The organism is Streptomyces sp. NBC_01268, from assembly GCF_036240795.1.
GTDB lineage: Bacteria > Actinomycetota > Actinomycetes > Streptomycetales > Streptomycetaceae > Streptomyces.
In genome coordinates, this window is sequence record NZ_CP108454.1 from 1,035,509 (window position 1) to 1,494,171 (window position 458,663).

The following is a 458,663-nucleotide window of genomic DNA, read 5'->3' on the forward strand; positions in this document are numbered from 1 at the left end:
GGACGAGGACGCGGACGCCGGTGGCGCGCAGCAGGAGGGCGCGCGGGCCGAGCACGTCGGTCAGGGCGCCGCCGAAGAGGAGCAGCAGGGCGCGGGGCAGGGTGGCTGCGAGGGTCACCGCGGTGACCGCGCCTCGGCCGCCGAGCTGGACGGCGGTCCAGCTCATGGCGATGAGGAGGGCGAAACTGCCCGCTTGGACGGCGGCCTGGCCGACGACGAGGCTGCTGATGCGGCGCCAGTCGACGGTGGGGGCGGGTGGATCGGCGAGGGGCGTGGCCATCGGGTCGGCTTTCTGTGGGCGGGGAGGCTGCCGGCTGGTGCGGGGCGGGGCGGGTGGCGGGGCCACGGGGTCGGGTGGGAGCCCTCAGGTGCGGGGGCGGAGTCGTATGCGAGTGGTCGGGGGTGCGCCATGGAGGGTGGCGGCCACCGCGAGCGCCACGGCTCGGTCGGTGGCCCTGCGCAGGACGCGCGGGGCGAGGCCCCGGGGGGTGCGCAGTTCGACGTGGCCGCCGAGGTAGCCGCGGCCGGCCTCGCTGAGGGCGCGCTGCGCCGTGCGGCGGGCGGTGCCGTCGACGCCGTACGGCAGCGGGGCGGGGGCGCCGACGGTGACGCCGGGGATCTCCCGCACCGAGAAGCGGGCGTGCACGGTGCGGGAGGCTCCCCGCCGGGGCGGCCTCAACACGGGACCGCTCCCTGGGCCGGGTCCCAGAGGTCGTCCGGGGCCAGGGCCGCGGGCGCGTACTTGCCGAGGGCGCTGATGAGCAGCCGCAGTTCGAGGGCGAGGGCCTCGACGAGGCGCTCCAGGCCGTGCTCGGGGTCCTCGTCGACGGCGACGAGCGCGGCGCGGCCGAGGCCGACGGCCGTCGCCCCCAGGGCGAGGGCGCGGACGGCCCGGCCGCCCTCCCAGACTCCGCCGGTGGCGAGGAGGCAGCCCTCGGGGCGGCCGATCCGGCGCAGGCACTCGGCGAGGGGCAGTCCGACCTGGTCCAGGAAGACTCCGGGTGCCCAGCCGGTGCCGCCCTCGGCGCCGTCGACGGTGACGGCGTCCGCTCCGGCGGCCCAGGCGGTGCGGGCGGCCCGCTCGATGTCGCGGCCGGGGTGGAACTTCACCCAGGTACGGGCCTTGGGGAAGTTGTTGCGCATGAAGCGGAGCTGCTGGCGGAGGATCTCCTCGGTGAACGTGCCGGGGGTCGCGCAACGGAGCCGCTGCGGCGCGTCCTCGCCGAAGACCTCGCGGACCGTGAAGCGGCGGGCGAGCTGCTCGGCCTCGGCGCGGCCGACGACGGTCATGCCGCCGAGGCCGGGCTTGGCGCCCTGACCGGTCTTCAGCTCGAAGGCCAGTCGGCCGGTCTCCAGGAGCGGGCGGAAGGCGGGGTCGCTGTAGAGGAGGTTCCACACCTCGGAGTCGGCGTCCTCCGTGGACTGCTGGACGACGATGCCGCCGGCCCCGTCGGGCGCGGCTTCCAGGTAGGCCTCGACCCGGGCGCGCAGGGCGGAGCGGGTCGCGTCGCCGGCCTTGCGGTAGCCGTGGACGGGGACCATGTTCTCGCCGATGACCATGGGGATGCCGAGGCGGGCGGCCTGGCGGCTCGCGTGGACGGCGAGGTCCCCGCTGCCGGCCCGGGTGGAACCGAACGCGGAGAGGTAGAGCGGCAGTCGGGCGGTGAAGCCGCCGACGCGGGCGGTGAGGTCGACGTCGCCGAACTCGGGCTCGCGGGCGAGGTCGATGAGCTTCTCCAGGCGCTCCGGCATGAAGACGGGCGGGACGATCCGCGTACGGTCCAGGGCGTCCCCGCCGTGGGCGGTGGCGGACGGGCCGAAGAGGTGGGCGCCGTAGCCGGCGGGGTCCGGGAAGACGGCGGCGGATCCGGTCCTGGCCCGCGCCCGCACCTGCTCCTCGGGAAAGCCGGGGGCGGAGAGCCCGGACGGGACGGAGGAGTCGGAGGGGGCGGTCGGGGCGGAAGCAGCGGACACGCTGGACGGGACCGGGGTCGGGGTCGGGACCCGGGTCGGGGCCGTGACCGGGGTCGGGGCCGTGACCGGAACGGACGCCGTGCGCGGTACGTACGAAGTGAGCGGGACGGACGACGTCGGGTCGTCGGTCTTCGGCTCCACGACGGGAGCGGCGGGGATCATGATGGTCACGGGGTCACCACCCCGGGCAGCTTCGGGTAGGCGCTGACCTGCCAGAGGGCGTCGAAGCCGGTGAGGAAGCGGACGAGGCGCTGGAGGCCCATGCCGAAGCCGGCGCTGGACGGGATGCCCTCGCGGGCCTCCTTCAGGTACCAGGCGTACTTGGCGGGGTTCTCGCCGCTCTCCCGCATCCGGGTGACGAGGGTGGCGTAGTCGGCCTCGCGCTCGCTGCCGGAGACCAGCTCGCCGTAGCCGTGCGGGGCGATCAGGTCGAAGTTGCGGAGCACGCCGGGGCGTTCGGGGTCCTCGCGGTCGTAGAAGCCGCGCGAGCCCTTGGGGTAGTCGTCGACGAAGAAGGGCCGGTCGCTCTCCAGGGACAGGATGCGCTCGCCGGCCCAGTCGATCTCGCCGTCGGGGTTCTGCGGGTGGCCGAGGGACAGCAGCCGGTTCACGGCCTCCTCGTGGGTGCGCACGTCGTACTTCCCGGCGCGGATGTCCCCGAAGTCGGCCTCCATGCGGCCGAGTCCGGTGAGGACCTCGGGGATGGTCGTCCAGACGTGCTCGGTGACGTGGGTGAGGAGCCCGGCGGCGATCTCCTGGGCCTCCTCGCGGCCCGCGTCGGCGATCTCGACGTCGATCTGGTGGAACTCGACCAGGTGCCGGCCGGTGGTGGCGGTCTCCTCCGGCTCCACGCGCACGTTGGGGGCGATGTAGAAGAGCCGGGGGAAGCCGCGCAGGGACGCCTGCTTATAGAGGATGGCGCTGGTCATCAGCTTGTACGGGTGCCCGTAGTAGTCGACGTCCAGGGCCTTGGCGCCACGGCCGCCCGGGTCGGTGACGGGCCCGACGAGCGGCGGGAGCAACTCGGTGAAGCCCTGGCCGCGCAGGTAGTCGCGGGCGCCCTGAAGGGCCTCCTGCTGGACGGTCATCGCGGCCCGCAGCTCGGGCGAGCGCAGGTGCTCGCCGAGCGGGGGCGGGCCGGCCGGGGCGGCGGAGAAGGGTGCGGACTGGTCCATGGCGGGGCTCCTGATCTCGTACGGGAGGGCGGGCGGGTCGGACGGAGAGGGGGCGGTCGGACGACCGGGGCGGTTCGGGCAGGTCGAGCGGGTCGGGCGAGTCGAGCGGGTCGGGCAGGTCGAGCGGGTCGAGCGGCCAGGCAGGTCGGGCAGGTTCGGCGGTCGGGCCGGGTCAGACGGTCAGCGGTGTCGCTGCCGCCCGGCCGTCGCGGCCGTCGCGGCCGTCCCCGCGCCCGGCGGGGTCGTCCCGCCGGTCGCCGGGGTCCCGGTCGTACCGGTCCGCCACGTACCGCAAGGCGCCGAGCAGTCCCGCCGAGGTGAACGGGCTCGTGTCCGCGCCGCTGTCGGGTCGTAGGGGCATGGCCCCGGTGCGGGCCCAGCGGAGGCGGCCCGCGGGGTCGATGAAGCCGAGGGTGCGGCCGGCGTTGTCGGGGTGGAGGCAGAAGGGCACGTCCAGCAGGCCTCGGGCGAAGGCGGCGGGGAGGGCGCGGGCGAGGTCGGGGTGGAGGCCGAGGACGGTCTCCACGAGGGTCCGGGCCTCCTGGTAGACCTCGCTGTCCTCGGGGGCCGTGTCCGGGGCGGGGGCGCCCGCGAGCGCGGCCGCGGCGGCCGCGGTCTCCAGGGCGCGGACGTTCTCGTCGACGGTGGGGATGCGGTGCGCCTCGGCGGCGGTCTTGACGATGAGGCGTCCGGCTCCGGCGCGGACGGCGAGGCGCGCGGAGGCTTCCAGGAGCCGGAGGGCTCCGCTCTCGGTGCGGGGGTAGACGCCCATGTACGTGTAGAGGACGACGTGGTGCTCGACGCCGGCGGGGAGGAACTCGGCGGCGAGCCGGTGCAGGGCCCGCAGCGCCTCCTCGTCCTGGGTGGCGTCGGTCTGCTGGGCGTAGCTGAGGGAGACGCTGCGCAGCCCGTGCTGGGCGAAGAAGAGGCACTCCAGGACGCTCATGGCGACGAGCAGGCCGGGCGGGCAGAGCTGGCCGAGGAGGCAGCCGCCGAAGCTCTCCAGGTGCGGGGTGACCGTACTGCGTTCGGCGAGGAGTTCGCAGCCGCGGACCCAGGCGTCGACGGACTCCCGCAGCGGGGTGCGGCCGTAGGGCAGGCAGTACGAGACGGGGCCGCCTTCGGTGGCGTCCAGGCCCGCGTCGGTGAGGGCGCGGATGATGGCCTCGGGGCGGGCGGATCCGTGCCGGACCTGGACGGGGAAGTCGGGTCCGCGGAGTCCGGCGAGGACGGCGCGGGTGGTGTCCGGGGAGTGGGCGGCGATGGGGTAGCCGTTGAGGCGGGCTCCGTCGGCGACGGCGGCTCGGGCGGCGGCGAGGGCGCCGACGCGGGTGTAGCTGTCGACGGTGAGGGTGCCGGCGGTGTGGGCGGTGGCCGCGCGGGTGCGGGCGAGGCCGGTCCGCATGAGGTCCGGATCGCCGACTCCCATGCGGGGCTGGACGACGAGCCGGCCGGCCGCGGAGGCGGCGGCGACGAAGGCCCCGAAACCGGCCCCGGACGCGGTGGTGGTGGCGGGGGCGGTCACGCCAGGACCTCCGTGCGGGCGCGGGCGGCGAGGAAGGCGCGCAGGGCGTCGACGTCGTCGCCGAGGACGGCGTCGCAGCCGGCGTCCAGGAGGCGCTGGAGCTCTTCGTCCTGGCGGCGTCCGACGACGCCCAGCTTGCCGCCGAGCACCACGGGCAGTGCGGCGAGGGCGGGTTCGGCGCGGAGCGCGCGGACGGCGTCCAGGCCGTCGCGGTAGCCGTGCCCGTTGACGCTGCTGAGCACGACCGCGTCGGGGGTGTGGCGCAGGCAGGCTTCGGCGAGCAGTCCGGCGTCGACGCAGGGGCCGAGGCCGACGACCTCGTGGCCGTGTTCCTCCAGGAAGAGCCGGAGGTACACGAGATTCCATGTATGGGAATCCGATGCGGTTCCGCTCAGGAGAATCTTCATGTCTGAAGAGTAATTTCCCGAAGGGACCGGAAGGGGAAGTCCGAGCGGCAGCAACGACCGGCACTTTCGATTCCCATAACGACCACGGAAACCGCGCGGAAAGGACATGGAAAAGGCGCCGCGCCCTGCTGTGGATGCAGGGCGCGGCGCCTTCGGGGCGTGCTCGCGAGGACAGGGTCCCGCAGGGAGGGTCAGGCGTACTGCGCGACGAGGCTGCGCGGACGGATGTCGGCCCAGTTCACGGTGATGAACTCCAGGGCCTCGCCCCGCGCTCCGGGGCCCCAGACGCCGGTCCAGCCGGCCGGGACCGCGGCGAAGGTCGGCCACAGGGAGTGCTGGCCCTCGTCGTTGACGACGACGTGGAAGGTGCCCTCGGCGTTGTCGAACGGGTTGATGGAATCGCTCATGACTGGGTCCTCATTTCCTTCTTCTGGAGAGCGGAGAGCTTCTCCGCGAGAATGTTTCCGATGTGTGCGAGTGGTTCCGGTTCGGCCATCTGGAGATGCCCGTATTCGATGGTGTGGTTCTCGATGATTCCTTCGGTGAAGGGAATCCAGGTGGCGGCCAGCGCGCCTTCCGGTTCGGCCGGCCTGCGGGCCGTGAAGAACAGGAGGTCGGTGTCGGCGACGCCGGGGACGTGCCGCGCCATGAGGCCGGCGTGGGTCTCGGAGGCGCGCAGCACGGCACGGAGTTCGGAGGCGGTGAAGCCGGCGAGGACGGGGTCCTCGCGGCGGATCCGTTCCATCGCCTCGGCGAGGTCCGCGGGCGGCTCGGCGGCGGCGCGCTCCTCGGGCGCCAGTACGGAGACGCTGCCGGGTCCGGTCTGGTGGACGTCCATGAGGGCGAGGAGTTCGACCCGCTCCCCCGCCTCCCGGAGCCGTACGGCGACGGCGTGGGCGACGAGGCCGCCGAAGGACCAGCCGAGCAGCCGGTAGGGGCCCCAGGGCTGGATGCCGCGGATCCGCTCCAGGTAGGCGTCGGCCATCTCCTCGACGCTGCCGGGCCGGTGGCCGGGGTCGCTGAGGGAGCGGGCCTGGAGGGCGTAGAGCGGCTGGTCGTCGCCGAGGTGCCGGGCGAGGCCGGCGTAGGCCCAGCCGACGCCGGTGCCGGGGTGGACGCAGAAGAGCGGCCGGCGGGTGCCCCGGGTGCTGAGCGGGAGCAGCACCCCGAGGGCGGAGGCGTCGCCGCCCTCCGTGCCGGAGTCCTCGTGCGAGCCGAGGAGCCCGGCCGGGGTGGGCGAGCGGAACAGGTCGCGGACGGTGCGCTCGACGCCGAGGACGCCGCGCATCCGGTTGACGAGGCGGACGCCGAGCAGGGAGTGCCCGCCGAGGGTGAAGAAGTTGTCGTCGATGCCGACTTCGGGGACGTCGAGGATCTCGGCGAACAGCGCGCAGAGGACTTCCTCGCGGGCGTTGCGCGGGGCGCGGCCGCCGGGGTCGGCGGCGGGCCGGTGCGGGGCGGGCAGGGCGGCCCGGTCGGGCTTGCCGTTGACCGTGAGCGGCAGGGCGTCGAGGACGACGACCGCCGACGGCACCAGGTGCTCGGGGAGCTGGGCGCGGGCCTCGGCGAGGAGTTCGGCCTCGGTGACGGCGTCGCCCGCGCGGGGGACGGCGTATCCGACGAGGCTCTTGTCGCCGGGCCGGTCCTCGCGGACGACGGCGAGGGCCTGGCCGACCGCCGGGTGGGCGGCGAGCACCCGCTCGACCTCGCCGGGTTCGATGCGCACGCCCCGGAGCTTGATCTGCCCGTCGGCCCGTCCGAGGAAGCGGAGTTCGCCGTCCGGGGTCCACAGCACGCGGTCGCCGGTGCGGTACATGCGGCTGCCGTCGCCCTCGAAGGGGTCGGGGACGAACCGTTCCGCGGTCAGGCCGGCGCGTCCGACGTAGCCTCGCGCCACGTGTCCGCCCGCGACGTACAGCTCGCCGGGGACGCCGGGCGGCACGGGGCGGAGGTGCTCGTCGAGCACGTGGCTGCGGGTGTTGTCCATGGGCCGTCCGAGGTGGAGTCCGGCGCCGGACAGGGCGCGCCCTTCGCCGGGCTTCGTGGTGAACCACTGGTTGTGGGAGGCGAAGGTGGTCTCGGTGGGGCCGTAGGAGTGCACGAGGACGGTGTCCGGGCAGTGCGTGAGGACCCGCTGGACGGCGGCCGGGGAGGCCACGTCGCCGCCGGTCCACACCTCGCGCAGGAGGCGGAGGGTGTCGAGTCCCTCGTCGGCCATGACGTGGAAGAGGCCGACGGTGAAGTAGGCGGTGGTGACGCCGTGTCGGCGGACGGCGCGGGCGGTCTCGTCGAGGTCGGTGCCGTCGCCGGTCAGCAGGACGAGGCTGCCGCCGCCGAGGAGCGGTGCCCAGATCTCGAACACAGAGGCGTCGAAACCGGTCGCGGAGTGGACGAGCATGCGCCGGTCCGGGCCGAGGGAGAGGTCCCGGTCGGCGGCGAGTTCGACGACGTTGCGGTGGGTGACGCCGACGCCCTTGGGGCGGCCGGTGGAGCCGGAGGTGAACATCACGTACATGAGGTCGTCCTCGGAGGCCACGGCCTCCGCGGGGTCCGCGGTCTCCGCCGTTCCTGCCCCGCCCGCCGCGTCGACGCGCAGCACGGGCGTGCCCTCCGGCGGGGTGTGGGCGCCGTCGGTGGCGACGAGGCGCGCCCCGGCGTCCTCCAGCATCAGCCGGATCCGGGCCTCGGGGAGCCGGGGGTCGAGCGGCAGGTAGGCGGCGCCGGTCTTGAGGGCGGCGAGGGCGGTCACGATCAGCGGGACGCCCCGGCCGAGCAGGACGCCGACGGTGTCGCCGCGCCGGACTCCGGCGGCCCGCAGCCGGGCGGCGAGCGCGTCGGCGCGGGCGTCGAGACCGGCGTACGTGAGGGTCTCGTCGTCGGTGAGGAGGGCGGGCGCGTCGGGGGTGCGGGCGGCGCGGCGGGCGATCAGGCCGTGGACGGTGCCGCGTTCGGGCAGCACGGCGGCGGTGTCGTTGTAGTCGGCGACGAGCCGGAAGCGGTCGGCGTCGGTGAGCAGGGGCAGTTCCCCGATCCGTACGCCGGGGTCGGCGGCGGCGGCGCGCAGGGTCCGCTCCAGGTGGGCGGCGAGGAGGGCGGCGGTGGAGGCGTCGAACAGGTCGGTGGCGTACTCCAGTCCGCCGGCGAGACCGGCGGGCCGACCGTCCGCGTCGCGCCGCTCGTCGAGGGCGAAGGTGAGGTCGAACTTGGTGGTGACGGTGGTGAGGAGACCGGGCCCGCCCTCGCGGAACAGGCGCGCGGCGGTGTCCGCGCCGGGGACGCCCCGCGTGTAGTCGTGGTGGAGCTGGACGACGATCTGCGCGAGCGGGTGGTGGGCGGTGGTGCGGACCGGGTTGAGCTCCTCGACGACCCGGTCGAAGGGGAGTTCCTGGTGGGCGTAGGCGGCGAGGTCGGTGCGCCGGACGCGGTCGAGCAGTTCGGTGAAGGCGGGGTCGCCGGAGGTGTCGGTGCGCAGCACGAGGGTGTTGACGAAGAAGCCGACGAGTCCGCCGAGGATTTCGTCGTCGCGGCCGGCGGTCATGGTGGCGAGCGGCAGGTCGGTGCCCGCGCCGTGCCGGGTGAGGACGGCGGCGAGGGCGGCCTGGAGGACCATGAAGAGGGTGGCGCCGCTGTCGCGGGCGAGCTTCTCCAGGGCCTCGTGGGTGGCGGCGTCGACGGTGACGGGGGCGCGGTCGCCCCGGTGGCTCGCCTCGGCGGGCCGGGGGCGGGCGGCGGGCAGTTCGAGCGAGGCGGGGGCGCCGGCGAGGGCGGTGCGCCAGTGGTCGCGGTGGGCGTCGGCCCCGGGGCCTTCGAGGAGGTCGTGCTGCCAGAGGGTGTAGTCGGCGTACTGGACGGGCAGCGGCTCCCAGCCGGGGGCGCGGCCCTCGGCGCGGGACCGGTAGGCGCGGGCGAGGTCGGCGAGGAGCGGTCCGGTGGACCAGCCGTCGGCGGCGATGTGGTGGACGAGCAGGACGAGGACCTGCCCGGGCCCGTCGGCGCCGTCGTTCTCGGGGTCGAGGAGGGCGGCCCGCAGCGGGATCTCCTCGGCGAGGTCGAAGACGTGTCCGGCGGCCTCGGCGACGGCGTCGGCGAGGCGGTCGGCGGGAACGGTGCGCCGGTCGAGGTCGGGCCGGACGCCGGTCAGGATCTCCTGGTGGGGCTCGCCGTCGACGGCGCGGTAGCGGGTGCGGAGCACCTCGTGCCGGTCGGCCACGTCGGCGAGGGCGTCGGCGAGCACGGCGGGGTCGAGGGGCTCGGTCGGGTGCAGGACGAGCGGGATGTTGTAGGACGCGCTGGGGCCTTCGAGGGTGTCGATGAACCAGAGCCTGCGCTGGGCGTACGAGAGGGGGACGCGGTCCGGCCGGTCGGCGCGCGGGGTGGGCCGGGGCCGGGCGGCGGCGGCCGGGGCACCGTCGGTCGCGCCGGTCCCGTCGGTGGCCGTGGCGGCGGTCGCGGCGGTGATGCGGCGGGCGAGGGCTTCAGGGGTGGGGGCGAGGAGCAGGTCGCGGACCTGGATGTCGGCGCCGAGGCGGGCGCGGATGCGGTTGGCGAGGCGGACGCCGCTCATGGAGTGCCCGCCGATGGTGAAGAAGCCTTCGTGCGGGCCGACCTGGTCGAGCCCGAGGACCTCGGCGAACATCGCGCACAGGGTGTCGACGAGCTCGGCGTCGGCGCCCTCGCCGGTCCCGGTGGTACCGGTGGCGTCGGCGGGTGTCTCGGTGTCGCCCGCGCGGGCGCGGCGCTCGTCGAGGGCGCGGCGGTCGGCGGCGGGGACGAGGGCCTCGTCCGGTACCGCGCTGCCGGGGTCGGCGGCGGCGGTGCGCAGGGCGCGTTCGAGGGCGGTGAGGAGGAGCCGCGGCACCTGCTCGTCGGCGAAGACGTCCCGGGCGTACTCCAGGCCGAGGCGGAGTCCGGCGGGTGCCCCGTCGGCGTCGCGGGTGTCGACGCAGGCGGCGGTGAGGTCGAACTTGGTGGTGGCGGGGCCGTCCTCCTCGGCGAACCGGCCGGTGACCGGGCCGAACGGGAAGGTGCCCTGGTCGGGTCCGGTGGCGCGCAGGGTGAGCATCACCTGGAAGAGCGGGTGGACGCCGGGGTGCCGGGGCGGGTTGAGGTGTTCGACGAGCAGGTCGAAGGGGATCCGCTGGTGGGCGAAGGCGCCGAGGTCGGTGTCGCGGACGCGGTCGAGGAGCGCGGTGAAGGCGGGGTCGCCGGAGGTGTCGGTGGGCAGCACGAGGGTGTTGACGAAGAAGCCGACGAGCTCGTCGAGCGCTTCGTCGTCGCGGCCGGCGACGGGGGTGCCGAGGGCGACGGAGTCGCCCGCGCCGGTGGCGCGCAGGGCCAGTCCGAGGGCGGCCTGGAGGACCATGAGGAGGCTGGCGTCGTGCTGCTCGGCGAGGTGCACGAGGCGGGCGTGGACGTCGGCGTCGAGGGCGGTCTCCAGCATGGCGCCCGCGTGGTCGCGGACGGCGGGCCGGGGCCGGTCGAGCGGCAGCGGGGTGACGGCGGGCTGTCCGGCGAGGGCGGCGCGCCAGTGGGCGAGGCCCTGGGCGAGGACGGAGTCCGGGTCGTCGGCGTCGCCGAGGACGTCGTGCTGCCACAGGGTGTAGTCGGCGTACTGGACGGGCAGCGGCTCCCACGCGGGAGCCCGGCCCTCGGTGCGGGCCGTGTAGGCGTGGGCGAGGTCGGTCATCAGCGGGGTGAGGGACCAGCCGTCCCCCGCCACGTGGTGGAGCAGCACGGCGAGGGTGGCGCCGGCAGCGCCGTCCTCGGGGAGGAACAGGGCCACGCGCAGCGGCAGTTCGCGGGAGAGGTCGAAGGTCTCCGCGGTGAACCGGGCGATCAGCCCCGGGAGTTCGGCCGCGGGGGCGTCGACCGTGCGGAGCCGGACGGCAGCGGGGGCCAGGATGTGCTGGTAGGGCTCGTCCTCGGGCGCGAGGAAGACGGTGCGGAGCACCTCGTGCCGTTCGGCGAGGTCCGCGACGGCGGCGGCGAGCGCGGCCCGGTCGGGGGCCGTGTCCAGGTGCAGGACGATCGGCATGTTGTAGGCGCCGGACGGCCCGTCGAGCTGGTCGAGCAGCCACAGGCGCCGCTGGGCGTGCGAGAGCGGCACCCGGTCCTCGGCGGGCAGCGGCTCCTCGTGGACGACCGGCAGCCGGGGGTCGGTGGTCCGCAGCACCTTGCGGTTGATCTTGCCGGAGCTGGTGCGCGGCAGGGCGACGACGACGGAGACGGTGGGGACGGCCGCGGCGGGCATCCGGTCCCGTACGTGGCCGCGCAGTTCCTCGGCGCCGGTGCCGCCGTCGGTGACGACGAAGGCGACGAGCCGCTTGACGCCGTCGGCGTCCTGCTGGGCGACGACGGCGGCCTCGCGGACGGCGGGGTGTCCGGCGAGGACGGAGTCGACGGCGGCGGGGTCGATGCGCTGGCCGCCGATCTTCACCTCGTCGTCGAGGCGTCCGTGGTAGAGGATCTGCCGGTCCTCGCCGAGGGTGACGAGGTCGCCGGTGCGGTAGGCGCGTTCGCCGTCGAGTTCGGTGAAGCGGCGGGCGTTCAGCTCGGGCCGGTGCAGGTAGCCCCGGGTGAGGCCGCCGCCGAACAGCCACAGCTCGCCGCCGACGATCGCGGCCCGCACGCCGGGCAGCGGGCGCCCGATCGGCACCGGCCCGGCCTCGTGCCGGGTGAGGTCGGCGACGGTGGCGACGACGGTCGTCTCGGTCGGCCCGTACGCGTTGAGCAGCCGTACCGAGTCGCCGACGAGGCCGCGCCATTGGGCGATCCGCTCGGGCAGGGCCGCCTCGCCGTAGATGATGACGGTCCGCAGGCAGTCCGGGAGGCGGACCGAACCGGTGGTGAGGACGTAGACCAGCTCGTGCCAGTACGCGGCGGGCAGGTCCAGCAGGGTGACGCCGTGCCGGGCGCAGCCGGCGAGGAGCTCGGCGACGTCGAGCATGTCGTCGGTGCGCAGGACGAGGGTGCCGCCCGCGCCGAGGGTCGCGAAGACCTCCTGGACGCTGGCGTCGAAGTGCAGCGGGCTGAACTGGAGGACGACGGAGTCGGCGTCGATGCCGTACGCGGGGGTGGCGCCGGCGATGAAGTGGGCGAGGGAGTCGTGGGCGACGACGACGCCGTTGGGGACGCCCGTGGAGCCCGACGTGTAGATGACGTAGGCGGCGCCCGCGTCGGTGCCGGGTCCGCCGAGGACCAGTTCGCCGTGGCGGGCCACCTCGGACGGGGCGGGCGCGGAGGCGCCGCAGGCGTCGTTGAGGATGGCCTCGTTGCGGGCGTCGGGCGCCTGGACGTCGAGCGGCAGGTAGGCGGCGCCGGTCGCCAGGACGGCGAGCAGGCCGACGAGGGCGTCGATGCCGCGCGGCCGGTGCAGGGCGACGAGCCGGCCGGGACCGGCCCCGTCGGCGGCGAGCAGGGCGGCCCGCGCGCGGACGGCGGCGCCGAGCTCCGCGTACGTCAGGCGTGCGTCGGCGTGGACCAGGGCGACCGCGTCGGGGCGGGTGCGCTCCTGCCGGGCGATCAGGTCGAGCACGGGCGGTGCGGGGGCGGGAGAGGCTCCGCCGTCGAGCAGGTCTTCCGTTCTGCTGGGGGCCATGCTGGCTTCCTCCGGTGACTGGGGCCGAGAGACCGGGGCGAACGGTTCCTCTCGCCTCCGTGCCGTCCACGCTAGGTGCGCGCCCGGCGCTCCCGGGGCAGTAGACGCGGCAGCTCCGGGCGGCAGAAGTGCCGCCCGGAGCTGCCGGTGCGCGGGGATGCCACGGGGTGGTGGACCCCGGTGTCGCCGGACCTCGTGGGGCCGGGACGGGTGGGTGGCCTGGTGGGGCCGGGGAGGTGGGACGACGGGCGGCCTCGTGGGCCGGGGGCGGGTGGGTGGGCCCGGTGCGGCCCGGGAAGTGGAACGACGGGCGGCCTCGTGGGCCGGGGACGGGTGGGTGGCCTCGTGCGGCCGGGGTGGGCTGCGGGCCTCGTGGGCCCTGGGCGTGCGGCGGCGGTGGCGGTGGCGGTGGGGTGATCTGCCTGAGGGTCGGCGGCCCCACGGTGAGGGGCCTGTCGCCGGCGGCCCCGCAGTGAAGGGCCTGTCGCCGGCGGCCCCGTGGGGTCTGCCCGGGGCCGGCGGCTCTGTGGTGATCGGTCTGCGCGGGATCAGCGCCCCTGGCGGCTGCCCGCTCGGGTGCGGCGCTTGAGGGCCGGGGCGGGCGGGGCGGGGCGGGACGGGGTCGGCACGGGGGACTTCGGGGACGTGGGGTTCTTCGGGTCCGGGCGGGACGGGGCCTGGTCGGTCGCGGCGGTGGCGAGGCGGCGGGCGAGGGAGGCGGCCGTGGGGTTGCGGAAGACGTCCCTGAGGGTGAGGTCCTGGCCGAACTCGCCGCGGATGCGGTTGAGGAGCCGGACCGCGAGCAGCGAGTGCCCGCCGTTCTTGAAGAAGTTGTCGTGGCTGCCGAGGGGCCGTCCGCCGAGCACGTCCCGGAAGAGCCCGAGCAGCCGCTCCTCCCGCTCCTCGGCGAAGGCGTCCGCGCCGGGGGCCGCGGTCTGGTGCTCGGAGAGCGGGTCGCCGGTGAACTCGATCCGGGCCGGTGCGAGGTACTCGGGCAGCCGCTCCGCGGCCCAGTCGAGCAGCTCCTCCGTGGTGGCGTGCGCACCGGAGGCCCGGGTGACGGCGGCGTGCAGGCGGGCGTCGCGGACCTCCACGACGGCGCCGGTCACGGCCGGGTGGCCGAGGAGGACCTCCTCCACGCGGCCGGGCTCGACCGGGTATCCGGCGACGGTGAGGGTGGCGACCGCACGCAGGGAGCCGTCGGCGGTGGCGTACGCCCGGCGGCCGGTGGCGCGCAGGCCCCCGCCGGGGTTCGGCTCGTACACCTCGCCCGGCACCCGTACCGGCGCGCGGCGGCCGTGCTCGTCGAGGACCGTCCCGGCACCGAGCGGCGTGGGCGTGGCGGTCTCCGGCGTGGCGTACTCCGGCGCGGAGAGGGCGAGTCCGGGGTCGGCGGCGAAGGCGTCGAGCGTCTCGACGAGGCGCCGGGCGAGGAGCCGGGCGGTCTCCCCGTCGTACAGGGCGGTGGCGTACTCCAGGGCGCCGGCGAGTCCGGCGGGCGTGCCGTCGGCGTCGGCGCGCTCGGTCAGCGCGAAGGTGAGGTCGCTCTTGGCGCCGGTGCTCCGGAAGCCGACCGCTTCGCCGTCCAGCGCGGACGGGCGGGACGCGCCCGGGCCGGCCGGGGTGGCGGCGGCGTGGACCTGGAGCATGACCTGCACCAGCGGGGCGTGCGCGGCGGAGCGCTGCGGGCTCAGGTCCTCGACGAGCCGGTCGAAGGGCAGGTCCTGGTTGCCGTAGGCGGCGAGCCCGGCTTCGCGGACCCGTCGGACCAGGTCGACGAAGGCGGGGTCGCCGGAGGTGTCGGTGCGCAGGACCAGCGTGTTGACGAAGAAGCCGACGAGCGGGTGGAGGGCGTCGTCGGCGCGGCCGGCGACGGTGGTGCCGAGGGCGACGTCGGTCCCGGCGCCGTGGCGGGCGAGGAGCGCGGCGAGGGCGGCCTGCACGACCATGAAGAGGGTGGCGCCCTGGGCGCGGGCGCAGCGGAGCAGGGCCCGGTGGGTGGCGGCGGAGACCTCGAAGCCGGTGAGGGCGCCGGAGCCGTCGCTCTCCAGGGGGCGGGGCCGGTCGGTGGGGAGGGCGATGAGCGGGGGCATCCCGGCGAGGGCGGTGCGCCAGTGGGCGAGCTGGGCCTCGGCGAGGCCGTTCTCGCCGTCGAGGAGGTCGTGCTGCCACAGGGTGTAGTCGGTGTACTGGACGGGCAGCGGCTCCCACGTGGGGGCCCGGCCCTCGGCGCGGGCGGTGTACGCGGTGTCGAGGTCGGCGAGCAGGCAGGGCGTGGACCAGCCGTCCCCGGCGATGTGGTGGGTCAGCAGCACCAGGGTCTGCCGCCCGTCGTCACCGGTGACGAGCGTGGCGCGGAAGGGGAGTTCGGCGGCGAGGTCGAAGACGTACCCGACGGCGCTGTCGACGGCCGACCGCACCTCGGCGTCCCCGGTGGCCAGGATCCGGTCGAGTACGGGCCGGGCGTCGTCGAGGACGAGCTGGTACGGCTCGCCGTCCGCCGCCCGGTAGACGGTGCGGAGCACCTCGTGGCGCCCGGCGACGTCGGCGAGGGCGGCGGCGAACCGGGCGGGTTCGACGGGGCGCCGCAGCCGGGTGACGACGGAGATGTTGTAGGTGGCGGAGGGCCCTTCGAGCCGGTTGACGAACCACAGGCGGCGCTGGGCGTAGGAGAGCGGGATCCGGGCGGGCCGCAGGGCGGCCGGTACGGGACGCAGTGCGGGCCGGGCCGGGCCGCCGCCCTGCTCGTCGAGCCGGCGCAGCAACTGCCCCGGCGTCGGCGCGAGGAACACGTCCTTGATGGCCGCCTGGAGCCCGAGGGCACCGCGGATCCGGTTCGTCAGCTTCCCCGCCAGCAGCGAATGCCCGCCCAACTTGAAGAAGTTGTCCCCCTCCAGTACCTCGTCGCGTCCCAGCACCTCGGCGAACAGACCGCGCAGGATCTCCACCCGCGGGTCGACGGTCGCCGTACCGGGACCGCTCCCCCGCTGCCGGTCGCCCCCCGGGGCGGCGGCGGCCGTCCGGGCGAGGGACTCGTGGCGGGCGTCGAGGGCCTTGCGTTCCTCGTCGGTCGTCCACGGCACCGCGCTCAGCGGCGTGTCGCCGTCCTCCCCGGCGAGGGCGGCGAGAGCGCGGCGGAAGAGCCCGAGCAGGAGCCGCGCGGTGGTCTCGTCGTACAGGTCGGTGGCGTACTGGAGCACGAGGAGCAGCGGTCCGGCCTCGCCTTCGGCGCCCTGGGTGCCGGCGCAGTGGAAGGCGAGGTCGAACTTGGCGCTGCCGAGGTCGGTGGCGTCGAGCGTGCCGGGGATCCCGCCGAGGGCGACCGTGCTGTCGCCGTCGGCGTCCTGGGCGCTGACCATGACCTGGAAGAAGGGGTGGCGGGCCAGGGAGCGCTCGGGGTTGAGGTCCTCGACGAGGAGGTCGAAGGGCAGGTCGTCGTGGGCGAACGCGGCGAGGTCGGCGTCCCGGACCCGACGGACCACCTCGGCGAGGGTGGGGTCGCCGGACAGGTCGGTGCGCAGGGCGAGGGTGTTGACGAAGAAGCCGACGAGGTCGTGGAGCGCCTCCTCCGACCGTCCGGCGACGGGCGTGCCGACGACGAGGTCGGATCCGGCTCCGGCGGCCCGCAGCGCGAGGGCCAGGGCGGCCCGGACGACCATGAAGAACGTGGCCCGCTGCTCCTTGGCGACCCCGGCCAGCGCCCGGTGGGCCGCCGCGTCGAGCTCGCCCGTGACGACGGCGCCGCGGTTGCTCGGCTCGGTGGGCCTCGCCCGGTCGGCGGGGAGCCGCGTCTCGCCGGGGATGCCGTCCAGCGCCTGCCGCCAGTGAGCCAACTGCGGCTCCTTGAGGCCGTCTTCGCCGTCGAGCAGCTCGCGCTGCCAGAGGGTGTAGTCGGTGTACTGGACCGGCAGCGGCTCCCACGCGGGGGCCCGGCCCTCGGCGCGGGCCGTGTACGCGGTGTCGAGGTCGCCGAGCAGGCCGGCGAGGGACCAGCCGTCGGTGGCGATGTGGTGCACGGACAGCACCAGCACGACGCCTCCGGACCCCGCCTCGTCCGCCGTGTCGCCTTCCACCTCGAAGAGGCGCACGCGCAGCGGCAGTTCACGGGTGACGTCGATCGGCATCCGAGCGAACTCGGTCACCAGGGCGTCGACTTCACCCGCCGTCACGCCGACGACCTCCACCGGCACCACCGGACCCGCCACGATCTCCTGATACGGCTCCCCGTCCACCGCCGGATACACCGTCCGCAACACCTCGTGCCGCTCCACCACGTCCCGCAACGCCGCCTCCACCACCGAGACCACCGGCCGCCCGGCCAGCCGCAGCACCACAGGCGCGTTGTACGCCGCCGAAGAACCCTCCAGGCGGTTCAGGAACCACAGCCGACGCTGGGCATAGGACAGGGGGATCCGGGCGGGCCGCAGGGCGGCCGGTACGGGACGCAGTGCGGGCCGGGCCGGGCCGCCGCCCTGCTCGTCGAGCCGGCGCAGCAACTGCCCCGGCGTCGGCGCGAGGAACACGTCCTTGATGGCCGCCTGGAGCCCGAGGGCACCGCGGATCCGGTTCGTCAGCTTCCCCGCCAGCAGCGAATGCCCGCCCAACTTGAAGAAGTTGTCCCCCTCCAGTACCTCGTCGCGTCCCAGCACCTCGGCGAACAGACCGCGCAGGATCTCCACCCGCGGGTCGACGGTCCGGGGGCCGGAGCCCTTCGCCCGGGCGCCCTCGCCGCGCAGGCGACGGGCCTCCGCCTCCGCTTCGGCCTCCTCCCTGGCCTTCGCCGCGGTGGCGGCGTCGGCCAGGGCCTGGTGGCGGCGGTCGAGACCCGTGCGCTCGTCCTCCGTCGGCAGGATGACGGCGCTCAGCCGGGTGTGCTGCGGCCGCTCGGCGAGCGTGGTGAGCGCGCGCTCGAAGAGGCCGAGGAGGAGGAGGGCGGTGGTCTCGTCGTACCGCTCGGTGGCGTACTGGAGCACGAGCGTGAGCCCGCCGGGTTCACCGGTGGCGTCGCTCCGCTCCAGGCAGTGGAAGCTGAGGTCGAACTTGGCGGTGGCCAGGTCGGCTTCCACGAGGGTGGCGGGGATGCCGCCGAGCCCCAGGTCCGTCTCCTGCCGGGTCTGGGCGCTGACCATGACCTGGAAGAAGGGGTGACGGCCGAGGGAGCGCTCGGGGTTGAGGTCCTCGACGAGGAGGTCGAAGGGCAGGTCCTCGTGGGCGAACGCGGCGAGGTCGGCGTCCCGGACCCGGCCGAGCAGTTCGGCGAGGGTGGGGTCGCCGGACAGGTCGGTGCGCAGGGCGAGCGTGTTGACGAAGAAGCCGACCAGCTCGTGCAGGTCCTCCTCGGGGCGGCCCGCGACGGCCGTACCGACGACGAGGTCGGTGCCGGCTCCGGCGGCCCGGAGCGCGAGCGCGAGGGCGGCCCGGGCGACCATGAAGAAGGAGGCCCGCTGCTCCTTCGCGACCCCGGCCAGCGCCCGGTGGGCCGCCGCGCCGAGCTCCGCCGTCACCGCGGCGCCCTCGTGGGCCGGTTCGGCGGTGCGGGGGCGGTCGGCGGGCAGCCGGGTCTCGTCGGGGATGCCGGCCAGGGCGCCGCGCCAGTGGGCGAGCTGTTCGTGCGCGGTGCTGTCGGGGTCGGCGGGGTCCCCGAGCATGTCCTGCTGCCAGAGGGCGTAGTCGGCGTACTGGACGGGCAGCGGCTCCCACGCGGGGGCCCGGCCCTCGGCGCGGGCCGTGTACGCGGTGTCGAGGTCGCCGAGCAGGCCGGCGAGGGACCAGCCGTCGGTGGCGATGTGGTGCACGGACAGCACCAGCACGACGCCTCCGGACCCCGCCTCGTCCGCCGTGTCGCCTTCCACCTCGAAGAGGCGCACGCGCAGCGGCAGTTCACGGGTGACGTCGATCGGCATCCGAGCGAACTCGGTCACCAGGGCGTCGACTTCACCCGCCGTCACGCCGACGACCTCCACCGGCACCACCGGACCCGCCACGATCTCCTGATACGGCTCCCCGTCCACCGCCGGATACACCGTCCGCAACACCTCGTGCCGCTCCACCACGTCCCGCAACGCCGCCTCCACCACCGAGACCACCGGCCGCCCGGCCAGCCGCAGCACCACAGGCGCGTTGTACGCCGCCGAAGAACCCTCCAGGCGGTTCAGGAACCACAGCCGACGCTGGGCATAGGACAGGGGGATCACGGTTGCTGCTCCTCGTGGATGGCGGAACGGGTGGGGGTGGGCCGAGTGACGGAGGGCGGGGGCGCCGGTCGGGCCGGCGGTCAGGCGTCCCGCGCGGCCGTCAGTTCCTCGATGTGGGCGGCGAGGTCCCGCAGCCGGGGGTTGGCGTAGACGGCCTTGACCGGCAGGGCGACGGAGAGTTCGGCGCGGACCCGGGAGACCAGCTTGATGGCGAGCAGGGAGTGGCCGCCGAGCTTGAAGAAGTTGTCGTCGGGGCCGATGGAGGCGGCGCCGAGGACCTCCTTCCACACCCGGCCGATGAGCTCCTCGGCGCGGCCTTCCAGGCCCGTGCCGGGGGCGGTGTCCTGCGGGGCGGCGGCGGGGGCCTCGACGCGGGTCGGCAGGACGGAGCGGTCCAGCTTGCCGCTGGGGGTGGTGGTGAAGCGCTCCACCGGCACGAAGGCCGCGGGCAGCATGTACGCGGGGAGGGTGGCGGCGAGGCCGGTGCGGAGGGCCTCGGGGTCGCCGCCCCGGTGGTAGGCGATCAGGGCCGGGGTGCCGGAGGCGTCCTCGCCGAGGACGACGGCGGCTTCGGCGACGCCGTCCTGGCGGGTGAGGGCCGCCTCGATCTCCGGGAGCTCGATGCGGTGGCCGCGCAGCTTGACCTGGCCGTCGGCGCGGCCGAGGTAGACGAGCCGGCCGTCCGGGAGGAGGCGGCAGCGGTCGCCGGTGCGGTACATGCGGCCGCCGTCGGCGGCGGGGTCGGGGTCGGCGAGGAAGCGCTCGGCGGTGAGGACGGGCCGGTTGCGGTAGCCGCGGGCCACGCGCGGTCCGGCGAGGTACAGCTCGCCCGCCTCGCCGGCGGCGACCGGGGTCAGCTCCTCGTCGAGGAGGCGCATCCGCAGGCCGGGCAGGACGGTGCCGATGTGCGCCTGGCCGGGCCGGTCGATCCAGCCGGCGGTGGCGTCGACGGTGGTCTCGGTCGGGCCGTACACGTTGAGGGCGCGCAGCAGGCCCGAGGTGTGGGCGGCGGCCAGCCGGTCCCACAGGGCGGGGCTGATGGCCTCGCCGCCGACGAGGAGGGTGAGCGGGCGGGGCCCGCCGTCGGGGGTGAGCAGGTCGAGCAGCGGGTCGGCGTGCGAGGGCGTGATGTCGAGGTCGGTGAGGCCCTGCGCGTCGATGAACGCGGCGAGGAGGGACGGGTCGCGGCGGGTCTCCTCGTCGATCATGACGAGGGTGTCGCCGCGGCAGAGCCGTACCCACTGCTGCACGGAGGCGTCGAAGGACGGCGAGGCGTTCCAGCCGACGCGGCAGGCGTCGCCGGTGGCGGCGCCGACGCCCTCCAGCTCGGCGAGGAGCAGCGAGGCGGCGCCGCGGCCGATCTCGACGCCCTTGGGGCGGCCGGTGGAGCCGGAGGTGTAGATGACGTAGGCGAGGGTGCCGGCGGTCACGGGCGCCGGGCGGTAGGCGGCGTCGGCGTCGGGGGCGGCCGTCAGCTCGGCGAGGGTGACGGTGCGGGCGCCGGGCGCCGGGGACTCGCCCGGGGCGTCGAGGACGACGAGGTCGGCGCCGGAGTCCTCCAGGAGGTAGCGGCGGCGGTCGGCGGGGAGCGCCGGGTCGACCGGCAGGTAGGCGGCGCCCGCGGTGAGCGTGCCGATGAGGGCGGTGACGAGCCCGGCGCCGCGCGGCAGGCAGAGCGCGACGACGCTCTCGGGTCCGGCGCCGAGGGCGGTGAGGCGGGCGGCGACGGCGGTGGCCTCGGCGCGCAGTTCGTCGAAGGTGAGGCTGCGGTCGGCGGCGACCACCGCGGTACGGCCGCCGGGGGCGGTGGCGAGCCGGGCGAGGAGGTCGGCGTGGCCGGTGCCCGCGGCGCAGGCGGCGCAGGCGCAGTCGGCGGGTCCGACGAGCGGGGCGGGGGCCGCGACGGCGGAGGGCGCGGCGAGGGTGGCGGGCTCGGGGAGGACGGCGGTCATGGCGGGTCTCACATTCCGAACGGGGTGGCGGAGGGGGCGACGGTCGGGGCGCAGTCGGCGAGCGGCACGGGCTCGCCCATGGCGACGAGGATCTTGCGGGCGCCGGTGTACGCCTCGCGGCCGTGGGCGCAGAGGATGTTGTCGACGAGCATCAGGTCGCCGTCCTGCCAGGTCTCGCGGACGGTGACGGCCTGGTAGGCGTCGATGATGGCGTCGACCTCGGCGTCGGTGAGGGCGGTGCCGTCGCCGAGGCGGGTGTCGAAGGGGAGGCCGTCGGCGCCGAAGGTCTCGGTGAGGACCTCGCGGACGTCCTCGTCGAGGCCGCGGGCGTTCCAGAAGGCGAAGTGGTTGAACCAGACGCGCTCGCCGGTGACCGGGTGGGTGATGACGGCGGAGCGGAGCTGGCGGGTGCGGAGGGTGTCCTCGTCGAGCCATTCGTAGCCGATGGCGTGCTCGTCGCAGTACTCCTCGGCGCCGGCCGGCTCCTCCGAGGAGAAGGCCTTGCGCCAGGGCATGCCCGCGAGGTCGGAGTAGTTGCGGACGAGGAGCCAGCCGGCCTCGGTGAAGCGGGCGACGAGCTCGTCGGGGAGGAGCGCGAGGGCGCGCCGCATGTCGCCGACGGTGGTGGCGCCGCCGGTCTCGGGGGCGGTGACGCAGCCGAAGAGGAGGACGCCCGGGAAGTCGAGGGTGTAGCTGTTCTCGTTGTGGAGGCGGATCGGCTGGATGGCCGGCAGGTCGGTGGAGGAGAAGACGCCCTCGCCGAAGTCGGTGCGCGGGGTGGCCTTCTCCTTGTATCCGGCGCGGGTGGCGATCAGCGCGTCGCGGGCCTCGGCGAAGGTCGCCGCGTCCGTCATGGGGAGGCCGCGGAGCAGGACGGCGCCGGAGCGGTGCAGCTCGGCCTGGATGTCGGCGCGCCGGGCGTCGAGCCACACGGTGGCCTCGGCCATCGTCGCGTGGCGGGGGACCTGGACGACGGCGGGCTTGCCGGGCTCACGGACGACGCTGATGCCGTCCTCGGTGACGGCCGGGTTCGGGGCGAAGGTGGTCATGGCGGGGTTCCTCTGCTTCACGGAGTACGGGCGGGGGGCGCGCGTTTCGGGCCGCGCGGGGCCCGGTGGGTTGCCGGAGGGGTCAGGCGGCGGTGGCCGGCGCGCCCTGGAGGGAGGTCAGGACCGGGTTGAGGCGGGCGAAGAAGCCGGCCAGGTCCTGCTGGAAGTAGAAGTGGTCGCCCGGCAGCACCACGGGGTCGACGTCGTTCCCGGCGACGAGCGCCCAGCCGTCGAGGAGGCCGACCGGCACGATCGGGTCGACGTCGCCGCCGAAGACGGCCACCGGGCAGTCGAGCCGTACGTCGGGGGCGGTGCACTGGTAGGCGTCGTCGATGGCGAAGTCGGCGCGGATGGACGGCAGGACGATCTCGCGGAGCTCCGGGTCGTCGAGGATGCCGTCGTCGGTGCCGCCGCGCTCCTTGATGGAGGCGACCAGCTCGTCGTCGTCGAGCCGCTCGGGGTGGACGGGCGCCTGGTTGGGCAGGACGGGCGCCCGGCAGGCGGAGGCGACGAGGCCGAGCGGGGTGCGGCCGGCGGCCTGGAGCGTCCGGACGACCTCGAAGGCGACGAGGGAGCCCATGCTGTGCCCGAGGACGACCAGCGGGCCGGTGTCGCCGGGGAGGGCGTCCACGACGGGGAGGGCGAGGTCGTCGACGGAACCGGGCAGGTCCTCGCAGTAGCGGGCGCCGCGGCCCGGGTACTGGCCGATGAGCAGCCGGACGTCGGCCGGGAGGTGCTCGCGCCAGACGCTGTAGGCGTGGGCGTTGCCGCCGGCGTGCGGCAGGACCAGCAGGGACAGGCGGTGCGGGGTGTCGCCGGGCAGGTCCCAGACGACGTCCTCGGGCGCGGGGGTGAAGGCGGGGGTGGAGTGGGTGGTCATGAGCTGATCCGATCCGTGTCGTTGCGGCGGCGGAGGGCGGGGCGCGCCTTCCTGGCCGGAGCGGTCCTGAGGGAGTCGATGTGCGCGGCGAGCCGGGCCGGGGTGGGGTGCTGGAAGACGTCGCGGACGGTGAGCCGCACGTCGAGGGCTCCGGCGATGTGGTTGGTGAGGCGGGCTCCGAGGAGGGAGTGGCCGCCGTGGTGGAAGAAGTCGTCGTCGACGGTGAGGGCGGTGGAGGTGTCGAGGGTGCGGGCGAACAGGCCGAGGAGGGTCTCTTCGAGCGGGGTGCGCGGGGCGCGTCCGCCGCTGGAGAGGGCGGCCGGGGCGGGCAGGGCCCGCTTGTCGATCTTGCCGTTGGGGGTGAGCGGCAGCCGGTCGAGCACGGTCACGTGGCTGGGGACCAGGTGCTCGGGCAGCCGGTCGGCGACGTGCCGTCGGATGTCCTCCGGCGCGACCGCCTCTCCCTCGATCACCAGGTAGGCGGCGAGCCGTTCGGCGTGCACGGTCACCACGGCCTGGGTGACCTGCGGGTGGGTCAGGAGCGCGGCCTCGGTTTCGCCCGGCTCGACCCGGAAGCCCCGGATCTTGATCTGGTCGTCGGCCCGGCCCTCGTACACCAGCCGCCCGTCCCGGTCGAAGCGGACGAGGTCACCGGTGCGGTAGAGGCGGGTGCCGGGCGGACCGTAGGGGTCGGGGACGAAGCGGGTGGCGGTGAGATCGGGCCGGCCGAGGTAGCCGTGGGCGAGGCCGTCACCGGTGAGGTACAGCTCGCCGGTCACGCCGGGCGGGCAGAGGTCGAGGAAGGAGTCCAGGACGTAGGCGCCCTTGTTGAGGAGCGGGACGCCGATGGGGACGTGGGTGGGGGCCAGGTCGGCGGGCGGGATGGGGTGGGTGGTGGTGAAACCCATGGACTCCGCGGGGCCGTAGCCGTTGACGACCTCGATCCCGGGGCGGAGCAGGTGCAGCTTGTGGACGTGGGCCGGGGAGGCGGCCTCGCCGCCGGTGTAGGCGACGGTGACGGTCCCGAAGGCTCCGGGGTGCTCGTCGACCAGGAAGTTGAAGAGGCTCGCCGACAGTTGGAGCATGGTCACCCCGTGGCGGCGCGACAGCTCCTCGATCAGCACCGGCTCCGGCCGCTGCCCCGGCTGCAGGACCGTCGTCCCGCCGTGCAACAGCGCACCCCAGAACTCCAGGCTGAACGCGTCCCACGACACCGGCGAACACTGGAGGAACACCTCCTCCTCGCCGAACCGGCCGTACGACTGGCCGCTCACCGTCGACACCAGGTTCCGGTGCGACGACAGGATCCCCTTCGGCCGGCCCGTCGAGCCCGACGTGAACATCACGCAAGCGGGGTCGTCGGGCCCGAGCGGGACGCCCAGGTTGCCGTCGGCGGTGCCGGCCGGCCGGTCGGCGGCGTGGGTGACGGCCCAGGGGCCGCAGACCCGCCCGGCCAGGGCCGGGGAGGTGACGAGGTGGCCGATGCCGGCGTCGGTGGCGGCCGAGCGGAGCCGCTCCTCGGGGAAGTCGGGGTCGAGGAGGGTGTAGGCCGCGCCGGTCTTCAGGACGGCGAGCACCGCGACCGCGAAGTCGCCACCCCGTTCGAGCAGCACGCCCGCCATGTCGCCGCGTCCCAGGCCCTGTTCGGCCAGGTGGCGGGCCAGGCGGTTGGCGGAGGCGTTGAGTTCGGCGTACGAGATGCGCCGCTCTCCGTCCACCAGCGCCGTCCTCCGCGGAACCCGCGCGGCCTGCTCCTCGAAGCGCCCGACCAGCGAACCTTCCCCCGCGCCCGGGGCCTTGGACCCGGCCCAGGAGCCGGTCAGCAGGTCCCTCTCCGCTTCGGTCAGGACGTCCAGGGCGGAGAGGGCGACGTCGGGCTCGGCGAGGGCGTGGTGGAGTACCCGGCCGAGGACCGACGTCGTGCGCCGGACCGACTCCTCGTCGAAGAGGTCGGCGGCGAACAGGACGGTGGCGCGCAGGCCGCGCTCGTCGTCGGAGCGGAGGAAGAACTCCAGGTCGAACTTGGCGGAGCCGCTGGTGACCTTCTCCATGGGGGCCGGCGCGACTCCGGGGAGCGTGAGGGGCTTGGCGGTGCCGGTGCCGCTCTCCACGGTCAGGCAGATCTGGAAGAGGGGGTGCCGGGACAGGGTCCGGGTCGGGTTCAGCGCTTCCAGGACCAGGTCGAAGGGGGCTTCCTGGTGGGCGAACGCGTCCAGGTCCGCCGTACGGACACGGCCCAGGAGCTCACGGAACGTCGGGTCGCCCGAGCTGTCCGTACGCAGCACCAGCGTGTTCACGAAGAACCCGACGAGTGCGTTGAGCGCCTCGTCGCCCCGGCCCGCCACCGGCGAGCCGATCGCCAGATCCGCCCCCGCACCGAGCCGCGACAGGGCCGCCACCAGAGCCGCGTGCACCACCATGAACGGCGTGCACCCCTCGGCCCGGGCGAGCAGCGTCGCCCGCTGGAAGAGGTCGGCGCCGAGGTCGAGTTCGACCTGGCCGCCGCGGTGCGAGGCGTGCACCGGCCGGGGGCGGTCGAGGGTGAGCCCGTGCGCCTCGGGCAGGCCCGCCAGGTTCTCGCGCCAGAAGCCGAGTTCGCGGCCGAGTAGGCTCTGCGGTTCGTCGGCCGGGCCCAGGACGCGGCGCTGCCAGGCCGCGTAGTCGGCGTACCGCACCGGGAGGGGCTCCAGCACCGCTCCCCCGCCTGCCGCACGGGCCGCGTAGGCCCGCTCCAGGTCGGCGAAGAAGACGCCGTCCGACAGGCCGTCCGTCGCGATGTGGTGGAGGACCAGGACCAGCACCACGGAACCGTCGGGGAGTTCGAAGGAGGTGGCGCGGACGGGGAGGTCCGACGCCAGGTCGAAGACCTGTCCGGCGGCCTCGGCGAGGCCGGCGTCGAGCGCGTCGGCGTCGGTCCGGCGGCGCTCGACGGTCAGCCGTGCCCGCTCCGGGGCGAGGACCCGCTGGAAGGGTTCGCCGTCCACGGCCTCGAACACCGTCCGCAGCGGGGCGTGACGCTCCATCACGTCGTTCAGCGCGGACTCCAGCGCGGCGGGATCCGGCCCGGCGCCGTCGAACCGTACGACCGTGGGCACGTTGTAGGCCGCGCTCCCGCCGTCCAACTGGGCGAGCAGCCACAGCCGCCGCTGCGCGTACGAGGCGGGGACCAGCTCGCCGTCGCCCTCCCCCGGCACCAGCGCGGGGAGGACGGCGGTTTCCGTGGCCTCGCCTCCGCGCTCGGCGACGAGCTCCGCGAGTCCGGCCACGGTCGGGTGTCCGAAGACGTCCCGGATGGTCAGCCGCACGCCCAGTGCCTCGGCGACGCGGTTCGTGAGACGGGCGGCGAGGAGGGAGTGGCCGCCGAGGGCGAAGAAGCTGTCGTCGATGCCGATCCCGTCCGGGTCGACGTCGAGGGTCAGCCCGTACAGGTCCGCGAGGACCTCCTCGGTGCGGTCGCGCGGGGCGCGGCGGACGGTGACGAGCGCGGCGGGGGCGGGCAGGGCCCGCTTGTCGATCTTGCCGTTGGGGGTGAGCGGCAGCCGGTCCAGGACGGTGACGTGGCTGGGCACGAGGTGTTCGGGCAGTCGGGCGGCCACATGCCGCCGGATGTCCTCCGGCGCGACCGCCTCTCCCTCGATCACCAGGTAGGCGGCGAGCCGTTCGGCGTGCACGGTCACCACGGCCTGGGTGACCTGCGGGTGGGTCAGGAGCGCGGCCTCGGTCTCGCCCGGCTCGACCCGGAAGCCCCGGATCTTGATCTGGTCGTCGACGCGGCCCTCGTACACCAGCCGCCCGTCCCGGTCGAAGCGGACGAGGTCACCGGTGCGGTAGAGACGGCCGCCGAGGGCGGCGCCGAACGGGTCCGGGACGAAGCGGGTGGCGGTCAGGTCGGGCCGGCCCAGGTAGCCGTGGGCCAGTCCGTCACCGCTCAGGTACAGCTCGCCGGTCACCCCCGGCGGGCAGAGGTCCAGGTACGGGTCCAGGACATAGGCGCCCTTGTTGACCAGGGGCGTTCCGATCGGGACGACCGTCTCCTCCGTGTCCCCGGCATCCAGCGCGTGCGTGGTGGTGAAGCCCATCGACTCGGCCGGGCCGTAGCCGTTGACCACCTCGATGCCGGGCTTCAGCCGCTGCAGCTTGCGTACGTGGGCCGGCGAGGCGGCCTCGCCGCCGGTGTAGGCGACGGTGACGGTCCCGAAGGCTCCGGGGTGCTCGTCGACCAGGAAGTTGAAGAGGCTCGCCGACAGTTGGAGCATGGTCACCCCGTGGCGGCGCGACAGCTCCTCGATCAGCACCGGCTCCGGCCGCTGCCCCGGCTGCAGGACCGATGTCCCGCCGTGCAGCAGCGCCCCCCAGAACTCCAGGCTGAACGCGTCCCACGACACCGGCGAGCACTGGAGGAACACCTCCCCTTCGCCGAACCGGCCGTACGACTGGCCGCTCACCGTCGACACCAGGTTCCGGTGCGACGACAGGATCCCCTTCGGCCGGCCCGTCGAGCCCGACGTGAACATCACGCAGGCGGGGTCGTCGGGGCTGATCGGCACGCCGAGGTCGTCGGCGACGGCGTCCGGGCCGGGGCGCCGTCCGGCGTGGGTGACCGTCCAGGGGCCGTCGGCGCGGGCGGCGAGGGCGGAGGTGGTGACGAGGTGGGTGATGCCGGCGTCGGCGGCGGCCGAGCGGAGCCGCTCCTCGGGGAAGTCGGGGTCGAGGAGGACGTGGCCCGCGCCGGTCTTCAGGACGGCGAGGAGGGCGGTGGCGAAGGGGATGCCGCGTTCCAGCAGGACACCGGCCATGGCGCCGCGCCCGAGGCCGCCGTCGCGCAGTTCGCGGGCGAGGTGGTTGGCGGAGGCGTTGAGTTCGGCGTACGTGACGGCGCCGGCGGTGTCGATCAGGGCGGGGCGGTCGGCGTGGAGCCGGACCTGCTCCTCGAAGCGGGCGACGAGGGTGGTCTCCACCGGTTGCCCGACGGGCCCCGCCCAGGCGCCGGTGAGGAGCGCGCGCTCGTCGTCTCCGAGGAGCGCGAGACCGGCCACGGTGGCGTCCGGGGCCTCGTCGTCCGCGAGGAACCGGGTGACGAAGGCGGTGAAGCGGTCCTGATGGGCGGCGACCAGGACCGGGTCGACGTCGTGGACCGGGGTGTCGAAGTCGATGCGCAGGCCGTGGGCGGGGCCCAGGTCGAAGACGGCGACGCTGAGGTCGTCGACGGGGCCGTTGCTCACGTTGTGGTTGACGGTCGGATGGCCGCCGACCGTCAGTTCGGTCTGGAAGCCCATGATGTTGAGGACCGGCGTGGCGAGACGGCGGGTGCCGTCGATGACGCCGGCGTCGCGGCCGAGGTCCTCGTACCGGGTCCGCTGGTGGCGCAGGCCGTGCTTCACCTCGGCGGAGACCGCGCGCACCAGGTCGGCGAGGCGGTCCTCTGGGCGGACCCGGAGGCGCAGCGGCACGATGTTCGACATCATGCCGGGGGTGCTGCGGGCGGCGCGGGTGGTGCGGCCGGTGACGGGCAGGGCGATCATCAGCTCCTGGCGGCCGGTGACGCGCTGGAGGTAGGCGGCGAAGAGCGCCACGAGCAGCACGGACCAGGACACGCGGGAAGCGCGGGCGACCGTGCGCAGACGTTCGGCGTCGGCCGGGGAGACGGGGACGCTGCGGCGTGCGAAGGGCAGTCCGCCGTGTGCGGACGGCACCCGGTCCCGGCCCCGGACGAGACCGGCGGGCGCGTCGGGGGCGTCGGCCAGGTGGGTGCGCCAGGCGGCCCGGTCGGCGACGGCCTCCTCGGAGGCGCGGTAGGCGGCGTCCTCGGCGAGCAGCTCGGTCAGGGTGCCGAACGGGGTGTCGCCCCACGGCTCGCCCGCCGCCGCCCGCTCGTACAGCTCGACCAGGCGGGCCAGGGCCATGGAGGCGCCGACGCCGTCGACGACCAGGTGGTGGAAGCCGTAGAAGTAGAAGAAGCGGTCCTCCCCCAGCTTGATCAGGGCGCACCGGACGGGGGCTTCGCCGGTGAGGTCGAAGGGGGTGCCGATCAGCGCGTCGACCAGGTCCCAGGCGGCGGCCTCGGGATCCGCGGCCCCGCTGAAGTCGGTGAAGGCCAGCGTGCGCTCCCCGGCGTCGGCGTCGAGGAGCTGCCAGACCTGCTCGCCGTCGTCCTCGAAGCCCCGCACCCGCAGGAAGTCGGCCTCCTCGACCAGCCGCCGCCAGGCGGCCGCCATCAGCTCCGGGGCGACCGGGCCCTGGATCTCCCGGCATTCGCCGACGTTGTACGTGACGCCGGTCGGGTCGAGGAGATGGGCCGTCCAGATGTCCCGCTGGGCTACCGAGAGCGGCAACCGGACGGCGGCCGGTGCGGAGGCGACGGGCTGGTCGAACGGCATGGGGGCTCCTGGTGGGTGACCGGGGTCGGTGGCCGGTTCGACGGCCGGGAACGTGGGCAACGGCGGGAACGCACGGAAACGGTGGTGACGGCGGTGACGCGGTGCCGTCGGCCGCCGCGTTCGGCGGCCGGGCAGTGGCCATACAACCCGTGCGGGGGCCCCGTGAGCGGCAGTTGATCCGGCGGTACGGCAGCGGATCGGCGGCGCTGCGGCAGTCAGGCGGCAGGGGCGGGGGCAGCGGCGGCCGATGCCTCCGCCGCCGTGGCGCCGGTGCCGTCGGCCGGGTTCAGGGCGGCGCGGACGACGCACAACACCCGGAAGCCGGAACGGCCGTGATCGGTGCTGGGGCGGATGACACCGCCGATGAGCAGGGCGCGGATCATGCGGCCGGCGTCCGGGAGGGTCCTGCCGGTGAGCCGGACGACGTCGGTGAGCCCGAAGTCCCGCGCGGCGGCGGCGTCCTGGGCGGCGCAGAGCGTGGTGAGCAGGTTCCGCTGCTCCGGCGGGAGGGCGGCGAGGGTGCGGGCGACGCGGTCGCGCAGGCGGGAGCCGCTGTGTCCGTCGGCGAGGTGGTCGAGGACGGCGGCGGGGTCGGTCTCGACGATGCCGCGCAGGGTGGGCAGGTCGCAGACCCCGAGCCAGGAGGCCGCGGCGGCGAGCGCGAGGGGGTGCCCGTCGAGGCGGTGGGCGATCCAGGCGGTGTGGGCCAGGGTCTGCTCGTCGGGGAGGAGTTCGGGCCGCATCCGGCGGAGCCGGGCGAGGAGGAACCGTACGGCGGGCGCGTCCACCCCGGTGCCGGGGGCCTCGGGGCCCGCCGGGAGGGGGGCGTCCAGCGGGGAGAGGAGGAAGAGGCGCTCGCCGGGCACGTCCCAGGGGGTGTCGGCGGTGAGCAGGAAGCGCAGGCCGGGGAGTTCGCGGCGGAGCCGCGTCAGGCGGGAGAAGTCGAGCCGGGCGGTGTCGACACCGTCCAGGACCAGCAGCGCCTCACGGTCGCCGAGCGCGGCGGCGAGGGCGAGGGGCGGCAGTTCGCCGGAGGAGGGGGAGGAAGCGGCGGAGGCGGTGGGCGCGGCGGCCCCGGGTCTGTGCCCGTCCGCGGAGCCGTACGGGTCGGCGACGGGCCACGTCGCGGACGCTCCGCCCCCGTGCGGACGGCCCGCGTCCGCGGACGTTCCGGCGCCCTGGAGATAGGCGGCGCAGTCGGCGACGAGGGCGGCGAGGGGAGCCTCGTCGGCCGGCGGCAGGCAGTCGGTGACGGCGCCGGGGGCGGTGTGCCAGAGGACGGGGAAGCCGCTCGTGTGCAGGCGGGCGGCGGTCTCCAGGGCGAGGCGGGTCTTGCCGACGCCGCTCAGGCCCACGACGGTGACGAGTCGTTCGGCGCCGGAGCGCAGTTCCTCGGCGAGGATCGCGGCCTCGGCGTCCCGGCCGATCAGCGGGTGCAGCGGGACGGGCGGGGCGCAGCGTTCCGGGAGGAGGTACCGGCCGGCGCCGCCCTGGTGGCCGCGGGAGACGGACTCCTCCAGGGCGGTGCGGGCCCGGGGGCCGAGGCGGAGCGCGTCGGCTATCAGCCGGATCGTGTCCGCGCGGGGCCGCAGGGCCTTCCCCTTCTCCAGGTCGCGGATGGCGCGGACGCTGATGGTGGAGAGGTCGGCCAGTTCGCGCTGGGTGAGGCCGATACGGCGGCGGTGTCCGCGGATGAGGGTGCCCAGTGCGGCGGTGGCCGTCGGCGCGTCCTCAGGAGAGAGACTGGTCGTCATGGAGAGCTCCCGCTGGTCAGGTGGGGGCGAGGGCCGGAAAGCGGCCAGGTCAGGCCTGCTTTCGGCGGTGTCTCGCCGAGTGCTGGGAACCATCCTCCGAATCCCCCTATCCGGGGGGCATCCCGCCGCTAACCGGCATCGGGGGCGGGTCGGGCGTCCGGGACGCCTCCCGTGATAGCGCGGCGGCGCCGGGGATAGCGATGCCGGGGCCGTGATAGGGGGAGCGGTCCGGTGATAGCGGGGTGATAAGGCTGCGGCCGGTGCGGTGAATCCGCTCGTTCCTAAGTTGGTGGTCAGAAGGAAACGCCAGCCCCGAACGAGACGGAGAATCCGATGTCGAAGACCGCCGCCACCACCCGTACCGCCCTCCGCGCCGCCGTCACTTCCGCGCTGATCGTCCTGGTGACGGGCGCCGGCCTGCAGACCAGCTGGGCCGACGAGCCGGTCCCGGCGACGGGCACCCCGGGGACCGCCGCCACCGCCACCTCCACCACCCCCGAGGGCTGCGTCCCGGCCGGCACGGGCACCGGGACCACGGGCACGGGCACCACCGGCACCGGCACCCCCACCTGCACCGACAACAACCCCTGGGACTGACCTGCCCCGTCCCTCCCCGTACGACGAGGGGGCGTCCGCGCCTCAGCAGGCGCCGAGCAGTCGCTCCGCCTCCGTGAGTTCCCGGGCCATGCGCCGGTCCCGGAAGACCTCGACCGCCGGGGTGAGCAGTTCCCGTGAGCGTCCCGGCTCCGTCGTCAGGAGCCGTGCGAGGTCCAGGCGCGCGAGTGCGCCGCCGCCGAAATCCATGATCTGTTCCCGCGCCGACACGGCGCGGTCGAAGAAGTCCCGGGCCCGGTCCGGACGTCCCATCACGGTGAAGGCGTGGCCGAGGTCCCGCAGCAGGTGTCCTTCGCCGATGGCGTCGCCGGAGTCCCGGCAGAGTTCCAGCACTTCGGTGAAGGTGAGGACCGCCAGGTCGCTCCGGCCCTGTTCGAGGAGGAGCTGACCGACCCGGCGCAGGGTGCGTGCCCGGCCGCCGGTGTAGCCGATGCCCTCGTAGATGTCGAGCGCCTCGTCGAGCTGGCGCTGCGCGGTGTCGGTCTCGCCCTGGCGCATGCGGATGTGGGCGCTCTGGGTGAGGACGATCGCCCGCCCGACGACGTCCCCGGCGCGGTCGAAGTCGGCGAGGGAGCGCCCGTAGAGCTCCAGTGCGGCGGCGTCGTCGCCGCCGGTGCGCGCGATGAGCGCCATGTCGCGGCGGCAGAGGGCCTCGCCCATGGGTTCGTCGAGGGCCTGGAAGACGTCGAGCGCCGAGTTCAGGGCCTGGCGCGCGGTGTCGTACTGGTTGCGGCTCATGTAGAGCGAGCCGAGCGAGGCGCGGACCGCGGCGGTGCCGCGCAGGTTTCCGGCCTTGCGGACGGCGGCGAGGGCGATGTGGTGGGTCCGCTCCCACAGGTCGTAGTGACCCCGCACCTCGAACAGGGTGACGAGCGAGGTCGCGAGGTCCCAGCTGAGGTCGTGGAGACCCTCCTCCGCTGCGTGCTCGACCATGCCGCAGAGGGCGCCCTGTTCGGCGTCGAGCCAGGCGAGCGGGTCGGCGAGCGCCTCGTCGGTGTAGGCGGCCGGGGGTTCCCAGCGGGGCGCGTCGCCGTGCAGGACGGTGAAGTCGCCCCCGTACACCTTGCGGTGGGCCTGCTGGGCGAGGTGCATCCAGCCGCCGGCCATGCGGGCGAAGGCGGCCTTCCGCTCCTCGGGCGGGTGCTGGACGGCGAGCTGCTCGCGGGCGTAGACCCGGATGATCTCGTGGAAGCGGTAGCGGAAGCCGCCGGTCTCCATGCCGGCGACGTCGAGCATCTGCACGTCGACGAGGGGTTCGAGGAGGTCCGAGGGGAAGGGCCTGCGGTCGTCGAGGAGGGCTCCGGCGAGCCAGCTCGGCAGGGTCGGCGCCTGGGCCATGCTGAGGAGCCGCAGCAGTCCCCGGTCGCCGGGCGCGAGTCCCTCGTAGGTGAGGGAGAGGCTGGCGCGCATCGTCATTTCACCGTGTGCGAGTTCGTCAAGTCGGTGCCGTTCGTTGGCGAGCCGGTGGACCATGGACGCCAAAGTCCAGTGGGGCCGGGCGGCGAGCCGGGCGGCGACGATGCGCAGGGCGAGCGGGAGCCGCCCGACGGTGCGGACGAGGGCTTCGGCGGCGGCGGCCTCGCCGGTGACGCGGTCCTCGCCGATGATGCGGGAGAGCAGTTCCAGCGCGCGGTCCTCGTCGAGCACGTCGAGTTCGACGCGGTGGGCGCCGGGCAGCGCGGTGAGCCGGGCGCGGCTGGTGACCAGGACGGCGCAGCCCCGGCTGCCGGGGAGCAGCGGGAGGACCTGGCCTTCGCCGGCGGCGTCGTCGAGGACGACGAGGACGCGGCGGGAGGCGAGCCGGGTGCGGTACATCTCGGCGCGCTCGTCGAGGGATTCGGGGATGAGCTGGCCGGGGATGCCGAGGGCGCGCAGGAAGCGTCCGAGGACCTCGACGGGGGTGGCGGGGGCGCTGGTGGTGCCGCGCAGGTCGCAGTAGAGCTGTCCGTCGGGGAAGCCGGTCTCGGCGAGGGCGTGGGCGACGTGTACGGCCAGGGTGGACTTGCCGGTGCCGGGCTTGCCGGTGATGGCGGCGAGCGGGACGGTGCCGCGTCCGTCGCTGCCGGCGAGGGCCCTGCCCAGGGCGGCGAGGCGCTGTCCGTCGGCGACGAAGTCGGCGATGTCGGCGGGCAGCTGGTGCGGGACGGTGTCCTGACGAATCGTTTCGGCAGCGGGCGTCGCAGGGGTCTCGGCGGACGTCGGGGGCTGCTCAGGGCGCGCTTCGGGTGCCGCGTCGACGGGTCTCGCGGCGGGTCTCGCGGTGGGTCTCGCGCCGGGTACGGCGGGAGACCCGGCGGCGTCCGGCGGCGGCAGCTCGCCCGCGAGGATGGCGGCTTCGAGGTCGCGGAGTTCGCGGCTGGGTTCGAGGCCGAGTTCCTCGGCGAGGTAGCGGCGGGCGGTGCGGAAGGCCTCGAGGGCCTCGGCCTGGCGTCCGGACCAGTAGAGGGCCTGGATGAGCTGCCCGTGCAGCTTCTCGCGGAGGGGGTGTTCATGGGTGAGCCGCTGGAGTTCGCCCACGAGCCGGTCATGGCGGCCGAGTTCGAGCTCGATGCGGATGCGGAGCTCGACGGCGGCGAGGCGCTCCTCGTTGAGCTGCCGGGCCTTGTTGGCGAGCGGGCCGCTGTCGAGTCCGGTGAGGCATTCGCCCTGCCAGAGGGTGACGGCCGATCTCAGCAGGCCGACGGCCTCTTCGGCGTCTCCGCTCTCGCGCAGTGCGCGGGCGCGCTGGACGAGGCTGGTGAAGAGGGCGGCGTCGACGTTCCCGGCACCGGTGTGCAGCACGTAGCCGGGGGGCCGGGTCACCAGGGTGACCTCGCCCTCGGCGCCGGCGAGCAGCTTGCGCAGCCGGGACACGCAGATCTGCACCTGGGTGCGGGCGGTCTCCGGGGGGTTGTCCTCCCAGATGAGGTCCACGAGCTGGCTGGTGCTCACCACCCGGTTGCTCTCCAGGAGCAGCGCGGCGAGGATCACCTCCTGCCGGCCCGGCGGGACGCGCAGCGGCCCGCCGGCTCCCTGGACCTGGAGGGGCCCCAGCACCCGGAAGGTCAGGCGCGGCCCGCCCTGGACGTCCTCGTCCGCTAACCCACCGGCGGCAGCAGCCACTGATCCCCCACCCAAACAAGAAGAGTCGACTCGCCAGGACCAATCCCGGCCACGCCGGGATGTCAGGCTCAAGTGAGGACAGTCTCCACATCTCTTCCCGCCCTGTCCATGCCGTGAAGATCCCGGCCGGGGATAGGGAGGCGATAACGCGAAGTTGGGAAGGCGCCGCAGAATCCTGGAGCGAGAGTGAAGGGGGTTGGCACCGTTGAACAGCCATGACGACACGAGCACCGTGTGGGCCGACGGAACGGGGGCGGTGGATCTGGTGACCGCCGCGGGGATCGACCACGTGCGGCTGGTCTACGACTACCTCGACGCGGGTGATCTGGACGGCTGCGCGTCCTTGTTGCACGACGCCGTGGTCTTCGAGCTGCCGGGTCTGCCGCCGGCCCGGGGCCGCAGCGAGGCGGTGCGGGCGCACGTGGGGCACGTGCTGCCGACGGCCCGCCACGAGGTGGAGCAGCTGGTGGCGCGGGACCGCACGGTGATCGCCACGGGCCGCCGGGTCCCGGCGCCGACGGCCGCCGCGCCGGGACCGGTGGACCACCGCTTCGTCGACGTGTTCACCATCGCCCCGGACGGGATGGTCCGCACCTGCGTGCGCTACTACCACGCGACCCCCTGACCGGAGCATCGGGCTCCGCTTCCGGTTGGCCTCCACTTGGACCCTACAGGGGGTCAGGACGACAGGAATCATCGGGCAATTGGAAACTTTCCTGTCGCTCCGGATGCCAATCCGGTCACACAAGTTCCGAAATGATCAAAGACGCCTCTATAGTGCGGTCGTCCCCGCACCTCCCCCGCCTGCTCTTGAGAGTCCGGTTGATGTCGGCGTCACCCAGCCCGTTCCGTCCCGCCCTGACCGCCTCGCTGCTGACCGCCGCCGCGGGCGGCGCGCTCACCGTCGCCGCGGTCACCGCGGCGCCGGCCGACGTGCGCTCCCCGATCGCCTGGTTCGCGGCGTGCGGCGTCCTCCTCCTGTCCGCGGCCTCGTTCGCGGTCACCTGGTACGCGCGCGCCCTGCGGGCCCTGACCAAGCGGGCCGACCGGCTCGCCGCGCAGGTCTCCTCCCAGGACGCCTACGCCGCCCACCGCCAGGCCGCCGCCGACAGCGAGGCCGCGGCCCTGAGGGAACGTCACGAGGCCACCGCGGCCGCCGAGGCCGCCGCACACGCGGCCCGTGCCGAGGTCCTCGCCGAGCAGCACCGCACCGAGGCCGAGGAGCTCGCCCGCCGCCACCGCGCCGAGGCCGAGCGGCTCGCCACCGAGCACGCCGCCGGTGTCGCGCGCATGGAGGAGCGGGTCCGGCGCGCCGAATCGGCCCGCTCCGCCGCCCTGGCCGCCGCGGCCAACGCGGCCGGCCGGATGCAGGCCCTGGCCACGAGCATGATGGCCGACCTGCGGGAGATGGAGCACCGGCACGCCGACGAGGACGTGCTCGCCGACCTCCTCCACCTCGACCACCGCACCGCCCAGGCCGGCCGGCTCGCCGACTCCGTCGCCGTCCTCACCGGCGCCCGCTCCGGCCGCCGCTGGGCCCGGCCCATCGTCATGGAGTCGATCCTGCGCGGCGCCATGGGCCGCATCGCGGGCTACCAGCGGGTCCGGCTGCACTCCAGGAGCGAGGCCGCCGTCGCCGGCCACGCCGCCGAGGGCGTCATGCACGCGCTCGCCGAGATCCTCGACAACGCCGCCAACTTCTCCCCGCCCAGCGCCGAGGTCCACGTGTACGTGGAAGAGGTCCCCGCCGGTGTCGTCATCACCGTCGAGGACAGCGGTCTGACCATGAGCGACGTGCAGCTGCGGCGCGCCGAGTCCGCCGTCGACGCCACCACCCAGGACCTCGGCCGGCTCTCCGGCACCCGCCTCGGCCTGCACGTCGTCGGCCGCCTGGCCCGCAAGCACAACCTGTCCGTGTCCTTCCGGCCCTCCGCCCGCGGCGGCACCGGCGTCGTCCTGATGCTCCCCCAGGAGATCATCAGCCAGGGCGCCGAGGCGCCCGCCGCCGCGCCCCTGCCCATACCGGCGCAGCGGGCCACGCCCCCGGCCGCCCCCGCGGCCGCGGTCACTCCGGCCGCCGGGCCCGAGGCCGCTCCCGCGTCGCCCGACGAGACCGACGCGAACCCCGAGGCCGCCCCGGAGGACATCGTCCTGCCCCGCCGCAAGCGCGGGAAGACGCTCGCCGCGCACCAGGAGGCCACCCGCCCGGCCGCCGAGCGTCCGGCGCCCCGCACCGCCGACTCCCCCACCGTCTCGATCCGCTTCGGCGGCTTCCACAAGGCCGTGCGCGGCGCGGAGTCCGCCCCGTGCGAGGCCGCCCGCGAGGGCTCCGCACCCGACGACTCCGTACCCGACGGCTCGGCGCCCGACCAGGCGGCCGCCCCCGCCACGCCGCCGTCCTCGAACCACCCCCATTCGGAAGGCGATCCCCGATGACCGGCACCACCACCGACGAGAAGCTGAGCTGGCTCCTGGAGGGGCTCCTCGAACGGACCCCCGGCACCCGGCACGCCCTCGTGCTCTCCCGCGACGGCCTGAAGCTCTGCCGCACCACCGGGCTCTCCGTCGACCAGGCCGACCAGCTCGCCGCGATCGCCGCGGGCATCCAGAGCCTGTCGCACGGCGCCTCCGTCGAGTTCGGCGACGGCACGGGCGGAGTGCGCTCCGCGATGGCCGAGTTCTACGGCGGCATCCTCTTCATCGTCGAGGCCGGGGAGGGCGCCCACCTCGCGCTCGTCGCCGACGAGGAGGCCGACGCCGGTCTCGTCGGCCACAACATGACCGAGCTCGTCGAGCAGCTCGGCGAGCACCTCGTCGCGAGGCCGCGGGGATGAGCCGCGTCAGGCCGGGTCGGGACGACTCCCCCGACCGGCTCTACACCCTGACGGGCGGGCGCAGCCGCTCCGGGTCCACCGCCTTCGACGTCGTCACGCTCGTCGTCGCCGAGAGCGACCCGGTGCCCGGCATGCAGTCGGAGCATGCGGCGATCCTGCGCATGTGCCGCTTCCCCACCGCCGTCGTGGAGGTCGCGGCGGGGCTCGGGCTGCCCGTGTCGATCACCCGGATCCTGCTGGCCGACCTGCACGACACGGGCCGGATCAGCGCGCGGCACCCCCGCCCCTCCTCGTACCGCCTTCCCGATCACGACATCCTGGAGCAGGTGCTCGTTGGACTCCGTAACCTCTGAACCGCATCCGACCGCACCCCAGCACCAGACCCTGAGCAGCACCGCCGACAACGGACTGAAGATCGTCGTCGTCGGCGGCTTCGGGGTCGGCAAGACCACCCTGGTCCGCTCGGTCAGCGAGATCCGCCCGCTGAACACCGAGGAGACGATGTCGCAGGCCGGCGAGGACATCGACGACACCGACGGGGTCGCGGCGAAGACCGCCACCACGGTGGCCTTCGACTTCGGCCGGATCTCGCTCGACTCCCGCAACGTGCTGTACCTGTTCGGGGCGCCCGGCCAGGAGCGGTTCTGGTTCCTGTGGGACCGGCTGTTCTCCGGCACGCTCGGCGCGGTCGTGCTCGTCGACACCCGGCGGATCGCCGACTCCTGGTACGCCGTGGACCGGCTGGAGCACCACGGGACGCCGTTCGTCGTGGCCTGCAACGACTTCGGCGGCCCCGCGCACTCGCCGGCCGACGTCCGGGAGGCGCTGGACCTCGGCGAGGAGGTGCCGCTGGTCTTCTGCGACGCCCGGTCGCGCGAGTCGAGCAAGCAGGTCCTGATCGCCCTCGTCGAGCACCTGAAGGCGATCACCGAGCCCAGCGGCCGCCCCCACGCGTCGCACCCGCGGATCCACCCCGAGCCGATACCGGAGCACGCCCCGTGACCACCACCGAACCCGCGCCCGTCCCGCTGAGCGGACCGAGGTTCCACACCGACCCCACCGAGCTGTACCGGCGGATCCGGCGCGAGCACGGCGCCGTCGCCCCGGTCGTGCTCGACGGCGACGTGCCCGCCTGGCTGGTGCTCGGCTACCGCGAACTGCACCAGGTCACCAGCGACCCGGTGCTCTTCTCGCGCGACTCCGAGCTGTGGAACCAGTGGGACGCGATCCCCGCCGACTGGCCCCTGCTGCCCATGATCGGGCGCCGGCAGCCGTCCATCCTCTACACCGTCGGCGAGCGGCACCGCGAGCGTGCCGGGGTCATCTCGGCGGCGCTGGAGGGCGTCGACCCCTTCGAACTGCGGCGTCGGGCCGAGCACTTCGCCGACGAGCTCATCGACGGGCTCTGCGCGAAGGGCGCCTGCGACATCATCGCCGAGTACGCGACGCTGCTGCCCGTACGCGTCCTGGCCAGCATCTACGGCTTCGCCGACGAGCAGGGCCCGGCGCTGGTCACCGCCCTGAACGACATGATCAACGGCCGGGAGAACGCGCTGGAGGGCCAGCGGTACCTGGCCGAGTCGATGGGCGCGCTGCTGGCGGCCAAGCTGGCCGAGCCCGGCGACGACGTGGCCTCCCGGATGCTCGGCAACACCCTGGGCTTCACCGTCGAGGAGGTCGCCCAGGACCTGATGGTGATGCTCGCCGCCGGGCACCAGCCGACCGCCGACTGGATCGGGAACTCGCTGCGCCTGATGCTGACCGACGACCGCTTCGCGGCATCGCTGTCGGGCGGCCGGCACAGCGTCGGCGAGGCCATGAACGAGGTCCTGTGGGAGGACACCCCGACCCAGAACGTGGCCGGCCGGTGGGCGTCCCGCGACACCCACCTCGGCGGGCGGATGATCGGCCGGGGCGACCTCGTGCTGCTCGGCCTCGCCGCCGCCAACGCCGATCCGCACGTACGGGCCGACGCCGGGTCCGCCCTCACCGGCGGCAACAACGCCCATCTGTCCTTCGGACACGGCGAGCACCGCTGCCCCTTCCCCGCGCAGGAGGTCGCCGAGACCATCGCGCGGACCGGGATCGAGGTGCTCCTCGACCGGCTGCCGGACGTGGACCTGGCGACGGCCGAGGACAGCCTCACCCGCCGCCCCTCGCCGTGGCTGCGGGGGCTGACCGCGCTCCCCGTCTCGTACACCCCGACCCCCGCCCTTGGAGCCCACGCATGACCTGCCCGATGGACCACACCGCCGGTTCCGGCACCGAGGCGATCGTCCTCGACCCGTTCGTCTCCGACCTCGACGGCGAGAGCGCCCGGCTGCGCGCGGCCGGCCCGCTGGCCCGGGTCGTGCTGCCCGGCGGCGTCCCCGTCTGGGCGGTGACTCGGCACGCCGAGGCGCGGGCCCTGCTCACGGACTCCCGGCTGGTGAAGGACATCGGCGTGTGGGGGGCCTGGCAGCGGGGCGAGATCCCGCTGGACTGGCCGCTGATCGGACTGGCCAACCCCGGCAAGTCGATGCTGACGGTGGACGGCGAGGAGCACCGGCGGCTGCGGACCCTGGTCGCGCAGGCGCTCACGGCCCGCCGGGTGGAGCGGCTGCGGGCCGGGATCGAGACCCTCACGACGGGGCTGCTGGACCGGCTCGCGGAGCGTCCGGCCGGTGCGCCCGTCGACCTGAAGGCCGAGTTCGCCTACCCGCTGCCGATGAACGTCATCAGCGAGCTGATGGGCGTGGACCCGGCGGACCACCCGCGGATGAAGGCGCTGTTCGACAAGTTCTTCTCGACGCAGACGCCTCCGGAGGAGGTGCCGCAGATGATGGCGGACCTCGGCGCGCTGTTCGCCGGGATCGTGGCGGCGAAGAAGGAGACGCCGGGCGACGACCTGACGAGCGCGCTGATCGAGGCCTCCGAGGACGGCGACCGGCTGACCACCGAGGAGATCACCAACACGCTCCAGCTCATGGTGGCGGCCGGTCACGAGACCACGATCAGCCTGATCGTGAACGCCGTGGTGGCCCTGGAGACCCATCCCGAGCAGCGGGAGCTCGTCCTCAAGGGCGAGGTGCCGTGGGAGAACGTGATCGAGGAGACGCTGCGCTGGTCGACGCCGACCTCGCACGTCCTGATCCGCTTCGCCGCCGAGGACATCGAGGTCGGCGACCAGGTCCTGCCGCAGGGCGAGGGGCTCGTGGTGTCCTTCGGCGCCATCGGCCGCGACGAGGCCCAGCACGGCGAGACCGCCGGCGGCTTCGACGTCACCCGCACCCCGAACCGGCACATCTCCTTCGGGCACGGCCCGCACGTCTGCCCGGGTGCGGCCCTGTCCCGCCTGGAGGCCGCGGTGGCGCTCCCCGCGCTCTACGCGCGCTTCCCGGGGCTGCGCCTCGCGGTGCCGCGCGAGGAGCTGCGCAACAAGCCGGTCGTCACCCAGAACGACCTCTACGACCTCCCGGTCCACCTGGCCTGACGGGGCGCCGCACGGCCCGGTCAGCCGGCGGGGCGGGCCCCCGCCGGCGTAGCCGGGCCGGGCCCGAGGTCGACGCGGGCCGCGACGGGGAGGTGGTCGCTCGCCGTCGCGGGCAGGGTCCACGACCCGGTGGCCCGCGCTCCCTTGAGGAGGATCTGGTCGATCCGCACGAGCGGGAGGCTCGCCGGCCAGGTGAGGCCGAAACCCTCGCCGGACGTCGACTGGGCCGACGCCATACCGGCGGTGAGCGGGCGCAGCCCCCGGTCGTCGGTGGAACCGTTGAAGTCGCCCATGACGAGGACGCGCGGCACACGCTCGGCCCGCAGGTATCCCGCCAGGACGCCGGCGACGTCGTCGCGCGAGCCCGAGGTGAAGCCCGCCGGTCCGACGCGGACGGACGGCAGGTGGGCCACGTACACCGCCAGCGGGCCCTCGGGGGTGTCCGCCGTGGCGCGCAGGGCCCGGGTCCACGGCATGATCGGCACGGCCCGCGCGTCCCGCAGCGGGCGGGTGCTCCACAGACCGACCGTGCCCTCCTGGAAGTGATGCGGGTACGCGGCGGCCAGAGCCCGCTCGTAGGCGGGCGCGGTGTCGGGCGAGAGTTCCTGGAGCGCGACGATGTCCGCCCCGCTCGCGATCAGGCTCCGCGCGGTGCCCGACGGATCGGGGTTGTCCTGGTTGACGTTGTGGCTGACGACCGTGAGGTCCCCGCCGGGCGCCGACTTGTCGGCGAGGGTGCCCGCGAAGACCGTCAGCCAGGCGGCCACCGGCAGGATCAGGGCCGCCGTCGCCGTCCGTGACCGGCGCAGCAGCGCCGGGGCCGCGAGCGCGGGGATCGCGAGGGCCGTCCACGGCAGCAGGGTCTCGGCCAGGCTGCTGAGGTGGCCGGGGAGGTCGGGCAGGCCTCCGTGGCCGACGAGGACGATGACGAGAGCCAGCAGGGCGGCGCCGAGCGCGAGGCCCCTGCCCCGGCGTCCCCTGCCTCCCGTGCGTCCCTCGCGTGCCGTACTCGGAGGGGGAGTCTCCGCGTCCCGCTCCGCCTCCGGGGCGTCCACCGGACGGATCGTGGCCGTCATGGTTCAGCCCTCCCGGGTCAGGCTGTCGCGGAGCCCGGTGATCAGGCGGCGGCTGCTGTCGACGGCCTCCCGGAGGCCCTCGGCGGGCGTGGTGTCCGCCCGCTGGTGGAGCACCGCTCCGACGAGCAGTCGGGTCGCGCCGCCGACGCGCACCTCGCAGGCCCACAGCAGGTTGCCGCCCGCCGGGGTGCTGGATCCGGTCTTGATGCCGACGACGCCCGGCGTGTCCAGAAGGGGATTGGTGTTGGTGATCGTGCCGACGCCGGGCACGGTCACCGACCGGGTGCCCACGATCTCCCGGAAGACGGCGTTGCGCATCGCCTTCCGGGCCAGGGCGAGCTGGTCCTCCGCGGTGCTCGTGGTGGTGGCCTCGATGCCGCTCGCCCCGGTGTACGTCGAGTCCTTCATGCCCAGCCCGACGGCGGCACGCTGCATCTTCTCCGCGAAGGCCTCCTGGGTCCCGGCGTCCCAGCGGGCCAGCAGCCGCGCCACGTTGTTCCCGGAGGGGATCAACAGCATCTCCAGCAGCTGCCGTTGGGAGTACCGCCGGCCCGCCTGGAGCGGCACCGTGGACTCACCGCCGACGCCCGCCTCGTAGGAGGCCTGGCGGTCCACCTCGATCATCGGACCCGACTCGCCCGGCTTCAGCGGGTGCCCCTCCAGGATGACGTGCGCGGTCATCACCTTCGTCAGGCTCGCGATGGGCACGGGCCGCCCGTCGCCCCGTGTGCCGACCGGGCCGGCCCCTTCGAGGGCGACCGCGGTCTGCCCGCCCTCCGGCCACGGGAGCGCCCCGCCGTCGACGACGACCCGGGCCAGCTCGCCGTCCCGGTACGGCACGGAGGCAGAGCCGTCCCCCGTCCCGGCCACGGCGACGCCCAGCCCCGTCACGAGGAGCAGGGCCAGCGCGCCGCCCGCGACGCGTTTGCGGTGCGAGGGGGAAAGGGACATCGGACTACCTCCGGGGCTGGCGTACGAGATCGGTACGGCAGCCAGGCTGCGGGCACGGTGTGTCCGGACGCCGGAGGCGAGGGCTTCACGGGAGCTCGGGAAGCCGTCGGTTGTGTATCGGGGGTGTATCGGGGGGGGCGGGCCGGCCCGTCCCCCGGCGGCGCCTACGTGCCGGCCGCGCCGGTGTCGACCTCCGGCAGCCGCAGCGTCGCCACCGCTCCCCCGTCCTCGGGATGGTTCGCGAAGGACAGCACCGCGCCGATCACGGCCGCCTGACCGCACGCGATCGTCAGGCCCAGGCCGTGTCCGCGGCCCCGCTCGGCGCTGCCCGTCCGGAACCGCTGGGGACCGTCGGCCAGGAGGTCCGCCGGGAAGCCGGGGCCGTGGTCCCGGACCGTGATCGTCCGGCCGGAGACGGTGATCTCCACGGGGCCCGCGCCGTGGCGGTGGGCGTTGACGGCGAGGTTGGCGACGATCCGGTCCAGCCGCCGCGGATCCGTGTCGGCCACCGCCGACGCGTCGGCGGTCACCCGGGCCGTCGTCCCGGTCCGCGCCACCGACTCCCGGACGAGCTCGGCGAGGACCACCGGCCGGAACCGGGGCTCCTCGGCCCCGGCGTCGAGCCGGGAGATCTCCAGCAGGTCCTCGATCAGGTCCCGCAGCACCCCGATCCGGCCCCGGACCATGTCGGTGACCTCGCCCTCGGGCAGCAGTCCCGCCGAGGTGACCAGGCCCATCAGCGGGGTGCGCAGTTCGTGGGCGACGTCGGCCGTGAAGCGCTGCTCGGCCGCGATGCGCTGCTGCAGGCTGTCGGCCATGGAATCGACGACGGCCCCGATCTCGCCGATCTCGTCGATGCCGCCGCGGCTCGTCTCCGTACGGGCGTCCAGGTCGCCCGCGGTGATGCGGCGTGCCGTGCGGGCCACCCGGCGCAGCCGCCGCGCCGGCAGTTCGGTCGCGAGGACCGTGACGGGGACGACGATGCCGAGGGTGAGCAGCGAGTACTTCCACATGTGCCGGTCCAGGGCCTGCCGGGTGAGCAGGTCGGCGGTCATGTCGACCCTGGTCGCGTAGAGCTGCCCGTCCTGCGTCAGCGCGGCCCAGAAGACGGGGGCCGGGGGCCGGTCCTCGTACAGGGTGCCGGCGCCGTCGCGTTCGACCTGCCGCAGCAGGGCGTCGGGGAGTGCGCCGGGCTGGGTCGTCGCGCCCTCCCGTACGACGGGGTCGAGGGCGGCCAGCGCCTTGCCCGCGCCCTCGTGCATCGACCGCCGCAGGGTCGACTCGTGGACGAGCACGCCGACCGTGAGGGCCATGGCGGTGCAGGCGAGGCCGACGAGGAGAACGATCTTCCAGCGCAGCGACCGGAGGTTGAGCAGGGCGCGTACGGGGGCCATCCGGAGCTCCTCCCTCAGCGCCGCAGCTTGTAGCCGAAGCCGCGGACCGTCTCGATGCGGTCGGCTCCGATCTTCTTGCGCAGCCGCTGGACGCAGAGGTCGACGACCCGGGTGTCGCCGTCCCAGCCGTAGTCCCAGACGTTGCGCAGCAGGCTCTGGCGGTCGAGCACGATCCCGGGGTGGGCGGAGAACTCCAGGAGCAGCCGCAGTTCGGACGGGGCCAGGGCGATCTGCCGCCCGTCCCGGCGTACTTCGAGGGCCGCGGGGTCGATGGTCAGGTCGCCGAACGCGAGCAGTCCGGCCGTCTCCGGAGCATCGGGGCCGGCGGGCGGTGGGGCGGCGGCGGAGGCCCGGCGGAGCAGGGAGCGGATGCGGGCGACCAGGACGGCGGTGTCGACGGGCTTGACCACGTAGTCGTCGGCCCCCGCCTCCAGCCCGGAGACCACGTCGAGGGCGTCACCGCGCGCGGACATCATGAGGATCGGGGCGGTGCTGGTCTCCCTGATCCGGCGGCAGAGCCCGATGCCGTCCAGGGCCGGCAGCATGACGTCGAGCAGCAGCAGGTCGTGGTGCCTCGCGCGGAAGAGCTCCAGCCCGGTCAGCCCGTCGCCCGCGACGTCCACGCGGTAGCCGTAGCGTTCCAGCGCCATCGCGACGGACTTGCGGATCACCTCGTCGTCCTCGACGAGCAGGATCGTCACGGGGGTGGGCTCGGACTCAGGCAGGGGCATGCGTCGCATCCATCGGGGGTGATCGGCGGGCCTCCCATCATGCCTCACCTCCGGCAGCCGGCAGGGCCTCCCCCACCTGGGGTGGGAGAGGCCCTGTCCTTCGACGTGCCGGGTCGATCTGCCCTCGGGTCTGATCCGGGCGAACTTCTCCGCCAGGACGGGACCCAGGTGGTCGACGTCGTCGTCCGTTCGTCTTTCCCCCTGGGATCAGCGTGACCCGTCCCGCCCGGTCCGGCCGCGCAGCGACGGCAGACCGATGGTGCGGCAGCATTCGGCCATGACTCGCCGTCCCTGGAGTCGTGGTGACGCTGGGAGACAGGGGCCCCTCGCGAGGCCCGTCCCGCTACTTGTTCACGACGACGACGGCGTTGCCGACCTTGCGTTCCGTGGGGCCGCTCGCGGTCCAGCTGTCCATGGGGCGGTTGGAGAGGGCGCCCTTGGTGACGAGGGTGGTGTCGCCGCCGATGCCCAGGCTGAGCGCGTCCTTGGCCCCGAGCCACTTCATGACCTCGGCGGCCTCCTGGGCCGTGACGCCCACGCTGTTCTGGGGGTCGCGCCCGTCGATGGTGACCAGGAGGAGCTCGCCGGCGGCGGTGACGCCCGCGAGGGTGCGGGGGTGGCGCTCGACGACGGCGCTGCCCGGGGTGCCCCACACGGGGTCGTACATGCCGTTGGCCACGGTGTTGACCAGGACCTCGCCGTTGCGGACCAGGGCGGGACCGCCGCCCGCGACCGCCGAGAAGGTCGGGCCGGTCACCGACTTGCCCTGGGAGTCGGTGATGGAGGTGCCGGGCTTGAAGGTCTCACCGACGGCCGCGTGGGCGCGCAGCCAGTCCGCCCCGGTGCCGATGCCCTGCAGGATCCTGCTGCCCGCGGGGATGGGACCGCCGGTCGCCCGGATCTCCGTGACCTTCCAGGTGCCGTCCATGACGACGTCGACGCTCTTGGCGGCGTCCGGTCGCGGCGTCTGCGTCCCCCACTCGGGCCGGAAGATCACCACTTCGTCGTCGTCGACGCAGAGGGCCCCCCGCCACGGCCTGGTCTCGGGGTCGGCGCCCTTCCCGTCGAGGCGGTGGTCCGCGCCGATGCCGCCGCAGCCGCGGATCCGGCCGGGCATCCGGTTGATGCCGTCGATCTGGCGCACCTGGCCGTCGGCGGCGGTCACCTGCGTCCTGGAGGTGACCTCGTCGACCCGGACCCGGGCGCCCGCGCCCTCCAGGAGCAGGGCGGTGCGGCCGTTGTTGGCCTCGCTGAGGAGGTTGTTGCCCGTGACGTAGAGCCCCTCGGGGTCTCCGCCGAAGCCGGAGTGGTTCGCGTTGGTCGGCGAGTCGATGTCGAACTCGGATCCGTTGACGGCGACGAGGGCGCCGGCGGCCGTGGCCATGTCGCGGACCGTCTGCGCCGTGCTGACGTCCTGTCCGTGCACGGCCTTGAAGGCGACGTTCGCGGTGGGGTCGACCTTGACGACCTGCACCTGCCAGGGCCCGGTGCCGGGCGAGCCGTCCTGGGCCGTGTAGACGGTACGGGCGGCGTACCCGGAGGTCTCCAGCCAGCCCTTCAGCCGGTTCGCCGCGGCCTGGTCTCCGGCGTCGAACCGCCCGACCCGCACCATGTTCTCCGGCAGGGAGCCGCCGCTTCCGGTCAGTACGGGCACCTGCCGGGTATCGACGCGGCCGGCGAACCCCTTGTCGGCCAGGTCGGCGACCATGGCGTCGGCGTACGTCCTGTTGCCGACCCGCCAGCTCTTGCCGCCCGGCCAACCGATCTCCAGCTCGACCGACCACAGGTCGGTGGCCCGGCCCTGGCTGAACTTCTGGTACGTCACCCCGGGCGCTATGTCCTGGGCGGGCTCCACGACCGTTTCGAGGTCGGCGGGGCCCAACGGCATGTGCTCCGCCGTGACGTCCGATTCCTCTGCCACGGCCGACGCACCGGGCGGCAGCATGATCATCGACGTCAGTGCGACGGCGGCCGCGAGGCCGCGACGAAGTCTGGGCAAGACTCTCCTCAGATAGGCGAAACGATTCAGCAGACGGCACGGCAGCCTGGCCGGGGCGGTCGCACCGGCCACGCCCTCTCGTGACGGGCCGGGTCAGCGTACGAGGCCGGACCGGGCGCACACGCCTCGGGGCGACGCGTCCGGCCTGCCCCTGTGACAAGCAACCGCCGCCTTGAGACCCTTGCCCCATGGGGGACTTGAGGGATCTTGAGGTGAATCGTCGGGTAGATGTCGGGCCCGGCCCCGCGGCCCGCTCCGAGGCCGGCCCCGCGGTCGACTCCTTGGCCGAGCCCGAGACCGGCCCCGGGGTCGACTCCCGGACAGGTGTCGACGCCCGCCCCGGGACAGCGGGGAGCAGCCTTCCGCGCCGCGGCGGGCATCTCGGCGTGGCCGTCCCCGTGCTCCTGGCGGCCTGGGGGCTCGCGGGGGCGGGGATCGTGCTCGCCGTCCTGGCGGGCGGGCCCTGGAGCAGCGATCAGGGGTTCTTCCTCGTCGACACCGCCGACGCGCTCGTCTACGGGCTCGTCGCGGCCGTCGTGCTCGGCCGACGCCTGCATCCGGTGGGCTGGCTGGTCGCCCTGACGGCGCTGGGCACCGGGATCTCCGCCGTCGTCGCGCAGCTGGGGATCATGGCGACGGCCTCGGGGGACGGCCCGCCGCCGGGGTGGGTGGTCCTGCAGAGCACGGCCTGGGTGCCGGGCACCCTGGCGCTGATGCTCGTCGTGCCGTACCTACTGACCGAGGAACGGCCGACGCGCGCCGCTCGCGCCGCGATCGGCGTCGGCGCGGGCACCATCGGCGCCACCCTCCTCGTCCGGCTCACCGACCCCTGGCCGTGGCCCGCGCCGGGCGGGTCCTTCTCGCCGTTCGCGGTCCGCAGCGAGGTGTGGGCGCGGCTCGCGGAGCCCGCCGACCGGTGGATCCAGCTGGCCGTCGTCGTGCTCGGCCTCACCGCCGCGGGGCACGCGGCCCGGCACCGGTACCGGGATCCGGCCGCCCGGGGTCTCGGCTGGCTCGCCGTCGGCGTCGCGCTGATCTCCTCGACGTTCGTCCCGCTGCTCTTCTGGGCGGAGGGCGAACCCGGCCCGGCCGTCGGCCTCTTCACCACGCTCGCCCACCTGGCCTCGCAGGCGTTCTTCCCGGCCGCCATCCTGGTCACGGTCCTGCGCCGGCGGATGTTCGGCATCGACCTGGCGGTCAGCCGGACCCTGCCGTGGGCGCTCCTCACCGGCGTGCTGGTGGCGGGCTACCTCGGCACGGTCGCGGTCCTCGGGCTGCTGCTGCCGGGCGACGACGGCATGGTCCGGGTACTGGCCGCCGCCGTGACCGGGGCCGGGGTCCAGCCCGTGCGCGCCCGGCTGCAACGGCGCGTGGACCGGCTCGTGTACGGGGAGGCGGCCGCGCCGGCGCTCAGCCGGGTCGGGCGGCACCTGGGAAGCGCGGGGAGCCCGGCGGAGTCGCTCGCGGGGATGGCGGAGTCGATCGCGGCCTCCTTCCATCTGGGTGACGTGCGGATCGTCGACGCCGCCGAGGGCGGGGCCACGGATCGGGACGGGCACGCGGACGTGCCGGACGCCGTCGCGGTGCCGCTGGTCGTCCGAGGGGAACGGGTCGGCCTGCTGCTCGTGACGCCGCGCCCCGGTGAGCGTCTCGACCGGCGGGCCCGCGCGGGCCTCGACGAGGTGGCGCCGCTGGTCGCCACCGCCGTGCGGCTGGCCGCCGTCACGCGGGCGCTGCGGGAGTCGCGCGGGCGGCTCGCCGCGGCGCGCGACGAGGAACGGCGGGTGCTGCGCCGCGAGTTGCACGACGAGATCGGGCCCGCCCTGGCCGGCATCGGGCTCGCGCTCTCCGCCGCCCGCAACCTGCTGCCGGACGGCGCGGACCGGGCCGACGAGCTGCTGGCCCGCCTACGGGGCGAGGTCGACGCGCGAGGGGAGGAGGTGCGGGTGCTCGCGCGCGGCCTCGTGCCACCGGTCCTGGCCGAGCTGGGCCTGGTCGCGGCGCTCCGGGAACTGGTCATGCGCTACGAGGCGGACGGGCTGACCGTGCTCGTACGGGAAGAGGGCGACGGGCTCGACGGCACGCCTCAGGAGGTCGCGGGCGCGGTGTACGCGATCGTCGCGGAGGCCATGCGCAATGTGGCGCGGCACGCGCACGCCCGGCTGTGCACGGTCGAACTCCGCTTGGTCGAGGGGCTGTTGAACGTGTCGGTGCAGGACGACGGCAGGGGCATGCCGCAGGATGTGCGGCACGGGGTCGGCACGGTCTCGATCCGTGAACGGGCCGAGGCCGTCGGCGGGACCGCCTCCTGGCACCCGGGCGGGGCCGGCCGGGGCACCCGGCTGGAACTGAGGCTCCCGTGCTGAGGGTCATGGTCGTGGACGACCATCCGGTCTTCCGGCTGGGGATGTCGGCGCTGCTCGGTTCGCTGGCGGGTCTCGAGGTCGTGGGTGAGGAGGCCTCGACGGAGGCGGCGGTGGCGACGGCGGCAGCCCGCGCGCCGGACGTCGTGGTGATGGACCTGCACCTGGGTGAGGCGGCCTCGTCGGGGGTGGAGGCGACGCGCGAGATCCTGCGGATCCTGCCGCGGGCGGGGGTGCTCGTGGTGACGATGCTGGACGACGACGACTCGGTCTTCGCGGCGATGCGGGCGGGCGCCCGGGGATACCTCCTGAAGGGGGCGGGCGCGGCGGAGATCGAGCGGGCGGTCCGGGCCGTCGCCAACGGTGAGGTCATCCTGGGCCCCGCCGTGGCCGGCCGGGCGATGGCGTACCTGCTGGGTCACGCGGGGTGGGGCGGGCCGGTGCCGCTGCCCGAACTGACCTCGCGGGAGCGGGAGGTGCTGGACCTGGTGGCCCGCGGTCTGGACAACCTCGCGATCTCGCGGCGGCTGACCCTCAGCCCGAAGACGGTGCGCAACCATCTGTCCAGCATCCTCGCGAAGCTGCAGGCGGCGACGCGGGCGGAGGCCATCGTGCGCGCCCGGCAGTCGGGCCTGGGCGGCGGACCGTGACGGGGTGGGGCGGCGGAGCCGGACCGTGAGCGGGTGGGGCGGCGGGCCGGGGGCCCGGCCCGCCGCCCGGCGGTCACACCCAGCGGATGGAGGACGCCTCGTCGTCCATCCATCCCCCGCTCCACGGCCCTTCCACGGTGCGGCCGGACGTGCGGGTGTTGAACCAGCTGTTCTCGTAGTAGATGCCGTGGCAGCCGGAGTACTCCTGGGCCGAGCCGATCTCGTCGCCCCAGTTGAAGTTGGTGTTGTCGTTGAAGTAGCGGAGGTTGCCCTCCTCGAACTCGACGGTGCCCCAGTCGCCGTCGCATCCGTGGTCCTTGACGAAGGTGAACGAGTGCCCGGCGAAGTTCGCGTCGTTGTAGACCACGGCGATGACCGTCGCCCCGGTCGCCCCGAGGCCCTTGGCGCCGGCCGCCGCGTCGAGCTGTCGCTGCGTCACCGTCCGCGCCCCGGCCGGGAGGCGCACGGCGCCGTTCGTCGCGTGGGCGATGGCCTCCGCGAAGGTGTCGAAACAGGTCGCGGCCCGTTGGCCCGGGCGCACCGTGCAGTGCTGCTTGCCGCCGTCGGCGCCGGTCGTGGCCGCGGCGGCGCCCGAGGGGGCCGCCAGGGTCATGAGGGCCGCCACGGCGACCGCGCCGGCCAGGGCCGAGTTGCGTGATACGGACATCGTCGATGCCTCACCGTCTACGGAGCGCGGCGAATCCGCGCCGTCGTCCTCCACCCTCGCCCGACGCGTGTCCCCCGCACATGGGGCAGGTGTCCCGACCCCGCGGGACGTGCCGAGGGGGACCCGCCGTCAGCTCGTCGCCCGGATCGCGGTCCTGATCAGATCGGCGACCCGGGTGGGCTCGGAGAGGTGGACGGCATGGGAGGCGTCGGGGAGCTCGACGGCCGCGGCGCCGGCGCGTCGGGCGCCGAAGCGCTGGACCTGGGGGCCGATCGTGCGGTCGGCCCCGGCCACCAGGGCCCAGCACGGCTTCGTGCGCCAGGCCGCCGTCGGCACCGTCTCGGTGAAGGCGGCCGTGGCGAGCGGGCGTTGGGCCGCCGCCAGGACCCCGGCGACGTCCTCGGGCAGGTCCGCCGCGAAGACCAGGGGAAAGGCCGTCTCGTCGATGGTGAGCTCGACCGAGGAGTCGCCGTCGAGGAGCGGGTACGTCCATTCCTTCAGGTCGGTCTTCGGCGGGGCGCCGGGGAAGCGCCCCTGGAGTGCGGCGAGGCTCTCGCCCTCGCGGGGGACGTACGCGGCCACGTAGACGAGCCCGACCACGTTCTCGGCGGCGCCCGCCACGGTGATCAGCGCACCGCCGTAGGCGTGGCCGACGAGGACGGCCGGCCCTTCGACCTGCGCGAGGACGGAGGCGAGGTAGGCGGCGTCGGACGTGAGGCCCCGCAGCGGGTTCGGCGGGGCGAGCACCGGCACCCCGCTGCTCCGCAGTTCCGCGATGACGCCTATCCAGCCTGTCGCGTCGGCGAAGGCGCCGTGCACGAGGACGACGGTGGGCAGGGGCATGCGGGTTCTCTTCTCGGTGTCGGGCGCGGTCCGGGCGGGGCGGCGAGAGGCGCGTGCGGTGGTTACTCACGGTAGGTTCGAGGCGTGCCGGGTCTTGTCCGTACGCGCATCCGCACCGGCACGGCGGCGCAGACCCGGGCATGCGGGAACGTGCGCACGGACGGCTCCGGCCGTCCCCGGCTCCGGCCGTCCCCGACTCAGGACGGCACCGGCTCAGGACGGCACCGGCCCGAAGGCCGAGGTCGCCAGGGCCTGCCATTCGCTGGGGCTCATGCCGTAGGCGCCCCGGAACGTGCGACTGAAGTGCGAGGGGCTGTTGAAGCCCCAGCGGTGCGCCATCGCGGCCATGGTGATCCTGCGGTGGGACCTGCCGAGCTCGAGCCGGCAGAACTCGAGCCTGCGGTGCCGCACCCACTGGCTCACCGTGCTGCCGTCGTTCTGGAACAGCTTCTGCAGGTAGCGGACGGAGATGTGGTGGGCGCGCGCGATCGACTCCGGCGAGAGGTCCGGGTCCATCAGGTGTTCCTCGATGTGGGCGTGGATGCGGTTCAGCATCGCGCCGCCCGTCCCGGACGCGTCGGCGTCCCGGTCCGTCGTGTCCGCCGCGAGGAGCTCCATGACCAGGACGGAGAGGAGGTGCACGGCTGTCCGGGCGCGCCGGTCGCCGATCGAGGACCTGCGGAACTCCGCTTCGGCGGCGAGCGCGGTGAGGAAGTCGGACACGAGCGCCCCGAGCCCTGCCCCGCCGCGGACCGGCACGCCGAGCACCTGGTCCAACTCCGGTTCCGAGACGCCCAGATAGCAGCGGGGAACCCGGAAGAAGATCATCTGGCAGTCGTCGCCGAAGCGCAGCGGGCGCTGTCGGGACGGGTCGCAGAAGACGAGGTCGTCGGGCTCCAGCCGGGTCCGGGTGGGGCCGTGGACGACGGTGACGGGGCCGCGGACGTGGACGGCCAGGTAGACGTGGTTCCGGTCGTCCGCCTCCGGCATCTCGGACCGCACCTGGACCAGCCACCCCCCGTCGACGCCGGGCGAGGCGGGTTCGGGCGCCTGCCGGGACGCCTGTTCGGGCACGGGTGACATCAGGGTGAGGGGCATGGGGACTCCTGGCCGTACGGTGCGTGCGGGCCGGCGTGCGCAGCGGGCCGGACCCGGCGGGAAGGGTCGGACACGGTCTCGGGCGTGTCCGGAAGGCAGTGCCGCGAGCCCTGCGGGACTCTCCGGACACGACCTAGGTCCGGCTCTCCGGCTCCTCGGCCAGGAACTTCTCCACGACGGCGTTGAAGGCCGGCGGGTTCTCCAGGAAGGGGAAGTGCGAGCTCGCCACGTCGGCGGTGAAGACGTGCAGGCGGGCCCCGGGGATCCGTTCGGCGACGAAGCGCTGTGAGTCGGGGTGCACATGGCTTCCCTCGCAGCCGATGACGAGGGTGGGCACGTCGATCCGGGGCAGTACGTCGCGCCAGTCCTGCGCGCAGTGGTCGAAGAGCAGCGGGACGCCCGCGTAGGCGGGGGTCGACCGGATCTCCTCGGCGACGAAGGCCGCCACCTCCGGGTCGGGCGTGCCGGAGAACATGCCGCGCACGAAGTCGGCGCGGACCGTGTCGCCCTGCGGCCCGGCGAGCGCCGCGCACAGGGTCAGCAGCCCCGGCACGTCGAAGACGGCACCGGAGTCCCGCTGTTCGCGCGCGGTCGTCCAGGGCACGGCGGCGACCGCTGCGGGCTGGTCGACGGCGATGAGGCGCCGGATGCGTCCGGTCCCGTACTGGTCGACGAAGCTCCACCACACCGAGGCGCCCATGGACCAGCCGAGCGCGTCGAAGCGGTCCAGCCCGAGGTGGTCGACGAGTTCGAGGACGTCCCGGGAGAACCGGGCGACGCGGTAGCCGTGCCGCGGCTTGGCGGACACCCCGTGGCCGCGGAAGTCGACGGTGACGACGCGCCGTCCGGGCGCCAGGCCCTCGACCTGGTGGCGGAACATCGCCTGGGTCTGCCCCCAGCCGTGCAGCATCAGCAGCGGGACGCCCTCGCCTCCGGTGTCCCGGTACGCGAGCCGCACGCCGTCCGTCGTGATCAGTTCCCTCATGGCCTCTTCCCTGGTCAGAGGCGGTTTTTCAGGTCCGCCCGGCACGAACATCATCGAATGGGGCCCGCCGCCCGCACCACCGCGAGCTGTAGGAATCGGGCCGCCGGTCCTCCTCGCTTTGTCGAACCGGCCCCGCCGGGCGCACCGGGTCCGCCGTCAGCGCGCCCCGGCGCCCTCCGGGGCGAGGAGCTCCTCGATCCTGAGGCCGAGGTGCAGGGTGAGCCGGTGGGCACCGTCGTCGAGGTCGAGGCCGGTGATCTCCCCGATCCGGCGCAGCCGGTAGTAGAGCGAGGTGCGGTGGATGCCCAGCGCGTCGGCGGTTCGGGGAATCGATCCCGCGTGTTCGAGGAAGCAGCGCAGGGTGTCCCGCAGGCGGTCGCCGCCGTGGGCCGCGGTGAGGGTGCGGAGGGGTTCCGGCACCAGGGAGGCGTTCAGGGCGTGCTCGGGGAGCTGGAGGAGTACGGCGAGCTCCCCGAGCCGTTCCCAGTCGCCGGTGCTCCGCAGGGCGGGCAGCCGGCGGGCGGCGCGGGCCGCCACGAGGGCCTGTTCGTACGAGGTGCGGGCGTCGGCCGGGCGGGGGTGCCGCCCGCCGACACCGATCACGGGGTCGGCCGACGGGCCGAGGAAGGTGCGGAGTTCGCCGAGGATGCGGGCGGACTGCGCGGTGACCTCGTCCGGGAGGGGCGGGCGGTCGCGGAGCTGGAGCAGGGTGGCCCGCTCCTGGCCGATGGCGATGAGGCCCTGGGCGGAGCGGGTCTGCCGGAACCCCTCCAGCGCCCCCCACAGGGCGGCCTCCGACTGACGGACGAGCTCGGTCCCGCAGCTCAGCTGGACGACGGTGACGAGGACGTGCTCGGCCGCTCCGAGGAGTCCGAGTTCCCTGCCCCGCCGGTGTGCGGCGGTGCGCTCGGCGACGTCCGGGCCGACGAGTTCGAGGGCCAGGTCGCGTTCGGCGGCCTTCCTGGTGTCGGCGGCGATCTGCTCGCCGTACATCCGGGCCGCCATGGCGTCCGAGGCGCGGGCGATGAGGGCCGTGTCCTGTTCGCCCAGCGCCTTCTCGGGCACGACCACCACGAGCAGCCCGAGCAGGTGGCCGCGCTCGCGCAGCGGCACGACGTAGCGGGGCAGCAGTCCGAGGTCGTCGCGGCCGTCGATGAACCCGGGCCTGGACCACTGGGTGACGCCCTGGGCGAGGACGTACCGGATGGTCGCGTTGTCGGCGCGGCCCTGGAGGAGGGTGCCGATGCGCACCGGGTCCTCGTCGCCGAAGTGACGGCTTGTGCAGACCATGCGGACCAGCGGGTCGTCGACGGCGACGGACCGGCCGAGCCGCTCCGCGAGTTCGTCGACGAGCGCCTGCAGCTCGGGGCTGCCGGGGCGGGCTCGCTGGAGCCTTACGGTCATGCGCTGTTCCTCTCTCGACCCACAGCTGCCCGCGGAGTCCCTCGTTCCACGGTTCTTGATCATTCTGAGGAGGGGACGGCGCCGGCACATCGCACGAACCGTGCATTGTCGTGACGCGCACGGGGGATGCGAAGCGACTACTCTCCGCTGTCGCGGTGCCGGACGAGCCGGGTCAGCTCGGCGCGCGAGGTGATGTCCAGCTTGGTGAAGGCGCGGCGCAGGTGGGAACCGACCGTGTGCGGCGACAGGGAGAGGTGCTCGGCCACCTGGAGGTTGGTCAGCCCCTGGGCCACGCGCCGGACCACGCGCAGTTCCGCGGCGGTCAGTTCGGGCCACGCGTCACAGACCCCGGCCGGCGCGGGGCGGCGGCGGACGCCGACGGCCCGCAGGCGTCGCCGGACGCGTGCGGCGTCCCGCTCGGCGCCCGCTCGCGCGTAGAGCGCGAGGGCGGTGTCGAGGTACGGCACCGCTTCGGCCCTGCGGGTGGTCGCCAGTCTGCGGCCGGCGTCCTCCAGCGCCGATGCCCGGGCCAGCACCCTGGGGCAGTCCTCGTACAGGCGGACGGCGCGCAGGAGCGGGGCGAGGTCGTTGTCGAGGAGTCCCCGGGCGTGGGCGGCACCGGCGGCGAGGAGGGTGAGTTCGGGGTTGAGCACGGCGCGCCGCTCGGCCACGGCGACCGCCCGCTCGGCCCGCTCGTGCGCGCCGGCGCGCAGGGCCAGCCGGACGAGCACCGGGGCGTCGGCCGGGTCGAGCGAGCCGGCGAAGTCGCGCCGGTCCGTCGCGGGCGCCGCCATCGCCTCGTCGAGTTCGGCCATGGCGCGGTCGGGCCGGCCTTCCGCGTCGGCCAGAAGGGCCAGCAGCCAGGCGCCGACGTAGCGGACGGCGGGTGCGGCGTCGCTCCGCATGCGCCGCGCCTCCACCGCGTACGCGCGTGCGGTCCGCCGGTCGTCGGTGTGCAGGGCGACGCGCATCATCGCGTACCGCAGGGTGACGTCGGCGAGGTTGCCCGGGCCGGGGTCGTCGGTGAGCGCGGACGCGGCCTCGGCGTCGGCGCGGGCCTCCGCCAGCCGTCCGGCGTCCAGGAGGACGCGGGTGCGGAGCATGAGCCACATGCGGGTGGCGGCCGTCCGGCCCTGCTCACCCGTGGCTCGGATGCCGTCCTCGGTGGCGGCGAGCGCCTCGGCGGAGCGCCCGGCGGCGTTCGACAGGAAGGCGTGCCAGAGGGCTTCCGGCACCCACAGCGAGGTGCCGATGCCGAGGGCGTCGGCGAGCGCGGCGGACCGCCGGGCCTGCCGGAACGCCTCGGTCCAGTCCATCCGGTGGTAGGGCACCACCGAGCGGACCGTGGTCAGCGTGGCCTCGGCGTCGCGGTCCCCCGCCGCGGCGGCGATCTCCCGCGCCTCCGTGGCGACCCGGTCGGCGGCCTGCCGCTCGCCGGCCATCGCCAGGCCGAGGGCGAGCAGGGCGAGGAGCCGGCCCCGCAGGGCCACGGGGACCCCGGGTCTGGCCGCTCCGGCGCGGGCCTGCCGGACCGCCTCGGAGAAGTCGGAGGGGAGGACGAGGCGGGCCAGGGCGAGGCGTATCCGTGCCTCGTCCTCGGGGCCGAGCCCGCCGGGCGCGAGGGCGGCGAGGCCCAGCTCGCGCGCCTGGGCGGCCCGGCCCGTCTGCCAGAGCAGCGGGATGGTCTCCGCGACGACCCGGGGGCGCTCCGGGGCGTCGGCGGGGGTGAGTTCCAGCGCCTTGAGGCTGTGGTCGGCGGCGGCTCCGGGAGCGGCGGCCGCCTGCTCCGCCGCGGCGGTGCGCAGCCGGTCGGCCTCGGCCGCGTCGGAGCGCCGTCGGCGGGCCTCGTCCGCAGCGGAACGGAGTCGGCCGACCTCCGCCCGGTCGGACCTCGGCCGGTCGGTCCCGGGCGCATCGGAGCCCGGTCGACCCCTCTCCACCCCCGCCACACCGGAGTCCGGTCGGCCGAACCCCGCCCCGTCGGACCCCAGCCGGTCCGACCCCGCCGCATCGGAGTCCGGTCGACCCACCCCGGCCTCGTGGGCGGACGGCCGGCCGGCGTCGGCCGCCGCGGAGCCCAGCCGGTCGGCCTCGGCCGCCGCGGACGGTCGCGCGCCCGCGGCCGGTGGCGCCGGGGGCTCGACAGGGGCTGCCGGGCGGGCTGTCGGCACGTGGGCGGCCTGCCGGTGCAGGGCCTGCCGCAGGGGCAGGGGGAGGCCGGCTTCCACCGACTCGCGGATCAGGTCGTGGCGGAAGGCCAGATGGTCGCCCCGCTCGGCGAGCAGGTCGGCGTCGAGGGACTCCCGCACCGCCGTGATGAGCGCCGCCGAGGACCTGCCGAGCAGTTCGGCGAGGAGGGCGACGGTGACGGGACGGCCCACGGACGCCGCCGTCTGCACCAACTCGCGCGCTTCGTCGGAGAGTTGGGCGAGGCGACGCTCGACGGACGGGAGCGATCGGGGGGCCGGTGGCCCGGCCGGCAGCCGGGCCGTGCCGTTCTCGATGGTCACGGCCTCCTCCTCCCGCAGCGAGCCGAGCAGTTCGACCAGCAGTCGAGGCACGCCCTCGGCGCGGTGGGCGGCGCGGAGGACGTCCGGGCCGGGCACGGCGCCCAGGACGTCCTCGGCGATCCGTGCGCTCGCCTCGTCCCCGAGCGGGCCCAGGACCAGTTCGTGCGCGCCCGCCTGCCGGATCCGGTCCAGGGTGGTGCGCACGCCCGGCGGAACGCTCCCGCCGCGCACGGCGACCAGCCACAGGACGGCGTGCGGGGCGAGTCCGGCCGCGAGGGTGTGCAAGGCGAGCAGGGTCAGGTCGTCGCACCACTGGAGGTCGTCGAGGACGACCAGCAGGGGGGCGTCGGCCGCCGCTTCCCGCAGGAGGTCGCCCAGTTCCTGGAGCAGCCAGAACCGCTGGCCGGGCGCCATGGCGAGGTCCCGCAGGCGGGCGGCGCCCGGCAGCGGTTCCGTTCCGGAGAGCAGGCCTTCGAGGAGCGGGCCGAGCGGCACGGACGGCGCGTCGGGGTCGGCCACCCCTTCGAAGACCTTCGCCCCGCGCCGTCGCGCGGAGGCCACGGCCTCCGCGAGGATCCTGGACCGGCCGATGCCCGCCGGGCCCTCGACGCGGACGATGCCGCCCTCGCCCCGGTCGAGCGCGTCGAGCCTCGCCTCGACGAAGGCCAGCTCGGCCTCCCGGCCGCGGACGGGCGTCCGTACACCGCCGGGTTGCTCGGGTACGGTCCGTGTCGTCACTCGGTTCACGCTCATTCCGCCGGCCTGGCCGCACGGGACGGTTCGGGGGTTCGCGTGCGGTACGGCGGATCAGTATGAACGGTTCCCGCGGACGGGGAGCGACGGGGGCCGGGTGGCGCCGGGGGCGCCGACGTCACCCGGCGGGGCGTGGCGGGTGCGTCACTTCGCCAGGAAGGCGAGGAGGGCGGTGTTGACCTCCTCGGCATGGGTCCACAGCAGACCGTGCGGGGCGCCCTCGATCTCGACGTAGTCGGCCGACGGCAGCGCCTTGTGGAAGGGGCGCGCGGTGCCCTCGGCGGGCAGGATGCGGTCGGCCGTGCCGTGCAGGATCAGGGCGGGCACGTCGACGGCGGGGATGTCGGCGCGGAAGTCGGTGTACCAGGTGGCGGGTGCGGCGGACGCGGCGAAGGAGCCGCCCCGGGCGGCGGTGTCCCAGCTGTTGCGGACGGCCTCCTCGCTGATGCGGGTGCCCAGGTTCTCGTCGAGGTTGTAGAAGTCGTCGAAGAAGGCCGTGTAGTAGGCGTAGCGGTCGGCCTTGACGGCGGCGACGACGCCGTCGAAGAACTCCTTCGGGGCCACGCCGTCCGGGTTGTCGTCGCTCTTGAGCAGGCAGGGCTCCAGCGAGGCCAGGAAGGCGACCTTGGCGACCCGGCCGGAACCGTACGTCGACACGTAGCGGGCGACCTCGCCGGTGCCCATCGAGAAGCCGACCAGGACGGCGTCGTTCAGGTCGAGGGTCTCCATCACGGTGTTCAGGTCGGCCGCGAAGGTGTCGTAGTCGTAGCCGGTCGTCGGCTGGGAGGACTGCCCGAAGCCGCGCCGGTCGTAGGTGATCACGCGGTGGCCGGCGTCGAGCAGCGCGGCGCTCTGGCGCTCCCAGGAGTGGCCGTCGAGCGGGAAGCCGTGGATGAGGACGACGGGCTGCCCGGTGCCGTGGTCCTCGTAGTAGAGCTCGACGGGGGTGGTGTTCTCCTGGCCCACGGTGATGTACGGCATGGAGGGCGTCCTCGTTTCGGGTCGGCTGGTCCGCGCGTCGGAGCGGCGCGGTACGCCCGTCACGCTAGGACCGGTCCGGCGCCCTCCCTTGCCGTACGGCGCACCGCGCCTTGCACGGGGGCGCAGAGCCCGCTCAGCCGTCGGCGGGCGTGCCGGCGTCACCCTCCGCGAGCACGATCCGGGCCAGGTGGACCCTCGAATGGACCGCCAGCTTGCGGAAGATCGACGCCAGGTGCGTGTTGACGGTGTGCGGGGAGACGAGGAGGGCGGCGGCGGCCGACCGGTTGGTGTGACCCGCGGCGATCAGCCGGGCCACCTTGCGCTCCGAGGCCGTCAGCGTGTCCCAGCCCCGACCGTGGCGCGGCCGGTGGCTCGCGGCGCGCGGGCCGGAGCGGGCCGTGGCCTGTTCCAGGTCGGCCCGGACCAGGGCGACCTCGGCGTCGGCCCCCGCCGCCGCGTAGGTGTCGTACGCGCTGGTGAGGGCGGGCACCGCGGCGGCACGGGCGGTGCCGAGCAGGGCGCGTCCGAGGTCGGCGGAGGCCGCGGCGTGGTGCAGCGGCCGGGGGCCGGCGCCGAGGACGCGGACCGCGTGTTCCAGGAGCCCGTGGTCGGCGTGCAGGAGGCCGGCGGCGTGGGCGGCCGATCCTGTCGCGGTCGGCACGGCGGGGTTGCGGTCGGCGTGCGCGGCGGCCTGGGCGGCGAGGTCCTCGGCCAGCGGCCGGTCCCCGGCGCGCAGGGCGATCCGCACGGCCTGGACGACATGGGGGCGCAGCAGTCGCCAGCGCAGGAACGGGTGGTCCCGCTGGGCGGACCGGAGCCGTTCGGCCGCCGCCCCGTGCCGGCCGTCGGCGTCGGCGACGACCGCCTCGAGGTACTGGTGGGTGGCGTGGTTGCCGGTGTTGGGGCGCTCGGCCACGGCCGCCCGGACGACGTCGAGGTGGTCCCGCGCGGCGTCGCGGTCGCCGCGCAGCAGTGCCAGCAGACCGCGGTTGACCCGGATGTTGACCAGGTTGCCCGGCACGTGGCCGTCCGCTTCGAGGCGGGCGGCGGTGACGAGGTCGGCCTCCGCGTCGTCGAGCCGCCCGAGGCCGAGGTGCAGGGTCGCCTGGGCCCAGATCAGCATGGCGGGGCGCAGCGGATCGTCGCCCGCCGTCCGGAGCAGCTGCCGCACGGTGTCGAAGTCGTCGGCGTGGATCCGCGCGACGACCTCCTCCGGCAGGAAGGCCGTGTCGAACACGCTGAGCGCCGTGTGGTGTTCGACGGCGGCGGCGCAGTCGCCCGCGTTGAGGGCGATCTCGCCGAGCCCCCACAGCGCGAGGACGCGGGCCTCCCGGTCGCCGGCCCGCTCCGCCTCGGCGAGCGCCCGCTCGCCCGTCGCGCGGGCGGCCGCGAGGTCCCGTCCGCGGGACCGGGCCAGGGCCTGCCGCGCGGTCAGCCGGGCGCGGATCGCCGGGTCGGCGACGGCCGCCAGGGCCGCCGTCGAGCGGCGGGCCAGCTCCTGGACGTCGTCGAGGTGCCACAGGGTGTCGCCGAGTACGGACTGCAGCCGGGCGAAGACGTCCAGCGGCGGCCGACGGGCGAGCAGCCCGTCACCGGTCTCCCGCGCCTGCGCGTACCGGCCGGCGCGGGTGAGCGCGACGACGGCCCGCTCGCCCACGTCGAACAGGTCGGGCGCGTGCGACGGTACGAGTTCCAGGGCGCGCACGGCCAGGTCGGCGGCGAGGCCGGGCAGCACGGCGCCGACGTCCGCGGCGGCCGTGCCGAGCAGTTCGATCGCCTCCTGGTCGCCGGGGCTGGCGCTCTTCAGGAGGTGCGGGACCGCGTCGACGGAGCTCCGGCCGGCCGCGACGAGCCGGCTCGCGGCCTCCCGGTGCAGTGCGCGGCGTACGGAGGGGGCGAGGTCGGCGTACACCGCCTGGCGGACCAGGTCATGGCGGAACACCAGGCGTTCGCCGTCGTCGTGGAGGAGCCCGGCGGCGATCGCCTCGTCGAGCTCGGCGCTCAGTGCGGAGGCGGGCCGGCCGCACAGGGCGGCGGCGTCGGCGAGCGCGAAGGCGCGGCCGAGGACCGAGCCGATCCGCAGGAAGTGGAGGGTGTCCGGCCGGAGTGCGGCCAGCCGGCCGCGTACGCCGAGGACGAGGCGCCGCGGCGGTTCCGTCCCGTCCGTTCCCGAGGCCGCGAGACCGGTGAGCATCTCGGACGCCAGGAACGGGTTGCCTCCCGCCCCGTCGAGGAGCTCCGTGACGCGCTGCGGCGGATCCCCGCCGAGGACGTCGTGGGCCAGCTCGGCCAGGGCGGGGCCGGACAGCGGTCCCAGGGGGAGGGTCGTCGTGCGCGGCCCCCGCCCGTACAGCTGCGGGTCGTCGCGGCCCGCGAGCAGCCACAGGACCGGGGAGCCGAGCAACCGGGCCGGCATGACGTGCAGGGCGAACCGGCTCAGCGGGTCGGCCCACTGGACGTCGTCGACGGCGATGAGGACGGGCGTGCTCGCCGCGCGTTCCTCGATGAGCTGGGCCAGCCGTTCGACGAGCCAGATGCGCTGGTCGTGGTGGCCGGCGAGGTGGGCGAAGTCCGGCGCGGACAGCAGCGGCGGGTCGCCGCGCAGGAGGCCCGAGGCCAGCGAGGCGAGCGGTGCCAGCTCGTGCAGTGCCTCGGCGCGGCCGTGGCTGACGAGGAAACCGTGGGCCCGGGCGAGCGCGAGGGTCTCGCGCAGCAGGGCGGTCTTCCCGATGCCGGCCTCGCCCAGGAGCAGCGCGATCGCCCCTCCCTCGCCGTCGCGCACCGCCCCGACGAGGGCGCGCAGGCGCTCCAGTTCGGCTTCCCGGCCCCGCAGCCCGGGCCGGCTCAGGCCCGGGCTCCCGGAGCCGTCGCGCCCGACCGGTCCGCCGGGGCTCATCCCTTGACCGATCCGGCGAGCAGCCCCCGGGCGAAGTGCCGCCGGAGGGAGAGGAAGACGAGCAGCGGGACGGCCGCGGCGACGAAGGCGCCCGCGGTCAGCCGCTGCCACTCGTTGCCGTGGCTTCCGGCGAGGCTCGCCAGCCGGACCGTCATCGGCGCGGTCTCGGCCGTGCCACCGGACAGCGTCAGGGCCACGAGCAGGTCGTTCCACACCCAGACGAACTGGATGATCGCGAAGGAGACCAGGGCCGGGCGGGCCAGCGGCAGCACGATCCGCAGCAGCAGCGTCCCGTGCGACGCCCCGTCGACGCGGGCGGCCTCGATCAGGTCCCGGGGCAGTCCGGCCAGGAAGTTGTGCAGGAGGAACACCGCGAACGGCAGCGCGAAGACCGTGTGGGCGAACCAGACGTGCCCGAACCGCGCCGCACCGGTGACGTGCCACGCGGGCAGGAACAGCCAGCCCTGGGAGAACAGCTTCAGGAGGGGCACCAGCGCCATCTGCAACGGGACGACCTGGAGCGCGAACACGCCGACGAGGAGCGCGTCGCGCCCCCTGAAGTCGATCCACGCCAGGGCGTACGCCGCGAAGAAGGCGAGGACGAGCGGGAACAGCACCGACGGCAGGGTGATGACGACGGAGTTCACGAAGTGCTCCGCGAGCCGTCCCGACCCGTTCCCGCCGTCCGACAGCACCTCGCCGTAGTTGTCGAGCGTGAGGCGCGGGGAGCCGAACACGGTCCACCAGCCGGTCGTCTTGACGTCCTCCTCGGGGCGGAACGAGGAGAGCAGCAGACCGAGGGTGGGGGTCGTCCAGAGGACGCCGATCACCACGGCGACCACCGAGGAGGTGCGGGAGGCCAGCCGCTCCCGGACACCGTTCACCCCGCCCTCCGTCGCGCCCGCACCTGGAGGGCGACGAAGGGGGTGACGAGGACGAAGAGGAGCACGGCGAGAGCCGCGCCGCGGCCCGTCTCGCCGTAGCGGAAGGCCTGGTCGTACATCTCGTGGGCGAGGACGGCCGTGTCGAACTGTCCGCCGGTCATGGTCCTGACGATGTCGAAGGCCTTGAAGGTGCCGACCGCCTGGGCGAGGAGCACGACGAGCAGCGTGGGTCTGATCGCCGGGAGGGTGATCCGCAGGAAGACCTGCCGGGGGGACGCGCCGTCCAGCCGGGCCGCCTCGGTCGTCTCGACGGGCACGGCCCTGATGGCCCCGGCCAGCAGGACGGCCGCGAAGCCGGCCTGGGTCCACACCATCGCCACGATGAGGAGCAGGACGTTCCAGGGGGACTCCACGAGCCACTGCTCCGGTTCGCCGCCGAACGCGACGACGAGCCGGTTCAGCAGCCCGGTCTGGGCGGCCTCCGCGGGGCGGTAGGCGTAGACGAACTTCCAGACGACACCGGCGCCGACGGAGGAGACCGCCATCGGGAGCAGGAGGAGGGAGAGCGCGAACGTCCTGCACCGCGCCCGTACGACGGCGGCCGCGTAGTGGAGACCGACGGCGGTGGCCAGTGCCGGCACGAGCACCACCCAGACCAGGGTGTTGCCCAGGGCGACCAGCGCCCGGGGGTCGGTGAACATCCACACGTAGTTGTCGAGTCCGGCCCACGCCTCTCCCCCGCTGTCGGTGAACGACAGCACCAGGGTGCGGAGCGCGGGCAGGAGCAGCCCGACCGTGAGGAGCAGCAGTGCGGGGGCGAGCAGGAGCAGGGCCGCGGCCCGTCTCCGGGCCGGCCCCCGGTGCAGCGCGAGCAGGATCAGGGCGACCACCGCCCCGAAGGCGACGACGCCCTGCACCAGGTACTGCAGTTTGGGCTGTTGGGCGACGAGATCGAACGACATCAGCGGCTCGGCCAGGACCGTTCGACGGAGGCGGCGACCTGCCGGGTGCTCGCGCCGCCGATCCAGTCGACGGCACCCTTCCAGAAGGTCCCCGCGCCGACCGACGCGGGCATCAGGTCGGAGCCGTCGAACCTGAACCGCGTCCTCGGGTCCTGGAGGAGCCGGATCGCGAGCCGGTCGACCGGTGTGGCGGCGCGGGCCGGGTCCACGCGCTTGTTCGCCGAGACGAACGGGCCCTTCCGCATCCGGGTGTCGGCGAAGTCCGCGGAGGCCAGGTACTCCTGGAAGGCGCGGACCTCGGGCCGGTCGGAGAAGGCCGCGGTGAACACCCCGCCGCCCAGTACGGGACGGCTCGTCGGGTCCGTCCCGGGCAGGAGGAAGGCGTCGACGTCGCCGTCCGGCCCGATCGTCGTGCCGTCCGGCCACTGCTCGGCGTAGAACGAGGCCTGCCGGTGCAGGGCGCAGTCGCCGGAGAGGACCGGCAGGCCGGCCTCCTGGTAGCTGATCGAGGCGATCGACCGGGCCGGGCCGAAGCCGCCGTTGGCGTACCGGTCGTTCTTGAGGACGGAGCCGACGGTGTCCATGGCCTTGATCACCCGCGGATCGTCGAACGGGATCTCGTGGGCGACCCACTGGTCGTAGACCCGCGTCCCCTGCTGGCGCAGCAGGACGTCCTCGATCCAGTCCGTCACGGGCCAGCCGGTCGCCTCGGCGGACTCCAGGCCGGCGCACCAGGGCGTGACGCCGGACGCGGCGATCTGCTCGGTCACGCGCATCAGCTCGGACCAGGTGCGGGGGACGGTCAGCCCCCGGTCGCGGAAGAAGCCGGGCGAGTACCAGACGAGCGACTTCACGTTCGCGACGAGCGGGGTGCCGTAGAGGGTGCCGTCCACGGTCGCGTAGCTGTTCCAGTCCGCCGACCAGCCCTGCTCGGCCAGGGCGGCGACCGCGGGGCTGAGGGGCTTGAGCCGTCCGGCGCGCGCGAAGCGTTCCAGGAGGCTCGGCTGGGGGAAGAACGCCACGTCGGGCGCGCTCCCGCCGTCGACCCGGAGCTGGATCTGGGCCTCGAACTCGCCGTCCCCCTCGTACTGGACGTCGATTCCGGTGCAGGCCGCGAACTCCTCCCAGGACGCTTCGAACAGGTCGGCTTCCCGGTCCCGGTTCGACGCGTAGACGGTGACGCGGGTGCCGGGGTGCTCGCCGTAGCGGGCGTACGGTCCGCAGTCCACGGTGGTGTGCGACCGCGAACCGCCCTGCTGCGGGGTGCCGCAGGCGGTGACCGTGACGACGAGGATGATGACGGCGAGAGCGAGCCTCGCGCCGAACCTCATGGGTGTGCTTCCTCCGATCGCCCGCCGCAGGATCTCGGGGGGCGCTGAGAAGCTATCAGCGCTCGAACAACATCGACTAATCGTTCGATCTCGAACGATCGGGTCAGTGGGCGGTGGCCCTGACCGCCTCCTTGATCAGCTCCGTCACGGCCTCCGGCCGGGCGAGCATGACCAGGTGGGAGGAGTCGACCTCGACGGTGGTCATGCCGGCGCGCCGGTAGCCGAAGCGCTCCACGTCGGGGTTGATCGTGCGGTCGGAGGAGGCCACCAGCCCCCATGAGGGCCTGGTCCGCCACGCCGCGACCGGTGCCGGCTCCGTGAAGGCACGGGCGGCCAGGGGACGCTGGGAGACGGCGAGCACCGCGGCGAGACCGGGGTCGACGTCCGCCGCGAACAGCTCGGGGAACCGGTCGACCGCCACCGACACGTCGGTGCCGGTCTCGTTCCCGGTCCCGGTCCCGGTCCCGGCCACCGGGAAGGGGGTGTACACGAGCGCGTCGGCGAGGCCGGAGTCGGGGAAGCGGCCCTGCAGCTCGCCCAGGCTCTCGCCCTCCTCCAGCGCGTATCCCGCGAGGTAGACGAGGGCCCGGACGTTGTCCTCGGCGCCGGCGAGGGTGATGACGGCGCCGCCGTAGGAGTGCCCGACCAGGATCACGGGACCTTCGACGGCGCGGACCACGGAGGCGATGTAGGCGGCGTCGTCGACGAGACCGCGGTTGGGCACCGCCGGGGCCAGCACCTCCATTCCGGCGGCGGTCAGTTCGGGTATGACGCGGGCGAAGCCGGACGCGTCGGCGAAGGCGCCGTGGACCAGGACGACGGTGGGGCGGGCGTGTCGGGGCATGGAGGAACTCCTCTGGGGACGGGGCGGGACGGGTCGGAGAAGGACAGGGATAGGGCTCGGGACAGGGCTCGGGACAGGGGCAGGGGAGATCAGAGCGTGCGGCGCACGCCCGCCTGGCGTTCCAGGTTGCGGAGTTGGACGCCGAGGTCGCCCTCGACGGCGAGGTGCGCCGGGCCGCTGCGGCCGATGGGCAGGACCTGCTCGCTGCGCATGTCCTCCAGCATCAGGGCGAAGGCCGTGTACATCGCGACGAGCGCCACGACGAGCCCGAGCGCGCCGGACGTGCGCGTCAGCCACTCGGCTCCGGTGATGCCGCCGAGGCCCGTGGCGGCCCAGCGGGGCAGGGAGACCGCCAGCACGCACCACAGCGCGCGCTTGGGCCGGGTCACCGCGGTCATCAGCGCCCCGAAGCACAGGAGCGCCAGGTTGAGGACGCCGAGGACCCGAAGCCCGTCGGCCGCGCCGGTGAGCATGATGAGCGCGTACGGCAGCCAGCTGCCGGCGAACACCGCCATGAGCGTCGCCGCGATCACGTCACGGGCTCCGAAGGCCAGGACGCTCACCAGGAGTTGCAGGACGAAGGCCGGCAGCACGGTGAGGGCCACGGCGCCGCGGGCCGCCTCGTCGAAGAGGCCGAGCTGGAGGCAGCCCGTCATCACGGAGGCGATGGCGATGGTGAAGAAGCCGAGCGGCATGGGTGAGGCGATGGGACGCAGGTTGATCCGGGTCATCGACCGGAGGTCCGGTTCGAAGCGGCGTCCCTGGGGAGCGTCGGGCGGGGTGGCCTGGGCGTCGTCGTCGCCGGCCGAAGAAGCCGCGGTCATCGGAGGGTTCTCTCTTTCCATGCTCGGACGGACTCAGTGCTCGAAGCAGGGGTCGACGAAGGACGGTGCCGTCTCGGGTACGGCACCGCGCGCCACGCGCCACCGGCGGTGCTGCTCGGACTCGGCGGCGGCCTCGGCGACGAGCGACGCCTGGCGGGCGCCCGCCCCTGCCGTCTGGTAGCCGCCGAAGTGGGCCACGGGGCTCCACTCGGGGCTCACCGGCGGGACGGCCTCGTCGAGGCCCTCGTACTCCGCGGTCGCGTAGACGATGCGGCCGCCGACGACGGTGAACACGGACTCGATGTCGGGGATGGCCTCCTCGGGCACGGTGAGGTAGTCGTCGGAGAGGATCGCCAGGTCGCCGTAGCAGCCCTCGCGCAGCGTTCCCTTGACGTCCTGCTCGCCGGTGAGTCGCGCTCCGCCCCGGGTGTAGAGGCCGAGGGCGGTCTCCCGGTCGACCGGGTTCCCGGCCGGGTGGAGGGCGGTGCCGCCGACGGTGCGTCCGGTCACCAGCCAGTGGAGCGCGACCCACGGGTTGTACGAGGAGACGCGCGTCGCGTCCGTGCCGGCGGCGACGGTGAGGCCCCGGTCGAGCATGGCGCGGACCGGCGGGGTGTGGGCGGCGGCCCCGGCGCCGTACCGGTCGAGGAAGACGGTGCCCTGGAAGGACATGCGGTTCTGGACCGACAGGGCGCCGCCGAGGGCCGCGATCCGGTCGAGGCTGGCGGCGGAGACGGTCTCCGCGTGGTCGAAGAGCCAGCGGTTGCCGCCGGGGAACAGGCCCTCCGCCGCCAGCTTCTCGAAGACCGCCAGGTCGCGGCGGATCGTCTCGTCGTACGTCGCGTGGAGCCTAAAGCCCCAGCCGTTCTCCAGCAGGAGCCGGACGGCGCTCTCGAACTCGGTCTCGTACCCCGCGGCGAGCCCGGGCCGGGGCTCGGAGAAGTTCTCGAAGTCGGCGGCGGCCCACGTCAGGTTCTCGCCCGCGCCGTTCAGCCGGAGCCACTCGTCACCGTCGCCGGGCCTGACCGTCTCGGTCCAGCGCCTGAGGTCGGCGAGCTCCTGCCCGGCCGTCTGCGGGAAGAGGTGGTAGGCGATCCGCAGGGTCAGCTCCCCCGCGCGGGCGAGGTCCGCGACGGTCGCGTAGTCGTCGGGGAAGTTCTGGAAGCCGCCGGCGGCGTCGACCGCGGACGTCAGTCCGAAGCGGTTCAGCTCCCGCAGGAAGTGGCGCGTCGACGTCCGCTTGTCGGCGTCGTCGAGGGCGGGCGCCTTGGCCAGGGTCGAGTACAGGACGAGCGCGCCGGGCGCCGCCAGGAGCACGCCGTTGGGTTCGCCGTCCCGGCCACGGACGATCTGCCCGCCACGCGGATCGGGGGTGTCGCGGGTGAAGCCGGCCGCCCGGACCGCGGCCCGGTTCATCAGCGCCGACTGGTACAGGTGCAGGACGAAGACCGGGGTGTCGGGGGCGGCGGCGTTCAGCTCGGCGACGGTGGGCATCCGGCGCTCGGCGAACTGTTCGGCGGTCCAGCCGCCGACGACCCGGATCCACTGCCCCTTGGGGGTGCGGCCGGCCTGCTCGCGGAGCATGGCCAGTGCCTGGCGCAGGCTGCGCACCCCGTCCCAGCGCAGCTCCAGGACGTAGTTCAGGCCGCCGCGGATGACGTGCAGGTGCGAGTCGTTGAGTCCGGGGATCACCCGGCGGCCGAGGGCGTCGACGACCTTCGTGCCCGGGCCCACCAGGTGGGCGAGGTCGTGGTCGTCGCCGAGGGCCGCGACCCGGCCGTCGCGGATCGCGACGGCCCGGGCAGCCGGGCGGGCGGGGTCGCCGGTGAACACCTTGGCGTTGCGGACGAGGAGGTCGGCGTGCCCGTGCTCCCGACGCGGGGCGGGGACGAGGCCCGCCACCGGCATGCCGGTCGACGGCCCGGTCATGCGAGGGCCTTGCGCAGGACGTCGGTGGCGACACCGATGGCGAGCTCCGCGCCGCGCGTCTCCCGCAGCGCGTTCAGCATGACGAAGTCGTGGATGACGCCCTGCACGCGCAGCGCGGTGACCGGGACGCCGGCGGCGCGGAGCCGGTCCGCGTAGGCCTCGCCCTCGTCGCGCAGGACGTCGGCCTCGGCGGTGACGACCAGGGCGGGCGGCAGGCCGGTGAGCTGTTCGAGCGAGGCGCGCAGCGGAGAGGCGGTGATCTGGGCGCGCTCGGCCTCCTCGGTCGTGTACTGGTCCCAGAACCACTTCATGGCGTCGCGGCGCAGGAAGTAGCCCTCGGCGAACCGGTGGTAGGAGTCGGTGTCGAAGGCGGCGTCGGTGACCGGGTAGAACAGCACCTGCTGGACGAGGGCGACGTCGCCGCGCTGCTTGGCCATGAGGGTGAGGGCGGCGGTCATGTTGCCGCCGACGGAGTCGCCCGCGACGGCGATCCGGCTGCCGTCGAGGTCCTTGTGGTGCCCCTCGCGGGCGATCCACTGGGCGACGCCGTAGTTCTGCTCGACGGCGACGGGGTAGCGCGCCTCGGGCGACAGGTCGTACTCGGGGAACACCACGGCGGCCCGGGCGCCGACGGCGAGTTCGCGGACGAGCCGGTCGTGGGTGTGGGCGTTGCCGAAGACCCAGCCGGCGCCGTGGATGTAGAGGATGACGGGGAGGGCGCCGGTGGCGCCGCGGGGGCGGACGATCCGGGTGCGGACGTCGCCGGTCGGGCCGCCGTGGACGGTGATCCACTCCTCGTCGACCTCGGGCAGCGGGACGCCGTCGCCGGACTGCACGTCGTCCACGGCCTTGCGGCCGTCGGCGACGGGGATCTGGTAGAGGTACGGCGGCCGGGCGGTGGCGTCGGCGAACGCCTGGGCGGCGGGTTCGAGGACGGGCCGGTGGTTCATGAGGGGTTCTCCTTGGGGATGGTCGGGCTGTACGCGGCGGGACGGAGGGAGCGGATCGGGCCGGCAGGCGGGCGGGGCATCGGGCTCAGAGGCCGTACGCCTCCAGCAGCCGGAGCCAGACCTCGCTCACGGTCGGGAAGGCGGGCACGGCGTGCCGCAGGCGTTCCAGCGGGACCTCGCCGACGATGACGACGGTGGCCGTGTGGATGAGTTCGGTCGCCAGGGGGCCGGTGAGCGTGCAGCCGACGACGAGGCCCCGGGACTCGTCGACGACCAGCTTGGCGAGGCCCCGGAAGTCGTCGGCGTGGAGCGCGGCCCCGGCGACGTCGTCGACGCGGTACTCCACCACGCGTACGGCGAGCCCCGCCGCGCGCGCCGCGCGTTCGGTGAGACCGACGGACGCGACCTCGGGGTGGGTGAAGACGGCCTGCGGGACGGCGACCCGGTCGGCTTCCGCGCTCCACGCCTGCCGGCCGCCGGTGGTGGCCGGGCGGCCCGCGGCGCGCTCGGCGATCGCCGCCGCACAGGCGCGGGCCTGGTACTTGGCCATGTGGGTCAGCGGAGCGCGCTGGTTCACGTCGCCGACGGCGTAGAGCCAGTCGCCCTCGACGGTGGTGACCCGGCAGGTGTCGTCGACCGGCAGCCGGCCGCCCGCCGGCAGCCCGACGGAGTCCAGGCCGAGGTCCGCGGTGCGCGGCCGCCGGCCGACGGCGGCGAGGAGCTCGTCGCAGTGGAGGACGGCGCCGTCGTCGGTGTCGACGGTCACGGTGCGGGTGGCCGCGTCGCGGGCGACGCGCAGGGCCGAGACCCCGAAGCGGATCGTGACCCCCAGGGCGCCGAGCCCCCGGGCGACCTCTTCTCCGGCGCACGGCTCCCAGCCGGTCAGCAGGGCCCGGTCGCGGACGAGCATCGTGACGGAGGAGCCGAGCGAGCGCCATGCCGTGGCCATCTCGCAGGCCACCGCTCCCCCTCCGATGACGACGAGCCGGTCGGGCACCGCGTCGGCGGTGGTGGCCTGGCGGCTGGTCCACACGCCGATGCCGTCGATGCCCTCGACCGGCGGCAGGGCGGCTTGCGTGCCGGTGCACACCACGACCGCGTACCGGGCGAGGAGGGTACGCAGGGTGCCATCGGCCCCGGTCACCTCCACCCGGCGCTCACCGGCGAGCCGTCCGTGGCCCCGGACGAGCGCGATGCCCGCGCCGTCGAGCCAGTCGGCCTGGCCGGTGTCGTCGCCGCGCCCGGTGAAGCGGTCACGGCGGGCCAGGGCGTGCGCCGGGTCGACGGGTGCGGTGACCGCCTGCCGGGCCCCGTCGACGGCGCGGGCCGCGGCCAGGGCGGCCCCGGGCCGCAGCAGGGCCTTGCTCGGGACGCACGCGCGGTAGGAGCACTCGCCGCCGACGGCCTCGGCCTCGACGACGACGGCGGTCAGCCCCGACCGGACGGCGCGGTCGGCGACGACCTCGCCACCCGGCCCGCCGCCGACCACGACGACGTCGTACGTGTCCATCAGCCGTGCACCAGCGGGGTGTCGACGAGGTGCTCGGCGAGGAACCACACCTGCGCCTCGCCGGTGCGGATCACCTCGGAGACGAGCAGGTCGGCGCTGCCCTCGTCGCCCTCGTGGGAGAGCCGGGCGGCGGCGTCGCGGGCGTCGATCAGGATCCGCTCGTGCGCGTCGAGGAGCCGCGACAGCATGACGGGGACCGGCTCGACGCCGTCGGGCGGGCGGGGGACCGAGGTCAGCTCGGCGACGTGGCGCGGGTCCCCGACGGCGACGCCGCCGAGACTCTGGACCCGCTCCGCGAGCGCGTCCACGATGCCGAGTTGGGCTTCGGCGTGCTTGTCGAGCATCAGGTGGAGCGAGTAGAAGGTCGCCCCGCGCATGAGCCAGTGGTGCTTCTTGTAGAGCGAGTAGAGGATCTGCGTGTCGGCGAGGACGCGGTTCAGGCGCTGACAGCCGTACATGCGGGTGTCGTGGCCGAGGCCGATCGGCAGCTGCTTGAGCGTGCCGAACGCCTGGGTCTCGGCGCCCTTCTGGTGCAGCAGCGGCTGGCCGCCGCCGTGCGTGGCGGCCGTGACGGTGGTGTCCATCGATGACTTCCTGTCGGAGGGGGAAGGAGGGAGGGCCCGGCCGCCCGGTCGGGGGTACGCGGGCGGCCGGACCCGGTCGGTGCGGCTCGTGCTCAGCGCCCCGGTGCGGCGGGGCGGTGCAGGACGAGCCGGGTGAGGAGTCCGCTGCCGAGCCCGGCCGCGAGCGCGAGGGGCGCCCACCCGAGCGGGTACGGCGTGAGGCCGAGGGCCGCGTCGAGGGACCAGGCGCCGGGGCCGGTGGCGGCCAGGGCGGCGGCGGTGCCGATGAGGACGAGCGGGTACTCGTACCCGTCGTTCTGCACCCAGAGCCCGTGGGGCCGTTTCACGGTGAGGGCCACCGTCATGACGCCGATGACGCCGGTCGCGGCGAGCGGGGTCAGGAGGCCCGCGGCGAGCAGCAGGCCGGAGCCGATCTGGCCGCCGCCCGCCGCCAGGGCGGTGAGGGCACCGCCGCGGAAGCCGTCGGCGCGGAACTCCTCGGTGCCGCCTTCGAGTCCCCTGCCGCCCAGGTGCGAGCTGATCTTCTGCACACCGTGGCCGGCGACGAGCAGTCCCACCAGCAGACGCAGGATCAGAATGCCGGTGTCCACCGGGGTCAGCCGGCCGCGTGCGCGCCGATGACGCTCTGCGCGTAGACGACGCCCAGGCCGTACGCGCCGGCGTGGGCCTTGACGATCTCCATGACGGCGCCGTACGTCTCCTGGCGGGCCCAGTCGCGCTGCAGCTCCAGGAGGACCTGGACCCAGGTGACGGGGACCGCGCCGGCGGCGAGCATGCGCTGCAGCGCGTGCTCGTGTGCGGCCGGGGTGACGCCGCCGGAGGCGTCGGTCACGACGTACACCTCGTACCCCTGCTCCAGAGCGGAGAGGGCGGGCAGCACGAGGCAGACCTCGGTCCACAGGCCCGCGAGGACGATCTTCTTGCGGCCGGTCGCCTTGACCGCCGCGACGAGCGCCTCGTCCTCCCAGGCGTTCATGCTGGTGCGGTCGATGATCTCGTTCTTCGGGAACACCTCGGCGAGCTGCGGCAGCAGGGGGCCGGAGAACGACTCGGCGGCGACCGTGGTCAGGACGGCCGGCACGTCGAAGGCGCGGGCCGCCTTGGCGAGGCCCACGGTGCTGTTGATGATCGCCGTACGGTCGCCGCTGCCGGTACCGAAGAACATCTGCGGCTGGTGGTCGACGAAGAGCATGACGGCGTTGTCGGGGGTGAGCAGGTCCGCGCTGGGGGCGGCCTGCACCGTGTCGAGGTCGAGCATGAGGGGTCCTTTGTCGAGGCGATCACTGTCGTGCCCGCCGCCTCGGCGGCCCGGCACCCCTCGAAGCTACGAGCGGCCGGGCCGGGCGGTTTGACCTCCCGCGCCCAGCAGTTGGCACGACAGCGCACAGCCGCCCCGGGCCGTCATCCGGTCAGCCCGCCGACGCCGCGTCCGCGCGGTGGAGCGGGCGTCGGGCGTAGGTGAAGAGGTGTTCCTCGGGGGCCGCGCGGTCGTCGTCCGGGGCGAAGACCGTCACCTCGTCGTGGAGCACGTCGAGGCCGCAGTCCTCCCGCTGGAGGCGCAGGTACTCCTCGGGCGCGAAGCTGGAGACCCGGACGGTCCGCTCCATCCAGACGATCTCGACGTCCTCCACGTCCGCGGGAACGGTCGCCGTCACCAGGAAGCCGCCCGGGGCCAGCCAGCCGGCCATGCGCTTCAGGGCGGCGGCCGCCTCGGCCCGGCTCATCATCAGCAGCGGGAAGAACGCGCACACGGCGTCGAAGCCGCCCTCCGGTGCCTCGAAGGCACGCACGTCGCACTGCTCGAACCGGGCCCCCGGCACCTGGGAGCGCGCGAGCCCGACCATCTCGCCGGACACGTCGATGCCGGTCACCTCACAGCCGGCCCGCACCAGGAGGTCCGCCACCGGGCGTCCGGTGCCGCTGCCGACGTCGAGGACCCTGGCCCCCGTGCCCAGCCGTGCGGTGAGCCACTCGACCGCCCGCAGCTGGGCCGGCAGCCGGACGAAGGCCCGCTCGTAGGCGATCCCCAGCCCGTCGAACAGCTCCGCCGCCGACACCGGCCGCCCCCGCCGCGTACCGTCGTGGTCCATTCCGTGCCCCTTCCGTCGTGGGGTGCGTCCATGGGGTGCGCACCACGAGCGGGCCTACCCGCCACGAGCCCCACCTCAACGCGGGCGGCGTGCGGGCGCCGGGGCACGGGCTCCCGTCCGGATGGGATGATCCTGGTCCCGCCCGACGAGGAAGACGAAGGTGCGATGAAGCTGAACGTGGGCCAGCGGGTCCGGCTGGCGACGGAGCTGGTGCTGAACGGGTCGGTGGCCCCGGCGGACCGGGAGACCCCCGAGGAGCCCGGCCTCGGCGGCGCCTCGCTGGCCCTGGCGGCGGGCACCGAGGGCACCGTCGAACGCGTCGACGCGCACGACAAGGAGCAGAGCCACGAGGTCGCCGAGTACCTGCGCCTGAAGTCGCTGCTGGACTCCTTCGGGCACCAGATGCCACCGGCCAGCAGGTCCCAGCTCGACGACCAGGTCGCCGCCCTGGAACCCGCGTGGACCGCCTACCGACGGCAGCGCCTGCGCGTCACGGTCCGCGTCCGCCTCGACAACGGGTTCGTCCTGGACGACGCGCCCGAGGAGTTCTTCGCTTCCTAAGGCGTGGGGCGGGGCGGACCCGCGGGCCGCCCCGTCACGAGCGGTCGTGCCGGAAGGAGTCCATGACGCCCTCGGCGCGGCGTCGGACGCTCTGCGCCTTCTCGCGGATCTTGGCTCTCGCCTGGTCCGTCCTGCCTTCGGCCTCCAGGCGCTCATGACCGGTGATCTTCCCGGTGAGCTCCTTGAGCCTGCCCTTGGCCTTGTCCACGGCGCCACTCATGACAGCGGTCCCTCCGGTGGGTCGACTCCCACCCTCCACGGTAGGCGGGGGCGCCCCCGGGTGCTCGTCGGCGGCCGTCGGGGCCTGGAGGGTGTTCCGCCGGGCCCCGCCGCGCCGTGTCAGGCCCTGCGGGCGTGGAGGGTGTGGGCGCCCAGGGCGAGCGGGGTGTGCCCGACGAGGGCGAGTCCGCAGTCCTCGAACAGGCGGGCGTAGTGGTCGGCGGTGCGCTCGCGGCCGCCGGTGTTGCACATCATGTGGAGGTCCCACGCCGTGGCGAGCGAGGAGCCGCCGTCGGCCGGCAGGAGGCGTTCGATCACGAGGAGGTCCGCGTCCCGCGGCATGGCCTCGGCGCAGGCGCGCAGGATGTCGCGGCAGCGGGCGTCGTCCCAGTCGTGCAGGACGCGGGAGAGGACGTACACGTCGCCCTCCGGGGGCACGTCCGCGAAGTCGCCCGCGCGATAGGCGCACCGCTCCCCCGCCTCGGTGGCGCCGAGCTGGGTGCGGGCCGCCGCGAGGACCTGGGGGCGCTCCAGGAGGACGCCGCGCAGGGTGGGGTGCGCGGTGAGGATGCGGCCGAGGAGCTCCCCGGTGCCGCCCGCGATGTCGACGACGGTGCGGGGACGGCCGGGGGCGGCCGCCGCGGTGGCGAGGACGGGGTGGGCGGGCAGCGGATCGAAGAGGGGGGCGCTCGACACCATGGACCGGTCGAAGAGGGCGGCGAGTTCGGGGTCGGCCGCGAAGTGGTCGAAGTGGTTCTCGCCGTAGAAGTGGTCGAAGGCGGGTTCGCCGCTGCGCACCGTGTGGGTCAGGTGGGCGAAGGACTGGTAGAAGGGCCCGCCGTACATCAGCGCCAGGGGCCGCATCGATCCCGGGGCCTCGGCCGCCAGCAGGGCGCCGACGCCGGTGAGGCGGAATCCGTCCGGGCCCTCGGCGACCACGCCCAGCATGGCGAGGTACCGCAGCAGCGTCGCCAGGCTCTCCGGGTGGGCGTCGACGGCGCGGGCCAGCTCCGGGACACCGGCCCCGGTGCGGCGGTGCATGGCCTCCGGCAGCCGCAGCCGCGCGCACGCCGCGAGGGCCTGGGTGGTCCAGGCGCCCGTCAGCATCCGCAGGAGCGCCTCCGCCGCCTCCGGATCACCGGACGGCCGCGCGGACCCCTCGGTGAGGGGGCGGCCGAGGTGCTCGGCCAGTACGTCACGGTGGTCGCCCCGCGCGTACAGCTCCACGCGGCGGTACTCCGTCCTCGTGTCGGCGGGGGCCGTGAAGTAGAACACGGTGCCGTCCTCGTGCGGGTTGTAGCCGCCGCCGTCGGCGACCGCGCCATGCCGTGCGAAGCCGGCGAGCAGCCCGCGCAGCACCAGCGGGTCGGGCCGTTCGACGTCGAAGGCGAGGTGCGCCTCGCGGTCCGGACGGCGCTCGTCGGCGGCGATCCCGTGCAGCCCGGAGCCCGGTGCCACGGTCAGCGCGAACACCTCGACCGCGCGGCGCTCGCCCGCCGGGCCGTGGACCGTCGGCCGGAGAATCCTTACGTCGAGATCCGCGGCGTTGCGGTGGTGGCGCGCGGCGAGGCGGTCCCGGACGACGACGCTGGGCTGCGCCGACACGTCCGCGGCCAGCCCGCACGCGCTCAACTGCGCCCGCAGGGTGCCCTCGTCGGGCGGGAAGACGAGCACGGCGGCGTGCGCGAAGGCGCACCGCTCCGTCAACGCCCGCAGTTCGGGACCGTGGAGGCCGGGGAGCACGCGGGAGAGGAGGACGCCGGTGTCCTGTTCCCGCACGAACGCGGCCGTGGCGCCGAGCCTGTCGGCGTCGTCGACGGTGTTCGTCGCGTTCGCGGCGTTCACTGCGTTCACTGCGTTCGCAGTCATCGTGGGTGGGTGCGTGGCGGCGGTCATGGGCGGGTGCGCGGGCATGGTGAGGGGAAGCCTGGAGTGCATTGCCTGTCCGTGTCTGGAAACCCGGGCTGGCCCCGGGGAGGGAGGAAAGGGCGGACCGATAAAGGGAGGTGAGGGTCTGTCAGATCCCCACGTAGTTCTCGGCGAACCAGTCCTGCTGGGTCGGCGAGTCGCGCAGCGCCCTGATCCGGGACCGGCGCAGACGCGCCTCGAAGGGCGAGGCGCCCTCGGGGCCCGGGGGCTCGTGCAGGAGGCCGATCATCCAGTGCGAGAACTCCTGCGCACGCCAGATGTGCGCCAGACACCGGTCCGAGTAGCCGTCGAGCGCCGCCCGGTCGCCCCGGCGCAGGGCGGCGGCCAGGGCCTGGCCCAGGATCTCGGCCTCCAGCACCGCGAGGTTGGCGCCCTTGGCGGCCGACGGGCTGATCAGCGCGGCCGCGTCGCCCACCAGGAACAGCGCACCGTGGCGCAGGGGTTCGAGGACGTCGGAGGCGAGGTCGACGACGGAGCGTCGGACGAGGCGGCCGCGCACCAGGGGGCCGTACTCGGGCGCGCGCATGCGCACGTCGAGTTCGTCCCAGACGCGTTCGTCGCTCCAGGCGTCGGCCCGGGCGTCCCGCGGGCACTGCAGGTAGTAACGGGTGATCTCGGCCGATCGGGCCATGTGTCCGGCATAGCCGCGCGGGTGGAGGGCGTAGCCCACGGCGTCCAGGCTCGGGGGCGCCTCGGCGAGCAGGCCCAGCCAGGACACTCCGTGGTCGCGGTGGTAGCGGCGGACCGCGCCGGTCGGGACCGATCGCCGCCCGGCGCCGTGCCGCCCGTCGCAGGCGGCGACGTACCGGGCCCGCCAGCGTCCGGTGCGCCCGTCGGCCTCCCGTACGGTCACCGAGGGCGTCGGACCGTCGGCACCGGACACGGCGACCGCCTCGGTGTCGAAGCGGATCCGCCCTCCGGCGTCGAGGAACCGCGCCAACAGGTCGGCGACCAGCTCGTGTTGGGGGTAGACGGTGTGCGGATCGCCGCTGCCGAGCCGTCCGTAGTCGAGGCGGAAGCGGCCGTCGTCGGTGCGGAACTCGCAGACGCCGTGCTCCTGTCCGTTCCGGCGCAGCCCTTCGTCCAGGCCGTTGCGGGCGAGGATCCGCACGGTGTTCGCGGCGAGGAAGCCCGCCCGCGCCCGGTTCTGCACGTCGTCGCGGCCGGACCGTTCCAGGACGGCGCAGTCGATGCCGGCGCGGAGGAGGAGGTTTCCCAGGACGAGCCCGGCGGGGCCGGCTCCGAGGATCACCACGTCGGCCGAGTCGTGGGCGGACCGGGCGTACGGACTGTCTGTCACAACGAGGGATCTTAGGCACCCGGAAGTACCAAGATCGTCAGGATTCACCTGAATGCCCCACAGCATGATAAAAGGATTCTTCCGGACCGGCGAGGACGCCGGGGGCTGGGGGGTGATTCCGGGACCGGTGCGGTGACCGCCGGCGTCGCCGTCACCGCCAACTCCGCGCCGCGGCACGAGGAGCGGCGCCAGGAGATACGCAAGGTCGTCTACCTGCTCGGCGACAGCATGGGCCGTACCCATGTCACCGCCGCCCGCGAGCGCTGCTACGGCGCGACGGGCAAGCTGAACAAGGAGCGGCTGCCGAACTACGGCGCCGTCGCCACGTACGCCGTGGAGAAGGACAGCGACCGGCCGGCGCTGGTGACCGAGGGCGAGAAGGGCGGCCGGCACGAACGGCGGGCGGCGGGCGCGGGCATCGACTTCTCGGTCTGCGCGAGGGACCTGGGCGGGACGCCCGCGGCCGCGGTGCTCTCCGTGCCGGTCCTCGTCAACGAATGGCCTCAGGGACTCCTCGACCTGCCGGTTCGCACAGCCGTGCAACCGTCGGACGACGTGCGTCGTCCTTTCGTTCGGGCTCGGACGAATGAGGCACGCACATGGCGCGGAGCGGACGACTTCCGAAGACGGCACTGGCGCTGCTGGTCCTCGTGACCGCGGGGCTGGGCTGGGGCTACCTCAAGGTGAGCGGCGACATCGTCACCTTCGGCGCGGACGGGCTCTCCGACAACCGGCCCCCCGCGTCCCCCTGGGGACAGAACGTGCTGGTCATCGGTTCGGACGCGCGCACCGGCGGCAACGACGAGCTGGGCGGCGGGGACGAGCACGACATCGGCCGCTCCGACACGGCCTTCCTCCTCCACGTGTACGCGGACCACCAGCACGCCGTCGTCGTGTCCTTCCCCCGCGACACCCTCGTGGACATCCCGCCCTGCCGGCTCCCCGACGGCACCTGGACCCGGCCGCGCGGGGGCGGGATGTTCAACTCCGCGTTCGCCGTGGGCCAGACCGCCGAGGGAAACCCGGCCTGCACGCAGAACACCGTCGAGCGGCTGACCGGGCTGCGCGTCGACCACACCGTCGTCGTCGACTTCAAGGGCTTCGCCGCGCTGACCGAGGCCGTCGACGGGGTACGGGTGTGCCTGCCCGCCGACGTGTACCAGCGGGACCTCGACCCGCACCGCACGACGCGGGGCGAGCGGATCTTCGCCAAGGGCGAGCAGACCGTCTCCGGACAGAAGGCGCTGGACTACGTGCGGCTGCGCCACGGGATCGGCGACGGCTCCGACATAGGCCGCATCAAGCGTCAGCAGGCCTTCCTGGCCGCCCTGCTCAAGAAGGTCAGGAGCGACGGGCTCACCCCGACCAGGCTGCTGCCGCTCGCGAACGCGGCGACCCGTTCCCTGACCGTGGACCCGGGCCTCGGCTCCGCCGACAAGCTGGTCTCGTTCGCGATGTCGTTGAAGGACATCGACCTCCACGACACGAAGTTCGTCACGCTCCCCTGGCGCTACCAGGGGGAACGGGTCGCGATCGTCCACCCCGACGCGGACGCCCTCTGGGCTGCCCTGCGGGCCGACCGCCCCCTCGACGGCCCCCACACCGGCCCCACGCCCACGGGCGGAGGGTCCCGCACCCCCGCCACACCCGGCGCCGGATCCGACGAGCACACCCGGTCCGCCGACGACGCCCCCTGCTCCGACCTCTCGTACGGATGAGCCCGCCGACCGTCACGCCGCCCCGGTCACCGCTTCGGGGTCGTCGACGAAGGAGACCCAGGCACTCCGCCCCGGACCGGGGGCTGTCCCCACCCCGCTCCGGCCTGCTGCCCGGATGGGACGGGCGATCACGTGCGGGCAGGCTGAAGGCGTCGGACACGACCGGGGCCTCCCCGGCGCGTCGGACACGTCGGACCCAGTCGGACCCAGTCGGACCCAGTCGGACCCAGTCGGACCCACCGGACGCATCCGCGAGCAGAAGGACCCTCCTTGTTCAGCCTGAAGCCCCCGCACCGCCGTACCACCCGCATCGCCGTCGCCGGTGCCCTCGCCGTCGCGACCTGCGCCACCCTCATGGCCGGGAACGCCGCTGCGATCGTCAACGGCAAGGACTCCAGCCAGAGTTACCCGTTCATGGCCAGCATTCCCGAGTCCGCCCCGAAGCACGGGCTCCACGAGGGCAACTGCGGGGCCACGCTCATCGACCCCCAGTGGGTGCTGACGGCCGCCCACTGTCTGCGGGGGGACGGGCTGGAGCTGGAGGGCATCGTCAGGATCGGCAGCGACCACCGGAAGTCCGGCGGCACCGTCCGGAAGATCGACCGCACGGTCATCCACCCCGGCTACGTCCCCGGCGAAGGCACCACCTTCAACCGCGACGACATCGCGCTGGTCCGGCTCGACCGCCCGGTCACCGAGCGGCCCGTACGGATCGCACGGCAGGCGGGGAAGCCCGGGACCCCGACGCGGATCATGGGCTTCGGCACCACCGTCGACACCGAATTCGCCTTCCCGGACCGGCTCCAGGAGCTGGACACCCGCCGGGGCGCCCTGTCCGAGTGCGCCCCGGGCTACGCGGACCGCACCCGGCTGTGCACGATCAGCCGCGTGCCGGAGGCCATGGCGTGCTTCGGGGACTCCGGCGGGCCGCAGGTGCAGAAGGGCCGGGACGGGCGCTGGGAACTCATCGGCGTCACCTCCGGACCCGGGGCTCCCGGGGTGCCGTGCTCGGCAGGGCCGGGCCTGTACACCAGCGCGCCCGCCTACGCGCCGTGGATCCGGCGGACCCTCATGAGCGACCGTGCTCCTCACGCTGCCCCCACGGAGTCCCGTACGCGTTGAGCAGGTCGAGGAAGGGCCGCGGCGGCAGGGCCTCGGGCCCGAGGACGCCGCTGCCCTTCCAGGCGCCGGTCGCGAGGAGTTCCAGGGCGATGACGGGGTTGACGGCCGTCTGCCAGACCACGGCCTGCGAGCCGTACTCGCGCATCGACCACTCGTTGTCGACGACGTGGTACAGGTACACCTCGCGGGCGGCACCGTCCTTCGTGCCCTTGACCCAGGTGCCGGCGCAGGTCTTGCCCTTCATGCGGTCGCCCAGCGTGGCGGGGTCGGGCAGGCAGGCCGCGACGACGTCGCGCGGCGAGACCCGGACCGGTCCGTCGGGGCCGGGCACGGTGACCCCGGCCGTGGCGTCGAGACCCAGCTCGTGCAGGGTCTTCAGCTTGGCGATGAAGTCGTCGCCGAGCCCGTACTTGAAGGTGACGCGCCGCGCGTCCACCCAGCGCGGGATCAGGAGCACCTCCTCGTGCTCGACGTTCACGCACTCGACCGGGCCGATGCCCTCGGGGAAGTCGAAGACCTCGGGCTCGCTGAACGGCGCCGTGGTGAACCAGCCGCGGTCCTTCTCGTACACGACGGGCGGGTTGAGGCACTCCTCGATGGTGGTCCAGATGCTGAACGAGGGCGCGAAGTCGTACCCCTCGACGGTGAGGTTCGCGCCGTCGCGGACGCCGATCTCCTCGATCTCGTCGAAGAGCTCGTCGGCGGCGTACCGGGCGAAGACGTCCGAGAGCCCCGGCTCGACCCCCATGCCGACGAGCGCGAGACGGCCCGCCCGCTCCCACTCCCCGGCCCGGGCGAACTGCTCGTCGCCCAGCTTCACCCCGCACTCCTCGTGCGGGGCGGTCGCGTGCGGCACGGACAGCGACATGGCCATGTCCAGGTAGTGGGCGCCCGCGGCGAGGGCCGCGCGGAAGAGCGGCATCACGAACCGCGGGTCCGTCGCGTTGAGCAGCACGTCACAGCGCTCCTCGACGAGGAGGCGCCGCACCGCGGCCTCGTCGGAGGCGTCCAGGCGGCGGGCGCTGAAACGGTCCGCCCGGTCCGTCTGCGCGGCGACGGCCGCCTCGGCTCGGGCCAGGTCGTAGTCGGCGACCACCATGTGGGCCAGGAAGTCCCGGCGGGCCGCGATCCGGGTGACGGCGGTTCCGACGCCGCCCGCACCCACGAGAAGTACGCGCATGTCACACACCTGTTCCTTCAACGCCCCCGGCGGGTGTCGCCGGGGAACGCCCCGATGGAACACGAGGCCCACTGTTAAAGTCTACGGCGTTGGCATAAGGGACTCCGGGGAGAGGCAGGGGGTGGCGCGGTGCCCAAGAAGGTGGTCCCCGAGGCGGAACGCCGCCGCCGGCGCCCGACGCGACAGGGCACGGTCCTGTCGGAGGAGCTGATCGTCGCGACCGCGCTGCGGATGCTCCGCGAGCACGGCGCCGCCGGGCTGACCGCGCGCCGTCTGGGCAGCGCCCTCGGCGCGGACCCGAGCACGCTCTACCGCTACTTCTCCGGCCTGGACGACCTGACCCGGGCCATCGGCGAGGCCCTCATGGGGCACGCCCTGGACAGCTGGACACCCACCGGTGCGTGGCGTCCCGACCTGCGCGCCCTGGGCCTGGCCATCCACGCCTCCTACCTGGCCCACCCGCAGGCCGCCCTGCTCACGGCCAGCCGTGTCACCGGCCGCCCGCGCGAGATCGCGTTGGACGAGACGGTCCTCGGCATCCTGCGCGAGGCGGGCTTCGGCGACGCGGACGCGGTCGGCCTCTACCACGCCTTCATCGACCTGGCCCTGGCGTTCGCCGCCCTGGACGCGGGCGCGCTGACCATCAAGGACGAGGCCAGAGCGGCGGACGAGGACATGTGGTCCTCCACGTACGCCCGCCTCCCCGCCGCCACCCACCCCCACATCGCCGCCACGGCCCACCTCCTGGCGGACCGGATGAACGACAGCGCCTACCCGGTCCTCCTGGACACCCTCCTGGAGCGCGCGGAGGCGCGATGGGACGGGGTGCGAGGGGTGGGGGCAGGCGGAGGGTGACGGTCCGGGAGGCAGACGGTCCGGCTCCCTACGGAGCGGGATGCCGGAGCCGTTGGGACATGACGAGCCTGACGTTCCCCAGACGTGACTCGACGTTCCGGTGCGCGGCCTTGGGCGCGAGGCGCCCGCCGCGCTCCGGGCGCCCGGGCCGCGCGTTCGGTGTCTTCCGTGTCCCACCGCACCACGAAGGGGACTTGATCTTCGAGCTGCGTCAACTGCGCCTCCTCGCAGCCCCTTTCGGGATCCCCGGTCACGCGATCAGCGCCGAGGTTGGCGCATCCGGGCTGCCACACCCCCGGCGGCGCCCGGCCTTCGGGTCAGTCGGGCATGTTGGTGCCGGTCGCCCAGACCGACACCCACTGGCTCGCGTCCTCGCCGGGGGCGTGGCCCTTGTAGAGGACCACGTTGCCGTCGCGCTGGACGCGGAGCCAGACGTACTCGCCGGCGTGCTCCGGGCCGGTGCCGGTGGACCATACGGCCTGGTCGGCGGCGTCGTACACGACGAAGTTGCCGTCGGGCTGCATGACGGCGGCGCCGGCGCTGCGTCCGTTGGTGCCGGTGGACCAGACCGCCTCGACGATGTCGTCGCCGACGGATCCGTCGGAGAGCCTGCCCTCCTGGAGGTCGCCGCTCATGGTGCCCTCGATCAGCTCGTCGAGGATGATGCCGAAGTCGGGCGCCCCTCCGCCCACATCGGGGGCGCCGTACGAGGTGATGCGGTACAGCACCAGGTTGCCGTCGTTCTGGTAGGCCAGGGTGTGCGTGACGTGCTTGTACGCCAGTCCCGCGCTGAGGGTCATCAGCTCGGACGAGATGCGCCGGCCGGGGGCCAGCCCCATCCCGGAGTTCATGTGGTCCCACGTGCTGGGCACGGGCTCGTAGTCGGCCATGTGTCCTTCTCCGTCCTGGCGGGCCCGGTCCGTCCGGCCGCCGTCGACGGGGATGCTGCCGCGCCCCGGTAGACAAGCGGTCAACGCGGGGGCGCCGCCCGGTCGGACGCGCTGCGCAGGACGCAGAACTCGTTGCCCTCGGGGTCGGCGAGGACCGCCCAGCCGGTGCCGTCGGGCTTGCGGTGGTCGCCGACGAAGGTGGCGCCGAGGCCCAGCAGCCACTCCACCTCGTGGTCGCGCGTGGTCTCCGGGCGCAGGCAGAGGTGGATCCGGTTCTTCGTCGTCTTGGGCTCGGGCACCTGGTTGAAGTAGAGGACCGGCCCGTCCCCCAGCGTCACCTGCGTCTCCCGGTCGCCGGGGCGGGCGTCCGGATCCAGCGGGCAGCCGGTCACCGTGCTCCAGAAGCGGGCCAGCCCATAGGCGTCCGCGCAGTCGATCGCCACGTTCTGCACTATCGAAACCATGCGGGCCAGCCTCCCCGACAGCGCCGCCGGACGCCACCTGGGGGTACGGGCAAGGGTCCCTCCCCCGGCTCGGGGAGGGGCTCTTCGGCCCGTGGTGCTTCGCCATGGCCCTGGCCGCCCTCGGCGCGGAGGTCGGCGGGCCACCGGGCGGGGCTTCAGAGCGCGAGCTCTCCCGCGGAGTCCAGCAGCCGTTCCGCCCGGTACGGCGAGGTGTCCAGTTTGGCGAGGACGCCGATGCTGGCGATGTTGGGGAGGATCAGCTGGTAGAGGCGGGCGATCTCCTCGGAGAGCTCGCGGTCCTCCGGGAGTGCCTCGGTGACCAGTTGGACGCCCGTCCAGGCGCCGACGGCAAGGCGGGCGATCTCGGCGGGGACGGCGTGCGGGAGGAGTTCGCCGCGTGCCTTGGCCTCGACGAGGAGGTCCTGGCCCAGGTCGATCCAGTCCGGCCAGCGGGTGCCGAAGAGGGTGCGGGCCTTGGGGTCGACGGAGAGCTGGACGGCGGCGCGGAGCATCGGCTCGCGGGGCAGCCGGTGGGCGAGGAGGAGGCCCAGGTCGACCCATTCCTGGAGCTTGTACGTCTGCGGAAGGATTCCCTCCCGGGTGACGGCGCGCGCGAGCACGCCGTGGGCCATCGATTCCTTGGTGGGGAAGTGGAAGTACAGGGCGCCCCTGGTGAGGCCGGTGCGCTCGACGAGAGCGGCGATGGTGGCGGCCTCGTAGCCGACTTCGATGAAGAGGCTCGCCATGGATTCGAGGATGGACTCACGCGTGCGGATCGCCCGCTCCTGCCGCGCCACTCGGCCGCCCCCCTCGGAGTCTCCGCTGACAAAGGCTCGGTATGTTATCAAGCGTTCGCACAGTATTCGTACGTGCCCGTGGAGGGACGCGGAGCCGGCGGCGGGGGTTCCTCCGGTTCCGCGTCCCGGCGGCGGTTCGTCTCACTGGTTGACGAAGCCGCCGTCCACCGGCAGCACCGTGCCGGTGAGGAACGGGCAGCGGTCGCTGAGGAGCCAGGCCGCCGCCGCGGCGATCTCCTCGGGTGCGGCCGTACGGCCCTGCGGGGTCATGGAGTTGACGGTCCGTTCGAGCCCGGGGTTGCGCCGGAACCAGTCCTCGGTGATCTCGCTGCGGGTGGTGCCCGGCGCGACGGCGTTGACCCGGACGCCCTGCTGCGCGTACTCGTCCGCCGCCGCCCTGGTGAGGCCGACGACGGCGTGCTTGGCCGCGATGTAGGGCGCGGCGGCCGGGATGGCCACCAGGCCGGCCACGCTGCTGTTGTTGACGATCGCGCCGCCGCCGTGCCGGAGCATGGCGCCGATCTCGGGGCGCAGGCAGTTCCAGATGCCGCGCACGTTGACGTCCATGACCGTGTCGTAGACGTCGTCGGGCATCAGGTGGAGCGGGGTGCGGTCGCCGCCGACGCCCGCGTTGTTGAAGGCCCCGTCGAGGCGCCCGTACCGGGTCTCGGCGTACTCCACGGCCCGCGCGGCGTCCTCGGCCCGGGTGACGTCGCAGACGACGTACGCGGCCTCGGCGCCCTTGGCCCGTATCTCCTCGACGAGTTCCGCCAGGCGTTCCTCCCGGCGCGCGGCGAGGACCACCGTCGCGCCCTCCTGGGTGAAGACGCGGGCGGCGGCGGCACCGATGCCGCTGCTCGCGCCGGTGACGAGGACGACCTTCCCGGCGAGGAGGTCGCTGTGCGTGTGGTTCGGAGGTGTCATGCCCGTGTGCCTACCCCGGCCGGGGTGCCCGTCAGTCCCTTCTGTCCCATGAGGTCCTTCAGGTCCCTCGCGTACTTCGCGACGAGGGCCCGGCCGAGGCTCGGTATGTCCTCGTGGCCGTCGACGCGGCCGGCGCGGACGACGGCGCGGAACCGGTCGGAGGGGATGACCGAGCCGGGCACCGACTCCTCGGGCTCCCGGAAGCCGTGCAGGATCTGCAGCGCCGTGTACTGCCGCTGCGCTTCGGGGAGGGCGCGGATCGCCGCCTCGAAGCGCACGTACCAGTCCGCGTGGTCGTCGACCCGCTCGATGCGGTGTCCGTCCTCCGCCAGCCAGTCGACGATCCGGTCGAGGGAGACGCCGTCGTCGTTGGGGTTCACCAGGCTGAAGGTGCGGTACTGCGGTGCGGTCGGCCGGCCCGTGCGCCCGCCCAGGGCGACGACGGCCGCGGCGGTGAAGTCGACGGGCAGGCCGTCGTAGTGGGCCCGCTCGCCGTCCGCGCGGTAGAAGCTGCGCGGGGCGATCCCGGTGGCGAGCACGCTGAACAGCAGGCGGCTGAACATGTCGGGGACGTTGAGCTGTCCGCCGTACCGGCTGTGGGCGAGGATCATGTTGGAGCGGAAGGTGGTGACGGGCAGCCCGCACAGGTCGTGGGCCTCGCGCAGCAGGACCTCGCCGGCCCACTTGCTGGTCGCGTAGCCGCCCGCGTAGCCGCCGTCGACCTCCATCACCGGCAGGGCGGCGCGGACGTCGGTGTACTCGTCGAGGGCGGGCTCGCCGGGGCGCGCGGTGGCGACGGCGACGCTGGAGATGTAGGTGAACGGCTTCATCCGGCGGGTGAGGGCCAGCTGGACCAGTTCGGCGGTGCCGACGACGTTCGCCTCGAACAGGTGCGGGTAGGGCAGGACGTGGTTGACGAGGGCGCCGGCGTGCACGATGACGTCGACCTCGTCGGCGAGCCGGTCCCAGGTCTCCTCGTCCAGGCCGAGGCGCGGGTCGGCCATGTCGCCGGCCACCACCTCCAGGTGCCCCTCGGCGAGTTCGGCGTACGTGCGCAGGAGCGCCGGATCGCCGCTGTCGAAGGCCGCGTCGAGGCGGGCCCGGGCCGCGGCGGCGTCCTTGCCGCGGACCAGGGCGATGAGGCGCCCGCCGACGGGGGCCAGCTTCTCCAGCCATGCGAGGGCGAGGAAGCGCCCGAGATAGCCGCTCGCCCCGGTCAGGAGCACGGTGCGCGGCTCCCCCTCGAAGCGGGGCAGGGCGCGGGCGTCGCCGAGGGTCCGCGCGTCGAGGAACGCGTCCAGGGTGAGGTCCTTGGCGAAGACCTCGGTGCTGCCCTCGCCGTGCACGGAGGCGAACGTGGGGCGCTCGGTGGTGGCTCCGCGGCGGGCCTCGATGTGCTCGGCCAGGTGCCGCAGGTCGTACGCGGGGCTGATGAGCAGGTCCACCGGCACCCGGACGCCGAACGTGTCCTGGAGCAGGTTGGAGAACTGCACGGCGGTCAGCGAGTCGCCGCCCAGGTCTCGGAAGTGCGCGCTCGGGTCGACCTCGGCCAGTGAGCCGGCGATCAGGGCCCGGACGGCGCGCTGCACGGTTTCGAGGACCGGCCGGTCGGCGCCGGCGGCGCGGATGTCGGCGAGTTCGGCGTCCTCGCGGGCGGCGGTGTCGGCGTAGAGCTCTTCGAGGCGTGCGCCGTACCGCTCGACCAGGCGGGGCCAGAGCAGCTTGCGGTGGTCCGAGAGCAGGCCGTTGGCCTGGCTGAAGGGTTCGGTCTCGACGAGGACGTCGCGGGGGATCTCGTACGAGTTGAGCCCGGCCTCCTTGGCGAGCTCCTGGAACGCCTCGGCGATGCGCTGTTTCAACGCCCGCTCGTCGGAGCCGTGTTCGGTCAGCGCCTCGGGGGTGGGGACGACCACGGCGAGGAGGTAGGAGCGCTCGCTGTTGCCGTAGACGAAGATCTGGCGCACGAGCGGACTGGCCGCGAAGACGGCCTCCAGCCGGGCCGTGGCGACGAACTCGCCCTGGGACAGCTTCAGGACGCTCTTGCGGCGGTCCACGATGGCGATCCGGTCCGGGCCGAGTTCGGCGGCGATGTCGCCGGTCCGGTAGTAGCCGTCCTCGTCGAGGAGTTCGGCGGTGAGCTCGGGCTGCTTGTAGTAGCCGGGGATGATGACGTCGGTCTTCAGCAGGAGTTCGCCGCGCGGGTGGGGCGAGTCGGTGCGGAAGTAGCCCAGTTCGGGCACGTCGGCCAGCTTGTAGTCGCGGACCGGCGGGCGCAGCAGCACGCCGTCGACGGAGACGCCGGCGGCCTCGGTGGAACCGTAGACGTTGTGCAGTTCGAGGCCCAGCAGGGACTCGGTGAACGCGGTCAGTTCGGCGGAGAGCGGGGCGGAGCTGCTGCTCGCCCAGGTGACCCGGCCGCCCAGGACGTTCTCCCTGAGGTGGGCCCGCACCTCGGCCTCGGCCGTCTCGCGGTCGACGCCGGCGGCCGTGCGCCGGTCGACGTCGCCGCGGAAGCGCTGGTGGAGCATCTCGCAGACGCGGGGCACCAGGGAGAGTTCGGTGGGCCGGGCCAGGGCGACGTCCTCGAAGAAGGTCGACAGGTCGCTGCTGGCCGTGAAGTAGCTGGTGCCGCCGCGCGCCATGGTGGCCTTCAGCGAGGAGTGCCCGGCCACGTGGCTCATCGGCGCGTAGTGGAAGGTGACCGCGTACGTCTCGTCGAACAGCTTCGACCAGGCGCCGCCCCACATGGCGCCGGCCAGGCGCTCGGTGTACATGGCGCCCTTCGGCGTGCCGGTGCTCCCGGAGGTGTAGATGAGCATGGCGAGCGGGTCCTCGCCGTCGGCCGCGGTGAACAGCGGGGCCTCGGGCAGGGCGGTGCCGCGCTCGACGAGCTCGGACAGGACGTCCACGGTCACGTCGGGCCGGGTCTCGGCCAGCTGCTCGCGGGCCGCGGCGAGCGCCTCGCGGTGGGCGTCGACCTCGGGGTGGAAGTCGAAGACGACGAGGCGCCGCACGGACGTGCTCGCGCTCACCAGGCCCACCGCGACGGAGAGCCGCTCCAGGCTGGCGGCGATCGTGAACGGCTCCGTCTCCGCCACGATCGCGCCCAGCTGCGCGGGGGCGGAGCTGGTCTGCAGCGGGACCGAGACGGCACCGAGATGGATGCAGGCGAGGTCGATGGTCGTGTAGTCGCGGCTGGTGAAGCCGAGCAGGGCGACCCGCTCGCCGGGGGCCAGCGGGCGGTCCCGGTCGTGGTGCCACGCGCTCGCCACGGCGCGGACCCGCGCCCACAGCTCGCTGTAGGTGGTGGTCTCGTAGCGGGGCAGCAGCCGGACCGAGACCCGTCCCGTCTCGGCGTCCTTCGCGAATTCCTTGACGCGCTCGCCGATGGCGGGCCGGTCCGCGTGGCTCTGCATGACAGATGCCACCACTTGCGCAAGTCGCATTCTGGTTCTCCGCGTCACGTGATTGGGCCGACTTCAGGGAAGGGGGAATCGGACGGGCGGCGGGCACGCGTCGGTATTCCGCCGGGAATACCCGCGGTCTCGGGGACGTCTCGTCGGGTGGTGTCCGACAAAGCGCCCCGGCCTGATCCGGCGCGAATTGTCAGGCACGCCCCAAGGGCGCCGCGCCGTCCAGTCCGTCACTCGATGCTATGCACACCCGAACGGGCTTCCGGAGAATCGGCCGACTATCTGTCAGGTCCCGGGCCGGTGTGGCCGACCGTCGGTACCTCTCCTTTGTCGGCGTGGTAAGAGTGGAGCGGCGCACGGGAAGTGCGCCTCTGAATCCGGCGCGACCGGGTGCCCCCTCGGGGTGCCCGGCACAGCGCGCGCGGATCCCTTTTCGCTCACCGCTCCCCTTCTTCTCCCGGAGTGCGCATCGTCATGCAGGATCGTGCCGCAAAAACCCGCCGCCAATTGATCCGCTCCGCCGCCGAGGTCTTCGACCGGGGCGGATTCGCGGGGTCCTCCGTCGGACAGATCTGTTCCCGGGCCCAAGTCAGCCAGGGCGCGCTGCACTTCCATTTCCGGAACAAGCAGGCGCTCGGCGAGGCGGTCCAGTCGGCCGCGGCCGAGATCCTGCTGTGCGTCACCGGGCAGGTCCCGGCGTGGCATCCGGCTCCGCTCCAGCTGCTCGTGGACACCTCGCACGCGCTCGCGCAGCGGGTCGCCGGCGACCTGGTGCTCCGGGCGGGTTTCGGCCTGGCGCACGATCCGGGCTGGCAGGGCGGGGCCAGCCCCTGGCAGCACTGGCGGGAGTGGGTCCGGGGCGTGCTCCGTCTCGCCCGGCGGCAGGGCAGTCTGGCGCCGGGGGTGGACCTCGACGACGCCGTTTCGGCCATCACGGCGGTGATGGCGGGGGTGGAGGGGCTGGAGCGCGACCCGGCCCGCGCCCGGCCCGCGCAGTCGGTGACCCCGTTCTGGCGGCTGGTGCTGCCGCAGCTGGCCTCCGATGCCGTGCGCGGGCGGATCGAGGCGGCGGGCGGACGGCCGGACGGGCCGGGCGCGCCGGGCGGCGGAACCCGCCCGGGCGGCGAGTCACCGGCGGCGCACCGGCGGCCCGACGGGCGGCCGCTGCCGCACTCCTGCGGCCCGATGACCGACGCGGAGCTGTGTGGTGTCCCCTACAGGGAGATGAGCGGCTCGGCCTGGTAGGCCCGGTGCAGCAGCTCCATGAAGGCCGGGGCCTCGGGCAGCGGCACGGCGCCGACGCGGTGGACGGCGACGCCCGGCGTCCACGAGTTCATGACGGCCGCGCCCGCGAGTTCCGGCAGGTCGGCGGGGGTGATCTCCTCGGTCCGCTGGGCGATGTCGAGCCGGTCCAGCTGCCGGCGGACGATGCCCATGGTGACGCCGTCCAGCATCGCGGCCTTCGGCCACACCACGGCGGCGCCGTCCCAGAAGGCCAGGTTCCAGATGGACGCCTCGCTCAGCCGGCCCCGGCGGTCGACGAAGGCGACGTCGTCGTGGCCCTGGTCGGTGGCCTGCCGCAGGAAGAAGGTCTTGGCCGGTTCGCCGACGTGCTTCACGGACGGCAGGAACCGCTCGTGCTCCACCACCGCGAGCGACAGCGGGCCCTCGGGGCCGGTGGCGGCGGGTGCGGTACGGATCAGGAGCTCGGGTTCCTCGTCGGGCGCGGCCACGGTGAACTCGCCGGACGGCAGGTAGACCGTGGCGGTCAGCGAGAGATCGGCGGGTGCGTCCGCCAGGGCGGCGCGCAGCAGGCCCCCTACCCGGTCGTCGGTCAGGGCCCGTCCGAAGAGTTCGAGCGAGCCGTGCCGCAGGCGCGCGAGATGCAGGTCGAGGCCGCGGATCCGGCCGTCGCGCACCTGTGCCGCGGTGAAGTGGGCGTATCCGGCGAAGGCGAGCGGCGCGAGATCCGGAGCCTCTGCTTCCTGGTCGTTGCGCCTGGTCATCGTGGAGTTCGACTGAGTGGTCGTCATGTCGTGCCCAACGACGCGACGCCCGGGCGGACACCGGCTTTCACGCTCGCCGGGAGCCGTCGCCCGGCCGGTGCGCGGGCCGGATCCGGCCGGGGCGGTGGCGCGCCGTCAGGACGGGGCGGTGGCGTGCCGTCAGGACGGGGTGGCGGCCGAGAAGGTCCGCGCGAGAGCGGGCTCCTCGCGGCCGGCCCCGGCGCGGGCGGCCCGCAGCTCCATCCCGTCGAGGAAGATCTCCAGCCCCGTCTCGAAGTCCTCCTCGGTCGCCCTCAGCGGGGACTGCTCGGGCTTGTCGCCGCCGGGGAGCAGCTGCTGGGCCACGTGCTGGATGCACACCCCCTGCACGTACGACCACAGGGCGATGGAGCAGGTCCGCGCCAGGTCGGGGTCGTCGGTGAGGTCCGTGAGGGCGTCCACCATCCAGTCGAGGCAGGAGGTGTCCGAGAAGTGCCGGGCGGAGCTGGAGGTCACCAGCGCCCAGGGGTGCCTGCAGTACACCTCCCAGTCGAGCCGGGCGGCGAGCCGCATCGCCTCGCGCCAGTCCGGCGGCGCGGGCTCGGGGTAGGGGTGCTCGTCGCACGCCGCCTGGGTGATCAGGGTGAGCAGCGCGTCCTTGTTCGCCACGTGCCGGTAGAGCGACATGACGCCCGAGTCGAGCTCGGTCGCCAGGCGTCGCATCGAGATCGCGGCGATGCCCTCGGCGTCGGCGATGCGGACCGCGGCCGCCACGATCGCACCCCGCGACAGGCTCGGTGAACTCACTTGCCTGCCTTGTGTCTTGATGGCCATGCGTTATTATACCCAGCAGCTTGCGTACGACGTACGCACGAAATTCGCGTACGATGTACGCACACCGCTCGCCCACGACGCGCGCCGGCCTATCGCGTACGCCGTATGCAGCGGTTCGGAACTTCTCGCACCTTCTCCTGAAAGGTTGCCCCCGTGACTTCCCCTGAATTAGTCGCGGAGCGTGCCGACCGACGGGCCTGGCTGGGCCTCGTCATCGTGCTCGGCCCGGTCGCACTCGTCGCGATGGACGGCTCCGTCCTCTACCTCGCGATGCCGAGCATCACGTCCGCGATCACACCCAGTACCGACCAGGCACTGTGGATCCTGGACATCTACGGCTTCGTGGTCTCGTCCCTGCTCATCGCCTTCGGCAACCTCGGCGACCGCTACGGCCGGCTCAAGTTCCTGCTGACCGGCGCCGTCGTCTTCGGCCTCGGCTCCGCGGGCGCCGCGTTCGCGCCGAACCCGGAGATGCTCATCGCCTGCCGCGCGCTGATGGGCCTCGGCGGCGCCACCCTGCTCCCCGCCGGCCTCGCCATCATCAGCAACCTGTTCCACGACCCCAAGCAGCGCTCCCAGGCCATCGGCATCTTCGCCGCGACCTTCGCCGCCGGATTCGCCGCCGGCCCGGTCATCGGCGGACTGCTCCTCAGCCGCTTCGAGTGGGGTTCGGTCTTCCTGATCAACCTCCCGGTCGTCGTGCTCTTCCTCGCCTTCGCGCCCGTGCTGCTGCGCGAGGTCCGCACCTCCAACCCGGGCCGGGTCGACGCGCTCAGCGTCGTCCTGTCCGCCCTCGGCATCCTGCTGACCGTCTACTCGGTCAAGAGCGCCGCCGCGGAGGGCTTCTCCTCCGTGCAGGCCGTCGTCGGCGTCGTCGGCGTCGCCCTCCTGGTGTGGTTCGTGCGCCGCCAGTTCGGCCTGGAGCACCCGCTGCTCGACCTGCGGCTCTTCAAGGACCGCGTGTTCACCGTGGCGATCCTCACCGGTCTGATGACGCTGGTCGCCTGGGCCGCCGCCGGCTACCTCAGCGGCGTCTACCTGCAGTCGGTCCTCGGCTACAGCGTCCTCTCGGCGGCCCTGCTGGCCCTGCCGGGCGCCGCGGTCCTGACCGTCGTGTGCATCAAGACGAGCAGCATCGCCGACCGCATCGGCACCCGGTCGGCGCTCATCGCCTCCCACTTCTTCATGGGTGTGGGCCTGCTGCTTCTCCTGGCGACGACCACCGAGCACGGCGTGGCGGCGTTCATCGCCTCCACGATCATCGCCGGCGTCGGCTACGGCCTCTCCTTCAGCCTGGTCGCCGACTACGCCGTCGCGGCGGTGCCGCCCGAGCGTGCGGGATCGGCCGCGTCGCTCGCCGAGACCAGCAACGAGCTGGGCAACGCGCTGGGAATCTCCCTGCTCGGCTCCCTGGCGGCGGTCTGCTTCCGGCTGTTCGGCCCGGACGTCGCGGGCACCCTCGACGAGACCCTGGACACCCCGGGCCTGTCCCCCGCCGTCATCGCGAAGGCGGAGGACGCCTTCCTCAGCGGTCTGCACGTGGCGGTCGGCGTGGCGAGCCTGCTCTGCCTCGCGCTCGGCGTCCTCGCCCTGCGGTGGATCCCGAAGGAGGGCAAGGGCGACCACGACGGGGCCGAGACCGAGACCGGCTCGCTGGCGGCCACCCCGTAACCCGACGTACGGACACTCCCGGCCCTGCGGACCGGCCCCTCCCGAGGGGGGCGGAACGCAGGGCCGTGTCGTGCGTGCCGGGCGCCCCGCGGATCTCGGTCCGCCCGTACGGGATCAGCCCCCCGAACGGAAGTCGACGCGGAACGCGGTCTCCCCCTCCTGCGTCCCGACGACCCGCACCGCCCCGGGCTCCGGCAGCGGATCGGCCGTGATCCAGCAGGGCCGGTCGAACTCGACGTACCGCCGGTAGGAGGCTTCGATCGCGGTGGGCTCGAAGGGGGCGGGCGCCCGCAGGGCTCGTGCCGCCTGGTCGGCGGCCTCCAGCAGGGCGAGGCCGGGCACGTGATCGACGGGGTGGTCGAAGAGCAGCCGGTCCCCCGGGTCGTTGCGCAGCAGCCAGCGGTGGGGACGGTCCCCGGCGGCCAGCACCACCTCCCCCGGCGCGGCCCGGCCGACGAGCCCGGCGTCCACGGGCGGCGGGACCTCCCAGGCTCCCCACGGCAGGTCCCGCCGGGCGCCGCGGACCCGCGCGTACACCCGCTCCGAGATCCAGGTGAACTGGCTCTCGGCGCCCGCCACCTGGTCGCCGCCGCACAGGACGCGGAAGGTCATGTGGAGGGCGCTCGTGCCGCGCCGTCCGGCACCGGCACCGGCACCGGCACCGGCACCGCGCACGGTGACGTGGACGGCCAGGGACGAGGTCTGACCGCGGGGCACGCGCAGGCCGGGGGCTATCGCGAGGTCGAGGGTGCTGAGCATGGTCTGGTGCGTCAGCGGGACGTCGTGCACGGCGTGGGCGACGACCAGCCCCGCCTGTCTGACGGTCTGGGCGAGGACGCGTGGGTCGTACGCTAACTCCCCTTGCACGGCAGGCCATCTGACGCCCAGTACGACCTCCCGGTCGGACCGGCGTTCCCAGCCGGTCACGAGCAGGTGTTCCTCCCGCCGCAGATGCGCGTAGGCGGTGAGCGGAGCCGACGAAGGCGACGCGGGTGGGAGCGGGGCGAGGGTGACGTCGTTCAAGGTTCCCCCTGGGTCGGTGCACTCCAGGCATACCCGGTGCGCCGTTGAAGTACGGGATGTACGTTCGATTTTGGTCATAGGTAAATGTAAGCCCAAGCAACAGTAAAGCGGGGCCTGTTGTCGCCCCTCGCCCACCAGGACCGACCTCGGGCGGGCCCCGCCGATCACGGACCCCATGTCACGTTTGGCGCAAATGTGCGGTCGTCTCGCACGCGCGTCGTATAAAGAAACCGGACGGAAGTCCTCTTTCTCTGGGCAGGGGGTCACGACGCGCGATGGGGAACCTGCGGGAAGACGGGAGCTGGGCGGCCCGACGGCCGGCGGCAGGACTCGATCCGGAGTCCTTCCGCCGCCTGTTCGGGTCGCTGCACCGCAACGGGCAGCGGGTGAAGGCCGAACAGTACGTCCGCGGACTGCTGTCGGTGGCGGGGCGCAAGACCCTGCGGAGCCTGGCGGCGCAGTTCGACGGCGCCTCGGCGCAGCAGAGCGTGCACCACTTCATCACCGCCTCCCCCTGGGAGTGGATGCCGATCCGGCACGCCCTGGCCCGACAGGCGCAGCGGACCCTGGCCCCCGAGGCCTGGGTGATCCGCTCCCTCCTGATCCCCAAGGCCGGGCCGCACTCCGTCGGCGCCGACCCCCAGCGCACCGCGCTGGGGACGGTCAACGGGCAGCGGGCGGTGGGGACCTGGCTGGCCTCCGAGCGGTCGGCGGTGCCGGTGGACTGGCAGCTCTGCCTGTCCTCCCGCTGGACGGCCGACCCGCTGCGCGAGCGGGCGAGCGTCCCGGAGGGCGCCGTCGCCCGCACGGTCGAGGAGTGCGTGTGCCAGGCCGTGGCCGCCCTGGCGGGTATCAGATGCACGGTGCGGCTGCCCGTGGTCGTGGACGTGCCGGAAGCGGACGGCACCGCGGTCGCGCGGTCCCTGGGGGCCATGGGGCTGCCGTTCCTGGTGCGGGTCGATCCGGGGGCACCGATGCGGCTCGACCGCTCGTCGCTGCCCCGGTACGGCGACCTGCAGCGCACGGCGGGCGAGTTGGCCGAGTCGCTGCCCCATCTGCGGCAGCAGGTGAACCCCGGGGACGGACGGACCACCGCCGCGGCGGTCCCGGTGGTGGTGGCACCGTCGGGCCGGGACGCGATGACGCTCATGGGCGAGTGGCACCCGGACGAGCGCGCCGGGCACCGGCTGTGGCTCACCAACCTCTCGCCGTCGCTGCTCGCCCCCGCCCTGCGGCTCACCCGGATGCCCGGCGTCGTGGAGCGGGATTTCGCCGAGATAGCGGACGAGGTCGGCTTACGGGACTTCGCCGGGCGCTCGTTCCCGGGCTGGCACCGGCACATCACGCTGGCGTCGGTGGCCCATCTGGCCGTCGCGACCGCCCGCGACCGGGCGCGGCGCGGGACGGCGGCGGTGATGTCACCCACATCAACGGGACTACCGTTCGGTAACTTGACACTCTCCTCCTGCTCGTGATGGATCACCCGCCGGGTCGCCCCTTACTGTCAGGCCGGGCTCACCCCGTACCCCCGCGCGATCAGAGTGGACGCGCGAGGACACGGGCTGGATCAGTAGTGAGGAGATTCATGCTCAGCCTCGACCCGCGTCCCATCGCCCCGGTGCGAGGGACCCACGCCATCCCCGCCCCCACCGCCAGCCCCTTCCAGACCGGCACCCACGACGCCGTCCTCTCCGAGTTCTCCTCGACGCTCTTCACCTCGCTGTCCCGGAACGACCAGTGCCGGAAGGCCGTTCAGTACCTGCGGGGCCTGCTGGAGACCCCGGGCCGCAAGTCCGTGCGCAACATCGCCGCGCTCCTCGGCGAGCAGGCCTCCGAGCAGAACCTCCACCACTTCATCTCGGCGTCCACCTGGGACTGGATCCCCATCCGCCGGGCACTCGCCGACCACTGGGTCGACGCCCGTCCGCCGCAGGCGTGGGTGGTGCAGCCGGTCATCATCCCCAAGACCGGACGCCACTCGGTCGGCGTGGACAGGCACTTCTTCCCGACCCTGGGCCAGATGCTCAACGCCCAGCGCGCGGTCGGCGTTTGGGCCGCCTCGGACACCACCAGCACCCCGGTGAACTGGCGCCTGCACCTCCCCCAGGCCTGGCTCAAGGACGACCGGCGCCGCAGCCAGGTGGCGATCCCCGACGACGTGCCGGTGGAGACCCTCAGCGAGTCGGTGGTCGAGGCCTGCCTGGAGGCCGTGACCCGCTGGCAGTTACCCGTGCGCCCGTTCGTGCTCGACTCCTGCGAGGTGCACGCCGTCCCCATCTTCGAGAAGCTGCACGCCACCGGCATGCCGCTGCTGGTCAGCGTCTGCGAGGACCAGCCGCTGACCGTCGCGGACCCCGCCCTGCCCGCCGCCGGACGGACGCCGCTGACAGCCGAACAGATCATGATCATGGCCAAGGACCTGCGGCGCCCGGTCACGACCCCCCACCACGAACCGGGCGGCCCGCCGCGCACGCACTGGGCCGCGACCGTACGGGTCACCGGACCGGCCCTGCCCGGATCCCCCGCCGGTCAGGGCGAGGTGCTCCTCCTCGGCGTGGGCCAGGAGGGCGGCCGCTGGCCGGCCAAGCTGTGGCTGACCAACCTCACCACCTCACCACCGGCCTCCCTCGTACGGCTCACCCGACTCGCCGACCGCGTCGACCGGGACTTCAGGGAGATCGCCGACCGGGTGGGCATCCGGGACTTCTCGGGGCGCTCCTTCGGCGGCTGGCACCGCCACATCACCCTCGCCTCGGCCGCGCACGCGGTCGTGGCCCTGGCCAGGAGCGACGCACACGCGCGCAGCGCCTGATCCGCATCCGCCCCCGGTATTCCGCCGCCGCCGCATCGCCGCCCCCGAAGCCCTCTTCCCTCTCCCCATATCCGCTATCCCCCATCCCCCATCCCCCCACCCCCTATCCCTTATCCCCCGTCCGCTGTCTCCCCTATCCCTCCCCGCGACCGGCGGGCCGACGGTTTCCCCACCGTCGGCCCGCCGGTCTCTTCGTATGCGTGCCCCATTCAACCGGTGCGCGGGCACACGCACTTGACATATCCACGGCCACTTGACGGATCGCGCGTCACCTGACGGATACCGACCCCGTTTCCCCCGAAGGTCCGGAATCCATCGGACGATCTACTGCGAGCAGGAATTCCCGCCCTGCCCTTTTCCCCTCCTCTTCTCTTTCCCTTCCTCGCGTCCCGCATCGCCGTATGCCGCCGCGCGATTGGAGAATCCGATGGACGACGCCCTGCTCGACATTCGATATGAGAACGCCTTACAGCAGCCTCCCTGGGAGGACGAGTCGCACGTCCTGCGGGTGCGCAAGGAACTCGCCGCCCTGCCCGCCCTCGTCGACGCCGAGGACGTACGCACCCTGAGGTCCATGCTGGCGCGGGTCGCGGCGGGTGAGGCCCATGTGGTCCAGGCGGGCGACTGCGCCGAGGACACGGCCGAGTCCACCCCGGGTCACGTCGCCCGCAAGGCCGGCCTGCTGAACGTCCTCGCCGGGCAACTGCAGATGGCCACGGCCAGACCCGTCGTCCGGATCGGCCGCATGGCCGGCCAGTACGGCAAGCCGCGCTCCCGGCCCACCGAACGGGTCGGCGACCTCGAACTCCCGGTCTTCCGCGGGCACATGGTCAACAGCCCCGAACCCGACCCCGAGTCGCGGCGCCCCGACCCGGAGCGACTGCTCTCCGGCTACCAGGCGGCCCGCGCCGTCATGGCCGGCCTCGGCTGGCTCGACGCCCCCGGCCGCCCGCGCATCGGCGCCCCGGTGTGGACCAGCCACGAGGCGCTGCTGCTCGACTACGAAGTCCCGATGCTTCGGCGGCAGCCCGACGGGCGCCTGCTGCTCACCTCCACGCACTTCCCGTGGATCGGCGACCGCACCCGGCAGCTCGACGGCGCCCACGTCGCCCTGCTCGCGGAGGTCGTCAACCCGGTGGCCTGCAAGGTGGGCCCCGACATGACGGCCGAGGAGCTGCTGGCCCTGTGCGAGCGGCTCGACCCCGAGCGGGAGGCCGGCCGGCTCACCCTCATCGCCCGCATGGGCGCCGGGACCGTCGCCGGGAAGCTGCCCCCGCTGGTGGCGGCCGTACGCGCCGCCGGACACCCGGTGATCTGGCTGAGCGACCCCATGCACGGCAACACGGTCAACACCCCCGTGGGCCTCAAGTCCCGCTACCTGGAGACGATCGCGCGCGAGGCCGACGAGTTCCGCGACGCGGTCGCCGCCGGCGGCGGAGTCGCGGGCGGACTCCACCTGGAGACGACCCCCGACGACGTCACCGAGTGCGTCCTGAACCCCTCCGAGGTCGACCTCGTCGGCACCCGCTACACGAGCTGCTGCGACCCCCGGCTCAACCCCGGACAGGCCCTGTCCGTGGTCTCGTCCTGGTGGAAGGCCGCCCACGCGGCCCGGCCGGCGGCCGCGTAGCCGCGACGGCCCCACCACCCCCGGCCGGCGCCGACCACGCCGTGCCGGGGCCCACGGGAGGGGCGCGGCCGGGCCGGGGAGCCCCGCGGGCTCCCGCGCCCCTCCGTGCCTCGCCGCGCCCCTCCGCCGCCTTCCGGCACACGGCCGTCCCCGGCCCCCATGCCATCCACACCACACCACTCCCTTCAAGGAGAGATCAGCCATGGCGGGCATACCCCCCATCGAGCCGTACGCGCTGCCGTCCGCGGACGAACTGCCCGGCAACACCGCCCGGTGGTCCGCCGACCCGGACCGCGCGGTGCTGCTCGTGCACGACATGCAGCGCTACTTCCTGCGCCCGTTCCCCGCACCCCTGCGCGAGCCGCTGGTGCGCAACGCCACCCTGCTGCGCGAGCGTGCCGTCGCGACCGGGATGCCGGTGGCGTACACGGCGCAGCCCGGCGGGATGAACGCCGAGGAACGCGGGCTGCTGAAGGACTTCTGGGGGCCCGGCATGCGGGTCGACCCCGCGGACCGCGAGGTCGTGGAGCCGCTGGCGCCGGGGCCGGACGACCAGGTGTTCACCAAGTGGCGCTACAGCGCGTTCTTCCGCTCCGGTCTGCTGGAGTGGATGCGCGAGCGCGGCCGCGACCAGCTGGTGGTGTGCGGTGTGTACGCGCACGTCGGCGTGCTGATGACCGCCGTCGAGGCGTTCACCAATGACATCCAGCCGTTCTTCGTCGCCGACGCCGTCGCCGACTTCTCGGCCGCGTATCACCGGCAGGCACTCGAGTACGCGGCCGAGCGCTGCGCCGTCGTCACGACCACCGGCACCGTCCTCGCCCAGCTGGCGACGGCCGGGGCCCGCACCGCCGGAGCGACCGCATGACCGGGACGCCCGTCGACCTCCTCGCCTCGGTGCTGGCCGCCGACCCGCCCGCCTACGCCCTGCTGCACCGCCCGGAGAGCGCCGGTCCCCAGACCGTGGACGTCCTGCTCGGCCGGATCTCCACCCCGGCGACGCTGGCGGACCTGCCCCTCCCGGACCGGGCCCCGGCGCCCGGCGACGGCCCCCGGCACGACCTGCTGGCCCTCGTCCCGTACCGGCAGATCGCCGAACGCGGCTTCGCGGCGCCGGACGACGGCGAGCCGCTGATCGCGATGAGCGTGACCGACCAGGCCGCCGTCCCCCTCGACGAGGTGCTGCGCAGGCTCCCCGACCTGCCCCTCGGTCTCGCCGGAGGCGACTTCGACATCGAGGACGAGACCTACGCGGAGACGGTCCGGCGGGTCATCGCGGACGAGATCGGCACCGGCGAGGGCGCCAACTTCGTCATCAAGCGCTCCTTCGTCACCGACATCACCGGCTACACCCCGCACCGCGCGCTGTCGTTCTTCCGGCGGCTGCTGCGCGGCGAATCGGGCGCCTACTGGACGTTCGTCGTGCACACCGGCGAGCGGACCTTCGTCGGCGCGACGCCCGAGCGGCACCTCAGCGTCCGGGGCGGCAACGCCGTGATGAACCCGATCAGCGGGACGTACCGCTATCCGCCCGCCGGCCCGAACCTGCCCGGGGTGATGGAGTTCCTCTCCGACCGGAAGGAAGCCGACGAGCTGTTCATGGTCGTCGACGAAGAGCTGAAGATGATGGCCCGGATCTGCGAGGGCGGCGGGCGGGTCGTGGGCCCGTACCTCAAGGAGATGGCCCGGCTCGCACACACCGAGTACTTCATCGAGGGGCACACCGCCCTGGACCCGCGCGAGATCCTGCGGGAGTCGATGTTCGCGCCGACGGTCACCGGCAGCCCGCTGGAGAGCGCCTGCCGGGTCATCGACCGGTACGAGCCGGAGGGCCGCGGCTACTACAGCGGCGTGGTCGCCCTCATCGGCCGCGACGCCCGGGGCGAGCACGCCCTGGACTCGTCCATCCTCATCCGCACCGCCGACATCGACCGCGGCGGCCGGGTGCGGATCGGCGTGGGCGCCACGCTCGTGCGCCACTCCGACCCGGTGTCGGAGGTCGCCGAGACCCGGGCCAAGGCGGCCGGGCTGCTCGCGGCGCTCCGGGAACCCGGCCCGGCCGCCGGCCGCCGGCCCGCGGCGGGCGCAGCCGGTTTCGACCACCACCCCGAGGTCCGGGCCTCGCTGGAAGGCCGCAACACCGCCCTCGCCGGCTTCTGGTTCACCGGACACGCGGAACGGGTCCGGCCGGTGCCCGAACTCGCGGGCCGACGGGTGCTGGTGGTGGACGCCGAGGACACCTTCACCTCGATGATCGACCACCAACTCCGGTCCCTGGGACTTGAGGTGACGGTCCGCCGCTTCGACGAACCGTACGCGTTCGACGGGCACGACCTGGTCGTGATGGGGCCGGGTCCCGGCGATCCGCGGGAGATCTCCCACCCCAAGATCGCCCACCTGCGCACCGCGGTCGACACCCTGCTCGCCGAGCGCCGCCCGTTCCTCGCGGTCTGCCTCAGCCACCAGGTCCTCAGCCTGCGCCTCGGCCTCCCCCTGGTCCGCAGGGACACGCCCAACCAGGGCGTCCAGCAGGAGATCGACTTCTTCGGCGCCCGCGAACGCGTCGGCTTCTACAACACGTTCGCCGCCCGCAGCCCCGAGGACAAGGTCGACTGCGAGGGCGTGGGCCCGGTGGAGGTGAGCCGCGATCCGCTCACCTCCGAGGTGCACGCCCTGCGCGGCCCGCACTTCGCCTCGATGCAGTTCCACGCCGAGTCCCTCCTGACCGAGGACGGCGTGCGTCTCTCCGGTGGCCTGCTGCGGGAGGTCCTGGGCGCCCGCCGGTGACGGAGGCGGACGCGGACACGGGCACGGCGGGGCGGACGCACCCGGCCACGGCCGCCGCGTAGGCCGGCAGCGCCGTCCGGCCCGGTCGGCGGGACGCCCGGGCCCCGGCGTCCGTGCGGACGCCGGGGCCCGGGCGTGCGGCCCGCGGAGGGTCAGCCCGCCGTGCGGGACATCCAGGCCTCGACCTCGTCGGCGGTGCGCGGGAGGCCGGCGGAGAGGTTCTCGTACCCGTCGGCGGTCACGACCAGGTCGTCCTCGATGCGGACGCCGATGCCGCGCCACTCCTCCGGCACGGTGAGGTCGTCCGGCTGGAAGTACAGGCCGGGCTCGACGGTGAGGACCATGCCGGGCTCCAGGACGCCGTCGACGTACTCCTCGTTGCGGGCGTGGGCGCAGTCGTGGACGTCCAGGCCGAGCATGTGGCCGGTGCCGGCCATGGTGAAGCGGCGCTGCAGACCGAGCTCGTACGCGCGCTCGGCGGGGCCCTCGATGAAGCCCCACTCGACCAGCTTCTCCGCGAGGTACCGCTGCGAGGCGACGTGGAAGTCGCGGTACGCGGCACCCGGCTTGACCGCGTCGAAGCCGGCCTGCTGGGCCTCGTACACCGCGTCGTACGCCTTGCGCTGCACGTCCGTGAAGGTGCCGCTGATGGGGAGGGTGCGGGTCACGTCGGCGGTGTAGAGGCTGTGCGTCTCGACGCCGGCGTCGAGCAGGAGCAGTTCGCCGGGGCGCACGGGGCCGTCGTTGGACGTCCAGTGCATGATCGTGGCGTGGTCGCCGGCGGCCGCGATCGTGCCGTAGCCGACGTGGTTGCCCTCCAGGCGGGCGCGGCGGTAGAAGGTGCCCTCGATCCAGCGCTCGGAGGTGGCGATCGCCTTGGAGAGCTCGCGGATGGCGTCGTCGAAGCCGCGCACCGTGGAGTCCACGGCCTTGCGCATCTCGCCGAGCTCCCACTCGTCCTTGACGAGCCGCAGGTCGCTGAGCGCCTCTTCGAGCTCGTCGTCTCGGTCCTCGTCGGTGGTGACGGCGGCCTCCAGGGCCGGGTCGATGCCGCGGACGATACGGGTGGGGACCTCGGCGTCGGCGGCCAGGTCGGCGGTGGCGGTGCGGACGTCGCGGCAGGGCAGGCCGAGGACCCGCTCGGACTCGGCGAGGGAACGGCGGCGGCCCATCCACAGCTCGGCGGTGTAGCCGATCCAGAACTCGTCGGTGTCCCGGCTGTCGCGCGGCAGCAGGTAGAGGGCGGCGTCGTGGCCGCCGTCCGCGCGCGGTTCGAGGACGAGGGCGCAGTCGCGGGCCTGGTCGCCGGTCATGTGGACGTAGCCGGTGTACGGCCGGAAGGGGAAGGTGTCGTCGTTCGAGCGCACCTTGAGGTTGCCCGACGGGATCACCAGGCGCTCGCCGGGGAAGCGCGCGGAGAGCGCTTCGCGGCGGCGGGCCGCGTAGGGGGACTGCTCGGCGAGTTCGAGGTCGTGCCGCTCGGTGTCGGCCCAGCCCGTGCGCATCAGCGCGGACAGTTCCTCGGAGATCCCGTCGTACAGACCGTTCTTCCGCCCCTTGGCCACGATGTGTCCCTTCTTCGCTGTGGATGCTGCGTCTTCGCTGTGGGTGTCGCGCGGTGCGCCGGCCGGCGCGGGGCAGGGTGGCGCGTCCCGCCCCCGTTCCTCGGGACGCGCCCACTGCCGCCGTGGCTCGACGTCGTCCTGGACGGTAGCGCCCGGCGGCACCCGTGGGGGCCGTGGAGTGCCAGTGGCACCGATCGGCCATCCGAGGGGCCGGAGGGTCGATAATGCGGGGTATGACGAACGCGAGACTCGGCGAGGCGCTCCGGCTGCTCGGCATCGACGAGACGGCGGTCCGGGTCTACCTGACCCTCCTGGAGCGGGCGCCCGCCCCGCTGGGCGAGATCGGGAGCGCGGCCGGCCTGGGCGGCGAGGCGCTGGCCGCCGCCTACGACGCGCTGGTGGAGGCGGGTCTGGCGAGTGCCGCCGAGGAGGCGGGGGACGTCGTGGCCCCGGTGCCGCCGGCCGCGGGCCTGGAGATCCTGGCCCGGCACCGGGCTGCGGAGCTGGAGGAGTCGCGGATCGCCGTGGGCGGCGCGTTCGACTCGTTCCGGCGGCACCGGCTGGCCGCGTACAACGACGATCTCGTCGAGGTCGTCACCGGCGAGGCGATCGGGCGGCGGATGCGGCACGCCTGGGCCAGCGCCCGGGAGCAGATCCGGCAGTTCGAGTCGCCGCCGTACGTCCCGCTGACGGGCGCCACCGAGGACTCGCTGGCCACGCTGGCGCGGGGGGTGCGGCAGCGGGTCGTGTACGCCCGGGAGTCGCTGGAGCATCCGGGGCACCTGAAGGACGTCATCGAGCCGTGCGTCGAGGCCGGGGAGCAGGCCCGGGTGCTGCCGTCGGTGCCGGTGAAGCTGCTCATCATCGACGAGGCGTACGCGCTGGTGTCGCTGTCCATCAAGGAGGCGGACGTCGTCAACACGATGCTGGTCGTGCAGCCGTGCGGGCTGCTGTCCGCGCTGGTGGCGCTGTTCGAGCAGTCGTGGCAGAACGCGCTGCCACTGCACGGCGGCACGGCCCGCCCGGGGGGCCTCGCGCCGGGCGACCGGCGGCTGCTGCGGCTCCTCGCGGGCGGCGCGAGCGACGAGGTGATCGCCCGCGAGCTGGGGATCAGCCGCCGCACCTTCTTCCGGCGGCTGCAGATCCTGATGGCCCGGCTGGGTGCGGCGAACCGCTTCCAGATGGCGCTGCAGGCGCAGCGCGCCGGCTGGCTGTGACGCGGGGCCGCCCGGCCCGAGGCTCCGGCCGGGCGGGCGTCCCGGTCAGCCCTCCGCCTCCGCGGCGGCGTCCTGCTTGAGGACCCAGCGGGTCAGCGCCACGCGGCTGGACAGGCCCAGCTTGGAGAAGATGTGGCGCAGGTGGCTGTCCACGGTGTGCGGCGAGAGGAAGAGGCGGGCCGCCACCTCCCGGTTGGTGAGGCCCTCCGCGACCAGCCGGGCGACCTTGATCTCGGACCGGGTCAGCTGGCTCCAGGCGAGCGAGGCCAGCTGCGGCGGGCCCGCCGCCGTCCGGGCCACCAGGGGCCGGCCGAGCCGTTCGGAGACCCGGTCGGCGTCCATCCGCAGACCCGCCGTCGTGAACAGGTCGTACGCCTCGCGGATCAGGTCCGTCGCCTCGTGCCGGTGCCCGGTGTGCTGCATCGCCGCGCCCAGGTCCTCCAGGGCCTCGGCGCGCAGCGGGGTGCGCGGGCTGTCCTGGTACGCCTCGACGGCGGCCCGCAGCATCGCCGGGTCCCCTTCGAGCAGGCCGCGGGTGTGGGTGTCGGCGGCGGCCAGCGACACGAAGCCCGGGTTGCGCCGGGACAGTCCGCTGATGGCGTCGGCGACGACGCTGGCGATGTCCCGGGCGCCGGTGCGCAGGGCCAGCCGGACCACGCGCGGGGCGGCGCCCGGCTCCTGGGTGAAGAGGAGCACCCGGCCGGGGAGGCCGTCCAGCAGCGGCTTCAACGCCTCCAGCGCCTGCTCGGGGCGGCCCTCGGCCTCCAGGAGCAGGGCCGTGCACCAGGCGAGGTCCTCGACGCGGGAGCCGATGCCGTCCGCGTCGAGCCGGCGGGCGCACTCCAGGCGGGCGCGGGCCGTCTCCAGGTCGCCGGAGCAGAGCGCGAGCCGGGAGAGGGTGGCGAGCAGGGGCACGCCCATGGCCATGGTGGTGAGCTGTTCGGCCATGCGCAGACCGGCCTCGGCCTCGGCGACGGCGTCGTCGACCAGGCCGCGGGCCAGCCAGAGTTCGGCCCGGTGGTAGTGCCACAGCGGCTGCGACCAGGCGGTGCCGAAGCGGTGCGCCTCGCGCTGGCCGTACTCGTAGACCGCGGCGGCCTCCGTGAAGCGGTCGGCCGCCGCCATCGCGGAGCCCAGCCAGAGGCGCGGGTGGAGCTGCGCCGCCTCGCCGCCGTACTCGTCGGCGATCTGCACCGCCTCGCCGGCCAGGGTGATGGCGCCGGAGATGTCGCCGGAGGACTGTGCGGCGATGCTCTGGGCGGCGATGCCGAGGGCCATCGACGGGTACTCCGCCGCGCTGCGGGCGAGCAGGACCGCCTGGTCCGCCGAGACGGCGGCGTCGCGCAGTCCACCCGCGTTGAGCAGGGCGTGGGCCTGGATGGCGAGCACCCGGGCGCGGACCGGGTCGGCGACGCTCGGCAGCGCCAGCGCCCGCTCGGTGTAGCGGACGGCCGCCACGTCCTGCCCGCCGTGCTTGAGCGCCGAGGCCAGGCCGTACAGGAGCATGGCCTCGGTCTCGGGGTGCATGCCGGTCTTGAGCGCGGCCTCGCCGAGCTCCTGCGCCTCGGAGAGCCGGCCGACGGTGGAGAGCAGGCCGACCGCCTCCGCGGCGAGCCGCGGCCGGACCGGGTGGTCGTCGCCGATCGCCTTCAGGGTGCGCAGGGCCAGGTCGGCGGCGGTGCTGGGAGAGGTCCGGGCGAGCTGGGTGATGGTGGTGCGCAGGGCGTCCACGGTCTGGCTGTTCCAGTGCGAGCTGCCGCGGATGAGGTGCTCGGCGATCTCGCTGGCCGGGCGGTTCTCCGCGCGCAGCACGGTGACCGCCTCGCGGTGCAGCACCTTGCGTACGGGTCCGGGGATGGCGCTCAGCACGGACTCGCGGATGAGGTCGTGGCGGAAGGCCAGCTCGGTGCCGGTCTCCATGAGGGCGTCCTGCTGCATCGCCTCCTCGGCGGCGGCCACCAGTTCGACGGCCCTGCGGCCCCACAGGCCCGCGGCCTCGTGCACGGTGAAGGGGCGTCCGAGGACCGCGCCCGCTTCCAGTAATCGGTGGGCGTCCTGCGAGAGGCTCTGCAAGTGGCGCTGGACCGCGTCGACGAAGCCGGCCGAGAGGTCGGCGCCGATGGGCCGGTCGCCGAAGCCGGGCAGGCCGTCGACGGCCGGCAGCGGTCCGCCGCCGGCGCGCTGCCCGCTCAGCAGCTCCTCCAGGAGGAAGGGGTTCCCGCCGCTGCGGCGGGCGAGGGCGAGGAGGTCCCGGTCGGGCTCCGTGCCGAGGATCTCCCGGCACAGGGCGTTCACGGCGGCGTCGTCGAGGGGGCGCAGGTCGATGCGTTCGACGCCCTCCTGGAGCAGCAGCTCCACGGCGCTGCGGCCGGGCGAACGGGACGGCGCGGTGCGGCAGGCGAGCAGCCACAGGACGGGCGAGGAGGTGAGCGAGGGGACGAGGAGGCGCAGCGCGAGCGCGGTGAGCTCGTCGGCCCACTGGACGTTGTCGAGGGTGATGAGCAGCGGCCGCTCGGTCACGTAGCGCTCCAGCCGGTCACCCAGCTGGTCGATGAGCCAGAAGCGGTTGGAGGACGGGTCGCCCAGTTGGTCGAAGTTGTCGACGACGAGGGGGCAGCTGTTCCTCAGGGCGCCGAGCAGGGTGCTCAGCGGGGCGACGTGGTCGAGTTTGGTGGCGCGTCCGGGGGCTGTCGCCATGCCCAGTTCTGTGGCGTACTCGGCGGCGGCGGCCAGGAGTCGACTCTTGCCGATTCCGGGTGAACCTTCAATAATCAGACACTCGCCGACGCCGGCCATGGTGTTGTCGAGCGCTGTGCGGATGCGGACCAGTTCGGCGTCTCTGCCGACCATGCGTCCCACGGGCATATGCGTGTCCTCCCCCAACTCACGCACCACTTCTCATGGATGCACCCAGCACGCTTCGTGAGCTGCGTCACTCACTCCGCGCCGCCATCGTCGCACACGGCGTCAGGCTACTGTTCGAACCTCTGCGCGGCGACCGGGCAGATCACCCCTTGATCGACTCGATACCACGGGATGACTTGGGCATGACCGATCCTCGCACCTGTGGCGCGATCGGATCGCGGTGATTTCACGCCGATCCGGCGAAGTCGCCGCGCACCGGATCGACGCCACTTCGCCCCCGGAGAACTCACCTCGCACGCCAGAGGCCTGACGGACCGGCGATCCGGGCCCGGAGGGCATGGATCCGGTAGGAAAGAATCGCGCCGCCGGGGACCGGAATCCATCAGGTCCCCGACGGACGAAAGCGGCCAGTGGAGCGATTCGGACGCTCTACTAAGTTGATTCGTACACATGTCGAACGCACTACGAATCAACTTAGGACATTCTCCGTGCCGTTGCGGCGCCGCGTCAGATCCGTATCAGAAGCAGCTGTCGATCAGCCTCAGCCCCTGCTCCGGACTGAGCCGGGGATCGCACAGCGTGGTGTAGCGCCGTGTCAACTCCCTCTCGCTCGTGACGGCGCCGCCGACGCACTCGGTGACCTGCTCCCCCGCGGCCTCCAGATGGACACCTCCCGCGGGCACGCCCTGCTCCTCCAGCGTCCGCAGGAAGATCCGCACCTCCTCGACGAGCGTGTCGAGATGACGCGTCTTCAGGCCATTCGCAGCGGTGACCGTGTTGCCGTGCATCGGGTCGCAGAGCCAGACCGCCGGGTGCCCGGCCTCCCGTACCGCCGCGACCAGCCCCGGCAGCGCCTCCGCCGCCCGGTCCCGGCCCATGCGCGCGATCAGGACGAGCCGGCCCGGCGTGCGCTCCGGGTCCAGGAGCCCGCACAGGCGCCGCAGCGCGGCGGGGTCCGCCGTCGGGCCGACCTTGCAGCCGACCGGGTTGGCGAGGGTCGCGAGCATCCGCACGTGGACGGAGTCGGGATCGCGGGTGCGCTCCCCGATCCACGGCAGATGGGTGGAGGCCAGGTACGTCCCGAGGCGCGGGTCCTCGCGCAGCAGGCCCGCCTCGTAGTCGACGACCAGCGCCTCGTGGCTGGACCACGGCCCGAGGGAGGGGCCCTGGTGACCCGCCGCCTCCTCGGCCTCCGCCCGCGCGGACCGGTGCTCGTCCACCTGGCCCAGGACCCGGGACGCCGCCTGGTAGGCCCAGAGCATGCGGCGCGGATCGGCCTGCCGGGCGGCCCGGCTGGGCACCTCGGAGTTGACCAGGTGCCCGCGGAACGAGGGCAGCGTCCGGTCCTCGTACCGCTCCACCGGCTTCGACCGGGGCTTGGCGTACTGGCCGCCGATCCGGCCTACGCGCAGCACCGGGCGGCCGGTACGGGCCCCGATCGCCTCGGCGAACCGGTCCAGCATGTCGAGCCGGGCGCCGATCGCCTCGGGGTTGCACTCGTAGAAGCTCTCGGCGCAGTCGCCCGCCTGCACGACCAGCCATTCGCCGAGCGCGACCTTCGCGAGGCCGGCCCGCAGCCGCACCAGGTCGTCGGGGCGGACCAGGGCGGGCGCCGCGGTCAGCGCCTCCATGGCGGCCGGGTACGCCGGGTGGTCGCGCCACTGCGGGTTCTGGGCCGCGGGCTGCGCGGTCCAGCGGTGCAGGTCGGCATGGGGTGCGGTGGACGGGGCGGTGACCATGACTGACTCATTCATCGGCGTCACGGGCGCCCTCGGCGGGCCAGCCCTGGTGGGAGGTCGGAAGGGCGGACGCGGCGCACAGGGCCCCGGCCAGCACGGACTGCACCTGCGCGTACTTGACGGCCGACGCGTCGCCGGCCTGCCCCGGTACGGTGTGGAATCCGCCGTGCCGACGGTCGGCCAGCCGGTCGATCGCCGCCCGGGAGACGGCCGTGGCCCCGCAGTCGTCGTGACCGCGGGAGCGGAGCACCGCCCCGGCGAGCAGGAGGTGTGCGGCGTCGCCGCCGCTGATCCCCACCGCGTCCCCCCGGGAGGTGAAGTGACGGACCGTCACGGCCATGGTCCGGTGCGCGGCGTCGGCGTGCTCCGCCGAGTCGAGCAGCCGCGCGGCGTGCGCCAGCGCGAGCGCGATCCTCGGTTCACCACCGGGCGTGTGCAGCTCACGCGCCGCCCGGCCCAACGTCGTCGCCATGCGCGGGAGTTGTTCGGTGTCCACGTCGGGCTCGCCGAGCGCGTCGGCGATGGCCAGCGCGCGCAGCGCGGCGGCCGCGGTGAGCGGCGAGGGCGTGTCGTCGTCGGTCCGCTTCCAGTCCTCGCTGAGCGTGCCGGGGAACGCGCCGTCCCGGCAGGTGCTCAGGCAGCGGTTCAGCAGGTCGACGGCCCGGACCCGGGCGACCGGGTCGGAGGTGAACCGGCTGCCGACGAGCAGCGCCGTGGCCGCGTGGAACTGGTGGCGCAGGGTGCGGGCACGGCCCTCGGGCCGGACCCGCCAGGACCGGTCGGCCACCTCGGAGAAACCGGGCCGGCCGTCCCGGTCGAGCAGGGCCTCGAGCCCCTGGAGTGCGATCGGCAGCTCCTCCGGCGCGTTGTCGGCCAGCGCGAGCACCGCCGCGGACTGGTCGGTCAGGTGCTTGTGGCCGGTGATCGGGCTGCCGCCGGCCGCGGGGGCGGCCCGGTGCACGCCGCCTTCCCGTCGGTCCAGGAGGTGGCGGGCCAGCCAGCGCATGGCGGAGTGGCGGAGGAGTTCCGGCTGGGAGGTCCGACGGCCGGGCGGCCGTTCGGTACGGTCGGATGGTGTCTGGGGCATGGGGGTTCCTCGTCGTCCTCGTCCGTGGGCAAGGGGTTCCGGGGGTGTTCCAGGGTCTGGAGGTCGTCCAGGTTCTGGAGGTCTTCCAGGGTTCGGTCGGTCTTCCGGGGTCGGAGGGATTTCCGTGCTTCGGCGGGCTTCCGGGGCGGAGGGTGTTCCGGTCGGAGGGATTTCCGGGGTTCCGGGCATGTTCCGGGGTTCCGGGCATGTTCCGGGGTTCCGGGCGTGTTCCGGGGTTCCGGGGGTTCCGGGGATGATCCGCGGGCGTCGGCTCAGACGGCCACGGGGGCCACAGGGGCCAGAACTCCGCACAGCAACTCGCTGAGGATCCCCGGCCCGTGCTGGGTGAGCACGGACTCGGGATGGAACTGCACCGTCGCGAATCCGGGACCGCGCATCGCGTGGACCTGGCCGGAGACGGGGTCGCGGCTCACCTCGACCGGCCGGGACAGGCCCGGGAGTGCGAAGGCGTCCGCCGCGCAGACCGCGGCGAAGGTGTTGTAGAAGCCGACCAGCTCCTCCCCCCACGGCAGCCGCACCGGCAGCTGCACGCCCTGGTTGGGCCGGTCCCGGCGCACCAGGTCGAGGCCGAGGACCCCCGACACCACCTGGTGCCCGAGGCAGACCCCCAGGAAGGGGACGTCCTTGGCGAGCAGGCCGCGGACCGCGCGGCGCAGGGCCGCGATCTTCGGATCGGCCAGGTCCCGGGGGTCGCCGGGGCCGGGACCGACCACGGCGAAGTCGTAGGCGGCGGGGTCGGGGTGGTCCCGCCAGGAGCGCACCTCGACGTCGCAGCCGAGCGCCTCCATCTGGCGGGCCAGCATGGCGGTGAACGTGTCCTCGGCCTCGATCACCAGGCCGCGCCGCCCCGCGAGCTCCGGCGGGCGGTGCGCCGCGCCCCGTCCCGGCTCCAGCCAGAACCGGGCGAGCGAACGGTTGCGCTCGCCGAGCAGCGCGCGGACCTCGGGGTGCTCTCCCAGGAGCACGGGGGCGGTCCGGGCGGCCGGAACCACCGGTCCGGCGCCCACCGGGTGCGCCCCGGGGCCGGTCGCCGCCAGCCCGTCCACCCCTACCGCTTCCTCCGCCCCTTCTGCCTCCCCTGTCTCTTCTGCCTCTTGCACCCCTTCCGTCTCGCCCACCCCGAACGCCGCGAGCAGCCCCGCCGCCTTCGCGCGGGTCTCGGCGGCCTCGGCGGCCGGGTCGGAGAGACGGACCAGGGTGGCGCCGACGCCCAGGCGCAGCCGGCGTGCGGCATCGACCTCGGCGGTGCGGATCACGATCGCCGAGTCCAGCGCCACCTCGCCCGAGGCGTCCCGGCCGATCAGCGCGGCCACGCCGCTGTAGTAGCCGCGCCCGCCGCGCTCGTGCCGGGCGATGACCCGGCAGGCGTTCTCCAGCGGGCTGCCGGTGACGGTCGGCGCGAACAGGCTGCCGCGCAGGATCGTGTCGACGCCGGCCCGGGTGCGCCCCTCGATGAGGTACTCGGTGTGCGCGAGCCGGGCCATCTCCTTGAGGTACGGGCCCCGGGCGACGCCGCCGTCCGGGCAGAAGCCGGCGATCATCTTCAGCTCCTCGTCGACGACCATCAGGAGCTCGTCGGCTTCCTTCCGGTCGCGGAGGAACGCGGACAGGTCGGCGAGTTCGGGGCCGGCCGGCGGATAGCGGTAGGTGCCGCTGATGGGGTTCATGACGGCGGTGCCGGCATCCACGCTGATGTGGCGTTCCGGGGTGGCCCCGAGCAGCATGTGGTCCCCCGTGTACACGAGGAACACCCAGTACGCGCCCTGGCTCTGGGCGAGCAGGCGGCGGTAGACGGACAGGGCCTGCTCCGGGCCGAAGCCGGGGAGGTCCGCCGTGAAGGTGCGGTGGATGACGAAGTTGGCGCCCTCGCCCGAGCCGATCTCCTGCTTGATCACGTCGCGGACGATCGCCTCGTACTCCTGGTCGTCCAGGTCGAATCCGGCGTCGCGCAGCTCGACGGGGGTGCGCGGCAGGCGTCGCAGCAGTTCGTCGACGCCGACCGTCCCCTGCCTGCGTACCGTCAGGGTGCGGATCGGCGCGTGGTCGTCCTGGCACACGAAGCCGCGTTCGGTGATCTGGCGGTACGGGATGAGGGCCAGCACCTGGTGCCGGGGCCCGTCCGGACCGTCCGCAGCGCCCTCCGGCGCTCCCGACTCCGCTTCGGTGAGCGGGAGTTCGGAGAGCAGGCCGGCGGTGCCGGGGTCGCCGAGCAGGATCTCCACCCGGTCGCCGGTGCGCTCCGGCCGGTACAGGAGGGCGAACGCCTCCGGTACGGGCGTTCCGCCGGCGTCCACCGGGCCGTCCCCGCCCTTCCCGCCTTCCCCGGGGGTTCCGGCGGCTCTGGCGGCGCGGGTGAGCAGCAGGTCGAGGAGCTCGCTCATGCCCCGACCGCCTTCGCGCGGCCCAGCACGAGGTCCAGCAGCGCCGAGCCGTCCTCCGGGAGACGGTCACCGCGCCAGGCGGCGTGCTGGTCGGGCCGTACGAGGACCAGGTCGGCGCCCCACACCGTACGGATCGCGGCGGCTTCGGCCCCGTCGAAGGTCACGTGCTCCAGCGGAACCCCCTGCTCGGCGGCGCGCTTGGCGAGCGGGGCGCCGGCGCCCGTGCCGGAGAGGTCGACGAGGGTGAGGCCGGGGCCGAAGCGGTCGAAGAGCTCGGTCCCGTCGGCGAGTCGCAGCGCGGGCACCCGGCCGCCGGGCCACGCCTGGGGGGTGATGCCCGTCCACTCCCAGCGCGGGGCGGGGCCCGGCTCGGCGGCGATGACCCGGGACCGGTGGTAGCGGTGTCCGAAGTGGATGCCGGAGTTGTCGACCTGGTACGACTCGCGCTCCAGGAAACCGGCCAGCTGCTCGCGGGAGGCGCCGTCGCGGGCGAGCTGCCCGAAGCGCCGCCAGACCTCCAGGAGGTTGCTGGACATCTCCTTGTTGAACAGGGCGACCGGGCGCCGCTCGTCCTCGTAGCTGTCGAGGAGCGCCTCACCGCCCCAACCGCCGAGGCGGGCGGCCAGCTTCCAGCCGATGTCCACGGCGTCCGCGATGCCGGTGTTCGCCCCGTGCCCGCCGAAGGGGTAGAACTGGTGGGCCGAGTCGCCGGCCAGGAAGACCCGGCCCTCGCGGTAGCGGTCGGTGACGGCGAGGGTGCCGGTCCAGTGGCTGACCGTGAGCACCTCGTCCACGGTGAACTCCTCGCCCAGCTTCTCGCACATCGCGGCGACCGGGTCGCCCTCGAAGCGGGTGCCGTCGGGTATCTGGAACGAGGCGGTCCACAGTTCGCCCTCGTCCCGGGAGACCAGGGTGATGCCCCGTGCGCTGGTGGTGATGAAGGCGCGTCCATGGCGCCGGAGCAGCGGGTCGGAGCTGCGGAAGTAGACCGAACAGCGGCTGCTGGAGGGGCCGCTGACGGGCTGGTCGACGCCGAGCGCGCGGCGCACCGCGCTGCCCCCGCCGTCGCAGCCGACCAGGTACTCCACCCGGAGTTCGCGGTCCGGGCCGGCCGGGCCCTCGCCGCGGTCGGCGAGGGTGACGGTGACGCCGTCCGCGTCCTGCGCCAGGGCGGTGACCTCGACGCTCTCCTCGAAGTCCACCAGCGGGTGGTCCCGCAGCGCCTGCCGGAGCACGTCCTCCAGGAGCGAGCCCGTGATCCGCAGATAGGGTTCGGCCGCCCCGGTTCCGTCCGCGGCGGCCGCGTACCGCTCGGCCTGGGCCCGCGGGGACGGCTGGCGCCAGACCGCCACCGGCGGCTCGTCCAGGCCCGTCAGGAAGACGAAGTCCGCGTCGAATCCGGCGGGCACCGCACCTTCCCGTATCCGGTCGGCGAGACCGAGCCGGCGCAGCAGCTCCATGCTGCGGGCGTTGATGTAGTCCATCTTGGGGAACAGCGGCGGAGCGGCGGCCCGGTCGACCACCCTGCTCCGTACGCCATGCCCGGCCAGTTCCAGCGAGAGGATCGCGCCCGCCGGTCCTGCGCCGGCCACCAGCACGCGCGCCTCGTCCCCCGTGCGGCTCCGCAGCTCTTGCACACCCACGTCGGACGGCTCCTTCGGCTCCTGCACGGCCCCCTTGGACACGCGACGTTGCCACCATCCTCACGGGGCGTCCGGTGCCCGGGGATCACGACTTCGCGTGATCCCCGTGATCTGGCGCCGTCACGCCATTCCCCGGATATCCCGTGAAACGGCGATGACCGAAACCTTGTGCTGGACCAGGCTGACCCTCGCCGCTCGAACAGATGGGTGAGGCCGCCTTCGGGTCACAGCGACCGGAAGGCATCTGACAGCCGACAGACAGCCGACAGCCGACATTCGACAGAAACAGCCGACGGGGGCTCCTGACATGGGCGTGCTGGTTCAGAAATACGGTGGCAGCTCCTTGGCCAGCACGGAGCGCCTCGACGCGGTGGCCGCGAGAATCGCCGAGACACACCGCCGCGGAGCGTCGACGGTCGTCGTCGTGTCCGCCAGGGGCGGCGTCACCGACGACCTCCTCGCGCAGGCGGCCGCCGCCGGCGGCTCCGACCTCGGTACGGAGCACCTGCGCGAGACCGATCAGCTCCTCGCGACCGGGGAGTGCGCCTCGGCGGCGCTGCTGGCGCTGACCCTGCTGCGCCTGGGGGTGCCCGCGGTCTCGCTGACCGGGGCCCAGGCGGGCATCGCGGTGGTCGGGAAGCCGGGCTCCGCCATCGTCGACCGGATCGACACCACCCGGATCAACGAGCACCTGGACCAGGGCAGCGTCACCGTGGTCACGGGCTTCCAGGGCCACAACACGCACGGGGACACCGTGACGCTCGGCCGGGGCGGTTCGGACACCAGCGCCGTCGCCGTGGCGGCCGCCCTGAAGGCGCAGCGCTGCGAGATCTACACCGATGTCGACGGGGTCTACAGCGCGGACCCCACGCATGTCCCCGACGCCCGCAAACTCCCGTTCGTCCACGCCTCGATGATGGCGGAGATGGCGTTCGCGGGGGCGAAGGTCCTCCACCCACGGGCGGTGGAGCTCGCCGCGCTGCACGGGGTCGAGCTGCACGTCCGTACCTCGCTCGGAACTCAGGAGGGAACCGTTGTCGGACAAGGAGAGGAAGAGGGGGGCGAGATGACCTCGCTGGAAACGGGGGGCGCGGTCGTCGCCGTCACGTCGGACCCCGATGTGGCAAGGGTCCTGGTGCACGCCCGGGGACGCAGCGATCTGGCGGCCGAGGTGCTGTCGATCCTCGCCCGGCACGCCGTGCCGATGGATCTGGTGGCCCGTTCGGGTCCCCACGAGGAAGAGTTCCGGATGGGGTTCACCATCCGCAGGAGCCACGTGCCCGAGGTCGGGCCCGCGCTGGACAAGGCGGTCGCCGTGCACGGCGGCGAGGTCCGGGTGGACTCGGACGTGGCGAAGGTGTCGCTGATCGGCATGGGGCTGCTCAACCGGCCCGAGTACGTGGCCCGGATGACCGCGGCGCTCGCCGCCGCCGGCATCGCGACGAGCTGGGTGTCCTCCTCCCAGTTACGCGCCTCGGTCACCGTGCCAGCGGACCGTCGCGTGCAGGCGCTGTGCCTGCTGCACAAGGAGTTCGACCTGTCCGGAGCCGGTACCGAGCAGACCGTGGCGCTCTGAGCCACCAGTTGGGGAGGTCAGTCGTGTCAGTCAACTATTCCGCGCGCAGTCTGCGCTTGCGGCGTCTGTTCCGTCACCGCGACCAGAGACTCATGGTCGTGCCGCTGGACCACTCGATCGCGGACGGCCCGCTCACCGCCCGGGGCGGACTCGACGCCCTGGTCGGGCAGCTGGTCGGCAACGGGGTGGACGCGGTGGTCCTGCACAAGGGCAGCCTGCGCCATGTGCGGACGGACCGGTTCACCGGGATGTCGCTGATCATGCACCTGAGCGCGAGCACCGCCCACGCTCCGGACCCGGACGCCAAGTACCTCGTCACCGGGGTCGAGGAGGCCCTGCGGCAGGGCGCGGACGCGGTCAGCGTCCACGTCAACCTCGGCTCGCAGGACGAGCGGCAGCAGATCGCCGACCTCGGCGCGGTGGCGGACGTGTGCGACCGCTGGAACGTGCCGCTGCTCGCCATGATGTACCCGCGCGGCCCCAAGATCAGCAATCCGCGCGACCCCGAGCTGGTCGTGCACACCGCGACGCTCGCCGCCGACCTGGGCGCCGACATCGTCAAGACCCTCTACACCGGCTCTCCCGACGAGATGGCGGACATCGTCGAGGCGTGCCCCATCCCCGTGATCGTGGCCGGCGGCGTCCGGGTGGACGCCGAGGACCAGGTCCTGGACTTCGTGGGCGACGCGATCCGCGGCGGTGCCGCCGGGGTCGCCATGGGCCGCAACGTCTTCCAGGCGCCCGATCCCGGGGCGATGGCCCGCAAGATCTCGCAGATCGTGCACAGCACGAGCGAGGGCCCGGGCGCGCACTCCGCCCGCCGGGAGGCCTTCGTCTCCGGAGCCCTCTAGCCGTCCGGCCGGGGCGGACCGCCGTGCGCCGACCCGCCGCTGCTCAACCGGAACCCGTTTACGTGTGACATATAAGGAGCCGTACCCGTGAAGCTCACCTGGATCGACGTCCGCTCGCTGAAGAACGCCAAGAAGGCCGTCATCGAAGAGGCCGTGCACCAGCGGATCGACGGTGTCGTCAGCTCCAGCCTGTCGGACCTCAAGGGCCTGCCGCCGACCGTGAAGAAGGTCTTCCTCCCGCAGGGGAAGGAACTCCCGGCGGAGTTCGGCCCGGCCGACGTGGTGATCCTGTCCGACCGTCAGGGCGACGCGGCCGAGCTGGCCAAGGCGCACCCGACGATCGAGTTCGGGCGTTTCGTGGAGATCGTCGACGCCGAGACGCTGGAGCACGCCTGCGAGGCCTCCCGCGAGGAGAAGTGGGCGCTCCTGCTCTTCCGCGACCCCACCAAGATCCCGCTGGAGATCGTGCTGGCCGCCGCTGCCAAGGCCGACGGCAGCATCATCACCGTCGCCCAGGACGTGGAGGAGGCCACCATCATCTTCGGCGTCCTGGAGCACGGCTCCGACGGCGTGATGATGGCCCCGAAGACGGTCGGCGACGCCACCGCGCTGAAGGCCGCCGCCGAGGCCCAGCCGGCGGAACTCCAGCTGACCGAGCTGGAGGTGGTGCGCACCGAGCACATCGGCATGGGCGAGCGTGCCTGCGTCGACACCTGCTCGCACTTCCGCGAGGACGAGGGCATCCTGGTCGGTTCGCACTCCAAGGGCATGATCCTGTGCGTCAGCGAGACGCACCCGCTGCCCTACATGCCGACCCGCCCGTTCCGTGTCAACGCCGGCGCGATCATGTCGTACACGATCTCCGGCGAGAACGACCGCACCAACTACCTGAGCGAGCTGAAGGCCGGCAGCAAGGTCCTTGCCGTCGACGTCAAGGGCCAGACCCGGGTGGTCACGGTCGGCCGGGTGAAGATCGAGTCCCGTCCGCTGATCTCGATCGACGCGGTCGCCCCCGACGGGCGGAGCGCCAACCTGATCCTCCAGGACGACTGGCACGTCCGGGTCCTCGGCCCCGGCGGCACGGTGCTCAACAGCACCGAGCTGAAGCCCGGCGACAAGGTGCTCGGCTACCTGCCGACCGCCGACCGGCACGTCGGCTACGCGATCGACGAGTTCTGCATCGAGAAGTAGGGACTCTTCCTGATGGAGCGGCAGCCCGTATTCGACTTCCACGCCAGGCTGCCCGGTGCCCCCGGCGCACTCGACCGTCTGCTGTCCGTGATGGACGGCAGCGGCATCGGGCGCGCCGGGGTCGCGGCGGGCGGTGTGGTCGATCTGGACGTCCTCGCCCGCCAGTTGATCGAGGGCGGGCACGTGACCTCGGACCCGGACAACGCCGGTGTACGGGACGCCGCGCGGGCCTCGGGCGGCCGGCTGACGCCGTTCTGGTTCGGCAACCCGCACGGCGGGACCGCCGACTACCGGGCGCACGGCGCGCAGTTCGCCGCCCTGGAGCTCTCCCCGGCGGTGCACGGCGTCCCCCTGGACGATCCGCGCACCGCCACCTTCCTCGATCTCGCCGCGGAGTTCGGGCATCCCGTCTACGTGGTGTGCATCGACCGGGCGGGCTGCCGGGTGTCGGACCTCGCCGCGCAGGCGGCGAAGCGCCCGGAGACCGTGTTCGTGCTCGGCCATCTCGGCATCGGACTGATCGACACCTACGGGATCGGTCTGGTGGAGCCCGTCCCGAACGTGGTCGTGGAGACGTCCGGGGCGTTCGGCTTCACCGTCCGGGTCGCGATCGAGCGGCTCGGGGCCGAGCGGGTGCTCTTCTCCGCCGAGCACCCGCTCCAGCATCCCTCGGTGGAGCTGGCCAAGTACCAGGCCCTCGGGCTTCCGCAACCGCTGCTGCACCAGGTGCTGTGGCAGAACGCCCACCGGATTCTCGGACTGGAGTCACCATGAGCCGGCAGTTCTCGGAGCGCCTCCCCCAACTGGGCGACTGGCGTGATCAGGAGCAGCTCCGCAAGATGCAGGACGAGCAGCTGCGCGAGACGCTCGCCTGGGCGCGGAACTCTCCGTTCTACCAACGCCGTTTCGGTGGTGGGCCCGCGCCCGCGTCGCGCGCCGACTTCGAGGGTCTGCCCCTGACGGGCAAGCAGGACCTGAGGGACGCCTATCCGTTCGGCATGCTGGCCGTGCCGAAGGGTGAACTGGCCACCTACCACGAGTCCAGCGGCACGGCGGGCAGCCCGACCCCCTCGTACTACACCGAGCGGGACTGGACCGACCTGGCCGAGCGCTACGCCCGCAAGTGGGTCGGCATCGGGCCGGACGACACGTTCCTGGTCCGCACCCCGTACGCGCTGATGATCACCGGTCATCTGGCGCAGGCGGCGGCGCGGCTCAAGGGCGCGACGGTCGTCCCCGGCGACAACCGTTCGCTGGCGATGCCGTACTCGCGCGTGCTGCGGGTGCTGCACGACCTGGAGGTCAGCCTGACCTGGTCGATGCCCACCGAGATCCTGCTGTGGGCGGCGGCCGCGCGGGCCGCCGGGCTGGTCCCGGACCGCGACTTCCCGGCCCTGCGCGCGGTGTTCGTCGGCGGGGAGCCGCTCAGCCCGGCGCGCCGCGCCCGGATCAGCGAGATCTGGGGCGTCCCCGTGGTCGAGGAGTACGGCTCCACCGAGACCGGCAGCCTGGCCGGCGAATGCCCGGAGGGGCACCTGCACCTGTGGGCGGACCGGGCGGTCTTCGAGGTGTACGACCCCGAGACCGGCACGCTGTCCGCCGAGGGCGCCGGGCAGCTGGTGGTCACCCCCCTGTACCGCCAGGCCATGCCGCTGCTGCGGTACAACCTGGAGGACAACGTCGAGGTCTCGGACGAGCCCTGCCCGTGCGGCTGGCAGCTGCCGACGGTGCGGGTCCTCGGGCGTTCCTCGTTCGGGCACCGGGTCGGCTCCGCGACCGTCACCCAGGCACGCCTGGAGGAGCTGGTCTTCGGGCTGCCGGTCGAGCACGGCGTCATGTTCTGGCGGGCCCGTGCCCGCGCCGATCTGCTGGAGCTGGAGATCGAGGTGGCCCCCGAGCACCGGGAGGCCGCCCGCACCGCGCTGGCGGCGGCGATCGAGGCGGAGTACGGGCCGGTCGCCGCGCGGATCGACGGGGTGCCGCCCGGCTCACTGGTGCCGCTGGAGGCCCTCACGGGCGTCCACGACGTGGTGAAGCCGCGCAGCCTCTTCGGGCCGGACGAGGACTGGAGCAAGGCGCTCCTCTACTACTGAACCACTTCCGCACGTCCGTCAGACATCGGGTCCCGGCTGTCACGGGCGGCACGGGAGGCATGAAAGGAGAGCAGCGCATGGCGGAGGTACCCCCAAGAATCGCCATTGTCGGCGCTGGTATCGCCGGGGTCGCGCTCGCGGTGGCCCTGTCCAAGCGTGGTCTCACCTGCGACGTGTTCGAGCGCACCCGGCACCTGCGTGAGATCGGCGCCGGGATCCAGATCTCGCCCAACGGTTCGCGGCTGCTGCTGGCCCTCGGCATCGGCCGCAGCCTGGACCGCACCGGCGTACGGCCGGAGTCGATCGACGTCCGCAACTGGGCCGACGGCGGAACGCTGGCCCGGACCGTCCTCGGCGAGGCCTGTACGGACATGTACGGGGCGCCCTACCTGGCCCTGCACCGGGCCGGGCTGCACAGCGCCCTGGTGGAACAGCTCCCGGAGTCCGCGCTGCACCTGGGCATGGAGTGCGTGGAGATCGACGAGCTCGACGACGAGGTGGTGCTGCGGTTCGCCGACGGCTTCGAGTTCCGGGCGGATGTCGTCATCGGTGCCGACGGCATCCGCTCGACCGTCCGCGGGCGGACCGTCGGCGACGAGCCGCGGTTCTCCGGGCAGTCCATCTACCGGGCCGTCGTCCCGGCGTCGGCCTGGCCGGCGGCGCGGGAACGGCCGCACGTCTCCATCTGGATGGGGCCCGGCCAGCACTGCGTGGCCTACCCGATCTCGGGCGGGAACTCGGTCAGCATCGCCGCGACCGCCCCGGCGGGCGACTGGCGGCGCGAGTCCTGGTCGGCCGAGGGCTCCCCGCAGGAGCTGCTCGACGCCTACGCGGGCTGGGCGCCGGAGCTGGTGTCGCTGCTGTCCGCGGCGTCGAGCGTGACGCGCTGGGCGCTGTACGACCGCGATCCGGTGGCGCAGTGGAGCACCGACCGGGTGACCCTGATCGGCGACGCCGCGCACCCGATGCTGCCCTTCGGGGCGCAGGGTGCCGCGCTGGGCCTGGAGGACGCGCTGGCCCTGGCCGTGTGCCTCAAGGACGCGACCGCCAAGACGGTGCCCGACGCGCTGCGCCGCTACGAGGGGCTGCGCAGGCCGCGCGCCGAGCAGGTCCACCGCTTCATCCGGGAGAACGAACGCAATCACCACGTGGAGGACGGCGACCGGCAACGCGAGCGGGACGCCGCCCTGGACACGGACTTCGGGCTGCGCCAACGGGCCTGGCTGTTCGGGTACGACGCCGTCGCCGAGGCGGCCGAGGCCACCGTTCAGGAGTAAGCGAAACACCATCAACGAGGCAGGGGGAGCCAATGAGCACGGTGTTGTCCACCGGTACGGAGGGGATCAGCGGCCGCGTGGCCGTGGTGACGGGTGCGGGCCAGGGCATCGGCGCGGCCGTCGCCCGGCTGCTCGGCGTGCACGGCGCGCAGGTGGCGCTGTGGGACGCGGCGCCGGAGCCGGTGACCGACGTGGCCGCCGAACTCGACGCCGCCGGTGTCAAGAACACGGCCATGTGCGTGGACGTCCGCGACAGTGCCGCGGTCGAGGCGGCGGCGGAGCGGGTGGAGCGCGAGCTCGGCCCGGTGGAGCTCCTGGTGAACGTGGCCGGGGTGCTCCGTACCGGCGCCGTCCTCGATCTCGCCGACGAGGCGTGGGACGAGATCTTCGGCGTCAACGTGCGCGGGGTCTTCGCGGTCTCCCGCTCCGTCGCCGGCCGGATGGCCGGCCGGGGCAGGGGGGCGGTCGTGACCGTCGCCTCCAACGCGGGCGGCGTGCCGCGCGTGGGCATGGGCGCGTACGCCGCGTCCAAGGCGGCGTCCTCGATGCTCACCAAGTGCCTCGGGCTCGAACTCGCCGGCCGCGGGGTGCGCTGCAACGTGGTCTCCCCCGGCTCCACCGACACCCCGATGCTGCGGGACATGTGGGACGCGGCCGGCGACGGGGCGAACGCCGCCACGGTGAACGGCTCCCTGGAGGCGTTCCGGGTCGGGATACCGCTCGGGCGCGTCGGCACTGCCGAGCAGGTCGCGCAGGCCGTCCTGTTCCTGCTCTCCGACCAGGCCTCCCACATCACCCTGCAGGACCTGTACGTCGACGGCGGCGCGGCGCTCGGCTGACCGCCGCCGCCGTCCGCCGCCGTCGCCCACGAAGGAGAATCGAGATGGCGATCCCGCCGATTCCGCCCTATCCGCTCCCGACCGAGAGCGAGCTGCCGCGGAACCGGGTGTCCTGGCTGCCGTCGGCCGACCGGGCGGCGCTGCTCGTCCACGACATGCAGCGCTACTTCCTGGCCCCGTTCGACCGCACGGCCGAGCCCGCGGGCCCGCTCGTGGCCCATGTGCGCCTGCTCCTGGACACGGCACGCGCGCTCGGCATCCCGGTCGCCTACACCGCCCAGCCCGGGGACATGGACCCGCGCCAGCGCGGACTGCTCGCCGACTTCTGGGGGCCGGGCATGAGCAGCGCACCGGAGGACCGGGAGCTGCTGCCGGAGATCGCGCCGTCCGGCGACGACACGGTGCTGACGAAGTGGCGCTACAGCGCCTTCCACCGCACCCCGCTCACGGAGCTGATGCGGGACCGGGGGCGGGACCAGCTGATCGTGGTCGGGGTCTACGCCCACATCGGCTGCCTGGCCACCGCGTACGACGCCTTCGCCCACGACATCCAGCCCTTCCTGGTCGCGGACGCCCTGGCGGACTTCGGCCCGGCGGAGCACCGGCAGGCGCTGGACCAGGCCGCGGACCGCTGCGCGGCCGTGCTGACCACCTCCCAGGTGGTCGAGGCGATCGGGATCCCAGGAACACGTGATGTGGCCTAGCGGGCGGCCCCAGGAAGCTGAAGGTGACGTTTCGGTCACGGCCGGCCGCGCCCGGAACGATACGAGAGGAAAGCAGTCATGACCTTCATCAGCGACATCACCGACGGATTCACGCTGGGGCCCGGTGAGGGCCGGCCGATCGGCCACCAGGTGAACCTCAAGGTCGGACAGGAGACCACCCCGAACCTGCTGGCCGTCGAGTGCGAGTTCGCGCCGGGCTTCGACGTCGGCGCGCACAGCCACTCCACCCACGAGGAGATCTTCTACGTCCTCGAGGGCGAGGTGGAGTTCTTCGCCTTCCAGCCCAAGGTGATCACCTCCGAGCCCGGCTCGTGGACCCAGTGGGAGTCCAAGACCGGCCAGAAGGTGACCCGCGCGACGCCCGGCACCGTGCTGTACGTGCCGAAGGGCACCCCGCACGGCTTCCGCAACCCCGGCGACGTCAAGATGCGCTTCCTGCTGGTCGGCACGCCCGCCGGGCACGAGAACTACCAGCAGGAGATCGCCGACCTGCTCGCCTCGCCCCCGAAGGACGAGGAGGACCTGCGCCGCGCGGTCGAGGAGATCCGCCGCAGGAACCACACCGAGCAGCTGACGCCGGCGGTCCGGGCTCCCTCGGACATGTGACCCGGCCGCCGGGCCGCGGCCGTACGGTTCCGGCCGCGGAGCGCTGAGGGCCGGTCCCCGACGGGGACCGGCCCGCGGTGCTGCCCGCGCACGGCCCGGGCCCACGGGATGCCGTGTTCACGCCATGCCCGTACGCGCACCACCCGCACCACCCAGGCCACGCACCCGCACGCCACGCACCACCACGCCCCCTTCCCCACCCCTCGCGACACCGGAGGCCCGATCCCGTGCCCGACGCACCCGTCACCCTGACCGTCTGGTCGGACCTGAGCTGTCCCTGGGCGGCCCTCGCCCTGGACACCCTGCACGCCGAGGCGCTCCGCCTCGACGTGGAGCTGCTGGTCGACCACCGCGCGTTCCCGCTCGAACTCTTCAACGAGATGGCCACGCCCAAGCACATCATCGACAGCGAGATCGTCGCCATCGGCGGCCGGCTGCCGGAGCTGGGCTGGCGGCTGTGGCACGCCCCGGACTCCACGTACCCGGTCACGATGCTCCCCGCCATGGAGGCCGTGCAGGCCGCCAAGGACCCGGCCGTGGGCGGCCTGGCCGGCAGCGACCAGCTCGACACGGCGCTGCGCCGCGCCTTCCTCGTGGAGAGCCGCTGCGTGAGCATCCCCGCGGTGATCCTGGAGGCCGCCGGCACCTGCCCGCTCGTGGACACCGACGCCCTGGCGCGGGCCATGGCCGAGGGCCGCGGCCGGGCCGAGATCCACCGGGACTGGGCGGAGGCCAAGCGCACCTCGGTGCAGGGCAGCCCCACCCTGTTCGGCGCCGACGGGCAGCCCGTGCACAACCCCGGCGCCCGCTACCACTGGTCCAAGGACGTCCCCCCGCCGGAGGGCGGTTTCCCGGTGCTGGAGGAGTACAGCCGCGACTGGGCGGCCGCACTGCTCGGCGCGAAGGACTGAACGGGCCGTTCCGGCCCCTTGACGGACCGACCGGTTGACGCGATTCCGCATGGCTGACCGGCCGGTTCCCGTCGTCGATCAAGATCCCACGAACACGTGATGTGGACGCGCCCCCAGAGGGGGATGCTGCGTACGTCACCTCGGGCAGCGGAGGGTTAGGAGCTATGGACAACGTCCCCGTAGTCGTGGTCGGTGCAGGACCGGTCGGGATGATGACGGCACTGGAACTGGCCCACCATGGTGTGGCCTGTGTGCTCGCCGAGCAGAACGCCGGCCCCACCGTGCATCCCAAGATGGAGTTCACCAACCCCAGGACCATGGAGCACCACGCCAGGCTCGGGGTGGCGGACGACATCCGCAGGGCGGGCGTGCCCGCCGAGTACCCCTTCGACGTGCTCTGGTCGACGGGTCTCGACGCCGAGCGGCTCGCCGTCTGGCAGCAGCCCTCCGTCGAGGAGAAGTGGCGGCTGATCCGGGAGAGCGAGGACGGCGGGCAGCCCAGCCAGCCGTACCAGCGCGTCTCCCAGGCCGACCTGGAGCCGGTCCTCCTCGACCACTGCCGCCGACACCCGCTCATCGACGTGCGCAACCTGTGGCGCTTCGAGTCGCTCCAGCAGGACGCCGACGGCGTCACCAGCACCTTCCGCGACCTGGACGGCGACCTCACGCGCACCGTGCGTTCGTCCTACGTCGCGGCCTGCGACGGCGCCGGCAGCACCATCCGGCGGGCCGTCGGGATCCCGCTCACCAACGGCGGCATCGCGGACGGCGAGGGCGGCGAGGTGCACGACCTGCCGGCCGCGTTCTCCGTGACCTTCCGCAGCTCCGACAGCGAGAGCCTGTTCCGGCACGGCTACTTCTGGCACTACTTCACCAACCGTTACGTGCTGATCTCGCTCGACGAGGCCGGCACCTGGGCCTTCCACTCGCTGCGCCAGGAGGACTTCGACCCGCCGCCCGCCGACCCGGCGGCGTGGATCCGGTCGCAGCTCAACGTCGACCTGGACATCGACGAGGTGCACGTCACCTCGCGCTGGACGCCGAAGTACCTGATCGCCGACGGCTACCGCTCGGGCCGGGTGTTCCTCGCCGGCGACGCCGCGCACCAGATGTTCCCCTCCGGCAGCCACGGGATGAACACCGGCGCCGGCGACGCGGTGGACCTGGGCTGGAAGCTGGCCGCGGTGCTCAACGGTTTCGGCGGGCCCCGGCTGCTGGACAGCTACGAGGCCGAGCGGCGCCCGGTCGGCCTGCGCAACATGACCATGTCGCGCCGCCACCTCGACGTGCACTTCCAGTTCATGCGGCTCGGCGCGGAGGGCGCGACGCCCGCGGAGCAGGGCCGCTTCCTCTCCGCGCAGCCGGGCGAGAACACGTACGAGGGCATCTACCTGGACTACCGGTACGGCGGATCGCCCATCGTCTGGGCCGACGGGACGAGCGAGCCGCCCTCCGACCTGCTGCGGTACGTCCCCAGCACCTGGCCGGGCTCGCGCCCGCCGAGCCTGGTCCTGGAGGACGGCGAGCAGCTCTTCGACCGGTTCGGCCGCGAGTTCACGCTGGTCGACATGGTGGGCGACGGCCAGGCCGACGCGCTGCTGGCCGCGGCCGAGGCGGCCGGACTGCCGGTCACCCATGTCGTGGTGAAGGACGACCGGGTGCGGGACCTGTGGGACTGCGACCTGGCGCTGGTACGCCCGGACCAGCACATCGCCTGGCGCGGGGACCGCTCCCCCGCCGACCCGGCCGCCGTCATCGACCGGGTGAGGGGCGCAGCGAGTGAGGAAGCGCCGCCGACAGGGGCGGCGAACTCGTGACGGGCATTGCAGATTCGTTTTATGGAGGCGTCAGTGGCGACCGAACAGTTTGAGAAAAGCAATACCACCCGCAGCGACGCGGGAACGGCGAACGGGCGGGCCTGGCTGATCCTGGCGCTGGTGTGCGCCTGTCAGTTCATGGTGATCCTGGACTCGTCCATCGTGAATGTCGCCCTGCCCTCGGTCCGTGAGGACCTCGGCTTCACCGACACCGGTCTGGCCTGGGTGGTGAACGGCTATCTGCTCACGTTCGCCGGCATCATGCTGCTCGGCGGACGCGCGGCCGACCTGTTCGGTCCGCGCCGGATGCTGACCGCCGGTCTGCTCGTGTTCTCGGTGTCGAGCCTCGTCGGCGGTCTCGCGTCCACCTCCGAGATCCTCGTGACGGCGCGTGTGGTGCAGGGTGTCGGCGCCGCGATGATGGCTCCGTCGACGCTGGCGGTCATCAACACGGTCTTCACCGACCCGGGTGAGCGGGCCAAGGCGTTCGGCGCCTGGGCCTCCTCGGGCGGCGTGGGCGGTCTCGCCGGCGCGATCGTCGGCGGTGCCTTCACGACCGGTCTGTCCTGGCGCTGGGTCTTCCTGATCAACGTGCCGATCGGCGCGCTGCTGATCACCGTGGCGCTCACGCAGCTGTCCGCCGCGCGCAACTCCCGCCGGGAGTCCCTCGACCTCCTGGGCGCCCTCACCGGCACCCTCGGCCTGGCCGCGGTGGTCTTCGGCGTCATGCACATCGCGGACCACGGCTGGGGCGACAGCCTGGTCGTCGGACCGATCCTGGTGGGCCTGGTCCTGCTGCTCGCCTTCCTGGTGGTCGAGACCAAGGTCGCCCACCCGATGGTGCCCCTGAAGCTGTTCAAGAACCGGGGCATCGCCACCGGCAACGCGATGCTGCTGCTGTTCGGCGGGATCGCCATCGCGATGTGGTACTTCACGGCGCTCTTCCTGCAGAACGTCCTCGGCTTCACCGCGCTCCAGGCCGGTCTCGGCCAGACGCCCGCGGCCGTCGGCTTCATGGTGGTCGCCCACTACGCCTCGGGCTGGCTGCCGAAGGTCGGTGTGCGTCCGCTGATCCTGGCCGGCAGCGCCTGCTTCGTGGCGGGCTTCCTGTGGCTGTCCGCGGCCGGCCCCGGCAGCGGCTACGCGGCGAGCGTGCTCGGCCCCACGCTGCTCATCTCGGTCGGCATCGGTCTGACCTTCCCCACCCTGATGGCCGCGTCGACCTCGGGCGCGCCCGAGGAGTACGCGGGCATCGTCGGCGGCCTCGCCACCACGGCGAGCCAGGTGGGCGGTTCGATCGGTCTGGCGGTCCTCGCGACGGCCGCCGGCGCCAAGGCCGCCGACGCGGCCTCGGGCACCTCCAAGGTGGAGGCCGTGGCATCCGGATACGACCTGGTCTTCGTGTCCGCCGCGGGGATCGCCGTGGGCATCGCCCTGGTCAGCCTGCTGGTGCCGAAGAAGGAGAACGCCTGACCCGTTCCGGCGTCCCGAGCGCGCCCCCTGTCGACGGCTTCCCGCCGTCGACAGGGGGCGCGTTCTCGTTGTGCCCGGGTCCGGCGCCGGCTCCCCGAACCGCCCTACCACACCGACGATTCAAAAGGGATCCCCCGGTACGCGTGCTACCGAAATTCACCCGTTCCCGTGCCGTTCCCGGGCATCACGAGAGTCCATTAACCCGCCCCACCGGGGCCTTTCGTAGATCGCATGAATACGTGATGCTCCGGAACTCCCCGTGCGACAGCCTGTATTCACGCCCTCCGCTGAGCGGCCGTCCGGAAATGACATCGCCCGACCGGGTATTCACCACGCACTGAATCTGGGAGCGAAATACAATGTCGGACACTTCGATCGACCCCTCGACGAGTTCCATCGAGCCGCTGCGTGAGCTCTTCTACGGGCACTACAGGTTCCAGTACCTGAGCGCCGCCTGCCAGTTCGGCCTCTTCGAGCTGCTGGGGCGCGAGCCCGGCCTGACCCGGAAGGACGTCGCGGACCGGCTGGGCATCGAGGAGCAGCCGGCCCGCATCCTGCTGCTCGGCTGCACCAGCGCCGGCCTGCTGCGCAAGGAGGACGACCGCTACTACAACACGGCGGTCTCCGAGCCGCTCGCCGGCAAGCTGGACGACATCCCGGCCGCGTTCGTGCCGTGGGAGCAGCAGATCAACTACCGGCCGATGTTCTGGTTCTACGAGTCGCTGAAGGAGTACAGCAACGTCGGCCTCCAGAAGGAGGTCCCGGGCGACTCCCCGACGCTGTACGGCCGCCTCGCCCTGGACCCGGCAAAGGAGACCGTGTTCCACAACATGATGGGCTCCGTGAGCCGCGTCATGGCCGAGGAGCTCGTGCAGGAGCTGGACCTGTCCGGCTACACCCACCTGCTGGACATCGGTGGCGGTACGGCCGTCAACGCGACGCACCTGGCGCGCCGCTGGCCGCACCTGCAGATCACCATCGCCGACCTGCCCACCGTGGCGGAGCGCGCCAACCAGAAGATCGCCTCGCTCGGCCTGAGCGACCGGGTCCGCGCCGTCGGCCTCGACGTCTTCAAGGACGAGTTCCCCAAGGGCTGCGACGCGGTCCTCTTCGGCCACTTCCTGGAGATCTGGTCCGCGGAGCGCAACAAGGAGCTCATCGCCAAGGCGGCCCGCGCCGTCGAGCCCGGCGCCGGCCTGTTCGTGGCCACGCCGCTGGCCCACGACGACGAGACGGGCCCGGACGTGGCGGCCGCCCTGTCCGCGTACTTCCTGACCATCGCGTCGGGCGAGGGCATGGTCTACACGCCCAAGGAGTACGAGGAGTGGGCCGCCGAGTTCGGCTTCGAGGCGAGCGGCCGCCTCCACGTCGGCATCGGCGACATCGTCATCAAGGGCACCAAGCGCTGATCCGCCCCGCGCACGCCTGACCCAGAACGCCCGCTTCCCGTGCTCTCCCGGGGAAGCGGGCGTTCTGCGTCCCCGGGAGCCGGGAGGCGTCGCCTACCACCAGTAGACGGGGTACCTCGGTCCCCGGCGGCGGACCCGGGAGGCCGCGTAGCCGGTCAGGACCAGGAGGACCGCGGAGCCGAGGAGCAGCGGGACGAAGCGGGTCGGCGCCGGGGCCTGGAGCACGATGACGACGGCGGTGGCGACGGCCGGGGAGTGCGGAGTGCGGGCGAGCGCGTTCAGCGCCATGGTGACGCCCGCGGCGAGCGCGGCGACCCAGGCGCTGCCGCCTGCGAGCGTGAGCGCCGCGTAGCCGGCGCACATCCCCATCACGTGCCCGACGAGCACGCTGCGGGGCTGCGCGAGGGGCAGGGTGGGGGCGCTGTGCACGAGCGCGGCACTCGCCGCCAGCGGCGGGATCAGCACCGGTTCGTGCAGGACGGCGCCTATCCCCACGAGCCCGAGCAGGACGGTGGTGGCGCCGCTGACGCTGAGCAGGGCTGCGGCGGGCGCGGGGCGGGCGGGCGGACGGCCCGCGGGAGTCGTGGGGGCGGTCTGGGGGCGCGTGGGCGCGGCGGTCGTCATGATGCGCGTTCCGGGGTCGGGCGGCCGGAGGCCGGATTCTGGACCCCGGTGCGGCGGTGCCCTCGTCCTCACCTTATCCAGCGGGTTCCGGCCACCGGCCGTCGGGGCTGTCTAGGGTGATCACCAGCTGGTGCCAGGCCCCCGCCCCCGACCTCCTCGAAGGAGCCGCGATGCGCGTCGCCCTGTTCCTGACGTGTGTCAACGACACGCTCTATCCGGACACCGGCCGTGCCGTGGTGCGCCTGCTGACCCGCCTCGGCGTCGACGTCGACTTCCCGCGGGGGCAGACCTGCTGCGGGCAGGCCCACTACAACACCGGCTACCGGCACGAGGCCGAACCGCTCGCGCGGCGCTTCGCGGAGGTGTTCGGCGGCTACGAGGCGATCGTGACGCCCTCCGGCTCGTGTGGGGCGATGGTGCGGGAGCTGTATCCGCGGCTGGGCGAGCGGGCCCGCGCGGAGGGGCGCGGGGACGGGCTGGCCACCGCCCTGGCGCCCGTGGTGCCGAGGACGTACGAGCTGACCGAGTTCCTGGTCGACGTGCTGGGGGTGACGGACGTCGGCGCCCACTACCCGCACACGGTCACGTACCACCCCACGTGTCACGGGCTGCGCGGACTCGGTCTCGGGGACCGTCCGCTGCGGCTGCTGCGGGCGGTGAAGGGGCTCGACCTTCGGGAGCTGCCGGGTGCCGAGGAGTGCTGCGGCTTCGGCGGCACGTTCGCCCTGAAGAACCCGGACGTCTCGGCGGCCATGGGCGCGGACAAGGTGCGCAGCGCCGAGTCGACCGGCGCGGAGGTGCTGTGCGCGGCCGACAACTCGTGTCTGATGCACCTCGGGGGGACGATGGCGCGGCTGCGGACGGGGCTGCGGCCGGTCCACATCGCGGAGATCCTGGCGAGCACGGAAGAGGAGCCCCCGGCATGAGCGGCACCTTCGTCGGCATGCCGGCGTTCCCCGAGGCGGCGCGCGCGGCCGTGGCCGACGAGCGGCTGCGCGGCAATCTGAAGCACGCGACCCACACGATCCGCGCCAAGCGGGCCGCGGCCGTCGCGGAGGTCTCGGACTGGGCGGAGCTGCGGGAGGCCGGCCGGCGCATCAAGGACCACACCCTGCGCCACCTCGACCACTATCTGCTGCGGCTGGAGGAGTCGGTGACGGCCGCCGGCGGCACGGTGCACTGGGCGGCGGACGCGGCGGAGGCCAACCGGATCGTCACCGGCCTGGTGAAGGCCACCGGCGAGTCGGAGGTCGTCAAGGTCAAGTCGATGGCCACCCAGGAGATCGGCCTCAACGAGGCCCTGGAGGCCGAGGGCATCCGCGCCTACGAGACCGATCTCGCCGAGCTGATCGTGCAGTTGGGCCACGACCGGCCCTCGCACATCCTCGTCCCCGCCATCCACCGCAACCGCGGCGAGATCCGCGACGTCTTCCGCTCCGAGATGAAGGAATGGGGCCGCCCGGCGCCCGAGGGCCTCACCGACTCCCCCGCCGAGCTGGCCGAGGCGGCCCGTCTCCATCTGCGGGAGAAGTTCCTGCGGGCCAAGGTGGGCATCTCCGGCGCCAACTTCATGGTCGCCGAGACCGGGACGCTGGTCGTCGTCGAGTCCGAGGGCAACGGCCGGATGTGCCTGACCCTGCCCGAGACGCTCATCTCGGTCGTCGGCATCGAGAAGACGATCCCGACCTGGCGGGACCTGGAGGTGTTCCTCCAGACCCTGCCGCGTTCCTCGACCGCCGAACGGATGAACCCGTACACCTCCCTGTGGACCGGCACGACCGACGGCGACGGGCCGCGCGCCTTCCATCTGGTGCTGCTCGACAACGGGCGCACCGACACCCTCGCCGACGACGTCGGCCGGCAGGCGCTGCGCTGCATCCGCTGCTCGGCCTGTCTCAACGTCTGCCCGGTGTACGAGCGGGCCGGCGGGCACGCCTACGGCTCGGTCTATCCGGGGCCCATCGGCGCCATCCTCAGCCCCCAGCTGCGCGGGACGGCGAGCGAGATCGACGCCTCCCTCCCGTACGCCTCCTCCCTGTGCGGCGCCTGCTACGAGGTCTGCCCGGTCGCCATCGACATCCCGGAGGTCCTCGTCCACCTGCGCGAACGCGTCGCCCAGGGCGGTCCGGCGACCCGCGCGGGCAACAAGGTCGTGCTGCGTCCGGCGAAGGGCCACGCCGCCGAGCGGGCGGCGATGCGCGCGACCCGCTGGGCGTTCGGCCGGCCGGGCGTGCTGCGCACCGGCCAGCGGCTCGCCGCCCGCACCCGGTGGCTCCACCCCCGGACGCTGCCGGGCCCCGGACGGGCCTGGAGCGCGACCCGGGACCTGCCGCCGGTGCCGGCGGAGCCGTTCCGCGACTGGTGGGAACGGACGAACGGCGGCCGCGACGACGGCGCCGCCCCGCAGGACCGTGAGGAGACGAAGTGAGCAGCAGGGACCGGGTCCTCGGCCGGGTGCGGCGCGCCCTCGCCGGACTGCCGGCGGAACCCGAGCCGTACGAGGAGGCCGTCCCGCGCGCCTATCTGCGGCAGCACGGCGAGCGGAGCCCCGAGGGGACCGTGGACCTGCTCGCGGAGAACCTGGCGGACTACCGGGCGCGGGTGCACCGCTGCACGCCCGGGGAACTCCCGGCCGTCCTCGCGGAACTGCTGGCGGCGCGGGGCGCGCGGACGGTGCTCGTGCCGCCGGGCCTCGACCCCGGCTGGCTCGCGGCGAGCGACGCCGAGCGGATCCCGGACCGCGCGGAGAGCACCCCCGCCGAACTCGACCGGATCGACAGCGTGGTCACCGGCTGCGCCGTGGCCGTCGCCGAGACCGGCACGCTGGTCCTCGACGGCTCCGCCGACCAGGGCCGCCGCCGGATCACCCTGGTCCCGGACCACCACGTCTGCGTGGTGCGCGTCCCCGACCAGGTGGTCGCCTCCGTCCCGCTGGCCCTCGGACGCCTCGACCCGGCCCGTCCGCTGACCTGGATCTCCGGTCCGTCGGCGACCAGCGACATCGAACTGGACCGGGTGGAGGGGGTGCACGGCCCGCGCACCCTGGAGGTCGTCCTGGTGGGCGAGCGGGCCTAGGCCGTCTCCGGGGGCCGACGTTCGCCCGACCCGGTCGGGCGAATGTCGGCCCCGGGCCGTGGCGCGGGACGGCCACGGTGGTACGTCGTCGGTCATGCAGCCAGCCGCACCGCCCACGGTCGCCCCGCTCCTCCGCACGGCCGCCGCCTACGCGTGGCGCGTGCTGGTCGTCGGCGCCCTCGTCTACGCCCTGTTCTCCGTGCTCGGGCGGTTCCACGAGGTCGGGGTGGCGGTCTTCCTCGGCCTGGTGATCACCGCGCTGCTGCGCCCGGTCGCCGATCTCGTCGCGCGCAGACTGCCCCGCCCCCTGGCGGTGGCCCTCACCCTGATCGGCGGCATCGCGCTCGTCCTCGGCGTCCTCACCCTGGTCGGCGAGGCGGTCGCGGGCGAGAGCACGACGCTGGCCCGGGAGTTCCGGGACGGCATCGGCCGGATCGAGCGCTGGCTCCGGCAGCCGCCCTTCCGGCTGAACCCGCGGGCGCTCACGGACGTCCAGTCCAAGATCGGGGACTTCCTGTCGAGCCACCGGTCGACCCTGGTCAGCCAGGCGCTGAGCGGGGCGCACCAGGTGGTGGCGGTGCTGACCACGCTGGCGCTCGCGGTGTTCTGCTCGGTGTTCTTCATCCACTCGGGAGACCGGCAGTGGGACTGGTTCCGGGAGCAGTTGCCCTCGTCCGCGCGCGGACGGGTGGGTGTGGGCGGGCGCGCCGCCTGGCGCACGTTCACCGGCTACACCCACGGGATCGTCCTGGTCGCCGCCACCAACGCGGTCCTCGTCGGCATCGCCCTGTGGCTGCTCGGCGTGCCCCTCGCGGTGCCGCTGGCGCTGCTGGAGTTCCTGGCCGCGTTCGTCCCGCTCATCGGCTCGCCGGTCGCGCTCGCGGTCGCGGCGGTCGTGGCGCTCGCGACGAAGGGCCCGTGGGTCGCGGCGATCGTGATCGCCCTGATCGTGGTCATCGGCCAGATCGAGGGCCACTTGCTGCACCCGCTCGTCATGAGCTGGGCCGTACGGCTGCATCCGCTGGTGGTGGCCATCTCGGTGGTCGCGGGATCGATCGCGGCCGGCATCCTCGGGGCGGTGGTGGCGGTGCCGTTGGTGTCGGTGGTGTGGTCGGTGCATACGGCGCTGCGGGGAGCGGGCGCGGCGGAGGAGGGTGACGCGGAGGCGGGTGGCGTGGGGCCGGGGGACGCGGGGGTTGGTGACGCGGGGCCGCCGGACGCGGGATCGCCGGACGGCGGTGGTCCCGGCGCGCCCGGGCCGGGCGCGCCGGGACCGGGCGGCGCCTGACCGGCCCCGGACTCAGGCGGTGCGCCCGCGGCCCGAGGTGGCGATGCTGAGCACGTTGGCGCCGACGACGGCTCCGATCGCCGTCGCCTCGATCCAGCCCAGGCCCTGCCCGAGCCCGATCCAGCCGACCAGCGCCGCGAGGACCGGGTTGACGCTCATGAACAGCCCGAAGGCGGCGGGCGGCACGTGCCGCAGGGTGAACAGGTCCACCAGGTACGGCACGGCCGAGGCGAGCAGTCCGGCGGCGACCGCGTACCCGAGCGAGGCGGCCGTCGGCGGGTGGTGCAGGACCACGTACAGCCCGATCGGCAGGAACATCACGGCGGACAGCAGCGCCGCCGCCGCGCTCCCCTGGGCGCCGGGGACCCGGCTGCCGACCGTGCGGTTGAGCAGGATGTACGAGGCCCAGCACACCGCCCCGAGGAGGCCCGCGCCCATCCCCACGTAGTCGGTGGAGGGCTGCGGGCGCATGAGGACGACGACCCCGGCCGCCGCCGCGACCGCGCAGAACGCGTCGACCCGGCGGCGGGTGGCGGCCAGCGCGATGGCGAGCGGCCCGAGGAACTCCAGGGTCACGGCGAGCCCGAGGCCCACGCGGTCGATGGCGGTGTAGAGGGACAGGTTCATCGTGCCGAAGACCACCGCGAGCAGGACGACCGGCCGCCACTGGCGCCAGGTGAAGCTGCGCAGCGCGGGCCGCCCGACGGCCAGCAGGACCGCGGCGGCGACGTACTGGCGCACCGCGACCACCCCGACGGGCCCGAGGACGGGGAAGGCGAGGGAGCCGCTGGCGGCACCGATCTGGTTGGACAGACCGCTGCCGAGCATGGCGGCGACGCCCGCCGAGGAGGCACGCGGCGTGGGCCCGGTGCGCGGCGCCGGGGTGGTTTCGGCGGCAGGAGCAGAGTGCATGAGCAGATCGTCGGCGCGCGGCCTCCTTGCGCAAAATGCATGAACGAGTCGGATCTATACGCTGGAGTCATGGACGACAGGAACGCCGCGGGTGGCGCGGGTGTGGAGCTGCGGCAGTTGCGCTGTCTCGTCGCGATCGTCGACGAGGGCACCTTCACCGACGCGGCGCTCGTGCTCGGCGTCTCCCAGGCGGCCGTCTCGCGCACCCTCGCCTCCCTCGAACGCGCCCTGGGTGTACGCCTGTTGCGGCGCACCTCACGCTCGGTGACCCCGACGGCGAACGGGGTACGGGTGGTGGCGCACGCGCGGCGGGTGCTCGCGGAGACGGACGAACTGGTCCGGGAGGCCACGTCCGGGCAGCGCGTCCTGCGGATCGGCTACGCGTGGTCGGCCCTGGGCCGGCACACCCCGGCGTTCCAGCGCCGGTGGGCGGCGGCGCACCCGGAGGGCGAGCTGCAGATGGTGCGGGTGAACACCGCGACCGCCGGGCTCGCGGAGGGCTCGTGCGATCTCGCCGTGCTGCGCAGGCCGCTGGAGGACCGGCGCTTCGACTCCGCGATCGTGGGGCTGGAACGGCGGCTGTGCGTGATGGCGGCCGACGATCCGCTGGCCCGGCGCCGTTCGGTGCGCCTGGCGGACCTGACGGGTCACACGCTGCTGATCGACCGGCGCACCGGCACCACCACGCCGGAGCTGTGGCCGCCGGACTCCCGGCCCGCGACGGAGGAGACCTTCGACGTGGACGACTGGCTCACCGCGATCTCCACCGGCCGGCGCATCGGGATGAGCGCGGAGGCGACCGCGAGCCAGTACCGCCGCCCCGGAGTGGTGTACCGCCCGGTGCGGGACGCCGAGCCGGTCGCGGTGCGGCTGGCCTGGTGGCGCGACGACCCGCACCCCGCCGCCCCGAGCGTGATCGAGCTGCTCACCGCGCTGTACCGCGAGGCGTGACGGGGCGGCCCGGGCCCGCCCCTCCGGCGATCACCGCCGTGCCGCCTATGAGGATCCGGGGGCCCGGACGGGCGGCATCCGCCGCGGCACCCGCCCCGGCGCCCGGCCGGTCGACGACCGTGGCCGTGATCCTCGCGGGGCTGCCGAGCGCGTCGCCCATGTCGACGGCGAGGTCGGTGTGGCCGCGCCCGGCCAGATGGGCGGCGAGGCAGGCGGTGCTGTTGGCGTTGGCGATGTCCTCGGGGACGCCGATGGAGGGTGCGAACATGCGGGCCGCGAGGGAACCCGAGGAGGACGGCGGCGAGTGGACGTAGGCGCCGAGGAGGCCGAGCCGGTCGCAGGCGGCCCGCAGCCGGGCGGGGTCCGGCGCGAGCGCGGCGAGGGCGGCGCGGGAGGCCACGGGCACGAGGATCCGCTCCCGGCCGACCCCCGCGACCCGGATGTCCGGGCCCGCCTCGCCGGGCGCGAGGCCCAGCGCGGGCAGGACGAGGGCGAGTTCGGCGGCGGTCGGCGCGCGCAGATCGACGGGGCCGGGGTCGAAGAGGCCGGTGCCGCGGTCGCCCTCCGCCCGGGCGCGGCCGGGGAGGACGTGCCGGGCGGTGCGGAGGGTGGCGCGGTACGGCTCCCCCGGCGCCGCGCGCGAGGCCAGCAGGACGAGTGCGGCGACGGTGCCGTGCCCGCAGGCGGGCAGCTCGCCCTCGGCGGTGAAGAAGCGCAGGTCCACGGTGGGTTCGGGAGCGTCCTCGTCGTGCACGCGGACGAACACGGCGTGCGAGGCACCCCACGCTCCGGGCACCCGGCGGCGGGCCTCGTCGTCCAGCGGTGCGGCACTCCCGCCCCTCTCCAGGACGACGGCGGTGGGGCTGCCGCCGGCCCCGTCACGCCCGCAGGCGTGAACGACCGCGACCGGGAGACCTGGTGACAGGTCCTCAGACCGCACGGTCGGCCCGCATCCGCGCGATGTCGGGCGCCTCGTACCCCAGTTCCGCGAGGATGCGTCCGGTGTGTTCGCCGACGGCGGGCACGGCGCCCATGTGGGCGTCGACGCCCGCGAGATCGGCCGGGGGCAGCAGGGCGGGCACCATGGCGCCGCCGGGGATCGGGACCTCGCGCCAGCGGTCCCGGGCGCTGAGCACGGGGTGCTCCAGGAACTCGGCGACGTCGTTGACCCCGGCGTTGGCGACGCCCGCCTCGTCGAGCAGTCTGCCCGCCGTCGCGCTGTCGAGCTCGGCGAACCGGGCGGCGACCAGAGCGTCGAGCGCGTCGCGGTGGGCGACGCGGTCGGCGCCGGTGGCGAAGCGCGGGTCGTCGACCAGGCCGGGCCGGCCGAGGAACCGCTCGCACAGGGCGGCCCATTCGCGCTCGTTCTGGATGGAGAACAGGACGTCCTTGCCGTCGGCCGCGGTGAAGGCGCCGTAGGGGGCGATGGTGGCGTGCCGGGTGCCGACCCGCGGGGGCTGGGTGCCGCCGAAGCGCGTGTAGTAGGCGGGCTGGCCCATCCATTCGGCGAGCGCCTCGAAGAGCGAGACCTCGACGGCGCGGGCCACGCCGGTCGTGGCGCGGGTGAAGAGGGCGGTGAGGACGCCGCTGTAGGCGTACATCCCGGCGGCGATGTCGGCGACGGACACCCCGGCGCGGGCGGCGCCGTGCTCGTTCCCGGTCAGCGACACCAGTCCGGTCTGGCACTGGACCAGCAGGTCGTACGCCTTGCGGTCGGCCCAGGGTCCGCTGGTCCCGTATCCGGAGACGGTGCAGGGGATCAGCGAGGGGAAGCGCTCGGCGAGCGCCTCCGCGCCGAGCCCCAGGCGGGCGGCGGCGCCCGGCGCCAGGTTCTGCACGAACACGTCGGCGCCTGCCAGCAGGCGTTCCAGGACCTCGCGGCCGGCCTCGCTCTTCAGGTCGAGGGTGAGGGACTCCTTCGACCGGTTGAGCCACACGAAGTAGCTGGACTCGCCGTGCACGGTCGTGTCGTACCGGCGCGCGAAGTCCCCCTCTCCGGGGCGCTCCACCTTGATCACCCGGGCCCCGAGGTCGGCCAGCTGGCGGGTGGCGAAGGGCGCGGCCACGGCCTGTTCGAGGCTGACGACGGTGATGCCGGAGAGCGGGAGCCCGTCGGGGCGTGCGGTCATGGAGTGACCTCCTGGGGGTTCGGTCCTGGCGCAGCCATGACATTACGCCGCGCCGGGTCCGTCAGCGTCTGACCGCCTCCGCGAGGGCGTGCAGGCGCAGGGCCAGCTGGATCTCCAGGGCGCGGGCGGGGGTCTGCCAGTCGGGGCCGAGGAGGCGCCCGATGCGCTCGATGCGCTGGGCCACGGTGTTCACGTGGACGTGCAGGTCGTCCTTGGTGCGGGCGGGGCTCATCCCGCACGCGAAGTAGGCGTCCATGGTGCGCACCAGGTCGGTGCCACGGCGCCGGTCGTAGGCGACGACCTGGCCGATGGTGCGGTCGACGAAGCCCTCGATGTCGCGGGTGTCGGCGAGCAGCAGACCGAGGAAGCCGAGGTCCTCGGCGGCCGCGCCCTCGCCCTGGCGGTGCAGCAGCCGCAGGGCGTCGAGGCAGCGGCGGGCCTCGTCGTACGCCGGGGACACCCGGTCGGGGTGGGCGAGCGGGGCGGTGAGGGGGGCGGAGGCGCCGACGGTGACCGGCTCGTGGAGGGCTCCGCCCAGGTGTCTGGCGGTCTGGCGGGCCAGTTCGGCGGCGCTCTCGCCGGGGCCGAGGGGCAGCAGCAGGACCGTGCCGCCGTCGCGGGCGGAGGCGAGGCCGTGCCGGGTGGCGGCCAGGTGCGAGGCGGCGGAGCGCAGCCGTTGGCGGTCGGCGCTCTCCCGTCCGCCGGCCTCCGGCTCGGCTCCGGCGCCCGCCCGGTCGATGCGGGCGGCGAGCACCACGTGGGGCCCGTCGCTGTCGGTGCGCAGCCGGGCGGCGCGCTCGCGCAGCAGCCGCCGGTCGCGGTCGGGCGCGTCGAGGAGGTCGTCGAGGAGCTCGCCCCGGACGCGCTGTTCGGCCTCGCCGGCGGAGCGGCGGGCCAGCAGCAGCAGCGAGGTGACGAGGGCGGCCCGCTCCAGGGTGCGCAGGTCGACGGGGTCGACGTCGGGGCTGCCGCGCAGGACGAGGGCGCCGAAGCTCTCGCCGCCGGCGGAGACGGCGGCGATCCAGTCGTCCCCGTCGCGGGTCGCGTGGCCCTCGGCGATCCGGCCGCTCCCCGGCCGCTCCTCGGTGAACTCGACGGCGCCGCCGAGGACTTCGGAGACGGCGGCGGCCACGTCGTGCACCCCGCCGCCGCGCAGCACGAGTTCGGTGAGCCGGTCGTGGACCTCGGAGGCCCGCTCGATGACGCCGCTGTGCTCGCGGATGATGTCGTTGGCGCGCTCCAGCTCCGCGAGGGCGGAGCGGGTCTCGGCGAGCAGGTTGGCGGTGTCGATGGCGACGGCCGCGTGGGCGGCGAAGGAGCCGAGCAGGGCGACCTGCTCGCGCTCGAAGACCCTGGCCCGCCGGTCGGCGGCGAAGAGGACACCGATGACCTGGCTGCCGAGGGTGAGCGGCACGCCGAGGATCGCGACCAGGCCCTCGTCGCCCACGGCGGTGTCGATGGACTCGGTGTGCTGGAACCGCGCGTCGCGGAAGTAGTCGTCGGTGACGTACGGCCGGGCGGTCTGGGCGACGAGGCCGCCCAGGCCCTCCCCCATGCCGAGCCGGAGCTGCTGGAAGCGCGCCGAGACGGAGCCCTCGGTGACCCGCATGTAGGTGTCGCCGCGGACCGGGTCGTTGAGGCTGAGGTAGGCGACCTCGGTGCCGAGCAGGGAGCGGGCGCGCTGGACGATGGCGCGCAGCACGTCGTCGAGGTCGCGCAGGCCCGCGAGGTCGTTGGCGGTCTCGAAGAGCGCGGACAGCTCGGCCTCGCGCCGCCGCCGGCCCTCCAGCTCGGCCCGGACCCGCAGCGCGAGCTGCTTGGCCTGCTCCAGCTGGGCCAGCTCCTCCGGGCCCGCGCCGCTCGCTCGGGCGAGCAGCGCGGGCCGGTCGTACGCCTCGGTGGCGGCGCCGCGGGCGAGGAGCTCCAGGTAGACGGCCTGTTCGTGGGTCATGGTCACAGGGATACCTGCCGTACGGGGGGTCGCACCAGCCCTGTGGACAACCGCCTGTGGACAACGGACTCGGCGCGCGGGTGCTCAGTGGGCCGTCCAGCCCCCGTCGAGGACCAGCGAGGTGCCCGTGACGAACGAGGCCTGCGGGGCGCAGAGGTAGACCACGGCCTCGGCGACCTCCTCGGGTTCGATGAGCCGCTTCAGCGCCGAGTCCTTCAGCAGGACGTCGGTCAGGACCCGCTCGGCGGGGATGCCGTGGGCGGCGGCCTGGTCGGCGATCTGGCGCTCGACCAGGGGCGTGCGGACGTAGCCGGGATTGACGCAGTTGGAGGTGACCCCGTGCGGGGCGCCTTCGAGGGCGGCGGTCTTGGAGAGGCCCTCCAGTCCGTGTTTGGCGGCCACATAGGCCGACTTGAAGGGCGAGGCGCGGAGCCCGTGCACGGAGGAGACGTTGACGATCCGGCCCCAGCCGCGCGCGTACATCTCCGGCAGCGCGCCCCTGATCAGCCGGAACGGCGCTTCCAGCATCACGGTGAGGACGGTGTGGAAGACCTCCGGGGGGAACTCCTCGATGGGCCGGACGAGCTGGAGTCCGGCGTTGTTCACGAGGATGTCGGTGCCCGCCGCGCCCGCCTCGGCGGCGTCGAGGTCGGTGAGGTCGAGCAGCCTGGGCTCGACCTCGCCCGCGAGGCCCCGGGCGGCTCCGGCCAGTTCGTCGAGGCCTTCGGCGGCCCGGTCGACGGCTCTGACCCGGGCCCCGGCGGCGGCGAGCCGCAGCGCGCAGGCCCGGCCGATGCCGCTGGCGGCGCCGGTGACGAGCGCGGTGCGCCCGGAGAGGTCGAGGGTGACGGCCCCGGGTACGGGGCCGGCCGCGGGGGCCTGGGCCGGTACGGGACCTGATGTGGTGGGGGCGCTCATGCTCCGCACCCTATGAACGGCCCCACCCCCGACCGATGTGTTTCCCACCCATAGTTCAGCCTTGGGGGGTGGTGTCGAACCATGTGGGTTCGTCCGCCAGCGCCTTCTCGATCCGGAGGTACGAGAACCGCTTCATCTCGGGCAGCCGGTCGGTCTCGAACCAGCCGACCTCCAGCGACTCGTCGTCGTTGACCCGGGCCTCGCCGCCGACGGCCCGGCAGCGGAAGGAGACGTCCATGAACTGGCACTGGTCGCCGTTGGGGTACACGACCGGCTTGCGCAGGGTCTGGACGAGCACGATCCGCTCGGGCACGCAGTGCACGCCCGTCTCCTCGTACACCTCGCGCACGGCGCACGCTGCGGGCTGCTCGCCGGGCTCGACGATGCCGCCGATGACCGCCCACATCCCGGTGTCGACCCGCCGGCCGAGCAGCACCCGTCCGCGGTCGTCGAAGACGACCGCGCTCACGCCCGGCAGGAAGAGCAGCTGGTGGCCGGCGGAGGCCCGGATGTCACGGATGAAGTCGGGGGTGCCCATGAGGCGACCCTAGATCACCTTCCGGGTCCGGGCGGGCCCGCCCCCGTCAGGCTCAGGCGCCGGTCCGGCCCCGCCTGGCCCGCACGGACCGGGCGGCCGACCAGCCGAGACCGGCCACGGCGACGGCGACGAGCAGCGCCTCGGGCAGGGTGCCCATGCGGGTCGCGGGGGTCAGCGAGGAGCGCAGCGGCACCTTCTCGACGAGCACGTCGGGCGTGAACATCTTCGTCTGCGCCACGATCTCCCCGTCGGGGCGGATGACCGCGCTGACGCCGCTGGTGACGGGCACGACCACGCTGCGGCTGTGCTCGACGGCCCGGACCCGGGACATGGCGAGCTGCTGGTAGGTCATCTCGCTGCGCCCGAAGGTCGCGTTGTTGCTGGGCACGGAGATGAGCTGTGCCCCGTGCGTGACGGTGTCCCGCACCGCCCAGTCGAAGGCAGCCTCGTAGCAGGTGGCGAGGCCGACCTTGGTGCCGGCGAGGTCGAACACGCCGACCTCGGTGCCCGCCCCGAAGTCGCGCCGGACCCGGTCGACGTTGCTGTTGAAGAGGCGCACGAAGGAGCGCATCGGGATGTACTCGCCGAAGGGCTGGACGTGCCGCTTGTCGTACTCGGCGACCGGGCCGCGCCCCGGGTTCCACTGGATGAGGGTGTTGCGCAGCTTGCCGGTCTCGGGCGCGATGACCGCGCCGATCACGGTGGGCGCGCCGATCGCCCGGACCGCCTGGTCGATCACCTCGTACGCGTCGGGGTTGGCGTACGGGTCGATGTCGGAGGAGTTCTCCGGCCACAGCACGAGGTCGGGCTGCGGTTCGCGGCCGGCCTTCACCTCGGCGGCGAGCTCCTTGGTGCGGTTGGCGTGGTTGTCGAGCACCGCGCGGCGCTGGGAGTTGAAGTCGAGGCCGAGGCGCGGCACGTTGCCCTGGACGGCCGCGACGGTGGCGGTGCCGTCCTCGGCGGAGTCGTCCACGAGCGGCAGCGCGGCCAGCGCGCCGGTGACGGGGACGAGCACGGCGAGGGCGGCGGCGAGGAGCGGCCCCCGGGCCACCGGCGCCGGGGTCTCGTCCGTGCCGGAGCGGCGCCGCTTCAGGACCTGGCGCACCACCTCGTACAGACCGAAGCCGCACAGGGCGACGGCGAAACCGAGCACGGGGGTGCCGCCGACCGCCGCGAGCGGCAGGAAGACGCCGTCCGCCTGCCCGAAGGCGATCTTGCCCCAGGGGAAGCCGCCGAACGGCACGCGCGCACGCGTCGCCTCGCCGAGGATCCACACGGCGGCGGCGAGGACCGGCCAGCCGGGCAGCCGGGAGACCGCGGTGATGCCGAGCCCCACGGCGGCGACGAACAGCGCCTCGACGCCGGCGAGCGCCAGCCATGGCCCGGCTCCGACCTCCTCGCCGGTCCACACCAGCAGCGGAAGCAGGAAGCCGAGACCGGCCAGGTAGCCGAGGCCGAATCCGGCGCGCAGCCGTCGGCCGCGCAGCGTCCAGCCCAGCAACCCGAACGCGGGCAGCGCGAGCCACCACAGCGGCCGGGGCGGGAAGCTCAGGAAGAGCAGGAGCCCGGACAGGACGGCCGCACCGGGCCGCAGCAGCCGCCGCAGCACACGGCCACGCCCCGGCACGGGAGCGGGTTCGGGCACGTCGACGGGGGTAATGGTGGCGCTCACGTGCCGGAGTCTAGTCGCGCCCCCTGTGGGCGCTCGTCCCGCTGGGCCGGGGTCCCCGGTCGCGGCGTCCGGGAGCGCGTGCGCGGGACGGGACGGCTCCCCCGCGGGCGGCTCCACGTGCGCCTCCGCTCCCCAGGCGGCTCCACGGGCGCCTCCACTCCCCGGACCCGACGGTGTCCGCGCCAGTGGCGCCGTCGCGCCGTCGGGCCGTCGGGCCGTCGGGCCGTCGCGCCGTCGGGCCGCCCTCGGGTGCCTCAGACGCCCGTGGGCCCCGTGGGCGTCGTCCTGCGCAGCAGTCCCCGGATCGCCCGCACGGCCGCCTCCGCGTCGTCCACGGTCACGGTGAACGTCCGCCCGTCGCCGAGGCGCAGCACCAGCCCCTCGCCGCGTCGGACGACGACCGCCGTGCCCTTCTCGGGGCGCCAGCGGTAGCCCCAGCCGCCCCACTGGCGCGGGGTGACGGAGGGCTCGAAGTCGGCGCCGACCACGTGGGAGAGCGGGATGCGGCGGCGCGGCACGCCGATGTGGCCGCAGCGGACCTCCATGGCGTCGTCGTCGACACGGACGGCGACGTGCACGAAGGCGAGGGTGCCGAAGAGCACGAGGACACCCGCCGCGACGCAGCCGATGACGGCCATCAGCAGGGGCGCGATGCCGGAGGTCCAGGGGGACTCGACGGCCAGGGTGATGCCGAGCGCCATGCAGGCGGCCCCGGCGACGGCCGGCAGCCACTGCAGGCGGTTGGTCGCCCGGCCGGTCCAGACCGCGGGCGCCGGCCCCTCGGGGCCTTGGTGCGAGGAGTGCTCCCTCATGGTGACAGCCTACGTACGTTCCGTTGCCCCGGCGCCTTGGCCGCGGCATCCGGGCGCTCAGCGCGCGGCGGCCGTCGCCTCCAGGAAGCGCCCCTGCGGGTATCCGAGGGCCGCGGCCGGCAGCCCGCCGGTGCGACCGCTCAGGAGCACGGTCAGGGTGCCGGTGGGAGCCGCCGTCGGGTCGGCCGCCACCCCGATGCGCCGGAGTGCCTGACTGGCCACTGCCCCCGCGGAACCGTGCAAAACGACCTGCGGCAGCTCGGCACGGTCGAGGGCGGCCAGGATCTGCTCGTCGACGAGCTCGTAGTGGGTGCAGCCGAGCACGACGGCCCGGACGTCCCGGGGCGTCAGCGCGGCCGCGGCGGCGACGGCACGCCGTACGCCCTCCGCGTCGTCGTGCTCGACGGCGTCGGCGAGGCCCGGGCAGGGCACCTCGGTGACCTCGGCGCCCTCGGCGAAGTCGCGGATGAGCCCGCGCTGGTAGGGGGAGCCGGTGGTGGCGGGGGTCGCCCAGATCGCGACCTTGCCGCCACCGACGGCGGCGGGCTTGATCGCGGGCACGGTGCCGATCACGGGGATGCGGGGCTCCAGCGCCGCGCGGAGCGCGGGCAGGGCGTGGACCGTCGCGGTGTTGCAGCCGACGATCAGCGCGTCCGGCTCGTGGGCGGCGGCGGCCCGGGCCACGGCCAGCGCCCGGCCGGTGAGGTCCTCGGTGGTGCGCGGGCCCCAGGGCATGCCGTCGGGGTCGCAGGAGAGCACCAGGTCCGCGTCGGGCCGCATGCGGCGAACCGCGACCGCTGCCGGGAGCAGGCCGATTCCGGAGTCCATGAGCGCGATCTTCACCCGGTCACCCTAGCCGACCACCCTTGCGTCCCCGGCAATCTGGGGCAGACTGCGGCGAATGAGCCCGCTTGCCTGGATCGCGATCGCCTCCCTGGCCGTCTGGGCCTGGCTGCTGCTCGGCCAGGGATTCTTCTGGCGCACGGACCAGCGCCTTCCGGTGCCCCCGCGCCCGCCCGAGGCGTGGCCGCGGGTCGTGGTCGTCGTACCGGCCCGTGACGAGGCGGAGGTGCTGCCGCTGAGCCTGCCCTCGCTGCTCGCCCAGGACTATCCGGGTCAGGCGGAGGTGATCCTGGTGGACGACGGGAGCACCGACGGCACCGGGCGGCTGGCCGAGGAGCTGGCGGCCCGCCAGGCGGGCCTGGCGCTGACCGTGGTCTCGCCCGGCGAGCCCGAGCCGGGCTGGACGGGGAAGCTGTGGGCGCTGCGGCACGGGACGGCGCTGGCCCAGGCGCGCGGGCCGGAGTTCCTGCTGCTGACGGACGCGGACATCGCGCACGAGCCGGACAGTCTGCGACTGCTGGTGGCGGCGGCGACGGGGCACGATCTGGACCTGGTGTCGCAGATGGCCCGGCTGCGGGTGGCGAGCGCCTGGGAGCGGCTGATCGTCCCGGCCTTCGTCTACTTCTTCTGCCAGCTCTATCCGTTCCGCTGGATCAACCGGCGCCGCCCCCTGGCGACCGCGGCCGCCGGCGGGTGCGTGCTGCTGCGGACGGAGACGGCCAAGCGGGCCGGGGTGCCGGAGGCGATCCGGCAGGCGGTCATCGACGACGTGTCGCTGGCGCGGGCGGTGCGGGGCGTGGGCGGGCGGATCTGGCTGGGGCTCGCGGACCGGGTGGACAGCATCCGCCCGTACCCGCGCCTGGGCGACCTGTGGCGGATGGTCTCGCGCAGCGCGTACGCGCAGCTCCGGCACAGCCCACCGCTGCTCGCCGGGACGGTCGCGGGTCTCGCCCTGGTCTATCTGGCGCCGCCGGCGACGCTGGCGGCCGGGCTGCTCACGAAGGACGCCCCGGCGGCGTGGGCGGGCGGGGCGGCCTGGGCGGTGATGGCGTTCACGTACCTGCCGATGCTCCGCTACTACCGGCAGCCGCTCTGGCTCGGTCCGCTGCTCCCGTTCACCGCGCTCCTCTATGCGCTGATGACGGTGGACTCGGCGGTGCAGCACTACCGGGGGCGGGGGGCGGCGTGGAAGGGGAGGACTTACGCCCGGCCGACGAAATCCGCATCGCAGCGCGCTTTTCCCGACACACGGAGTAATGACGGAACGCCGCGGTGACGCCGGTGTCATTAAACCTGCGCGCGAGATGGCCCCCGAACGCTCCCGGAACCCCTTTGTCGCCGCCGGTTTTCTTTACGTCAACCTGACAGCGGACCCGTCGGTAACCCCTCCTCAGCTTGGGGTTTACAAGATCCATACGCCATCAGGCGTCCGTTTTTGTCACGTTCGATCGCATTGGGGATCGGCGGCCTCTCAGAACCCGTCAACCAACCGTCATTCCGGGCTCCCCATAGGGCACATCGTGGGCTTACCTTATGAGCCATGACCTCCCCGCGCTCCACCTACGGAGGCGGTTACTACACCGCGCCGTCGTTCCCCGACACCCCGATCTACGACTCTCTCGTCGCAGAGCGGGGCACGCCTCAGATCGCCCCGATCCGAGTGCCCTCCGTGTACGACACCCCCAGCAGCTTCTCCGGAAGCAGCAGCTACCTGCCTGCCCTGCCCGCGGCCCTGCCCGCCCTCCCGGCGGCACCCGCCCCGCAGCAGGCCGGCCCGTCCTACGGCGGCCACGGCGGCGCGTACGGCTACCCCCAGCCCGCACCGCAGATGGCTCCCGTGCCGCTGCAGCACGCCCCCACCCCGTACATCCCGCAGCAGCCCGTCGCCCCGCGCGGCTACCCGGGCCCGCAGGCGCCGCAGCAGCCCCGCCCCATGGCCGGCGGGTACGAGGCGATGCGCCCGGCGGCCCCCCGGCCGATGCCGACGCCCGCCACGTACGAGGACCCGTACAACCGCCCCTACCAGGGCCGCGGGTACTGATCCCGGAGGCGGGCCGGGCGACTGGCAGGATGGGCGCATGCCGATTCCTGTCTTGAGCTCCGTCCACGTCCATCCGGTCAAAGCTCTGCGCGGGTTCTCCCCCGCCCAGGCGGAGGTCGAGCCATGGGGACTGGCCGGCGACCGCCGCTGGACCGTGGTGGACACCACGGGCACGGTCGTGACCCAACGCCAGCACGCGCGGCTGGCGTTGGCCTCGGCCGCCCTGCTGCCGGACGGCGGTGTCACGCTGTCCGCGCCCGGTTCCGACCCGCTCACGGTCGAGGTGCCGAAGCCCCGGCGGGAGGCGGACACGATCACGACGGAGATCTTCGGCACCCTGGTGGAGGCGGTCCCCGCCGACCCCGCGGCGGACGCCTGGTTCAGCGCCTACCTGGAGAGCGAGGTCCGCCTCGTCCACATGGACGACCCGGCCCGCCGGCGCCCCGTCGACCCGGACGTCGCGCTGCCCGGCGAGACCGTCAGCTTCGCCGACGGCTTCCCGCTGCTCGCCACCACCACTTCTTCGCTCGACGCCCTCAACTCCCTGATCGCCCAGGGCGACCACGCCGACGAGGGCCCCCTGCCGATGAACCGCTTCCGGCCGAACGTGGTCATCGACGGCACCGCCCCCTGGGCCGAGGACGGCTGGCGCCGCCTCTCGATCGGCGAGGTCACCTTCCGGGTCGCCAAGTCCTGCGGCCGCTGCGTGGTCACCACCACCGACCAGGAGACCGCCGAGCGCGGCAAGGAGCCCCTGCGCACCCTGGCCCGGCACCGCAGGGACGGCAACCGGCTGATCTTCGGGCAGAACCTGATCCCCGAGCGGCGGGGTGTCATCAAGGCCGGCGACCCGGTCGAGATCCTGGACTGACCCGCCGGCCGGTACGCGTCACTCTTCCGAGCTCGACAGGCGCGGAACCCTCCCCCGGGGCACACTCGTTGGAAGAGCGGACCACGAGGGGGTGCGGAGCGTGCGGGCAGCCATCGGACTCTGGCGCTGGCGGCGCAATCCCCTGCGCCGGACCACCGACGTGATCGAGGCCTGGGTCGCCTTCACGGCGGCCGTCCTGCTGTGTCTCGCGGTGCCCGCCGCCGGGGTGGCCGCGGGCCTCTCGGCGAACGCGTCGCTGCAGCGCGCGGTCCGCACCCAGTACCAGGAGCGCGTGCCGACCGTCGCCCGGGTGGTGCGGACCGCCGACGTGCAAGCCGGGCAGCGGACCGCCGAGGCGGCCGGCGAGCAGCGGCTCAGGCCCGCCGTGGTGGCCGAGTGGACCGCCCCGGACGGCAGCCCGCGGACCGGCACGGTGAACACCACCCGGCAGCACGCGCGCCCCGGCGACGCCTTCCCACTGTGGACCGACCGGTCCGGGCGGACCGTGCCCGCCCCGATGCACCCGGAGACCGCGCGGGCGCACGCCCTCATCGCGGGCCTGACCGTGGCGCTCCTCGGGGGCCTGCTCGTGGAGACCGCCCGGCGACTCGTCGTACAGCGGCTGGTACGGCGACGGTACGCGCGTCTCGACCGCGCCTGGGCCCAGGCCGGTCCCGACTGGGGCCGTACGGGGACGGGCAGCTGACCCGTCAACTCCGCGGCGCCGCGCGCGCTACGGTGGGGCATCGGATCAGCGTCGGCGCACGAGGCGGGGGCAGAGCACACCCATGGCACAGGGCACGGTCCAGGTGACGCACACCGGCACGTCGCGGTGGCGGCGCCGCACGGGCGAGTACGCCTCCCTCGCCGCCGCCCTGGAGGCCGCGGGCGACGGCGACACCCTCACCGTGGCCCCCGGCACCTACCGGGAGAACCTGGTGATCCAGCGGGCCGTCACCCTGCGCGGCGGGGACGGCGGCTCGGTGCGGATCGCGCCGGCCGACGGGGTCCCGCTGACCGTACGGGCCTCGGCCACCCTGCGGGACCTGCACGTCGAGGGGCAGGACGCGGCGGCACCCGCGCTGCTCGTGGAGGACGGCACGCCGGAACTGCTCGACCTGCGGATCAGCACCCGCTCCGCCGCCGGCATCGAGGTGCGCGGCGCGGCCCGCCCCACGGTCCGCCGCTGCACCGTGGACAACCCGGCGGGCGTCGGCATCGCCGTGCTCGACGGCGCGGGCGGCGTGTTCGAGGAGTGCGAGGTCGTCGCCGCCGGCCAGTCCGGGATCTCCGTGCGCGGCGGCGCCCACCCCCGGCTCGAACGCTGCCGGGTGCACCACGCCTCGGGCGCCGGCATCGCCGTCAACGGCGAGGGCAGCGGCCTGGAGGCGCTCGGCTGCGAGGTGTACGAGATCAAGGGCACCGGCCTGCAGATCGCCTCCCGCGCCACGGCGCACATCGGCGACTCCACCGTGCACCGGACGTCCGCCGACGGCATCACCCTCGACACCGACGCCGTGCTCACCCTCTCCGACTGCGACATCCACGACATCCCCGAGAACGCCGTGGACCTGCGCTCGCGTTCGGTCCTCACGCTGACCCGCTCGACGGTGCGCCGCTTCGGGCGCAACGGCCTGTCGGTCTGGGACCCCGGGACCCGCGTGGACGCCAACCAGTGCGAGATCCACGACAGCACGGGCGACTACCCGGCGGTCTGGGTGAGCGACGGGGCGACCGCCGTGCTCGACTCCTGCCGGGTGCACGACGTGCCCGACGCCCTGTTCGTCCTCGACCGCGGCTCGCGCGTCGACGTCGTCGACAGCGACCTGTCCCAGGTGCGCAACACGGCCGTGTCGGTGAGCGACGGGGCCACCGCGCAGCTCGACGACTGCCGCATCCGCGAGGCCGCCACCGGCGCCTGGTTCCGCGACCACGGAAGCGGCGGCACCCTCGGTGGCTGCACCATCGACGCAGTCCAGACCGGGGTGATCGTCACCAAGGGCGCCGACCCGACGATCGAGCGGTGCACGGTCACCTCGCCCGCCGAGGCCGGGTTCTACGTCTCGGCCGAGGGCCGCGGCTCCTTCCTCGGCTGCCGGGTGACGGGCAGCGGCGGCTACGGCTTCCACGTCATGGACGGCTGCCGGACCACCCTGCGCAAGTGCCGCACGGAGCGGTGCGCCCGCGGTGGTTACGAGTTCCCCGAGGACGGGCCGGTCGTCGAGGACTGCACCAGCGACGAGAGCCAGCTGCGGACGCCCGTGGTGCCGGACGCCGCCGCCGTGCTGACGGCGACGCGGACCGGCGGGCTGCTCGGCACCGTACCGCCGCCCCGCACACCGGCAGCCGCGCCCCCCGAGGAGCCGCCCGCGCCGGTGGAGACGCGCTCCTCGCACGAGGTGCTGGGCGAACTGGACACGCTGGTCGGCCTGGAGAGCGTCAAGCACGAGGTGCGGACCCTCACCAACATGATCGAGGTGGGCCGCCGACGCCAGGAGGCCGGCCTGAAAGCCGTGTCCGCGCGCCGCCACCTCGTCTTCACCGGCAACCCGGGCACGGGCAAGACGACGGTGGCCCGGCTGTACGGCGAGATCCTCGCCTCGCTCGGCGTGCTGGAACGCGGGCATCTCGTGGAGGTCTCCCGGGTCGACCTGGTCGGCGAGCACATCGGCTCGACCGCCCTGCGCACCCAGGAGGCCTTCGACCGGGCCCGCGGCGGCGTGCTCTTCGTCGACGAGGCGTACGCCCTGTCCCCGGAGGACTCGGGGCGGGACTTCGGGCGCGAGGCGATCGACACGCTGGTGAAGCTGATGGAGGACCACCGGGACGCGGTCGTGGTGATCGCCGCCGGGTACACGGCGGAGATGGAGCGCTTCCTGACCGTCAACCCCGGCGTGGCGTCCCGCTTCTCGCGGACCATCACCTTCAGCGACTACGTGCCCGGGGAACTGCTGCGGATCGTGGAGCAGCAGGCCGAGGACCACGAGTACCGGCTCGCCCCGGGTTCCGGGGAGGCGCTGGTGAAGTACTTCACCGAGCTGCCCAAGGGACCGGCGTTCGGCAACGGGCGGACGGCGCGGCAGACCTTCGAGTCGATGGTGGAGCGGCACGCGGGGCGGGTCGCCGCGCTCGCCGAGGCGAGCACGGACGACCTCACCCTGCTCTACCCGGAGGACCTGCCCGAACTCCCCTGACCCGGTCCGCCCTGGTTCGCCGGGGCGCTGCCGCGCTGGCGGGGCAGGGCGGGCGGCAGCCGGTCCAGGAGTGCGGCGCGCACGGCGGCGAACTCGGGGTCGGCCTGGTAGTCGGAGTGCCCCAGGATCGGTTCGGGCAGCGGGTGTTCGCGGGTGCGCCCGTACGCGACGGGGTCGAGCAGCACCGGATGGTCGACGGCCGGCCGGTCGCCCTCCGCCGGGACCCGCACCGGCCCGCCGATCGGGTCGGTGGCCCGGTACAGGTTGCTCCAGCAGTGCACCGTGCGGTGCAGCCCGCGCAGGGCCTCGGGGCCGAAGTAGGCGGGGAACCAGCGCCCGTAGAGGCGTTCCAGGGGCGAGCCGTAGGTCAGCAGCGCGACCCGGCCGCGGGTGGCCAGCGGCAGCTGCCAGACGGCGGCGGCCGCGAGGACGCTGCCCTGGGAGTGGCCGGAGATGACGAGCCGGCCGCCGGTGCGCCGGGTCCAGGAGCTCATCCGCCAGGTGAGGTCGGGCACCGCCCGCTCGGCGTAGCAGGGCGGGGCGAACGGGTGGGCCGCGCGCGGCCAGAAGGTTCCGACGTCCCACAGGATGCCGATCGTGCGCCGCGCGGAGGGGTCCTTGTAGGCGCGCCTGCCCCAGGTGACGAACAGCAGGAAGCCGAAGCCGATCATCCAGGAGCCGAGGGCCTGGGCGGCGGTGGCGGCCGAGGCGACCGCCGGATGGGCGCCGTCGAAGGCACGTCCGGGCACGTTGCCGCTGGCCCAGGCGCCGGCCACGGAGGCGGCGCCGAGAAGCAGGGTGGCCCCGGAGATCACACCGACGAGGTGGGGCGCGGAGTCGGTGAGGGCGGCACGGGCCCGGCCGGCGGAGATCTGACCGGTACGGACGGGGTCGGCGTCCTCGGAGGCGTAGTCGGTCTCGACGGTCCCGCGCAGGGAGCGGGAGGCGAGGGCCGTCCGGGCGACGAGGACCGCGCCCGGGACGAGGAGCAGCAAAAGCAGCACGGGGATGACCGAGGCCTGCCAGCTGAGCAGGACGGGCGGCCCGGTGATGAGGCCCTCGCCCGTGCCGGGGGTGCCGGAGCCGTCGAGCCAGTCGGCGACCCGCTGGGCGACACCGCCGGACATGACCCCGCCGAGGGCGCAGGCGAGCATGGCGACGGCGGGGCCGCCGAGCCCGTACAGGGCGGTGCGCGGGTCGCGGCGCGGGCGGCACAGGAACAGGGCGACCACGCCGAGGCCGACGACGAGGGCGCCCTGGGCGAGGGTGAGGGTGCCGAAGACGACGTCGCCCGGCAGGGTGCCGGTGGAGACCCAGCCGGGGCGGGACCAGCCGGTGTGCAGGGCGGTGAGCGCGAGCACCAGCAGGGCGGTGCCGGGCAGCCAGGAGACGAGGGCGCGTTCGATCCGCAGGTCGAGGCGGTTCTCGCTGCGCCCCCGGCGGCAGATCACCACCACGACGACCAGCGCGAGGATCACCAGGGCGCTCCGCACGACCAGGCCGAGCGCCCCGAGGAGGCCGTCGGGGGCGTCGTGCCGGGCGGCCGCCCCGGCGAGGACGACGGCGACGGTGAGGAAGCCGGCGGCGGTGTGCGCGGCGCGCAGCCGGGCGACGAGCCGGCGCCCGTACCAGAAGCCGGGGCGGCCGAGCGCGGGCCGCAGCGCGGTGGGGGTGGCGGCGTCGGCGGCCTCGGTGTCGGAGGCGGGCGGCTGGGCGGGGCCGGGATCGACCTCGTAACCCGTGGGCGGGCGCTGGGCCTCGTACGCGCTCCAGGTGCGGTTGGACAGGTACCAGAGCAGTCCGACGAGCGCGGCGGGGATGACGGCGGCGAGGGCGAGCCGGCGGCCCGGCTGGGACCACCAGCCGCCGCGCTCGGCGGAGAGGAAGCCGAGCCAGGAGCGCTGCCCGGCGCAGGCGCCCGAGCCGGCGCACTGCCAGGCGGTCAGATCGAGGGCGACCTCGCAGGCGGCGGCGGTGAGCAGGACGGTGAGGGTGAGCGCGACGAGCCGGACCAGGACGCCGTAGAGGCGTACGAGGCGGGCGTGGCCCTGGGTGGGCGGGCGCATCCAGTGGGCGAGGTTGGCGACCATGAACGGCAGGAGCAGCAGCCACAGGGCGCGCGCTCCGTTGCCGGAGGTGAGGTTGGACCAGCAGTAGGCCTCGGGTACGGGGCGTTCGGCGTAGCGCTCGGGGTGGTCCTCGGCGTCGAGATCGTCCCTGCGGCGGTACATCGCGGCCGTCCGGTCGCCGGTGACCCGTGCGGTGCGCGGGTCGTCCAGCATGTCGGCCGCGGTGGCTCCGCCCACGCCGTGGACGAGCAGTTCGAGCGCCGCACCCCCGCTCTTCGGGTCGGGTGTGGCAGGGGACACTTCGGTGACTCGCTCTCTGAGTGGGAGGATTCGACGGCAGCATCAGGATCGCGGACGGCCGGGCTCCTCGGCACGGCCCTCCCGGATTCCGACACCCCTTCTCCTCTTCTTCCCTATTCCCTGCGGAAAGGACCGGCCCCGGCGGATGAGTGACAATCAGAACCTCCTCGCGGAACAGCGGCGCGCCCTGATTCTCGACGAGGTGCGGAGGCGCGGAGGCGTCCGGGTCAACGAGCTGACCCGCCGTCTCAACGTCTCCGACATGACGGTCCGCCGGGACCTGGACGCGCTGGCCCGGCAGGGGGTGGTCGCGAAGGTGCACGGCGGGGCGGTGCCGGTGGTCGAGGCGAGCAGCCACGAGCCGGGGTTCGAGGCGAAGTCGGCGCTGGAACTCGGCGCCAAGGAGGAGATCGCCCGGGCGGCGGCCGCGATGGTGCGGCCGGGCACGGCGATCGCCCTGTCCGGTGGGACGACCACCTATGCGCTGGCCCGGCATCTGCTCGACGTGCCGGACCTGACGGTGGTGACCAACTCGGTGCGGGTGGCGGACGTCTTCTACGAGGCGCAGCACTCGGGTTCCGGCGGGGAGGCCCGGCCGGGGGCGGCGACGGTGGTGCTGACCGGCGGGGTGCGCACGCCGTCGGACGCGCTGGTGGGGCCGGTGGCCGACCAGGCGATCCGTTCGCTCCACTTCGACGCGCTGTTCCTGGGGGTGCACGGCATCTCGGTGGAGGCCGGCCTGTCGACGCCGAACCTGGCCGAGGCCGAGACCAACCGGCGGCTGGTGCGCTCGGCCCGGCGGGTGGTGGTCGTCGCGGACCACACCAAGTGGGGGACGGTGGGGCTGAGCTCCTTCGCGACGCTGGACGAGGTGGACACCCTGGTCACGGACCGGGGTCTGTCGGCCGAGGTGCGCGAGGAGATGGCGGAGCGGCTGCCGGGGCTCGTGGTGGCGGGCGAGGAGTCGGAGTGAGCGCGCGGGCCCTCCGGGTGGGCGCCGGATGAGCCGGTTCCGGGTCGAGCGGACCGTGGCGCTGCCGCCCGCCGAGGTGTGGCGGCGGCTGACGGACTGGCCGGCGCACGGCGCGCAGGTCCCCTTCACGCGCACGACGGTGCTCACGGCGGGACCGAACGCGGTGGGCACCCGCTTCACGGCGCGGACCGGTCTCGGACGGCTCGCCTTCGACGACCCGATGGAGGTCGTGGTCCTCGAACCGCCCGCGCCGGGCCGGACGGGGGTGTGCCGGCTGGTGAAGCTGGGGCGGGTGGTGCTGGGCGAGGCCTCGTTCGAGGTGTCGGACGCGGCCGGCGCCTTGTCGGCCGGCGAGCCCTCCGGCAGCCGGGTGGTGTGGACGGAGGAGCTGCGCCTGCGCGGGGTGCCGGCCGCCTTCGATCCCGTACTGGCCCTCGCGGGACGGGTGTTGTTCGGCCGGGCGCTGGACGGACTGCTGCGTAACTGACGGGTTGTCAGCTACGGTGGGGGATCCGGATCCAGGGCCCGCCCGACGGGAGGCACGACCCATGGCACGCCTACTGAGGCCGGTGGAGCTCGACTTCGCCGCGTCCGCACCGCTGCGCCTGGTGTTCACCACCGGACTCGCCGCCCCGCCGGCGGCGGTGTACCGGTCGCTGGCGGTGGAACTGGCCAGCACGCCCGCGTGGTTCAGCGCCGTCACGTCCGCCACGCCGACCCATGACGGCGCGGGGCGGACGGTCCGGCTGAAGGGCGGGGTGGAGTTCCGCGAGACGATCCTGGCGACCGACCCGGCCGCCCGCTACGCCTACCGGGTCGACGAGACCAACGTCCCCGGGCTGTCCGCCCTCCTGGAGGAGTGGGTCCTCTCCCCCACGGCGGACGGCACCCGGGTCCGCTGGACCATGGCCGTCGACGGGAACGGTCCCTGCCGGGTGGCGATGCGGCTGGCCCGGCCGGGGGTCGGCAAGTCCTTCCGGGACGCGATGCGCAACCTGGAGCGGAGGCTCACTCCGGCCAGACACCCGTCGCCAGGAAGCGCTCGATAGTGGCCGCGTACGGCGCGATGTCGAGGCCCTGCCCGGCCAGCCAGGCGTCCGAGTAGTACTTGTCGAGGTAGCGCTCGCCCGGGTCGCAGATCAGGGTGACGACGCTGCCGGTGCGCTTCTCCGCGACCATCTGGGCGATGATCTTGAAAGCGCTCCACAGGCCGGTGCCGGTGGAGCCGCCGGCCTTGCGCCCGATCGCCGTCTCCAGGGCGCGGACGGCGGCGACGCTCGCGGCGTCCGGCACCTTCATCATGCGGTCGATGGCGCCCGGCACGAAGCTGGGCTCCATCCGGGGCCGGCCGATGCCCTCGATCCGCGAGCCGCAGTCGGAGCTGGCCTCCGGGTCGTGGTGGGTCCAGCCGTCGAAGAAACAGGAGTTCTCCGGGTCGGCGACGCACACCCGGGTGTCGTGCTGCATGTAGTGCACGTAGCGGGCGATGGTGGCCGAGGTGCCGCCGGTGCCGGCCGTGGCGACGATCCACGCGGGCTCCGGGTAGCGCTCCAGCCTGAGCTGCTCGTAGATCGACTCGGCGATGTTGTTGTTGCCCCGCCAGTCGGTGGCCCGCTCCGCGTACGTGAACTGGTCCATGTAGTGGCCCCCGGTGCGCTCGGCGAGCGCGGCGGCCTCGTCGTACATCGTGCGCGAGTCGTCGACGAAGTGGCACTGCCCGCCGTGGAACTCGATCAGACGGCACTTCTCGGGGCTGGTGGTGCGCGGCATGACGGCGATGAAGGGGACGCCGATCAGCTTGGCGAAGTACGCCTCGGAGACGGCGGTGGAACCGCTGGAGGCCTCTATGACGGGCGCGCCGGGGCGGATCCAGCCGTTGCACAGGCCGTAGAGGAAGAGCGAGCGGGCGAGCCGGTGCTTGAGGCTGCCGGTGGGGTGGGTCGACTCGTCCTTCAGGTAGAGGTCGATGCCCCAGCTCTCGGGGAGCGGGAAACGCAGCAGGTGGGTGTCGGCCGAGCGGTTGGCGTCGGCGTGGACCTTGCGCACGGCCTCCTTGAGCCACGACCGGTAGCCGGGGTCGCTGCGGTCGACGTCGATGGTGGCCATGGCACTGCGCGCGATGGCGTCGATGCTGGTCATGTGCGCCTCTTCTCATGGGATGTGCAACGGTGCCCCACTGACCGACAATACCGCTCTCACCTGGGCAAACGTTCCCTTTGAGGGTCCATAGGAGTGGCTTGCAGACGCCCGCGCGGGAGAGTTCGCGCCGCTTCCGCGAAAGACCTGCTGGTGCGGGGCGCGGGGGCCCGGCACACTGGGGTGGGGAGTGCCTGCGCGAAGGGGGCGGAGCGAGATGACGGAACCCGAGTTCACGGCCACGGGGGTACGGATCGACCGCTGGCCCAGGTCCCTGACCCGCGCGGGCGAGGTCCGCGTCGAGGACGGGCGGCTCTCCCTCCTGACCAGCTACGGCAGCGAGATCGACAGCGCTCCGGTGGACAAGGTCCGGGCGGGTCGGCCCTGGTTCGCGAAGCCCGACGAGGCGGTGGCGACGGTGAACGGCACCCGCTACCGGATCTCCGGCATGTCGGACTCGGGCTCCGGCCGGCTGCTCGAAGTCCTCAGGAAGTCCGGCCCGCGCCCCTGACCTGCGGCGAGTCGCCGCGAGTTGCGGCCCCGTCACCACTGGTTCAGGCTGGAACCACCTCACCGAGGGTTTACCGGCGGTGACGCTGCGAGTCGGCCCACCGCCCTGCTACACCGCATGACAGATCCGAACCTCCGTCTTCTTCCGGACCTATTTCGGGGAGTCGCAGCCGTGATCAGCGAGCCCAGCAGGTACTGCACGGTGGAGCTCCAGGCCCTGCCGCCGCGGATCGGTCAGGTCCGCAGAATCGTTTCGGCGCATCTGCGCCACTGGCAGCTCGACTCATTGATCGACCTTGCCGCGCTCGGTGTCACCGAGCTCCTGACCAACGTCCACCGGCACGCCCAGCCGGACAAGACGTGCACCGTCGAGGTCGCGCTCCTGCTCGACCGCCTCACCGTCTCCGTCCGCGACAACGATCCCCGGATACCGAACCTCACCGAACCCTCCGACACCGACGACGAGTTCGCGACGTCGGGCCGCGGCCTCGCCATCATCGAGGCGATGAGCGAGAGCTGGGGCGTCCGGCCGCACGGCGATGCGGGCAAAGCCGTCTGGTTCACGCTCCAGGCGCCGCCGTCGCCGATGGCGGACCCGCCGGGGTCCGACGTGGTGTACGGGGCGACGACGGCGGGACCGCTGCAGTCGCCGGCGCTGGTGCCCTGACTCCGGAATCGTCGGTTCCACTGTCAGGGGCGTCCAATCCGACGCCTTTCACAGTGGAACCGGCGTCCCGGACGGCGGATCCGACGTCCCGGACCGCGAATCCGACGCCCCGTCACTCCGTCGCGATCGCCCGCAGGATGTCCAGACGGGCGGCCCGTCGGGCCGGGCGCCAGGCGGCGGTCGCTCCCGCGGCCAGGCCGATGGCGGCGACGGTCGCGAGCTGGGCCGGCGGAAGCGCGAAGACGAAGGCGCTGTCGCTCGCGCCGTCGGAGGCGCGGACCAGGACCCAGCCGAGGAAGCCGCCGAGGAGCAGACCCCCGGCCGTGCCGAAGGCGGCGATCAGGACGGACTCCCAGCGGACCATGGCCCGCAGTTGGGAGCGCGTCTGGCCGACGGCCCGGAGCAGGCCCAGTTCGCGGGTGCGCTCGTGGACGGCGAGGGTCAGCGTGTTGGCGATCCCCAGCAGGGCGATCAGCACCGCGAGCGCGAGCAGCGCGTAGACGAGGGTCAGCATCATGTCGATGCCGGCCGCCGACGACTCCGCGTACGCGTCCCGGGTCTGCACCTCCGGGTCGCCGTACCGCGCCGCGACCCGTTCCACCGCCGCCTTGCCCTCGTCCGTGGAGACGCCGTCCTTGAAGGTGACGGCCACCAACCGGTCGGCGTCCTGGGTGCGGTGCGGCTCCCAGGCGGCGCGGGTCAGGACGTAGTCCCCGGCGAGTTCGGACTGCTGGTACACGGCCTTGACGGTGAAGGTCCGCCGCGCGCCGTCGGCGAAGGTCAGCTGGGCCGTGCGCCCCGGGGCCAGCCCGTACCGGTCGGCTTCGGCGGACGCGACGGCGAGGCCGTCCGTGCCGAGCCCGTCCAGGGAGCCCCGTACGGCCCCGAGGTCGAAGGTGCGGGCCAGCGCCGCCGGGTCGGTGACGGTGAGGGCCCGGCCGCGGCCGTCCACCTCCGCCACGCCCCGGCCGAGCCCGACGGCGGTCTCGACCTGCGGCAGCGCGGCAACGGCGGGCCCGAGCCGCGGGCTCAGGCCGCTGCCGCCCGCCCCGAAGGACGGCGCGCTGACGGCCACGTCACCGGCGAAGGAGTGCGAGACGGTCCGGTCCATGGTCGCCTTGAGCGAGGCCCCGAAGACCGTGAAGAGCGAGACGACGGCGACGCCGATCATGAGCGCCGTGGCCGTGGCGGCGGTCCGCCGCGGGCTGCGCAGCGCGTTGCGCCGTGCCAGCCCGCGGTTGGCGCCGCGCAGCGGGCCGCCGAGGATCCGTACCGCGTAGGAGGAGGCCGGCGGGCCCAGGACGACGAACGCGGCGACGGCGAGCACCGCCCCGGTCCCCGCGAGCCACAGCGAGGGCGCGCCGAGCTCGCCGGCGAGGACCAGGCCGACGGCCAGGGCGAGGAGTCCGGTTCCGGTGGCGGTACGGGTGGGGGAGGCGGCCGAGTCGTCCACGGCCGTCTCGCGGAGCGCGGCGAGCGGCGCGGTGCGCCCGGCCCGTACGGCGGGCAGCAGGGCGGAGCCGACGCAGACGGCGAGCCCGACGGCGAACGGCAGCGCGAGGGACAGGCCCTTGACCACCAGGTCCCCTTCGGGGAAGGGGAAGCCGATCGCCGGGAAGAGGGCCTGGAGCCCGGCGGCCACGCCGATGCCGCCCAGGAGTCCGACCCCGGAGGCGAGGACGGCGACGGCGACGGCCTCGGTGAGGGTCATCGCGACGACCTGGCGACGGGCGGCTCCGAGGGCACGCAGCAGCGCGTTCTCGCGGGTCCGCTGGGCGACGACGATCGCGAAGGTGTTGTGGATGGAGAACACCGAGACCAGCAGGGCGACCCCGCTGAAGACCAGCAGGAAGGTCGTGAACAGGGTGAGGAAGCGACCGGAGACGGACGCGTTGCTCTCGTCGGTGGCCTGCTGCCCGGTGAGGGCCTCGACTCCCTCGGGGAGTACGGGGTCCAGGGCGTCGACCAGGTCCCGCTGGGAGATCCCGGGACCGGCCCGGACGAGGATGTCGGAGGCGTCCGTGGTCCTCGGGACGAGGTACCTCTCGGCGTCCGCGCGGGTGAGCCCGGTGTAGGTGACCTGGCCCATGCCGTCCGCGCCGCCGAAGGTGGCGAGGCCGACGACGGTGACGCGCACGGGGTCGGGGGTGCGCAGCACGGTGGTGGAGCCGAGCGTCAGCCCGCCGGCCTTCGCCGCTCCGCGGTTGACGACGGCCTCGCCGCTCTTCTGCGGGGCGCGGCCCTCGGCGAGGGCGTACGGATTGAGCTGGGGATCCTCGATCCAGTAGCCGGCGAGGGTGGGCGGACCCTGGCCGCCGATCGGCTTGCCGTCGGCGCCCACGAGCTGCCCGGCCCCCTCGATGCGCGGCACGGCGGCGGCGACGCCCGGGACCCGGGCGATGCGGTCGGCGAGCGCGGCGTCCACGGGGCTGCGGGTGCCCTGCCCCTCGCCGGCGACGGTCACCACGCTCGCGCTGCGGACCACGGCGTCCGTGCCGCGGTTGGCGTCGGCGAACAGGGTGTCGAAGCCGGCGCGCAGGGTGTCGCCCATGACGAGCGTGCCGGTGAGGAAGGCGACGCCGAGCAGCACGGCCGCGAAGGTGCCCAGGAAGCGGCGCCGGTGGGCGCGGAGCGAGGCGAGGCTCAGGCGCAGGGTGGTCATGTCACCGCTCCCTTCCGGTCGAAGGACTTCATCCGGTCCAGGACGACGTCGGGCGTCGGATACGGGATCCGGTCGACGAGTCGCCCGTCGGCCAGGAACACGACCTCGTCCGCGTGGGCGGCGGCCACCGGGTCGTGGGTCACCATGACGACCGTCCGCCCGGTGCGCCGGACGGTGTCCCCCAGCAGCCGCAGCACCTCCTCGCCGGAACGGGAGTCGAGGTTGCCGGTGGGTTCGTCGGCGAAGACGACGTCCGGGTTCCCGGCGAAGGCCCGGGCGACGGCGACGCGCTGCTGCTGTCCCCCGGAGAGCTCGCCGGGCCGGTGACGGAGCCGGTCGCGCAGCCCCACGGCGTCGATCAGCGCGTCGAGCCGGGCCCGGTCCGGGGTGGCGCCCGCGAGGTCCAGGGGCAGCGTGATGTTCTCCGCGACGGTCAGGGTCGGCAGCAGGTTGAAGGCCTGGAAGACGAAGCCGATCCGCTCCCGGCGCAGCAGTGTGAGGCGTCGGTCGTCGAGGGCGGACAGGTCGGTGTCGCCGATCAGGGCGGAGCCGGAGGTCAGGGTGTCGAGACCGGCGGCGCAGTGCATCAGCGTGGACTTGCCGGAGCCCGAGGGGCCCATGATCGCGGTGAAGCGTCCGGCCGGGAAGTCGACGCTCACCCCGTCCAGGGCCCGGACCTCGGTGTCTCCGCCGCCGTACACCTTGACCGCGTCGACGACACGGGCCGCGGGCGGGCTCGGCACCGTCGTGCCGGTCGTGGCGGTCATGACCGCCGCCCCTTCTCCCCGGAGGCGCGCCCGAACTGCTCCTCCAGGACGGTCAGACGCCGCCAGTACTCGTCCTCGTCGATCTCACCTGCCGCGAACCGGTGCCCCAGCAGCGCGATCGGCGACCGCTCGTCGACGCGCGGGGCCCAGGGGCCGCGGTGGCGGCGCGGGCCGAAGCGGCGCAGGACGGTGACGACGGTGACGATCACCGCGGCCCAGACGAGCGGGAAGAAGAGGACCCATGGGCCGGGGCCCGCGTGGGCGAGGGTGTTCATCGTGCTCAGCTCCTCGTGTGGTCGATGCTTCGAGCCTCGCCCCGCGCCCCCCTCCGAGTCGTCGTACGCCCAGCGGCTTCGCCCGTACACCCCGGGGAGTACCGAAGGCCCCCGCCCCTGCTTCCACCCGCCCCACCTCCCTCGGCCCCCTGCCGCGCCCCTCCCTCCCCTTCCCCCCCTCTCGACTCTGTACCTACTGGTATGTACAGTCGGGGCATGAGTGCGAGCACGTCCGAGCGACTGATCGAGGCCACCCGCGAGCTCCTCTGGGAGCGCGGTTACGTCGGCACGAGCCCCAAGGCGATCCAGCAGGCCGCCGGAGCGGGGCAGGGCAGCATGTACCACCACTTCACCGGCAAGCCCGACCTCGCGCTCGCCGCGATCCGGCGCACCGCCGAGGAGCTGCGGGCGGCGGCCGAGAGGGTCCTGGACGGTGAGGGTTCGGCGTCCGCGCGCATCGAGGCGTATCTGCTGCGCGAGCGCGACGTGTTGCGCGGCTGCCCGGTGGGGCGGCTGACGATGGACCCGGACGTCGTGGCGGACGCGGAGCTGCGGGCGCCGGTCGACGAGACGCTCGACTGGCTGCGCGGACGGCTCGCCGAGGTGGTCCAGGAGGGCCTGGACCAAGGCGAGTTGACCCCTTCCCTGCGCCCGGACGAGGTGGCCGCGACGGTCGTCGCGACGGTGCAGGGCGGCTACGTCCTGGCTCGCGCGTCGGGCTCCCCCGCCGCCTTCGACGCGGCGGTGCGCGGCCTGCTCGCGCTGCTGTCCCCCCGTACCCGCTGAGCCGAGGAGCGAGCCCCGTGCACGCCATGCAGTACGACATCACCCTGCCCGCCGACTACGACATGGGGATCATCCGCGAGCGGGTGGCCACCCGGGGCCATCTCCTGGACGACTTCCCCGGGTTGGGCCTCAAGGCGTATCTGATGCGGGAGCGGGAGGACGGCTCGCCGGTCAACCAGTACGCGCCCTTCTACCTGTGGGCGACGCCGGAGGGCATGAACGCGTTCTTGTGGGGCCCCGGCTTCCAGGGCATCGTGAACGACTTCGGCCGGCCCGTCGTGCGGCACTGGACCGGACTCGCGTACGGGGAAGGCCCGGCGGCCGCGCACGCGCCGCGCACGGCGACGCGCCGCGCGACCCCGCTCGGCGAGGGCGCGGCTCCCGGCGAGGCGGTCGCCGAGGCGGTCGAAGGGCACGCGGCGGAGGCGAAGGCCGAGGGCGTGGTGGCGAGCGCGCTGGCGATCGACCCGCGCCACTGGGAGCTGGTGTCGTTCACCCTGTGGGCCGGGGCGGAGGCACCGGCCGGGGCGGGCGACCGCTTCCAGGTCCTGCACCTGTCCGCCCCTGGGCTACCGGTCCTCCGCTCGGGTCGGCTGTGGTGACCGCCCCCGCCGTCGTGCGGGCTCAGTCCACCGGCACCAGCGTCAGATACGCCATGCCGAGCACCGCCCGGTAGCCGAGCCAGGCCGAGCGCTGACGGTCGATGCGGGCGCGGGTCTCGTCGGCCTGCGGGTGCCGGGGGTGGGCGGCGAGCCAGACCTCGCTGTCGTGGCGGTAACCGGACTCGAACTCCTCCCACTCCTCCAGGCTCGCCGTCTCGGTCCACGCGGGCCGGAACCCGGCCTCGATCGCGAGGTCGACGAGCGCCGCGAGCGAGGTGTGGTCGTCGGCGTGCGCGCCCGGCCACATCGCGCCGAGCTCCGCCTCCGTCGGGGTGTGCTCCCAGAAGCACTCACCGAGGACGACCCGCCCGCCGGGCCGTACGAGCCGCCGCAGCTCCCGCAGGACGACGGCCGGATCGTACGCGTCGCCGTCGCACAGGGCCTGCCCCGAGCCCAGGCACAGCACCGCGTCGGCGGGCCCGTGCGCCGTGCCGACCCCGGACTCCTCGACGTACGCGACCCGTTCGGCGAGCCCCCGTCCGGCGGCGCGCTCCCGCCCCAGGACCAGTTCGGCCCCGTCGATGTCGATCCCGACCCCCTTGGCGCCGGGCACGGCCTCCAGCACGCGCAGCAACAACTCACCCTGCCCGCACCCGATGTCGAGCACCGTCCCCGGCGCGGCCGCGGCGATCCGCGCGACGAGCCGTCCGGCCCTGTCCTCGGAGAGAGGCCCGTGGAAGGTGAGACCGCTGCCGAGGCGCGGCTGAAGATCATCATTGGTCATGGGCCCGGACCTTAGTCGGCCCGGCCCGGGGCGCCCAGTGGTTTTGTGCGGGCTACTCGGCCGCGACCGGCCCGCCGAGCGCCGCCAGCGGGTCGTCCAGCACCGGCTGCCAGGCCAGTTCCGCGGCGCCCACGAGGCTGTTGTGGTCGAGGGTGCAGGGGAGGATCGGGACGCCGCCGCTGCGGCCCCAGAGGCTGCGGTCGGCGACCACGGCACGGAGGCGGCTCGGATCGGCGTCGAGGAGTTCGCGGTGGAGGCCGCCGAGGATGATGCGGTCCGGGTTGAGGATGTTGACCAGCCCGGCCAGGCCGAGGCCGAGGCGGTCGATCAGCTCCTCGGTGGCGGCGCGTACGCCGGGGTCGTCGGGCTGGTCGCGCAGGAGGTCGCGGGCCTGCTGGAGGAGGGAGACCTCGGGGCCGGGGGCACGGCCCGCGACGGTGAGGAAGGCGAGGGGGTCGGTCTCGACGTCGAGGCAGCCGCGCGAGCCGCAGTGGCAGGGGCGTCCCTCCGGGTTGACGGTGAGGTGGCCGACCTCCAGGGCGAGCCCCGAACTCCCGGTGTGCAGGCGCCCGTCGAGGACGAGGGCGCCGCCGACGCCGCGGTGGCCGGTGGCCACGCACAGCAGGTCCTTCGCGCCGCGCCCCGCGCCGTGGCGGTGCTCGGCGAGGGCGGCGAGGTTCACGTCGTTGCCGGTGAAGGCGGGGCCCTCGATCCCGGCGGCGCGCACCTGCTCGGCGAAGATCTCGCGCACGGGCGCCCCGGCGGGCCAGGCCAGGTGCAGCGGGTTGAGCGCGGTGCCCTCGGGTTCGGCGACGGCGGAGGGCGCGGCCAGGCCGGCGCCGACGCAGCGGCGCCCCGTCTCGCGGAGCAGCCCCGCGCCCGCCTCGACGACGGCACCGAGGACCTGGGCGGGGTCGGCGGAGACGGTGACGCAGCCGGGGGCGGTGGCCACGAGCGTGCCGCCGAGGCTGACGAGCGCGGCGCGGAAGCCGTCGGCGTGGACCTGCGCGGCGAGGGCGACGGGACCCTTCTCGTCGACCGACAGGCGGTGCGACGGGCGTCCCTGCGAGCCGGCCGCGGCGCCCGGGTTGGAGTCGACCCGGATGAGGCCGAGCGCCTCCAGTTCGGCGGCGACGGCTCCGGCGGTGGCGCGGGTCACGCCGAGCTCGGCGGTGAGCACGGCACGGGTGGGCGCCCGTCCCGTGTGCACCAGTTCCAGCGCGGGTCCGAGCGCGCTGCGCCCCCTGTCCAGCCGTGTTCGCGTGGTCGTCGTCACCTTGCCGTTCATGGGGGCGAGTCTCCCATGATCGGTCCGCCCCGGGCCCCCGACGCCCTCCCTTTGGCCGGGTCCCGCCCGCCGTCCCGGCCGGAAGTGCCGCGGCGTCCTCTCGCCGCCCGTGTTGAATCCAGGGCCGTCCGACCCCTATCCTGAGTTTGTGCCGCTACTGAACAAAGTACGGACGGCCGTCTCAGGGGGCCCCGGCGGAGACACCGCTCCCCTCCCCCTGTCCCGCCTCCGCTCCGCCCTGACCCTCTTCTTCGCCCTCGACGGCTTCCTCTTCGCCGGCTGGGTGGTCCGCATCCCCGCCATCAAGCAGCAGACCGGCGCCTCCGCCGGCGACCTCGGGCTCGCGCTGCTCGGCGTCTCCGCGGGCGCCGTCGTCACGATGACGCTCACCGGGCGCCTCTGCCGCCGCTACGGCAGCCACCCCGTGACCGTCGTCACCGCCGTCCTGCTCTCGCTCTCCCTGGCCCTGCCGCCCCTCACCCGCTCCCCGCTCGCGCTCGGCCTCGTCCTGCTCGTGTTCGGCGCCGCGTACGGCGGGATCAACGTGGCCATGAACAGCGCCGCCGTCGACCTCGTCGCCGCGCTCCGCAGGCCCGTGATGCCGAGCTTCCACGCCGCCTTCAGCCTCGGCGGCATGGTCGGGGCCGGGCTCGGCGGGCTCGTCGCCGGCAGCCTGTCGCCCACCGCGCACCTGCTCGGCCTCACCGTCGTCGGACTGCTCCTGACCGCCGCCGCCGGCCCCGTGCTGCTGCGCCACCCGTCCCCCGCCCCTCCGGAGACACTCCCCGCGAACCGGCCGGGCGCCGCGAACACCTCCACCGCCCGCCCCGCCGGGGCCCGCAGGGCCGTGCTCGTCTTCGGCGTGATCGCGCTGTGCACGGCGTACGGGGAGGGCGCGCTGGCCGACTGGGGCGCGCTGCACCTGGCGCAGGACCTGGACGCGCATCCCGGCGTGGCCGCCGCCGGGTACTCGCTGTTCGCGCTGACCATGACGGCCGGACGCCTGTCCGGTACGGCCCTCCTGGAACGGCTCGGGCAGACCCGTACGCTCGTCGTCGGCGGGCTCACCGCGGCCGCGGGCATGCTGCTCGGGGCGCTCGCGCCGACCGTGTGGGCGGCGCTGCTCGGCTTCGCCGTCACCGGGCTCGGCCTCGCCAACATCTTCCCCGTCGCCGTCGCCCGCGCCGGCGCGCTCGCGGGCCCGAGCGGGGTCGCGACCGCCTCCACCCTGGGCTACGGCGGCATGCTGCTCGGCCCGCCGTCCATCGGCTTCCTCGCCGACTGGTTCACCCTGCCCGTGGCGCTCACCACCGTCGCCCTGCTCGCCGCCGGTGCGGCCGCCATGGGGTACGCGACCCGGAACAACCGGATGCACGGGGTGAGTTGAGTAGCCCTACTCAGGCGTCGGCCGGGCCCGCCGAGCACACTTCGGGGACGGGTCCGCGCCGACAGGGAGCGCGGCCGTCGTCTTGAGGAGAGCTCCATGGCCACCGGCCGCCTTCGCTCCGTGCTCCGGCTCACCTTCGGCAACCCCGCCTCGCTCGCGTACCTCGGCCTGGTGGCGGCCGCGGCGCTCTTCCTCGCCTACGCCACCTGGATCCAGGGCGATCCGGGCTTCGCCGGGATCTGGCTCTTCGTGCTGACACTGCCGACCGGCGAGCTCCTCACCCTGCCGCTGATGCTCGCCGCCGGCCCGGAGTCGGAGGGTCCGCCGGCCTGGCTCGTCGAGGCGCTGCTGCTGGTCGCCGCCCTGATCCACTCCTTCCTCATCGGGCTGCTGTACCGGACCGTCCGCCGTCCGCACGACCGGGCCCGGACAGCGTGATCCACCGCGCGCCATAATCCGCGGCATGGACATCCTGAGCACCGACACGCACATCGACGCGCTCGACGCGGCGGGCAGGGCACTCCTGGAAGCCGCCGCGGCGGCCGGACCCGACGCCGAGGTCCCCACCTGTCCGGGTTGGCGGGTGCGGGACCTGCTGCGGCACACCACGGCGGTCCACCACTGGGCCACCAGGCTCGTCGCCGAGGGCCACACCGCGTACCTGCCCTTCGGCGGGGAGCCCGACCACCTGGACGGCGACGCGCTCCTCGCGTACACCCGCGAGGGCCACGCCCGGCTCGTCGAGGCCCTCCGCGACGCCCCCGAGGACCTGGAGTGCTGGACCTTCATGCCGGCCCCCTCGCCCCGCGCGTTCTGGGCGCGGCGGCAGACCCACGAGACGACCGTGCACCGCGCCGACGCCGAGTCCGCGCTCGCCGCCGCGCCCGGCCCGGTCGACCCCGTCATCGCCGCGGACGGGATCGACGAGCTGCTGCGCGGTTTCCACGGCCGCGACCGCAGCCGGGTCCGCACCGACCGGCCGCGCACCCTGCGGATCCGCACCACCGACGGCGGTGACGCGTGGACCGTCCACCTGTCGCCGGAGGTGCCGCGGACGGAGACCGGCGCGGACGGTCCGGCCGACTGCGAGCTGAGCGGGCCCGCCGACCGGCTCTACCTGACGCTGTGGAACCGCCTCCCGTACGAGGCCGTGACCGTCACCGGCGACGCCGGCCTGGCCCGGCTGTGGCGGGAGCGCTCGGCCGTCGGCTGAGCTACGGCGGCTCAGCCGAGCCAGCCCGGTCGGACCAGTCCCGACTCGTAGGCGAGGACGACGAGTTGGGCCCGGTCGCGGGCGCCCAGCTTCACCATCGTGCGGCTCACGTGGGTCTTGGCGGTGAGCGGGCTGACCACCAGGCGGCGGGCGATCTCGTCGTTGGACAGGCCGATGCCGACCAGCGCCATCACCTCGCGCTCGCGCTCGGTGAGTTCGTCGAGTCCGGCGGCCCGCGCCGGCGGCTTGGAGCGGGCCGCGAACTCCTCGATGAGCCGCCGCGTCACCCCCGGCGACAGCAGCGCGTCGCCGTCCACCACCGCGCGCACGGCCCGCAGCAGCTCCTCCGGCTCGGTGTCCTTCACCAGGAAGCCGGAGGCGCCGGAGCGGATCGCCTCGAAGACGTACTCGTCGAGCTCGAACGTGGTCAGCATGACCACCCGGACCGCGCCGAGCTCCGGGTCGCCGGTGATCAGACGGGTGGCGGCGAGGCCGTCGAGGTGCGGCATCCGGATGTCCATCAGGACGACGTCCGGGCGCAGTTCGCGCACCCGGGCGACGGCCTCCTCGCCGTCGGCGGCCTCGCCCGCCACCTCGATGTCCGGCTGGGCGTCCAGGAGGGCGCGGAAGCCCGCCCGGACGAGCGACTGGTCGTCGGCGAGCACGACACGGATCACGAGGGCTCCTCGGGGCGTACGGGAAGGGTGGCGCGCACCCGGAAGCCGCCGTCCGGCCGGGTGCCCGCCTCGATCGTGCCACCGAGCGCGGCGGCCCGCTCCCGCATCCCGGCGAGTCCGTTGCCGCTGCCGCCCGCGTCGCCGCCGGTGGCCGGGCCCGCGTCGTCGACGCACAGGGCGAGGGCGTCCGGGCCGTACCCGAGGACGACCTCGGCGGTGCGCGATCCGGAGTGGCGCACGACGTTGGTCAGCGCCTCCTGCACGATGCGGAAGGCGGCCAGCTCCGTGCCGGGCGGCAGGCGTCTGCGGCGTCCCTCGACCCGGGTCCGCACGGTGAGACCCGCGGCCGCGGCCTGTTCGACGAGTTCGGGCAGGCGGTCCAGGCCGGGGGCCGGGGCGCGGGGCGCGTCGCCGGGGGCGCGCAGGGTGTCGAGGACCTGCCGCACCTCGCCGAGGGCCTCCTTGCTGGCCGCCTTGATGGTGGTGAGGGCGGTACGGGCCTGGGCCGGGTCGGCGTCGAGGAGGGCGAGCCCGACGCCGGCCTGGACGTTGATGACCGAGAGGGAGTGGGCGAGGACGTCATGGAGCTCGCGGGCGATCCGCAGGCGTTCCTCGTCGGCCCTGCGGCGTTCGACGGCGGCCCGCTCGGCACGTTCCTTCGCCCACTGCTCACGGCGGACCCGGGCGAGTTCGGAGGCGGCGAGGATCGCGACGGCGAAGGCGGCGACCGGGAGTTCCTGGCCCCAGGGGGCGGGGCCGTCGCCGCCGGGCGGCAGCCAACGGTAGAGCCAGTGCGCGAGCAGCAGGTGGCCGGCCCACAGGATCCCGAGCGCCCACCAGGCGGCCCGCCGGTGCCCGTGCACGACGGCGGCGAAGCAGGCCACCGCGACGGCGGCGAAGACCGGGCCGTACGCGTAACCCGCCGCCAGGTACCCGAGGGTGACCGCCGACACGCCGAACACCACCGGGACGGGGTGGCGGTGACGCAGGAGCAGCGGGGCGCAGGCGAGCAGGAGCAGGGCGCGGCCGAGGGCGTCGAGGGCGAGCCGGTCGGGCTGGTTGCGGGTGGCGAAGCCCGTGCCGACCATGACGAACACGGTGACGACGAGGGTCGAGCGCCAGGGCGGTCCGGCGCCCGGTCCGTGTGCCGCCCACTGCCAGGGGCGCGGCCACGGCGGGCCGCCGTGGCCGGGTCTGCTCGTCGGATGCGCGTCCATGGCGCCACGCTAGACGGGGCCGGGGCGCGGGGGCGTCCGCCGGGCGGGGTGCTCACCCGTACTCCCGGGGGAGTACGGGCGTCCCGCCTCGGCGTCAGACCGCGGGCAGCAGCCCCACCTCGCGGCCGAGGCGCTCGGCGGCGGCGGCGAAGAAGGCCTCCCGGTCCTCGACGACCCGGTGGAACTGGCCGAAGAGCTCGAAGGAGATCAGCCCGAAGAGCTGGGCCCACGCGGCGACGAGGGCGGTAGCGAGGGCGGGCGGCAGATCGGGGGTCAGCTCGGCGGCGAGCCGCTCGGCCTCGGGGCGCAGCGCGGGCGCGAGGGGCGGCAGGGCGATGCCCGGGCCCTGGTACGCGGCGCGGGCGAGGGAGACGAGGACGAGGCCGACGCGGGCGGCGGGGCCGACGGTGTCCTGGGGGGCGGAGTAGCCGGGGACCGGGGAGCCGTAGATGAGGGCGTACTCGTGCGGGTGGGCGACGGCCCAGGCCCGGACGGCGCGGCAGACGGCGGTCCACCGGGCGAGGTGGTCGGCGGGGGCGGTGGCCGCCGTGGCGGCGTCGGCCTGTTCGGCCGCGGCGCCGACGGCGTCGTAGGCGTCGACGATGAGGGCGGTGAGGAGGTCGTCGCGGCTGGGGAAGTAGCGGTACAGCGCGGAGGACACCATGCCGAGCTCGCGGGCGACGGCGCGCAGGGAGAGCTTGGCGGCGCCCTCGGCGGCGAGCTGGGTGCGGGCCTCGTCCTTGATGGCCGCGGTGATCTCGATGCGGGCGCGGGCGCGGGCTCCTTGAACGGGGGTCATGGTGAGCAGTCTGCCACGTTTCGGAGCACCGCACCGAAACGAGAGCACCGCTCTTGCTTTGGAGCGCCGATCCGTGCACACTGGTGTCAAGCGAGAGCAGTGCTCACGAAACGGAGCACCGCTTCAGATCCCCCTCCGATCCCGCCTCCCGGACACGCCTCCCGGGACGCCGATCCCGGACCCCACAGGAGCCTTCGATGCCGTCCTCGCAGCCCCAGCCCCAGCCGTACTACCTCCAGGGCAGCCCCCTCGCCATCCGCTTCAACGGCCTCGTCGGCTGGCTGGCCCGCCACGGCGTCAGCCTCCTCGGCTCCGCCGAGCTCTCCGTGCGGGGCCGCAAGAGCGGCCGGATGCAGCGCATCCCGGTCAACCCGTACGAGCACGGGGGCACCCAGTACCTGGTCTCGGCCCGCGGCCACTCCCAGTGGGTCCGCAACATGCGGGCGGCCGGCGGCGGCGAACTGCGGGTCGGCCGCAAGGTGCGCCCCTTCACCGCCGTCGAGGTGACGGACGCCGAGAAGCCGGAGGTGCTGCGTGGCTATCTCCAGCGCTGGGGCTGGGAGGTCAACCAGTACTTCCAGGGCGTGACCGCGCAGTCCACGGACGCGGAGCTGGCGGCCGCCGCCCCCGACCACCCCGTCTTCCGCATCACCGTCACGAAGTGAGGGCGGCACGGATCCGCTCCGTACCGCCCTCGTACCGCCGTCTGCCGATCCGTCAGGACCGGACCCGGCCGCCTCTCACACGCGCCTCAGGAGACCTCGGGCACCTGGGTGCCGTCCGAGGCACCGCGCTCGCCCGGCTCCACCCCGGCGGCGGGGGCGGCGTCCTGCGCCGGCCCCTCCGGCACGGAATCCTCGTCCTTGCGGGAGGCGACACCCCGTCCCGCCGGACCCACACCCGACTCGGTGTCCATGCGGCGGTCCAGCAGGTCGAGCGCGCGCCGCGCCAGACCGTTGCCACGGACCATGCCGCCCAGGGTGGCCGAGCCGCGCGTGATGTCGGCGAAGGCGTTCCACGCGGGGCGCAGTCCCGTTATGGTCGCGTGCAGCAGACCCGGGCGCCGCTCGAACAGCGCCAACATCCGGCGGCCGACGGCCATCTCGACGCCGAGGCCGGCCTTGATGGCGAAGGCGTAGTTCAGCGCCTGCCGCCGCGCGTCCACGGCGTCGCCCGCCTCGGCGACCCGGACCGCCCACTCGCCGGCGAGCCGGCCGGAGCGCAGCGCGAAGGAGATGCCCTCCCGGGTCCACGGTTCGAGGAGACCGGCCGCGTCGCCGCAGACCAGAACCCGGCCGCGGGACAGCGGCGAGTCGTCCGTGCGGCAGCGGGTCAGATGACCGGAGGAGACGGCCGGTTCGAAGCCCGCGAGGCCCAGCCGGGCGACGAAGTCCTCCAGGTAGCGCTTGGTGGCGGCACCCTCCCCGCGCGCCGAGATGACGCCGACGGTCAGCGTGTCGCCCTTGGGGAACACCCAGCCGTAACTGCCCGGCAGCGGGCCCCAGTCGATGAGGACGCGTCCCTTCCAGTCCTCGGCGACCGACGGCGGGACGGGGATCTCGGACTCCAGGCCGAGGTCGACCTGACCCAGCTTCACGCCGACGTGCGCCCCTATCCGGCTGGCGCTTCCGTCGGCGCCCACGACGGCGCGGGCGAGGACGGTCTCGCCGTCGGCGAGGACGACGGCGACCGTGCGGCGGTCCGGCACGGACTGCCCGTGCTGCTCGACGCGGCTGACGGTGGCTCCGGTGCGCAGCTCGGCGCCCGCCTTCTGCGCGTGCTCGACGAGCTGGGCGTCGAACTCGGGCCGGTTGATCAGCCCGAACAGCATGCGGCGCGAGCGGCGGGTGCGGGCGAAGCGCCCGTTGTGCGAGAAGGTGACGGCCTTGACCCGGTCCTGCAGCGGCAGTTCGAAGCCGGGCGGCAGCGCGTCGCGCGACGGGCCGATGATGCCTCCGCCGCAGGTCTTGTAACGGGGGAGCTCGGCCTTCTCCAGGAGCAGCACCCGACGGCCGGCGACGGCCGCCGCGTACGCCGCGGAGGCTCCGGCGGGTCCAGCACCCACCACGACCACGTCCCAGACCACGGGCGGCCCCCCGTCCGGACCCACCGACCCCGCTCCGGCCACGCCGGACTCCGCCGCTCCGGCGTCTGCGTTCTCGCTGCTCACGATGTGCTTCTGCTCCTGATCCGACCGGTGGTGCCTGCTCTGTACGCATCCTACGGCCCGGTAGCCGGGCCGGACCGCGCCGCCCCGGGCCGACCCGCGCCGTAGGATCGGCCATGCGTTCGTCGTACAACCGATACACGCCGAACGAGCTCACCACGTCACAACGTCGCACCCACCAGGAGCGTGCCCATGACCGCGAATCCGATCGCCGAGACCATTGCGTCCCTGATGCCCCGCGCCAAGGCGGAGCTGACGGAGCTGGTGGCCTTCCAGTCGGTCGCGGACGAGGCCGTCGCCCCGCGCAGCGAGTGCGAGGCAGCCGCGAACTGGGTGGCCGACGCGCTGCGTACCGAGGGCTTCCAGGAGGTGGCGCTGCTCGACACCCCGGACGGCTCGCAGTCCGTGTACGGCGTGCTGCCCGGCCCGGCCGGTTCCCCGACCGTCCTCCTGTACGCGCACTACGACGTGCAGCCGATGCTGGTCGAGTCCGCCTGGGTGACCCCGCCGTTCGAGCTGACCGAGCGGGCGGACGGGCGCTGGTACGGGCGCGGCGCGGCCGACTGCAAGGGCGGCTTCATCATGCACCTGCTGGCGCTGCGCGCCCTCAAGGCGAACGGCGGGATCCCGGTCACGGTCAAGGTGATCGTGGAGGGTTCGGAGGAGCAGGGCACCGGCGGCCTGGAGCGGTACGCGGAGGCGCACCCGGAGCTGCTGGCCGCCGACGCGATCGTCATCGGCGACGCGGGCAACTTCCGGGTCGGCCTGCCGACCGTGACGGCGACGCTGCGCGGCATGACGATGATCCGGGTCACCATCGAGACGCTCCAGGGCAACCTGCACTCGGGCCAGTTCGGCGGTGCCGCGCCGGACGCGCTCGCCGCGCTGATCCGCGTCATGGACTCGCTGCGCGACGAGACCGGCGCGACCGTGATCGACGGGCTGCCCGCGGACGCCGTGTGGGAGGGGCTGCAGTACCCGGAGGCCGACTTCCGCAAGGACGCCAAGGTGCTGGACGGGGTGGAGCTGCCGGGCGTCGGCACCGTCGCCGACCGGATCTGGGCGCGGCCCGCGGTGACCGTCATCGGCATCGACGCGCACCCCGTGGCCGGTGCCACGCCGTCGATCCCCTCGACCGCCCGCGCGCAGCTCAGCCTGCGGGTGCCGCCCGGCCAGGACGCCGTGAAGGCGACCGAGCTGCTGTTCGCGCACATCGAGAAGCACACCCCGTGGAACGCCCGGGTGAGCATGGAGCAGGTCGGCCAGGGTCAGCCGTTCCAGGCGGACACGTCGAGCCCGGCGTACACCTCGATGGCGGAGGCGATGCGGATCGCGTACCCCGGCGAGGAAATGCAGACGGCCGGCATGGGCGGCTCGATCCCGCTGTGCAACACGCTGGCCGCGATGTACCCGGAGTCGGAGATCCTGCTCATCGGCCTGAGCGAGCCGGAGGCCCAGATCCACGCGGTGAACGAGTCGGTGTCGCCGCAGGAGCTGGAGCGCCTGTCGGTGGCGGAGGCGCACTTCCTGCTGAACTACGCGGCTTCCAAGCAGGGTTGATCCAGGACCCGACAAGCGACATGACGCTCTGGGCGTAACTCGCCCAGAGCGTACACGCGTGCGGTGGGCGTACTCCCTTCCGTACGTTCGCCGTATGAGCGACGCAGAGCACGTAGACCACGCAGAGCACACAGGGCACGGAGAGCACGCAGAGCACACGGAGCACGTGGACCACCCGCACCCCGCCCCCGGCGCGGGCGATCACGACGCCCGGCTCGTCGAGCTCGTCGAGCTCACCCCCCAGCTGCACATGCTGCGCCTGCCCGTCGGCCAGGCGTACGTGTGGCGGGACGGCACCGAGCTGACCCTCGTCGACGCCGGGTGGACGGGCGCGGCGGACGGCATCGAGGCGGCGCTGCGCGGCGCGGGCCTCGACCCGGCCCGGATCCGCCGGATCGTGCTCACCCACTGCCACCGCGACCACGTGGGGGCGGCGCAGGAACTGGCCGACCGCTTCGGCGCCGAGATCCTGGCGCACGCGCTGGACGCCCCGGTGATCCGGGGCGAACGCCCGGTACCGGAGCCGGACCTGCTCGACTGGGAGCTGCCCCTGTACGCGCACGGGCTGACCGTGCCGGAGGCCCCGCCCACCCGGGTGGACCGGGAGGTCGCCGACGGCGAGGAGCTGGGCTTCGGCGACGGCGCGGTGGCGCTGCACACCCCGGGGCACACCCCTGGTTCCCTCGCGGTCCATCTCCCGCGCCACGGGGTGCTGTTCACCGGCGACACGGTGGCCACGGTCCAGGGCGTGTCCTTCGGCGTCTTCCACGTGGACCGGGAGCGGGCAAGGGAGTCGATGCGGCGGCTGGCGGAGCTGGAGCCGTCGGTGCTGTGCTGCGGCCACGGCGACCCGGTCACGGACGACACCGCCGAACAGCTCAGGAAGGCAGCCGCCTGAGGCGCTCCGACGGAGGGAACCACCGGCACGTCGGTCACCGTCCTCTCCCCCGGTCCGGCCCGCGACGGGGCGGACGAGTGCTCTCGGGGGGACGCATGGCAGAGGTCGGTGCCGAGGTGGCCGCGGAAGGCGCGGCGGCGCGCACCCGGCGGTTGCGCCGGGCGGGGATCCTCGGCGGGGCGATCGGCGGAGGGATCGGTGGCGCGGGCACGGCGGTCCAGGGGCTCGACACGGGTTTCCCGTGGTGGGTCGTGGGCCCCTTCGTGGCCCTGGGCGTCACGGTCGGCGTCCTGGCGGGGGTGCGGCACGGGCGCGAGGACCGGGCGCAGAAGGACTCGCTGGAGCCTCACGAGACCGTGCTCAACGTCTACGGGGTGTGGCGGTGTCCCGCGCCGCCGCGGAGCGGCATGGTCTCCCCGGAGAACGCTCCGTACCAGTTGCACACGACCACCCGGCACCTGCAGTTCTGGAAGGGCGAGGACCTGGTGTGGGCGCATCCGTGGCACGAGGTGCGCGCCGAGGCGGACGGCCCCTTGTTGCGCGTGCTGCGTGCGGGCGTGGAGATCGCGCTCGTGGAGCAGCCGGCGGCACCGGGGATGCCGGAGGAGTTCTGCTTCGTGGCCGAACGGATCGCCGCCCGGTTCGGCCGGCGCTGAGGGTCGTCACCGCCGAGGCTGTCGCCGCGGGGGCAGCGGCCGCTCAGAGAGGAGCAGCCGCTCAAGGAGGAGCAGCCGCTCGTGAACGGGCGACTCCCCTCAGCCGACCGGGTCCCCGGCCTCCAGGTTGAGGACGGTGCCGCGTTCCCGGGCGCGCAGGGCCCAGCGGAGGCGGCGGTAGCGGACCGGGGGCAGCAGGTCCGCCGCCTCCTCCTCGGTGACGAAGCGCCAGGCGCGGAGCTCGGCGCCGGGCAGGAGGAGCCGGTCGGCGTCGGCGGCGGACAGCCGGCCGCCGTCGAACAGGAGGCGCAGGCCGCCGAATCCGGGCGGCTGGGGGCGCTCCCAGTCGACGAGCAGCAGCCGCGGTACGGCCTTGAGTTCGAGTCCGATCTCCTCGGCGACCTCGCGCATGCCGGCGCGGGCGGGCGGCTCGCCGGGTTCGACGACGCCGCCGGGGAACTCCCAACCGGGCTTGTACGTGGGGTCGACGAGGAGGAAACGATCCTGCTCGTCGAAGAGCAGGACGCCCGCGGCGAGGGTCTCGCCGGTGGGTTCGGGGGTCTGGACGATGCCGCAGGGGGCGGCGAGCCCGGCGGCGACGGCGTCGGCGACGGTCCGCGCGGCCTCGGCCGAGGTGCGCGCGCCGTTGTCGACGGCGTAGGCGTCGTCGCCGAGCCAGCCGTGGAGCGCGGCGCGGTACGGCTCGATGTGCCGGTGGCACCAACGGCGGGTCCGGTCCTCGGCGTCGGGGTCGTCGGGGTGTTCGCGGCGGGTGTCGATCCGCTCGCGCAGGATCGTTTCGTCCGGGGTGAGGACGACATGCCGCACCTCGATGCGGCGGGCCGCGAGCGCGCCGAAGATCTCGTCCCGGTACTCCTGCCGCAGCAGGGTCATGGGGACCACGAGCACCCCGCCGACCTCGGCGAGCAGCGCGGCCGCGGTGTCCACGACGAGTCGGCGCCAGATCGGCAGGTCCTGGAAGTCGTCGACCTCCGCGAGCCGTTTCTGCGGAAGCAGCAGGCTCAGGCCGCCGCCGACGAGCTCCGGGTCGTACAGGGTGCTGTTCGGGATCAGATCGACCAGCTCGCGCGCGGTGCTTGTCTTCCCCGCGCCGAACGCACCGTTGATCCAGACGATCACGGTTCCCCCTCTTCGTATGCCCCCTGTGGCTTGCCCGCACCACCCTGCCACGGAAACCCCTCGGGAGGGCCGGGAGCCGGCCCGGGCGCGGAGCACGCACCCGGTACGGGGCCGGGGGCACCCGTCAGGACGGCGGCGGGCCGCCCGTCAGGTCAGCCGCGGGCCCTCCTTCGGGCGGGGCACGGCCGCCGCAGCCCCGAGCAGCCCCGCGTCGGTCCCGGTGAGCGCGGGGACGACGGCGAGGCCATCCACGAACGAGAGCGTGGCGTAGGAGCGCAGGCTGCGGCGGAGCGGAGCGAACAGGACCTCGCCCGCTCCCGCCACTCCCCCGCCGACGACGGCGATGTCGATCTCGACCAGGCTGGCGGTGGCGGCGATGCCGGCCGCGAGGGCCTGGGCGGCCCGTTCGAAGGAGGCGACGGCCACGGGGTCGCCGGCTCGGGCCGCGGCGGCCACCGCGGCGGCGGAGGAGTCGCCGTCGGGCCCGGGGCGCCAGCCGTCGGCCAGGGCGCGGCGGGCGATGTGGGGGCCGCTGGCGATCCGTTCGACACAGCCGCGCCCGCCGCAGGCGCATGGGTCGCCGTCGAGGTCGACGCTGATGTGGCCGATGTGCCCGGCGTTGCCGGTGGGGCCGGGGTGGACCCGCCCGTTCAGGACCAGCCCGCCGCCCACGCCGGTCGAGACGACCAGGCACAGCGCGTTGTCGTGGCCCCGCGCGGCGCCCATCCAGTGCTCGGCGGCCGTCATGGCGACGCCGTCGCCCACCAACGTGACCGGACGTCCGCCGGTCGCCCGGTGGACCCGCTCGACCAGGGGGAAGTCCCGCCACCCGGGCACGTTGACCGGGCTGACCGTGCCCGCGGAGGCGTCGACGGGCCCCGCGCTGCCGATGCCGACGGCCCCGGCCGAGTCCCAGAGCGGGGAGCGGGCCAGCTCGTCGAGGACGGCCTCGACCGCGCGCACGACCGTCTCGCCGTCCTCCCGCGCGGGCGTGGGCCGCTGCGCCCGTACGAGGATCCGGCCGGCTCCGTCGACCAGCGCACCGGCGATCTTGGTGCCGCCGATGTCGAGGGCGACGACGAGGTCAGTGCTCATGGGCTCCGGGTCTCCGTGGGGCAAGGGGTGCGATCTACAGTCTCCCCACCTCTGACAACGTTGTCCAGGCCCTATGCTCGACAGCGACGAGATCGGAACACACGACGGAGGAACCGCACACCGTGGCCGACACCGCCCGCCGCCCCGAGCACCGCTACGGCAATCGGCCCACGATGAAGGACGTCGCCGCCCGCGCGGGCGTCGGCCTGAAGACCGTCTCCCGCGTCGTCAACGGCGAGCCCGGGGTCACGCCCGACACCGAGCGGCGCGTCCAGGAGGCCATCGACTCCCTCGGTTTCCGCCGCAACGACAGCGCGCGGGTGCTGCGCAAGGGGCGTACGGCATCCGTGGGACTGGTCCTGGAGGACCTGGCCGACCCGTTCTACGGCCCCCTCAGCCGCGCCGTCGAGGAGGTCGCCCGAGCCCACGGGGCGCTGCTCATCAACGGCTCCAGCGCGGAGGACCCGGACCGCGAGCAGGAGCTGGCGCTCGCGCTGTGCGCGCGGCGGGTCGACGGGCTCATCGTCATCCCGGCGGGCTCCGACCACCGTTACCTGGAGCCGGAGATCCAGGCGGGCGTCGCCACCGTCTTCGTCGACCGCCCGGCGGGACGCATCGACGCGGACGCCGTCCTCTCCGACAGCCACGGCGGCGCCCGCCAGGGCGTGGCCCACCTGATCGCCCACGGCCACCGCCGCATCGGCTTCATCGGCGACCGCCCCCGCATCCACACGGCCACGGAGCGCCTCCGCGGCTACCGGGCGGCCATGGAGGACGCGGGCCTGGAGGTGGCCGAGGAGTGGATCTCCCTCGGCCCGACCGAACCGGACCGGGTCGCCCAGGCGGTCGAGGCGATGTTGTCCGGTCCGAACGCGGTCACGGCCCTGTTCGCCGGCAACAACCGCGTGACGGTGACGGCCGTGCGGACCCTCGCGGCGCGCGAGACGCCGGTCGCCCTGGTCGGCTTCGACGACATCGAGCTGGCCGACCTCCTCGGGATCACCGTCATCGCCCAGGACGCGGCCGCGCTGGGCCGCACGGCCGCGGAACGCCTCTTCCGCCGCCTGGACGGCGTCGAGGAGCCCCCCACCACGGTGGTGATCCGCACGACGCTGATCCCCCGGGGCTCGGGCGAGATCGCGCCACCGAGGGACAGCTGACAGGCCGACGGGAAGGGGGCGTGGCCGCGAGCCCCGCTCCGGCCGCCTAGCAGATCCGCAGCCCCTCGACGGGACCGCCGCCCGAACCGCCCTTCAGGTGCAGCACGCTGACGTAGACGTTGGTGTTGCCGCTGTCGTCGTCGGTCCGGGCCCACCAGCGGCTGCTGCGCCCCCCGTAGGTCTCGCTGTGATCGAGATCCACCTGGCAGAAGAACTCCTGCGGTCCCGCGCCCACGGTCCCCATCTCACCGCCGTCGTACCTCGTGCTCGTGGCCGTCCGCACCACCTGGCAGGTGGCGGAGGACCCGGACGCGGTGCACCCGGAGGCGACGGGCGGGGTGGTGGTGGCCGGGGCGGCGATGGTCGGCCCGGCACCGGCGGTGGCCGCGGCACCGCCACCGCCACCGCCCTTGCTCGGGGCGGGCGCCGCCCCGGTGGCACCGGGGGACGCGCCGGCGCTCTTCCCCGGGGGTACGTCGCCCGTGGCCGAGCCGCCTCCGCTCGGCGTGGCGCTCTCGCCGGGCCCGGGCGACCTCGTGGCCGGGCCCGTGGCGGACCCGCTGCTCCGCGGCACGTCGGCGCGGCCGTCCAGCACCCGCCCGGGCTCCCCCGTGGCCCCCTGGGCGGGCTGGTCACCGGCCGCCGCGGCACCGCCCGACGTCCGGTCGATCGCGCCGTAGGTGATGCCGCCGCCGACGAGGACCACCCCGGCCACGGCGGCGGCGACGACCCCCCGCCTGCGGCGCCGCTCACGCGCACGCCCGCCGGCCCCGCCCCGCCCGGGCGGGGCGGCCGCCTCACCCAACGGCGGGGCGGGTGGCCCGAAGGAACCCATGGGCACGGGCACGGCGGCAGGCACAGGTGCGGACACGGACATGGGTACGGGCACGGGCGCCGGCAGGGCCTCGGCGCCGGGCGCGTCCGCGGCCGCGGACCCACTCGCCGCCACGGGCTCGGCGACAGGCGGGGGCACGGGCACGGGCACGGGCACGGACCCGGGCACAGACACGGACTCAGCCACGGGCGTACCGGCAGCCGCAGCGGCAGCCACACCCTCGCCGCCGGCCTCCACCGCGGCCCCGGCGGCACCCTCCGCCCCCGCCACGACCTCCGCCAGCATCCCCGCCGCCTCCCGCGCGGAGGGCCGCCCCTCCGGGTCCTTGCACAGCAGCCGGAGGAGCACCGGCGTCAGGACGCCGGACCGGACCGGGTCCGGAAGGGGGTCGGTGACGATGGCCGCGAGGGTGGACCAGGTGGACGTACGCCGGAAGGGCACGGCCCCTTCGACCGCCGCGTACAGGGTGGCGCCGAGCGCCCACACGTCGGCGGCGGGCCCGGGGGCGGCGCCGCGGGCGCGTTCCGGGGAGAGGTAGTCGAGGGAGCCGACGATCTCGCCGCTGCGGGTGAGGCGGGCGGCGGAGCCGTCGCCGGGGTCCTCGATGGTGGCGATGCCGAAGTCGGTGAGGAGGACCCGGCCGGAGCGGTCGAGCAGGATGTTGCCGGGCTTGACGTCCCGGTGCAGCACGCCGGCCTCGTGCGCGGCGGCCAGCGCCTCCAGGACGCGGGCACCGATGCGGGCGGCCTCGACGGGGTCGAGGGGGCCTTGGGCGGCGAGGACGTCGTCGAGAGAGGGGCCGTCGACGAGCTCCATGACGATGACCGGCCGGCCCTCGTGCTCGGTGACGTCGTGGACGGCGACCACTCCGGGGTGCCGGACCCGGGCGGCGGCACGGGCCTCCCGCTGCATGCGCAGGCGCATGGCGTCGAGCTCGGGCGCCGCGGTGTCCGTGTAGGTGCGCAGTTCCTTGACGGCCACTTCGCGGCCGAGGACTTCGTCGACGGCCTGCCAGACGACGCCCATGCCGCCGCGGCCGAGCCTGCGCACGATTCTGTAGCGGCCCGCGAGCCGCCCGTTCTCCCCCGATGACACCGCTGCCCCGTTCCCTGTCGAACTTGTGAACTCGTACAGGGTACGGGGCAGTTGGCGCGAAAGTGACGTTTACTGCGCCTGAGCCGTGAGATCGCCGCGGCGCGGGGAGGCGAAACGGTCGAGGTCGGCGCGGGTGAGACCGGTGAGGGCGTCGACCTCCGCGGTGTCGAGGGCGCCGCAGTCGATGCCGCGCAGCAGGTAGGAACTGAGCGCCTTGGCGGTGGCGGGCTCGTCCATGACGTCGCCGCCCGCGTGGTTGGCGTAGGCGGAGAGGCGCTTGGCGGCGGTCTCGTAGCCTTCGCGGTAGAAGGCGAAGACGGCGGCGTAACGGGTGGGGATGTGACCCGGGTGCATGTCCCAGCCCTGGTAGTAGGCGCGGGACAGGGCGCGGCGGGTGAGCCCGTAGTGCAGCTTCCACGCCTCGTGGACGTGGGCGGTGGGGCCGACGGGGAGGACGTTGGTGGAGCCGTCGGAGACGCGTACGCCGGTGCCGGCGGCGGCGACCTGCATGATCGCCTTGGCGTGGTCGGCGGCGGGGTGGTCGCTGGCCTGGTAGGCGGCGGAGATGCCGAGGCAGGCGCTGTAGTCGAAGGTGCCGTAGTGGAGGCCGGTGGCGCGGCCCTCGGCGGTGTCGATCATGCGGGCGACGGCGGCGGTGCCGTCGGCGGCGAGGATGGACTGGCTGGTCTCGATCTGGATCTCGAAGCCGAGCCGGCCGGCGTCGAGGCTGTGGGCCTTCTCGAAGGCTTCGAGGAGCCGGACGAAGGCGGTGACCTGCTCGGGGTAGGTGACCTTGGGGAGGGTGAGGACGAGCCCGTCGGGCAGGCCGCCGTTCTCCATGAGGCCGGTGAGGAAGACGTCGGTGGTGCGGATGCCGCGGTCGCGTACGGCGGCCTCCATGCACTTCATCCGGATGCCCATGTACGGGGCGGCACTGAGGTCCGCGTAGGCCTCGGTGATGATCCGCGCGGCGCGGGCGGCATCGTGGTCCTCGTCCGTGCCGCCGTAGCCGTCCTCGAAGTCGACGCGGAGGTCCTCGACGGGCTCGCGCTCCAGCTTGGCGCGGACGCGGCCGTAGACGTCCTCGGCGAGGTCGTCGGAGAGCCCGAGGACGCCGGCGAAGGTGGCGGCGTCGGGGGCGTGCTCGTCGAGGGCGGCGAGGGCCTGGTCGCCCCAGGAGCGGATGGTTCCGGCGTCGAAGAGGTTGCCGGGCACGTAGACGGTGTGGACGGGCTGGCGGGTGCCGGGGTCTCCCGGGTAGCGCCGGTCCAGCTCGGCGTCCACGGCGGTGAGGGAAGCGCTGATCTCCTCGCTGACCGCGCCCGCGAGGCTCGTCGACACCTTCTCCTGCTGACCCATCCCACATCCTCCTGTTTTCCGCTGCACGGAATCAACAATCCGTATAGCGAAGTTAATGGCCCGCCGGGACCCGCGTCAATGGGTGTCCGAAACGACCGGGGGCCGCGCGGTGAAGATCACCACGCGGCCCCCGGACCGTAAAAGAACCGCAGGTCAACCGGTCACCCGGTCGGCCCTCACCTCTTAGCCCTTGCGGGCCTTGACCTCGTCCGTCAGCTGCGGCACGACGTCGAACAGGTCGCCGACGACGCCGTAGTCGACCAGGTCGAAGATCGGGGCCTCGGCGTCCTTGTTGATGGCCACGATGGTCTTCGAGGTCTGCATGCCCGCGCGGTGCTGGATCGCACCGGAGATGCCGGAGGCGATGTACAGCTGCGGCGAGACGGACTTGCCGGTCTGGCCGACCTGGTTGGAGTGCGGGTACCAGCCGGCGTCGACGGCGGCGCGGGAGGCGCCGACGGCGGCACCGAGGGAGTCGGCGAGCGCCTCGATGATCGCGAAGTTCTCGGCACCGTTGACGCCGCGGCCGCCGGAGACCACGATCGCGGCCTCGGTCAGCTCCGGGCGGCCGGTCGACTCGCGCGGGGTGCGGGCGACGACCTTGGTGCCGGTGGCCTGCGCCGAGAAGGAGACGGCGAGCGCCTCGACGGCGCCGGCGGCCGGGGCGGCCTCCACGGCGGCCGAGTTCGGCTTGACCGTGATGACCGGGGTGCCCTTGGAGACACGGGACTTGGTGGAGAAGGAGGCGGCGAACGCGGACTGCGTCGCGACCGGACCCTCGGCACCGGCCTCCAGGTCGACGGCGTCGGTGATGATGCCGGAGCCGATGCGCACCGCGAGACGGGCGGCGATCTCCTTGCCCTCGGCGGAGGACGGGACGAGCACGGCGGCCGGGGAGACGGCGTCGTACGCGGCCTGGAGGGCGTCGACCTTCGGGACGACGAGGTAGTCGCCGAACTCGGGGGCGTCGGCGGTCAGGACGCGGGTGGCACCGTGCTCGGCGAGGGCCGCGGCGGTGTCGGCGGCGCCGTTGCCCAGGGCGACGGCGACGGGCTCGCCGAGGCGGCGCGCCAGGGTGAGCAGCTCCAGGGTGGGCTTGCGGACGGCTCCGTCGACGTGGTCGACGTAGACGAGAATCTCAGCCATGGGACTTCAATCTCCTGCGGAAGAAACGGGACGGCCTGAGGGGGCGGCGCGGAGCGCGCGGGTCCGGGGCGGAACCGCGGCCCGCGGACTGCGGATCAGATGAACTTCTGCTCCGCGAGGAACGCGGCGAGCTGCTTGCCGCCCTCGCCCTCGTCCTTGACGATCGTGCCCGCGGTGCGCGCCGGACGCTCGGCGGCCGAGTCGACCTTGGTCCAGGAGCCCTCCAGGCCGACCTCGTCCGCCTCGATGTCGAGGTCGGACAGGTCCAGGGACTCCACCGGCTTCTTCTTGGCGGCCATGATGCCCTTGAAGGACGGGTAGCGCGCCTCGCCCGACTGGTCGGTCACGGAGACGACGGCCGGCAGGGAGGCCTCCAGCTGCTCGGAGGCGGTGTCGCCGTCACGGCGGCCCTTCACGGTGCCGTCCTCGACGGAGACCTCGGAGAGCAGCGTGACCTGCGGGACGCCCAGGCGCTCGGCGAGGATGGCCGGGAGGACACCCATGGTGCCGTCGGTGGAGGCCATGCCGGCGATGACGAGGTCGTAGCCGGTCTTCTCGATCGCCTTGGCGAGCACCAGCGAGGTGCCCATGACGTCGGTGCCGTGCAGGTCGTCGTCCTCGACGTGGACGGCCTTGTCGGCGCCCATGGAGAGCGCCTTGCGCAGCGCGTCCTTGGCGTCCTCGGGGCCGACGGTCAGCACGGTGACCTCGGCGTCGTCGGCCTCTTCCGCGATCTGGAGCGCCTGCTCGACCGCGTACTCGTCCAGCTCGGACAGCAGGCCGTCGACGTCGTCACGGTCGACGGTCAGGTCGTCCGCGAACTTCCGGTCGCCAGTGGCGTCCGGCACGTACTTCACACAGACAACGATCCTCAAGCTCACGCCGGCTCTCCTACTGCATCGTCATAACTGGGCTGCCTTGTTGCTCGCAGCATAGGCGCCTGAAGGGCTGGTTTCCGGTCGGGGCGTCGGACGCCCCGACCGAAATATTACTCGCCAGTACACCCAGTTCGTTACGAGTGAGCAAGCGCTCAGCCGTGTGACCTTGCCAACGCGCCCGCAGCCCGCCGCGGGGGAACTCTCAGTCGCGCAGCGCGTTGAAGCGACCCTGGTGGTAGAGGAGCGGGCGGCCCACGCCGTCCGGGTCGCCGGCGACCACCTCGGCTATCACGATCCGGTGGTCCCCGGCCGGGACCCGGGCCACCACGCGGCACACCAGCCAGGCCAGGACTCCGTCGAGCACGGGGACGCCCTCGGGGCCGCGGCTCCACCGGGTGGGAGCGCCGAAGCGGTCGGCGCCGCTGCGGGCGAAGGTGGCGGCCAGCTCCTGCTGGTGCTCGCCGAGTATGTGGACGCCGATGTGCTCGGCCTCGGCCACCACGGGCCAGCTGGAGGAGCCGGTACCGACGCCGAAGGAGATCAGCGGGGGTTCGGCGGCGACGGAGTTGAGCGAGGTCGCCGTGAAGCCGACCGGGCGCTCGCCGTGCGCGGTGATGACCGCGACACCGGCGGCGTGCTGCCGGAAGACGGAACGGAGCAGGTCGGGAGAGGCCTGTCGGGGTGCGCCGGGGGCGGGAATCGGCGGGAGCGTGCGGAGCTCGGGCGAGACCGTCATGGAATTGTCCTTCTGCGAGGGCGGCGTGAGGTGGGTCCCGGGTCGGTCAGACACCCGGACAGCGCGCGCTCGCGTTGCGGGCCAGGTCCACATGGGCCCGCCCGTAGAGAAGGAGTTCTGGGGGCACTACGCCAGACTGACGATCGTTGCCGCGTGCAGTCAAGTGCGTACCGCGATGTGGGAGATGTGTCACCGCGTCAGGGACCGTGCCGCACACCGCGTCAGACCGCCCGTCCGAGCGCGGCGATGACGTCGGCGCGCCGGGGCTGTCCGGCCGCCCTGCGCACGATCCGCCCCGACCGGTCGAGGACGAGCACCGTGGGCGTGCGGACGATGCCCAGCTCCCGCACGAGGTCCAGGCGCTCCTCGGCGTCGATCTCGACGTGCCCGACGCCGTCGACCATGGCGGCCACCTCGGCGAGCGTCCGGCGGGTGGCCCGGCAGGGCTGGCAGAAGGCGGTGGAGAACTGCACCAGGGTGGCGCGCTCCCCCAGCTCCGCGCCCAGCTGCTCGGCGCCCACGACCTCGGTCATCCCTCTGCTCCTCCTGTGGTCCGTACCGGGTGCAGCGTCGCACGTGAGCGAACGATTCCCGCCACGAGCACCCGGAGTGACGAGAATCTCCCCGTACGAAGCCGCCTGGACTGGTCACGAGGGCCCACATGGGGCACGATCTGCCCAAAGCCGAAAACCTACGGCCGCGTAACTTCGCCGGGAGAACCCTCCCAAGGCACTGACGAAGGGGTTCGTCCCAGATGGCAGAGCTCGTCTATCGGCCGGTCATCGGCGCCGCCCTCACCATGTTCAAGGCGCTCGACCTGAAGATCGACACTCAGGGTTCGCAGCACATCCCCCGCGAGGGCGGGGCGGTCATCGTGAGCAACCACATCAGCTATCTGGACTTCATCTTCACCGGTCTGGCCGCACTGCCCCAGAAGCGTCTGGTGCGCTTCATGGCGAAGGAGTCGGTCTTCCGGCACAAGGTCTCCGGCCCGCTGATGCGCGCGATGAAGCACATCCCGGTGGACCGCGCCCAGGGCGAGAACGCCTACGAGCACGCGCTGCGCTCGCTGCGCGCGGGCGAGATCGTCGGCGTCTTCCCCGAGGCGACCATCTCGCAGTCGTTCACGCTGAAGAGCTTCAAGTCCGGTGCCGCGCGCCTCGCGCAGGAGGCGGGCGTCCCGCTGATCCCGATGGCGCTGTGGGGCACCCAGCGGGTGTGGACCAAGGGCCGGCCGCGGAACTTCAAGCGCAGCCACATCCCGATCACCATCCGCGTCGGCGAGCCGATGGAAGCCCCCGCCGACCAGTACGCGGGTGCGATCACCCGGCGGCTGCGCGGGCGCGTCCAGGAGCTCCTGGAGGCCGCGCAGCGCGCCTACCCGGTGCGCCCCAGGGACGCGGGCGACACCTGGTGGGTGCCGGCGCACCTCGGAGGCACGGCGCCGACGCCGGAAGAGGTCAAGGCCGCCGAGAAGTAGTCCCGCGGCGGCCCCGGCCCCTGCGACGAAACGTCACTCCGGGTCGCGGACCGTGATCTGCGCCCCGGGGCTGACCTTCTGCAGCGCCTCGGCGAGCTCCTCGCCGGCCGCGCGCAGCTCGTCGAGCGTCATCGGCTCCAGCGACTCCAGGAGGAAGATCGCGTCGGTGGTGTCGTCCTCGATGCGGGTGCGCGGGCCCTGGCGCCAGTTCCAGCGACGGCAGGTGACGCCCGCCTCGTCGCACCAGATGACCTCGCCGGGCTCGGGGTGCTCGACGCTCTCCTCGCCGCCCGCGACGGTGACGAAGTCCTCCTCGCCGGTGGCCCGGACGAGCCGCATCGAGCCCTCGATCCTGTTCAGGTCCTCGCCGCCGACCGGGATCAGGTGGGCCACGCTGATCGCGTTGTACGCGTCCACGAGCCGGTTGATCCGGGGCAGGCCGCCGTCCGCCAGGGCGCGCTTCGCCAGCGCCTCCGCGGAGTTGCGGGTACGGGAGGGCTTGGCGCCGAACGCGGAGTACGCGGCGCGCCAGGCGGCGACATGCGGGTCCTTGTCCGGGGCCTGTCCGTCCAGGCGCTCGGCGAGCCGTCGGGCGGCGTCGTCGAGCAGGGCCGAACTGGTCTCGTCGCTGGGCCCGTTGACGAGTCCGCGCGCCTCGACGGCGAGGTGGGTGAAGCCGGGTACGAGGGTGCGTACCTCGTCGGAGACGGTGAGCGTCAGGGTCATGGTCCGCCGTTCGGTGTTCCGGATTTCAGGGTGCGGTTCAGCATAGAGCACCGGAAAATGCACTTCACTGGACTTCGGCCGGAAGGGAACGGCCCAGGAAACGGAACGGCCGGACGGAAGTCGGTGACTTCCGTCCGGCCGTCGGCCGGTGCGCCCGAGGGGCTACCGCGACATCTCTTCCTTCAGCGCCTGGAGGAACGCGTCCACGTCGTCCTCCGAGGTGTCGAACGAGCACATCCAGCGCACGTCGCCGGCCGCCTCGTCCCAGAAGTAGAAGCGGAAGCGCTCCTGAAGCCGCCTGCTGACCTCGTGCGGCAGCCGCGCGAAGACCGCGTTGGCCTGGACCGGGTAGAGGATCTCGACCCCGTCCACGCCCCGCACGCCGGCCGCGAGGCGCTGGGCCATCGTGTTGGCGTGGCGGGCGTTGCGCAGCCACAGGTCCTTGGCGAGCAGCGCCTCCAGCTGGACCGACACGAAGCGCATCTTCGAGGCGAGCTGCATGGACAGCTTGCGCAGGTGCTTCATGTGGCTGACGGCGTCGGGGTTGAGCACGACCACGGCCTCGCCGAACATCATGCCGTTCTTGGTGCCGCCGTACGAGATGACGTCCACGCCCGCCGCGCTGGTGAACGCGCGCATGGGCACGTCCAGCGAGGCGGCCGCGTTGGCTATCCGGGCGCCGTCGAGGTGGACCTTCATGCCCTTGCCGTGGGCGTGCTCGACGATGGCCTTGATCTCGTCCACCGTGTAGACGGTGCCGAGCTCGGTGTTCTGGGTGATCGAGACGACCTGGGGCATGGCCCGGTGCTCGTCCTCCCAGCCCCAGGCCTGCCGGTCGATCAGCTCGGGGGTGAGCTTGCCGTCCGGGGTGGCCACGGTGAGCAGCTTGAGGCCGCCCATCCGCTCGGGGGCACCGCCCTCGTCCACGTTGATGTGCGCGGACTCGGCGCAGATCACGGCGCCCCAGCGGTCGGTGAGCGCCTGGAGGGCGGTCACGTTGGCCCCGGTCCCGTTGAAGACCGGGAACGCCTCGGCCGTGGGGCCGAAGTGGCTGTGCATGATCCGCTGGAGGTGCTCGGTGTACTGGTCCTCGCCGTAGGCGACCTGGTGGCCGTCGTTGGCGAGGGCGATGGCCGCGAGGACCTCCGGGTGCACACCGGCGTAGTTGTCGCTGGCGAAGCCCCGCACCGACGGGTCGTGGTGACGACGGGCGTCGGTCTTCGGGCCCAGGGCCGCGGTCACGGCTTGGGGGTCAGCCACAGGCGCTGTCCATTCACTTCCTGCGCGGGCCGGTCCCAGAGTCCGGCGATGGCGTCGGCCAGTTCCTCGACGTCGGTGAAGCCCGCGAACTTCGCATTGGGGCGTTCGGCGCGCATGGCGTCGTGCACCAGTGCCTTGATCACCAGGATGGCAGCCGCGGCCTGGGCGCCGTCGTCGCCCCCCGCCTTGCGGTAGGAGTCCGCCATGGCCAGGGTCCACGCCTCGGCCGCCGCCTTGCCGGCGTTGTACGCGGCGTTGTTGGCGACCGGCTTGTGCGCACCGACCTGGCTGATCAGGGCGTAGCGGCCACGGCCGCCGCTGCGCAGCAGCCCGTCGTGGAAGGCGAGCGAGGTGTGCTGGACCGTACGGACCAGGAGCTTCTCCAGGAAGTCCCAGTCCTTGAGGTCGGTCTCGACGAAGGACTGACTGCCGCGCCAGCCTCCGACCAGGTGGACCAGGCCGTCGATCCGGCCGAACTCCTTCTCGGTCTTCTCGGCCCACTCCTTGGTCGCGGCCAGGTCGAGCAGGTCGACCGTGTCGCCGATGACCCGGGCGCCGCCGTGGGCGTAGCGGGCGGCGTCGACGGCCTCCGCGAGGCGCGCCGGGTCGGCGTCGGAGCCGACCACGGTCGCGCCGGCCTCGGCCAGGCGCAGCAGGGTCGCCCGGCCGGCCGGGCCGGCCGCGCCGGCGACGGCGATGACGGCGCCGTCGAGCGGCCCACCGTTTCCGTTGGCGTTCATGGGCGCCGCCTCCTCCGTCTGCTCGGTGTCCGCGCTCACGCGGCGGCCCGCTCGGCGTCCGAAGCGTTCGCGGCGGTGATGCCCTTGGTGGCGGCGATCACGCTCTTGAGCTTCTTGGCGAGGGCCTCATAGAACATGCTGAGCGGAAACTCGTCCGGAAGCACGTCGTCGACCAGCTTGCGCGGCGGGAGGCTCAGGTCGAGGGCGTCGGGACCCTTGGCCCAGGTGGAGCCGGGGTGCGGGGCGAGGTAGGTGGAGACGAGCTCGTACGCCTTGAACCAGTGGACCAGCTTCGGGCGGTCGATGCCGTCGCGGTAGAGCTGCTCGATCTCGCCGCAGAGCTGGTTGGTGACCTCGGGGGCCCGCTCCCAGTCGATCTTCAGCGTGTTGTCGGTCCAGCGCACCACGTCGTGCTTGTGCAGGTACGCGAAGAGCAGCTGGCCGCCGAGACCGTCGTAGTTGCGGTTGCGGTCGCCGGAGAGCGGGAAGCGGAACATGCGGTCGAAGAGGACCGCGTACTGCACGTCACGGCCGTGCTCGTTGCCCTCGGCCTCCAGCTTCACGGCCTCCTTGAAGGCGGTGAGGTCGCAGCGCAGCTCCTCCAGGCCGTACATCCAGAACGGCTGGCGCTGCTTGATCATGAAGGGGTCGAACGGCAGGTCGCCGTGGCTGTGGGTGCGGTCGTGGACCATGTCCCACAGGACGAAGGCCTTCTCGCAGCGGTCCTGGTCCTCGACCATGGCGGCGATGTCCTCGGGCAGCTCGATGCCCAGGGTGTCGACGGCGGCCTCGGTGACCTTGCGGAAGCGGGCGGCCTCGCGGTCGCAGAAGATGCCACCCCAGCTGAAGCGCTCGGGGGCCTCGCGGACGGCGATGGTCTCCGGGAAGAGCACGGCCGAGTTGGTGTCGTACCCGGCGGTGAAGTCCTCGAAGGTGATGCCGCAGAACAGCGGGTTGTCGTAGCGGGTGGCCTCCAGCTCGGAGAGCCACTCCGGCCACACCATGCGCAGCACGACGGCCTCGAAGTTGCGGTCCGGGTTGCCGTTCTGCGTGTACATCGGGAACAGCACGAGGTGCTGGAGCCCGTCCACGCGGTCGGCGGCCGGCTGGAAGGCCAGCAGCGCGTCGAGGAAGTCGGGGACCGCGAATCCGCCCTGGGCCCACTTGCGCAGGTCGGCGACGAGCGCGCGGTGGTACGCCGCGTCGTGCGGGACCAGCGGGGAGAGCTTCTCGACCGCGGCGACGATGCGCTCGACGGTCTGCTCGGCGAGCGCCAGCGCGGGCGCGCCCTCGGCCCGGAAGTCGATGGAGCCGTCCGTGCTCTGCCAGGGGCGGAGCTCCTCCACGGCATTCTTGAGCTCGGGCCAGGCAGGGTGGTCGACCACGGGGGCGTCGGCGGATATCCCTCCACCGGTCACGTCCTGCACAAGAATTTCCGTCATGCCTCTTCCTCCACAGGAGAACCTCGCGTCAAGACACCGTAACCATCGACGCTCCCTCACCACAAGAGGGTAAAGGGAAATCCTCCTGTCAGACCCCGGGGTAGACCGCGATTTTTCCTGCCTCGCCGGGTGGACGGCCGAGAAATTCGGTGTTCCGCGGGGACACCTCCGGTCGCGGGACCGGCTACTAGGCTGTTGCGCGAACCGCACCGGGCACGGCGGAGCCGGGCCGGTCCTCGACGGAGGCGAGAAGATCTTGAGTTTCCTCACCATCGGCCATCGCGGAGTCATGGGCGTCGAGCCCGAGAACACCCTGCGCTCCTTCGTCCGGGCCGAGCGGGCCGGCCTGGACGTCATCGAGCTCGACCTGCACCTCAGCAAGGACGGCGCCCTGGTCGTCATGCACGACGCGGAGGTCGACCGCACCACCGACGGCACCGGGCCGATCGCCGACAAGACCCTCGCGGAGCTGCGCGAGCTGGACGCGGGCGGCGGCGAGCGCGTCCCCGTCTTCGAGGAGGTCCTGGACGCCGTCGGCGCGCCGATCCAGGCGGAGATCAAGGACGTCGCAGCGGCCCGGACCCTCGCCGGGGTGATCCTCGCCCGCGAGCTCACCGGGCGCGTCGAGGTGATCTCCTTCCACGACGAGGCCCTCGCCGAGGTCCGCGCCCTCGTCCCCGCGGTGCGCACGGCGCTGGTGGCCGACCGGCGTCAGGCCGACGTGGTGGCGCGGGCCCTCGCGGTCGGCGCCGGCGCGCTCGTCCTCAATGTCCGGCACCTCACCCAGGACACCGTCGAGCGGGCGCACGCGGAAGGGCTGCGGGTGACGGGGTGGGTGGTGAACACCCAGGACGACCTGCGCCTGGCGCACGCCCTCGGGCTCGACGGCGTGACGACCGACCGCCCCGGGATCCGGGGCGACGGCCTCATCGCGTGAGCGGCACCCTTCGGGTCAGCCGAGTTCCTTGACGAGCAGCTCGAACTGCAGGTCGTCGCGCTGTGGCAGGCCGAAGCGCTCGTCGCCGTACGGGAAGGGGGTCATCCGGCCCGTCCGGCGGTAGCCGCGCCGCTCGTACCAGGCGATCAGCTCCTCGCGGACCGAGATGACGGTCATGTGCATCTCGCGCACGTCCCAGAGCTCCCGCACCCGGCGCTCCGCCTCGGCGATGATCTGCCGGCCGAGGCCCGCGCCCTGGAGCTCCGGGCGGACCGCGAACATGCCGAAGTAGGCGGCCTCGCCGCGGTGTTCGAGCTGGCAGCAGGCGACGATGACACCGTCGCGCTCCACCACCATCAGCCGGCTGCCCGGAGTGGCGATGACCGCCTCGACGCCCTCGGCGTCGGTGCGCTGCCCCTGGAGGATGTCCGCCTCGGTGGTCCAGCCCGCCCGGCTGGAGTCGCCCCGGTACGCCGACTCGACGAGCGGCACGAGCGCCGGCACGTCGTCCGGCACGGCGTCGCGGTAGGTGATGCGGCCGGTGTGCTGGGACTCGGCGGTGTCCATGGGTGTGCGGGCTCCCCTCAGGCGCTGGCGATCGGCGTACGCGATCGCCCCGAGCCTAACGCGCGCCCCGCACTCCCCCTCGTACACCTGTGTGCGCCTCTGCGCCCGCGTAGGCGCTCCGGGCCCCGGGCATGCACTCGGGGTCGGGAGGGTTCGCGGTCGGCGAGGAGGGGGTCCGACGTGCAGGGACCGGCTCTGTCCGGCTGGCTGCTCGTGGTGCTGTGCGCGGCCGGCGGTGCGTACTGCCTGCTGCGCGCGCGGCGCAGCGTCGGGGAGGAGCGCCGGGCGGCGGGGAGCGAGGCCGTGATGGGCTTCGGGATGGCCGCGATGGCGCTGCCCGCGACGGTCGTGGCCCCTCCGGAGTGGGTGCTCGTGCTGTACGTGGCGGTGTTCGGGCTCGCCGCCCTGGGCGGCCTGCTCGGGGCGGTGCGGGGCGGCGGACACCATCTGCACCACCTGGTGGGCTCACTGGCGATGGTCTACATGGCGCTGGCGATGGCGGCGGCCCCCGGCACGGGGGCCCACGCCGGGCACGCGGCGGCGGGCGTGGGCGGCATACCCGTGCTGACCGGTGCGCTGCTCGCCTACTTCGGCGCGTACGTGCTGCGCTCGGGCACCCGGCTGGTGCCGGTGGCGGCGGGCGGCAGCGGTGACGCGCGGACCACGGGCGGGGCCCGGGCGCCGGGTTCCGACCTGACGCTGGTGTGCCGGCTGTCGATGGCGCTCGCCATGCTGGCGATGCTCCTCACCCTCTGAGGACGGCCGGGGCGCGGGGCGCGGCCACGGGTGAACCGGGCAAACGTGGCGTGCGTCACTTGATCGGCAAGGCCGTACCCCCGCGTGGTACCGGCTCATAGGCTGGCGGCATGTTGGTCTCCCTCGCGCTGCTCGCGCTCGGCGTCCTGACCGCCGTCGTGGCCCCGCGGCTCCTGTCGCGGGCCGACTGGGCGGAGCGGGAACCCGTGGTGGCGCTCTGGGTGTGGCAGTGCGTGGTGGCGGCGGTACTGCTGAGCTTCGCGCTGGCGATGACGTTCAGTGCGTCCGCCGCCTGGCAAGCGGTGCGCGGCCAGCTCTTCGCCCCCGCCCCGCACGCCGTGATCGAGGCGTACGAGCTCGGCGCCAGCCGGCCCTGGTCGGCGGTGCTCGCCGTGCTGCTCGCGGCCGGCGGGCTGTGGACCGGCGCGATGCTGGGCCGCGAGATCGGCCACGCGCGGGCCCGCCGCAAGCTGCGCCGCTGCGAACTGCTCGTACGGGCGCCGCTGGTGCCCGGCGAGGAGGCCACGGGCAGCGAGCGCCTGGTGATCCTCGAGGGCGAGCGCGCGGACGCCTGGTGGCTGCCCGGCGGCAGGGCGCCTCGGCTGGTCATCACCACGGGGGCACTGCGCCGCCTCAAGGGCCGCCGGCTCGACGCGGTCCTCGCGCACGAGCAGGGACACGCCCGGGCGCGGCACGACTGGCTGCTGCACTGTTCGGCCGCGCTGGCCGACGGCTTCCCGGGGGTGCCGGTCTTCGCGGCCTTCCGCGGCGAGATGCACCGGCTGGTGGAGCTGGCCGCGGACGACGTGGCCTCGCGCCGCTTCGGACGCATGACGGTCGCGCTCGCCCTGGTCGATCTCAACGAGGACCGCGGGGTGTTCGGCCCCGGTCAGGGCCCGGACGCCGGCCTGCCGCAGCGCGTCGACCGCCTCCTCGCCGCCACGCCCCGCCTCACGGCGGCCCGCCGGCTGCGCCTGACGGCCGCGGCGGCCCTGGTCCCGGTGCTCCCGGTCCTGGTGGCCTTCGTGCCGGCGCTGAGGGCGCTGGGATAAGGAGCGTCCCGGCGAGCCCGGCCCCGTCGGCGGGGCACCGCCCAGGTGCCGTCCGCCGATTCGCCGGGGTCGGGCGCACGGCACCTGGAGGGCTTCGGGCAGGATCGGGCCCATGCGCATCTCCGCCGCCGTCTCCGGCGCCCTGGCCGTGCTGCTGCTCGTCCTGGTGGCGGTGGGGTGGCCACCACTGCTCTCGCTCGACCAGGACGTCGCCGAGGCCCTGCACCGCAGCGCGCTCGCCGAGCCCGGGTTCACCCACCTCAACCGGATCCTGAGCGACTGGGTCTGGGACCCGTGGACCATGCGCGCGCTGGCCGCGGTCGCCGTGGGCTGGCTGTGGTGGCGGCGCGAGCGGCTGCTCGCGCTGTGGGTGGCGGTCACCAGCCTGCTCACGGTGGGCTTCCAGCAGGGGCTGAAGGCGGCGGTGGACCGGCCGCGGCCCCTCTGGCCGGATCCGGTCGACTCGGCGGACTACTCCGCGTTCCCCTCCGGCCACGTCATGACGGCGACGGTCACCTGCGGGCTGCTGCTGTGGGTGCTCGCCCTGCACTGGCGCGAGGGCCGGCGGGGCTGGGGCACGCTCGCCGGGGTGGCCGTGCTGTCGGTCGTGGGGGTGGGCTGGACCCGGGTGTACCTGGGCGTGCACTGGCCGTCCGACGTGGTGGGCGGCTGGCTCTTCGGCTGGGCCTGTGTGGCGCTGGCGATCGTCACGTACCGCGCGGCCGTGGAGCGGGGGCAGGGTGCGGGCCCGGGGCCGGGCTCCGGGAGCAGAATGGAAGACAAGCGATGAAGCCGCCTGTCCTGGACGATCCCCCGCGTCGCCCAGAACAGACGGCATGTCCCGCTTCCGGCCACGAGGGCGCGACAGCAGGACGCGCTGAGTATATTGGCTGCCAGCCAGTCAACGCAGGAGTCCAGCATGTCCCCGCGTAGCGCATCGGTCAATGAAGAGCTTCGGCGGCGCTCCCGCGAGCGGCTGCTGCAGGCGACCGTGGAGCTGGTCGACGAGCGCGGGTACGAGGCCACGACCCTCGCGGACATCGCCTCCCGGGCGGGCTCGGCACGGGGCCTGATCTCGTACTACTTCCCCGGCAAGCGGCAGCTCCTGCAGTCCGCGGTGCACCGGCTGATGCATCTGACGCTGGAGGAGGCGCTGGAGCGCGAGCCGCGCACGGAGGACGGCCGGGAGCGCCTGGCGCGGGCGATCGACGCGATCCTGGGCCTCGCGGAGAAGCGGCCGCAGCTCATGCGGACGCACATGGCGGGCATCCTGCAGGCCGAGGGGTTCGTGCGGTGCCCGGAGCAGCAGCGGCTCGCGGAGCTGCTGCGGGACACGGTCACGCGGTACGGCTCCGAGGACGTGGACACCGACTACCCACTGCTGCGGGCGCTGCTGATGGGGGCGGTCGTCGCCGTGCTGCTGCCGGGGGCGCCGATGCCGCTGGCACGGCTGCGCTCGGAGCTGTTCCAGCGGTACGGGCTCGACTGGGAGCAGGGCATGCCGCCGGGCGGGGGTCCGCCCGACGGCATGCAGGGGATGCGCACGGCGTTACCGGACCTGTCGGCCCGGGTGCCGCGTCAGGCCTCGAAGGAGACCGGTTCCGTCGGCTAGTCGAAGTAGTCGGGCTGCGTCTGGACGTTCAGCTCGTCCATCCGGACCCGCGCCGCCTTGTCGGTGCGCTTGTCGCTGAGCTTGAGCACGTCGAAGCCCTTGGCGATGTCGTTCGAGTAGATGTGTCCGTTGTAGTAGTAGGCCGACCAGGAACCGCCGGTGGCCAGGGTGGTCGCGGAGACCGGGCCCCGCTCGAAGAAGGCGATCTCCTTCGGGCGGCTGGAGTCGGTGAAGTCCCAGACGGAGACGCCGCCCTGGTACCAGGCCTGGACCATGATGTCCTTGCCCTTGACCGGGATGAGCGAGCCGTTGTGGGCGACGCAGTTCTCGGTGTCGGCCTGGTGGCGCGGGATCTTGAAGTAGCTGCGGAAGACCAGCTTGCGCCTGTCGCCCTTGCCGACGATGTCGTAGATGCCGTCCGCGCCGCGGTTCGGGCCGACGACCGCGTTGCAGGTGGGCGCCCCGCCGCCGCCGAGCTCGTCGGTGAAGACGACCTTGTTCGCCTTCTGGTTGAAGGTCGCGGAGTGCCAGAACGCGAAGTTGACGTTGTCCTGGACCCGGTCGATCACCCTGGGGCGCTCCGGGTCCTTGATGTCGAAGAGGATGCCGTCGCCCATGCAGGCGCCGGCGGCCAGGTTCTCGCTGGGCAGCACGGTCAGGTCGTGGCAGCCGGTGGTCTTGGAGACACCCGGGTTGGTGGGCGCACCGGGGTTGCCGCCGCCGTCCGGGCCCTCGCCGGGGAAGAGGACCGGGAAGTCGACGACCTTGGCCTGTTCGGGCGCCTTGCGCGGCACCTTGATGACCGAGATGCCGTCGTGCGGGGGCTGGCAGTCGGGGAAGGCGGCGTTGGGCGAGTACGAGGAGACGTAGACGTACACGTCCTTGCGCTTCGGCACCAGCGTGTGGGTGTGCGAACCGCAGTTGGTCTCGACGGAGGCGACGTACTTCGGGTTGGCGATGTCGCTGATGTCGAAGATCTTCATGCCCTCCCAGGATTCCTTCACCGAGGCGGGCTGCGGAACGCTGGCGCAGGAGTTGTCGCTGCGCGAGGAGTCGGTGGACAGGAAGAGCAGGTTCCCGGAGACGGACACGTCGTTCTGGGAACCGGGGCACAGCACCTGGGCGACGGTCCTGGGCGAGCGCGGGTTGCTGATGTCGAAGATCCGGAAGCCGTCGTAGTTGCCGGCGAAGGCGTACTTCCCCTGGAAGGCCAGGTCGGAGTTGATGCCCGTCAGGGCGTCCTTCGGGATGTTGACGAGGTGTTCGATGTTGGGGCTGTGGACGACCTCGTCCACGCCGGGTATCTCACCGGCGGCGATGGCGGCGCGGGCGTCGGACGCCTGCTCCGCCGAGACGGCTGCCTGGGCCGGGGCGTCGCCGGGGTCGGGGGTGGCGGCCGCGGGTCCGGCGGCGAGCAGGCCGATCAGCAGTCCGGCGGCGGCGGTCGCCACTCCCAGGCCTCTGATCCGTGCACGCGGGGTACTCGTGGTACGCAACGAAGTCACTCCGTCCTCTCTGATGTCGCACAGTTGAACGGTGGTGGGACCCCGGCAGTATCTTCCTTGGTGTGCACATCTCAACAGATGGCAACAGAGACGTAATCGAGAAACACCCGCACCCGTCCCTCGCAGTCGCCGAAGTGCCCGTGGAGGTCGTGTTGTCGAAGCGCCGTGTCCGTGGAGCAGTCGCCGGTGTGCTCGCCGTCGCCGCCGTGTTCGCGCTCGCCGCGTGCGAGTCGGGCCCGGAGCCGGGGGCGGCCGCGCCCCCGGCGGCCACGTCGGGCGGCCCCCTGGTGGTGGCCCCGGGCAAGCCGGGCGAGCCGGCGAAGAAGCTCACCCCCGAGGAGGCGGCCCGGCTGATGCCCGACGAGCGTCCCAACGGCGCCGACTACACGTACGTCCAGATGATGATCGAGCATCACCGGCAGGCGCTCACCATGACGGCACTGGCCCCGCAGCGGGCCGGGTCCGAGAAGGTGCGGAAGGTCGCCGAGCGGATCGGGGCGGCACAGGGGCCCGAGATCAGTGCCATGGAGGGCTGGCTGAGGAACAACGGCGGCCCCCGGCCGCGGACGGGGCACGACCACCACTCCATGCCGGGAATGGCGTCCGAGGCGCAGCTCGCCCGACTGCGCGCCGCCAAGGGGAAGGCGTTCGACGCCCTCTTCGTCAAGTTGATGATCACCCACCACGAGGGCGCCGTCAGCATGGCCGCCGAGGTGCTCGGCCAGGGCAACAACGTCCTCGTGGAGGAGATGGCCGACGACGTCATCGCCCAGCAGACGGCGGAGATCAACCGGATGCGCTCGCTGTAGACCGGCCCGGGAGGCCCCGGCGGTGCCATGCTGGAAGCCTCCCGGCAGGAAGGGGCGTCCCTCGTGCTGCGCGTCGCCGTCGTCGGCTCGGGACCCAGCGGGGTCTACACCGCCCAGGAGCTGGTCCGGCAGACCGCCGTGCCCGGGATCCGGGTGCACGTCCTGGACCGGCTGCCCTGCCCGTACGGTCTGGTGCGGTACGGGGTGGCGCCCGACCACGAGAAGATCAAGTCCCTTCAGGGAAACCTGCGGACGGTCCTGGAGGACGAGCGCGTCTCCTTCCTCGGCGACGTGGAGGTGGGGGCGCACGGGCTCACCCCGGCCGGGCTCCTGGAGCTGTACCACGCGGTGGTGTACTGCGTCGGCGCCTCCCGCGACCGCCGGCTCGGGGTGCCGGGCGAGGAGCTGCGGGGCAGCTTCTCCGCCACCGACTTCGTCTCCTGGTACAGCGCGCACCCGGACGCCGCGCGGGACGGCTTCGGCCTGGACGTCCCCCGCGCGGTGGTCGTCGGGGCGGGGAACGTGGCGGTGGACGTGACCCGGCTCCTGGTGCGGCGGGCCGCGGAGCTCGCGCCGACGGACGTCCCGCAGGGCGCCCTGGAGGCGCTGGCCGCGAGCGGGGTGCGCGAGGTGCACATGGTGGCCCGGCGCGGGCCCGGTCAGGCGAAGTTCACCACCAAGGAGCTGCGCGAGCTCGGCGCCCTGCCCGACACCCGGGTCCTGGTCGACCCGGCGGAGCTGGCCCTGGACCCCGCGTACGCCGACCCGTCGGCCCTGCCCGCGGTCAACCGGCGCAACGTGGAGGTCGTACGGGGGTGGGCGGCGGACGGTGCCACCGGCGCGCGCGGCATCCGGCTGCGGTTCTTCCTGCGGCCCGTCGAGATCCTCGGCGCGGCCGGCCGGGTCACCGGGGTCCGTTTCGAGCGGACCGAGCCGGACGGGGACGGCGGCGTCCGGGGCACGGGCCGGTACGAGGAGATCGAGGCGGGTCTCGTGCTGCGCGCGGTCGGATACCGGGGCGCCCCGCCGGCCGGACTGCCCTTCGACGCGGCGCGGGGCACCGTCCCGCACGCGGCGGGACGGGTGCTGCGCGACGGGGCGGTCTCACCCGGGGAGTACGTGGCGGGCTGGATCAAGCGCGGCCCGACGGGCGTCATCGGCACCAACCGGCCCTGCGCCAAGGAGACCGCCGCCTCGCTGCTGGCCGACGCTCCGGCCCTGGCCCGCCGCCGGATCGCCGACGACCCGGTGGCGGAGCTGCGGGCCCTGGGGCACGAGCCTGTGCCGTGGACGGGCTGGCTGGCGATCGAGCGGGCCGAGGCGGCGCTGGGCGGGACGCTGGGCCGCGAGCGCGTGAAGATCCCCGACTGGGCAGGGCTGCGGGCGGCGGCCCGGGGAGCCTGAGCGCCTCCCGCGAGCCCGGCCCGGCCGACCCGTCCTAGGGCCTGTCGTTCTCGCCGAGGCGGGCGGCCTGGGCGCCGGCGGCCGTCAGGACGCTGTCCAGGAGGCCGGGGAAGAGGGCCTCCAGGTCGTCGCGGCGCAGCATGTTGAGTTTGGCGGTGCCCCGGTAGATCTGCCGGACGACGCCGCTCTCGCGCAGCACCCGGAAGTGGTGCGTGCTGGTCGACTTGGTGACCGGCAGCTCGAAGTACGAGCAGCTGAGCTCGGCCCCGGTGTCCGCGAGGGCCATGCAGCGCACGATCCGCAGCCGGACGGTGTCCGACAGGGCGTGCAGCACGGCTTCGAGCCGGATGTCCTCGCGCGCGGGGTGTTCCAGGACCCTGGGGTTGGTCGCGGTCGTCACGGCTGCGGCTCCACTTCTGTCCGGGGGTGCGTGCTGCCGGGCGGCTCTCGGGAATGTGTGCGGTCATTGTACGAGCATCCTCGTAGTTTGACAGGCACCGTACTACGATGCCTATCGTAGTAAGCATCTTCTCCAGGCAGTACCGAGAGACGCCGAAACGGAGTCCGCCATGAGCACCGCCCTCTTCGAGCCCCTCACCCTGAGGTCCCTGACCGTCCCGAACCGGGTGTGGATGGCCCCGATGTGCCAGTACTCGGCGGAGACCACCGGCCCCCTCGCGGGCGTCGCCGGCGACTGGCACTTCGCCCACTACGCGGCCCGCGCCACGGGCGGCACCGGCCTGATCCTGACCGAGGCGACCGCGGTCGCCCCCGAGGGCCGGATCAGCCCCGCCGACCTCGGCATCTGGGACGACGTCCACATCGAGGGACTGCGTCGGATCACCACCTTCCTGAAGCAGCACGGCACCGTTCCGGGCGTCCAGATCGCCCACGCGGGGCGCAAGGCCTCGACCAACCGCCCGTGGGAGGGCCGCGGCCCCGTCGACCCCGCCACCGGACTCGGCTGGCAGCCGGTCGGGCCCAGCCCGGTCGCCTTCGCCGAGGACCACCCGGTGCCCACCGAGCTCACCCCCGAGCAGATCCGCGAGGTCACCGCCCGCTTCGCCGACGCGGCCCGTCGCGCGCTCGCCGCCGGCTTCCAGGTCCTGGAGGTGCACGGCGCCCACGGCTACCTGATCGGCGAGTTCCTCTCCCCGCACAGCAACCGGCGCACCGACGCCTACGGCGGCTCCTTCGAGAACCGCACCCGCTTCGCTCTGGAGGTCGTCGACGCGGTGCGCGCCGAGTGGCCCGAGGAACTGCCGCTCTTCTTCCGCATCTCGGCCACCGACTGGCTCGACGAGCAGGGCTGGACCGCGGACGACACCGTGCGCTTCGCCGCTCTGCTGCGCGAGCACGGCGTCGACCTGCTGGACGTGTCCACCGGCGGCAACGGCGGCTCCGCCCGGATCCCGGTGTCCCCCGGCTACCAGGTGCCGTTCGCCGCCCGGGTGAAGGCGGAGACCGGGCTGCCCGTCGCCGCCGTCGGCCTGATCACGGAGAGCGGCCAGGCCGAGAAGATCGTCGCCAACGGGGAGGCGGACGCCGTCCTCATCGGCCGCGAGCTGCTCCGCGACGCCTCCTGGGCCCGGCGGGCCGCACGCGAGCTGGGCGCCGAGACCCACGCCCCGGCCCCGTACGCCTGGGCGATCTGACCGTCCCGCCGCCAGGCCCTCAACACGCCCCTCACCTGGGGCGGAGCCACCTCCGGGGGCCGTTGTCAGTGGGCGGGTGCAGACTGGCCCGTATCCGCGACAACGGCGTCCTGGAGGTGTCGGCATGACCGAGGTGCTACTGACCGTAGGCACCCGCAAGGGTCTGTTCATCGGCCGCGGCCGAGACGGCCGCTGGGAGTTCGACGAACCACACTTCAACGCGCAGGCGATCTACTCGATCGGCATCGACACCCGCCGCGAGGTCCCCAGGATCCTGGTCGGCGGGGACAGCGCGCACTGGGGCCCGTCCGTCTTCCACTCCGACGACCTCGGCGCCCACTGGACCGAGCCGCCCCGGCCCGCGGTCAAGTTCCCCCAGGACACCGGGGCTTCGCTGGAGCGGGTGTGGCAGCTGCACCCGGCGCCCGCGCACTCCCCCGACGTCGTCTACGCGGGGACCGAGCCCGCCGCGCTCTTCCGGTCCACCGACGGCGGCGAGTCCTTCGAGCTGGTCCGCCCCCTCTGGGAGCACCCGACCCGGGACCGCTGGGTGCCGGGCGGCGGCGGCGAGGCCGTGCACACCGTCGTCACCGATCCGCGCGACCCGGACGCCGTGACCGTCGCCGTGTCGACCGCGGGCGTCTTCCGCTCCCGCGACGGCGGCGCGAGCTGGGCTCCGGCCAACGACGGGGTGTCCGCGGTCTTCCTGCCCGACCCGCACCCGGAGTTCGGCCAGTGCGTGCACAAGATCGCCCAGGACGCGGGCGACCTCGACCGGCTCTACCTCCAGAACCACTGGGGCGTCTTCCGCAGCGACGACGGCGGCGGCCGGTGGACCGACATCGGTTCCGGACTCCCCTCCGACTTCGGCTTTGCCGTGGCCGCCCACCCGCACCGCCCGGACACCGCCTACGTCTTCCCCATCAACGCCGACTCCGACCGCGTCCCCGCCGGACGCCGCTGCCGCGTCTACCGCACCGGCGACGCCGGCGGGACCTGGGAGCCGCTCACCGAGGGCCTGCCGGACGGCGACCACTACGGCACGGTGCTGCGCGACGCCCTGTGCACGGACGACGGCGACCCGGCGGGCGTCTACTTCGGCAACCGCAACGGCGAGGTGTACGCGAGCGCCGACGACGGCGACAGCTGGCGGCTCCTCACCGAGCACCTGCCGGACGTGCTGTGCGTGCGGGCGGCGGTGATCGGCTGACGCCGGCGACGAGGCGGAGGAGCCGGGACCGCCGAGCGACGGACCCCGATGTCCGGCTGCGCCACTAGAGTGACGGGCGTGGCAGCACGACCGTTGAACGAAATCGTCGAGGCCGGGTGGGCGCAGGCGCTCGCCCCCGTGGCCGAACGCATCGCCGGGATGGGCGACTTCCTCCGGCAGGAGGTGGCCGCCGGGCGCACCTACCTACCCTCCGGGGCCAACGTCCTCAGAGCCTTCCAGCAGCCCTTCGACGAGGTGCGGGTCCTCATCGTCGGCCAGGACCCCTACCCGACACCCGGGCACGCGGTGGGCCTGAGCTTCTCCGTGGCACCGGACGTGCGTCCGGTGCCACCGAGCCTGGACAACATCTTCCGCGAGATGCACACGGACCTCGGGCACCCGCGCCCGTCGAACGGCGATCTGACCCCGTGGACCCGGCAGGGCGTGCTGCTGCTCAACAGGGCGCTCACCACGGCCCCGCGGCGGCCCGGCGCCCACCGGGACAAGGGCTGGGAGGCGGTCACCGAACAGGCCATCCGGGCGCTCGCCGCGCGCGGCAAGCCGCTGGTGTCGGTGCTGTGGGGCCGGGACGCCCGCAACCTGCGCCCGCTGCTCGGCGACCTCCCCGCGATCGAGTCCTCGCACCCGTCGCCGATGTCGGCGGACCGCGGCTTCTTCGGCTCGCGCCCCTTCAGCCGCACCAACGAGCTGCTGCTCCGTCAGGGCGCCCAGCCGGTGGACTGGCAGCTGCCGTGACGGACGGGGCGGAGCGCGGACTGGTCGTCGGTGTCGACTCGGGCGGGTCGGGGCTGCGGATCGCGCTCGCCCGGGCCGTGGACGGCCGGGTGCTGGAGACGGCCGCGTCCGGGGAACCGGTGCGCACCGGGGCGGGCGGGATCGACGCCGGGCATCTGCTGGCCCAGTTGCTGCCCGCCGTAGCCGCGATGACCGCCCGGTCCGCCGGAGCCGACGAGCGGATCGTGGCGGTCGCGGTCGGCGCGGCCGGCATGGCGACCCTCGGCGACGGCCTGCGGGCCGAGCTGCCGGGCGCGTTCGCGCGGGCCTGGGGCGTGCGGCGGCTCGCGCTGGCTGCCGACGCCGTCACCGCGTACGCGGGCGCGCTGGGTCAGCGGCCGGGTGCCGTCGTCGCGGGCGGCACCGGTCTGATCGCCATGGGCACGGATCTGACGGACTGGCGCCGGGCCGACGGCTGGGGCCATCTGCTCGGCGACTGCGGAAGCGGGGCGTGGATCGGGCGCGCGGGGCTCGAAGCGGCCATGCGGGCGTACGACGGGCGGCGCGGAGGCTCGGCCGTGCTCCTGGCGCGCGCCGAGGAACTCTTCGGTCCGGTCGCCGGGTTGCCGGGCGCGCTCTACCCCCGGAGCGACCGGCCCGCCGTCCTCGCCTCCTTCGCGCCCCTGGTGGGCGGCTGCGCCGCCGCCGGGGACCCGGTGGCGGTGGCGGTCCTGGAGCGGGCCGCCGGCCACATCGCTCAGGCCGCGGCGGCCGTCTGCCCGTCCGACGCCGACGTCGAAGTGGCCCTGACGGGAGGCCTGTTCAAGATGGGCGAGCCGCTCCTCGGTCCGCTGCGGGCGGAGCTGGACGCGCTGCTCCCGCGGGCCCGCGAGGTGCCGGCCGCGGGCGATCCGCTCGCCGGCGCGGTCACGATCGCCGCCGCGCTCGCCACCGGAACGGTGCGGTTGCCCGGGGATCCGCGCCTCCTTGAACTCACCAGGTAAACGGCGGTTCCTGGCGAGTCGGACATACAGGGGCAGAAGTCGCCCAGCCGCACCTCACCGAACTGCGCGACGGGCAAAACCAGTAGCATGCGGCGCCATGAGCTCCCCCACTGGGCCCACTCCCGGCCTGCCTGTACGAATGCCGCGCCCCCGCCAGCCCGGGCGGCACCGGCGCCCTGAACCCGTGGTGGCGCCCGAGGGCGCGCCCGCGCTCGTTCTCGCCGTCCCCGGCGTGCCGTCCGCCGCCATACGCTCGCTGGCCGAGGAGGTCGTGAGCATCGCCCGCTCGGAGCTGCCCGGCCTCGACGCCGTGATCGGTTACCTGGACGGCGACGACGCCACCGACTACCCGACCCTCGGCGCGGTCCTGGCGCGCGCCGCCGCGCTGCGCACCGAGCGGTACGAGCTGGCCGTGGCGGCCGGTCGTGAGCCGGCCGCGCCCGAGGGTCCCGCCGCGGTCGTGGTCCCGCTGCTCGCGGGCCCGGACAGCGCCCTGCTGCGGCGGATCCGGCAGTCCGTGATGGACAGCGGCAACACCGCGGAGCTGACCGACGTGCTCGGCCCGCATCCGCTGCTCGCCGAGGCCCTGCACGTGCGCCTCTCGGAGGCCGGTCTGGCCCGCGCCGACCGCGCCCGGCTGTTCACGGTCGCCACGGCGGCCGACGGCATCATCCTGGCCACGGTCGGCGGCGAGGAGGCGGTCCAGGCCGCCGGGATCACCGGCATGCTGCTGGCGGCACGGCTGGCCGTGCCCGTGATGGCGGCGGCGCTCGACCAGGAGGGTTCGATCTCGGCGATCGCCGACCAGCTGCGCGGCTCCGGCTCGGAGCAGCTGGCACTGGCCCCGTACCTGATCGGCCCGGAGCTGGCCGAGGGCCTGCTCGACGCGGCCGCCAAGGAGGCCGGCTGCGCGACGGCGGAGGCGCTGGGCGCCTACCCGGCGATCGGCAAGCTGGTGCTCTCGCAGTACGCGTCGGCGCTCGGGATCTCCCCGCAGCAGGGCTCGCCCGTCCACTGACGGACCGGGCGCGCGCAGGACCGTGACGGGAAGGGCCCGCACCGGAGGTCTCCGGTGCGGGCCCTTCCCGTACGTGTGGGGGCGTCGGCTCAGGCGAGGACGACGCAGGAGGCCGCGGGGGCCGGGACGGAGCCCGTGCGGACCGGCAGGCCGGTCTCCGGGTCGACGGTGAACCAGGTGACGTCGCCGGAGCGCTCGTTCGCGGCGTAGAGGTGGCGCCCGGAGGGGTCGAGGGTCAGGTCGCGGGGCCAGTGGCCGCCGCAGGGCACGGAGGCGACCAGGCGGGCCTCCGCGCCGCCCGCGTCGAGGGCGAGGACCGCGAGGGTGTCGTGGCCGCGTACGGCGGCCCAGAGGAAGCGCCCGTCGGGAGCGACGACGACCTCGGAGGGGTAGCGGTCCCCCGTGGCGTCCGCGGGGACGACGGGGGTCTCGCCGAGCGCTTCGAGGACGCCCGTGTCGGCGTCCCATCGGCACACGGTGACCGTGGGCTCCAGCTCGTTCAGCACGTAGGCGTGGGCGCCGTCCGGGTGGAAGGCGAGGTGGCGGGGCCCGGTGCCGGAGCGCAGCGCGGTCGTCCCGTGCGGGTGCAGGGAGCCGGTGCCGGGGTCGAGGGCCCAGATCGTGACGGAGTCGGCGCCGAGGTCCACGGCGAGCACCCAGCGGCCGCTCGGGTCGGGCAGCACCTGGTGGGCGTGCGGCCCCTCCTGGCGCCGCTCGACCGGTCCCGAGCCCTCGTGGCGCACCACGCCGGTGACGGGCTTCAGGCTCCCGTCGGCGGCGGCCGGCAGGACGCTGACGCTGCCGGAGGTGTAGTTGGCGGTGAGGACGTGTCCCGCGGTCACGGCGAGGTGGGTGGGTCCGGAGCCGTCCACGGGCACGGGGGCGCCGAGGAGGCGGGGCTCGGGGCCGGTGACGTCGAGGGCGGCCGCGGCGCCCTCCGCGGTCTCGGAGACCGCGTACAGCACCTCGGCGCCGGGCCCGAGGGCGAGGAAGGACGGGTCGGCGACGGCGTCGCTCGCCCCCACGAGCTCCAGTGCTCCGGTCTCCGGTTCCACCTCGGCGACGAGCACACCCCGGCCGCCGGCCGAGGTGAACGATCCGATGTATGCCCGCGTACGGCGTGTGTCGCCCACGGCGCCTCCCCTGTCCGCTTGTCCGCTGTCCCCAGGCCGATCACGGCAGACCGGCCGTCGTCGGGGCAGACGTTAGCAGGCGGTCTAGACCAGGTAGGGGGCAGCGGGCGCAGGAGCTTCCGGGGCGCCCGGCCGCCGGACGGCACGGGGCGCAGGGTCAGGCAGCCGGGACCAGGGGTGCGCGCGGCGAGGTGCGCAGCGGGGCCGCCAGGTCGACCAGGGCCCGTTCCAGGCCGTGGAGGTGCCCGAGGGCCGCCTCGGCGCCGGGGTGGTGCGGCGGCAGGGCCGACGACGCGGCGGCGGCCGTGCCGCGGCGGGCCGCGTCGACGGGCGGTACGAGGGCGTGGACGGCGGCCTCGACGCGCCACGCGGCCGCGGCGAGCCGGGCGTCGTGCGAGGCGTCCGGGTCGGCGGCGACCGCCGCGAGGCCGCGGGCCTCCCGGGCGCAGTCGTCGAGCAGCGCGAGGACCCGGCGGGCCCGGGCCTTGCGGGCGCGCAGCGGGCTCAGCGGGTGGACGAGGGGGGCCAGCGTGAGGCGGGCGCGGCCGAGCAGGAGGTCGAGCTCGGCGGCGTGCGGCGCCGGGTCGGCGGCCGGGTCGCCGGCGAGCCTCCGGGCCGCGGCCGTGGTGCACGCGTGCACGGAGCCGACGGCCCGCTGGATCCAGGCGTTGGTCGCGGCGTGCGTGGTGACCGGCAGCAGGGCGACGCCGACGGCGGCGCCGACGGCGCCGACCGCGGTCTCCTGGAAGCGGAGCAGCAGCAGCCCGGGGTGCAGGACGCCCAGCAGGCCGTAGAGAAGGCCCGCCATGACGGTGACGAAGAACATCATCCAGCTGTACGAGAGCGGCGCGGTGTAGAAGATGCCGAAGACGCACACGGCGACCAGCGCGGCCGTCGGGGCGGCGGACCCGCCCAGCGGCAGGGCGATCAGCAGGCCCGCGGCGATGCCGGTCACGGTGCCGACGACCCGGCGGAAGCCGCGCACGAGGGTCTCGCCGCGCGAGGCGGTGTTCACGAAGATCCACCAGGCGGTGCCGACGGCCCAGTACCAGCGGTCCGGGGAGACGAGCTGTCCGGCCGCGAGGGCGACGGCGCAGGCGGCGGTGGCCTGGAAGGCCTGCCGGGTGGTGGGCCGGGCGAGCCCGGTGCCGGGCAGCGGGGCGGGCGCGGCCGGCGGCGGGACGCGCCGTTCGATGCACCAGGCGACGAAACGGACCGCGCCCGTCGTGCCGAGCGCGAGGAGCACGGCGGCGTACAGCTCGGGGAGCTGACCGGGCACGGCGTGCAGGAACTGCGTCACGAAGAACTGCATGAACGCGAAGATGCCGAGCGCGTGCCCGCGCGGTCCCCAGCGGCGCGCGTACACGCCGGCGAAGACGACGAGCAGCCAGGCGGCGTCGCGCAGCAGCGGCAGCCCGTGCAGGGCGGTCGCGAGCGCGAGGACGGGGAAGCCGGCCAGCGGCAGCAGGGCCGTGGTGACGGCCTGGCGGCGCACGGTGGGGTCGCCCACCGTGAACAGCGCCAGGAGCGCGGCGAGGCCGGCGGTGATCGAGGCGGTCAGGGAGAGCCCCACCAGCTCGGCCACGGCGACGGAGAGGCCGACGCCGAGCACGGCCCGCGAGGCCACGCGCAGCCGTACCTTGCCCGGGTCCGGCGCCACGCACACCTGCCGGAACAGCCGGCCCGCGGCCGTCAGGCCCTTCTTCACGACGGTCGTTCCGCCCCCGCTGCCGTACACACACCCTCTTCGTGGTCGCCGTGCTGTCTTGCCGATGCCTCGCGCATGTCTTCGGACATGGCGATGGCGCCGCGGGTCCGGGGCCGGCCACCTCGCCGGTCCGGCGCGTGCGCGGCGCCATCTGTCCAACTCTTCCAAGAGGAAAGCATCCTTCCGCCCAGTGGCTCAACCGACGGGCTGAAGGGTGGGCCATTGGTACAGTCGGAGCGTCGGATAATCGGCCAGAGGGAGGCCAACGGACCATGGCGGTGGACGAGCTCGACACCCGCGTCCTGCGGCTGCTCATCGAGCAGCCGCGCACCAGCGTGCGCGAATACGCCCGGATCCTCGGGGTGGCGCGGGGCACGGTCCAGGCCCGGATCGACCGGCTGGAACGGGACGGGGTGATCACCGCGACGGGTCCGGTGCTCTCCCCCGCGGCGCTGGGGCATCCGGTGCTCGCCTTCGTGCACATCGAGGTGACGCAGGGACATCTCGACGAGGTCGGGGACGCCCTGGCGACGGTCCCGGAGATCGTGGAGGCCTTCTCGATCACGGGCGGCGGCGACCTCCTGACCCGGGTGGTCGCCCGGGACGCCGGCCACCTGGAGGACGTGATCCAGCGGCTGATCCAGCTGCCGGGGGTGGTCCGCACGCGGACCGAGATCGCGCTGCGCGAACGGGTGCCGCACCGGCTGCTGCCGCTGGTCGAGTCGGTGGGGCGACGGGCCACGTGAGGGACGGCGGTCCATGCCGGCGCACGGGGACCGGGGCGGCGGAGCGGGACCAAGGACCCTCCGGTTCCGGTGACCGCTCTGCCAGGCTGGACCCATGAGCACCCCGCGCGTTTCGGTCGTCTTCGATCTCGACGGCACGCTGGTGGACAGCGAGCCGAACTACTTCGAGGCGACCCGCCGGACCCTGGCCGCGCACGGCGTGACGGGCTTCGACTGGGCGCGCCACACGGAGTTCATCGGGATCGGCACCCTGGAGTCGCTGCGGACGCTGGCGGCCGACTACGGGGTCGCCGCTCCGGTGGAGACGCTCCTCGACGCGACCAACCGGCACTACCTGGAGCTCGCCCGGAAGGGGACGCCCGTCTTCCCGGAGATGCGCGCGTTCGTGGAGCGGCTGTACGCGGCGGGGGTGCCCATGGCGGTGGCCTCGGGCTCCTCGCCCGCGGCGATCGAGGCCGTCCTCGCGGGAACCGGGCTCGACGCGTTCCTGACGACCACGGTCTCGGCCGAGGAGGTCGCGCACGGCAAGCCCGCGCCGGACGTCTTCCTGGAGGCGGCCCGCCGCCTCGGCGCCGCGCCGGAGGAGTGCGTGGTGCTGGAGGACGCGGCACCGGGCGCCGCCGCCGCGCACGCGGCGGGGATGCGCTGCCTCGCGCTCCCCTACGTACCGGGGACGGCGGACGATCCCGCCTTCGCCACGGCCGACCTGCTCTTCCGCGACGGCCAACGGGAGTTCACGGCAGGGGCGGCGCTGGAGTGGCTGACCGTAAAGGCATCGCACATGCGATGATAACGACATCAAAAGGCTTGCAGATGAGATGATCAACGGCTTAGGGTGCGCGTATGCAGACCTACACCATCGGCCAGGCGGCGCGCCTCCTCGGCGTCAGTCCGGACACCGCGCGGCGCTGGGCCGATGCCGGCCGGGTCGCCACCCACCGCGACGAGGGCGGCCGGCGTCTCATCGAAGGGCCCGACCTCGCCGCGTTCTCCATCGAGATCGCCCAGAGCGGGCAGGGCGACGAGGAGGAGACCTACACCTCCGTCCGCAACGCGTTCCCCGGGATCGTCACCGCGGTCAAGCTCGGTGACGTCGCCGCCCAGGTCGAGATCCAGGCGGGCCCGCACCGGCTGGTCTCCCTCCTCACCCGGGAAGCGGTCGAGGAGCTCGGCCTGGAGGTCGGCATGCAGGCCACGGCCCGCGTGAAGTCGACCAGCGTGCACATCGACCGCGCCTGAAATCGCGTGGTCGGAGGCCGAGTTCTGTGACAGGGTTCGGCACGCACCCCCGAGAGATCCTGGAGCGTCCATGGCGATCCCGCCCCGCCTCGCCCCCCTGCTCGACCAGTTCGAGTTCGCCCGAGAGCGGCTCGTGAACCGGCTGAACGGGCCGGTGACGGACAGCGGCGACGGGACGGGCGTGCCGGTCGGTCCGATCACCGACGCCGAGTTCCTGTGGGAGCCCGTGGAGGGCTGCTGGTCGGTCCGCCGCCGCGAGGACGGGCCCGGACACCGGGCCACGGTGCTGGCCGGCACCGGCGACTGGGGCCGTGACGCGGCGCCGTACCCGCACCCCGAGCCCGCGCCCTTCACGACGATCGCGTGGCGGCTGAGCCACCTCGCCGAGATGTTCACCCTCCGCACCGACCACACCGCCGGCGGCCACCGCCTGACCCGCGACGACTTCCGCAGCCACGGGGACGCCGCCGCGGCCGTCGCGGACTTCGAGCGGGCCGCCGAGGCCTGGCGCACCATGCTGCTCTCGCTGGACGACGGCGTGCTGGACAAGATCGGGTACAGCTCCTACCCGCACGGCAGCGACCCGGAGGACCCGCTCCTGGAGGTCATCTGGTGGATGAACCAGGAGCTCCTCCACCACGGCGCGGAGATCGCCCTGCTCAGGGACCTGTACAGGGCCCGGGGCGCCGGCGCCTGACCCCGCCTTCGCGGGGGCCCGAGTGGGACGATGGAAGAGGTCCCACCCTCCCCCGAGCAAGGAGGCGACATGTCCAGGATCAACGCCTCCGTCGACATCTCCCGTCGCCCCGAAGACGTCTTCGCCTACGTGACCGACCCCTCCCACCTGCCGGAATGGCAGGAGAGCGCGGTCGCCGTGCGGCGGACCGCCGGCACCCCCGGCACGATCGGGCAGCAGGTCGCCGTCACCCGGCGCATGGGGCGCCGGGACTTCGACATGACGATGGAGCTGACCCAGCTCGACCCGCCGCACAGCTGGCACGTCCATGGCGTGGACGGTCCCGTCCGCGGTGACGTCCAGGGCACCATCGAGCCGCTCGACGCCGGCGAGCGCTCACGGCTGACGCTCTCGCTCGACTTCGAGGGCCACGGCATCGGCAAGGCGCTCGTCCCCCTGGTCGTCAAACCGCACGCCCGCAAGGAGATGGCGCGGGACGAGCAGAAGCTGAAGGGGATCCTGGAGGCCTCCACCGCCTGACGGCCCGGCGCCACGCACGCGCCCCCTCACCGGCGCGCACGCCGGACAACCTCACGCGCGTACGCCGGACGCTTCACCTGCGCGTACGCGGGTCAGCTCGTCACCCGGGCGAGCAGCATGGCCACGTCGTCCTGCGCCCGGCCGTCGAGCAGTCCGGCCAGGATGTCGTCGCACAGCTCGTCCAGCGGGCGGTCCGTGTCCCGCAGGGCGCGGGCGAGGCGGGCCATGCCCTGGTCGAGGTCGCGGTCGCGGGCCTCGATGAGGCCGTCCGTGTACAGGACGAGCAGGCCACCGGCGGGCAGCTCGATCTCCTCGGTCCCGAACTCGTGGGCGCCGGTGCCCAGCGGAGTGCCGGGCGGTCCGTCGAGGAAGGTGATGGTCCCGTCCGGGGTGACCGCGGCCGGCGGCGGGTGGCCCGCGCGGGCGAGGGTCCAGACGCCCGTGCCCGGGTCGTGGACGACGTAGACACACGTCGCCATCTCGTCCTCGCCCAGGTCGGCGACGACGGCGTCGAGGGAGCGGAGCATCCGCTCGGGCGGGAGGTCGTGCGGGGCCAGCGTGCGCACGGCGGTGCGGAGCTGCCCCATGACGGCGGCCGCGTGGACGCCGTGGCCCATGACGTCTCCGATGACCAGCCCGGTGCGCCCGCCGGGGAGCGCGACCACGTCGAACCAGTCGCCGCCGACGTCGTGGTCGCTGGCGGGGAGGTAGCGGCCGGTGAGCTCCAGGCCCGTCACGTCCGGCAGCGCGTTGTTGGTGAGGCTCCGCTGGAGGGTGAGGGCGGCCTGCCGCTGGGTGGTGTAGAGGCGGGCGTTGTCGATGTTGAGCGCGGCCCGCGCCGCGACCTCGTCGATGAGGACGCGGTCCTCTTCGTCGAAGGGTTCACGGTTCCGCAGCCGGGTCACCGAGACGGTGCCGAGCACCGTGCCGCGGGCGACCAGGGGGACCAGCCGGGCCGAGCCGATGCGGGTGGCGAGGTAGCTGCGCAGGGCCTCCATCCGGGGATCCCTGATCAGGGCCGGGATGTCGGCGACGTTCAGGTCCATCGCGCGGGCGTCCGTGATGACCTCCTCGTACACGGAGTCCAGCGGTATCTGGAAGGTTTGCCCGACGCCGAGCAGCGCGGTCGGGGCGTTCGGGTCGGGGAAGCCCGCGGCGAGGCGGCGCAGCACGCCCCGGGTGGCGGCGGTGGACTCGTCGGGCTCCAGGACGGATTCGAGCAGCTGGACGTCGGCGGAGTCGGCCAGCTGCGGGACGAGGAAGGAGACGACCTCCTCCGCGGTCTGGCGCAGGTCGAGCGTGGTGCCGATCTTCTCGCCGGCCTCGGCGAGCAGGGTGAAACGGTGCCGGGCGCGCTCGACCTCGATGTGGGCCTGCTGGCTTTCGGTGACGTCGATGAGGGAGGCGATGACGCCGAGGGGGCGCCCGCCGTGGTCGAGGAGCGGTGCGTAGGAGCAGGACCAGATGTGGTCGTGGTCGGGGTCGGCGGGGGTGCGGCCGACCCGGCGGGCGTCGACGACGGCGGTGCCGCTGTCGAGCACCTGGGTCATCAGGGCCTCCAGCGCGCCGGCGTTCACGCCGGGGACGACCTCGGTGAGCCGGCGGCCCAGGTGAGCGGCGGGCGGTACGCCGTTCATCCGGGCGAGGGCGTCGTTGACGCGCAGGAAGCGCAGGTCGGGTCCGAGGGTGGCGAGGCCGATGGGCGACTGGGTGAACAGGGACTCCAGGGCCGCGAGCGAGTCCCGCATCCGCAGCACCTCGGAGGTCTCGACGGCGATCAGCATGGCGCCGTGGCGGCCCTGCGGGTCGGCGGCGGGGACGATCCACATCTCCATGACGACCTGGTGGCCGTCGCGGTGGCGTACCGGCAGGGTGCCGACGACGGTCTCACCGGCCTGCACCCGGCGGGTCAGCCGCTCGGCGAGCTCGCGGTTGGTGTCGGGGACGAGAAGCGGGGTGGCCAGGCGCCCGAGGACGTCCTCGGGGCGGTGGCCGAGCAGGTCCTGGGCGGCGAGGGACCATTCGACGATCCGGCCCTGGGCGTCCTCGCGCCAGAGCGCGATGGGCAGCAGATCGTTGAGCACGCCCGCGTATCCCACGGCCGCCCTGGGCGGTTGCGGAACCCTGCTCGGCGACTGGTGAGTGTGCAAGGCATCGACCTACGCATCAGCCTGGCCCCGAAGGGCGCAATACCTACCGATTCACCCTATCCGAGACACTCCGCAGAGGCGCTGCACAGTTCCGCCGAGCGACGACGGGGCGGCGCTTTCACATACCCCCCGGGGGTTCCGATTCCGTAGTTCTACGGATGTACGAACCCGTGCCGTTCTGAAAGAGTCTGCGCAAACGCCCACGATGTATGCGCATCCATGGACCGTATGCGCATCCATGGACCACGAGGAACCCGAGATCGCCCCCCACACGTCCCACATGTTCCAGGTCGATCTGCGTGGCCTGGTGGATCTGCTCTCCCACCACCTCTACTCCAGCCCCCGGGTCTACCTGCGCGAACTCCTCCAGAACGCCGTGGACGCCCTCACCGCCCGACGCGCCCTCGACCCCCGCGCACCCGCCCGGGTCCACCTCCACGCCGACGGCACCACCCTGCGCATCACCGACACCGGCATCGGCCTGACCGAGACCGACGTCCACACCCTCCTCGCCACCATCGGCCACAGCTCCAAACGCGACACCACCCACGGCCTGGACACCGCCCACGGACTCGAAACCGCCCGCGCCGACTTCCTCGGCCAGTTCGGCATCGGACTCCTCGCCTGCTTCGTCGTCGCCGCCGAGATCCGCGTCGTCTCCCGCTCCGCCCGCACCCCCCAGGCACCCCCCGTCGAATGGCGCGCCCACGACGACGGCTCCTACACCGTCACCACCCTCGACGACACCGCACACCCCGAACCCGGCACCACCGTCCACCTCACCGCCCGCCCCGGCACCACCGACTGGCTCACCCACGACCGCGTCCTCACCCTCGCCCGCCACTACGGCACCCTCCTCCCCCACACCATCCACGTCGGGCAGGACCGCGTCACGGACTCCCCTGCCGTCTGGGACCGCGCCTTCGCGAGCGCCGAGGAGCGCCGCACCGCCCTGGCCGGGCACTGCCGCGCGACGCTGGGGTTCACGCCCCTCGACGTCATCGAGCTCGACGTCCCCCTGGCCGGGCTGCGCGGCCTCGCCTACGTGCTGCCGTCCCAGGTCAGCCCGGCCCACCGCGGGGGCCACCGGGTCCACCTCAAGGGGATGCTGCTCACCGAGAAGGCCGACGGGCTGCTGCCGGACTGGGCGTTCTTCGTCCGCTGCGTCCTGGACACCGACACCCTGCGCCCCACCGCCTCCCGCGAGTCCCTGTACGAGGACGGGACGCTGGACGGCGTGCGCGAGGCCCTCGGCCGGGCCCTTCGCGACTGGCTGGCGGAGCTCGCGGCGAGCGATCCCGAGCGGCTGCGCCGCCTCCTCGCGGTGCACCACCTCGGCGTGCGGTACCTGGCGCGGCACGACGACGGGATCCTGGCGGCGATGCTGCCGTGGCTGCCGTTCGAGACCACCGACGGGCGCCTGTCCCTCGACGAGTTCGCCCGCCGCCACCCGGTCGTCCACTTCACCCGCACCGTCGAGGAGTTCCGCCAGGTCGCCGCCATCGCCGCCGCCCAGGGCATCGGCGTGGTCAACGGCGGACACACCTACGACTGCGCGCTCGTGGAGCGGCTGCCTTCGGTGCGGCCGGGGACCGTCGTGGCAGAACTCGACGCCGACACCGTCACCGACCGCCTGGACGCCGTCGCCCCCGACCACGAGCGTGCCCTCACCGCCTTCCTCTCCGTCGCCCGCACGGCCCTCGACGCGCTCGACTGCGACGTCACCCTGCGTGCCTTCCGCCCGCTCACGCTGCCGGCCCTGCTGCTCGACGCCCGCGACGGGCGGCATGAGCAGGCGCGGGCGGAGGCGGAGGGCGAGGCCGACGACCTGTGGGCCGGCATCCTCGGCTCCCTGCGCGGCAGCACCCCCCGCGCCCGCCTCGTCCTCAACCACCAGAGCCCCCTCGTCCGCCGCATCGCCACCCTCGACGAACCCCGGCTCACCGCCACCGCCGTCGAAGCCCTCTACGGACAAGCCCTCCTCATGGCCCAACGCCCCCTCCGCCCCGCCGACAACGCCCTCCTCAACCGCACCTTCCTCGGCCTCCTCGAACGGTCCGTGCGACCGGGTCCCGGCGGGACGGCCCGTACGGCGGATCCGGCCCCCGAACGCCCCTCCGGAGAACACCGATGAGCCGCTCGCTCGACGAGATCCGCACCGACGTCTACCGCAACAGCGAGGAACCGTACGGCTCCGCCCGCAGCGCCCGCGCCGAGCGGCTGGTCACCGAGGCGGAGGCGACGGGCGACCGCCCGCTGCTCGTCGAGGCCCTGACGGAACTCACCGTCGCGTACACCTCCAACGCGGAGGGCGACAAGATGTTCGTGCCGTTCGCGCGGCTGCTGCGGATGTGGGACCAGAACCCGGCCGACTTCGACGAGGACGACACCCACGAGCTGTTCTGGATGTTCAAGTGGGTGAGCGGCAACGCGCTCGACCAGCCCGGCATCCCGCTCGACTCCATCGAGCAGTGGCTCACCGAGATGCGGCACCGGTACCGGCTCGCCGGGCACTCCGAACGCGGGGTCCACTCCCGGGAGTTCGAGGTCGCCCGGCATCTCGGGGACCTGCCGCGCGCCGAGCGCGCCCTGGCCGCGATGCTCGCCTCCGAACGCGACGAGATGGCCGACTGCCACGCCTGCGAGCTGCACGAACGCGGCCGGTGGGAGACCGAGCGGGGCGAGGACGCCCGCGCGCTCGACGTGTGGCTTCCGGTGCTCGACGGGCGCGCGGGCTGCATGCACGAGCCGCACGCCGTCCTCGCGCTCTCCCTGCTGCCCCTGGTCCGCCTCGGCCGGCTCGACGAGGCCCGCGCCCATCACCTGCGCGGCTACCGCATGGCCCGTGCCGAGGCCGGGCTCACCGTCTCCGTCGCCGCGCACGTCGAGTTCTGCGCATTGACCGGCAACGAGCCGCGCGGCCTGGAGATCCTCGCCGAACAGTCCGCCCGCTGGGGCCCGCGCGGCGACGCCGGCCCCTACCTCCAGTGGCTGAGCTGCGCGGCCCTGCTCACGGGCCGGCTCGTCACCCTCGGCCAGGGAGAGCGCCCGGTGTCCGGCCCCGCGGGCACACAGTGGACGGCGGCCTCGCTCCACGCGTACGCGACCCAGGAAGCCCTCGCCCTGGCGGCCCGTTTCGACACCCGCAACGGCAACTCCCTGATGTCCACGCGGGTCCGGACCCGGATCACGGCGGAACCGCTGCTCGACGCGCTGGCCCTGGGGCCGGGCGGCGAGCGGCACACCGGTGGTGGACTGTTCGAGAGCGCCGCCTCGACCGATGCGGCGGACGCGTACCACCGGGCGGACGGGCGGACCGCGCCCGGAGTCGTGGAGGGTCCCGGGGAACTCGTCGCGCGGGCCCGCGCGTTGACGGCCGCCGGTCACCCGTCGGCGAGAGCGGCCTGGGACCGCGCCCGCGCCGCCGTCGAAGCCCATGGCGGCGCGCTCGCCCCCGCCGACGCCGCCGACGCCCTGGACGCCGAGGCCCTCGACCTGCAGCGGTCCTGTGCGGGCGGCCCCGAGGCGGCGGCGCTGTTCACGCGCGCGGCGGACCTGCACGCACGAGCCCGGCGCGACGGGCGGGCCCTGGTGTCGCGGGCCCGGGCGCTGATCGTCGCGCCGGACGCCCCGGCGGACGGTCTCGACGCCTTGTGCGTACGGGCCGGAGCTCTGCACGCGGCCGGGCTGGCCACCGCCGCCGAGGCGGTGACGGTGCTCCTGCTGCGCTGCCGGGCATGGGTGGCGGGGCTGGGGGCCGAGCTCGTACCGGCCGGCGTGGGGGCCGGTGCGGGGGCTCGTGCCGGCGTCGGGGCGGGGGCTCCTGAGGGGGCCGGTGAGGCGGGTCACGGAGTGGCGGAGAGCTCGGCCGGGGTGCCTGCCGCGGACGCGCAGGCCCCGGTGGGCGGCATACGGGCGGGCGTTCCGACCGTTCCCGACAGCGCCCGGGCCCGGGAGGAGATCCACCGCCTGCTGGCCTTCGCCGAGGAGGCGCGGGTCGGGCGGGACCGGCGGGGGGACCCGGAGTTGCTGAGCCGGATCGCGTCCGCCGTCGAGCTGCTCGCGCGGATCACCGCACCGGAGGATCCGCGGGCCGCCGTGCGGCTCGCGACGGCCGCGGTGACCGACCATCACGAGGCCGGACGGCCCTGGCTCGCCACCCCCGGCGAACTGCTGCTCGTGAGCCTGCTGTCGGCGGTCGAGGACCACGAGCGGGCGGCGGCCGTGGCACGGGGCGTCCTCGGCGACAGCGCGCGGGTGGAGCTGCTCGGCCCCGGCGACCGGGCCCGGTTCTGTCTGGCGCTCGCCCAGGCGGTGACCGGCCTGGAGGGTCCCGGACCCGAGGCGGAGGCGCTCCTGCTGGACGCCGACCTCTTCGCCGGGTCCGCCGGTGAGGGGGCCGGGCTCGGCGCCCTGGTGCGGCTGCGGCTCGGCGGGCACTACTGCGCGCTCGGGCGGTTCCACGAGGCCGCCGCCACCCTGGAGGCCGTGCTGCCGGAGCTGTCGGCCGGACACGACCCGGCCGACCTGGTCCAGGCCCGGGTGTGGCTGGCGCACGCGGCGACGGGCCTCGGCGAGCCCCGGCAGGCGGCCGAGCAGTACGCGCTGGCCGCGGCGGGGACCCGCGACTGGGCGGACCGGCACCAGCACGCGGTCCTCTCGCAGCAGGCGGCCGAGGCCTTGGCGGCGGCCGGCCTGCCGGAGGAGTCGGCGCGCGCCTACGAGCGCGCGGCCGACCTCTGGCGGGCGCTCGGGGACCGGATCGGGGCGGTGCGCGCGCTGCGGGGCCGGGCCTGGGAGGCGCTGAAGGTGTGGGGGCCCGCCGAGGGCGAGGTCGTCATGGAGGAGGCCCTGCGGGAGAACGAGCGGGCGCTCGCCCTGGCCGGGACGGGCGAGGAGCGGGCGCGCGGAACGGCGGAACTGGGCCACACGCACCAGCAGTTCGCGCACCTCCTCGTGGAGACCGCGGAAGCGGCGCCGTTCGAGGAGGTCGACTCGGCCGAGCGGTACGCCGAGCTCGCCGCCCTCTTCGAACGGGCGCTCGGCCAGGCGGAGCGGGCCATCGCCGCCCTGCGGACCGGCGGCGAGCCCGGCCGCTCCGACCTCTGGCTCTGCGAACTCCTCGCCGTACGCCTGGAGTGGGGGCTGGGACGGGCGGACGCGGCCCAGGGGCGGGCCCGTCGGGTCCACGCCGGCGTGCAGGACCTGCCCGACCCGGACGGCACGCTCTCCGTGATCGCCGCCGAGTGCGAGGCCCTGCTCGGAGCGCCGGACTCCTTCTGACCCGTGGGGAGCCCGGGCATGCGCCCCGGCTCCTCCGGCCCCGGCTCCCGGATTCCCCGTCGGGCCTCAGCCCGTCGCTCGGGCCACGAGGGAGGCGAGGCCGGCTCGGGTCATCACGCCGGTCTTGCGGTAGACCCGGGCCACATGGCTCTCGACCGTGCGGGGGCTGAGGCAGAGGCGGTCGGCGACCGCCTGGTTGGTGAGGCCTTCGGCGACGAGGACGGAGATCTCGCGCTCGCGGGGGGTGAGCGTGGCGAGCGGTCCTTCCGCGTCCGCCGCGGCGGCCGGCCGCGTCGTGCCGGGTGCCGCGGGCTCGGGGCCCAGGGCGGCGGTACGGGTGCGGTCGGCGAGGTCGGTGAGCAGGCGGGCGCCTCCGGCAGTGGCCAGGCTGCGGGCCCGGCGCCACATCGCGGCGGCCTCGGCCGGGTCACCGGCCGCCCGGGCCACGGGGGCGCCGAGCAGCAGCGTGTGGGCCTCGCGCAGGCCGGTGCCCGCGAGGGCGTACTCGTCCGCCGACCGGGCGAACAGCGCCGCCGCCGCGGCCTGTTCGCCCGCGTGGAGGCGCAGCCGGGCGCGGGCCCGCAGGGCGGCGGCCCGCTGGCCGGGCAGGTCCAGGCGGTCGGCCTCGGTCTCGGCGAGCCGGGCCGCCTGGTGGGCCCCGGGCAGGTCGCCGGTGTTGAGCGAGGCCGTGGCGAGGAGTTCGAGGAAGCCGGGGCGCACGGAGGGCTGGATACGGGGCAGGGCGGGGCCGCCGCCCGCGGTGAGCAGGACGTCCCGCACCCGGTACGGGTCCGTGGCGACGGGGACGGCGTGGGCGAGCAGGCTGCGGGCGAGGGTGCCCCACCAGCCGCCGGCGGTGCCGACGGTGGCGGCGGCCTCCTCGGCGGCGGCGAGGGCCTCGGGGTCGCCGAGGGGCCTGGCCTGGAGCAGGATCGTCGCCCTGATGGCGCGGCTGAAGCCGACGACCTCGGCGGCGCCGAGGGTGTCGGCGAGGGTCAGCGCCTCGTCGGCGAGGCCGAGGGAGGTGTCGACGCGGCCGGTGAGGGACTGCACGTACGCGGCGCACAGCAGCATCTGGGAGAGGGCGAACGGGCGTCCCGCGCGGCGGGCGAGGGCGATGCCCCGGGTGGTGTGGCGTTCGGCGGCGGCGAGGTCGTCGAGGAAGAGCTCGCTCCAGCCGAGCCGGACCAGGGCCTCGCAGCACGCGGTGAGTTCGCCGTCGGTCATGGCGTCGACGAGCGCGGCGGCCTCGTCCGCGTGGCCGCGGGCGGCGGCGGTCTCCCCCTCGTACGCCTCGCCGAGGGCGCCGAGGGTGAGCGCCCCGAGGGTGCCGGGCTCGTCCCCCCGCGCGCGGGCGTCGGCGAGGGTGGCGGCGAGTTCGGGGCGGACCTCGGGGAAGCGGGCCTCGAAGAGGGCGCGGCAGCCCCATTCGACGACGAGCCGGAGGCGGAGCGAGGGGCGGGGGCCGGGGCCGCTCCGCAGCTCGCGGCGGATCAGGGCGTCGGCCTCCCGGTAGCGGCCCAGGTGCCGCTCCATGAAGGCGCACAGGAGCACGGCCGCACTGCGGGGTTCCTCCTCGCCGGCGGTCGCGGGGCAGCGGGCGCCGGTGCGGCGGCCCGCTCCGTCCTCGCGGCACAGGGCGAGGAGCCGGTGCAGCAGGTCCCGGCTCTCCTCGACCCGGCCGGCGAGGCCGAGCGCGCGGGCCCGGCGCAGCTTCAGCTCCACGCGGGCCTGGTGGTGTTCGGGGGTGTCGGGCAGGACGTCGAGGACGGCGGCCAGGCGGCGGGCGGTGAGCGCCGGGTCGGTGGCCTCGGTCAGCTCGGCGGCCCGCACCAGGGCGGCGGCCGCGGCGGGCTCCCAGCGCGTCAGGTAGCGCTCGATGTGCGCGGCGCGCGTGGTGGCGGGCGCGCCCGCGCCCGCCAGGCCGTCGGCCGCCCGGCGGTGGTACTCGCGGCGCCGCAGCGGATCCATGGCCCGGCGCACCAGCCCGGCGAGGGCCGGGTGCCGCAGCTCCAGGGTGTGCCCGTCGGGGTGCGGGCGCACGAGGTCGAGCCGCACCAGGTCCCGTACGGCCTGGACGAGTTCGTCGCGGGTGGCGCCGGTGACGGCGGGCAGCAGGTCGGTGCGGGCCTCGTCGCCGAGCACGGCGACGGCGTCGACGACGGCGCGCGCCGGGGGGTCGAGCGGTGCGAGTTCGTCGAAGAGGGCGGCGAGCGCGCCGCCGCTGCCCCGGCCGCCCGCGAGGGCCAGGAAGTAGGCGGGGTTCCCGCCGCTGGCCGCGTGCAGTTCGGCCACGCGGTCCCGGGGCAGCCCGGGGGCGAGCCGGTCGGCGCACTCCGCCTCGTCGAGGGGGCCGAGCGCGATCCTGGTGAGGGTGCCGCTCTCGGCGCCCCGGGCGAGGGCGGCGGCGAGGGCCGGCGGGGTCCGCCGCTCGCGGCGGGCCGTCACCACGAGCACGGGCGCGGCGACGGGGTGGCGCAGCAGGTGGTCGAGCAGGTCGAGCGATTCGGGGTCGGCGCGGTGCACGTCGTCGAGGACGAGGAGCAGCGCGGGTTCGGCGACCCTGGCGAGGGCCTCCGCGGTCCGCCGGAAGAGTCCGTACGGCTCCGGCCAGACCTGCGGCGGCGCCCCCAGCAGATGCCGTTCGGACGGGGTGGGCCCGCCGGGGTCCGCCCAGGGGCCGGCCCCGACGGGCGCCTGCGGCCCGGTCGCGTGCGGGCCGGTTCCCGGCTGTCGGGCGGGCCCGGTCCCGGTGTCCGGCGGGAAGGCGGGAAACGTCCACGGCGCCCGGCCGGCCGGGCGGACCGGGCGGCGCGTCGGGCGGCCCTGCGCGTTGCCCGCCGACGGGACGCTCCCGGCGGCGCAGGCCACCCGCACCGCGTCCGCCGGGTCGACGGCGTCGGGCGGGTCTGTGGGACGGGGCGCCTCGCCGGCTGCTCCGAGGTCCGCGAAGGCGTCCGCGAACACCTCGAACGGCAAGGGCCGCTCCCGCTCCGAAGCCCGGCCGTGCAGGACGGTGACGCCCGCCCGGCGGGCGCGGGCGGCGAGCTCGGTGAGGAGGCGGCTCTTGCCGACGCCGGGCTCGCCCGTGATGTCGACGGCCTTCGGGGCGTCGGTCCCGCGGCGCCCCGGTGACCGCAGCAGCGATTCCAGACGGGCGAGTTCGGCTCGCCGTCCGGCGAAGGGGGCGCGGTCGACGCTCCCCTCCCCTGTGCTTGTGTTCATGACCAGTCCCCCACGGACTTCGTTCCCCGTCACCCGTTGTACGGCACGCCTCTGACAACCGTGCCGTCGCCCCTGGGATCAGTGGCCGGGCGACAGCGCCTTGAAGGCCCTCGTCTGCTCGGTGATGGCCCGCTCGGTGGGCAGCCGCTCGACCGAGGAGGCGCCGAAGAAGCCGACGACTCCGGTGGTGTGCGCCAGGACGTAGGCGGCGTCCTCGGGTTCGGCGATGGGGCCGCCGTGGCAGAGCACGAGCACGTCGGGGTTCACCCGTTTGGCCGCATCGTGCATCTCCTGGACGGCCGCCGCCGCGCCGTCCAGGGTGAGGGCCGTGCCGGCGCCGATGTCCCCCTTCGTGGTGAGGCCCACGTGCGGGACGAGGACGTCGGCCCCGGCCCGGGCCATGTCGGCGGCCTGCTCCGGGTCGAAGACGTACGGCGCGGTGAGCAGGTCGCGCTCGTGGGCCGCGCGGACCATGTCGACCTCCAGGCCGTAACCCATGCCGGTCTCCTCCAGGTTGACCCGGAAGGTGCCGTCGTAGAGGCCGACGGTGGGGAAGTTCTGCACCCCGGCGAAGCCCATGGCCTTGAGCTCGTCCAGGAAGAGGTCCATCCGGCGGAAGGGGTCCGTGCCGCAGACTCCGGCGAGGACGGGGGTGTCGCGGACGACGGGCAGGACCTCGCGGGCCATGTCCTTGACGATGGCGTTGGCGTCACCGTAGGGGAGCAGTCCGGCGAGGGAGCCGCGGCCCGCCATCCGGTAGCGGCCGGAGTTGTAGATGATGAGCAGGTCGACGCCGCCGGCCTCGGCGCACTTGGCGGAGAGTCCGGTGCCCGCGCCGGCGCCGACGACGGGCCGCCCCTGGGCGATCTGGGCGCGCAGCCTGGCGAGTACGTCCTGACGGTTCATGAGGTCCTCCGGGAGGCGGCCGGAGCCGGGGCCATGGCCGGGGCCGGGGGCGTGTGGTCGCCGATGAGCCGGTGCAGCCGGTCGGCCATGGCGACGGCGAACGAGGCGTCGTTGACGTGGGCGTCGAGCTCGTGGATGCGCACGCCGCTGCCCGCGACCGCGCGGCGCAGGGCCTGGAGTCCGGCGGCGTCGGCGTCCGGGTCGGCGAACGGGCCGCCCGCCACGTCGACGGCGGAGACGCCGCGGCGCGGCCAGAACACCTCGGCGGGGCCGCGGGCGGCGGCCAGCTTGCGCCCGATGGCGGTGCCGAGTTCGGCCATCTCGGCGCCGGTGGTCCGCATCAGGGTGACCGTCGCGTTGTGGACGAGGAGCCGGCGTCCGGCGAAGCGCTCGGGGACGCTCGCCTCGGGCCCGAAGTTGACCATGTCGAGGGCGCCGGGGGCGACGACCTGGGGAATCCCGGCGGCGCCGGCGGCGGTCAGGCGGCGCGGCCCGGCGCTGAGCACCCCGCCGACGAGTTCGTCGGCGAGTTCGGTGGTGGTGAGGTCGAGGACGCCGTCGAGCAGGCCGTCGCGGGCCAGCTTCTCGACGGCGCGGCCGCCCGCGCCGGTGGCGTGGAAGACGAGGACCTCGTAGCCGTGTTCGGCGAGCCGGGCGCGGGCGGTGTCCACGGCGGGCGTGGTGACGCCGAACATCGTGGCGGCGACGACCTTCCGGCCGCGCCCCGCGGACCGGTCCTGGTTGCGTTCGTGGCGCCGGGCCATGCCGGCGGCGGCCGCGGCGGCGTTGCCGAGGACCTGCCGGGAGACGGAGTTGAGGCCGGCGATGTCGACGACGCTGTACATCATCGTGAGGTCGCTGCTGTCGACGTACGGCGAGACGTCGCCGCCCGCCATGGTGCTGACCAGGATCTTCGGCACGCCGATGGGCAGGGCGCGCATGGCCTGGGCGGCGATGGCGGAGCCGCCGCTGCCGGCCGCGGCGAGCACGGCGTGGGCACGCCCGCCGCGGTGCAGGTCGAGGACGACGCGTGTGAGTCCGTCGGCCATGGCGGCGACCGCGGCGCCCCGGTCGCCCGCGGCGCGCAGGGCCGCCAGCTCGTGCCCTCCGGCGCGGGCGACGAGTTCGGCGGGGATGTCGGGGACGGGGACGTGGGCGGGCGGGGGCAGCACGCCGGTGTCCACGAGGAGGACGTCGGCCCCGTACTCGCGCAGCCGCTCCCGCAGCCACGCGTACTCCTCCCCCTTGGTGTCGAGTGTCCCGACCAGCACCACCGTGGCCAATGCCCTCACGCTCCCTTTCTGTGGCGGTGTCACCGATCCTCGGTCCGGGGCCCGGTCGCGGCAACGACCACTCGGGGCCGATTGGCCTGCGGGGACGCCGGGTGGCCAAGATGGGACACATGGCCAGGATTCCCGCGACCCGATTGTCCCGACTGCTGACCGGCTGGGCGTCGGAGGGGCCGGGGTCGCTGCCACGGCGGCTCGCGGACGCGCTGCGGGAGCTCGCGGACCGGGGGGACGTGCCGGCGGGCACGGTGCTGCCCTCGCAACGGGAACTCGCGCTGGTGCTGGGGGTCTCCCGGTCCACGGTGACGGCGGGGTACGGACTCCTGGAGGGCGAGGGGCGGCTGGAGAGCGTGCGGGGCAGCGGTTCCCGGCTGCGTGGTTCCGGGGTGCTCGACCGGCACCCCATGGAGGGGCGGCTCGCCAGTTTCGACGCCCGAGCGGGGACGGCCGATCTGTCGAGCGGGGCACTGCCGGGGCTCGGTGACGTGGCGGAGGCGGTGGGGGCCCTGACGGCCGGGGACGTGGCCTCGCTCCTCGGGGCCGACGGCTACCACCCGTACGGGCTTCCGGAGCTGCGGGAGGGGGTCGCCGCCTACTACCGGGCGGCGGGCGTGCCGACGGACGCGGAGGAGATCCTGGTGACGGCGGGCTCCCAGCAGGCGGTGTGGCTGGTGACGCAGGCGCTGGTGGACCCGGGCGACACGGTGGTGGTGGAGGACCCGACGTACCGCGGTGCCCTGGAGGCGCTGCGGGCGCGCGGGGCGCGGCTGGTCCCGGTGGGAGGCGACGGGGCGGACGGCGCGGCGCGGCTGCGGCGGCTCTGCGGTTCGGTGCGTCCGCGCCTCGTCTACCTGCAGCCGACCGCGCACAATCCGACGGGCCGGAGCCTGGACGAGGCGGCGCGCCGGGCGTGGCGCAAAGTGCTGGGCGAGCTGGGCCTGTTCACCGTCGAGGACACGGCGTGCGCGGAGCTGTCGCTGGACGGGGACGAGTCGGTGGTGCCGCTGGTGGCGGGGCTGCCCAGCGGGTCGACGGTGACGGTGGGCACCTTGTCGAAGCTGTTCTGGGGCGGTCTGCGGGTCGGCTGGGTGCGGTCCTCGCCGCAGGTGGTGGCCCGGCTCGCGAAGATCAAGACCTCGGTCGACCTGTCGTGCTCGGTGGTCGACCAACTGGTGGCGGTCCGCCTGCTCGAAGAGCTGCCCGGCGCGCGGGCGCGGCGGCGCGCACTGCTGCGGGAACGGCTCGCGACGGCGGAGGAGCTGCTGCGCGCGCAGGCGCCGGGGTGGGAGTGGACGCGGCCGGCGGGCGGCCCGGCGCTGTGGGTGCGGGTGCCGGGCGCCGACACGGAGGCGACGGCCCAACTGGCGCGGCGGCGTGGTGTGTCGGTGGTGCCGGGTTCGGCGTTCTCGCCGGTGGACGGTTTCCGCGACCGGCTGCGGCTGCCGTACGCGCACGGGGTGGAGGCGCTGGCGGCGGCGTTGCCGACGCTGCTGGACTGCGCGGCCCGGAGCGGGGCGGGCGCGGGCGGCCCCGTGCGCTGAGGCACGGAACCGCCTTCCCCCGGAGGGGTGCCCGGGCCTGTCCGGGAGTCCGCGTCGGACAGGCCGGAGCGTGCGTGCCGGGCGGGCCGGACCTGACGGGAGCCGTCGGACAGCCCCTACGGCGTCAGGCCTCCGCCCCGGCGACGTGCGCGGCGGCCTCGGCCCTGGCCGCACCCTCGGCGCGGCCGCGCTTGGCGGTGCGGATGGTCCACAGGACGAGCAGGCCGAGGGTGCCGTAGACGAGGACCGGGTTGGCCACGAGCATCGCCTCGACGGAGAGCGTGTACGACAGGCCGACGCGGGCGGCGGCCTCGACGAGGTAGGCGACGCCCCAGACGACCGTCATGCGGCGCATGACGGTGCGGAAGCCCTCGAACTGCCAGAGGCCGTTCCACCAGGCGTGGCCCTCGGCGGTGCCGTCGGTGGAGAAACGGCGCCCGAAGTAGAACATGAGGGGCTTGGGCGCGAGCAGCGTGGCCAGGCACAGCACACCGAAGAGGCCGGTGACGGCGGAGTCCTTGACGAGCAGGGCCCGCGCCGAGTGGGCGCCGGCCAGCGAGACGACGGCGGTCAGGACCAGGAAGAAGAGGGTGACGACGGCGAACTCGTCCATCTTCCGGTGCCAGACGAGATGGACGACGGTGTCCAGGACCGGCCAGACGCCGCTGACGAGCAGCGCGGCGAAGTCGCTCCAGCCGCGGTCGCCGAGCGCCCCGAAGGTGAGGACGGGTGCGACGACGTTGAGTCCGATGGTGAGCGTCCAACCGATGGCTGTCGCGGTCCCGGAGCGGGCGGGCGCGGCTGGGCGCGCCTCTGCTGCGGACATGATTCCCCCTGGTGAATGGCCTGATCAGTGCGGTCCCTGCACCGTAGGACGCCGCCAGGAGGGCGGACAAGGCAACAGCTGCCAAAATGATCTTCAAGTCTCCGTGTGCATGTCACCCGACCGACGGCCTGATGCACAGGGAGTCATCTCGGCAGGTCGAATGCCTCGGAGGCGCCGTCCCGGCGGGCTACCGCGTGCCTCGGGCTACGGCGTGACGGTCGGCTACGGCGTGACGGTCGGCGTCGGGTGCGGCCACTCCTCGGCCGGCGGGCTCCAGGTCGGGCCGGCCGGGGGCGCGAAGGGGCCGGCGCGGTTGGCCATGAGGAGCATCATCACGCCGACGAAGGCGAGGGTGACGAGGATGAGGACGAGACCGATCGGGTTGCGCGGGTTGTACTCGTAACGCCATCCGTACCGGCTGCGCCTGAACACCGGCTCGTGATCGTCGCCCATGCCCGGCTCCCCCTTGTCCGTTGCCCGCCAGGCTACCCTCCGGTCGACGGGCGACCCCTGAGCCGTCCGCGGAGCGACCGGCAGGCCGACGGCGAGCGCGCGGCCCGTCGCACCGACCCCACGCCCCCACCCCCGGGCTGCGCCGTTTGTGACACACGCGACGGCCGCAGGGGGGATCTTGACGGGTTCCTGACGCCCGTCGCCGGTTGCGCCGCGCGTCCCTTGCGTACGCTGACCCGGCCGCCGTCCGATCGATGGCCGAAAACCGACCAGCCCTCCGCCCGGACAGCAGGAGCCCCTCGATGCCCACGTCCTCCACCGCTCGAACCGGTCGCCTGCGCGCCTGGATGCTGGAAGGCCTGTCCGACATGGGCAAGGCGCGGACCACGGCCCCTCAGCAGCCGGAAGGCGCCGCGCCGGAGGCCGCGCCGGAGCACAAGGGGCAGCCCTGGTGGCGGGTCATGTGCCTGACCGGTGTCGACTACTTCTCGACACTCGGCTACCAGCCGGGCATCGCCGCGCTCGCGGCCGGACTGCTCTCCCCCGTCGCGACCGTCGTGCTCGTCGTCGTGACGCTCGTCGGCGCCCTGCCGGTCTACCGGCGGGTGGCCGAGGAGAGCCACCGGGGCGAGGGGTCGATCGCGATGCTGGAACGTCTGCTCTCCTTCTGGAAGGGCAAGCTGTTCGTCCTCACGCTGTTGGGCTTCGCGGCGACCGACTTCCTCATCACGATCACCCTCTCGGCCGCCGACGCCTCGACCCACCTGGTCGAGAACCCGCATCTGGCCGAGGCCCTGCACGACAAGCAGATGCTGATCACCCTGGTTCTGGTCGCCCTGCTCGGCGCGGTCTTCCTCAAGGGCTTCCTGGAGGCCATCGGCGTCGCGGTCGCGCTCGTCGGGATCTACCTGTCCCTCAACGTGGTGGTCGTCGTCTCCGGCCTGTGGCACGTGCTGACCGAGGGGCACGTGGTGACCGACTGGACCGCGGCGCTGACGGCGGAACACGGCAACGTCTTCGCGATGATCGGCGTGGCCCTGCTCGTCTTCCCCAAACTGGCGCTGGGGCTCTCCGGCTTCGAGACCGGCGTGGCGGTCATGCCGCACGTCAAGGGCGACCCGGACGACACCGAGGACAAGCCCGCCGGCCGGATCCGCGACACGAAGAAGCTGCTGACCACGGCCGCGCTCATCATGAGCGTCTTCCTGATCACCACCAGCTTCATCACCACGGTCCTCATCCCGCAGAAGGAGTTCGAGTCGGGCGGCCAGGCCAACGGCCGCGCGCTCGCCTATCTCGCCCACGAGTACCTGGGCAACACCTTCGGCACGGTCTACGACGTCGCCACGATCGCGATCCTCTGGTTCGCGGGCGCCTCCGCGATGGCCGGACTGCTCAACCTGATGCCCCGCTACCTCCCCCGCTACGGCATGGCCCCGCACTGGGCCCGTGCCGTGCGCCCCATGGTGATCGTCTTCATCCTGGTCGCCTTCCTCGTCACCTGGATCTTCGACGCGGACGTGGACGCGCAGGGCGGCGCGTACGCGACCGGTGTCCTCGTGCTGATCTGCTCGGCGGCCATCGCGGTGACCATCGCGGCCCGCAAGGCCGGCCAGCGCGGCTGGACGATCGGATTCGGCGTCATCTCGGCCGTCTTCCTCTACACGACCGTCGTGAACGTCATCGAGCGTCCCGACGGCGTGAAGATCGGCGCCTGCTTCATCGCCGGCATCATCCTCATCTCGCTCCTCTCCCGCCTCGGCCGCGCCTTCGAGCTGCGCGTCACCCACGTCGACCTCGACGACCTGGCCGAACGCTTCATCCGCGACATCGCCAACCGCACCCCGAGGTTCATCGCCAACGAGCCGGACCGGCGCGACATGGCCGAGTACCGCGAGAAGATCGAGCAGATCCGCGCCGACAACGACCTGCCCACCACGGAGGACTTCGTCTTCGTCGAGGTCACCGTCACCGACCCCTCCGAATTCGAGGCCGGCCTGACCGTGCGGGGCGAGGTCCTGCACGAGCGCTACCGCGTCCTGACCGTGGAGAGCTCCTCCGTCCCCAACGCGCTCGGCGCGCTGCTCCTGCACGCCCGCGACATGACCGGCGTCCGCCCGCACATCTACTTCGAGTGGACCGAGGGCAACCCCTTCGCCAACTTCCTGCGCTTCTTCCTCTTCGGCCAGGGCGAGGTCGCCCCGGTCACCCGCGAGGTGCTGCGCGAGGCGGAACCGGACCGCTCCCGCCGCCCGCGCGTCCACGTGGGCTGAGGAACGGAGCGGTTCGCAGGAGCCCCGTCCGCCCTATACTCAACAAAGCGAATAGGGACATCCATGAGTATCGGGGCGGTCGGCGCCGTGCGCCCGTCCCCCGAGCGAGAGAAGGCGGTCGGTCGCATGACGGTTCAGGCGGGCCCCCGGTACCTGCGGTACGTCGCCCTCGGGGACAGCCAGACGGAAGGCGTCGGCGACGGCGACGACGTCCGGGGCCTGCGCGGCTGGGCGGACCGGCTCGCCGCACTGGTCGCGCGGGAGAGCCCGGAACTCCACTACGCCAACCTGGCCGTACGGGGCCGGCTCGCCGGCCAGGTACGGGCGGAGCAGCTCGGACCGGCGCTCGCGCTGCGCCCGGACCTGGCGAGCGTGGTGGCGGGGGTGAACGACCTGCTGCGGCCGCGGTTCGACGCGGACGAGGTCGCCGGGCACCTGGAGGCGATGTTCGCCGCGCTCACCGGACAGGGCGCCCGGGTCCTGACCCTGACCTTCCCCGACCTCACCCGGCTGATCCCGGCGGCCCGCCCCGTCGCGCCCCGCATCGCCGCGGTCAACGCCCGCATCCGGGAGGCCGCACGCCCCCACGGCGTCACCGTCGTCGAGACCGGCCACCACCCGGTCGTCACCGACCCGCGCCTGTGGAGCACCGACCGGCTCCACGCGTCGCCGCTCGGCCACGAGAGGATCGCCGCCGCGGTCGCCGAGGCCCTCGGCCTCCCCGGCAGCGACGGCTCCTGGTCCCACCCGCTCCCGCCGCCCACCGTCCGCCCGGCGACCGGCCCGCGCGCGGCCGTCGCCGAAGTCGCCTGGGTGGCCTCGTTCCTGACGCCCTGGCTGACGCGCCGGCTGCGCGGCCGTTCGTCGGGCGACGGACGCACGGCGAAGCGACCGGAGCTGCTTCCGGTGGGCGGAGGCTGATCGCGGGAGGGGTGAGGCGTGGACCCCGCGGGCGTCTCAGGGGTGCGTCTCGGGGACGTTCCAGGGTTCCGGTCCGGGTGATCACCGATGGGCAACCACCCGCCCCTCCAGCAGAGTCGACCTTGTCAGCACGACGAAGTCGACTCCGCTCCGGAGGAACCGCGATGCGCATCCGCCACGCCGCCACCGCCCTCGCCCTGGCCACCGCCGTCACCGTCGGCGTCACGGCCCTTCCCGCGACCGCCGCGCCCGCCCCGGGCGGCCCCACCACCACCACCACGGCCACGGCCGCTCCCGCGCGCCCCACCGTCCAGGACATCCTGAGCCGCCTCCCCGACGGCGTCGTGGCGGGCGCCCTGGTCAGACGGGACGGCGTGGGGATCGCCGCCGGACCGGTCACCGCCGACGCGCATTTCCGGATCGGCAGCGCCACCAAGGTGTTCACGAACACGGTGGTGCTCCAGCTCGTCGCCGAGGGCCGCGTCGACCTCGACGCACCGGCACGGCGGTACGTCCCCGGGCTGTTGCCCGCCGGGTACGACCGCGTGACGGTGCGCCGGCTGCTCGACCACACCAGCGGGCTGCCCAAGCCCGCCGCCACCCCCGGCCCGGACGACGGTCCCGGCTGGTGGCTCCGGTCGGTGACGCCCCGCGACACTCTGCGCCGGTCCTTCGCCGAGGCCACCGGCACCCCGCCCGCCCCTGGCTCCGTACAGCAGTACAACGGGCTCAACTCCCTCGTCCTGGGCCTGATCGTCGAGCGGGTCACCGGACACTCCTTCACCCACGAGCTGGAGCGGCGGATCGTCCGGCCGCTGCACCTGCGGCACACGAGCCTGCCCGCGGCCGACGACCTGGGCATGCCCTCGCCGCACGCGCGGGTGTACGTCGGCGGGCAGGACGTGACGGAGCAGAGCCCGTACCCCTGGGCCGAGGGAGGTGTGATCTCCACCGCCGCCGATCTGGACCGCTTCCTCACCGCCCTGTTCCGAGGACGCCTGCTCCCGCCCGCCCAGCAGCGCCTGGTGTTCGCGATACCCGCGGTGCCGAGCGCCGCCGGCAACACCAACTGCGTCGGTCCCGAGGCCTGCTTCAGCGTCGGTGGGCTGATGCGCTACGAGCTGCCGGACCACACCTACGCCTGGGGCAAGACGGGCTCGCGCCCCGGCTGGGACAGCGGGTTCTTCGCCACCCAGGACCTCCGGCACCGCGTCGTGTACTCCCTGAACCCGACGGGGAAGGGTTCACCCCTCCCGCACATCAAGGCGATCGTCACGGCCGCGCTCGGCGACTGACGATCATCCTCGGTACGGTGGCCGGGGTCGCCGGGTTCCAGCTCGGCGGGCGCGGGCTGACCGGCGGCGGGGCGCGGGACGTGCCGACCGCGTACGGGACGGTGCGGGGGCTGCCGCGGCCGGCGCTGCTGGCCCTCCTGGAGCGGCGGCCCGCGGCCCACGAGCTCGTCATGGACGGGATCGCCGTGGACGCCGGGAGGCGGGGTCTCGGCGTCGGCGGGCCGCTGCTCCGCGAGATCGCGGACGTCGCCGCGGAACACGGCTGCCGGCGCGTCCGCCTCGACGTCATCGACGTCACCCCCCGGGCCCGCGCCCTCTACCGGGGGCTGCTCTCCGCGTGAGCGGCGGACCGCCGCTCAGCCCACGGCGGCCCGGGCGCCCGCGATGCGGGCGGGGTCCCAGCCGCGCCGGGGGACGGAGTCCAGGAGCAGGCGCGTGTAGGGGTGTTCCGGGGCGGTGAGGACGCGGGAGGTCGGACCGGACTCCACGATGCGGCCCGAGCGGAGCACCACGAGTTCGTCGGTGATGTGGTGTACCACCGCGAGGTCGTGGGTGACGAAGAGGAAGCCGACTCCGGCCTCGCGCCTGATCCTGCCGAGGAGTTCGAGGATCTGGGCCTGGATGGAGACGTCCAGGGCGGCCACCGCCTCGTCGAGGACGAGGACCCTGGGCTCGGCGGCCAGGGCCCGGGCGATGGCGACGCGCTGCCGCTGGCCGCCGGAGAGGCGGCGCGGGAGGGCGTCCGCCTCGCGGGGGCCGAGGCCGACCTGGTCGAGGAGTTCGGCGACCCGGGCCCGCCGGGCCGCCGGGTCCATCCGGAAGTGCAGCCGCAGCACCTCGTCCACGCAGCCGCCCGCGGTGATCCGGGGGTCGAGGGAGAGGTAGGGGTCCTGGAAGACCATCTGGATCTCGCGGGCCCGGGCCAGCCGTTCGGTCCGGCCGCGGGGGCGGGCGGAGCGGTCGCGGCCGTCGAGGGTGACGGTGCCGGCGTCGGCCCGTTCGAGGCCGACGAGCATGCGGACGGTGGTGGTCTTGCCGCTGCCCGACTCGCCGACGATGCCGAGGGAGGAGCCCGGGGCGAGGGTGAAGGACACGTCGTCGACGGCGGTGTGGTCGCCGTACTCCTTGCGGAGCCCCGTGACGACCAGGCCCTCCCCCTTCACGGTGGTGGTCACAGCAGGATCCCTTCGTCGGCGCGGTGGCAGGCGGCGAGCCCCTCGCCGTGGGCGGTGAGCGCGGGCGCCTCTTCCTCGCAGCGGGGCAGGGCGTGGGGGCAGCGGGCCGCGAAGTGGCAGCCCGGCGGGGCCTCGGAGACGGAGACCGGGCGACCCTCGATGGGGCGGGGGGCGGGCGCGCCGGGCTCGATGCGCGGGGTGCAGGAGAGGAGGCCCGCGGTGTAGGGGTGGCGCGGCCGGTCGAAGAGTTCGCCGGCGGCGCGGGTCTCGACGATGCGGCCGGCGTACATCACGTACACCCGGTCGCAGATGGCGGAGGCCAGTTCCAGGTCGTGGGTGACGAAGAGGAGTCCGGTGCCGCGTTCGGCCTGGAGGCGGGTGAGGATCGAGATGATCTCGGCCTGGGTGGTGACGTCGAGGGCGGTGGTCGGCTCGTCGGCGACGATGAGCGCCGGGTCGCCGGCGAGGGCGGCGGCGATGACCACGCGCTGGAGCATGCCGCCGGAGAACTCGTGGGGACGGCGGCGCAGGGCGCCGCGCGGGTCGCGGATGCCGACGGCGTCGAGGAGCTCCTCCGCGCGGGCGGTGGCCCGGGCGGCGGGGGTGCCGGCGGCGCGCAGGCCCTCGGTGACGAAGTCGCCGACGCGGCGCAGCGGGTTGACGGAGGCACGCGGGTCCTGGAAGACCATGGCGACCTCGCGGGCGCGGACCGCGGAGAGTCCGGCCCGGTCCATGGTGAGGACGTCGCGTCCGCCGACGCGGACCTCGCCGGTGGTGCGGGCGCCGCCGGGCAGCAGGCCGAGGACGCTGCGGCAGGCGACGGACTTGCCGGAGCCGGACTCGCCGACGAGGCCGACGGTCTCGCCGGGGGCGACGGTCAGGGAGACGCCGTCGAGGAGGGGGCGGGCGGCCTGGCCTTCGGGGAGGCGCAGGGTGAGCCGGTCGATCTCCAGGACGGGCCGGGCGTCGTTGCGGGTGTTGCTCATGGGGGTCACCGCTCCCGCTTCGCGATCCGGTCGGCGATGCCCTCGCCGACGATGCCGAACGCCACGACGGCGAGGACGATGCAGACGGACGGCGCGAGCGCGGGCAGCATCGCGCCCTGCTGGAGCGCCGACTGGCCCTCGTTGATCATGGCGCCCCAGTCGGCGGTCGGCGGCTGGACGCCGAAGCCGAGGAAGGAGAGTGCGGCGAGGTCCATCAGGGCGTAGCCGAAGTTCATGGCCGACTGGGCGAGGAGGGTGGGGGTGATGTTGGGCAGCAGGTGGCGCAGGCAGATGGTCCAGCCGGACCAGCCCTGCACGCGGTAGGACTCGATGTACGGGCGGGCCTTCTCCTGGCGGGCGATGCCGCGGACCAGGCGTCCGACGTACGGGGTGTAGGCCACGGCCATGGCGATGACGGGCGCCGTCATGCCGGAGCCGACGACCGCCACCAGCATGATCGCGAGGAGCAGGCCGGGGATGGCGAAGACGAGGTCCATGGACCGGGAGAGGAGGGAGTCCGCCCAGCCGCCGCGCCAGCCGGCGACGACGCCGAGCACGGTGCCGAGGAGGGTGGAGACGGCGACCACGAGGAGCGGGCCGAGGAGTCCGGTGCGGGCTCCGTACATGAGCCGGGACAGGATGTCGCGCCCGGACTGGTCGGTGCCGAGGAGGTGGTCGCCGCCGGTGCCGACGAGGCTCGACGTCAGGTCCATCGCCTCGGGGTCGTACGGGGCGATGAGCGGGGCCAGGGCGGTGACGAGCACGAGGGCGACGAGGAGCAGCACGGCCGCGTTGAACATCGGGCCCTGGCCGAGTGCCCGCAGACGGCGCAGGCCGGGCCGGCGGCGCAGCGCGTCCGTGGGGCCGGCCGCCCCGGGGCTTGCGGTGAGGGTCATGAGGTGCCTTCCCCGAGGAGGGTGAGCCGGGGGTCGATGAGGGGGGCGCAGAGGTCGACGACCAGGTTGACGAGGACGAAGGCCGCGACGCTGAGCAGGGTGACGGCCTGGACCACGGCGAAGTCCTTGGCGCTGACGGACTGCACGAGGAGGGAGCCGATGCCGGGCACGTCGAAGGCGGTCTCGACGACGGAGGTCGTGACGAGGAGTCCGGCGAGCATGGTGCCGCCGACGGTGACGACCGGTCCGAGGCTGTTGCGCAGGACGTGCCGCCGGATCACGGTGCGTCCGGCGACGCCGCGGGCGCGGGAGACGTCGACGTGTTCGCGGCCGAGTTCGTCGAGCATCGCCGAGCGGGTGACGCGGGCGAGGAGTCCGGCGAAGGTGGTGGCGAGGGCGAAGGCCGGCAGCGTGAGGTGGTAGAGGCGTTCGCCGAGGCCTTCCGGGGTGCCGCCGGGCCCCGGGAACCAGCCGAGGTTCACGGAGAACAGCGAGACCAGGCCGATGGCGCTGACGAACGAGGGGGTGGCCGTGGCGACGCCGGTGGCGATGAGGACGAGCCGGTCGAGGAAGCCGGGGCGCAGCGCGGCCAGCATGCCCGCCGCCACGCCGCCGACGGCGACGAGGACGGCGGAGTAGCCGACGAGCAGCACGGTGCCGGTGAGCCGGGAGGCGAGCAGGGCCGAGACGTCCTGGTGGTACTGGGCGGAGCGCCCGAAGTCGCCGTGGAGCGCGCCGCCGAGCCACTTGGCGTACTGGACGGCGAGCGGGTCGTCGAGGTGGTACTCGGCCCGCAGCGCGGCCACGGTCTCGGGGGTCGCCGGGCGGCCGTGCAGCAGGAAGGAGACGGGGTCGCCGGGTGCGAGGTGCACGCTGGCGAAGACCACGAAGGAGGTGACCAGGAGGACGGCGAGGAGTCCGGCGAACCGGCCGAGGAAGTAGCGGAGCATGCCGTTCATCAGGAGGCGGCACCGATCGTCGCGGCCCAGGGGTAGTAGAGCTGGGCGATGCCGGTGGGGGCGCCCGTGACGCGGCTGCCGAGGAAGACGGAGTACGGGGCCTCGTAGATCGGGATGACGGGCAGCTCGCGCACCGCGATCTTCTGGAGCTCGGCGGTGAGGTCGGAGCGGGCGCCCGGGTCGACGGCGGTGTTGGCGCGGTCGAAGGCGGCGTCGTAGACGGGGTCGGACCAGTTGCCGTAGTTCCCGAAGTCGCCGGTGCGCAGGTACTGGTAGAACTCCAGCGGGTCCGGGGTGTTGTCGTAGCCGTTGGTGATGACCAGGTCGAGGCCCTTGCGGGCGTTCTTGTCGACGAAGATGCTGCTGTACGCCTCGGGCGAGACGGACTTGAGCTGGACGTCGAGGCCGATCTGGCGGCCGGCGGCCTGCACGGCGTTGGCGACGACGCTGATCTCGGGGGCGAGGGTGCTGGTCACCAGGGTGACCTTCTTGCCGGTGGCGCCGGCCTGGTCCACGAGTTCCTTGGCGGCGGCGACGTCGTAGACGGGCTCGGGCAGCTCGTTGAAGTACTTCTCGGTGCGCTCGGGGAGGAGCGACCAGGCGCCACGGGCGGTGGGGGCCTTGGCGGGGACGCCGATGCCACCGGCGGCGGCCTTGATGATGTTCTTGCGGTCGAGCGCCATGGACAGCGCCTGGCGCACCTTCAGGTCGCCGAGGGTGCCCTTGAAGTCGAGGACGGCCAGGTTGGCGGCGGCGGTGTTGGGGCCGAAGTACAGCTTGCCCTTGCTGGTCGTGCGCAGCTGGGCGAGGGAGGACGAGGGGACCATGTAGCCGCCGTCGGCGGTGCCGGACAGGAAGGTGTTGGTCCGGGCGGAGGGATCCTCGACGAAGGTGAAGCGGACCGTGTCGGTCTTCGGCGTCAGCTTCGGGTCCCAGTACGCGGGGTGCTTCTTCAGGGTGATGGACTCGCCCTGCTGCCACTTGTCCAGCGCGTAGGGGCCGGTGCAGTTGACCTTGCCGCCGGGGACGCCGTACTCCTTGCCGGCCTTCGCGAGGAAGGCGGCGCTCTCGATGGTGCCGGGCGAGGCGGCCATGAGCTCGTTCAGGAGGACGTCGGGCCTGGTGAGCCGGAGGGTGACCTGGAGGGGGCCGGTCTTCTCGATCGCCTTGACGTTCTTGAAGGCGGATCCCCAGGGGGAGCCGGTGGCCGGGTCCATCTGGCGCTTGAGGGAGGCGACGACGTCGTCGGCGGTCATGATGGTGCCGTCGTGGAACCGCACGCCGGGACGCAGGGTGTACACCCACGACGTCGGGTCGGGGTTCTCCCACTTGACGGCGAGACCGGGCTCGATCTTCAGGTCGGGGGTGACCCGCAGGAGCTGCTCGCAGACGTTGGCGAGGACCGTGTTCGGCGGGTAGTCGAAGGCCTGGGCGTAGTCGAGCGTGTACGGCTCGGCGTACAGCGACCACGTCAGGGAGGACAGCCGGCCCTTCGCCGCGGGGGAGGTCGGCGTGACCGTGTACGCGGCGGAGCCGGAGGCCGGCTTGGTGGCGCCGGAACAGCCGGTCGCCACGACGGCGAGGGCCGCGGTACAGGCGAGGGCGGCGAGGAGTCTGGGCGTGCGCAAGGAGACCCACCCCTTTACGGGTGTAGAGACGTGCACTGGGGATGGTGGGGGATGGAGCGAGTATTGATGCGGGAACGTTCCCGCACAAGACTTTGCGGGAACGGTTTTGCAATGGTCACGGAGGTGGCAGCATCGGGCTGTGACCACACGTGAACAGCTCGGAGGGCATGCCGGGGACAGGCCCGGCGTCACCGGCGCGCGACCGTCCGGGCCCCGGGTCCGGCTCGTCGACGTGGCCCGCGAGGCCGGGCTCTCGAAGACGACCGTCTCCGCGGCGCTGAACGGCACCGGGCGCCTCTCCCCCGCCGTGCGGGAGAAGGCGCGCGAGACCGCGCGGCGGATGGGCTACCGCCCCAACGCCACCGCCCGGCAGCTGCGCGCCGGGCGGGCCCGGCTGATCGGCTACGTCGTGGGCGAGTTCGCCGGACAACCCTGGACCTACCTGGACTCGCCGTACTTCGCCCAGCTGACCAGCGCCACCGCGGCCGCCGCCCTGAGGCACGGCTACGCGATGGTGATGCTGCCCGCGGGGACGCTGCAGCGGGAGTGGGCCGATCTGCCCCTGGAGGCGGTGATCGTCGCCGACCCCGTCGAGGACGATCCCCTCGTCGAGGACTTCCTCGCCGCCCGCATCCCGGTCTTCAGCGACGCGTCGGTCGCGGACCGGACTGGCGCGTACTGGGTCGACATCGACACGGAGGCCGCGGTACGGGACTCCCTGGACCACCTGCGGGAGCGGGGTGCCCGGCGGACCGCGCTCGTCCTGCCGGACAGCACGACCCGCTTCCACCGGCACGTCCACGCCGCCTACCGCGCCTGGTGCGCCCGGCACGGCGCCGAGGAGCTGGTCACCCTGGTGCCCGCCCCCGGCAACGGGCCGGTGATCCGGTCCGTCGAGGAGGCCCTGGGCGCCGACCCCCGGCCCGACGGGCTGTTCGTGGTGGCCGAGGCCAGCCCCCCGCTGGTCCTGGACGCGGCGCGGCGGCTCGGCCTCACGGTGCCCGGGGACGTGCGGGTGGTGTGCGTCAGCGAGGACAGCACCGCCGCCCACGCCGACCCGCCGGTCAGCACGCTGAGCCTGCGCCCGGCCGAGGTCGCCGAGGCGGGCCTGACGCTGCTGGTGTCCGCCCTGGAGGACGGAGGCAGCACCCCCCCGGGCGTGCTGCTCTCCGCCCGGCTCAGGGTGCGGGCCTCGTCGTGACGACGGCCGGGCCACGGCCCCGCCGTCGGGAGGTGCCGTGACCGTCGCCCGGGGCGCGCGGGGCCCCGCGACCCCGCGCGGCACCGCTCGTCGTTCCCGTCCGACCGCCACGACGCCCCCTAGCCCGCGTACACGCGGGTGCCGCCGACGAAGGTCTGCTCCACGCGCGCCTCGGCGATCTCCCCGGCCGGTCCGGTGAGGATGTCGCGGTCGAGGACGACGAGGTCCGCGAGGTACCCGGCGCGCAGGCTGCCGGCCTCGTCGTGACCGCCGACGTGCGCGGAGCCGGCCGTGTAGGCGGCGAGGGCGGTGGTGAGGTCGAGGCGCTGCTCGGGCAGGAAGACCCGGCCGTCGGTGGCGCCGGGCTCGGCCCGGTTGACGGCCACGTGCAGACCGGCGAGCGGGTCGGGGCTGCTGACCGGCCAGTCGCTGCCGGCCACCAGCGTGGCGCCGGCCCGGACCAGGTCGCCGAACGGGTACTGCCAGGCGGCGCGCTCGGGGCCGAGGAACGGGATCGTCAGCTCGTCCATCTGCGGCTCGTGCGCGGCCCACAGGGGCTGGATGTTGGCGAGCGCGCCGAGCCGGGCGAAGCGGGCGACGTCCTCGGGGTGCACGACCTGAAGGTGGGCCAGGTGGTGGCGGTTGCCGCGGCGCCCGTTCGCCTCGATCGCGGCCTCGACCGCGTTCAGGGCCTCGCGGACGGCACGGTCGCCGAGCGCGTGGAAGTGCACCTGGAAGTCGAGGGCGTCGAGCTCGGTGACGTAACCGCGCAGCGCCTCGGGGTCGACGAAGCTCAGCCCGGTGTTCGCCGTCGCGCAGCCACAGGCGTCGAGGTAGGGGCTGGTCATGGCGGCGGTGAAGTTCTCGGCGACGCCGTCCTGCATGATCTTCACCGAGCCGGCCCGGAAGCGCCCGTGGCTCGACTTCGCGCGCCGCTCGACGAGTTCGGGGATCTGCTCGGCGCCGCGCGCCCGGTCCCACCACAGCGCGCCGCTGACGCGGGCGGTGAGGGAGCCGTCGCGGGCGGCGGCGAGATAGGCGTCGGAGGGGTCGGCGATCCCGCTGAAGGAGCCGAGGAGGGCGTCCTGCCAGCCGGTGATGCCGAGCGAGTGCAGCATCGCCTGGGCGCGCAGCAGTCCGTCGAGGCGGTCGGCCTCGGTGCTCGGCGGGACGAGCCGCTGGACGAGGGCGACCGCGCCCTCCTGGAGGACGCCGCTCGGGGTCCCGTCGGCCTCGCGCTCGATGCGGCCGTCGGCCGGGTCGGGGGTCTCGGCGGTGATCCCGGCGAGCTCCAGGGCACGGGAGTTGGCCCAGGCGCCGTGGTGGTCGCGGTTGACCAGGAGCACGGGCCGGTCGGCGACCAGCTCGTCGAGCAGCCGCCGGGAGGGCAGCCCGCCCTCGAAGCTCTCCATCGACCAGCCACCGCCGGTGATCCAGGCGCGGTCGGGATGGGCGGCCGCGTAGGCACCGATGATCCGCAGGTAGTCGTCGACGCCGGTGGTGCCGGTGAGGTCGCACTCGGCCATCTCCATCCCGCCGGAGACGGCGTGGATGTGGGCGTCCTGGAAGCCCGGTATCAGCAGCTTGCCGGCCAGGTCGACGACTTCGGTCCGCGGCCCGATCAGGTCGCGGACCTCGTCGTGGCCGACGGCGATGATCCGCTCGCCGACGACGGCGAGGGAGGTGGCCCGGGTACGGGCGGGGTCGCCCGTGAAGACGGGGCCACCGGTGAAGACCAGGTCGGCCGTGCTCATGTACGTACTCCTGGGAGGGTGAGGGGGCCAGGGCCGTGTGCCGCCCTGGGCCGCCGGACGGGCCCCGAGGCGGGGCCGGTGCGAGGGGCGTCATGCAACCGCTGTGACGGTTCACACGTCAAGGGCGTTGTCATAAGGTCGGCGGCATGGCCGAACGAGTGGTGCCGGAGAACCGGCGACAGCGCAGGCGCCCCACCAAGCAGGGCACCGTCCTTTCCGAGCGGATCATCATCGAGACCGCGTTGCGGCTCGTCGCGCAGCACGGTGCGGAAGCGCTGTCGGTGCGGCGGCTCGGCGCCGCGCTGGGTGCCGACCCGAGCGCGCTGTACCGCTACTTCCGCAACACCGACGACCTGCTCCTGGCCCTCGCCGACGAGCTGATCGGCGTGGCCCAGCGGGGCTGGCGGGCCACCGGCGACTGGCGGGCCGACCTGCGGGACATCGCGCTGCGCATCCACGCCGCCTATCTGGCCAATCCGCAGGCCGCGGCGCTCGCGGCACACCGCACGACGGGGCGCGAGCACGAGACCCGGGCGGTGGAGGCGATCCTCTCGGTGCTGCGCGGGGTGGGCTTCCCGGACGCGGAGGCCGTGCGGATCTACCACGCGTTCGTGGACCAGGCGCTCGCCTTCGCGGCCCTGGACGCGGCCGCCCTCGCCCTGCCGGAGCCCGCCCGGGAGGCCGACGAGCAGGTCTGGCACGCGGCCTACGGGAAGCTGTCGGCCGCCACCCACCCGCATGTCGCCGCGACGTATCCGCTGCTCGCGGCGGACATGAGCGAGAGCGGGCACCCGTTCGCGCTGGAGCTGATGCTGGACGCGGTCGGCGCCCGGCTCGCGGCGCACGGCACGGGGTGAGCGGGGCGGGGCCGGCCGAGCGGGTCTTACGTCAACACCATTGACGCAAAATCGCCTGGCCGGTTCTCATGGCGGCACTTCGGAGGCCCGTACCTCCGCGATCCGAAGGAGCCCCGCCCCATGGACCCCGTGCACTCGCTCCGCGACGCCTCACCCGCCCCGTTCTGGCTGGACCGGCCGGGCAGGCCGCAGGCCTCCCCCGCCCTCGTCGGCCCCACCGACTGCGACCTGCTGGTCGTCGGCGGCGGCTACACCGGGCTGTGGACCGCGCTGATCGCCAAGGAGCGCGACCCGTCCGCCGACGTGGTCGTCATCGAGGCGGACCAGGTCGGCGGCGCCGCCTCCGGCCGCAACGGCGGCTTCTGCGAGTCGAGCCTCACGCACGGACTGGGCAACGGCATCGCGCGCTGGCCGGACGAGATCGGGCGCCTGGAGCGCCTCGGCCGGGAGAACCTGCGGGCCATGCAGGACACGATCGAGCGCTACGGGATCGACTGCGACTGGGAGCGCACCGGCTCCCTCGCCGTGGCGACCGAGCCGTACCAGCTCGAAGGCCTGGCGGAGGAGGCCGAGACCGCCCGGCGGTACGGCGGGGAACCGACCCTGCTCGACGAGTCCGCCGTCCGCGCCGAGATCGACTCCCCGACCTTCCTCGGCGGCCTGTGGAACAAGGACGACGTGGCCATGGTCGACCCCGCCAAGCTGGCCTGGGGCCTGAAGCGGGCCTGCCAGGAGCTGGACGTCCGCGTCTACGAGCACACCCCGGGAACCGGGCTCGCCGAGGACGGCGCCCGGGTCGCCGTCACCACCCCGTACGGCCGGGTGCGCGCCCGCCGGGTCGCGCTCGCCACCAACGCGTACCCCTCACTGCTGCGCCGGCACCGCCCGTACACCGTCCCGGTCTACGACTACGCTCTGATGACCGAACCCCTGACGGAGGACCAACTCGCCTCCGTGGGCTGGAAGAACCGGCAGGGCTGGGCCGACTGCGCCAACAGCTTCCACTACGTGCGGCTCTCCGCCGACAACCGGATCCTGTGGGGCGGTTACGACGCCGTCCACCGCCGTGACGTGCGGGCCGAGCACGACCAGCGGCCCGCGTCCTTCGCCACCCTCGCCCGGCACTTCTTCACGACCTTCCCGCAGCTCGCAGGGGTGCGCTTCAGCCACGCCTGGGGCGGTGCCATCGACACCAGCACGCGCTTCTGCGTCTTCTTCGACACCAGCCACCGCGGCAAGGTCGCCTATGCGGCCGGCTACACGGGCCTGGGCGTCGGCGCCACCCGCTTCGGCGCGGAGGTCATGCTCGACCTGCTGGCCGGACAGCGCACCGAGCGCACCTCCCTGGAGCTCGTCCGCCGCAAGCCGCTGCCTTTCCCGCCCGAGCCGATGCGCTCGGTGGGCATCGGCATCACCCAGTGGGCCCTGGCCCGCGCCGACGCCCACGAAGGCCGCCGCAACCTGTGGCTGCGGACCCTGGACCGTGCCGGACTCGGCTTCGGCAGCTGACACCCACACCACCCCGCACCACCTGCACCACCTGGGCCCCCCACGCCACCCGCACCCCGTGCACCACCGCAAGGGCGTGCGCTGAAGGACGTCGGCGGTGACGGCGGGGCCACGGCGGCGAGACTCTCGCGCATGATCGGTAACGTGCCTTCGGTACCCGTTCCTCTTCCACCGATCACACGGGACCTGACCATGAATCAATCCCAAGGCCCTGCCCGGGGCGTAGTGGCGCTGCTCGCCACGGTCTTCGCCCTGGTCCTGACCCTCGTGTCGCCCGTCGCGCCCGCGCGCGCCGCCGGCACCGCCGACTGCGCCGGCGCGGGCGTGGAGCGCTTCGGCTCCGCCTCGCTGACCGGCGCGATCGTCGGCGCCACCGTGCACGAGGGCACCGCCTACGTCGTCACCCGGGGCGTCAAGCCGCCGGTGCTCGCCGCGTACGACCTCGCGACCCGCAGAGTCGTCCGCGAGACCCCGATACCCGACGGTCCGGAGACCGGCGAGCCGGAGGGCGCGTGGGCCACCACCGTCTCGAACGGCAAGATCTACGTCGGCACCTACCCCGTACCGGACCTGTACCGCTACGACCCCGCGACCGGCCAGATCAAGCGGGTCGCGTCGTTCGGCAAGAGCGGCGGCTTCATCTGGAGCCTCGCCACCGCACCCGACGGCAAGGTCTACGCGGGCACGTACCCCGACGGCACGGTGTGGGAGTTCGACCCCGCCACCGGTGCCAAGCGCAGCTTCGGCGAACTCGCCCCGAACGAGCGCTACGCGCGGGGCGTGGACGTCGACGCCACCTACGTCTACGCGGCCCTGTCCGACACCAAGAAGCTGGTGTCGATCAACCGGTCCACCGGCGCCGTCAAGACCCTGGCCACGAGCCCCTCCGGCTTCTCCACGGTCTCCATCGGCCGCACCCGGGTGCGGGCAGGAGCGGGCAACACGCTGTACGACGTGAAGACCGACGGCACCGACCTGCGCACCGTGAACGTGGGCGCCTCGATCGACTCGATCGGCCTGGCCCCCGACCACACGGCGTACCTCTCGACCCGCCCGAACGGCGAGATCTTCCGGTACCGCACGTCCGAACCCCTGGAGTCGCTGGGCATCCCGCGCTCCAAGGAGGAGACCCGCGGCGTGTTCCTCGACGGCACCACGCTGACCGGCTTCTCCGGGAGCGGCGGCGTGTGGACGATGGACGTCACCACCAAGCAGTCCGACTACGTCAACCTGCTGGACGCCGGGCTCACCGGCGGCGCGGAGCGCCCCCAGTCGATCCTGTGGGACGCGGACCGCGGGAACGTCTGGGTCGGCGGCCACTTCTCCTTCACGGTCCACACGCCCGCCACGGGCGCCAGGACCAACATCTGGGTGCCCGGCGAGCCCAAGGCGCTGGCCCGCCGCGGGGACAAGCTCTACGCGGCGATCTACCCGAGCAGCGAGGTCGTCGAACTCGACCTGGCGGACCCGCGGGCTCCCCTGCGCTCCCTCGGCTACCTGGGCAACGGCCAGGCACGCCCGTGGGACATGGAGTACGACCCGGCCACCGACCGGCTGCTCATCGCCAGCGCGCCGCTCGGCACCAGCACCCAGGGCGCGCTGTCCGTCGTCGACCCCGTCACGGGCGACAAGCAGGTGTACGTGAACGTCATCCCGAACGAGAGCCTGATGAGCCTCAGCCTGGGCCCGGACGGGATCGTCTACCTGGGCGGCGACGTCCGGGGCGGCGGCGGGGGCGACCCGGCGGGGTGGAACAGCGCGGCGAGCGTCGCGGCCTTCGACCTGGCCACGCGTACCGTCACGTGGGAGCTCGACCCGGTCGCGGGCAGCGAGACGATCCAGGACGTCAAGGTCCACGACGGCATCCTGTACGGCGTGTTCAAGCGGGACGCCGGGTGGTTCACGATGGATCTGGCGACCCGCCGGGTCCTCGGCAAGGGCGCTCTGCCCGGGTACGGCGAGATCGAGGTGCACCAGGGCACGGTGTTCACGTCGACGTACTTCGGCGGCGGCAACGTGCATCAGCTCGGCCCCGGCCTGACGGCTCCGAAGCTGGTGGCCACGGGCCTCGGCGACAACTGGTACACCAACCCGCAGCTGGCCTTCGAGCCGTCCGGCTGGCACGCCTGGGCGCTGGTCGGCCGTGACCTGGCACGGCTGCGGCTCGACCCGGGGTGCCCGGTGCTGACCGTCACTCCGTGACACGGCGGGGGCCGTGCCGGACGGCACGGCCCCCCTTTCTTCCGTCGGCCGGCGGCGTCAGATCCCGGGAATCGCGCGGGCCTTGAACGCGGCGCGGACGGCGTTCGCCGCGGCCGGGCCGTACATCCGCTGGGCCGTCGCGATCGTCTTCGTCGCCGCGTCCGAGAAGGAGGTGTCGGGCGCGAAGCCGAACTGCGCGTTCACGATGATCCGGTCGGCGGTCCGGGCCCCGAGGGCGCCGCGGATGTCCCACAGGGCGCGGGACCAGATCTCGCCGTCGGCGTGCACCTCGCCGACCCGGTCCGCGTACGTCTTGTTCCCGTCGACGCGGCGCAGGCAGTGCGGGGCGGTGCTGTACGGGACGGAGTCCCAGTCGCCGACGCAGGCGAGGTCCGTCCTGACCGGCCAGCCGTAGCGGGCGGCCGCGTGGCTGCCGACCTCGACGGCCAGGTAGTCGCCGAAGGCCTCGCCGATCGCGCCCCCTTCGGGGGAGCTGCCGAAGCCGGGGACCTGGGCCTCGTGCACGGCGTGCCCGTACTCGTGCACGATCACCTCGGCGTCCTCGGCGTCGTCGACGCCGCCCTTGCCGAAGCGGATCTCGTCCTTCTTGTCGGTGAAGAAGGAGTTGTCCGAGCCCCACTGGTTGAGCCGTACGGCCTGCGGGCGGTCGTTGGCGCCGGGCAGCTCGCTGCCGAAGCCGAGGCCCTGGAGGTACTCCTGGGACTCGTTGACCCAGAAGTAGGCCATCACCTGCTCGAACTGGTCGTCGCGCCGGTTGTACGCGCCGGCGTCGGCGGTCTTCGCGGGGGCGCCCGTCTCGGACCTGATGGACGCCCAGCGCCCGGAGAGCGCGCCGCTGCCGTCGAGGTTGCGCAGCTCGGCGGTGGTGTAGGCGGAGGCGGGCACCGCGTCGGCGGAGTCCTTGGCGTCGGCGAGCGTCTGGTCGCCCGAGGACTGCACCGGGTTGACCATGAAGACGCGTGCCTGCGGGCCGCCGGCGGCGGGTGCGGGCGCGGCGGCCGTGGCCGTCGTGAGCGGGGCGGTCAGTGCCACGGTGGCGGTGGCCGCGGCGATCAGGCCGCGGGTTGTGCGGCGTGCCATCAACGTCCTCCCGTTGGGGGATGTGAGGGGGGGTGGCGTGGTGCGGGCGTGATCATCGCGCAGGGACGGGGTCCGCGTCGAGAGTCAGGGCGGGCCGGGCCTCGCGGGCGAGACCGTGGGCCGACTCCGGCCACCAGGCGCCGGCGGGCGGGTCGACGGCGCCGTACTCGGGGTCGACGGTGCCGCCGGTGCCCCGGGTGCAGCTGCCGTCGGACTCGCCGATCGTCTTCACGTACAGGTAGGCGTCGGCCAGCGGGACGCCGGTGTCGGCGGTCGGGCGTGGGCCCATGCCCCGCCCGGGCGGGTTGCACCAGGTCTCCGGGTCGGCGTACGTGCCGGGGGCGGGGGTCCAGGGGCCGCGCCCGTTGCGGCTGGTGTCGACGACGAAGTGGAGGAGCTCGGCGGGGGCGGGGCTGCCGGTGGCCTGCTCGTACCAGGCGTCGGTCCAGTGCCAGGTGGCGGGATCGGCCGCCGAGACCGCGTTGCCGGGCGCGCCGTCGTTGGGGGCGGCGGCGGAGTAGTACTGGCTCGCGCACCAGTCGGTGTGACCGCGGGCCCAGTCGGGGCCCCGGGTGGCGAACCAGACGCACTGGGAGACCCAGGTGCCGTAGCGGGTCAGCTGGTCGGTGGGCTGGAAGTTGGAGACGTTCAGGGAGAACCCGTCGGCCTTGGCCACCCCGGCGTCGATCAGCCGCCGGGCGATGTCGCCGACGGCCTTCCACTGGCTGTTGCCCGCGTCGAGGTAGACGGAGGTGCCGGGGTGCCGCTTGAGCGTCGTGACGGCGAAGTCGAGATCGGCGAGGCGCTCGGCGGTGAGCGCGCCGGTCGGGTCGACGTTCCCCGCGCAGTCCCTGGGCAGGGCGGCCAGGGCGTCGGGTTCCAGGATCACCAGCGCGGGTCCTTCGCCGACGCCGTCGGCCAGGGCGCCGATCCAGTCGCGGTAGGCCGCCGAGGAGGGGGCGCCGCCGCTGGAGTAGAGCCCGCAGTCGCGGCCGGGGATGTCGTACGCGACGAGCACGGGGACCTGCTGCGTGGCGCGCGCCCGCGCCACGAGGGCGCCCGCTCCGGCGCGTACGCCCTCGGGCGTGCCGCCGGTGAACCAGGCGGCCTGGGGCAGCGCGGCGAGCCGGCGCATGTTCGCGGCGTCGGTGGAGCTCCCCGCCGCCTCGTCGACGACGGCCTGCCGTGCGGCGCCGCTGTCGGGGTCGACGTAGAAGCGGGTGGCGGCGGCGAGCCGCCCCTCGGGTGCCGCTCCCCCGCCCGGTGTCCCGGCCGACGCCGCCGGTGCCACGGCGGTCCAGGCCGCGCAGGCGGCGAGTGCCGCCGCCAGTGCGGCGGAACGCCGTCCGGGAATCCGGAACTTCATGAAGGGCCTCCCCTGGTGCGATCCCTCGCAGCGTAGGCGGCGGTGATCACCCAGCGGGCCGGAACCCTTCGTTCCGCTCGAACGGGACTCCGACCGGGCACGGCTCCGCACACGGCCCCGAGCACACTCCGGGACCAGGCCCGGAGTCAGTCCTGGCGGCTGCTCTCGTCCCTGAGCCAGGTGTCGAAGTCCCGTGCCCTGATCGCCTTGCGCGCGCCCCGGCGCGCCGCGAGCGCCGCCGAGAGGAAGACGACGACGGCGGGCAGCAGCAGGGGGTCGGCGCGCAGCATGGCCCGCAGGTCGGCGACCCCCGTACGGGCCGAGGGCGGCGCGGCGGGCTCGGGCGCCGCCGGACGGTCCTCGGGCGCCGACCGGGCCTGGTGGTCCTCCAGCTGGGCCGTGGAGGTGGCCGCCCGGACCCGGCGACGGATCAGGTCCCGCCAGGTGCGCGGCGGCCGGACGACCACGCGGGCGGTCCGGACGACGCTGCGTTCGGCCGGTCCGAAGGCGAGCGAGGCGGCCAGGTCGTCGGCCATCAGGGGCGGCAGCGCGGCGATGCGGGCGTGCCCCTCGCCGGACATGGCGATGACGCCCCGCCCGAAGAGCCCGTCGCGGACCGCGGGCAGCCGCTGCCACACCCGGTAGTACGCGCGCACCCGCCAGGAGCAGCCGGTCATCGGCAGCTCCCGCTCGGGCGCGGCGGCGAGGACCTCGCCGGGACCGGCGAGCGCGGCGGTCAGGGCACGGACGTCCCCGGCACCGAGCACCACGTCGGCGTCCACGTAGACGCGGGGGAAGCCGCGGGCATGGGAGTCACCGAGGCGCAGGGCCTCGTGTTTGGAGGGCACGGGGGTCTCGACGACCCGGACCCGCGGGCCGCGCCCCGCGGCGACGCGGGCGGTGGCGTCCGTACAGCCGTTGCACACGACGACGATGTCGAACTCCTCGTCGCCGGCGCCGTCCAGGAGGGCGTCCAGGAGGCGGCCGAGGGTGCGTTCCTCGTTGTGGGCGGGGATCACGATGCTGGGCACGTGGACAGTATGACCAAGGCGTCCCACTCTTACAGTTCCTTCAAGTATCGGTAGGAGTTTCACACAACTCCTGGATGGCCTGCCCTAGTTGGTCTAGATTGAGCGCTGCCGGATCCGCTGGGGCACGAACACGACTCGTCCCGGGCGGATTCAGCGTCCTGTGCGGACACCGGCCGTGGCTGGGGAGACTTGCGACCGCGGTCCGCACCGTTCAGTCAGGCGGAAGATCCGCGCACCCTCGTCGTACCACCGCTGTCTTTCCCGTGCCCGCGAGCCGCTCTCGTGCGCAGTCCCTCGGGAGGGGCGCGGTGGTTCAACAGGGTGCGCGCGAATCGCCCTTGGGGGGAATGGATGACCGTCCTGCCGGTCACGCATGAGCGGCATCGAGTCGAATCCACACATTTCGATGTCCACCGCCTGTGGTGGCGGAGGAGACACCAGATATTCCTGCTGGCCGCGGACACGACGGCGGCCGCCGTCGCCGCGGTGAGCGTCCTCGGCGCGGTGGGCCACTGGCCCGTCGTGCTCGGCCTGCCACCGGCCTGGGTGGCCCTGATGTGCGCCCACCGGTCCTACGACCGGGGCTCGTTGGGCGCCGGCGGCGAGATCTACCGCCGGGTGCTGCGCGGCGCCCTGGTGCTGCCGGCCCTGGCCGCGGTCCTCGGCTGGGGGCTGGTCCGCGATCTCGACCTGCTGCACGAGATGATCCTGGCGGCCCCGACCGTGGCCGTCCTCACCCTGGCCGCCCGCTTCCTGCTCCGGCGCTGGCTGCGCCGCGACTGGGCGCAGGGCAGGAACCGGACCACCGCGATCCTGGTCGGGCCCTCCGCGGGCGTCGCCGAGCTCCTGTCGGCACTGTGGAACGGCGGCTCCGACCGCACGCCCGGCCGGGCCGGGCTCCAGGGCATGGACATCGCCGGTGTCTGCCTGACCGATCCCGGCCACGACCGGGGCCGGGCGGTGCTCGACAAGCTGGGCGTGCCCGTGCTCGGCGGGGTGGACGAAGTCCCGGGCGCGATCCGGGGGTTCGGCGGCTCCACCACCGTGGTGGTGCTGCCCTCCCCGGAGATCGACGCGACCCTGCTGCGGGCGCTCTCCTGGAGCACGGCCGCCGCGGGCGGTGACTTCCTGCTGGCCCCGGCCTTCGGTGACGTGGCCGCCTCGCGCCTGGAGGTCCGGCCGGTCGGCGGGGTCCCGCTGATCCACCTGCGGGCTCCCCGGCTGTCCCGCTGGGCCCGGCTGCCGAAGGAGCTCGCCGAGCGGCTGCTCGCCGCGGTGCTGCTGCTCGCGCTCGCCCCGCTGATGTGCGCGGTCGCGCTGGCGGTGCGGCTCGGGAGCCGGGGCCCGGCCCTGTTCCGGCAGGTCCGGGTGGGGCTGCACGGCAAGCAGTTCACCATGTTCAAGTTCCGGACGATGCGGCCCGACGCCGAGGCCGTCAGGGACGAGCTCGCGCACGCCAACCACAACAGCGACGGGCTGCTGTTCAAGGTCCGCGACGACCCCCGCGTCACCCGGGTGGGCGCCACGCTGCGCCGCTACTCGATCGACGAACTGCCGCAGCTCCTCAACGTGCTGAACGGGCGGATGTCGCTCATCGGGCCGCGCCCGCCGCTGCCCGAGGAAGTCGCCGGATACAGCCACGAGGTCCGGCGCCGGCTGCTCGTGAAACCGGGCCTCACCGGCCTGTGGCAGGTCAGCGGGCGCTCCGACCTGCCGTGGGACGAGGCCGTACGCCTGGACCTGGCGTACGTGGACAACTGGTCGCTCGGCCTGGACGCGCTGATCCTGCTGCGCACCGGCCCCGCCGTCCTGCGCGGAACGGGGGCCTACTGACGATGAAGGGAAACCACGTGAGCGACGTGAACGACTCCGATCGGCCGGACGAGCGGCTGGGGGTCGCCGTCATAGGCGCCGGCTACTGGGGCCCGAACCTGGTGCGCAACTTCCAGGCCAGCGACCGCTTCCGGCTGCGCTGGCTCTGCGACCTCGACGTCACGCGCGCCCAGCGGGTCCTCGGCGGGTACTCCACCGTCCAGGCCACCGACGACTACGCGGCGGTCCTCGCCGACCCGGCCGTGCACGCCGTCGCCGTGGCCACCCCGGCCGGCACCCACCTGGACGTGGCGCTCGCGGCGCTGCGCGCGGGCAAGCACGTCCTGGTCGAGAAGCCGCTGGCCACCACGTACGCCGACGGGGCGCGGCTGGTCGCCGAGGCCGAGGAGCGCGGCCTGACCCTGATGTGCGACCACACCTACTGCTACACCCCGGCGGTGGCGAAGATCCGCGAGCTGGTACGCGAGGGCGCGCTCGGCGACATCCACTACGTGGACTCGGTGCGGATCAACCTGGGTCTGGTCCAGAAGGACATCGACGTGCTGTGGGACCTCGCCCCGCACGACCTGTCGATCCTGGACTTCATCCTGCCCGAGCACGTGGAGCCGGTCGCGGTCGCCGCGCACGGTGCCGACCCGATCGGCGCGGGCCAGGACTGCATCACCTACCTGACCCTCCAGCTGAACACCGGGGCCATCGCCCACGTGCACGTCAACTGGCTCTCCCCGACCAAGGTCCGCACCACCATGGTCGGCGGCTCCAAGCGCACCCTGGTCTGGGACGACCTCAACCCGGCCCAGCGCGTCGCGCTGTTCGACCGCGGGGTGGACCTGGCGACTCCCCAGGAGCTGGGCGCGGACGAGCGCCGCGAGGCCCTCATCTCGTACCGCAGCGGCGACATGGTCGCCCCGGCGATCGGCGAGAGGGAGGCGCTGCGCAGCATGGTCGACGAGTTCGCGGCGGCGATCACGGGGGGCCGGCCGCCGCTCACCGACGGCCGGGCGGGGCTGCGGGTGCTGGACATCCTGGAGGCGGCGTCGCGGAGCCTGCAGTTCCGCGGTGCGGTCGTCGGGCTGCGGACCGGATCCGACCGGTCCCTCAAGAACGGTGACGAAGTGCGGGGAGAACGGCGTTGAGCGATATCGCGGGCAAGCGGGTCCTGGTCACCGGCGGTGCCGGCACCATCGGCTCCCATGTGACGGACCTCCTGGTGGAGGGGGGTGCGAGCCAGGTCGTCGTCCTGGACAACTTCGTGCGCGGCCGGCGGGCCAATCTCGCCGAGGCCCTGGCGAGCGGCCGGGTCGAGCTCGTCGAGGGCGACATCCGCGACGCGGCGACCGTCCACCGGGTGACCGAGGGCGCCGACCTCGTCTACCACCTGGCGGCGATCCGCATCACCCAGTGCGCGGAGGAGCCCCGGCTCGCCAACGAGGTCATGGTGAACGGCACGTTCAACGTCCTGGAGGCCGCCGCGGCCGCCGGGGTGGGGAAGGTGATCGCCTCCTCGTCGGCCTCCGTGTACGGCCTGGCGGAGTCGTTCCCGACCACCGAGCGGCACCACCCGTACAACAACGACACGTTCTACGGGGCGGCCAAGGCCTTCAACGAGGGCATGCTGCGCAGCTTCCACTCCATGTACGGACTGGACTACGTGGCGCTGCGCTACTTCAACGTGTACGGGCCGCGGATGGACATCCACGGCCTCTACACCGAGGTGCTGATCCGCTGGATGGAGCGGATCGAGGCGGGCGAGCCGCCGCTGATCCTCGGCGACGGCACCCAGACGATGGACTTCGTCGACGTGCGGGACATCGCCCGCGCCAACATCCTGGCGGCGCGCGAGGGGCTCACCGACGAGGTGTTCAACGTGGCCAGCGCCACCGAGACCTCGCTGCGCGAGCTCGCCGACGGTCTCCTCGGCGTGATGGGCTCCGACCTGGAGCCCGTGCACGGCCCGGCCCGCGCGGTCAACGGGGTGACCCGGCGGCTCGCGGACACCACGCTCGCCGAGGAGCGGCTCGGCTTCAAGGCCGAGATCGACCTGCGGACCGGTCTGCGGGACCTGGTCGACTGGTGGCGGGCGGAGAAGGGCGCCACGGCGACGGACTCCGACCTGGCCGCCGACGCGGGGGCGGAGGCCGCCGGGAAGGCGCCCGTCCGGATTCCCGTGATGGTGCCGTGGCTCGGCGAGGAGGAGGCGAAGGCGGCCTCCGACACCGTGCTGTCCGGCTGGGTCGCGCAGGGTCCGAAGGTCGCCGAGTTCGAGCGGGCCTTCGCGGAGCGGGTCGGCGCCCGGCACGGTGTCGCGGTCAGCTCCTGCACGACCGCGCTCCACCTGGCCCTGGTCGCCCTCGGCCTCGGCCCCGGGGACAAGGTCGTCGTCCCCTCGCTCTCCTTCATCGCGACCGCCAACGCCGTGCGGTACGTGGGCGCCGAGCCGGTCTTCGCCGACGTCGACCTCGCCACCGGCAACCTCACCGCCGCCACCGTGGACGCGGTCCGCACACCGGACACCAAGGCCGTGCTCCTGGTCCACCAGGGCGGGGTGCCCGCGGACGTGACCGCGCTGCGGGCCGCCTGCGAGGACTGGGGGCTGCCGCTGGTGGAGGACGCGGCCTGCGCGATCGGCTCCACCGTCGACGGCGCCTCCGTCGGGCGGGGCGCGCTGCTCGCCGCCTGGTCCTTCCACCCGCGCAAGCTGCTCACCACCGGCGAGGGCGGCATGATCACCACCGACGACGCCGAGTGGGCGGCGCGGCTGCGCCGGCTGCGCGAGCACGGGATGAACGTCTCGGCCGCCGAGCGCCACGCGAGCGGCAAGCCGGTCCTGGAGAGCTACCTGGAGACCGGGTTCAACTACCGGATGACCGACATCCAGGCGGCGGTCGGCCTCGCCCAGCTGGCGAAGTTGGACGCGATGGTGGCCCGCCGCCGCGAGCTGGCCGCCCGCTACGGGGAGCTGCTGCGGGACGTGCCCGGCCTGGAGCCGGTGCGGGATCCGGCGCACGGGGAGGGCAACTTCCAGTCGTACTGGGTGCTGCTCTCCGAGGAGTTCCCGGTGGGCCGCGACGAGCTGCTCGCCGTGCTCGCCGAGGCGGGGGTGTCGGCCCGTCGGGGCATCATGGCCGGCCACCTGGAACCGGCCTACGCGGGCCACCCCGCGGGTCCCCTGCCGGCCACCGAGCGGATCGCCCGCGACTCGCTGATCCTGCCGCTGTTCCACACCCTGACCGAGGAGCAGCAGGACCGCGTGGTCGCCGTCCTGAGGGAAGCGGCGGCGCGTCCGTGACCCAGCTCGTCATCGTCGGCGCCGGCGGCTTCGCGCGGGAGACCGCGCAGGCCGTCCGCGCCGCCGGCCTGCCCCTGGCGGGCCATCTCGACGACGACCCGGCACTCCACGGCGTCGAGGTCGACGGCGTGCCCGTGCTCGGCGGCAGCGCGCTGGTGCGGGAGCTGCCCGACGCGTCCTTCGTGGTGTGCGTCGGCAGCCCGCGCGACTACGCGGCCCGCGCCCGGGTGGTCGCCCGGCTCGGGCTGCCGGAGGAGCGGTACGCCACCGTGGTGCACCCGACCGCGGTGGTCTCCGCCAGTTCCGCGCTCGGTCCCGGCACGGTGCTCCTGGCGCACGCGGTCCTGACGGCCGCGGTGCGGGTGGGCCGGCACGTCGCGGTGATGCCGCACACCGTCCTCACCCACGACGACGAGGTGGCGGACTTCGCCACCCTCGCCTCCGGGGTGCGGCTGGGCGGCGGCGCGCGGATCGGCCGGGGTGCCTATCTCGGCGCGGGCGCGCTGGTCCGCGAGGGCACGGCGGTCGGTGCCTGGTCGCTCGTGGGCATGGGCAGCACGGTCCTGGCCGACGTCCCCGCGGGCGAGGTGTGGGCCGGTTCCCCGGCGCGCCGGCTGCGCGCTGCGGCGCCCTCGGCCCTCGAACAGCTCACGGCGGACGGCCTCGGCCCCGCCGACGACACCGTCCCCGAGCCGGCCCGGCCGGCCCCGCACGTCCCGCCCGTCCCGGCAAGAGGAGTGAACGGCACATGAACCAGATCCCCCTGGTGGACCTGAAGGCGGCACACGCCGAGGTCGCCGAGGAGATACGCGCCGGCTTCGACCGGGTGCTGGCCGGGACCGCCTTCATCGGCGGCACGGAGGTCCGGGAGTTCGAGCGGGAGTACGCCGCGTTCGGCGGCGTCGCGCACGTCGTGGGCGTCGCCAACGGCACCGACGCCCTGGAGCTGGCGCTGCGGGCGAGCGGGGTCGGCTCCGGCGACGAGGTGGTCGTCCCCGCGAACACCTTCATCGCCACGGCCGGCGCGGTCGCCCGTGCCGGGGCCCGTCCGGTGCTGGTCGACTGCGACCCGCAGACCCTGCTGATCGACCCCGCGGCGGCCGTGGCCGCGGTGGGGCCGGGCACCCGGGCCGTGGTGCCGGTCCACCTGTACGGGCAGAGCGCGGACGTGGCCGCACTCGCCGCCGCGCTGCCGGAAGGCGTACGGATCGTCGAGGACGCCGCCCAGAGCCAGGGCGCGAGCCGGGACGGACGGACGCCGGGAAGCGGGGGCATCGCCGCCACCAGCTTCTACCCGGGCAAGAACCTCGGCGCCTACGGCGACGCCGGGGCGGTGCTCACCGACGACCCCGAGGCGGCCGCCCTGGTACGGGCGATCGCCAACCACGGCGGGGTCGAGAAGTACCGGCACGACGTGCCCGGCTTCAACAGCCGGCTCGACGGGCTGCAGGCCGTGGTGCTCCGGGCCAAGCTGCGCCGGCTCGCCGCCGGCAACGCGGCCCGGCGGGCGGCGGCGGCCCGCTACGACGAGCTGCTGGCCCCGCTCGCCGGGTCCGGGCGGCTGGTGCTCCCGGTCACCGCCGAGGGCAACGAGCACGTGTGGCACCTCTACGTGGTGCGGGTGCCCGGGGCCGACCGCGACGCGGTGGTCGGCAAGCTCAACGCGGGGGGTGTCGGCGCCGGGGTGCACTACCCGGACCCGGTCCACCTGACGCCCGCCTACGCCCATCTCGGCCACCGCCGGGGGGACTTCCCGCACGCCGAGCGGGCCGCCGGCGAGATCCTCTCGCTCCCGCTCTTCCCGCAGATCACCCCCGACCAGCAGCAGCAGGTCGTGGACGCACTGGTGAACGCCCTGAACTAGGGCCCGCTCCCCCACCCCGGCCGGTAGGCCTGGACCTGTACTGCCCGTGAAAGGTACAGCGATGCAAAACCGATTCCGTCGAGCCAGGGGCGCCCTGTTCGCCCTGGCAGCGGCGCTGACTGCGATCTTCTTGCCGCCGGTCGGAGAGGCGAGCGCGCTCGCCGATCCATGCGGTACGGGCAGCAATCCCATCGTCTGCGAGAACTCCAAGCCGGGCACGCCCAGGTCCGACTGGTTCGCGGGCAGCGCCTGGGGCGACATCGCGGGATTCCCCACCAAGATGAGCCTGCAGGCCGGGGAGACCCTCCAGTTCAAGGTCCAGTCGCCCTCCGCCTACCGGATCCGGATCTACCGGCTCGGCTGGTACGGCAGTGACGGCGCCCGGCTGATCTCCACCCAGGCCCAGGCCGACCAGACCTACCCCGCCACCTACCTCACCCAGCGGCCCAGCTGTCTGAAGGACCAGCCGACGGGGCTGATGGACTGCGGCAACTGGCCCGCCACCGCGAGCTGGACCGTGCCGAGCGACGCGGTCTCCGGCCTCTACGTGGCCAACTTCGACCAGGCCGACGGCAACGGCCTCATGCCGTACCCGTTCGTGGTGCGCAACGACGCCAGCCGCTCCGACATCGTCGTGCAGACCTCGGACCAGACCTGGCAGGCGTACAACGACTGGGGCGGCACCAACCTCTACGACGGTCAGGGGCCGGCGCCCGACGGGCGGGCGTACAAGGTCAGTTACAACCGCCCGATGGACATCGGCGGCGAGAACGGCATCTACGGGTCCGAGTTCGAGATGATCTCGTGGCTGGAGCGCAACGGCTACGACCTCAGTTACGTCTCGGGACTGGACACGGCCACCCGGGGCTCCGCGCTGCTCGCGAACCACAAGATGTTCATGTCCCAGGGGCACGACGAGTACTGGACCCAGGAGCAGTTCACCAACGTGCTCAACGCGCGGAAGGCGGGCCAGCACCAGACCTACTTCTCCGGCAACGAGGTCTTCTGGAAGACCCGGCTGGAGCCGAGCATCGACGGCAGTGGCACCGCGAACCGGACCCTGGTCTGCTACAAGGAGACCAAGCTCAAGTTCCCCACGCCGAACGGCGTGCCCGACCCCAGCAACGTGTGGACGGGCACCTGGATGGATCCGGACAGCACCAAGGAGGGCGAGCCCTACCGGCCGCAGAACATCCTCACCGGTTCGCTGTTCCAGGTGAACGGACCCCGCAACGACGCCATCACGGTGCCCGCCGCGTTCGCGAAGATGCGCCTGTGGCGCAACACCTCGGTCGCCGGCCTGACCGGCAACCAGGTGGCCACCTTCCCGCAGGGCACCCTCGGCTACGAGTGGGACAGCGACATCGAGAACGCCTCCCGGCCGGCCGGGCAGATCAGGCTCTCCTCCACCGCCGTCGACGTCAACGACGGCAACTACCTGCTCGACTGGGGCAACTACTACGGCAACGGCACCGCGACCCACAGCCTCGTCGCCTTCCGTGACCAGACCTCCCACGCCCTGGTGTTCGGCACCGGCACCGTGCAGTGGTCCTGGGGCCTGACCAACGTCCCGACGGCGGACCCCGACGGCGGGGTGATCACCGAGGACAAGCGGATGCAGCAGGCCACCGTGAACATCCTCGCCGACATGGGGTTCCAGCCGAAGTCCCTGCAGGACGGCCTGGTCCAGGCCCAGGCGTCCCAGGACGTCACCGGGCCCACGGTCACCGTGACCAGCCCGGCCCCGAACGGCTCCGTCCCCGCGCTGCGGCAGATCACCGTCGCCGGCACGGCGGCCGACTCGGGCGGCGTGGTCGCCCGGGTGGAGGTCTCCACCGACGGCGGCACCACCTGGAAGGCGGCCGAGGGCACGAGCTCCTGGAGCTACAAGTGGACCCCGCTGACGGAGGGGCCGGTCCAGCTCAAGGTCCGCGCCGTCGACGACAGCGTCAACCTCGGCAACGCCACCACCGTCCCGCTGACCGTGACCCAGCAGCAGTGCCCCTGCACGGTGTGGCCGGCCACGGCCACCCCCACCAAGGCGAACAGCGGCGACGGCAGCTCCGTCGAGCTCGGGGTGAAGGTGCGCAGTTCGGTACCCGGCACCCTCACCGGCGTCCGCTTCTACAAGTCGAGCGCCAACGTCGGCACCCACAAGGGCAGCCTGTGGTCCGCCGCGGGTCAGCTCCTGGCGACCGGCACCTTCACCAACGAGACCGCCTCCGGCTGGCAGGAGCTGAAGTTCGCCAACCCGATCCCGGTGAAGGCCAACACCACCTACATCGCCTCGTACTTCGCCCCGAGCGGCGGATACTCCTACGACGCCCACTACTTCACCGACAAGGACGCCGGTCTCGCCCCGCTGACGGCGCTGCAGTCCGGTACCGACGGCGGCAACGGCGTCTACCGGTACGGCACCACCAGCGGCTTCCCGAACCAGGCGTCCGCGGGCAGCAACTACTGGGTCGACGCCATCCTGGAGACCGGCTCGGCCAGCACCGTTCCGCCGACCGTCACCGGGCGCACGCCGAACCCCGGAGCGACCGGGGTGTCGATCACGGCCCCGCTGTCGGCCACCTTCAACCAGAGCATCGACAGCGGCACCCTGGCCTTCACGGTGCAGGGCCCCGGCGGCACCTCGGTCCCCGGCCGGGCCACACTCGACGGGGACGGGAAGACCGCGGCGTTCACGCTCAACAGCCAGCTGGCACTCGGCACCACGTACACGGTCTCCGTGCAGGCCGCCGACCTGTGGGGCAACGCGATGCCCGCCCCGGTCACCTGGACCTTCACGACGAGCTCGACCCCGCCGCCGGCCGCCTGCCCCTGCACCCTGTGGAGCGCGCAGACGGTGCCCTCGAAGACCGCGGAGACCAGTGACGGCAACTCGCTCGAACTGGGCACCCGCTTCCAGTCCTCGCTGAACGGCAAGGTCACGGGCATCACGTTCTACAAGGGCGCGACCAACACCGGCAGCCACACCGGCAGTCTGTGGGCCGCCGACGGCACCCAGCTCGCCACCGGCACCTTCGGCGGCGAGACGGCCACGGGCTGGCAGACCCTGACCTTCGCCACTCCGGTCACGATCACCGCGGGCACCACCTACGTGGCCTCGTACCATGCGCCGAACGGCAACTACGCCTCGGATGCCGGGTTCTTCACCGGCGCCCACCTGAACTACCCGCTGTCGGCACCCGCGGACGCCGGCGGCAGCGCCAACGGGCTGTACCGGTACGGCGCCACGAGCGCCTTCCCGAACAGCTCCTACAACTCGACGAACTACTGGGTCGGTCCGGTCTTCACGACCGGCTGACCCAGCCCGACCGAAAACGGGGAACGCACCACATGAGCTCAGTCAGCGTCGTCATCCCCTGCTACAAGTACGGCCACTTCCTGGCCGACTGCGTACGCAGCGTGCTCGACGAACAACCCGGCCTCGACGTGCGGGTGCTGATCATCGACGACGCGTCCCCCGACGACTCGGCGGAGGCGGCCCAAAGACTGGCCGCCTCCGACCCGCGGATCGAGGTGCGGGTCCACGAGAAGAACAAGGGGCACATCGCCACCTACAACGAGGGCCTGCTGGAGTGGGCGGACGGCGACTACGTCGTGCTCCTGTCCGCCGACGACCGGCTGGTCCCCGGGGCGCTCGTGCGGGCCGTGGCCCTGCTCGACGCCCACCCCGAGGCGGGCTTCGCCTATGGCAGGCCGCTGCGCTTCCGGCACGGCGGACCGCTCCCGGCGGCCCGCACCCGCTCCACCGGATCCGTCGTCTACCCCGGCCACTGGTGGCTGGAGCGGCGCTTCCGCGAGGGCACCGGGTGCATCACCTCACCGGAGGTGGTGGTCCGCACCAGCCTCCAGCGGAAGGTGGGCGGCTACGATCCCGAGCTGCCGCACGCCGGGGACATCGAGATGTGGATGCGGCTGGCCGCCCACGCGGACGTCGGCTACGTCGCGGGGGCCGACCAGGCCTACTACCGGGTCCACGGGAACAACATGTCCACCACCGACTTCGGTGGCCAGCTCGACGACCTGCGACAGCGCCGGGCCGCCTTCACGGCGGTCCTGGAGAAGTGCGCCGACCGGCTCCCCCAGGCGGACCGCCTGGCGGGCCTGGTCGACACCCGGCTGGCCCGCCAGGCCCTGCGGCGGGCCTACCGGGCCTACGACCGGGGGCGCACCGACGTCGTACCGGTCGAGGAACTGGTGGAGCTCGCCCGGCAGTGGCGGCCGGACGCCGAGGCGCTGCCGGAGTTCCGGGCGCTGCGGCTGCGGCGCCGGATCGGGGCGCGGGTCATGCCGTACCTCCAGCCGCTGGTGCTCTCGGCGGTGGTCGACCGGGGCCGTGAGTGGCTCTGGTGGCGCTCCTGGAAGCGCCGGGGCGTCTAGTTCCGCTCGCACCGGAACGAACGGGTCTCATCAGCTCTCAACGGGTCTCACCCAAAGAAAGGCTCATCCGTGAACTACCGCGTCCAGCCCACCGCCCAGGTCGACGAGAAGGCCGTCGTCGGCGCGGGCAGCAGTGTGTGGGAGCTGGCCCAGATCCGCGAGGACGCCCGGCTCGGCGAGAACTGCGTGGTGGGGCGGGGCGCGTACGTCGGCCCCGGGGTGAGCATCGGCGACAACTGCAAGCTGCAGAACTACGCCCTGGTCTACGAGCCGGCCGTGCTCGGGGACGGCGTCTTCATCGGCCCGTCCGTGGTCCTGACCAACGACCACAACCCGCGGGCGGTGGACCCCGACGGGCGGCTGAAGCGGGGCGGCGACTGGGAGCCGGTCGCGGTCCGGATCGGCGACGGCGCGGCCGTCGGCGCCCGCTCGGTGTGCGTGGCCCCGGTGACCATCGGGCGCTGGGCGCTGGTCGCGGCCGGTTCGGTGGTCACCGCGGACGTTCCCGACTTCGCCCTGGTGATGGGGGTCCCGGCCCGGCGGGCCGGCTGGGTCGGCAAGGCCGGGGTCCGGCTGACCGAGGAGGCCGGCACGCCCGGTGTGTGGCGCTGCCCGGAGACCGGTGAGCGCTACGAGGAGCGGGACGGGCGGCTCACGGAGTACGGTGCGGCGCGCTGAGCCGCCGTCCGCGGCGGGCCGCCGCGAGCCGCTCGATCCACAGCGCCGACATCACGCCGGCGAGGGTGCCCAGCGCGCCCGCGCCGGCCACGGCTCGGGTGCGGTTGGGGGGCAGGGCGACGGTGCCGGGGCGGTTCACCAGGTCGACGGTGAGCAGGGTCGCGGACGGCACGTGCTGCGCGGCCTGGAGGGCGTTCAGGTGCTTGCCGTACACCCCGATGATCAACTGGACCTGTCGGTCCGCCTCTTCGGGCCGGCTCTGCTCCGACTCGACCTGCAGGGTGGGGATCGAGTAGTACGGGGTGGCGCTGGTGCCGCTGTTGCGGGGCGTGATCCGATAGGTGCCGCGCACGCCGGCGGCCCGCAGCTCGGCCTGCCCGGCCGGCGACTGGAGCTGCTGGACGACGGCGTAGGACACCAGGGCCAGCGAGGGCTGGAGGTTGGTCAGCTGGTTGGGCTGGTTGCCGGTCCGCGGCGGCTTCACGACCAGCACCGCCGAGCTCTGGCAGCGGGGCGCGGGCCGCAGCGCCGGGTAGCAGGCGGCGCCGGTGAGGAGCATGGCGAGGACCAGGACGTACCAGCGGCGCAGCAGCACGCGGGCCAGTCCTTCGGGAGTCAGCACGTCTCTTTCCATCAGCATCGATACTGGCAGCACGAAGAGGAACCGGGGGAGGGTTCGTGAGCATCGCCGAGATCTTCCGCGTCCTGGCCGGGCGTTGGTACGTGATGGTGCCGCTGACCCTGCTCAGTCTGCTGGCGGGCGGCTACCTGTACACGACCGTGCCCGTGACGTACGAGTCGCAGAGCCAGCTCGCCCTGCTGAACTCCAGCAAGGTGGCGAAGCCGGCGCCCAGTTACGGCAACACCCTGGCGTACGCGAGCGGTTCGCTGATCGGCACGGCCGACGTGCTGATCCGCGCGCTCCAGTCGCCCGAGACGGCCCGTTTACTCCAAGGCCGCGGGATCACCGACGAGTACGGCGTGGACTTCGCCGCCCAGGCGGAGGGGCCGCTGCTCACCCTGACGGTCAAGGGCGAGGACAAGGCCAAGGTCCTGGAGGAGACCCGGAAGATCACGGACTACGCCTCCGAGCAGCTCCAGGTGCTCCAGGAGCAGGCCCGGGTGCCGGAGGGCTACTACGTCAGGTCGGCGCGGATCGTGCCGCCGCAGAAGCCGGTCTCACAGCCCAAGTCGCGCTACCAGAAGGTGGCCGCCGTCGTCGTCTTCGGTGTGACGGGCGCCTTCCTGCTCTCCTTCGTGATCGAGACCTGGGCGGCGGCCCGCCGCCGCACCCGCGGTCTGCCGGACCCGCCCGCGCCCCCGGCGCCCCGGCCCGGCGCGGGGCGGCTGCGCACCCTGCTGACCCGGCCGCTGGACGCCACGGCCGTCCTCACCGGCTATCTGGCGCTCGCCCTGTTCCTCCCGTCGAACCTGGCGCTGCCGGCGCTCGGCGGCGCGGGCACCCCGGCGAACGTCTTCGCGCTGCTCGGCCTGTTCTGGTACCTGGCGACCTGGTGCGGCGGGCGGATCGCCCCCGCGCCGGGGACCCGCACCATGCGCACGGTCATGCTGCTGCTCGCGGTCGGCGTGCTCCTGTCGTACGTCGCCAACCAGGACCGGATCAGCTCGCAGAAGGAGATCCTCGCCGCCGACCGGGGGCTGATCGTGCTCCTGGTGTGGGTGTCGCTGGTGGTGCTGACCACGGCCGGGATCCAAGACCGGGCACGGCTCGACGTGCTGATGCGGCGGCTCGTGGTGATGGGCTCGATCGTCGCCCTGCTCGGCCTGTACGACTTCTTCACCGGCACCAACATCGCCGACTCGCTGCGCGTCCCGGGCCTGAACTCCAGCGTGGCGAACGTGGCGGTGCTGGACCGGGGTTCGTTCACCCGGCCGCGCTCGCTGACCGCCCACCCGCTGGAGTTCAGCGGGATGCTCGCGATCCTGCTGCCGTTCGCCATCGCTCAGGCCTTCGACCCGGTGCGGGCCCATCTGCCCGGGTGGAAGCGCTGGGCGCCGGTGGTCCTGCTCGGCGGCGGGCTGCCCCTGACGGTGTCGCGGACCTCGATCATCGGTCTGCTGGTGGTCGTCCTGATCATGCTGCCCCGGTGGAAGCCGCAGCGGCGGTGGACCGCGATCGGCATCCTGTTCGGCGCGGTGGCGGTGTTCAAGGTCCTGGTGCCGGGGCTCATCGGCACGATCACCACCCTCTTCTCGGGCAGCCTCAACAACGCGGACAGCAGCACCCAGGCCCGCACGATCAAGTACCCGAAGATCGCCGAGTACTTCGCGCAGGATCCGGTGTTCGGCCGGGGCTTCGGCACCTTCACGCCCGAGCGGTACTTCTTCACCGACAACCAGTACCTGCTGACGCTGGCGGAGCTGGGCGCGCTCGGCGTCCTCGTCCTGCTCGTCCTGGGTCTGACCGGGGTGCACAACGGCGGCGCGATCCGGCGGCTGGCCCGGGACGAGGCGGACCGGGAGCTCGGCCAGGCCTTCTTCGCCTCCGCGCTGGTCGCCCTGGTGATCAGCGCCACCTTCGACACCCTGAGCTTCCCCATGTTCGCCGGCGTCTTCTTCCTGCTCCTCGGCGCGGGAGGCAGCTGCCTCGGATTCGTACGGCGTGAGGCGGAGCCGGCCCGGCCGGCCGAGCGGGTGCCGCGCCCACGCACGCCCGACTCGACGCACCTCGTGGAGATCTGATGCACCACCATCGCAAGGACGCGGGACCGGTCGCCGTCCTCGTCGTGACCTGGAACAGCGCCGAGGTGCTGCCCGGCTTCCTGGAGTCGCTGCCGGCCGGGATGGCGGGCCTGGACTGGCGTCTCGTCGTCGCCGACAACGCCTCGTCGGACGACACGGTGGCCGTGGTCCGCAAGCACGCCCCCGAGGCCACCGTCGTCGAGACGGGCCGCAACGGCGGCTACTCCTTCGGGATCAACGCGGCGCTGCGCGCCGCGGCCGCCTGGGAGGGCGGCTTCGGCCCGGTGCTGATCTGCAACCCGGACGTCCGCATGGCCGAGGGCTGTGCGGCGACGCTGATCGGGGCGCTGGGCGAGCCGCTGCCGGACGGCACCCGGGTCGGCGTCAGCGTGCCCCTGCTCCACGAGGAGGACGGGGCGCTCATCCACTCGCTGCGCCGTGAGTCCAGCGTGACCCGGGCGCTCGGCGAGGCCGTGCTGGGCAACCGCAGGGCCGGGCGCTTCCCGCGCTGGAGCGAGCTGGTCACGGCGCCGTCCGCGTACGCCGGGCGGACCGAGGCGGACTGGGCGACCGGGGCGCTGCTCGCCCTGTCCCGGGAGTGCGTGGCGGCCTGCGGGCCGTGGGACGAGTCGTTCTTCCTCTACTCGGAGGAGACGGAGTACTGCCTGCGCGCCCGGGACCTCGGGCTGCGCACCCGCCTGGAGCCGCGGGCCCGGGCCACCCACCTGGGCGGCGACTCCCGGGTCTCGCCCCGGCTGTGGTCCCTGCTGGTGGTGAACCGGGTGCGCCTGTTCCGGCGCCGCCACGGCCTGCCGGCGACGGTGGCGTTCCGCTCGGCGGTGCTGTTGCGGGAGGCGTCCCGGGCGGCGCTCGGCCGGGAGCCGGCCCGGGCGGCGGTGCGCGCCCTGCTCGGCGCGCCCCGCTCCCCTCACCAGGACGTGTAGAAGCTGCCCGGGTTGACCAGGTAGCGCACGGTGGGCCGGGCGAGGTGCGTCACCCGGCGGCCGCGGCTGTAGCGGCGGATCAGCTCCCAGTCCTCCCGGGGCAGCACCTCGGGGGTGCGCCGCAGACGGCTGAAGCGGAGGGCCGGGACGCGCCGCGCGACGAACGCGTTGGTGTCCAGGAAGGCCTCGTGGGCGGCCCTGCGGCGGTCGAACGGCACCGACAGGACGTCCATGTCGGTGCCGTCCGGCCGCACCCTGCGCAGCGCCGTGTAGACGCCGTCGGGCCCTCCGGGGGCGGTCAGGGCGCCGAGCGCCTCCCGGAGGTGCTCGGGTTCCCAGAGGTTGTCGTCGTCGAGGAAGGCGACGTACCGCGAGGCGGTGAGCCGGATGCCGACGTTGCGGACCACCCCGGCCACGCCGGTGTTCCGGCTCAGCGAGACGGCGAACAGACGGGGGTCCGCGGGGAGTTCCGGCAGGCCCGCGCCGTCGTCCACCACGATGACGACCTGGTCGCGGACGGACTGCTCCAGGGCCGAGCGGACGGCCCGCAGCAGCGCCTCGGGCCGCCGGTGGGTGGCGATGACCGTGGCGACCTCGGCGGTGGGGCGCCGGCCGAGGACCCGGGCGAGCCGGGCGGTCTCGGCGTCCTCGAAGCGGCGCAGCCGGACGGCGCCGGGCGCGAGCAGGACCTTGTTGCGGAGCTCGTACAGGACCAGCCACCCGAAGAGCCGTTTCGACAGCTCCCACGGCCCCCTGAGGACCCGGCGCATCAGACCCGGGTGCGGACGGCCGTCAGCGACTTGGTGAGCCCCGCCACCCGCTCGCTGAGGATCACGGAGCGGGGGAAGAGGTAGCTCATCTCGGCGCGGGTGAGCAGCTCGATGTTGATGACCGCGTCCATGCCCTCCTCGGGCGTGGCGGGGCGGCTGTGGGTGAGCGGCCAGTGCCGGACCAGCTTGGCCTGGGCGGCCAGCGGCAGGAACTGGAAGCCGGGGGCGAGGAAGTGCGGCTCGACCGGGAAGTACCGGTAGGGGGTCTGCACCCAGTGCAGCGGGGCGAGTTGCTCGATCGCGGCGACGAAGCGGCGGCGCTGGCTGGGGCCGCCGACGTGCTCGATGGTGGAGTTGGAGACCACCAGGTCGAACTCCCCCAGCTTGGCGGGGATCTCGGGGTCGGTGACGTCGGCGATCTCCGCGGTGATCCAGTCGGGCAGCTCGGTGGGGTGCGCCTCCAGGTTCACCAGGTGGACCTGCTGGGGGCGGTGCGGGGACCGCTGCCAGTTCTCCGCGGTGCCGCCCAGGTCCACCACCCTCATGTCCTCGATCTGCGGGAAACACCTGCGGAATCGCTCCCAGCGGGCCGCACGGAACCGTTCGCCGAGCGAGTCGGGCGCGTCGACGAATCGATTGCGGAGGGCACGGGTGCGCGACATCGCATCAACCACCTGGAGTTCGGAGTTCGGGCCCGCTCAGAGGAGTCGGGGGACGCGATCAACGGTAGTGGGGCATGGGGTGATTTATCAGGTGGATGCCCGGAACGTGGCCTCGCACTTTCCGCGGGTCTCAGGACGGGTCGGCGGGGACGACGGGGGTGCCGTCGGCCATCCGGTTGCCGCGCCAGACGTTGCCCTTCCCGGCGGCGTTCCAGTAGGCGACGGCGCCGTACTTTCCGCCCGCCGGGTGGATCTCGGGCGAGAAGACGTTGTCGGTGACCTCGATGGAGCTGGAGTCCTTGCCGCCCGCGTAGAGCGCGTAGGCGCCGCCGGCGAGCCAGTTGTCGTCGACGACGGTGTGGGTGACGGGGGCGGCGTCGGCGAACAGGCCGATGGCGGCCGAGGCGCCCTGGTCGATCGGGGTCGCGTTGATCAGGGTGTTGTGCCGGATGATCAGCTTGCCCTTGCCGCCGCCGTTGCTGATCACGGCGTTGGTGTGCTGCCACTGCCCGTCGAGGTTCTTGTACGGGACGATGCCGTGCACGTAGTTGTCGTGCAGGTTGCCCTGGCCCATGGAGAGGGCGTCGCCGAAGCCGGAGACGTCGCAGTGGCCGACCTCGACCGAGCTCGTGCTCATGTTGGAGACGGCGTAGTCCGAGCCGCCGTTGTTGGGGCCCTTGCCGGGGACGGCGGTGATGGTGGTGTGCAGGATCCGCAGCCCGGAGAAGCCGGGACGCAGGTTGATCCCCCACCAGTTGGTGGAGGTGACGCGGCTGTCGATCACGGTCACGTTGTTGGCGTAGATGTCGAGCGAGCCGGTGATGTCCCAGCCGCTGATGACCGTGCCGTCGGTGCGGATGCTCGCGTTGCCGGTGCTCTGCGGGGTCAGCGTGGCGACCCGCGGCCCGGTGCTGCTCGCGTCCGGGTATCCGCAGGCCTTCGGGCCGGCGCAGCCCCTCGGGGCGCGCGGCTTGGCGTCGGAGGGGCCGGCGGAGCGCGAGGGTCCGCCGGTGTGCTCGCCGGGGGCGGTGATGGCACGGGAGTCGCAGAGCGCCGCGCCGCCGAGACAGACCGCCTTGGCTCCGAGTCCGGTGAAGGTCATCAGGGAGAAGAGCAGGACGGCACAGAGCAGCACCGCTCCGAGGAGCTTGCGGCGGCCGGATCGGGCCAGGGGACTCACCTCATCGTTCACGTGCCGGGGTGGCCGGCTGCTTCTGCGCCGGTACGGCGGCGGGGGCGGCGCTCTCCCCCTGCCCGGCCGTGCCCCGGCCGAACCGCGCGAGCGCGCCGCGCACCAGTCTGCGGCCGGGCAGGACGCACAGCGCGTAGCACACGAGGCCGATGACACACGTGGCGGACAGGGCCCAGAGCCCCTCCCCCAGCTCCCGGCGCAGCAGCACCAGGACGGCCGCCATCAGGGCTCCGCCGAGGACCGGCCGGACGCAGACCCGGACGACGGCGCGGGTGGCGATCCCGCCGCGGCGCAGCGCCAGCAGGAAGGCCGGCAGCACGACGACGCCCGCGACCAGGACATGGCCGGCGGCGACCGTCCCGATGCCCCCGGCGCGGGCGGCCAGCACCAGCACGGGGACCAGGACGACCAGCCAGAGCCCCTGGATGACCAGGAGCGAGCGGCGCCGGCCGATGGCGACCAGACAGTCGTACGTGAGCTCCGCGGCGATCCGGGCGAGGCCGAGGGCCATCAGCCAGGGCAGCGCCTGCGCGGCGGGCAGCCACTTGGCGCCGTAGACCAGCTCCACGGCGGGCCCGGCGAGCGCGCCGAGCAGGACGCAGGCCGGGACCGTGGCGCCCATCAGGATGCCCAGGGCGCTGCCGAAGCCCTGGGAGAGGGCCTTGGGGTCGTCGGCGAGCCGGGAGAAGCCGGCGAAGGAGACCCGGCGGGCGGTCTCGGAGATGACCCGCACGGGCCAGCCGGCCATGTTGAAGGCGAGCATGTAGAAGCCGAGCGAGACGTTGCCGAGGACCGCGCCGACGATCATGGCGTCCGCGTTGACGACGGCCAGCGCGAGCATGCTGGCGCCCGCGAGCGGCAGACCGAACCGGAGCAGCGCCCGGGCCTGTGCCGGGTCCCAGCCGAAGCGGAGCATGCCGGGGGCGGCGAGGGCGCAGCCGGCGAGGGCGACGACGTTGCCCGCGACGGCGCCGCAGGCGAAGCTCATGGCGCCCCAGCCGTGGAGGGCGAGGGCCAGGGTGACCGAGGTGCTGACGACGAAGTTGAGCGCGTCGATGATCATCCGGCGGCCCTGGGCGAACTCGCGGGTGAGGACGCCCGCGGGGACCTGGGAGAGGCCGTCGAGCACGAGGCAGACGCACATCACCCGCAGGACCGCGGTGGCCTCGCTGGAGCCGAGCAGTCCGGCGACGGCGGGCGCGGCGGCGAACAGGCCGAGGTAGAGCAGGCCGCTGGAGACCGCACTGAGGGTGAGGACGGTCGGCGCGAACCGGCGTACGTCCCCCTCCCAGCGGACGATGGCGAGCGAGACGCCGAGTTCGTTGGCGGAGAGCAGGACCATGAGGACGGTCTGGGCGACGCCGTAGACGCCCCAGGCGGCCGGGTCGAGGACGTATCGGACGAGCACGATGCCGGTGGCGAAGTTGCCGAGCCGCATGACCATCGTGTTGATGAGGCTCCACCGGGTCGCCGAGCGGACCTTGGTCCCCAGGGTCGCCTGGTCGCCGGGGGCGGCGGGCGCGGCGGGCGCGGTTTCCATCGGGAGGGGGCTCCTCGTCACTTCACCCAGGACGGCGGGCGTTTGGCGGGGCGGTGCTCGGCGGCGGTCTGGACGGGCAGTTGCATGGTGGGCTGGTCGAGGGGCTGGGCGGCGGGCCGCTCGGCCGAGACCTCCGGGTCGACGAGCGGTCCGGGGCCGGCGGCCTCCTCGGGCGCCGACGGCCCCTCGGCTCCTGAGGCCCCCGAGGGCTTCGTGGACGTGGACCCCGACGGCTCCGTGGACCCCGCTGCCTCCGCGGCCTCGGTCTGGCGGTGCTTCGCCGGGGCGCCGTGGCGGCGGCGTGCCTCCACGAAGAAGGTCGCGACGAGGCTGAGGACGAAGCCGAGTCCGGCGGCCATGACCAGGTACTGGACCTTGGACTTCAGCTGGGCCTGGGGTTCCTGCGGCGGCACGATCGTGGTCAGCCGGATCATGGAGTCCGGCTCGACCTTCTGGTCGGCCTGCAGGTCCTTCAGCCGCTGCGCGGTGTACGCCATCAGCGTCGTGTTGGCCTTCAGGACGGAGTCCGGGTCGTCACCGGTCACGGTGAGCCAGAGCAGCGGCCCCTGGGCGTTGTCCGCGATCTTCGCCTCGTACTTCTCGGTGAGCCCCTTCTCCTTCAGTTCGGTGACCGACACGTCGGAGTTCACGTTGCGGGCGAGGCTGTCGGCCATGCCCGTCAGCGAGGGCTCCATGCTCAGGAAGGGGTTGCCGTCGGCCGCCGCCCCCTTGCGGGAGTTGAGCAGCGCGACGGTGCTCTGCGACTCGTACGAGGTGGGGACGGAGAACCACGCCCCCGCCGTCAGGCCGGCCGTGAGCAGCAGCCCGGGCACGAGGACGTACCACCGCCGGCACATGACCCGGAAGATCTCTGCGAGGTCCATGGCGTTCCCCCCTGCGCCCCCGATGTGGCGGCTGCTCAACTGCCGTACCGCTCATGAGGATAGGTGGGATCGCGACAGGTTGTGAGCCCTTCGCGATCACCACGTCTGCGGTCAACGGTGGTCGGTGGGCCGCGGGCGGACGCCCGCGGTCCCTCCTTCCAGCAGGACCCGGGCGATCCGGTCCCCCGCGTGCCCGTCCCACAGGGCGGGGCGGCGGGCCGGCGGGGGGTTCTCCAGGAGGCGTACGGCGGTGGCCAGAATCCGCTGTGGATCGCGGCCGGCGAGGACGTTGGTGCCCTCGTCGACCGTGATCGGCCGCTCGGTGTTGTCCCGCAGGGTCACACAGGGCACGCCGAGCGCGGTGGTCTCCTCCTGGACGCCGCCGGAGTCGGTGAGGACGATCCGGGCGCCGGCCTGGAGGGCGATGAAGTCGAGGTACCCGGCCGGCGGGACGAGCCGGATGCCGCCGGGCACGCCGAGCGCGTTCAGCCGCTCGGCCGCCCTGGGGTGCACGGGCAGCACGAGCGGGCAGTGCGCGGCGACCTCGCCGAGCCCCTTGAGGAGCCCGGCGAGCACCTCGGGGTCGTCCACGTTGGCCGGCCGGTGCAGGGTGACCAGGCCGTACGCGCCGGGGGTGACGCCGTGGCGGGCGAGGGCGTCGGTGGCGAGGGCGCGCTCGCGGTTGGCGAACAGCGTGTCGATCATGACGTTGCCGACGACGTGGATCTGGTCGTCGTGGTAGCCCTCGGCGCGCAGGTTCTCGGCCGCGTCGTCGGAGGGGGCGAGGAGGTAGTCGCTGATCCGGTCGGTGGCGACCCGGTTGACCTCCTCCGGCATCGACCAGTCGCGGCTGCGCAGTCCGGCCTCCACGTGGGCGAGGAGCGGGCCCGCCTTGGCCGTGACCAGGGCGCAGGCCAGCGTGGAGTTCACGTCGCCGACCACCACGACGAGGTCGGGGGCGAGTTCGGTGACGAGCGGTTCGAACGCGGCCATGACGCGGCCCGTCTGCACGGCGTGGCTGCCGGAGCCGACGCCGAGGAAGCGGTCGGGCGGGCGCAGCCCGAGGTCGCGGAAGAAGACGTCGTTCATCGCCGGGTCGTAGTGCTGTCCGGTGTGGACGAGGAGGACCTCGGCTCCCCTGGCCTCCAGGGCGTCCATCACCGGCTTGATCTTCATGTAGTTGGGGCGCGCGCCGGCGACGCAGACGACCCTCTTGACCTGCGTGCCGTGCATGCCGTGCGTGTCCTGCATTCCCTGCGGTCCCTGCGTTCCGTCCGTGTGGCCTGTGAGGGCTGTGCTGCTCGTGATGTTCGTGTTGCCTGTGCTGCTCGTGATGCTCGTATCGGCCATGCGGTTCAGAGCACCTCGATCCTGGATCCGCTCAGCCGGCTCCGGCAGTCGAGCACGTAGTCGGCGTGGGCCTCGATGAGCTCGTAGTCGAAGGCGTCGTGGTCGGTGATGAGCACGACGGCGTCGGCGGCGGCCAGTTCCTCCTTGCTGAGCTCGACCCGGACGAGCCGGTTGTCGACCCGGTGGCCCTCGACGACGTGCGGGTCGGCGGCGCGGACCTCCGCGCCCATGTCGAGCAGGAGCTGGGAGATGCGCAGCGCGGGCGACTCCCGGGCGTCGCCGGTGTTCTTCTTGTAGGCGAGGCCGAGCAGCAGGATGCGCGAGCCGTTGACGGCCCGCTTGCGCGTGTTGAAGGCGTTGACCAGGCGCCGGGTCACGTAGTCCGGCATGTGGTTGTTGATGTCGTTGGCGAGTTCGACGAAGCGGAAGCTGGTGCCGAGTTCGCGCTGCACGTGCCAGGAGAGGTACGAGGGGTCGATGGGCAGGCAGTGGCCGCCGACGCCGGGTCCGGGGGTGAAGCGCATGAAGCCGAAGGGCTTGCTGGAGGCGGCGTCGATGGCCTGCCACACGTCGATGTCGAGGTGCCGGGCGAACATGGCTATCTCGTTGACCAGCGCGATGTTCACGTGCCGGAAGGTGTTCTCCAGCAGCTTGGCGAGTTCGGCCTCCTTGGGCGAGCTCACCGGCACCGTGGTCTCGACGAGTCCGTCGTAGAACTTCCGGACCGCCTTGAGGGAGGCCTTGTCCACTCCGGAGACCACCTTGGGGGTCTGCTCGAAGCCCCAGACCGGGTTGCCCGGGTCGATGCGCTCCGGGCTGTAGCCGAGGTGGAAGTCGGCTCCGGCGACGAGCCCCGAGCCCTCTTCCAGGAGCGGTCCGAAGAGCTCCTGGGTGGTGCCGGGGTAGGTGGTCGACTCCAGGATGACGGTCGCGCCGGGGCGCAGGTAGCGGGCGAGGTCGCGGGCCGACTCCTCGATGTAGCGGAGGTCGGGGGTGCCCTCGTGCAGCGGGGTCGGCACGGTGACGACGGCGACGTCGAAGCCGCCGCAGTCGCGCACGGCGTCGCTCGCCCGGTAGGTGCCGGCCTCCAGGGCCGCCTTCAGGCGCTCGGAGGTGACGTCCTCGACGTACGACTCGCCCGCGGCGAGGCTCTTGACCCGCTCGGTGTCCACGTCGTAGCCGATCACCTCGTGACCGGTCTCGGCGGCACGGATGGCGAGCGGCAGGCCGACATAGCCCTGTCCAACCACGACGACGCGCATCATGACTCCCTGCTGGCGGTGCTGACCGGGGTGACCTGGGTGATCAAGGGGCGGGGGCGTATCAGCTCCCGGCCCGTCATCAGGGCGAAGGAGACGTTGGTGGTGAGGTAGCGGCGGCCCAGCCTGCGCGGCTCCTGGAGCGCGCGGTAGAGCCACTCGAAGCCGAGCCGCTGCCAGCGTTCGGGAGCGCGGCGGGTGAGTCCGGCGAGGATGTCGAAGGAGCCGCCGACCCCGTGCACGAGCGCCACCTTGCTGCGCTCTCCGTAACCGGCGGTGAAGATCTCCTTCTTGGGTGAGGTCATGCCGAGGAACAGCATGTGGGCGCCGCTCTCGGCGATCGCGTCGGCGATGGCGGGCTGGTCGGTGTCGTCGAAGTAGCCGTGTCGGCTGCCGGCCACGCGCAGGCCGGGGAAGCGCACGGCGACCCGGCGGAGCATCTCGTCCAGGACGGGCTGCTTGGCGCCGAGGAAGTAGACGGAGAGTCCGGCGGCCTCGGCCTCGCCGAGCAGCCGGGTGAACAGGTCGATGCCGGCGACGCGTTCGGGCAACGGGCGGCGCAGCAGCCGGCCGGCCCAGACGACGGCCTGCCCGTCGGCGAGCACGAGGTCGCAGCCGGAGACGGCCCGGGCGAGCGCGGGATCGCGTCGCATGTTGACCAGTTTGGCGGCGTTCACCACGCCGATCTCCAGGCGCTCGCCGGCCCGCACGGCGGTGAGGCAGCGGTCGACGGTCTCGTCCATGGTGAGTGCGTCGAGCCGTACGCCGAAGAGGGTCTGACGGTTCGTCAGTCTCCTGGCCCGTGGGTCCGGGGTCATCTGCCGATCCCTCCCAGCCAGGCGAAGAGCATCCAGCCGAACTCGTACGGGCGGCACTCGCGGTCCACCGCCGTGGGCCGGAACACCCCGTCGAGCGGGGCGAGCCGGAGGCCGGGGGCGACCCGGGTGGTCAGCCCGCGGGCGGCGCGCACGGCCTTCTTCGGGTCGCCGCGGTACACCTTGCGCCAGGTGACGCCGAGGTCGTCCAGGATCATCGGCTCGGAGGCGCCGGCCGCGGCGAGTTCGGGCACGTCGGTCATCCAGCGCAGGCCCTTGCGGATCGGCTCGCCGAAGTCGGTGCCGCCGGCCTCGGCCAGGTCGAGGAGGGCGGTCGGGGCCATGGCGTGCTGGTGCACGCTGTAGACCGGGTAGCCCTCGACGACGGTGCCGCGGCGGGCGTCGTAGTGCCACCACCACTGACCGCCGTCGCCCTGGAGGGCGCAGATGCGGGTGGCGCAGGCGTCGGCGGCGGCGAGCGCCTCCGGGTCGTCGCCGCTCGCGTGGGCGCGGGCCAGCGCCTGCAGCGGGTAGGTCTGGTCGGCGAAGCAGCCGATGTGCGCGCGGTACCAGGGGTTGAGGCCGGGTCCGGTGGCGTGCGGGAAGAGCGGGCTGGTGCCGATCCGGGCGCGGAGCAGCCGGTCGCGGGCGCCCCGCAGCCGGTCCTCGACGTCGAGCGTGCCGCGGGCGGCGGCGAGCGCGGACAGCACCCAGGCGGCCTCGACGGTGTACTGGGGGCGGCCGGGCTCGTCCAGGGCGGTGACCCGGTCGAGGGCGTCGGACAGCTTGGGATGGCCGGTCTCGGCGGCGGCCCAGGCGATCAGGGCCGCGTCGCCGAGGTTGCGCACCCCGGGGAGCCGCTCGATCAGTTCGCCGGCGAACTCCTCGGCGGTGTGGCCGCCGAGCACGACGCGCTGCCGCTCCAGGGGCAGGAAGCGGGCGCCGAGCGCGGTGATGGCGGCGTAGCGGATGCTGGTGCCGCGCTGTTCGAGACGGACGGAGCCGTCCTCGGCGCGGTGGCCGGCCCGGGTGAAGACGAAGCCGGTCCCCTCCGGCAGGAGCATGGCGGGGAGTCCCCGCTCGGCCACCGCGAGCAGTCGGGTGGCGAGGTCGTGGAGCGGCCGGTCCGCTCTCGCGAGCTCCGTCATCCGTGAACTGCTTGGACTGTCGGGTGTGTTGGCAGGACGATCGGACACACCCACCCCCCTCGGGTCGGTTCGGATCAGGGCGCTGATCCGGATCGGCTGGCTTGTGGCGCGCTTGCGAAGTTGCCTGGGTGCGCTCGGTGGTGGCGTGGGCGGACCGGCGCTCGCGCACGACGGACGCGCGGCACCCTGGAGGGATGCCGCAGCTGCGCGTCGGCGCGCGTGACCTCTACTCGGCGGCTCCCCGGCCGCGACGAACATGACGATGAGGACAGTCGGCATCGAAGCGACGGAGCTTCGGCCTCCTGCCGGTGGAACCCCCCACGGACACCCCCAGCGCACAGCGCGAACGTTGTGCTCAACTCGCAGCGTACAACGGGAAGATAGGCCTACAACACGGTGTCGATGAGGCCTTTCGAGGAATTGGTCGCAAGCAGTCGCTAAGCCGCACCGATCGCGCCTAACTCCCGGGCGGTCAGCGGTTACAGTGGGCGCGCGATCACCCGCTCACGCCCGTTGGGGTCCTTCACCGTGTATCTGGCCGACCGCTCCACACCGCAGGGGGCCGCCTCCGCGCGGGACCGTCTGCGCGGTACGGCCCGGGCGGTCTCCCCGACCGTGCTGGCGCTCGGCACGGTCAGCCTGGTCACCGACGTCTCCACGGAGATGGTCACGGCGGTGCTGCCGCTCTACCTCGTCATGGGACTCGGGCTCAGCCCGCTCGGCTTCGGCATGCTCGACGGGGTCCAGAACGGGGTGAGCGCCCTGGTCCAGCTCACCGGCGGTCACCTGGCCGACCGGGTGCGCAACCACAAGCTGATCGCGGGCATCGGGTACGGCCTGTCGGCGCTGGTGAAGCCGCTCCTCCTGGTCCACCACCTCGGCGCGCTGGGCGTCGCCCTGGCCCTGGACCGCACCGGCAAGGGCCTGCGGACGGCGCCGCGCGACGCGCTGATCTCGTTGTCGGTGCCGCCGGAGCGGCAGGGGCGGGCGTTCGGTCTGCACCGGGCGATGGACACCACGGGGGCGCTGCTCGGGCCGATCGTCGCGTTCCTGATCCTGGGCGTGGCGGCGGGCGGTTACGACGCGGTGTTCGCGGTCAGCGGCTGTGTGGCGGCGCTCGGGGTGCTGGTCCTGCTGCTTTTCGTACCGAGCGGAAAGAACTCCCCCGTCACCGGAGAGGCCCCCTCGGACGCCGGGGCCGTTCCCGAGGAACGGCCGGACCTGCGGGCCGCGTTCGGCCTGCTGCGGGGCCGCCGGCTGCGGGTCCTGTTCGGCTGCGCGGTGCTGCTCGGACTGACCACCGTGAGCGACGCGTTCCTCTACCTGCTGCTGCAACGCCGCACGGGGGTGGCGGAGCAGTTGTTCCCGCTGCTCCCGCTCGGCACGGCCGCGGTCTTCCTGCTGCTCGCGGTGCCCGCCGGGCGACTGGCGGACCGGATCGGGCGGCGGACGGTGTTCCTCGCCGGGCACGCCGGACTGCTCCTCGGCTACGCGCTGCTGCTGTGGGCGCCCGCCGTCCCCGCCCTGCCGTACCTGGTGCTCGCCCTGCACGGCGCGTTCTACGCCGCGACCGACGGCGTGCTGCCGGCGGCCGTCGCCGCGGTGGTGCCGGAGCGGCTGCGGGCCAGCGGCATCGCCCTGGTCGGCACCGGTCAGGCACTGGCCCGCTTCTGCTGCTCCCTGGCCTTCGGCGCGGTGTGGGCCGCGTGGGGCGACGGCCCGGCGCTCGCCTCGGCGGCCGTCGGCCTCGCCTGCTGCGCGACGATCGCCGGTGTCGCGCTGCGCCCGACGGGAGATCCACGATCGACGGGAGTTCCGCGATGACCCTCACCCCGCTGCGCCGTCTGCTGATCCTCGCCACCGGGGTGCTGGTCCTCGTCGGCGTCGGCGCCTGGTCGGTGCTGTCGGCCGCGGACCGGGCGGCCGAGGAGAACAAGCCCCGGGCGGGCGGTCCGTCGTTCGCGGACGGGAAGGTGAGCCTGACGGAGCCGGACCGGCTGGTCTTCCGCAACATGGCCAGGGGGCCGCGGCGCGACCGGCTCGTCTCCGTCCCGGCCGGCACCGCCGCCGGGGCGACCCGTACCGCCTCGGACGTCTCCTGCCTGCGCTTCCACGCGGCCGCCGGCACCGGCGTCTGCCTCCAGGCCACCACCGTCCTGGGCCGCCCCGCGTACCGAGCGCAGGTCCTCGACTCCGGCCTGCGCACCCTGCGCAGCTATCCCCTCGCGGGCATACCGAGCCGCGCCCGGGTCTCGCCCAGCGGTCGGCTCGCCGCCTGGACGGTGTTCGTCAAGGGCGAGTCCTACGGCACCGCGTTCTTCTCCACCCGGACCTCGATCCTGGACACGCGTGGCTGGAAACTGTCGGCGAACCTGGAGGAGTTCGCGATCACCCTCAACGGCGGCCCCTACCGCAACAGCGACGTCAACTTCTGGGGCGTCACCTTCGCCGCCGACGACGACACCTTCTACGCCACCTTGAGCACCCGCGAGAAGACGTACCTCGTACGCGGCTCGCTCGCCGCCCGCAGCGTCACCAGCCTGGCGGAGAACGTCGAGTGCCCCTCGCTCTCCCCGGACGGCACCCGCGTGGCGTACAAGAAGCGGGTGCTCGGCACGGCGGCCCTGTGGCGCGAGCACGTCATGGACCTGCGGACCCTGAAGTCGACCGCGCTCGCGGAGCGCCGCAGCGTCGACGACCAGGCCGCCTGGCTCGACGACCGCACCCTCGCCTACGCGCTGCCGGCCGACGGCCGCACGGGCGTCGACGACGTGTGGACCGTGCCGGCCGACGGCACGGGCACCCCGCAGCTCCTGCTGTCGGACGCCCAGGCACCGCCGCGCGCGACGGAGTGAGCGGACGGGCCGCCCGCCGCAGGGCGGCCCGGTCGCGGCGCCGTCCCCACCGTTCCCGCCGTCCCCACCGTCCCTTACGGATACGTCCGCACGTCGTCGTTGTACTCGCGCGCCCGCTCCCGTACGAGCTCGGGCAGGGTCCCCCGGACCAGGTCGGCGAGGGTCGTGCCCTCCAGGACCTGACGCAGGCTCGCCCGTACCGCCCGCCACACGTCCGGCATGGGAGCGGCGGCGCCCTGGTACTCCAGGCCCGTCAGCTTCAGGTCGCGGACGCTGACGAGGGGCCCGTCCATGGCCCGGATGACGTCTGCGACGGTGATCTCCTCGGGCGGGCGGGTCAGCGCGTAGCCGCCGTCGGGGCCGCGCACGCTGGAGACCAGCCGGGCCTGGCGCAGGTCGCTGAGCACGACGAAGAGAAAACGGACGGGGATGTCCTGGCGCCCGGCGATGTCCTCGGCCTTGAGCGGCCGGTCCTGGTCGCCGGCCAGCTCCGCCATGGCACGGATGGCGTAGTCCGTTCGTGCTGAGATCCTCACGCACTCAATGTCTCACGCCCGGCGGGAGGACGGCCGCCCGCCGGTCACGGGCCGGCCGCCGGCCGTCAACGAAGCGCCCACGGGAGCTGGTTGTCCGGAAGCAGCGTTGCGACTCCACTTTGTTCATCGACATAGTGAACTTCATCCGCGCAGTGTCCGCCCGACCCGGAGGTGTCCGAAGTGTCCGTGGTGTCCGCTCCCTCGCCCGAGTCCCCCGCGCCCACCGCGTCCGGGCGTCCTCGCCCCACCGTCGCGGTCGTCGGCGCGGGCGCGGCCGGTGCGCTCGTCGCCGTCCAGCTGTGCGAGGCGGCGGCCCGGCGGCGCACCCCGCTCGACCTGGTCCTGATCGACCCGGCGGCGGAGGCGGGGCGGGGCGTCGCCTACTCCACGGAGGTCCCCGAGCACCGGCTCAACGTGCCGGTCGGCGGCATGAGCTGTTACCCGGACGACCCCGGCCACTTCCGCCGCTGGCTCTGCCGGCACGGCGAGTCCACCGTGACCGCCGCCGACTTCGCCTCCCGCTACCGCTACGGCTCGTACCTGGCCGACACCCTGGGCCGGGCGATCATCACGGCGCACGGCACCGTCTCCGTGCGGCGCCTGCGCACCCGGGCCACCGGCTGCGCCGAGCTCCCCGGCGGGCGGGTCGAGCTGCGGCTCGCGGACGGCGGGGCGGTGTCGGCGGACAGCGTGGTCCTCGCCACCGGCCCGGCGGCCGGCCGTTCGGACTGGGCCCCGGAGGAGCTGCGCGGCTCCGACCGCTTCATCGCCCGCCCCTGGGTGCCCGGCGCGCTGGACGCCGTGGGCGCCTCCGACGACGTCCTCCTCGTCGGCACCGGGCTCACGGCCGTCGACCTCGCCCTCGTCCTCGACCGGCCCGGCCGCACCGTGCACGCCGTCTCCCGCACCGGCCTGCTGCCGCAGCCGCACGCCCTCACCCCGCTGCAGGCCGTGCTGCCGCCCCGGGACCTCGCCGTGCTCCCCTTCGCCCGGCTCCGCCGGGAGGTGCTGCGGTACGTGGCCGAGACCCGCCGCACGCACGGCGACTGGCGGCCCGCGTTCGACGGCCTCCGTCCCTGGATCGCGCAGCTGTGGCAGGGGCTCACGGACGACGAGCGGGCGGAGTTCCTCGGCCGCGACGCCACTCCCTGGAACGTGCACCGGCACCGCATGGCCCCGTCGACCGCCGAGACCGTCACCCGGGCCCGCGCCGCCCGCAGGCTGCGGATCCACGCCGGCCGGATCTCCTCCGCCACGCCTCGCGAGGACGGCGGCCTGACCGTCTCCCTCGCCGGCGGCGGCACGCTGCCCGTGGCCTGGGTGGTGGACTGTACGGGGCCCGGACTGCGGGCCGACGCGGGCGGCGACCCGCTGTGGACCGGACTGCTCGGCGACGGCCTCGCCGTCCCGGGGCCGCTGGGCATCGGGGTGGCCACCGACGCGGGCCGCCTGCTCGACGCGGCGGGGCGCGCGGAGCGTCCGCTGTTCACGCTGGGCGCGCCCCGGCGCGGCGAGTTGTGGGAGACGACCGCGATCCCGGAGATCCGCGCCCAGGCCAAGGAGATCGCCGAGGCCGTCCTCGCCCCGCTCGCCGGCGCCCCGCGCCCGGTCCGCCGCCGGCCCACCGACCAGTTCGGCCTGCCGCTGTCCACGCACGCCGCCGCCGCGGCCTCGTTCCGGGGCGGGCTCGGCCGGGTGATCACCGTACGGGCGAAGGCGGCGGAGGCGTTCGCGCGCGCCACGGAGCTGGACCCCGGGTTCGCCCTCGGGCACGCGGCACTGGCGCTGCTCGGGCACGAGTGCGGGGCCGAGGTCGACGTGGCCCGGGAACTCGCGGACGCCCAGCGCAGCGTGCGGGAGCGGGGGGACGAACGGGAGCGCTCGTTCGTGGACATGGTCACCCGCCGGATCGAGACGCATGCGTCGGCGGCCGACGGCCCCGACGCCGGCGACCAGGCCCTCATCGCCCACCTGGACCGCTTCCCCGGCGACGCGTTCGCGCTGGCCGTCGCGGTGCCCACCATCGCCTTCTCCGGCATCGGGGACATCGACGGCTCGCTGGCCCGGCGCCTGGTGGAGGGCACCGCGGGCGCGTACGACGGGCACTGGTTCCACACCTCGCTGCTGTCCTTCGTCCGGCAGGAGCAGGGCCGGATCGACGAGGCGGGCGAGCTCGCGCGGGCGGCCCTCGCGGCCGAACCCGCCTCGGGCCACGCCGTGCACGCCCTCGCCCACGTCCACTACGAGTCGGGCGACCACGCCGCCGGCCGGGACTGGCTGGACGGCTGGATCGGCGCCCAGGGGCGCGGCGCCGTGCACCGGGCGCACTTCTCCTGGCACGTGGGCCTGCACGAACTCGCCCTCGACGACGCCGCGGCGGTGCGCCGCCGCTGGTACGCGCAGCTCGCCCCGGGCCAGGTGAACGGCGTGCGGGCGCTCGTCGACTCCGGCTCGCTCCTGTGGCGGGCCCGGATGGCGCAGAGCTGGAGCGGCCGGGTGCCGGTCGAGGGCGTGCTCGACGCGGTCGCGCGCGAGCTGGTCGAGCGCCCCTCGACCGCCTTCACCGCCCTGCACGGCGCCTTCGCCCTCACCGCCGCCGGCGACCTGCCCGCGCTCCGCCGGCTGCGGACGCACGCGGCGGGCGCGGACCCGGTGCAGCGGGAGGTCGTCGTCCCGCTGTGCAGCGCGCTGGAGGCCGTCCTGGAGGAGGAGTGGAACACGGCCGCACGTGGACTGCGCGCGCTGCTGCCCTCGCTGCGCCGGGTGGGCGGCAGCGCCGCGCAGCGCGAGGTCGTCGAGGAGACGCTGCTGTACGCCCTGGTGGAGGCGGGCCACCGGGACACCGCCCGCGACCTCCTGGAGCAGCGCCTCGACCGGCGCGCGTCGCCCCTCGACCGGCGCAGGCTGGCCGGCCTGGGCGCCTGACGCCCCGTCGGTCACCGTGCCGCCGCGCCTATGATCAAGTCCTCTGCCGGACCGGGCGAAGACGTCGAAGAGACCGACGCGGGACCGGCGGAGGGACGGAGGGACCACGACCATGGCGGACCAGCGGGTGTACCTGGTGACCGGCGGCGGGACGGGCATCGGCGCCGCCACCGCGCGGCTGCTGCGCGAGGCGGGTCACCACGTGGTGGTCTCCGGCCGCCGTCCCGAGCCCCTGCGGCTCGTGGCGGCGGAGTCGGGGGCGCTGCCCGTCCCGTCCGACATCACCGACCCGGAGGACGTCCGCAGCCTCGTCGAGACGGCCGTCGGCACGTACGGCCGCCTCGACGGACTGGTGCTCAACGCCGGTATCGGGCGCGGCGGAAGCGTGGGCTCGGTGACGCTGGAGGACTGGGAGTCGGTCATGCTGACCAACCTCACCGGCCCCTTCCACCTGCTGCGGGCGGCCCTCCCGCACCTCCTCGACGCGCGCGGCTCGGTCGTCGCGGTCGCCTCGGTCTCCGCCCTGCGCAACGGCGTCGGCAACGCCGCCTACGCCACGTCCAAGGCCGCGCTCCTCCAGCTCTGCCGCTCGCTGGCGGTCGACTACGCGGCCGCCGGACTGCGCGCCAACACGGTGTGCCCGAGCTGGGTGCGCACCGACATGGCGGACCGGCGCATGAGCCGCTTCGCGGAGGAGGCGCGGCTCGGGGCGGGCGGTACCGAGGCGGCGTACGAGGAGGTCACCCGCCCGCTGCCCGCCGGACGTCCGGCCGAACCGCGCGAGGTCGCCGAGGCCGTCGCCTGGCTCCTCTCCCCCGCCGCCTCCTTCGTGAACGGCGCGACCCTCACCGTCGACGGGGGCACGACCGCCCTGGACCCGGGCACCCTGGCGTTCGACTTCCGCATCGAGCCACGGGAGGGGCGGGACCCGAGCGCCTGACGCGGCGCGTATGCCGGCGCCCGTTCGCGGCCCGCGCTCGGCGTCACCGCCGACGCCCTGCTTCCGTCGGCGCCGCTTGTTCCTGTCGCATCGTTTCCGCGTCGTATGGTGGAGGCATGCCCGACACGGCTCATGGGATCACGACGGGTGCCGTCGCGCGGCGCCTCGGCGTCTCCCCCACGACGGTGCGCTCCTGGGACCAGCGGTACGGCATCGGTCCCGCCGAGCGCGCGGACGGACGGCACCGCCGGTGGAGTCCCGCGGACGTCGCGATGCTCGAGGAGATGTGCCGGCTCACGGCCTCGGGCGTCCCGCCCGCCGAGGCCGCGCGCGCCGCCCAGGGGGTACGGCCCCCAGAGGTACGGCCCCCGGCGGCCCGGCCGGCGACTCCCCGGGAGACGGCCCGCCGCGCGGGGCCCGGCAGCGGGCTGCCCCTGGGCGACGTGCGCCAGGAGTGCCGGGGGCTCGCCCGCGCCGCCGTGCGCCTCGACGGTCCGGCCATGGAGGGGCTACTCCAGGAGGTGCTGGCGGAGCACGGTCTGGTCACCGCGTGGGAGGAGGTCATGGTCCCGACGCTGCACGCGGTGGGCCGCAAGTGGGAATCCTCCGGGGACCGTTACGTCGAGGTGGAGCACCTGCTGTCCTGGCACATCTCCACCGCGCTGCGGCGGGGTGCCGCCGTCGCCCGGCCGGCGGCCGCCGCCTCTCTCGCGCCGGTCGTCCTCGCCTGCGTCCCCGCCGAACAGCACACGCTGCCGCTGGAGGCGCTCACCGCGGGACTCGCCGAACAGGGCCTGCCGACCAGGATGTTCGGTGCCGCCGTGCCCGCGGAGGCCGTCGACGCGGCGGTACGGCGTTCGGGCCCGGCCGCCGTCGTCCTCTGGTCCCAGGCGCGCTCCACCGCGCACCACGCTCTGGCCCGGCACGTCGCGGGCACCGAGTTCGGGGTCCGCGGAGCGCGCACGGCCCCCCTGGTCCTCCTCGCGGGCCCCGGCTGGCGCGGCCGGACACCCTCCCCCGGCACGGTGCGCCCCTCCGGGCTGCGCGAGGCCATCGAGGTGATCGCGGAGCTGTACGGGGAGTCACCGGGCGGGGGCGGGGCGGGCTGACCGGATTCCGGCCCGCTCACGCCCGACGGGCGGCGGGCGCGGCGGGTGCGAGGTCGTGGCGCATGCGCAGCAGACCTCGGCGGGCGTGGCTCTTGACCGTGCCCAGAGGCAGGCCGGTGCGGTCCGCGATCTGCGCCTGGGTCAGATCGGCGAAGTAGGCGAGGGCCAGGACGTCGCGCTGGACACGGGGCAGCCGGGCCAGCTGCTCGGTGACGACGATCCGGTCGAGGACCCGCTCCGGCTCCGCCTCCGGACGGTCCTCGTGCTCCAGGGCGGCGCCGAGGGCCGCCGCGAGCTCGGTGCGGCGGGTGCGGGCGGTCAGCGCGTCGGCGATCTTGCGGCGCGCGATCCCGGTGAGCCAGGCGGGCAGCGTGCCCCGCTCGGGCCGGAAGCCGGCCCGTCCGCGCCAGGCCGCGACGAACACCTGCTGCGTGATGTCCTCCGCCTCGCGCGGGTCGCCCAGCGCCCGGGTCGCGAGGGCGTGGACCAGGCGGCCCCAGCGGTGGTAGGCCGCGGCCAGGCAGGACTCGTCGCCGAGGACCAGCCCGCGGGCGATGCGGTCGTCCGTGACGCGGGGGGCGCCGGCCAGGTCGTTCAGGTCGTCGGCGTCCCGGGGGGCGGTGGTGCGGGTGGCGGTGGTCCGGGTGGCGGTCATGGCGGTTCCTCCGGCGGGGGCGGCGTCGGGACCTCGCTCACCGGTCCCGTGCACCCTCACGTTCCGGCCGTTCGGCCTGCCCGTACAACTCGCATCGTTTACGCGTCGAAATGTTGTCCGGCCTACGGCGCGTGCTGCGCCCACGGCGCCTGCCGCGGCGCTCCCTCATGCCTTGTCCCGGTCCTCCCGGAAACGCGCCAGGGCGTCGGAGAGGTCGACCAGCGGTTCCGGGTAGTCCACGGCGGCCCGTTCGAGCCCGACGAGCCGCCACGGCTCGTGGACGGCCGGGCCTTCGAGCCCGGCGAGCTCCGGGACCCAGCGCCGCACGTAACCGCCGTCCGGGTCGTACCGCCTCCCCTGCCGCACCGGGTTGAGGACACGGTTGGGCCGCGTGTCCGTACCCGTGCCCGCCGCCCACTGCCAGTTGAGCTGGTTGTTCGCGATGTCGCCGTCCACCAGCAGACCGAGGAAGTGGCGCGCCCCCTCCCGCCAGTCGACGCGGAGCGTCTTCGTCAGGAAGGAGGCCGTGAGCAGCCGGCCCCGGTTGTGCATCCACCCCTCGTGGGCGAGCTGGCGCATGGCGGCGTCGACGACGGGATAGCCGGTCCGCCCCTCCCGCCAGGCGGCGAAGTCGGCTTCCGCGTCGGCGCCCCGCCGCCAGTGGTCGTGCCGCGGCCGGTAGTCCTCGGCCGCCGCCCCGGGGCGCGCGGCCAGGACCTGATGGTGGAAGTCGCGCCAGCACAGCTGCCGTACGAACGCGGCGGCGCCCGGCCCGCCCCGCCGGCGCGCCCGGTGCACCGCCTCGGTCGCGGAGACGGAGCCGAAGTGGAGGTGGGGCGAGAGCCGGGAGGTGAGGTCGCCTGCCAGGTCGTCGTGGCCCTCCTCGTACGCGTCGACGTGGGCCGCCAGCCAGGAGCCCAGCCTCTTGCGTCCCTCGCTCTCGCCCCCGACGGCGAGCCCGGGCGACACGTCCGGGACCGCGGAGCGGCGCGGCAGGGACGCGGACCGCACCTCCGAGGGCACCCGCACCTCCTTCGGGACGGGCAGGGGCGTCCGGAGCGGCTCGGCGGCCCAGCGCCGGTGGTACGGCGTGAACACGGCGAAGTGGTCCGACCCCTGCGGAAGGACGTCGCCGGGCGGTACGACGGTGACGACGCCGTCGTGCACGTACAGCCGGCGTCCGTCGCCCTCCAGCGCCTGGCGCAGCCGCGTCTCCCGCGCCGCGGCGAAGGCGGTCACCCCCGCGGCCATGTGCACCTCGTCGGCCTCGGTCTGCCGCACGAGCGCCAGCACCTCGGACACGGTGTCGCCCTCCCGCACGACGAGCCGGCCGCCGCGACCGGCGAGTCCCCGGTCGAGATCGGCGAGGCAGTCGGCGAGGAACGCCAGCCGGTTGGGCGCGGCGAAGCCCGCGCGGTCGACGGCCGGATCGCGGACGAACACCGGAACCACCTCCTGCGCCCCCTCGACCGCGGCCCTGAGCGGCGGATGGTCGTGGACCCTGAGGTCGGAGGTGTACAGAACGACGGAGACGGTCATCGCGCCCTCCCTGCTGGGCCGCCGTCCGCGAGCCCACGAGCACGCGACGGCGGCGTACTGATTTCACACCCGTGCACCCGCGGTTCCCCCGCGACACGCGTTCCGGATGCACCCGGGACGGAAACGGCCGAAGACGGCGGTCGCCCGGTTCACCCGGTCGGACGCGGCCGGGTTCTGCCCGAGAATGCGGGGCATGGAGTCGTGGAGGCCGCCGGAGAGCGGGCCGTACGTGGGGCGGGACGAGGCCGTCGGGGAGCTGGGCTCCCTGCTGCGCACGCGGCGGCTGGTGACGCTGGTGGGCCTGGGCGGGATCGGCAAGTCCCGGCTCGCCGCGCGGGTGGCCGAGATGTTCGGACCGGACGCGCCGGCGACGGGCGCGGAGGGGTTCGGACCGCACGGGCCGGGACCGGCCGCGGATGCCCCCGGCCCCGACGCGCTCCGGCCGGAGGGCCCCCGGCCGGACGCGTTCGCCGCCGTCCACTGGTCCCCCCTCTGGTCCCTGACCGGCCCCTCCCTGGTCACCTCGCTGGTCGCCGACGCCTGTGGTCTGTCGGACCACTCGGCGGGCGATCCGGTGGACACCCTGGCCGACTGGATCGGGTCCCGCCGCGTCCTGCTGGTCCTGGACTCCTGCGAGCACGTCCTCGCCGCCTGCGCCGCGCTCGTCCGCGTCCTCCTCGCGCGCTGCCCCGCGCTCGTGGTGCTCGCGACCAGCCGCGAGCCGCTGGGGATGGCCGAAGAGACGCGGTTCCCCGTCGGCCCGCTGGACCCCGACACCGAGGCGGTGGAGCTCTTCGCCGCGCGCGCGGCGGCCGTGGGCGTCCGGTGGACCCGGCCCGAGGAGTTCGTCGCCGCCGCCGACGTGTGCCGCCGACTGGAGGGGGTGCCGCTGGCGCTGGAGCTCGCCGCCGGGCACCTGCGGCAGCGGCCGGTGGACGCGATGGCCCGGCTCCTGCGCGGCCGGCTCGCACTCGCCCGGGAGCCGGAGAGCCGGGTCCAGCCGGCCCGTCACCGGGCGCTGCGGACCACGATCGGGTGGAGCCACGAGCTGTGCGAGCCCCACGAACGCCTGCTGTGGGCACGACTTTCGGTCTTTCGTTCGGGTGCCACGGTGGAGGACGTGACGCGGGTCTGCCGCGGCGGACCGCTGACCGACGCCGTGCTGGCCCGGGCCCTCGAAGGGCTGGCCCGCAAGAGCGTCGTCACGCTGTCCGACGACCGGGTGCACCTGTACGACACCGTGCGCGAGTACGGGGCGCTGTGGCTGGCGGAGCTCGGCGAGACGCGGACGACGCGCACCCGGCACGCCCTGCGCTTCCACGAACTGGCCCTGGCCGCCGAGGAGTCCTGGTGGGGGTCGGTGCAGGCGGAGACGGCCGCGCGGCTGACCGCCTGCCACGGCGACCTGTGCGCGGCGCTGGAGCACCTGCTGGCGACCGACCCCCAGCGGGCCGCCGAACTCGCCGGCGCGGTCGGCTTCTTCTGGGCCTGCTCGGGGCACCTTCACGAGGCCTCGCACTATCTGGAGGAGTGCCTGCGACGGGTCGCCGGGCCCTCGGCCGTGACGGCGAGGCTGTGCTGGGCACTGGGGGTGGTGCGGTGCCTGCGCGGCGAGTACGACACGGCGGCGCGGCTGGCGGGCCGGGCCGACGAGGAGGCGGTACGGGCGGGGGACGCGTCGCTGCTCGCGGACGCGGCGTACCTGCGCGGCCTGGTGATGCTGCTGCGGGGCGAGCCCCGGAACGCGCTGGCCGTCGCCGATCGCGCGCTGGCCGGCCCGGCGTGCGGCGCGGCCGCGGCGGCCCGGTGCCGGCTGGTGCGCGTGTTCGCGCTGACGGCCGTCGGCGCCGTGCCGAGGGCACGGGCGGCCGCCGAGGCGTTGCGGGACGACTGCGTCGCGGCCGGAGAGCACTGGACGCGCGCCTACACGGAGTACCAGCTGGCGGTGATGGCCCTGTCGGAGGAGCGCGCGTCCGACGCCGCCGCACACTCCCGGGCGATGCTGCGCGGCAAGCGCCTCATCGGCGACGCCTTCGGTCTCGGCCTGGGCCTCGACCTGCTGGCGGTCGCCCTTGCGGCGCTGGAGCGGGGCGAGGAGGCGGCGGTCGCGTACGGGGCGGGCCACGTGTTCTGGGAGATGGTCGGGCATCCCCAGCGGGGCACCCCCGAGTTGAAGCCCTTGCGGCAGCGGGCCGAGCGGGCGGCCCGCCTCCAGATAGGCGACGGCGCGTACGAGGCCGCGTACCGACTGGCGCGGATCGCCGACCCGTTCAGGACCCTGGAGACGATGCTGACCGGTTAGCGGGACGGCGGCTCCCCCGGGGGAGAGCCGCCTTCTCGTGGCCCCCGCGGCGACGTGCGCCGTCCGCTCTCGGCCTCGGCGGTCCGGGCGATCTTCCGGGCCATGCCGCCGAAGACCACGGCGTGGAACGGGGCCACGCTCCACCAGTACGCCTGCCCCGCGAGGCCCCGGGGATGGAAGAGCGCCCGCTGCCGGTACGAGGTGCGGCCCCGCTCGTCGCGGTCGACGCCCATCTCCAGCCAGGCGAGCCCGGGCAGACGCATCTCGGCCCGGAGGCGGAGCAGCCGGCCGCGGTCGATCTCCTCCACGCGCCAGAAGTCCAGCGCGTCACCGGCCCGCAGCCGCGCCGCGTCCCGGCGCCCCCGGCGCAGTCCCACGCCCCCGACGAGCCGGTCGGCCCAGCCGCGTACGGCCCAGGCCAGCGGGAACGAGTACCAGCCGTTGTCGCCGCCGACACCCTCGATGACCCGCCACAGCGCCTCCGGGCTGGCGTTGACGGCGCGCGAGCGTTCGTCGGTGTAGAGGCTGCCGCCGGCCCAGTCGGGGTCGGTCGGCAGCGGGTCGCTCGGCGCGCCGGGCGTGCCGGCGGAGGACCAGCGGGTGGTGACCTTGGCGTCCCGGACCCGGCGCAGGGCGAGGCGCAGCGACTCGTCGAAGGTGAGGGGCTCCCCCGGGCCGTCCGGGACGTACCGGACGATGTCGTTCTCGGTACGGACGACCTCGTGCCGGAGCGATTCGGCGAGGGGCCGCGCCAAGGCGGCGGGGACCGGGGTGACGAGCCCGATCCACTGGCTGGACAACCGGGGCGTGAGCATCGGCACGGAGACGATGAGGCGCTTGGGCAGCCCCGCGACCTGCGCGTACCGCACCATCATCTCCCGGTACGTGAGGACGTCGGGGCCGGCGATGTCGAAGGTCCTGCTGACGTCCGAGGGCAGGGCGGCGCTGCCCACCAGGTAACGGAGCACGTCGCGGACGCCGATGGGCTGCACCCGGCTGCCGACCCAGCTCGGCGTGACCATGACGGGCAGCCGCTCGGTCAGGTACCGCAGCATCTCGAAGGAGGCCGATCCGGAGCCGATGACGACGGCCGCCCGCAGGACGGCGGTGGGGACGCCCGAGCCGAGCAGGATGCGCCCGACCTCGGTACGGGACCTCATGTGCGGCGAGAGGTCCTCGTCCGGCACGCCGCGCGGGGCGAGGCCGCCCAGGTAGACGACGCGCCGCACACCGGCGGCCCGGGTCTCGGCGGCGAAGGTGCGGGCGGCGAGCCGGTCCCTGTCCTCGAAGTGCGGCGTCGAGGACATCGAGTGGACCAGGTAGTAGGCGACCTCGACCCCCTCGAACGCCTCCCGCAGGCTCGCCGCGTCGGTGACGTCCCCGCGCACGATCTCCACCCGTCCGGCCCAGGGGAAGTCCCGCAGCTTGTCCGGATGCCGGGCGAGACACCGCACCCGGTACCCGTGGTCGAGCAGCTCCGGCACGAGCCGCCCGCCGATGTACCCGCTCGCACCGGTGACCAGACAGAGGGCGCCCTCGGAGGGGCTGGGAGTGTCCATGCGCTGATCCGTTCCACCGATGTCCGTGACGTGGCCGCGCATCCGCGCGCCCGCGGCGTGCCCGTGCCGCACACGCCCCTGTGTCGATGCTTCACCACACCGGGGGTCCGCGGATGCGGAGCAGGCCCGGTTCCGCCCTTCCGGCTCAGTCGGGGCCCGGCCCGCGCTCAGCCCAGGAAGCTGAGCCGCACCTGCCGGACGGGGTTGTCCTTGTTGGTGTCGACCAGGCAGATCGACTGCCAGGTCCCGAGCTCCAGGCGTCCGCCCAGCACCGGCACCGTGGCGTGCGGCGGGACCAGGGCGGGGAGGACGTGGTCGCGGCCGTGACCCGGGGAGCCGTGGCGGTGCTGCCAGCGGTCGTCGGCGGGGAGCAGGTGGTGGAGGGCGGAGAGGAGGTCGTCGTCGCTGCCGGAGCCGGTCTCCAGGATGGCGAGGCCGGCGGTGGCGTGGGGGACGAAGAGGTTGAGGAGGCCGTCGGCGCCCTGGGCGGTGCGGGAGAGGAAGTCCTCGCAGTGGCGCGTGAGGTCGGTGACGGTCTCCGTGGAGCCGGTGGTGAGGCTGAGGATCGTGGTGCTGAAGGGCATGGGCCCCATCCTGCCGTTCACGGGCCGGGATCGCGCGTCCACGCTCCGAGACACCGTTGACCCGGCTCGGGACGGCTCGCTACGTTCGCGTCATGTTGCGTACAGCCCTGCTCACCACGCGCGGTCACATCGACCTGCTGCGGGTGGCTTCCGCCGCGTGTCGTCGCGGCCGCTGACGTCTCCCTCTCCTCCCTTCCGGGCCTGCCTGTTCCTGGCCTCCTGTTCCCGGGCTCCCGTTCCGTGCCCCCTGGCCCCCCGGCTTCCTGACGCGGTGACAGCCGTGGGCGCGCGTGCGCGTGATGCGGGTGGCCGTACGTGTCCTGTCCGTGCGCGTGTCCCTGGGTGCTGACGCGTACCCCGGGTCCTTCCTCGCCTCGTCGCGCACGTCCTCCTCGCCGAGGGCGGCGTGCGCACTCCCGAAAGGCTGCTGCCGTGATGGCGACCGACCTTCCCCGGGCCGTGACCGTCCGCGGTCTGACCCGTTCCTTCGACGGACGCGCTGTCGTCGACGGGCTCGATCTGAGCCTGGCGGCCGGGCAGTTCACCGCCCTGCTGGGGCCGAGCGGCTCCGGAAGGTCGACGCTGCTGGGGGTGCTCGCCGGGCTCGACCGCGAGGTCAGCGGCACCGTGCTGGTGCCGCGCCGACGGGCCCTCGTGGCCCGGGCGCCGCGCCTGTCGCCGTGGAAACGGGTGTGGCGCGGTGCGCCGTCCGGCCCGCCGGGCCCACGGGTGTCGCTGGCTCGGGCGTTGGTGCGGGATCCCGATCTCCTCCTTCTCGACGATCCGTTCGGGGCACTGGACGCGCGGGCCGCGTCGGCGGCCCGGCGCCGGGTGAGGGAGTGGTGGGCGCGGGGCGGCCGCACCGTGCTCCTGGTCACCGACGACCTCGACGAGGCGCTGCTGCTCGCCGACCGGGTGCTCGTGATGCGCGGCGGAGGCATCGCGTACGACACGCCGGTCGCCCTCGACCGGCCGCGCTCCCCCGCAGATCCGGCCTTCTCCGCTCGGCGCGTCCGCCTGCTCGCCGAGCTCGGAGTCGCGACGGACGCGACCGTGCCGCAGGCCGCCTGACCCACCCGCCCCCGCCCGTCCCGGCGCGCCACCGTCACCCGCCCCCACGCACCCGCCTTCCCCTGCCCCTCCCGCACGCCCCGCCCTCCGCCTCCCTTCCCTCCTCACACCCACGCCCTCCCCCTCCCCTCCCCTCCCGCACGTCCCGCTCCGTCACCCACCCGCCGCCGTCGGCCACCCCGGCGTGCGGCCACCGAAAGGGCAGCTCCCGATGACCGTCCATCTCCACTGGTTCCTGCCGACCGGCGGCGACGGCCGCACCCTCGTCGACCGGCACGTGTACGGCGACGGCGGCATCGGCCGCACGAGCGGGGTGCGGGCCCCGGACGTCGAGTACCTGGCGCAGATCGCCAAGGCGGCCGAGCGGCTGGGGTTCGAGGCGGTCCTCACGCCGACCGGGACCTGGTGCGAGGACTCCTGGCTGACCACAGTCGCCCTCGCCCAGCACACCGAACGGCTCAAGTTCCTGGTGGCGTTCCGGCCGGGGGTCGTCTCCCCCGTGCTCGCGGCCCAGATGGCGGCGACGTATCAGCGGATCACCCGTGGCCGGTTGCTGCTCAACGTGGTGACCGGCGGCGACGCGGCCGAGCAGCGGCGCTACGGCGACTTCCTCGGCCACGACCAGCGCTATGAACGGACCGCCGAGTTCCTGCGGGTGGTGCGCGGGGTGTGGAGCGGGCAGCCGTACGACTTCGAGGGCGTCCACTACCAGGTGGACGGCGGGCTGACCGCGCTGCCGCCGGACCCGCTGCCGGAGATCTTCTTCGGCGGCTCCTCGGCGGCGGCCGGTCCGGTCGCCGCCGAGCACGCGGACGTCTACCTGACCTGGGGCGAGCCGCCGTGGCAGGTGAAGGAGAAGATCGACTGGATCCGGGGGCTCGCGGAGGAGCGGGGCCGCGAGGTCCGTTTCGGCATCCGGCTGCACACGATCTCCCGTGACTCCGCGCGCGAGGCATGGGCGACGGCCGACCGGCTGCTCGCCGATCTCGACGAGGAGACGGTGGCCACGGCCCAGGCGGCGCTGGGGCGCAGCGAGTCGGTGGGCCAGCAGCGGATGCTGGCGCTGCACGGGGGCGGCACGCTCGACCGGGACCGGCTGGAGATCGCGCCGAACCTGTGGGCGGGCGTGGGGCTGGTTCGGGGCGGGGCCGGGACGGCGCTCGTCGGCAGCCATGCGGACGTGGCCGACCGGATCGAGGAGTACCACGACCTGGGTGTCGAGCACTTCGTGCTGTCGGGCTATCCGCATCTGGAGGAGGCGTACTGGTTCGGGGAGGGCGTGACGCCGGAGCTGGCTGCGCGCGGTCTGCTGCCGGCCGTCTCCGCCTCGCCGCTGCTCGGCGTCCCGGCGGCGAACGGCCGCCCGGCCTCCGCACCGGGCGGGGCTCCGCTCCTGGTGTCCGGCGGCGGGCGGTAGCCGGTCGGCCTCCTCGCCCATGGCGTCGTGGGCGGGCCGGGAAGATCCCCGCCCCGCCCACGGTTGGTGGAACCGTGAACGATTTCGGGGTACGCGAAGTGGACGTGGTCGTCGTCGGCGCCGGGCAGGCGGGGCTGTCCGCCGCCTACCACCTGCGGCGCACCGGGTTCGAGCCCGACCGGGACTTCGTGGTCCTCGACCACGCCCCGCGCGCCGGCGGCGCCTGGCAGTTCCGGTGGCCCTCGCTCACGTACGGCAAGGTCCACGGGATGCACGCGCTGCCCGGCAAGGAGCTGACCGGGGCGGACCCCGCCCGGCCCTCCTCCGAGGTGATCGGCGGCTACTTCGCCGACTACGAGGAGACCTTCGGCCTGCGGGTGCACCGCCCGGTGGAGGTGTCGGCGGTCCGCGAGGGCGAGGACGGCCGGCTGCGCGTCGAGACCTCCGAGGGCGTGTACGCCACTCGCGCGCTGATCAACGCCACCGGCACCTGGGACCGCCCCTTCTGGCCCCGCTACCAGGGGCAGGAGACCTTCCGCGGCCGCCAGCTGCACACCGCCCGGTACCCCGGGCCCGAGGCCTTCGCCGGGAAGCGGGTGGTCGTGGTCGGCGGCGGCGCCTCCGGCACGCAGCACCTGATGGAGATCGCCGAGGTCGCCGCGGAGACGACCTGGGTCACCCGCCGCGAGCCCGTCTACCGCGAAGGCCCCTTCGGCGAGGTCGAGGGCCGGGCGGCGGTCGCCCTCGTGGAGGACCGGGTACGGCGCGGCCTGCCCCCGCAGAGCGTCGTGTCGGTCACCGGCCTCCCCCTGAACGACGCCATCCGCTCCGCCCGCGCGCGCGGGATCCTGGACCGCCTGCCCATGTTCGACCGGATCACCCCGACCGGGGTGGCCTGGGACGACGGGCGGACGGTCGAGGCGGACGTGATCCTGTGGGCGACCGGCTTCCGGGCCGCGATCGACCACCTGGCGCCGCTGCGGCTGCGCGAGCCGGGCGGTGGCATCCAGGTCGAGGGCACCAGGGCGGTGCGCGACGAGCGCGTCCATCTGGTCGGCTACGGCCCCTCGGCCTCGACGATCGGCGCCAACCGCGCCGGGCGGGCGGCGGTCGGCGAGATCCGCCGGCTCCTCAGGCGCGCCCCGCAGCCCGTCGCTGCTCGTTGAACTCGGCCACGTTGGCCTGGTGTTCGGGGTAGCTCGCGGTGAAACGGGTGTCGCCCGGCCGCACGGTCACGAAGTAGAGCCAGTCGCCGTCGGCCGGGGCGATCGCCGCCGCCATGGCCGCGTCACCCGGGTTCCCGATGGGCGACGGGGGCAGGCCCCGGCGCTCGTAGGTGTTGTAGGGGCTGTCGATGCGGGTGTCCTGGTGGGTGGTGTCCACGGTGTCGCGCCCCAGGGCGTAGTTGATCGTGGAGTCCATCTGAAGGGCCATGCCCCGGCCGAGCCGGTTGTAGACGACCCTCGCCACCTTCGCCATGTCGTCGGCCCTGTCGGCCTCGGCCTGCACGATGCTCGCGACGATCACGGTCTGGTGGACGCTCATCCCGTGCCGCCGGGCGCCCTCGGTGACGCGCTCGCCGCCGAAGCGCCGGCCCGCCGTGTCGACCATGTAGCGGAGCAGGCCCTGCGGGGTCGTGGCCTTCACCACCGGGTACGTGGCGGGGAAGAGATAGCCCTCCGGGTTGCCCCCGGCCGCGGGCGGCAGGGCCAGACCGGTGGCCTGCGACTGGGCGGTGCGGCGGGTGGTGCCCTCCGGCAGGCCGAGCGAGCGGTCGACGGCCGCGTACACCTCTCCGGCCCTCCAGCCCTCCGGGATGAGCAGGGTGCGTTGCTTCTCCGGCGCGGGCCGCCCCTGGCCGCCGAGCAGCAGCGGCACCGTGATCGCGGCGGCGACGGCGAGGGCGGCGCCCAGGAGGAGCGCGAAGCGGCCGCGCCGGGTCAGGCGGGTGCGGCGGCGACGGCGCTGGGGCTGCCAGGACCGGTACGTCATGGGCGCACGCTAACCCGGTGCGTCCGCGAATCCGGGGAGCGCCGGACACGCGGCGGCGCCGCCGGTCCCCTGGGACGGGGGGCCGACGGCGCCGCTTTCCTGCCGGGCGTGAGGGTCAGACGAGCCAGCCCAGGAAGTGGAGGACGCCGGCGAGCAGGTTGGTGATGACGTTCATGGTGGTGCTTCTCCTCGTACAGAGCGTTTCTGTGGGACTGCGCGGTCGCGGTCTGCAGCCCGTCGCTCGCGCTCCGTAATCATGCGACGCCGTACGGGAGCGAGGCAACGAAAAGCGGCACGATCACACGTTCTGGGGAACAACCGCTCCCACGTTCGTGTGTTCGTCCCGGCGCACCAGCGCCGCGTACCGCCCGTCGCGGGCGAGGAGCTCCTCGTGGGTGCCGCGCTCGGCGATCCGTCCGGCCTCGAGGACGACGATCTGGTCGGCGTCGCGGACGGTGGAGAGCCGGTGCGCGATGGTGATGGTGGTGCGGCCCGCGGAGAGGGAGTCGATGGCCTGCTGGACCGCCTGCTCGGTGCGGGTGTCGAGGGCGCTGGTCGCCTCGTCGAGGATGAGCACGGGCGGGTCGCGCAGGATGGTGCGGGCGATGGCGAGGCGCTGCTTCTCGCCGCCGGAGAAGCGGTAGCCGCGCTCGCCGACGAGGGTGTCGTAACCGTCGGGCAGCGAGGCGATGTGGTCGTGGATCTGGGCGGCGCGGGCGGCGGCCTCGATCTCCTCGTCGGTGGCGTCGGGCTTGGCGAAGCGCAGGTTCTCCGCGACGGAGGCGTGGAAGAGGTAGGTCTCCTGGGAGACCACGCCGACCGCCTGGGCGAGGGTGTCGAAGCCGAGGTCGCGCACGTCGGTGCCGTCGAGGGTGACGCGGCCCCCGGTGACGTCGTACAGCCGGGGCACCAGGTAGCTCAGGGTGGACTTGCCGGAGCCGGTGGGGCCGACGACGGCGAGGCTGCCGCCGGCGGGGACGGTGAGGTCGATGCCGTCGAGGGTGGGACGGCCCTCGCCCTCGGGGTCGTAACGGAAGGCGACCTTCTCGAAGGCGACCTCGCCGGAGACGCGCGCGGGGCGGACCGGCTCGGCGGGCTCGGTGATCTCGACGGGCAGGTCGAGGTACTCGAAGATCCGCTGGAAGAGGGCGAGCGAGGTCTGCATCTGCACGCCGGTCGAGAGCAGGCTCACGGCGGGCCGGAACAGGCCCTGCTGGAGGGAGACGAAGGCGACGAGCGTGCCGAGGGAGACGGCGGGGCCGCCGGCCTGGAGGGCGAGGCCCGCGGCCCAGTAGATCAGGGCGGGCATGGCGGCCATCACGATGCCGATGGTGGACATGCGCCACCGTCCGGCCATGGAGGAGCGCACTTCGAGGTCGACGAGGCGCTCGGACTCCTCGGCGAAGGACTTCGTGAGGGAGTCGGCGCGGCCCATGGTGCGGCCGAGCAGGATGCCGCTGACGGAGAGCGACTCGGTCACGGTCGCCGCCATGGCGGCCATCTGCTTCTGCCGGTGCGTGGTGATGCGCTTGCGCTCGCGCCCGACCCGGCGGCTGATCCAGACGAAGACCGGCAGCAGGAGCAGGGAGACGAGGGTGAGCCGCCAGTCGAGCGCCAGCATGGCGACGACGGTGGCGACGACGGCGGTGAGGTTGGAGACGAGGGAGGTGGCGGTCGAGGTGACCGTCGCCTGCATGCCGCCGATGTCGTTGGCGATCCGGGACTGGACCTCGCCGGTGCGGGTGCGCGTGAAGAAGGCCAGCGGCATCCGCTGGAGCTGGGCGTAGACCGCGGTGCGCAGGTCGTGCATGACGCGCTGGCCGACGGTGGTGGATATCAGCGTCTGGAGCACGCCGAAGACGCCGGAGACCACGGCGGTCACGATCATGCCGAGGGCGAGCAGGCTGAGCAGCCCGGTGCGCCCCTGGGGGATCGCGGTGTCGAGGATCTCCTTCAGGAGGAAGGGCGAGGCGATGGAGACCAGGGACGACGCGCCGACCAGCAGGCCGACGACGGCGAGGCGGCCCCGGTAGGGGCGGAAGAGCCGCAGGATGCGCCGCAGCTGCGCGGGCTCCTCGGTGCGGCCGGGTTCACGGGAGGGAGGCGTCCAGGTGGACTCGTCGTGCGGATGCATGGGCTCCTACGAGGGTTCGATGACGGTGCCAGGCGACTGCATCGGAGCCTAGCTCATTGTTACCTATACTCACAATGAACATGGTCCTGATAGCATTCCCGGCATGAGCACCTCCGATCGCGCCCCCGATCGCGCCCCCGACCCCGACGGCCTCCTCGCCGAGCAGCTGCTCCGCCTGACCCGCCGGCTGCAGCGCGCCCACAAGGGGTACATGGAGCCGGTCGGCATCACCCCCGCCCAGTTCCGGCTGCTGCGGACGGTCGCGCACTACGAGGAGCCGCCCCGGATGGCGGATCTCGCGGCCCGGCTCGAAGTGGTCCCCCGGGCCGTGACCAGCCTCGTCGACGGCCTGGAGGCGGCCGGACGGGTGCGCAGGGCGCCCGATCCGAGCAATCGCCGGGTGGTGCGGATCGAGCTCACCGACGCCGGACGCGACACGCTGAGGGAGCTGCGCAGCGCGCGCCGTGCCGCCGCAGAGGAGATGCTGGCCCCACTGACCGTCGAACAGCGCGAGGTGCTCGGAGGTCTGCTGTCCGCCCTGGTCGACCGCGGTCCCGGGCGCGCCTGCTGAGCCCGGGGCACGGCCTCGCCGGAGGGGAGCCCTGGCCATGCCCGTACTGGAGCCGAACCCGCAGTCCCTGCGCGCCGGTACGCCGCGACGCGCGGCACCCGACCGGGTGCCGGACCTCCAGGCCCGTGGCACTCCCAAGCACCTGCGGGAGGAGCTGACCGCCGTCCTCGGCCCGGGCAAGGTGCTGTCCAAGATCTCGGACCTCGTGCGGTACGCCTCCGACGCCAGCCCCTACCGGTTCGTGCCGCAGGTCGTGGTGGTGGCCGAGGACATCGACGACGTCTCGGCCGTCCTCTCGTACGCGCACGGCAAGGGCCGCGAGGTGGTGTTCCGGGCGGCCGGGACCAGCCTCAACGGGCAGGCGCAGGGCGAGGACATCCTGGTCGACGTGCGCCGCCACTGGGCCGGCGTCGAGGTCCTGGACGGCGGCGCCCGGGCCCGGATCCGGCCGGGCACGACGGTGGTCCGGGCCAACGCGGCGCTGGCGCCGTACGGCCGGGTGCTCGGCCCCGACCCGGCCAGCGCGATCGCCTGCACGATCGGCGGCGTGGTCGCCAACAACGCCTCCGGCATGACCGCGGGAACGACCCGGAACTCGTACCGTACGGTCGCCTCGCTCACCTTCGTGCTGCCGAGCGGCACCGTCGTCGACACCGCCGACCCGGCCGCCGACGAAGAGCTGGCCCGGGCCGAACCGCGGCTCTGCGCGGGGCTGCTGGCCCTGAAGGCGGACATCGAGGCGGACCCGGAGCTCACCGCGCGGATCCGCGCCAAGTACGCCATCAAGAACACCAACGGGTACCGCCTCGACGCCTTCCTCGACGCGGACACCCCGGTCGGGATCCTGCGCGGTCTGATGGTGGGCTCGGAGGGCACCTTCGGGTTCATCTCCGAGGTCGTCTTCGACACCCTGCCGCTGGACCGGAAGGTCAGCACCGCCCTGCTCTTCTTCCCGTCCCTGCCGGCCGCGGCGGCGGCCGTGCCCCTCTTCAACGACGCGGGCGCCCTGGCCGTCGAGCTGATGGACGGCAACACCCTGCGCGCCTCGGTGAAGGTGCCCGGGGTGCCGGCCGACTGGGCGGAGCTGCCCAAGGAGACGGCCGCGCTCCTGGTGGAGTTCCGCGCGCCCGACGAGGCCCGGCAGGAGGCGTACGAGCAGGCGGCCGCCCGGGTCATGGAGGGGCTCGGACTGGTCGCCCCGGTCGGCTCCGTGACCAACGCCTTCACCCGGGACGCCGGGACGATCTCCGGCTACTGGACGGCCCGCAAGGCGTTCGTGACGGCGGTCGGCGGCTCGCGCCCCTCGGGCACGACGCTGATCACGGAGGACTTCGCAGTGCCGCCCGCCCGGCTCGCCGAAGCCTGCGCCGAGCTCCTCGAACTCCAGGCGCGGCACGGCTTCGACGCCGCCGTCGCCGGGCACGCCGCCCACGGCAACCTGCACTTCCTGCTCGCCTTCGACGCCGGCGACCCCGCCGACGTCGAGCGGTACGCGGGCTTCATGGACGACTTCTGCAAGCTGGCCGTGGAGCGCTTCGACGGCTCGCTGAAGGCCGAGCACGCCACCGGCCGCAACATCGCGCCCTTCCTGGAGCTGGAGTGGGGGCCCAAGGCGACGGAACTGATGTGGCGGACCAAGGAGGTCATCGACCCCGACGGGGTCCTCGCCCCCCGGATCGTCCTGGACCGCGACCCGCAGGCGCATCTGCGCGGCCTGAAGACCATTCCGACGGTGGAGCCGATCGCCGATCCGTGCATCGAGTGCGGCTTCTGTGAACCCACCTGCCCCAGCCATGACCTGACGACCACCCCGCGCCAACGGATCGTGCTGCGACGGGAGATGATGCGCCAGGCCGACGGCTCGCCGGTCGAGAGCAGCCTCCTGGAGTCGTACGGGTACGACGCCGTCGACACCTGTGCCGGCGACTCCACCTGCAAGCTGGCCTGCCCGGTCGGGATCGACACGGGCGCCCTGATGAAGGAGTTCCGGCACGAGCGGCACTCCGCGCGCGAGGAGCGGATCGCCGCGCTCGCCGCCTCGGAGTTCCGTGCCGTGGAGGCCGCCGCACGGCTGGCGGTGGGAGCCGCCGAGCGGATCGGGGACCGGCTGCTCGGCTCCGTGACGGGCCTCGCGCGCAAAGCCGTGCGGCCGGATCTCGTACCGGAGTGGCTGCCCGAGATCCCGGGCGCCGCCCCCCGCCGGCTCCCCCGCACCCACCGGCCGGCCGCCTTCGCCGTCTACTACCCGGCGTGCGTGAACCGGATCTTCGGAAACCCCGAAGGCCACCGGGGCCCTTCGCTGCCGGAGGCGGTGGTGGCGCTCTCGGCCCGGGCCGGGCGGCCGGTGTGGATCCCCGACGACGTCGCCGGCACGTGCTGCGCGACGATCTGGCACTCCAAGGGCTACGAGCGCGGCAACGAGGTGATGGCCAACCGGATCGTCGAGGCCGCCTGGGGCTGGACGGCCGGGGGGCGGCTTCCCCTGGTGGTGGACGCCTCGTCGTGCACGCTCGGCATCGCGCACGAGGTGGTGCCGTACCTCACCGACGACAACCGGGCGTTGCACGCCGAGCTGACCGTGCTCGACTCCCTGGTGTGGGCGGCGGACGAGCTGCTGCCGCGGCTGGACGTGCGCCACCGGATCGGCTCCGCCGTCGTGCATCCGACCTGCTCCATGCGCCACTTGGGCGACGAGGACCGGCTGACGGCGCTCGCCGGGGCGTGCGCGGAGGAGGTCGTCGTCCCCCAGGACGCCGGCTGCTGCGCCTTCGCGGGGGACCGGGGCATGCTGCACCCGGAGCTGACCGCCTCGGCGACGGCGAAGGAGGCGGCGGAGGTGACGGCCCGACCGTTCGACGCGCACCTGTCGGCGAACCGGATGTGCGAGATCGGCATGGACCGGGCCACCGGCCGCAGCTACCACTCCGCCCTCCTGGAGCTGGAGCGTTCCACCCGGCCGTGAGCAGGACCTGCCGGCCCCGGGGAGCCGGCTCGACATGACTCCGGACGCCGCGCGTCGCAGGGGCGGGGTGGTCCCGCCCCTGCGACGGAGGGCGCCACGTCAGGGGGCTACTGCGGCGGCGGTGTGTCCTGCGGCGGCCGGTCCGTGCCCAGTTGCTCCTTGAGCTTGTCCTGGCCGGTGTCGACCTGGCTGCGGTACTTGCCCTGGGTCTTCTCGTCGACGAAGTCACCGGCCTTGTCGATACCCTGGCCGGCCTTGTCCTCGTGACCCTTCAGCATCTGCTTGAGCTTGTCCATCACGCTCATCCGAGCCTCCTTGGCGGGCTGTGCTCCTCTCCAGGATCACCGCTCACCGGCCGCACCGCATCCGCTCAGCAGCGTCGCAGGTCCTCCACGAGGGTGCCCTGGACGGTCTTCACGGAGCGGTCGTAGCAGCCCCCGGAGCCGTGGAGGCGGTAGCGCTCGGCGCTGGTGCCGACCGCGTGCCGCTGCTCGCGCGGGACGCCGAGGGTGAAGGCGGCGTCTCCGGTGTACGTGTCGTCGAGCCGCGACCAGGACAGGCGCCGGCCGTCGCGGACGACGTCGACGGAGGACCGGTCGCCGACGGTGAGGACGGTCCGCAGGCGGTTGTCGGCCCCCACGGTGATCTCGCCGTCCATGGAGTACGCGCGGTGGGTGCGGGTCACCGTCCGGCCGACGGACACCGTCTCGTCGTCGGTCCAGGACGCGGTGAGCGCGTCCGGGTTCTCGTCGGCGCCCCAGCGGTGCGCGGAGCGGTGGTCGACGGTGCGGGTGACGGTGGTGGAGACCCGGCCGTGCGAGGTGTTCAGGTGCCCGGAGACGGTGAGGGTGTGGCCGCCGGTGGTGTCCAGGCGGTCCGGCGAACCGGGCGTGTGGACGGAGGAGTTGCGCGGGGTGCCGGCCTCGTGCCGGTCGAGGGCGCCGGTGACGACCGTGCTGCCCTCGTCCTGCCAGAGGAGCACGTTGGCGGGGACGCTCCAGCCGGACTGGCCGGCCGGGACACCGGCCACGCCGACCTCGACGCGGTGGGCGCGCCCGTCGTTGAGGACGGCGGCGAACGGCGTGAGGTCGTAGACGACCGGCTGCACGTCGAAGGCGCGCGGCGCGGGGGTCACGTACCAGAGGAAGGGGTTGGACCAGCCGCCGGTCCAGACGTGCGGGAAGGGGGCGGCGATGCCGGCGAGGCGCCCGTCGACGGAGAACTGCACCTCGCGGTACGGCCCGTCGGTGGCCTTGCAGGAGTAGGGCGCGGCGTCGGGGACGGTGAGGTACCAGAACTCCTCGCAGCCGCCGCCCGAGCCGGTGGCGTACACCTCGGCCAGGATGCGCTCGGTGTTGCGCGGCGTGCTGAGGGTGGCGCCGGTGAGCGGCAGGACCCGGTCGGGGGTGCCGGCGGCGGGCTTCACCTTGCCCCGCGCGGTGTGGAAGGTGAGCGTGACGCGGACGTCGATGACACCGGTGTAGGTGTCGTCGACGACGTTGCCGATGAGCATCTCGACGGGCTGGGGGCGGCTGAGGGTGTCACGGTAGCGGGTGACGTCCTTCTCGACCGCCCAGGAGATGCCGTCGGGCGACGGCTCGGGGGTGGAGGTGCGGAGGATCTCGACCCCGCCGACGGAGAGGTGCCCGAGCCGGTCGTACTGGCGTCCCTTCACCTTCCCTTCGAGACGCAGGACCACCTTGTTCCAGCGGGTGCCGCACTCCTTGGGCGGGGTGTAACTCCCCTCGTACGGCGTGAAGTCGCGGAACTGCGCCTCGGCGAGGGTCACTTCGCAGCTGCGGGTGCCGGGGGTGGGGACCGGCGGCGCGGCGGTGAGCGGGTCGTGCCAGTCCGTGGTGAACTCGGCCGGCGGGGTCGGGGCCTCGTCCGCGTGCGCCGCGGGGGCGGCGAGCAGCAGTCCGGCGGCCAGGGTGAGGCCGCCGATCATGCTCATGATCTTCCGTTGTCTCATGGGTCGTGAGTGAAGCGTGCGCTTCCGGACGGGTCCAGAGGGCGTGGGCCCGGCTTGGCCGGAACTGTGCCCGGTTGCCAGAAAATCGATTGCCCGAAGAGCCCCGGCCGAGTGAGCCTGGATCGGTTCGAGACCTCTCCGGACCGGTCCGACCGACCGGTCGAAAGCCCTGGGACATCATGCAGATTCGCGATCTACCGTACGCCGACCCAGGGGTCCCGGACATCCGCTCAGGCGGCACGTTCCTCCTCTGGCTGGGCCGCAGACAGCTCGGCGGGCAGGTGAAGTGCCTGCTGTGGGGCCTGCTGTTCCAGCTCGGCATCGCCGGTCTGCCGATCGGCGTGGGCATCGCCGTGCAGGCGGTCGTGGACCGCGACGGCGGCGGCCTGGCGCTGGGCGTGGGACTGCTGGTCCTGCTCGGCGTGGCGATCGCGGCCGGTGACACGATGGCCCACCGGGTCGCCGTCACCAACTGGATCACCGCCGCCGCCCGTGTCCAGCAGCTGCTCTCCCGCAAGACCGCCGAGCTCGGCGCCGTGCTGACCCGGCGGGTGGCGGCCGGCGAGGTCGTGGCCGTGTCGACCTCCGACGTCGAGAAGATCGGCTGGTTCGTCGAGGCCGCCTCCCGCTTCGCGGCCGCGGCCGTCTCGCTGGTCGTGGTCTGCGCCGGGCTCGTGCTCTACCAGCCGGACCTCGGCGCGGTCGTGGCCCTGGGCGTCCCCGTCCTCGCACTCGCCGCGCTGCCGCTGCTCCCCCGCGCCACCCGCCGGGCGGACGCGCAGCGCGAGAAGGCGGGCCGGGCCACCGAGCTGGCCTCCGACACCGTCGCCGGGCTGCGGGTGCTGCGCGGCATCGGCGGCGAGGAGCTGTTCCTCCGCCGCTACCGTGCCGCCTCCCAGGAGGTGCGCGCGGCCGCCGTGCACAGTGCCCGGATGTGGGCGCTGATCGCGGCCGTCCAGGTGCTGCTGCCCGGACTGCTGCTGCTCGTCGTGGTGGTGTACGGCGCGCGGCTGGCGCTCGACGGGCGCATCTCGGTGGGCGAACTGGTCACCGTCTACGGCGCGGTGGCACTCACCCACCACCCGTTGCGCAACTTCGAGGAGATCGCGATGGCGTACTCCTTCTCGCGTCCCTCCGCCCAGCGCGCCGCGCGGGTGCTCGCCCTCGCGCGCACGACGACGGTCCGCCCCGAGGCCGACGACACCGGGGCCGGGGCCGACCGCGAGCTGCCCGCGGGCGATCTGTACGACCCCGTCACCGGGGTGCTCGCCCCGGCCGGCCGGTTCACGGCCGTGGTGTGCGGCGACCCGGACGTGGCCGGGCGGCTCGCGGACCGGCTCGGCGGACATCCTCCGGAGCCGGGCGAGGACCACGCCTCGGTGCTGCTCGGCGGCGTCGCCCTCGACGAGCTGTCGCTCGACGCCGCCCGTACGGCCGTCCTGGTCCAGGACAAGGACCCGGTGCTGTTGTCGGGCACCCTGCGGGAGCTGCTCGACGTGCCGTCCTCCGGGGCGGTCGCGGCGCGGGCCGCGCTGGACGCGGCCCAGTGCGGGGACGTCCTCGACGCCCTCGCCCAGGCCTCCGTCGACACCGGGGGCGACCCGATGCGCACCCGGATCACCGAGCGCGGCCGGTCGCTCTCCGGCGGCCAGCGCCAGCGGCTCGCCCTGGCCCGTTCCCTGGTCACCGACCCGGAGGTGCTCGTCCTGGACGAGCCGACCTCGGCGGTGGACTCCCACACCGAGTCCCGGGTGGCCACCGGGATCAAGGGGCTGCGCGCGGGCCGTACGACGGTGGTGCTGGCCTCCTCGCCGCTGCTGCTGGAGCTCGCCGACCGGGTGGTCCTGGTCCACGAGGGCGCGGCGGTCGCGGTCGGCACCCACCGGGAGCTGCTCGCGGAGGAGCCCCGCTACCGGGCGGTGGTCACGCGCGAACCCGACGCGGTCGTTGACGGCGGGGACGCCGGGGACGCCGAGCCGAACCGGATCGCGACGCTGGACGAAGAGCTGGACGAAGAGCTGGAAGAAGAGCTGGAAGGAGAGTCGGCATGATCGGCCTGGCGCCCCCGGAGTACGACCCGGCGGCCCCCCGGTCGGCGACGACGCTGCCGGTGGGCGGCGGCGCGACGGTGCGGGCGTACGTCCGGGACCTGCTGCGCCGCCACCGCGGGGCGTTCGCCCTGCTCGTCGGGGTGAACACGGTCGCGGTGCTGGCCTCGATGGCCGGCCCCTACCTGCTCGGCTCGGTCGTCGAGCGGCTGACGGACGGTGCGCGTGACCTGCATCTGGAGCGCACGGCCGCCCTGTTCGCCGTCGCGCTGCTGATCCAGACGGTGTTCACCCGGCTGGTGCGGCTGCGCGGGGCGATGCTCGGCGAGGAGATGCTGGCCGATCTGCGCGAGGACTTCCTGGTGCGCTCGGTCGCCCTTCCGCCGGGCGTCCTGGAGCGGGCCGGCACGGGCGACCTGCTCTCCCGGATCACCACCGACATCGACCGGCTCGCCAACGCGATGCGGGAGGCGGTGCCGCAGCTCGTGGTCGGCGTGGTGTGGGCGGGGCTGCTGATCGGCGGCCTCGCGGTGACCGCCCCGCCGCTGGCGCTGGCGCTGGTGTGCGCGGCGCCGCTGCTGGTCGTGGGCTGCCGCTGGTACTTCCGCCGGGCCCCCGCGGCGTACCGCTCGGAGGCCGCCGGGTACGCGGCGGTGGCCGCCGCGCTCGCGGAGACCGTGGACGCGGGACGCACGGTCGAGGCGCACCGGCTCGGCGGGCGCCGGATCGAGCTGTCGGACCGGCGGATCGGGGAATGGACCCGTTGGGAGCGGTACACGCTGTTCCTGCGCTCGGTGCTCTTCCCGGTCGTCGACCTGACGCACACCGTGGTGATCGCCTCCGTGCTGCTGATCGGCGGGGTGTTCGTCCTCCAGGGCTGGATGGACGTGGGCCAGTTGACCACCGGGGCGCTGCTCGCGCAGATGCTGGTCGACCCGATCGGGATCGTCCTGCGCTGGTACGACGAGCTCCAGGTCGCCCAGGTGTCACTGGGCCGGCTCGTGGGCGTCCGGGAGATCGAGCCGGAGGCGGGTGACGGATCGCTGAGCCCCGAGGGGCGGAGGGTCCGCGCCGACGAGGTGCGCTTCGGCTATCGCGAGGGCGTGGACGTGCTGCACCGGGTGTCGATGGACGTCGCCCCGGGCACCCGGCTCGCCCTGGTCGGCCCGTCGGGGGCCGGCAAGTCGACGCTCGGACGGCTGCTCGCGGGCATCTACGCCCCGCGTTCCGGCTCGGTCACGCTCGGTTCGGCCGAGCTGGCCCGGATGCCAGCCGAGCGGGTCCGCGAGCACGTGGCCCTGGTCAACCAGGAGCACCACGTCTTCGTCGGCTCGCTCCGGGACAACCTGCTGCTCGCGCGGGAGGGCGCCGAGGACGCCGAGCTGTGGGACGCCCTCGGCGCGGTGGACGCCGACGGCTGGGCGCGGGCCCTCGACGCGGGCCTCGACACCGAGGTCGGCTCGGGCGGTCTGGCGCTCACCCCGGCCCAGGCCCAGCAGGTCGCGCTGGCCCGGCTCGTCCTCGCCGACCCGCACACGCTGGTCCTGGACGAGGCGACCTCGCTGCTCGACCCGCGGGCGGCCCGCCATCTGGAGCGCTCGCTGGCCAAGGTCCTGGACGGCCGGACGGTCGTCGCCATCGCGCACCGGCTGCACACGGCGCACGACGCCGACCTGATCGCGGTGGTCGAGGGCGGCCGGATCAGCGAGCTGGGCAGCCACGACGAGCTGGTGGCCGCGGACGGGGCGTACGCGGCCCTGTGGCGCTCCTGGCACGGGTAGGCGCGGACGGGCCCGGGAGCCCCTGAGCCGGGAACGCCCGGCTCAGGGGCTCAGGCCCACTCGGCTCCCGGCTCCCGGCTCCCGGCTCCCGGCTCCCGGCTCCCGCGAGGCGACGGTCTCAGTAGCCGACGGTGAACCGGCGCTGGACGAACCGGGGCAGCTCCGCCTCGTCGACGAGGGCCACGGCCGCGTCCTCGGCGGAGATCCGGCTGCGTCCGTCGGCGTCCCGTACGGCCCGGTCCTCGCCGATCCGGAAGCGGCCGGTGCGCTCGCCGGGGGCGATGTCCTCGGCGGGGCTGAAGTAGGTCCACCGCCGGTTCGAGGTGCGCAGCACGTTCAGCGCGTCGCGGTGGCCGCGTACCGCCGCCGCGTAACCGCGGGGCAGCCCGATGGCGTCGAGGGTCTCGTGGATCCGCGCCTCGTCGTCGGCGAGCACGACGCCGGGCTCGGTCTCCAGGCTGCCCGCGCCGCCGACGACGATCAGCCGGGTCCTGGGGTGGCTCTCCAGTGCCTTCAGCAGCGACCGGGCCGCGGTCGCGTAGACGGTCGGGTCGGCGATCGAGCGCCGGACGGTGTCCTCGAGGTCCTGGGCCGCGTTGCCGGGCTGGAAGGCGCTGACGAGGACGTCGAGGCCGGGCAGGGCGGCGGCGACGGCGGCCGGGTCCTGGACGTCGAGGTTCGCCCAGGTGACGTTCTCACGGGTCTCCGCGGCCGCCGGCCCCCTGGCATCGCGGCCGAAGGCCCGGACGTGGTGGCCGCGTTCCCAGGCCTCCGCGACGACGCGGCTGCCGATGGTGCCGGTGGCTCCGATCACTCCGATGAACATGACTCTCCCCTGGTCGTGACCGTTCGTGACGGCGTTCCGTGACGGCGATCCACCGAAAACTATACGCCGTGAAGTTTATGCACGGCCACCTACTCAAGTGACGCTGTAGAGTGACTGCGTGACGGGAACGGAACGGGTCGTCAGGGGACGGCGAGAGCGCCTGCGGGCCGAGACGACGGCCGAGATCAAGGGCACCGCGCTGCGGCTCATGGCGGACGGCGGGCCCGACGCCATCACCCTGCGGGCGATCGCCCGCGAGATGGGGATGACGGCCAACGCCATCTACGGTTACTTCGCGACCCGCGACGACCTGGTCACCACGCTGATCGGCGACGTGTACGGGGCGCTGGCCGACGCCGTCGACGCGGCCTGGGCGAACGCCCCCACCGCCGACCCCGCCGCCCGCGTCCTGGCCTGGGCCGACGCCTTCAGAACCTGGGCCCTGGCCAACCCCGAGGGCTTCCGGCTCGTCTACGGCGACCCGGTGCCCGGGTACGAGGCCCCGGCGGGCGGCCCCGCCCCCGACGCCGCCCGCCGGGTGTGCACCGGCCTCGCCGCGCTCGCGGCGGCGGCCTGGCCGCACGCCGAACCGCTCTACCGGGGCAGCGCCTTCGCCTGGTCCGACTTCGACGCCGGACTGCTCGACAAGGTCCGGCCCGCCTTCCCCGAGCTGCCGCCCGCCGGCGTGGCGCTCGCCCTGCGGATCTGGGGACACCTGCACGGTCTGGTGGCCCTGGAGGTCTACGGCCACCTCGGCCGGCAGACGTCGAGCCCGGACAAGCTCTTCCAGGAGGAACTGGCCCAGCTCACGGGGAGCCTGGGCATGCCCAGGGCGACCACCTGAGCGACGGGCCGAGAGCCGACCGGGCACCCCGGCCCCCCGGCATCTCCTGGGGCGGCGGGACTCCCGCCGGACGACCGGGCCCTACCGGAATCGGACGACCGGGCCCTACAGGAACCCGAGGGCCGAGGCCCCGCCCACCCCGCCGAGCACCATGAAGACCGGCATGAGGACCTTCAGCTCGACCCAGCTGCCCGCGCGGAAGCGCATGGCCTTCGGCGGACCGATGGGGTACCAGCGCTTGCGGCCCACCGGGATCGGCCACAGGATCGGGCAGCCCGAGACGGTCAGGGCGTCGCCGATGTCGTGGACGAGGGCGCCGAGGACGATCGGCAGACCGAGCCACAGGTACTCCTGGCCGGGCTCGGTGAACAGCCAGCCGGCCCCGTTGCCGGGCTGGTCGAGGACGCCGGCCAGGATCCAGGCGCTGGTGGCGCCGAGCAGCCACACCAGGACGTCGCTGGACATCCGGGCGGCCCGCCACAGCAGGCCCTCGACCGCGAGGACCAGGTGCACGAAGAGGATCGCCAGGACCGCCCAGCGGCCGCCGGTGACCGCGGCCACCGAGCAGCCCGCCCCTATCAGGACCGCCCACAGCCAGGTGTGGGTGAGGGTGCGGTGGCCGCCGGACCTGCGCGGGTCGGCGGTGGAGCGGGTCGCCTTGTAGACGGCGTACGACAGCTTGTCGACGATCTCGCAGAGGCCCCGGGAGACGGGCCCGAAGGCGCGCGAGATGGTGGCCGACTTGTGGTCCAGGTCGGGGGCGAGGGCCGCACCCGCGCAGATGAGCGCGCCGACGACGAGAACCGGCCACGGCATCGGGTGGCCGAAGGCCGCCGCGGCCGCCCCGACACCCAGCCAGGCCGCTGCTCCGGACAGCGAGTGCGCCGGTCCCATCATGGTCGTACCCGCCCCGTTTCCTCGTACGCCGGCGCCCAGTTGACGCACGGTCGGACGGCCGGTCGCGCGACCGGTCGACGGGCCAGCCTATCCTCCGTGATCTTCCTTCCGATGGCCGGTTCCCTCATCCGGGCGGAATCCAGGCAAGATGGGGGCGTGACCCTTATCGATCAGCTGCCGCCGACCGCCGACCCCGACGCCCTTTTCGAGGCTTTCTCCTCATGGGCGGAGGGTCAGGGCATCACGCTCTACCCGGCTCAGGAGGAGGCGCTGATCGAGGTGGTCTCCGGGGCGAACGTGATCTTGTCCACACCGACCGGCTCGGGAAAGTCGCTGGTCGCGGCGGGTGCGCACTTCACGGCCCTGGCCAATGACCAGGTGACGTTCTACACGGCGCCGATCAAGGCGCTGGTGTCGGAGAAGTTCTTCGACCTGTGCAAGATCTTCGGCACCGAGAACGTCGGCATGCTGACCGGCGACGCCTCCGTGAACGCCGACGCCCCCGTCATCTGCTGCACGGCCGAGGTGCTCGCCTCGATCGCGCTGCGCGACGGCAAGGACGCGGACATCGGCCAGGTCGTGATGGACGAGTTCCACTTCTACGCGGAGCAGGACCGCGGCTGGGCCTGGCAGATCCCGATCCTCGAACTGCCGCAGGCCCAGTTCGTCCTGATGTCGGCCACCCTCGGCGACGTCTCGATGTTCGAGAAGGACCTGACCCGGCGGACCGGGCGGCCGACCTCGGTGGTCCGCTCGGCGACGCGGCCCGTGCCGCTGTCGTACGAGTACCGGCTCACCCCCATCACCGACACGATCACGGAGCTCCTGGAGACCAAGCAGGCGCCCGTCTACATCGTGCACTTCACGCAGGCGCAGGCGGTGGAGCGGGCGCAGTCGCTGATGAGCATCAACATGTGCTCGCGCGAGGAGAAGGACCGGATCGCCGAGCTGATCGGCAACTTCCGCTTCACCACCAAGTTCGGCCAGAACCTCTCGCGCTACGTGCGGCACGGCATCGGCGTGCACCACGCGGGCATGCTGCCCAAGTACCGGCGGCTGGTCGAGAAGCTGGCGCAGGCCGGTCTGCTGAAGGTGATCTGCGGGACGGACACCCTCGGCGTGGGCGTCAACGTGCCCATCCGCACGGTGCTGTTCACGGCGCTGACGAAGTACGACGGCACCCGGGTGCGGACGCTGCGCGCGCGGGAGTTCCACCAGATCGCGGGCCGGGCCGGCCGGGCGGGCTTCGACACGGCGGGCTTCGTGGTCGCGCAGGCGCCCGAGCACGTCATCGAGAACGAGAAGGCGCTCTCCAAGGCGGGCGACGACCCGAAGAAGCGCCGCAAGGTGGTCCGCAAGAAGGCCCCCGAGGGCTTCGTCGCCTGGAGCGACACCACCTTCGAGAAGCTGATCGGCTCCGAGCCGGAGCCGCTGACCTCGCGGTTCAAGGTCACGAACATCATGCTGCTGTCCGTGATCGCCCGGCCGGGCAACGCCTTCGACGCGATGCGCAAGCTGCTGGAGGACAACCACGAGCCCCGCCGGAACCAGCTGCGGCACATCCGCCGGGCCATCGCGATCTACCGCTCGCTGCTCGACGGCGGCGTGGTGGAGCAGCTGGACACCCCGGACGCCGAGGGCCGCACGATCCGGCTCACGGTCGACCTCCAGCAGGACTTCGCGCTGAACCAGCCGCTGTCGACCTTCGCGCTGGCCGCGTTCGACCTGCTGGACCCGGAGTCCCCCTCGTACGCCCTGGACATGGTCTCGGTGGTCGAGTCGACCCTCGACGACCCGCGCCAGATCCTCGCCGCCATGCAGAACAAGGCACGCGGCGAGGCGGTCGGCCGGATGAAGGCGGACGGCGTCGAGTACGAGGAGCGCATGGAGCGGCTCCAGGACATCTCGTACCCGAAGCCGCTGGAGGAGCTGCTCTGGCACGCGTACAACGTGTACCGGAAGTCGCACCCGTGGGTCGGCGACCACCCGGTCTCGCCGAAGTCCGTCATCCGCGACATGTACGAACGGGCGCTCACCTTCACCGAGTTCACCTCCTGGTACGAGCTGGCGCGGACCGAGGGCATCGTGCTGCGCTACCTCGCGAGCGCGTACAAGGCGCTGGACCACACGATCCCGGACGACCTGAAGACCGAGGACCTCCAGGACCTGATCGAGTGGCTCGGCGAGATGGTGCGCCAGGTGGACTCCTCGCTGCTGGACGAGTGGGAGCAGCTGGCGAACCCGGACGTCGAGACCGCCGAGCAGGCGCAGGAGAAGGCCGACCAGGTCAAGCCGGTCACGGCGAACGCCCGCGCCTTCCGGGTCCTGGTGCGCAACGCGATGTTCCGCCGGGTGGAGCTGGCGGCACTGGACAACGTGGACGCGCTGGGCGAGCTGGACGGCGAGTCCGGCTGGGACGCCGACGCGTGGGGCGAGGCGATGGACGGGTACTGGGACGAGTACGAGGACCTGGGCACCGGGCCGGACGCGCGCGGCCCGAAGCTGCTCGCCATCGAGGAGGACGCGGCGCACGGTTTGTGGCGCGTCCGCCAGACCTTCGCCGACCCGAACGGTGACCATGACTGGGGCATCAGCGCGGAAGTGGACCTGGCGGCCTCGGACGAGGAGGGCCTGGCGGTCGTGCGCGTGACGTCGGTCGGACAGCTGTAGACACTCCCGAAGGAGCATGAGGTGACCAACCCCGCCGAGAGGCTCGTGGACCTGCTCGACCTGGAGCAGATCGAGGTGAACATCTTCCGCGGCCGCAGCCCGCAGGAGTCGCTGCAGCGGGTCTTCGGCGGGCAGGTCGCCGGCCAGGCCCTGGTGGCGGCCGGGCGCACCACGGACGGCGAGCGGCCGGTGCACTCGCTGCACGCGTACTTCCTGCGGCCGGGGCGGCCGGGCGTGCCGATCGTCTACCAGGTGGAACGGGTGCGCGACGGGCGCTCGTTCACCACCCGGCGGGTCACCGCCGTCCAGGACGGCCGGACGATCTTCAATCTGACGGCCTCCTTCCACCGGCCGGAGGAGTCGGCCTTCGAGCACCAGCTGCCGCCCCGGCACCTGGGCGATCCGGAGAGCCTGCCGAACCTCGCGGACGAGATCCGCGACCACCTGGGGGCGCTGCCGGAGGCGCTGGAGCGGATGGCCCGCCGCCAGCCCTTCGACATCCGCTACGTGGACCGGCTGCGCTGGTCGAAGGAGGAGGTCCAGGGCGCCGATCCGCGCAGTGCGGTGTGGATGCGCGCGGTGGGGCCGCTGGGCGACGACCCGCTCGTGCACACCTGCGCGCTGACCTACGCCTCGGACATGACGCTCCTCGACGCGGTGCGCATCCCGGTCGAGCCGCTGTGGGGGCCGCGCGGCTTCGACATGGCGTCGCTCGACCACGCGATGTGGTTCCACCGCCCGTTCCGGGCCGACGAGTGGTTCCTGTACGACCAGGAGTCGCCGATCGCGCACGGCGGGCGGGGGCTGGCCCGCGGCCGGATCTACGACCGTGAGGGCCGGCTGCTGGTGTCGGTGGTGCAGGAGGGCCTGTTCCGCAAGCTGTGAGCGCGGAAGCGGCCCTCCCGCCCGAGGTCACCGGCGGCTCAGAGGGCTCCGCAGGCGGCGGCTGAGCGACGCGGTCGGCGCACCGCCGTAGGTGTCGGCGAGGCGCCCGGCCAGGGCGTCCGGGGCGAGGGCGTACCCCTGGGCGCCCCTTCCCTCCAGGGAGAACGAGGCGACGGCGCACCCCAACCGGGCGGCGGCCCGGAGGTCCTCGCCCCAGCTGACCGCGGCCAGGAAGCCGGCCCGGAAGGCGTCGCCCGCCCCGGTCGGCTCGACGGCTCCGCTCGGCGGTACGGCGGGGACGGTACGGGGCGGCTCGCCGGCCCGCTCGATGCGCACGCCCTGCGCGCCGAGGGTGGTGAGCCAGACGCCCACCCGGGACAGGATGTCGGCGCGCCCCCAGCCGGTCCGCTCGCGCAGGAGGGACGCCTCGTACGCGTTGGAGAAGAGCCACCGGGCGCCGGTCACGAGTTCCCTGGCCTCGTCCCGGTCGATCCGGGCGAGCTGCTGGGAGGGATCGGCGGCGAAGGGGATGCCGAGCGCCCTGGCCTCTGCCGTGTGGCGCAGCATGGCCGCGGGGTCGTTCGGCGAGATCACCACGATGCCGAGGTCCGGGACCCGGTCGGCGATCCGCCGGAGGTCGATGTCGGGCGCCTCCGCCATCGCGCCCGCGTAGAACGACGCGATCTGGTTCTGCTCGCGGTCGGTCAGACAGACGAAGCGGGCGGTCTGGCGGACGGTCGAGAGGAGGACGGAGTCCGTGTCGACACCGGCCTCCTTCAGGCGTACGCGGTAGGCGCCGAAGTCGCCGCCCGCCGCCCCGACGAGGACCGGGGCGAGTCCCAGACTCCCCAGCCCGTACGAGATGTTCGCGGCGACCCCGCCGTGCCGGATCTCCAGCTCGTCGACCAGGAAGGAGAGCGAGATCCGGTCCAGGCTGTCCTCGATCAGCTGCTCCGTGAAGGAACCGGGGAAGGCCATGAGGTGGTCGGTGGCGATGGATCCCGAGACCGCTATGCGCACGGGATCTCCTGATGGGACAGGTAGGACTGCACGTTGCGGCGGGTCTCGGGGACGCTGTCGCCACCGAACTTCTCCAGCACCGCGTCCGCCAGGACCAGCGCCACCATCGCCTCGGCCACGATCCCCGCCGCCGGCACCGCACACACATCGGACCGCTGATGATGCGCCGCGGCGACCTCACCGGTCACGACGTCGACCGTGGCCAGCGCCCGCGGCACCGTCGCGATCGGCTTCATCGCCGCACGCACCCGCAACAGCTCACCCGTGCTCAAACCGCCCTCCGTACCACCCGCGCGGCCGGTGGCACGCGTCAGGCCGTCCGGGCCCTGGACGATCTCGTCATGCGCCTGCGAACCAGGGACCCGGGCCAGATCGAAACCGTCACCCACCTCGACACCCTTGATCGCCTGGATGCCCATCAACGCGGCCGCGAGCCGGGCGTCGAGACGCCGGTCCCAGTGCACATGCGAACCGAGACCGACCGGCACACCATAGGCAAGGACCTCGACGACACCACCCAGGGTGTCACCGTCCTTGTGAGCCTGGTCGATCTCCGCAACCATCGCCTTCGACGCATCCGCATCCAGGCAACGCACCGGGTCGGCGTCCAGCCTCTCGACATCGGCCGGCGTCGGGTACACCCCGTACGGGGCCTTCGCCGCCGCGAGCTCGACCACGTGCGAGACGATCTCGATACCCGCCGCCTCCTTCAGGAACGAGCGGGCCACCGCACCGAGGGCGACACGCGCGGCGGTCTCACGGGCGCTCGCACGCTCCAGAACCGGCCGGGCCTCGTCGAAACCGTACTTCTGCATCCCGGCGAGATCCGCGTGACCGGGACGCGGACGGGTCAGCGGCGCGTTGCGGCCCGTCTCCTTCAGCTCCGCCGGGTCGACCGGATCCGCCGACATCACCGTCTCCCACTTCGGCCACTCCGTGTTGCCGACCATGACCGCCACGGGCGAGCCGAGCGAGAGACCGTGGCGGACACCACCGAGGAAGGTCACCTCGTCCTGCTCGAACTTCATCCGGGCACCACGCCCGTAACCCAGCCGCCGCCGCGCCAGATGGTCGGCCACCAGCGCCGTGGTGACCGGCACGCCTGCGGGAAGTCCTTCGAGGGTCGCGACCAGCGCGGGTCCGTGGGACTCCCCCGCCGTCAGCCAACGCAGCCTGCTCAACGACGCTCCTCGGTCAGGCGGTCGAAGCCGCGGGTGTCGCGTCGCCGGGCTCCGTACATCTCGGCGATGAGGAAGGCGAGTTCGAGGGACTGGCTGCGGTTGAGCCGGGGGTCGCAGGCGGTCTCGTAGCGGGTGCGGAGGTCCTCGTCCCCGATGGCGTCCGCGCCGCCGACGCACTCGGTGACGTCGTCGCCGGTCAGCTCCACGTGGATGCCTCCCGGGTGGGTGCCCAGCTGGTGGTGCACCTCGAAGAACCCCTTGATCTCCTCCAGGATCCGGCTGAACTGGCGGGTCTTGTAGCCGCTCGCCGACTCGTAGGTGTTGCCGTGCATCGGGTCGCAGGTCCACACCGGCTGGGCTCCGGACGCCGTGACCTTCTCCACGAGTCCGGGCAGGACGTCCGTGATCCGGTCCGCGCCCATCCGCGTGATGAACGTGAGGCGGCCCGGGCGGCGTTCGGGATCGAGCCGGTCGATCAGGGCGAGCACGTCGTCGGCGGACGAGGTCGGTCCCAGCTTGACCCCGATCGGGTTCCGCACGGCGGCCGCGAACGCCACGTGGGCGCCGTCGAGTTGCCGGGTGCGCTCGCCGATCCACACCATGTGGGCCGAGACGTCGTAGAGGTGGCCCGTCCGGGAGTCCTGGCGGGTCAGCGCGGACTCGTAGTCGAGCAGCAGCGCCTCGTGGCTGGCGTAGAACTCGACCGTCTCCAGCTCGCTCGGCAGCGTGCCGCAGGACCGCATGAAGTCGAGGGCCGAGTCGATCTCGCCGGCCAGCCGCTCGTAGCGCTCGCCGGCCGGGGAGAGCGCCACGAAGTCCCGGTTCCAGGCGTGCACCCGGCGCAGGTCGGCGTATCCACCGGTGGTGAAGGCCCGGACCAGGTTCAGGGTGGCGGCCGACGCGTGGTACATCTGCCGCAGCCGGTGCGGGTCCGGCCGCCGGGACTCCTCCGTGAACGCGAGCCCGTTGACCGCGTCGCCGCGGTACGACGGCAGGGTCGTGCCGTCGCGCGTCTCGACGGCGCTGGAGCGCGGCTTGGCGTACTGGCCGGCCATCCGGCCCAGCTTGACCACGGGTACGGAGGCGGCGTACGTGAGCACCGCCGCCATCTGGAGGATCGTCCTGAGCTTGTTGTCGATCTGGTCGACGCCCACGCCGCCGAAGGTCTCGGCGCAGTCGCCCGCCTGGAGGAGGAAGGCCTCCCCCCTGGCCACCGCGGCGAGCCGCTCGGTCAGCCGGTCGCACTCCGCCGCGTAGACCAGCGGTGGGCACGAGCGCAGGAACGCCTGGGTCTCGGCGAGGGCGCCGGGGTCCGGCCATTCGGGCTGCTGCGCCGCGGGCAGCTGCCGCCAGTCGCGTGCTGTGTCTCCGTCCATGTCTACCTTCCGTCAAGTGCTCGGGGTGGGCTCGGTCGTGGTCAGGCGGCGGCCGGCCCCAGCCGCCTGAGGACGTCGAGCACGGTCTCCTGGCTGTAGAACGCGTCGGGGGGCAGCGAGACGAACAGCTGGATGCTCGTCACGCCGGGCAGGTGGTAGCGCATGATCTGCTCGCGGCACTCCTCGGGCGAGCCGCTGATGAACAGCCCGTCGACCACGTCGTCGGGGAGTGCCTTCTGGGCGCCCGCCGGATCGCCCGCGGCCCAGAACTCGTTGCATTCGCGGAGCAGTTCCCCGTGGCCGAGCCACTCGTGGAACTTCCGGTAGGGCTCGCGGTTGAGGATCCAGGCGAGGAACGGGCGGGCGTTGGCGCGGGCGTACGCCTTGTCCTCGGTCGGGCAGACGAAGAGCTTGACGACCAGCTCCTTGCCGAGCGGCTGCGGCCCCACGGCCTCCAGAATCGTGGGGACGTCCTCCGGGAAGAGCAGGTTGGTGATGGCTCCGTCGCCCTCGCCGAATCCGAGCCTGAGCATGTTGGGGCGCAGCGCCCCCAGGATGACCTTGACCGGTTCGGTCGGCGGATGCGGCAGCCGGTAGCCGGTGATGTCGAACGTGTCGAACTCGTCGGCGACGTACTCGCCGCGCAGCGCCCTGGTGACGAACCGCAGCACGTCGCGGGTGCGCTTGAACGGCTCCTCGAACGGGATGCCGTTGATGTCGCTGACGTGCGCGGGGACCGAGGAGCCGAGCCCGAGGAGCAGGCGTCCGGGAGCCATCTGGGCCAGGGTGGCGGCGGTCTGGGCGATCAGGGCCGGGCCCCGGGTGTAGACGGGGATGATGCCGGTGCCGAGGCGCAGCGTGGGCGACCAGGCCGCGGTCGCCGCGAGCGGGGTGAAGGCGTCGGTGCCGCCGCCCTCCGCGGTCCACACGTCGGAGTACCCGATGTCGGGCAGTCGCTCGACGATGTGCTTGTGGTGGCCGATCGTGATGCCGGGGAGCGGCAGGGTGACGCCCCACTTGGGCTGCGCGTGCGGAGGGCGGTCGCTGGTGGGCACGTCTGACGGTCCTTTCAGGAGGTCGTGCGTCTCCCGGGGACTGGACTACGGGAGCGGCGGGTCGCCTCCAGCGTGCGCGGCGGCCCGGTCGGCAACCAGCCAGGCGTTCATGCGGTGACTCCTACTAACAGGACCAACGCCTGGCTGGTTGGCCTTCGGCGGGCGGACCAAGGTGAGGGGGCCGGCACCGACGTCCCCGGAAATCGTGAACCTCGCTCGAAAGGCAGACCGTCGTCATGGACAGTCCTCCCACCTCGCCCGCAGCCCCCACCACAGCCCCGGCGCGCTTCCGGTGGGGTCCCTACGCCTCCGTGTTCGTCCTGCTGTTCCTCTTCGGCACCGAGACCTTCCTGGTGTCGCCGCTGCTCCCGACGATCGCCTCGGACCTGCGCATCACGGAGTCGGCGGCGGCGTACAGCGTCACGGCGTACGTGCTCGTGTACGCGATCTGCGCGCCGTTCCTCGGCCTGGTGAGCGACCGGGTGGGCCGCCGCCGCACCCTGCTGGTCGGTTCGGTCCTCTTCCTGCTCTCGAACGTGGCCGCAGCGCTCTCCGACGGCCTCACCCTGCTCGTGGTGTCGCGGGCGCTGGCCGGCCTCGCGGCCGCGGCCGCCGGTCCGGCGATCTGGGCGCACATCGCGGAGACCACCGAGGACACCGTGCGCGGCCGGGCCCTGGGCCTCGGCATGGCGTTCTTCTCCTGCGGCCAGGTGCTCGGCGTGCCGCTGGGCAGCTTCCTGGCGGGCGCGGCCGGCTGGCGGGCGGCGTTCTGGGCCATGGCCATCGGCACGCTGGTCGTGGTCCCGATGCTGCTCGCGCAGATTCCGGCGGCCAAGGCGGCCCAGCCCTCCGGCGACATGGGCGCCCGTGCGGTGTTCGCGGCCTGGGGCCACGGCGCGCTGCGCCGGTCGCTGCTGGTCAACACCGCCTTCAACGCGGCGAACCTGGGTGCCTACACCTTCATGGGCGTGGTGCTCGCGGAGCGCTTCGACCTGTCCGTGACCGTGCTCGGCCTGATCGGCGTCCTGGTCGGTGCCGGCAGCATCGTCGGCTCGACCCTGGGCGGCCGGCTGGGCGACAAGGCCCGCGCCCAGGGCCGTACGGACCAGCCCATGCTGGCCGTGTGGGGCCTGCTGCTCGCCGTGGGCATCGCGCTGACCGTGTGGGGCCCGGGTCTGATCCTGGCGCTGCTCGGCGTGGTCGTCTGGTTCGTGGCCAGTGGCGGCTTCGTCACCGACCAGCAGACGCTCGCCGGCACGGCCGCCCCCGAGCTGCGGGCGACGTCCAGCGCCTGGCTCACCTCCACCATGTACGCCGGTACGGGCATCGGCGCCTGGGCCGTGGGCCTCTTCGCCGATCTGACGCTGGGCACGGCCGTGATCGGTGTGGTGCTGGCGTTGGTCGCGGCGCTCGGCGGCCTGATGGTCACGGCGCAGCTGCGCCGGGGCGCTGAGCGGTCCGGTGCGGTGGGCGCGGCGGAGAGCGCCTGAGCCGGAGCGGGCCCGCGCGGTGCGCGGCCCGGTGAGCGGCCCGGAGCGCGCTCACGTGGCCGCCCGGGCCCCTCACCCCCTTGGACCGGGCTGGAGGCGCGGTGACCGTTCCCCCGCGGTCGCGCCTTCAGCCCGCTTTCCGTGCGGAGCCGACAGGACGCAGCGGACGGTCGACGAGATCGGCGACCGCCGCGCCGTCCTGTCGGCTCTTCGGCGTGAACAGCAGGATCAGCGAGGCGGGGGCGTCGAGCGGGCGCAGCGACGACAGGGACAGCCGGATGGGGTCGCCGCCCGCGGGCGTGGCGGTGACGACCCGGGTGGTGAGGCCGCCCACCGAGTGGCAGCCCCACCAGTGGCTCAGCTCGGGCACGTCGGCGGCGAGCTGGCGGTACAGCTCGTCGACCCGCTCGTCGGACGGTCCGGCGCCGGCCTGGGCGCGGAAGTGCTGGAAGACGCTCATGGCGAGGGGCTCCCAGTCGCTGTCCCGCAGCACGGCGCGCAGCCGCTCGTCGGCCGCGACGAGCCACATCAGGTTGCGCCGGCCCGCCGGGACGGCCGTGGGCTCGCCCCAGAGCGCGGCCCAGGCTTCGTTCCAGGCGACCATGTCGAAGTTGCGGTCGACCAGGACGGCGGGGCTGGTGGGCCAGGAGTCGAGCACGGGCTGGAGGGACTCGCCCCACTGGTCCTGGGCGCGGGCGGTCTCGGGCTCGTAGTAGCCGCCGAGGCGCAGCGCGTGGCGCAGTTCCGCCTCGTCGAGCCGCAGCACCCGTGCGACGGACTCCAGCACCTGCCGTGAGGCGGTGACGCGCCCCTGCTCCAGCCAGGTGTACCAGGCGATGCTCACGCCGGAGAGGGAGGCGACCTCCTCGCGGCGCAGCCCGGGCGTCCGGCGGCGGGAGGTGGCGGGCAGGCCGACGTCCTCCGGCTTCAGCAGGGCGCGGTGGGCCCGTAAGAACGCACCGAGTTCACGGCCGGCTGCGGGAGTTGACATGGTGTGACTCCTTCACACGTGCCCGGACGGGACCCGGACATGATAGTTCGCACGAGCGTGGCCCGCTGGGGCGCCCGTGGTGGGCGCCCCGGCGGGCCGTGGGGGGGTGCCGGTGCGACGGCACGCGGACCGGTTCAGTCGCGGGTCGTCAGCTTCCAGAGCCGTACCGGCATGTGGCTGACGTGTCCGCGCTCCTGCTGGCGGCGCCACGCGGCCTCGCCGACGGCCCGGAAGAAGGTCTGCCGCAGCGGGGGCTCGACGATCCGGCTGTAGTAGTCGCCGAAGGTGGCGGCGTGGAAGTGCTCGTACTCGGCCGCGCTGCCGACCTGGACGACCGCGTCCCGCTCCGCCGTCGACACGATCCGCAGGTCGCGTTCGAGGAGCCGGCGCAGGCCCTCGGTGTCCCGGGTGCGGGTGGCGATGGGCATGACGTCTCCGGCGGCGAGGAAGCCGGGCACGAGCGCCCGGTCCCGGCCCAGGGCGGCCAGCGCGTCGCGGACGATGTCGTCCTCGCCGCCGAGGCCGTGCTCGTCGCGCTCGGGGTGGTACGTGGTGAGCAGGAAGGTGCCGCCGCGGGCCAGGGTCTGCCCGACCCAGTCGAAGAGGCGGAACTCGACCGGGTAGAGCCAGTGGAGCACCGAGGTCATGGTGATCAGGTCGGGGCTGAGCTCCAGCGGCTCGGGGGCCGTGAGGTCGGCCTGGCGCAGCAGGACCCGGTCGCCGTAGGGCTGGAGCCGGCTGGCCGCCTCGGACAGCCGGAAGGCGGACTGCTCCAGGCCCACGGCGGTCTCCAGGGACGGGAAGCGCTCCAGGCTGGCCTGGAGCAGCTGGCCGATGCCGCTGCCGAGGTCGGCGTGGACGCGCGGGGCGGCGGGTGCCTCGTCGAGCACCCAGTCCTGGTCGTTGGCCTGGCGGAGCCTGCTCGCGTCGGAGTATCCGGCGAGGGTGCTGGCCTGTATCTCGACGGCGGAGTGGGTCACGGGCGTGCGCCTTCCTGGTTCGGGGAGTCGGTGGGGCCTGCGGGGGCGTCGGGGCCGGCGAGGAGCTGTTCCAGGCGGCCGCGGGTCTCGCTCTGGTCGTGCCGCAGGTAGAGGTTGATCCGGTTGCGGGCGAGGTCGCCGCGGTGCACGTACTCGTACAGGTCCTGGCGCTGCCCGAAGCTGTCGCCGGTGAGGTCCCAGGCGAGCCGGAACAGCCGGGACTTGCGGTCCGCCGGGATGTTCTTGCCGCGCATGTAGCGGTCGAGGTGCGGGCGCAGCCGGGGGTGTGCCAGGTCGTTGGGGGTGGGCTGCATGAGGACGCCGGCCGAGCCGATGTTGCGTACGGCCGCCAGGGCGCTCGCGGCGACCTCGGCGGACCAGACGCGGGCGGCCGCCGTGTCGCCGGGGGCCAGCAGGCCGCTGTCGGTGGTCGTGGCCCGTGCCTCGGCGGCGTCGATGAAGTACTCGGTCAGTTCGACGTAGCCGGCCAGCTTGCCGAGCTCCTCCTGCACGTTGCGGAAGCCGTCGACGCCGATGCTCTCGGCGACCATGGTGGCGGTGGAGAGCAGGGTGCGGAGGCGTTCCCGGTAGCGGATGTGCCCGATGTACGAGCTCCACGCGTTGATCCGGCCGAGTCCGGTACGGGCCAGGGCTCCGTCGCGCAGCAGGAACACCCGGTCCCAGGGGACCAGTACGTCGTCGAAGAACAGCATGGCGTCCTGCTCGTCGAAGCGCCGGGCGAGCGGGTGCTCGTGGCCGAACGGTTCGGCGCCGAACGGCTCCCGGCACAGCGTGATGAGGCCGGGGGTGTTCAGGGGCAGGGCGCACCAGACGACGAACTGTTCGGCGCTGCGCTGGGTGAAGGACGCGGAGAGGTAGACGAGCACCTCGTGCGCGGTCGGCGCGAGGGTGGTGAGCTGCTTGGCGCCGCGCACCACGATGCCCTTGTCGTTCTCCTCGATCACCCGCAGGGCGAGGTCGGGGTCGTCCACGGGGTCCGCCGACCGGTCGATCTGCGGGTCGCCGAGCGCGTGGGTGAGGACGAGGTCGTTGGTGGCGCAGTGGCGGTACCAGGCCTCGGCGTTGGCGCCGAATCCGGGCCGGTTGGCTTCCAGGCGGTGCCGGAAGTCGTAGAGGCCGAGCGCGATGGACGACATGAAGGCCGGTGAGCGGCCGTGCTGGCCGAGGCTCTCGCGCAGCCAGAGCTCCGCGCTGGCGCGCTGGGCGCGCAGGTCCTCCAGGGTGCGGGTCGGCTGGTAGGCGCGGCCGAGGGTGAGGCCGCTCTCCGGGTCCTTCCAGGTCATGACCGGGGCGTGCGCGGGGTCGTGCTGGAGGTCGAAGATCCGGGCGAGTTCGTCGACGGACGGCTTGAACGCGGGGTGGGAGGCGGGGTCGGTGATCCGTTTTCCGTCGAGGTAGAGCTCCCTGCCGTCGTCGAGGCTGGCACGGTAGGCGTCGCCGGTCCGCACGCCGAGGGGGCCTGTCGTGCCGGTCGTCGTGGTGGGTCGGCTCATGTACGGACTCCAGGTGCGGTGGGCGCCCGGTCCGGGCGCGGGGGCGAGGGGGGTGTGAGGGGGGTGGGGGCGTGGTAGCCGCCCTCGTGGTAGAGGAGCGGCTGCCCCGTCGGGGCGGCGGCGGCGGCGAGGGGAAGACCGATGAGGATGCTGTGGTCGCCTCCGGGGAGGACGCTGTGCAACTGGCAGTCGAACCAGGTGAGGCAGTCCTCGACGACCGGGGCTCCGGTGACCTCCGTGCGGGTCGGCACCCCGCTGAAGGAGCCGGTGGCGCGGCCCGCGCCGGGGGTGGCGAACCGCTGGGAGAGGTGTTCCTGCCCGACCCGGAGCACGCTGAGCGCGAGTCGGCCGGAGTCGCCGACGGCCTGCACCAGCGGGCTGTGCCGGGTGACCGCCACGCTGATCAGCGGCGGGTTCATGGACAGGGTGACGAAGGACGAGACGGTCTTGGCGAAGACCTCGTCGCCGGACCGGGTGGTGAGCACGGCGACACCGGTCGCGCAGGTGCGGGCGGCCAGGCGTACGGCATCGGGGTGGACGGCGTCGGGGTGGACGGGTGCGCTCATCGGAGGGCCACCTTGTAGGCGCGGAGCCATTCGTCGACCTGGAGCAGGTGGTCCAGGCCGCCGACCGGGTTGGGGGCGGTGCGGGGGCTCGGCAGCGGCCGTCCGTCGCGCAGGGCCGCCCGGACGAGTTCCCGGTCGACCAGGTCGAACACGGGGGCCGCGGAGTCGTCGAGCAGGTCCCGCACGCGGGCGGTGAGCACCTCGGTGTAGCGCACGGCCGGGGTGGAGGGGTAGCCGCTCTTGGGCCGGTCCACCACCTGCGCGGGCAGCAGGTCCCGGACGGCCTCGCGGAGCACGCCCTTGGGCGAGCCGCCGAGCGACTTCATCTGCCAGGGGATGTTCCACGCGTACTCGACCAGGCGGTGGTCGCAGAAGGGCACGCGCACCTCCAGGCCGACGGCCATGCTGACCCGGTCGACGCGGTCGAGCAGCGGGGGGAGCCAGCGGGTCAGCGCGAGGTGGCCGACCTGCCGCAGGCGCCGTTCGGTGCCGTCCTCGCCGGGGAGTTCGGGGGTCCGGGCGAGGGAGTCGCGGTACTGCTGGGCGGTGTACTCCTCGGGCCGCACCGCGGCTCTGACGTCCGGGCGCAGCAGCGCGGCGGGGGTCTCGCGGCCGTGCAGCCAGGGGAAGGTGTCGGCGGCGAGGGCCTCGGGGGTGTGGAAGTACGGGTAGCCGCCGAAGACCTCGTCGGCCGCCTCGCCGGACAGGGCCACCGTGGACTGCCGCCGGACCTCGCGGAACAGCAGGTAGAGCGAGGCGTCCATCTCGCCCCAGCCCGGCCTGTCCCGGGCGCGGAGCACGGCGTCGCGCGCCTCCAGCAGGTCGTCGTCGGGGATGACGACGCGGGAGTGCCGGGTGCCGAGGTGGTCGACGACGGCTTGGACGTACGGGGCGTCGTGCGTGGTGCGCCACCGGTCGGGGCGCAGGGCGTCGCCGCTGCCGGGGAAGTCGACGGAGAAGGTGTCGACCTTGTCGTGGCCGGCCCGGCCGCGGGCGAGGGCGGCGAGCGCGGTGATGGCGCTGGAGTCGATGCCGCCGGAGAGCAGGGTGCACAGGGGGACGTCGCTGATCAGCTGGCGTTCCACGGTGTCGGTGAGCAGCTCGCGGATGCGCTCGGTGGTGGTGGCGGCGTCGTCCTCGTGGACGGCGGAGGTCAGCTGCCAGTAGCGCACCTCGCGGGTGGCGCCGCGGGTGACCCGCAGGAGGTGCCCCGGGCGTACCTCCCGCAGTCCGCGGAACAGGCCGTGTCCGGCGGTGGGTGCGGCGGGCAGGGCGAAGAGCTCGGCGATGCCCTCGCTGTCGAGCTCGGCCCGGAAGCCGGGGTTGGCGAGGACGGCCTTGGGTTCGGAGCCGAAGATCAGACCCGTGGCGTACGCGTGGTAGTAGAGCGGCTTGATGCCCAGGTGGTCGCGGACGAGGGTGAGCTCCTCGGTCCGGGTGTCCCAGATGGCGTACGCGTAGATGCCGTTGAGCCGGCGGGGCGCGTCGGCTCCCCACTGGGTGTGGGCGTGCAGGACGACCTCGGTGTCGGACTCGGTGCGGAAGCGGTGGCCGAGGGACTGGAGTTCGGCGCGCAGCTCCCGGTAGTTGTACAGCTCGCCGTTGTACGAGAGCACGGCGCGCGGTGCCCGCTCGTCGGCCGTGTCGGTCAGCGGCTGGACGCCGCCGGCGAGGTCGAGGACGGACAGCCGGCGGTGTCCGAGTGCGGCGTGCGGGGAGAGCCAGGTGCCGCCGGCGTCGGGGCCGCGGCAGATCAGGGTGTCGGTCATGGCCCGCACGGTCGGCAGCTCGGCGCGCAGGTCGCGCTGCCAGTCGAGCCAGCCGGTGATGCCGCACATCACGCCTCCCGGGCGGTGGTCGGGGCGGCGGCCGGGGCGGTGGCCTCCCAGCGGCAGCCGTGTTCGCCGCGGTCCTCGCTGAGCCGGTAGGAGACCTGGTACCCCTTGGCGCGGACGTTCGCGGACATGGCCCGGGTGCAGTACGTGCACGGCGAGGCGAGCGTGAGGCGGACCCCGTCGCCGCTCCTGGCCTTCTCCCGGTAGTCCCAGATCGCGCAGTGCGTGATGTCGACGGCGGCGGTGGTGGCCCCGGTCTCCCGGTCCGTGCTCACCTCGTAGTCCGAGCCGTACAGTTCGGCCTGGCGGGCGATGCGCCGGATGGGGTCGGCGGCGCCGCCGCCGCGGTCGGGTTCGACCCAGCGGTGGACCTCCGCGTTGGCCGCGGCCCACTCGGCGAGGACGTCCTCGCCGTAGCGGGCGACGAGGAACCGCTCCATGAGCGCCTGGCCGCGGAAGAAGATCCGCTGCCAGGCCGTCGCGGAGCCGGTGGTGCCGGTGGGCAGGTCGGCGAACATCTCCGCCTGGAGTCCGAACCAGCCCTCCAGGTCGGCGGCGAGGCCGAGTCCCACCAGGAAGCGGGTCAGCCCGGCCTCGGCCTCGTGCAGCCGCTGCCGCCACAGGGCGGCGCGCTCCGCGTCCGGCATGGCGGCGAACACGCTCGTCCGGGTCTCGCTGTCGGTGTCGACGGACCGGGGGGCCGCGAGGCCGAGGGCCGGCCCCACCGCTATGCCCCCGTTGGCCGCTGCACTCATCAACTTCTCCCTCTGCGAAACGGTGACCGGGCATCGGGCGCCCGGCCACCGACCACGCTAGGAAGAAGGCCATCCGGTCAGAACCTCCCTTCGGCCCGGATCGGGGCAACCTTCGGAGCGCGGGGAGGAGCCCCGGGAGACCCGCCGGGAAGCCGCGGGGCGGTGCGCGGGACGGCGCTCGGGGCGTGCCCGCGGGCGGGAAGCGGGTGGGAAGCGGGTGGGAAGCGGGTGGGAAGCGGGTGGACCGGGCCCGGCGGGCCCGGTCCGGGCGGCCGGGCGCACGGCCCCCGGTCCGCTGGTCCTTTCGTCGCCCCCGGGTGCTCCCCACGGCTCCCCACGGCTCCCCGGCCGCAGCCGGCGGCGGCCCGGGAGGCGGGGCCCGGGAGGCGGGGCGCGGGGGACGCGTGAGGGCGGGGCCCGTCGCGGACCCCGCCCTCCGATCGCCGTGCCGGTCGGCCGCTACGCCAGGCCCTGGCGCAGGGCGTAGAGCGCCGCCTTCAGCCGGTCCGGCTGCCGGATCTTGCGCATGGCCCCGGTCAGGTACTTCTTGACCGTCGCGACCGACAGGGAGAGCTCCCGCCCTATCTCCGCGTTCGACAGCCCACGGGCCAGCATGGCGAGGACGTCCTGCTCGCGTCCCGTCAGTTCGGCCTCGTCCAGAGGCAGTTCGCCCCCGTCCTCGTCGGCCGGGTGCGGCCCCTCGGCGAACGCGTCGTCCTCCAGCGGCGCCGGCAGGAAGATCGAACCGCCGGCGGCAACGACCGAGATGGCCCGGACCACGCAGCTCGGGTCCTGGTCGAGCGGGAAGGCCCCGCTCACCCCGGCCTTGAGCATCCGCGTGACCTGGGCCGCGTTCTCGGGTTTCCGCAGCAGGATGATCCGCGCCTGGGCGGCCCCCTTGGAGCGGCGCAGGGAGCGGGCCGTGGCCAGGTCCTTGTGCAGCGCTTCGGACGCGCCGAGCAGCACCACGTCGGGGCGGTAGCGGGGCATCTCGCGCAGCGCCTGCCACTGGTCCCGCACGGCGCCCACCACCCGGAGGCCCTCGCCCTGTGCCGAGTCGAGCACGCTGCGCAGTCCGGCGAGGGCGATCGGGTGCCCTCCGGCGAGGAGCACCCGGGCCGCGATCCACGGGGAGTTCGCCGCGCTGTCGTTCCCCGCCGGATTGGACAGCGGGGTCAGCCGTAACTCGTACCGCTGCGAGTCGAGCACGGCGGCGTCCTCGCGGTACAGCCGCTGGTGCCCGGCGGCGCTGTCGAAGGGATTGCAGGCCTCGGCCTCTATCAGTTCCTGTTCCGAGAGCCTCGCCATCTTGAGCAACGGCGAACGCCCGGCACCCTGCTGCGCTCTCCGGTACCCGGCACCTGCTGTGGACCCGATAACCATGGTCATTCTGTTCACTGCTATTCCTCCCCCGCGAGTCATGGGCATCGCATGGATCCTAAACATCCATTTCAAGCACATCACAGCAGAGCAACGGAACGACCGGCCAAGAATATTCACCATCCGAAACGTGGTTCACCTCAGGGCGACACCCTTCGTCTCGCGCATTCCGACGTAGACGAGCGTCGAAAGGAGGACAAGGCCGGAGACATACCACCCGAACCAGCCCGCGTGGCCCCGGTCGATCAGGGCCGTCGCGAGGTACGGGGCGGTGCCGCCGAAGGCGGCGACCGTGAGCGCGTACGGGACGCCGACGCCCGTGGTGCGGACGGAGGCGGGGAACAGCTCGGCCATGACCGCGCCGCTGACGGCGGTGTACCCGGTGAGCAGCACCATGCCCGCGCACGAGATCAGCAGCAGGCTCCAGAAGGAGTCCCGCAGCAGCCCGAGGAGCGGGACGGTCAGCACCGTGAACCCCACCCCGAAGGTGATCAGCAGCGGCTTGCGGCCCACCCGGTCCGACAGCAGGCCGGCCAGCGGCTGGAGGACGATGAAGAACGCCAGCGAGACGGTGCTCGCGGTGAGCGCCGTGCCCGGGGCGAGGCCCACGACGAGGCGCGCGTAGGTGGGCAGGAAGGTGGTCCAGGTGTAGAAGACGACCGTGGCCCCGAGCGTCATGCCGACGACGAGGGCCGCTTCCCTGGGATTGCCGCGCAGGAAGTCGAAGGGGCGCGGCCGGGCGGTCTCCCGCACCGCCGACGGGAGGGTCTCCTCGGTCCCGTGCCGGATCCAGAGCCCCGCCACGCAGGCGAGGGCCCCGATGCCGAAGGCGACGCGCCAGCCCCAGGCGTGCATCTGGGCCGTGGTGAGCTGCCAGGCGAGCAGGGCGGCGACACCGGAGGCGAGGAGCTGCCCGAGGTTCCCGCTGACGTAGGCGACGCTGGAGTAGAGACCGCGGCGGCCGGCCGGGGCGGACTCGACCGCGAAGACCGCGGACACCGTCGATTCGCCGCCCACGGAGAGCCCCTGGGCGAGCCTGATGACGACGAGCAGCACCGGGGAGGCCACCCCGATCTGCTGGTACGTGGGCAGCGCGGCCATGGCCAGCTGACCGGCCCCCATGAGCGTGATCGTCGTCGCCATCGCGGTCCGGCGGCCGCGCCGGTCGGCGAGCACGCCGATGAGCAGTCCGCCGACGGGGCGGGCCGCGAAGCCCACCGCGAAGACCGCGAAGGTGTTGAGCGCGAGGACGGCCGGGCCGCCGCCGGGCGGGAAGATCCGGTCGGCGAAGTAGACCGACAGGTACGCGTACGCGAGCCAGTCGTACCACTCGGCCACGTTCCCCGCGGAGGCCGCGAGCAACTGGCGGCGCCCGAGCGGCACCGGTGGGGACGGCGCGGACGACACGGGCGGAGCCGGCGGCGCCGACTGCGCGGGCGGAGCGGGTGACGACGGCTCCGGCGGGGATTCGGCTCTCATCGGTACGTCCCTCCGGGGCGGCATTCGGCAACGGGCCGCGGAGCACCGCCGGCCGGAGCGTGAATTCCCGGACGCGGGCAACCGCACGAAATCCGACCGCCCAGCCTTGCATGCGGTGCACCTAATGCCGCGCTCGCCCGCCGAGATATGTCAACTGCGACGGATTCGACGTCGCCGGACGCGTCGGAGATGGCGGAAAATCCACCCCGTCGAGGGTCCGGAGAAATGGCCGGAAAGGCGGGAATCGAAGCGCGGGATCCGGCGTGATTTCAGGGTCGGTCCGGCGCGGCGGCGGTGCGGGTCGACCGGCTTCACCCCCGCCGGGAAATGGCTTGATGCTGACTACACCGATCAGCCCCAGGTCCCGGGCAGGGTGTCCTGCTCGACCTCGTGGCGGCGGGTGCGGATGTCCGGGCCCGGCGGGTGCAGCTTGGCGTCGCAGGCCGGGCCGAGACCGGTGCGGCGGGATGCGGCACCGGTCAGCGGGCGCCCGCACAGGCGGCACCACACCCGGCCCGGCGCCGGCCGCTCCTCGGCGGAATCGATCTCGATTGCCAGTGGTTCGTCTCCCATGCTGAGATCAAACCCCATGCACCTGAGGAGCTGTCCATGAGCCTGTACGAGATTCCGCTGAAGACCCTCGCCGGGGACCCCGTCTCCCTCGCCGACTTCCGCGACCGGGCCGTCCTGGTCGTCAACGTGGCCTCGCAGTGCGGCCTGACCCCGCAGTACGCCGGTCTGGAACGCCTGCAGAAGGAGTACGGGGACCGCGGCTTCACCGTGGTCGGCGTGCCCTGCAACCAGTTCGCGGGCCAGGAGCCGGGCAGCGCCGAGGAGATCGGCACCTTCTGCTCGGCGACGTACGGCGTGACCTTCCCGCTCCTGGAGAAGACCGACGTCAACGGCGACGGGCGGCACCCGCTGTACGCGGAGCTGACCAAGGTCGCGGACGCCGAGGGCGAGGCCGGGGACGTGCAGTGGAACTTCGAGAAGTTCCTGATCGGCCGCGACGGAGCGGTCACCCGCTTCCGCCCGCGCACCGAGCCGGAGGCCCCCGAGGTCGTGGCGGCGATCGAGGCCCAGCTTGTCTGACACCGGGGTGGTGGAGCGGCTGCGGGCCGCGGGCTGCGTCTTCGCCGAGGAGGAGGCGGAGCTGCTGACCGCGGCCGCGGCCGGTCCGGCCGAGCTCGACGCGATGGTCGAGCGGCGGGCCGCGGGCCTGCCGCTGGAGCACGTGGTGGGCTGGGCCGAATTCGGGGGGCTGCGGATCGAGGTCGATCCGGGCGTGTTCGTACCGCGCCGCCGTACGGAGTTCCTCGTCGGACGGGCCGTGTCGCTCGCCCGGCCGGGCGCCGTCTGCGTCGACCTGTGCTGCGGCTCGGGCGCGGCGGGAGCGGTGCTGCTCGCCTCGGTGCCGGGCGCCGAGGTGTACGCCTCCGACATCGAGCCGGCGGCGGTGCGCTGCGCCCGGCGGAACGTGGAGCCGCGCGGCGGTCGGGTGTACGAGGGTGACCTCTTCGAGCCGCTGCCCGAGGCGCTGCTCGGCCGGATCGAGGTCCTCGTCGCCAACGTGCCGTACGTGCCGAGCGAGGACGTGGCCCTGCTGCCGCCCGAGGCCCGCGACCACGAGCCGCTCGTGGCGCTGGACGGCGGCGCGGACGGCCTGGACGTGCTGCGCCGGGTCGCGGCCGGGGCGGCCGGGTGGCTGGCCCCGGGCGGGCACCTGCTGGTGGAGACGAGCGAGCGCCAGGCCGACCGGGCCGTGGCGGCCGTCACCGCGCACGGCCTGTCGGCCCGGATCCTGGAGGACGAGGAGCTGTACGCCACGGTGCTGGTGGCGACGCGCCCCTAGACGCCCTCCCGTACGTCGTCCCCGGCTCCCGGGCCGTCCCGGTCTTCCCTGTCCGCGCCACGGGGCTTCAGGCGACATCGGGCCGGGCCGAGGGCCTGGAGGGTGATCGCGGAGCCCAGCGGCACATGGGTGTCGATCGCCTCCAGCTCGTAGTCCCGGAGGATCATCGCCAGGGCGATCACCGACTCCAGCATCGAGAAGTGCTGCCCGATGCAAGCGCGCGGCCCGCCGCCGAAGGGGAACCAGGCGTAGCGGGGCCGCTCGGCCTCCCGCTCCGGGGTGAAGCGCTCGGGGTCGAAGCGCTCCGGGTCCTCCCAGTAGCGCGGGTGGCGGTGGGTGACCCAGGAGGAGACGATCACGTCGGCCCCGGCGGGGATCGCGTACCCGTCGACCTCGGTGGCCTCGACGGCCCGCCGCCCGATGGCCGGGGCCGCCGGGAAGAGCCGCATGGTCTCCTTCAGGACACGGGTGAGGTACGGCAGGGCGTCGAGGTCGGCCGCGCCCGGGGCGCGCCCGGCGAGCACCGTGTCGATCTCCTCGTGGGCCCGGCGCTGCTCCTCGGGGTGGCGGGCGAGCAGGTGGAGGGCGAAGCCGAGCGAGGTGGCGGTCGTCTCGTGCCCGGCGAGCAGGAACACCAGGACCTGCTCGCGCAGTTCGGTCGCGTCGAAGCCGCCGTCCTCGTCGCTGCTCGCCTCGACGAGCCGGCTCAGCAGGTCGTCCCCCGCGCCGTCGGTGCCGGCCGCCCGCCGTTCGGCGATGATCCGGTCGCAGACGGCGTACAGCTCCTCGTGGGCGGTGGCCGCGCGCCGGTTGCCGGGCGTGGGCCAGGAGCGCGGCAGCTTGCGGGGCGAGTAGCCGCGCTGCGAGACGTACGCCCCGAGCACGGGGAAGCAGCGCTCGACGATGCCGACGGCGGCCTCGACGTCGGTGCCGAACAGGATGCGGGCCACCGCCCGCAGGGCGAGCCCGGTCATCTCGTGGACGACGTCCACGGAGTCGTGGCCCTGGGCGCGCCAGCCCTCGGTGAGCCGGGTGACCTCGGTGGCGACGGCGGAGGCGTAGCCGTCGACGCTGCGCCGGGTGAAGAGCGGCTGGACGAGCCGCCGCTGGCGCAGGTAGTCGGCGTCCTGGCTGGTGAGCAGGCCGTTGCCGAAGGACTCGCGTATCTCCTGGTAGAAGGCGTTGTCCTTGCGGTAGTTGGCGGCGTCGGTGGCGAGGACGCGCTGGGCGCCCTCGGCGGAGAAGACGCAGTGGACGGTGGCCCGGGCGCCGGGTGGTCCCGCCGTGATCCGGACGACGTCGCCGTGGTCGCGGCGGGCCTTGAGGAAGGTGCCGAGCGAGTCGTTCTTGAGGTCGAGCAGTGAGCCGAGCAGCGGGACTCCCGTGAGCTCGGGAATCTCCTGTGCCGTGGTGGTCGTCGCCATCGTGCGTCCCCCCGTGTGACGTTCTGTCTGACGTCCCGTGCTGTTCGCCGGTTCGTTCGATTCTGCCGTACGGGAGGGGTGTCCGGCAGGCTCTGCGGGGGGCCGCTGTCAGTGGCGTCTGGGACGCTTCCGGCATGGATGCGACCGAGATGACCCTCCAGCTCACGATCGACTGCGCCGACCCCCGGCGGCTCGTGGTCTTCTGGGCGGAGGCCCTGCGCTACGTGCCGGAGCCGCCGCCGGAGGGCCACCCGAGCTGGCAGGCGTACTGGCGGGCGATCGGCGTCCCGGAGGAGGAGCTGGCGGACGGCGCGGGCGAGCTGCCCGAGTCGATCGTGGACCCGAAGGGCATCGGCCCGCGCGTCTGGTTCCAGGCCGTCCCGGAGCCGAAGACCACCAAGAACCGCCTCCACCTGGACCTGAAGGTCGGCGGGGGTCGCACGGTCCCGCTCCCCCGGCGCCGCGAGCGCGTGGACTCCGAGGTGACCCGGCTGACCGCCCTGGGGGCCTCGGTCCTGTACACGATGGACGAGCCGGACGGCATGGAGTACTACGCGGTGGTGCTCCGGGACCCGGAGGGGAACGAGTTCTGCGTGGTGTGACGCCGGACGGTGCCTTCCGGCGCCCCGCCCCCCTCCGGGCCCGGTACGGGGTCAGCGGATGGGCATCCCCGACAGGGTGCGGGCGATGACCAGGCGCTGGATCTCGCTCGTGCCCTCGAAGATCGTGTAGATGGCCGCGTCGCGGTGCATCCGCTCGACCGGGTACTCGCGGGTGTAGCCGTTGCCGCCGAGGATCTGGATGGCCTGGGCGGTGACTTTCTTGGCGACCTCGCTCGCGTACAGCTTGGACATCGAGCCCTCGGCGGAGGTGAAGGGCTTGCCCGTGGTCGCCATCCAGGAGGCGCGCCAGACGAGCAGGCGGGCCGCGTCGATCTGGGTGCGCATGTCGGCGAGCTGGAAGGCGACACCCTGGTTGTCGATGATCGGGCGGCCGAACTGCTCGCGGGTCTTGGCGTAGTCGAGGGCGACCTCGTACGCGGCGCGGGCGGTGCCGACGGCCATCGCGCCGACGGCGGGGCGGGAGGCCTCGAAGGTGGCCATCGCGGCGTTCTTCACGCGCTCGCCGCCCCCCGACTTCGCCTTCTCCCGGGCGCGGGCGAGGCGCTCGTCCAGCTTCTCCTTGCCGCCGAGCAGGCAGCTGCCGGGGACGCGGACGTCCTCCAGGACGACCTCGGCGGTGTGCGAGGCGCGGATGCCGTGCTTCTGGAACTTCTGCCCCTGGGAGAGGCCGGGGGTGTTCGGGGGCACGATGAACGAGGCGTGGCCCTTGGAGCCGAGCTCGGGGTCGACCGCGGCGACGACGACGTGGACGTTGGCGATGCCGCCGTTGGTCGCCCAGGTCTTCGTGCCGTTGATCACCCACTCGTCCTTGGCCTCGTCGTAGACGGCGCGGGTGCGCAGGGAGGCCACGTCGGAGCCGGCGTCGGGCTCGGAGGAGCAGAAGGCGGCGACCTTCACGTCGGCGGCGTCGCCGTACATCTGCGGGATCCACGTGCCGATCTGCTCTTCGGTACCGTTGGCCAGGACCCCGACGGCGGCGAGGCCGGTGCCGACGATGGAGAGCGCGATGCCGGCGTCACCCCAGAAGAGCTCCTCCATGGCCATCGGGATGCCGAGGCCGGTGGGGTCGAAGAACTGCTGGGCGTAGAAGTCGAGCGAATAGATGCCGATCTTGGCCGCTTCCTGGATGATCGGCCAGGGCGTCTCCTCACGCTCGTCCCATTCGGCGGCCGCCGGACGCATCACATCGGCGGCGAAGCCGTGCAGCCAGTCGCGCACCTGCTTCTGGTCGTCGTTGAGATCGAGCGTGAACTCGGCCATGGTCCCTCCCAGCGGTATGTTACTTGCGGTAACAGCAGTCTGTTACCGACGGGTAGAGGCTGTCAACCAGCAACAAAGCGATTCCGCCCGATCGGCACCGAGTGCCGTCCGGGTGTTACGTTGCGACAGCCTCAGGAATTCGCACGGGCGGGGAGACACGCTTATGGACACCACACACCGGACCACCACCGACCAGCAGAAGCCGGCCGACCAACGGCGGCGCGAACTGCTGGAGGCGGCGGACCGCGTGGTGCTCCGGGACGGCCCCAAGGCCTCCATGAACGCCATCGCCGCCGAGGCCGGGATCACCAAGCCGATCCTCTACCGCCACTTCGGCGACAAGGGCGGCCTCTACCGGGCCCTCGCCACCCGGCACACCGACGCCCTGCTGTCGGCGCTCCGCGCCGCGCTGGACGCGCCCGCCGACCGGCGCCGCCGCGTCGAGTCCACCCTGGACACGTACCTCGCCTCCATCGAGGCGATGCCCCAGGTCTACCGCTTCCTCATGCACCCCGCCGAGGAGTCCCACCAGGCCGAGCAGGGCTTCGACGTGGGCCGGCACTCGGCGCCGCTGCTGCGGCGCATGGGCGAGGAGCTGGGCCAGGTCATCGCCGAGCGGGTCGACCTCGGCCCCGGCAGCGAGGCCCAGGCCCGCATCTGGGGCCACGGCATCGTCGGCATGATGCACGCCGCGGGCGACTGGTGGCTCGGAGAACGCCCCTGCTCCCGGGACGAGTTGGTGCGCAGCCTGGCCGACCTCCTGTGGGGCCGGCTGGCCGCGGCCGGCGACCGCCCGGACGGGCCGGGGTTCTGAGTCCCCGCACCCCGAGGACTCCGGCACCGAGGGCTCGTGTCCTCGCCCCCCGGCCGCACCCGGACCCGCGGCGGCTACAGCGCCGCCGCCCCGGCGCCCCACGACTCCTTCCGGATCCGGCGGAGCAGCCGGCCCCGCCGCCACCCGGTCACGTGGTCCGCGTACACGCCGCCCTCCAGGTGGTCGGCCTCGTGCTGGAGGCAGCGGGCGAAGAAACCCGTACCCTCGACCCGGACCGGGGTGCCGTCCACCCGGACGCCCTCGACCACGGCGCGGTCGAAGCGGGGCGTCGGCGCCTCCAGGCCCGGCAGGGACAGACAGCCCTCGGGGCCGCGGATCACGTCGCCGTCGGCCTCGACCAGGCGCGGGTTGACCAGATGGCCCAGGTGCCGGACGTCCTCGTCGTCCGGGCAGTCGTAGACGAAGACCCGCAGCCCCACGCCGACCTGGTTGGCGGCGAGGCCCACGCCGTTCGCCGCGTACATGGTCGCGAACATGTCCTCGACGAGCCGGGAGAGCTCCGGGCCGAAGTCGGTGACGGGTTCGCAGGGCGCGTGCAGCACCGGGTCGCCGAGCAGGGTCATGGCTCGGACGTGGCCGGAACTGCCGGGGATCAAGCGGTTTCGCATGGGCGCAAGGGTACGTTCAGGGGGCAGCCACCCGCGCCACGGAGCCGCGGTTCGGGCTGCTGGCCGGATCTCGATAGGCTGAGGCCGGACCGACGCAAGGAGGAACAAGGACGATGTCAGGCAGCAACTCGGAGCCGCTGTCGCCGCGCGCGAAGCTGGCCGTGACGGCGGGCAAGGCCGCCGCCGCGGTGTCGCGGGCAGCGGGACGCGGCAGCGGATCGGTGATCGGCGGCCGGGTCGCGCTCAAGCTGGACCCGGATCTGCTGGGGCGGCTCGCGCAGCACCTGGACGTCGTCCTCGTGTCGGCGACCAACGGAAAGACCACCACGACGCGACTGATCGCCGAGGCGCTGCGCGCCAGCGGTCCGGTCGTCTCGAACGCCCTGGGCGCCAACATGCCCGCGGGCATCACCTCGGCCCTGGCCGGCGGCTCGGACGCCAAGTACGGCGTGATCGAGGTCGACGAGAAGTACCTGGCGGGCGTCGCCCGGGACACCACCCCGAAGGCGATCGCCCTGCTGAACCTCTCCCGCGACCAGCTCGACCGCGCCGCGGAGACCCGCATGCTGGCCGAGAAGTGGCGCGAGGGCCTCAACGGCACCAAGGCCGTCGTCATCGCCAACGCCGACGACCCGCTGATCGTCTGGGCCGCCTCCTCCTCCCCCAACGTGGTCTGGGTGGCGGCGGGCCAGGAGTGGAAGGACGACGCCTGGTCCTGCCCCGCCTGCGGCGGTGTGATGCAGCGCCCCGGCGACGACTGGTTCTGCGGCGAGTGCGGCTTCCGCCGTCCGGCGCCGAGCTGGGCGCTCAGCGGCGACCACGTGCTCGACCCGCACGGTTCGGCCTGGCCGATCCACCTGCAGCTGCCCGGCCGCGCCAACAAGGCCAACGCCGCCACCTCCGCCGCGGTCGCCGCGGTCTTCGGGGTGCCGCCGCAGGTCGCCCTGGAGCGCATGTACCAGGTGCAGGCCGTCGCCGGCCGCTACGACGTGGTGTCCTTCCAGGGCCGCGAGCTGCGCCTCCTGCTGGCCAAGAACCCGGCCGGCTGGCTCGAAACGTTTTCCCTGATCGACCCGCCGCCGACCCCGGTCATCCTCGCCGTCAACGCCCGCGGCGCCGACGGCACGGACACCTCGTGGCTGTGGGACGTGGACTACGGCCGCCTGGCCGGCCACCCGATCATGGTGATCGGCGACCGCAAGCTGGACCTCGCGGTCCGCCTGGAGGTCGCGGGCGTGGACTTCCGCGTGTGCGAGACGATCGACGAGGCCGTGACGGTGGCACCGCCCGGCCAGATCGAGCTGATCGGCAACTACACCGCGTTCCAGGACGTCCGCCGCCGCGTCGGCAACTGACCCGACACGACCCCGCAGAAGGACATGCAGCATGACTGACAGCAGCCTGCGTCTGGTCTGGGTCTACCCGGACCTGCTCAGCACCTACGGCGACCAGGGCAACGTCCTCGTCGTCGAGCGCCGCGCCCGCCAGCGCGGCCTCAGCGTCGAGCGCGTCGACGTGCGCAGCGACCAGCCGGTCCCGACCTCCGGCGACATCTACCTCATCGGCGGCGGCGAGGACCGGCCGCAGCGGCTCGCGGCCGAGCGGCTGCTCCGCGACGGCGGTCTGAGCCGGGCGGCGGCCAACGGCGCGATCATCTTCTCGGTCTGCGCCGGCTACCAGATCCTGGGCCACGAGTTCGTCAACGACGTCGGCGAGCGCCAGGCCGGCCTCGGCCTGCTCGACGTGACGACGGTCCGCGGCGAGGGCGCCCGGTGCGTCGGCGACGTGCTCGGGGACATCGACCCGCAGCTGGGCCTGCCCCAGCTCACCGGGTTCGAGAACCACCAGGGCGTCACCCACCTCGGCCCGACCGCCCGCCCGTTCGCCCGGACCGTGTTCGGCAACGGGAACGGCACCGGCGACGGCACCGAGGGCGCGTACAGCGACACCGTCTTCGGCACGTACATGCACGGCCCCGTCATGGCGCGGAACCCGCAGATCGCGGACCTGCTCCTGAAGCTGGCGCTGGACGTGAACGCGCTGCCGCCGACGGACGACCGCTGGTACGAGGCGCTGCGCGCCGAGCGCATCGCGGCGGCCACCCAGCCCGCCTGACGGTCCGTATCGCCCCGGTCCGTACGGCTCTCGTACGAAAGTACGTTGTCCACTGTGCGGACATCCGGTTCGGCCCCGCCACCCTGCACCGATAGGGTGGCGGGGATCCAGCCGGACGACGTGGTCCGGGAGTCTGCCCACGTTGCAAAGGTTTTTGGGCTATGCGCATTGGTGTGCTCACCTCCGGCGGAGACTGCCCCGGTCTGAACGCCGTCATCCGGTCCGTCGTGCACCGCGCCGTCGTCGACCACGGTGACGAGGTCATCGGCTTCCACGACGGGTGGAAGGGCCTCCTGGAGTGCGACTACCGCAAGCTGGACCTCGACTCGGTGGCGGGCATACTCGCCCGCGGCGGCACCATGCTGGGTTCCTCGCGGGTGCAGCCCGCGCACCTGGTCGGCGGCGTCGAACGGGCCAGGGGCCATGTCGCGGACCTCGGCATCGACGCGATCATCCCGATCGGCGGCGAAGGCACGCTGAAGGCCGCGAACCTGCTCTCCGAGGCCGGGCTGCCGATCGTCGGCGTGCCCAAGACCATCGACAACGACATCGCCTCGACCGATGTCACCTTCGGCTTCGACACCGCCGTCACCGTGGCGACCGAGGCCCTGGACCGGCTCAAGACCACCGCCGAGTCGCACCAGCGGGTGCTGATCGTCGAGGTCATGGGCCGCCACACCGGCTGGATCGCCCTGCACTCCGGCATGGCGGCCGGCGCGCACGCGATCGTCGTGCCCGAGCGTCCCTTCGACATCGACGAGCTGACCGCACGGGTCGGCGCCCGTTTCGAGGACGGCAAGCGCTTCGCGATCGTCGTGGTCGCCGAGGGCGCCAAGCCCCGCGAGGGCTCGATGGACTTCAAGACCGCCGGCACCGACATCTACGGCCACGAGCGCTTCACGGGCGTGGCCAACCAGCTCTCCGCCGAGCTGGAGCGGCGCCTCGGCAAGGAGGCCCGCCCCGTCATCCTCGGCCACGTCCAGCGCGGCGGCACCCCGACCGCGTACGACCGCGTCCTCGCGACCCGCTTCGGCTGGCACGCGGTGGAGGCGGCGCACCGCGGCGACTTCGGCATGCTGACGGCGCTGCGCGGCACGGACATCGAGCTGGTGCCGCTCGCGCAGGCGGTGGAGACCCTGAAGACGGTCCCGGCGGACCGCTACGCCGAGGCCGAGTGCGTGCTCTGACCGTCCCCGACGGTCCCTGACGATCAACGGACACTCCCTGGAACCGCCCCCGGTCGCAGTCGCGGCCGGGGGCGGTTCTAGTCTGGTGCGGACAACAAGCGCGAATCGGGCTCCAGGAGTAGACACATGGATCACAGCGGGCACGGCATGACCATGGATCTGCCGCCGTTCACGCTGGGGCGGGCCCTGGAGTTCTCCCCCGACCTGTTCTTCCTGATCGGCTGCGTCGCCGGACTCGGTCTGTACGGCTGGGGCGTGGCGCGGCTGCGGAAGCGCGGGGACGCGTGGCCGGTGAGCCGGACGGTCTTCTTCACGGTGGGTGTGCTGAGCATCGCCCTGGTGATGTGCACCAAGCTGAACGACTACGGCATGGTCATGTTCAGCGTGCACATGGTGCAGCACATGGTGATCTCCATGCTGTCGCCGATCCTGCTGCTGCTCGGCGCGCCGGTGACGCTGGCGCTGCGGGCGCTGCCGGTGGCGGGCCGGGGCTCGCTCGGCCCGCGCGAGCTGCTCCTGAAGCTGCTGCACAGCCGGTACATGCGGATCATCACGCACCCGGCGTTCACGATCTCGATGTTCATCGCGAGCCTGTACGCGCTGTACTTCTCGTCGCTGTTCGACACGCTCATGAGCTCCAAGGCGGGCCACGTCGGGATGATGGTCCACTTCCTCATGGTGGGCCTGGTGTTCTTCTGGCCGATCATGGGCGTCGACCCCGGGCCGCACCGCCCCGGCTACGTGATGCGGATGCTGGAGCTCTTCGCGGGCATGCCGTTCCACGCGTTCTTCGGGATCGCGATGATGATGGCGACCGAGCCGCTGGTCGAGGTGTACAAGAACCCGCCGGCCTCGCTCGGGATCGACGCGCTGGCCGACCAGAACGCGGCGGGCGGCATCGCCTGGGCGTTCAGTGAGATCCCGTCTGTGCTGGTGCTGATCGCGCTGGTCTACCAGTGGTACCACTCCGAGCAGCGGCAGGCGGTACGCAAGGACCGGGCCGCGGACCGGGACGGCGACAAGGAGCTGGAGGCGTACAACGCGTACCTGGCCTCGCTCCAGGGGCGCGCGTCGCAGTAGCACGGTTTCCCTGCGTTCGCAGGGCTGGCGCCCGACCCGTCCCAGGAGTCACGATGGCTTCGAGGAGGGCTGAGCGATGATGTCCGGTCCCACGAAGACGATGGCGGCGGTCACCGCCGCCGCCCTGCTGCTGACCACCGCGTACACGGTGGCCCTCGGCAGCAGCGGCTGGCTCTGGTTCGGCTGGGTGATACTCGGCGTGGTCACGATCGGGATGGCCGCCGCGGACAGCGGCGAGCCACAGGCCGGGGGCCCACGTCCGCGCCCGAAGCCCCAGCCCTGACGGGGGCACCGAGGACTTGTCCGACGTCTGACGGGGGTTGCCGGTGTTCTACCACGTCCTCAAGCACGTGCTCCTCGGTCCCCTTCTGAAGCTGCTGTTCCGTCCCCGTGTGGAGGGGCTGGAACACGTGCCGGAGGAGGGTGCGGCGATCGTCGCCGGCAATCACCTGTCCTTCTCGGACCATTTCCTGATGCCGGTGGTGCTGGACCGCCGGATCACCTTCCTCGCCAAGCAGGAGTACTTCACCGGCCCCGGTCTGAAGGGCCGGCTGACGGCGGCGTTCTTCCGCAGCGCGGGGCAGATCCCGGTGGACCGCTCCGGCAGGGAGGCGGGCCGGGCCGCGATCCGGGAGGGGCTCGGGGTGCTGGGCCGGGGCGAGCTGCTGGGCATCTATCCCGAGGGGACCCGCTCGCACGACGGGCGGCTCTACAAGGGCAAGGTCGGGGTGGCGGTGATGGCGCTGACCGCCGGGGTGAGGGTGGTGCCCTGCGCGATGGTCGGCACCTTCGAGATCCAGCCGCCCGGGCGGGTCCTGCCGCGGATCCGGCGCGTGACCATCCGCTTCGGTGAGCCGCTGGACTTCTCCCGCCACGCGGGGATGGCGGGGCAGCGGGAGGTGGTCCGGGCGGTCACGGACGAGATCATGTACGCGATCCTCGCGCTGTCCGGGCAGGAGTACGTGGACGCCTACGCGGCCGACGTGAAGGCGGCGGGCGGCACGCGTGAGGACCCCGGGAAGTTCCCGCCGGCCTGACGCCCAGAGCGGATCCGCGCACGGCGAAAGGGTCTGGGCCGCGCGGCCCGCGGCCCGTAGCGTCCCCCGCATGACCAAGGGAAACGCGTTCGTGCTGGGAGCGACGGGACAGATCGGGCGGGCGGCCGTGCGGGCGCTCGTCGAGGACGGCTGGAAGGTGACGGCCGGCTCGCGCCGCGGCGGCCGGGACGAGAAGTGGCCGGCGGAGGTCCGGTCGGCGGTCGTGGACCGCACCGAGGAGGGGGCGCTGGCGGCGGCGCTCGGCGAGGGGACCGACGTCCTGGTGGACGTGGTGGCCTTCGACGCGGGGCACGGACGGCAGCTGACGGGGCTCGCCGACCGGATCGGTTCGGCGGTGGTGATCTCCAGCGCCGCGGTCTACCAGGACGCGCAGGGCCGCAACTTCGACACGCAGGACGAGCCGGACGGCTTCCCGGACTATCCGATGCCGGTCCCGGAGACGCTGGGGACGGTCGCGCCGGGCGACAGCTCGTACAGCACCCGGAAGGTGGCGCTGGAGCGGGAGCTGCTCGCGGCGGCCGGGTCGCTTCCGACCACCCTGCTGCGGGCGGCGGCCGTGCACGGCCCGTACAGCCCGGGGCCGCGTGAGCTGTGGTTCGTGAAGCGGGCCCTGGACGGGCGCCCGGTGCGGATCCTCGCGGAGGGCGGACGGTCCGTCTTCCACCCGGTGCACGTGGACAACCTGGCGGAGCTGGTCCGGCTGGCCGCCTCGAAGCCGGGGACCCGGGTGCTCAACGGCGCCGACCCCGAGGCGCCGACGGTGGCCGAGATCGGCGCGGCGGTCGACGCGGCGATGGGCGTGACCAGCGAGACCGTCCTGTTCGAGGGAGCGCCGGGGAAGGACATGGTGGGCTACACCCCGTGGACCACGCCCCGTCCGATGGTCTGCGACATGACGGCGGCGGCCCGGGAGCTGGGCTACCGGCCGGTGGTGGGGTACGCGGAGTCGCTGCCCGGCACGATCGAGTTCCTGGCCGCGACGGTGGCGGAGCGGGACTGGCGGGAGGCGTTCCCCGGACTGGTGAAGTACGGGGTGGACTTCTTCGACTACGCGGCGGAGGACGCCTGGCTGGCCGCGCGCTGACCGCGGAGGGGCGGCCGCCGTACGGCGACCGCCCCTCTTCTGTGGTGCGGGTGTTACGGCTGGGGCGTGGCGTGCGGCTCGCACGTCACGTCCTGGCTGTCCACCTTGCCGGTGAGCAGGTACGTCTCGACCTTCGGGTTGATGCAGGAGTTCACCAGGTTGGTGACGCCGTGCGAGCCGGCGTTCTTCTCGGTGATCAGACGCGAACCCTTGAACCGCTTGTGCAGCTCGACGGCGCCGACGTACGGCGTCGCGGCGTCACGCTCGGACTGGACGATGAGGACCGGCGGCAGACCCTTGCCGGTCTTCACCTCGGTCGCCCGCTCGCGCGGCGCGGACCAGGTGGCGCAGGGCAGGTTCATCCAGGCGTTGGCCCAGGTCATGAAGGGGTACTGCTCGTGGAGGCGGGAGTTGTCCCGGTCCCACTTCTTCCAGCTGGTCGGCCACGGCGCGTCGGCGCACTCGACGGCCGTGTAGACCGCGTTGCCGTTCTCCGACGCGATGTTGCCGGCCGTGTCGGTGAGGTCCGCGGCGGCACCGTCGATGAGCGGCTGCGGGTCACCCTGGGCGTAGGCGCTCCAGGCCTCCGCGACGGGGGCCCACGAGGAGTCGTAGTACGGCGCGCTCTGGAAGAAGTTCACGAGCTCGGCCGGACCGACCTTGCCGCCGAGGGGGTTCTTCTTGGCGGCGGCGCGCAGGGTCACCCACTGCTGCTGGACCTCGGCGTAGGTCTTGCCGAGGTGGTAGGCGTCGTCGTGCTGGGCGACCCAGGTCATCCAGTCCTTGAGACGCCCCTCGAAGGCGATGTCCTGTTCCAGGTTGGCCTGGTACCAGATGTTGCTCTTCGCCGGGTTGACCACGCTGTCGACCACCATGCGGCGCACGTGGTCCGGGTACATCGTGCCGTAGACGGCGCCGAGGTAGGTGCCGTAGGAGACGCCGACGAAGTTGAGCTTCTTCTCGCCGAGCGCGGCCCGGACGACGTCGAGGTCGCGCACGGTGTTGCGGGTGGTCATGAAGGGCAGCATGTCGCCGCTCTTCTCGGCGCAGCCCTTGGCGTACGCGGCGGCCGCCTTGCGCTGGGCCAGCTTGTCGGCCTCGCTGTCCGGCACCGGGTCCGGCTTCGGGCCCTTGACGAACTCGGTGGGGTCGACGCAGGAGATCGGCGCCGAGTGGCCGACGCCGCGCGGGTCGAAGCCCACGAAGTCGTAGGCCTTGGCGGCGTTCGCCCAGATCTTGTTGTTGGTGGTCACGCGGCGCGGGAAGCGCAGGCCGGAGCCGCCGGGGCCGCCCGGGTTGTAGAGCAGGGCGCCCTGCTTCTCCTGGGGCGTGCCGGTGGCGGCGATGCGGTCCACGGCGATCTTGATCTGCTTGCCGTTGGGGTGCGCGTAGTCGACCGGAACGGAGACCCAGCCGCACTTGATGGGCTTCTCGAGCCCCCAGTCGGCCGGACAGTCCTGCCATTCGATACCGGCCTTCGCGGCGCGGGCGGCGGCGATGGTCGCGCCGCGCGCCTCGTCGTCGCGGTCGTGGCGGCTCTGCGCGCCGGCCGTCGGTGCGGCCAGCGCGCTGACTATGAGCGTCGCCGTCATCAGAGTGCCGGCGGAGCCGAGCACTGCTGTACGTCTCAAGTGGTTCCTCCCCCTCGGTGGGCGCCGCCCCCGTGGCAGCGCCGTGGTGGGCTGTCCGGGGGATCCTTTCGTCCTTGGGGCCTCCGGTAAAAGGGCGTACACGTGTTTCTTTGCCGAACCAATAACCGGAGAGCGGTGTACCGCTGAGCGGAACTCACCCGCGGATCCCGCCGACTCACCGCGGAGCGAGCAGCTCAAGCCCCTCGTCCAGGGCGCGGCGCAGCGCGAGCGCGTCGGGCGCGACGGCGGTCACCAGGGCGGCGGGACCGGCGAGCGGCACCAGCACGGCGTATTCGCCGAGGAGCCGGGCTTCGGGGGACTTGCCCTGCTTGCCCCCTTCCGTGGCGAAATCCGGGTCGACGACGAGGAGTTGCCCGGTGGCGCGGTGTCCGCCGAGGACGGCGGGGCCGTCCCAGCCGCCGGGGGCGCCGGGTCCGTACGCCAGCTCCTGGTCGAGCAGCGGGCGCCCGGCGCGGCGCACGGTGAGCCGGGTGGTGAGGGTGCCCGGGCGCTCGCCGTGGCGCCCGAGGACCTGCTCCTCCCGGAGCACCAGCCGCGCGTCGGCGGCGAGTTCGACCGTGGTCCGCATGCGCAGCTCGGAGCCCGCGGCCGAGACCAGCTGCTCGGGCAGCCAGCGCAGCTCCGCGCCGCGGCCGACGGTGAGCGCGAGATCGTACGTGGCGGGGGCGCCGTCGGCGCCGGGCAGGGCGACGGTCGCCGCGGCGGAGTCGACCAGGAGCCGCGCCCCGTCCCGCACCTCGGCCTCCAGGAGGAGCCGGTCGCCGCCGAGCGGGGCGCTCATGGCGCCGACGACGGTGACCCGGGTGTACGGTCCGGGGCCGCGGGTGCGGCGCAGGGCGAGCGGCCCGTCGCTCTCCAGGACGGGGAGCGAGCCGTCCGCCCCGGCGGCGATCCGGGCGGTGGCGCGCAGGCTCATGCGGTCCATGCGGCGAGACGGGAGCGGACCCAGTCGGCGACCGGGGCGACGCCCTCGGCGGAGCGGAGCGAGGTGAAGGCGACGGGCAGCTCACCGCGTTGTGCGGCGGCGTCGCTCGCCATCCGGTCCAGGTCGGAGCCGACGTAGGGGGCGAGGTCGGTCTTGTTGACCACGAGGAGGTCGGCGGTGGTGACGCCGGGGCCGCCCTTGCGCGGGATGTCGTCGCCGCCGGCGACGTCGATGACGAAGATCTGGGCGTCGACGAGGCCCTTGGAGAAGGTCGCGGTGAGGTTGTCGCCGCCCGACTCGACGAGGACGAGGTCGAGCGGACCGACCGAGTCCTCCAGGTCCTCGACGGCTTCGAGGTTGGCGGAGATGTCGTCGCGGATCGCGGTGTGCGGGCAGGCGCCGGTCTCGACGGCCTGGATCCGCTCGGGCGGCAGCACGGCCTCGCGGAGCAGGAACTCGGCGTCCTCGCGGGTGTAGATGTCGTTGGTGACGACGGCGAGGGAGAGGGTGTCGCGCAGTTCGCGGCAGAGGGCGGCGACGGTGGCGGTCTTGCCGGAGCCGACCGGGCCGCCGAGGCCGATGCGCAGGGCGCGGCGGGTGCCGTCGGGGCGGTGGGCGTCGGCGGAGACCGCGTGGCCGTGGTCGTGGCCGTGGTCGAGGTGCATGGGGGCTCCAGTGTTCTCGGACTCGGATGCGCGGGGTGGCGGCTCAGGAGGCGAACAGGCGGACCGGCCAGGTCGCGTGCTGTTCGGCGGCGAGGTCGAGCAGCGGGGCCGAGGCGGCGGGCAGGGCGTGGACGTCGCCCTCGCGGGCCGCGGCGGCGGCGCGGGCGGCGACCTCGTCCAGGTCCGGGGCGAGCCGGGCCAGGACGGCGGTGGCCTGGAAGGGGTCCAGGCCGAGCAGGCGGACGACGGCGGTGGCGGGCCCGCTGACGGACTCGTAGCCGACGCAGTGGGCCGCGTCCTCGGGGCCGAGTCCGGCGGCGCGCGCCGCCGTGCCGAGGACGACCGGCTGGTGGGCGCCGCGCGGGAACGCGGCGGCCAGCCGGTCGAGTTCGGGGCTCGGCCAGGCGGCGCGGGCGGCCCGCATCATCTGCCGGCCGAGTCTGCGGGCGGTGGCGCGCAGGGCGGGCGAGGGGGTGCGGGCGTCGGCGGCGGCGTCGAGTTCGTGCGGGTCGGCGCCGAGGGCCGCCGCGGCCGCGAGCGCGGCCGAGGCGAGCCCGGTGGTGCGCAGCCGGCCGCGGCAGAACGCCTCCAGGTCGGCGGCGTCCTTGAGGCGGCCGGCCTTGACCGCGGCCTCGGCGCCGCCCGAGTGGGCGTGCCCGCCGGCGGGGAATCGCCCGTCGGCGAGCACGAGCAGTGCGGATCTCATGCTGGTGCGGGGCCCGTCAGAAGAGGAAGTAGCGCTGGGCCATGGGCAGTTCGGCGGCGGGGGCCGGTACGACCGGTTCGCCGTCGATGGTCACCGTGAAGGTGTCGGCGTCGACCTCGACCCGGGGCAGGGCGTCGTTCTCCCGCATGTCGGCCTTGGTGACCCGGCGGGTGGAGCCGATCGCGGTGAACTCCTTGTGCAGGCCGAGCCGCTGCGGCAGGTCGTCCTCGATCGCCGCCTCGGCGACGAAGTTGACCGAGCCGGCCGCGGCGGCCCGCCCCAGCGCTCCGAACATCGGCCGGGGCAGCACCGGTTGGGGCGTCGGGATGGAGGCGTTGGCGTCGCCCATCTGCGCGTGGGCGATCTGGCCGCCCTTGATCACGACGAGCGGCTTGACGCCGAAGAAGGCGGGCTCCCAGAGCACCAGGTCGGCCAGCTTGCCGGGCTCGACGGAGCCGATGAGGTGCCCCATGCCCTGCGCGACGGCCGGGTTGATCGTGTACTTGGCGACATAGCGCCGGGCCCGGTGGTTGTCGGCGGCCCCGTCGCCGGGGAGCGCGCCGCGCCGCTTCTTCATCACGTGCGCGGTCTGCCAGGTGCGCATGATCACCTCGCCGATCCGGCCCATGGCCTGCGAGTCGGAGGAGATGATCGAGATGGCCCCGAGGTCGTGCAGGACGTCCTCGGCCGCGATGGTCGAGGGCCGGATCCGGGACTCGGCGAAGGCGAGGTCCTCGGGGACGGCCGGGTTGAGGTGGTGGCAGACCATCAGCATGTCGAGGTGTTCCTCGATGGTGTTGACGGTGTGCGGCCGGGTCGGGTTGGTCGAGCTGGGCAGCACGTACGGCTCGGAGACGACGGTGATGATGTCCGGGGCGTGCCCGCCGCCCGCACCTTCGGTGTGGTACGCGTGGATGGTGCGGCCACCGACGGCGGCGAGGGTGTCGCCGACGAAACCGGCCTCGTTGAGCGTGTCGGTGTGGATGGCCAGCTGGGCGCCGGTCTCCTCGCAGACGCCCAGACAGGCGTCGATGACGGCCGGGGTGGCGCCCCAGTCCTCGTGGATCTTGAAGCCGAGGGCGCCGCCGCGCAGCTGGGAGTGCATGGCCTCCCGGGACATGGTGTTGCCCTTGCCGAGCAGACCGATGTTGACGGGGAAGGTGTCCAGGGCCTCGAACATCCTGGCCATGTGCCAGGGGCCGGGGGTGATCGTGGTGGCCTTGGTGCCCTCGGCCGGTCCGGTGCCGCCGCCGACGAGGGTGGTGACGCCGGTGGCGAGGGCCTGTTCGACGACGGTCGGCGAGATGAAGTGGACGTGGGTGTCGACGGCGCCGGCGGTGACGATCCGCCCGTTGCCGACGATCACCTCGGTCTCGGGGCCGATGACCAGCTCGGGGTGGACCCCGTCCATGGTGTCGGGGTTGCCTGCCTTGCCGAGGGCGGTGATCCGGCCGTCGCGGATGCCGATGTCGGCCTTGACGACGCCCCAGTGGTCGATGACGACGGCACCGGTGATCACCGTGTCGGGGGCGCCTTCGGCGCGGGTGGTCCGGGACTGGCCCATGGACTCGCGGATGACCTTGCCACCGCCGAACACGGCCTCCTCGCCGGCGCGGCCCGGACCGCCGGAGCGGTCCTCCTCGATCTCGACGAGCAGGTCGGTGTCGGCGAGCCGGATCCGGTCGCCGGTGGTGGGGCCGAACAGGTCGGCGTAGACGGCGCGGTGCAGCTCAGGCACGGTCGCCTCCGTTCGGCTCGGCGCCGTCGAGGGATCCGGCGGTCTCGCCGCGCAGTCCGGGGACGATCCGGCGGCCGGCGATCGGCACCAGTTCGACCTCGACGGGGATGCCGGGCTCGAAGCGCACGGCGGTGCCGGCGGCGATGTTCAGCCGCAGTCCGCGCGCCGCGGCGCGGTCGAAGTCGAGGCCCGGGTTGGCCTCGGCGAAGTGGTAGTGGGAGCCGACCTGGACGGGCCGGTCGGCGGCGTTCAGGACGGTGAGACGGCTGACGGGGCTGCCCTCGTTGAGGACCACGGCTCCGTCCGCGTACAGGATCTCTCCGGGGATCATCGGCGTTCCCCCGTCAGATGATCGGCTCGTGGACGGTCACCAGCTTGGTGCCGTCGGGGAAGGTCGCCTCGACCTGGACGTCGTGGATCATCTCGGCGATGCCGTCCATGACCTGTTCGCGGCCGAGCACCTTGCGCCCGGAGGCCATCAGCTCGGCGACGGTGCGCCCGTCCCGGGCGCCCTCGAGGACGTGGGAGGTGATGAGGGCGACGGCCTCGGGGTGGTTGAGGAGCACTCCGCGCGCCCGGCGCTTCTCGGCCACGTCCGCCGCGACATGAATGAGCAGTCTTTCCTGCTCATGGGGGCTGAGTTGCACGCTTCCACCTCGCTGTCGTCCACCGGGCATGACTCCCGGACGCAGGGGACCCTAACGATCCTCAACACTCTGTTGACGACGTGAGAAGGGCCGCCGCACCAGACATTGCACGTTAGGGCGGAAGTTTTTCCTGCTCGTTAACTCGGGCTTTGCGACGCCATGGATTTCAGCCGGCGGGAGCGCCGGGGTCACGGTGATGGGCGGCAATGCCGAAGCGGCGCTGTTCACCCGGAGCGGACGCGAGCGAGTTGACGCCGGAGACCGAGCTGATCGCCCGCTCCTCGACCGGCTGGTCGATCGCTTCGAGTCGTTCCAGGTCAGCGGCGGACACCAGGGCGACGAGGGGCTTGCCGTGGCGGGTGACGACCACGCGCTCGTTGCCGTAGACGACGCGGTTGATCAGGTCGGCGAGCTCTGCCCGCGCTTGCGTCACCGGAATCTCATAGGCCATGCTCCTCATCTTACGGCCTGTACGTCCTGTACATTTTTTACAGACAGAGGAGTACGCCATGCCCGACGCCCGCTACGTCCTGCCCGAGTTCACCGAGCGCACCGCCTACGGCAGCCGCACGCTCGACCCCTACTCGAAGCTGCTGGAGGGCCGGATCGTCTTCCTCGGCACGCCGATCGACGAGACCTCGGCCAACGACGCCATCGCCCAGTTCCTGCACCTCGACTACGCGGCCCCCGGCCGCACGGTCTCCCTCTACATCAACTCCCCCGGCGGCTCGGTCAGCGCCATGACCGCGATCCACGACACGATGCGGACGCTCTCCTGCGAGGTGGAGACCACCTGCCTCGGCCAGGCCGTCGGCCCCGCCGCCGTCCTGCTCGCGGCCGGCGCCCCGGGGCGACGGCTGGCACTGCCGGGGGCCCGGATCGTCCTCCAGCAGCCCGCCATGGACGAACCGTTGCGGGGCCAGCCGAGCGATCTGGACATCCACGCGCGGGAACTGCTGCGCCAGCGCGACCTGGTCGTCGCCCTCCTCGCCGAGAACACCGGACAGAGCCGCGGGCGGACCGCCGCCGACCTCGACCGGACCACCGTGCTCGACGCGATGGCCGCCCGCGCGTACGGCCTGGTGGACCACGTGGTCGAGAACCGCGGCCGCGCCGCCGGCGCCGGGGAGCGGTGAGCCCGCCATGGTCCCGGAGCTGCCGCCGCTCCCGGCCCTGACGCGCGCCGAGGGCGAGCTCGTCGACACGTACCTGGAGGTCGTCGACCTCCTCGGGAGGATCAATCCATCCAGATCCACGCATACCTATGGGGCACTTCGCGCGGCTCAGGCGCTGGTGGGACGCGCCACGGCGCTTCGTGACGCCCTGACGCTCATGCATATGCGGGGCGAGAGCGAGGTCCACGCCGACACATTGGCGCGCGCGTTAAGGGTGTTGGACGGAGAGCGACGGGCGGGCCGGGTCACCGTGCCCGAGGAGCCCGCGAGTTGACACTCCCGCGTGTCGTGTCGAGGGCCGCACGGGGCACGGAAACCGCAGAAACCCTCCCCCGTTCGGCGTAGTCGACGAATCGACATGAAGCGCAGGCGAGTTGCGCAACAGGAGTACGCATCTGGCGGAATCGGGCGTTCCGTCGCAGGTGCGGGGCTCATCGGCCAAACCTCCGAAGATCAAGAAACCCGACTGTCCACCCGTATGGATCAGTCGTGAGGAGCCTCACATATCGCCGTTTCAGCTCGGATTTCGCCCTGGATGTAGGTCAAGATCCTCGACGACGACAAGCCCCCGCCACCCACGGCGGGGCGGTCCGGGCGGACGCCGAGTCCTGCCGCTGTCCCGGACGTCTGGTCGACAGGAGTGGATCGGCAGGAGTGGAGGACCCGAGCAGTACGGGGCGTTCGCGCAGTGTGCGGACGTTCCTTGGGGTGAAGCCGCAGCCGCGGCCGGGCATCTTCGCCTGCCCGAACCCGACAGGTCATCCTTCACAGGCGGCTGACGAAGGGTTGCGCATGACTGCGCAGATTCATGTCCCGTCCCTGCTGTCCCGGGCCGGAGCCGTCTCGGCTCTCACCCTCGCCGCCGTCGGCGGCACGCTGCTCGCCCCAGGAGCGGCGCCGGAGGCCCAGGCCGCGACGTCCTACGCCAACAAGGCCTTGAACGTCGCCGCCTCGAAGAAGGGATCGCCCTACAGGTACGGAGCCTCGGGGCCCGGCCGTTTCGACTGCTCGGGCCTCACGCTCTACTCGTACAAGAAGGCGGGCAAGACGCTGCCCCGCACCGCGCAGCAGCAGTACAACAAGACCCGGCACATCTCGGCGGCCGGTCGTCAGAAGGGGGACCTGGTCTTCTTCCATTCCGGCGGAAGGGTGTACCACGTCGGAATCTACGCGGGTAACAACAAGATCTGGCACTCGCCGAAGACCGGCTCATGGGTGAAGCTGGACAAGATCTGGAGCTCCAAGGTCCTCTACGGCCGCGTCCGCTGACGGGCGGACCCGCCGCACCCGCGCATCGGCCTGATCAGCTGATGCGCTGAACCCCGTGGGTGCCGTGCGTGCACCGCACCCACGGATCGCGCCGCACGACGGTGCGGGAGGAGCGCCCGGTGGCGCCGCCGGCCCCTCCTCCCGCCCGGCACTCTCCTTACGCGGCGTGCGCCGCGGGCCAGGGCAGCCTGATCCAGACCGTCTTGCCGCCCTCCTCCGTGGGCGTCACCGTGAGCCGCCCACCCGCCTCCGCGGCCAGATAGCGGATGATCACCATGCCCCGCCCGTTGTCCTGCTGCACCGCGGCGGGCAGCCGCCGCGGCCAGCGCGGATGGCTGTCGGTCACCCCGATGCGCAACTGCTCGTCGCGCTCCAGGCGGACGTCGACCGTGAAGGTCGGCGACTGGCCGAAGGTGTGCTGCACGGCGTTGGTCGCCAGCTCCGAGACGATCAGGCGTACCGTGTCCGCGATGTCGTCCGCGTCGTCGAGCCCCCAGGCCCCGAGGACCTCGGCGACGTACCGCCGGGCGGCCGGCACCGACGCGGGATCGCTCGGCAGCGTGACGGTTGCTTCCTGGTGATCTGCCATGGCGACGCTGTCCCTTTCCCACCGGGCCCGGCCCCGGATTGCGCTGCGCGCCAGACTGCCACCGATCGCGCCGCCCTGGGTGGCGATCGACCAAGATATGCGGATATCTGTCGCCCGATGCGGTGAACGGTGCGACGGGCGACCGGACAAGCGTGCGTGACCCGCGGTCAGACCGCGTCCCGCCCCGCCTCCACCGCGCCGGCCGGTGCCGTTCGCAGGATCGTCTCGACGGCCCGCTCGATCTGCCCGTCCGTGAGGTCCGCGCGCGCGGTCAGCCGCAGGCGCGAGATGCCGTCCGGGACCGACGGCGGCCGGAAGCAGCCGACGCCGAGACCCAGTTCACGGCAGTCCGCCGCCCACCGCAGCGCCTCCTGCGGCCCGGGGGCGCGCACCGAGACCACGGCCGCGTCCGGGCGGGCGGCGGTCAGCCCCGCCCCGGTGAGCAGCGCGTGCAGGCGCTCCGCGACGCCGCGGGCCCGGGCGGCGAGCCCCGGCTCGGCGGCGATCAGCCGCAGGCTCGCGAGGGCGCCGCCCGCGGCGGCCGGGGCGAGCCCCGTGTCGAAGATGAAGGTGCGGGCCGCGTTGACCAGGTGCTCGATGACCCGGGCCGGGCCGAGGACCGCGCCGCCCTGGCTGCCGAGGGACTTGGAGAGGGTGAGGGTGGCGACGACGTCCGGGTCGCCCGCGAGCCCCGCCCCGTGGAGCGCGCCGCGCCCGCCCTCGCCCAGGACGCCGAAGCCGTGGGCGTCGTCGACGACCAGGCCCGCGCCGTGCGCCCGGCAGACCGCGGCCAGCTCGGCGAGCGGCGCCCGGTCGCCGTCCACGGAGAAGACGGAGTCGCTGACGGCCAGCGCCCGGCGGCCCGGGTGGGCGCCCAGGGTCTTGGCGACGGCCTCGGGGTCGGCGTGCGGGACCACGGCCGTCTCGGCGCGCGCCAGGCGGCAGCCGTCCACGATCGAGGCGTGGTTGGCGGCGTCGGAGACGATCAGCCCGTCGCGGGCGGAGAGCGCGGTCAGCGCGGCCAGGTTGGCGGTGTAGCCGGAGGAGAAGACCAGCGCGGCCTCGAAGCCGCTGAACTCGGCGAGTTCGCGTTCCAGGCGCGCGTGCAGCCGGGTGGAGCCGGTGACGAGCCGCGAGCCAGTGGAGCCCGCGCCCCAGCGGCGGGCCGCCTCGGCCGCCGCCTCGGTGATCTCCGGCCGTCGGGTCAGCCCGAGGTAGTCGTTGCCCGCCAGGTCGAGCAGCTCGGACTCGGCGGCCCGGGGGCGCAGCGTACGCGCCAGACCCGCCTGCTCGCGCTGCCGTGCCGCGGTGTCCGTCCAGTCGAAGGCGGCCGTGCGCGGGTCCCGCCCGGTGCTCGGGTCCTGCGGGTCCTCGGCGTACGGCGGCATGGCGGATCCTTTTGTAGGCAGCGCACAGACCCTAACCGTCCCGGGCCGAGGTCAGGGTGTGGCCATACACACACCTCAAACGGCGTCGTTTGTTCAGATCCTCCTTGGCCGAGGGGCGTGCGGTACGCCAGGATCAGCGCTTATGGACCTGCTGAACACGCTGGTGGACAAGGGGCTGCGGCGCGAGTCGCCGAGCCGCGAAGAAGCGCTCGCCGTACTGGCGACCTCCGACGACGACCTGCTCGATGTGGTGGCCGCTGCCGGCAAGGTGCGCCGTCAGTGGTTCGGGCGGCGGGTGAAGCTCAACTATCTGGTCAATCTGAAGTCCGGCCTGTGCCCCGAGGACTGCTCGTACTGTTCGCAGCGGCTCGGCTCCACGGCGGGGATCCTCAAGTACACGTGGCTGAAGCCCGACGAGGCCTCCGCGGCGGCCGCCGCGGGCGTCGCGGGCGGCGCGAAGCGGGTCTGCCTGGTGGCGAGCGGACGCGGCCCGACGGACCGTGACGTCGAGCGGGTCGGAAAGACCATCGAGGCCATCAAGGAGGGGAACGAGGGCGTGGAGGTCTGCGCCTGCCTCGGTCTGCTCTCGGACGGCCAGGCGGAGCGGCTGCGGGAGGCCGGCGCCGACGCGTACAACCACAACCTGAACACGTCCGAGGCGACGTACGGGGAGATCACCTCCACCCACACCTACGCGGACCGGGTGGACACCGTGCAGAAGGCGCACGCGGCGGGCCTGTCCGCCTGCTCGGGCCTCATCGCGGGCATGGGCGAGAGCGACGAGGACCTGGTCGACGTGGTGTTCGCGCTGCGCGAGCTCGACTCGGACTCGGTGCCGGTCAACTTCCTCATCCCGTTCGAGGGCACCCCGCTGGCCAAGGAGTGGAACCTCACCCCGCAGCGCTGCCTGCGGATCCTCGCGATGGTCCGGTTCGTCTGCCCGGACGTCGAGGTGCGGATCGCGGGCGGCCGCGAGGTCCATCTGCGCTCGATGCAGCCGCTGGCGCTGAACATCGCCAACTCGATCTTCCTCGGCGACTACCTGACCAGCGAGGGCCAGGCCGGCCAGGCCGACCTCGACATGATCGCGGACGCCGGCTTCGAGGTGGAGGGCGCGGGCACGACCACGCTCCCCGCGCACCGCGCGGACGCGGTGGCGGCTGCCGCCGCGGCGGGCGGCGGGTGCGGGTCGCACGCGGAGGCGGCCGGCGGCGGCTGCGGCTCGCACGCCTCGGCCGGTGGCGGCTGCGGACCGTGCGGCGGCGGCCCGGCGTCCGAGGAGCCCGCTGCGGCCTCGTCCGAGGCCAGGACCGACCTGGTGGCCGTGCGCCGCCGGGGCGCCGGCACGGACCTCGCGCCGAATGCGTAACGACGAACTGCTGGCCCTGGACCGGGCGCACGTCTGGCACCCGTACGGCCCCATGCCGGGCCGTGCGGAGCCGCTGGTCGTCGACTCCGCGTCCGGGGTACGGCTCCGTCTCGCCGAACCGGCCGAGGGGCGGGCCGAGTTGATCGACGGCATGTCCTCCTGGTGGTCGGCCATCCACGGCTACAACCACCCCGTCCTGAACGAGGCGGTGCGCGGCCAGCTCGACCGGATGAGCCACGTCATGTTCGGCGGGCTCACCCACGAGCCGGCCGTCCGGCTCGCCGCGCGCCTGGTGGAGATCACGCCCGAGCCGCTGCGGCACGTCTTCCTCAGCGACTCCGGCTCGGTCTCCGTCGAGGTCGCGGTCAAGATGTGCCTCCAGTACTGGCGCTCGGTCGGGCGCCCGGGCAAGCAGCGGCTGCTCACCTGGCGCGGCGGCTACCACGGCGACACGTGGCAGCCGATGTCCGTGTGCGACCCGCAGGGCGGGATGCACGAGCTGTGGTCCGGCGTCCTGCAGCGCCAGGTCTTCGTCGAAGCGCCGCCGGCCGCGTACGAGGAGTCGTACGCGGACCTCCTGCGCGAGACGATCGGGCGGCACGCGGACGAACTGGCCGCGGTGATCGTGGAGCCGGTGGTGCAGGGCGCGGGTGGCATGCGCTTCCACTCCGCCGAATACCTGCGGGTGCTGCGCGAGGCCTGCGACGAGCACGGCGTCCTCCTCGTCTTCGACGAGATCGCGACCGGGTTCGGGCGGACGGGGGCGTTGTTCGCCGCCGACCACGCCGGGGTCTCGCCGGACGTCATGTGCGTCGGCAAGGCGCTGACCGGCGGCTACCTGTCGATGGCCGCGACGCTCTGCACGAGCCGCGTCGCCGAGGGCATCTCGCGCGGCGAGGTCCCCGTGCTGGCCCACGGCCCCACCTTCATGGGCAACCCGCTGGCCTCGGCCGTCGCCCTCGCCTCGATCGACCTGCTGCTCTCCCAGGACTGGCAGGTCGAGGTGAAGCGCATCGAGGCGGGCCTGCGCGAGGGCCTCGCGGAGGCGGCCGGCCTCCCGGGCGTGCGGGACGTCCGCGTCCTCGGCGCGATCGGTGTCGTCCAGCTCGACCACGAGGTCGACATGGCGGCGGCGACGCGGGCGGCGGTCCGGGCGGGGGTGTGGCTCCGTCCCTTCCGGGACCTGATCTACACGATGCCTCCGTTCGTGACGGGCGACGAGGACGTGAGCCGGATCGCGACCGCGGTCCGCGAAGCCGCCCGAGCCGGCTGAGCCGGCGGAGTCCCCGGCCCCTGCGCCACGTCCCTCGCCCCACCCACTGCGGGCCGCCACCGCCGGCCCGGACGGGGGTGCGGGCGGGGGCGGGCGGCCGCCCCTCCCCATGACCATCCTTGAAAGGAACCCCACCGTGACCGTCCTCGTCGTCACCGGCACCGGCACCGAGATCGGCAAGACCGTCGTCACCGCCGCCCTCGCCGCCGCGGCCGCCTCCGCCGGCCGTTCCGTCGCCATGCTGAAGCCCGCGCAGACGGGCGTCGGAAGGGGCGAGGCGGGGGACGTGGACGAGGTGGGGCGACTGGCGGGGGGCGTCGTGGGGGCTGAGCTCGCGCGGTTCCCGGAGCCGTTGGCGCCGAACACCGCCGCGCGCCGCGCCGGGATGGCTCCGGTCACCCCGGCGGAGGTCGCGGAGGCGGCGCGGAAACTGGCGGAGGAGCACGACCTGGTCCTGGTGGAGGGCGCCGGCGGCCTCCTCGTCCGCTTCGACGAGGAGGGCGGGACGCTCGCCGACGCGGCCCGCCTGCTCGGCGCGCCGGTGCTCGTGGTCGCCCCGGCGGGACTCGGCACGCTCAACTCCGTGGCGCTGACCGGGGAGGCGCTCCGGGCGCGCGGGATCGAGCAGCTGGGTGTGGTGGTCGGCAGCTGGCCCGAGGAGCCGGACCTGGCGGCGCGGTGCAATCTGGCGGACCTGCCGCTGGTGGCGGAGGCTCCGCTGCTCGGTGCGGTCCCGGCGGGCGCCGGCGCCCTCGACGCGGCGGAGTTCCGGGCGGCGGCGCCCGGTTGGCTGGCCCCCGCGCTGGGCGGGAGCTGGGACGCGGAGGCGTTCACCGCGCGGTTCGCCGAGCCGTTCACCGCGGCGCCGGAGGCCTGAGCTCCGTACGCTGGCCCGCATGCGTGCTCATGTTCAGGAGATCGTGTTCGACTGCGCCGACCCGGCCGCCCTCGCCCGCTTCTGGTCGGCGCTCCTCGGCGGGGCCCCGGTCGACCGGAGCCCCGACTGGTCGTACGTCGATCCGCCGGGGTTCGTGCGGATCGCGTTCCAGCGGGTGCCGGAGGGCAAGGCGGTGAAGAACCGCCTCCACGTGGACGTGGAGGTGGCCGACCCGGTGGCGGCGGCCGACGAGGTGCTGCCGTGGGGCGCGCGCCGCTCGGGCGGTCCCGTGACGGACGAGCAGGGCACGTTCCAGGTGATGCACGACCCGGAGGGCAACGAGTTCTGCTTCGTGACCGGTTGAGGCCGGGCCCGGCCCGGGAGATCAGGCGTCGGCGCGGAAGGTGCGCCGGTACGCCGCCGGTGTCGTGCGCAGCGCCTCGTGGAAGCGGCGCCGCAGGTTGACCGCCGAGGAGAGGCCGACCCGGTGGGCGATGGTCTCGACGGGCAGGTCGGTCTCCTCCAGGAGCGCGCGGGTGGCCGCGAGCCGCCGGTCGAGCAGCCAGCGGGCCGGACTGATGCCCAGTTGCTCGGTGAAGCGCCGGGTCAGCGTGCGGCCGGAGAGCCGCGCGTACGCGGCCATCTCGGCGACGCTGGTCGGCCGGTCGAGCCGCCCGCCGAGCCATTCGAGGAGCGGGGCCAGCGAGTCGGCGACCGGTCCGGAGGTGGGGAGTTCGGCGTACTGCAGCTGGCAGCCCTCCCGGTGCGGCGGCATCACCATCTGCCGGGCGATCCGCATGGCGTACGCGGCGCCGTGGTCGCTGCGCACGAGGTGCAGGCACAGGTCCACACCGGCCGCGGATCCGGCGCTGGTCGCCACGTCGCCGTGGTCGACGTACAGCACCCCGGGGTCGACCCGGACCCGGGGGAACCGGGCCGCGAGACCGGCGGCCCGGGCCCAGTGGGTGGCGGCCCGCCGGTCGTCGAGCAGCCCGGCCGCGGCGAGCACGAAGGCGCCCGAGCAGAGCCCGACGATCCGCGCGCCGCGCCGGTGCGCCCGGCGGACCGCCGCGACCACCTCCGGCGACACCTCGGCGTCGTCCGCGTGCTCCCGGCCGGGCACCAGCACGGTGTCCGCGCGTTCCAGCGCCTCCAGGCCCTGGGTGACCAGCAGGTCGTAGCCGCTCTGGGTGGGCAGGGGGCCGGGCCGTTCGGCGCAGACCTCGAAGGCGTAGCGGGCGGGGATCGCCGGGCCGTGGTCGGCGAACACCTCGGCGGCGCAGGACAGCGGGAAGGCCGACTGCCGGGGCTGCAGCAGGGCCACCACCCGGTGCGGCGCGCGGGACCTCGGCAGCGGACGGGACGGCGTCATGGCGCGAAAGTACCCCTTCATGTCGGTCAGGACACTGGGAACGGATAATTGGTCCAGACCATGATCCCTGCTGTGACCACCACGCAGACACGGCAGCACCCGTCCCCGCCCCCCGTACCGCCCGTCCGGGTCCCTTTGTGGGACCGGCGCTTCACCCTCTACTTCGCCGCCCGCACCGTCTCGCTGTTCGGCGACGCGATGATGCCGGTGGCCGCCGCGCTCGCCGTCGGCGCGCTCTACGGGATCACCGGGGCCGGCGTCGTCCTCGGCACCTGGACCGGCACCTTCGTCGTCCTGGTCCTGTTCGGCGGCGTGTTCGCCGACCGCTTCGGCGCCCGCCGGATGATGATCGGGGCGGACCTCGCCCGGGTGCTCACGCAGGGGGTGCTCGCGGTCGCGTTCTTCGCCGGGCGGCCGCCGTTCTGGCTGCTCGTCGCCATGGCGGCGCTGGCGGGCGCGGCGGTCGCGATGTTCCTGCCGGGGGTGAACGGGATGGTCCCGCTGGTCGCCGCCGAACCGCAGCGGGCCAACGCCACCCTCAAGGTGGCGGACGCCCTCGCCCACCTGCTCGGCCCGGCCCTCGCGGGGCTGCTGATCACGGTGACCGGCGCCGGGACCGTCTACGCGATCGACGCGGGCACCTTCCTGCTCAGCGCCCTGTGCCTGGGGCTCGTCCGGTTCGCCCCGGCCGTCCCGGCGCACGAGGAGCCGCCGGCCCCCGCGCGTTCGCTCCGGCGCGATCTGCGGCAGGGCTGGCACGAGTTCCGCTCCCGCACCTGGATGTGGGCGGTGATCCTGATCTGGGTGGTGTACGGCGTCCTGATCTTCGGCCCGCTGGTGCCGCTGAGTTCGGCGCTGGTCGGCGCCCGGCTCGGCCCGAACGCGTACGGCCTGGCGGTCTCCTTCCTGGGCGTCGGCACGGTGCTCGGCGGGCTGCTCGCGCTGCGGCTGCGTCCGGCCCGGCCGCTGGCCGCCGGAGCGGGGGCGATGGTGCTGTACACCGTCCTGCCGCTCTGCGTGGCCCTGGACGCCGGACTGCCGCTGCTGCTCGGGGGCCACGCGGTCGGCGGGGGCGCCCTGGCATTCTGGTCGGTGATGTGGGCGACCAGCGTGCAGACCCACACCCCGCCCGCCGTGCTCAACCGGGTCAGCGCGTACGAGCTGGCCGGATCGGTGTCGGGGATCGCGCTCGGCCAGATCCTCGCGGGTCCGGCCACCGCGCTGGCCTCCCCCGGACGGCTGATGCTGGTCTCGGCGGGCACCTGCCTGGCGGGCTGCGCGGCGCTGCTCGCGATCCCGGCGATCCGCGGCCTGCGCCGCGCCGATCCAGCGCGGGACGTGGCAGGCTGAGGGTTCGTCACCCGTCCGGCCGCTCGTCGACCTGGAGGTACCACCGTGGTCTCGCCCTTCCGCTTCGCCGTCAACATGCTCACGCCCGGCACCGGCGCCGAGTGGCGGGCGCGCTGCCGCCGGGCCGAGGAGCTGGGGTACGACCTGATCCTGGTCGCGGACCACCTCGGCATGCCCGCCCCGTTCCCCTCCCTGGTGGCGGCCGCCGAGGCGACGACCCGGCCGCGGCTCGGCACCTTCGTGCTCAACACGGGTTTCTGGAACCCGGCATTGCTGGCCCGCGAGGTGGCGACGACGACGGCGCTGACCGACGGCCGGCTCGAACTCGGCCTGGGCACGGGCTATGTGCGGGCCGAGCACGAGGAGGCCGGGATCCCGTTCCTGCCGCCGGGCGAGCGGGTCGGCCATCTCACCCGTACCGTCGAGGAGTTGGCCGGGACACTGAAGGGCGGGGACGGGAACCCGCGCACCCCCCTGCTCATCGGCGGCAACGGGGACCGGGTGCTGCGGCTCGCCGCCCGGCACGCCGACGTGATGGCCTTCAGCGGGGGCCGCTTCACCGGCGAGGCGGTGACGGTGCTGACCGCCGCGGAGGTCGCCGCGCGGGTGGAGGCGTACCGGGGCTTCGAGCGGGAGGCCGGCCGCGAGACGCCCGCGGAGCTCAACCTGCTGATCCAGCGGGTGATCGTGACGGAGGACCGGCCCGCCGCGGCGGCCGGGTTCCTGCCCCTGGCGCCGTACCTCACCGAGGAGCAGGTCCTGGACCTGCCGATCCTCGCGATCGGCACGGTGCGGGAGATCGCCGACCGGGTGCTCGCGCTCCGGGAGCGGTTCGGCTTCTCGTACCTGACGGTGCTCGACGACGCGATGGAGGCGTTCGGCCCGGTGATCGCGCTGCTGCGGGAGCCTTCCTCCGCGTGACCCCGCCGCCCGAGCGGCCACCGGCCTCGCCCCTGCCCTGGCCCGCCCTGGCCCGTCCTGACCGCCCTGCTCCGTCCTGGCCCGTCCTGACCCGTGAAACGCGGTCGACGGGCGGGCCGGGCCGGTGGTGGGATGCGGGCATGGACGATCTTCGGATACGGGCCGCCGTGGCGGCCGACCTCGACGCCGTGCTCGCCTTCTGGAAGACCGCCGCGGAGGGCACGAGCATCAGCGACGACCGCGCGGGCGTGGCGCGGCTCGTCGAGCGGGACCCCGAGGCGCTGCTGCTCGCCGAGCGGGGCGGGGAGCTGGCGGGGACGGTGATCGCGGGGTTCGACGGCTGGCGGTGTCACCTCTACCGGCTCGCCGTCCACCCGGACCACCGCCGCCGGGGCGTGGGCGGCGCGCTGCTCGCCGCGGCCGAGGAGCGTTTCGTACGGCTCGGCGGCCGGCGCGCGGACGCGATGGTGCTGGACCAGAACGAGCGGGGGCAGGCCGCGTGGCGGGCGGCGGAGTACGGGCCGCAGGAGCAGTGGACCCGCTGGGTGAAGCCGCTCGCGATCACCTCCGGTCGCTGATCGCCACGCCCTTTGCCCGTCCTTTACTATGGGTGGTCAGAATTCGGTCATCCGATCAGCCACAGCGCTGCCCCGCACTATCGAAAGGTGTGAGCGTCCGCCCATGGGCGAGCCTCCCAGTAGCCGTTCCCGAAGCCGACATCGCGCGGTCCTCCCTCCCCTGACTGATCATGGGACTCGTCGAGGGACGGAGGTGAACCGGTGACCGAGGTACTGCTCCTTTTCGTGGCGCTGCTGCTCGCACTCGCCTGTGGCGCCTTCGTCGCGGCGGAGTTCTCGCTGACCACCGTCGAGCGCGGCGAGCTCGAAGCCGCCGTCGAGCGCGGCGATCGGGGCGCCGCCGGCGCCCTCAAGGCCGTCAAGTCGCTGACCTTCCAGCTCTCCGGCGCGCAGCTCGGCATCACCGTGACCAACCTGGTCGTCGGCATGCTCTCCGAGCCGTCGATCGCCAAGCTGCTCCAAGGCCCGGTCGAGGCCCTCGGCCTCTCCCCCGCGGTCGCCTCCTCGGTGGCCCTGGTCATCGGCACCGCCCTGTCGACCGTCGTCCTGATGGTCGTCGGCGAGCTGGTCCCCAAGAACTGGGCGATCTCCTCGCCGCTCGCGGTCGCCAAGGTGGTGGCCACCCCGCAGCGGATCTTCACCGCCGCGTTCAAGCCGCTGATCAGCCACCTCAACAACACCGCCAACCGCATCCTGCGCCGGCTCGGCATGGAGCCGACCGAGGAGCTGGCCTCGGCCCGCTCCCCGAAGGAGCTGGTGGCCCTGGCGCGCCACTCCGCCAAGGAGGGCGCCCTGGAGGCGGACACCGCGGAGCTGTTCGTCCGCACCCTCAACCTCGCCGAGCTGACCGCGGAGAACGTCATGACCCCGCGCGTCCAGGTCACCGCCCTGGACGTGCAGGCCACGGCCGAGGACGTCGCCAACGCGACCCGCGCGACCGGTCTCAGCCGCTTCCCCGTGTACCGGGGCAGCCTCGACTCGGTCGTCGGCATCGCCCACATCAAGGACGTCCTCGCCATACCCGCCGAAGAGCGCCCGCGCCGCCGCATCGGCGACATGCTGCGGGAGCCGCTCCTGGTGCCCGAGAGCCTGACCGTGGACCGGCTGCTCGACCGCCTCTCCGGCAAGCAGACGATGGCCGTCGTCATCGACGAGTACGGCGGCACGGCCGGCGTCGCGACCCTGGAGGACATCGTCGAGGAGGTCGTCGGCGAGGTGCGGGACGAGCACGACCCGCACGAGACCCCCGACCTGGCACCGGCGGGCGAGGACGCCGACGGCCGCGCGCTGTGGTCGGCCGACGGCGCGGCACGCACCGACCAGCTGGAGACCATCGGCCTGAAGGCGCCGCAGGGCCCGTACGAGACCCTGGCCGGCGTCCTGGCCACCGAGCTCGGCCGGATCCCGGCCGTCGGGGACACCGTGGAGCTCGCCGGCTGGCGGCTCGACGTGGTCGACGCCTCCGGGCGGCGGGCGGCGCGCGTGCTCCTGCACGCCCCGCTCCCCGGCACCGGTGAGGACACGCACGAGGAGGCGGGCCGATGATCGCGATCCAGCTGCTGATCGGCTTCGCGACCCTGGTCGTCAACGCCTTCTTCGTCGGCGCCGAGTTCGCCCTGATCTCCGTGCGCCGCAGTCAGATCGAGCCGCTCGCGGAGGCCGGGGACCGCCGGGCCCGCAGCGTCATCTGGGGCCTGGAGCACGTCTCCGCGCTGCTCGCGGCGGCCCAGCTCGGCATCACGCTGTGCACCCTGGTCCTCGGCATCGTGGCCGAACCGGCCATCGCGCACCTCCTGGAGCCGGTCTTCGACGCCGTGGGCGTCCCGCACGGCCTCGTGCACCCGATCTCGTTCGTGATCGCGCTGTCGGTCGCCACCTACCTGCACATGCTGCTGGGCGAGATGGTCCCGAAGAACATCGCGCTGGCCGAACCGACCCGCTCGGCGCTGGCGCTCGGCCCGCCGCTGGTGGCCGTGGCGCGCGCGCTTCGCCCGGTGATCTTCGCGATCAACGCGTTCGCCAACGCGATCCTGAAGCTGCTGCGGGTGGAGACGAAGGACGAGGTCTCGGCCACGTTCTCCGACGACGAGCTGGCCCGGATGGTCACCGACGCCGGTGACGCCGGCCTGCTCGACGACCGCGCCGCGGAGCGCCTGCACGACGCCCTGGAACTGGGCAGGCGCCCGGTCCAGGACGTCGTGATGCCGGTGGAGAAGGTCGTGTACGCGCGGGTGGGCACGACCCCGGAGGAGCTGGAGGCGCTGTCGGCGCGGTCCGGGTACTCCCGCTTCCCGGTGGTCGACTCGGAGCGTCGCATCCTGGGCTACCTGCACGTGAAGGACGCCCTGGACATCACCCCGCGCGACCTGCCCTTCCCGGTGACGGCGCTGCGTCCGATCGCCCGGGTGCGGGCGGCCACTCCGCTGGACGACGTCCTGACGGCGATGCGGCGCAGCCGGACCCACCTGGCCGCGGTCGTCGACGAGGACGGCCGGCCGGCCGGTCTGGTGACGATGGAGGACGTGCTGCGCGAACTGGTCGGACGCCCCTCGGGGTCGTGACGCACCGCCGCGCGGAGGACGCGGGAAGGGCCCGGGACGCACGCCGTCCCGGGCCCTTCCCGCGTCCGGCCCCGGGGGCGAGGACACCCGCTACAGCGCGGTCGCCGTGATCCAGGCGTCGAGGAGCGTGCGGTCGCCGGAGCGGGTGAAGCGGGTGTCGTCGGCCGCGTGCCGCCCGTGGACGAGCAGCAGGAGGTCGGCGGCGGTGCCCCCGACGCCCGCGGTCGGTTCGCCCTCGGCGCCGCGCCGCCAGGCGAATCCGCCGCCGCCGAGGACGACCGTCCAGGCGGCGCCGGTGTCGGTCGCGGTCAGCCGGAGGCTCGCGCCGTCCCGGCCGAGCTGGGCGACGGGTTCGGCGACCCAGGAGAAGTACGGGAGGTTCTCCAGGAACTCCTCGATGCCGTCGACGGCCGTCGCCGGATCGACCGGCGCGGGCTCCCGGCCGAGGGCCAGCTCGGCGTCGGCGAGGTGGACGACCGCCTCGAAGAGCAGCCGGCGCGGGAAGAACCGTACGTGCGGGTCGCTGCCGTGCGACCACGTCGGGGTGTCCGGCTCGGCCTCCCGCAGCACCCGCAGGGCGCTCTGCGCGCTCGCGGCGAGCCAGTCCGGGTAGCGGGCCGGGTCCGCCGGAAGGTCGAGCGGCACGTCCCCGGCCCGGACCCGTTCGGTCGCCCGGGTGCGCACCAGGTGTTCCGTCCAGCGGTGGGTCGTGCCGTGGTGCCGCACGAGATCGGCGAGGCTCCAGCCGGGGCAGCTCGGCACGGGCGTGGCGGGGTCGGCGTCGCGGACGAGCGTGACGAAGCTCTCGACGTACGAGGCGGTCAGATCGCAGCGGGCGGCGTGCCCGTCGCCCGGAAGGCCGAGGCCCGCCGGGACCGTCAGCAGCCGCTCGCGGCGGGGGCCGGGCGGCTGCCGCAGGGCGGCGTCGCGGAACAGGCGGTCGAGGGTCCGCCGGTCGGCGGCGGGAAGCGCGTCCAGGAGCCGCGCGGTGCCCGCGAGCCCCGGCCCGCCCGCGACGGGGTCGTTCGCCGTGGCCAGGTCGGCCACGGCCTCGGCCAGCGCGCTCAGCAGCGCCTCGCTCATGGGGGTTCCCCTCCCTGCTCCTCCGGGCCCACCCGCGGCCATACCGCGCGGTACGATCGCTGGGCCATGGAGATCAATGCCACGTACACCAGTCTCGTCGCCGTGGGCGACAGCTTCACCGAGGGTATGTCGGACCGGAGGCCCGACGGTTCCTACCGCGGCTGGGCCGACGTCCTGGCGGGCCGGCTGGCCGCCCGCACGCCCGGCTTCCGCTACGCGAACCTGGCCGTGCGCGGCAAGCTGATCGGCCAGATCGTCGACGAGCAGATCGACACGGCGGCCGCGATGAAGGCCGACGTCGTGACGCTCGTCGGCGGGCTCAACGACACCCTGCGGCCCACGTGCGACATGGGCCGGGTGCGCGGCCTGCTCGGCGAGGCCGTGGAGCGGCTCGCCCCGTCCTGCGGACAGCTGGTCCTGATGCGCAGCCCCGGCCGCAACGGCCCGGTCATGGAGCGCTTCCGCCCCCGCATGGAGGAGCTCTTCGGGTACGTGGACGAGCTCGCCGCCCGGCACGGCGCCCTGGTGGTCGACCTCTACGGCACCCCGGTGCTGGGCGACCCCCGGCTGTGGGACGTGGACCGGCTCCACCTCACGGCCGACGGGCACCGCCGGGTCGCGGAGGCGGTCTGGCAGACCCTGGGCCTGGCGCCCGAGGAGGACTGGCGGACCCCGCTGCCGGCGGCCGTCCCGCCGGGCTGGGCCGCCCGCCGGATCGCCGACGCCCGCTTCGCCAGGCAGCACCTGGCCCCCTGGATCGGACGCCGCCTCACCGGCCGCTCCTCCGGCGACGGGCGCGCCCCGAAGCGCCCGGAGCTGCTGCCGTACGACGTGACGCCCGTCTCGTAGCAAAGTCCAGTCCGGACCGTGGCGCTGGCCTGCAGAAACCGCCAGTAGAATCGGGACACGTGACAGCTGTGACTGCGAAGCCCCGCATCCCCAACGTCCTGGCCGGCCGCTACGCCTCCGCGGAGCTCGCCGTCCTCTGGTCCCCCGAGCAGAAGGTGAAGCTGGAGCGCCAGCTGTGGCTGGCCGTGCTGCGTGCCCAGAAGGACCTCGGGATCGAGGTTCCGGACGCGGCGCTCACCGACTACGAGCGCGTCCTCGACCAGGTCGACCTCGCCTCCATCGCGGAGCGCGAGAAGGTCACCCGGCACGACGTGAAGGCCCGCATCGAGGAGTTCAACGCCCTCGCCGGCCACGAGCACGTCCACAAGGGCATGACCTCGCGCGACCTCACGGAGAACGTCGAGCAGCTCCAGATCCGGCTCTCCCTGGAACTGATGCGCGACCGCACCGTGGCCGTCCTCGCCCGGCTCGGCAAGCTGTCCGCGGAGTACGCGGAGCTGGTCATGGCGGGCCGCTCGCACAACGTCGCCGCCCAGGCCACCACCCTCGGCAAGCGTTTCGCGACCGCCGCGGACGAGCTGCTCGCGGCCTACGCGCGCCTGGAGGACCTCCTCGGCCGCTACCCGCTGCGCGGCATCAAGGGCCCGGTCGGCACCGCCCAGGACATGCTCGACCTGCTCGGCGGCGACGCCTCGAAGCTGGCCGACCTGGAGCAGCGGATCGCCGGTCACCTCGGCTTCGCGCACGCCTTCACCTCGGTCGGCCAGGTCTACCCGCGCTCGCTCGACTACGACGTGGTCACCACCCTGGTGCAGCTGGCCGCCGCCCCGTCGTCGATCGCCAAGACGATCCGCCTGATGGCGGGCCACGAGCTCGTGACCGAGGGCTTCAAGCCCGGCCAGGTCGGCTCGTCGGCGATGCCGCACAAGATGAACACCCGCTCCTGCGAGCGCGTCAACGGCCTGATGGTCATCCTGCGCGGCTACGCGTCGATGACCGGCGAGCTGGCCGGCGACCAGTGGAACGAGGGCGACGTCTCCTGCTCGGTGGTGCGCCGGGTGGCCCTGCCGGACGCGTTCTTCGCCTTCGACGGTCTGCTGGAGACCTTCCTCACCGTCCTGGACGAGTTCGGCGCCTTCCCGGCGGTCGTCGCCCGCGAGCTGGACCGCTACCTGCCCTTCCTGGCCACCACCAAGGTCCTCATGGGCGCCGTGCGCGCCGGTGTGGGCCGCGAGGTGGCCCACGAGGCCATCAAGGAGAACGCCGTCGCCTCCGCCCTCGCCATGCGCGAGCAGGGCGCCGAGCGCAACGAGCTCCTGGACAAGCTGGCCGCCGACGACCGGATCCCGCTGGACCGGGCGCAGCTGGACGCGCTGATGGCCGACAAGCTGTCCTTCACCGGTGCCGCCGCCGACCAGGTCGCCGTCGTGGTCTCCCGTATCGAGGAGATCGCCAAGCAGTACCCGGAGGCCGCCGGCTACACCCCCGGGTCGATCCTCTGACCCGAACCCCCCGGTTCTCCGCCGAGGAGCTCCAGGCCGCCCGCGACCGCGTCGTCCCCGACGTGGCCGCGGGCGGCCTTTCGGTCCTCCTGTGCGGGATCAACCCGGGGCTGATGACCGCCGCGACGGGCCACCACTTCGCCCGCCCGGGCAACCGCTTCTGGCCGGTGCTGCATCTGTCCGGTCTCACCCCACGCCTGCTGGCCCCCGCGGAGCAGGACGAACTCCTCGCGTACGGCCTCGGCATCACCAACGTGGTGGCGCGGGCGACCGCGCGGGCGGACGAGCTGAGCGCCGAGGAGTACCGGGAGGGCGGCCGGATCCTGACCGAGAAGGTGGAGCGGCTCGCGCCGCGCTGGCTGGCGGTCGTCGGGGTCACCGCGTACCGCACGGCCTTCGGCGAGAAGAAGGCGGCGATCGGTCCGCAGGAGCGGACGATCGGCACGACCCGGATCTGGGCGCTGCCCAATCCGAGCGGGCTGAACGCGCATTGGACCGCGCAGTCGATGGCGGAGGAGTTCGCCCGGCTGCGCGAGGCGGCCGGACTGCCGGACCGGCGCGAGGGCTGACACGGGGGCGGGGGCGCGGGGGCGGCGCTCGTCAGGGCAGTGCGGCGCGGGCGGCCGGTTCACGGCGGGTCGACGTCGGTCACGCACACGAGCAGCCGGTACGCGTCCTCGGCGGCGCCCAGCAGGCCGAGCGCGATCCACCGTCCCTCCACCCGCCACAGCTCGACGTCGGGCACGGAGCTGCTCAGCAGGTCCCAGGGCTCCGGTATCCGCTCCCCGCGCTCCGCGCGCAGGAGCAGCGAGCCGAGGCCGAACCGGTCGGGCGGGCCCCAGCGGGCGGCCAGCAGCCCGGCGAGGGCCGTCCGCTCCGCCTCCGCCCGCTCCGCCGTGGCGGGGTCCCGGGGGGCGTCGCCGGGGGCTAACTCGGCGACGTGGTGGGCGCGGTCGCCGAAGGGACGGGCGCGCATCAGGTCGAGGGCGGCGAGGTGCCGGTCCAGGGTCATGGGTCCAGTAAAGCGGCAGCCACCGACAGCTGGTGGTCCGTCAGGCGGCCGCCGGCTCCGGTTCCGCACCGGGCGGCACTCGCCCCACCTGCGCCCATTGAGTAACATCCGGGCAAAGAGGCGCACGAGCTGGGAGGCACACGGTGGGGCGGCTGACCGGCGGGGATCCATCGCTGCTGCGGCGGATCAACTCCGCGGTGGTACTCCATGCGCTGCGGGGCTCCGACGCGCTCACACTCACGGACCTGACCCGGGTCACGGGCCTGTCCCGGCCGACGGTCGAGGGGGTGACCGAGGGACTCATCGAGGGCGGTCTCGTCGTCGAGGCGGCGCCCGAGGAGGGCGAGGCCCGGCGTCAGGGGCGGCCGGCCCGGAGGTTCCGCTTCCGGGCGGAGGCGGGGCACCTGCTCGGCGTCGAGATCGGCCCGCACCGGGTGGCGGCGCTGATCTCCGGTCTGGACGGGCGCATCATCGGCGCGGGTTCCCGCGAGGTGGCCGAGACGGCCCCCGAGGACGAGCGCCTGGACCGCGTGCGGACGGTGGTGGCCGACGTGCTGCGCAGGACCGGGGTGCCCCGGTCGAACCTGCGGGCGGTCGGCGTGGGCACGCCGGGGATCGTGGAGGCGGACGGCACGGTCCGCCTCGGCACCGCGCTGCCCGGCTGGACGGGCCTCGCGCTCGGCGAGCGGCTGCGGCGCTCCTTCCGCTGCCCGGTCATCGTGGAGAACGACGCCAACGCGGCGGCGGTCGCCGAGCACTGGAAGGGTGCCGCGACCGACTCCGACGACATCGTCTTCGTCCTCGCCGGACTGAGCCCCGGCGCCGGTTCGCTGATCGGCGGCCGGCTGCACCGCGGCTACGGCGGGGCCGCCGGCGAGATCGGGGCCCTACACCTGCTCGGCCGGGGCGTCACTCCCGAGCACCTGCTCTCGACCACGGACGAGCCGCTGCACCCGCTGGACGAGCAGGCGGTGGCCGAGGTGTTCGCGCTGGCCCGCCAGGGCGACGCGCGGGCCGGGGCGGCCGTGGAACGGTTCATCCAGCGGCTGGTGCACGACGTGGCGGCGCTGGTGCTCGCGCTGGACCCGGAGCTGGTGGTGATCGGCGGCTGGGCGGCCGGTCTGGACGGGGTGCTCCAGCCGCTCCGCGACGAGCTCGCGCGGTTCTGCCTGCGGCCGCCGCGGGTGGTCCTGTCGCTGCTGGGCGAGGCGGCGGTGGGCACGGGCGCGCTGCGGCTGGCGCTCGACCACGTCGAGGAGCAGTTGTTCGCGGTGGACGGCACGGTGTCGGCCCGCCGCTGAGGCGGACCCCGCGCGCGGGGTCCGCCTGCCGCACAACGGACCGGGCCCGTCGCCCGGACGCCGTACCGACGGCGTCCGGGCGACGGGCCCGGTGGTGTGTGCGCGGAGGTCAGGAGGCCATGACCAGGTCTCCGGAGTCGCCGAAGGTGAGCTTGCAGGTGTCGGCCCGGTACGTGGCGACCGACACGGCCGCGGTGCCGCCCTCGGAGAGGTAGCGGGTGGTGACCACGAGGACGGGAGCGCCCGGCAGGCGGTCCAATTCGCGGGCGTCGTCGGCGCGCGCCGAGCCGAGCTCGACGGAGCGGTCCTGCCCGTCGAGGACGAGGCGCTGGAGCTCGCTCAGCACGGAGCGGGCGCGGTCGACCCCGCCGGGGACGTCGACGGCACCGAGGCCGGGGACGGATCCGGAGGGCACGTAGAGCAGTTCGGCGGCGACCGGCTGGCCCTCGGTGACGCGCAGGCGGCGCACCACGTGCACGGGCTCGTCGGGGGTGATCTCCAGGAGGCGCGCGACGGCGGCGGGCGCCGTGCCGGAGGCGGAGTCCACGGACTGCCAGGTGTCCTCGCCGACGCCGGGCCAGGCGTGCTGGGTGGTGGAGACGTCCACGCCGACCCGGGGCGGGGCGACGGTGGTGCCGACGCCGCGGCGGCGCTGCAGGCGGCCCTCCAGCTCCAGCTGCTCCAGGGCCTGCCGGAGCGTGGCGCGCGCGACGCCGAAACGGGCGGCCAGTTCACGCTCGTTGGGCAGGATCTCGCCGACCGCGAAGTCCGAGTCGAGGGCTTCGCCGATCACGGTCTTGAGGTGCCAGTACTTCGGCTCCGGCACTGATTCCAGCTGCGTGGTCCCCACCCTGATCCTCCGCACATTCGCCGTGTCCCGCGGCGGTTTTCCGCGCCCTTGTTTATTAAAGGTTCCTGCACTAACTCTGCGACCATAAGGTGCCGCACACCCTTGGTCAAGACCAATCCTCCGCCGAACGCCCCCGAATGTGACCCTCTGACCTAGATCGTTCACAGGACGTTCGCGTCGTGGAGAGCCCTGCGCAGCAAAAGGCCCCGCCCCGGACCGCGATCGGGTCCTGGGCGGGGCCGGTGGAGCGGGCGGGAGGTCAGCCGAAGGTGAGGCCGCGCAGTTTGTCGGGGTTGCGCAGGATGTAGACGCAGGCGATGCGTCCGTCGCGGATGTCGATCTGGAAGACGGAGTCGACCTTGCCGTCGACCAGGGCGACCAGCGCCGGGCCGCCGTTGACCTCGGCGAAGCGGATCCCGAACGCGTCCCCCGCGCCTTGGGAGATCGCGACCAGGAATCGCCCGATCTTGTCGGCGGTCTCCATGATCCGCAGCGGGGCCTTGGACTTGCCGCCGCTGTCCCCGACGAGCCTGACGTCGGGGGCGAGGAGGGCGAGCAGCCCTTCGAGGTCGCCACTCGCGGCGGCGGCGAGGAACCGCTCGGTGAGGTCGCGCCGTTGGGCCGGGTCCACGTCGTAGCGCGGCCGGCCCTCGTCGACGTGCCGGCGGGCGCGTCCGGCGAGCTGGCGGACGGCGGCCTCACTGCGGTCGAGGGCGGTGGCGATCTCCGCGAAGGGGAAGCCGAAGGCCTCTCGCAGGACGAAGACGGCGCGTTCGAGCGGGGAGAGCGACTCCAGGACGACCAGGAGCGCGAGGGAGACGGAGTCGGAGAGCAGTGCGCGCTCGGCGGTGTCGGGCACGGACGGCCCGAAGTCGGTGACGATCGGCTCGGGCAGCCAGGGGCCGACGTAGGACTCGCGGCGGGACTGGACCTGGCGGAGCCGGTCGATGGCGAGCCGGGTGGTGATGCGGACGAGGAAGGCGCGGGGCTCGCGGACCTCGGAGCGGTCGTCGGCGACCCAGCGCAGCCAGGCCTCCTGCACCACGTCCTCGGCGTCGGCGGCGCGGCCGAGCATCCGGTAGGCGACGCCGGTGAGCATCGCGCGGTGCTCTTCGAACAGGTCGGTGGGGTCGGTCAGGGTGTCGGTCGGCACGGTTCCATCCCAGCTCACGCCACGGCCCCTGTCCAGTTTCGGGCCCTGCTCTTGAACTCGACTCTACTCACGGGTAATTGTTGCTGACAGGGTGTCTCAGGGGTTTTCCACGACAGGAGCAGCCGATGTCCGCACAGATCTCTTTCCCGGTGGAGTCCCCCGGCGGGCCGCACACGGTGACCGTCGCGTACGAGCGCAGGGGCCGGGGCGAGCCGCTGCTGCTCCTCCACGGGATCGGCCACCACTGGCAGGCCTGGGAGCCGGTGCTCGACGTCCTCGCGACCGAGCGGGACGTCATCGCGGTCGACCTGCCCGGCTTCGGCGCCTCCCCCGCCCTGCCCGAGGGGTTCGGGTACGACTTGAGCACCGTGGTGCCGGTGCTCGGCGCCTTCTGCGCCGCGCTCGGCGTCGAGCGCCCGCACGTGGCGGGCAACTCCCTCGGCGGGCTGCTCGCCCTGGAGCTCGGCCGCGAGAAGCTGGTGCGCTCGGTGACGGCCCTCTCCCCCGCCGGGTTCTGGTCGGAGGCCGAACGGCGCTACGCGTTCACGACCCTGCGCGCCATGCGGGGCGCCGCGCTCGCGATGCCCGTCCCGCTGATCGAGCGCCTCTCCCGCAGCGCGGGCGGGCGCACCGTCCTCACCAGCACCATCTACGCGCGCCCCGGACGCCGTTCACCCGAGGCGGCCGTCGCCGAGACGCTCGCCCTGCGGGCGGCGACCGGCTTCCACCAGACCCTGGCGACCGGCGGGGGCGTCCTCTTCACCGACGACGTCCCCGCCGTGCCCGTCACCGTGGCCTGGGGCTCCCGCGACCGGCTCCTCCTGCGCCGCCAGGGCGTGCGGGCCAAGCGGGTCATCCCCGGCGCGCGCCTGGTCCGGCTGCCGGGCTGCGGCCACGTCCCCATGAACGACGACCCGGCCCTGGTCTCCCGGGTGATCCTCGACGGCAGCCGCACCGGCGCCTGATCCCGTCCGCGAGAACAGGCCCGTGCCCAGGGCCGCCCCGGCCCCCACGAGGAGGCTCCCGGCAGCCTGCGGCAGGCCGAAGGAGCCGTGCGCGACGGCGGCTGCCGTCACGGCGGCGGCCACCGGGATGGCACCCGTGCAGAGAGTGGCCCTCTCCATGCCGATGCGCTGGACCCCCATGTAGAAGAGGACGAAACCGACGACCGTCGCCAGCGCCGCCTGCCACACCAGGGCGCCGGTCTCGACCGCCGTCGGCAGGCGCAGGGCGGCACGGCCGTCGACGACCAGGCCGATCAGCGCCGACTCCACCGCGGCCACCCCGCACACCACCGCCGTCAGCAGCTTCGGCCCCAGCGGGCGCAGCACCGGCACCGCCAGGACCGTGAAGCCGACCTCGCCCGCGAGGGCCGCCACCGACCAGCCCAGGCCCGCGAGGTCGGTGCGGCCCCAGCCCTGGACGGTGAAGGCGCCCCCGGCTACGAGCAGCGCGCCGAACAGCACCGGCCGGGCGGGCCTGCGGCCCTCCGTCAGCGGCACCAGGACCGCGACCACGACCGGCGCGCAGCCGACCAGGACGCCGGGCACGGCGGGCTCGGCGGTCCGCTCTGCGGCCAGGACGGCCAGGTTGAAGCCGACCATGCCGACGGCCGCGACCAGAGCTACCCGCAGCCACTGCCGCGCGGTGAGGGCACGCAGCGGCCCGAGGGCGCCGCGGCCGAGGAGGGGGAGCAGGAGGAGGCAGGCGGCGGCGTAGCGCAGCGCCTGCCCGCCCGCGTAGGGGTAGGCGCCGAGCAGGCTGTTGGCGGTGAAGGAGGCGCCGACGAGGGCGTAGGCGACGGTCACCAGGAGGGCGCCGCGCAGGGAGTTCGCAATCATGGTCCCGACGCTAGGAAGCGGCGCTCTCCGCATTAAGGTCCACTTCCATGACGCCATCGGGGACCACTTGGGGCGCGGACCGGGGGGACGTCATCGGAACCGTCCCCTCCGCCGGTGTCCCGCAGCCTGCCTGGGAGGTGCTCCTCCCGGCGGCCGGCGCCCCCGCGCGGGGGCGCGGCCGGGCACTCCAGGAGGCGCTGCGGGAGGCGGTGCGCACGGGCCGGCTGGGCCCCGGCACCCGGCTGCCGTCGAGCCGCGCCCTCGCCGCCGACCTCGGCGTCTCGCGGGGCCTGGTGACCGAGGTGTACGAGCAGCTCACCGCGGAGGGCTACCTCCGCAGCGACCGGGGCTCGGGCACCTGGGTGGGCGGCGCGGCGCGTTCCGCCGCGCCGGGCGCGCGGGACCTGGCGCCACGCGCGCCGGGCGTGCGGGTGGACTTCCGTTCCGGCACACCCGACCTGGCGCTCTTCCCGCGCGCCGCGTGGGGCGCCGCCCAGCGGAGGGTCCTCGCCGAACTCGCCCACCGGCAGCTCGGCTACCCCGATCCGCGCGGGCTGCCGGAACTGCGCGCCGCCCTCGCCGCGCTCCTCGCGCGCAGGCGCGGGGTGGTGGCCGATCCCGAGCGCCTGGTGGTGTGCTCGGGCGTGGCGCAGGCCGCCACGCTGCTGGGTTTCGTGCTGCGGGCGCGCGGGCTGCGCACGGTGGGGGTCGAGGATCCGGGGAGCCCCGAGCACGCCCGCCTGTTCGCCTCGACGGGCGTGGACACGGTGTGGCTGCCGGTCGACGAGGAGGGCCTGGAGCCGGGGCCGCTGGCCGCGTCCGGGGTGCGGGCGGTGGTCGTGACGCCCTCGCACCAGTTCCCCTCCGGGATCGCCTACTCGGCACGACGGCGGGCCGAACTCCTCGACTGGGCGCGGTCGGTGGACGGCTTCGTCCTGGAGGACGACTACGACGGCGACTTCCGCTACGACCGGGCCCCGGTGGGCGCGCTCCAAGGACTCGACCCGGAGCGGGTGGCGTACGCGGGCTCGGTGAGCAAGTCGCTCGCGCCGGGACTCCGCCTGGGCTGGATGCTGGTGCCGGAGGTCCTGCTCGACGAGGTGGTCGAGCGCAAGCGCACCATGGACCTCGGCAATCCGGCCCTCGACCAGGCCGTCCTCGCCCGCTTCGTGACCGGCGGCGGCTACGACCGTCAGCTGCGCCGGTGCCAGCGCGCCTACCGCGAGCGCAGGGACGCCCTGGTGGCCGCCCTGGAGCGGCACTTCCCGGGCAGCAGCGTCAGCGGCATCGCGGCGGGCCTCCACCTCATCGCCCACCTGCCCGCGCGGCACGGCCCGACACCACGCCTCCTGGACCGCGCCCGGGCGGCGGGCGTGGCCCTGCGCTCCCTGGAGGAGCACGGCACGGCACGCTCCTCGGACGGGACGGTCCGGCTGGTCCTCGGGTACGCACATCTGACGCCGGGGGAGATCGCGCTGGGGGTGGGGCTGCTGGCAGGGGGAGGGCAGGGATGACGGGCGCGGGCGGGCATCGGGGTGGACGGGCGTCGGGGGGACGGGCGTCGGGGGGACGGGCGTCGGGGGGGGGACGGGCATCGGGGTGGACGGGCGTCGGGCCGGACAGGCGTCAAGCCGCCCGCCCCGTCCCGTTGTTCACGTGGGGTTCGACTTCGCGCCTCCCCCGGGCACTAGGCATGGGGGCGGCCCATCCCGCCGAGTCCCCGGAGGCGCTTCGATGTCCCACCGCACGCCCGCATCTTCCCCCGCACGCCGTACGGTCCTGCGTGGATCGCTCGCCGCTTCGGCCGCCGCCCTCAGCGTCGGCGGCGGCGCCTTCGCGAGCCCGGCGCTCGCGCTCTCCGGGCGCCCCTCGGCCGCGTGGGGCGTGCAGGCCGGTGACGTGACCGCGCACACGGGCCTGGTGTGGGTCCGTTCGGACCGGCCGGCCCGCATGATCGTCGAGACCTCGTCCGGCGAATCGTTCCGCCGCGTCCACCGCCACTACGGGCCGCTCCTTGGCCCCGGCACCGACTTCACTGGCACCACCGCGCTGCGCGGACTCCCGGCGGGCGAGCAGATCCACTACCGGGTGACCCTGGCTGACCCGGACGACCCGCGCCGTACGGGCGAGGCCGTCACCGGCACCTTCCGCACGGCGCCCGAACGGCGCCGCGACGGGGTGCGGTTCCTCTGGTCGGGCGACATCGCGGGCCAGGGCTGGGGCATCAACCCGGACATCGGCGGCTTCCGCGCCTACGAGGAGATGCGCCGGCTGGACCCGGACTTCTTCCTGTGCAGCGGCGACACCATCTACGCGGACGGCGTCATCCAGCCCAGCGTCACGCTGCCCGACGGACGCGTCTGGCGGAACGTCACCACGCCCGAGAAGTCGAAGGTCGCCGAGACCCTGGACGAGTACCGCGGCAACTTCCGCTACAACCTCCTCGACCACAACGTGCGCGCCTTCAACGCGCAGGTGCCGTCCCTCGTGCAGTGGGACGACCACGAGGTCCGCAACAACTGGTACCCCGGGCAGATCCTGGACGACCCGCGCTACACGGAGAAGGACGTCGACGTCCTCGCGGCCCGCGCCTCGCGGGCGTTCGGCGAGTACTTCCCCGTCTCCACGCTCCACGCGCGCGGCGCCGAGCGCCGGATGAACCGGGTGGTGCGGTACGGCCCGCTGCTCGACGTGTTCGTGCTCGACATGCGCTCGTACCGCAACGCGAACTCGCCGGGTCGGCAGGCCGACGACACCACCGGCATCCTCGGCGCGGAGCAACTGGAGTGGCTGAAGCGGGAGCTGAGCCGCTCGCGCGCGGTGTGGAAGGTGCTCGCGGCGGACATGCCGCTGGGGCTCGTGGTCACGGACGGCGCCACCGACTTCGAGGCGGTCGCGCAGGGCGACCCGGGCGCGCCGCTCGGCCGCGAGCTGCAGATCGCCGAGCTGCTCCGGTTCATCAAGCACCGGCGGATCACCGGCACGCTGTGGCTCACGGCGGACGTCCACTACACCTCGGCGCAGCACTACGCCCCGGAGCGCGCCGCCTTCCAGGACTTCGCGCCCTTCTGGGAGTTCGTGTCCGGACCGCTGGCGGCGGGCGGCTTCCCGGCGAACAAGCTGGACGCCACCTTCGGCCCCGACCGGGTCTTCGTACGGGCGCCGGAGCGGGCCAACCTGTCGCCGATGGAGAGCCCGCAGTACTTCGGCGAGGTCGACATCGACGGCGACAGCGGGGAACTGACGGTCCGCCTGCGTGCCGAGGGCGGCACGGTGCTGTTCAGCAAGGTGCTCCAGCCGGGCCGCGTCGGGCAGTGACACCGCGGCGTACGGCCGGTCGGTCCGGTCCCTGAGCAGAATGGCGGGACCGCCCCGCAGCGGAGGCCGGACGGCCTCGAAGTGCCTGGTCAAGGGCGGTCGGAGACGATTGTCAGTGGCGGGTCCTACGGTCGTTCTCATGACGCGATCCGTACAGGCGCTCGCCTACGCACGCCCTTCCGCCCTGGAGTCCCTGGGCTCCGGCCGGCTGCTCGGACTGGAGACCTCGGGGGGCCTCACGCCGCGCGGCGCCGAGGCCCGTCCCCGGTTCTTCGCGGGCTTCCTCAGCTCGCCGCAGATCGCCGCGCGCGGCCTGCTCGCGGTCGCCGACGTGGCCGCGGCCCGCTACTACCAGCGGATACGGCCGGCGTCGCTGGACCCGGTGGTGACCGGCAACGGCGACCGGCTGCGCTTCGAGTCCTTCTCGGGCTGCGGAGGGGTGTACGCACGCCTGGACGTGCTGAGCGCGGGCCTGGACGGCGCGGAGACCGGCCACGGCACGACGAACGTGGACGTGAACAACCCGCTGCGCGAGGCCCTTTCCCGGATCACCGGCGACGACCCCCTGCATCTGCGCGTCGGACCGGACGAGTTGACGGTCACCACGCTCGACGGCCCCGTCGTGGAGAAGAAGGTGCCGCTGCCGGACCGCTGGCTGCGCGGCTTCGCCGAGGCGCAGGTCGCCTCCGCCGGCTTCGACCTGCGCGCGGAGCTGTCGGGCGCCGAGGCGGTGCGCTTCCTGCGCTCGCTGCCGCGCTCGCAGGCCCGGGGCGGCGCCCCGCTGTGGGTGGTGCAGTCCGGCCGGACGCTGCGGCCCACCACGCGGCCCCTCCCGGGCGCGGTCTGCCTGGCCGGACCCGACCGGCTCGTCGCCCTGGAGCGGGTGCTGCGGCACGCGACGGCGCTGCGGGTGTACGGGCCGGTGCCGGACGGCGCGCCCGCGCCGAGCGCCTGGGAGGTGGAGCTGCCCGGGATGCGGCTCACCCTGACCCTGTCCCCCGACTCGGCGCGCGGCTTCTCGGGCGAGGGCGGCGTCCTGGAGGCGCTGGCCACGGACGAGGCCGCGGGCGACGCGGAGCTGGTCTCGGTGCTGCTCGCCTGGGAGCCGCGGATCGACCCGGCCGACCTGGCCGAGCAGGCGGGCCTCTGCGTGGACCGGGTCCGGGCCGCGCTGACCCGGCTCGGCACGGCCGGGCGCGTGGGGTACGACGTGGCCGACGCGGCGTACTTCCACCGGGAGTTGCCGTACGACGCCGACCGCGCCGAACGGCACAACCCGCGTCTGGTCGACGCACGCGCCCTGCTCGCCCACGGCGCGGTCACCCTCGACGGCGAGCTGGCCACGGTGGTCTCGGCGGACCGGCGCTACCAGGTACGGGAGTCGACGGGCGGGCGGCTGAACTGCACCTGCGCATGGTGGGCGGAGTACCGGGGACGGCGGGGCCCCTGCAAGCACGCGCTCGCCGTGCGGATGGCCCGACGGGGCGGGGGCGTCGGCACGCCGGATCACACCGAGGCCGCCGGTACGGCGGTCTCCAGCACGGGAGGTGCGCGATGACGCGGATCGGTACGGACATGCACGCGGGTGCGGACGCGGGCCCGGGCCCGGCGACCGCCACCGCGACGGCGCCCTCCGCGCAGGTCGAGCAGCTGCTCGACGCGGTGCGCCAGGGGCGGCGTGGCGATGTGCCCGGTCTGCTCAAGGCGCTTGACGCGGCCGGGCACAAGGCGGCGGTCCCCGAGCTGAAGCGGCTCCGCAAGGAGGTCCGCGGCTGGGACTGGGGGCGGTGGCGGGAGCAGCAGCGGGTGCGGGGCGCGCTGCGGCTCGCGGGCGCCGGCTGCATCACGGGGGCGGCCGGCGCCGCGGAGTGGATCGGCGGGCGCGACTTCCAGGAGTGGGGGAACGAGGGCGGCGCGGTGCTCGGCGTGCTCGCGCACCGCGACCACGCGTGGCTCACGGAGGTGGCCCGGAGGCTGGCGGAGCGGCCGACCCTGGCGGAGGAGGAGTACGGTCTGGTGCACGGGCTCGTCCTGCTGACCGGCTGCCCCGCGCCCGCCACCGACGCCTATGTCCGCGGCTGGACCGCGGACATGAGCCGCCGGAACCTCGTGGCCAGCCTGCGGCAGGACCCGCAGACGCCGGTCCTCGTCCCCCGCCTCCTCGACCTGACCGAGACCCCGGACGCGGTCGCCTGGCAGTCCGCCGCCGGTTCCGAGGACCAGCGCTCCCACTGGCCCAGCGCGCTCGCCGCCCTCGCGGGCGAGGGGCTGCTCGACCGGGCGGAGCTGGTCGACGCCTGTGTGGCCCGGCTGCTGCGGGGCGGCCGGCCGCGCGATCTGCGGCTGCCGCTCGCCCTGCTCCAGGTCGTCGGGGCCACGGAGGAGGAGCGACGGGCACGGATCCCGGACTGGCTCGGCATGGTGGCCGACGGCCCTTCGCCGGTGGCCGCGCACGCGCAGGAGGTGCTGGCGGGGCTCGCCCTCGACGGTGCCCTGCCGGTGCGGGAGCTGGCGGAGATGTCCGGCTCGGTGCTGTTCCGCACCGAGAAGAAGCTGGTGCGGGCGCAGTTGACGCTGCTGTCCAAGGTGCTGCGCCAGGCGCCGGGGGCGGCGGCGGAGCTGCTGCCGGTGGTGATGGACGCGTTCGGGCACGAGGACACGGCGATCCAGGAGCGGGCCCTGAAGCTGGTGGGCCGCCATCTCGCCGGTGTGGACGAGCAGGTCCGCGAGGAGCTGGCCGGTGCGGCGGTGCTGCTGAGCCCGGTGCACCGGGCGGCGGCGGTCGAGCTGTTCGGAGCGGCGGCGGAGGGCGACGCGCTCCCCTATGAGGAAGTGCTGCCGCCGGTCCCGGAGCCGCGCACGGTGGCGCCGACGGCCGGGAGCATCGCCGAGCTGATCGAGGATCTGGTCACCGTCGTGCGGCGGCCCGGCGAGCCGGAGGAGTTCGAGCGCGCCCTGGACGGTCTCGTACGGCACGCGCACGGGGACCGGGCGGCGCTCACGACGGCGGTGCGGGAGACGTTCGGCGACGCGCACTGGATGAACGGCGGGGACCACTTCGCGTACGGCCCGCAGGGGATCATGGTGGTGATCGCCGCTCTGACGGGGACGGCGCGCGTGTCGCGGATCGCGGACGGGCGTCGTCGGGGTACGGCGTCGTGCGGTCACGCGGGGCCCACCGGGGTGGTGGAGGCCCGGCTGTGGGAGGCCGCGTGGCTGGTCGCCTCGTCGGCGCCGGTGCCGTTCCTGCTGGCGACGCCGACCCTGCACACCGGTGCGATCGACGCCCCGGTGCTGGTCGAGCGGTTGCGGGAGTACCGGGACGCGGGGGTCGAGCCCGCCCCCGTCGACCTCGCCCAGGCGCTGCTGCGGGTGCGGAGGTCCGGTCCCGGGGTGTCCGCGGCCGCCGAGGGGGCGGCGGCGCTGGGCACCCGGGCGGGCGAGCGGCTCGCGGCGTGGCTGACGGCCGACGTCTCGCTCGCGCCCGGGGTGCGCTTCCTGGACCGGGGGCCCGACATCCGCTCCGGGCGGTGGTGGCTGGCGGACCGGGTCGTGGTGGCGTTCCGGGAGCGGCGGACGATACGGGAGGAGTTCCCGCCGCCGTTCCAGTGGCTGGGCGGCGAGTCCACCGAGGTCGCCCGCCGGTGCCGCCACTGGTCGGGGCAGCACCCGCACTGGCCGGGCGTGCTGCCCCAGGACCGGGAGACGCTGGCGGTGTGGCTGCTGCCGGAGGTGGGGAACGGGTCCGAGTGGGACGCCCGGGGCTCGGCCTGGGGGCTGACCCCGCTCGCCGAGGGCGAGGGGCCGGTGGGTCCCGCCGTCCATGTCGCGCTCGCCGTGGGCCTCGGCGGCCGGCACGCGGAGGACCGGCTGACCGCCGTCGACGCGCTCCTGGTGCTCGCGGCCCGGGGCGGATTGGACGCCGCGGCACTGGGCGGTCGGCTCGGGCTGCTGCTGGCCGAGGGGACGGTGAAGCCGAACCGGCTCGCGGACGCGTCCCGCACGGCGGCCGCGACCGGGGCGTACGGGACGGTCTGGTCGGTGCTCGGCGTGCTGCTGCCGGGGCTGCTCGCCGCGCCGAAGCCGCCGCGCGGGCTCGGGGAGCTGCTGGCGGTGGCCGCCGAGTGCGTCGAGCGGTGCGGGGCCGGGGGCACGCTGCCGGGCCTCGCGGAGGCGGCGGCGCGGGCGGGATCCTCGCAGGCGGTGGTGCAGGCACGGCGGCTGCTGAGCGCACTCGGACAGGGAGCCGATCAGACCGCGTCATAACCTGTCGAAACCAGCCACAAAGCCAGCAGATCGGCACTTAACCCGTCGGTCACAAAGCGTTCGTGATCACGCAACACCGCTGGGTCACAGTGAGGTCATGGACTCCATGAATCCCCGCAAGAACGCCCGCCACACCCACCGCTGGCGACACGACGTGATCGAGCTGGCCGCGATGTTCACCGCCGTGGTGGTGGCCGATTCGATCGCCAAGACCATCGCCAAGGGACCCGACGGTCCCTACCTGCTGGTCTTCTCGGCGATCGCGCTGGTCGCCACCGCGGCCTTCCACACCTGGTGGGCACGGCGCCACAGCCATGCGCCGCCCGCCGACGATCCCGGCAGCGGGGAACACCCGCCGCCGTCCACCGCCGGGGCCGGTCCCGTGGAGGAGTCCGCGGGCACGGCCCTGTGGCGGATGCGGACCACGGTCCGCGACACCCCGGGCAGCCTCGCCGCGCTGTGCTCGGTGCTGGCCCGTCACGGTGTCGACATCCTGACCCTGCAGACCCACCCGCTCGCCGACGGGACCGTCGACGAGTTCCTGCTGCGGGCGCCCGCCGGTCTGGAGACCGCCACCCTCACCCGGGCCGTCGCCGCGGCCGGCGGCAGCGACACCTGGACCGAGCGGGCCGACGCCCACGACCTCGTGGACACCCCGACCCGGCTGCTCGGCCTCGCCACCCGCACCGCCCTCGACTCGGCCGAACTCCCGCTGGCACTGCGCCAGCTGCTCGGCCGGTGCACCCTCCACTCGGTTCCCGCCGTCTCCCTCAGCGGCCGCCCCAACGGCGAGATCGCCCCGGTGGAGGGCGTCCTGGAGGAGACCAGCATGCGGCTGCGCGACCCGAACGGCGGCACGCTGGTCATCGAGCGGCCCTACCTGCCGTTCACCCCGACCGAGTTCGCCCGCGCCCGGGCGCTCGTCGAGCTCGACGCCCGCCTCGGCCCGCGCGTCCCGCGCGGCCAGGACGTCCTCACCCTGCCCGAGGGCAACGCGATCACGGTCCGGCGCGCCGACCAGCGCGACCTGGCCGCCGCGCGCGCCCTGCACGACCGCTGCTCCGAGCGGACCCTGCGGCTGCGCTACCACGGTCCCGTCGGCGACGCCGACCGCTACCTCGACCACCTGCTCAGCCCGCGTTTCGGCCGCACCCTCGCGGTGCAGACGGCCTCCGGCCGGATCGTCGCCCTCGGCCATCTGCTCTGGGACGGCGACGAGACCGAGGTCGCCCTGATGGTCGAGGACGACTGGCAGCGCCGCGGCATCGGCGCCGAACTCCTCGGCCGCCTGGTGGCGATGGCCGAGGAGGGCGGCTGCGACAGCGTCTACGCGGTGACCCAGTCCTCCAACACCGGGATGGTCGCCGCCATGCGCGGCCTGAACCTGCCGCTGGACTACCAGATCGAGGAGGGCACGCTGGTCGTCACCGCCCGGCTGGACGGCCGGTCCGCGGACCGGCGGGAACCGGCTCCGCGCCCGGAGCAGCGGCCGGCCGGTCGCTGAGCGCCCGGGTCAGGTCCCGCCACAGGTCCTCGACGTCCTCCAGCCCCACCGACATCCGCAGCAGCCGGTCACCGATCCCGCCGGACCTGCGGTCCGCGGCCCCCACGATGCGGTGGCTGATCGAGGCCGGGTGCTGGATCAGGGTGTCGACGCTGCCCAGGCTCACCGCCGGCGTGATCAGCCGCACCGAGGCGATCACCTCGTGGGGGTCCCCGTACACCTCGAAGGCGACCATCGCCCCGCCGATCCTCGGATAGTGCACCCGCGCGATCCGCGGGTCGGCGGCCAGCCTGCGGACCAGCTCCGCCGCCGTCGAGGAGGCCGCCCGCACCCGCACCGGCAGCGTGGCCAGACCGCGCAACAGCAGGTAGCCGGCGAGCGGGTGGAGCACCCCGCCGGTAGCGAACCGCACCTGGCGCAGCCCCCGGGCGAACTCCTCGTCGCAGGCGACGACCCCGCCCATCACGTCGCCGTGCCCGCCCAGGTACTTGGTGGCGCTGTGCAGCACGACGCGCGCGCCCTGCTCGGCGGGCCGCTGGAGCACCGGGGTGGCGAAGGTGTTGTCGACGAGCAGCGGCACCGAGCCGCAGGAGTGCGCGAGGGCCCGGACGTCGACCTCGGCCAGGGTCGGATTGGCCGGCGACTCGACCATCACCAGGCCGGTGTCCGGCCGGATCGCGTCGGCGACGCCCGCCGGGTCGGTCCAGGTCACCTCGGTGCCGAGCAGCCCGGCGCTGAGCAGGTGGTCGCTGCATCCGTACAGCGGGCGGACGGCCACGACGTGGCGCAGCCCGAGGCTCGCCCGGCTCAGCAGGACGGCGCTCAGGGCCGCCATGCCGCTGGCGAAGGCGACGGCGGATTCGGTGCCCTCCAGTCGGGCCAGCGCGGTCTCGAAACGCGCGGTGGTCGGGTTGTCGAGCCGGGCGTAGACGGGCGGGCCGTCGGGCCGGGCGCCGGTGGCGGCGAAGGCGTCGATGCGGGCCGCCTCCGCCCGGGTGTCCGCCGAAGGGTAGGTGGTGGACAGGTCGATCGGAGCGGCGTGCAGGCCGAGTCCGGCGAGGTCGTCGCGTCCGGCGTGCACGGCTTCGGTGGCCAGCGCCCGTGCCGGGTGGGCCGCGCCGCCGGGGGTGACCGGTGCCAGGGGTTCCATGGGGGTGTCCATGGGCGGCACTGTGAACGGATACCGGCGCGTAGCGGGAAATCGCCGTGCTACGTTCGGCCGATGGCCGATTCCGTCGTACTGGACACGGTCGATCTGCACATACTTCGCCTGCTGCAGAACGACGCCCGGACCACCTACCGTGAGCTCGCCTCCGAGGTCGGCGTCGCGCCTTCCACATGCCTCGACCGGGTGGCCCGACTGCGTCGCTCCGGAGTGATCCTCGGTCACCGCCTACAGCTGAATCCGGCCAAACTCGGCCGGGGTCTCGAAGCGCTGCTCCTGGTCCAGGTCCGCCCGCACCGGCGCGAACTCATCGGCCCGTTCGTCGAACGCATCCGCGCGCTGCCGGCGTCGAGGGCCCTGTTCCATCTCACCGGGCCCGACGACTACTTGGTGCACGTGGCCGTCGCCGACCCCGCCGACCTGCAGCGTCTCGTCCTGGACGAGTTCACCTCGCGGCGCGAGGTGGCCCGGGTCGAGACCCGGCTGATCTTCCAGGAGTGGGAGTGCGGCCCCCTGCTGCCCCCGGTCCCGAGCGCTCATTTGTCAGCCGACTGAGATCGATTGAGGGTGACGCGGAGAGCTCGCACGGGCGAGGATGAGTCCCATGCCAGAGACTTCCAGCATCGTGCTTCCCCGTCAGGTCGCCGACGAATACGTCGACGCACTCATCGAACTCGACCCGATCACCGGTACCTACCTGGGAGTCAAGGAGAGTTCGGGTCGCCTCCCCGACTTCTCCCCCGCCGGCCAGGAGGCCATGGCCGACCTCGCCCGTCGCACCCTCGCCCTCCTCGACGAGGCCGAGGGCCGGCCCGGTGCCGAGGACGAGGCGGAGCGGCGCTGCGCCCGGCTGCTGCGGGAACGGCTGAACGCCCAGCTCATCGTGCACGAAGGGGACGAGGGCCTGTGCGCGGTGAGCAACCTCCGCTCGCCCGCGCACAGTGTGCGCCTCTCCTTCACCATGCTGCCCACCGAGACCGAGGAGGACTGGACTGCGGTCGGCCGGCGGCTGCGCGCGGTCCCCGGGGCCCTGGCGGGCTACCGCGCCTCGCTCGCCCTCGGTCTGGAGCGCGGGATGCTCGGCGGTCCGCGCGCCACCGCCACCTTCGTCGGACAGCTCACCGAGTGGGCGGGCGCGGGCGGCACCGGCGAGAACGGTGAACCGCGGGGCTGGTTCGAGGGGTTCGCCTCGGCCGCCGACGAGCCGGTCGGCAAGGAGCTGCGCACCGAGCTGGTGGAGGCGGGCGCGGGCGCCGACCGGGCCGTCGTGGAGCTGCGCGACTGGATGCGCGACGTGTACACCCCGGCCGTGGCCGGCGCTCCGGACACCGTGGGCCGTGAGCGCTACCGCCGCTGGTCGCGCTTCTTCAACGGCACCGACCTGGACCTCGACCAGGCCTACGCGTACGGCTGGTCCGAGTACCACCGGCTGCTCGGCGAGATGCGCGGCGAGGCCGAGCGCATCCTGCCCGGCGCGGGCCCCTGGGAGGCGCTCGCCCACCTCGACGAGCACGGCACCCACATCGAGGGCGTCGACGAGGTGCAGGCCTGGCTGCAGCAGCTCATGGACGAGGCGATCAAGTCCCTGGACGGCACCCACTTCGAACTCGCCGAGCGGGTGCGCCGGGTGGAGTCGCGGATCGCCCCGCCCGGCGGTGCCGCCGCCCCGTACTACACCGGCCCGTCCGAGGACTTCACGCGCCCGGGCCGCACCTGGCTGCCGGTCGACGGGCAGACCCGCTTCCCCGTGTACGACCTGGTGTCGACCTGGTACCACGAGGGCGTCCCCGGGCACCACCTGCAGATCGCGCAGTGGGCGCACGTGGCCGACCGGCTCTCCCGCTACCAGGCCACCATCGGCAAGGTGAGTGCCAACACCGAGGGCTGGGCGCTGTACGCCGAGCGCCTGATGGACGAGCTCGGCTTCCTCGGCGACGCGGAGCGGCGGCTCGGCTACCTGGACGGCCAGATGATGCGTGCCTGTCGGGTGATCGTCGACATCGGCATGCACCTGGGGCTGGAGATCCCGGCGGACTCGCCGTTCCACCCGGGCGAGCGCTGGACGCCGGAGCTGGCGCAGGAGTTCTTCCAGCGGCACAGCAGCCGTCCGCCGGCCTTCGTGGAGAGCGAGATGACCCGCTACCTGTCGATGCCGGGCCAGGCCATCGGCTACAAGCTGGGCGAGCGGGCCTGGCTGCTGGGCCGGGCCAACGCGCAGGCGGCGCACGGCGACGCCTTCGACGCGAAGGCCTGGCACATGGCCGCCCTGTCGCAGGGACCGCTCGGCCTGGACGACCTGGTGGACGAGCTGTCCCGGCTCTGACCGGCATGCGCCGGCCGGACGGTCCGAAGCAGGGGAAGTCCCCGGGGTTCGCTTGCGCTCCCGGGGATTTCCCTGCAAGGTCACGCCCATGACCAGCGGATACATCCCGGACGCCACGGACTGGCGGATTCTCGATGCCCTCCAGGAGCAGGGCCGGGCCAGTTTCGCCGAGCTCGCCCGCGCGGTGTCCATGTCGGCCTCGGCGGTGACCGAGCGGGTGCGCCGCCTGGAGGAGGCCGGAGTGATCGCCGGGTACACGGCGGTCGTCGACCAGGAACGGCTCGGTCTGCCGATCCTCGCCTTCGTGCGGCTGCGCTACCCGAACGGCAACTACAAGCCCTTCCACGACCTCGTCGCGGCCACGCCCGAGATCCTGGAGGCGCACCACGTGACGGGCGACGACTGCTTCGTCCTCAAGGTCGCCGCCCGGTCCATGAAGCACCTGGAGGAGATCTCCGGGAAGGTGGGCACGCTCGGCTCGGTCACCACCAGCGTGGTGTACTCCTCGCCGCTCCCCCGGCGCGCGATCAGCCGCTGAACGCGTCCCCTCCGGTTCGGAGCCGGACCGCGGAGCCGTGCCGGTCCTTGACGACCTCCAGCTGGGCCGGGATGCGGCGGCGCAGGTCGCCGACGTGGCTGACGATGCCGACGCTGCGGTCCCGCTCGCGCAGCGAGTCCAGGACGTCCAGGACCTCGTCGAGGGTCTGGTCGTCGAGGCTGCCGAAGCCCTCGTCGATGAAGAGGGTGTCGAGCCGGATCCCGCCGGCCTCGTCGGTCACGACGTCGGCGAGGCCGAGGGCGAGCGCGAGGGAGGCGAAGAAGGTCTCGCCGCCGGAGAGGGTTGCGGTGTCGCGCTCGTTGCCGGTCCAGGCGTCGACGACGTGCAGGCCGAGGCCGGCGCGCCGGCCGCCGCTGCGGGCGTCGGAGTGGACCAGGGTGTAGCGGCCGGAGGACATGCGCTGGAGCCGGGCGGTGGCCGCGGCGGCGACCTGTTCGAGGCGGGCGGCGAGCACGTACGACTCCAGGCGCATCTTGCGCTCGTTGTCGGCGGAGGTGCCGGCGGTGAGGGCCGCGAGCCCGGCCACCCGCTCGTACTCCTCGCGGAGTGGACCGAGGCGGCGGGACTCGGTGTCGGCCTGCCGGGACAGCCGGGACAGTTCGGCACCCCGGTCGCGTACCGCGGCGAGGGCGGCGGCGGCCTCCCGCAGCGCGCGCTCGGCGACGACGTGGACCGTCCCGGCGGCCCGCGGGTCGGCCGGCGGGAGTCCGGCGGCGGCCGCGGTGGCGGGCTCGGCGAGCCGGTCGGCGACGGCGGCGGCCTCGGCGTCCCAGGCGTCGACCCGCTGCTGGAGCCCGCGGCGGGCGGTCTCGTCGAGCAGCGCGGCGGCGGCCTCGGCCGGGGTGTCGAAGCCGTTGCGGAAGGCGGCGTCCGCGAGCCGGGCGTCGGCCTGCTTCAGCGCGCTCGCCGACTGCTCCGCGGCCCGTACGGTCTCGGTGGCCTCGATCAGCAGGGCGATGCGCCGCTCCAGGACCGTGGCGTACGCCGCGACGCTGCCGGACTCGCCCCTGGTGCGGTCGAGTTCGACCTCCAGGGCGCTGTGCTGCTGCTCCAGCGCCTCGCGCCGCGAGGTGCGCGCGGCGACCCGGCGCTCGGCCTCGCGCTGGGCGACGCCCCGCTCCTCGTACTCCCGCTCGGCTCGGGCCAGCGCCTCGCGGGCGGCGTGGGTCTGCGCGGCGAGGGCGTGCGCCTCGGCGTGCTCGCGGGTCAGCTGCTCGACCTGGTGGGCGAGTTCGGCGACGCTCGGCCCGGCCGCGGGGTCGGCCGAGGGACCGGTGTCCGGACCGGTGTCCGGGGCGAGGGCCTCCCGGGCGGCCGCCTCCCGGGCCTCGGCGGTGGCGGCGACCGCGGTCTCGGCCGTGGTGCGCGCCTCGTCGGCGCGGGTGTAGGCGGCGTACGCGGCGTCCTCGGCGGCGCGGTCCACGTGGTCGGCGGTGGTGCGGGCCGGGTCCGGGTGGGCGGCGGAGCCGCAGACCTGGCAGGGGGCGCCGGGTTCGAGGGCGGCGGCCAGCTCGGCCGCGATGCCGCGCAGACGCCGGGACTTGACGTCCAGCCAGCTCTCGTGGGCCTCGTTGCGCCGCTCGCGGGCGGTGGTGAGCCGGTCGCGGGCGGCGGCCAGCTCACGGGTCAGGTCGTCGCGGCGGCGGGCCGCGGCGAGCCGGCGGCGGGCGGGGTCGAGGCGGCCCGCGAGGTGCTCGGCCCGGGCCGTGGCGTCCTGGGCGTCCTCCACGCGCCGCTGGAGCCCGGCGCGGTGCGGCTCCCAGCCGGCCTGCCAGTCGGCGGCGTCCTGGAGGAGCTCCTCGTCGGCGCGTGCCTCCCGCTCCAGGGTGGCGCGCTCGGCGGCGAGCTCGGCGCTGCGGAGCTCGGCCCGGCGGGCGGACTCCAGGCCGCCGCGCTCCTCGCGCAGACGCCGCTCCCGGGCGGAGAGCTCTTCGGCACCGGCCTCGGCGAGCTCCGCGGGCAGGCCGGACCGGACGCGGCCGAGGGCGGCGGCCGCCGCGCGGTGCGCCCGCTCGGCGTCCTCGCGCAGCTCGAGCGCGGGGGCGACCCGGTCGGCCTTGAGGGAACGGTCCAGGGCCTCCTGCCACGCGTCGCGCCGGGGGCGCCGCTCGGCCAGCTCCTCGCGGCGGCGGACCGCGTCGGCGTGCCGGGTCTGGCGGTCGGCGAGCTCCCGGGCCGCGTCGAGCGCCGCGCGGGCGCCGGCCTCGCGCCGCTCGGCGGCGTCGAGGCGCAGGGCCGCGATGTCGAGGTGCTCGCGGGCCTCGGTGCGGGCGAGGGCGGCCCGGGTCCTGACGGACTCGGCGAGGCCGGGTTCGCCGGGGCGTTCCGCGACGGCGGCGCCTCCGTCACCGGCGGCCTGGGCCATCCGGTGGGCGAGCGCCAGCAGCCGCTCGTCGCCCTCGCGCACCTCGTGCTCGGCGGACCGGCGCAGCTCGGCGAGGCGTTCCTCGACGGCGGCGAAGCGGCGGGTGTCGAAGAGGCGCCCGAGGAGCCGGCCACGGGCCTCGGCGTCGGAGCGCAGGAAGCGGGCGAAGTCGCCCTGGGGCAGCAGGACGACCTGGCAGAACTGTTCGCGGCTCATGCCGAGGAGCTGGGTGATCTCCTCGCCGATCTCCTGGTGGGACTTGCTGAGGCCGGCCCACTCGCCGGTCTCGGGGTCGTACTGGCGGAGCCGGCTCTGGGCCCTCTCGGTCGTGAAGCCGCCGCCCCGCATCTTGGGGCGCTGCTGGGCGGGCCGGCGGGTGATCTCCAGGCGCCGCTCGCCCACGGTGAGTTCGAGGGTGACCTCGGTGGACAGGCCGAGGGGGGCGTGGTCGCTGCGGAGGCTCGTGCCGGGGGCCTGGCGGGCGCCGGGGACGGCCCCGTACAGGGCGAAGCACACGGCGTCGAGGACGGAGGTCTTGCCCGCGCCGGTGGGGCCGTGGAGGAGGAAGAGCCCGGCCGTCGACAGGGCGTCGAAGTCGATCTCCTGGGTGGTGCCGAAGGGCCCGAACGCGGTGATGGCCAGGCGGTGCAGTCTCACCGGTCGCTCACCTCGCGCTGGGCCGCGTCCACCCGGACGGCGTCGAAGGCGCCGTACAGGACCGTTCGTTCGGCGCCGTCGGGGCCGGTGCCGCCGCGTACGTGGGCCACGAAGTCCTCCGCGATCTGCCGGTCGTCGCGGCCCCGGAGCCGCCGGGCGTAGGAGACGACGGGGTCGCCTTCGGTGCGCTCGGGTTCGAAGACCAGGTGGAGGGTGTGCGGGAAGCGCTCGGCGAGCCGGGCCATGGGCTCGGCGGGGCGCACCGGGTCGGTGAGCGTGGCCTCGACCCAGGACTCCTCGTGACGGGTGAGGCCGGGGTCGGCGAGCAGGTCGTCGAGCCGGCCCCGGATCCGGGCGAGCGGCCGGGGCACGGGGCAGTCGACGCGCTCGGCGGTCTCGACGGCGCCGTCGGCTCCGAGGTCGATCAGCCACATGGTCTTGCGGTGGTCGGCCTCGGAGAAGGAGTAGGCGAGCGGCGAGCCGGAGTAGCGGACCCGGGGGGTGAGGGTCTGGCTGCCGTGGAGGTGTCCGAGGGCCACGTAGTCGACGCCGTCGAAGACTCCGGCGGGGACGGAGTCGACCCCGCCGACGGTGATGTCGCGCTCGCTGTCGCTGGCCTCCCCGCCCGCGACGAAGGCGTGCGCGAGGACGACCGAGCGGGTGCCTTCGGGGCGGCTCGCGAGGTCGGCGCGGACCCGGTCCATGGCGGCGGAGAGCACGGCCTCGTGACCGGCCTTCTCGGCGCCGAACTGCTCGCGGACCAGGGCCGGTTCGAGATAGGGAAGTCCGTAGAGGGCGACGTCGCCGTGGGCGTCGGCGAGGACGACGGGGGTGCCGGCACCGGCCGGGTCGGTGCGCAGGTGGATGCCGGCGCGCTCGATGAGTCCGGCGCCGACGCCGAGGCGGCGGGCCGAGTCGTGGTTGCCGGAGATCATGACGGTGGGCACCCCGGCGTCGGCGAGCCGGTGCAGCGCGGTGTCGAAGAGCTCCACGGCGGTCAGTGGGGGCACGGCCCGGTCGTAGACGTCGCCGGCCACCAGGACGGCGTCCACGGCGCGCTCGCGCACCGTCGCCACCAGGTGGTCGAGGAACGCGGCCTGGGCGTCGAGCAGGGCGACCCGGTGGAACGACCGTCCCAGGTGCCAGTCCGACGTGTGCAGAAGCCTCATGACGCCCGAGCGTATCGGTGGGGTACGACAGCGGCGGCGCGCTCGTGCGGGGCAGGCGGCCGGGGCTCACGCATCGCCGTACGCCTCTCCCCCGAGCTCGAACCCGGCGCTGCCCGCCGTCACGTCGGCGAGCCAGGCGGTGAACTGCGTCACGTCCGCGTCGGGCAGTCCGATCTCGATGGTGACCTCGGCCCCGTAGCTCACCTCGCGGACGGACCGCCCGGTGGCGCGCAGGTCGTTCTGCAGCTTGCCCGCGCGCTGGTGGTCGACGGTGACGGTGGCGAGCCGGTAGCGGTGCCGGGTGACGGTTCCGAGCTCGTCCAGGGCCTCGCCGACGACTCCTCCGTACGCGCGGATGAGGCCGCCCGCGCCCAGCTTCACGCCCCCGTAGTAGCGGGTGACCACGGCGGCGACGTAGCGCATCTCACGGCGCAGCAGCATCTGCAGCATGGGCACGCCCGCGGTGCCGCCGGGTTCGCCGTCGTCGGACGCCTTCTGGACGGAGGCGTCGGCGCCGACGACGTACGCGAAGCAGTTGTGGGTGGCGGTGGGGTGCTCGCGGCGGATGCGCGCGACGAACTCCTGCGCCTCTTCCTCGGTGGCGACGGGTGCGAGCGCGCAGAGGAAGCGCGATCGGTTGATCTCGGACTCGTGGACGCCCTCGCCGGCGAGCGTGCGGTACTGCTCCTGCATCCCGCCAGCCTAAGCGCCCGGGCCGGGAACACCGTCCCGGCCGTCTCGGTTGCAGCCTCTGGAAGACGCAGCAGACCCGATGCGCCAGGAGGCGGAGCATGTACGGCAGCCCGGAGACCATCCGCAGGATCCTCACGGAGAGCGGCGACACCTGGGCCGTCGTCGGTCTGTCCAACAACCGGGAGCGGGCCGCCTACGGGGTGGCCCGGACGCTCCAGCGCTTCGGCAAGCGGGTCGTGCCGGTCCACCCGAAGGCGGAGACGGTCCACGGGGAGCAGGGGTACGCGTCGCTGGCCGACATCCCGTTCCCGGTGGACGTGGTGGACGTCTTCGTGAACAGCGAGCTGGCGGGCCCGGTGGCGGACCAGGCGGTCGCGGTCGGCGCCAAGGCGGTGTGGTTCCAGCTCGATGTCGTGGACGTCGAGGCGTACACCCGGACCCGGGAGGCGGGTCTGGAGATGGTGATGGACCGCTGCCCGGCGATCGAGATCCCGCGCCTCGGCTGACCTCCGGGCCTCGTGCCCCGAGGCCTGAGGGACCCGGAGCCCGAGGGACCCGGAGCCTGAGGGACCCGGAGCCTGAGGGACCGGGAGCCTGAGGGCCTCAGGCCTCCAGGCCGAGCCCCTCCAGGACGACCGCGCCGGGCAGCTCCGCGAAGGCCTTGCCCGGAACGAGCAGCTTGCCGCGCCGGCGTCCGCTGCCGACCAGGACCCAGGGGAGGTCCACGACGGTGGCGTCGACCAGGACCGGCCAGACGGCGGGCAGGCCGATGGGGGTGATTCCGCCGTACTCCATGCCGGTCTCGCCCGTCGCGGTGTCCATCGGCGCGAAGCTGGCCTTGCGGGAGCCGAGCTGCCGGCGCACGGCGCCGTTGACGTCGACCCGGGTCGCCGAGCGCACCACGCACGCGGCCAGGGTCGTCGTCTCGCCCCGCTTGCCGGCGACGATCACGCAGTTGGCGGAGGCGTCGAGGAGCTCCGGCCCGTGGTGCTCGACGAAGACGGCGGTGTCGGCGATGGCCGGGTCGGTGTCGACGTAGAGGATCTCGTCCGCGGGGACGCTGCCCTGCCAGGCGCGCACGGCGGCGGCGACCGGTGCGGTCAGCCGCTCCAGGCACTCGGGGGCGGGCCGGGCGTCGTCGAAGTCTCCGATGGGTGCGCGCATGGCGGCACGCTAACAACTCCGCGCACCCGGAGGGATGTGCGTCTCAGGGTACGAACGGGGCTCAGCGCACGGGCGGGATGGACACCGCCAGGGTCATCTGGACGGTCCGCTCGCCGTCGTTGCGGTAGGCGTGCGGCACGTTGCCCTCGAAGGCGGCGGAGGTGCCGGCCGGGAGGGCGTGCTCCTCGCCCTCGACGACGAGGGTGAGCGTCCCCTCCGTGACGTGCAGGAGCTCGGTGGTGCCGTCGGGGTGCGGGTCGGATGCGGTGCCGTCGCCCGGCATCAGGGTGTAGGACCACAGCTCCAGGGGGCCGCGGGCCTCGGTGCCGACCAGGAGCGTGGTCTGGCTGCCGGTGGAGGTCGACCACATGCGGACGGCCTGGCCGGGCGGGACGAGACGGACCTGCGGGCCCTGCTCGTAGTCGAGGAGCGTCGTGATGGAGACGCCGAGGGCGTCGGCCAGCTTCACGGTGGTGCCGACGCTGGGGTTGGTACGGGCCTGCTCGATCTGGATGATCATGCCCCGGCTGACTCCCGCCCGGGCGGCGAGCGCGTCCAGGGTGAAGCCGCGCTCATTGCGCCAGCGCTTCAGGTTCCGGGCGAGCGACTGCGTGAGCTGGTCGAGGTCCGACACATTCCGTCCAATATTTTGAATGACAGAGTTCAATACACTGCACTACCGTGTGATGCACCCGATTGTTCACTGCACTGTACTGCGAGGAACCCCTCATGACCGCCCTGACGGCCGTCTTCGCCCTGGCCACCAGCCTGCTCTGGGGGCTCGCCGACTTCGGCGGCGGACTGCTCACCCGGCGCTTTCCCGCCCTGACGGTCGTCGTGGTCTCGCAGAGCCTCGCCGTGCTGGTCCTCGGCTCCGTCGTCCTCGCCACCGGCGCCTGGCACGAGGCCGGGCCCCTGCTCTGGTACGCGGTCGCGGCCGGCGTGGTCGGCCCCGCGGCCATGCTCGCCTTCTACAAGGCCCTCGCCCTCGGCCCGATGGGCGTGGTCTCCCCGCTCGGTTCGCTCGGCGTCGTGGTCCCGGTCTCCGTCGGGCTGCTCGTCGGCGACCGGCCGGGGATCGCGCAGTTCGCCGGGATCGCGGTGGCCGTGCTCGGCGTCGTCCTCGCGGGCGGCCCCGAGCTGCGCGGGGCGCCGGTCCAGCGGCAGGCGGTGCTGCTGACCCTCGTCGCGGCCTTCGGCTTCGGCGCGGTGATGGCCCTCATCGCCGAGGCGTCCACCACCCTGACCGGCCTCTTCCTCGCCCTCTTCGTCCAGCGCGTCACCAACGTGGCCGTCGGCGGCGGCGCCCTGTGGCTCTCCGTCCGGCGCGGCGGACGGGCGCTGCCCGAGGGCGGCGGCGGCCTGCGGGCGGTCTGGGCGGTCCTCCCGGCGCTGGCCTTCGTGGGCCTCGCCGACGTCGCCGCCAACGGCACGTACGCGCTGGCCGCGCAGCGCGGTCCGGTCACCGTCGCCGCGGTCCTCGCCAGCCTCTACCCGGTGGTGACGGCGCTCGCGGCCCGCGGGGTGCTCAAGGAGCGCCTGCGGGCGGTGCAGGCGGCGGGCGCGGGCCTCGCCCTGGTCGGCACGGTGCTGCTCGCGACGGGCTAGGACGGCGGCGGGGGAGGACAGGTCCCCGCCCGGGCCCTCAGCTCTCCAGGTCGGCCAGGTCCTTCAGCTCGTCCGGGTCGAGCGCGGCCAGCGCCGCCAGTTGGTCCGCCGTCATGCCGGCCGGGATCGCGCGGGGGGCGGGCGTGCGCAGGGGCGGCTGCCAGCCCTTCTCCGGGTCGTAGGAGCGGACGACCTTCGCGGGCGCGCCCGCGACCACCGCGTGGTCGGGCACCTCGCCCCGTACGACCGCGCCGGCGGCCACCACGACGTTGCGGCCGATGCGGGCGCCGGGCAGGATCACCGCGCCCGTGCCCAGCCAGCAGCCGGGCCCTATGACGACCGGCTCGGAGCGGGGCCACTGGCGTCCGACGGGCACGTCCGGGTCGTCGTAACTGTGGTTGGTCGAGGTGATGTAGACGTACGGGCCGCAGTAGGTGTCGGAGCCGATGGTGATCGGCGCGTCGGCGATCACATGGCTGCCGCGGCCGAGGACGACGCCGTCGCCGAGCGTCAGCACGGTGTCCTCGCCGAGGTCCAGGTCCGGCAGCATGCCGGCGGTCAGCGTGACCTGCTCGGCGATGATGCAGCAGGCCCCGATCTCGATCCAGCGCTCGCCGAAGACCGTGCCCTGGGGGAACGCGAGCCGGGTGCCCTCGCCGATGCGGCGGAACCGCAGCCGTCCGGGGTGCTCGGCGGTGACGGCGCCCGCCTGCTGGATCCGCCGCCAACCGCCCTGCAGGGCGCGGGCGACGACCCGGCGCCGCCAGGCGCTGAGCGAGGAGAACGTGTTTCTGTTCCGGGGCACCCGGACACCGTAGTCGGCGGCGTCGTGGCTGATCAGTGCGGTGCGCTGTGATGTCCGTCATGGGCCGCGGCTACGCTTCGCCGCAAGGCGCGACCGACGGAGCGAACGAGCAGGAGCGAGTCATGACAGAGGCGTTGATCAGGGCCGTGGGCGGCAAGGAGCCGAAGGTGGACCCGACGGCGTTCACCGCGCCGACCTCGGTGGTCCTCGGCGAGGTCACCCTCGGGCCCCGGGCCAGCGTCTGGTACCACGCGGTGCTGCGGGCGGACTGCGGGCCCATCGAGATCGGCGAGGACGCGAACGTGCAGGACAACTGCACGGTCCACGTCGACCCGGGCTACCCGGTGTCGGTCGGCGCGCGGGTGACGATCGGCCACAACGCGACCGTCCACGGCTGCGTCATCGAGGACGACGTGCTGGTCGGCATGGGTGCCACGATCCTCAACGGGGCGAGGATCGGCGCCGGTTCGCTGGTCGCCGCGCAGGCGCTGGTCCCGCAGGGCATGGAGGTGCCGCCCGGCTCGCTCGTGGCGGGCGTGCCGGCGAAGGTGCGGCGTGCGCTGACCGAGGAGGAGCTGGCGGGCATCCGGCTGAACGCCGAGATGTACCTGCACCTGGCCAAGGGCCACGCCGAGGCCTTCGAGGACTGAGGACCGCGGTGAGCGGCGGGGGCGCGGCCCCCGCCCCCCTCACACCCGCCCGGGGCGCTTCTTCCGGTCGGCCCGGCCCGCGACGAGGGCCTGGCGGATGTCGGCGGCGGTCCGCCGCGCGTACTCGCTGGTGGCGGTCGTCTCGGCGGTACCAGGGACGAAGCGGTGCTCCGGCGGCTTGCAGTACGCGCAGGGCCCGCCGTCGTGGATGAGCCGCCCGTCCTCGCAGGCCGGGTTCTGACAGGGGCCGCGGCCGACGAGGAACTCGGCGATCTCCTGCGGGGCCCAGCGGCGCCGGTTGTCCTCGTCGCGCTCGTGGATGGCGTGCGACCAGCGGGTGTGCCAGCGGCGTTCGACCCGGTCGAGGAGCTGGGCGGGGGTCCGGTGGGAGAGCTCGTCGGCCAGGATGTCGGGCAGGTTCCGCGGGAGGCGGTGGCCGAGCGCCTGGAGCAGCGGCTGGGGAAAGCCCTGCATGACGAAGCCGATGGGGTCGGTGCCCGGGCCCCGCTTCCAGGTGCGGCACCGGCAGGCGCCCTCCGCCGGGACGGGCCCGCCGCAGCGGCCGCACAGGCCGCGGCAGTCCGCGCACAGCCCGTTGTCCAGTCCGTCGAGGTGGGGCGCGGGCGCCCGTCCGCACTGCACGCAGCACGCGGCGCACATCCCGCACAGGCGCTCGTCGCCGATCCGCGTCGACCAGGAGCGCTGCTGGCAGCGACAGCACAGGTGCGACCTGCAGTGGTCGCCGTGCGCTCCGTCGTACCGGCCGAGGTTCTCGAGCACGACGCTCCTTTCCGACTTTCCGGGCTTCCGACTCTCCGGTCTCCCGCCTTTCCGGGCTACCGGGATTCCGGACTTTCCGAGCGGAACGCCCCCCACTCAGGGTAGCGACCCGCTCACGTACGGAGAGGGCTTTCCGGCCCCTCCCCCGCCGCCTACTCCGCGGCGGCGGTCGCCTCTGCTGCGGTGGCCTCGGCGCGGGCGGTGGCCTCGGCCGCGGCCTTCTTGGCCCGGTTCTTCAGGATGAGCATCGAGGCGAGGCCGATGAGGACCGCGAGGACCAGGCCGAGCCAGGAGAAGCGCTTGAGCCAGGCCTCGGCGACGATGCCCACCGAGTAGATGACCGCGGTGGTGCCGCCGGCCCAGAGGATGCCGCCGAGGACGTTGGCGGTGAGGAACTTCCAGTACGGCATGCGCAGGACGCCCGCGAGCGGCCCGGCGAAGATCCGCAGCAGGGCGACGAAGCGGCCGAAGAAGACCGCCCACATGCCCCACTTCTCGAAGGAGCGCTCCGCGAGGCCGATGTTGGCCTCGCTGAAGTGCTTGGGGAACTTCCGGCCCAGCGTCGCGAGCAGCGGCCGGCCGCCCTTGCGCCCGATCGCGTAGCCGATCGAGTCGCCGATGATGGCGCCGGCGCTGGCGCAGGCTCCGAGGACGTAGGGGTCGATCTCGCCGTGCTGCGACGCGAGCAGCGCCGAGCTGACGAGGACGATCTCGCCGGGGAGCGGGATGCCCAGGCTCTCGACCCCGATCACCACCCCGACCAGCGCGTAGACGGCGACCGCGGGGATCGTCTCCAGCCACTCCTGGACGTGCACGCGGGTTCCTCTCCCGTATCGCCGACCGAACCCCGGCAGCCTACCCGGTCACGGGGTGCCGACCCGGGTCTCGGTCCCCAGGCGGAAGGCCCGGGAGGACGATCCGACCCGCAGTTCGCGGCGGCCGGTGCCGAGGATCCAGCCGTGCCGGGCCGGGTCCCAGGAGGAGAGGGTGCGGGCGGCGACCCGGACGGTGACGCGGCGCCGCCCGCCGGGAGAGAGCTCCAGCCGCCGGTACCCGGCGAGGAGGCGGCTCGGCTGGTCGACGCCGAGGGCGGCGAGGTCCGGCGAGGGGCCCAGGTAGACCTGGGCGACCTCGACGCCGGTGCGGGTGCCGGTGTTGATCACGGTGAAGCCGACGTCGAGGCCGTCGCCGGCCGGGGCGACGCTCAGGTCGGCGTAGAGGAAGCGGGTGTACGACAGGCCGTGGCCGAAGGGGAAGAGCGGGGTCACGTCGTTGGCGTCGTACCAGCGGTACCCGACGTGGACGCCCTCCCCGTACTCCTCGATCCCGTCCTTCCCGGGATAGCGGACGGGGTCGCCCGCGGTGGGATGGCGGTCCTCGGAGGCGGGGAAGGTCTGGGTGAGCCGGCCGCCCGGGTCGGCGTCGCCGAAGAGCACGGCGGCGGTGGCCGCGGCGCCCTCCTGGCCCGGGTAGTACATCTGGAGCACGGCCGCCGTGCCGTCCAGCCACGGCATGGTGACGGCGGAGGAGGTGTTGAGGACCACGGTGGTGCGGGGGTTGGCCGCGCTCACCGCGGCGATCAGGTCCTCCTGGCGGCCCGGCAGGGCGAGTCCGGTGCGGTCGCGGCCCTCGCTTGCGTCCTCGTAGGCGAAGAGCACCACGCTGCGTGCGGCGCGGGCTGCGGCGACGGCCTCGGCGCGGTCGGCGGCCCGGGTGGCTCCGGTGGCGGCGCGCAGCCGGAACAGCTGGCCCGTGGCGCCGCCCTGCGCGGTGACGGTGAGCGTGTGGGGGCCGGCGGCGAGGCGGCGGTCGGCGCGGCGCAGGGCCAGCCCGTCGGCGGCGCGCCCGCCGAGTCCGCCGGCGAAGAACTCGGCGACGCCCGCCTTGACGGGGAAGAGCTCGACGCCGTCGAGGGTGACCACGGGGCGCTTGCCGCTGTAGTGGACGAAGAAGCTCCAGTCGTCGTCCTCGGTGGCGGTGAGGGTCCCCTCGTGGTGCCAGGTCCCGGCGGCGGCGACGTCGACGGCGTCGAGGTCCCGGGAGGGCACGGTGGGCGGCAGTGGCTTTCCGTAGAGGTCCTCGCCGAGGGCGTACGTGACGGTGGCGCCGTCGCCGGCGCGGGCGCGCAGGGCGTCGAGCGGGCTGGTGGCGCCGTCGGGGACGACGTGGGCGCTGCCGCCGCCGCTGACGAGGGGCACGGCGCCGGTGGGTCCGATGACGGCGATCGAGCGGGCGGCCCGTCCGGTCAGCGGCAGCGTCCCGGCCTCGTTGCGCAGCAGGGTGGCCCCGGCGGTCGCGACGCGGAGCGCGAGGCGGGCCCCCGCGGCGGCGTCGCGCGTGGGACGGTCGGCGCCCTCGTCGAGGAGGCCGAAGCGCTCGCGTACGGCGAGGAACCGGGCGACGGCGGTGTCGACGACGTCGTGTCCGATCCGCCCGTCGTCGACGGCCCGGCGCAGGGCGGCACCGTAGTAGGCGCCGCCGGGCATCTCCATGTCGCAGCCGGCGGTGAGGGCGGCGACGGTGGAGTGGACGGCTCCCCAGTCGCTCATGACCCAGCCCTCGAAGCCCCAGAGTTCGCGCAGGACCTCGGTGAGCAGGGCGCTGTTCTCGGTGGCGTGGACGCCGTCGATCTTGTTGTACGCGGCCATGACCGAGCCGGCCCCGGCGGCGACGGCGGCCTCGAAGCCGCGGAGTTCGGTCTCGTGGAGGGTCTGTTCGGCGGCCCGGACGTCGACGGACATCCGGTCGCGCTCCTGGTTGTTGAGGGCGAGGTGCTTGACGGTGGCGACGAGGTCCTCGGCCTGGATGCCGCGGACCTCCTCGGCGACGAGGTCCGCGGAGAGCAGCGGGTCCTCGGCGAAGGTCTCGAAGTTGCGGCCCGCGTAGGGGGTGCGGATGAGGTTGACCATCGGCGCCAGGAGGACGTCCTGGCCGAGTGCCCGGCCCTCGTGGCCGATGACCTGCCCGTAGGCGCGGGCGAGCGCCGGGTCGAAGGCCGCGGCGAGCATCACGGGTGCGGGCAGCGCGGTGGCGCGGCGGGCGACCCGGACGCCGGCGGGTCCGTCGGCGAGCCGGAGCGGCGGGATGCCGAGGCGGGGGACGCCGGGCACGTAGCCGGCCTGGCCGAGGCCCGCGGGGTCGGTGGCGCCGTGCAGGAGGGTGGTCTTCTCGTCGAGGGTGAGCTGTGCGACGAGGGTGCGGACGCGCTCGCTGAGCCGCGCGGGCACCGGGCGCCCGGTCCGCGCGCCCGGCGGGGGCGGTGCGGCGAGGGCGCGGCCCGCGCCGGCCGCGACGGCGGACAGGGCCGCCGCTCCGGCGAGGGCGAGCAGGAGCCGGCGCCGGGAGAGGTGGCGGGGTGCCGGGGCGGAGGCGGTCTCGTCCTGTTCCTGACGGGGGGTGTGGGGCACGGCGGCGCTCCTTCGGACCGGCACGATTCCTGCGATCATGCGTTGATCGCACTATGCGTGACGGTTCGTCCGATTCCGTGCCGCCGTGCCGGGGAGCCATGGGCCGAGCGGCCCCCCGGGGGACCCGGGGAGCCCTGGGGACGCCAGGACTCCGCAGGGCGTCAGGAGTTGGGCCGGAGCGTCCAGACGACGGTCATCTCGCCGGTGACGGCGCCGTCCTCGCGCGTGATGTCGATGCGCACCGGGAACTCGGGGCGCTCCCCCGCGTCGAGCGCGGCGACGACCTCGGCGATCGGGCGACCGAGGGTGGCGGTGGCGGTGACCACGCCCATGGCCAGCTTCTTGTAGCCGATCTCGGCCTTGACGGCGAGCGGCACGGCGCGGCCGAGCTGGTCGCCGAAGGCGGCGAGGACGATCGCCCCGCTGGCCGACTCGGCCAGGGTGAACATGGCGCCGGCGTGCGGGCCGCCCACGTGGTTGTGGTAGTCGGCCTGGTCCGGCAGGCGCACGACGGCGCGCTCGGCGGTGGTCTCCAGGAACTCGAGGTTGAGGGTCCTGGCCATGGGCACCGTGGCGGCGAGCATCTCGCCGACGGTCATCTGGTCTGCGCTCATGACCCGTGATGTTACCCACGGGTAGCAGTCTTCGCCATCCCCGCACGGGGGCGGCCGTAGCCTGGCCACCACCGCACCTCTATCGTTACTCGCCATGTGGCCAGGACAGCAGCCGCCCGGGGGCGAGCAGAACCCGCAGGACCAGAACCAGAACCCGTACGCACAGCCGGGCCAGCCCGGCTACGGGCAGCCGAACCCCTATGCCCAGCCGGGGTACCAGCAGCCCAGCCCGTACGGACAGCAGCCGACGCAGCCCGGTTACGGGCAGCAGAACCCGCCGTACGGGCAGCAGCCGCAGGCCAACCCGTACCAGCAGCCGACCGTGCCGCAGTACACGGTGCCGGGCCCGGTCCAGTCGGGCGGCGGGGACGGCGGCAAGAAGAAGCAGACCACCCTCGTGGCGATCGTCGCCGCCGTCGCCGTGCTCGCCGCGGCCGGCGTCGCCGGCTACCTCGTGCTCGGCAAGGACGACGACAAGAAGAACCAGGCGGACGACCCGAAGCCGGTCCGGACGGCCACCTCGGCGCCCTCCACCTCCTCGGCCCCGCCGCTCGACAACCCGCGCGACGGCGCCGACCACCAGCCCGTGATCCCGGGCTGGAAGGTCGTCTACAACCCCAAGTACGGCACGCTGTTCGACGTACCGCCCCAGTGGGAGGTGTCGAAGCAGGGCATGATCACGTACTTCGAGGACGAGAAGAAGGGCGACGGCTCCCCCGTCGTCACCATGTCCTCGCCCGCGCACTTCAAGAGCAACTGGTGCGCCTACGACACCGACAAGAACGGCAGCGAGGAGACCTGGGGCCTGAGCTCCGCCGGCACCAAGGGCGGCCAGGGCGCCAAGAACACCGACGAGGCCGCCTACAACGAGGCCGGCAACTGGGTGTGGGCCGGCTACGCCCAGCACATGCCCAAGGGCACCATCAAGATCACCAAGGCCGTTCCGTACACCACGAAGTCCGGCCTCAAGGGCAGCATGTCGACCGCCACCGCCCCCGGCATCAAGAAGCGCAACAAGTGCGAGTCGGACGGCAAGTCGCTCGCCTTCTCCTTCAAGAACGCCAAGGGCGACTTCTCCTCCTTCGTGCTGTACGCCGCCGCGGGCGTGAAGGAAGAGCTGCCGAACGCCACCGCGCAGCAGATCCTCTCCACGGTCCGCCTCGCCCCGGAGTCCCCGGAGTCGTCCTGAACCGCGCCCGCATGCCCGGCTGGGCCGGGCGGAACTACCTGCTGCTGACCGCCGCCGCGATCATCACCAACCTGGGCACCCACGGCGCCCTGATCGCGGCGGCGTTCGCCGTCATCCAGTCCGGCGGCGACGGCGGCGACGTCGGCCTGGTGGCGATGGCCCGCACGCTGCCCCTGGTGCTCTTCCTGCTCATCGGCGGCGCCGTCGCCGACCGGGTCCCCCGGCACCGGGTGATGGTCGCCGCCAACGCCCTCAACTGCGTCTCCCAGGCCGTGTTCGCCGTCCTCGTCCTCACCGGCGAGGCCCGGCTGTGGCACATGATGCTGCTGACCGCCCTGTGCGGCACCGGACAGGCCTTCTTCAACCCCGCCGCCGAGGGCATGCTGATGTCCAGCGTCAGCGGCGAGCAGGTCAGCCGCGCCTTCGCCCTCTTCCGGATGGCGATGCACGGCGCCGGCATCGGCGGGGCCGCGCTCGGCGGCGCGCTGATCGCCGCCGTCGGCCCCGGCTGGGTGCTCGCCGTCGACGCGGTCGCCTTCGCCCTCGCCGGGGCGCTGCGCGCCTTCCTCGACGTACGGCACATCCCCGAGCGCGCCGCGGGCGGCGGACTCCTCGCCGACCTGCGCGAGGGCTGGGACGAGTTCGCGAGCCGCCCCTGGCTCTGGGCGATCGTCGCCCAGTTCTCCATCGTGGTGGCGCTGGTCGGCGCGGCCGAGTCGGTGTACGGGCCGCTGGTCGCCCGGGACGAGCTGGGCGGCGCCCGGCCGTGGGGGCTCGCGCTCGCCGCGTTCGGCGTGGGCACGCTGGCCGGCGCGCTCCTGATGATCCGCTGGAAACCGCGCCGGATGCTGCTCGTGGGCACCGTCTGCGTCTTCCCCATCGCGCTGCCGTCGGCGGCGCTCGCGGTGCCGCTGGACGTGGTCGGCCTGTCGGCCGCGATGTTCGTCAGCGGCGTGGCCATCGAGGTGTTCGGCGTCTCCTGGATGACGGCGCTGCACCAGGAGATCCCGGAGGACAAGCTGTCCCGGGTCTCCGCCTACGACTGGTTCGGCTCGACGGCGATGCTGCCGCTCTCCACCGCGCTGGCCGGACCGGCCGAGGGCGTCTTCGGCCGCGGCAACGCCCTGTGGGGCTCGGCCGCGCTGATCGTGGTGGTCACCGCCCTGGTGCTGCTCGTGCCCGACGTACGCCATCTGACCCGGCGTACGAAGCGGGTGTCGGGCGCGACGCCGGAGGGGGCGGACGCGCAGGACCCCCGGGACGAGCCGAAGGCCGCTGGGGTCTCAGCCGATCCCGAAGGCTCCCTCCGGGGGAACGGGTGACGGTACGGCCTCCGCGTCCCGCACCGGTCGCGCGTCGCCGGTGAGGCGGGCCAGCGGCTCGCCCCACTCCACGCGCGCCGGGAAGGCGTCGGCCGCGGTGCGCCGGGCCAGGCGCGCGGTGTCGATCGGGCGGTCGGAGGCGACGAGCACCGCGTTGCCGAAGCGCCGGCCGCGCAGCACCGCCGGTTCGGCGATCAGCGCGAGCTCGGGGAAGACGGCCGCGAACGTGGCCAGCTGGGAGCGGAGGAACGGGAACGGCGCCCCGTCCGCGAGGTTCGCCGCGTAGGTCCCGCCGGGCCGCAGCACCCGCCGGGCCTGCCGGGCGTACTCCACGGACGTCAGGTGGGCGGGCACCCGCGAGCCGCCGAACACGTCCGCGACCAGCAGGTCCGCCGAGGCGTCCGGGGCGGCCTCCAGCCACTCCCGGGCGTCCGCCCCGTGCACGGCGATCCCCGATCCCTCGGGCAGCGGCAGGTGCTCGGCCACCAGCGCGAGCAGCCCCCGGTCCGCCTCGGCGACGTCCTGCCGGGAGCCGGGCCGGGTGGCGGCGACGTACCGGGGCAGGGTGAGGGCCCCGCCGCCCAGGTGCAGCACGTCGAGCGGGGCGCCCTCCTCGGCGGCGTGGTCCACGACGTGGGCGAGCCGCTGCGCGTACTCGAACTCCAGGTGCGCCGGGTCGTCGAGGTCGACGTACGACTGGGGCGCGCCGTCGACCGTGAGCAGCCAGCCCCGCTCGGTGTCCACGTCGGGCATGAGGCGCGCGGTGCCCCAGTCGACGTCTCGGATCACGGGAATCTGCTCGTTCACGCCCTCATTGTGCCGGTACGGCCACACCGGCCCGCGCGCGGGCGGGGAGCTCGCCGCGTGGGCCGTGGCCGGGGGCCGGCGCACGCCGGGAGGCCCGCGTCCCGCGGGAGCGGAACGCGGGCCCGAGGCACCGCCGGTGGAGGGTCGCGGTCGGTGGAGGGCGGCGGGCGGTGCCCGCCGCTCACAGCACCTCGGTCACCGTTCCCGCGCCGACCGTCCGTCCGCCCTCGCGGATCGCGAAGCCGAGCCCCGGCTCCAGGGGCGTGTCACGGCCGAGCTCAACGGTCATGGTGACCGTCTCGCCGGGCCGGGCGACGGCGCGCCCGCCGAGGTCGACGGCGCCGACGACATCGGCCGTGCGCAGGTAGAACTGCGGCCGGTAGCCGGTCGTGACGGGCGTGCTGCGGCCGCCTTCGCCGGCGGCGAGCACGTACACCCGCGCCGTGAAGCGGCGGCGTGGCACGAGACTGCCGGGCGCGGCCACCACATGGCCGCGTCGCACCGCACCGCGCGGCACGCCGCGCAGCAGGAGCGCCACGTTGTCGCCCGCCTGCGCCGACTCCATCGGCTTGCCGAAGGTCTCGACGCCGGTGACCACGGTCTCGGTCTCCGTGCCGGGCACCTGGACGCGGTCGCCGACCCGGACGCTGCCGCGCTCCACGGCGCCGGTCACGACGGTGCCGCGGCCGGTGATGGTGAGCACGTTCTCGACCGGCAGCAGGAACGGCGCGTCCACGTACCGCACCGGTACCGGCACGTAGGTGTCCACGGCGTCGAGCAGGGCCTCGATGGAGGCGGTCCAGCGTGGGTCGCCCTCCAGGGCCCGCAGGCCGGAGACCCGGATCACGGGTACGCCGTCGCCGCCGTAGCCGTGCGCGGTCAGGAGCTCCCGCACCTCCAGCTCGACCAGGTCGGTCAGCTCGTCGTCCGCACCGTCGGCCTTGTTGAGCGCGACGACGATGTGGTCGACGCCGACCTGCCGGGCGAGCAGGACGTGCTCGGCGGTCTGCGGCATGATCCCGTCGAGCGCGGAGACGACGAGGATCGCCCCGTCGAGCTGGGCCGCGCCCGTGACCATGTTCTTGATGTAGTCGGCGTGCCCGGGCATGTCGACGTGGGCGTAGTGGCGGGTCTCGGTCTCGTACTCGACGTGCGCCACGTTGATCGTGATGCCGCGGCGCGCCTCCTCGGGGGCGCGGTCGATCCGCTCGAAGGGGACGTACGCGGTGGGGCCGTCGGTGGCCCGCTCGCTGAGGACCTTGGTGAGGGCGGCGGTCAGGGTGGTCTTGCCGTGGTCGACGTGGCCCATGGTGCCGATGTTGAGGTGGGGCTTGGTGCGCGCGTAAGCCTGCTTGGGCATGGCTGGATCGCTCGTTTCGGTGCTCGACGCGTGTGTGGGGACCCCGGGGCCGGACCGACCCTCCCCCTGTGGGGTCCGCCGGACGATCCGGGGAGGGTCAGCTTCGGTCGCCGCCGAGCGTCGGCGCACAGACGCACACGGCAGCCTTCGGCGCGTCCGCGACTGCGGACGGCGCTGCGAGGAAGGCGTACCGGGACATGCCCACGATCATGGCCGCCCGGCGCGTCCGGGTCGACCGAATTTCGGCGGGCTCAGAGGTTCTTGAGGGCCTCGCGCACGGAGAGCGGGGAGAGCCGGGAGGTGTGCTCGGCGACGAAGGCGCGCACCTCGGCCGGATCGGTCTTGGCGTACTCGCGCAGGCTCCAGCCGATCGCCTTGCGGATGAAGAAGTCCGGGTGGCCGGAGCGGAGCAGGCAGTAGGAGAAGAGGCGCTCGGTGTCGGTGGCGTCCTTGAAGCGCAGCTGGTGCAGGATCGCGGTGCGCGCCACCCACAGGTCGTCGTCGGTGACCCAGGCGTCCATGCGGGCCGCGAGCGCGGGGTCGGCGGCGACGAGCGGGCCGACGACGTGGGCGGCGAGGTGGTCGACGGTGTCCCACCAGGAGACGGTGGTCACGAGGGCGTGGGCGACCGGCAGGAAGCCGGACGAGCAGCGCTTCACGTGGCGGCGCAGGTAGTCGACGGCGAAGTAGTGGTACTCCCGCTCGGGCAGGGCGAAGCAGCGCAGGGCGACGGCGGCGCAGTCGGCCTCGTCGGGGACGGGGGTGCCGGCCAGGACGGTGCGGGACAGGGCGCGGCGCTCCGGGGTCCGCAGTCCGAGGAAGGGCGCGACGCCCTTCATGTACGCGATCATCTCCTGCGCGCGGAAGGGGTCGCCGCCCGTGGGGTAGACCTCCGTGAGCCGGGTGAGGAGGGTGTCGGCGAGGGCGCTGTCGGGTACGGCGGGGGTGGCGGCGGAGGTCACCGCCCCACTGTAGGGCGGGCTCTGGGGCGGCGCCGTGCATGGCGCTCATTACGGCGATCACATGCGGTCTTCGGTTACTCTCCCCGGATGTTCGAGCCCGTGTCCGTCCGCCGCTCCGGGGTGCTGCTCGCGCCCAAGGCCCGGCTGGCGTATCTCGCCGTGATCCTGCTCGCCGCGGGGTCGTCGGTGCTGCTCTTCGAGCCGCAGCGGCTGCTCTCGGCCGGCTGGCCGCCCCAGTTGAGCGGCGCGGGCGCGGTCGTGGTCTTCGGCCTGCTGTACGGGGTGTGCACGGCGGCCCTCGTGCCGCGGCCGCTGTTGAACCTGGCGGCGGGTGCTCTCTTCGGCGCCCCGGCGGGCTTCGCCGCGTCCCTCGGGGGCACGGTCCTGGGCGCGGGCATCTCGTTCGCGCTGGGCAGGGCCCTGGGCCAGGACGCCCTGCGCCCGTACGTGCGCGGGCGCTGGCTGGAGGCGGCGGACGGGCAGTTGAGCCGGCACGGGTTCCGGTCGATGCTGGCGATCCGGCTCTTCCCGGGGATGCCGTTCGCGGTGGCCAACTACGGCGCCGCGGTCTCCCGCATGAAGTACCTGCCGTTCCTCCTGGCGACGGGCCTCGGCTCCGTCCCGAACACGGCCGCCTACGTGGTCGCGGGCAGCGAGGCCACCTCGCCGACCTCCCCCGCCTTCTTGATCTCGATGGGGTTCATCGTCCTGTCGGTGGCGGGTGCCGCCGTGGTCGGCTGGCGCAAGCGGCACCGCCTCCGCGGGCCCGTGGAGGCGCCGGTGGAGGCGGAGCCCCGGCTGGAGTCGGTGTCGGCCTGACCGTCCGTCGGCCTGGATCCGGCGGGCTGTCCGTCCGTCGGATCCTGGATCCTGGATCCGACCCCTCACACCGCTTCGATGATCATCGCGTTGGCCAGTCCGCCCGCCTCGCACATCGCCTGGAGCCCGTACCGGCCGCCGCGCGCCCGCAGGGCGTGCACCAGGGTGGTGGTCAGGCGGGTGCCGCTCGCGCCGAGCGGGTGGCCGAGGGCGATGGCGCCGCCGTGGACGTTGACCCGGTCGAGGTCGGCGCCGGTCTCCTGCCGCCAGGCGAGGACGACGCTCGCGAAGGCCTCGTTGATCTCGAAGAGGTCGATGTCGGCGAGGCCGAGACCGGCTCGGCGCAGCACCTTCTCGGTGGCCGGGATCACCCCGGTCAGCATGAGCAGCGGGTCGGAGCCGGTCACCGCGAAGGAGTGCAGCCGGGCGAGCGGGCGCAGGCCGAGGCGCCGCGCGGTCCCGGCCTCCATGACGAGGACCGCGGACGCCCCGTCGTTGACCGGGCTGCTGTTGCCCGCGGTGACCGACCAGTCGATCTGCGGGAAGCGCTCCGCGAAGCCCGGGTCCCGGAAGGCGGGCCGGAGCCCGGCGAGGACCTCGGGGGTGGTCGCGGGCCGCACGGACTCGTCGCGGCGCACCTCCCCGTACGGGACGACCTCGGCGTCGAAGAGTCCGGCCGCCCAGCTCCGCGCGGCCTTCGCGTGCGAGGCGGCGGCGAACTCGTCCATGGCCGCGCGGCCGAGGGACCACTTCGCGGCGATGAGCTCCGCGCTGATCCCCTGCGGGACCAGGCCCTCCGGGTAGCGCTCGGCGACCCCGGGCCCGAAGGGATCGGCGCCCGGCGGCACGTTGGACCACATCGGGACCCGGCTCATGGACTCGACGCCGCAGGCGACCGCGATGTCGTAGGCGCCGGACAGCACGCCCTGGGCGGCGAAGTGCACGGCCTGCTGCGAGGAGCCGCACTGCCGGTCGACGGTCGTGGCGGGCACGGTCTCCGGCAGGCCTGCGCCCAGCCAGGCGTAGCGGGTGGTGTTCATGGCCTGCTCGCCGACCTGGTCGACGGTGCCGCCGATGACGTCGTCGACGAGGGCGGGATCGATCCCGGTGCGGTCGATCAGGGCCCGCAGGGTGTGCGACAGCAGGGCGACGGGATGGACGCCGGCGAGTGCTCCGCCGGGCTTGCCCTTCCCGATCGGCGTACGGACGGCTTCGACGATGACGGCGTCGCGCATGACACGGCTCCAGGAGGGTGAGTTGGATAACTGGACCAACACCTGTCGGTAACATAACCCAGCGAGTCCACTTTTCAAACCCTCACCCGTGCGTCTGGCTTACTCTTGGGCGCATGAAGGCCGCCCCCCGCCCCTGCTCCATCGCCGACACCCTGGCGCTCGTCGGTGAGAAGTACTCCCTCCTCGTCCTGCGCGAGGTCTCGCTCGGCGTCCACCGCTTCGACCGGATCGCACGCAACACGGGCGCACCGCGCGACATCCTCACCGCCCGCCTCAAGCGGCTCGTCGAGGCCGGGATCCTGGAGAAGGTCGAGTACAGCGAGCGCCCCAAGCGCTACGAGTACCGGGCGACGCCGGCCGGCGAGGAACTGCAGCCGGTCCTCGTCACGCTGATGGCCTGGGGCGACCGCCACCTCAATCCGGAGCGGCGACCGACGCTCCTGGAGCACAGCTGCGGCGAGCTGCTGAGCCCGCGCGTGATCTGCGCGAGCTGCGGCGACGAGGCGGACGCCGCGAGCCTCAAGGCCCTCGTGCAGGCGCCGGGATGGACGACCGCGGGGCCCGTGGAGAGCTGAGCCGCTCCCCCGGACGGCCCGGGCCGCCCTGCGAACGGGCCCGTCATCTTGGGGCGGTACGCTGCGCAGCGACCTTCTGACCGCACGCGTACAAACGGGACGGCCCTGGCCCCATGAGTTGGTTCGAATCATTCATCCTCGGACTCGTCCAGGGGCTGACGGAGTTCCTTCCCATCTCCTCCAGCGCGCATCTGCGGCTCACCGCCGCGTTCGCCGGCTGGGAGGACCCCGGTGCGGCGTTCACGGCGATCACCCAGATCGGCACCGAGGCCGCCGTGCTCATCTACTTCCGCAAGGACATCGCGCGGATCGTCTCCGCGTGGTTCCGCTCGCTCTTCGACAAGTCGATGCGCTCCGACCACGACGCGCAGATGGGCTGGCTCGTCATCGTCGGCTCGCTGCCGATCGGCGTCCTCGGCGTCACGTTCAAGGACCAGATCGAGGGCCCCTTCCGCGATCTGCGGCTGATCGCCACCACGCTCATCGTGATGGGCATCGTGCTCGGCATCGCCGACCGGCTCGCGGCCCGCGACGAGATCGGCGGGCGTCACCGGGCGATCCGCGAGCGCAAGTCGCTGAGGGAACTCGGCGTGCGGGACGGCCTCATCTTCGGCTTCTGCCAGGCGATGGCCCTGATCCCGGGCGTCTCCCGCTCCGGCGCCACCATCTCCGGCGGTCTGTTCATGGGCTACACCCGCGAGGCGGCCGCCCGCTACTCGTTCCTCCTCGCCATCCCGGCCGTGCTCGCCTCCGGCGTGTTCGAGCTGAAGGACGCGGGCGAGGGGCACGTCTCCTGGGGCCCGACGGTCTTCGCCACGATCATCGCCTTCGGCGTCGGGTACGCGGTGATCGCCTGGTTCATGAAGTTCATCACCACGAAGTCCTTCATGCCCTTCGTGATCTACCGGATCGCCCTCGGCATCCTCCTGTTCTTCCTGGTCGGCTCGGACGTCCTCAGCCCCCACGCGGGCGAGTCCGCCGGCTGACCCGCGGTGCGGGGCCCGGGGACACCCCGGCCCCGCACCGGCCGCGGCCAGACCGACCGTCCGGCCGCCGCCCGCCGCTCCTCAGCCCTGGTACGGGACGCGCGCCAGCTCCGTGATGCCACCGAGGGTGCCCCACTCGTTCTTGCCGAGCCGGGCGAGCGGCCGCATCAGCGTCATCTCCGGGTGCCCGTCGACGAGCACCGACTCGTCCACCGCCGCGTGCACCACCCGCCCGAAGACCACCGTCGAGTCACCGATCCGCAGCGTGCTGTGCAGCTCGCACTCCAGCGCCACCGGCGACTGGGCGACCCGCGGCGGCCGCACCCGCAGGCTCGGCTCGCGCTCGACGTCGCACGCGTCGAACTCGCTCGTCCCGCGCGGGAAGTCCGTCGCCGTCGCGTTGACCGCGCCGAAGAGCCCCTCGGGGGCGAGGTTCACGACGAACTGCCCCGTCTCCTCCACGTTGCGCAGCGAGTCCTTGCGGCCCACCGAGGTGAACTGCACGACGGGCGGCACCACCGAGGAGATGGTGAAGAAGGAGTGCGGGGCGAGGTTGTCCGTCCCGTCGGCGGCGGTCGTCGACACCCAGGCGATGGGCCGGGGCACGACGGTGGCGGTGAGCAGCCGGTAGAAGGAGTTCCGGTCGGTCCGCTCGGGATCGATGTTCATGCGCATGGCTGAAAGTATGACGGTTCTCGTACCAAGCCCCGACCGCACGCCCCTTGGCCCCTGGCCCGCTCTGCCCGACACTGAACCGATGACGCAGCGCGTGGACCTCGCGACCGTGATGGACCGGCTCGCCATCGACGACCTGATCACCGGCTACGCGGTGGCCGTGGACGACTCCGACTGGGCGGCGTACCGCGCGCTGTTCACTCCGGACGGGCGTGCCGACTACAGCGGTTCCGGGGGGATCGAGGGCCCGGCCGCCGAGGTCGCCGACTGGCTCGCGGAGACGATGCTCCTGTTCCCGGTGCGCCAGCACCTCATCGTCAACCGGCGGGTGCGCATCCAGGACCTGGGGGGCTACCCGGGCGACACCGCGACGGTGCGCGCCGACTATCTGAACCCCATGCGCTTCGAGTCGGGCGAGGACTTCGTGTGCGGCGGGCGCTACACGTTCACGCTGCGCCGCACGGGCGGCGGCTGGTTGCTGCGTTCGGTCGTCGTCGAGGAGAAGTGGCGCCGCGTGTGAGGTCCGGCGGCCGGGCCGCGCGCACACTGGTGGGGGTGCCCCCGGACGAAGTCCGAGGGAGCGACACCGGGAGGCACGGCATGCGCAATCCGTTCGCGGGCCAGGGGCCCCGGTCCGGGCTCGGCCGGTCCGCGCTCGCCGTGCTCCTGGGCGCCCTGCCCGCGCTCGCGTTCCCCGCGCCGTCGCTGTGGTGGTGCGCGTACCTCGCCCTCGTCCCCTGGATGCTGCTGATCCGTACGGCGCCGAGCGCGCGCCGGGCCGGTCTGGACGGCTGGTGCGGCGGCATCGGCTTCATGCTGGGCGTGCACCAGTGGCTGCTGCCGAGCCTGCACGTCTTCCTGCTCGTCCTGGCCGCGCTCCTGGGCCTGTTGTGGCTGCCGTGGGGCTGGCTGGTCCGGGCGATGCTGGGCGGCGAGCCGTCCGGCGCGCGGGCCGCCGCCGCCCTGGTCGCCGTCCCCTCCGGCTGGCTCCTCGTCGAGCTGGTCCGTTCCTGGGAGGGCCTGGGCGGGCCGTGGGGGCTGCTCGGGGCCGCCCAGTGGCAGGTGCCGCCCGCGCTGCGGCTCGCCTCGCTCGGCGGGGTCTGGCTGGTGAGCCTGCTCGTGGTGGCGGTGAACACGGCCCTCACCCTGCTCATGGCGGTGCGGCCGGTGCGTCGTACCGCTCTCGTGGGGCTGGTGGGCTGCGCGCTCGTCCTGGGGCTGGCCTGGTGGGGCACGAGCCCGCCCCGCACCACCGGCACCGTGCGGATCGCGGTGGTCCAGCCGGGCGTGTTCGACGGGCCGGGCGGCGCGGACCGGCGCTTCGGCCGCGCCGAGGAGCTGACCAGGACGCTCGCCGGGCAGCGGCCGGACCTGGTCGTGTGGGGCGAGAGCAGCGTCGGCGCGGACCTGGGGGCCCGGCCGGACCTCACGGCCCGGCTCACCGCGCTGTCCCGGACCGTCGGCGCGCCGCTCCTGGTGAACGTGGACGCGCGCCGCTCCGACCGGCCGGGCATCTACAAGAGCGCGATCCTGATCGGTCCGGGCGGGCCGACGGGCGAGCGCTACGACAAGATGCGCCTCGTGCCCTTCGGCGAGTACGTCCCGGCGCGCGCCCTGCTCGGCTGGGCCACCTCCGTCGGCAAGGGGGCCGCGGGCGAGGACCGCAGACGGGGCACCCAGCCGGTCGTGATGCCCCTCCCCGCCCCGCGCGAGGGCGGCCGGCCGCTGCGGATCGGGCCGCTGGTCTGCTTCGAGTCCGCCTTCCCCGACATGAGCCGGCGCCTGGTCAGGGACGGCGCGGACGTGGTCGTCGTGCAGTCGGCGACCTCCACCTTCCAGGACACCTGGGCGCCCGCGCAGCACGCCTCGCTGGCGGCGCTGCGGGCCGCGGAGTCGGGGCGTCCGGTGGTGCACGCGACGCTCACCGGGATCAGCGCCGCGTACGCCCCCGACGGGCGGCGGACCGGCACCGGGCTCGGCACCGACCGCAGCGCCGCCGCGGTGTACACGCTCCCCCTCGCGGACACGGTCACGGTCTACGACCGCTTCGGCGACTGGCCGGTGTACGCCGCGATCCTGGTGATCGGCGCGCTGTGCGCGGCCGAGGGGGCACGGACGCTCAGGAGGCCTGGGCGAGGGACTCCCGTACCACCCGCTCGCAGAGCTCGTGGGTCAGCAGGGCGTCCCGTGCGCTGAGCAGCCGTCCTTCGCGCACGGAGTCGAGGAAGCCCAGGACCGCCTGCTCGATGCCGCGCTGGCGGGCCACCGGCACCCAGTCGCCGCGGCGGCGCACGGTCGGCTGCCCCTTGTGGTCGACGATCTCGGAGAGGTTGAGGACCTGGCGCTTGGAGTCCTGCCCGGACACCTCCAGGACCTCCTCGGTGGAGCCGTTCAGACGGTTCATCATGCCGATGGCGGTGAAGCCGTCGCCGGACAGCTGGAGCACGACGTGGTGCATGAGCCCGTCGCGGACGCGGGCGCGCACGTCGACGTGGTCGATCACGCCGGGCACCAGGAAGCGCAGGGTGTCGACGACGTGGATGAAGTCGTCGAGGACGAACGTGCGCGGGTCCTCGGGCAGTCCGATGCGGTTCTTCTGGAGCAGGATCAGCTCGCGCGGGTGCTCCACGCACTGGGCGTAGCCGGGGGCGAGCCTGCGGTTGAAGCCGACGGCGAGGCTGACGGCCTGCTTCTCGGCGAGCTCGACGAGCCGTTCGGAGTCGGCGTACTCGTAGGCGAGGGGCTTGTCGACGTACGTCGGCACCCCGGCTTCCAGGAGGCGGGTGACGAGCTCGGCGTGCACGGCGGTCGAGGCGTGCACGAAGGCGGCGTCGAGGCCGACGGAGAGGAGCGAGTCGAGGTCGGTGTGCCGGCGCTCGGCGGGCAGGTGGTAGCCGTCGGCGACCCGTTCGAGAGTGGCGGGGGTCCGGGTCTGCAGGTGGAGTTCGACCCCGGGAAGGGCGGACAGGACGGGCAGATAGGCCTTCTGCGCGATGTCGCCGAGTCCGATGCAGCCAACCTTCACGGGTGCTCCTTGTCGCTGTGTCGCTGTGTCGCTGTTGCGCTGTGTCGCTGTCGCGCTGTGTCGCTGTCGCGCTGTGTCGCTGTGCGCTCGTTCGCTTCCGTCCCCCGGAGGGCCGTACGCGCCGGTCAGCTTACGCGCGGCGGTACGGCGTCGACGGGCGGCCTCCAGTCCGCGATGCCGTCGAAGCCGCGCAGCACGAGTCCGGGGCCGAATCGGGAGACGGCGCTGACGGCCGTGTTCCGCAGGGCGACGGCGGGGCGGGCGGAGAGCAGCGCGAGTCGGCCGGTGCGGGCGGCCTTGCGGACCAGGGCGCTGGTGCGCGGCAGCCGGTCGGCGGTGTAGGCGGCGAGGGCGGTCGGCACGGGCAGGCCGTGTCCCGCGTGGTGGGCGAGGACGATCGCGTCCTCGATGGCCTGGTTGCCGCCCTGCCCGAGGGTGGGCTGCATGGCGTGGGCGGCGTCGCCGAGCAGTGCCGTCCGGCCTCGGTGGAACGCGGGCAGCGGGTCGATGAGGTGGTGGACGTCGTGGCGCAGGACGGCGGACTCGTCGGCGGCGGCCAGGACGGCGGGGACGGGGTGGTGCCAGTCGCCGAACAGGCGCTGGAGCGCGGCCCTCTCGCCGTCGGGCGCGTGGTCCCCGGCGGGTGCGGCGGCCATGGCGTACGCGTAGACCCGCCCGTCCTTGAGGGGCTGGCTGCCCCACAGGCGCCCGGGGCCCCAGGTCTCGTGCGGGGCGAAGGGTTCGGCGGGTGCGGGGATGACGACCCGCCAGGTGGTGAAGCCGGAGTAGCGGGGCCCGGGGTGGGCGGGGAAGAGGGTGCCGCGGACCGCGGAGCGGATGCCGTCGGCGGCGACGACGAGGTCGGCCTCGTGCGTGCCGTCCGGGGTGGCGACCAGGGCGGGGCGGTGGGCGCTGCCCGGGTCGGTGAGGACGGCGGCGGTTCCGGTGCGCACGGTGTCCGCGGGCAGGGCGGACAGGAGCAGGTCGACGAGGGTGGACCGGTGCAGCAGGACGAGCGGCCCGCCGAAGCGTGCGGCGGCGGCCCCGGCGTCGGTCCGGGCGAGCCAGCGGCCGTCCGGGCGGCGCATGCCGCCGTCGCCCTGCCAGGCGGCGAGGTCGCGGACCGGGTCGCCGAGGCCGATCACGTCGAGGGCGCGCAGGGCGTTGGGGGCGAGGCCGATCCCGGCGCCGACCGGGGCGAGGCCGGTGGCGCGCTCCAGGACGGTGACGTCCCAGCCGCGGGCGCGCAGGGCGACGGCGGCGGTGAGGCCCCCGATGCCCGCTCCGACGACGACTGCACGGTGCCGGTGCTGTTCCATGGCTCCCCCTCGGAGATCACCCCCGCGGCCCGGTGCAGGACCGGCCACGGGGACTACAGCTGTAGTGACGAGAAGAACGTACTACAGCCGTAGTCCCCGCGACAGCCCCTCGCCGCGCATTCACTACACACGTAGTTCCGGACTCCTCCGCGCGGTCGCTAAGTTGTCCCCATGACCGCCGCACGGACCCCCGACACCCCGCCCACCCGCGCCGACCGGATCGGCGACGCCGCCCTCGACCTGCTCGTCGAGCGCGGCATGCGCGGGCTCACCCACCGCGCCGTCGACGAGCGGGCCGGGCTCCCCCAGGGGTCCACCTCCAACCACGCGCGCACCCGCCAGGCCCTCCTGGAGACCGCCGTCCGCCGCCAGGTGCAGCGGGAGGCGGCGGTGCTCACCCCGGACGAGCTGCCCTCGGCAGACGCCGGGCCCGACGCGCTCGTGGAGGCGCTCGCACTCGCCCTGCACCGCTACCTCACCGACCACCGGGCGCTGCTCGTCTCCCGCTACGAGCTGGCCCTGGAGGCCACCCGCCGCCCCGAGCTGCGGACCTTCTTCGACACCGCGGGCTCGGTCTTCCACGCTCCGGTGACCGCGATGATGGCCGAGGCCGGCTCGCCCGCTCCCGAGCGGCACGCGCTGTCGCTCATCGCCTGGTGCGAGGGGCTGATGTTCTCCTGCGCGGCCGGCTCCTTCCACGCCGCCGTGCCCGGCCTGGCGGAACTCCGGACCGGCTTCGCCGAGTTGCTGCGCGGCCTGCTCGGCCGGTGAACGGCCCGCACGCTCGCACCGCGTGAAGGCCCCGCAAAGCACTGGCCCGCCGGACGATCATGGGCGACGATGCGGGGCATGACCACCGAACAGACCGAAACCGGCGCCCGTGTCGACCCCGACACCCTCACCGGCGAACGCGAGGCACTGGAGCAGTGGCTCGACTTCCATCGCGCGACCCTGGCGGCGAAGTGCGAGGGCCTCGACGACGCCCAGCTGCGCACCGCCTCCGCCCCGCCCTCGGACCTCAACCTGATGGGCCTGGTCCGCCACATGGCCGAGGTCGAGCGCGGCTGGTTCCGGCGCGTCCTGGCCGGCGAGCAGGAAGCCGACTGGATCTACACCACCAAGGCGGACCACGACGCCGACATCCACGTCACCGACGAGGACACCTGGGAGGAGGCCTACGCGACCTGGCAGGGCGAGATCGCCGTCGCCAGGGCCAACGCCGCCGGCCGCGGGCTCGACGAGCCGGGCAGCGGGACCCACCGCACCGGCAGGACCTTCAACCTGCGCTGGATCTACCTCCACATGATCGAGGAGTACGCGCGCCACAACGGCCACGCCGACCTCATCCGGGAGCGGATCGACGGCGCCACCGGGGACTGAGCCCCCGCCCGGACGACCCGGGTCAGCTCGCGTCGGGGTGATCACTCATGCGGGGCATTCCCCGCGAGTAGGGGTGTGAGGGACGCGGTCCGACCAGCAGAGTTGCGCGGGTGCATGGAACCAGAACCACAGTGAGGATCCTGGCCGGCGTCGCGATGGCCGCGCTCTCGGGCTGTGTCGCGGTGGAGGCGCCGCCCGCGGCTCCCGCGCCGGCCCCGAGTCCGGCGGACCAGCGGCCCGGCCAGGACGTCGCGCCGCAGATCGTCCAGGGCCCCGCCCGGGAGGCCCTGGAGGCGGCGATGCCCGACCCGACGCCGGAGCCCCGCGCGTCCGTCGCTCGGCAGCGCGGCACGGACGACGGGCGCGACGGGCGGGGCACCGACCCCGGCGGCACGTCCGGCTCCGCGCGGCACCACGCGAAGAGGCCACACCCGTCCACCGCGCCCGGGCAGCGGCACCGCCACCCGGACATCGACCTGCCCGGACTCCTCGACCCGCCGCGCTCCGCCGCCGAGCTCTGCGAGCTGGGCTCGCGGTACGGCGGCTGGAGCCCGGACAGCGAGCAGGCGAGGATCTGCCGTGGCACCTACGGGCGCTGACCCCGCAGCCGTACCTCCAGGCGCTCGATCGCGGCCCGCACCCCGTTGCCGTAACCGTCGTCGTCCAGGACCACGGAGGCGGCGCGGGCCCGGTCCAGGTGGACGCGGGCCGCGTCCGGGCGGGCCAGCTTCACGTAGTCGGCGGCCAGGTTGAGGTGGAGCGAGGGGTAGAGCGCGCGGAGCGCCACCGCCGAGCCGTGGCGGGCCAGCCGGTCCTCGTCGAGCCCCTCGGCGGCCGTCAGGGCCCGCAGGTCCCACGCCAGCTCGGTGTCGGGGTCGTCCTGCGCGTCGGCCATGTAGTGGGCGAGGGTGCAGCGGTGCAGCGGGTCGCCGTCCGGTCCGAGCTGCGCCCAGATCTCGACGAAGCGGTTGCGGGCCTCTTCCCTGTCCCCGCCGTGGAGGAGCATCATCGCCTGCCCGATCCTGGTCATGACGCCGTCGTCCGACACCTGCTGCCCGGTCACTGCGACCTCCACGCGCTGTCGATCCGGCCCCCGGTAGAACGGGCCGGATCCGACGCTAGCCGCAGCCGCACCGGATCCGGCCGAGGCTCAGCCGAGGTCGGGGATGCGCCAGTCGATCGGCTCGTGCCCCTGGGCGGCGACGGCCTCGTCGATCTGGGTGAAGGGGTGGGAGCCGAAGAACTTCTTCGCCGAGAGCGGCGAGGGGTGGGCGCCCTTCACCACCACGTGCCGCTCCTCGTCGATGAGCGGGAGCTTCTTCTGCGCGTAGTTGCCCCAGAGCACGAAGACCGCCGGGTCGGGCCGGGAGGCCACGGCCGTGATCACCGCGTCGGTGAACTTCTCCCAGCCCTTGCCCTTGTGCGAGTTCGCCTCGCCGGCGCGGACGGTGAGCACCGCGTTGAGCAGCAGGACGCCCTGCTCGGCCCACGGCATCAGATAGCCGTTGTCGGGGACCGGGTGCCCGAGCTCGGCCTGCATCTCCTTGTAGATGTTGCGCAGCGAGGGCGGGGTCTTCACGCCGGGACGGACGGAGAAGCAGAGCCCGTGGCCCTGACCCTCGCCGTGGTAGGGGTCCTGGCCGAGGACCAGGACCTTCACCTGGTCGAAGGGGGTCGCGGCGAGGGCCGCGAAGACCTCCTCGCGCGGCGGGTAGACCGGCCCGTTGGCCCGCTCCTCCTCGACGAACTCGGTGAGCTGCTTGAAGTACGGCTTCTGCAGCTCGTCGCCGAGGACGCCGCGCCAGGACTCGGGCAGCATGTCGGTGTCGGTCACGTCCACAACCTCCGGTGGGTGTTTCGCCTTTACGTACGAGAACCTACCGGGAGCCACTGACAACGCCGTCCGCCGTCCGCCCCCTCGGGGGCGGACGGCGGACGGCGGATCGGCGGGCTCGGACGGCTACCAGCTGGTGCGGCGGCTGAGCTCCCACAACTGCATGACGGTCTGCGGGTCGAGGGCCCGCTCGCCGCCGCCGATGTCCTCGCTGGCCGCGATGTACAGCTTGCCCTGCCACAGCGGGAGCAGCCGGACGTCCTGCACCATGATCTCCTGGGCCTGCGCGAACTCGTCCGTGACGGCCCCGCGGTCGCTCTCGCGCCGGGACTTCGGGATCAGCTCGTCGGTGATCTTCGGGCTGACGTACGGGGTGCCGAGGACGTTCTCCTTGCCCACGAAGGGGGCGACGAAGTTGTCCGGGTCCGGGAAGTCGGGGAACCAGCCGCGGCCGAAGACCGGGTACTGGCCCTTCTGGTAGCCCGCCTGGAACTCCTTCCACGGCTTGCCGTGGAGGGTGACCTCGAAGAGGCCGCTCTCCTCCAGCTGCCGCTTGAGTTCGGCGAACTCGACGGCGGTCGCGGAGCCGTACCGGTCGGTGGTGTACCAGAAGTCCAGCTTGACCGGCTTGGTGATGCCGGCGTTGCGCAGGATGGACTTCGCCTTGGACGCGTCGGGGCCACCGAAGCGGTCGTAGAACTTGGTGGTGTGGCCCGAGATGCCCTTGGGGACCATCGAGTACAGCGGCTCGGCCGTGCCCTGGTAGACCTTGTTCACCAGCTCGTCGCGGTCGACGAGCTGCGCGATGGCCTTGCGGACGGGCAGCCGGGCGACGGAGTCGTCACGGGTGTTGAAGACCAGGTAGCGGATGTCCGCGCCGGTGGACTCGACGAGCTGGAGCCCCTTGTTCTCCGGCTTGTCGGCCTGGAGCGCGACGACCTCCTCGGCGGTGAGGCCGCGGTAGGTGGCGTCGATCTCCTTCTTCTTCAGGGCCGCGACCATCGGCTCGGACTCCTTGAAGTACCGAATGGTCACGCCGCCGTTCTTGCGGTCGGCGAAGCCCTTGTAGCTGGGGTTGCCCGTCAGCTCGGCCTTCTGGCCCTCGGCGTACGAGTCGAGGACGTACGGGCCGGAGCCGACCAGCTTGCCGTCCTTGCGGAGCTTGTCCGCCGGGTACTCGGCCGGGTCGACGATGGACATGGCCGGGGTGGCGAGGATGAACGGGAAGGTCGCGTCCGACTTGTTCAGCCGGAAGACCACCGTGCGGTCGTCGGTCGCCTCGACCTTGTCGAGCGAGCCCAGCATGCCGTTGGGGCCGCCCTGGACGTCGATCGTGCGGATGCGCTCGATCGAGTACTGGACGGCCTGGGCGTCCAGCTTGTGCCCGTTCGAGAAGGTCAGACCGTCATGGAGGACGCACTCGAAGACCCGGCTCGAGCTCCCCTCCTTGAACTTGCAGTCCGCCGCGTCCGACTGCGGACTGGTGCTGCCGGTCGGGAAACTCACGAGCGTCTGGAAGACATTCCGGAAAAGCTCCCAGGAATTGTCCCAGGCGGCCGCCGGATCAAGCGTGGACGGAGAACTCGTCGTACCGACGACGATTCTCTGATCCCCTGCGGATTCACCGTCCGAAAACACACTGCATCCGGACAGGAGGGATATGGACGCAAGGGCTGCAGCGGCCTGCAGACTGGTCCGGTTGAACACGTGCACGCTCCTCGTTCAGCCTGGGGTCGGCCGACGATACCGCAGCGCCCCGCCAGGTCAATGTTCGACCCTGGCGGGGCACTTGAGGCATTCAGCACATAACCGGGGCCAAACCGGTCATGAATTCAGGAAAGTGTCCGGATATCGGTCACCCGACACCGGCGTTCAGGAAAAGACCGCCGTCGACGACGAGCGTCTGGCCGGTGATCCAGTCCGACTGGGCCGAAGTGAGGAAGGCCGCCGCGCCGCCGATGTCCTGCGGCTCGCCGAGCCGGCCGAGGAGGTACGGGGCGGCCGCCTCGGCCTCCCGCCCCTCGTACAGCGCCGCGGCGAACTTCGTCTTCACGACGGCCGGGGCGATGGCGTTGACCCGGACCGAGGGCGCGAACTCGTGCGCCAGCTGGAGGGTCAGGTTGATCATGGCCGCCTTGCTCATCCCGTACGCGCCGATGAACGGCGACGGGGCGAGGCCGGCGATCGAGGCGATGTTCACGATCGCCCCGCCGTGCTCCTTCTGCCACGCCCGGTAGGTCTGCTGGGCGAATCCGAGGGCCGACACCACGTTGGTCTCGAAGACCTTGCGGGCCACGTTCAGGTCCAGCTCGGCGATCGGCCCGAAGACCGGGTTGGTGCCGGCGTTGTTGACCAGGAAGTCCACCCGGCCGAAGGCCTCCATGGTGGCGGCGACCGCAGCGGCCTGGTGGGCCTCGTCGTGCGCCTTGCCGGGCACGGCGATCACCCGGTCGGCGCCGAGCCGCTCCACGGCCTCCTTGAGGGCCTCCTCGCCCCGTCCGGTGATGCAGACCCGGTCGCCGCGGGCGACCAGGGCCTCGGCGACGCCGTAGCCGATGCCCCGGCTCGCGCCGGTGACCAGGGCGACCTTGCCCGAGAGCTCGGGCAGTTCCTGCGCGCTCATCGCGTTCTCCTCCCGCTCCCGTGCGTCAGTTGAGCGGGCCGCCGGCCACGTACATGACCTGGCCGGAGACGAAACCGGCGTCGTCGCCCGTGAAGAAGGCGATGGCGTTGGCGACGTCCTCGGGGCGGCCGACCCGCTGGACCGGGATCATCGAGGCGGCCGCGGCCTGGAACTCCTCGAAGCCCATGCCGACCCGCTCGGCGGTCTGCGCGGTCATCTCGGTGACGATGAAGCCGGGGGCGACGGCGTTGGCGGTGACGCCGAACTTGCCGAGCTCCTTGGCGAGGGTCTTCGTCAGGCCCTGCAGACCGGCCTTGACGGCGGAGTAGTTGGCCTGGCCGCGGTTGCCGAGCGCCGAGGAGGAGGAGAGCGAGACGATCCGGCCGAAGCCCGCGTCCACCATGTGCTTCTGGCAGGCCTTGGCCATCAGGAACGCGCCCTTGAGGTGCACGTTCATCACGAGGTCCCAGTCCGACTCGGACATCTTGAAGAGCAGGTTGTCGCGGAGCACGCCCGCGTTGTTGACGAGGATCGTCGGCGCACCGAGCTCGGCGGCGACGCGCGCGACGGCGGCCTCCACCTGGGCGCTGTCGGAGACGTCACAGCCGACGGCGAGCGCGGTGCCGCCCGCGGCGGTGATCTTCTCGACGGTGTCCTTGCAGGCCGCCTCGTCGAGGTCGAGTACGGCGACGGCACGGCCCTCGGCGGCGAGCCGGACGGCGGTTGCGGCTCCGATGCCGCGAGCCGCACCGGTGACGACGGCTACGCGCTGCTCGGTGGTGGACATGCTTGGTTCTCCTCGCCCTTGGATCATCCCTGGATACGGTCCGTACCGGCGGCCGCCCGCTCTCCCGCACATGAGCGACCGCTTAGTATCGTCCGCAGACGAGACGCTAGAAGCCCTGGCACCCGGTGTCAACGGCCCACCGGGTGCACCGGCTCACTCGCGCGGGAGCTTCGCACGAGACCCGTTCGAGCACCGTTCGAGCTCGCCGCGCGACGGATGCGCCCTAGCGGACCAGCAGGTCGAGCAGGCGTTCCACCTCGGCCTCGGGGTCGGTCGTGAGACCGGTGTGCACCGGCCCCGGCTGGACCACCGTCGAGCGGGGCGCGATCAGCCAGCGGAAGCGCCGCCCGGCGTCGTCCCCGGCGGCCTGGCCCGCGTCGGCTCCGCCGAGGCAGACGCCCTCGACCGCGCGCAGCGCGGCGCGTACGCCGGCGACGTCGGCGGCCGGGTCGAGCACGGTCAGCTTCGCCGTGTCCAGGTGGGTGCGGGCGGCCACGAAGGAGCGGGCCCGGCAGTAGACGACCACACCGGCGTTGAAGCACTCGCCGCGCTCCACCCGGGGCACGACGCGCAGCAGTGCGTACTCGAAGACATCGCGATCGGTCACGTGGTGCTGTCCTTCTGGGTGGGGCGCGGGGCGAGGCGTTCGGCGAGCCAGCCGGGGGCCTGCTGGGGCCGCCGCTCGGTGCGGGGGCCGAGGGTGATGCGCTCGTGGATCGTCGCGGCCCGCGGCAGCAGCGCCGCCACGTAGGCGGCCCGCAGCTCGTCGGTGCTCGCGAAGCCGGGCTCGTCGACCAGCCACTCGTCGGGCACGTCGGCGGCGACCTCGTCGAGCAGTTCGCGGGTCACCAGGGGCGCCAGCTCGGCCGCCGCGGCCGCGACGTCGGGCCCGAAGGGGGCCAGGGCGTGGTCCGAGGCGTCGTAGGGCTTGGCGGCGGAGGCCTGGGCCCCGGGCCAGTTGTGGTGCCAGATCATGGTGGCGCCGTGGTCGATGAGCCACAGGTCGCCGTGCCAGACCAGCATGTTGGGGTTCCGCCAGGACCGGTCGACGTTGTTGATCACGGCGTCGAACCAGACGACCTTGCCGGCCTCCTTCGGATCCACCTCGTAGGCGAGCGGATCGAAGCCGAGCGAGCCGGGCAGGAAGTCCATGCCGAGGTTGAGTCCGCCGCTCGCCTTGAGCAGCTCCTGCACCTCCTGGTCGGGCTCGGAGAGCCCGATGACCGGGTCGAGCTGGATGGCGACCAGCTCCGGCACCCGCAGCCCGAGCCGCCGGGCGAGCTGCCCGCAGATCACTTCGGCGACCAGGGTCTTGCGGCCCTGCCCGGCGCCGGTGAATTTCATGACGTACGTGCCGAGGTCGTCCGCCTCGACGATCCCGGGGAGCGAGCCGCCCTCACGCAAGGGCGTGACATAGCGCGTCGCGGTCACCTCTGTAAGCATGTTCCGAGGCTGTCCAATCGTTTCAGGAGCCCTTGGGGGCTCCGCCCTCAGCCTAGGTCGTGTCCGGAAGGCGGCGCCGTCAGCCCGGGGAGCCGGGCGGGGCGTTCCCGGACACGGCCCGACGTGCGCCCCTGGCCCCCGCGTTAAGGTGCGGGGTGCTCCTGCGAACCCCTCCCGCCACGCCCGCGCTCGCCGACGCCGTCCTGCTCGGCCACGAGGAGGACGGGCGCCGCTGGCCCCTGCTGGTGTGGGCGCCCGGGCCCGGCACCCGGATGGTGTCGAGCGCCGTCCTCGGCGGCGGCATCGGCGCCCGCGACTGGGTGGTCAACGCCCAGGTGCCCCCGGGGTACGCGCGCCGCGACCCCGTCGCCCACCTGGGATCCCTGGCCGCGCGGGCCGGGCTCGGCGGCGCCGGCGTGGGCCTGATGACGGCCGCTGCCGTCGACGACCGCCGGTTCGCCGCGGACGGCGGCGCCGAGGCCGTCGTGACGGCGGGCATAGGGGTACGGGGGTGGGCGGCCGCCCCGGAGACCGGCGCCTTGGGCGCGCCGCGCCCCGGCACCATCAACATCATCGTGTCGCTCCCGGTGCCGCTCACCGACGCGGCACTGGTCAACGCCGTCGCGACAGCCACCGAGGCGAAGGTCCAGGCCCTGGTGGAGCTGGGCGCCGACGCCTCCGGAACGCCGACGGACGCGGTCTGCGTCGCCTGCCCCGCCGCCGGGCCCGGGGCGTCGGCCGAGCCGTTCGCCGGTCCCCGCTCCCTCTGGGGCGCGCGCCTGGCCCGCGCGGTGCACCGGGCGACCCGGGAGGCCTGCGCGGGCCTGCTGTGAGGGGGCTCCGGATCCGTGCGGGGTGCCGCTCCCGGCGTGCGGTGCGGCCCGGTCCTCCCTGTCGGTGGCCCGTGAACACGCCACGGACCGTGGCGGGGGGCGGTGTTCTTCGGGAAACATGGCGCGGGTCGTCCGGGAATCCGGGTAGCGGCGGATCGGAAGCGGATCACAAGGGGTGTGGCATGAGCGGTGTGGGGCGCAGGACAGTCGTCGCGGCGGCGGGCGGCGCGGGTCTCGTCGCGGCCCTCGCGGCCTGCGGCGGCGGCTCCTCGGACGGTGACGGCGCGACGGGCGGCAAGGGCGGCACGAGCGGCGCCGACGGGTCCGGTGGCGCCGACGCCTCGGGCGGCACGGACGCGTCGGGCGGTGCCTCGCAGACCCCGCCGCTCGCGCGGACCGACGACATCCCGGTCGGCGGCGGGAAGGTGCTCGCCGACCGGGGCGTGGTGGTCACGCAGCCCAAGAAGGGCGAGTTCAAGGCCTTCTCGGCGCGCTGCACCCATGCGGGCTGCACGGTGGGCTCGGTCGCCGACGGGGTCATCGTGTGCCCCTGTCACCAGAGCCGTTTCGACTTCTCGGACGGCAGCGTCAAGCAGGGCCCGGCGTCCAGCCCGCTGGAGCCGACCCCGATCGAGGTGACGGGCGACGCGATCAGGCTCGGCTGACGCCGCCTGGTCCGGAGCGCGGCGCGGGGGCCCGGCGCGGGGCCTTCCAGCAGCCGAGCACCTCGTCGGTGGTCGCGATGGTGGCGACCAGGGCGAGCGTGTTCCGGATCACCGCGGGGGTGTAGTCGGCCGGCACCCCCGCGATGGCGTCGCCGGGCACGACGACGGTGTAGCCGAGGTTGACGGCGTCGAACACGGCGTTGGGGACGGCCACGTTGGCGGAGACGCCGGTGACGACGAGGGTGCGGCAGCCGAGGTTGCGCAGCAGCGCGTCGACGTCGGTGCCGGCGAGGGGCGAGAGCCCGTGCAGCCGGCGTACGACGAGGTCCTGTTCGGCGACCTCGATCGGTTCGGCGATGCGTACGGCGGAGCTTCCGGTGTGCTGCTGCACGGGGAGCCGGGCGGCGGCGCGGAAGAGGCGGGCGTTGTGGTTGGCGCCGCGCCCGTCGGGCCGCCGCTCGGCGACGGCGTGCAGCACCTGGACGTCGGCGCCGTGCGCGGCGGCGACCAGCCGGGCCACGTTGTGCAGCGCGCCCGACGAGCGGGCGGCGGCGGCGAGTTCGGGCAGGGCGCTGTCGCGGCCGACGACGCCCTGCTGGCATTCGACGGTGAGCAGCACGGCGCCGTCGGGGGCCAGCTGTTCCCTGAGTTGTTCCGCGTGTCCCACGGTCTCCTCCTCGGTCGTCGCCGCCGTTGCGGTCCTGTCGGCCCCGGCGCACTCCTTGCCACCGGGCGCCGGACCCCCCATGATTTCTGACACCTCGTCAGAAATCCAGAAGGGTGCGGACGATGACCGTCGCACAGCGCCGTGGACGCCGGATCATGATGACCCCGGCCGAGCTCGACACCTTCCTCACGGAACAGCGCACCTGCCGGGTCGCGACCGTGTCGGCCGACGGGCGGCCGCACGTCAGCGCCCTCTGGTTCGCCTGGGACGGCACCTCGCTGTGGCTGTACTCCCTGACCCGCAGCCGCCGTTGGGCCGAACTGCGCGCCCGGCCCCGGATCGCCGTCGTGGTGGACGACGGCGTGGAGTACGGGGAGCTGCGCGGGGTGGAGCTGTCGGGCACCGTGGAGTTCGTGGGCGAGGCGCCGCGCACCGGCAAGCCGTGCGCGGAACTGGAGACCGTCGAACGCCTCTTCGCGGCGAAGAACTTCGGACTGGACGCCATGCCGCACGACGGGCGGCACGCCTGGATGCGCCTGACTCCGGAGGCCGTCGCGTCCTGGGACTTCCGCAAGATGGGGTAGCTCCGGCGACGGCCCTCAGTCGCCCAGCGGCGCGCCCGCCTCCCGCAGCGCCTCGACCACCGCGCGGATGGACGGCCGGCGCCCGGCGTCGGTGCGCCAGGTCGCGTAGATGTGCCGCCGTACGGGCTGGCGCACCGGCACGAAGGCGACCCCGTCCATGACCGGGGGCCGGCCGAGCCGGGGCGCGACGCAGATGCCCAGCCCGGCGGCGACCAGGGCGAGCTGGGTGTGGTGGTCCCCGGCGACGTGGGCGATCCGGGGCTCGACGCCCTTGGACCGGAGTGTGAACATGAGCCAGTCGTGGCAGAACTCGCCGGCGGGCCAGGACACCCATTCCTCGTCGGCGAAGTCCTCCAGATCCACCGCCGCCCGCCCGGCGAGCGGGTGGTCGGCGGGCAGAGCCACGTCGGCGGAGTCGTCGAGCAGCCTGGCCCGTTCGAGACCGGCCGGGACGGGCGCCCGCTTGTTGTTCCAGTCCAGGACCACGGCGAGGTCGCTGTCCCCGCGCAGCACCTCGCGCACGCCCAGGTCGGGCTCCAGCTCGGCGGTGTGGACGCGCAGTTCGGGGTGGGCGGCGCGCAGGGCGCGGATCGCGGTGGGGAACAGCCCCCGCATCGCCGTCGGGAAGGCCGCGATGCGCACCTCGCCGACCACCTGCCCGCGCTGCGCCTCGATGTCCGCCTGGGCGAGCTGGACCTGGGAGAGGATGCGCGAGGCGTGCTCGGCGAGGAGCAGTCCGGCGTCGGTGAGCCGCACCCCGCGCCCGTTCTTCGCGAGGAGCTGCTGGCCGACCTCCCGCTCCAGTTTCGACAGCTGCTGGGAGACGGCCGAGGTGGTGACGTGCAGTCCTTCGGCGGCACCGCTGACGGAGCCGTGCCGGGCGACGGCGTCCAGGGTGCGCAGGCGCTCCAGATTCCACATGTAAGCAATGCTACGACGACGACTCCAGGAATTCTCGCTTGTACTAAGAGATGGGGTCGGTCACCCTGAACGGCATGAGCAGCCCCGCCCTCCCGTCCCCGCCCCGCCCCCGGTCCTCCCTCGACTGGCGCGTCCGTTTCGGCGTGCTGGCCCTGATCTGGGGTTTCAGCTTCCTCTTCATCAAGGTCGGCACGGAGGGCTTCGCCCCCTTCCAGGTGACCTTCGGCCGTCTCCTGTTCGGTACGGCGGTGCTGGCCGTCGCCTTCGTCGTGAAGCGGGACCGGCTCCCGCGCGGCGCCCGCACCTGGGGCCATCTGACGGTGGCGGCCTTCCTCCTGAACGCCCTGCCGTTCTCGCTGTTCTCGTACGCCGAGCTGACCATCCCGTCGACCCTCGCGGGCATCTGCAACGCCACGACCCCCCTGTGGGGCATGCTCCTGTCGCTCGTCGCACTCTCGGAGGACCGGCCGACCCGCGTCCGGGCGGCGGGCCTGGGCATAGGTTTCGTCGGCGTCCTGACGGTCCTCGGCGCCTGGCAGGGCTTCTCGGGCCTGGACGTCACGGGCACGGCACTGGCCCTGCTGGCCTCGTTCAGCTACGCGGTGGGCTGGATCTACGTCCGCCGCACCCTGTCCGGCAGCGGCGCGTCGAACCTCGCCCTCGCGGGCTCCCAGGTGGGCCTCGCGACCCTCCAGCTCGCGGTGGTCACCCCGCTGTTCACCAGCCTGCCGACCCACGTCGAGCTCCTGCCGCTGCTCTCGGTGATCGCGCTGGGCGCCCTGGGCACGGGCTGCGCGATGCTGCTCCAGTACGGCGTGGTGGCGGAGGTCGGCCCGACGACGGCGTCCATGGTCACCTACTTCATCCCGGTCATCGCGACGGCCGCCGGCGTCGCGGTGCTCGGCGAGCACCTCACCTGGAACACCCCGGTGGGCGCGGTGGTGGTCCTCGCGGGCGCGGCCCTCACCCAGACCCGAGGGCCCCGCCGCCGCACCGGACGGTCCGCCCCGGCCACGGTGCCCGCCGTCGCGGGCGCCCCGGCTGCGGTGGCCCCGTCCACAGCCGCCCCGTCCGAGGCCCCTGCGGCCGCGGCTCCCCCCACGCAGGCTCCCCCGGCCCGGGCCGGCGCCGCCCGCGGCTGACCGGAGCCGAAGCCGAAACCGACCGGCGGACCGGCGGACCGGCTGACCGAAGCCGAAACCGACCGGCGGACCGGGGCCGACCGGAGCCGACCCGCCCACCGGGGCTCCGTCCCAGCCGCCCGCCCCCTCCGCTCACCCGTAGCTCCGGGCCGGCGCCGGCCCCGCCGCGTAGGCGACGGCGTCGGCGAGGGGTTCGACGTCGGCCGGGGCGAGCCGGGAGACGGTCAGCCGGACGGCCGGGCCCGCGTCCATGCGGAAGCGGGCGCCGGGGGCGACCGCCCAGCCCGCGGCGAGCATCCGGGAGACGGCCCCGGTCTCGTCGGCGACCGGCACCCAGACGTTCATGCCGCCGCGCCCGTGCGCCTCGATCCCCCGCCGGGCGAGCGCACGGACGAGGCCGTCGCGCCGTTCCCCGTACGCCGCCGAGACGGCCACGGGGTCGACGGCGCCCGTGGTCCACAGGTGCACGACCGTGCGCTGGAGCAGCCGGCTGACCCAGCCGGGGCCGAGCCGCTGGCGCCCGAGCACCCGGTCGACGGTCTCCCGGTCCCCGGTGAACGCGGCGATCCGCAGGTCCGGTCCGTAGGCCTTGGCGACCGACCGGACGAAGACCCACCGCCCCGCGCCGGTGGCGAGCGGGTGCGGCGGCTCCGCGACGATGCCGTGCCCGTGGTCGTCCTCGATCAGGAGCACGTCCGGGTGGGGGGCGAGGACGGCGCGCAGCTCGGCGGCCCGCTCCTCGCTCACGCAGCCGCCCGTCGGGTTCTGCGCCCGGTCGGTGACGATGACCGCCCGCGCGCCGCCGCGCAGCGCCCGGGCCACGGCGTCGGGCAGCGGCCCCTCGTCGTCCACGGCGACCGGTACGGGCCGCAGTCCGAGCGCCGGCACGAGGTCGAGGAGGCTGCCCCAGCCGGGGTCCTCCACGGCGACGGCGTCGCCCGGCCTGAGGTGCGCGGCCAGCACCCGCTCGATCGCGTCGAGGGAGCCGGACGCCACGCCGACGGGCCCGGCGGGCACCCCGTCCGCGTCGAAGGCGGCCCGCGCGAGCCGCGCGAACTCGGCGTCGACCGGGGCCTCCCCGTACAGCGTCGGCCGCTCGGCGTAAGCACGCGCCACCGCGGCGAAGGCCTCGTCGAGCCGGGGCAGCAGCGCCGGGTCCGGGCTGCCCTCGCTCACGTCCCGCACCCCCTCGGGGGCCTCGACCCGGAGGGAGCCGCGGGCCGTCGTGGCGGGCGCGGAGCGCACCCGACTGCCCCGCCGCCCGTCGGTCTCGATCACACCGCGCTCGCGCAGGGTCCGGTACGCGGCGGCGACGGTATTGGGATTCACCCCGAGGACCGCTGCCAACTCCCGCATGGGAGGCAGCAGTTGTCCGGGCACGAGAGCCCCTTCGCCCACACCCCGCTCGACGCTGGCGGCGATCTCCGATGCGCGGCGTCCTTCGATCCGATACTCTCCTAGCACAAACCACACTATGCACTAGTGCAATGGAGAGCGCAATGCCGGAGACGGACTCCTACACCCCGACCGACCGCACCGTCCCCACGCGCTCCGCGAAGCGCGCCTCCTACGACCGCGCGCTGGTGCACTCGATCCTGGACGAGGCCTACGTCTGCCACCTCGGCTTCGTCCGCGACGGCGCCCCCGTCGTCCTGCCGACCCTGTACGGCCGGATAGGCGAACGTCTGTACGTGCACGGCTCGACCGGCTCCCGCCCGCTGCGCACGGCCGGGCACGGCGAGTCCGCCCCCGGCCTGCCGGTCTGCCTGACCGTGACCCACGTGGACGGCCTGGTGCTCGCCAAGTCCGCGTTCCACCACTCGATGAACTACCGCTCCGTCGTCGTGCACGGCACCGCCCACCAGGTCACCGACCCGCAGGAGCTGCGCACCGCCCTGGACGCGCTCGTCGACCAGGTCGTCCCCGGCCGCGCCGCCGACTCCCGCCCCGGCAACGCCAAGGAGCTCGCCGCGACCGCCGTCCTGCGCCTCGACCTCGACGAGGTCTCCGCGAAGGTCCGCACCGGCGGCCCGAACGACGACCCCGAGGACGCCGCGCTCCCCCACTGGGCCGGGGTCGTCCCGGTACGGCGCCGGTACGGCACCCCGGTCCCGGCCGTGGACCTCGACCCGGCCGTCGCCCTGCCCGACTACCTCTCGGCCCTGTGAGGAGCGCCCCGTGCTGATCCGTCCCTGGGACTCCCCGAGCAACGACGCCGAATGGCGCACCTGGCTGTCCGCCCACGACTTCGGCCAGCTCGCGGTGAACGGCGCACCGGGCGAACCGCCGTGGGTCCAGCCGGCGCACTTCCGCTACGAGCCCGAGCCCGGCCCGCACGGCCGGGTCATCACCCATCTCGCCCGCCCCAACCCGCTCTGGCGCGACCTGGAGCGGAACCCCGCCGTGCTCCTGAGCGTCGTCGACGACTACGTCTTCGTGCCGGGCCACTGGACCGCTCCGGAGGGCGCGCCTTCGGAGCACGGCACCCCCACCTCGTACTACGCGGCCGTCCAGCTCCGCTGCGTCGCCCGGATCGTCGACGACCCGGCCGAGAAGGCGGAGCTGCTCAACCGCCAGGTGGCCCACTTCCAGCCGGAGGGCGGCACCGCGCCGGTGTGCCCCGGCGAGGCCCCCTTCGGGCGGATGCTGCCGGGCATCCGGGTCCTGTGCCTGGACGTGACCGAGGTGCGGGCGAAGTTCAAGTACGCGGGCAACAAGCCCCAGGAGGTCCAGGACCGGGTGGCGGACCGGCTCGCCGAGCGTGCGGGCCCGGGCGACGCCGCCGCCCGCGCCCACCAGCTGCGCCGCCGCGCCCCGGAGGCGTGAACCACCGGGCGCGGCCCCGTGCGTACCGGTACCGCCGACGCCGTCAGCCCCGTACCGGCACCGGCTCCACCACCCGGCGCCGGGCCGCCGCGGCCGAGCGGGCCTCGCCGAGGGCGAGCCCGGTCACCGCGGTGAGCAGGAGCAGGGTGCCCCCGACGGTCGCGGCGGTGAGCCGTTCGCCGAGGAGGGTGACGGCGATGAGCGCCGCGCTCACCGGCTCCAGGAGCATGATCACGGAGACGGTCGCGGCGCGGACCACGGCCGCCCCGGCGAAGTACAGGGCGTAGGCGAGCGCGGTCGGCACCGCGGCGACGTACACGAGCAGGAGCAGCACCTGGGCGGGGGCGCCGGTGTGCGGCACGATCCCCTCGGCCGCGGCCAGGGGCAGCAGCCCGACGGCGCCGACGGCGAAGGCCCAGGTGGTGGTGGACAGCGCGTCCGCGCCGCCGCCGTCGCGGCCGAGCCACCGGGTCAGCAGGGTGATCGCCGCGTATCCGGCGGCGGACACGACGGCGAGCAGGACGCCGAGCGGCCGGATCTCCGCGCCCCCGCCGCCGAGGACGAGGACGGCGAGTCCGGCGAGTGCCCCGATGACGGCCGCGGCGCCCCCGGCACCGATCCGCTCGCCCATGAAGAGCCGGGCGCCGACCGCGATGAGCACGGGTCCGGCGCCGAGCGTGACGACGGTGCCGACGGCGAGTCCGGTGAGGTCGACGGCGGCGAAGTAGGAGCTCTGGAAGACGGTGAGCCCGACGCCGGTGCCGAGGATCCGCAGGAGCCGCCGCCCGCGCGGTTCGACGGTGGCGGGCCGCGGCCGGCGCCGCAGTGCGAGCGCCCCGAGCAGCAGGACGAGCCCGCCGACGCAACGCCAGAACGACAGGGCGAGGGGGCCGATGTCACTGGCCCGGAAGAGCAGCGCCGCGGCCGCGCCCGCGGTGCCCCAGGCGATTCCGGCGACGATCAGATAGGTGAGGCTCCGGCCGGTGGACAGGCCGGAGGACGAGGTGTTCGACACGTGTGCGCTCCACGGGAAGACGGGGGAGGTGAAGGGTCGTCGTGGTACGCGGGCAGGCGTCGACGACCTGCTCGGGGGCCTGTGTCGGCCCGCCCGAGCCCGGTCTTCCTCAGGGAGAAGAGGCCGCCCGCGCTAGGCGGCGGGAGGCGGAAGCGCGGTCGAATGCATGATCGACACCCTAGGGCGCGGACCGCTCGACCGACAACTCCCGGCCGTCGCCGGCCGCCGCACCGTCAGCGGCCACCGCGACGCCCCCCTGGGCCACCGCCGCGGCGGCGCCCTCGGCCGAGCCCGCCACCACCCCGGAGGCCGCCGCCTTGGGCGTGGCGGACTGGGCGATGAAGGCGCCGACCAGGACCACCGCGCCGCCGAGGATCTGCGGCGCCGCCAGGTGCTCGCCGAGCAGCACCCAGGCGAGGACGGTCGCGATCACGGCCTCCAGGCAGGCGACGACACCGGCCACCTGCGGGGAGAGCCGGCGCACCGACACGACGCCGGTGGCGTAGGCGAGCACGGTGGCGATCAGCACGATCCAGCCGAGCAGCAGCCAGGCCGGGGCGCCGGTCCCGGCCATGTCCGCGGTTCCGCCGAGGACCGCCCAGTCCATCTCCCAGGGGCGGGCGAGGACCGTGAGGACGAGGGCGCCGACGAGGAGCGCGTACGCGATGACGCCGAGCGCGTGGACGGGTTCGGCGTCGTCGCCGCCCTGGTCGGCCAGGACGAAGTAGCCGACCTGGCAGCAGGCCGCCGCCAGCGCGAGCACGAGGCCCAGCAGGTCGAAGCTGAGCCCGGACCAGACCTGGACGACGCAGGCGAGTCCGCCGACGGCCAGGACGACGCCGAGGGCGGCCCGCCGGGTGACCGGCCGCCGCTGGACGAAGCGGACCCAGCCGAGGACGAGCGCCGGGGCCAGGTACTCGATGAGCAGTGCCACCCCGACGGGGATGCGGGAGAGGGAGGCGAAGTAGAAGCCCTGGACGCCGGCGACGCCGAGCAGTCCGAAGCCGGCGAGCAGGGCGGGCTTGCGGCGGACCAGGTCGCGGTGGCGCCAGGCCACCGGGAGCATGACGAGGGCGGCTCCGGCCACCCGGAGCCACACCACGTGGAGCGGGTCGAGTCCCGCCTCGATGAGCGGCTTGGCCGCCACTCCCGAACCACCGAAAGCGACGGCGGAGACCAGGGCGAGTCCCAGGCCTGCGCTTTTCTCCTGAGACGCGTGCATCGGGCCATCATGACAGGACGCCGTCAGGTGCGTAACCCCCGTTACACCTGTTGAGACGGCTCCCCCGTACGGGCGGCCAGATCGTGCCGGTCGACGCCCGCACGGCGGAGCACCTCGGCGGCCCGGTTGCCGGGGTCGGCGGCGAGCGCGGCGAGCAGGTCGAGTCCGCGGACCCGGCCGTCGCCGCGCAGCGCGGCCCGTTCGAAGGCCCCGGCGAGGGCGGCGGCCGCGGCCGGGGACCAGCCCGCGGCGGCACCCTCGGAGCCCCGGAGGACGGGCAGGTCCGAGCCGGTGTCCTCGACGGACCGCTGCCAGCGCAGCCCGTACCCGATGGAGCGCTGGACGAGGTAGCCGAGCACGCGGGCCCGCTGCTGGGGGCTCTCGAAGGCGGCGGCGCTCTCCGGGTCGGCCTCGACGAGGGAGTGCAGCAGGTGGGCGGTGTCGACCTGCCGGTCCCCGTCGCGCAGGGCACGCCGTCTGGCGCCCGTCACCACGGTCACCAGCTCGACGGTCAGGGCGTCCGCCAGTTCGGCGCGGCGGACGGCGGGCAGTCGGGGCAGCGAGGGGCCGGGGACGGGACCGCGCGCGCCGGGGGCCCGGGAGCCGGCCGCCCCGGGCAGGCCGGGGACGCCGGGCACACCGGGCACACCGGACGCGCCGGACCTGCCGGGAGCACTGTCAGGAGGGACGGGAATTCGCACCCTCCCACCTCATCAGTCCCGACAAGCCGGGGCATCCCCGGCGAGAAGCATGTGCACATCCCACCGGAGTTGGGCACGGGCGATCGGTTCCTCCTCCTTACGGATGAGATCGCGTGACTTCTCCCTCAGGGGCGCGCGCCGCCTTGCCCTACGCCCCGTGCGCAACCACAGGACCGTCCCGTATCGTCCTCCAGGCATGTTCTGGATGGTGGCTCTCCTCGCGCTCGACGGGCGGCAGTACGTCTACCGCGTGTACGCACCGCGGGCGGCGCTGCCGGCCGACCTCTTCTGGGCGGCCTTCCACTGCCACGACGAGAGCGGCGGCCCCCGCGCCTCCGACCGCTTCGACTCCGCGCAGATCTGGTGGATCGGCGGCGAGACGGCAGAACTGACGGTTCATCAGTATTGAATGTTGACGCCGCTGGGGCTACGTTCCGCGACACCGAAGAGCCGACTGGTACGCGTGAAGGGGTGGTCGTATGGCCGAAGTCAGCGCGGAGGCACGGATCGAGGCTCCGTCCGAGAAGGTGTGGGCACAGCTCACCGACTTCACCTCGTACGGGGAGTGGAACGCCACCCACACCAACTTCCCGAACGGCGGCCCGGCCACCCTGGAGGCGGGCGCGACCTTCGCCGAGAACATGAAGCTCATGGGCTTCCCGGCCGAGGTCACCTGGACGGTGGAGGAGCTGGAGACGGGCCGGGTGTTCGCGATCCGCGGCAAGGGGCCGATGGGCGTGACCGTCGGCACCCGCTACGCCCTCACCGCCGACGGCGGAGCCACCACCGTACGGATCGAAGGGGAGTTCACGGGTGCGGCCGTCTCCCTGATGGCGGGCAAGCTCAAGGACTCGGCCACGGCGGCGCTGACCGAGTCCCTGCGCAAGCTGGCCGGCCTGGTCGCCTGACCGGCGCGCTCCGTACGACGAGGGGCCCCGCGGCATGTCGCCGCGGGGCCCCTCGCTCCTGCCGTCCGGGTCAGCGCTCGTCGGCCAGGATCAGGTACAGCTTCTTGCGGGCCTCGTTGATGACCTCGACGGCCTTCTGCCGCTGATCGGGGGTGCCGGTCTTCCAGACCTGCCCGAACGCCTCCATCAGACCGAAGCCGGCCTGCCGGATCTCGTTCACGGCCTCCCAGTCGACACCGCGCCCGGCCTCCTCCCACGGGGCCTCGGGCCCCGCCTCGGCCTCCGCGCGTCCGGCGTCGGTGAGCGTGAACAGCTTCTTGCCGCCCTCGCTCTCGCTGACGATCAGACCCTCGTCCTCCAGCATCTGGAGGGTCGGGTAGACCGAACCGGGGCTGGGCTTCCAGGCCCCGCCGCTGCGCTCGCCGATCTCCTGGATCATCTCGTAGCCGTGCATCGCCCGGTCCTTCAGCAGGGCCAGGATCGAGGCGCGCACATCACCGCGCCGCGCCCGGCCGCGACCTCCGCCACGCCCGCGCCCGCCGAAGCCACCGCCGCCCCAGGGGCCGCCACCGCCGAAGCCCGGCCCGAAGGGGCCGAAGGCGGCGCGGCGCCCTTCGAATTCACCACGAGGGCCGGGTCCGCAGTTTCCGCGCCCGCCTCCGTGGCCGTGTCCGTGCTCGTTTCCGTAGGTACGCATCGCAACGCTCCTTCCATCGAGATTCCATCGTTGAACTGTCGCGATGCCTCAACGATATATCGGAACTGTTCGGCGAGCAACAGTGAACGAACACCGGTGGCTCAGAGAGCGCCCGGGCGCGCTCCCTGGCGCCGATGCGGGAGCCCGCCCCCGCCCGGCCGGCCAGGCCCCCGGCGCGCCGACCCCGCCGCCCCCACCGACCGGTCCAGTCCTCCGCGATTGGCCTTGGCCCGTGCTTTCGCCCCTCCGGTACGGTCCGGCTCATGCGGATTCGAATCGTCGACGCCTTCACCGACCGGCCCTTCTCCGGCAACCCCGCCGGAGTCCTCCTCCTCGACTCCTTCCCGGACGACGCCTGGCTCCAGAAGGTGGCCGCCGAGGTCAACCTCTCGGAGACCGCCTTCGCCCACCCGCTGCCGCCGGGCGGCGAGGCCGACTGGGCGCTGCGCTGGTTCACCCCGACCACCGAGGTCGACATGTGCGGCCACGCGACCCTGGCCACCGCCCACGTCCTGCACACCACGGGCACCGCGACCGGCACGGTCCGTTTCGCGGCCCGCTGCGGGATCCTCAGCGCCACCGCCGAGCCCGACGGCACCCTGACGCTGGACTTCCCGACCTCCTCGCTGACCCGGGTGGACGCCCCCGAGGGCCTGGCGAAGGCACTCGGCGCCGAGCCCGTCGCCGTCCACGACACCGCCGCCCACATCGGCGACCTGGTCGTCGAGCTCCGCGACGAGGCGACCGTGCGGGCCCTCGCCCCGGACTTCGCCGCCCTCGCCGCCCTGTCCGAGCGCGGGATCATCGCCACCGCGATCGCGGACCGGCCCGAAGGCGCCTACCAGTTCGTCTCGCGCGGCTTCTTCCCCGCCGTCGGCATCGACGAGGACCCGGTCACGGGCAGCGCCCACACCGCCCTCGCGCCCTTGTGGTCCGCCCGCTTCGGCCGCGACGAGCTGACCGGCTTCCAGGGCGGCGCGCGCACCGGCTTCGTCCGCACCCGGCTGCGCGGCGACCGCACCCTCCTCAACGGTCACGCGGTCACCGTCATCGACGGAGAACTGCACGGCTGAGCCCGGAGACGACGACGAGGGGCGTACGGCCGGTGCCGTACGCCCCTCGTCGTCCTCTCCGCCCGTCCACCGGACGGGCGGCGGCCACGCCACGGGCGGCCACCTCACGGGCGGCGACCTCGCGGGCGGGCCGTCAGCTCATGGCGTGGGCAGCCAGCCCACCTTCCCGGCGAGCAGCCCGTAGCCGACGAAGGCCACGATGTCGAGCAGCGCGTGCGCGACCACCAGCGGCCCCACCCGCCCCCAGCGCCGGTAGAGCCACACGAACACCACCCCCATCACCATGTTGCCGACGAAGCCGCCGATGCCCTGATAGAGGTGGTACGAGCCGCGCAGCACCGCGCTCGCGGCCATCGAGGACTTCGGCGACCAGCCCAACTGGTCGAGCCGGCGCAGCAGGTAGCCGACGACGACGACCTCCTCCAGCACGGAGTTCTGGATCGCCGACAGCACCAGGACGGGGTACTTCCACCACACGTCCGGCAGCGACTCGGGCACCACCGTGAGGTTGAACCCGGCCGCCCGCGCCCCCAGATAGAAGGCCAGGCCCGCGCTGCCGATGCCGGCCGCGACCAGCGCGCCGCGCCCCAGGTCCGGCCACGGCCGGGTGCGGTCGAAGCCGATCACCCGCAGCCCGCGGGTCCCGGCGCCCTCGCGCAGCAGCAGATGCGCGACCAGGACGACCGGGACGAGCGCGCTGGCGATGCCGAACAGCTGCCAGGAGAGGTCGAGCCAGGGCCGCCCGGGCGCGTAGGAGCCGTTGAGCGTGGCCGCCTGCTCCTTGAGCGCGCCCGGCTTGGTCAGCGAGCCGATGAAGCTGATGAGGGCGGAGACCCCGCTCGCGCCGAGGGACAGCGCGAGGACGATCAGCGTCTCGTCGCGCAGGACCCGGCGCGGCAGGCCGTCCGGGGGCAGGGAAGCGTCCACCACTCGTTGCTCCGACACCACACCTGTCTCCCATTCCCCACAGCGACCCGGGTAACGGGAACCCTACCTACGAGGCGGCCTTCACCCCCACCGGCCAGGTGTGCACGGGCTCGCCGGTCAGCATCAGCTCGCGGTAGCGGCGGGTGGTCGCCGCGAGCGCCGCCGCGCGGTCCAGACCGGAGTCCAGGGCCCGGTGGAAGGTGTCCGCCTGCCACGAGGCCCCGTTGACCCGCCGCCGGCAGCGCTCCTCGATCACGCCGAGGTAGAAGTCGCGGTCCCGCGGCTCCACGTGCCAGGCGTCGAGCCCGGCCGCGGCCAGCGGCAGCAGCTCGTCGAGGACCAGCCGGACCGCCGGCACGGTCGTCACGCCGCCCGAGCGGCCGGAGCGCGGCCAGCGCAGCTCGGCCTCGATGCCGTGGCGGCACGCGGTGTCGAAGTTGTGCTCGGCGTCCTGGAACGCCATCCGCTTCCAGACCGGGCGGGTGTCGTCGGCGAGCGCCCGGACGAGCCCGTAGTAGAAGACGGCGTTGGCGACGACGTCGGTGACGGTCGGCCCGGCCGGCAGCACCCGGTTCTCCACCCTGAGGTGCGGGACGCCGTCGACCCAGCCGTAGACGGGCCGGTTCCAGCGGTAGACGGTGCCGTTGTGCAGGATCAGCTCGTGCAGCCTGGGCACCCCGCCCTCGTCCAGGACGCGCAGCGGGTCCTCGTCGTCGCAGAGCGGCAGCAGGGCGGGGAAGTAGCGCAGGTTCTCCTCGAAGAGGTCGTACGCCGAATCCACCCAGCGTTCCCCGAACCAGGTCCGCGGGCGCACCCCCTGGGCCTGGAGCTCGGGGGTCCTGGTGTCGGTGGCCTGCGTGAACAGCGGCGGCCTGGACTCCCGCCACAGCTCCCGGCCGAAGAGGAAGGGCGCGTTGGCGCCGACCGCTATCTGGACGCCGGCGATGGCCTGCGCCGCGTTCCACACGGAGGCGAAGCGGGGCGGGGTCACCTGAAGGTGCAGCTGCACCGACGTACAGGCCGCCTCCGGCACGATCGACGACGAGGTGCAGAGCAGCCGCTCCACCCCGTGGATGTCGAGCGTGAAATCCTCCCCGCGGGCCACCAGGATCTGGTCGTTGAGCAGCTTGTAGCGGTCGGCGGCGGAGAGGTTGTCGAGGACCGCGTCGTCCTTCGTGAGGGTCGGCAGTATTCCGATCATGACGACTCCGGCGCCGAGTTCGGCGGCCTTGCGGTCGGCATATCCGAGCCCGGTCCTGAGTTCCTCGGCGAGCCGGTCGAAAACATGGCCGCCGAGCCGGTGCGGGGCGATGTTCACTTCCAGGTTGAACAATCCGAGTTCGGTCTGGAAATCGGGGCTCGCGATACGGTCGAGCACCGGTGCGTTGAGCATCCTGGGCAGTCCGTCCTCGCCCGCGAGATTGAGTTCGATCTCCATGCCCATGAGATTGCGCGGCCGGTCGAATCGTTTCTCCGCCAGGAGCCTCGCGAGTCCCGCGAGACACTGCTGCAGCTTTCGGCGGTAGCGCTGTCGGTCGGCCGGGCCGAACCCGTCCGTCACGACCTTCTCCCCCATCGAAGGGTCCCTCCCCGAGTGGGCAGCCGCCACGACGGCCGCGAGCGTCACGGACGATGATGCCCACCCGACTGATCCATAACGCCTGCGGGCGTGACGCGTTGGCCGATAGTGTGGGCGGGACTCTCCACCGGCAGTGCCCGAGAGCAACGGACAATGGACATATACCAATGTCATATTGTCCCGCATCGGGGGATCGGGATTCGGCCGACCCCCTCCTGCGAGTAGGCGCAGGCAGTCGTTCCGCCGGACGCATGCATTCCACCGAATCACCGTGGAAATACGACCGAATGACTCCTTGTCAGGAATATCGGCGCCGTCTAGCGGAAACACTGTGTGAACACGTGTCGTATAAACTCCGCGCACGAGGCAGAGTGTTGGCGCCCGGCCATGGCCTCATGGCCCCCTTCTCTGGCCCCGTCGCCGACAGCGCCGTCGTACCTGCCCACGCGTCACCGTGTCTCCTGAGTGAGAGGCGACCCACCATGCTCCGACCCTCCCCGGCCCCCGCGCCGGCCCTTCGCAGTGTCCTCACGGCCCTCGGCTCACCGACCGCCGTGCGTGAGGCCCGCACCCCCGCACTGCGAGCCGCACAGGGACCGCTGAGCCCCGAACTGCCGCTGCCCGTCCACGTGCTGGGAGTCGCCGGCAGCGTCGCCGACGCCACCGGCCCCGCGGGCCGGCCGCCCCACACCCGGCTGGCCGGGTGGCGCTTCCTGATCAGGAGCGGAGACCGCGCCATCGCCGCCGCGGACACCATGCTCACGCCCGACGGCTGGTCCTTCTCGCACTTCTTCGAGGGCCCTTACGTCGCCGCCACCGAACGGGCCCTGATCCAGGCCGAGGCGCTCCGCACCCCGTACCAGCCGAGGCTGCTGTCCGTGCCGGAGCTGTACATGCTGACCCTGTGGCTGCACGCCGACCCGGACGCCGACGACCACACCGCCGCGCCCGGCCCGGCCGACCTGCTCGTGCCGCTCTCCCCCGCGCCGCCCGGCATCGCCGCCGACCGCCCCTACCGGGTCGCCGACCTCCTGCCCGTGCTCAGCCTGCGCCTCGCGCCGCCGCCCCTCCTGGGTTCCGCGGCGCCCGCCTGATCCACCCCACGCGCACACCGCGCCCCGGGAGCCGACGGCCCCGGGGCGCACTGCTGTCCGACACCCCTCCCGTTCGGACTAGCCCGCTCGGACCACCCCGAACCCCCCGAAGAGATGGTGCAGTTGACCTGAACCGCCCCTGCGGGTGATGCGTCTTCCCAGGAGAGGACGAGCTGCCGTGAAATACCTGCGGAACGCCGTCCATGGGGCAAGACTGGACCGGAACCGAACCGACCTGACGGGGGCGGCGATGCATCCGAAGAGCCGCAGGACTTCCACCACGACGCAGCGAAAGAACCCACCCATGTGCCAGCACCAGCCCGCCTGTCCCACCGCCCACTCCGCCGACCGTGAGGCGGCACGACTCGTGGCACACCATCCGGAGCAGGGCTGGAGCCTGCTGTGCAACGGGGTCCTGCTCTTCGAGGACACCGGTGAGCTGCTGCCGGACGGCCAGATCATCGCCCCGCACCGGCCGCTGACGGCGGCCAGTGTGACGACGGCGGCCTGAGCCACACCGAGGGAAACGCCGAGGGCCGGCCCGGAGAAAGCTCCGGACCGGCCCTCACGTCGTGCTCAGGGTCGTGCTCAGTGGTCGTACTCGTCCAGCGGCGGGCAGGAGCAGACCAGGTTGCGGTCGCCGAAGGCGCCGTCGATCCGGCGGACCGGCGGCCAGTACTTGTCGGCGGCCGAGACACCGGCCGGGAAGACCGCCTCGTCACGGGTGTACGGGTGGTTCCACTCGCCGCCCAGCGCCGCCGCGGTGTGCGGGGCGTTGCTCAGCGGGTTGTCCTCGGCCGGCCACTCGCCGGAGGCGACCTTCTCGATCTCGGCCCGGATCGCGATCATCGTGTCGCAGAAGCGGTCGAGCTCGCTCAGGTCCTCGGACTCGGTCGGCTCGATCATCAGCGTGCCGGCCACCGGGAACGACATGGTCGGCGCGTGGAAGCCGTAGTCGATCAGGCGCTTGGCGATGTCGTCGACGCTGACGCCGGTCGCCTTGGACAGCGGGCGCAGGTCCACGATGCACTCGTGGGCGACCAGGCCGGCCGGGCCGGTGTAGAGCACCGGGTAGTGCGGCTCCAGGCGCTTGGCGATGTAGTTCGCCGCGAGCACGGCCACCTGGGTGGCGCGCTTGAGGCCCTCGCCGCCCATCAGGCGCACGTACGACCAGGAGATCGGCAGGATGCCGGCGGAGCCCCACGGGGCGGCCGAGATCGGGCCGACGCCGGTCTCCGGGCCCGCGGTGGGCTGGAGCGGGTGGTTCGGCAGGTACGGGGCGAGGTGCGCGCGGACGCCGACCGGGCCGACGCCCGGGCCGCCGCCGCCGTGCGGGATGCAGAAGGTCTTGTGCAGGTTCAGGTGCGAGACGTCGCCGCCGAACTTGCCCGGCTTGGCGAGGCCGACCAGCGCGTTGAGGTTGGCGCCGTCGACGTACACCTGACCGCCGGCCTCGTGCACCTCGGCGCAGATGTCGGCGACGTGCTCCTCGAACACACCGTGCGTGGACGGGTAGGTGATCATCAGCACGGACAGCTCGTCGCGGTACTGCTCGATCTTGGCGCGCAGGTCCGCGACGTCGACCTCGCCGTCGTCGGCGGTCTTGACGACGACGACCTTCATGCCGGCCATCACGGCGGAGGCGGCGTTGGTGCCGTGCGCGGAGGACGGGATGAGGCAGACGGTGCGCTGCAGGTCGCCGTTGGCGCGGTGGTACGCGCGGACGGCCAGCAGACCGGCCAGCTCGCCCTGCGAACCGGCGTTCGGCTGGATGGAGACCTTGTCGTAGCCGGTGACCTCGGCGAGACGCTCCTCCAGCTCGGTGATGAGCGTGACGTAGCCGCCGGCCTGCTCGACCGGGGCGAACGGGTGCATCTGGCCGAACTCGGGCCAGGTCACCGACTCCATCTCGGTGGTCGCGTTCAGCTTCATGGTGCAGGAGCCGAGCGGGATCATGCCGCGGTCGAGCGCGTAGTCGCGGTCGGAGAGGCGGCGCAGGTAGCGCAGCATCGAGGTCTCGGAGCGGTGCGCGTGGAAGACCGGGTGGGTCAGGAACACGTCCGAGCGGAGCGCGTCGACGGGCAGCGCGTCCGCGGTGGCGGCGTCCAGGGCGTCGATGTCGGCGGTGACGCCGAAGGCGCCCCAGACGGCGTCGAGCTGCGCGCGGGTGGTGGTCTCGTCACAGGACAGGGAGACCAGGTCCGCGTCGACGCGGTACAGGTTGACGCCGGCCTCACGGGCGGCCGCGACGACGGCGTCCGCGCGGCCCGGCACCCGGGCGGTGAGGGTGTCGAAGAAGGCACCCTGGACCAGCTCCACGCCGCCCGCCCGCAGACCGGCGGCGAGGATGGCGGCGTACCGGTGGGTACGGCGCGCGATCCCCTTCAGGCCCTCGGGGCCGTGGTAGACGGCGTACATGCCGGCCATGACGGCGAGGAGCACCTGGGCGGTGCAGATGTTGCTGGTGGCCTTCTCGCGGCGGATGTGCTGCTCGCGGGTCTGCAGGGCCAGGCGGTACGCCTTGTTGCCGTCGGCGTCCACGGAGACGCCGACCAGGCGGCCGGGGAGCGAACGGGCGTGCTTGTCCTGGACCGCCATGTAGCCGGCGTGCGGGCCGCCGAAGCCCATGGGGACGCCGAAGCGCTGGGTGGTGCCGACGGCGATGTCGGCGCCGAGCGAACCGGGCGAGGCGAGCAGGGTCAGCGCGAGCAGGTCGGCGGCGACGGTGACGATCGCGCCGAGCTCGTGGGCCTGGTCGATGACCGGCTTGATGTCCCGGACGGCGCCGGAGGCACCCGGGTACTGGAGCAGCACGCCGAAGACGCCGCGCTCGGCGATCTCGGCGGGGATGCCGGCCGACAGGTCGGCGACGACCACCTCGACCCCGGTGGGCTCGGCGCGGGTCTCGATGACGGCGATGGTCTGCGGCAGGGCGTCGGCGTCGATGAGGAACACGCCGTTCTTGACCTTGCCGACGCGGCGGGACAGCGCCATGGCCTCGGCGGCCGCGGTGCCCTCGTCGAGCAGCGAGGCGCCGGAGGTGGGCAGACCGGTGAGGTCGGCGACCATGGTCTGGAAGTTCAGCAGGGCCTCCAGGCGGCCCTGGGAGATCTCGGGCTGGTACGGCGTGTACGCGGTGTACCAGGCCGGGTTCTCCATGACGTTCCGGAGGATGACCGGAGGCGTGAAGGTCCCGTAGTAACCGAGACCGATCATGGGGGCGAGCACCTGGTTGCGGTCGGCGAGCTCACGCAGCTCGGCCAGCACCTCGGCCTCGGTGCGGGCGCCCGGCAGGCCGAGCGCCTCGGCGTTCTTGATGACGTCCGGCACGGCCGCGGCCGTCAGCTCGTCGAGGGAGCCGTACCCGACCTGGGCGAGCATCTTCGCCCGAGCCTCGGTGTCGGGCCCGATGTGCCGCTGCTCGAAGGGAATGCCCTGCTCGAGCTCGGAGAGCGGAATGCGGTTGGCGGTCATGCTGCGGGGGCCTCCTGGTCGTCACGACCTGCGAGGGGCACCACGGCGCGGGTGCCCGGACGGCCTCCCCCTCTGTCATGTCAACCTGAGAGCTTCACCGGCCATGCCAAACGGCGGGGCCGGCTTTCACCGTCGGTGAGAGCGGATGCCGTCGACGCCCGCTCTGCTTTCCAGAGTGACCTCGTCCGCGCGGTACAGGGGCCTGAGAGATTCCGGGGAGGATTTGCTCCTTCGGCGCCACCGAAAGGTTTCTTCGGAGGACTCTCCCGCGCAGGGTCGTCAGCCACAGCCAGCCTACCAGCGCGGTTGAGCCCGGCATCGCTCAAGTGGCCGACATCCCAGTTGTGCACTTTCGTAGGGGTGTAGAGCAGTTGCGACCAGTTGGAGGGACCGTGCAGACCGATATCGATCCGCGCAGCCTGATCGGCCGCAAGGCGTTCGACCGGAACGGACACAAGATCGGGACCGTGGACGAGGTGTACCTGGACGACGCGACGGGCGTCCCCGAATGGGCTGCCGTGCGCACCGGCCTGTTCAGCCGCGACGCGTTCGTCCCCCTGGAGCCGAGCGAGCTGGTGGGCGACGGCCTCCACATCCCGTACGAGCGGGCCCTCATCAAGGACGCCCCCGATTTCGGCGTGGGCCGCCACCTCTCCCCCGAACAGGAACTCCAGCTCTACCGCCACTACAGCCTCGCCCTCCCGCCCCCGCCCCCGCCCCCGCCCCCGCCCCAGGACACCCCCCGGGACTTCGGCCGCCTGGCGGGCCAGGACGACGCGTAGAGCCCGCTACGGGAACACCCGCGCCCCTGGGGCCATCACCCGCACGGGTGGTGCGGGTGGGAGCCGCCGAGCCCGGCCGCAGGCCGGGCTTCACTCGGCTCCCGTCCCGGTCCCCTCCACCAGCGGCAGCGGATCCGAGGGCTCCAGGTCCGGATCGTCCACGGAGAACGTCCGCACCCGCCCCGGCACCACCGTCCCCGGCTCCTCGAACCGCACGGTGACCCGGCCGACCCCGCTCCCCTGCACCCACCCGGCCCCGTACTCCGCGTGCCGCACGTCCCGCCCCGGCGCCCAGTGCCGCTCGGTGGTCTCGGTGGCCGTGGGGGGCGCCTGCTCGGCCGCCTCGGGGCCCGCGACGGCCTCGGGGGCGGCCTCGGCCCGGGCCTCCGCCTCCGCCTGCGCGAACAGGTCCTCCTGGGTGTAGTCGGCGAGCCCGCTCACCCCGACCCCCAGTAGCCGCACGCCGCCCGTGGTGTCCACGAGGTCGAGGAGCCGCGCCGCGGCCTCCCTGACCACCACGGGGTCGTCCGTCGGCCCCCGCAGCGTCTCGGAGCGCGTGAGCGTCGAGAAGTCGTACCGCCGCACCTTCAGGACGATGGTCCGCCCCGAGTGCCCCGAATCCCGCAGCCGCGCGACGCACCGCTCCGCGAGCCGCTCCACCTCCAGCCGGATCCGCAGCCGGTCGTGCAGGTCGACGTCGAAGGTGTCCTCCACGGAGACCGATTTCGCGTCCCGCTCGGCCACCACGGGCCGGTCGTCGTGCCCGAGGGCCATCAGGTACAGCGAGCCCCCGTGAGCCCGCCCGAGGAGCCGTACGAGCTCGTCCTCGCCCGCCTCGACCACGTCGGTGACGGTGCTGATCCCGGCCCGTCTCAGGTGCTCCCCGGTGGCCGGCCCGACGCCGGGGATGATCCGCACCGAACGCGGCCCGATCAGCTCGCGCTCCGTACCGGGCTCGATCAGCATCAGCCCGTCCGGCTTGGCCTCCTCCGAGGCGATCTTCGCGAGCATCTTGGACCCGGCCAGACCGACCGACCCGGTCAGACCGGTCGTCGCGAGGATGTCCCGCCGCAGCCGCTCCCCCGTCGCCCGCGCGCTCGCGCTGTCGTCGGCGAGACCGCCGGCCTCCAGGTCCACGAAGGCCTCGTCCAGGCTGAGCGGCTCGACGAGCGGTGAGAGCCGCCCGAGCAGTTCCATGACCTGCCCGCTGATCGCCCGGTAGAAGGCGAAGCGGGGCACGAGATAGGCCGCGTTCGGCGCGAGCCGTCGCGCCTGCGCCATGGGCATCGCCGAGTGCACCCCGAAGCGCCGCGCCTCGTACGAGGCCGTCGCGACCACTCCGCGCGGCCCGAGGCCGCCCACGACCACCGGCTTTCCGCGCAGGCTCGGCTTCGAGGCCTGCTCCGCCGCGGCGAAGAAGGCGTCCATGTCGAGGTGCAGGATGGTGGGCGCGGCTCTCACGCCTCCGATGCTGCCCTACGCCACTGACAACGCCCCGGCGCACGCACCCCGCGCGTCCCGGCGGGCCCGGAGCGGGCCCGCGGGCCCGCCACCGGAGCTCAGACCGCCCGGTCCCGCCGCCGCCGCGCCAGCTCGTCCGCCGGGTTGTGCCCGATCAGCGTCTCGCCGGTGTCGACCCGCTCGCCGTGCAGCTGCGAGAGCGCCGCCTCGACGTCCCGCCACACCACGCCGACGGCGATCCCGAAGACGCCCTGGCCGCCCTGGAGCAGGTCCACGACCTCGTCGGGCGAGGAGCACTCGTACACCGTGGCGCCGTCGCTCATGAGCGTCATGCGCTCCAGGTCGCGAAAGCCCCGGGCGCGCAGGTGCTGCACGGCGGCCCGGATGTTCTGCAGCGCCACCCCGGTGTCCAGGAAGCGCTTGACGATCTTGAGGACCACGACGTCGCGGAAGCTGTAGAGCCGCTGCGTCCCGGATCCGTAAGCGGGCCGCACGCTCGGCTCGACGAGCCCGGTGCGCGCCCAGTAGTCCAGCTGCCGATAGGTGATGCCGGCCGCCGCACAGGCCGTGGGGCCGCGGTAGCCGACCTCTTCCGGGCCGGAGCTCACGTCCCCGCCGAAGTCGCCCACACTGCCGTGAAGCGGATACGGGCCCTTCTCCCCGGGGGCACGCCCCAGGAAGCCCCCTGCCGTACCGTCGCCGCTGCTCATCACGCCGACCCTCCGTCCTTGACCTGCCCACTCGAAGGTAGGCAGTCACTCGGGGTGCGTCAACGATCGCCACACTCGGCACGCCGAGTGATAATCACCCTGAGAGTGGTTTCACGTGCCCCTCTCCGGGGAAAGGCTACTCGAATGCGCCGACAGCAAGGCTTCGGCCAGGGCCCCGAGGGCCTACTGGCTGCCGGTCTCGAAGTCCTCCGGTGAGATCTGGTCGAGGAACTCGCGGAACTTCTCCACCTCGTCCTCCTGCTCGTCCGGAATCGCGATCCCCGCGTCGTCGAGCACACCGTCACTGCCGTAGATCGGCGTCCCGGTACGCAGGGCGAGCGCTATCGCGTCGGACGGCCGGGCACTCACCTCGACACCGCTGGCGAAGACCAGCTCGGCGTAGAAGACCCCGTCACGCAGATCCGTGATGCGGACCTCGGTGAGCTCCTGCCCCACGGCCTCCAGCACGTCCTTGAAGAGGTCGTGCGTCAGCGGCCTGGCAGGGGCCATGCCCTGCTGGGCGAAGGCGATCGCGGTCGCCTCTCCCGGTCCGATCCAGATGGGGAGGTACCGATCGCCTCCCACTTCACGCAGGAGCACGATCGGCTGGTTGGAGGGCATTTCCACCCGGACACCCACAACGTCGAGCTCGTTCACACAGCAACCCTAGGACGTGCCCGACCGGTTTGGGTAGTCGGGCCGTCCTCGGATCACTGCAGACGCACTCCCAGGGCGGTCTGGACCAGTGCCGCGTGAAGGCGCACGGAGAGTCCGGCGAGCTCCTTGGCGGTCGCCTCGGCATGGGCCCTGGTCTGCGGATTACGGTGCCGACGCAGCGGCGCGACCATCTGTTCGACCAGCCCGGCCTCGCGCTCCGCGGCGGCCTTGACGGCCCTCAGGTGCCGGGGCTCCAGACCGAATCTCCCCAGATCCGCCACCAGTTTGGCGACGGTGACGGTCTCGGCGTCGTACCCGCCTCCCTCGACCGGGGCGATCAGTCCGTACGACTCCCACTCGACCAGCTCCGCCTCGGTCACCTCGGCGGCGGCGAGCAGCTCCGCGCGGCCGATCCGGGCGGCGGTGGGACGGTCGCCCTCCGTGTCCCAGGCCCCGTCGAGCAGGTCCCGCTGCGGGCTCGGCGAGGGCAGCTTGACCTGCTCCCCGCGCTCCAGGGCGTCCAGGTGCTCGCGGATGACCTTCAGCGGGAGGTAGTGGTCCCGCTGCATCCGCAGGATCTGAGCGAGCCGCTCCACGTCCCGCGGGCTGAACTTCCGGTACCCGGAGGCCGTGCGCTGGGGCTCGACGAGCCCCTCGGCCTCCAGGAACCGGATCTTGGAGATGGTCACTTCGGGAAACTCGTCGCGCAGCCGGCTCAGCACCGTGCCGATGCTCACCAGCTCGCCCGCGGCGGCGGTGCCGTGACCGGCACCGCCCGTCGGTGTTCGCAGCATGGACCTTCCCTGAAGGTTCTCCGGGGCGTCACACGCCCCGCTGGCTCGCGAAGAACACGAGCCGGTACTTGCCGATCTGCACCTCGTCACCGTTGGACAGCACGACCGCGTCGATCGGCTCCCGGTTGACGTACGTGCCGTTGAGGCTGCCGACGTCCGACACCCTGAAGGTGCCGTCCGGCTGCCGACGGAACTCCACGTGGCGACGCGAGACGGTCACGTCGTCCAGGAAGATGTCACTCTGCGGGTGACGTCCGGCCGTGGTCAGCTCGCCGTCCAGGAGGAAGCGGCTGCCCGAGTTCGGACCGCGACGCACGATGAGCAGCGCCGCACCGCCCGGCAGGGCCTCGACCGCCGCCAGCGCCTCGGCCGACAGCGACGGGAGCGCGGTCTGTCCGGTGACCTCCGCGTCGTAGGCCTCAAGCCCCGAGATGGAGATCGTCGAGGTGGTCTCGGAGGCTCGCTCCGGAGCCACCCCGCCCCGCAGCGGCGCACCGCAGTGGGAGCAGAAGCGGCTGTCCGCCGTGTTGCGGTGACCGCACCTCGTACACACCGGCATGGACGCGTCCTCCTGTCGCGGCTGCCCCGCGGAGGTCTGTGTCGCGTACGGGTCGGGCACGAACCCTCCACCCGTACCTGAGGTTGATGGTTCTCCGAAACCTATGCGCGCGGCACCGGCAGGGTCAACAGACGACGCGCCCTGTGCGCCCGGAATGTCACCGCCCTGGCCGCCGACCTCGTCGCGGAAGAGCGGGCGCTCGCCGCCCTGTTCCTCGCTCTGGGCGTGGCGCGGCGCGCGGTGCCTGGCGTTGCCGCCGTCCTCGCTTGCGCTCTTGCCGAACAACTTCGAAAACCACTTCACGGGCGATTCCCCTTGACCGAAACAGACCCGCCCGTGGGGCAGGACGAACCCTGACTCAATACACCTGCCGACCCGGACATCTTCACAACGTCCGTAACCACTCGACAGTTTCCACCACGCACCACCCTTGTGGTGCGGCGACCCCCCGCAACGTCGTGCCCTTGTCGCGTCACCCTCATCGACCCCCGCCTCACTGCGAGGACGACTGAGCGTAGTCAGGCCGCTTCGCAGGCCGCAAGGCGTCGACGACGATCTTCCCGGAACGCTGCACCGTGGCCGTGGCCTGCTCCTTCTCCAGTGTCTGGACGACACCGCCGGGGATGTTGAGCGCGGGCTCGAGATCCTCCGGCTTGCCGATGACCTTGAAGACGTACGGAGCGGCCACCTTCGTTCCATCGATCCGCATGTCGCTGCCACTTCCCGAGAAGTAGCTGTCCGCGACCACCCGGACGCCGTTGACCTGGATGGCCTCCGCACCCGCGGCGCGCAGCTCCTGGATCGCGTCGAGCAGCATGTCCGACTCGATGGCGCCGGTGGAGTCCGTGATCGTCAGGGTGATGCCGGGGCCCTCGGCGGCGACGGTGCCGGCCAGGATGCCGAGCTGCTGCTGCTTCTCCTGGGTCTGCTTGCGCGCCTCCTCGGCCTGGTCGGAGCTGGACTCCAGCTCCGAGCGCTGGCTGTCCAGGCGCGTCTTCTCGTCCTCCAGGCGCTGCGTGCGGTCGTCGAGCTCGTCGAGGATCCGCACCAGGTCCTCCTGGCGGGCACCGCGCAGCGCGCTGTTGTCGCTGGTGGAGCTGACCTGGATGGCCAGCCCGAGGCCGAGCACGAACAGCAGCAGGGCGACGACCAGTTGGGCCCGGGTCACCCGGGGCGGCCAGAGACTCGCGGCGAGCCGCTGCCGGCCGGAGGCCTCGGGCCGGGCGGAGGCCTCGGGCCGGGCGGAGGCCGGAGCCGGCGTGGGAGCCGGCGTGGGAGCCGGAGCGGGGGCTGGGGCCTGACCGGAGGCCGGGGCCGGGGCGGCGGGCTGTTCGGGCTCGTGCCGCCGGACCGGGCGCTCGGGCACGGCGGGGCGCTCGGGCACGGCGGGGCGCTCGGGCACGGCGGGGCGCTCGTCCGGATTCGGCGCCGGGTTCCCCTCGTTCGCGCGGTTCCCGTCGTCCGGCCGGTCCGCGCCGGGCTCGTCGTTCCTGTCGTGCTCGCTCATCGGCCTCACGCCCGGAACACGTGCCGCCGGATGGCGGCCGCGTTGGAGAAGATCCGGATGCCGAGGACGACGACCACACCGGTCGACAACTGGGCGCCCACGCCCAGCTTGTCGCCGAGGAAGACGATCAGCGCGGCCACGACCACGTTCGACAGGAACGACACCACGAAGACCTTGTCGACGAAGATCCCGTCGAGCATGGCCCGCAGGCCGCCGAAGACCGCGTCCAGGGCGGCGACCACGGCGATCGGAAGATAGGGCTCGACCACCGCCGGAACCTCGGGCCGGACCAACAGTCCGACCACGACTCCCACGATCAGGCCCAGTACGGCGATCAAGATGTGCCCTTCCCTGTGTCGGCCGTGGCCTGCCCGGTGGCCTTGGCCGCCCCGGCTCCCCTCGGCTCTGCTGTACGTACGATCAGGCTCGGCGCGGCCGGCAGACGTACGTCGCCCTCGGCCGAGATGCTCGTACGGATCCCGAAGTTCTCCTGCAGCGCGTGCAGGTACTGGCCGTCGGCGCTGTCCTGGAACGCGGTGCTCAGCCGCTGCCCGTCGCCGACGGCGAGGATGGTGTACGGCGGCACCAGTGGCTTGTTGTCGACCAGTATGGCGTCGCCCGCGGCCCTGATCGCCGACAGCGCGGTCAGCCGCTGCCCGTTGATCGAGACGGCCTCCGCGCCCGACTCCCAGAGCCCGTTGACGATCCGCTGCATGTCACGGTCGCGCACCCGCCCGGTGTCCGAGAACCCGGCGCTCTCCCGCGGACCGCCACCGCCCGCGTCGGCGCCCTTGGCGTCGTCCACGACCAGCTTCACCCCGGGACCGTGTACCGCGGTCGCCCCCGACAGCAGCGCGACCAGCTCGCCCTGGTCGCCACCGTGCTGGTCCAGCGCCTTGCGCTGCCGCTCGCCGACCTCGCCGCGCAGGCGCTCGACGTCCTGCTCCAGCTTGTCCGCCGCCGCGGTCTCCGACTCGATCCGGTCGATCAGGTCCTGCCGCTCCTTGGCGACGACCGGCGCGGACACCCGCGCCTCGGCCGCACCCAGCGTCACCACGGCCGCCGCGAGCACCAGACCGGCCGCGAGACCCAGCTTGGCCCGGATCGTACGGGGCATCCCGCCGCCCTCCGCGGCGCGTCGGGCCGAGGCCTCCGCGTATCCGTCGTCCAGCGCGTGGTCGATCACGTTGTTCAGCAGCGACATGGACGCGTCCGGACGCGGAGGAGGCGATCCTGTGCTCCGAACGGGGGGCTGCTGCGACATGCCGCACATCGTCGCACGTCGCACGGCCTACCGCCGAATGGCCCCTCCGTCGGGCCGGGAGGCGCCCAGGGGCACCTCCCGGCCCGACGGGGCCGTTCGAACCGCGTCCCCCTAGTGACCTGCGCTGTCGACGACGCCGGACCACTCGTCGAGAAGGGCCTGCGCGGACGCGTCGTCCGGACCCTCCGCCCACAGATGGGTGACGGCCTCCGCCGGGTCGGGCAGCACCATCACCCAGCGCCCGTCGGCCTCCACCACCCGCACACCGTCGGTGGTGTCCACGGACCGGTCACCGGCCGCCTCCACCACCCGGCGCATCACCAGACCCTTCACCGCCCACGGCGTCGCGATGTCCCGCTTCAGCACATGAGCGCGCGGGATCCGCGCGTCGATCTGGCTGAGGGTGAGCTGGGTCCGCGCCACCAGGCCGATCAGGCGCACGAACGCCGCCGCCCCGTCGAAGACACTGCTGAACTCGGGCACGATGAACCCGCCGCGGCCGTCCCCACCGAAGATCGTCGACTCCTCGCGCCCGACCCTGGTGAGGTCGTCGGGCGAGGTCGTCGTCCATTCGACCTGGGTGCCGTGGTACGCGGCGACCTGCTCGGCGATCCTCGTGGTCGTCACCGGCAGCGCGACCCGCCCGGACCTGCGCTCGGCCGCCACCAGGTCGAGCATGACGAGCAGCGCCCGGTCGTCCTCGATGATCCGCCCGCGCTCGTCGACCAGCGAGAGCCGCTCGCCCACCGGGTCGAACCGCACTCCGAAGGCGGCCCGCGCCGACGCCACGATCTCCCCGAGCCGGACGAGACCGGCTCGCCGGCTCTCCGCGGACTCGGTCGGCCGGGCCTCGTCGAGACCCGGGTTGATCGTCAGCGAGTCGACCTGGAGCCGCCCGAGCAGGCTGGGCAGGACCAGCCCCGCACTGCCGTTGGAGGCGTCGACGACGACCTTCAGTCCTGCCTCGGCGATCCCGGAGGTGTCCACGTTCCGCAGCAGCGAGCCGGTGTACGAGTCGAAGACGCTGGCCGGGAAGGTCAGGTCGCCGATCTCCCCGGGGAACGCCCGCCGGTACTCCTGGCGCGCGAAGACCCGGTCCAGCTTCCGCTGCCCCGCCTGTGACAGGTCGGCGCCGCGCTCGTCGAAGAACATGATGTCGACGGAGTCCGGGACACCCGGCGACGTCCGCACCATGATCCCGCCGGCGCTGCCGCGCGCCGTCTGCTGCCGCGCCACCGGCAGGGGCACGTTCTCCAGGTCGCGTACGTCGATGGCGCTGGCCTGCAGGGCGGAGATCACCGCGCGCTTGAGCGCCCTCGCACCGCGCGAATGGTCGCGCGCGGTGGTGACCGTCGCGCCCTTCTTCAGCGTGGTGGCGTACGCGCCGGCCAGCCGCACGGCCAGCTCGGGGGTGATCTCCACGTTGAGGATGCCGGACACTCCGCGCGCCCCGAAGAGGTGCGCCTGCCCGCGGGACTCCCAGATGACGGACGTGTTGACGAAGGCGCCGGCCTCGATCGTCTTGAAGGGGTAGACCCGCACGTTGCCCTGCACGATCGATTCTTCACCGATCAGGCACTCGTCCCCGATGACGGCCCCGTCCTCGATCCGGGCCGCCCGCATGACATCGGTGTTCTTGCCGATGACGCAGCCGCGCAGGTTGCTCTGCGGCCCGACGTAGACGTTGTCGTGGATGACGGCCTTGTGCAGGAAGGCGCCGCTCTTCACCACGACGTTGGAGCCGATCACGGTGTGCTCGCGGATCTCCGCGGCGGCCTCTACCTTGGCGTAGTCGCCGATGTACAGCGGCCCGCGCAGCACGGCGTCGGGGTGGACCTCGGCTCCTTCGGCGACCCAGACGCCGGGGGAGATCTCGAAGCCGTCGATGTCGACCTGGACCTTGCCCTCCAGGACGTCGGCCTGGGCCTTCACATAGCTCTCGTGGGTGCCCACGTCCTCCCAGTAGCCCTCGGCGACGTAGCCGTAGATCGGCTTGCCGTCCTTCATGAGCCGGGGGAAGACGTCACCCGACCAGTCGACGGGAACGTCCGCCTCGACGTAGTCGAAGACCTCGGGCTCCATGACGTAGATGCCCGTGTTCACCGTGTCCGAGAAGACCTGGCCCCAGGTCGGCTTCTCCAGGAATCGTTCGACCTTGCCTTCCTCGTCGACGATCGTGATGCCGAACTCCAGCGGATTGGGCACCCGGGTCAGACATACGGTGACGAGGGCGCCCTTCTCCTTGTGGAAGGCGATCAGGTCGCTGAGGTCGAAATCGGTGAGCGCGTCCCCCGAAATGACGAGGAAGGCATCGTCCTTCAGTGCCTCCTCGGCATTCTTCACACTCCCCGCGGTACCGAGCGGTTTCTCCTCGTTCGCGTACGTGAGCTCCATTCCGAGCTCTTCGCCGTCCCCGAAGTAATTTCGGACGAGGGAAGCGAGAAACTGCACGGTGACGACGGTCTCGTTGAGACCGTGCCTCTTGAGCAGCCTCAGGACATGCTCCATGATCGGCCGGTTCACCACCGGCAGGAGAGGCTTGGGCATGCTCGAGGTCATGGGGCGCAGGCGGGTGCCCTCGCCACCGGCCATCACGACGGCCTTCATGTCGGAAGCGTCCTCCTTGAAGAGACGACGGTCCTGCCGACTTCACCTGCCCGCTGTTCGGCCCTCGGGCGTCCTCGTTCCTGCCGGCGACGCTGCACGGCACGGGACGGACGGGCTCAATCGGCCGCGGTATCCGCCTTCACGAGTCGACGGACCTGGACCACGTAGAGGATCCCTGCCCACCAATACAGAGTTGTACCCCATCCGGCGAAGGCCCACCCGAAAACTTCAGCGAGTGACGAAAGCCAGCCGGTTCCGTCACTAAGCAGCAGCAACGGGAACGCGTACATCAGGTTGAAAGTGGCGGCCTTCCCGAGGAAGTTCACCTGCGGCGGCGGATACCCGTGCCGACGGAGGATTCCCACGGCGACCAGCAGCATCAGTTCACGGGCCAGCAGCGCGGCGGTCAGCCAGAGCGGAAGGATCTCGCGCCAGGTGAGTCCGACGAGCGTGGAAAGGATGTACAGCCGGTCGGCGGCCGGATCGAGCAGCCGGCCGAGGTTGCTGATCTGATTCCAGCGGCGGGCCAGCTTCCCGTCGAGATAGTCGCTGACACCACTCAGGGCCAGGACGAGCAGGGCCCAGCCGTCGCTGTTGGGTCCGCCGAACACAGGTCGGAGGATCAGCCACAGGAAGAGCGGCACGCCGACGAGGCGAGCCATGCTGAGGATGTTGGGGATGGTGAGGACCCGGTCCGTCTGAACGCGAGTCTCCTGGACCTCCACCCGGGGGCCTCCTGTGGGAGCGATGTGACGATGTGCCCCATGACCTTACCCGCAGCCACGGGCATGCGATGCACAGGGGGTCCGTAAACGCAGAAAAGCCCCGCACCATGAATGGTGCGGGGCTTTCCCACAATGATTGTTCGGCGGCGTCCTACTCTCCCACAGGGTCCCCCCTGCAGTACCATCGGCGCTGAAAGGCTTAGCTTCCGGGTTCGGAATGTAACCGGGCGTTTCCCTAACGCTATGACCACCGAAACACTATGAAGTTGAACTCAAGCCGCACCCCTCAGGGGGCGAGTTCGTTACTTCAGAACTAACACAGTGGACGCGAGCAACTGAGGACAAGCCCTCGGCCTATTAGTACCGGTCAGCTCCACCCATTACTGGGCTTCCACATCCGGCCTATCAACCCAGTCGTCTACTGGGAGCCTTACCCTCTCAAGGAGGTGGGAATACTCATCTCGAAGCAGGCTTCCCGCTTAGATGCTTTCAGCGGTTATCCCTCCCGAACGTAGCCAACCAGCCATGCCCTTGGCAGGACAACTGGCACACCAGAGGTTCGTCCGTCCCGGTCCTCTCGTACTAGGGACAGCCCTTCTCAATATTCCTACGCGCACAGCGGATAGGGACCGAACTGTCTCACGACGTTCTAAACCCAGCTCGCGTACCGCTTTAATGGGCGAACAGCCCAACCCTTGGGACCGACTCCAGCCCCAGGATGCGACGAGCCGACATCGAGGTGCCAAACCATCCCGTCGATATGGACTCTTGGGGAAGATCAGCCTGTTATCCCCGGGGTACCTTTTATCCGTTGAGCGACGGCGCTTCCACAAGCCACCGCCGGATCACTAGTCCCGACTTTCGTCCCTGCTCGACCCGTCGGTCTCACAGTCAAGCTCCCTTGTGCACTTACACTCAACACCTGATTGCCAACCAGGCTGAGGGAACCTTTGGGCGCCTCCGTTACCCTTTGGGAGGCAACCGCCCCAGTTAAACTACCCATCAGACACTGTCCCTGATCCGGATCACGGACCGAGGTTAGACATCCAGCACGACCAGAGTGGTATTTCAACGGCGACTCCACCATGACTGGCGTCACGGCTTCAAAGTCTCCCACCTATCCTACACAAGCCGAACCGAACACCAATATCAAACTGTAGTAAAGGTCCCGGGGTCTTTCCGTCCTGCTGCGCGAAACGAGCATCTTTACTCGTAGTGCAATTTCACCGGGCCTATGGTTGAGACAGTCGAGAAGTCGTTACGCCATTCGTGCAGGTCGGAACTTACCCGACAAGGAATTTCGCTACCTTAGGATGGTTATAGTTACCACCGCCGTTTACTGGCGCTTAAGTTCTCAGCTTCGCCCTGTCGAAACAGAGCTAACCGGTCCCCTTAACGTTCCAGCACCGGGCAGGCGTCAGTCCGTATACATCGCCTTACGGCTTCGCACGGACCTGTGTTTTTAGTAAACAGTCGCTTCTCGCTGGTCTCTGCGGCCACCCCCAGCTCACGGAGTAAATCCGATCACCAGACGTGGCCCCCCTTCTCCCGAAGTTACGGGGGCATTTTGCCGAGTTCCTTAACCATAGTTCACCCGAACGCCTCGGTATTCTCTACCTGACCACCTGAGTCGGTTTAGGGTACGGGCCGCCATGAAACTCGCTAGAGGCTTTTCTCGACAGCATAGGATCATCCACTTCACCACAATCGGCTCGGCATCAGGTCTCAGCCTTAATGTGTGACGGATTTGCCTACCACACGGCCTACACCCTTACCCCGGGACTACCACCGCCCGGGCTGGACTACCTTCCTGCGTCACCCCATCGCTTACCTACTACCACCTTGGGTCAGCGGCTCCACCACTCCCCTTTGCCCGAAGGCTCCAGGGCGGCTTCACGGCCTTAGCATTAATGGGCTCGATATTGGGCGTTTCAAAGCGGGTACCGGAATATCAACCGGTTGTCCATCGACTACGCCTGTCGGCCTCGCCTTAGGTCCCGACTTACCCTGGGCAGATCAGCTTGACCCAGGAACCCTTAGTCAATCGGCGCACACGTTTCTCACGTGTGTATCGCTACTCATGCCTGCATTCTCACTCGTGAACCGTCCACAACTCGCTTCCGCGGCTGCTTCACCCGGCACACGACGCTCCCCTACCCATCACAGCACCCGTTGGGGCTTATTGCTGCAATGACACGACTTCGGCGGTACGCTTGAGCCCCGCTACATTGTCGGCGCGGAATCACTTGACCAGTGAGCTATTACGCACTCTTTCAAGGGTGGCTGCTTCTAAGCCAACCTCCTGGTTGTCTCTGCGACTCCACATCCTTTCCCACTTAGCGTACGCTTAGGGGCCTTAGTCGATGCTCTGGGCTGTTTCCCTCTCGACCATGGAGCTTATCCCCCACAGTCTCACTGCCGTGCTCTCACTTACCGGCATTCGGAGTTTGGCTAAGGTCAGTAACCCGGTAGGGCCCATCGCCTATCCAGTGCTCTACCTCCGGCAAGAAACACACGACGCTGCACCTAAATGCATTTCGGGGAGAACCAGCTATCACGGAGTTTGATTGGCCTTTCACCCCTAACCACAGGTCATCCCCCAGGTTTTCAACCCTGGTGGGTTCGGTCCTCCACGAAGTCTTACCTCCGCTTCAACCTGCCCATGGCTAGATCACTCCGCTTCGGGTCTTGAGCGTGCTACTGAATCGCCCTATTCGGACTCGCTTTCGCTACGGCTTCCCCACACGGGTTAACCTCGCAACACACCGCAAACTCGCAGGCTCATTCTTCAAAAGGCACGCAGTCACGAGACATAGCAAGCTACGTCCGACGCTCCCACGGCTTGTAGGCACACGGTTTCAGGTACTATTTCACTCCGCTCCCGCGGTACTTTTCACCATTCCCTCACGGTACTATCCGCTATCGGTCACCAGGGAATATTTAGGCTTAGCGGGTGGTCCCGCCAGATTCACACGGGATTTCTCGGGCCCCGTGCTACTTGGGTGTCTCTTAAACGAGCCGCATGAATTTCAGCTACGGGGGTCTTACCCTCTACGCCGGACCTTTCGCATGTCCTTCGCCTATCCATACGGTTTCTGACTCGTCTCACAGCCGGCAGACTGTGAAAAAGAGATCCCACAACCCCGCATGCGCAACCCCTGCCGGGTCTCACACGCATACGGTTTGGCCTCATCCGGTTTCGCTCGCCACTACTCCCGGAATCACGGTTGTTTTCTCTTCCTGAGGGTACTGAGATGTTTCACTTCCCCTCGTTCCCTCCACATGCCCTATGTGTTCAGGCATGGGTGACAGCCCATGACGACTGCCGGGTTTCCCCATTCGGAAACCCCCGGATCAAAGCCTGGTTGACGGCTCCCCGGGGACTATCGTGGCCTCCCACGTCCTTCATCGGTTCCTGGTGCCAAGGCATCCACCGTGCGCCCTTAAAAACTTGGCCACAGATGCTCGCGTCCACTGTGTAGTTCTCAAGCAACGACCAGCCACCCATCACCCTGATCCAAAGAATCAAGTTCACTGGGGCCAGCATCGCGAAGGTTCGACCAACCGGCCGTACCCTCAGATACCCAACAACGTGCCAAGCGTGAGCCCCGTCCGCATCATTCCGTTCCACGCCGAAGCAGTACTAGGAAGACCATCAGGTCACTCACGCCAACTAATCAACGTTCCACCCATGAGCTGACCGTGCAGAACGTTTGCCTGCAATCGGTACTGTGCTCCTTAGAAAGGAGGTGATCCAGCCGCACCTTCCGGTACGGCTACCTTGTTACGACTTCGTCCCAATCGCCAGTCCCACCTTCGACAGCTCCCTCCCACAAGGGGTTGGGCCACCGGCTTCGGGTGTTACCGACTTTCGTGACGTGACGGGCGGTGTGTACAAGGCCCGGGAACGTATTCACCGCAGCAATGCTGATCTGCGATTACTAGCAACTCCGACTTCATGGGGTCGAGTTGCAGACCCCAATCCGAACTGAGACCGGCTTTTTGAGATTCGCTCCGCCTCGCGGCATCGCAGCTCTTTGTACCGGCCATTGTAGCACGTGTGCAGCCCAAGACATAAGGGGCATGATGACTTGACGTCGTCCCCACCTTCCTCCGAGTTGACCCCGGCGGTCTCCTGTGAGTCCCCATCACCCCGAAGGGCATGCTGGCAACACAGGACAAGGGTTGCGCTCGTTGCGGGACTTAACCCAACATCTCACGACACGAGCTGACGACAGCCATGCACCACCTGTATACCGACCACAAGGGGGGCACTATCTCTAATGCTTTCCGGTATATGTCAAGCCTTGGTAAGGTTCTTCGCGTTGCGTCGAATTAAGCCACATGCTCCGCTGCTTGTGCGGGCCCCCGTCAATTCCTTTGAGTTTTAGCCTTGCGGCCGTACTCCCCAGGCGGGGAACTTAATGCGTTAGCTGCGGCACCGACGACGTGGAATGTCGCCAACACCTAGTTCCCAACGTTTACGGCGTGGACTACCAGGGTATCTAATCCTGTTCGCTCCCCACGCTTTCGCTCCTCAGCGTCAGTAATGGCCCAGAGATCCGCCTTCGCCACCGGTGTTCCTCCTGATATCTGCGCATTTCACCGCTACACCAGGAATTCCGATCTCCCCTACCACACTCTAGCCTGCCCGTATCGGATGCAGACCCGGGGTTAAGCCCCGGGCTTTCACACCCGACGTGACAAGCCGCCTACGAGCTCTTTACGCCCAATAATTCCGGACAACGCTTGCGCCCTACGTATTACCGCGGCTGCTGGCACGTAGTTAGCCGGCGCTTCTTCTGCAGGTACCGTCACTTTCGCTTCTTCCCTGCTGAAAGAGGTTTACAACCCGAAGGCCGTCATCCCTCACGCGGCGTCGCTGCATCAGGCTTTCGCCCATTGTGCAATATTCCCCACTGCTGCCTCCCGTAGGAGTCTGGGCCGTGTCTCAGTCCCAGTGTGGCCGGTCGCCCTCTCAGGCCGGCTACCCGTCGTCGCCTTGGTGAGCCGTTACCTCACCAACAAGCTGATAGGCCGCGGGCTCATCCTTCACCGCCGGAGCTTTTAACCAGCCCCCATGCAGAGGCCGGTGTTATCCGGTATTAGACCCCGTTTCCAGGGCTTGTCCCAGAGTGAAGGGCAGATTGCCCACGTGTTACTCACCCGTTCGCCACTAATCCACCCCGAAGGGCTTCATCGTTCGACTTGCATGTGTTAAGCACGCCGCCAGCGTTCGTCCTGAGCCAGGATCAAACTCTCCGTGAATGTTTGCCGGTAATCCGGCTCTACACTCGCGTTGAGCGGAACAGTCATGCCGGAATGTGGCCGACTGTTCACAGCGTCCTCGCTGTGTGCCACCCCGTGGGGTGGACTTTTTCAAAGGAACCTCGACCATCCGAAGATGGACGGGGTATCAACTAATCTGGCGTTGATTTTTGGCACGCTGTTGAGTTCTCAAGGTGCGGACGCTTCCTTTGTACTGACCCTCTCGGGCTTTCCTCCGGGCGCTTCCTTCGTTCTTACGTTTCCGAGTCTATCAGATCTTTCCGATCCGATTTTCCTCGGTGCTTTCCGGCCCAAAATTTGCTTTCGCTTTTCGGCCCTTCCGGCGGGGTCAAACACTACCAGGCTTTTTCGCTCCCCCCGACCACTCCGTCTGCGAGCACGCAGAGGTGTAGACCACTGGGGTTAGGATCTGGCTTGATAGGTGCTGCCGACCCACGACTCAAAGCCGCGTTGGGGTCAAGCAGGAGTACGACAGTACATCCCACCGTCACTTGAGGCAAATCGTTTCGGGTAGTCCCTAGGTCCGCCAACTGGTACGTCTCGTGCGGAACTGGGACTTCTCATGACTTACGCTTCTGAACAGTACGCCGTCCAGGACAGGTAGTGACGGCGCCACACAATCTCCGCCCCTGGGAGGCTTCCCATGACATCCGTGACGTCGCCACTCGCTGGACGCGCCATCGGTCTCGCCGCAGTACCCGACCCCGTCTTCTCCGGCGCGATGGTCGGTCCCGGCACCGCCATCGACCCCGTGCGTGAGCCCTCCGCGGCCGTCTCGCCCGTCGACGGTGTTGTCGTCTCGCTCCACCCGCACGCGTTCGTCGTCGTCGACGACCAGGGTCACGGGGTGCTCACCCACCTCGGGATCGACACCGTCCAGCTCAACGGCGAGGGCTTCGAGCTCCTCGTGAACAAGGGCGACACGGTGACCCGCGGACAGGAGGTCGTCCGCTGGGACCCGGCCGCGGTCGAGGCCGCCGGCAAGTCCCCCATCTGCCCCATCGTGGCCCTGGAGGCCACGGCTGACTCCCTCTCCTCTGTCGTCGAGGACGGCGAAGTGAAGGCCGGCGACGCGCTCTTCGGCTGGAACTGACCGCCGGCTCGTCCCTGTGACGAGTCCGCGTACGACATTCAACGCGGCGGCCCTGGCCGCCGCTCTATCGGAGACGGGTGAGATGGAGACAACGCTGCGAGGCGTCGGTGTCAGCCACGGAGTGGCGATCGGCGAGGTCCGGCACATGGGCACGGCGGTTCTCGAGCCGCCGGCCAAGCAGATTCCCGCCGATGAGGCGGAGCGCGAACAGGGGCGCGCCCGTCAGGCTGTGGAGGCTGTTGCTGCCGACCTGATTGCACGCGGCAATCTGGCGGGCGGCGAGGCGCAGGCCGTGCTCGAGGCCCAGGCGATGATCGCCCAGGACCCGGAGCTCATCGCCGACGTGGACCGCCGGATCGTGGTGGGCAGCACGGCCGAGCGCGGTATCTACGACGCGTTCTCGCACTACCGGGAGCTCCTCGCGGGCGCCGGTGAGTACATGGCCGGCCGGGTGGCCGACCTGGACGACGTGCGGAACCGGATCGTGGCGCGCCTGCTCGGCGTGCCGATGCCCGGTGTGCCGGACAGCGACGAGCCGTACGTGCTGATCGCGCGGGATCTTGCCCCCGCCGACACGGCGCTGCTCGACCCGGCTCTGGTGCTCGGTTTCGTGACCGAGGAGGGCGGGCCGACCAGCCACAGCGCGATCCTCGCGCGGGCGCTGGGTGTGCCGGCCGTGGTCGCGCTGCCGGGTGCGGGCGAGCTGGCCGAGGGCACGGTCATCGCGGTGGACGGTTCCACCGGTGAGATCTTCGTGGACCCGAGCGAGGAGAAGAAGGCGGAGCTGACGAAGGCCGCCGAGGTGCGCAAGGCCGCTCTCTCCGCCTCCAGTGGTCCCGGTGCCACGTCGGACGGGCACAAGGTGCCGCTGCTGGCGAACGTGGGCGGTCCCGCCGACGTGCCCGCGGCGGTCGAGGCCGGTGCCGAGGGCGTCGGCCTTTTCCGTACGGAGTTCCTCTTCCTCGACGACAGCAAGCACGCGCCGTCGGAGGAGAAGCAGATCGAGGCGTACCGCAAGGTGCTCGAGGCGTTCCCCGAGGGCCGTGTGGTCGTGCGGGTGCTCGACGCCGGTGCGGACAAGCCGCTGGAGTTCCTGACTCCGGCGGACGAGCCGAACCCGGCTCTGGGTGTGCGGGGTCTGCGGACGCTGCTGGACCACCCGGATGTGCTCCGGACCCAGCTGACGGCGCTGGCCAAGGCCGCCGAGGGTCTGCCGGTGTATCTCGAGGTCATGGCGCCGATGGTGGCCGACCGTACGGATGCGAAGGCCTTCGCCGACGCGTGCCGCGAGGCGGGGCTGCGGGCGAAGTTCGGTGCGATGGTGGAGATCCCGTCCGCCGCGCTGCGGGCCCGCTCCATCCTGCAGGAGGTCGAGTTCCTGTCGCTCGGCACGAACGACCTCGCGCAGTACACCTTCGCCGCCGACCGTCAGGTGGGTGCGGTCTCCCGGCTGCAGGACCCGTGGCAGCCGGCGCTGCTCGACCTGGTGGCGCTGTCCGCCGAGGCGGCCAAGGCCGAGGGCAAGAGCTGTGGTGTGTGTGGTGAGGCGGCGTCGGATCCGCTGCTGGCCTGTGTGCTGACGGGGCTCGGTGTGACCTCCCTGTCGATGGGTGCGGCGTCGATTCCGTACGTGCGGGCGACGCTGGCGAAGTACACGCTCGCGCAGTGCGAGCGCGCGGCGGCCGCGGCGCGTGCCGCGGACACCGCGCACGACGCGCGGATGGCCGCGCAGGCGGTGCTGTCCGGGGAGTGATC

The 458,663-nt window shown here is 73.6% G+C and carries 388 protein-coding genes, 3 rRNA genes, 2 pseudogenes and 2 riboswitches (1 of these 395 cut by a window edge); of the genes and pseudogenes, 181 read left to right on the plus strand and 212 right to left on the minus strand.

The genetic code is table 11. From position 1 onward, the window contains the following. The 14 genes from OG309_RS04375 to OG309_RS04440 form a co-directional block, all read right to left on the minus strand. Positions 1-280 carry the start of an MFS transporter gene (locus tag OG309_RS04375; protein WP_329418385.1) on the minus strand. Its footprint begins 1,010 nt before the window's first position, so the window shows 280 of its 1,290 coding nt (coding positions 1-280); the start codon lies at positions 278-280; the stop codon falls past the left edge of the window. 84 nt (positions 281-364) lie between these two features. Continuing rightward, positions 365-682: a hypothetical protein gene (locus OG309_RS04380; protein WP_329418386.1), complete on the minus strand. Its 318-nt coding sequence runs from the start codon at positions 680-682 to the stop codon at positions 365-367. Next, positions 676-2,145, minus strand: a complete 1,470-nt coding sequence (locus OG309_RS04385) for a glutamate synthase-related protein (protein ID WP_329418387.1) — start codon at positions 2,143-2,145, stop codon at positions 676-678. Before OG309_RS04385 ends, OG309_RS04380 begins: the two co-directional genes overlap by 7 nt. Beyond that, positions 2,142-3,149 (minus strand): asparagine synthetase A, encoded by a 1,008-nt coding sequence (locus OG309_RS04390; RefSeq protein WP_329418388.1) that lies wholly within the window; start codon positions 3,147-3,149, stop codon positions 2,142-2,144. Before OG309_RS04390 ends, OG309_RS04385 begins: the two co-directional genes overlap by 4 nt. Positions 3,150-3,321: 172 nt before the next feature. After that, positions 3,322-4,674 carry a methylaspartate mutase gene (locus OG309_RS04395; RefSeq protein ID WP_329418389.1) on the minus strand — a complete coding sequence of 451 codons (1,353 nt, stop codon included), beginning with the start codon at positions 4,672-4,674 and terminating at the stop codon, positions 3,322-3,324. Continuing rightward, positions 4,671-5,081, minus strand: a complete 411-nt coding sequence (locus tag OG309_RS04400; RefSeq protein ID WP_329418390.1) for a cobalamin B12-binding domain-containing protein — start codon at positions 5,079-5,081, stop codon at positions 4,671-4,673. Before OG309_RS04400 ends, OG309_RS04395 begins: the two co-directional genes overlap by 4 nt. Before the next feature lie 191 nt (positions 5,082-5,272). Further along, entirely contained in the window at positions 5,273-5,488 is a 216-nt protein-coding gene (locus OG309_RS04405; protein ID WP_329418391.1) for an MbtH family protein, read from the minus strand. After that, the gene (locus tag OG309_RS04410; protein ID WP_329418392.1) at positions 5,485-12,678 is read right to left on the minus strand and encodes a non-ribosomal peptide synthetase; all 7,194 of its coding nucleotides are present in this window, start codon (positions 12,676-12,678) and stop codon (positions 5,485-5,487) included. The genes OG309_RS04405 and OG309_RS04410 overlap by 4 nt, the downstream gene beginning before the upstream one ends. A 548-nt stretch (positions 12,679-13,226) precedes the next feature. Continuing rightward, positions 13,227-18,872 (minus strand): condensation domain-containing protein, encoded by a 5,646-nt coding sequence (locus tag OG309_RS04415; protein ID WP_329418393.1) that lies wholly within the window; start codon positions 18,870-18,872, stop codon positions 13,227-13,229. An 80-nt stretch (positions 18,873-18,952) separates the two neighbouring features. Further along, positions 18,953-20,824 (minus strand): non-ribosomal peptide synthetase, encoded by a 1,872-nt coding sequence (locus tag OG309_RS04420; RefSeq protein ID WP_329418394.1) that lies wholly within the window; start codon positions 20,822-20,824, stop codon positions 18,953-18,955. Between the two features lie 8 nt (positions 20,825-20,832). After that, a complete protein-coding gene (locus tag OG309_RS04425; RefSeq protein ID WP_329418395.1) occupies positions 20,833-21,873 on the minus strand; it encodes a TauD/TfdA family dioxygenase in 1,041 nt (346 codons plus the stop codon). An 82-nt stretch (positions 21,874-21,955) separates the two neighbouring features. Further along, the gene (locus OG309_RS04430) at positions 21,956-22,753 is read right to left on the minus strand and encodes a thioesterase II family protein (protein WP_329418396.1); all 798 of its coding nucleotides are present in this window, start codon (positions 22,751-22,753) and stop codon (positions 21,956-21,958) included. Continuing rightward, positions 22,750-29,130, minus strand: coding sequence for a non-ribosomal peptide synthetase (locus tag OG309_RS04435; protein ID WP_329418397.1), 6,381 nt, complete (start codon positions 29,128-29,130; stop codon positions 22,750-22,752). The genes OG309_RS04430 and OG309_RS04435 overlap by 4 nt, the downstream gene beginning before the upstream one ends. A gap of 215 nt (positions 29,131-29,345) precedes the next feature. Further along, entirely contained in the window at positions 29,346-30,884 is a 1,539-nt protein-coding gene (locus OG309_RS04440; RefSeq protein WP_329418398.1) for an AAA family ATPase, read from the minus strand. Between the two features lie 333 nt (positions 30,885-31,217). Between OG309_RS04440 and OG309_RS04445 the strand changes: the two genes are divergently transcribed. Beyond that, a complete protein-coding gene (locus tag OG309_RS04445) occupies positions 31,218-31,481 on the plus strand; it encodes a hypothetical protein (protein WP_329418399.1) in 264 nt (87 codons plus the stop codon). A gap of 42 nt (positions 31,482-31,523) precedes the next feature. On the opposite strand, the gene OG309_RS04450 is transcribed toward OG309_RS04445, so the two are convergent. Continuing rightward, positions 31,524-34,535, minus strand: coding sequence for an AfsR/SARP family transcriptional regulator (locus tag OG309_RS04450; RefSeq protein WP_329428125.1), 3,012 nt, complete (start codon positions 34,533-34,535; stop codon positions 31,524-31,526). Between the two features lie 271 nt (positions 34,536-34,806). Here OG309_RS04450 and OG309_RS04455 point away from each other — a divergent pair, with 271 nt between their 5' ends. From OG309_RS04455 to OG309_RS04485, 7 genes are all read left to right on the plus strand, one after another. After that, positions 34,807-35,226, plus strand: a complete 420-nt coding sequence (locus tag OG309_RS04455) for a nuclear transport factor 2 family protein (RefSeq protein WP_329418400.1) — start codon at positions 34,807-34,809, stop codon at positions 35,224-35,226. A gap of 200 nt (positions 35,227-35,426) precedes the next feature. Beyond that, positions 35,427-37,037 carry a sensor histidine kinase gene (locus OG309_RS04460; RefSeq protein ID WP_329418401.1) on the plus strand — a complete coding sequence of 537 codons (1,611 nt, stop codon included), beginning with the start codon at positions 35,427-35,429 and terminating at the stop codon, positions 37,035-37,037. After that, positions 37,034-37,435: a roadblock/LC7 domain-containing protein gene (locus tag OG309_RS04465; protein ID WP_329418402.1), complete on the plus strand. Its 402-nt coding sequence runs from the start codon at positions 37,034-37,036 to the stop codon at positions 37,433-37,435. Before OG309_RS04460 ends, OG309_RS04465 begins: the two co-directional genes overlap by 4 nt. Beyond that, entirely contained in the window at positions 37,432-37,788 is a 357-nt protein-coding gene (locus OG309_RS04470) for a DUF742 domain-containing protein (protein WP_329418403.1), read from the plus strand. The genes OG309_RS04465 and OG309_RS04470 overlap by 4 nt, the downstream gene beginning before the upstream one ends. Then, complete coding sequence (locus OG309_RS04475) at positions 37,769-38,437, plus strand: GTP-binding protein (protein WP_329418404.1); 669 nt, start codon at positions 37,769-37,771, stop codon at positions 38,435-38,437. The genes OG309_RS04470 and OG309_RS04475 overlap by 20 nt, the downstream gene beginning before the upstream one ends. Beyond that, complete coding sequence (locus OG309_RS04480; protein ID WP_329418405.1) at positions 38,434-39,666, plus strand: cytochrome P450; 1,233 nt, start codon at positions 38,434-38,436, stop codon at positions 39,664-39,666. Before OG309_RS04475 ends, OG309_RS04480 begins: the two co-directional genes overlap by 4 nt. Next, a complete protein-coding gene (locus OG309_RS04485; RefSeq protein ID WP_329418406.1) occupies positions 39,663-40,907 on the plus strand; it encodes a cytochrome P450 family protein in 1,245 nt (414 codons plus the stop codon). The genes OG309_RS04480 and OG309_RS04485 overlap by 4 nt, the downstream gene beginning before the upstream one ends. A gap of 20 nt (positions 40,908-40,927) precedes the next feature. Here the strand turns inward: OG309_RS04485 and OG309_RS04490 are convergent, their stop codons facing one another. The 5 genes from OG309_RS04490 to OG309_RS04510 form a co-directional block, all read right to left on the minus strand. Continuing rightward, positions 40,928-41,983, minus strand: coding sequence for an endonuclease/exonuclease/phosphatase family protein (locus OG309_RS04490; RefSeq protein WP_329418407.1), 1,056 nt, complete (start codon positions 41,981-41,983; stop codon positions 40,928-40,930). Positions 41,984-41,986: 3 nt separating this feature from the next. Next, entirely contained in the window at positions 41,987-42,934 is a 948-nt protein-coding gene (locus OG309_RS04495) for a D-alanyl-D-alanine carboxypeptidase family protein (RefSeq protein ID WP_329418408.1), read from the minus strand. Between the two features lie 164 nt (positions 42,935-43,098). After that, on the minus strand, positions 43,099-44,328 hold the full coding sequence (locus tag OG309_RS04500; protein ID WP_329418409.1) for a HAMP domain-containing sensor histidine kinase: 1,230 nt from the start codon (positions 44,326-44,328) through the stop codon (positions 43,099-43,101). Between the two features lie 14 nt (positions 44,329-44,342). Further along, positions 44,343-45,068 carry a two-component system response regulator CseB gene (gene cseB, locus OG309_RS04505; protein ID WP_329418410.1) on the minus strand — a complete coding sequence of 242 codons (726 nt, stop codon included), beginning with the start codon at positions 45,066-45,068 and terminating at the stop codon, positions 44,343-44,345. Positions 45,069-45,402: 334 nt separating this feature from the next. Then, entirely contained in the window at positions 45,403-47,058 is a 1,656-nt protein-coding gene (locus tag OG309_RS04510; RefSeq protein WP_329418411.1) for a phosphodiester glycosidase family protein, read from the minus strand. Positions 47,059-47,270: 212 nt separating this feature from the next. Between OG309_RS04510 and OG309_RS04515 the strand changes: the two genes are divergently transcribed. Beyond that, the gene (locus OG309_RS04515; RefSeq protein WP_329418412.1) at positions 47,271-49,424 is read left to right on the plus strand and encodes an ATP-binding protein; all 2,154 of its coding nucleotides are present in this window, start codon (positions 47,271-47,273) and stop codon (positions 49,422-49,424) included. Between the two features lie 5 nt (positions 49,425-49,429). After that, positions 49,430-50,071, plus strand: a complete 642-nt coding sequence (locus OG309_RS04520; RefSeq protein WP_329428128.1) for a response regulator transcription factor — start codon at positions 49,430-49,432, stop codon at positions 50,069-50,071. A gap of 73 nt (positions 50,072-50,144) precedes the next feature. Here the strand turns inward: OG309_RS04520 and OG309_RS04525 are convergent, their stop codons facing one another. The 20 genes from OG309_RS04525 to OG309_RS04620 form a co-directional block, all read right to left on the minus strand. Continuing rightward, positions 50,145-50,738 (minus strand): hypothetical protein, encoded by a 594-nt coding sequence (locus OG309_RS04525; protein ID WP_329418413.1) that lies wholly within the window; start codon positions 50,736-50,738, stop codon positions 50,145-50,147. 129 nt (positions 50,739-50,867) lie between these two features. Next, positions 50,868-51,581: an alpha/beta fold hydrolase gene (locus OG309_RS04530; protein ID WP_329418414.1), complete on the minus strand. Its 714-nt coding sequence runs from the start codon at positions 51,579-51,581 to the stop codon at positions 50,868-50,870. 213 nt (positions 51,582-51,794) lie between these two features. Then, entirely contained in the window at positions 51,795-52,679 is an 885-nt protein-coding gene (locus tag OG309_RS04535; protein ID WP_329418415.1) for a helix-turn-helix domain-containing protein, read from the minus strand. 133 nt (positions 52,680-52,812) lie between these two features. Beyond that, entirely contained in the window at positions 52,813-53,664 is an 852-nt protein-coding gene (locus OG309_RS04540; protein ID WP_329418416.1) for an alpha/beta fold hydrolase, read from the minus strand. Positions 53,665-53,820: 156 nt separating this feature from the next. Then, positions 53,821-55,068, minus strand: coding sequence for a PucR family transcriptional regulator (locus OG309_RS04545; protein WP_329418417.1), 1,248 nt, complete (start codon positions 55,066-55,068; stop codon positions 53,821-53,823). A gap of 137 nt (positions 55,069-55,205) precedes the next feature. Next, positions 55,206-58,331: a helix-turn-helix transcriptional regulator gene (locus OG309_RS04550; protein WP_443067537.1), complete on the minus strand. Its 3,126-nt coding sequence runs from the start codon at positions 58,329-58,331 to the stop codon at positions 55,206-55,208. A gap of 144 nt (positions 58,332-58,475) precedes the next feature. After that, on the minus strand, positions 58,476-59,312 hold the full coding sequence (locus OG309_RS04555; protein ID WP_329418419.1) for an alpha/beta fold hydrolase: 837 nt from the start codon (positions 59,310-59,312) through the stop codon (positions 58,476-58,478). A gap of 133 nt (positions 59,313-59,445) precedes the next feature. Continuing rightward, on the minus strand, positions 59,446-62,208 hold the full coding sequence (locus OG309_RS04560) for an ATP-binding protein (protein ID WP_329418420.1): 2,763 nt from the start codon (positions 62,206-62,208) through the stop codon (positions 59,446-59,448). Next, positions 62,205-63,092, minus strand: coding sequence for a carbohydrate ABC transporter permease (locus OG309_RS04565; protein WP_329418421.1), 888 nt, complete (start codon positions 63,090-63,092; stop codon positions 62,205-62,207). The genes OG309_RS04560 and OG309_RS04565 overlap by 4 nt, the downstream gene beginning before the upstream one ends. Beyond that, the gene (locus tag OG309_RS04570; RefSeq protein WP_329418422.1) at positions 63,089-64,054 is read right to left on the minus strand and encodes a carbohydrate ABC transporter permease; all 966 of its coding nucleotides are present in this window, start codon (positions 64,052-64,054) and stop codon (positions 63,089-63,091) included. Before OG309_RS04570 ends, OG309_RS04565 begins: the two co-directional genes overlap by 4 nt. Continuing rightward, the gene (locus OG309_RS04575; RefSeq protein WP_329418423.1) at positions 64,054-65,385 is read right to left on the minus strand and encodes an ABC transporter substrate-binding protein; all 1,332 of its coding nucleotides are present in this window, start codon (positions 65,383-65,385) and stop codon (positions 64,054-64,056) included. Before OG309_RS04575 ends, OG309_RS04570 begins: the two co-directional genes overlap by 1 nt. Before the next feature lie 103 nt (positions 65,386-65,488). Continuing rightward, positions 65,489-66,229, minus strand: coding sequence for an alpha/beta hydrolase (locus OG309_RS04580; RefSeq protein WP_329418424.1), 741 nt, complete (start codon positions 66,227-66,229; stop codon positions 65,489-65,491). Between the two features lie 89 nt (positions 66,230-66,318). Beyond that, entirely contained in the window at positions 66,319-67,053 is a 735-nt protein-coding gene (locus OG309_RS04585; protein WP_329418425.1) for a GPR1/FUN34/YaaH family transporter, read from the minus strand. A gap of 33 nt (positions 67,054-67,086) precedes the next feature. Next, positions 67,087-68,982 carry an amidohydrolase gene (locus OG309_RS04590; RefSeq protein WP_443067538.1) on the minus strand — a complete coding sequence of 632 codons (1,896 nt, stop codon included), beginning with the start codon at positions 68,980-68,982 and terminating at the stop codon, positions 67,087-67,089. Beyond that, positions 68,979-69,932, minus strand: a complete 954-nt coding sequence (locus tag OG309_RS04595) for an alpha/beta hydrolase (protein ID WP_329418426.1) — start codon at positions 69,930-69,932, stop codon at positions 68,979-68,981. Before OG309_RS04595 ends, OG309_RS04590 begins: the two co-directional genes overlap by 4 nt. 85 nt (positions 69,933-70,017) lie before the next feature. Then, positions 70,018-71,442, minus strand: a complete 1,425-nt coding sequence (locus OG309_RS04600) for a dihydrolipoyl dehydrogenase family protein (protein WP_329418427.1) — start codon at positions 71,440-71,442, stop codon at positions 70,018-70,020. Then, positions 71,442-72,026, minus strand: a complete 585-nt coding sequence (locus tag OG309_RS04605; RefSeq protein WP_329418428.1) for a Dps family protein — start codon at positions 72,024-72,026, stop codon at positions 71,442-71,444. Before OG309_RS04605 ends, OG309_RS04600 begins: the two co-directional genes overlap by 1 nt. Before the next feature lie 92 nt (positions 72,027-72,118). Next, positions 72,119-72,616, minus strand: a complete 498-nt coding sequence (locus OG309_RS04610; protein WP_329418429.1) for a DoxX family membrane protein — start codon at positions 72,614-72,616, stop codon at positions 72,119-72,121. A gap of 5 nt (positions 72,617-72,621) precedes the next feature. Further along, positions 72,622-73,284 carry a hydrolase gene (locus OG309_RS04615; RefSeq protein WP_329418430.1) on the minus strand — a complete coding sequence of 221 codons (663 nt, stop codon included), beginning with the start codon at positions 73,282-73,284 and terminating at the stop codon, positions 72,622-72,624. A gap of 151 nt (positions 73,285-73,435) precedes the next feature. Beyond that, positions 73,436-74,116, minus strand: coding sequence for a class I SAM-dependent methyltransferase (locus OG309_RS04620; protein WP_329418431.1), 681 nt, complete (start codon positions 74,114-74,116; stop codon positions 73,436-73,438). A 165-nt stretch (positions 74,117-74,281) separates the two neighbouring features. Between OG309_RS04620 and OG309_RS04625 the strand changes: the two genes are divergently transcribed. Beyond that, positions 74,282-74,677, plus strand: a complete 396-nt coding sequence (locus tag OG309_RS04625) for a hypothetical protein (protein WP_329418432.1) — start codon at positions 74,282-74,284, stop codon at positions 74,675-74,677. Between the two features lie 34 nt (positions 74,678-74,711). Here OG309_RS04625 and OG309_RS04630 read toward each other — a convergent pair whose 3' ends face one another. The 3 genes from OG309_RS04630 to OG309_RS04640 form a co-directional block, all read right to left on the minus strand. Continuing rightward, entirely contained in the window at positions 74,712-74,897 is a 186-nt protein-coding gene (locus OG309_RS04630) for a CsbD family protein (protein ID WP_329418433.1), read from the minus strand. A gap of 119 nt (positions 74,898-75,016) precedes the next feature. Then, positions 75,017-76,765: a methyltransferase gene (locus tag OG309_RS04635; RefSeq protein WP_329418434.1), complete on the minus strand. Its 1,749-nt coding sequence runs from the start codon at positions 76,763-76,765 to the stop codon at positions 75,017-75,019. Between the two features lie 148 nt (positions 76,766-76,913). Continuing rightward, positions 76,914-78,125 carry a 4-hydroxybenzoate 3-monooxygenase gene (locus OG309_RS04640; RefSeq protein WP_443067539.1) on the minus strand — a complete coding sequence of 404 codons (1,212 nt, stop codon included), beginning with the start codon at positions 78,123-78,125 and terminating at the stop codon, positions 76,914-76,916. A 132-nt stretch (positions 78,126-78,257) separates the two neighbouring features. Here OG309_RS04640 and OG309_RS04645 point away from each other — a divergent pair, with 132 nt between their 5' ends. From OG309_RS04645 to OG309_RS04655, 3 genes and pseudogenes are all read left to right on the plus strand, one after another. Next, positions 78,258-78,779 (plus strand): hypothetical protein, encoded by a 522-nt coding sequence (locus OG309_RS04645; RefSeq protein ID WP_329418435.1) that lies wholly within the window; start codon positions 78,258-78,260, stop codon positions 78,777-78,779. Then, positions 78,725-79,727 (plus strand): annotated as a pseudogene (locus OG309_RS04650) (LCP family protein); the annotation flags it as partial. The gene OG309_RS04645 and the pseudogene OG309_RS04650, both read left to right, overlap by 55 nt. Positions 79,728-80,113: 386 nt before the next feature. Then, on the plus strand, positions 80,114-80,965 hold the full coding sequence (locus OG309_RS04655; RefSeq protein ID WP_329418436.1) for a S1 family peptidase: 852 nt from the start codon (positions 80,114-80,116) through the stop codon (positions 80,963-80,965). Here OG309_RS04655 and OG309_RS04660 read toward each other — a convergent pair. After that, entirely contained in the window at positions 80,913-82,145 is a 1,233-nt protein-coding gene (locus tag OG309_RS04660; RefSeq protein WP_329418437.1) for a saccharopine dehydrogenase family protein, read from the minus strand. The two genes, OG309_RS04655 and OG309_RS04660, sit on opposite strands and share 53 nt — an antisense overlap. 129 nt (positions 82,146-82,274) lie before the next feature. Here OG309_RS04660 and OG309_RS04665 point away from each other — a divergent pair, with 129 nt between their 5' ends. Next, positions 82,275-83,000 carry a TetR/AcrR family transcriptional regulator gene (locus OG309_RS04665; protein ID WP_329418438.1) on the plus strand — a complete coding sequence of 242 codons (726 nt, stop codon included), beginning with the start codon at positions 82,275-82,277 and terminating at the stop codon, positions 82,998-83,000. Between the two features lie 317 nt (positions 83,001-83,317). Here OG309_RS04665 and OG309_RS04670 read toward each other — a convergent pair whose 3' ends face one another. The 5 genes from OG309_RS04670 to car all read right to left on the minus strand — a co-directional run bounded on the left by OG309_RS04670 (position 83,318) and on the right by car (position 89,491). Continuing rightward, positions 83,318-83,890 carry a hypothetical protein gene (locus OG309_RS04670; RefSeq protein WP_329418439.1) on the minus strand — a complete coding sequence of 191 codons (573 nt, stop codon included), beginning with the start codon at positions 83,888-83,890 and terminating at the stop codon, positions 83,318-83,320. An 80-nt stretch (positions 83,891-83,970) separates the two neighbouring features. Next, complete coding sequence (locus OG309_RS04675; protein ID WP_329418440.1) at positions 83,971-84,354, minus strand: VOC family protein; 384 nt, start codon at positions 84,352-84,354, stop codon at positions 83,971-83,973. Positions 84,355-84,509: 155 nt separating this feature from the next. After that, entirely contained in the window at positions 84,510-85,151 is a 642-nt protein-coding gene (locus OG309_RS04680) for a ScbR family autoregulator-binding transcription factor (RefSeq protein WP_329418441.1), read from the minus strand. 141 nt (positions 85,152-85,292) lie between these two features. Further along, positions 85,293-86,075, minus strand: coding sequence for a glucose 1-dehydrogenase (locus OG309_RS04685; RefSeq protein WP_329418442.1), 783 nt, complete (start codon positions 86,073-86,075; stop codon positions 85,293-85,295). Continuing rightward, positions 86,072-89,491 carry a carboxylic acid reductase gene (car, locus tag OG309_RS04690; protein ID WP_443067540.1) on the minus strand — a complete coding sequence of 1,140 codons (3,420 nt, stop codon included), beginning with the start codon at positions 89,489-89,491 and terminating at the stop codon, positions 86,072-86,074. Before car ends, OG309_RS04685 begins: the two co-directional genes overlap by 4 nt. Before the next feature lie 471 nt (positions 89,492-89,962). On the opposite strand from car, the gene OG309_RS04695 reads away from it, so the two are divergent. Then, the gene (locus OG309_RS04695) at positions 89,963-90,733 is read left to right on the plus strand and encodes a ScbR family autoregulator-binding transcription factor (RefSeq protein WP_329418444.1); all 771 of its coding nucleotides are present in this window, start codon (positions 89,963-89,965) and stop codon (positions 90,731-90,733) included. On the opposite strand, the gene OG309_RS04700 is transcribed toward OG309_RS04695, so the two are convergent. Further along, positions 90,703-91,521, minus strand: coding sequence for an aminotransferase class IV family protein (locus OG309_RS04700; protein ID WP_402545058.1), 819 nt, complete (start codon positions 91,519-91,521; stop codon positions 90,703-90,705). The genes OG309_RS04695 and OG309_RS04700 overlap by 31 nt on opposite strands. A gap of 132 nt (positions 91,522-91,653) precedes the next feature. Next, complete coding sequence (locus OG309_RS04705) at positions 91,654-92,280, minus strand: TetR/AcrR family transcriptional regulator (protein WP_329418445.1); 627 nt, start codon at positions 92,278-92,280, stop codon at positions 91,654-91,656. 270 nt (positions 92,281-92,550) lie between these two features. Here OG309_RS04705 and OG309_RS04710 point away from each other — a divergent pair, with 270 nt between their 5' ends. After that, positions 92,551-93,978, plus strand: a complete 1,428-nt coding sequence (locus OG309_RS04710) for an MFS transporter (protein WP_329428136.1) — start codon at positions 92,551-92,553, stop codon at positions 93,976-93,978. A 114-nt stretch (positions 93,979-94,092) separates the two neighbouring features. Here OG309_RS04710 and OG309_RS04715 read toward each other — a convergent pair whose 3' ends face one another. Then, positions 94,093-95,001 (minus strand): ScbA/BarX family gamma-butyrolactone biosynthesis protein, encoded by a 909-nt coding sequence (locus tag OG309_RS04715; RefSeq protein WP_329418446.1) that lies wholly within the window; start codon positions 94,999-95,001, stop codon positions 94,093-94,095. Positions 95,002-95,276: 275 nt separating this feature from the next. Here OG309_RS04715 and OG309_RS04720 point away from each other — a divergent pair, with 275 nt between their 5' ends. The 5 genes from OG309_RS04720 (at position 95,277) to OG309_RS04740 (ending at position 102,230) form a co-directional block, all read left to right on the plus strand. Beyond that, the gene (locus OG309_RS04720; RefSeq protein WP_329418447.1) at positions 95,277-96,476 is read left to right on the plus strand and encodes an IS701 family transposase; all 1,200 of its coding nucleotides are present in this window, start codon (positions 95,277-95,279) and stop codon (positions 96,474-96,476) included. Between the two features lie 110 nt (positions 96,477-96,586). After that, positions 96,587-97,813, plus strand: a complete 1,227-nt coding sequence (locus OG309_RS04725; RefSeq protein WP_329418448.1) for an IS701 family transposase — start codon at positions 96,587-96,589, stop codon at positions 97,811-97,813. 427 nt (positions 97,814-98,240) lie between these two features. Next, entirely contained in the window at positions 98,241-99,443 is a 1,203-nt protein-coding gene (locus OG309_RS04730; RefSeq protein WP_329418449.1) for a 3-deoxy-7-phosphoheptulonate synthase, read from the plus strand. 202 nt (positions 99,444-99,645) lie between these two features. Then, positions 99,646-100,311: an isochorismatase family protein gene (locus tag OG309_RS04735; RefSeq protein ID WP_329418450.1), complete on the plus strand. Its 666-nt coding sequence runs from the start codon at positions 99,646-99,648 to the stop codon at positions 100,309-100,311. Next, a complete protein-coding gene (locus OG309_RS04740; RefSeq protein ID WP_329418451.1) occupies positions 100,308-102,230 on the plus strand; it encodes an anthranilate synthase family protein in 1,923 nt (640 codons plus the stop codon). Before OG309_RS04735 ends, OG309_RS04740 begins: the two co-directional genes overlap by 4 nt. A gap of 152 nt (positions 102,231-102,382) precedes the next feature. Here the strand turns inward: OG309_RS04740 and OG309_RS04745 are convergent, their stop codons facing one another. Continuing rightward, entirely contained in the window at positions 102,383-103,795 is a 1,413-nt protein-coding gene (locus OG309_RS04745) for an aminopeptidase P family protein (protein ID WP_329418452.1), read from the minus strand. Positions 103,796-104,028: 233 nt separating this feature from the next. Here OG309_RS04745 and OG309_RS04750 point away from each other — a divergent pair, with 233 nt between their 5' ends. Then, the gene (locus tag OG309_RS04750) at positions 104,029-105,012 is read left to right on the plus strand and encodes a helix-turn-helix transcriptional regulator (protein ID WP_329418453.1); all 984 of its coding nucleotides are present in this window, start codon (positions 104,029-104,031) and stop codon (positions 105,010-105,012) included. Positions 105,013-105,057: 45 nt separating this feature from the next. On the opposite strand, the gene OG309_RS04755 is transcribed toward OG309_RS04750, so the two are convergent. The 5 genes from OG309_RS04755 to OG309_RS04775 all read right to left on the minus strand — a co-directional run bounded on the left by OG309_RS04755 (position 105,058) and on the right by OG309_RS04775 (position 114,748). Further along, complete coding sequence (locus OG309_RS04755) at positions 105,058-107,877, minus strand: helix-turn-helix transcriptional regulator (protein WP_329418454.1); 2,820 nt, start codon at positions 107,875-107,877, stop codon at positions 105,058-105,060. A 518-nt stretch (positions 107,878-108,395) separates the two neighbouring features. Further along, the gene (locus OG309_RS04760) at positions 108,396-109,616 is read right to left on the minus strand and encodes a 3-deoxy-7-phosphoheptulonate synthase (protein ID WP_329418455.1); all 1,221 of its coding nucleotides are present in this window, start codon (positions 109,614-109,616) and stop codon (positions 108,396-108,398) included. A gap of 7 nt (positions 109,617-109,623) precedes the next feature. Beyond that, positions 109,624-110,703 carry a hypothetical protein gene (locus OG309_RS04765; protein ID WP_329418456.1) on the minus strand — a complete coding sequence of 360 codons (1,080 nt, stop codon included), beginning with the start codon at positions 110,701-110,703 and terminating at the stop codon, positions 109,624-109,626. Between the two features lie 272 nt (positions 110,704-110,975). Then, positions 110,976-113,105: an anthranilate synthase family protein gene (locus OG309_RS04770; protein ID WP_329418457.1), complete on the minus strand. Its 2,130-nt coding sequence runs from the start codon at positions 113,103-113,105 to the stop codon at positions 110,976-110,978. Further along, positions 113,102-114,748, minus strand: a complete 1,647-nt coding sequence (locus tag OG309_RS04775; RefSeq protein WP_329418458.1) for an FAD-dependent monooxygenase — start codon at positions 114,746-114,748, stop codon at positions 113,102-113,104. Before OG309_RS04775 ends, OG309_RS04770 begins: the two co-directional genes overlap by 4 nt. 307 nt (positions 114,749-115,055) lie before the next feature. On the opposite strand from OG309_RS04775, the gene OG309_RS04780 reads away from it, so the two are divergent. From OG309_RS04780 to OG309_RS04840, 13 genes are all read left to right on the plus strand, one after another. Further along, the gene (locus OG309_RS04780; protein ID WP_329418459.1) at positions 115,056-116,324 is read left to right on the plus strand and encodes an aspartate kinase; all 1,269 of its coding nucleotides are present in this window, start codon (positions 115,056-115,058) and stop codon (positions 116,322-116,324) included. Between the two features lie 23 nt (positions 116,325-116,347). Then, complete coding sequence (locus OG309_RS04785; RefSeq protein ID WP_329418460.1) at positions 116,348-117,175, plus strand: 2-amino-3,7-dideoxy-D-threo-hept-6-ulosonate synthase; 828 nt, start codon at positions 116,348-116,350, stop codon at positions 117,173-117,175. Positions 117,176-117,262: 87 nt separating this feature from the next. After that, the gene (locus OG309_RS04790) at positions 117,263-118,366 is read left to right on the plus strand and encodes a 3-dehydroquinate synthase II (RefSeq protein ID WP_329418461.1); all 1,104 of its coding nucleotides are present in this window, start codon (positions 117,263-117,265) and stop codon (positions 118,364-118,366) included. 12 nt (positions 118,367-118,378) lie between these two features. Continuing rightward, entirely contained in the window at positions 118,379-119,140 is a 762-nt protein-coding gene (locus OG309_RS04795; protein WP_329418462.1) for an amidohydrolase family protein, read from the plus strand. Then, complete coding sequence (locus OG309_RS04800) at positions 119,137-120,459, plus strand: phenylacetate--CoA ligase family protein (protein ID WP_329418463.1); 1,323 nt, start codon at positions 119,137-119,139, stop codon at positions 120,457-120,459. Before OG309_RS04795 ends, OG309_RS04800 begins: the two co-directional genes overlap by 4 nt. Positions 120,460-120,536: 77 nt before the next feature. Next, positions 120,537-121,736 (plus strand): FAD-dependent monooxygenase, encoded by a 1,200-nt coding sequence (locus tag OG309_RS04805; RefSeq protein WP_329418464.1) that lies wholly within the window; start codon positions 120,537-120,539, stop codon positions 121,734-121,736. 32 nt (positions 121,737-121,768) lie between these two features. After that, positions 121,769-122,575, plus strand: a complete 807-nt coding sequence (locus OG309_RS04810) for a 2,3-dihydro-2,3-dihydroxybenzoate dehydrogenase (RefSeq protein WP_329418465.1) — start codon at positions 121,769-121,771, stop codon at positions 122,573-122,575. Positions 122,576-122,619: 44 nt separating this feature from the next. Continuing rightward, complete coding sequence (locus tag OG309_RS04815) at positions 122,620-123,279, plus strand: isochorismatase family protein (RefSeq protein WP_329418466.1); 660 nt, start codon at positions 122,620-122,622, stop codon at positions 123,277-123,279. A gap of 78 nt (positions 123,280-123,357) precedes the next feature. Beyond that, the gene (locus tag OG309_RS04820) at positions 123,358-123,906 is read left to right on the plus strand and encodes a cupin domain-containing protein (protein ID WP_329418467.1); all 549 of its coding nucleotides are present in this window, start codon (positions 123,358-123,360) and stop codon (positions 123,904-123,906) included. A 227-nt stretch (positions 123,907-124,133) separates the two neighbouring features. Next, the gene (locus tag OG309_RS04825) at positions 124,134-124,817 is read left to right on the plus strand and encodes a DsbA family oxidoreductase (RefSeq protein WP_329418468.1); all 684 of its coding nucleotides are present in this window, start codon (positions 124,134-124,136) and stop codon (positions 124,815-124,817) included. A gap of 164 nt (positions 124,818-124,981) precedes the next feature. Next, positions 124,982-126,634 (plus strand): FAD-dependent monooxygenase, encoded by a 1,653-nt coding sequence (locus OG309_RS04830; protein ID WP_329418469.1) that lies wholly within the window; start codon positions 124,982-124,984, stop codon positions 126,632-126,634. A gap of 33 nt (positions 126,635-126,667) precedes the next feature. Further along, the gene (locus OG309_RS04835; protein WP_329418470.1) at positions 126,668-128,107 is read left to right on the plus strand and encodes an MFS transporter; all 1,440 of its coding nucleotides are present in this window, start codon (positions 126,668-126,670) and stop codon (positions 128,105-128,107) included. A 359-nt stretch (positions 128,108-128,466) separates the two neighbouring features. After that, positions 128,467-129,516 carry a methyltransferase gene (locus tag OG309_RS04840; protein WP_329418471.1) on the plus strand — a complete coding sequence of 350 codons (1,050 nt, stop codon included), beginning with the start codon at positions 128,467-128,469 and terminating at the stop codon, positions 129,514-129,516. 93 nt (positions 129,517-129,609) lie between these two features. Here OG309_RS04840 and OG309_RS04845 read toward each other — a convergent pair whose 3' ends face one another. Beyond that, the gene (locus OG309_RS04845; protein ID WP_329418472.1) at positions 129,610-130,140 is read right to left on the minus strand and encodes an HPP family protein; all 531 of its coding nucleotides are present in this window, start codon (positions 130,138-130,140) and stop codon (positions 129,610-129,612) included. Positions 130,141-130,310: 170 nt separating this feature from the next. Here OG309_RS04845 and OG309_RS04850 point away from each other — a divergent pair, with 170 nt between their 5' ends. From OG309_RS04850 to OG309_RS04865, 4 genes are all read left to right on the plus strand, one after another. Beyond that, positions 130,311-131,066: a (Fe-S)-binding protein gene (locus OG309_RS04850; protein WP_329418473.1), complete on the plus strand. Its 756-nt coding sequence runs from the start codon at positions 130,311-130,313 to the stop codon at positions 131,064-131,066. Continuing rightward, complete coding sequence (locus OG309_RS04855; protein WP_329418474.1) at positions 131,063-132,568, plus strand: lactate utilization protein B; 1,506 nt, start codon at positions 131,063-131,065, stop codon at positions 132,566-132,568. The genes OG309_RS04850 and OG309_RS04855 overlap by 4 nt, the downstream gene beginning before the upstream one ends. Beyond that, positions 132,565-133,215: a LutC/YkgG family protein gene (locus tag OG309_RS04860; protein WP_329418475.1), complete on the plus strand. Its 651-nt coding sequence runs from the start codon at positions 132,565-132,567 to the stop codon at positions 133,213-133,215. Before OG309_RS04855 ends, OG309_RS04860 begins: the two co-directional genes overlap by 4 nt. Positions 133,216-133,309: 94 nt before the next feature. Continuing rightward, positions 133,310-134,503, plus strand: a complete 1,194-nt coding sequence (locus OG309_RS04865; RefSeq protein ID WP_329418476.1) for an AI-2E family transporter — start codon at positions 133,310-133,312, stop codon at positions 134,501-134,503. Between the two features lie 12 nt (positions 134,504-134,515). On the opposite strand, the gene OG309_RS04870 is transcribed toward OG309_RS04865, so the two are convergent. Continuing rightward, positions 134,516-135,415 (minus strand): EamA family transporter, encoded by a 900-nt coding sequence (locus OG309_RS04870; RefSeq protein WP_329418477.1) that lies wholly within the window; start codon positions 135,413-135,415, stop codon positions 134,516-134,518. Between the two features lie 69 nt (positions 135,416-135,484). Here OG309_RS04870 and OG309_RS04875 point away from each other — a divergent pair, with 69 nt between their 5' ends. Continuing rightward, complete coding sequence (locus OG309_RS04875) at positions 135,485-136,366, plus strand: LysR family transcriptional regulator (protein ID WP_329418478.1); 882 nt, start codon at positions 135,485-135,487, stop codon at positions 136,364-136,366. Here the strand turns inward: OG309_RS04875 and OG309_RS04880 are convergent. The 8 genes from OG309_RS04880 to OG309_RS04915 form a co-directional block, all read right to left on the minus strand. Next, on the minus strand, positions 136,341-137,306 hold the full coding sequence (locus OG309_RS04880) for a PhzF family phenazine biosynthesis protein (RefSeq protein ID WP_329418479.1): 966 nt from the start codon (positions 137,304-137,306) through the stop codon (positions 136,341-136,343). The two genes, OG309_RS04875 and OG309_RS04880, sit on opposite strands and share 26 nt — an antisense overlap. Next, complete coding sequence (locus tag OG309_RS04885) at positions 137,296-138,495, minus strand: CaiB/BaiF CoA transferase family protein (RefSeq protein ID WP_329418480.1); 1,200 nt, start codon at positions 138,493-138,495, stop codon at positions 137,296-137,298. Before OG309_RS04885 ends, OG309_RS04880 begins: the two co-directional genes overlap by 11 nt. A 61-nt stretch (positions 138,496-138,556) precedes the next feature. After that, entirely contained in the window at positions 138,557-140,446 is a 1,890-nt protein-coding gene (locus tag OG309_RS04890; RefSeq protein WP_329418481.1) for a helix-turn-helix domain-containing protein, read from the minus strand. Between the two features lie 84 nt (positions 140,447-140,530). After that, complete coding sequence (locus OG309_RS04895) at positions 140,531-141,364, minus strand: 3-hydroxybutyrate dehydrogenase (RefSeq protein WP_329418482.1); 834 nt, start codon at positions 141,362-141,364, stop codon at positions 140,531-140,533. A gap of 55 nt (positions 141,365-141,419) precedes the next feature. Further along, a complete protein-coding gene (locus OG309_RS04900) occupies positions 141,420-141,902 on the minus strand; it encodes an NUDIX hydrolase (protein ID WP_329418483.1) in 483 nt (160 codons plus the stop codon). Positions 141,903-141,954: 52 nt separating this feature from the next. After that, a complete protein-coding gene (gene lnt, locus OG309_RS04905; RefSeq protein WP_329418484.1) occupies positions 141,955-143,574 on the minus strand; it encodes an apolipoprotein N-acyltransferase in 1,620 nt (539 codons plus the stop codon). A gap of 254 nt (positions 143,575-143,828) precedes the next feature. Beyond that, the gene (locus OG309_RS04910) at positions 143,829-144,386 is read right to left on the minus strand and encodes a hypothetical protein (RefSeq protein WP_329418485.1); all 558 of its coding nucleotides are present in this window, start codon (positions 144,384-144,386) and stop codon (positions 143,829-143,831) included. Positions 144,387-144,443: 57 nt separating this feature from the next. Next, a complete protein-coding gene (locus OG309_RS04915; protein ID WP_329418486.1) occupies positions 144,444-145,229 on the minus strand; it encodes a glutamate racemase in 786 nt (261 codons plus the stop codon). 58 nt (positions 145,230-145,287) lie between these two features. Here OG309_RS04915 and OG309_RS04920 point away from each other — a divergent pair, with 58 nt between their 5' ends. The 5 genes from OG309_RS04920 (at position 145,288) to OG309_RS04940 (ending at position 151,335) form a co-directional block, all read left to right on the plus strand. Beyond that, entirely contained in the window at positions 145,288-146,505 is a 1,218-nt protein-coding gene (locus OG309_RS04920; protein ID WP_329418487.1) for a glycosyltransferase, read from the plus strand. Between the two features lie 264 nt (positions 146,506-146,769). Continuing rightward, the gene (locus OG309_RS04925; protein ID WP_329418488.1) at positions 146,770-147,270 is read left to right on the plus strand and encodes a DUF6643 family protein; all 501 of its coding nucleotides are present in this window, start codon (positions 146,770-146,772) and stop codon (positions 147,268-147,270) included. Between the two features lie 37 nt (positions 147,271-147,307). Beyond that, complete coding sequence (locus tag OG309_RS04930) at positions 147,308-148,141, plus strand: MOSC domain-containing protein (RefSeq protein ID WP_329418489.1); 834 nt, start codon at positions 147,308-147,310, stop codon at positions 148,139-148,141. A gap of 100 nt (positions 148,142-148,241) precedes the next feature. Then, entirely contained in the window at positions 148,242-148,847 is a 606-nt protein-coding gene (locus OG309_RS04935; RefSeq protein WP_329418490.1) for an Rv1733c family protein, read from the plus strand. Between the two features lie 82 nt (positions 148,848-148,929). Continuing rightward, positions 148,930-151,335 carry a right-handed parallel beta-helix repeat-containing protein gene (locus tag OG309_RS04940; protein ID WP_329418491.1) on the plus strand — a complete coding sequence of 802 codons (2,406 nt, stop codon included), beginning with the start codon at positions 148,930-148,932 and terminating at the stop codon, positions 151,333-151,335. On the opposite strand, the gene OG309_RS04945 is transcribed toward OG309_RS04940, so the two are convergent. Beyond that, positions 151,305-153,704 (minus strand): hypothetical protein, encoded by a 2,400-nt coding sequence (locus OG309_RS04945; RefSeq protein WP_329418492.1) that lies wholly within the window; start codon positions 153,702-153,704, stop codon positions 151,305-151,307. The two genes, OG309_RS04940 and OG309_RS04945, sit on opposite strands and share 31 nt — an antisense overlap. 145 nt (positions 153,705-153,849) lie before the next feature. On the opposite strand from OG309_RS04945, the gene OG309_RS04950 reads away from it, so the two are divergent. From OG309_RS04950 to OG309_RS04960, 3 genes are all read left to right on the plus strand, one after another. Further along, positions 153,850-154,677, plus strand: coding sequence for a DeoR/GlpR family DNA-binding transcription regulator (locus OG309_RS04950; RefSeq protein ID WP_329418493.1), 828 nt, complete (start codon positions 153,850-153,852; stop codon positions 154,675-154,677). 28 nt (positions 154,678-154,705) lie between these two features. Then, on the plus strand, positions 154,706-155,164 hold the full coding sequence (locus tag OG309_RS04955; RefSeq protein WP_329418494.1) for an SRPBCC family protein: 459 nt from the start codon (positions 154,706-154,708) through the stop codon (positions 155,162-155,164). A gap of 61 nt (positions 155,165-155,225) precedes the next feature. Further along, positions 155,226-155,726 carry an SRPBCC family protein gene (locus tag OG309_RS04960; RefSeq protein ID WP_329418495.1) on the plus strand — a complete coding sequence of 167 codons (501 nt, stop codon included), beginning with the start codon at positions 155,226-155,228 and terminating at the stop codon, positions 155,724-155,726. Here OG309_RS04960 and OG309_RS04965 read toward each other — a convergent pair. After that, positions 155,686-156,816, minus strand: coding sequence for a PLP-dependent cysteine synthase family protein (locus OG309_RS04965; protein WP_329418496.1), 1,131 nt, complete (start codon positions 156,814-156,816; stop codon positions 155,686-155,688). The genes OG309_RS04960 and OG309_RS04965 overlap by 41 nt on opposite strands. 214 nt (positions 156,817-157,030) lie before the next feature. On the opposite strand from OG309_RS04965, the gene OG309_RS04970 reads away from it, so the two are divergent. Then, the gene (locus tag OG309_RS04970; RefSeq protein WP_329418497.1) at positions 157,031-157,324 is read left to right on the plus strand and encodes a hypothetical protein; all 294 of its coding nucleotides are present in this window, start codon (positions 157,031-157,033) and stop codon (positions 157,322-157,324) included. A 171-nt stretch (positions 157,325-157,495) separates the two neighbouring features. Then, the gene (locus OG309_RS04975) at positions 157,496-157,990 is read left to right on the plus strand and encodes an ATP-binding protein (RefSeq protein ID WP_329418498.1); all 495 of its coding nucleotides are present in this window, start codon (positions 157,496-157,498) and stop codon (positions 157,988-157,990) included. 112 nt (positions 157,991-158,102) lie between these two features. Here the strand turns inward: OG309_RS04975 and OG309_RS04980 are convergent, their stop codons facing one another. Genes OG309_RS04980 through OG309_RS04990 form a run of 3 tightly spaced genes read right to left on the minus strand, consistent with a single transcriptional unit; the run spans position 158,103 to position 161,694 of the window. Next, on the minus strand, positions 158,103-160,652 hold the full coding sequence (locus OG309_RS04980) for an ABC transporter permease (RefSeq protein WP_329418499.1): 2,550 nt from the start codon (positions 160,650-160,652) through the stop codon (positions 158,103-158,105). Continuing rightward, on the minus strand, positions 160,649-161,419 hold the full coding sequence (locus OG309_RS04985) for an ABC transporter ATP-binding protein (RefSeq protein ID WP_329418500.1): 771 nt from the start codon (positions 161,417-161,419) through the stop codon (positions 160,649-160,651). Before OG309_RS04985 ends, OG309_RS04980 begins: the two co-directional genes overlap by 4 nt. Further along, positions 161,416-161,694 (minus strand): SHOCT domain-containing protein, encoded by a 279-nt coding sequence (locus OG309_RS04990; protein ID WP_329418501.1) that lies wholly within the window; start codon positions 161,692-161,694, stop codon positions 161,416-161,418. Before OG309_RS04990 ends, OG309_RS04985 begins: the two co-directional genes overlap by 4 nt. A gap of 201 nt (positions 161,695-161,895) precedes the next feature. Here OG309_RS04990 and OG309_RS04995 point away from each other — a divergent pair, with 201 nt between their 5' ends. Together OG309_RS04995 and OG309_RS05000 are read left to right on the plus strand one after the other, a co-directional pair. Further along, positions 161,896-162,480: a TetR/AcrR family transcriptional regulator gene (locus OG309_RS04995; RefSeq protein WP_329418502.1), complete on the plus strand. Its 585-nt coding sequence runs from the start codon at positions 161,896-161,898 to the stop codon at positions 162,478-162,480. Between the two features lie 17 nt (positions 162,481-162,497). Continuing rightward, complete coding sequence (locus tag OG309_RS05000; protein ID WP_329418503.1) at positions 162,498-163,082, plus strand: DUF4865 family protein; 585 nt, start codon at positions 162,498-162,500, stop codon at positions 163,080-163,082. Between the two features lie 22 nt (positions 163,083-163,104). Here OG309_RS05000 and OG309_RS05005 read toward each other — a convergent pair whose 3' ends face one another. Together OG309_RS05005 and OG309_RS05010 are read right to left on the minus strand one after the other, a co-directional pair. Continuing rightward, on the minus strand, positions 163,105-163,866 hold the full coding sequence (locus tag OG309_RS05005; RefSeq protein ID WP_329418504.1) for a class I SAM-dependent methyltransferase: 762 nt from the start codon (positions 163,864-163,866) through the stop codon (positions 163,105-163,107). A gap of 52 nt (positions 163,867-163,918) precedes the next feature. Next, positions 163,919-165,154, minus strand: a complete 1,236-nt coding sequence (locus OG309_RS05010; RefSeq protein WP_329418505.1) for an ROK family protein — start codon at positions 165,152-165,154, stop codon at positions 163,919-163,921. Positions 165,155-165,302: 148 nt separating this feature from the next. Here OG309_RS05010 and OG309_RS05015 point away from each other — a divergent pair, with 148 nt between their 5' ends. From OG309_RS05015 to OG309_RS05025, 3 genes are all read left to right on the plus strand, one after another. Beyond that, a complete protein-coding gene (locus OG309_RS05015; RefSeq protein ID WP_329418506.1) occupies positions 165,303-166,541 on the plus strand; it encodes an MFS transporter in 1,239 nt (412 codons plus the stop codon). A 96-nt stretch (positions 166,542-166,637) separates the two neighbouring features. Continuing rightward, positions 166,638-166,979, plus strand: a complete 342-nt coding sequence (locus OG309_RS05020; RefSeq protein WP_329418507.1) for an SCO4225 family membrane protein — start codon at positions 166,638-166,640, stop codon at positions 166,977-166,979. 34 nt (positions 166,980-167,013) lie between these two features. Next, positions 167,014-167,754 carry a maleylpyruvate isomerase family mycothiol-dependent enzyme gene (locus OG309_RS05025; RefSeq protein ID WP_443067626.1) on the plus strand — a complete coding sequence of 247 codons (741 nt, stop codon included), beginning with the start codon at positions 167,014-167,016 and terminating at the stop codon, positions 167,752-167,754. Positions 167,755-167,765: 11 nt separating this feature from the next. Here the strand turns inward: OG309_RS05025 and OG309_RS05030 are convergent, their stop codons facing one another. The 3 genes from OG309_RS05030 to OG309_RS05040 all read right to left on the minus strand — a co-directional run bounded on the left by OG309_RS05030 (position 167,766) and on the right by OG309_RS05040 (position 170,447). Further along, a complete protein-coding gene (locus OG309_RS05030; RefSeq protein ID WP_329418509.1) occupies positions 167,766-168,431 on the minus strand; it encodes a response regulator transcription factor in 666 nt (221 codons plus the stop codon). Then, positions 168,428-169,648, minus strand: a complete 1,221-nt coding sequence (locus OG309_RS05035) for a sensor histidine kinase (protein ID WP_443067541.1) — start codon at positions 169,646-169,648, stop codon at positions 168,428-168,430. Before OG309_RS05035 ends, OG309_RS05030 begins: the two co-directional genes overlap by 4 nt. 94 nt (positions 169,649-169,742) lie before the next feature. Beyond that, positions 169,743-170,447 carry a TetR/AcrR family transcriptional regulator gene (locus OG309_RS05040; protein ID WP_329418510.1) on the minus strand — a complete coding sequence of 235 codons (705 nt, stop codon included), beginning with the start codon at positions 170,445-170,447 and terminating at the stop codon, positions 169,743-169,745. Positions 170,448-170,644: 197 nt separating this feature from the next. Between OG309_RS05040 and OG309_RS05045 the strand changes: the two genes are divergently transcribed. Further along, a complete protein-coding gene (locus OG309_RS05045; RefSeq protein ID WP_329418511.1) occupies positions 170,645-171,112 on the plus strand; it encodes a nitroreductase family deazaflavin-dependent oxidoreductase in 468 nt (155 codons plus the stop codon). An 86-nt stretch (positions 171,113-171,198) separates the two neighbouring features. On the opposite strand, the gene OG309_RS05050 is transcribed toward OG309_RS05045, so the two are convergent. Beyond that, positions 171,199-172,617, minus strand: a complete 1,419-nt coding sequence (locus tag OG309_RS05050) for a geranylgeranyl reductase family protein (protein ID WP_402545105.1) — start codon at positions 172,615-172,617, stop codon at positions 171,199-171,201. 189 nt (positions 172,618-172,806) lie between these two features. Here OG309_RS05050 and OG309_RS05055 point away from each other — a divergent pair, with 189 nt between their 5' ends. The 3 genes from OG309_RS05055 (at position 172,807) to OG309_RS05065 (ending at position 175,728) form a co-directional block, all read left to right on the plus strand. Continuing rightward, positions 172,807-174,174 carry a dipeptidase gene (locus tag OG309_RS05055; RefSeq protein ID WP_329418512.1) on the plus strand — a complete coding sequence of 456 codons (1,368 nt, stop codon included), beginning with the start codon at positions 172,807-172,809 and terminating at the stop codon, positions 174,172-174,174. 250 nt (positions 174,175-174,424) lie between these two features. After that, on the plus strand, positions 174,425-175,072 hold the full coding sequence (locus OG309_RS05060; protein ID WP_329428142.1) for an MBL fold metallo-hydrolase: 648 nt from the start codon (positions 174,425-174,427) through the stop codon (positions 175,070-175,072). 95 nt (positions 175,073-175,167) lie between these two features. After that, positions 175,168-175,728, plus strand: a complete 561-nt coding sequence (locus OG309_RS05065; protein WP_329418513.1) for a hypothetical protein — start codon at positions 175,168-175,170, stop codon at positions 175,726-175,728. A gap of 99 nt (positions 175,729-175,827) precedes the next feature. Here the strand turns inward: OG309_RS05065 and OG309_RS05070 are convergent, their stop codons facing one another. Beyond that, a complete protein-coding gene (locus OG309_RS05070; RefSeq protein WP_329418514.1) occupies positions 175,828-176,868 on the minus strand; it encodes an NUDIX hydrolase in 1,041 nt (346 codons plus the stop codon). A 147-nt stretch (positions 176,869-177,015) separates the two neighbouring features. Continuing rightward, positions 177,016-177,963 carry an ROK family protein gene (locus OG309_RS05075; protein ID WP_329418515.1) on the minus strand — a complete coding sequence of 316 codons (948 nt, stop codon included), beginning with the start codon at positions 177,961-177,963 and terminating at the stop codon, positions 177,016-177,018. Positions 177,964-178,085: 122 nt separating this feature from the next. On the opposite strand from OG309_RS05075, the gene OG309_RS05080 reads away from it, so the two are divergent. Next, a complete protein-coding gene (locus tag OG309_RS05080) occupies positions 178,086-179,123 on the plus strand; it encodes a LacI family DNA-binding transcriptional regulator (RefSeq protein WP_329418516.1) in 1,038 nt (345 codons plus the stop codon). Between the two features lie 46 nt (positions 179,124-179,169). Here the strand turns inward: OG309_RS05080 and OG309_RS05085 are convergent, their stop codons facing one another. From OG309_RS05085 to OG309_RS05110, 6 genes are all read right to left on the minus strand, one after another. Continuing rightward, entirely contained in the window at positions 179,170-181,053 is a 1,884-nt protein-coding gene (locus OG309_RS05085; protein ID WP_329418517.1) for a serine/threonine-protein kinase, read from the minus strand. A 69-nt stretch (positions 181,054-181,122) separates the two neighbouring features. Continuing rightward, positions 181,123-182,412: a DUF6986 family protein gene (locus OG309_RS05090; RefSeq protein ID WP_329418518.1), complete on the minus strand. Its 1,290-nt coding sequence runs from the start codon at positions 182,410-182,412 to the stop codon at positions 181,123-181,125. A gap of 183 nt (positions 182,413-182,595) precedes the next feature. Next, positions 182,596-183,558 (minus strand): electron transfer flavoprotein subunit alpha/FixB family protein, encoded by a 963-nt coding sequence (locus OG309_RS05095; RefSeq protein ID WP_329418519.1) that lies wholly within the window; start codon positions 183,556-183,558, stop codon positions 182,596-182,598. Positions 183,559-183,653: 95 nt separating this feature from the next. Continuing rightward, complete coding sequence (locus OG309_RS05100; RefSeq protein WP_329418520.1) at positions 183,654-184,439, minus strand: electron transfer flavoprotein subunit beta/FixA family protein; 786 nt, start codon at positions 184,437-184,439, stop codon at positions 183,654-183,656. A gap of 199 nt (positions 184,440-184,638) precedes the next feature. Next, entirely contained in the window at positions 184,639-185,172 is a 534-nt protein-coding gene (locus tag OG309_RS05105) for a flavin reductase family protein (protein WP_329418521.1), read from the minus strand. Between the two features lie 221 nt (positions 185,173-185,393). After that, the gene (locus tag OG309_RS05110; RefSeq protein ID WP_329418522.1) at positions 185,394-185,705 is read right to left on the minus strand and encodes a TlpA family protein disulfide reductase; all 312 of its coding nucleotides are present in this window, start codon (positions 185,703-185,705) and stop codon (positions 185,394-185,396) included. A 221-nt stretch (positions 185,706-185,926) separates the two neighbouring features. On the opposite strand from OG309_RS05110, the gene OG309_RS05115 reads away from it, so the two are divergent. After that, positions 185,927-186,652, plus strand: a complete 726-nt coding sequence (locus tag OG309_RS05115) for a lysophospholipid acyltransferase family protein (RefSeq protein ID WP_329418523.1) — start codon at positions 185,927-185,929, stop codon at positions 186,650-186,652. 33 nt (positions 186,653-186,685) lie between these two features. On the opposite strand, the gene OG309_RS05120 is transcribed toward OG309_RS05115, so the two are convergent. From OG309_RS05120 to OG309_RS05135, 4 genes are all read right to left on the minus strand, one after another. After that, positions 186,686-187,378 carry a B3/B4 domain-containing protein gene (locus tag OG309_RS05120; RefSeq protein WP_329418524.1) on the minus strand — a complete coding sequence of 231 codons (693 nt, stop codon included), beginning with the start codon at positions 187,376-187,378 and terminating at the stop codon, positions 186,686-186,688. A 162-nt stretch (positions 187,379-187,540) separates the two neighbouring features. Beyond that, a complete protein-coding gene (locus OG309_RS05125) occupies positions 187,541-188,620 on the minus strand; it encodes a threonine aldolase family protein (protein ID WP_329428143.1) in 1,080 nt (359 codons plus the stop codon). Then, positions 188,617-189,378 (minus strand): SDR family oxidoreductase, encoded by a 762-nt coding sequence (locus OG309_RS05130; RefSeq protein WP_329418525.1) that lies wholly within the window; start codon positions 189,376-189,378, stop codon positions 188,617-188,619. The genes OG309_RS05125 and OG309_RS05130 overlap by 4 nt, the downstream gene beginning before the upstream one ends. A 35-nt stretch (positions 189,379-189,413) precedes the next feature. Continuing rightward, entirely contained in the window at positions 189,414-190,820 is a 1,407-nt protein-coding gene (locus OG309_RS05135; RefSeq protein ID WP_329418526.1) for a DUF6421 family protein, read from the minus strand. A 256-nt stretch (positions 190,821-191,076) separates the two neighbouring features. On the opposite strand from OG309_RS05135, the gene OG309_RS05140 reads away from it, so the two are divergent. After that, a complete protein-coding gene (locus OG309_RS05140) occupies positions 191,077-191,757 on the plus strand; it encodes a glycerophosphodiester phosphodiesterase (protein WP_329418527.1) in 681 nt (226 codons plus the stop codon). Between the two features lie 15 nt (positions 191,758-191,772). Here OG309_RS05140 and OG309_RS05145 read toward each other — a convergent pair whose 3' ends face one another. Continuing rightward, positions 191,773-192,324 carry a GNAT family N-acetyltransferase gene (locus OG309_RS05145; RefSeq protein ID WP_329418528.1) on the minus strand — a complete coding sequence of 184 codons (552 nt, stop codon included), beginning with the start codon at positions 192,322-192,324 and terminating at the stop codon, positions 191,773-191,775. 180 nt (positions 192,325-192,504) lie between these two features. Between OG309_RS05145 and OG309_RS05150 the strand changes: the two genes are divergently transcribed. The 4 genes from OG309_RS05150 (at position 192,505) to OG309_RS05165 (ending at position 195,744) form a co-directional block, all read left to right on the plus strand. After that, the gene (locus OG309_RS05150) at positions 192,505-193,080 is read left to right on the plus strand and encodes a DUF5134 domain-containing protein (protein WP_329418529.1); all 576 of its coding nucleotides are present in this window, start codon (positions 192,505-192,507) and stop codon (positions 193,078-193,080) included. Between the two features lie 110 nt (positions 193,081-193,190). Further along, the gene (locus OG309_RS05155) at positions 193,191-194,132 is read left to right on the plus strand and encodes a M56 family metallopeptidase (RefSeq protein ID WP_329418530.1); all 942 of its coding nucleotides are present in this window, start codon (positions 193,191-193,193) and stop codon (positions 194,130-194,132) included. Positions 194,133-194,244: 112 nt separating this feature from the next. Then, positions 194,245-194,922 carry a phosphatase PAP2 family protein gene (locus tag OG309_RS05160; RefSeq protein WP_329418531.1) on the plus strand — a complete coding sequence of 226 codons (678 nt, stop codon included), beginning with the start codon at positions 194,245-194,247 and terminating at the stop codon, positions 194,920-194,922. A gap of 129 nt (positions 194,923-195,051) precedes the next feature. Further along, a complete protein-coding gene (locus OG309_RS05165) occupies positions 195,052-195,744 on the plus strand; it encodes a TetR/AcrR family transcriptional regulator (protein ID WP_329418532.1) in 693 nt (230 codons plus the stop codon). Here OG309_RS05165 and OG309_RS05170 read toward each other — a convergent pair. Then, complete coding sequence (locus tag OG309_RS05170; RefSeq protein WP_329418533.1) at positions 195,741-197,249, minus strand: LVIVD repeat-containing protein; 1,509 nt, start codon at positions 197,247-197,249, stop codon at positions 195,741-195,743. The two genes, OG309_RS05165 and OG309_RS05170, sit on opposite strands and share 4 nt — an antisense overlap. 152 nt (positions 197,250-197,401) lie before the next feature. Here OG309_RS05170 and OG309_RS05175 point away from each other — a divergent pair, with 152 nt between their 5' ends. Then, on the plus strand, positions 197,402-198,058 hold the full coding sequence (locus tag OG309_RS05175) for a DUF305 domain-containing protein (RefSeq protein ID WP_402545119.1): 657 nt from the start codon (positions 197,402-197,404) through the stop codon (positions 198,056-198,058). 63 nt (positions 198,059-198,121) lie between these two features. After that, positions 198,122-199,462: an FAD-dependent oxidoreductase gene (locus OG309_RS05180; protein ID WP_329428148.1), complete on the plus strand. Its 1,341-nt coding sequence runs from the start codon at positions 198,122-198,124 to the stop codon at positions 199,460-199,462. Between the two features lie 34 nt (positions 199,463-199,496). Here the strand turns inward: OG309_RS05180 and OG309_RS05185 are convergent, their stop codons facing one another. After that, entirely contained in the window at positions 199,497-199,862 is a 366-nt protein-coding gene (locus tag OG309_RS05185; protein WP_329418534.1) for an ArsR/SmtB family transcription factor, read from the minus strand. A 169-nt stretch (positions 199,863-200,031) separates the two neighbouring features. Here OG309_RS05185 and OG309_RS05190 point away from each other — a divergent pair, with 169 nt between their 5' ends. From OG309_RS05190 to OG309_RS05210, 5 genes are all read left to right on the plus strand, one after another. Beyond that, positions 200,032-201,117: an NADH:flavin oxidoreductase/NADH oxidase gene (locus OG309_RS05190; protein ID WP_329418535.1), complete on the plus strand. Its 1,086-nt coding sequence runs from the start codon at positions 200,032-200,034 to the stop codon at positions 201,115-201,117. 124 nt (positions 201,118-201,241) lie between these two features. Then, on the plus strand, positions 201,242-202,327 hold the full coding sequence (locus tag OG309_RS05195) for a WD40/YVTN/BNR-like repeat-containing protein (RefSeq protein ID WP_329418536.1): 1,086 nt from the start codon (positions 201,242-201,244) through the stop codon (positions 202,325-202,327). 78 nt (positions 202,328-202,405) lie between these two features. Beyond that, complete coding sequence (locus OG309_RS05200) at positions 202,406-203,083, plus strand: uracil-DNA glycosylase (protein WP_329418537.1); 678 nt, start codon at positions 202,406-202,408, stop codon at positions 203,081-203,083. Continuing rightward, positions 203,080-204,066 carry an N-acetylglucosamine kinase gene (locus tag OG309_RS05205; protein WP_329418538.1) on the plus strand — a complete coding sequence of 329 codons (987 nt, stop codon included), beginning with the start codon at positions 203,080-203,082 and terminating at the stop codon, positions 204,064-204,066. Before OG309_RS05200 ends, OG309_RS05205 begins: the two co-directional genes overlap by 4 nt. Before the next feature lie 97 nt (positions 204,067-204,163). After that, the gene (locus OG309_RS05210) at positions 204,164-205,084 is read left to right on the plus strand and encodes a sirohydrochlorin chelatase (RefSeq protein WP_329418539.1); all 921 of its coding nucleotides are present in this window, start codon (positions 204,164-204,166) and stop codon (positions 205,082-205,084) included. An 89-nt stretch (positions 205,085-205,173) separates the two neighbouring features. Here OG309_RS05210 and OG309_RS05215 read toward each other — a convergent pair whose 3' ends face one another. Both OG309_RS05215 and OG309_RS05220 read right to left on the minus strand, forming a co-directional pair. Further along, entirely contained in the window at positions 205,174-206,217 is a 1,044-nt protein-coding gene (locus OG309_RS05215) for a lactonase family protein (RefSeq protein WP_329418540.1), read from the minus strand. A gap of 157 nt (positions 206,218-206,374) precedes the next feature. Then, entirely contained in the window at positions 206,375-207,883 is a 1,509-nt protein-coding gene (locus OG309_RS05220) for an FUSC family protein (RefSeq protein ID WP_329428150.1), read from the minus strand. 314 nt (positions 207,884-208,197) lie between these two features. On the opposite strand from OG309_RS05220, the gene OG309_RS05225 reads away from it, so the two are divergent. From OG309_RS05225 to OG309_RS05245, 5 genes are all read left to right on the plus strand, one after another. Next, entirely contained in the window at positions 208,198-208,671 is a 474-nt protein-coding gene (locus tag OG309_RS05225; protein ID WP_329418541.1) for an Lrp/AsnC family transcriptional regulator, read from the plus strand. A 94-nt stretch (positions 208,672-208,765) separates the two neighbouring features. After that, positions 208,766-209,461, plus strand: coding sequence for an HAD family hydrolase (locus OG309_RS05230; RefSeq protein WP_329418542.1), 696 nt, complete (start codon positions 208,766-208,768; stop codon positions 209,459-209,461). Positions 209,462-209,514: 53 nt separating this feature from the next. Continuing rightward, entirely contained in the window at positions 209,515-209,910 is a 396-nt protein-coding gene (locus OG309_RS05235) for a TOBE domain-containing protein (RefSeq protein ID WP_329418543.1), read from the plus strand. A gap of 70 nt (positions 209,911-209,980) precedes the next feature. Beyond that, on the plus strand, positions 209,981-210,607 hold the full coding sequence (locus tag OG309_RS05240) for a DinB family protein (protein ID WP_329418544.1): 627 nt from the start codon (positions 209,981-209,983) through the stop codon (positions 210,605-210,607). Positions 210,608-210,676: 69 nt separating this feature from the next. Beyond that, on the plus strand, positions 210,677-211,126 hold the full coding sequence (locus tag OG309_RS05245; RefSeq protein WP_329418545.1) for an SRPBCC family protein: 450 nt from the start codon (positions 210,677-210,679) through the stop codon (positions 211,124-211,126). Positions 211,127-211,218: 92 nt separating this feature from the next. Here the strand turns inward: OG309_RS05245 and OG309_RS05250 are convergent, their stop codons facing one another. Continuing rightward, on the minus strand, positions 211,219-213,210 hold the full coding sequence (locus tag OG309_RS05250) for a SpoIIE family protein phosphatase (protein ID WP_329418546.1): 1,992 nt from the start codon (positions 213,208-213,210) through the stop codon (positions 211,219-211,221). Positions 213,211-213,514: 304 nt separating this feature from the next. On the opposite strand from OG309_RS05250, the gene OG309_RS05255 reads away from it, so the two are divergent. After that, the gene (locus OG309_RS05255) at positions 213,515-215,410 is read left to right on the plus strand and encodes an HSP90 family protein (protein WP_329418547.1); all 1,896 of its coding nucleotides are present in this window, start codon (positions 213,515-213,517) and stop codon (positions 215,408-215,410) included. Then, entirely contained in the window at positions 215,407-218,559 is a 3,153-nt protein-coding gene (locus OG309_RS05260) for a tetratricopeptide repeat protein (RefSeq protein ID WP_329418548.1), read from the plus strand. Before OG309_RS05255 ends, OG309_RS05260 begins: the two co-directional genes overlap by 4 nt. Positions 218,560-218,625: 66 nt before the next feature. Here OG309_RS05260 and OG309_RS05265 read toward each other — a convergent pair whose 3' ends face one another. The 3 genes from OG309_RS05265 to OG309_RS05275 all read right to left on the minus strand — a co-directional run bounded on the left by OG309_RS05265 (position 218,626) and on the right by OG309_RS05275 (position 223,973). Beyond that, positions 218,626-221,784 (minus strand): helix-turn-helix transcriptional regulator, encoded by a 3,159-nt coding sequence (locus OG309_RS05265; protein WP_329418549.1) that lies wholly within the window; start codon positions 221,782-221,784, stop codon positions 218,626-218,628. Between the two features lie 78 nt (positions 221,785-221,862). After that, a complete protein-coding gene (locus tag OG309_RS05270; protein ID WP_329418550.1) occupies positions 221,863-222,690 on the minus strand; it encodes a phosphoenolpyruvate hydrolase family protein in 828 nt (275 codons plus the stop codon). Then, the gene (locus tag OG309_RS05275) at positions 222,687-223,973 is read right to left on the minus strand and encodes a Tm-1-like ATP-binding domain-containing protein (protein ID WP_329428152.1); all 1,287 of its coding nucleotides are present in this window, start codon (positions 223,971-223,973) and stop codon (positions 222,687-222,689) included. Before OG309_RS05275 ends, OG309_RS05270 begins: the two co-directional genes overlap by 4 nt. A 119-nt stretch (positions 223,974-224,092) precedes the next feature. On the opposite strand from OG309_RS05275, the gene yczR reads away from it, so the two are divergent. After that, on the plus strand, positions 224,093-225,520 hold the full coding sequence (yczR, locus tag OG309_RS05280; protein WP_329418551.1) for an aminotransferase-like domain-containing protein: 1,428 nt from the start codon (positions 224,093-224,095) through the stop codon (positions 225,518-225,520). A 124-nt stretch (positions 225,521-225,644) separates the two neighbouring features. Here the strand turns inward: yczR and OG309_RS05285 are convergent, their stop codons facing one another. Next, on the minus strand, positions 225,645-226,346 hold the full coding sequence (locus OG309_RS05285; protein WP_329418552.1) for a VC0807 family protein: 702 nt from the start codon (positions 226,344-226,346) through the stop codon (positions 225,645-225,647). Positions 226,347-226,568: 222 nt separating this feature from the next. Continuing rightward, complete coding sequence (locus OG309_RS05290; protein WP_329418553.1) at positions 226,569-226,799, minus strand: hypothetical protein; 231 nt, start codon at positions 226,797-226,799, stop codon at positions 226,569-226,571. A gap of 302 nt (positions 226,800-227,101) precedes the next feature. On the opposite strand from OG309_RS05290, the gene OG309_RS05295 reads away from it, so the two are divergent. The 4 genes from OG309_RS05295 (at position 227,102) to OG309_RS05310 (ending at position 231,629) form a co-directional block, all read left to right on the plus strand. Next, positions 227,102-229,072 carry an amino acid transporter gene (locus OG309_RS05295; RefSeq protein ID WP_329418554.1) on the plus strand — a complete coding sequence of 657 codons (1,971 nt, stop codon included), beginning with the start codon at positions 227,102-227,104 and terminating at the stop codon, positions 229,070-229,072. 126 nt (positions 229,073-229,198) lie between these two features. Further along, entirely contained in the window at positions 229,199-229,993 is a 795-nt protein-coding gene (locus OG309_RS05300; protein WP_329418555.1) for an SGNH/GDSL hydrolase family protein, read from the plus strand. 164 nt (positions 229,994-230,157) lie between these two features. Beyond that, positions 230,158-231,288 carry a serine hydrolase domain-containing protein gene (locus OG309_RS05305; protein ID WP_329418556.1) on the plus strand — a complete coding sequence of 377 codons (1,131 nt, stop codon included), beginning with the start codon at positions 230,158-230,160 and terminating at the stop codon, positions 231,286-231,288. A gap of 17 nt (positions 231,289-231,305) precedes the next feature. Continuing rightward, a complete protein-coding gene (locus OG309_RS05310; protein ID WP_443067542.1) occupies positions 231,306-231,629 on the plus strand; it encodes a GNAT family N-acetyltransferase in 324 nt (107 codons plus the stop codon). A 15-nt stretch (positions 231,630-231,644) separates the two neighbouring features. Here OG309_RS05310 and OG309_RS05315 read toward each other — a convergent pair whose 3' ends face one another. The 5 genes from OG309_RS05315 to OG309_RS05335 are packed head-to-tail and all read right to left on the minus strand — an operon-like array spanning position 231,645 to position 236,932. Then, complete coding sequence (locus OG309_RS05315) at positions 231,645-232,463, minus strand: ABC transporter ATP-binding protein (RefSeq protein ID WP_443067543.1); 819 nt, start codon at positions 232,461-232,463, stop codon at positions 231,645-231,647. Further along, positions 232,460-233,449, minus strand: coding sequence for an ABC transporter ATP-binding protein (locus tag OG309_RS05320; protein WP_329418557.1), 990 nt, complete (start codon positions 233,447-233,449; stop codon positions 232,460-232,462). The genes OG309_RS05315 and OG309_RS05320 overlap by 4 nt, the downstream gene beginning before the upstream one ends. Positions 233,450-233,454: 5 nt before the next feature. Continuing rightward, the gene (locus tag OG309_RS05325) at positions 233,455-234,345 is read right to left on the minus strand and encodes an ABC transporter permease (protein ID WP_329418558.1); all 891 of its coding nucleotides are present in this window, start codon (positions 234,343-234,345) and stop codon (positions 233,455-233,457) included. Further along, positions 234,342-235,295, minus strand: coding sequence for an ABC transporter permease (locus tag OG309_RS05330; protein ID WP_329428156.1), 954 nt, complete (start codon positions 235,293-235,295; stop codon positions 234,342-234,344). The genes OG309_RS05325 and OG309_RS05330 overlap by 4 nt, the downstream gene beginning before the upstream one ends. Before the next feature lie 8 nt (positions 235,296-235,303). Next, a complete protein-coding gene (locus OG309_RS05335; RefSeq protein ID WP_329418559.1) occupies positions 235,304-236,932 on the minus strand; it encodes an ABC transporter substrate-binding protein in 1,629 nt (542 codons plus the stop codon). A 139-nt stretch (positions 236,933-237,071) separates the two neighbouring features. Here OG309_RS05335 and OG309_RS05340 point away from each other — a divergent pair, with 139 nt between their 5' ends. Further along, a complete protein-coding gene (locus OG309_RS05340; protein WP_329418560.1) occupies positions 237,072-238,133 on the plus strand; it encodes a LacI family DNA-binding transcriptional regulator in 1,062 nt (353 codons plus the stop codon). Positions 238,134-238,252: 119 nt separating this feature from the next. Here the strand turns inward: OG309_RS05340 and OG309_RS05345 are convergent, their stop codons facing one another. Next, positions 238,253-239,887: an amidohydrolase gene (locus tag OG309_RS05345; RefSeq protein ID WP_329418561.1), complete on the minus strand. Its 1,635-nt coding sequence runs from the start codon at positions 239,885-239,887 to the stop codon at positions 238,253-238,255. A 146-nt stretch (positions 239,888-240,033) separates the two neighbouring features. Here OG309_RS05345 and OG309_RS05350 point away from each other — a divergent pair, with 146 nt between their 5' ends. The 3 genes from OG309_RS05350 (at position 240,034) to OG309_RS05360 (ending at position 244,455) form a co-directional block, all read left to right on the plus strand. Then, positions 240,034-240,744 carry a TetR/AcrR family transcriptional regulator gene (locus tag OG309_RS05350; protein ID WP_329418562.1) on the plus strand — a complete coding sequence of 237 codons (711 nt, stop codon included), beginning with the start codon at positions 240,034-240,036 and terminating at the stop codon, positions 240,742-240,744. A 120-nt stretch (positions 240,745-240,864) separates the two neighbouring features. Continuing rightward, positions 240,865-242,253, plus strand: a complete 1,389-nt coding sequence (locus tag OG309_RS05355) for an NAD(P)/FAD-dependent oxidoreductase (protein WP_329418564.1) — start codon at positions 240,865-240,867, stop codon at positions 242,251-242,253. Positions 242,254-242,445: 192 nt separating this feature from the next. After that, positions 242,446-244,455 carry a hypothetical protein gene (locus OG309_RS05360; RefSeq protein WP_329418566.1) on the plus strand — a complete coding sequence of 670 codons (2,010 nt, stop codon included), beginning with the start codon at positions 242,446-242,448 and terminating at the stop codon, positions 244,453-244,455. A 57-nt stretch (positions 244,456-244,512) separates the two neighbouring features. On the opposite strand, the gene OG309_RS05365 is transcribed toward OG309_RS05360, so the two are convergent. The 3 genes from OG309_RS05365 to OG309_RS05375 form a co-directional block, all read right to left on the minus strand. Continuing rightward, the gene (locus OG309_RS05365) at positions 244,513-245,556 is read right to left on the minus strand and encodes a M4 family metallopeptidase (RefSeq protein WP_329418568.1); all 1,044 of its coding nucleotides are present in this window, start codon (positions 245,554-245,556) and stop codon (positions 244,513-244,515) included. 52 nt (positions 245,557-245,608) lie between these two features. Next, entirely contained in the window at positions 245,609-246,922 is a 1,314-nt protein-coding gene (locus OG309_RS05370) for a glycoside hydrolase family 6 protein (RefSeq protein ID WP_329418570.1), read from the minus strand. A 146-nt stretch (positions 246,923-247,068) separates the two neighbouring features. After that, positions 247,069-247,953, minus strand: coding sequence for a glycosyltransferase family 2 protein (locus OG309_RS05375; protein ID WP_329418572.1), 885 nt, complete (start codon positions 247,951-247,953; stop codon positions 247,069-247,071). 351 nt (positions 247,954-248,304) lie between these two features. Here OG309_RS05375 and OG309_RS05380 point away from each other — a divergent pair, with 351 nt between their 5' ends. The 8 genes from OG309_RS05380 to OG309_RS05415 all read left to right on the plus strand — a co-directional run bounded on the left by OG309_RS05380 (position 248,305) and on the right by OG309_RS05415 (position 260,009). Next, positions 248,305-249,786: a sugar transferase gene (locus OG309_RS05380; protein ID WP_329418573.1), complete on the plus strand. Its 1,482-nt coding sequence runs from the start codon at positions 248,305-248,307 to the stop codon at positions 249,784-249,786. 17 nt (positions 249,787-249,803) lie between these two features. Then, the gene (locus OG309_RS05385) at positions 249,804-250,922 is read left to right on the plus strand and encodes a Gfo/Idh/MocA family protein (RefSeq protein ID WP_329418575.1); all 1,119 of its coding nucleotides are present in this window, start codon (positions 249,804-249,806) and stop codon (positions 250,920-250,922) included. After that, positions 250,919-253,075: an aminotransferase class I/II-fold pyridoxal phosphate-dependent enzyme gene (locus OG309_RS05390; protein ID WP_329418577.1), complete on the plus strand. Its 2,157-nt coding sequence runs from the start codon at positions 250,919-250,921 to the stop codon at positions 253,073-253,075. Before OG309_RS05385 ends, OG309_RS05390 begins: the two co-directional genes overlap by 4 nt. Then, positions 253,072-253,827: an acetyltransferase gene (locus OG309_RS05395; protein WP_329418578.1), complete on the plus strand. Its 756-nt coding sequence runs from the start codon at positions 253,072-253,074 to the stop codon at positions 253,825-253,827. The genes OG309_RS05390 and OG309_RS05395 overlap by 4 nt, the downstream gene beginning before the upstream one ends. Next, positions 253,824-254,939 (plus strand): DegT/DnrJ/EryC1/StrS family aminotransferase, encoded by a 1,116-nt coding sequence (locus OG309_RS05400; RefSeq protein WP_329418580.1) that lies wholly within the window; start codon positions 253,824-253,826, stop codon positions 254,937-254,939. Before OG309_RS05395 ends, OG309_RS05400 begins: the two co-directional genes overlap by 4 nt. Before the next feature lie 61 nt (positions 254,940-255,000). Beyond that, a complete protein-coding gene (locus OG309_RS05405) occupies positions 255,001-258,252 on the plus strand; it encodes a DUF4082 domain-containing protein (RefSeq protein ID WP_329418582.1) in 3,252 nt (1,083 codons plus the stop codon). 32 nt (positions 258,253-258,284) lie between these two features. Beyond that, entirely contained in the window at positions 258,285-259,331 is a 1,047-nt protein-coding gene (locus OG309_RS05410; RefSeq protein ID WP_329418584.1) for a glycosyltransferase family 2 protein, read from the plus strand. Between the two features lie 69 nt (positions 259,332-259,400). Beyond that, complete coding sequence (locus OG309_RS05415) at positions 259,401-260,009, plus strand: acyltransferase (RefSeq protein ID WP_329418586.1); 609 nt, start codon at positions 259,401-259,403, stop codon at positions 260,007-260,009. Here the strand turns inward: OG309_RS05415 and OG309_RS05420 are convergent. Next, complete coding sequence (locus OG309_RS05420; RefSeq protein ID WP_329418587.1) at positions 259,984-260,631, minus strand: hypothetical protein; 648 nt, start codon at positions 260,629-260,631, stop codon at positions 259,984-259,986. The genes OG309_RS05415 and OG309_RS05420 overlap by 26 nt on opposite strands. A 56-nt stretch (positions 260,632-260,687) precedes the next feature. On the opposite strand from OG309_RS05420, the gene OG309_RS05425 reads away from it, so the two are divergent. Beyond that, entirely contained in the window at positions 260,688-262,712 is a 2,025-nt protein-coding gene (locus OG309_RS05425) for an O-antigen ligase family protein (RefSeq protein WP_329418588.1), read from the plus strand. Beyond that, positions 262,712-263,656 (plus strand): glycosyltransferase family 2 protein, encoded by a 945-nt coding sequence (locus OG309_RS05430; RefSeq protein WP_329418590.1) that lies wholly within the window; start codon positions 262,712-262,714, stop codon positions 263,654-263,656. The genes OG309_RS05425 and OG309_RS05430 overlap by 1 nt, the downstream gene beginning before the upstream one ends. On the opposite strand, the gene OG309_RS05435 is transcribed toward OG309_RS05430, so the two are convergent. The 9 genes from OG309_RS05435 to OG309_RS05475 all read right to left on the minus strand — a co-directional run bounded on the left by OG309_RS05435 (position 263,641) and on the right by OG309_RS05475 (position 273,276). Beyond that, positions 263,641-264,426 carry a glycosyltransferase family 2 protein gene (locus tag OG309_RS05435; RefSeq protein ID WP_329418591.1) on the minus strand — a complete coding sequence of 262 codons (786 nt, stop codon included), beginning with the start codon at positions 264,424-264,426 and terminating at the stop codon, positions 263,641-263,643. The genes OG309_RS05430 and OG309_RS05435 overlap by 16 nt on opposite strands. Beyond that, positions 264,426-265,088 carry a class I SAM-dependent methyltransferase gene (locus OG309_RS05440; protein WP_329418593.1) on the minus strand — a complete coding sequence of 221 codons (663 nt, stop codon included), beginning with the start codon at positions 265,086-265,088 and terminating at the stop codon, positions 264,426-264,428. Before OG309_RS05440 ends, OG309_RS05435 begins: the two co-directional genes overlap by 1 nt. Positions 265,089-265,218: 130 nt before the next feature. Further along, positions 265,219-266,268 carry a hypothetical protein gene (locus OG309_RS05445; protein ID WP_329418594.1) on the minus strand — a complete coding sequence of 350 codons (1,050 nt, stop codon included), beginning with the start codon at positions 266,266-266,268 and terminating at the stop codon, positions 265,219-265,221. Between the two features lies 1 nt (position 266,269). Then, positions 266,270-267,820 (minus strand): oligosaccharide flippase family protein, encoded by a 1,551-nt coding sequence (locus OG309_RS05450; RefSeq protein ID WP_329418596.1) that lies wholly within the window; start codon positions 267,818-267,820, stop codon positions 266,270-266,272. Positions 267,821-267,837: 17 nt separating this feature from the next. Further along, positions 267,838-268,704 (minus strand): chain length determinant protein, encoded by an 867-nt coding sequence (locus tag OG309_RS05455; RefSeq protein ID WP_329418599.1) that lies wholly within the window; start codon positions 268,702-268,704, stop codon positions 267,838-267,840. 111 nt (positions 268,705-268,815) lie between these two features. Further along, entirely contained in the window at positions 268,816-269,955 is a 1,140-nt protein-coding gene (gene wecB, locus OG309_RS05460; RefSeq protein WP_329418601.1) for a non-hydrolyzing UDP-N-acetylglucosamine 2-epimerase, read from the minus strand. A gap of 104 nt (positions 269,956-270,059) precedes the next feature. Beyond that, entirely contained in the window at positions 270,060-271,316 is a 1,257-nt protein-coding gene (locus tag OG309_RS05465) for a nucleotide sugar dehydrogenase (protein WP_329428158.1), read from the minus strand. Further along, a complete protein-coding gene (locus OG309_RS05470; protein ID WP_329418603.1) occupies positions 271,316-272,131 on the minus strand; it encodes a WecB/TagA/CpsF family glycosyltransferase in 816 nt (271 codons plus the stop codon). Before OG309_RS05470 ends, OG309_RS05465 begins: the two co-directional genes overlap by 1 nt. After that, complete coding sequence (locus tag OG309_RS05475) at positions 272,128-273,276, minus strand: hypothetical protein (RefSeq protein ID WP_329418604.1); 1,149 nt, start codon at positions 273,274-273,276, stop codon at positions 272,128-272,130. Before OG309_RS05475 ends, OG309_RS05470 begins: the two co-directional genes overlap by 4 nt. Positions 273,277-273,804: 528 nt before the next feature. Here OG309_RS05475 and OG309_RS05480 point away from each other — a divergent pair. Both OG309_RS05480 and OG309_RS05485 read left to right on the plus strand, forming a co-directional pair. Further along, entirely contained in the window at positions 273,805-275,100 is a 1,296-nt protein-coding gene (locus OG309_RS05480) for an MFS transporter (RefSeq protein ID WP_329418606.1), read from the plus strand. Continuing rightward, on the plus strand, positions 275,097-276,131 hold the full coding sequence (locus OG309_RS05485; protein WP_329418608.1) for a TolB family protein: 1,035 nt from the start codon (positions 275,097-275,099) through the stop codon (positions 276,129-276,131). The genes OG309_RS05480 and OG309_RS05485 overlap by 4 nt, the downstream gene beginning before the upstream one ends. Before the next feature lie 74 nt (positions 276,132-276,205). Here OG309_RS05485 and OG309_RS05490 read toward each other — a convergent pair whose 3' ends face one another. After that, entirely contained in the window at positions 276,206-276,667 is a 462-nt protein-coding gene (locus OG309_RS05490; protein ID WP_329418610.1) for an RrF2 family transcriptional regulator, read from the minus strand. Positions 276,668-276,856: 189 nt separating this feature from the next. On the opposite strand from OG309_RS05490, the gene OG309_RS05495 reads away from it, so the two are divergent. The 3 genes from OG309_RS05495 (at position 276,857) to OG309_RS05505 (ending at position 281,641) form a co-directional block, all read left to right on the plus strand. Further along, entirely contained in the window at positions 276,857-279,592 is a 2,736-nt protein-coding gene (locus OG309_RS05495) for an FAD/NAD(P)-binding protein (protein ID WP_329428160.1), read from the plus strand. Between the two features lie 112 nt (positions 279,593-279,704). Further along, positions 279,705-280,532 (plus strand): SDR family NAD(P)-dependent oxidoreductase, encoded by an 828-nt coding sequence (locus OG309_RS05500; protein ID WP_329418612.1) that lies wholly within the window; start codon positions 279,705-279,707, stop codon positions 280,530-280,532. Between the two features lie 116 nt (positions 280,533-280,648). Beyond that, positions 280,649-281,641 carry a MerR family transcriptional regulator gene (locus OG309_RS05505; protein WP_329418614.1) on the plus strand — a complete coding sequence of 331 codons (993 nt, stop codon included), beginning with the start codon at positions 280,649-280,651 and terminating at the stop codon, positions 281,639-281,641. Positions 281,642-281,657: 16 nt separating this feature from the next. On the opposite strand, the gene OG309_RS05510 is transcribed toward OG309_RS05505, so the two are convergent. Further along, positions 281,658-282,296 (minus strand): sigma-70 family RNA polymerase sigma factor, encoded by a 639-nt coding sequence (locus OG309_RS05510; RefSeq protein ID WP_329418615.1) that lies wholly within the window; start codon positions 282,294-282,296, stop codon positions 281,658-281,660. A gap of 165 nt (positions 282,297-282,461) precedes the next feature. Next, entirely contained in the window at positions 282,462-283,835 is a 1,374-nt protein-coding gene (locus tag OG309_RS05515; protein WP_329418617.1) for a cryptochrome/photolyase family protein, read from the minus strand. 193 nt (positions 283,836-284,028) lie between these two features. On the opposite strand from OG309_RS05515, the gene OG309_RS05520 reads away from it, so the two are divergent. Continuing rightward, a complete protein-coding gene (locus OG309_RS05520; RefSeq protein ID WP_329418618.1) occupies positions 284,029-286,137 on the plus strand; it encodes an ATP-binding protein in 2,109 nt (702 codons plus the stop codon). Here the strand turns inward: OG309_RS05520 and OG309_RS05525 are convergent. Beyond that, the gene (locus tag OG309_RS05525; protein WP_329418619.1) at positions 286,134-287,696 is read right to left on the minus strand and encodes an SDR family oxidoreductase; all 1,563 of its coding nucleotides are present in this window, start codon (positions 287,694-287,696) and stop codon (positions 286,134-286,136) included. The genes OG309_RS05520 and OG309_RS05525 overlap by 4 nt on opposite strands. A 167-nt stretch (positions 287,697-287,863) precedes the next feature. Further along, positions 287,864-288,280 (minus strand): secondary thiamine-phosphate synthase enzyme YjbQ, encoded by a 417-nt coding sequence (locus OG309_RS05530; RefSeq protein ID WP_329418621.1) that lies wholly within the window; start codon positions 288,278-288,280, stop codon positions 287,864-287,866. Between the two features lie 92 nt (positions 288,281-288,372). On the opposite strand from OG309_RS05530, the gene OG309_RS38125 reads away from it, so the two are divergent. The 4 genes from OG309_RS38125 to OG309_RS05545 all read left to right on the plus strand — a co-directional run bounded on the left by OG309_RS38125 (position 288,373) and on the right by OG309_RS05545 (position 291,934). Next, positions 288,373-288,456, plus strand: a complete 84-nt coding sequence (locus tag OG309_RS38125) for a putative leader peptide (protein WP_352027631.1) — start codon at positions 288,373-288,375, stop codon at positions 288,454-288,456. Between the two features lie 259 nt (positions 288,457-288,715). Further along, the gene (locus OG309_RS05535) at positions 288,716-289,351 is read left to right on the plus strand and encodes an ATP-binding cassette domain-containing protein (protein WP_329418623.1); all 636 of its coding nucleotides are present in this window, start codon (positions 288,716-288,718) and stop codon (positions 289,349-289,351) included. A gap of 211 nt (positions 289,352-289,562) precedes the next feature. Continuing rightward, the gene (locus OG309_RS05540; RefSeq protein ID WP_329418624.1) at positions 289,563-290,768 is read left to right on the plus strand and encodes an LLM class flavin-dependent oxidoreductase; all 1,206 of its coding nucleotides are present in this window, start codon (positions 289,563-289,565) and stop codon (positions 290,766-290,768) included. Between the two features lie 74 nt (positions 290,769-290,842). After that, a complete protein-coding gene (locus OG309_RS05545; RefSeq protein WP_329418625.1) occupies positions 290,843-291,934 on the plus strand; it encodes an NAD(P)-binding domain-containing protein in 1,092 nt (363 codons plus the stop codon). Here OG309_RS05545 and mltG read toward each other — a convergent pair. Both mltG and OG309_RS05555 read right to left on the minus strand, forming a co-directional pair. Continuing rightward, entirely contained in the window at positions 291,900-292,760 is an 861-nt protein-coding gene (gene mltG, locus OG309_RS05550; protein ID WP_329418627.1) for an endolytic transglycosylase MltG, read from the minus strand. The two genes, OG309_RS05545 and mltG, sit on opposite strands and share 35 nt — an antisense overlap. Before the next feature lie 298 nt (positions 292,761-293,058). Then, positions 293,059-294,894, minus strand: coding sequence for an ABC transporter ATP-binding protein (locus OG309_RS05555; protein ID WP_329418628.1), 1,836 nt, complete (start codon positions 294,892-294,894; stop codon positions 293,059-293,061). Between the two features lie 103 nt (positions 294,895-294,997). Between OG309_RS05555 and OG309_RS05560 the strand changes: the two genes are divergently transcribed. Together OG309_RS05560 and OG309_RS05565 are read left to right on the plus strand one after the other, a co-directional pair. Next, a complete protein-coding gene (locus OG309_RS05560; protein WP_329418630.1) occupies positions 294,998-295,465 on the plus strand; it encodes a MarR family winged helix-turn-helix transcriptional regulator in 468 nt (155 codons plus the stop codon). A 37-nt stretch (positions 295,466-295,502) separates the two neighbouring features. Continuing rightward, positions 295,503-298,427, plus strand: coding sequence for an FAD-binding and (Fe-S)-binding domain-containing protein (locus OG309_RS05565; RefSeq protein ID WP_329418631.1), 2,925 nt, complete (start codon positions 295,503-295,505; stop codon positions 298,425-298,427). Between the two features lie 107 nt (positions 298,428-298,534). Here the strand turns inward: OG309_RS05565 and OG309_RS05570 are convergent, their stop codons facing one another. Further along, complete coding sequence (locus OG309_RS05570) at positions 298,535-298,732, minus strand: antitoxin (protein ID WP_329418632.1); 198 nt, start codon at positions 298,730-298,732, stop codon at positions 298,535-298,537. Positions 298,733-298,797: 65 nt separating this feature from the next. Further along, on the minus strand, positions 298,798-300,399 hold the full coding sequence (locus tag OG309_RS05575; protein ID WP_329418633.1) for a peptide-N4-asparagine amidase: 1,602 nt from the start codon (positions 300,397-300,399) through the stop codon (positions 298,798-298,800). Between the two features lie 179 nt (positions 300,400-300,578). Here OG309_RS05575 and OG309_RS05580 point away from each other — a divergent pair, with 179 nt between their 5' ends. Next, a complete protein-coding gene (locus OG309_RS05580; RefSeq protein ID WP_329418635.1) occupies positions 300,579-302,450 on the plus strand; it encodes an ABC transporter ATP-binding protein in 1,872 nt (623 codons plus the stop codon). After that, on the plus strand, positions 302,447-304,228 hold the full coding sequence (locus OG309_RS05585) for an ABC transporter ATP-binding protein (RefSeq protein ID WP_329418636.1): 1,782 nt from the start codon (positions 302,447-302,449) through the stop codon (positions 304,226-304,228). Before OG309_RS05580 ends, OG309_RS05585 begins: the two co-directional genes overlap by 4 nt. Positions 304,229-304,346: 118 nt before the next feature. Here OG309_RS05585 and OG309_RS05590 read toward each other — a convergent pair whose 3' ends face one another. Next, positions 304,347-305,054, minus strand: coding sequence for an NAD(P)-dependent oxidoreductase (locus OG309_RS05590; protein WP_329418637.1), 708 nt, complete (start codon positions 305,052-305,054; stop codon positions 304,347-304,349). 118 nt (positions 305,055-305,172) lie between these two features. On the opposite strand from OG309_RS05590, the gene OG309_RS05595 reads away from it, so the two are divergent. Next, positions 305,173-305,898, plus strand: coding sequence for a TetR/AcrR family transcriptional regulator (locus OG309_RS05595; RefSeq protein ID WP_329418638.1), 726 nt, complete (start codon positions 305,173-305,175; stop codon positions 305,896-305,898). 105 nt (positions 305,899-306,003) lie between these two features. Here OG309_RS05595 and OG309_RS05600 read toward each other — a convergent pair whose 3' ends face one another. Continuing rightward, positions 306,004-306,795 carry a metal-dependent hydrolase gene (locus OG309_RS05600; protein ID WP_329418640.1) on the minus strand — a complete coding sequence of 264 codons (792 nt, stop codon included), beginning with the start codon at positions 306,793-306,795 and terminating at the stop codon, positions 306,004-306,006. A gap of 96 nt (positions 306,796-306,891) precedes the next feature. Between OG309_RS05600 and OG309_RS05605 the strand changes: the two genes are divergently transcribed. Both OG309_RS05605 and OG309_RS05610 read left to right on the plus strand, forming a co-directional pair. Then, the gene (locus OG309_RS05605) at positions 306,892-309,465 is read left to right on the plus strand and encodes a DEAD/DEAH box helicase (RefSeq protein ID WP_329418641.1); all 2,574 of its coding nucleotides are present in this window, start codon (positions 306,892-306,894) and stop codon (positions 309,463-309,465) included. Between the two features lie 21 nt (positions 309,466-309,486). Further along, entirely contained in the window at positions 309,487-310,350 is an 864-nt protein-coding gene (locus OG309_RS05610; RefSeq protein WP_329418643.1) for an acyl-CoA thioesterase, read from the plus strand. Positions 310,351-310,377: 27 nt separating this feature from the next. On the opposite strand, the gene OG309_RS05615 is transcribed toward OG309_RS05610, so the two are convergent. From OG309_RS05615 to OG309_RS05630, 4 genes are read right to left on the minus strand one after another with little or no spacing between them, the layout of a single operon-like run. Then, positions 310,378-311,370, minus strand: coding sequence for a carbohydrate kinase family protein (locus OG309_RS05615; protein WP_329418645.1), 993 nt, complete (start codon positions 311,368-311,370; stop codon positions 310,378-310,380). Next, positions 311,361-312,551: a chorismate synthase gene (gene aroC / locus OG309_RS05620; protein WP_329418646.1), complete on the minus strand. Its 1,191-nt coding sequence runs from the start codon at positions 312,549-312,551 to the stop codon at positions 311,361-311,363. Before aroC ends, OG309_RS05615 begins: the two co-directional genes overlap by 10 nt. Further along, entirely contained in the window at positions 312,548-313,927 is a 1,380-nt protein-coding gene (locus OG309_RS05625) for a class II 3-deoxy-7-phosphoheptulonate synthase (protein ID WP_329418647.1), read from the minus strand. Before OG309_RS05625 ends, aroC begins: the two co-directional genes overlap by 4 nt. Positions 313,928-313,968: 41 nt before the next feature. Next, positions 313,969-314,982, minus strand: coding sequence for an LLM class F420-dependent oxidoreductase (locus tag OG309_RS05630; RefSeq protein ID WP_329418648.1), 1,014 nt, complete (start codon positions 314,980-314,982; stop codon positions 313,969-313,971). Positions 314,983-315,218: 236 nt separating this feature from the next. On the opposite strand from OG309_RS05630, the gene OG309_RS05635 reads away from it, so the two are divergent. Next, positions 315,219-316,472: an MFS transporter gene (locus OG309_RS05635; RefSeq protein WP_329418650.1), complete on the plus strand. Its 1,254-nt coding sequence runs from the start codon at positions 315,219-315,221 to the stop codon at positions 316,470-316,472. 127 nt (positions 316,473-316,599) lie between these two features. On the opposite strand, the gene OG309_RS05640 is transcribed toward OG309_RS05635, so the two are convergent. The 9 genes from OG309_RS05640 to OG309_RS05680 all read right to left on the minus strand — a co-directional run bounded on the left by OG309_RS05640 (position 316,600) and on the right by OG309_RS05680 (position 326,545). Then, positions 316,600-317,463 carry a helix-turn-helix transcriptional regulator gene (locus OG309_RS05640; protein ID WP_329418652.1) on the minus strand — a complete coding sequence of 288 codons (864 nt, stop codon included), beginning with the start codon at positions 317,461-317,463 and terminating at the stop codon, positions 316,600-316,602. A 134-nt stretch (positions 317,464-317,597) separates the two neighbouring features. After that, the gene (locus OG309_RS05645; RefSeq protein ID WP_329418654.1) at positions 317,598-318,443 is read right to left on the minus strand and encodes a class I SAM-dependent methyltransferase; all 846 of its coding nucleotides are present in this window, start codon (positions 318,441-318,443) and stop codon (positions 317,598-317,600) included. Beyond that, entirely contained in the window at positions 318,440-319,957 is a 1,518-nt protein-coding gene (locus OG309_RS05650) for a 4-hydroxyphenylacetate 3-hydroxylase family protein (protein ID WP_329418655.1), read from the minus strand. Before OG309_RS05650 ends, OG309_RS05645 begins: the two co-directional genes overlap by 4 nt. Further along, positions 319,954-320,523, minus strand: a complete 570-nt coding sequence (locus tag OG309_RS05655; RefSeq protein ID WP_329418657.1) for a flavin reductase family protein — start codon at positions 320,521-320,523, stop codon at positions 319,954-319,956. Before OG309_RS05655 ends, OG309_RS05650 begins: the two co-directional genes overlap by 4 nt. Further along, positions 320,520-322,361: an asparagine synthase (glutamine-hydrolyzing) gene (asnB, locus tag OG309_RS05660; RefSeq protein WP_329418658.1), complete on the minus strand. Its 1,842-nt coding sequence runs from the start codon at positions 322,359-322,361 to the stop codon at positions 320,520-320,522. The genes OG309_RS05655 and asnB overlap by 4 nt, the downstream gene beginning before the upstream one ends. Continuing rightward, positions 322,361-323,113 carry a hypothetical protein gene (locus OG309_RS05665; protein WP_329418660.1) on the minus strand — a complete coding sequence of 251 codons (753 nt, stop codon included), beginning with the start codon at positions 323,111-323,113 and terminating at the stop codon, positions 322,361-322,363. The genes asnB and OG309_RS05665 overlap by 1 nt, the downstream gene beginning before the upstream one ends. A 459-nt stretch (positions 323,114-323,572) precedes the next feature. After that, a complete protein-coding gene (locus tag OG309_RS05670) occupies positions 323,573-324,421 on the minus strand; it encodes a response regulator transcription factor (protein ID WP_329418662.1) in 849 nt (282 codons plus the stop codon). A gap of 207 nt (positions 324,422-324,628) precedes the next feature. Continuing rightward, on the minus strand, positions 324,629-325,972 hold the full coding sequence (locus tag OG309_RS05675) for an MFS transporter (RefSeq protein ID WP_329418664.1): 1,344 nt from the start codon (positions 325,970-325,972) through the stop codon (positions 324,629-324,631). A gap of 351 nt (positions 325,973-326,323) precedes the next feature. Further along, positions 326,324-326,545 (minus strand): DUF6011 domain-containing protein, encoded by a 222-nt coding sequence (locus OG309_RS05680; protein ID WP_329418665.1) that lies wholly within the window; start codon positions 326,543-326,545, stop codon positions 326,324-326,326. A 36-nt stretch (positions 326,546-326,581) separates the two neighbouring features. Here OG309_RS05680 and OG309_RS05685 point away from each other — a divergent pair, with 36 nt between their 5' ends. Continuing rightward, the gene (locus OG309_RS05685; protein ID WP_329418667.1) at positions 326,582-327,064 is read left to right on the plus strand and encodes a glutathione peroxidase; all 483 of its coding nucleotides are present in this window, start codon (positions 326,582-326,584) and stop codon (positions 327,062-327,064) included. Continuing rightward, complete coding sequence (locus OG309_RS05690; protein WP_329418668.1) at positions 327,057-327,824, plus strand: putative protein N(5)-glutamine methyltransferase; 768 nt, start codon at positions 327,057-327,059, stop codon at positions 327,822-327,824. Before OG309_RS05685 ends, OG309_RS05690 begins: the two co-directional genes overlap by 8 nt. On the opposite strand, the gene OG309_RS05695 is transcribed toward OG309_RS05690, so the two are convergent. Beyond that, the gene (locus OG309_RS05695) at positions 327,821-329,248 is read right to left on the minus strand and encodes a cytochrome P450 (RefSeq protein WP_329418669.1); all 1,428 of its coding nucleotides are present in this window, start codon (positions 329,246-329,248) and stop codon (positions 327,821-327,823) included. The genes OG309_RS05690 and OG309_RS05695 overlap by 4 nt on opposite strands. Before the next feature lie 134 nt (positions 329,249-329,382). Between OG309_RS05695 and OG309_RS05700 the strand changes: the two genes are divergently transcribed. Further along, positions 329,383-329,850, plus strand: coding sequence for a VOC family protein (locus OG309_RS05700; protein ID WP_329418670.1), 468 nt, complete (start codon positions 329,383-329,385; stop codon positions 329,848-329,850). Between the two features lie 51 nt (positions 329,851-329,901). Here the strand turns inward: OG309_RS05700 and OG309_RS05705 are convergent, their stop codons facing one another. Beyond that, complete coding sequence (locus OG309_RS05705) at positions 329,902-331,131, minus strand: acyl-CoA dehydrogenase family protein (protein ID WP_329418671.1); 1,230 nt, start codon at positions 331,129-331,131, stop codon at positions 329,902-329,904. Between the two features lie 163 nt (positions 331,132-331,294). Between OG309_RS05705 and OG309_RS05710 the strand changes: the two genes are divergently transcribed. Next, entirely contained in the window at positions 331,295-331,945 is a 651-nt protein-coding gene (locus OG309_RS05710) for a TetR family transcriptional regulator (protein ID WP_329418673.1), read from the plus strand. Between the two features lie 74 nt (positions 331,946-332,019). Here OG309_RS05710 and def read toward each other — a convergent pair whose 3' ends face one another. Next, positions 332,020-332,574 (minus strand): peptide deformylase, encoded by a 555-nt coding sequence (gene def / locus OG309_RS05715; protein ID WP_329418675.1) that lies wholly within the window; start codon positions 332,572-332,574, stop codon positions 332,020-332,022. A 113-nt stretch (positions 332,575-332,687) separates the two neighbouring features. Between def and OG309_RS05720 the strand changes: the two genes are divergently transcribed. The 7 genes from OG309_RS05720 to OG309_RS05750 all read left to right on the plus strand — a co-directional run bounded on the left by OG309_RS05720 (position 332,688) and on the right by OG309_RS05750 (position 339,098). After that, complete coding sequence (locus OG309_RS05720; RefSeq protein WP_329418676.1) at positions 332,688-333,929, plus strand: Mur ligase family protein; 1,242 nt, start codon at positions 332,688-332,690, stop codon at positions 333,927-333,929. A gap of 31 nt (positions 333,930-333,960) precedes the next feature. Then, a complete protein-coding gene (locus OG309_RS05725; RefSeq protein WP_329418677.1) occupies positions 333,961-334,689 on the plus strand; it encodes a type 1 glutamine amidotransferase in 729 nt (242 codons plus the stop codon). Between the two features lie 161 nt (positions 334,690-334,850). After that, a complete protein-coding gene (locus OG309_RS05730) occupies positions 334,851-335,876 on the plus strand; it encodes a 6-phosphofructokinase (protein ID WP_329418678.1) in 1,026 nt (341 codons plus the stop codon). A 126-nt stretch (positions 335,877-336,002) separates the two neighbouring features. After that, positions 336,003-336,956 (plus strand): cytochrome c oxidase assembly protein, encoded by a 954-nt coding sequence (locus tag OG309_RS05735; protein ID WP_329418680.1) that lies wholly within the window; start codon positions 336,003-336,005, stop codon positions 336,954-336,956. 76 nt (positions 336,957-337,032) lie between these two features. Continuing rightward, positions 337,033-337,239, plus strand: coding sequence for a hypothetical protein (locus OG309_RS05740; RefSeq protein ID WP_329428753.1), 207 nt, complete (start codon positions 337,033-337,035; stop codon positions 337,237-337,239). 43 nt (positions 337,240-337,282) lie between these two features. Further along, positions 337,283-337,993, plus strand: a complete 711-nt coding sequence (locus OG309_RS05745) for a lysophospholipid acyltransferase family protein (RefSeq protein WP_329418681.1) — start codon at positions 337,283-337,285, stop codon at positions 337,991-337,993. A gap of 70 nt (positions 337,994-338,063) precedes the next feature. Further along, positions 338,064-339,098, plus strand: coding sequence for an NAD-dependent epimerase/dehydratase family protein (locus tag OG309_RS05750; RefSeq protein WP_329418682.1), 1,035 nt, complete (start codon positions 338,064-338,066; stop codon positions 339,096-339,098). A 53-nt stretch (positions 339,099-339,151) separates the two neighbouring features. On the opposite strand, the gene OG309_RS05755 is transcribed toward OG309_RS05750, so the two are convergent. The 8 genes from OG309_RS05755 to OG309_RS05790 all read right to left on the minus strand — a co-directional run bounded on the left by OG309_RS05755 (position 339,152) and on the right by OG309_RS05790 (position 345,882). Beyond that, entirely contained in the window at positions 339,152-340,690 is a 1,539-nt protein-coding gene (locus OG309_RS05755; RefSeq protein WP_329428162.1) for an alpha/beta hydrolase, read from the minus strand. Between the two features lie 214 nt (positions 340,691-340,904). Further along, on the minus strand, positions 340,905-341,666 hold the full coding sequence (locus OG309_RS05760; RefSeq protein WP_329428164.1) for an urease accessory protein UreD: 762 nt from the start codon (positions 341,664-341,666) through the stop codon (positions 340,905-340,907). After that, positions 341,663-342,340, minus strand: a complete 678-nt coding sequence (ureG, locus tag OG309_RS05765) for an urease accessory protein UreG (RefSeq protein ID WP_329418684.1) — start codon at positions 342,338-342,340, stop codon at positions 341,663-341,665. Before ureG ends, OG309_RS05760 begins: the two co-directional genes overlap by 4 nt. Before the next feature lie 43 nt (positions 342,341-342,383). After that, on the minus strand, positions 342,384-343,046 hold the full coding sequence (locus OG309_RS05770) for an urease accessory protein UreF (RefSeq protein WP_329418686.1): 663 nt from the start codon (positions 343,044-343,046) through the stop codon (positions 342,384-342,386). A gap of 16 nt (positions 343,047-343,062) precedes the next feature. Next, positions 343,063-344,784 carry an urease subunit alpha gene (locus tag OG309_RS05775; protein WP_329418687.1) on the minus strand — a complete coding sequence of 574 codons (1,722 nt, stop codon included), beginning with the start codon at positions 344,782-344,784 and terminating at the stop codon, positions 343,063-343,065. Next, positions 344,777-345,115, minus strand: a complete 339-nt coding sequence (locus tag OG309_RS05780; RefSeq protein WP_329418689.1) for an urease subunit beta — start codon at positions 345,113-345,115, stop codon at positions 344,777-344,779. Before OG309_RS05780 ends, OG309_RS05775 begins: the two co-directional genes overlap by 8 nt. 13 nt (positions 345,116-345,128) lie before the next feature. Further along, the gene (locus OG309_RS05785; RefSeq protein ID WP_329418691.1) at positions 345,129-345,431 is read right to left on the minus strand and encodes an urease subunit gamma; all 303 of its coding nucleotides are present in this window, start codon (positions 345,429-345,431) and stop codon (positions 345,129-345,131) included. A 166-nt stretch (positions 345,432-345,597) separates the two neighbouring features. Then, positions 345,598-345,882 carry a type II toxin-antitoxin system Phd/YefM family antitoxin gene (locus OG309_RS05790; protein ID WP_329418692.1) on the minus strand — a complete coding sequence of 95 codons (285 nt, stop codon included), beginning with the start codon at positions 345,880-345,882 and terminating at the stop codon, positions 345,598-345,600. 58 nt (positions 345,883-345,940) lie between these two features. Here OG309_RS05790 and OG309_RS05795 point away from each other — a divergent pair, with 58 nt between their 5' ends. From OG309_RS05795 to OG309_RS05805, 3 genes are all read left to right on the plus strand, one after another. Continuing rightward, positions 345,941-346,567 (plus strand): ATP-dependent Clp protease proteolytic subunit, encoded by a 627-nt coding sequence (locus tag OG309_RS05795; protein ID WP_329418694.1) that lies wholly within the window; start codon positions 345,941-345,943, stop codon positions 346,565-346,567. A gap of 7 nt (positions 346,568-346,574) precedes the next feature. After that, positions 346,575-346,880 (plus strand): hypothetical protein, encoded by a 306-nt coding sequence (locus OG309_RS05800; RefSeq protein ID WP_329418696.1) that lies wholly within the window; start codon positions 346,575-346,577, stop codon positions 346,878-346,880. A 340-nt stretch (positions 346,881-347,220) separates the two neighbouring features. After that, positions 347,221-347,395, plus strand: a riboswitch (cyclic di-AMP (ydaO/yuaA leader). Positions 347,396-347,398: 3 nt separating this feature from the next. Continuing rightward, a complete protein-coding gene (locus OG309_RS05805) occupies positions 347,399-347,875 on the plus strand; it encodes a C40 family peptidase (RefSeq protein WP_329418697.1) in 477 nt (158 codons plus the stop codon). Between the two features lie 157 nt (positions 347,876-348,032). Here the strand turns inward: OG309_RS05805 and OG309_RS05810 are convergent, their stop codons facing one another. Both OG309_RS05810 and OG309_RS05815 read right to left on the minus strand, forming a co-directional pair. Next, positions 348,033-348,464, minus strand: a complete 432-nt coding sequence (locus tag OG309_RS05810) for an ATP-binding protein (RefSeq protein ID WP_329418699.1) — start codon at positions 348,462-348,464, stop codon at positions 348,033-348,035. 167 nt (positions 348,465-348,631) lie between these two features. Continuing rightward, complete coding sequence (locus tag OG309_RS05815; protein WP_329418701.1) at positions 348,632-349,852, minus strand: 8-amino-7-oxononanoate synthase; 1,221 nt, start codon at positions 349,850-349,852, stop codon at positions 348,632-348,634. Between the two features lie 142 nt (positions 349,853-349,994). Between OG309_RS05815 and bioB the strand changes: the two genes are divergently transcribed. The 4 genes from bioB to OG309_RS05835 all read left to right on the plus strand — a co-directional run bounded on the left by bioB (position 349,995) and on the right by OG309_RS05835 (position 353,735). Next, complete coding sequence (gene bioB / locus OG309_RS05820; protein ID WP_329418703.1) at positions 349,995-351,221, plus strand: biotin synthase BioB; 1,227 nt, start codon at positions 349,995-349,997, stop codon at positions 351,219-351,221. Further along, on the plus strand, positions 351,214-352,494 hold the full coding sequence (locus OG309_RS05825; RefSeq protein ID WP_329418704.1) for an adenosylmethionine--8-amino-7-oxononanoate transaminase: 1,281 nt from the start codon (positions 351,214-351,216) through the stop codon (positions 352,492-352,494). The genes bioB and OG309_RS05825 overlap by 8 nt, the downstream gene beginning before the upstream one ends. 136 nt (positions 352,495-352,630) lie before the next feature. After that, entirely contained in the window at positions 352,631-353,371 is a 741-nt protein-coding gene (gene bioD / locus OG309_RS05830) for a dethiobiotin synthase (RefSeq protein WP_329418705.1), read from the plus strand. 19 nt (positions 353,372-353,390) lie between these two features. Next, the gene (locus OG309_RS05835; protein WP_329418707.1) at positions 353,391-353,735 is read left to right on the plus strand and encodes a VOC family protein; all 345 of its coding nucleotides are present in this window, start codon (positions 353,391-353,393) and stop codon (positions 353,733-353,735) included. A 21-nt stretch (positions 353,736-353,756) separates the two neighbouring features. Here OG309_RS05835 and OG309_RS05840 read toward each other — a convergent pair whose 3' ends face one another. After that, positions 353,757-354,743 carry a GlxA family transcriptional regulator gene (locus tag OG309_RS05840; protein ID WP_329418709.1) on the minus strand — a complete coding sequence of 329 codons (987 nt, stop codon included), beginning with the start codon at positions 354,741-354,743 and terminating at the stop codon, positions 353,757-353,759. A gap of 72 nt (positions 354,744-354,815) precedes the next feature. Between OG309_RS05840 and OG309_RS05845 the strand changes: the two genes are divergently transcribed. The 5 genes from OG309_RS05845 (at position 354,816) to OG309_RS05865 (ending at position 360,153) form a co-directional block, all read left to right on the plus strand. Then, the gene (locus OG309_RS05845) at positions 354,816-356,093 is read left to right on the plus strand and encodes an MFS transporter (protein WP_329418711.1); all 1,278 of its coding nucleotides are present in this window, start codon (positions 354,816-354,818) and stop codon (positions 356,091-356,093) included. 45 nt (positions 356,094-356,138) lie between these two features. After that, entirely contained in the window at positions 356,139-357,014 is an 876-nt protein-coding gene (locus OG309_RS05850) for a TIGR03621 family F420-dependent LLM class oxidoreductase (protein ID WP_329418712.1), read from the plus strand. A gap of 140 nt (positions 357,015-357,154) precedes the next feature. Then, complete coding sequence (locus OG309_RS05855) at positions 357,155-357,592, plus strand: GNAT family N-acetyltransferase (protein ID WP_329418714.1); 438 nt, start codon at positions 357,155-357,157, stop codon at positions 357,590-357,592. A gap of 201 nt (positions 357,593-357,793) precedes the next feature. Then, positions 357,794-359,137, plus strand: coding sequence for a hemolysin family protein (locus OG309_RS05860; RefSeq protein WP_329418715.1), 1,344 nt, complete (start codon positions 357,794-357,796; stop codon positions 359,135-359,137). Further along, positions 359,134-360,153 carry a hemolysin family protein gene (locus OG309_RS05865; protein ID WP_329418717.1) on the plus strand — a complete coding sequence of 340 codons (1,020 nt, stop codon included), beginning with the start codon at positions 359,134-359,136 and terminating at the stop codon, positions 360,151-360,153. Before OG309_RS05860 ends, OG309_RS05865 begins: the two co-directional genes overlap by 4 nt. A gap of 90 nt (positions 360,154-360,243) precedes the next feature. Here OG309_RS05865 and OG309_RS05870 read toward each other — a convergent pair whose 3' ends face one another. Next, on the minus strand, positions 360,244-361,236 hold the full coding sequence (locus tag OG309_RS05870; RefSeq protein WP_329418719.1) for a maleylpyruvate isomerase N-terminal domain-containing protein: 993 nt from the start codon (positions 361,234-361,236) through the stop codon (positions 360,244-360,246). 66 nt (positions 361,237-361,302) lie between these two features. On the opposite strand from OG309_RS05870, the gene OG309_RS05875 reads away from it, so the two are divergent. The 3 genes from OG309_RS05875 to mug are packed head-to-tail and all read left to right on the plus strand — an operon-like array spanning position 361,303 to position 364,156. Further along, entirely contained in the window at positions 361,303-362,085 is a 783-nt protein-coding gene (locus tag OG309_RS05875) for an SGNH/GDSL hydrolase family protein (RefSeq protein ID WP_329418721.1), read from the plus strand. A gap of 59 nt (positions 362,086-362,144) precedes the next feature. After that, complete coding sequence (gene purB / locus OG309_RS05880; RefSeq protein WP_329418723.1) at positions 362,145-363,587, plus strand: adenylosuccinate lyase; 1,443 nt, start codon at positions 362,145-362,147, stop codon at positions 363,585-363,587. After that, positions 363,584-364,156 carry a G/U mismatch-specific DNA glycosylase gene (gene mug / locus OG309_RS05885; RefSeq protein ID WP_329428166.1) on the plus strand — a complete coding sequence of 191 codons (573 nt, stop codon included), beginning with the start codon at positions 363,584-363,586 and terminating at the stop codon, positions 364,154-364,156. Before purB ends, mug begins: the two co-directional genes overlap by 4 nt. A 59-nt stretch (positions 364,157-364,215) precedes the next feature. Here the strand turns inward: mug and OG309_RS05890 are convergent, their stop codons facing one another. Beyond that, positions 364,216-364,599 carry a hypothetical protein gene (locus OG309_RS05890; RefSeq protein WP_329418725.1) on the minus strand — a complete coding sequence of 128 codons (384 nt, stop codon included), beginning with the start codon at positions 364,597-364,599 and terminating at the stop codon, positions 364,216-364,218. Positions 364,600-364,742: 143 nt separating this feature from the next. Here OG309_RS05890 and OG309_RS05895 point away from each other — a divergent pair, with 143 nt between their 5' ends. Further along, positions 364,743-365,900 carry an ROK family transcriptional regulator gene (locus OG309_RS05895; protein ID WP_132918910.1) on the plus strand — a complete coding sequence of 386 codons (1,158 nt, stop codon included), beginning with the start codon at positions 364,743-364,745 and terminating at the stop codon, positions 365,898-365,900. A gap of 109 nt (positions 365,901-366,009) precedes the next feature. Here the strand turns inward: OG309_RS05895 and OG309_RS05900 are convergent, their stop codons facing one another. Further along, positions 366,010-366,750, minus strand: coding sequence for a GntR family transcriptional regulator (locus OG309_RS05900; protein ID WP_329418727.1), 741 nt, complete (start codon positions 366,748-366,750; stop codon positions 366,010-366,012). A gap of 259 nt (positions 366,751-367,009) precedes the next feature. Next, entirely contained in the window at positions 367,010-367,903 is an 894-nt protein-coding gene (gene sigJ, locus OG309_RS05905; protein ID WP_329418729.1) for an RNA polymerase sigma factor SigJ, read from the minus strand. A gap of 125 nt (positions 367,904-368,028) precedes the next feature. On the opposite strand from sigJ, the gene OG309_RS05910 reads away from it, so the two are divergent. Continuing rightward, positions 368,029-368,868, plus strand: a complete 840-nt coding sequence (locus tag OG309_RS05910) for an alpha/beta fold hydrolase (protein ID WP_329418731.1) — start codon at positions 368,029-368,031, stop codon at positions 368,866-368,868. Positions 368,869-368,907: 39 nt separating this feature from the next. On the opposite strand, the pseudogene OG309_RS05915 reads toward OG309_RS05910, so the two are convergent. Continuing rightward, positions 368,908-369,801, minus strand: a pseudogene (locus tag OG309_RS05915) (EamA family transporter); the annotation flags it as partial. On the opposite strand from OG309_RS05915, the gene pdxR reads away from it, so the two are divergent. The 5 genes from pdxR (at position 369,792) to OG309_RS05940 (ending at position 378,832) form a co-directional block, all read left to right on the plus strand. Beyond that, on the plus strand, positions 369,792-371,258 hold the full coding sequence (gene pdxR / locus OG309_RS05920) for a MocR-like pyridoxine biosynthesis transcription factor PdxR (RefSeq protein ID WP_329418733.1): 1,467 nt from the start codon (positions 369,792-369,794) through the stop codon (positions 371,256-371,258). The pseudogene OG309_RS05915 and the gene pdxR sit on opposite strands and share 10 nt — an antisense overlap. 220 nt (positions 371,259-371,478) lie before the next feature. Continuing rightward, positions 371,479-373,062: an alkaline phosphatase D family protein gene (locus tag OG309_RS05925; RefSeq protein ID WP_329418734.1), complete on the plus strand. Its 1,584-nt coding sequence runs from the start codon at positions 371,479-371,481 to the stop codon at positions 373,060-373,062. 139 nt (positions 373,063-373,201) lie between these two features. Further along, a complete protein-coding gene (locus OG309_RS05930) occupies positions 373,202-374,620 on the plus strand; it encodes an SWIM zinc finger family protein (protein WP_329418736.1) in 1,419 nt (472 codons plus the stop codon). Then, on the plus strand, positions 374,617-377,328 hold the full coding sequence (locus OG309_RS05935) for a DUF7824 domain-containing protein (protein ID WP_329418737.1): 2,712 nt from the start codon (positions 374,617-374,619) through the stop codon (positions 377,326-377,328). The genes OG309_RS05930 and OG309_RS05935 overlap by 4 nt, the downstream gene beginning before the upstream one ends. A gap of 106 nt (positions 377,329-377,434) precedes the next feature. Continuing rightward, a complete protein-coding gene (locus tag OG309_RS05940) occupies positions 377,435-378,832 on the plus strand; it encodes a GNAT family N-acetyltransferase (RefSeq protein WP_329428169.1) in 1,398 nt (465 codons plus the stop codon). On the opposite strand, the gene OG309_RS05945 is transcribed toward OG309_RS05940, so the two are convergent. Further along, positions 378,753-379,994: a trans-sulfuration enzyme family protein gene (locus OG309_RS05945; RefSeq protein ID WP_329418739.1), complete on the minus strand. Its 1,242-nt coding sequence runs from the start codon at positions 379,992-379,994 to the stop codon at positions 378,753-378,755. The genes OG309_RS05940 and OG309_RS05945 overlap by 80 nt on opposite strands. Positions 379,995-380,054: 60 nt before the next feature. Here OG309_RS05945 and OG309_RS05950 point away from each other — a divergent pair, with 60 nt between their 5' ends. The 3 genes from OG309_RS05950 (at position 380,055) to OG309_RS05960 (ending at position 382,858) form a co-directional block, all read left to right on the plus strand. Next, positions 380,055-380,552 carry an Lrp/AsnC family transcriptional regulator gene (locus tag OG309_RS05950; RefSeq protein WP_329418741.1) on the plus strand — a complete coding sequence of 166 codons (498 nt, stop codon included), beginning with the start codon at positions 380,055-380,057 and terminating at the stop codon, positions 380,550-380,552. A 49-nt stretch (positions 380,553-380,601) separates the two neighbouring features. After that, positions 380,602-382,320: a DUF885 domain-containing protein gene (locus OG309_RS05955; protein WP_329418742.1), complete on the plus strand. Its 1,719-nt coding sequence runs from the start codon at positions 380,602-380,604 to the stop codon at positions 382,318-382,320. Positions 382,321-382,408: 88 nt separating this feature from the next. Beyond that, positions 382,409-382,858, plus strand: a complete 450-nt coding sequence (locus OG309_RS05960; RefSeq protein WP_329418744.1) for an Lrp/AsnC family transcriptional regulator — start codon at positions 382,409-382,411, stop codon at positions 382,856-382,858. On the opposite strand, the gene OG309_RS05965 is transcribed toward OG309_RS05960, so the two are convergent. From OG309_RS05965 to OG309_RS05975, 3 genes are all read right to left on the minus strand, one after another. Continuing rightward, entirely contained in the window at positions 382,848-385,901 is a 3,054-nt protein-coding gene (locus OG309_RS05965; protein ID WP_329418745.1) for an SMC family ATPase, read from the minus strand. The genes OG309_RS05960 and OG309_RS05965 overlap by 11 nt on opposite strands. After that, entirely contained in the window at positions 385,898-387,070 is a 1,173-nt protein-coding gene (locus OG309_RS05970) for an exonuclease SbcCD subunit D (RefSeq protein ID WP_329418746.1), read from the minus strand. The genes OG309_RS05965 and OG309_RS05970 overlap by 4 nt, the downstream gene beginning before the upstream one ends. A gap of 66 nt (positions 387,071-387,136) precedes the next feature. After that, positions 387,137-387,763 (minus strand): YigZ family protein, encoded by a 627-nt coding sequence (locus OG309_RS05975; protein ID WP_329418747.1) that lies wholly within the window; start codon positions 387,761-387,763, stop codon positions 387,137-387,139. A gap of 98 nt (positions 387,764-387,861) precedes the next feature. On the opposite strand from OG309_RS05975, the gene OG309_RS05980 reads away from it, so the two are divergent. Further along, a complete protein-coding gene (locus OG309_RS05980) occupies positions 387,862-388,269 on the plus strand; it encodes a CoA-binding protein (RefSeq protein ID WP_329418749.1) in 408 nt (135 codons plus the stop codon). Between the two features lie 97 nt (positions 388,270-388,366). Here the strand turns inward: OG309_RS05980 and OG309_RS05985 are convergent, their stop codons facing one another. Continuing rightward, complete coding sequence (locus OG309_RS05985; RefSeq protein ID WP_329418750.1) at positions 388,367-388,927, minus strand: YbaK/EbsC family protein; 561 nt, start codon at positions 388,925-388,927, stop codon at positions 388,367-388,369. Between the two features lie 61 nt (positions 388,928-388,988). Then, positions 388,989-389,561, minus strand: a complete 573-nt coding sequence (locus tag OG309_RS05990) for a helix-turn-helix domain-containing protein (protein ID WP_329418752.1) — start codon at positions 389,559-389,561, stop codon at positions 388,989-388,991. A 104-nt stretch (positions 389,562-389,665) separates the two neighbouring features. Here OG309_RS05990 and OG309_RS05995 point away from each other — a divergent pair, with 104 nt between their 5' ends. Further along, positions 389,666-390,535 carry a DMT family transporter gene (locus OG309_RS05995; protein ID WP_329428170.1) on the plus strand — a complete coding sequence of 290 codons (870 nt, stop codon included), beginning with the start codon at positions 389,666-389,668 and terminating at the stop codon, positions 390,533-390,535. A gap of 37 nt (positions 390,536-390,572) precedes the next feature. Here OG309_RS05995 and OG309_RS06000 read toward each other — a convergent pair whose 3' ends face one another. Then, on the minus strand, positions 390,573-391,340 hold the full coding sequence (locus OG309_RS06000) for an acyltransferase (protein ID WP_329418753.1): 768 nt from the start codon (positions 391,338-391,340) through the stop codon (positions 390,573-390,575). A gap of 122 nt (positions 391,341-391,462) precedes the next feature. On the opposite strand from OG309_RS06000, the gene OG309_RS06005 reads away from it, so the two are divergent. Continuing rightward, positions 391,463-391,990, plus strand: a complete 528-nt coding sequence (locus OG309_RS06005) for a gamma carbonic anhydrase family protein (RefSeq protein ID WP_329418754.1) — start codon at positions 391,463-391,465, stop codon at positions 391,988-391,990. A gap of 39 nt (positions 391,991-392,029) precedes the next feature. On the opposite strand, the gene OG309_RS06010 is transcribed toward OG309_RS06005, so the two are convergent. From OG309_RS06010 to OG309_RS06025, 4 genes are all read right to left on the minus strand, one after another. After that, positions 392,030-392,770: a hypothetical protein gene (locus tag OG309_RS06010; protein WP_329418755.1), complete on the minus strand. Its 741-nt coding sequence runs from the start codon at positions 392,768-392,770 to the stop codon at positions 392,030-392,032. Between the two features lie 152 nt (positions 392,771-392,922). After that, complete coding sequence (locus OG309_RS06015; RefSeq protein ID WP_329418757.1) at positions 392,923-393,585, minus strand: DedA family protein; 663 nt, start codon at positions 393,583-393,585, stop codon at positions 392,923-392,925. Positions 393,586-393,633: 48 nt separating this feature from the next. Beyond that, the gene (locus OG309_RS06020) at positions 393,634-396,177 is read right to left on the minus strand and encodes a glycoside hydrolase family 3 C-terminal domain-containing protein (RefSeq protein WP_329418758.1); all 2,544 of its coding nucleotides are present in this window, start codon (positions 396,175-396,177) and stop codon (positions 393,634-393,636) included. Between the two features lie 161 nt (positions 396,178-396,338). After that, entirely contained in the window at positions 396,339-396,776 is a 438-nt protein-coding gene (locus tag OG309_RS06025) for a DUF4442 domain-containing protein (protein ID WP_329428172.1), read from the minus strand. Positions 396,777-396,885: 109 nt separating this feature from the next. Between OG309_RS06025 and OG309_RS06030 the strand changes: the two genes are divergently transcribed. Together OG309_RS06030 and OG309_RS06035 are read left to right on the plus strand one after the other, a co-directional pair. Continuing rightward, positions 396,886-397,980, plus strand: coding sequence for a hypothetical protein (locus tag OG309_RS06030; RefSeq protein ID WP_329418759.1), 1,095 nt, complete (start codon positions 396,886-396,888; stop codon positions 397,978-397,980). Positions 397,981-397,991: 11 nt separating this feature from the next. Beyond that, positions 397,992-399,302: an MFS transporter gene (locus tag OG309_RS06035; RefSeq protein ID WP_329418760.1), complete on the plus strand. Its 1,311-nt coding sequence runs from the start codon at positions 397,992-397,994 to the stop codon at positions 399,300-399,302. Here OG309_RS06035 and OG309_RS06040 read toward each other — a convergent pair. The 3 genes from OG309_RS06040 to OG309_RS06050 all read right to left on the minus strand — a co-directional run bounded on the left by OG309_RS06040 (position 399,264) and on the right by OG309_RS06050 (position 402,431). Next, a complete protein-coding gene (locus OG309_RS06040; protein ID WP_329418761.1) occupies positions 399,264-400,109 on the minus strand; it encodes a spermidine synthase in 846 nt (281 codons plus the stop codon). The two genes, OG309_RS06035 and OG309_RS06040, sit on opposite strands and share 39 nt — an antisense overlap. A gap of 181 nt (positions 400,110-400,290) precedes the next feature. Next, complete coding sequence (gene tuf / locus OG309_RS06045; protein WP_329418763.1) at positions 400,291-401,469, minus strand: elongation factor Tu; 1,179 nt, start codon at positions 401,467-401,469, stop codon at positions 400,291-400,293. A gap of 251 nt (positions 401,470-401,720) precedes the next feature. After that, positions 401,721-402,431: a DNA alkylation repair protein gene (locus OG309_RS06050; protein ID WP_329418765.1), complete on the minus strand. Its 711-nt coding sequence runs from the start codon at positions 402,429-402,431 to the stop codon at positions 401,721-401,723. 87 nt (positions 402,432-402,518) lie between these two features. Here OG309_RS06050 and OG309_RS06055 point away from each other — a divergent pair, with 87 nt between their 5' ends. Continuing rightward, the gene (locus OG309_RS06055; RefSeq protein WP_329418767.1) at positions 402,519-403,250 is read left to right on the plus strand and encodes a TVP38/TMEM64 family protein; all 732 of its coding nucleotides are present in this window, start codon (positions 402,519-402,521) and stop codon (positions 403,248-403,250) included. A 65-nt stretch (positions 403,251-403,315) separates the two neighbouring features. Here OG309_RS06055 and OG309_RS06060 read toward each other — a convergent pair whose 3' ends face one another. After that, positions 403,316-404,485, minus strand: a complete 1,170-nt coding sequence (locus OG309_RS06060; RefSeq protein WP_329418769.1) for a thiolase family protein — start codon at positions 404,483-404,485, stop codon at positions 403,316-403,318. 113 nt (positions 404,486-404,598) lie between these two features. Between OG309_RS06060 and OG309_RS06065 the strand changes: the two genes are divergently transcribed. Both OG309_RS06065 and OG309_RS06070 read left to right on the plus strand, forming a co-directional pair. Continuing rightward, positions 404,599-405,060 (plus strand): winged helix-turn-helix transcriptional regulator, encoded by a 462-nt coding sequence (locus tag OG309_RS06065; protein WP_329418770.1) that lies wholly within the window; start codon positions 404,599-404,601, stop codon positions 405,058-405,060. Positions 405,061-405,173: 113 nt separating this feature from the next. Continuing rightward, positions 405,174-406,046, plus strand: coding sequence for an undecaprenyl-diphosphate phosphatase (locus OG309_RS06070; RefSeq protein WP_329418771.1), 873 nt, complete (start codon positions 405,174-405,176; stop codon positions 406,044-406,046). 81 nt (positions 406,047-406,127) lie between these two features. Here OG309_RS06070 and OG309_RS06075 read toward each other — a convergent pair whose 3' ends face one another. Next, a complete protein-coding gene (locus OG309_RS06075) occupies positions 406,128-406,721 on the minus strand; it encodes a flavin reductase family protein (RefSeq protein ID WP_329418772.1) in 594 nt (197 codons plus the stop codon). Between the two features lie 82 nt (positions 406,722-406,803). Between OG309_RS06075 and OG309_RS06080 the strand changes: the two genes are divergently transcribed. Together OG309_RS06080 and lnt (OG309_RS06085) are read left to right on the plus strand one after the other, a co-directional pair. Then, entirely contained in the window at positions 406,804-407,241 is a 438-nt protein-coding gene (locus tag OG309_RS06080; RefSeq protein WP_329418774.1) for a nuclear transport factor 2 family protein, read from the plus strand. Between the two features lie 80 nt (positions 407,242-407,321). Then, positions 407,322-408,917: an apolipoprotein N-acyltransferase gene (gene lnt, locus OG309_RS06085; RefSeq protein WP_329418775.1), complete on the plus strand. Its 1,596-nt coding sequence runs from the start codon at positions 407,322-407,324 to the stop codon at positions 408,915-408,917. Here the strand turns inward: lnt (OG309_RS06085) and OG309_RS06090 are convergent. Together OG309_RS06090 and OG309_RS06095 are read right to left on the minus strand one after the other, a co-directional pair. Beyond that, entirely contained in the window at positions 408,841-409,746 is a 906-nt protein-coding gene (locus OG309_RS06090; protein WP_329418776.1) for a Gfo/Idh/MocA family protein, read from the minus strand. The genes lnt (OG309_RS06085) and OG309_RS06090 overlap by 77 nt on opposite strands. 125 nt (positions 409,747-409,871) lie before the next feature. Continuing rightward, the gene (locus OG309_RS06095; RefSeq protein ID WP_329418778.1) at positions 409,872-411,065 is read right to left on the minus strand and encodes an FAD-dependent monooxygenase; all 1,194 of its coding nucleotides are present in this window, start codon (positions 411,063-411,065) and stop codon (positions 409,872-409,874) included. A 171-nt stretch (positions 411,066-411,236) separates the two neighbouring features. Here OG309_RS06095 and OG309_RS06100 point away from each other — a divergent pair, with 171 nt between their 5' ends. The 3 genes from OG309_RS06100 (at position 411,237) to OG309_RS06110 (ending at position 413,044) form a co-directional block, all read left to right on the plus strand. Further along, positions 411,237-411,836, plus strand: coding sequence for a TetR/AcrR family transcriptional regulator (locus OG309_RS06100; RefSeq protein WP_329418780.1), 600 nt, complete (start codon positions 411,237-411,239; stop codon positions 411,834-411,836). Between the two features lie 78 nt (positions 411,837-411,914). Continuing rightward, positions 411,915-412,445 carry a DinB family protein gene (locus OG309_RS06105; protein ID WP_329418781.1) on the plus strand — a complete coding sequence of 177 codons (531 nt, stop codon included), beginning with the start codon at positions 411,915-411,917 and terminating at the stop codon, positions 412,443-412,445. 110 nt (positions 412,446-412,555) lie between these two features. Continuing rightward, entirely contained in the window at positions 412,556-413,044 is a 489-nt protein-coding gene (locus OG309_RS06110; protein WP_329418783.1) for a hypothetical protein, read from the plus strand. On the opposite strand, the gene OG309_RS06115 is transcribed toward OG309_RS06110, so the two are convergent. From OG309_RS06115 to OG309_RS06145, 7 genes are all read right to left on the minus strand, one after another. After that, positions 413,032-413,475 carry a hypothetical protein gene (locus tag OG309_RS06115; RefSeq protein ID WP_329428174.1) on the minus strand — a complete coding sequence of 148 codons (444 nt, stop codon included), beginning with the start codon at positions 413,473-413,475 and terminating at the stop codon, positions 413,032-413,034. The genes OG309_RS06110 and OG309_RS06115 overlap by 13 nt on opposite strands. A 120-nt stretch (positions 413,476-413,595) precedes the next feature. Beyond that, the gene (gene ung / locus OG309_RS06120; RefSeq protein ID WP_329418785.1) at positions 413,596-414,279 is read right to left on the minus strand and encodes a uracil-DNA glycosylase; all 684 of its coding nucleotides are present in this window, start codon (positions 414,277-414,279) and stop codon (positions 413,596-413,598) included. Positions 414,280-414,405: 126 nt separating this feature from the next. Beyond that, complete coding sequence (locus OG309_RS06125; RefSeq protein WP_329418787.1) at positions 414,406-415,986, minus strand: ABC transporter substrate-binding protein; 1,581 nt, start codon at positions 415,984-415,986, stop codon at positions 414,406-414,408. A gap of 148 nt (positions 415,987-416,134) precedes the next feature. Beyond that, positions 416,135-416,902 (minus strand): SDR family oxidoreductase, encoded by a 768-nt coding sequence (locus OG309_RS06130; RefSeq protein WP_329418788.1) that lies wholly within the window; start codon positions 416,900-416,902, stop codon positions 416,135-416,137. A 25-nt stretch (positions 416,903-416,927) separates the two neighbouring features. Next, complete coding sequence (gene fabG, locus OG309_RS06135; RefSeq protein ID WP_329418790.1) at positions 416,928-417,689, minus strand: 3-oxoacyl-ACP reductase FabG; 762 nt, start codon at positions 417,687-417,689, stop codon at positions 416,928-416,930. A 223-nt stretch (positions 417,690-417,912) separates the two neighbouring features. Further along, entirely contained in the window at positions 417,913-418,296 is a 384-nt protein-coding gene (locus OG309_RS06140) for a DUF3037 domain-containing protein (protein ID WP_329418791.1), read from the minus strand. Next, positions 418,293-419,132 (minus strand): HipA family kinase, encoded by an 840-nt coding sequence (locus tag OG309_RS06145; RefSeq protein WP_329418793.1) that lies wholly within the window; start codon positions 419,130-419,132, stop codon positions 418,293-418,295. The genes OG309_RS06140 and OG309_RS06145 overlap by 4 nt, the downstream gene beginning before the upstream one ends. 161 nt (positions 419,133-419,293) lie before the next feature. Here OG309_RS06145 and OG309_RS06150 point away from each other — a divergent pair, with 161 nt between their 5' ends. Next, positions 419,294-419,965, plus strand: coding sequence for an adenosylcobinamide amidohydrolase (locus OG309_RS06150; RefSeq protein ID WP_329428176.1), 672 nt, complete (start codon positions 419,294-419,296; stop codon positions 419,963-419,965). A 182-nt stretch (positions 419,966-420,147) separates the two neighbouring features. After that, positions 420,148-420,630, plus strand: a complete 483-nt coding sequence (locus tag OG309_RS06155) for a Rieske (2Fe-2S) protein (RefSeq protein ID WP_329418794.1) — start codon at positions 420,148-420,150, stop codon at positions 420,628-420,630. On the opposite strand, the gene OG309_RS06160 is transcribed toward OG309_RS06155, so the two are convergent. Then, a complete protein-coding gene (locus OG309_RS06160) occupies positions 420,617-421,297 on the minus strand; it encodes a cysteine hydrolase (RefSeq protein WP_329418795.1) in 681 nt (226 codons plus the stop codon). The genes OG309_RS06155 and OG309_RS06160 overlap by 14 nt on opposite strands. 122 nt (positions 421,298-421,419) lie before the next feature. Between OG309_RS06160 and OG309_RS06165 the strand changes: the two genes are divergently transcribed. Continuing rightward, positions 421,420-421,881: a pyridoxamine 5'-phosphate oxidase family protein gene (locus OG309_RS06165; RefSeq protein ID WP_329418796.1), complete on the plus strand. Its 462-nt coding sequence runs from the start codon at positions 421,420-421,422 to the stop codon at positions 421,879-421,881. A gap of 15 nt (positions 421,882-421,896) precedes the next feature. Here the strand turns inward: OG309_RS06165 and OG309_RS06170 are convergent, their stop codons facing one another. Further along, entirely contained in the window at positions 421,897-422,802 is a 906-nt protein-coding gene (locus tag OG309_RS06170) for a LysR family transcriptional regulator (RefSeq protein WP_329418798.1), read from the minus strand. A 74-nt stretch (positions 422,803-422,876) separates the two neighbouring features. On the opposite strand from OG309_RS06170, the gene OG309_RS06175 reads away from it, so the two are divergent. Next, positions 422,877-423,944 (plus strand): DMT family transporter, encoded by a 1,068-nt coding sequence (locus OG309_RS06175; RefSeq protein ID WP_329418799.1) that lies wholly within the window; start codon positions 422,877-422,879, stop codon positions 423,942-423,944. A gap of 132 nt (positions 423,945-424,076) precedes the next feature. On the opposite strand, the gene OG309_RS06180 is transcribed toward OG309_RS06175, so the two are convergent. After that, a complete protein-coding gene (locus tag OG309_RS06180) occupies positions 424,077-425,408 on the minus strand; it encodes an aminotransferase class I/II-fold pyridoxal phosphate-dependent enzyme (RefSeq protein WP_329418800.1) in 1,332 nt (443 codons plus the stop codon). 35 nt (positions 425,409-425,443) lie between these two features. Between OG309_RS06180 and OG309_RS06185 the strand changes: the two genes are divergently transcribed. Together OG309_RS06185 and OG309_RS06190 are read left to right on the plus strand one after the other, a co-directional pair. Then, positions 425,444-426,112 (plus strand): pyridoxamine 5'-phosphate oxidase family protein, encoded by a 669-nt coding sequence (locus tag OG309_RS06185; protein WP_329418801.1) that lies wholly within the window; start codon positions 425,444-425,446, stop codon positions 426,110-426,112. Between the two features lie 10 nt (positions 426,113-426,122). Then, entirely contained in the window at positions 426,123-426,770 is a 648-nt protein-coding gene (locus tag OG309_RS06190; RefSeq protein WP_329418803.1) for an FMN-binding negative transcriptional regulator, read from the plus strand. A gap of 43 nt (positions 426,771-426,813) precedes the next feature. Here OG309_RS06190 and OG309_RS06195 read toward each other — a convergent pair whose 3' ends face one another. The 3 genes from OG309_RS06195 to OG309_RS06205 all read right to left on the minus strand — a co-directional run bounded on the left by OG309_RS06195 (position 426,814) and on the right by OG309_RS06205 (position 429,567). Continuing rightward, the gene (locus OG309_RS06195; protein ID WP_329418804.1) at positions 426,814-427,785 is read right to left on the minus strand and encodes a DMT family transporter; all 972 of its coding nucleotides are present in this window, start codon (positions 427,783-427,785) and stop codon (positions 426,814-426,816) included. 178 nt (positions 427,786-427,963) lie between these two features. Continuing rightward, positions 427,964-429,007, minus strand: a complete 1,044-nt coding sequence (locus OG309_RS06200; RefSeq protein WP_329418806.1) for an EamA family transporter — start codon at positions 429,005-429,007, stop codon at positions 427,964-427,966. A 41-nt stretch (positions 429,008-429,048) separates the two neighbouring features. Then, a complete protein-coding gene (locus tag OG309_RS06205; RefSeq protein ID WP_329428177.1) occupies positions 429,049-429,567 on the minus strand; it encodes a Clp protease N-terminal domain-containing protein in 519 nt (172 codons plus the stop codon). A 337-nt stretch (positions 429,568-429,904) separates the two neighbouring features. Here OG309_RS06205 and OG309_RS06210 point away from each other — a divergent pair, with 337 nt between their 5' ends. Both OG309_RS06210 and OG309_RS06215 read left to right on the plus strand, forming a co-directional pair. After that, on the plus strand, positions 429,905-430,117 hold the full coding sequence (locus OG309_RS06210) for a hypothetical protein (protein ID WP_132918861.1): 213 nt from the start codon (positions 429,905-429,907) through the stop codon (positions 430,115-430,117). A gap of 70 nt (positions 430,118-430,187) precedes the next feature. Beyond that, the gene (locus OG309_RS06215) at positions 430,188-430,616 is read left to right on the plus strand and encodes a type II toxin-antitoxin system Rv0910 family toxin (protein WP_329418807.1); all 429 of its coding nucleotides are present in this window, start codon (positions 430,188-430,190) and stop codon (positions 430,614-430,616) included. A 70-nt stretch (positions 430,617-430,686) separates the two neighbouring features. Here the strand turns inward: OG309_RS06215 and OG309_RS06220 are convergent, their stop codons facing one another. After that, positions 430,687-431,313, minus strand: a complete 627-nt coding sequence (locus OG309_RS06220; RefSeq protein ID WP_329418809.1) for a PadR family transcriptional regulator — start codon at positions 431,311-431,313, stop codon at positions 430,687-430,689. A gap of 263 nt (positions 431,314-431,576) precedes the next feature. Between OG309_RS06220 and OG309_RS06225 the strand changes: the two genes are divergently transcribed. Further along, positions 431,577-432,386, plus strand: coding sequence for a PhzF family phenazine biosynthesis protein (locus tag OG309_RS06225; protein WP_329418811.1), 810 nt, complete (start codon positions 431,577-431,579; stop codon positions 432,384-432,386). 138 nt (positions 432,387-432,524) lie between these two features. Here OG309_RS06225 and OG309_RS06230 read toward each other — a convergent pair whose 3' ends face one another. Together OG309_RS06230 and OG309_RS06235 are read right to left on the minus strand one after the other, a co-directional pair. Then, the gene (locus OG309_RS06230) at positions 432,525-433,316 is read right to left on the minus strand and encodes a CPBP family intramembrane glutamic endopeptidase (protein ID WP_329418813.1); all 792 of its coding nucleotides are present in this window, start codon (positions 433,314-433,316) and stop codon (positions 432,525-432,527) included. Positions 433,317-433,380: 64 nt separating this feature from the next. After that, positions 433,381-434,889: a glutamate--cysteine ligase gene (locus OG309_RS06235; RefSeq protein ID WP_329418814.1), complete on the minus strand. Its 1,509-nt coding sequence runs from the start codon at positions 434,887-434,889 to the stop codon at positions 433,381-433,383. A 485-nt stretch (positions 434,890-435,374) separates the two neighbouring features. Here OG309_RS06235 and OG309_RS06240 point away from each other — a divergent pair, with 485 nt between their 5' ends. Both OG309_RS06240 and OG309_RS06245 read left to right on the plus strand, forming a co-directional pair. Next, complete coding sequence (locus OG309_RS06240) at positions 435,375-435,986, plus strand: hypothetical protein (RefSeq protein ID WP_329418815.1); 612 nt, start codon at positions 435,375-435,377, stop codon at positions 435,984-435,986. A 304-nt stretch (positions 435,987-436,290) separates the two neighbouring features. Next, a complete protein-coding gene (locus tag OG309_RS06245; RefSeq protein WP_046912031.1) occupies positions 436,291-436,497 on the plus strand; it encodes a DUF5999 family protein in 207 nt (68 codons plus the stop codon). Between the two features lie 77 nt (positions 436,498-436,574). On the opposite strand, the gene gcvP is transcribed toward OG309_RS06245, so the two are convergent. Then, on the minus strand, positions 436,575-439,460 hold the full coding sequence (gene gcvP, locus OG309_RS06250) for an aminomethyl-transferring glycine dehydrogenase (protein ID WP_329418816.1): 2,886 nt from the start codon (positions 439,458-439,460) through the stop codon (positions 436,575-436,577). A gap of 180 nt (positions 439,461-439,640) precedes the next feature. Further along, positions 439,641-439,739: riboswitch (glycine riboswitch) on the minus strand. 113 nt (positions 439,740-439,852) lie between these two features. Here gcvP and OG309_RS06255 point away from each other — a divergent pair. Then, positions 439,853-440,242: a PRC-barrel domain-containing protein gene (locus OG309_RS06255; RefSeq protein ID WP_329418817.1), complete on the plus strand. Its 390-nt coding sequence runs from the start codon at positions 439,853-439,855 to the stop codon at positions 440,240-440,242. A 90-nt stretch (positions 440,243-440,332) separates the two neighbouring features. Here OG309_RS06255 and OG309_RS06260 read toward each other — a convergent pair whose 3' ends face one another. The 13 genes from OG309_RS06260 to OG309_RS06320 form a co-directional block, all read right to left on the minus strand. Next, complete coding sequence (locus OG309_RS06260) at positions 440,333-441,703, minus strand: DNA polymerase IV (RefSeq protein WP_329418818.1); 1,371 nt, start codon at positions 441,701-441,703, stop codon at positions 440,333-440,335. A 98-nt stretch (positions 441,704-441,801) separates the two neighbouring features. After that, positions 441,802-442,413 (minus strand): MerR family transcriptional regulator, encoded by a 612-nt coding sequence (locus OG309_RS06265; RefSeq protein ID WP_329418819.1) that lies wholly within the window; start codon positions 442,411-442,413, stop codon positions 441,802-441,804. A gap of 183 nt (positions 442,414-442,596) precedes the next feature. Then, the gene (locus OG309_RS06270; RefSeq protein ID WP_329418820.1) at positions 442,597-443,070 is read right to left on the minus strand and encodes a bifunctional nuclease family protein; all 474 of its coding nucleotides are present in this window, start codon (positions 443,068-443,070) and stop codon (positions 442,597-442,599) included. A gap of 53 nt (positions 443,071-443,123) precedes the next feature. Continuing rightward, complete coding sequence (gene ftsR, locus OG309_RS06275) at positions 443,124-443,864, minus strand: transcriptional regulator FtsR (protein ID WP_329418822.1); 741 nt, start codon at positions 443,862-443,864, stop codon at positions 443,124-443,126. 28 nt (positions 443,865-443,892) lie between these two features. Beyond that, entirely contained in the window at positions 443,893-444,834 is a 942-nt protein-coding gene (locus OG309_RS06280; RefSeq protein WP_329428178.1) for an FHA domain-containing protein, read from the minus strand. A gap of 82 nt (positions 444,835-444,916) precedes the next feature. Further along, on the minus strand, positions 444,917-445,930 hold the full coding sequence (locus OG309_RS06285; RefSeq protein ID WP_329418824.1) for a DUF881 domain-containing protein: 1,014 nt from the start codon (positions 445,928-445,930) through the stop codon (positions 444,917-444,919). A 5-nt stretch (positions 445,931-445,935) separates the two neighbouring features. Beyond that, positions 445,936-446,268 carry a small basic family protein gene (locus tag OG309_RS06290; RefSeq protein WP_015032176.1) on the minus strand — a complete coding sequence of 111 codons (333 nt, stop codon included), beginning with the start codon at positions 446,266-446,268 and terminating at the stop codon, positions 445,936-445,938. Continuing rightward, positions 446,265-447,194, minus strand: coding sequence for a DUF881 domain-containing protein (locus OG309_RS06295; protein WP_329418825.1), 930 nt, complete (start codon positions 447,192-447,194; stop codon positions 446,265-446,267). The genes OG309_RS06290 and OG309_RS06295 overlap by 4 nt, the downstream gene beginning before the upstream one ends. Positions 447,195-447,305: 111 nt before the next feature. Next, positions 447,306-449,801, minus strand: coding sequence for a mannose-1-phosphate guanyltransferase (locus tag OG309_RS06300; protein ID WP_329418827.1), 2,496 nt, complete (start codon positions 449,799-449,801; stop codon positions 447,306-447,308). Positions 449,802-449,917: 116 nt separating this feature from the next. Further along, positions 449,918-450,526 carry a CDP-alcohol phosphatidyltransferase family protein gene (locus OG309_RS06305; RefSeq protein WP_329418828.1) on the minus strand — a complete coding sequence of 203 codons (609 nt, stop codon included), beginning with the start codon at positions 450,524-450,526 and terminating at the stop codon, positions 449,918-449,920. 138 nt (positions 450,527-450,664) lie between these two features. Then, a 5S ribosomal RNA gene (rrf, locus tag OG309_RS06310) occupies positions 450,665-450,781 on the minus strand. An 82-nt stretch (positions 450,782-450,863) separates the two neighbouring features. Further along, positions 450,864-453,983, minus strand: a 23S ribosomal RNA gene (locus tag OG309_RS06315). Between the two features lie 285 nt (positions 453,984-454,268). Continuing rightward, a 16S ribosomal RNA gene (locus OG309_RS06320) occupies positions 454,269-455,794 on the minus strand. The 16S, 23S and 5S rRNA genes sit together here, the layout of an rRNA operon. 664 nt (positions 455,795-456,458) lie before the next feature. Here OG309_RS06320 and OG309_RS06325 point away from each other — a divergent pair. After that, a complete protein-coding gene (locus OG309_RS06325; RefSeq protein ID WP_329418829.1) occupies positions 456,459-456,908 on the plus strand; it encodes a PTS sugar transporter subunit IIA in 450 nt (149 codons plus the stop codon). Positions 456,909-456,990: 82 nt separating this feature from the next. Then, complete coding sequence (ptsP, locus tag OG309_RS06330; RefSeq protein WP_329418831.1) at positions 456,991-458,661, plus strand: phosphoenolpyruvate--protein phosphotransferase; 1,671 nt, start codon at positions 456,991-456,993, stop codon at positions 458,659-458,661. Positions 458,662-458,663 lie beyond the last annotated feature (2 nt).

Bases quoted from the DNA above. Each gene is read 5' to 3' on its own strand.
- OG309_RS04580 (WP_329418424.1), bottom strand. From the start codon at position 66,229: ATGCCCCGACACGCCCGCCCCACCGTCGTCCTGGTCCACGGCGCCTTC.
- OG309_RS04920 (WP_329418487.1), top strand. From the start codon at position 145,288: ATGAGCCCGCTTGCCTGGATCGCGATCGCCTCCCTGGCCGTCTGGGCC.
- OG309_RS05865 (WP_329418717.1), top strand. From the start codon at position 359,134: ATGATCGCGATCCAGCTGCTGATCGGCTTCGCGACCCTGGTCGTCAAC.
- OG309_RS05535 (WP_329418623.1), top strand. From the start codon at position 288,716: ATGGCGACCGACCTTCCCCGGGCCGTGACCGTCCGCGGTCTGACCCGT.
- OG309_RS06220 (WP_329418809.1), bottom strand. From the start codon at position 431,313: ATGCGTACCTACGGAAACGAGCACGGACACGGCCACGGAGGCGGGCGC.
- OG309_RS04750 (WP_329418453.1), top strand. From the start codon at position 104,029: ATGACGAACGCGAGACTCGGCGAGGCGCTCCGGCTGCTCGGCATCGAC.
- OG309_RS04635 (WP_329418434.1), bottom strand. From the start codon at position 76,765: ATGACTGCGAACGCAGTGAACGCAGTGAACGCCGCGAACGCGACGAAC.
- OG309_RS04740 (WP_329418451.1), top strand. From the start codon at position 100,308: ATGACCGGGACGCCCGTCGACCTCCTCGCCTCGGTGCTGGCCGCCGAC.
- OG309_RS04630 (WP_329418433.1), bottom strand. From the start codon at position 74,897: ATGAGTGGCGCCGTGGACAAGGCCAAGGGCAGGCTCAAGGAGCTCACC.
- OG309_RS05825 (WP_329418704.1), top strand. From the start codon at position 351,214: ATGCGTAACGACGAACTGCTGGCCCTGGACCGGGCGCACGTCTGGCAC.
- OG309_RS05245 (WP_329418545.1), top strand. From the start codon at position 210,677: ATGTCCAGGATCAACGCCTCCGTCGACATCTCCCGTCGCCCCGAAGAC.
- OG309_RS06055 (WP_329418767.1), top strand. From the start codon at position 402,519: ATGTTCGAGCCCGTGTCCGTCCGCCGCTCCGGGGTGCTGCTCGCGCCC.
- OG309_RS05105 (WP_329418521.1), bottom strand. From the start codon at position 185,172: ATGACGGTCTCGCCCGAGCTCCGCACGCTCCCGCCGATTCCCGCCCCC.
- OG309_RS04625 (WP_329418432.1), top strand. From the start codon at position 74,282: ATGAAGCTGAACGTGGGCCAGCGGGTCCGGCTGGCGACGGAGCTGGTG.
- tuf (WP_329418763.1), bottom strand. From the start codon at position 401,469: ATGCCCAAGCAGGCTTACGCGCGCACCAAGCCCCACCTCAACATCGGC.
- OG309_RS05985 (WP_329418750.1), bottom strand. From the start codon at position 388,927: ATGCGCGCACCCATCGGAGACTTCGACGACGCCCGGCCCGCCCCCGAG.
- OG309_RS05725 (WP_329418677.1), top strand. From the start codon at position 333,961: ATGACTGACAGCAGCCTGCGTCTGGTCTGGGTCTACCCGGACCTGCTC.
- OG309_RS04560 (WP_329418420.1), bottom strand. From the start codon at position 62,208: ATGAGCCCCGGCGGACCGGTCGGGCGCGACGGCTCCGGGAGCCCGGGC.
- OG309_RS04800 (WP_329418463.1), top strand. From the start codon at position 119,137: ATGAGCCGGCAGTTCTCGGAGCGCCTCCCCCAACTGGGCGACTGGCGT.
- OG309_RS05075 (WP_329418515.1), bottom strand. From the start codon at position 177,963: ATGAGCACTGACCTCGTCGTCGCCCTCGACATCGGCGGCACCAAGATC.
- asnB (WP_329418658.1), bottom strand. From the start codon at position 322,361: ATGTGCGGCATCACCGGCTGGCTCGACTGGCAGCGCGACCTGCGCGCC.
- OG309_RS05240 (WP_329418544.1), top strand. From the start codon at position 209,981: ATGGCGATCCCGCCCCGCCTCGCCCCCCTGCTCGACCAGTTCGAGTTC.
- OG309_RS04430 (WP_329418396.1), bottom strand. From the start codon at position 22,753: ATGACCACCCACTCCACCCCCGCCTTCACCCCCGCGCCCGAGGACGTC.
- OG309_RS06105 (WP_329418781.1), top strand. From the start codon at position 411,915: ATGACCACCGAACAGACCGAAACCGGCGCCCGTGTCGACCCCGACACC.
- OG309_RS04855 (WP_329418474.1), top strand. From the start codon at position 131,063: ATGAGCGGCACCTTCGTCGGCATGCCGGCGTTCCCCGAGGCGGCGCGC.
- OG309_RS06170 (WP_329418798.1), bottom strand. From the start codon at position 422,802: ATGTGGAATCTGGAGCGCCTGCGCACCCTGGACGCCGTCGCCCGGCAC.
- OG309_RS05945 (WP_329418739.1), bottom strand. From the start codon at position 379,994: ATGGACACCCCCATGGAACCCCTGGCACCGGTCACCCCCGGCGGCGCG.
- OG309_RS05925 (WP_329418734.1), top strand. From the start codon at position 371,479: ATGTCCCACCGCACGCCCGCATCTTCCCCCGCACGCCGTACGGTCCTG.
- OG309_RS04600 (WP_329418427.1), bottom strand. From the start codon at position 71,442: ATGGACACGTACGACGTCGTCGTGGTCGGCGGCGGGCCGGGTGGCGAG.
- OG309_RS04425 (WP_329418395.1), bottom strand. From the start codon at position 21,873: ATGACCACCTTCGCCCCGAACCCGGCCGTCACCGAGGACGGCATCAGC.
- OG309_RS05470 (WP_329418603.1), bottom strand. From the start codon at position 272,131: ATGACCCCGGACCCACGGGCCAGGAGACTGACGAACCGTCAGACCCTC.
- OG309_RS06235 (WP_329418814.1), bottom strand. From the start codon at position 434,889: ATGGGGGAGAAGGTCGTGACGGACGGGTTCGGCCCGGCCGACCGACAG.
- OG309_RS04545 (WP_329418417.1), bottom strand. From the start codon at position 55,068: ATGACCGTAAGGCTCCAGCGAGCCCGCCCCGGCAGCCCCGAGCTGCAG.
- OG309_RS04490 (WP_329418407.1), bottom strand. From the start codon at position 41,983: ATGACGGCCACGATCCGTCCGGTGGACGCCCCGGAGGCGGAGCGGGAC.
- OG309_RS05795 (WP_329418694.1), top strand. From the start codon at position 345,941: ATGCCCGACGCCCGCTACGTCCTGCCCGAGTTCACCGAGCGCACCGCC.
- OG309_RS05330 (WP_329428156.1), bottom strand. From the start codon at position 235,295: ATGCTCCGCTACTTCCTCGGCCGGTTCGCCGGACTCCTCGCCGTCCTC.
- ftsR (WP_329418822.1), bottom strand. From the start codon at position 443,864: ATGCTGCGAACACCGACGGGCGGTGCCGGTCACGGCACCGCCGCCGCG.
- OG309_RS05695 (WP_329418669.1), bottom strand. From the start codon at position 329,248: ATGGCGACGACCACCACGGCACAGGAGATTCCCGAGCTCACGGGAGTC.
- lnt (WP_329418775.1), top strand. From the start codon at position 407,322: ATGCGCAATCCGTTCGCGGGCCAGGGGCCCCGGTCCGGGCTCGGCCGG.
- OG309_RS05600 (WP_329418640.1), bottom strand. From the start codon at position 306,795: ATGATGGGACCGGCGCACTCGCTGTCCGGAGCAGCGGCCTGGCTGGGT.
- OG309_RS06295 (WP_329418825.1), bottom strand. From the start codon at position 447,194: ATGTCGCAGCAGCCCCCCGTTCGGAGCACAGGATCGCCTCCTCCGCGT.
- OG309_RS04840 (WP_329418471.1), top strand. From the start codon at position 128,467: ATGTCGGACACTTCGATCGACCCCTCGACGAGTTCCATCGAGCCGCTG.
- OG309_RS04730 (WP_329418449.1), top strand. From the start codon at position 98,241: ATGGACGACGCCCTGCTCGACATTCGATATGAGAACGCCTTACAGCAG.
- OG309_RS05255 (WP_329418547.1), top strand. From the start codon at position 213,515: ATGGACCACGAGGAACCCGAGATCGCCCCCCACACGTCCCACATGTTC.
- OG309_RS05230 (WP_329418542.1), top strand. From the start codon at position 208,766: ATGAGCACCCCGCGCGTTTCGGTCGTCTTCGATCTCGACGGCACGCTG.
- OG309_RS04405 (WP_329418391.1), bottom strand. From the start codon at position 5,488: ATGAGCGATTCCATCAACCCGTTCGACAACGCCGAGGGCACCTTCCAC.
- OG309_RS06215 (WP_329418807.1), top strand. From the start codon at position 430,188: ATGGCCGAAGTCAGCGCGGAGGCACGGATCGAGGCTCCGTCCGAGAAG.
- OG309_RS04870 (WP_329418477.1), bottom strand. From the start codon at position 135,415: ATGCACTCTGCTCCTGCCGCCGAAACCACCCCGGCGCCGCGCACCGGG.
- OG309_RS05440 (WP_329418593.1), bottom strand. From the start codon at position 265,088: ATGTCGCGCACCCGTGCCCTCCGCAATCGATTCGTCGACGCGCCCGAC.
- OG309_RS04595 (WP_329418426.1), bottom strand. From the start codon at position 69,932: ATGAACCACCGGCCCGTCCTCGAACCCGCCGCCCAGGCGTTCGCCGAC.
- OG309_RS05890 (WP_329418725.1), bottom strand. From the start codon at position 364,599: ATGACCCTGGACCGGCACCTCGCCGCCCTCGACCTGATGCGCGCCCGT.
- OG309_RS05235 (WP_329418543.1), top strand. From the start codon at position 209,515: ATGCAGACCTACACCATCGGCCAGGCGGCGCGCCTCCTCGGCGTCAGT.
- OG309_RS05935 (WP_329418737.1), top strand. From the start codon at position 374,617: ATGACGCGGATCGGTACGGACATGCACGCGGGTGCGGACGCGGGCCCG.
- OG309_RS05590 (WP_329418637.1), bottom strand. From the start codon at position 305,054: ATGTTCATCGGAGTGATCGGAGCCACCGGCACCATCGGCAGCCGCGTC.
- OG309_RS04400 (WP_329418390.1), bottom strand. From the start codon at position 5,081: ATGAAGATTCTCCTGAGCGGAACCGCATCGGATTCCCATACATGGAAT.
- mltG (WP_329418627.1), bottom strand. From the start codon at position 292,760: ATGACGTACCGGTCCTGGCAGCCCCAGCGCCGTCGCCGCCGCACCCGC.
- OG309_RS05975 (WP_329418747.1), bottom strand. From the start codon at position 387,763: ATGCAGGAGCAGTACCGCACGCTCGCCGGCGAGGGCGTCCACGAGTCC.
- OG309_RS04960 (WP_329418495.1), top strand. From the start codon at position 155,226: ATGGCACGCCTACTGAGGCCGGTGGAGCTCGACTTCGCCGCGTCCGCA.
- OG309_RS05435 (WP_329418591.1), bottom strand. From the start codon at position 264,426: ATGCGCCGGGTCCTCAGGGGGCCGTGGGAGCTGTCGAAACGGCTCTTC.
- OG309_RS04605 (WP_329418428.1), bottom strand. From the start codon at position 72,026: ATGGACACCACCGTCACGGCCGCCACGCACGGCGGCGGCCAGCCGCTG.
- OG309_RS06080 (WP_329418774.1), top strand. From the start codon at position 406,804: ATGACGCAGCGCGTGGACCTCGCGACCGTGATGGACCGGCTCGCCATC.
- OG309_RS05290 (WP_329418553.1), bottom strand. From the start codon at position 226,799: ATGGGCGACGATCACGAGCCGGTGTTCAGGCGCAGCCGGTACGGATGG.
- OG309_RS04550 (WP_443067537.1), bottom strand. From the start codon at position 58,331: ATGAGCGTGAACCGAGTGACGACACGGACCGTACCCGAGCAACCCGGC.
- OG309_RS06155 (WP_329418794.1), top strand. From the start codon at position 420,148: ATGAGCGGTGTGGGGCGCAGGACAGTCGTCGCGGCGGCGGGCGGCGCG.
- yczR (WP_329418551.1), top strand. From the start codon at position 224,093: ATGGCCAGGATTCCCGCGACCCGATTGTCCCGACTGCTGACCGGCTGG.
- OG309_RS05565 (WP_329418631.1), top strand. From the start codon at position 295,503: ATGCCCGTACTGGAGCCGAACCCGCAGTCCCTGCGCGCCGGTACGCCG.
- OG309_RS04530 (WP_329418414.1), bottom strand. From the start codon at position 51,581: ATGCCCCTGCCCACCGTCGTCCTCGTGCACGGCGCCTTCGCCGACGCG.
- OG309_RS04500 (WP_329418409.1), bottom strand. From the start codon at position 44,328: ATGGCCCCCGTACGCGCCCTGCTCAACCTCCGGTCGCTGCGCTGGAAG.
- OG309_RS04970 (WP_329418497.1), top strand. From the start codon at position 157,031: ATGACGGAACCCGAGTTCACGGCCACGGGGGTACGGATCGACCGCTGG.
- OG309_RS05485 (WP_329418608.1), top strand. From the start codon at position 275,097: ATGACCCTCACCCCGCTGCGCCGTCTGCTGATCCTCGCCACCGGGGTG.
- OG309_RS05650 (WP_329418655.1), bottom strand. From the start codon at position 319,957: ATGAGCCGACCCACCACGACGACCGGCACGACAGGCCCCCTCGGCGTG.
- OG309_RS04570 (WP_329418422.1), bottom strand. From the start codon at position 64,054: ATGTCGTTCGATCTCGTCGCCCAACAGCCCAAACTGCAGTACCTGGTG.
- OG309_RS06130 (WP_329418788.1), bottom strand. From the start codon at position 416,902: ATGAGCGCGCAGGAACTGCCCGAGCTCTCGGGCAAGGTCGCCCTGGTC.
- OG309_RS05755 (WP_329428162.1), bottom strand. From the start codon at position 340,690: ATGACGGCGACGCTCATAGTCAGCGCGCTGGCCGCACCGACGGCCGGC.
- OG309_RS05360 (WP_329418566.1), top strand. From the start codon at position 242,446: ATGAATCAATCCCAAGGCCCTGCCCGGGGCGTAGTGGCGCTGCTCGCC.
- OG309_RS05270 (WP_329418550.1), bottom strand. From the start codon at position 222,690: ATGAACCGTCAGGACGTACTCGCCAGGCTGCGCGCCCAGATCGCCCAG.
- OG309_RS06225 (WP_329418811.1), top strand. From the start codon at position 431,577: ATGCGGATTCGAATCGTCGACGCCTTCACCGACCGGCCCTTCTCCGGC.
- OG309_RS04700 (WP_402545058.1), bottom strand. From the start codon at position 91,521: ATGACGACCACTCAGTCGAACTCCACGATGACCAGGCGCAACGACCAG.
- OG309_RS05665 (WP_329418660.1), bottom strand. From the start codon at position 323,113: ATGAGTGCAGCGGCCAACGGGGGCATAGCGGTGGGGCCGGCCCTCGGC.
- OG309_RS05835 (WP_329418707.1), top strand. From the start codon at position 353,391: ATGCGTGCTCATGTTCAGGAGATCGTGTTCGACTGCGCCGACCCGGCC.
- OG309_RS05840 (WP_329418709.1), bottom strand. From the start codon at position 354,743: ATGACGCCGTCCCGTCCGCTGCCGAGGTCCCGCGCGCCGCACCGGGTG.
- OG309_RS05195 (WP_329418536.1), top strand. From the start codon at position 201,242: ATGACCGAGGTGCTACTGACCGTAGGCACCCGCAAGGGTCTGTTCATC.
- OG309_RS05040 (WP_329418510.1), bottom strand. From the start codon at position 170,447: ATGACCCCCGTTCAAGGAGCCCGCGCCCGCGCCCGCATCGAGATCACC.
- OG309_RS05410 (WP_329418584.1), top strand. From the start codon at position 258,285: ATGAGCTCAGTCAGCGTCGTCATCCCCTGCTACAAGTACGGCCACTTC.
- OG309_RS04845 (WP_329418472.1), bottom strand. From the start codon at position 130,140: ATGACGACCGCCGCGCCCACGCGCCCCCAGACCGCCCCCACGACTCCC.
- OG309_RS05045 (WP_329418511.1), top strand. From the start codon at position 170,645: ATGCCGTCCTCGCAGCCCCAGCCCCAGCCGTACTACCTCCAGGGCAGC.
- OG309_RS05770 (WP_329418686.1), bottom strand. From the start codon at position 343,046: ATGAGATCCGCACTGCTCGTGCTCGCCGACGGGCGATTCCCCGCCGGC.
- OG309_RS05940 (WP_329428169.1), top strand. From the start codon at position 377,435: ATGAATCCCCGCAAGAACGCCCGCCACACCCACCGCTGGCGACACGAC.
- OG309_RS05680 (WP_329418665.1), bottom strand. From the start codon at position 326,545: ATGGGAGACGAACCACTGGCAATCGAGATCGATTCCGCCGAGGAGCGG.
- OG309_RS05035 (WP_443067541.1), bottom strand. From the start codon at position 169,648: ATGGACGCGCATCCGACGAGCAGACCCGGCCACGGCGGCCCGCCGTGG.
- OG309_RS05530 (WP_329418621.1), bottom strand. From the start codon at position 288,280: ATGCCCTTCAGCACCACGATCCTCAGCCTCACCACCGGCTCCACGGAG.
- OG309_RS04965 (WP_329418496.1), bottom strand. From the start codon at position 156,816: ATGACCAGCATCGACGCCATCGCGCGCAGTGCCATGGCCACCATCGAC.
- OG309_RS05060 (WP_329428142.1), top strand. From the start codon at position 174,425: ATGCTGCGCCTGCCCGTCGGCCAGGCGTACGTGTGGCGGGACGGCACC.
- OG309_RS04555 (WP_329418419.1), bottom strand. From the start codon at position 59,312: ATGCCGTACATCACCGTGGGCCAGGAGAACACCACCCCCGTCGAGCTC.
- OG309_RS04710 (WP_329428136.1), top strand. From the start codon at position 92,551: ATGGACGGCTCCGTCCTCTACCTCGCGATGCCGAGCATCACGTCCGCG.
- pdxR (WP_329418733.1), top strand. From the start codon at position 369,792: ATGACGCCATCGGGGACCACTTGGGGCGCGGACCGGGGGGACGTCATC.
- OG309_RS04590 (WP_443067538.1), bottom strand. From the start codon at position 68,982: ATGACCGGGCCGTCGACCGGCATGCCGGTGGCGGGCCTCGTCCCCGCC.
- OG309_RS05730 (WP_329418678.1), top strand. From the start codon at position 334,851: ATGCGCATTGGTGTGCTCACCTCCGGCGGAGACTGCCCCGGTCTGAAC.
- OG309_RS04950 (WP_329418493.1), top strand. From the start codon at position 153,850: ATGAGTGACAATCAGAACCTCCTCGCGGAACAGCGGCGCGCCCTGATT.
- OG309_RS05130 (WP_329418525.1), bottom strand. From the start codon at position 189,378: ATGAACGCCAACGGAAACGGTGGGCCGCTCGACGGCGCCGTCATCGCC.
- OG309_RS05500 (WP_329418612.1), top strand. From the start codon at position 279,705: ATGGCGGACCAGCGGGTGTACCTGGTGACCGGCGGCGGGACGGGCATC.
- OG309_RS05065 (WP_329418513.1), top strand. From the start codon at position 175,168: ATGGCAGAGGTCGGTGCCGAGGTGGCCGCGGAAGGCGCGGCGGCGCGC.
- OG309_RS06030 (WP_329418759.1), top strand. From the start codon at position 396,886: ATGTGGCCAGGACAGCAGCCGCCCGGGGGCGAGCAGAACCCGCAGGAC.
- OG309_RS05295 (WP_329418554.1), top strand. From the start codon at position 227,102: ATGCCCACGTCCTCCACCGCTCGAACCGGTCGCCTGCGCGCCTGGATG.
- OG309_RS05640 (WP_329418652.1), bottom strand. From the start codon at position 317,463: ATGTCAACTCCCGCAGCCGGCCGTGAACTCGGTGCGTTCTTACGGGCC.
- OG309_RS04485 (WP_329418406.1), top strand. From the start codon at position 39,663: ATGACCTGCCCGATGGACCACACCGCCGGTTCCGGCACCGAGGCGATC.
- OG309_RS05555 (WP_329418628.1), bottom strand. From the start codon at position 294,894: ATGCATCCGCACGACGAGTCCACCTGGACGCCTCCCTCCCGTGAACCC.
- OG309_RS04830 (WP_329418469.1), top strand. From the start codon at position 124,982: ATGGACAACGTCCCCGTAGTCGTGGTCGGTGCAGGACCGGTCGGGATG.
- OG309_RS05930 (WP_329418736.1), top strand. From the start codon at position 373,202: ATGACGCGATCCGTACAGGCGCTCGCCTACGCACGCCCTTCCGCCCTG.
- OG309_RS06240 (WP_329418815.1), top strand. From the start codon at position 435,375: ATGCTCCGACCCTCCCCGGCCCCCGCGCCGGCCCTTCGCAGTGTCCTC.
- OG309_RS04435 (WP_329418397.1), bottom strand. From the start codon at position 29,130: ATGCCGTTCGACCAGCCCGTCGCCTCCGCACCGGCCGCCGTCCGGTTG.
- OG309_RS05225 (WP_329418541.1), top strand. From the start codon at position 208,198: ATGGCGGTGGACGAGCTCGACACCCGCGTCCTGCGGCTGCTCATCGAG.
- OG309_RS05355 (WP_329418564.1), top strand. From the start codon at position 240,865: ATGGACCCCGTGCACTCGCTCCGCGACGCCTCACCCGCCCCGTTCTGG.
- bioB (WP_329418703.1), top strand. From the start codon at position 349,995: ATGGACCTGCTGAACACGCTGGTGGACAAGGGGCTGCGGCGCGAGTCG.
- OG309_RS06095 (WP_329418778.1), bottom strand. From the start codon at position 411,065: ATGGAACAGCACCGGCACCGTGCAGTCGTCGTCGGAGCGGGCATCGGG.
- OG309_RS05760 (WP_329428164.1), bottom strand. From the start codon at position 341,666: ATGAGCCTGCGCGCCACCGCCCGGATCGCCGCCGGGGCGGACGGCTCG.
- OG309_RS04990 (WP_329418501.1), bottom strand. From the start codon at position 161,694: ATGAACACCCTCGCCCACGCGGGCCCCGGCCCATGGGTCCTCTTCTTC.
- OG309_RS04620 (WP_329418431.1), bottom strand. From the start codon at position 74,116: ATGGACCACGACGGTACGCGGCGGGGGCGGCCGGTGTCGGCGGCGGAG.
- OG309_RS04980 (WP_329418499.1), bottom strand. From the start codon at position 160,652: ATGACCACCCTGCGCCTGAGCCTCGCCTCGCTCCGCGCCCACCGGCGC.
- OG309_RS04390 (WP_329418388.1), bottom strand. From the start codon at position 3,149: ATGGACCAGTCCGCACCCTTCTCCGCCGCCCCGGCCGGCCCGCCCCCG.
- OG309_RS05960 (WP_329418744.1), top strand. From the start codon at position 382,409: ATGACCAGCGGATACATCCCGGACGCCACGGACTGGCGGATTCTCGAT.
- OG309_RS05790 (WP_329418692.1), bottom strand. From the start codon at position 345,882: ATGGCCTATGAGATTCCGGTGACGCAAGCGCGGGCAGAGCTCGCCGAC.
- OG309_RS05320 (WP_329418557.1), bottom strand. From the start codon at position 233,449: ATGAGCAACACCCGCAACGACGCCCGGCCCGTCCTGGAGATCGACCGG.
- OG309_RS05430 (WP_329418590.1), top strand. From the start codon at position 262,712: ATGCACCACCATCGCAAGGACGCGGGACCGGTCGCCGTCCTCGTCGTG.
- OG309_RS06060 (WP_329418769.1), bottom strand. From the start codon at position 404,485: ATGCGCGACGCCGTCATCGTCGAAGCCGTCCGTACGCCGATCGGGAAG.
- OG309_RS05380 (WP_329418573.1), top strand. From the start codon at position 248,305: ATGACCGTCCTGCCGGTCACGCATGAGCGGCATCGAGTCGAATCCACA.
- OG309_RS05305 (WP_329418556.1), top strand. From the start codon at position 230,158: ATGCGCATCCGCCACGCCGCCACCGCCCTCGCCCTGGCCACCGCCGTC.
- fabG (WP_329418790.1), bottom strand. From the start codon at position 417,689: ATGTCCACCACCGAGCAGCGCGTAGCCGTCGTCACCGGTGCGGCTCGC.
- OG309_RS06200 (WP_329418806.1), bottom strand. From the start codon at position 429,007: ATGCACGCGTCTCAGGAGAAAAGCGCAGGCCTGGGACTCGCCCTGGTC.
- OG309_RS04585 (WP_329418425.1), bottom strand. From the start codon at position 67,053: ATGACCGCGGCTTCTTCGGCCGGCGACGACGACGCCCAGGCCACCCCG.
- OG309_RS04875 (WP_329418478.1), top strand. From the start codon at position 135,485: ATGGACGACAGGAACGCCGCGGGTGGCGCGGGTGTGGAGCTGCGGCAG.
- OG309_RS06300 (WP_329418827.1), bottom strand. From the start codon at position 449,801: ATGAAGGCCGTCGTGATGGCCGGTGGCGAGGGCACCCGCCTGCGCCCC.
- OG309_RS04615 (WP_329418430.1), bottom strand. From the start codon at position 73,284: ATGCTCGACCTCGACACGGTGCAGGCCGCCCCCAGCGCGGACCTGCTC.
- OG309_RS06025 (WP_329428172.1), bottom strand. From the start codon at position 396,776: ATGACCGTCGGCGAGATGCTCGCCGCCACGGTGCCCATGGCCAGGACC.
- OG309_RS05465 (WP_329428158.1), bottom strand. From the start codon at position 271,316: ATGCGCGTCGTCGTGGTTGGACAGGGCTATGTCGGCCTGCCGCTCGCC.
- OG309_RS04810 (WP_329418465.1), top strand. From the start codon at position 121,769: ATGAGCACGGTGTTGTCCACCGGTACGGAGGGGATCAGCGGCCGCGTG.
- OG309_RS06245 (WP_046912031.1), top strand. From the start codon at position 436,291: ATGTGCCAGCACCAGCCCGCCTGTCCCACCGCCCACTCCGCCGACCGT.
- OG309_RS04720 (WP_329418447.1), top strand. From the start codon at position 95,277: ATGGGGAACCTGCGGGAAGACGGGAGCTGGGCGGCCCGACGGCCGGCG.
- OG309_RS06185 (WP_329418801.1), top strand. From the start codon at position 425,444: ATGCCGGAGACGGACTCCTACACCCCGACCGACCGCACCGTCCCCACG.
- OG309_RS05625 (WP_329418647.1), bottom strand. From the start codon at position 313,927: ATGGACGGAGACACAGCACGCGACTGGCGGCAGCTGCCCGCGGCGCAG.
- OG309_RS05675 (WP_329418664.1), bottom strand. From the start codon at position 325,972: ATGAGAGCCGAATCCCCGCCGGAGCCGTCGTCACCCGCTCCGCCCGCG.
- OG309_RS04820 (WP_329418467.1), top strand. From the start codon at position 123,358: ATGACCTTCATCAGCGACATCACCGACGGATTCACGCTGGGGCCCGGT.
- OG309_RS06325 (WP_329418829.1), top strand. From the start codon at position 456,459: ATGACATCCGTGACGTCGCCACTCGCTGGACGCGCCATCGGTCTCGCC.
- OG309_RS04955 (WP_329418494.1), top strand. From the start codon at position 154,706: ATGAGCCGGTTCCGGGTCGAGCGGACCGTGGCGCTGCCGCCCGCCGAG.
- OG309_RS06175 (WP_329418799.1), top strand. From the start codon at position 422,877: ATGAGCAGCCCCGCCCTCCCGTCCCCGCCCCGCCCCCGGTCCTCCCTC.
- OG309_RS05055 (WP_329418512.1), top strand. From the start codon at position 172,807: ATGACCGCGAATCCGATCGCCGAGACCATTGCGTCCCTGATGCCCCGC.
- OG309_RS04675 (WP_329418440.1), bottom strand. From the start codon at position 84,354: ATGGTTTCGATAGTGCAGAACGTGGCGATCGACTGCGCGGACGCCTAT.
- OG309_RS04910 (WP_329418485.1), bottom strand. From the start codon at position 144,386: ATGAGGGAGCACTCCTCGCACCAAGGCCCCGAGGGGCCGGCGCCCGCG.
- OG309_RS05750 (WP_329418682.1), top strand. From the start codon at position 338,064: ATGACCAAGGGAAACGCGTTCGTGCTGGGAGCGACGGGACAGATCGGG.
- OG309_RS04440 (WP_329418398.1), bottom strand. From the start codon at position 30,884: ATGACGACCAGTCTCTCTCCTGAGGACGCGCCGACGGCCACCGCCGCA.
- OG309_RS05780 (WP_329418689.1), bottom strand. From the start codon at position 345,115: ATGATCCCCGGAGAGATCCTGTACGCGGACGGAGCCGTGGTCCTCAAC.
- OG309_RS04520 (WP_329428128.1), top strand. From the start codon at position 49,430: ATGGTCGTGGACGACCATCCGGTCTTCCGGCTGGGGATGTCGGCGCTG.
- OG309_RS04670 (WP_329418439.1), bottom strand. From the start codon at position 83,890: ATGGCCGACTACGAGCCCGTGCCCAGCACGTGGGACCACATGAACTCC.
- OG309_RS04885 (WP_329418480.1), bottom strand. From the start codon at position 138,495: ATGACCGCACGCCCCGACGGGCTCCCGCTCTCCGGCATCACCGTCGTC.
- OG309_RS04770 (WP_329418457.1), bottom strand. From the start codon at position 113,105: ATGAGCGAGCTCCTCGACCTGCTGCTCACCCGCGCCGCCAGAGCCGCC.
- OG309_RS05815 (WP_329418701.1), bottom strand. From the start codon at position 349,852: ATGCCGCCGTACGCCGAGGACCCGCAGGACCCGAGCACCGGGCGGGAC.
- OG309_RS04575 (WP_329418423.1), bottom strand. From the start codon at position 65,385: ATGAGGTTCGGCGCGAGGCTCGCTCTCGCCGTCATCATCCTCGTCGTC.
- OG309_RS05735 (WP_329418680.1), top strand. From the start codon at position 336,003: ATGGATCACAGCGGGCACGGCATGACCATGGATCTGCCGCCGTTCACG.
- OG309_RS05870 (WP_329418719.1), bottom strand. From the start codon at position 361,236: ATGAGCGAGGCGCTGCTGAGCGCGCTGGCCGAGGCCGTGGCCGACCTG.
- OG309_RS05525 (WP_329418619.1), bottom strand. From the start codon at position 287,696: ATGGACACTCCCAGCCCCTCCGAGGGCGCCCTCTGTCTGGTCACCGGT.
- OG309_RS05580 (WP_329418635.1), top strand. From the start codon at position 300,579: ATGCAGATTCGCGATCTACCGTACGCCGACCCAGGGGTCCCGGACATC.
- OG309_RS06115 (WP_329428174.1), bottom strand. From the start codon at position 413,475: ATGACCAGGATCGGGCAGGCGATGATGCTCCTCCACGGCGGGGACAGG.
- OG309_RS05510 (WP_329418615.1), bottom strand. From the start codon at position 282,296: ATGACCGCCACCCGGACCACCGCCACCCGCACCACCGCCCCCCGGGAC.
- OG309_RS04725 (WP_329418448.1), top strand. From the start codon at position 96,587: ATGCTCAGCCTCGACCCGCGTCCCATCGCCCCGGTGCGAGGGACCCAC.
- OG309_RS05325 (WP_329418558.1), bottom strand. From the start codon at position 234,345: ATGACCCTCACCGCAAGCCCCGGGGCGGCCGGCCCCACGGACGCGCTG.
- OG309_RS05980 (WP_329418749.1), top strand. From the start codon at position 387,862: ATGTACGGCAGCCCGGAGACCATCCGCAGGATCCTCACGGAGAGCGGC.
- OG309_RS05405 (WP_329418582.1), top strand. From the start codon at position 255,001: ATGCAAAACCGATTCCGTCGAGCCAGGGGCGCCCTGTTCGCCCTGGCA.
- OG309_RS06145 (WP_329418793.1), bottom strand. From the start codon at position 419,132: ATGCTTACAGAGGTGACCGCGACGCGCTATGTCACGCCCTTGCGTGAG.
- OG309_RS05955 (WP_329418742.1), top strand. From the start codon at position 380,602: ATGCCAGAGACTTCCAGCATCGTGCTTCCCCGTCAGGTCGCCGACGAA.
- OG309_RS04540 (WP_329418416.1), bottom strand. From the start codon at position 53,664: ATGAGGGAACTGATCACGACGGACGGCGTGCGGCTCGCGTACCGGGAC.
- OG309_RS05515 (WP_329418617.1), bottom strand. From the start codon at position 283,835: ATGACCGTCTCCGTCGTTCTGTACACCTCCGACCTCAGGGTCCACGAC.
- OG309_RS04795 (WP_329418462.1), top strand. From the start codon at position 118,379: ATGGAGCGGCAGCCCGTATTCGACTTCCACGCCAGGCTGCCCGGTGCC.
- OG309_RS06075 (WP_329418772.1), bottom strand. From the start codon at position 406,721: ATGCGCATGAACATCGATCCCGAGCGGACCGACCGGAACTCCTTCTAC.
- OG309_RS05720 (WP_329418676.1), top strand. From the start codon at position 332,688: ATGTCAGGCAGCAACTCGGAGCCGCTGTCGCCGCGCGCGAAGCTGGCC.
- OG309_RS05585 (WP_329418636.1), top strand. From the start codon at position 302,447: ATGATCGGCCTGGCGCCCCCGGAGTACGACCCGGCGGCCCCCCGGTCG.
- OG309_RS05260 (WP_329418548.1), top strand. From the start codon at position 215,407: ATGAGCCGCTCGCTCGACGAGATCCGCACCGACGTCTACCGCAACAGC.
- OG309_RS04985 (WP_329418500.1), bottom strand. From the start codon at position 161,419: ATGACCGCCACGACCGGCACGACGGTGCCGAGCCCGCCCGCGGCCCGT.
- OG309_RS05135 (WP_329418526.1), bottom strand. From the start codon at position 190,820: ATGACGGAAATTCTTGTGCAGGACGTGACCGGTGGAGGGATATCCGCC.
- OG309_RS06285 (WP_329418824.1), bottom strand. From the start codon at position 445,930: ATGAGCGAGCACGACAGGAACGACGAGCCCGGCGCGGACCGGCCGGAC.
- OG309_RS05705 (WP_329418671.1), bottom strand. From the start codon at position 331,131: ATGGCCGAGTTCACGCTCGATCTCAACGACGACCAGAAGCAGGTGCGC.
- OG309_RS05685 (WP_329418667.1), top strand. From the start codon at position 326,582: ATGAGCCTGTACGAGATTCCGCTGAAGACCCTCGCCGGGGACCCCGTC.
- OG309_RS38125 (WP_352027631.1), top strand. From the start codon at position 288,373: ATGTTGCGTACAGCCCTGCTCACCACGCGCGGTCACATCGACCTGCTG.
- OG309_RS05300 (WP_329418555.1), top strand. From the start codon at position 229,199: ATGACGGTTCAGGCGGGCCCCCGGTACCTGCGGTACGTCGCCCTCGGG.
- OG309_RS06070 (WP_329418771.1), top strand. From the start codon at position 405,174: ATGAGTTGGTTCGAATCATTCATCCTCGGACTCGTCCAGGGGCTGACG.
- OG309_RS05110 (WP_329418522.1), bottom strand. From the start codon at position 185,705: ATGACCGAGGTCGTGGGCGCCGAGCAGCTGGGCGCGGAGCTGGGGGAG.
- OG309_RS04805 (WP_329418464.1), top strand. From the start codon at position 120,537: ATGGCGGAGGTACCCCCAAGAATCGCCATTGTCGGCGCTGGTATCGCC.
- def (WP_329418675.1), bottom strand. From the start codon at position 332,574: ATGCGAAACCGCTTGATCCCCGGCAGTTCCGGCCACGTCCGAGCCATG.
- OG309_RS06210 (WP_132918861.1), top strand. From the start codon at position 429,905: ATGTTCTGGATGGTGGCTCTCCTCGCGCTCGACGGGCGGCAGTACGTC.
- OG309_RS04735 (WP_329418450.1), top strand. From the start codon at position 99,646: ATGGCGGGCATACCCCCCATCGAGCCGTACGCGCTGCCGTCCGCGGAC.
- OG309_RS04865 (WP_329418476.1), top strand. From the start codon at position 133,310: ATGCAGCCAGCCGCACCGCCCACGGTCGCCCCGCTCCTCCGCACGGCC.
- OG309_RS05160 (WP_329418531.1), top strand. From the start codon at position 194,245: ATGCGCATCTCCGCCGCCGTCTCCGGCGCCCTGGCCGTGCTGCTGCTC.
- OG309_RS05910 (WP_329418731.1), top strand. From the start codon at position 368,029: ATGTCCGCACAGATCTCTTTCCCGGTGGAGTCCCCCGGCGGGCCGCAC.
- OG309_RS04460 (WP_329418401.1), top strand. From the start codon at position 35,427: ATGTCGGCGTCACCCAGCCCGTTCCGTCCCGCCCTGACCGCCTCGCTG.
- OG309_RS05365 (WP_329418568.1), bottom strand. From the start codon at position 245,556: ATGGCACGCCGCACAACCCGCGGCCTGATCGCCGCGGCCACCGCCACC.
- OG309_RS04695 (WP_329418444.1), top strand. From the start codon at position 89,963: ATGCAGGATCGTGCCGCAAAAACCCGCCGCCAATTGATCCGCTCCGCC.
- OG309_RS04660 (WP_329418437.1), bottom strand. From the start codon at position 82,145: ATGCGCGTACTTCTCGTGGGTGCGGGCGGCGTCGGAACCGCCGTCACC.
- OG309_RS04940 (WP_329418491.1), top strand. From the start codon at position 148,930: ATGGCACAGGGCACGGTCCAGGTGACGCACACCGGCACGTCGCGGTGG.
- OG309_RS04760 (WP_329418455.1), bottom strand. From the start codon at position 109,616: ATGGTCACCGCCCCGTCCACCGCACCCCATGCCGACCTGCACCGCTGG.
- OG309_RS05350 (WP_329418562.1), top strand. From the start codon at position 240,034: ATGGCCGAACGAGTGGTGCCGGAGAACCGGCGACAGCGCAGGCGCCCC.
- OG309_RS05950 (WP_329418741.1), top strand. From the start codon at position 380,055: ATGGCCGATTCCGTCGTACTGGACACGGTCGATCTGCACATACTTCGC.
- OG309_RS05875 (WP_329418721.1), top strand. From the start codon at position 361,303: ATGGAGATCAATGCCACGTACACCAGTCTCGTCGCCGTGGGCGACAGC.
- OG309_RS06165 (WP_329418796.1), top strand. From the start codon at position 421,420: ATGACCGTCGCACAGCGCCGTGGACGCCGGATCATGATGACCCCGGCC.
- OG309_RS05635 (WP_329418650.1), top strand. From the start codon at position 315,219: ATGGACAGTCCTCCCACCTCGCCCGCAGCCCCCACCACAGCCCCGGCG.
- OG309_RS04815 (WP_329418466.1), top strand. From the start codon at position 122,620: ATGGCGATCCCGCCGATTCCGCCCTATCCGCTCCCGACCGAGAGCGAG.
- OG309_RS04765 (WP_329418456.1), bottom strand. From the start codon at position 110,703: ATGCCCCAGACACCATCCGACCGTACCGAACGGCCGCCCGGCCGTCGG.
- OG309_RS06035 (WP_329418760.1), top strand. From the start codon at position 397,992: ATGCCCGGCTGGGCCGGGCGGAACTACCTGCTGCTGACCGCCGCCGCG.
- OG309_RS05805 (WP_329418697.1), top strand. From the start codon at position 347,399: ATGACTGCGCAGATTCATGTCCCGTCCCTGCTGTCCCGGGCCGGAGCC.
- OG309_RS04900 (WP_329418483.1), bottom strand. From the start codon at position 141,902: ATGGGCACCCCCGACTTCATCCGTGACATCCGGGCCTCCGCCGGCCAC.
- OG309_RS05090 (WP_329418518.1), bottom strand. From the start codon at position 182,412: ATGGGTCAGCAGGAGAAGGTGTCGACGAGCCTCGCGGGCGCGGTCAGC.
- OG309_RS04525 (WP_329418413.1), bottom strand. From the start codon at position 50,738: ATGTCCGTATCACGCAACTCGGCCCTGGCCGGCGCGGTCGCCGTGGCG.
- OG309_RS05505 (WP_329418614.1), top strand. From the start codon at position 280,649: ATGCCCGACACGGCTCATGGGATCACGACGGGTGCCGTCGCGCGGCGC.
- OG309_RS04465 (WP_329418402.1), top strand. From the start codon at position 37,034: ATGACCGGCACCACCACCGACGAGAAGCTGAGCTGGCTCCTGGAGGGG.
- OG309_RS06265 (WP_329418819.1), bottom strand. From the start codon at position 442,413: ATGAGCAGCGGCGACGGTACGGCAGGGGGCTTCCTGGGGCGTGCCCCC.
- OG309_RS05210 (WP_329418539.1), top strand. From the start codon at position 204,164: ATGAGCTCCCCCACTGGGCCCACTCCCGGCCTGCCTGTACGAATGCCG.
- OG309_RS05710 (WP_329418673.1), top strand. From the start codon at position 331,295: ATGGACACCACACACCGGACCACCACCGACCAGCAGAAGCCGGCCGAC.
- OG309_RS05570 (WP_329418632.1), bottom strand. From the start codon at position 298,732: ATGAGCGTGATGGACAAGCTCAAGCAGATGCTGAAGGGTCACGAGGAC.
- OG309_RS05855 (WP_329418714.1), top strand. From the start codon at position 357,155: ATGGACGATCTTCGGATACGGGCCGCCGTGGCGGCCGACCTCGACGCC.
- OG309_RS05285 (WP_329418552.1), bottom strand. From the start codon at position 226,346: ATGTCCGCAGCAGAGGCGCGCCCAGCCGCGCCCGCCCGCTCCGGGACC.
- OG309_RS05520 (WP_329418618.1), top strand. From the start codon at position 284,029: ATGGAGTCGTGGAGGCCGCCGGAGAGCGGGCCGTACGTGGGGCGGGAC.
- OG309_RS05475 (WP_329418604.1), bottom strand. From the start codon at position 273,276: ATGACGGAGCTCGCGAGAGCGGACCGGCCGCTCCACGACCTCGCCACC.
- OG309_RS04535 (WP_329418415.1), bottom strand. From the start codon at position 52,679: ATGCCCCTCACCCTGATGTCACCCGTGCCCGAACAGGCGTCCCGGCAG.
- OG309_RS04850 (WP_329418473.1), top strand. From the start codon at position 130,311: ATGCGCGTCGCCCTGTTCCTGACGTGTGTCAACGACACGCTCTATCCG.
- OG309_RS05345 (WP_329418561.1), bottom strand. From the start codon at position 239,887: ATGAGCACGGCCGACCTGGTCTTCACCGGTGGCCCCGTCTTCACGGGC.
- OG309_RS05450 (WP_329418596.1), bottom strand. From the start codon at position 267,820: ATGGAAACCGCGCCCGCCGCGCCCGCCGCCCCCGGCGACCAGGCGACC.
- OG309_RS04495 (WP_329418408.1), bottom strand. From the start codon at position 42,934: ATGTCCCTTTCCCCCTCGCACCGCAAACGCGTCGCGGGCGGCGCGCTG.
- OG309_RS05145 (WP_329418528.1), bottom strand. From the start codon at position 192,324: ATGGACACCGCCGAGTCCCAGCACACCGGCCGCATCACCTACCGCGAC.
- OG309_RS05970 (WP_329418746.1), bottom strand. From the start codon at position 387,070: ATGAGGCTTCTGCACACGTCGGACTGGCACCTGGGACGGTCGTTCCAC.
- OG309_RS05010 (WP_329418505.1), bottom strand. From the start codon at position 165,154: ATGAACGGCAAGGTGACGACGACCACGCGAACACGGCTGGACAGGGGG.
- OG309_RS05810 (WP_329418699.1), bottom strand. From the start codon at position 348,464: ATGGCAGATCACCAGGAAGCAACCGTCACGCTGCCGAGCGATCCCGCG.
- OG309_RS04755 (WP_329418454.1), bottom strand. From the start codon at position 107,877: ATGCCCGTGGGACGCATGGTCGGCAGAGACGCCGAACTGGTCCGCATC.
- OG309_RS04890 (WP_329418481.1), bottom strand. From the start codon at position 140,446: ATGACCCACGAACAGGCCGTCTACCTGGAGCTCCTCGCCCGCGGCGCC.
- OG309_RS05265 (WP_329418549.1), bottom strand. From the start codon at position 221,784: ATGAACACAAGCACAGGGGAGGGGAGCGTCGACCGCGCCCCCTTCGCC.
- OG309_RS04995 (WP_329418502.1), top strand. From the start codon at position 161,896: ATGTACAGTCGGGGCATGAGTGCGAGCACGTCCGAGCGACTGATCGAG.
- OG309_RS05120 (WP_329418524.1), bottom strand. From the start codon at position 187,378: ATGACCCTGACGCTCACCGTCTCCGACGAGGTACGCACCCTCGTACCC.
- OG309_RS04445 (WP_329418399.1), top strand. From the start codon at position 31,218: ATGTCGAAGACCGCCGCCACCACCCGTACCGCCCTCCGCGCCGCCGTC.
- OG309_RS05540 (WP_329418624.1), top strand. From the start codon at position 289,563: ATGACCGTCCATCTCCACTGGTTCCTGCCGACCGGCGGCGACGGCCGC.
- OG309_RS06065 (WP_329418770.1), top strand. From the start codon at position 404,599: ATGAAGGCCGCCCCCCGCCCCTGCTCCATCGCCGACACCCTGGCGCTC.
- wecB (WP_329418601.1), bottom strand. From the start codon at position 269,955: ATGCAGGACACGCACGGCATGCACGGCACGCAGGTCAAGAGGGTCGTC.
- ureG (WP_329418684.1), bottom strand. From the start codon at position 342,340: ATGCACCTCGACCACGGCCACGACCACGGCCACGCGGTCTCCGCCGAC.
- OG309_RS05020 (WP_329418507.1), top strand. From the start codon at position 166,638: ATGGCCACCGGCCGCCTTCGCTCCGTGCTCCGGCTCACCTTCGGCAAC.
- gcvP (WP_329418816.1), bottom strand. From the start codon at position 439,460: ATGACCGCCAACCGCATTCCGCTCTCCGAGCTCGAGCAGGGCATTCCC.
- OG309_RS05455 (WP_329418599.1), bottom strand. From the start codon at position 268,704: ATGGACCTCGCAGAGATCTTCCGGGTCATGTGCCGGCGGTGGTACGTC.
- OG309_RS05670 (WP_329418662.1), bottom strand. From the start codon at position 324,421: ATGGCGAGGCTCTCGGAACAGGAACTGATAGAGGCCGAGGCCTGCAAT.
- OG309_RS05115 (WP_329418523.1), top strand. From the start codon at position 185,927: ATGGCAGAGCTCGTCTATCGGCCGGTCATCGGCGCCGCCCTCACCATG.
- OG309_RS05165 (WP_329418532.1), top strand. From the start codon at position 195,052: ATGTCCCCGCGTAGCGCATCGGTCAATGAAGAGCTTCGGCGGCGCTCC.
- OG309_RS04685 (WP_329418442.1), bottom strand. From the start codon at position 86,075: ATGACACCTCCGAACCACACGCACAGCGACCTCCTCGCCGGGAAGGTC.
- OG309_RS05575 (WP_329418633.1), bottom strand. From the start codon at position 300,399: ATGAGACAACGGAAGATCATGAGCATGATCGGCGGCCTCACCCTGGCC.
- ptsP (WP_329418831.1), top strand. From the start codon at position 456,991: ATGGAGACAACGCTGCGAGGCGTCGGTGTCAGCCACGGAGTGGCGATC.
- OG309_RS04930 (WP_329418489.1), top strand. From the start codon at position 147,308: ATGCCGATTCCTGTCTTGAGCTCCGTCCACGTCCATCCGGTCAAAGCT.
- OG309_RS04780 (WP_329418459.1), top strand. From the start codon at position 115,056: ATGGGCGTGCTGGTTCAGAAATACGGTGGCAGCTCCTTGGCCAGCACG.
- OG309_RS04410 (WP_329418392.1), bottom strand. From the start codon at position 12,678: ATGGCCCCCAGCAGAACGGAAGACCTGCTCGACGGCGGAGCCTCTCCC.
- OG309_RS05400 (WP_329418580.1), top strand. From the start codon at position 253,824: ATGAACCAGATCCCCCTGGTGGACCTGAAGGCGGCACACGCCGAGGTC.
- OG309_RS05800 (WP_329418696.1), top strand. From the start codon at position 346,575: ATGGTCCCGGAGCTGCCGCCGCTCCCGGCCCTGACGCGCGCCGAGGGC.
- OG309_RS04925 (WP_329418488.1), top strand. From the start codon at position 146,770: ATGACCTCCCCGCGCTCCACCTACGGAGGCGGTTACTACACCGCGCCG.
- OG309_RS05370 (WP_329418570.1), bottom strand. From the start codon at position 246,922: ATGAAGTTCCGGATTCCCGGACGGCGTTCCGCCGCACTGGCGGCGGCA.
- OG309_RS05560 (WP_329418630.1), top strand. From the start codon at position 294,998: ATGAGCACCTCCGATCGCGCCCCCGATCGCGCCCCCGACCCCGACGGC.
- OG309_RS05005 (WP_329418504.1), bottom strand. From the start codon at position 163,866: ATGACCAATGATGATCTTCAGCCGCGCCTCGGCAGCGGTCTCACCTTC.
- OG309_RS05700 (WP_329418670.1), top strand. From the start codon at position 329,383: ATGGATGCGACCGAGATGACCCTCCAGCTCACGATCGACTGCGCCGAC.
- OG309_RS05740 (WP_329428753.1), top strand. From the start codon at position 337,033: ATGATGTCCGGTCCCACGAAGACGATGGCGGCGGTCACCGCCGCCGCC.
- cseB (WP_329418410.1), bottom strand. From the start codon at position 45,068: ATGCGACGCATGCCCCTGCCTGAGTCCGAGCCCACCCCCGTGACGATC.
- OG309_RS06005 (WP_329418754.1), top strand. From the start codon at position 391,463: ATGACAGAGGCGTTGATCAGGGCCGTGGGCGGCAAGGAGCCGAAGGTG.
- OG309_RS04420 (WP_329418394.1), bottom strand. From the start codon at position 20,824: ATGACCGCCGTCCTCCCCGAGCCCGCCACCCTCGCCGCGCCCTCCGCC.
- car (WP_443067540.1), bottom strand. From the start codon at position 89,491: ATGCAGAGCCACGCGGACCGGCCCGCCATCGGCGAGCGCGTCAAGGAA.
- OG309_RS04895 (WP_329418482.1), bottom strand. From the start codon at position 141,364: ATGAGCGCCCCCACCACATCAGGTCCCGTACCGGCCCAGGCCCCCGCG.
- OG309_RS05095 (WP_329418519.1), bottom strand. From the start codon at position 183,558: ATGGCTGAGATTCTCGTCTACGTCGACCACGTCGACGGAGCCGTCCGC.
- OG309_RS04470 (WP_329418403.1), top strand. From the start codon at position 37,432: ATGAGCCGCGTCAGGCCGGGTCGGGACGACTCCCCCGACCGGCTCTAC.
- OG309_RS06100 (WP_329418780.1), top strand. From the start codon at position 411,237: ATGACCGCCGCACGGACCCCCGACACCCCGCCCACCCGCGCCGACCGG.
- OG309_RS05155 (WP_329418530.1), top strand. From the start codon at position 193,191: ATGTTGGTCTCCCTCGCGCTGCTCGCGCTCGGCGTCCTGACCGCCGTC.
- OG309_RS05190 (WP_329418535.1), top strand. From the start codon at position 200,032: ATGAGCACCGCCCTCTTCGAGCCCCTCACCCTGAGGTCCCTGACCGTC.
- OG309_RS05655 (WP_329418657.1), bottom strand. From the start codon at position 320,523: ATGAGCGCACCCGTCCACCCCGACGCCGTCCACCCCGATGCCGTACGC.